The organism is Streptomyces sp. A5-4 (genome assembly GCF_051131715.1).
In the GTDB taxonomy this organism is placed as follows: Bacteria; Actinomycetota; Actinomycetes; order Streptomycetales; family Streptomycetaceae; genus Streptomyces.
In genome coordinates this window covers 8235405-8690243 of the sequence record NZ_CP178591.1, presented here as the reverse complement: position 1 = coordinate 8690243, position 454839 = coordinate 8235405, and the positions used below count along the sequence as shown (strand labels likewise).

General features: G+C 70.2%; 394 protein-coding genes and 27 pseudogenes (1 of these 421 cut by a window edge). 191 read left to right on the top strand and 230 right to left on the bottom strand.

Annotated elements, in window-relative coordinates:
• The first annotated feature begins 21 nt into the window (after positions 1–21).
• Genes ACLLJJ_RS40610 through ACLLJJ_RS40595 form a run of 4 tightly spaced genes read left to right on the top strand, consistent with a single transcriptional unit; the run spans position 22 to position 2661 of the window.
• Entirely contained in the window at positions 22–525 is a 504-nt protein-coding gene (locus ACLLJJ_RS40610; protein WP_434600664.1) for an RNA polymerase sigma factor, read from the top strand.
• The gene (locus ACLLJJ_RS40605; RefSeq protein WP_434599835.1) at positions 522–1340 is read left to right on the top strand and encodes a zf-HC2 domain-containing protein; all 819 of its coding nucleotides are present in this window, start codon (positions 522–524) and stop codon (positions 1338–1340) included. Before ACLLJJ_RS40610 ends, ACLLJJ_RS40605 begins: the two co-directional genes overlap by 4 nt.
• Positions 1337–2167: an ABC transporter ATP-binding protein gene (locus ACLLJJ_RS40600; RefSeq protein ID WP_434599834.1), complete on the top strand. Its 831-nt coding sequence runs from the start codon at positions 1337–1339 to the stop codon at positions 2165–2167. Before ACLLJJ_RS40605 ends, ACLLJJ_RS40600 begins: the two co-directional genes overlap by 4 nt.
• On the top strand, positions 2164–2661 hold the full coding sequence (locus ACLLJJ_RS40595) for a hypothetical protein (protein ID WP_434599833.1): 498 nt from the start codon (positions 2164–2166) through the stop codon (positions 2659–2661). The genes ACLLJJ_RS40600 and ACLLJJ_RS40595 overlap by 4 nt, the downstream gene beginning before the upstream one ends.
• A 152-nt stretch (positions 2662–2813) precedes the next feature.
• Here the strand turns inward: ACLLJJ_RS40595 and ACLLJJ_RS40590 are convergent, their stop codons facing one another.
• The 3 genes from ACLLJJ_RS40590 to ACLLJJ_RS40580 form a co-directional block, all read right to left on the bottom strand.
• Positions 2814–3398, bottom strand: coding sequence for a chorismate mutase (locus tag ACLLJJ_RS40590; RefSeq protein ID WP_434599832.1), 585 nt, complete (start codon positions 3396–3398; stop codon positions 2814–2816).
• A 224-nt stretch (positions 3399–3622) separates the two neighbouring features.
• A complete protein-coding gene (locus ACLLJJ_RS40585) occupies positions 3623–5665 on the bottom strand; it encodes a CocE/NonD family hydrolase (RefSeq protein ID WP_434599831.1) in 2043 nt (680 codons plus the stop codon).
• Between the two features lie 49 nt (positions 5666–5714).
• A complete protein-coding gene (locus tag ACLLJJ_RS40580; protein WP_434599830.1) occupies positions 5715–7022 on the bottom strand; it encodes an ATP-grasp domain-containing protein in 1308 nt (435 codons plus the stop codon).
• Positions 7023–7416: 394 nt separating this feature from the next.
• Here ACLLJJ_RS40580 and ACLLJJ_RS40575 point away from each other — a divergent pair, with 394 nt between their 5' ends.
• Positions 7417–8079, top strand: coding sequence for an enoyl-CoA hydratase/isomerase family protein (locus ACLLJJ_RS40575; protein ID WP_434600663.1), 663 nt, complete (start codon positions 7417–7419; stop codon positions 8077–8079).
• 178 nt (positions 8080–8257) lie between these two features.
• On the opposite strand, the gene ACLLJJ_RS40570 is transcribed toward ACLLJJ_RS40575, so the two are convergent.
• The gene (locus ACLLJJ_RS40570) at positions 8258–8887 is read right to left on the bottom strand and encodes a glyoxalase (protein ID WP_434599829.1); all 630 of its coding nucleotides are present in this window, start codon (positions 8885–8887) and stop codon (positions 8258–8260) included.
• A 437-nt stretch (positions 8888–9324) separates the two neighbouring features.
• Here ACLLJJ_RS40570 and ACLLJJ_RS40565 point away from each other — a divergent pair, with 437 nt between their 5' ends.
• Positions 9325–9996, top strand: coding sequence for a hypothetical protein (locus ACLLJJ_RS40565; RefSeq protein ID WP_434599828.1), 672 nt, complete (start codon positions 9325–9327; stop codon positions 9994–9996).
• Positions 9997–10092: 96 nt separating this feature from the next.
• Positions 10093–10533: pseudogene (locus ACLLJJ_RS40560) on the top strand (DUF2690 domain-containing protein); the annotation flags it as partial.
• 71 nt (positions 10534–10604) lie between these two features.
• On the opposite strand, the gene ACLLJJ_RS40555 reads toward ACLLJJ_RS40560, so the two are convergent.
• From ACLLJJ_RS40555 to ACLLJJ_RS40545, 3 genes are all read right to left on the bottom strand, one after another.
• Positions 10605–10784 carry a helix-turn-helix domain-containing protein gene (locus ACLLJJ_RS40555; RefSeq protein ID WP_434600662.1) on the bottom strand — a complete coding sequence of 60 codons (180 nt, stop codon included), beginning with the start codon at positions 10782–10784 and terminating at the stop codon, positions 10605–10607.
• Positions 10785–11004: 220 nt separating this feature from the next.
• Positions 11005–12423: a DEAD/DEAH box helicase gene (locus tag ACLLJJ_RS40550; protein ID WP_434599827.1), complete on the bottom strand. Its 1419-nt coding sequence runs from the start codon at positions 12421–12423 to the stop codon at positions 11005–11007.
• Between the two features lie 250 nt (positions 12424–12673).
• Positions 12674–13282: a TetR/AcrR family transcriptional regulator gene (locus tag ACLLJJ_RS40545; RefSeq protein ID WP_434599826.1), complete on the bottom strand. Its 609-nt coding sequence runs from the start codon at positions 13280–13282 to the stop codon at positions 12674–12676.
• 81 nt (positions 13283–13363) lie between these two features.
• Here ACLLJJ_RS40545 and ACLLJJ_RS40540 point away from each other — a divergent pair, with 81 nt between their 5' ends.
• From ACLLJJ_RS40540 to ACLLJJ_RS40510, 7 genes are all read left to right on the top strand, one after another.
• On the top strand, positions 13364–14116 hold the full coding sequence (locus tag ACLLJJ_RS40540; protein WP_434599825.1) for an SDR family oxidoreductase: 753 nt from the start codon (positions 13364–13366) through the stop codon (positions 14114–14116).
• An 830-nt stretch (positions 14117–14946) separates the two neighbouring features.
• On the top strand, positions 14947–15135 hold the full coding sequence (locus tag ACLLJJ_RS40535; protein WP_434599823.1) for a hypothetical protein: 189 nt from the start codon (positions 14947–14949) through the stop codon (positions 15133–15135).
• A gap of 13 nt (positions 15136–15148) precedes the next feature.
• Positions 15149–15844, top strand: coding sequence for a hypothetical protein (locus tag ACLLJJ_RS40530; RefSeq protein WP_434599822.1), 696 nt, complete (start codon positions 15149–15151; stop codon positions 15842–15844).
• Positions 15841–16827 (top strand): DUF6895 family protein, encoded by a 987-nt coding sequence (locus ACLLJJ_RS40525; protein ID WP_434599820.1) that lies wholly within the window; start codon positions 15841–15843, stop codon positions 16825–16827. Before ACLLJJ_RS40530 ends, ACLLJJ_RS40525 begins: the two co-directional genes overlap by 4 nt.
• The gene (locus ACLLJJ_RS40520; RefSeq protein ID WP_434599819.1) at positions 16824–17747 is read left to right on the top strand and encodes a DUF6895 family protein; all 924 of its coding nucleotides are present in this window, start codon (positions 16824–16826) and stop codon (positions 17745–17747) included. The genes ACLLJJ_RS40525 and ACLLJJ_RS40520 overlap by 4 nt, the downstream gene beginning before the upstream one ends.
• The gene (locus tag ACLLJJ_RS40515) at positions 17744–18862 is read left to right on the top strand and encodes a serine hydrolase domain-containing protein (RefSeq protein WP_434599818.1); all 1119 of its coding nucleotides are present in this window, start codon (positions 17744–17746) and stop codon (positions 18860–18862) included. The genes ACLLJJ_RS40520 and ACLLJJ_RS40515 overlap by 4 nt, the downstream gene beginning before the upstream one ends.
• Positions 18863–19081: 219 nt before the next feature.
• Positions 19082–19696 carry a hypothetical protein gene (locus ACLLJJ_RS40510; protein ID WP_434599817.1) on the top strand — a complete coding sequence of 205 codons (615 nt, stop codon included), beginning with the start codon at positions 19082–19084 and terminating at the stop codon, positions 19694–19696.
• Between the two features lie 97 nt (positions 19697–19793).
• Here the strand turns inward: ACLLJJ_RS40510 and ACLLJJ_RS40505 are convergent, their stop codons facing one another.
• The 4 genes from ACLLJJ_RS40505 to ACLLJJ_RS40490 form a co-directional block, all read right to left on the bottom strand.
• Positions 19794–20273: a hypothetical protein gene (locus ACLLJJ_RS40505; protein ID WP_434599816.1), complete on the bottom strand. Its 480-nt coding sequence runs from the start codon at positions 20271–20273 to the stop codon at positions 19794–19796.
• A complete protein-coding gene (locus ACLLJJ_RS40500) occupies positions 20257–20748 on the bottom strand; it encodes an RNA polymerase sigma factor (protein ID WP_434599815.1) in 492 nt (163 codons plus the stop codon). Before ACLLJJ_RS40500 ends, ACLLJJ_RS40505 begins: the two co-directional genes overlap by 17 nt.
• An 88-nt stretch (positions 20749–20836) precedes the next feature.
• Positions 20837–21448, bottom strand: coding sequence for a class F sortase (locus tag ACLLJJ_RS40495; RefSeq protein ID WP_434599814.1), 612 nt, complete (start codon positions 21446–21448; stop codon positions 20837–20839).
• On the bottom strand, positions 21445–21813 hold the full coding sequence (locus ACLLJJ_RS40490; RefSeq protein WP_434599813.1) for a sortase-dependent protein: 369 nt from the start codon (positions 21811–21813) through the stop codon (positions 21445–21447). The genes ACLLJJ_RS40495 and ACLLJJ_RS40490 overlap by 4 nt, the downstream gene beginning before the upstream one ends.
• A gap of 497 nt (positions 21814–22310) precedes the next feature.
• On the opposite strand from ACLLJJ_RS40490, the gene ACLLJJ_RS40485 reads away from it, so the two are divergent.
• Positions 22311–22880, top strand: coding sequence for a rhodanese-like domain-containing protein (locus tag ACLLJJ_RS40485; RefSeq protein WP_434599812.1), 570 nt, complete (start codon positions 22311–22313; stop codon positions 22878–22880).
• Between the two features lie 24 nt (positions 22881–22904).
• Here the strand turns inward: ACLLJJ_RS40485 and ACLLJJ_RS40480 are convergent.
• From ACLLJJ_RS40480 to ACLLJJ_RS40465, 4 genes and pseudogenes are all read right to left on the bottom strand, one after another.
• A pseudogene (locus ACLLJJ_RS40480) lies at positions 22905–23359 on the bottom strand (lysophospholipid acyltransferase family protein); the annotation flags it as partial.
• Between the two features lie 296 nt (positions 23360–23655).
• Positions 23656–26067: an ATP-binding cassette domain-containing protein gene (locus ACLLJJ_RS40475; protein ID WP_434599811.1), complete on the bottom strand. Its 2412-nt coding sequence runs from the start codon at positions 26065–26067 to the stop codon at positions 23656–23658.
• A gap of 154 nt (positions 26068–26221) precedes the next feature.
• Entirely contained in the window at positions 26222–26638 is a 417-nt protein-coding gene (locus tag ACLLJJ_RS40470) for a VOC family protein (RefSeq protein WP_434599810.1), read from the bottom strand.
• A gap of 10 nt (positions 26639–26648) precedes the next feature.
• Complete coding sequence (locus ACLLJJ_RS40465) at positions 26649–27068, bottom strand: helix-turn-helix domain-containing protein (RefSeq protein ID WP_434599809.1); 420 nt, start codon at positions 27066–27068, stop codon at positions 26649–26651.
• A 243-nt stretch (positions 27069–27311) separates the two neighbouring features.
• On the opposite strand from ACLLJJ_RS40465, the gene ACLLJJ_RS40460 reads away from it, so the two are divergent.
• Both ACLLJJ_RS40460 and ACLLJJ_RS40455 read left to right on the top strand, forming a co-directional pair.
• Positions 27312–27665 (top strand): hypothetical protein, encoded by a 354-nt coding sequence (locus ACLLJJ_RS40460; RefSeq protein WP_434599808.1) that lies wholly within the window; start codon positions 27312–27314, stop codon positions 27663–27665.
• A gap of 6 nt (positions 27666–27671) precedes the next feature.
• On the top strand, positions 27672–28007 hold the full coding sequence (locus tag ACLLJJ_RS40455) for a hypothetical protein (protein ID WP_434599807.1): 336 nt from the start codon (positions 27672–27674) through the stop codon (positions 28005–28007).
• A gap of 76 nt (positions 28008–28083) precedes the next feature.
• On the opposite strand, the gene ACLLJJ_RS40450 is transcribed toward ACLLJJ_RS40455, so the two are convergent.
• On the bottom strand, positions 28084–28446 hold the full coding sequence (locus ACLLJJ_RS40450; protein ID WP_434599806.1) for a hypothetical protein: 363 nt from the start codon (positions 28444–28446) through the stop codon (positions 28084–28086).
• A 1-nt stretch (position 28447) separates the two neighbouring features.
• Between ACLLJJ_RS40450 and ACLLJJ_RS40445 the strand changes: the two genes are divergently transcribed.
• The gene (locus ACLLJJ_RS40445; protein ID WP_434599805.1) at positions 28448–29311 is read left to right on the top strand and encodes an NAD(P)H-binding protein; all 864 of its coding nucleotides are present in this window, start codon (positions 28448–28450) and stop codon (positions 29309–29311) included.
• An 87-nt stretch (positions 29312–29398) separates the two neighbouring features.
• Here ACLLJJ_RS40445 and ACLLJJ_RS40440 read toward each other — a convergent pair whose 3' ends face one another.
• Positions 29399–30790 (bottom strand): glycosyltransferase 87 family protein, encoded by a 1392-nt coding sequence (locus tag ACLLJJ_RS40440; protein ID WP_434599804.1) that lies wholly within the window; start codon positions 30788–30790, stop codon positions 29399–29401.
• A gap of 113 nt (positions 30791–30903) precedes the next feature.
• Here ACLLJJ_RS40440 and ACLLJJ_RS40435 point away from each other — a divergent pair, with 113 nt between their 5' ends.
• Together ACLLJJ_RS40435 and ACLLJJ_RS40430 are read left to right on the top strand one after the other, a co-directional pair.
• Positions 30904–32004 carry a molybdopterin-dependent oxidoreductase gene (locus ACLLJJ_RS40435; protein ID WP_434599803.1) on the top strand — a complete coding sequence of 367 codons (1101 nt, stop codon included), beginning with the start codon at positions 30904–30906 and terminating at the stop codon, positions 32002–32004.
• Positions 32004–32438: a hypothetical protein gene (locus ACLLJJ_RS40430; protein WP_434599802.1), complete on the top strand. Its 435-nt coding sequence runs from the start codon at positions 32004–32006 to the stop codon at positions 32436–32438. Before ACLLJJ_RS40435 ends, ACLLJJ_RS40430 begins: the two co-directional genes overlap by 1 nt.
• A gap of 103 nt (positions 32439–32541) precedes the next feature.
• Here the strand turns inward: ACLLJJ_RS40430 and ACLLJJ_RS40425 are convergent, their stop codons facing one another.
• From ACLLJJ_RS40425 to ACLLJJ_RS40410, 4 genes are all read right to left on the bottom strand, one after another.
• A complete protein-coding gene (locus tag ACLLJJ_RS40425) occupies positions 32542–33213 on the bottom strand; it encodes a class I SAM-dependent methyltransferase (RefSeq protein ID WP_434599801.1) in 672 nt (223 codons plus the stop codon).
• A complete protein-coding gene (locus tag ACLLJJ_RS40420) occupies positions 33210–33842 on the bottom strand; it encodes a TIGR04282 family arsenosugar biosynthesis glycosyltransferase (RefSeq protein WP_434599800.1) in 633 nt (210 codons plus the stop codon). Before ACLLJJ_RS40420 ends, ACLLJJ_RS40425 begins: the two co-directional genes overlap by 4 nt.
• A complete protein-coding gene (locus tag ACLLJJ_RS40415; protein ID WP_434599799.1) occupies positions 33839–34615 on the bottom strand; it encodes a glycosyltransferase family 2 protein in 777 nt (258 codons plus the stop codon). The genes ACLLJJ_RS40420 and ACLLJJ_RS40415 overlap by 4 nt, the downstream gene beginning before the upstream one ends.
• A gap of 86 nt (positions 34616–34701) precedes the next feature.
• Complete coding sequence (locus tag ACLLJJ_RS40410; protein ID WP_434599798.1) at positions 34702–35739, bottom strand: NAD-dependent epimerase/dehydratase family protein; 1038 nt, start codon at positions 35737–35739, stop codon at positions 34702–34704.
• A 1131-nt stretch (positions 35740–36870) separates the two neighbouring features.
• Here ACLLJJ_RS40410 and ACLLJJ_RS40405 point away from each other — a divergent pair.
• The 3 genes from ACLLJJ_RS40405 to ACLLJJ_RS40395 all read left to right on the top strand — a co-directional run bounded on the left by ACLLJJ_RS40405 (position 36871) and on the right by ACLLJJ_RS40395 (position 42557).
• Positions 36871–37905 (top strand): hypothetical protein, encoded by a 1035-nt coding sequence (locus tag ACLLJJ_RS40405; protein WP_434599797.1) that lies wholly within the window; start codon positions 36871–36873, stop codon positions 37903–37905.
• A gap of 2043 nt (positions 37906–39948) precedes the next feature.
• Positions 39949–40734 (top strand): transglycosylase SLT domain-containing protein, encoded by a 786-nt coding sequence (locus ACLLJJ_RS40400; RefSeq protein ID WP_434599796.1) that lies wholly within the window; start codon positions 39949–39951, stop codon positions 40732–40734.
• A gap of 293 nt (positions 40735–41027) precedes the next feature.
• Positions 41028–42557: an IS4 family transposase gene (locus ACLLJJ_RS40395; RefSeq protein ID WP_434599795.1), complete on the top strand. Its 1530-nt coding sequence runs from the start codon at positions 41028–41030 to the stop codon at positions 42555–42557.
• A gap of 189 nt (positions 42558–42746) precedes the next feature.
• Here the strand turns inward: ACLLJJ_RS40395 and ACLLJJ_RS40390 are convergent, their stop codons facing one another.
• Positions 42747–44015, bottom strand: a complete 1269-nt coding sequence (locus ACLLJJ_RS40390; RefSeq protein ID WP_434600248.1) for an IS256 family transposase — start codon at positions 44013–44015, stop codon at positions 42747–42749.
• Positions 44016–44113: 98 nt separating this feature from the next.
• Positions 44114–44956, bottom strand: a complete 843-nt coding sequence (locus tag ACLLJJ_RS40385) for a helix-turn-helix transcriptional regulator (RefSeq protein ID WP_434599794.1) — start codon at positions 44954–44956, stop codon at positions 44114–44116.
• Positions 44957–45142: 186 nt separating this feature from the next.
• On the opposite strand from ACLLJJ_RS40385, the gene ACLLJJ_RS40380 reads away from it, so the two are divergent.
• Positions 45143–45877 carry an SDR family oxidoreductase gene (locus tag ACLLJJ_RS40380; protein ID WP_434599792.1) on the top strand — a complete coding sequence of 245 codons (735 nt, stop codon included), beginning with the start codon at positions 45143–45145 and terminating at the stop codon, positions 45875–45877.
• Positions 45874–46182 (top strand): annotated as a pseudogene (locus tag ACLLJJ_RS40375) (nuclear transport factor 2 family protein); the annotation flags it as partial. The gene ACLLJJ_RS40380 and the pseudogene ACLLJJ_RS40375, both read left to right, overlap by 4 nt.
• Positions 46183–46485: 303 nt before the next feature.
• On the opposite strand, the gene ACLLJJ_RS40370 reads toward ACLLJJ_RS40375, so the two are convergent.
• The 4 genes from ACLLJJ_RS40370 to ACLLJJ_RS40355 form a co-directional block, all read right to left on the bottom strand.
• The gene (locus ACLLJJ_RS40370; RefSeq protein ID WP_434600708.1) at positions 46486–46659 is read right to left on the bottom strand and encodes a hypothetical protein; all 174 of its coding nucleotides are present in this window, start codon (positions 46657–46659) and stop codon (positions 46486–46488) included.
• A 45-nt stretch (positions 46660–46704) separates the two neighbouring features.
• Positions 46705–47073, bottom strand: coding sequence for a hypothetical protein (locus tag ACLLJJ_RS40365; protein ID WP_434600707.1), 369 nt, complete (start codon positions 47071–47073; stop codon positions 46705–46707).
• The gene (locus ACLLJJ_RS40360) at positions 47058–47699 is read right to left on the bottom strand and encodes a hypothetical protein (RefSeq protein ID WP_434599791.1); all 642 of its coding nucleotides are present in this window, start codon (positions 47697–47699) and stop codon (positions 47058–47060) included. Before ACLLJJ_RS40360 ends, ACLLJJ_RS40365 begins: the two co-directional genes overlap by 16 nt.
• Before the next feature lie 252 nt (positions 47700–47951).
• A complete protein-coding gene (locus ACLLJJ_RS40355; RefSeq protein ID WP_434592928.1) occupies positions 47952–48272 on the bottom strand; it encodes a hypothetical protein in 321 nt (106 codons plus the stop codon).
• A gap of 101 nt (positions 48273–48373) precedes the next feature.
• Between ACLLJJ_RS40355 and ACLLJJ_RS40350 the strand changes: the two genes are divergently transcribed.
• Both ACLLJJ_RS40350 and ACLLJJ_RS40345 read left to right on the top strand, forming a co-directional pair.
• Positions 48374–48688, top strand: a complete 315-nt coding sequence (locus ACLLJJ_RS40350; RefSeq protein ID WP_434599790.1) for a helix-turn-helix domain-containing protein — start codon at positions 48374–48376, stop codon at positions 48686–48688.
• A gap of 12 nt (positions 48689–48700) precedes the next feature.
• Positions 48701–49420 (top strand): IS630 family transposase, encoded by a 720-nt coding sequence (locus ACLLJJ_RS40345; protein ID WP_434600661.1) that lies wholly within the window; start codon positions 48701–48703, stop codon positions 49418–49420.
• A gap of 275 nt (positions 49421–49695) precedes the next feature.
• Here the strand turns inward: ACLLJJ_RS40345 and ACLLJJ_RS40340 are convergent, their stop codons facing one another.
• From ACLLJJ_RS40340 to ACLLJJ_RS40330, 3 genes and pseudogenes are all read right to left on the bottom strand, one after another.
• Entirely contained in the window at positions 49696–50268 is a 573-nt protein-coding gene (locus ACLLJJ_RS40340) for a dihydrofolate reductase family protein (RefSeq protein ID WP_434599789.1), read from the bottom strand.
• A gap of 441 nt (positions 50269–50709) precedes the next feature.
• Positions 50710–51657, bottom strand: a pseudogene (locus ACLLJJ_RS40335) (endonuclease/exonuclease/phosphatase family protein); the annotation flags it as partial.
• Positions 51658–52123: 466 nt separating this feature from the next.
• A complete protein-coding gene (locus ACLLJJ_RS40330; RefSeq protein WP_434599787.1) occupies positions 52124–52255 on the bottom strand; it encodes a hypothetical protein in 132 nt (43 codons plus the stop codon).
• A 77-nt stretch (positions 52256–52332) separates the two neighbouring features.
• Between ACLLJJ_RS40330 and ACLLJJ_RS40325 the strand changes: the two genes are divergently transcribed.
• Positions 52333–52782 carry a TetR/AcrR family transcriptional regulator gene (locus tag ACLLJJ_RS40325; RefSeq protein WP_434599785.1) on the top strand — a complete coding sequence of 150 codons (450 nt, stop codon included), beginning with the start codon at positions 52333–52335 and terminating at the stop codon, positions 52780–52782.
• A gap of 425 nt (positions 52783–53207) precedes the next feature.
• Here the strand turns inward: ACLLJJ_RS40325 and ACLLJJ_RS40320 are convergent, their stop codons facing one another.
• Complete coding sequence (locus ACLLJJ_RS40320; RefSeq protein WP_434599783.1) at positions 53208–53765, bottom strand: TetR/AcrR family transcriptional regulator; 558 nt, start codon at positions 53763–53765, stop codon at positions 53208–53210.
• A gap of 95 nt (positions 53766–53860) precedes the next feature.
• Between ACLLJJ_RS40320 and ACLLJJ_RS40315 the strand changes: the two genes are divergently transcribed.
• Positions 53861–54466 carry a DUF2867 domain-containing protein gene (locus ACLLJJ_RS40315; protein WP_434599781.1) on the top strand — a complete coding sequence of 202 codons (606 nt, stop codon included), beginning with the start codon at positions 53861–53863 and terminating at the stop codon, positions 54464–54466.
• Positions 54467–54590: 124 nt separating this feature from the next.
• Complete coding sequence (locus ACLLJJ_RS40310) at positions 54591–55310, top strand: DinB family protein (protein ID WP_434599779.1); 720 nt, start codon at positions 54591–54593, stop codon at positions 55308–55310.
• Between the two features lie 175 nt (positions 55311–55485).
• On the opposite strand, the gene ACLLJJ_RS40305 is transcribed toward ACLLJJ_RS40310, so the two are convergent.
• Together ACLLJJ_RS40305 and ACLLJJ_RS40300 are read right to left on the bottom strand one after the other, a co-directional pair.
• Positions 55486–56055, bottom strand: a complete 570-nt coding sequence (locus ACLLJJ_RS40305) for a TIGR03086 family metal-binding protein (protein WP_434599777.1) — start codon at positions 56053–56055, stop codon at positions 55486–55488.
• A 578-nt stretch (positions 56056–56633) separates the two neighbouring features.
• Positions 56634–57113 (bottom strand): annotated as a pseudogene (locus ACLLJJ_RS40300) (MFS transporter); the annotation flags it as partial.
• 30 nt (positions 57114–57143) lie between these two features.
• Between ACLLJJ_RS40300 and ACLLJJ_RS40295 the strand changes: the two are divergent.
• Together ACLLJJ_RS40295 and ACLLJJ_RS40290 are read left to right on the top strand one after the other, a co-directional pair.
• Positions 57144–57563, top strand: a complete 420-nt coding sequence (locus tag ACLLJJ_RS40295; protein WP_434599775.1) for a MarR family winged helix-turn-helix transcriptional regulator — start codon at positions 57144–57146, stop codon at positions 57561–57563.
• 508 nt (positions 57564–58071) lie between these two features.
• Complete coding sequence (locus tag ACLLJJ_RS40290) at positions 58072–58488, top strand: STAS domain-containing protein (RefSeq protein ID WP_434599773.1); 417 nt, start codon at positions 58072–58074, stop codon at positions 58486–58488.
• A gap of 292 nt (positions 58489–58780) precedes the next feature.
• On the opposite strand, the gene ACLLJJ_RS40285 is transcribed toward ACLLJJ_RS40290, so the two are convergent.
• Positions 58781–59170 carry a hypothetical protein gene (locus ACLLJJ_RS40285; protein WP_434599771.1) on the bottom strand — a complete coding sequence of 130 codons (390 nt, stop codon included), beginning with the start codon at positions 59168–59170 and terminating at the stop codon, positions 58781–58783.
• Positions 59171–59637: 467 nt separating this feature from the next.
• On the opposite strand from ACLLJJ_RS40285, the gene ACLLJJ_RS40280 reads away from it, so the two are divergent.
• Positions 59638–59997 (top strand): hypothetical protein, encoded by a 360-nt coding sequence (locus ACLLJJ_RS40280; RefSeq protein WP_434599768.1) that lies wholly within the window; start codon positions 59638–59640, stop codon positions 59995–59997.
• Complete coding sequence (locus tag ACLLJJ_RS40275) at positions 59994–61988, top strand: ABC transporter ATP-binding protein (protein WP_434599766.1); 1995 nt, start codon at positions 59994–59996, stop codon at positions 61986–61988. The genes ACLLJJ_RS40280 and ACLLJJ_RS40275 overlap by 4 nt, the downstream gene beginning before the upstream one ends.
• A 509-nt stretch (positions 61989–62497) precedes the next feature.
• Here the strand turns inward: ACLLJJ_RS40275 and ACLLJJ_RS40270 are convergent.
• Positions 62498–63226, bottom strand: a complete 729-nt coding sequence (locus ACLLJJ_RS40270; protein ID WP_434599764.1) for a TioE family transcriptional regulator — start codon at positions 63224–63226, stop codon at positions 62498–62500.
• Between the two features lie 61 nt (positions 63227–63287).
• Here ACLLJJ_RS40270 and ACLLJJ_RS40265 point away from each other — a divergent pair, with 61 nt between their 5' ends.
• Together ACLLJJ_RS40265 and ACLLJJ_RS40260 are read left to right on the top strand one after the other, a co-directional pair.
• Complete coding sequence (locus tag ACLLJJ_RS40265) at positions 63288–64490, top strand: erythromycin esterase family protein (RefSeq protein WP_434599762.1); 1203 nt, start codon at positions 63288–63290, stop codon at positions 64488–64490.
• 557 nt (positions 64491–65047) lie between these two features.
• Positions 65048–65371 (top strand): DUF7677 family protein, encoded by a 324-nt coding sequence (locus ACLLJJ_RS40260; RefSeq protein WP_434599760.1) that lies wholly within the window; start codon positions 65048–65050, stop codon positions 65369–65371.
• Positions 65372–65387: 16 nt separating this feature from the next.
• Here the strand turns inward: ACLLJJ_RS40260 and ACLLJJ_RS40255 are convergent, their stop codons facing one another.
• Positions 65388–66263 (bottom strand): NAD(P)-dependent oxidoreductase, encoded by an 876-nt coding sequence (locus tag ACLLJJ_RS40255; protein ID WP_434599759.1) that lies wholly within the window; start codon positions 66261–66263, stop codon positions 65388–65390.
• A 272-nt stretch (positions 66264–66535) separates the two neighbouring features.
• Between ACLLJJ_RS40255 and ACLLJJ_RS40250 the strand changes: the two genes are divergently transcribed.
• A complete protein-coding gene (locus ACLLJJ_RS40250) occupies positions 66536–66928 on the top strand; it encodes a PPOX class F420-dependent oxidoreductase (RefSeq protein WP_434599757.1) in 393 nt (130 codons plus the stop codon).
• Between the two features lie 432 nt (positions 66929–67360).
• Here the strand turns inward: ACLLJJ_RS40250 and ACLLJJ_RS40245 are convergent, their stop codons facing one another.
• From ACLLJJ_RS40245 to ACLLJJ_RS40230, 4 genes are all read right to left on the bottom strand, one after another.
• Entirely contained in the window at positions 67361–67825 is a 465-nt protein-coding gene (locus ACLLJJ_RS40245; protein ID WP_434599755.1) for a GNAT family N-acetyltransferase, read from the bottom strand.
• Positions 67826–68047: 222 nt separating this feature from the next.
• The gene (locus ACLLJJ_RS40240) at positions 68048–69058 is read right to left on the bottom strand and encodes a WHG domain-containing protein (protein ID WP_434599753.1); all 1011 of its coding nucleotides are present in this window, start codon (positions 69056–69058) and stop codon (positions 68048–68050) included.
• A 212-nt stretch (positions 69059–69270) separates the two neighbouring features.
• Positions 69271–69693, bottom strand: coding sequence for a hypothetical protein (locus ACLLJJ_RS40235; RefSeq protein WP_434599752.1), 423 nt, complete (start codon positions 69691–69693; stop codon positions 69271–69273).
• 163 nt (positions 69694–69856) lie between these two features.
• Positions 69857–70126, bottom strand: coding sequence for a LacI family DNA-binding transcriptional regulator (locus ACLLJJ_RS40230; protein WP_434599750.1), 270 nt, complete (start codon positions 70124–70126; stop codon positions 69857–69859).
• 191 nt (positions 70127–70317) lie between these two features.
• Between ACLLJJ_RS40230 and ACLLJJ_RS40225 the strand changes: the two genes are divergently transcribed.
• Positions 70318–71178, top strand: a complete 861-nt coding sequence (locus ACLLJJ_RS40225) for a hypothetical protein (protein ID WP_434599748.1) — start codon at positions 70318–70320, stop codon at positions 71176–71178.
• A gap of 1116 nt (positions 71179–72294) precedes the next feature.
• On the opposite strand, the gene ACLLJJ_RS40220 is transcribed toward ACLLJJ_RS40225, so the two are convergent.
• The 3 genes from ACLLJJ_RS40220 to ACLLJJ_RS40210 all read right to left on the bottom strand — a co-directional run bounded on the left by ACLLJJ_RS40220 (position 72295) and on the right by ACLLJJ_RS40210 (position 74795).
• Entirely contained in the window at positions 72295–73008 is a 714-nt protein-coding gene (locus ACLLJJ_RS40220; protein ID WP_434599746.1) for an HAD family hydrolase, read from the bottom strand.
• Positions 73005–73772, bottom strand: a complete 768-nt coding sequence (locus ACLLJJ_RS40215) for a HisA/HisF-related TIM barrel protein (protein WP_434599744.1) — start codon at positions 73770–73772, stop codon at positions 73005–73007. The genes ACLLJJ_RS40220 and ACLLJJ_RS40215 overlap by 4 nt, the downstream gene beginning before the upstream one ends.
• A gap of 603 nt (positions 73773–74375) precedes the next feature.
• Complete coding sequence (locus tag ACLLJJ_RS40210; protein WP_434599742.1) at positions 74376–74795, bottom strand: PPOX class F420-dependent oxidoreductase; 420 nt, start codon at positions 74793–74795, stop codon at positions 74376–74378.
• Positions 74796–74983: 188 nt separating this feature from the next.
• Between ACLLJJ_RS40210 and ACLLJJ_RS40205 the strand changes: the two genes are divergently transcribed.
• Positions 74984–76069 (top strand): DNA glycosylase AlkZ-like family protein, encoded by a 1086-nt coding sequence (locus tag ACLLJJ_RS40205; RefSeq protein ID WP_434599741.1) that lies wholly within the window; start codon positions 74984–74986, stop codon positions 76067–76069.
• A 179-nt stretch (positions 76070–76248) separates the two neighbouring features.
• Here ACLLJJ_RS40205 and ACLLJJ_RS40200 read toward each other — a convergent pair.
• The 3 genes and pseudogenes from ACLLJJ_RS40200 to ACLLJJ_RS40190 form a co-directional block, all read right to left on the bottom strand.
• Positions 76249–77453: pseudogene (locus ACLLJJ_RS40200) on the bottom strand (MMPL family transporter); the annotation flags it as partial.
• 260 nt (positions 77454–77713) lie between these two features.
• Positions 77714–78658 carry a YihY/virulence factor BrkB family protein gene (locus tag ACLLJJ_RS40195; protein WP_434599739.1) on the bottom strand — a complete coding sequence of 315 codons (945 nt, stop codon included), beginning with the start codon at positions 78656–78658 and terminating at the stop codon, positions 77714–77716.
• A 327-nt stretch (positions 78659–78985) separates the two neighbouring features.
• Positions 78986–79141, bottom strand: coding sequence for a hypothetical protein (locus tag ACLLJJ_RS40190; RefSeq protein WP_283522246.1), 156 nt, complete (start codon positions 79139–79141; stop codon positions 78986–78988).
• Between the two features lie 365 nt (positions 79142–79506).
• Here ACLLJJ_RS40190 and ACLLJJ_RS40185 point away from each other — a divergent pair, with 365 nt between their 5' ends.
• Positions 79507–79644, top strand: a complete 138-nt coding sequence (locus ACLLJJ_RS40185) for a hypothetical protein (RefSeq protein ID WP_434599738.1) — start codon at positions 79507–79509, stop codon at positions 79642–79644.
• A gap of 1991 nt (positions 79645–81635) precedes the next feature.
• Positions 81636–81968 (top strand): hypothetical protein, encoded by a 333-nt coding sequence (locus ACLLJJ_RS40180; RefSeq protein ID WP_434599736.1) that lies wholly within the window; start codon positions 81636–81638, stop codon positions 81966–81968.
• 193 nt (positions 81969–82161) lie between these two features.
• On the opposite strand, the gene ACLLJJ_RS40175 is transcribed toward ACLLJJ_RS40180, so the two are convergent.
• Positions 82162–82473 carry a hypothetical protein gene (locus tag ACLLJJ_RS40175; RefSeq protein ID WP_434599734.1) on the bottom strand — a complete coding sequence of 104 codons (312 nt, stop codon included), beginning with the start codon at positions 82471–82473 and terminating at the stop codon, positions 82162–82164.
• A 445-nt stretch (positions 82474–82918) separates the two neighbouring features.
• Positions 82919–84889, bottom strand: coding sequence for a BTAD domain-containing putative transcriptional regulator (locus tag ACLLJJ_RS40170; RefSeq protein WP_434600660.1), 1971 nt, complete (start codon positions 84887–84889; stop codon positions 82919–82921).
• A 114-nt stretch (positions 84890–85003) separates the two neighbouring features.
• Here ACLLJJ_RS40170 and ACLLJJ_RS40165 point away from each other — a divergent pair, with 114 nt between their 5' ends.
• The 6 genes from ACLLJJ_RS40165 (at position 85004) to ACLLJJ_RS40140 (ending at position 88482) form a co-directional block, all read left to right on the top strand.
• A complete protein-coding gene (locus tag ACLLJJ_RS40165; protein ID WP_434599732.1) occupies positions 85004–85882 on the top strand; it encodes an alpha/beta fold hydrolase in 879 nt (292 codons plus the stop codon).
• A 264-nt stretch (positions 85883–86146) separates the two neighbouring features.
• A complete protein-coding gene (locus ACLLJJ_RS40160; RefSeq protein WP_434599730.1) occupies positions 86147–86341 on the top strand; it encodes a hypothetical protein in 195 nt (64 codons plus the stop codon).
• Between the two features lie 321 nt (positions 86342–86662).
• Positions 86663–87193: a hypothetical protein gene (locus tag ACLLJJ_RS40155; protein ID WP_434600706.1), complete on the top strand. Its 531-nt coding sequence runs from the start codon at positions 86663–86665 to the stop codon at positions 87191–87193.
• An 85-nt stretch (positions 87194–87278) separates the two neighbouring features.
• Positions 87279–87560 carry a DUF1778 domain-containing protein gene (locus tag ACLLJJ_RS40150; RefSeq protein ID WP_434600659.1) on the top strand — a complete coding sequence of 94 codons (282 nt, stop codon included), beginning with the start codon at positions 87279–87281 and terminating at the stop codon, positions 87558–87560.
• 58 nt (positions 87561–87618) lie between these two features.
• On the top strand, positions 87619–87942 hold the full coding sequence (locus tag ACLLJJ_RS40145; RefSeq protein ID WP_434599729.1) for a fic family toxin-antitoxin system, toxin component: 324 nt from the start codon (positions 87619–87621) through the stop codon (positions 87940–87942).
• 228 nt (positions 87943–88170) lie between these two features.
• Entirely contained in the window at positions 88171–88482 is a 312-nt protein-coding gene (locus ACLLJJ_RS40140; RefSeq protein ID WP_434599727.1) for a hypothetical protein, read from the top strand.
• Between the two features lie 48 nt (positions 88483–88530).
• On the opposite strand, the gene ACLLJJ_RS40135 is transcribed toward ACLLJJ_RS40140, so the two are convergent.
• Positions 88531–89283: a hypothetical protein gene (locus ACLLJJ_RS40135; RefSeq protein WP_434599725.1), complete on the bottom strand. Its 753-nt coding sequence runs from the start codon at positions 89281–89283 to the stop codon at positions 88531–88533.
• Positions 89280–90641 carry a putative T7SS-secreted protein gene (locus tag ACLLJJ_RS40130; RefSeq protein ID WP_434599724.1) on the bottom strand — a complete coding sequence of 454 codons (1362 nt, stop codon included), beginning with the start codon at positions 90639–90641 and terminating at the stop codon, positions 89280–89282. The genes ACLLJJ_RS40135 and ACLLJJ_RS40130 overlap by 4 nt, the downstream gene beginning before the upstream one ends.
• Before the next feature lie 140 nt (positions 90642–90781).
• Between ACLLJJ_RS40130 and ACLLJJ_RS40125 the strand changes: the two genes are divergently transcribed.
• Positions 90782–91393, top strand: a complete 612-nt coding sequence (locus tag ACLLJJ_RS40125; protein WP_434599723.1) for a hypothetical protein — start codon at positions 90782–90784, stop codon at positions 91391–91393.
• 77 nt (positions 91394–91470) lie between these two features.
• The gene (locus ACLLJJ_RS40120; protein WP_434599722.1) at positions 91471–92136 is read left to right on the top strand and encodes a TOPRIM nucleotidyl transferase/hydrolase domain-containing protein; all 666 of its coding nucleotides are present in this window, start codon (positions 91471–91473) and stop codon (positions 92134–92136) included.
• A 158-nt stretch (positions 92137–92294) separates the two neighbouring features.
• On the opposite strand, the gene ACLLJJ_RS40115 is transcribed toward ACLLJJ_RS40120, so the two are convergent.
• Positions 92295–93110, bottom strand: a complete 816-nt coding sequence (locus ACLLJJ_RS40115) for an alpha/beta fold hydrolase (RefSeq protein ID WP_434599720.1) — start codon at positions 93108–93110, stop codon at positions 92295–92297.
• 244 nt (positions 93111–93354) lie between these two features.
• Between ACLLJJ_RS40115 and ACLLJJ_RS40110 the strand changes: the two genes are divergently transcribed.
• Positions 93355–93786, top strand: coding sequence for a PPOX class F420-dependent oxidoreductase (locus tag ACLLJJ_RS40110; protein WP_434599719.1), 432 nt, complete (start codon positions 93355–93357; stop codon positions 93784–93786).
• Positions 93787–93881: 95 nt separating this feature from the next.
• Here the strand turns inward: ACLLJJ_RS40110 and ACLLJJ_RS40105 are convergent, their stop codons facing one another.
• Positions 93882–95327 carry a glyceraldehyde-3-phosphate dehydrogenase gene (locus tag ACLLJJ_RS40105; RefSeq protein WP_434599717.1) on the bottom strand — a complete coding sequence of 482 codons (1446 nt, stop codon included), beginning with the start codon at positions 95325–95327 and terminating at the stop codon, positions 93882–93884.
• Positions 95328–96472: 1145 nt separating this feature from the next.
• Here ACLLJJ_RS40105 and ACLLJJ_RS40100 point away from each other — a divergent pair.
• On the top strand, positions 96473–96754 hold the full coding sequence (locus ACLLJJ_RS40100) for a hypothetical protein (RefSeq protein WP_434599716.1): 282 nt from the start codon (positions 96473–96475) through the stop codon (positions 96752–96754).
• 33 nt (positions 96755–96787) lie between these two features.
• On the opposite strand, the gene ACLLJJ_RS40095 is transcribed toward ACLLJJ_RS40100, so the two are convergent.
• From ACLLJJ_RS40095 to ACLLJJ_RS40085, 3 genes and pseudogenes are all read right to left on the bottom strand, one after another.
• A complete protein-coding gene (locus ACLLJJ_RS40095; protein ID WP_434599714.1) occupies positions 96788–97453 on the bottom strand; it encodes a hypothetical protein in 666 nt (221 codons plus the stop codon).
• Between the two features lie 503 nt (positions 97454–97956).
• Positions 97957–98253 (bottom strand): annotated as a pseudogene (gene cynS / locus ACLLJJ_RS40090) (cyanase); the annotation flags it as partial.
• 129 nt (positions 98254–98382) lie between these two features.
• A complete protein-coding gene (locus ACLLJJ_RS40085) occupies positions 98383–98985 on the bottom strand; it encodes a sigma-70 family RNA polymerase sigma factor (RefSeq protein WP_434599713.1) in 603 nt (200 codons plus the stop codon).
• 79 nt (positions 98986–99064) lie between these two features.
• On the opposite strand from ACLLJJ_RS40085, the pseudogene ACLLJJ_RS40080 reads away from it, so the two are divergent.
• The 5 genes and pseudogenes from ACLLJJ_RS40080 to ligA all read left to right on the top strand — a co-directional run.
• Positions 99065–99676: pseudogene (locus ACLLJJ_RS40080) on the top strand (alpha/beta fold hydrolase); the annotation flags it as partial.
• A complete protein-coding gene (locus tag ACLLJJ_RS40075) occupies positions 99615–100298 on the top strand; it encodes a hypothetical protein (RefSeq protein ID WP_434599712.1) in 684 nt (227 codons plus the stop codon). The pseudogene ACLLJJ_RS40080 and the gene ACLLJJ_RS40075, both read left to right, overlap by 62 nt.
• 18 nt (positions 100299–100316) lie before the next feature.
• Positions 100317–100997 (top strand): M1 family aminopeptidase, encoded by a 681-nt coding sequence (locus ACLLJJ_RS40070; RefSeq protein WP_434600658.1) that lies wholly within the window; start codon positions 100317–100319, stop codon positions 100995–100997.
• Between the two features lie 201 nt (positions 100998–101198).
• On the top strand, positions 101199–101393 hold the full coding sequence (locus ACLLJJ_RS40065) for a hypothetical protein (protein WP_434599710.1): 195 nt from the start codon (positions 101199–101201) through the stop codon (positions 101391–101393).
• Between the two features lie 104 nt (positions 101394–101497).
• Positions 101498–103578: pseudogene (gene ligA / locus ACLLJJ_RS40060) on the top strand (NAD-dependent DNA ligase LigA).
• Positions 103579–103714: 136 nt separating this feature from the next.
• On the opposite strand, the pseudogene ACLLJJ_RS40055 reads toward ligA, so the two are convergent.
• The 3 genes and pseudogenes from ACLLJJ_RS40055 to ACLLJJ_RS40045 all read right to left on the bottom strand — a co-directional run bounded on the left by ACLLJJ_RS40055 (position 103715) and on the right by ACLLJJ_RS40045 (position 105332).
• A pseudogene (locus ACLLJJ_RS40055) lies at positions 103715–104368 on the bottom strand (LuxR C-terminal-related transcriptional regulator).
• Positions 104359–105099: a sensor histidine kinase gene (locus ACLLJJ_RS40050; RefSeq protein WP_434599709.1), complete on the bottom strand. Its 741-nt coding sequence runs from the start codon at positions 105097–105099 to the stop codon at positions 104359–104361. Before ACLLJJ_RS40050 ends, ACLLJJ_RS40055 begins: the two are co-directional and overlap by 10 nt.
• Positions 105024–105332: a sensor domain-containing protein gene (locus ACLLJJ_RS40045; protein ID WP_434599708.1), complete on the bottom strand. Its 309-nt coding sequence runs from the start codon at positions 105330–105332 to the stop codon at positions 105024–105026. The genes ACLLJJ_RS40050 and ACLLJJ_RS40045 overlap by 76 nt, the downstream gene beginning before the upstream one ends.
• A 3-nt stretch (positions 105333–105335) precedes the next feature.
• Between ACLLJJ_RS40045 and ACLLJJ_RS40040 the strand changes: the two genes are divergently transcribed.
• Entirely contained in the window at positions 105336–106100 is a 765-nt protein-coding gene (locus tag ACLLJJ_RS40040; RefSeq protein ID WP_434599706.1) for a hypothetical protein, read from the top strand.
• A gap of 59 nt (positions 106101–106159) precedes the next feature.
• Complete coding sequence (locus ACLLJJ_RS40035; protein WP_434599704.1) at positions 106160–106594, top strand: SgcJ/EcaC family oxidoreductase; 435 nt, start codon at positions 106160–106162, stop codon at positions 106592–106594.
• A 102-nt stretch (positions 106595–106696) separates the two neighbouring features.
• Here the strand turns inward: ACLLJJ_RS40035 and ACLLJJ_RS40030 are convergent, their stop codons facing one another.
• Positions 106697–107347: a formylglycine-generating enzyme family protein gene (locus ACLLJJ_RS40030; RefSeq protein WP_434600657.1), complete on the bottom strand. Its 651-nt coding sequence runs from the start codon at positions 107345–107347 to the stop codon at positions 106697–106699.
• Positions 107348–107508: 161 nt separating this feature from the next.
• Here ACLLJJ_RS40030 and ACLLJJ_RS40025 point away from each other — a divergent pair, with 161 nt between their 5' ends.
• Both ACLLJJ_RS40025 and ACLLJJ_RS40020 read left to right on the top strand, forming a co-directional pair.
• Positions 107509–107835, top strand: coding sequence for a 3-oxoacyl-[acyl-carrier-protein] synthase III C-terminal domain-containing protein (locus ACLLJJ_RS40025; protein ID WP_434599703.1), 327 nt, complete (start codon positions 107509–107511; stop codon positions 107833–107835).
• A 464-nt stretch (positions 107836–108299) separates the two neighbouring features.
• Positions 108300–109469: an amidase domain-containing protein gene (locus tag ACLLJJ_RS40020; RefSeq protein ID WP_434599701.1), complete on the top strand. Its 1170-nt coding sequence runs from the start codon at positions 108300–108302 to the stop codon at positions 109467–109469.
• Positions 109470–109706: 237 nt separating this feature from the next.
• Here ACLLJJ_RS40020 and ACLLJJ_RS40015 read toward each other — a convergent pair whose 3' ends face one another.
• A complete protein-coding gene (locus ACLLJJ_RS40015) occupies positions 109707–110630 on the bottom strand; it encodes a TIGR03564 family F420-dependent LLM class oxidoreductase (RefSeq protein WP_434599700.1) in 924 nt (307 codons plus the stop codon).
• Positions 110631–110811: 181 nt separating this feature from the next.
• Complete coding sequence (gene uvrA, locus ACLLJJ_RS40010) at positions 110812–113280, bottom strand: excinuclease ABC subunit UvrA (RefSeq protein WP_434599699.1); 2469 nt, start codon at positions 113278–113280, stop codon at positions 110812–110814.
• 351 nt (positions 113281–113631) lie between these two features.
• On the opposite strand from uvrA, the gene ACLLJJ_RS40005 reads away from it, so the two are divergent.
• Positions 113632–113895, top strand: a complete 264-nt coding sequence (locus ACLLJJ_RS40005) for a hypothetical protein (RefSeq protein WP_434599698.1) — start codon at positions 113632–113634, stop codon at positions 113893–113895.
• A gap of 36 nt (positions 113896–113931) precedes the next feature.
• On the opposite strand, the gene ACLLJJ_RS40000 is transcribed toward ACLLJJ_RS40005, so the two are convergent.
• Together ACLLJJ_RS40000 and ACLLJJ_RS39995 are read right to left on the bottom strand one after the other, a co-directional pair.
• Positions 113932–114270: a hypothetical protein gene (locus ACLLJJ_RS40000; RefSeq protein WP_434599697.1), complete on the bottom strand. Its 339-nt coding sequence runs from the start codon at positions 114268–114270 to the stop codon at positions 113932–113934.
• A 139-nt stretch (positions 114271–114409) separates the two neighbouring features.
• The gene (locus ACLLJJ_RS39995) at positions 114410–115003 is read right to left on the bottom strand and encodes a TetR/AcrR family transcriptional regulator (RefSeq protein ID WP_434599695.1); all 594 of its coding nucleotides are present in this window, start codon (positions 115001–115003) and stop codon (positions 114410–114412) included.
• A 91-nt stretch (positions 115004–115094) separates the two neighbouring features.
• On the opposite strand from ACLLJJ_RS39995, the gene ACLLJJ_RS39990 reads away from it, so the two are divergent.
• The 3 genes from ACLLJJ_RS39990 to ACLLJJ_RS39980 all read left to right on the top strand — a co-directional run bounded on the left by ACLLJJ_RS39990 (position 115095) and on the right by ACLLJJ_RS39980 (position 117778).
• Positions 115095–115517: a nuclear transport factor 2 family protein gene (locus ACLLJJ_RS39990; protein WP_434599694.1), complete on the top strand. Its 423-nt coding sequence runs from the start codon at positions 115095–115097 to the stop codon at positions 115515–115517.
• Positions 115517–116371 carry an NmrA family NAD(P)-binding protein gene (locus tag ACLLJJ_RS39985; protein WP_434599693.1) on the top strand — a complete coding sequence of 285 codons (855 nt, stop codon included), beginning with the start codon at positions 115517–115519 and terminating at the stop codon, positions 116369–116371. The genes ACLLJJ_RS39990 and ACLLJJ_RS39985 overlap by 1 nt, the downstream gene beginning before the upstream one ends.
• Positions 116372–116629: 258 nt before the next feature.
• A complete protein-coding gene (locus ACLLJJ_RS39980) occupies positions 116630–117778 on the top strand; it encodes a right-handed parallel beta-helix repeat-containing protein (protein ID WP_434599691.1) in 1149 nt (382 codons plus the stop codon).
• A gap of 32 nt (positions 117779–117810) precedes the next feature.
• On the opposite strand, the gene ACLLJJ_RS39975 is transcribed toward ACLLJJ_RS39980, so the two are convergent.
• Entirely contained in the window at positions 117811–118920 is a 1110-nt protein-coding gene (locus tag ACLLJJ_RS39975) for a serine hydrolase domain-containing protein (RefSeq protein ID WP_434599690.1), read from the bottom strand.
• 234 nt (positions 118921–119154) lie between these two features.
• On the opposite strand from ACLLJJ_RS39975, the gene ACLLJJ_RS39970 reads away from it, so the two are divergent.
• Entirely contained in the window at positions 119155–119880 is a 726-nt protein-coding gene (locus ACLLJJ_RS39970; protein ID WP_434599689.1) for a hypothetical protein, read from the top strand.
• Between the two features lie 32 nt (positions 119881–119912).
• Here the strand turns inward: ACLLJJ_RS39970 and ACLLJJ_RS39965 are convergent, their stop codons facing one another.
• Entirely contained in the window at positions 119913–120281 is a 369-nt protein-coding gene (locus ACLLJJ_RS39965) for a winged helix-turn-helix transcriptional regulator (protein ID WP_434599687.1), read from the bottom strand.
• Between the two features lie 90 nt (positions 120282–120371).
• Here ACLLJJ_RS39965 and ACLLJJ_RS39960 point away from each other — a divergent pair.
• The 3 genes and pseudogenes from ACLLJJ_RS39960 to ACLLJJ_RS39950 all read left to right on the top strand — a co-directional run.
• A pseudogene (locus ACLLJJ_RS39960) lies at positions 120372–120485 on the top strand (nuclear transport factor 2 family protein); the annotation flags it as partial.
• Between the two features lie 58 nt (positions 120486–120543).
• Complete coding sequence (locus ACLLJJ_RS39955; protein ID WP_434599685.1) at positions 120544–120759, top strand: nuclear transport factor 2 family protein; 216 nt, start codon at positions 120544–120546, stop codon at positions 120757–120759.
• 250 nt (positions 120760–121009) lie between these two features.
• Entirely contained in the window at positions 121010–122254 is a 1245-nt protein-coding gene (locus ACLLJJ_RS39950; RefSeq protein ID WP_434599684.1) for an MFS transporter, read from the top strand.
• A 42-nt stretch (positions 122255–122296) separates the two neighbouring features.
• Here the strand turns inward: ACLLJJ_RS39950 and ACLLJJ_RS39945 are convergent, their stop codons facing one another.
• The 4 genes from ACLLJJ_RS39945 to ACLLJJ_RS39930 all read right to left on the bottom strand — a co-directional run bounded on the left by ACLLJJ_RS39945 (position 122297) and on the right by ACLLJJ_RS39930 (position 124852).
• Positions 122297–122725 carry a nuclear transport factor 2 family protein gene (locus ACLLJJ_RS39945; protein WP_434599683.1) on the bottom strand — a complete coding sequence of 143 codons (429 nt, stop codon included), beginning with the start codon at positions 122723–122725 and terminating at the stop codon, positions 122297–122299.
• A 281-nt stretch (positions 122726–123006) separates the two neighbouring features.
• Positions 123007–123438, bottom strand: a complete 432-nt coding sequence (locus ACLLJJ_RS39940; protein ID WP_434599682.1) for an Rrf2 family transcriptional regulator — start codon at positions 123436–123438, stop codon at positions 123007–123009.
• 162 nt (positions 123439–123600) lie between these two features.
• Positions 123601–123909, bottom strand: coding sequence for an SCO5918 family protein (locus ACLLJJ_RS39935; protein WP_434599681.1), 309 nt, complete (start codon positions 123907–123909; stop codon positions 123601–123603).
• Positions 123910–124648: 739 nt separating this feature from the next.
• The gene (locus ACLLJJ_RS39930; protein ID WP_006604711.1) at positions 124649–124852 is read right to left on the bottom strand and encodes a cold-shock protein; all 204 of its coding nucleotides are present in this window, start codon (positions 124850–124852) and stop codon (positions 124649–124651) included.
• A 459-nt stretch (positions 124853–125311) separates the two neighbouring features.
• On the opposite strand from ACLLJJ_RS39930, the gene ACLLJJ_RS39925 reads away from it, so the two are divergent.
• Positions 125312–125635 carry a hypothetical protein gene (locus tag ACLLJJ_RS39925; RefSeq protein ID WP_434599679.1) on the top strand — a complete coding sequence of 108 codons (324 nt, stop codon included), beginning with the start codon at positions 125312–125314 and terminating at the stop codon, positions 125633–125635.
• A gap of 259 nt (positions 125636–125894) precedes the next feature.
• Here ACLLJJ_RS39925 and ACLLJJ_RS39920 read toward each other — a convergent pair whose 3' ends face one another.
• Entirely contained in the window at positions 125895–126272 is a 378-nt protein-coding gene (locus ACLLJJ_RS39920; protein ID WP_434599678.1) for a hypothetical protein, read from the bottom strand.
• Positions 126273–126289: 17 nt separating this feature from the next.
• Here ACLLJJ_RS39920 and ACLLJJ_RS39915 point away from each other — a divergent pair, with 17 nt between their 5' ends.
• Positions 126290–127291, top strand: coding sequence for a hypothetical protein (locus ACLLJJ_RS39915; protein WP_434599676.1), 1002 nt, complete (start codon positions 126290–126292; stop codon positions 127289–127291).
• A 123-nt stretch (positions 127292–127414) separates the two neighbouring features.
• Here the strand turns inward: ACLLJJ_RS39915 and tgmB are convergent, their stop codons facing one another.
• Complete coding sequence (tgmB, locus tag ACLLJJ_RS39910; RefSeq protein ID WP_434599675.1) at positions 127415–128347, bottom strand: ATP-grasp ribosomal peptide maturase; 933 nt, start codon at positions 128345–128347, stop codon at positions 127415–127417.
• Positions 128348–128362: 15 nt separating this feature from the next.
• Positions 128363–128554 (bottom strand): putative ATP-grasp-modified RiPP, encoded by a 192-nt coding sequence (tgmA, locus tag ACLLJJ_RS39905; protein WP_434599674.1) that lies wholly within the window; start codon positions 128552–128554, stop codon positions 128363–128365.
• Between the two features lie 314 nt (positions 128555–128868).
• Here tgmA and ACLLJJ_RS39900 point away from each other — a divergent pair, with 314 nt between their 5' ends.
• Together ACLLJJ_RS39900 and ACLLJJ_RS39895 are read left to right on the top strand one after the other, a co-directional pair.
• On the top strand, positions 128869–129063 hold the full coding sequence (locus ACLLJJ_RS39900) for a hypothetical protein (RefSeq protein WP_434599673.1): 195 nt from the start codon (positions 128869–128871) through the stop codon (positions 129061–129063).
• Between the two features lie 284 nt (positions 129064–129347).
• Positions 129348–129956 carry a DUF4383 domain-containing protein gene (locus tag ACLLJJ_RS39895; protein WP_434599671.1) on the top strand — a complete coding sequence of 203 codons (609 nt, stop codon included), beginning with the start codon at positions 129348–129350 and terminating at the stop codon, positions 129954–129956.
• Positions 129957–130064: 108 nt separating this feature from the next.
• Here the strand turns inward: ACLLJJ_RS39895 and ACLLJJ_RS39890 are convergent, their stop codons facing one another.
• The 3 genes from ACLLJJ_RS39890 to ACLLJJ_RS39880 form a co-directional block, all read right to left on the bottom strand.
• The gene (locus tag ACLLJJ_RS39890) at positions 130065–130577 is read right to left on the bottom strand and encodes an SRPBCC family protein (RefSeq protein ID WP_434599669.1); all 513 of its coding nucleotides are present in this window, start codon (positions 130575–130577) and stop codon (positions 130065–130067) included.
• Between the two features lie 138 nt (positions 130578–130715).
• Positions 130716–131276 (bottom strand): GNAT family N-acetyltransferase, encoded by a 561-nt coding sequence (locus tag ACLLJJ_RS39885; protein WP_434599668.1) that lies wholly within the window; start codon positions 131274–131276, stop codon positions 130716–130718.
• A 53-nt stretch (positions 131277–131329) separates the two neighbouring features.
• Positions 131330–131959: a flavodoxin family protein gene (locus ACLLJJ_RS39880; RefSeq protein WP_434599666.1), complete on the bottom strand. Its 630-nt coding sequence runs from the start codon at positions 131957–131959 to the stop codon at positions 131330–131332.
• 166 nt (positions 131960–132125) lie between these two features.
• Between ACLLJJ_RS39880 and ACLLJJ_RS39875 the strand changes: the two genes are divergently transcribed.
• Positions 132126–132470, top strand: coding sequence for a MerR family transcriptional regulator (locus ACLLJJ_RS39875; protein ID WP_434599665.1), 345 nt, complete (start codon positions 132126–132128; stop codon positions 132468–132470).
• 39 nt (positions 132471–132509) lie between these two features.
• On the opposite strand, the gene ACLLJJ_RS39870 is transcribed toward ACLLJJ_RS39875, so the two are convergent.
• From ACLLJJ_RS39870 to ACLLJJ_RS39860, 3 genes are all read right to left on the bottom strand, one after another.
• Positions 132510–133121, bottom strand: coding sequence for an aldo/keto reductase (locus tag ACLLJJ_RS39870; RefSeq protein ID WP_434599664.1), 612 nt, complete (start codon positions 133119–133121; stop codon positions 132510–132512).
• A gap of 176 nt (positions 133122–133297) precedes the next feature.
• Entirely contained in the window at positions 133298–134485 is a 1188-nt protein-coding gene (locus ACLLJJ_RS39865) for a D-alanyl-D-alanine carboxypeptidase family protein (protein WP_434599663.1), read from the bottom strand.
• Positions 134486–134690: 205 nt separating this feature from the next.
• Entirely contained in the window at positions 134691–135053 is a 363-nt protein-coding gene (locus tag ACLLJJ_RS39860; RefSeq protein WP_434600656.1) for a polysaccharide lyase, read from the bottom strand.
• A gap of 147 nt (positions 135054–135200) precedes the next feature.
• Here ACLLJJ_RS39860 and ACLLJJ_RS39855 point away from each other — a divergent pair, with 147 nt between their 5' ends.
• The 6 genes from ACLLJJ_RS39855 (at position 135201) to ligD (ending at position 144396) form a co-directional block, all read left to right on the top strand.
• A complete protein-coding gene (locus ACLLJJ_RS39855; RefSeq protein ID WP_434599662.1) occupies positions 135201–136019 on the top strand; it encodes a hypothetical protein in 819 nt (272 codons plus the stop codon).
• A 58-nt stretch (positions 136020–136077) separates the two neighbouring features.
• On the top strand, positions 136078–136776 hold the full coding sequence (locus ACLLJJ_RS39850; protein ID WP_434599660.1) for a class F sortase: 699 nt from the start codon (positions 136078–136080) through the stop codon (positions 136774–136776).
• A 111-nt stretch (positions 136777–136887) separates the two neighbouring features.
• Positions 136888–137745, top strand: a complete 858-nt coding sequence (locus ACLLJJ_RS39845) for an SCO6745 family protein (protein WP_434599659.1) — start codon at positions 136888–136890, stop codon at positions 137743–137745.
• 628 nt (positions 137746–138373) lie between these two features.
• Entirely contained in the window at positions 138374–140170 is a 1797-nt protein-coding gene (locus ACLLJJ_RS39840) for a S8 family serine peptidase (RefSeq protein WP_434599657.1), read from the top strand.
• A gap of 180 nt (positions 140171–140350) precedes the next feature.
• Complete coding sequence (locus ACLLJJ_RS39835) at positions 140351–143278, top strand: AAA family ATPase (RefSeq protein WP_434599655.1); 2928 nt, start codon at positions 140351–140353, stop codon at positions 143276–143278.
• A 164-nt stretch (positions 143279–143442) separates the two neighbouring features.
• Positions 143443–144396 carry a non-homologous end-joining DNA ligase gene (gene ligD / locus ACLLJJ_RS39830; protein WP_434599654.1) on the top strand — a complete coding sequence of 318 codons (954 nt, stop codon included), beginning with the start codon at positions 143443–143445 and terminating at the stop codon, positions 144394–144396.
• A gap of 349 nt (positions 144397–144745) precedes the next feature.
• On the opposite strand, the gene ACLLJJ_RS39825 is transcribed toward ligD, so the two are convergent.
• Positions 144746–145339 (bottom strand): hypothetical protein, encoded by a 594-nt coding sequence (locus ACLLJJ_RS39825; protein ID WP_434599652.1) that lies wholly within the window; start codon positions 145337–145339, stop codon positions 144746–144748.
• 362 nt (positions 145340–145701) lie between these two features.
• On the opposite strand from ACLLJJ_RS39825, the gene ACLLJJ_RS39820 reads away from it, so the two are divergent.
• The gene (locus tag ACLLJJ_RS39820; protein WP_434599651.1) at positions 145702–146250 is read left to right on the top strand and encodes a MarR family winged helix-turn-helix transcriptional regulator; all 549 of its coding nucleotides are present in this window, start codon (positions 145702–145704) and stop codon (positions 146248–146250) included.
• Between the two features lie 31 nt (positions 146251–146281).
• Here ACLLJJ_RS39820 and ACLLJJ_RS39815 read toward each other — a convergent pair whose 3' ends face one another.
• Positions 146282–146623 (bottom strand): DUF5713 family protein, encoded by a 342-nt coding sequence (locus ACLLJJ_RS39815; protein WP_434599650.1) that lies wholly within the window; start codon positions 146621–146623, stop codon positions 146282–146284.
• Between the two features lie 219 nt (positions 146624–146842).
• On the bottom strand, positions 146843–147232 hold the full coding sequence (locus ACLLJJ_RS39810) for a VOC family protein (RefSeq protein WP_434599648.1): 390 nt from the start codon (positions 147230–147232) through the stop codon (positions 146843–146845).
• Positions 147233–147373: 141 nt separating this feature from the next.
• Here ACLLJJ_RS39810 and ACLLJJ_RS39805 point away from each other — a divergent pair, with 141 nt between their 5' ends.
• From ACLLJJ_RS39805 to ACLLJJ_RS39790, 4 genes and pseudogenes are all read left to right on the top strand, one after another.
• Entirely contained in the window at positions 147374–148060 is a 687-nt protein-coding gene (locus tag ACLLJJ_RS39805) for a GNAT family N-acetyltransferase (protein ID WP_434599647.1), read from the top strand.
• 72 nt (positions 148061–148132) lie between these two features.
• Positions 148133–148564: pseudogene (locus ACLLJJ_RS39800) on the top strand (low temperature requirement protein A); the annotation flags it as partial.
• Entirely contained in the window at positions 148486–149466 is a 981-nt protein-coding gene (locus ACLLJJ_RS39795) for a low temperature requirement protein A (protein ID WP_434600655.1), read from the top strand. The pseudogene ACLLJJ_RS39800 and the gene ACLLJJ_RS39795, both read left to right, overlap by 79 nt.
• A gap of 95 nt (positions 149467–149561) precedes the next feature.
• Positions 149562–150287 carry a MerR family transcriptional regulator gene (locus ACLLJJ_RS39790; protein ID WP_434599645.1) on the top strand — a complete coding sequence of 242 codons (726 nt, stop codon included), beginning with the start codon at positions 149562–149564 and terminating at the stop codon, positions 150285–150287.
• A 91-nt stretch (positions 150288–150378) separates the two neighbouring features.
• On the opposite strand, the gene ACLLJJ_RS39785 is transcribed toward ACLLJJ_RS39790, so the two are convergent.
• Both ACLLJJ_RS39785 and ACLLJJ_RS39780 read right to left on the bottom strand, forming a co-directional pair.
• Complete coding sequence (locus ACLLJJ_RS39785) at positions 150379–151218, bottom strand: aldo/keto reductase (RefSeq protein WP_434599643.1); 840 nt, start codon at positions 151216–151218, stop codon at positions 150379–150381.
• A 142-nt stretch (positions 151219–151360) separates the two neighbouring features.
• Positions 151361–152338 carry an SDR family NAD(P)-dependent oxidoreductase gene (locus ACLLJJ_RS39780; RefSeq protein ID WP_434599642.1) on the bottom strand — a complete coding sequence of 326 codons (978 nt, stop codon included), beginning with the start codon at positions 152336–152338 and terminating at the stop codon, positions 151361–151363.
• A 142-nt stretch (positions 152339–152480) separates the two neighbouring features.
• Here ACLLJJ_RS39780 and ACLLJJ_RS39775 point away from each other — a divergent pair, with 142 nt between their 5' ends.
• From ACLLJJ_RS39775 to ACLLJJ_RS39760, 4 genes are all read left to right on the top strand, one after another.
• The gene (locus ACLLJJ_RS39775) at positions 152481–154064 is read left to right on the top strand and encodes a sulfite oxidase (protein WP_434599641.1); all 1584 of its coding nucleotides are present in this window, start codon (positions 152481–152483) and stop codon (positions 154062–154064) included.
• 82 nt (positions 154065–154146) lie between these two features.
• Complete coding sequence (locus tag ACLLJJ_RS39770) at positions 154147–154788, top strand: fasciclin domain-containing protein (protein ID WP_434599640.1); 642 nt, start codon at positions 154147–154149, stop codon at positions 154786–154788.
• Positions 154789–155249: 461 nt separating this feature from the next.
• Positions 155250–155816 carry a sigma-70 family RNA polymerase sigma factor gene (locus tag ACLLJJ_RS39765; RefSeq protein WP_434599639.1) on the top strand — a complete coding sequence of 189 codons (567 nt, stop codon included), beginning with the start codon at positions 155250–155252 and terminating at the stop codon, positions 155814–155816.
• Positions 155813–156559, top strand: a complete 747-nt coding sequence (locus ACLLJJ_RS39760) for an anti-sigma factor (protein ID WP_434599637.1) — start codon at positions 155813–155815, stop codon at positions 156557–156559. The genes ACLLJJ_RS39765 and ACLLJJ_RS39760 overlap by 4 nt, the downstream gene beginning before the upstream one ends.
• 174 nt (positions 156560–156733) lie before the next feature.
• On the opposite strand, the gene ACLLJJ_RS39755 is transcribed toward ACLLJJ_RS39760, so the two are convergent.
• Both ACLLJJ_RS39755 and ACLLJJ_RS39750 read right to left on the bottom strand, forming a co-directional pair.
• A complete protein-coding gene (locus ACLLJJ_RS39755) occupies positions 156734–157429 on the bottom strand; it encodes a L,D-transpeptidase family protein (RefSeq protein WP_434599636.1) in 696 nt (231 codons plus the stop codon).
• Positions 157430–157532: 103 nt separating this feature from the next.
• Complete coding sequence (locus ACLLJJ_RS39750; protein WP_434599634.1) at positions 157533–157799, bottom strand: hypothetical protein; 267 nt, start codon at positions 157797–157799, stop codon at positions 157533–157535.
• Positions 157800–158019: 220 nt separating this feature from the next.
• Between ACLLJJ_RS39750 and ACLLJJ_RS39745 the strand changes: the two are divergent.
• From ACLLJJ_RS39745 to ACLLJJ_RS39725, 5 genes and pseudogenes are all read left to right on the top strand, one after another.
• A pseudogene (locus tag ACLLJJ_RS39745) lies at positions 158020–158981 on the top strand (alpha/beta fold hydrolase); the annotation flags it as partial.
• 34 nt (positions 158982–159015) lie between these two features.
• Positions 159016–159672: a TetR/AcrR family transcriptional regulator gene (locus tag ACLLJJ_RS39740; RefSeq protein WP_434600654.1), complete on the top strand. Its 657-nt coding sequence runs from the start codon at positions 159016–159018 to the stop codon at positions 159670–159672.
• Between the two features lie 74 nt (positions 159673–159746).
• Positions 159747–160817 (top strand): FAD-dependent oxidoreductase, encoded by a 1071-nt coding sequence (locus tag ACLLJJ_RS39735; protein WP_434600653.1) that lies wholly within the window; start codon positions 159747–159749, stop codon positions 160815–160817.
• Positions 160818–161176: 359 nt separating this feature from the next.
• Complete coding sequence (locus ACLLJJ_RS39730) at positions 161177–163078, top strand: transglycosylase domain-containing protein (protein ID WP_434599633.1); 1902 nt, start codon at positions 161177–161179, stop codon at positions 163076–163078.
• Between the two features lie 61 nt (positions 163079–163139).
• Entirely contained in the window at positions 163140–164426 is a 1287-nt protein-coding gene (locus tag ACLLJJ_RS39725; RefSeq protein WP_434599632.1) for a hypothetical protein, read from the top strand.
• 33 nt (positions 164427–164459) lie between these two features.
• Here the strand turns inward: ACLLJJ_RS39725 and ACLLJJ_RS39720 are convergent, their stop codons facing one another.
• Together ACLLJJ_RS39720 and ACLLJJ_RS39715 are read right to left on the bottom strand one after the other, a co-directional pair.
• Positions 164460–165257 (bottom strand): maleylpyruvate isomerase family mycothiol-dependent enzyme, encoded by a 798-nt coding sequence (locus ACLLJJ_RS39720; RefSeq protein WP_434599630.1) that lies wholly within the window; start codon positions 165255–165257, stop codon positions 164460–164462.
• Between the two features lie 63 nt (positions 165258–165320).
• The gene (locus tag ACLLJJ_RS39715; RefSeq protein WP_434599629.1) at positions 165321–165830 is read right to left on the bottom strand and encodes a MarR family winged helix-turn-helix transcriptional regulator; all 510 of its coding nucleotides are present in this window, start codon (positions 165828–165830) and stop codon (positions 165321–165323) included.
• A gap of 100 nt (positions 165831–165930) precedes the next feature.
• Between ACLLJJ_RS39715 and ACLLJJ_RS39710 the strand changes: the two genes are divergently transcribed.
• Entirely contained in the window at positions 165931–166344 is a 414-nt protein-coding gene (locus tag ACLLJJ_RS39710; RefSeq protein ID WP_434600652.1) for an organic hydroperoxide resistance protein, read from the top strand.
• A gap of 96 nt (positions 166345–166440) precedes the next feature.
• On the opposite strand, the gene ACLLJJ_RS39705 is transcribed toward ACLLJJ_RS39710, so the two are convergent.
• Together ACLLJJ_RS39705 and ACLLJJ_RS39700 are read right to left on the bottom strand one after the other, a co-directional pair.
• On the bottom strand, positions 166441–166779 hold the full coding sequence (locus tag ACLLJJ_RS39705; protein ID WP_434599628.1) for a thioredoxin family protein: 339 nt from the start codon (positions 166777–166779) through the stop codon (positions 166441–166443).
• Positions 166780–166902: 123 nt separating this feature from the next.
• Complete coding sequence (locus ACLLJJ_RS39700; RefSeq protein ID WP_434599626.1) at positions 166903–168669, bottom strand: glycoside hydrolase family 30 beta sandwich domain-containing protein; 1767 nt, start codon at positions 168667–168669, stop codon at positions 166903–166905.
• A gap of 280 nt (positions 168670–168949) precedes the next feature.
• On the opposite strand from ACLLJJ_RS39700, the gene ACLLJJ_RS39695 reads away from it, so the two are divergent.
• On the top strand, positions 168950–169942 hold the full coding sequence (locus ACLLJJ_RS39695; RefSeq protein ID WP_434599625.1) for a LacI family DNA-binding transcriptional regulator: 993 nt from the start codon (positions 168950–168952) through the stop codon (positions 169940–169942).
• 81 nt (positions 169943–170023) lie between these two features.
• On the top strand, positions 170024–173101 hold the full coding sequence (locus tag ACLLJJ_RS39690; protein ID WP_434599623.1) for a glycoside hydrolase family 3 N-terminal domain-containing protein: 3078 nt from the start codon (positions 170024–170026) through the stop codon (positions 173099–173101).
• A 101-nt stretch (positions 173102–173202) separates the two neighbouring features.
• On the opposite strand, the gene ACLLJJ_RS39685 is transcribed toward ACLLJJ_RS39690, so the two are convergent.
• On the bottom strand, positions 173203–173415 hold the full coding sequence (locus ACLLJJ_RS39685) for a DUF4287 domain-containing protein (protein ID WP_434599621.1): 213 nt from the start codon (positions 173413–173415) through the stop codon (positions 173203–173205).
• A gap of 592 nt (positions 173416–174007) precedes the next feature.
• On the opposite strand from ACLLJJ_RS39685, the gene ACLLJJ_RS39680 reads away from it, so the two are divergent.
• Positions 174008–174181: a hypothetical protein gene (locus ACLLJJ_RS39680; RefSeq protein ID WP_434599620.1), complete on the top strand. Its 174-nt coding sequence runs from the start codon at positions 174008–174010 to the stop codon at positions 174179–174181.
• A 128-nt stretch (positions 174182–174309) separates the two neighbouring features.
• Here ACLLJJ_RS39680 and ACLLJJ_RS39675 read toward each other — a convergent pair whose 3' ends face one another.
• Both ACLLJJ_RS39675 and ACLLJJ_RS39670 read right to left on the bottom strand, forming a co-directional pair.
• Complete coding sequence (locus tag ACLLJJ_RS39675) at positions 174310–174585, bottom strand: hypothetical protein (RefSeq protein ID WP_434599619.1); 276 nt, start codon at positions 174583–174585, stop codon at positions 174310–174312.
• Between the two features lie 150 nt (positions 174586–174735).
• Positions 174736–176076 (bottom strand): TolB family protein, encoded by a 1341-nt coding sequence (locus tag ACLLJJ_RS39670; RefSeq protein WP_434599617.1) that lies wholly within the window; start codon positions 176074–176076, stop codon positions 174736–174738.
• A gap of 406 nt (positions 176077–176482) precedes the next feature.
• On the opposite strand from ACLLJJ_RS39670, the gene ACLLJJ_RS39665 reads away from it, so the two are divergent.
• Entirely contained in the window at positions 176483–176836 is a 354-nt protein-coding gene (locus tag ACLLJJ_RS39665) for a hypothetical protein (protein WP_434599616.1), read from the top strand.
• Positions 176837–176852: 16 nt separating this feature from the next.
• On the opposite strand, the gene ACLLJJ_RS39660 is transcribed toward ACLLJJ_RS39665, so the two are convergent.
• Complete coding sequence (locus ACLLJJ_RS39660; RefSeq protein WP_347119887.1) at positions 176853–177239, bottom strand: DUF5997 family protein; 387 nt, start codon at positions 177237–177239, stop codon at positions 176853–176855.
• A 58-nt stretch (positions 177240–177297) separates the two neighbouring features.
• Between ACLLJJ_RS39660 and ACLLJJ_RS39655 the strand changes: the two genes are divergently transcribed.
• Both ACLLJJ_RS39655 and ACLLJJ_RS39650 read left to right on the top strand, forming a co-directional pair.
• On the top strand, positions 177298–178059 hold the full coding sequence (locus ACLLJJ_RS39655; protein WP_434599613.1) for a LysR family substrate-binding domain-containing protein: 762 nt from the start codon (positions 177298–177300) through the stop codon (positions 178057–178059).
• Positions 178060–178229: 170 nt separating this feature from the next.
• Positions 178230–179021, top strand: coding sequence for a hypothetical protein (locus ACLLJJ_RS39650; protein WP_434599612.1), 792 nt, complete (start codon positions 178230–178232; stop codon positions 179019–179021).
• 102 nt (positions 179022–179123) lie between these two features.
• On the opposite strand, the gene ACLLJJ_RS39645 is transcribed toward ACLLJJ_RS39650, so the two are convergent.
• Positions 179124–179705 carry a cysteine hydrolase family protein gene (locus tag ACLLJJ_RS39645; RefSeq protein WP_434599611.1) on the bottom strand — a complete coding sequence of 194 codons (582 nt, stop codon included), beginning with the start codon at positions 179703–179705 and terminating at the stop codon, positions 179124–179126.
• Between the two features lie 393 nt (positions 179706–180098).
• On the opposite strand from ACLLJJ_RS39645, the gene ACLLJJ_RS39640 reads away from it, so the two are divergent.
• Positions 180099–180797 carry a YqjF family protein gene (locus tag ACLLJJ_RS39640; RefSeq protein WP_434599610.1) on the top strand — a complete coding sequence of 233 codons (699 nt, stop codon included), beginning with the start codon at positions 180099–180101 and terminating at the stop codon, positions 180795–180797.
• A 29-nt stretch (positions 180798–180826) separates the two neighbouring features.
• Here the strand turns inward: ACLLJJ_RS39640 and ACLLJJ_RS39635 are convergent, their stop codons facing one another.
• The 10 genes and pseudogenes from ACLLJJ_RS39635 to ACLLJJ_RS39590 all read right to left on the bottom strand — a co-directional run bounded on the left by ACLLJJ_RS39635 (position 180827) and on the right by ACLLJJ_RS39590 (position 191332).
• Positions 180827–182191 (bottom strand): CAP domain-containing protein, encoded by a 1365-nt coding sequence (locus ACLLJJ_RS39635; protein ID WP_434599608.1) that lies wholly within the window; start codon positions 182189–182191, stop codon positions 180827–180829.
• A gap of 146 nt (positions 182192–182337) precedes the next feature.
• Positions 182338–183168, bottom strand: coding sequence for an IS21-like element helper ATPase IstB (gene istB, locus ACLLJJ_RS39630; protein ID WP_267719259.1), 831 nt, complete (start codon positions 183166–183168; stop codon positions 182338–182340).
• A gap of 75 nt (positions 183169–183243) precedes the next feature.
• Entirely contained in the window at positions 183244–184785 is a 1542-nt protein-coding gene (gene istA / locus ACLLJJ_RS39625) for an IS21 family transposase (protein ID WP_283472000.1), read from the bottom strand.
• Positions 184786–184990: 205 nt separating this feature from the next.
• Positions 184991–185230 (bottom strand): annotated as a pseudogene (locus ACLLJJ_RS39620) (RNA polymerase sigma factor); the annotation flags it as partial.
• A gap of 254 nt (positions 185231–185484) precedes the next feature.
• Positions 185485–185946, bottom strand: coding sequence for a lamin tail domain-containing protein (locus tag ACLLJJ_RS39615; protein ID WP_434599606.1), 462 nt, complete (start codon positions 185944–185946; stop codon positions 185485–185487).
• Between the two features lie 416 nt (positions 185947–186362).
• Positions 186363–187325: an aldo/keto reductase gene (locus ACLLJJ_RS39610; protein WP_434599605.1), complete on the bottom strand. Its 963-nt coding sequence runs from the start codon at positions 187323–187325 to the stop codon at positions 186363–186365.
• A gap of 110 nt (positions 187326–187435) precedes the next feature.
• Positions 187436–188956, bottom strand: coding sequence for a SulP family inorganic anion transporter (locus tag ACLLJJ_RS39605; RefSeq protein ID WP_434599604.1), 1521 nt, complete (start codon positions 188954–188956; stop codon positions 187436–187438).
• Positions 188957–189033: 77 nt separating this feature from the next.
• Positions 189034–189642, bottom strand: a complete 609-nt coding sequence (locus tag ACLLJJ_RS39600; protein WP_434599603.1) for a carbonic anhydrase — start codon at positions 189640–189642, stop codon at positions 189034–189036.
• A 253-nt stretch (positions 189643–189895) separates the two neighbouring features.
• Positions 189896–190318, bottom strand: a complete 423-nt coding sequence (locus tag ACLLJJ_RS39595) for a hypothetical protein (protein ID WP_434599602.1) — start codon at positions 190316–190318, stop codon at positions 189896–189898.
• 138 nt (positions 190319–190456) lie between these two features.
• Positions 190457–191332, bottom strand: a complete 876-nt coding sequence (locus tag ACLLJJ_RS39590; protein WP_434599601.1) for a D-alanyl-D-alanine carboxypeptidase family protein — start codon at positions 191330–191332, stop codon at positions 190457–190459.
• Positions 191333–191680: 348 nt separating this feature from the next.
• Here ACLLJJ_RS39590 and ACLLJJ_RS39585 point away from each other — a divergent pair, with 348 nt between their 5' ends.
• Positions 191681–192100, top strand: a complete 420-nt coding sequence (locus ACLLJJ_RS39585; protein WP_434599599.1) for a DUF1348 family protein — start codon at positions 191681–191683, stop codon at positions 192098–192100.
• A gap of 50 nt (positions 192101–192150) precedes the next feature.
• Entirely contained in the window at positions 192151–192816 is a 666-nt protein-coding gene (locus ACLLJJ_RS39580) for a M15 family metallopeptidase (protein ID WP_434599598.1), read from the top strand.
• 106 nt (positions 192817–192922) lie between these two features.
• Here ACLLJJ_RS39580 and ACLLJJ_RS39575 read toward each other — a convergent pair whose 3' ends face one another.
• On the bottom strand, positions 192923–193420 hold the full coding sequence (locus ACLLJJ_RS39575) for a peptidylprolyl isomerase (protein WP_283519758.1): 498 nt from the start codon (positions 193418–193420) through the stop codon (positions 192923–192925).
• A gap of 164 nt (positions 193421–193584) precedes the next feature.
• Between ACLLJJ_RS39575 and ACLLJJ_RS39570 the strand changes: the two genes are divergently transcribed.
• The gene (locus ACLLJJ_RS39570) at positions 193585–194523 is read left to right on the top strand and encodes an SGNH/GDSL hydrolase family protein (RefSeq protein WP_434599597.1); all 939 of its coding nucleotides are present in this window, start codon (positions 193585–193587) and stop codon (positions 194521–194523) included.
• 136 nt (positions 194524–194659) lie between these two features.
• The gene (locus ACLLJJ_RS39565; RefSeq protein ID WP_434599595.1) at positions 194660–195289 is read left to right on the top strand and encodes a dihydrofolate reductase family protein; all 630 of its coding nucleotides are present in this window, start codon (positions 194660–194662) and stop codon (positions 195287–195289) included.
• Here the strand turns inward: ACLLJJ_RS39565 and ACLLJJ_RS39560 are convergent.
• Positions 195246–197282 (bottom strand): GTP-binding protein, encoded by a 2037-nt coding sequence (locus tag ACLLJJ_RS39560; protein WP_434599594.1) that lies wholly within the window; start codon positions 197280–197282, stop codon positions 195246–195248. The genes ACLLJJ_RS39565 and ACLLJJ_RS39560 overlap by 44 nt on opposite strands.
• A gap of 170 nt (positions 197283–197452) precedes the next feature.
• Positions 197453–198106: a class I SAM-dependent methyltransferase gene (locus ACLLJJ_RS39555; RefSeq protein ID WP_434600651.1), complete on the bottom strand. Its 654-nt coding sequence runs from the start codon at positions 198104–198106 to the stop codon at positions 197453–197455.
• A gap of 302 nt (positions 198107–198408) precedes the next feature.
• On the opposite strand from ACLLJJ_RS39555, the gene ACLLJJ_RS39550 reads away from it, so the two are divergent.
• From ACLLJJ_RS39550 to abc-f, 4 genes are all read left to right on the top strand, one after another.
• The gene (locus tag ACLLJJ_RS39550) at positions 198409–199212 is read left to right on the top strand and encodes a hypothetical protein (RefSeq protein WP_434599593.1); all 804 of its coding nucleotides are present in this window, start codon (positions 198409–198411) and stop codon (positions 199210–199212) included.
• Between the two features lie 103 nt (positions 199213–199315).
• On the top strand, positions 199316–200251 hold the full coding sequence (locus tag ACLLJJ_RS39545; RefSeq protein WP_434600650.1) for a HAMP domain-containing sensor histidine kinase: 936 nt from the start codon (positions 199316–199318) through the stop codon (positions 200249–200251).
• Positions 200252–200320: 69 nt separating this feature from the next.
• On the top strand, positions 200321–201949 hold the full coding sequence (locus ACLLJJ_RS39540; RefSeq protein WP_434599592.1) for a transglycosylase domain-containing protein: 1629 nt from the start codon (positions 200321–200323) through the stop codon (positions 201947–201949).
• A gap of 435 nt (positions 201950–202384) precedes the next feature.
• A complete protein-coding gene (abc-f, locus tag ACLLJJ_RS39535; RefSeq protein ID WP_434600649.1) occupies positions 202385–204028 on the top strand; it encodes a ribosomal protection-like ABC-F family protein in 1644 nt (547 codons plus the stop codon).
• A 49-nt stretch (positions 204029–204077) separates the two neighbouring features.
• On the opposite strand, the gene ACLLJJ_RS39530 is transcribed toward abc-f, so the two are convergent.
• Positions 204078–204569 carry a MarR family winged helix-turn-helix transcriptional regulator gene (locus ACLLJJ_RS39530; RefSeq protein ID WP_434599590.1) on the bottom strand — a complete coding sequence of 164 codons (492 nt, stop codon included), beginning with the start codon at positions 204567–204569 and terminating at the stop codon, positions 204078–204080.
• 59 nt (positions 204570–204628) lie between these two features.
• Here ACLLJJ_RS39530 and ACLLJJ_RS39525 point away from each other — a divergent pair, with 59 nt between their 5' ends.
• Complete coding sequence (locus ACLLJJ_RS39525; protein ID WP_434599588.1) at positions 204629–205750, top strand: questin oxidase family protein; 1122 nt, start codon at positions 204629–204631, stop codon at positions 205748–205750.
• Positions 205751–205786: 36 nt separating this feature from the next.
• Here the strand turns inward: ACLLJJ_RS39525 and ACLLJJ_RS39520 are convergent, their stop codons facing one another.
• The 7 genes from ACLLJJ_RS39520 to ACLLJJ_RS39490 form a co-directional block, all read right to left on the bottom strand.
• Positions 205787–206764 carry a DUF6397 family protein gene (locus ACLLJJ_RS39520; protein ID WP_434599587.1) on the bottom strand — a complete coding sequence of 326 codons (978 nt, stop codon included), beginning with the start codon at positions 206762–206764 and terminating at the stop codon, positions 205787–205789.
• Between the two features lie 223 nt (positions 206765–206987).
• The gene (locus tag ACLLJJ_RS39515; protein WP_434599586.1) at positions 206988–207404 is read right to left on the bottom strand and encodes a roadblock/LC7 domain-containing protein; all 417 of its coding nucleotides are present in this window, start codon (positions 207402–207404) and stop codon (positions 206988–206990) included.
• A 189-nt stretch (positions 207405–207593) separates the two neighbouring features.
• The gene (locus ACLLJJ_RS39510; protein ID WP_434599585.1) at positions 207594–208199 is read right to left on the bottom strand and encodes a GTP-binding protein; all 606 of its coding nucleotides are present in this window, start codon (positions 208197–208199) and stop codon (positions 207594–207596) included.
• On the bottom strand, positions 208180–208593 hold the full coding sequence (locus tag ACLLJJ_RS39505) for a DUF742 domain-containing protein (RefSeq protein WP_434599584.1): 414 nt from the start codon (positions 208591–208593) through the stop codon (positions 208180–208182). The genes ACLLJJ_RS39510 and ACLLJJ_RS39505 overlap by 20 nt, the downstream gene beginning before the upstream one ends.
• The gene (locus ACLLJJ_RS39500) at positions 208590–209006 is read right to left on the bottom strand and encodes a roadblock/LC7 domain-containing protein (RefSeq protein ID WP_434599582.1); all 417 of its coding nucleotides are present in this window, start codon (positions 209004–209006) and stop codon (positions 208590–208592) included. Before ACLLJJ_RS39500 ends, ACLLJJ_RS39505 begins: the two co-directional genes overlap by 4 nt.
• Positions 209003–211615 carry a sensor histidine kinase gene (locus ACLLJJ_RS39495; RefSeq protein ID WP_434599581.1) on the bottom strand — a complete coding sequence of 871 codons (2613 nt, stop codon included), beginning with the start codon at positions 211613–211615 and terminating at the stop codon, positions 209003–209005. Before ACLLJJ_RS39495 ends, ACLLJJ_RS39500 begins: the two co-directional genes overlap by 4 nt.
• Before the next feature lie 54 nt (positions 211616–211669).
• On the bottom strand, positions 211670–212446 hold the full coding sequence (locus tag ACLLJJ_RS39490; RefSeq protein ID WP_434599580.1) for an MHYT domain-containing protein: 777 nt from the start codon (positions 212444–212446) through the stop codon (positions 211670–211672).
• Positions 212447–212616: 170 nt separating this feature from the next.
• Between ACLLJJ_RS39490 and ACLLJJ_RS39485 the strand changes: the two genes are divergently transcribed.
• Positions 212617–213252, top strand: coding sequence for a class I SAM-dependent methyltransferase (locus tag ACLLJJ_RS39485; protein ID WP_434599578.1), 636 nt, complete (start codon positions 212617–212619; stop codon positions 213250–213252).
• Here the strand turns inward: ACLLJJ_RS39485 and ACLLJJ_RS39480 are convergent.
• On the bottom strand, positions 213243–214001 hold the full coding sequence (locus ACLLJJ_RS39480) for an alpha/beta fold hydrolase (RefSeq protein WP_434599577.1): 759 nt from the start codon (positions 213999–214001) through the stop codon (positions 213243–213245). The two genes, ACLLJJ_RS39485 and ACLLJJ_RS39480, sit on opposite strands and share 10 nt — an antisense overlap.
• 101 nt (positions 214002–214102) lie before the next feature.
• On the opposite strand from ACLLJJ_RS39480, the gene ACLLJJ_RS39475 reads away from it, so the two are divergent.
• The 3 genes from ACLLJJ_RS39475 (at position 214103) to ACLLJJ_RS39465 (ending at position 216030) form a co-directional block, all read left to right on the top strand.
• The gene (locus ACLLJJ_RS39475; protein WP_434599576.1) at positions 214103–214633 is read left to right on the top strand and encodes a PadR family transcriptional regulator; all 531 of its coding nucleotides are present in this window, start codon (positions 214103–214105) and stop codon (positions 214631–214633) included.
• Between the two features lie 246 nt (positions 214634–214879).
• Positions 214880–215149, top strand: a complete 270-nt coding sequence (locus ACLLJJ_RS39470) for a hypothetical protein (protein WP_434600648.1) — start codon at positions 214880–214882, stop codon at positions 215147–215149.
• Between the two features lie 80 nt (positions 215150–215229).
• On the top strand, positions 215230–216030 hold the full coding sequence (locus ACLLJJ_RS39465; RefSeq protein WP_434599575.1) for a hypothetical protein: 801 nt from the start codon (positions 215230–215232) through the stop codon (positions 216028–216030).
• A 69-nt stretch (positions 216031–216099) separates the two neighbouring features.
• Here ACLLJJ_RS39465 and ACLLJJ_RS39460 read toward each other — a convergent pair whose 3' ends face one another.
• The 3 genes from ACLLJJ_RS39460 to ACLLJJ_RS39450 form a co-directional block, all read right to left on the bottom strand.
• Positions 216100–216642 (bottom strand): MOSC domain-containing protein, encoded by a 543-nt coding sequence (locus ACLLJJ_RS39460; RefSeq protein ID WP_434599574.1) that lies wholly within the window; start codon positions 216640–216642, stop codon positions 216100–216102.
• Between the two features lie 73 nt (positions 216643–216715).
• The gene (locus ACLLJJ_RS39455) at positions 216716–216898 is read right to left on the bottom strand and encodes a hypothetical protein (protein ID WP_434599573.1); all 183 of its coding nucleotides are present in this window, start codon (positions 216896–216898) and stop codon (positions 216716–216718) included.
• A gap of 69 nt (positions 216899–216967) precedes the next feature.
• Complete coding sequence (locus ACLLJJ_RS39450; protein WP_434599572.1) at positions 216968–218026, bottom strand: acyl-CoA desaturase; 1059 nt, start codon at positions 218024–218026, stop codon at positions 216968–216970.
• A 274-nt stretch (positions 218027–218300) separates the two neighbouring features.
• On the opposite strand from ACLLJJ_RS39450, the gene ACLLJJ_RS39445 reads away from it, so the two are divergent.
• Complete coding sequence (locus ACLLJJ_RS39445; protein WP_434600647.1) at positions 218301–221240, top strand: DEAD/DEAH box helicase; 2940 nt, start codon at positions 218301–218303, stop codon at positions 221238–221240.
• Positions 221237–222553 (top strand): SWF or SNF family helicase, encoded by a 1317-nt coding sequence (locus tag ACLLJJ_RS39440; protein ID WP_434599571.1) that lies wholly within the window; start codon positions 221237–221239, stop codon positions 222551–222553. Before ACLLJJ_RS39445 ends, ACLLJJ_RS39440 begins: the two co-directional genes overlap by 4 nt.
• A gap of 57 nt (positions 222554–222610) precedes the next feature.
• Here the strand turns inward: ACLLJJ_RS39440 and xylA are convergent, their stop codons facing one another.
• A complete protein-coding gene (gene xylA / locus ACLLJJ_RS39435) occupies positions 222611–223777 on the bottom strand; it encodes a xylose isomerase (RefSeq protein ID WP_434599570.1) in 1167 nt (388 codons plus the stop codon).
• Between the two features lie 85 nt (positions 223778–223862).
• Here xylA and xylB point away from each other — a divergent pair, with 85 nt between their 5' ends.
• The 5 genes from xylB (at position 223863) to exaC (ending at position 229884) form a co-directional block, all read left to right on the top strand.
• Positions 223863–225311: a xylulokinase gene (xylB, locus tag ACLLJJ_RS39430; RefSeq protein WP_434599569.1), complete on the top strand. Its 1449-nt coding sequence runs from the start codon at positions 223863–223865 to the stop codon at positions 225309–225311.
• The gene (locus ACLLJJ_RS39425) at positions 225308–226495 is read left to right on the top strand and encodes an ROK family protein (protein ID WP_434599568.1); all 1188 of its coding nucleotides are present in this window, start codon (positions 225308–225310) and stop codon (positions 226493–226495) included. Before xylB ends, ACLLJJ_RS39425 begins: the two co-directional genes overlap by 4 nt.
• Before the next feature lie 106 nt (positions 226496–226601).
• A complete protein-coding gene (locus ACLLJJ_RS39420; RefSeq protein ID WP_434599567.1) occupies positions 226602–226823 on the top strand; it encodes a hypothetical protein in 222 nt (73 codons plus the stop codon).
• A gap of 99 nt (positions 226824–226922) precedes the next feature.
• The gene (locus tag ACLLJJ_RS39415) at positions 226923–228227 is read left to right on the top strand and encodes a GAF domain-containing protein (RefSeq protein ID WP_434599566.1); all 1305 of its coding nucleotides are present in this window, start codon (positions 226923–226925) and stop codon (positions 228225–228227) included.
• 133 nt (positions 228228–228360) lie between these two features.
• A complete protein-coding gene (gene exaC / locus ACLLJJ_RS39410) occupies positions 228361–229884 on the top strand; it encodes an acetaldehyde dehydrogenase ExaC (RefSeq protein WP_434599565.1) in 1524 nt (507 codons plus the stop codon).
• Between the two features lie 553 nt (positions 229885–230437).
• Here exaC and ACLLJJ_RS39405 read toward each other — a convergent pair.
• Together ACLLJJ_RS39405 and ACLLJJ_RS39400 are read right to left on the bottom strand one after the other, a co-directional pair.
• Entirely contained in the window at positions 230438–230662 is a 225-nt protein-coding gene (locus ACLLJJ_RS39405; RefSeq protein ID WP_434599564.1) for a TetR-like C-terminal domain-containing protein, read from the bottom strand.
• Between the two features lie 95 nt (positions 230663–230757).
• A pseudogene (locus ACLLJJ_RS39400) lies at positions 230758–230919 on the bottom strand (TetR-like C-terminal domain-containing protein); the annotation flags it as partial.
• 335 nt (positions 230920–231254) lie between these two features.
• Here ACLLJJ_RS39400 and ACLLJJ_RS39395 point away from each other — a divergent pair.
• Positions 231255–232193, top strand: a complete 939-nt coding sequence (locus ACLLJJ_RS39395; protein WP_434599563.1) for an alpha/beta hydrolase fold domain-containing protein — start codon at positions 231255–231257, stop codon at positions 232191–232193.
• A gap of 221 nt (positions 232194–232414) precedes the next feature.
• Positions 232415–233008 (top strand): phosphatase PAP2 family protein, encoded by a 594-nt coding sequence (locus tag ACLLJJ_RS39390; protein WP_434599562.1) that lies wholly within the window; start codon positions 232415–232417, stop codon positions 233006–233008.
• Positions 233009–233057: 49 nt separating this feature from the next.
• On the opposite strand, the gene ACLLJJ_RS39385 is transcribed toward ACLLJJ_RS39390, so the two are convergent.
• Both ACLLJJ_RS39385 and ACLLJJ_RS39380 read right to left on the bottom strand, forming a co-directional pair.
• Complete coding sequence (locus tag ACLLJJ_RS39385) at positions 233058–234065, bottom strand: LacI family DNA-binding transcriptional regulator (protein ID WP_434599560.1); 1008 nt, start codon at positions 234063–234065, stop codon at positions 233058–233060.
• Positions 234066–234695: 630 nt separating this feature from the next.
• On the bottom strand, positions 234696–235058 hold the full coding sequence (locus ACLLJJ_RS39380) for a hypothetical protein (RefSeq protein ID WP_434599559.1): 363 nt from the start codon (positions 235056–235058) through the stop codon (positions 234696–234698).
• 289 nt (positions 235059–235347) lie between these two features.
• Between ACLLJJ_RS39380 and ACLLJJ_RS39375 the strand changes: the two genes are divergently transcribed.
• Entirely contained in the window at positions 235348–236217 is an 870-nt protein-coding gene (locus ACLLJJ_RS39375) for a slipin family protein (RefSeq protein WP_434599558.1), read from the top strand.
• Positions 236218–236245: 28 nt separating this feature from the next.
• Here ACLLJJ_RS39375 and ACLLJJ_RS39370 read toward each other — a convergent pair whose 3' ends face one another.
• The 6 genes from ACLLJJ_RS39370 to ACLLJJ_RS39345 all read right to left on the bottom strand — a co-directional run bounded on the left by ACLLJJ_RS39370 (position 236246) and on the right by ACLLJJ_RS39345 (position 256685).
• Positions 236246–237451, bottom strand: coding sequence for a cytochrome P450 (locus ACLLJJ_RS39370; RefSeq protein ID WP_434599557.1), 1206 nt, complete (start codon positions 237449–237451; stop codon positions 236246–236248).
• 1 nt (position 237452) lies between these two features.
• Entirely contained in the window at positions 237453–241307 is a 3855-nt protein-coding gene (locus ACLLJJ_RS39365) for a non-ribosomal peptide synthetase (RefSeq protein ID WP_434599555.1), read from the bottom strand.
• Positions 241304–249121: an amino acid adenylation domain-containing protein gene (locus tag ACLLJJ_RS39360; protein WP_434599554.1), complete on the bottom strand. Its 7818-nt coding sequence runs from the start codon at positions 249119–249121 to the stop codon at positions 241304–241306. Before ACLLJJ_RS39360 ends, ACLLJJ_RS39365 begins: the two co-directional genes overlap by 4 nt.
• A gap of 21 nt (positions 249122–249142) precedes the next feature.
• Positions 249143–250186, bottom strand: a complete 1044-nt coding sequence (locus ACLLJJ_RS39355; RefSeq protein WP_434599552.1) for a MupA/Atu3671 family FMN-dependent luciferase-like monooxygenase — start codon at positions 250184–250186, stop codon at positions 249143–249145.
• 39 nt (positions 250187–250225) lie between these two features.
• Positions 250226–256390, bottom strand: coding sequence for an amino acid adenylation domain-containing protein (locus ACLLJJ_RS39350; protein WP_434599551.1), 6165 nt, complete (start codon positions 256388–256390; stop codon positions 250226–250228).
• Between the two features lie 88 nt (positions 256391–256478).
• On the bottom strand, positions 256479–256685 hold the full coding sequence (locus tag ACLLJJ_RS39345) for an MbtH family protein (RefSeq protein WP_434599549.1): 207 nt from the start codon (positions 256683–256685) through the stop codon (positions 256479–256481).
• 215 nt (positions 256686–256900) lie between these two features.
• On the opposite strand from ACLLJJ_RS39345, the gene ACLLJJ_RS39340 reads away from it, so the two are divergent.
• Together ACLLJJ_RS39340 and ACLLJJ_RS39335 are read left to right on the top strand one after the other, a co-directional pair.
• Positions 256901–258274 carry an MFS transporter gene (locus ACLLJJ_RS39340; protein WP_434599548.1) on the top strand — a complete coding sequence of 458 codons (1374 nt, stop codon included), beginning with the start codon at positions 256901–256903 and terminating at the stop codon, positions 258272–258274.
• Between the two features lie 31 nt (positions 258275–258305).
• Positions 258306–259997: a DUF885 domain-containing protein gene (locus ACLLJJ_RS39335; protein WP_434599546.1), complete on the top strand. Its 1692-nt coding sequence runs from the start codon at positions 258306–258308 to the stop codon at positions 259995–259997.
• Positions 259998–260070: 73 nt separating this feature from the next.
• Here the strand turns inward: ACLLJJ_RS39335 and ACLLJJ_RS39330 are convergent, their stop codons facing one another.
• From ACLLJJ_RS39330 to ACLLJJ_RS39315, 4 genes are read right to left on the bottom strand one after another with little or no spacing between them, the layout of a single operon-like run.
• Positions 260071–260703, bottom strand: coding sequence for a hypothetical protein (locus tag ACLLJJ_RS39330; protein WP_434599545.1), 633 nt, complete (start codon positions 260701–260703; stop codon positions 260071–260073).
• 7 nt (positions 260704–260710) lie between these two features.
• Positions 260711–262402 (bottom strand): carbamoyltransferase N-terminal domain-containing protein, encoded by a 1692-nt coding sequence (locus tag ACLLJJ_RS39325; protein WP_434599544.1) that lies wholly within the window; start codon positions 262400–262402, stop codon positions 260711–260713.
• A gap of 59 nt (positions 262403–262461) precedes the next feature.
• Complete coding sequence (locus ACLLJJ_RS39320; protein ID WP_434599543.1) at positions 262462–262959, bottom strand: GNAT family N-acetyltransferase; 498 nt, start codon at positions 262957–262959, stop codon at positions 262462–262464.
• Positions 262960–262963: 4 nt separating this feature from the next.
• Positions 262964–263758, bottom strand: a complete 795-nt coding sequence (locus ACLLJJ_RS39315) for an SDR family NAD(P)-dependent oxidoreductase (protein WP_434599542.1) — start codon at positions 263756–263758, stop codon at positions 262964–262966.
• A gap of 789 nt (positions 263759–264547) precedes the next feature.
• Between ACLLJJ_RS39315 and ACLLJJ_RS39310 the strand changes: the two genes are divergently transcribed.
• The 6 genes from ACLLJJ_RS39310 to ACLLJJ_RS39285 all read left to right on the top strand — a co-directional run bounded on the left by ACLLJJ_RS39310 (position 264548) and on the right by ACLLJJ_RS39285 (position 272405).
• Positions 264548–265321, top strand: a complete 774-nt coding sequence (locus tag ACLLJJ_RS39310; RefSeq protein WP_434599541.1) for a thioesterase II family protein — start codon at positions 264548–264550, stop codon at positions 265319–265321.
• Between the two features lie 53 nt (positions 265322–265374).
• A complete protein-coding gene (locus tag ACLLJJ_RS39305) occupies positions 265375–266076 on the top strand; it encodes a thioesterase II family protein (protein WP_434599539.1) in 702 nt (233 codons plus the stop codon).
• A 110-nt stretch (positions 266077–266186) separates the two neighbouring features.
• A complete protein-coding gene (locus ACLLJJ_RS39300; protein ID WP_434599538.1) occupies positions 266187–267878 on the top strand; it encodes an ABC transporter transmembrane domain-containing protein in 1692 nt (563 codons plus the stop codon).
• A gap of 49 nt (positions 267879–267927) precedes the next feature.
• Positions 267928–269703, top strand: a complete 1776-nt coding sequence (locus tag ACLLJJ_RS39295) for an ABC transporter ATP-binding protein (RefSeq protein ID WP_434599537.1) — start codon at positions 267928–267930, stop codon at positions 269701–269703.
• 15 nt (positions 269704–269718) lie between these two features.
• Positions 269719–270807, top strand: coding sequence for an ornithine cyclodeaminase family protein (locus ACLLJJ_RS39290; RefSeq protein WP_434599536.1), 1089 nt, complete (start codon positions 269719–269721; stop codon positions 270805–270807).
• A 44-nt stretch (positions 270808–270851) separates the two neighbouring features.
• The gene (locus tag ACLLJJ_RS39285; protein ID WP_434599535.1) at positions 270852–272405 is read left to right on the top strand and encodes an amino acid adenylation domain-containing protein; all 1554 of its coding nucleotides are present in this window, start codon (positions 270852–270854) and stop codon (positions 272403–272405) included.
• Here the strand turns inward: ACLLJJ_RS39285 and ACLLJJ_RS39280 are convergent.
• Complete coding sequence (locus ACLLJJ_RS39280; RefSeq protein ID WP_434599534.1) at positions 272381–273217, bottom strand: putative nonproteinogenic amino acid hydroxylase; 837 nt, start codon at positions 273215–273217, stop codon at positions 272381–272383. The two genes, ACLLJJ_RS39285 and ACLLJJ_RS39280, sit on opposite strands and share 25 nt — an antisense overlap.
• A 198-nt stretch (positions 273218–273415) precedes the next feature.
• On the opposite strand from ACLLJJ_RS39280, the gene ACLLJJ_RS39275 reads away from it, so the two are divergent.
• From ACLLJJ_RS39275 to gntD, 3 genes are read left to right on the top strand one after another with little or no spacing between them, the layout of a single operon-like run.
• A complete protein-coding gene (locus tag ACLLJJ_RS39275) occupies positions 273416–280486 on the top strand; it encodes an amino acid adenylation domain-containing protein (protein ID WP_434599533.1) in 7071 nt (2356 codons plus the stop codon).
• The gene (locus tag ACLLJJ_RS39270) at positions 280476–282098 is read left to right on the top strand and encodes a condensation domain-containing protein (RefSeq protein WP_434599532.1); all 1623 of its coding nucleotides are present in this window, start codon (positions 280476–280478) and stop codon (positions 282096–282098) included. Before ACLLJJ_RS39275 ends, ACLLJJ_RS39270 begins: the two co-directional genes overlap by 11 nt.
• A gap of 36 nt (positions 282099–282134) precedes the next feature.
• The gene (gntD, locus tag ACLLJJ_RS39265) at positions 282135–283172 is read left to right on the top strand and encodes a guanitoxin biosynthesis L-enduracididine beta-hydroxylase GntD (RefSeq protein ID WP_434599531.1); all 1038 of its coding nucleotides are present in this window, start codon (positions 282135–282137) and stop codon (positions 283170–283172) included.
• A gap of 254 nt (positions 283173–283426) precedes the next feature.
• On the opposite strand, the gene ACLLJJ_RS39260 is transcribed toward gntD, so the two are convergent.
• Both ACLLJJ_RS39260 and rsgA read right to left on the bottom strand, forming a co-directional pair.
• On the bottom strand, positions 283427–285835 hold the full coding sequence (locus ACLLJJ_RS39260; protein WP_434599530.1) for a non-ribosomal peptide synthetase: 2409 nt from the start codon (positions 285833–285835) through the stop codon (positions 283427–283429).
• Between the two features lie 371 nt (positions 285836–286206).
• Complete coding sequence (rsgA, locus tag ACLLJJ_RS39255) at positions 286207–287331, bottom strand: ribosome small subunit-dependent GTPase A (protein ID WP_434600646.1); 1125 nt, start codon at positions 287329–287331, stop codon at positions 286207–286209.
• A gap of 533 nt (positions 287332–287864) precedes the next feature.
• Here rsgA and ACLLJJ_RS39250 point away from each other — a divergent pair.
• Positions 287865–289061 carry a cation:proton antiporter gene (locus tag ACLLJJ_RS39250; RefSeq protein WP_434599529.1) on the top strand — a complete coding sequence of 399 codons (1197 nt, stop codon included), beginning with the start codon at positions 287865–287867 and terminating at the stop codon, positions 289059–289061.
• 213 nt (positions 289062–289274) lie between these two features.
• Here ACLLJJ_RS39250 and ACLLJJ_RS39245 read toward each other — a convergent pair whose 3' ends face one another.
• The 6 genes and pseudogenes from ACLLJJ_RS39245 to ACLLJJ_RS39220 form a co-directional block, all read right to left on the bottom strand.
• Positions 289275–291029 (bottom strand): NAD(P)/FAD-dependent oxidoreductase, encoded by a 1755-nt coding sequence (locus ACLLJJ_RS39245; RefSeq protein WP_434599528.1) that lies wholly within the window; start codon positions 291027–291029, stop codon positions 289275–289277.
• A complete protein-coding gene (locus ACLLJJ_RS39240) occupies positions 291026–292816 on the bottom strand; it encodes a non-ribosomal peptide synthetase (protein WP_434599527.1) in 1791 nt (596 codons plus the stop codon). Before ACLLJJ_RS39240 ends, ACLLJJ_RS39245 begins: the two co-directional genes overlap by 4 nt.
• A gap of 232 nt (positions 292817–293048) precedes the next feature.
• Entirely contained in the window at positions 293049–293804 is a 756-nt protein-coding gene (locus tag ACLLJJ_RS39235; RefSeq protein WP_434599526.1) for a thioesterase II family protein, read from the bottom strand.
• Between the two features lie 60 nt (positions 293805–293864).
• Positions 293865–295481 (bottom strand): MBL fold metallo-hydrolase, encoded by a 1617-nt coding sequence (locus ACLLJJ_RS39230; protein ID WP_434599525.1) that lies wholly within the window; start codon positions 295479–295481, stop codon positions 293865–293867.
• Positions 295482–296327: 846 nt separating this feature from the next.
• Positions 296328–296738 (bottom strand): annotated as a pseudogene (locus tag ACLLJJ_RS39225) (enoyl-CoA hydratase-related protein); the annotation flags it as partial.
• Between the two features lie 312 nt (positions 296739–297050).
• Positions 297051–297767: pseudogene (locus ACLLJJ_RS39220) on the bottom strand (Tn3 family transposase); the annotation flags it as partial.
• Between the two features lie 544 nt (positions 297768–298311).
• On the opposite strand from ACLLJJ_RS39220, the gene ACLLJJ_RS39215 reads away from it, so the two are divergent.
• The gene (locus ACLLJJ_RS39215) at positions 298312–298545 is read left to right on the top strand and encodes a DUF4158 domain-containing protein (RefSeq protein ID WP_434599524.1); all 234 of its coding nucleotides are present in this window, start codon (positions 298312–298314) and stop codon (positions 298543–298545) included.
• 122 nt (positions 298546–298667) lie between these two features.
• Here the strand turns inward: ACLLJJ_RS39215 and ACLLJJ_RS39210 are convergent, their stop codons facing one another.
• Entirely contained in the window at positions 298668–299039 is a 372-nt protein-coding gene (locus ACLLJJ_RS39210) for a winged helix-turn-helix transcriptional regulator (protein WP_434599523.1), read from the bottom strand.
• Positions 299040–299131: 92 nt separating this feature from the next.
• Here ACLLJJ_RS39210 and ACLLJJ_RS39205 point away from each other — a divergent pair, with 92 nt between their 5' ends.
• The 3 genes and pseudogenes from ACLLJJ_RS39205 to ACLLJJ_RS39195 all read left to right on the top strand — a co-directional run.
• Positions 299132–299971 carry an SDR family oxidoreductase gene (locus ACLLJJ_RS39205; RefSeq protein WP_434599522.1) on the top strand — a complete coding sequence of 280 codons (840 nt, stop codon included), beginning with the start codon at positions 299132–299134 and terminating at the stop codon, positions 299969–299971.
• Between the two features lie 242 nt (positions 299972–300213).
• Positions 300214–300489 (top strand): annotated as a pseudogene (locus ACLLJJ_RS39200) (recombinase family protein); the annotation flags it as partial.
• A 92-nt stretch (positions 300490–300581) separates the two neighbouring features.
• Positions 300582–301010, top strand: a pseudogene (locus ACLLJJ_RS39195) (pyridoxamine 5'-phosphate oxidase family protein); the annotation flags it as partial.
• Between the two features lie 329 nt (positions 301011–301339).
• Here ACLLJJ_RS39195 and ACLLJJ_RS39190 read toward each other — a convergent pair.
• Positions 301340–301972, bottom strand: a pseudogene (locus ACLLJJ_RS39190) (ABC transporter substrate-binding protein); the annotation flags it as partial.
• Positions 301973–302022: 50 nt separating this feature from the next.
• Positions 302023–302816 (bottom strand): annotated as a pseudogene (locus ACLLJJ_RS39185) (ABC transporter ATP-binding protein).
• A 553-nt stretch (positions 302817–303369) separates the two neighbouring features.
• Here ACLLJJ_RS39185 and ACLLJJ_RS39180 point away from each other — a divergent pair.
• On the top strand, positions 303370–303990 hold the full coding sequence (locus tag ACLLJJ_RS39180) for an L-threonylcarbamoyladenylate synthase (RefSeq protein ID WP_434599521.1): 621 nt from the start codon (positions 303370–303372) through the stop codon (positions 303988–303990).
• A 175-nt stretch (positions 303991–304165) separates the two neighbouring features.
• The gene (locus tag ACLLJJ_RS39175) at positions 304166–304831 is read left to right on the top strand and encodes a hypothetical protein (protein ID WP_434599519.1); all 666 of its coding nucleotides are present in this window, start codon (positions 304166–304168) and stop codon (positions 304829–304831) included.
• A 54-nt stretch (positions 304832–304885) separates the two neighbouring features.
• On the opposite strand, the gene ACLLJJ_RS39170 is transcribed toward ACLLJJ_RS39175, so the two are convergent.
• Together ACLLJJ_RS39170 and ACLLJJ_RS39165 are read right to left on the bottom strand one after the other, a co-directional pair.
• Entirely contained in the window at positions 304886–305401 is a 516-nt protein-coding gene (locus ACLLJJ_RS39170; RefSeq protein WP_434599518.1) for a MarR family winged helix-turn-helix transcriptional regulator, read from the bottom strand.
• Positions 305402–305542: 141 nt separating this feature from the next.
• Positions 305543–306733 (bottom strand): PP2C family protein-serine/threonine phosphatase, encoded by a 1191-nt coding sequence (locus ACLLJJ_RS39165; RefSeq protein ID WP_434599517.1) that lies wholly within the window; start codon positions 306731–306733, stop codon positions 305543–305545.
• A gap of 398 nt (positions 306734–307131) precedes the next feature.
• Here ACLLJJ_RS39165 and ACLLJJ_RS39160 point away from each other — a divergent pair, with 398 nt between their 5' ends.
• Complete coding sequence (locus ACLLJJ_RS39160) at positions 307132–308469, top strand: S1 family peptidase (RefSeq protein WP_434599516.1); 1338 nt, start codon at positions 307132–307134, stop codon at positions 308467–308469.
• A gap of 56 nt (positions 308470–308525) precedes the next feature.
• Here ACLLJJ_RS39160 and ACLLJJ_RS39155 read toward each other — a convergent pair whose 3' ends face one another.
• The 3 genes from ACLLJJ_RS39155 to ACLLJJ_RS39145 form a co-directional block, all read right to left on the bottom strand.
• The gene (locus ACLLJJ_RS39155) at positions 308526–310226 is read right to left on the bottom strand and encodes an urease accessory protein UreH domain-containing protein (protein ID WP_434599515.1); all 1701 of its coding nucleotides are present in this window, start codon (positions 310224–310226) and stop codon (positions 308526–308528) included.
• A complete protein-coding gene (locus ACLLJJ_RS39150) occupies positions 310223–311608 on the bottom strand; it encodes a tetratricopeptide repeat protein (protein ID WP_434599514.1) in 1386 nt (461 codons plus the stop codon). The genes ACLLJJ_RS39155 and ACLLJJ_RS39150 overlap by 4 nt, the downstream gene beginning before the upstream one ends.
• Before the next feature lie 104 nt (positions 311609–311712).
• Positions 311713–313260 (bottom strand): DUF4331 domain-containing protein, encoded by a 1548-nt coding sequence (locus ACLLJJ_RS39145; RefSeq protein WP_434599512.1) that lies wholly within the window; start codon positions 313258–313260, stop codon positions 311713–311715.
• A gap of 477 nt (positions 313261–313737) precedes the next feature.
• Here ACLLJJ_RS39145 and ACLLJJ_RS39140 point away from each other — a divergent pair.
• Positions 313738–315518 (top strand): annotated as a pseudogene (locus tag ACLLJJ_RS39140) (chitinase).
• Between the two features lie 191 nt (positions 315519–315709).
• On the top strand, positions 315710–316102 hold the full coding sequence (locus tag ACLLJJ_RS39135) for a hypothetical protein (RefSeq protein ID WP_434599511.1): 393 nt from the start codon (positions 315710–315712) through the stop codon (positions 316100–316102).
• A 3-nt stretch (positions 316103–316105) separates the two neighbouring features.
• On the opposite strand, the gene ACLLJJ_RS39130 is transcribed toward ACLLJJ_RS39135, so the two are convergent.
• The 3 genes from ACLLJJ_RS39130 to ACLLJJ_RS39120 form a co-directional block, all read right to left on the bottom strand.
• Entirely contained in the window at positions 316106–317665 is a 1560-nt protein-coding gene (locus ACLLJJ_RS39130; protein WP_434599510.1) for an MFS transporter, read from the bottom strand.
• A gap of 105 nt (positions 317666–317770) precedes the next feature.
• The gene (locus tag ACLLJJ_RS39125) at positions 317771–320302 is read right to left on the bottom strand and encodes a SpoIIE family protein phosphatase (protein WP_434599509.1); all 2532 of its coding nucleotides are present in this window, start codon (positions 320300–320302) and stop codon (positions 317771–317773) included.
• A gap of 57 nt (positions 320303–320359) precedes the next feature.
• On the bottom strand, positions 320360–323065 hold the full coding sequence (locus ACLLJJ_RS39120; RefSeq protein WP_434599507.1) for a SpoIIE family protein phosphatase: 2706 nt from the start codon (positions 323063–323065) through the stop codon (positions 320360–320362).
• A 181-nt stretch (positions 323066–323246) separates the two neighbouring features.
• Here ACLLJJ_RS39120 and ACLLJJ_RS39115 point away from each other — a divergent pair, with 181 nt between their 5' ends.
• Complete coding sequence (locus tag ACLLJJ_RS39115; protein ID WP_434599506.1) at positions 323247–323621, top strand: DUF779 domain-containing protein; 375 nt, start codon at positions 323247–323249, stop codon at positions 323619–323621.
• Between the two features lie 34 nt (positions 323622–323655).
• Here ACLLJJ_RS39115 and ACLLJJ_RS39110 read toward each other — a convergent pair whose 3' ends face one another.
• The 14 genes from ACLLJJ_RS39110 to ACLLJJ_RS39045 all read right to left on the bottom strand — a co-directional run bounded on the left by ACLLJJ_RS39110 (position 323656) and on the right by ACLLJJ_RS39045 (position 339433).
• The gene (locus ACLLJJ_RS39110; protein ID WP_434599504.1) at positions 323656–325221 is read right to left on the bottom strand and encodes a hypothetical protein; all 1566 of its coding nucleotides are present in this window, start codon (positions 325219–325221) and stop codon (positions 323656–323658) included.
• A gap of 150 nt (positions 325222–325371) precedes the next feature.
• Positions 325372–325767, bottom strand: a complete 396-nt coding sequence (locus tag ACLLJJ_RS39105) for a hypothetical protein (RefSeq protein ID WP_434599503.1) — start codon at positions 325765–325767, stop codon at positions 325372–325374.
• Between the two features lie 97 nt (positions 325768–325864).
• On the bottom strand, positions 325865–326059 hold the full coding sequence (locus ACLLJJ_RS39100) for a hypothetical protein (protein WP_283517727.1): 195 nt from the start codon (positions 326057–326059) through the stop codon (positions 325865–325867).
• Positions 326060–326187: 128 nt separating this feature from the next.
• Complete coding sequence (locus tag ACLLJJ_RS39095; protein ID WP_434599502.1) at positions 326188–327084, bottom strand: phosphatidylinositol-specific phospholipase C/glycerophosphodiester phosphodiesterase family protein; 897 nt, start codon at positions 327082–327084, stop codon at positions 326188–326190.
• Between the two features lie 110 nt (positions 327085–327194).
• Positions 327195–327854 carry an ABC transporter ATP-binding protein gene (locus ACLLJJ_RS39090; RefSeq protein ID WP_434599500.1) on the bottom strand — a complete coding sequence of 220 codons (660 nt, stop codon included), beginning with the start codon at positions 327852–327854 and terminating at the stop codon, positions 327195–327197.
• Positions 327847–328794: an ABC transporter ATP-binding protein gene (locus ACLLJJ_RS39085; protein WP_434600645.1), complete on the bottom strand. Its 948-nt coding sequence runs from the start codon at positions 328792–328794 to the stop codon at positions 327847–327849. The genes ACLLJJ_RS39090 and ACLLJJ_RS39085 overlap by 8 nt, the downstream gene beginning before the upstream one ends.
• Positions 328795–328922: 128 nt before the next feature.
• Positions 328923–329837: an ABC transporter permease gene (locus ACLLJJ_RS39080; RefSeq protein WP_434599499.1), complete on the bottom strand. Its 915-nt coding sequence runs from the start codon at positions 329835–329837 to the stop codon at positions 328923–328925.
• A complete protein-coding gene (locus ACLLJJ_RS39075; RefSeq protein ID WP_434599498.1) occupies positions 329830–330795 on the bottom strand; it encodes an ABC transporter permease in 966 nt (321 codons plus the stop codon). Before ACLLJJ_RS39075 ends, ACLLJJ_RS39080 begins: the two co-directional genes overlap by 8 nt.
• Positions 330796–330827: 32 nt before the next feature.
• Positions 330828–332423 (bottom strand): ABC transporter substrate-binding protein, encoded by a 1596-nt coding sequence (locus ACLLJJ_RS39070; RefSeq protein ID WP_434599497.1) that lies wholly within the window; start codon positions 332421–332423, stop codon positions 330828–330830.
• A 161-nt stretch (positions 332424–332584) separates the two neighbouring features.
• On the bottom strand, positions 332585–333727 hold the full coding sequence (locus ACLLJJ_RS39065; RefSeq protein ID WP_434599495.1) for an acyl-CoA dehydrogenase family protein: 1143 nt from the start codon (positions 333725–333727) through the stop codon (positions 332585–332587).
• The gene (locus tag ACLLJJ_RS39060; RefSeq protein WP_434599494.1) at positions 333724–334905 is read right to left on the bottom strand and encodes an acyl-CoA dehydrogenase family protein; all 1182 of its coding nucleotides are present in this window, start codon (positions 334903–334905) and stop codon (positions 333724–333726) included. Before ACLLJJ_RS39060 ends, ACLLJJ_RS39065 begins: the two co-directional genes overlap by 4 nt.
• Positions 334902–335894 (bottom strand): NADPH:quinone oxidoreductase family protein, encoded by a 993-nt coding sequence (locus ACLLJJ_RS39055; protein ID WP_434599493.1) that lies wholly within the window; start codon positions 335892–335894, stop codon positions 334902–334904. The genes ACLLJJ_RS39060 and ACLLJJ_RS39055 overlap by 4 nt, the downstream gene beginning before the upstream one ends.
• Before the next feature lie 108 nt (positions 335895–336002).
• On the bottom strand, positions 336003–336617 hold the full coding sequence (locus tag ACLLJJ_RS39050) for a helix-turn-helix domain-containing protein (protein WP_434600644.1): 615 nt from the start codon (positions 336615–336617) through the stop codon (positions 336003–336005).
• A 149-nt stretch (positions 336618–336766) separates the two neighbouring features.
• Positions 336767–339433: a beta-N-acetylglucosaminidase domain-containing protein gene (locus ACLLJJ_RS39045; RefSeq protein WP_434599492.1), complete on the bottom strand. Its 2667-nt coding sequence runs from the start codon at positions 339431–339433 to the stop codon at positions 336767–336769.
• A gap of 163 nt (positions 339434–339596) precedes the next feature.
• Here ACLLJJ_RS39045 and ACLLJJ_RS39040 point away from each other — a divergent pair, with 163 nt between their 5' ends.
• A complete protein-coding gene (locus ACLLJJ_RS39040) occupies positions 339597–340511 on the top strand; it encodes an SDR family oxidoreductase (RefSeq protein WP_434599491.1) in 915 nt (304 codons plus the stop codon).
• A 28-nt stretch (positions 340512–340539) separates the two neighbouring features.
• Here ACLLJJ_RS39040 and ACLLJJ_RS39035 read toward each other — a convergent pair whose 3' ends face one another.
• The 3 genes from ACLLJJ_RS39035 to ACLLJJ_RS39025 form a co-directional block, all read right to left on the bottom strand.
• The gene (locus tag ACLLJJ_RS39035) at positions 340540–341373 is read right to left on the bottom strand and encodes an enoyl-CoA hydratase/isomerase family protein (protein WP_434599490.1); all 834 of its coding nucleotides are present in this window, start codon (positions 341371–341373) and stop codon (positions 340540–340542) included.
• Between the two features lie 52 nt (positions 341374–341425).
• Entirely contained in the window at positions 341426–342166 is a 741-nt protein-coding gene (locus ACLLJJ_RS39030) for a PIG-L deacetylase family protein (protein WP_434599489.1), read from the bottom strand.
• A gap of 64 nt (positions 342167–342230) precedes the next feature.
• Positions 342231–343529 carry an alpha/beta fold hydrolase gene (locus ACLLJJ_RS39025; protein WP_434599487.1) on the bottom strand — a complete coding sequence of 433 codons (1299 nt, stop codon included), beginning with the start codon at positions 343527–343529 and terminating at the stop codon, positions 342231–342233.
• Between the two features lie 96 nt (positions 343530–343625).
• Here ACLLJJ_RS39025 and ACLLJJ_RS39020 point away from each other — a divergent pair, with 96 nt between their 5' ends.
• Positions 343626–344789 (top strand): ABC transporter ATP-binding protein, encoded by a 1164-nt coding sequence (locus ACLLJJ_RS39020; RefSeq protein WP_434599486.1) that lies wholly within the window; start codon positions 343626–343628, stop codon positions 344787–344789.
• 52 nt (positions 344790–344841) lie between these two features.
• On the opposite strand, the gene ACLLJJ_RS39015 is transcribed toward ACLLJJ_RS39020, so the two are convergent.
• Genes ACLLJJ_RS39015 through ACLLJJ_RS39005 form a run of 3 tightly spaced genes read right to left on the bottom strand, consistent with a single transcriptional unit; the run spans position 344842 to position 347146 of the window.
• Positions 344842–345798: an ABC transporter substrate-binding protein gene (locus ACLLJJ_RS39015; RefSeq protein WP_434599485.1), complete on the bottom strand. Its 957-nt coding sequence runs from the start codon at positions 345796–345798 to the stop codon at positions 344842–344844.
• Complete coding sequence (locus ACLLJJ_RS39010) at positions 345795–346469, bottom strand: ABC transporter permease (protein ID WP_434599484.1); 675 nt, start codon at positions 346467–346469, stop codon at positions 345795–345797. Before ACLLJJ_RS39010 ends, ACLLJJ_RS39015 begins: the two co-directional genes overlap by 4 nt.
• Positions 346466–347146, bottom strand: coding sequence for an ABC transporter permease (locus tag ACLLJJ_RS39005; RefSeq protein WP_434599483.1), 681 nt, complete (start codon positions 347144–347146; stop codon positions 346466–346468). The genes ACLLJJ_RS39010 and ACLLJJ_RS39005 overlap by 4 nt, the downstream gene beginning before the upstream one ends.
• A gap of 324 nt (positions 347147–347470) precedes the next feature.
• Here ACLLJJ_RS39005 and ACLLJJ_RS39000 point away from each other — a divergent pair, with 324 nt between their 5' ends.
• The 3 genes from ACLLJJ_RS39000 (at position 347471) to ACLLJJ_RS38990 (ending at position 350575) form a co-directional block, all read left to right on the top strand.
• On the top strand, positions 347471–347758 hold the full coding sequence (locus tag ACLLJJ_RS39000) for a WhiB family transcriptional regulator (protein ID WP_434599482.1): 288 nt from the start codon (positions 347471–347473) through the stop codon (positions 347756–347758).
• Between the two features lie 50 nt (positions 347759–347808).
• Complete coding sequence (locus ACLLJJ_RS38995) at positions 347809–348126, top strand: hypothetical protein (RefSeq protein WP_434599481.1); 318 nt, start codon at positions 347809–347811, stop codon at positions 348124–348126.
• Positions 348127–348208: 82 nt separating this feature from the next.
• Positions 348209–350575, top strand: a complete 2367-nt coding sequence (locus ACLLJJ_RS38990; RefSeq protein WP_434599480.1) for a phosphoketolase family protein — start codon at positions 348209–348211, stop codon at positions 350573–350575.
• Between the two features lie 40 nt (positions 350576–350615).
• Here ACLLJJ_RS38990 and ACLLJJ_RS38985 read toward each other — a convergent pair whose 3' ends face one another.
• The 3 genes from ACLLJJ_RS38985 to ACLLJJ_RS38975 all read right to left on the bottom strand — a co-directional run bounded on the left by ACLLJJ_RS38985 (position 350616) and on the right by ACLLJJ_RS38975 (position 352372).
• Positions 350616–351104: a flavin reductase family protein gene (locus ACLLJJ_RS38985; RefSeq protein ID WP_434599479.1), complete on the bottom strand. Its 489-nt coding sequence runs from the start codon at positions 351102–351104 to the stop codon at positions 350616–350618.
• Positions 351105–351145: 41 nt separating this feature from the next.
• Positions 351146–351685 carry an ATP-binding protein gene (locus ACLLJJ_RS38980; RefSeq protein ID WP_434599478.1) on the bottom strand — a complete coding sequence of 180 codons (540 nt, stop codon included), beginning with the start codon at positions 351683–351685 and terminating at the stop codon, positions 351146–351148.
• 321 nt (positions 351686–352006) lie between these two features.
• Positions 352007–352372 carry a hypothetical protein gene (locus ACLLJJ_RS38975; protein ID WP_434600643.1) on the bottom strand — a complete coding sequence of 122 codons (366 nt, stop codon included), beginning with the start codon at positions 352370–352372 and terminating at the stop codon, positions 352007–352009.
• A gap of 37 nt (positions 352373–352409) precedes the next feature.
• Between ACLLJJ_RS38975 and ACLLJJ_RS38970 the strand changes: the two genes are divergently transcribed.
• Entirely contained in the window at positions 352410–353426 is a 1017-nt protein-coding gene (locus ACLLJJ_RS38970; protein ID WP_434599476.1) for a hypothetical protein, read from the top strand.
• 329 nt (positions 353427–353755) lie between these two features.
• Here the strand turns inward: ACLLJJ_RS38970 and ACLLJJ_RS38965 are convergent.
• From ACLLJJ_RS38965 to ACLLJJ_RS38955, 3 genes and pseudogenes are all read right to left on the bottom strand, one after another.
• Positions 353756–353951 (bottom strand): annotated as a pseudogene (locus tag ACLLJJ_RS38965) (substrate-binding domain-containing protein); the annotation flags it as partial.
• Between the two features lie 238 nt (positions 353952–354189).
• On the bottom strand, positions 354190–354690 hold the full coding sequence (locus ACLLJJ_RS38960) for a GNAT family N-acetyltransferase (RefSeq protein WP_434599475.1): 501 nt from the start codon (positions 354688–354690) through the stop codon (positions 354190–354192).
• Between the two features lie 195 nt (positions 354691–354885).
• On the bottom strand, positions 354886–356373 hold the full coding sequence (locus ACLLJJ_RS38955; RefSeq protein WP_434599474.1) for a dihydrolipoyl dehydrogenase family protein: 1488 nt from the start codon (positions 356371–356373) through the stop codon (positions 354886–354888).
• 117 nt (positions 356374–356490) lie between these two features.
• Between ACLLJJ_RS38955 and trxA the strand changes: the two genes are divergently transcribed.
• The gene (gene trxA / locus ACLLJJ_RS38950) at positions 356491–356907 is read left to right on the top strand and encodes a thioredoxin (protein ID WP_434599473.1); all 417 of its coding nucleotides are present in this window, start codon (positions 356491–356493) and stop codon (positions 356905–356907) included.
• A 194-nt stretch (positions 356908–357101) separates the two neighbouring features.
• Here the strand turns inward: trxA and ACLLJJ_RS38945 are convergent, their stop codons facing one another.
• Positions 357102–358286, bottom strand: a complete 1185-nt coding sequence (locus ACLLJJ_RS38945; protein ID WP_434599472.1) for a 4-hydroxybenzoate 3-monooxygenase — start codon at positions 358284–358286, stop codon at positions 357102–357104.
• Positions 358287–358290: 4 nt separating this feature from the next.
• A complete protein-coding gene (locus tag ACLLJJ_RS38940) occupies positions 358291–359475 on the bottom strand; it encodes a thiolase family protein (protein WP_434599471.1) in 1185 nt (394 codons plus the stop codon).
• 139 nt (positions 359476–359614) lie between these two features.
• Between ACLLJJ_RS38940 and ACLLJJ_RS38935 the strand changes: the two genes are divergently transcribed.
• Positions 359615–361321, top strand: a complete 1707-nt coding sequence (locus ACLLJJ_RS38935) for an IclR family transcriptional regulator domain-containing protein (protein ID WP_434599470.1) — start codon at positions 359615–359617, stop codon at positions 361319–361321.
• Positions 361322–361498: 177 nt separating this feature from the next.
• Here ACLLJJ_RS38935 and ACLLJJ_RS38930 read toward each other — a convergent pair whose 3' ends face one another.
• Complete coding sequence (locus tag ACLLJJ_RS38930) at positions 361499–362521, bottom strand: LacI family DNA-binding transcriptional regulator (RefSeq protein WP_434599469.1); 1023 nt, start codon at positions 362519–362521, stop codon at positions 361499–361501.
• Between the two features lie 166 nt (positions 362522–362687).
• Between ACLLJJ_RS38930 and ACLLJJ_RS38925 the strand changes: the two genes are divergently transcribed.
• The 6 genes from ACLLJJ_RS38925 (at position 362688) to egtD (ending at position 369038) form a co-directional block, all read left to right on the top strand.
• A complete protein-coding gene (locus tag ACLLJJ_RS38925; RefSeq protein WP_434599468.1) occupies positions 362688–363932 on the top strand; it encodes an MFS transporter in 1245 nt (414 codons plus the stop codon).
• A gap of 81 nt (positions 363933–364013) precedes the next feature.
• On the top strand, positions 364014–364475 hold the full coding sequence (locus ACLLJJ_RS38920) for a type II toxin-antitoxin system PemK/MazF family toxin (RefSeq protein ID WP_434599467.1): 462 nt from the start codon (positions 364014–364016) through the stop codon (positions 364473–364475).
• A 213-nt stretch (positions 364476–364688) separates the two neighbouring features.
• A complete protein-coding gene (gene egtA, locus ACLLJJ_RS38915; protein WP_434599466.1) occupies positions 364689–365975 on the top strand; it encodes an ergothioneine biosynthesis glutamate--cysteine ligase EgtA in 1287 nt (428 codons plus the stop codon).
• Positions 365972–367324, top strand: coding sequence for an ergothioneine biosynthesis protein EgtB (egtB, locus tag ACLLJJ_RS38910; RefSeq protein ID WP_434599465.1), 1353 nt, complete (start codon positions 365972–365974; stop codon positions 367322–367324). Before egtA ends, egtB begins: the two co-directional genes overlap by 4 nt.
• Positions 367324–368079, top strand: coding sequence for an ergothioneine biosynthesis protein EgtC (egtC, locus tag ACLLJJ_RS38905; protein ID WP_434599464.1), 756 nt, complete (start codon positions 367324–367326; stop codon positions 368077–368079). Before egtB ends, egtC begins: the two co-directional genes overlap by 1 nt.
• Complete coding sequence (gene egtD, locus ACLLJJ_RS38900; RefSeq protein WP_434599463.1) at positions 368076–369038, top strand: L-histidine N(alpha)-methyltransferase; 963 nt, start codon at positions 368076–368078, stop codon at positions 369036–369038. Before egtC ends, egtD begins: the two co-directional genes overlap by 4 nt.
• 7 nt (positions 369039–369045) lie before the next feature.
• Here the strand turns inward: egtD and ACLLJJ_RS38895 are convergent, their stop codons facing one another.
• Positions 369046–370305: an extracellular solute-binding protein gene (locus ACLLJJ_RS38895; protein WP_434599462.1), complete on the bottom strand. Its 1260-nt coding sequence runs from the start codon at positions 370303–370305 to the stop codon at positions 369046–369048.
• 166 nt (positions 370306–370471) lie between these two features.
• On the opposite strand from ACLLJJ_RS38895, the gene ACLLJJ_RS38890 reads away from it, so the two are divergent.
• Positions 370472–370711: a dodecin gene (locus ACLLJJ_RS38890; RefSeq protein ID WP_434599460.1), complete on the top strand. Its 240-nt coding sequence runs from the start codon at positions 370472–370474 to the stop codon at positions 370709–370711.
• A gap of 93 nt (positions 370712–370804) precedes the next feature.
• Here ACLLJJ_RS38890 and ACLLJJ_RS38885 read toward each other — a convergent pair whose 3' ends face one another.
• Positions 370805–371293: an LNS2 domain-containing protein gene (locus tag ACLLJJ_RS38885; protein ID WP_434599459.1), complete on the bottom strand. Its 489-nt coding sequence runs from the start codon at positions 371291–371293 to the stop codon at positions 370805–370807.
• A 91-nt stretch (positions 371294–371384) separates the two neighbouring features.
• On the opposite strand from ACLLJJ_RS38885, the gene ACLLJJ_RS38880 reads away from it, so the two are divergent.
• Complete coding sequence (locus ACLLJJ_RS38880) at positions 371385–372404, top strand: LLM class flavin-dependent oxidoreductase (protein ID WP_434599458.1); 1020 nt, start codon at positions 371385–371387, stop codon at positions 372402–372404.
• Positions 372405–372589: 185 nt separating this feature from the next.
• A pseudogene (locus ACLLJJ_RS38875) lies at positions 372590–374229 on the top strand (ATP-binding cassette domain-containing protein); the annotation flags it as partial.
• Between the two features lie 22 nt (positions 374230–374251).
• On the opposite strand, the gene ACLLJJ_RS38870 reads toward ACLLJJ_RS38875, so the two are convergent.
• From ACLLJJ_RS38870 to ACLLJJ_RS38850, 5 genes and pseudogenes are all read right to left on the bottom strand, one after another.
• On the bottom strand, positions 374252–374740 hold the full coding sequence (locus tag ACLLJJ_RS38870; protein WP_434599456.1) for a beta-class carbonic anhydrase: 489 nt from the start codon (positions 374738–374740) through the stop codon (positions 374252–374254).
• A 226-nt stretch (positions 374741–374966) separates the two neighbouring features.
• Positions 374967–375425: pseudogene (locus tag ACLLJJ_RS38865) on the bottom strand (molybdopterin-dependent oxidoreductase).
• 600 nt (positions 375426–376025) lie between these two features.
• Positions 376026–376772, bottom strand: coding sequence for a succinate dehydrogenase/fumarate reductase iron-sulfur subunit (locus ACLLJJ_RS38860; RefSeq protein ID WP_434599455.1), 747 nt, complete (start codon positions 376770–376772; stop codon positions 376026–376028).
• Complete coding sequence (locus ACLLJJ_RS38855) at positions 376769–378718, bottom strand: fumarate reductase/succinate dehydrogenase flavoprotein subunit (RefSeq protein ID WP_434599453.1); 1950 nt, start codon at positions 378716–378718, stop codon at positions 376769–376771. Before ACLLJJ_RS38855 ends, ACLLJJ_RS38860 begins: the two co-directional genes overlap by 4 nt.
• Before the next feature lies 1 nt (position 378719).
• Positions 378720–379424 (bottom strand): succinate dehydrogenase, encoded by a 705-nt coding sequence (locus ACLLJJ_RS38850; RefSeq protein WP_434599452.1) that lies wholly within the window; start codon positions 379422–379424, stop codon positions 378720–378722.
• 83 nt (positions 379425–379507) lie between these two features.
• Here ACLLJJ_RS38850 and ACLLJJ_RS38845 point away from each other — a divergent pair, with 83 nt between their 5' ends.
• On the top strand, positions 379508–380422 hold the full coding sequence (locus tag ACLLJJ_RS38845; protein WP_434599451.1) for a LysR family transcriptional regulator: 915 nt from the start codon (positions 379508–379510) through the stop codon (positions 380420–380422).
• Here ACLLJJ_RS38845 and ACLLJJ_RS38840 read toward each other — a convergent pair.
• The 3 genes from ACLLJJ_RS38840 to ACLLJJ_RS38830 all read right to left on the bottom strand — a co-directional run bounded on the left by ACLLJJ_RS38840 (position 380419) and on the right by ACLLJJ_RS38830 (position 384649).
• The gene (locus ACLLJJ_RS38840; protein ID WP_434600642.1) at positions 380419–382542 is read right to left on the bottom strand and encodes a putative bifunctional diguanylate cyclase/phosphodiesterase; all 2124 of its coding nucleotides are present in this window, start codon (positions 382540–382542) and stop codon (positions 380419–380421) included. The genes ACLLJJ_RS38845 and ACLLJJ_RS38840 overlap by 4 nt on opposite strands.
• Positions 382543–382625: 83 nt before the next feature.
• Positions 382626–383438, bottom strand: a complete 813-nt coding sequence (locus ACLLJJ_RS38835) for an SAM-dependent methyltransferase (RefSeq protein ID WP_434599450.1) — start codon at positions 383436–383438, stop codon at positions 382626–382628.
• A 230-nt stretch (positions 383439–383668) separates the two neighbouring features.
• Positions 383669–384649, bottom strand: coding sequence for an SCO0930 family lipoprotein (locus ACLLJJ_RS38830; protein ID WP_434599449.1), 981 nt, complete (start codon positions 384647–384649; stop codon positions 383669–383671).
• A gap of 812 nt (positions 384650–385461) precedes the next feature.
• Between ACLLJJ_RS38830 and ACLLJJ_RS38825 the strand changes: the two genes are divergently transcribed.
• The 3 genes from ACLLJJ_RS38825 to ACLLJJ_RS38815 all read left to right on the top strand — a co-directional run bounded on the left by ACLLJJ_RS38825 (position 385462) and on the right by ACLLJJ_RS38815 (position 387528).
• Positions 385462–386226, top strand: a complete 765-nt coding sequence (locus ACLLJJ_RS38825; protein WP_434599448.1) for a DUF4239 domain-containing protein — start codon at positions 385462–385464, stop codon at positions 386224–386226.
• A 188-nt stretch (positions 386227–386414) separates the two neighbouring features.
• A complete protein-coding gene (locus tag ACLLJJ_RS38820) occupies positions 386415–386834 on the top strand; it encodes a hypothetical protein (RefSeq protein ID WP_434599447.1) in 420 nt (139 codons plus the stop codon).
• A gap of 169 nt (positions 386835–387003) precedes the next feature.
• Positions 387004–387528 (top strand): hypothetical protein, encoded by a 525-nt coding sequence (locus ACLLJJ_RS38815; protein ID WP_434599445.1) that lies wholly within the window; start codon positions 387004–387006, stop codon positions 387526–387528.
• Positions 387529–387620: 92 nt separating this feature from the next.
• On the opposite strand, the gene ACLLJJ_RS38810 is transcribed toward ACLLJJ_RS38815, so the two are convergent.
• The gene (locus tag ACLLJJ_RS38810; RefSeq protein WP_434599444.1) at positions 387621–388100 is read right to left on the bottom strand and encodes a hypothetical protein; all 480 of its coding nucleotides are present in this window, start codon (positions 388098–388100) and stop codon (positions 387621–387623) included.
• A 310-nt stretch (positions 388101–388410) separates the two neighbouring features.
• On the opposite strand from ACLLJJ_RS38810, the gene ACLLJJ_RS38805 reads away from it, so the two are divergent.
• Entirely contained in the window at positions 388411–389070 is a 660-nt protein-coding gene (locus ACLLJJ_RS38805; protein WP_434599443.1) for a class F sortase, read from the top strand.
• A 193-nt stretch (positions 389071–389263) separates the two neighbouring features.
• On the opposite strand, the gene ACLLJJ_RS38800 is transcribed toward ACLLJJ_RS38805, so the two are convergent.
• Entirely contained in the window at positions 389264–390127 is an 864-nt protein-coding gene (locus tag ACLLJJ_RS38800; protein WP_434599442.1) for a polysaccharide deacetylase family protein, read from the bottom strand.
• A gap of 91 nt (positions 390128–390218) precedes the next feature.
• Positions 390219–391258, bottom strand: a pseudogene (locus ACLLJJ_RS38795) (amino acid--tRNA ligase-related protein); the annotation flags it as partial.
• A gap of 324 nt (positions 391259–391582) precedes the next feature.
• On the opposite strand from ACLLJJ_RS38795, the gene ACLLJJ_RS38790 reads away from it, so the two are divergent.
• Both ACLLJJ_RS38790 and ACLLJJ_RS38785 read left to right on the top strand, forming a co-directional pair.
• Complete coding sequence (locus ACLLJJ_RS38790; protein ID WP_434599441.1) at positions 391583–392044, top strand: universal stress protein; 462 nt, start codon at positions 391583–391585, stop codon at positions 392042–392044.
• A gap of 123 nt (positions 392045–392167) precedes the next feature.
• Complete coding sequence (locus ACLLJJ_RS38785; RefSeq protein WP_434599439.1) at positions 392168–393604, top strand: amino acid permease; 1437 nt, start codon at positions 392168–392170, stop codon at positions 393602–393604.
• 21 nt (positions 393605–393625) lie between these two features.
• On the opposite strand, the gene ACLLJJ_RS38780 is transcribed toward ACLLJJ_RS38785, so the two are convergent.
• Positions 393626–394810: a CapA family protein gene (locus ACLLJJ_RS38780; RefSeq protein WP_434599438.1), complete on the bottom strand. Its 1185-nt coding sequence runs from the start codon at positions 394808–394810 to the stop codon at positions 393626–393628.
• A 182-nt stretch (positions 394811–394992) separates the two neighbouring features.
• Here ACLLJJ_RS38780 and ACLLJJ_RS38775 point away from each other — a divergent pair, with 182 nt between their 5' ends.
• The 3 genes from ACLLJJ_RS38775 to ACLLJJ_RS38765 all read left to right on the top strand — a co-directional run bounded on the left by ACLLJJ_RS38775 (position 394993) and on the right by ACLLJJ_RS38765 (position 398120).
• On the top strand, positions 394993–396612 hold the full coding sequence (locus tag ACLLJJ_RS38775) for an IS1634 family transposase (RefSeq protein ID WP_434588209.1): 1620 nt from the start codon (positions 394993–394995) through the stop codon (positions 396610–396612).
• A gap of 272 nt (positions 396613–396884) precedes the next feature.
• Entirely contained in the window at positions 396885–397427 is a 543-nt protein-coding gene (locus tag ACLLJJ_RS38770) for a sigma-70 family RNA polymerase sigma factor (RefSeq protein WP_434599436.1), read from the top strand.
• A gap of 147 nt (positions 397428–397574) precedes the next feature.
• Positions 397575–398120, top strand: coding sequence for a hypothetical protein (locus ACLLJJ_RS38765; protein ID WP_434599434.1), 546 nt, complete (start codon positions 397575–397577; stop codon positions 398118–398120).
• Here ACLLJJ_RS38765 and ACLLJJ_RS38760 read toward each other — a convergent pair.
• From ACLLJJ_RS38760 to ACLLJJ_RS38735, 6 genes are all read right to left on the bottom strand, one after another.
• The gene (locus ACLLJJ_RS38760) at positions 398096–399334 is read right to left on the bottom strand and encodes a histidine kinase (protein WP_434599433.1); all 1239 of its coding nucleotides are present in this window, start codon (positions 399332–399334) and stop codon (positions 398096–398098) included. The genes ACLLJJ_RS38765 and ACLLJJ_RS38760 overlap by 25 nt on opposite strands.
• Entirely contained in the window at positions 399331–401076 is a 1746-nt protein-coding gene (locus ACLLJJ_RS38755; RefSeq protein WP_434599432.1) for a cation acetate symporter, read from the bottom strand. Before ACLLJJ_RS38755 ends, ACLLJJ_RS38760 begins: the two co-directional genes overlap by 4 nt.
• Before the next feature lie 5 nt (positions 401077–401081).
• Positions 401082–401465: a hypothetical protein gene (locus ACLLJJ_RS38750; protein WP_434599431.1), complete on the bottom strand. Its 384-nt coding sequence runs from the start codon at positions 401463–401465 to the stop codon at positions 401082–401084.
• 232 nt (positions 401466–401697) lie between these two features.
• The gene (locus tag ACLLJJ_RS38745) at positions 401698–401982 is read right to left on the bottom strand and encodes a hypothetical protein (protein ID WP_434599430.1); all 285 of its coding nucleotides are present in this window, start codon (positions 401980–401982) and stop codon (positions 401698–401700) included.
• A gap of 302 nt (positions 401983–402284) precedes the next feature.
• Entirely contained in the window at positions 402285–403076 is a 792-nt protein-coding gene (locus tag ACLLJJ_RS38740) for a LytR/AlgR family response regulator transcription factor (protein WP_434599429.1), read from the bottom strand.
• 20 nt (positions 403077–403096) lie between these two features.
• Positions 403097–403309, bottom strand: a complete 213-nt coding sequence (locus tag ACLLJJ_RS38735; protein WP_434599428.1) for a zf-HC2 domain-containing protein — start codon at positions 403307–403309, stop codon at positions 403097–403099.
• 192 nt (positions 403310–403501) lie between these two features.
• On the opposite strand from ACLLJJ_RS38735, the gene ACLLJJ_RS38730 reads away from it, so the two are divergent.
• Positions 403502–404194, top strand: coding sequence for a zf-HC2 domain-containing protein (locus ACLLJJ_RS38730; RefSeq protein WP_434599426.1), 693 nt, complete (start codon positions 403502–403504; stop codon positions 404192–404194).
• 131 nt (positions 404195–404325) lie between these two features.
• Here the strand turns inward: ACLLJJ_RS38730 and ACLLJJ_RS38725 are convergent, their stop codons facing one another.
• From ACLLJJ_RS38725 to ACLLJJ_RS38710, 4 genes are all read right to left on the bottom strand, one after another.
• Positions 404326–405186: an Fpg/Nei family DNA glycosylase gene (locus tag ACLLJJ_RS38725; RefSeq protein ID WP_434599424.1), complete on the bottom strand. Its 861-nt coding sequence runs from the start codon at positions 405184–405186 to the stop codon at positions 404326–404328.
• A gap of 14 nt (positions 405187–405200) precedes the next feature.
• Positions 405201–406547 carry a wax ester/triacylglycerol synthase family O-acyltransferase gene (locus tag ACLLJJ_RS38720; RefSeq protein ID WP_434599423.1) on the bottom strand — a complete coding sequence of 449 codons (1347 nt, stop codon included), beginning with the start codon at positions 406545–406547 and terminating at the stop codon, positions 405201–405203.
• Positions 406548–406661: 114 nt separating this feature from the next.
• Entirely contained in the window at positions 406662–408740 is a 2079-nt protein-coding gene (locus ACLLJJ_RS38715; RefSeq protein WP_434599421.1) for a SpoIIE family protein phosphatase, read from the bottom strand.
• Between the two features lie 39 nt (positions 408741–408779).
• Complete coding sequence (locus ACLLJJ_RS38710) at positions 408780–410009, bottom strand: DUF6777 domain-containing protein (protein ID WP_434599420.1); 1230 nt, start codon at positions 410007–410009, stop codon at positions 408780–408782.
• A gap of 154 nt (positions 410010–410163) precedes the next feature.
• On the opposite strand from ACLLJJ_RS38710, the gene ACLLJJ_RS38705 reads away from it, so the two are divergent.
• The 4 genes from ACLLJJ_RS38705 (at position 410164) to ACLLJJ_RS38690 (ending at position 413513) form a co-directional block, all read left to right on the top strand.
• Positions 410164–410982, top strand: a complete 819-nt coding sequence (locus ACLLJJ_RS38705) for a YndJ family protein (protein WP_434599419.1) — start codon at positions 410164–410166, stop codon at positions 410980–410982.
• Positions 410979–411482, top strand: coding sequence for a DUF1990 family protein (locus ACLLJJ_RS38700; RefSeq protein WP_434599418.1), 504 nt, complete (start codon positions 410979–410981; stop codon positions 411480–411482). The genes ACLLJJ_RS38705 and ACLLJJ_RS38700 overlap by 4 nt, the downstream gene beginning before the upstream one ends.
• 110 nt (positions 411483–411592) lie before the next feature.
• Positions 411593–412945: an amidase gene (locus tag ACLLJJ_RS38695; RefSeq protein ID WP_434599417.1), complete on the top strand. Its 1353-nt coding sequence runs from the start codon at positions 411593–411595 to the stop codon at positions 412943–412945.
• Between the two features lie 94 nt (positions 412946–413039).
• Positions 413040–413513, top strand: coding sequence for a hypothetical protein (locus ACLLJJ_RS38690; protein ID WP_434599416.1), 474 nt, complete (start codon positions 413040–413042; stop codon positions 413511–413513).
• A gap of 28 nt (positions 413514–413541) precedes the next feature.
• Here ACLLJJ_RS38690 and ACLLJJ_RS38685 read toward each other — a convergent pair whose 3' ends face one another.
• A complete protein-coding gene (locus ACLLJJ_RS38685) occupies positions 413542–414288 on the bottom strand; it encodes a carbonic anhydrase (protein WP_434599414.1) in 747 nt (248 codons plus the stop codon).
• Between the two features lie 262 nt (positions 414289–414550).
• On the bottom strand, positions 414551–414736 hold the full coding sequence (locus tag ACLLJJ_RS38680; protein ID WP_434599412.1) for a hypothetical protein: 186 nt from the start codon (positions 414734–414736) through the stop codon (positions 414551–414553).
• A 300-nt stretch (positions 414737–415036) separates the two neighbouring features.
• Here ACLLJJ_RS38680 and ACLLJJ_RS38675 point away from each other — a divergent pair, with 300 nt between their 5' ends.
• The 3 genes from ACLLJJ_RS38675 to ACLLJJ_RS38665 all read left to right on the top strand — a co-directional run bounded on the left by ACLLJJ_RS38675 (position 415037) and on the right by ACLLJJ_RS38665 (position 418049).
• Complete coding sequence (locus tag ACLLJJ_RS38675) at positions 415037–415588, top strand: inositol oxygenase family protein (RefSeq protein WP_434599411.1); 552 nt, start codon at positions 415037–415039, stop codon at positions 415586–415588.
• A gap of 178 nt (positions 415589–415766) precedes the next feature.
• Positions 415767–417056, top strand: a complete 1290-nt coding sequence (locus tag ACLLJJ_RS38670; RefSeq protein WP_434599410.1) for an ATP-binding protein — start codon at positions 415767–415769, stop codon at positions 417054–417056.
• A gap of 12 nt (positions 417057–417068) precedes the next feature.
• Positions 417069–418049: an ADP-ribosylation family protein gene (locus ACLLJJ_RS38665; RefSeq protein WP_434599408.1), complete on the top strand. Its 981-nt coding sequence runs from the start codon at positions 417069–417071 to the stop codon at positions 418047–418049.
• Positions 418050–418102: 53 nt separating this feature from the next.
• Here the strand turns inward: ACLLJJ_RS38665 and ACLLJJ_RS38660 are convergent, their stop codons facing one another.
• The 5 genes from ACLLJJ_RS38660 to ACLLJJ_RS38640 all read right to left on the bottom strand — a co-directional run bounded on the left by ACLLJJ_RS38660 (position 418103) and on the right by ACLLJJ_RS38640 (position 425737).
• Positions 418103–419584 (bottom strand): SDR family NAD(P)-dependent oxidoreductase, encoded by a 1482-nt coding sequence (locus ACLLJJ_RS38660; protein WP_434599406.1) that lies wholly within the window; start codon positions 419582–419584, stop codon positions 418103–418105.
• Positions 419585–419721: 137 nt separating this feature from the next.
• A complete protein-coding gene (locus tag ACLLJJ_RS38655) occupies positions 419722–422067 on the bottom strand; it encodes a GH92 family glycosyl hydrolase (protein WP_434599405.1) in 2346 nt (781 codons plus the stop codon).
• Positions 422068–422581: 514 nt separating this feature from the next.
• A complete protein-coding gene (gene glgC / locus ACLLJJ_RS38650) occupies positions 422582–423799 on the bottom strand; it encodes a glucose-1-phosphate adenylyltransferase (protein WP_434599404.1) in 1218 nt (405 codons plus the stop codon).
• A 17-nt stretch (positions 423800–423816) separates the two neighbouring features.
• The gene (gene glgA / locus ACLLJJ_RS38645; RefSeq protein WP_434599402.1) at positions 423817–424983 is read right to left on the bottom strand and encodes a glycogen synthase; all 1167 of its coding nucleotides are present in this window, start codon (positions 424981–424983) and stop codon (positions 423817–423819) included.
• 43 nt (positions 424984–425026) lie between these two features.
• The gene (locus tag ACLLJJ_RS38640; protein ID WP_434599400.1) at positions 425027–425737 is read right to left on the bottom strand and encodes a (2Fe-2S)-binding protein; all 711 of its coding nucleotides are present in this window, start codon (positions 425735–425737) and stop codon (positions 425027–425029) included.
• 210 nt (positions 425738–425947) lie between these two features.
• On the opposite strand from ACLLJJ_RS38640, the gene ACLLJJ_RS38635 reads away from it, so the two are divergent.
• Positions 425948–427003, top strand: coding sequence for a DMT family transporter (locus tag ACLLJJ_RS38635; protein WP_434599399.1), 1056 nt, complete (start codon positions 425948–425950; stop codon positions 427001–427003).
• On the opposite strand, the gene ACLLJJ_RS38630 is transcribed toward ACLLJJ_RS38635, so the two are convergent.
• Together ACLLJJ_RS38630 and ACLLJJ_RS38625 are read right to left on the bottom strand one after the other, a co-directional pair.
• Positions 426973–428205, bottom strand: a complete 1233-nt coding sequence (locus tag ACLLJJ_RS38630; protein WP_434599398.1) for a transglycosylase family protein — start codon at positions 428203–428205, stop codon at positions 426973–426975. The two genes, ACLLJJ_RS38635 and ACLLJJ_RS38630, sit on opposite strands and share 31 nt — an antisense overlap.
• Positions 428206–428334: 129 nt before the next feature.
• A complete protein-coding gene (locus ACLLJJ_RS38625) occupies positions 428335–429723 on the bottom strand; it encodes an ROK family protein (protein WP_434599397.1) in 1389 nt (462 codons plus the stop codon).
• 136 nt (positions 429724–429859) lie between these two features.
• Here ACLLJJ_RS38625 and ACLLJJ_RS38620 point away from each other — a divergent pair, with 136 nt between their 5' ends.
• Genes ACLLJJ_RS38620 through ACLLJJ_RS38605 form a run of 4 tightly spaced genes read left to right on the top strand, consistent with a single transcriptional unit; the run spans position 429860 to position 434402 of the window.
• On the top strand, positions 429860–431167 hold the full coding sequence (locus ACLLJJ_RS38620) for an ABC transporter substrate-binding protein (RefSeq protein ID WP_434599395.1): 1308 nt from the start codon (positions 429860–429862) through the stop codon (positions 431165–431167).
• Positions 431168–431177: 10 nt separating this feature from the next.
• Complete coding sequence (locus ACLLJJ_RS38615) at positions 431178–432182, top strand: carbohydrate ABC transporter permease (RefSeq protein ID WP_434599394.1); 1005 nt, start codon at positions 431178–431180, stop codon at positions 432180–432182.
• Positions 432175–433029, top strand: coding sequence for a carbohydrate ABC transporter permease (locus tag ACLLJJ_RS38610; protein ID WP_434599393.1), 855 nt, complete (start codon positions 432175–432177; stop codon positions 433027–433029). The genes ACLLJJ_RS38615 and ACLLJJ_RS38610 overlap by 8 nt, the downstream gene beginning before the upstream one ends.
• Positions 433030–433049: 20 nt before the next feature.
• Entirely contained in the window at positions 433050–434402 is a 1353-nt protein-coding gene (locus tag ACLLJJ_RS38605) for a GH1 family beta-glucosidase (RefSeq protein WP_434599392.1), read from the top strand.
• Positions 434403–434504: 102 nt separating this feature from the next.
• Here ACLLJJ_RS38605 and ACLLJJ_RS38600 read toward each other — a convergent pair whose 3' ends face one another.
• From ACLLJJ_RS38600 to ACLLJJ_RS38575, 6 genes are all read right to left on the bottom strand, one after another.
• Positions 434505–435455, bottom strand: a complete 951-nt coding sequence (locus ACLLJJ_RS38600; protein ID WP_434599391.1) for a PfkB family carbohydrate kinase — start codon at positions 435453–435455, stop codon at positions 434505–434507.
• Positions 435452–436441 carry a zinc-dependent alcohol dehydrogenase family protein gene (locus tag ACLLJJ_RS38595; RefSeq protein WP_434599390.1) on the bottom strand — a complete coding sequence of 330 codons (990 nt, stop codon included), beginning with the start codon at positions 436439–436441 and terminating at the stop codon, positions 435452–435454. Before ACLLJJ_RS38595 ends, ACLLJJ_RS38600 begins: the two co-directional genes overlap by 4 nt.
• Positions 436438–437322, bottom strand: a complete 885-nt coding sequence (locus ACLLJJ_RS38590) for a carbohydrate ABC transporter permease (protein ID WP_434599389.1) — start codon at positions 437320–437322, stop codon at positions 436438–436440. The genes ACLLJJ_RS38595 and ACLLJJ_RS38590 overlap by 4 nt, the downstream gene beginning before the upstream one ends.
• Positions 437319–438302 (bottom strand): carbohydrate ABC transporter permease, encoded by a 984-nt coding sequence (locus ACLLJJ_RS38585; RefSeq protein ID WP_434599388.1) that lies wholly within the window; start codon positions 438300–438302, stop codon positions 437319–437321. Before ACLLJJ_RS38585 ends, ACLLJJ_RS38590 begins: the two co-directional genes overlap by 4 nt.
• Positions 438299–439666, bottom strand: a complete 1368-nt coding sequence (locus ACLLJJ_RS38580; RefSeq protein WP_434599387.1) for an ABC transporter substrate-binding protein — start codon at positions 439664–439666, stop codon at positions 438299–438301. Before ACLLJJ_RS38580 ends, ACLLJJ_RS38585 begins: the two co-directional genes overlap by 4 nt.
• An 89-nt stretch (positions 439667–439755) precedes the next feature.
• The gene (locus tag ACLLJJ_RS38575) at positions 439756–440517 is read right to left on the bottom strand and encodes a DeoR/GlpR family DNA-binding transcription regulator (protein WP_434599385.1); all 762 of its coding nucleotides are present in this window, start codon (positions 440515–440517) and stop codon (positions 439756–439758) included.
• 382 nt (positions 440518–440899) lie between these two features.
• Here ACLLJJ_RS38575 and gndA point away from each other — a divergent pair, with 382 nt between their 5' ends.
• Positions 440900–442342 carry an NADP-dependent phosphogluconate dehydrogenase gene (gndA, locus tag ACLLJJ_RS38570; RefSeq protein WP_434599383.1) on the top strand — a complete coding sequence of 481 codons (1443 nt, stop codon included), beginning with the start codon at positions 440900–440902 and terminating at the stop codon, positions 442340–442342.
• A 294-nt stretch (positions 442343–442636) separates the two neighbouring features.
• Here gndA and ACLLJJ_RS38565 read toward each other — a convergent pair whose 3' ends face one another.
• From ACLLJJ_RS38565 to ACLLJJ_RS38550, 4 genes and pseudogenes are all read right to left on the bottom strand, one after another.
• On the bottom strand, positions 442637–443311 hold the full coding sequence (locus ACLLJJ_RS38565; protein ID WP_434599382.1) for an arylsulfatase: 675 nt from the start codon (positions 443309–443311) through the stop codon (positions 442637–442639).
• A gap of 58 nt (positions 443312–443369) precedes the next feature.
• Positions 443370–444296: pseudogene (locus ACLLJJ_RS38560) on the bottom strand (NAD(P)/FAD-dependent oxidoreductase); the annotation flags it as partial.
• A complete protein-coding gene (locus ACLLJJ_RS38555) occupies positions 444293–445708 on the bottom strand; it encodes an FAD-dependent oxidoreductase (protein ID WP_434599381.1) in 1416 nt (471 codons plus the stop codon). The gene ACLLJJ_RS38555 and the pseudogene ACLLJJ_RS38560, both read right to left, overlap by 4 nt.
• Positions 445705–447138, bottom strand: coding sequence for an FGGY family carbohydrate kinase (locus ACLLJJ_RS38550; protein WP_434599379.1), 1434 nt, complete (start codon positions 447136–447138; stop codon positions 445705–445707). Before ACLLJJ_RS38550 ends, ACLLJJ_RS38555 begins: the two co-directional genes overlap by 4 nt.
• A 328-nt stretch (positions 447139–447466) precedes the next feature.
• Here ACLLJJ_RS38550 and ACLLJJ_RS38545 point away from each other — a divergent pair, with 328 nt between their 5' ends.
• Both ACLLJJ_RS38545 and ACLLJJ_RS38540 read left to right on the top strand, forming a co-directional pair.
• Positions 447467–448456, top strand: coding sequence for a hypothetical protein (locus ACLLJJ_RS38545; RefSeq protein WP_434599378.1), 990 nt, complete (start codon positions 447467–447469; stop codon positions 448454–448456).
• Positions 448457–448587: 131 nt separating this feature from the next.
• Positions 448588–450117 (top strand): amino acid permease, encoded by a 1530-nt coding sequence (locus tag ACLLJJ_RS38540; RefSeq protein WP_434599376.1) that lies wholly within the window; start codon positions 448588–448590, stop codon positions 450115–450117.
• A gap of 76 nt (positions 450118–450193) precedes the next feature.
• Here the strand turns inward: ACLLJJ_RS38540 and ACLLJJ_RS38535 are convergent, their stop codons facing one another.
• Positions 450194–451003: a sulfite exporter TauE/SafE family protein gene (locus ACLLJJ_RS38535; RefSeq protein WP_434599375.1), complete on the bottom strand. Its 810-nt coding sequence runs from the start codon at positions 451001–451003 to the stop codon at positions 450194–450196.
• A gap of 98 nt (positions 451004–451101) precedes the next feature.
• Between ACLLJJ_RS38535 and ACLLJJ_RS38530 the strand changes: the two genes are divergently transcribed.
• Together ACLLJJ_RS38530 and ACLLJJ_RS38525 are read left to right on the top strand one after the other, a co-directional pair.
• Positions 451102–452112 carry an SPFH domain-containing protein gene (locus ACLLJJ_RS38530; RefSeq protein WP_434599374.1) on the top strand — a complete coding sequence of 337 codons (1011 nt, stop codon included), beginning with the start codon at positions 451102–451104 and terminating at the stop codon, positions 452110–452112.
• Entirely contained in the window at positions 452109–453005 is an 897-nt protein-coding gene (locus ACLLJJ_RS38525; protein WP_434599372.1) for a hypothetical protein, read from the top strand. Before ACLLJJ_RS38530 ends, ACLLJJ_RS38525 begins: the two co-directional genes overlap by 4 nt.
• Before the next feature lie 631 nt (positions 453006–453636).
• On the opposite strand, the gene ACLLJJ_RS38520 is transcribed toward ACLLJJ_RS38525, so the two are convergent.
• The 3 genes in view from ACLLJJ_RS38520 to ACLLJJ_RS38510 are tightly spaced (each overlapping or abutting the next) and all read right to left on the bottom strand, a layout consistent with a single transcriptional unit that may run on beyond the window.
• Positions 453637–454227, bottom strand: coding sequence for a GTP-binding protein (locus ACLLJJ_RS38520; protein ID WP_434599371.1), 591 nt, complete (start codon positions 454225–454227; stop codon positions 453637–453639).
• The gene (locus ACLLJJ_RS38515; RefSeq protein ID WP_283521520.1) at positions 454214–454585 is read right to left on the bottom strand and encodes a DUF742 domain-containing protein; all 372 of its coding nucleotides are present in this window, start codon (positions 454583–454585) and stop codon (positions 454214–454216) included. Before ACLLJJ_RS38515 ends, ACLLJJ_RS38520 begins: the two co-directional genes overlap by 14 nt.
• A protein-coding gene (locus ACLLJJ_RS38510) for a roadblock/LC7 domain-containing protein (protein ID WP_030826382.1) crosses the window boundary here: on the bottom strand, positions 454585–454839 show its 3' portion. The gene runs 147 nt beyond the window's last position; 255 of the gene's 402 nt are visible here — the last part of the coding sequence; its start codon lies beyond the right edge, outside the window; the stop codon is at positions 454585–454587. The genes ACLLJJ_RS38515 and ACLLJJ_RS38510 overlap by 1 nt, the downstream gene beginning before the upstream one ends.

Below are 454839 nucleotides of genomic sequence, written 5' to 3'. Positions count from 1 at the left end.
GAGGAGCGTCTCGTCCAACTGGTGGCCAGGGGTGACCGCGCGGCGTTCGAGGAGCTGTACCGCCGCACCGCGCCGTGGATGGCGGTGCGGCTGCGCCGTCGCTGCGCCGACGAGCAGATCATCGCCGAGGTCATGCAGGAGACGTATCTGGCGGTGTGGCGCGCGGCGGGCGCCTTCGCGGGGTCCTCGGTGGGCGGGACGGCCGTCGGCCGGCTGTGGACGATCGCGGCGCGCCGCCTCGTCGACGCCTTCCGGCGCCGGGCTCACCACGCCGAGCCGCCGGCGGCCGCCGCTCTCCCCGACGCGGCGCCCGCCGCCGAGGAGGAAGTGCTCGCGGCGACCGTCGGCGGTGATGTCGGGGACGCGCTTCGCCACCTCGCGCCGGAGCTGGGGCAAGTACTGCAGGCCATGGTGCTCGACGGGTTGTCCGTCCGGGAGACCGCGGTCCTGCTCGGGTTGCCCGAGGGGACGGTCAAGACCCGTGCCCGCCGGGCCCGGATCGCTATGCGGAAGGCGCTGGCATGAGCATGGAACACGCGTCGATGCGGCTGATCGACCGGTACGCGCGCGGTGATACGCACATCGCCACCGACGAAGTGTGGGCCCTGGAAGCCCATTTGGAGACGTGCGAGGTGTGCCGGGACCGGCTGTCGGCCGCTCTCACGGCGGAGGCACCCGCCTTGGCGGCGCTGGTCGACACCGTGTGGTCCGACCTCGGGCCACAGGTGGCCGCCACCACCACAATGCCGCGCAGACGGCGCGCGCCGGCCCGGCTTTCGACGTGGCTGACGCCCCCGATGGCGCCGTGGCTGGCCATGATCGTGAGCGTGACGCTGCTCGCGCTGCTGCTCGACCTGGTCGGCACCGGCTCCGGCGAGGTGTCGCTGGTGCTGCTGCTCGCCCCGGTCCTGCCCGTGTTCGGCGTCGCGGCTTCGTGGTCGCGCGGCCTGGACCCGGCGCACGAACTGACCGTGTCCGCGCCGAGGGCCGGGCTCCACCTCGTACTGCGACGCACCGCGTCCATGCTCGTCGTGGTCCTGCCCGCACTGCTGGTGGGCGGATGGGTGACGGGGGTGATGGTGGCCCAGTGGCTGCTGCCCTGCCTGGCGTTCACCTCGGCGACCCTCGCGCTCGGCGGTGTCGTCGGCGTGACCCGCGCCGCCGTCGCCATGGTGGCCGCATGGGCCGCCGTGATCGTCGCGCCGAGCCTGGCCGCCAGCCGTACGACCTTCGCCCTGCAGACGGACGGCCTGCCCGTGTGGGCGCTGATCCTCACGCTCGGCATCGGAGTCGTGGCCGCCCGCAGGGGCGCGTACTCCGTGCTGGGAACTCATCGATGACCATCGGAAAGGACCACATGATGCCCGCGGTAAGCGCGGCTGAACTCGCACCAACGACCTACGCCTGGGAAATCCGGGCCACTGGGTTGAAGGTGAGAGTCTGCAGACAACGGATGGCCGTCGACGGGCTCGACCTGTCGCTGGGCACCGGCGTACACGGCCTCCTCGGTCCCAACGGGGCAGGCAAGACCACCCTCATCCGGGCGCTGGCCACCGTGCTGCGCCCCACCGAAGGCGTCCTGGAGCTGCTCGGGGAGCCCGCGAGCGGCAGCGGCGAGCACCGCGCGCTGCGCCGTCGGATCGGCTACCTGCCGCAGGAGTTCGGCTACTACAAGCGTTTCACGGTGCGCGAGTTCGTCGAGTACATGGCGTGGCTGAAGGAGATACCCAAGGCGGACATCCCGGCGGCGGTGCAGCGCGCTGTGGAGCGGGTCGGTCTGGCGGACCGTGCCGATGAGCGGATGAAGGCCCTGTCGGGCGGCATGGTGCGGCGGGTCGGGATCGCCCAGGCCATCGTCAACGACCCGTCGATCCTGCTGCTGGACGAGCCGACGGTCGGCCTGGACCCGGCGCAACGGCTGCGCTTCCGCGGGCTGTTGCAGCAGCTCGGGACGGACACCTGCGTGGTGGTCTCCGCCCATCTCGTGGAGGACGTCGCCGCTGCCTGCACCGACGTGGTGCTCCTCTCCGAGGGCCGACTGGTCTTCCAGGGCACCCCGGACGAACTGGCCGCGGCGGGCGGCCCCGAACACGTGGGCGACAGTCCGCTGGAGCGCGGCTATTCGGCGCTGCTCCTCAACCCCCAGCAGGCAAGGGGCACCTGGTGAACGTTCGTATCCTGCGCATCGAGCTGAGGCGCTGTGTCGCCCCGTGGGCCGGCATCGTGGTCCTGGCGATCTCGCATCCAGCGGATGGCGGCCGTCCGGTCCAACGCGACGTCCTGGCCGCCGAGGCCGATCGAGGCCGACGTCGACGGAGGGCAGTGCACGTGCTGCTCATCGGCTCGGTCGTCGCCACGGCGTTGCTGGTGGTGCAGGCGATGGGCGGGGACCTGGCCGCCACCGCGTTCGTCGTCCGGGACAGCGCGGGGCTGATGGGGCTCGTCGCCATCGGGGCGGCCGTGTGCGGGGCGCAGTACGCGTGGACCCTGCCGATCGCCTGGCTGTCGCTCTCGATCTTCGCCCCGCCTCCGACGAATATGCCGATGCAGGTGGCGAGTTGGATGGTGCTGCCGCCCGGCACCGCGGCGGGCACTTGGACGGCCCTGGTACTCGCCGTCGTCGGCACCGCGGCCTACGCCGTCGCGGGACCGAGGCGGTAGCACAGCGGCCGCTTCGGTATCTGCGGCAGCGATCCACTGACCGGCGGACACACCGCGATGCTCGCCAGGGTCGACATCCTGATCGAGCTCTGGAAGCCCGACCGTCAAAAGAAGTTGCAGGCCGGAGCCACCGGCTTCGCGGGGACCACCAGCTACTTCCAGAACACGCCCTGGGCGCAGACGGAGCCCAGTGCCCGGGTCAGCGCCTGCGCGCGGAGGCGGTCGAAGTGCCGGTCGCGCCGTACGAGCGCCTTGGTGGCCGTCAGCGTGCCGCCGCAGGAGGGAGCCGCGCGTGCTGCCGCGGAGTCCGCGATCGCCCGGACCAGATCGGCACTGACGCGGTTGATCTCCCGGCGCACCTCTGTGAGGTCCGGGCTGCTCTCCGGCGCGCGGGAGGAGTCCGCGTCCCAGCGGGTGTGCAGAGCGCGCTGGACCTCCTTGTTCGCGTCGATCTGGTCGCGGAAGATCCGTACCGTCGTGTCCGGATCGGCCCCCGCCTCCCCTGCCTGGCGCGCCGCCGTGGCCAGAACCTGCTTCTCGCGGAGCGGGTCGTCGACGGGGCTGCCCGTGAACCACTTTGGCGGCGGCGACGAGTTCCGCCGTGGCGAGGCGCTGTGCCGAAAGGTCGACGAGCGGGCGGAGCCGGGTGTGCCCGCCGTAGTTCGTCTCAGTACCAGGAGCGGCCCAGGACGAGGCGGCCTCGGCCGGGCCGACGAGGAACACGGCCATGACTGCACCGCCGGTCAGTAGGCATCTTGTCTACGCGGTCGGTCACATGGCGCCGATCGTACGGCCCCGGCCCGGCCGCGTTCGACGTTGCGCGCGGGTCGGCCGCGGTCGGGTCGGGCGCCACCCGACCCGACCGCGCGGGGCACCGGCCTCGTGTTCCGTCGCGCCGGACATGCCCACATGCGCGTACGGAGGCCCTGCCGCCCGTGCCTGCGCGACTCCGTGTCAGCTCCTACAGGCCGTCCCTGGGCAGCGTCTCGTTCCACGTCCGGGAGAAGACCCGGCGGTGCCCCTCGTAACCGTCCAGGGTCGCGTTGATGAAGAACTCCGTCTCGCTGCACCGCAGGACCGTCCTGGTCTCCACGCGTACGTTCCAGTCGTCGCGCCGGAACCGCATGGTCCAGGCGGACTCGCCACTGACCGAGGTGAAGTCGTCGGCGATCGCGTCGTACCGCTCATAGGCGCGCAGCCCGACGTCGAGGCCGATGTCCTCGTGACGCACGACGCCGCGGTCCTTGAGGATCTCCAGCACGGACTTGTACTTCACCAGATCGCGGCTGACCTCCCAGCTTCCTTCCGGGGCGACCAGCTGGGTGTTGATCAGCGGCTGCGTGCCCTCCGGTTCGCCGAAGGGCTTCTGCGGGAGTTCGTCGGGCTCGCCGACCGGGCGCACCGGCAGGGTCAGGGAGCTCGTCCCCTCGTGGACGCTGAGCATGACCGGCCTGGGCGGCGGCCAGGCGAGCGGCCAGTAGGACGTGGACAGCGACAGCCGGATGCGGTGGCCGGGCGGAAACACCTGGGCCACTCCGTTGAGCTGGACAGTGGCCCGGTAGCGGCGGCCTGGCTCCAGCACCTCGGGGGCGCCGGTGCCGTCGCGGTGCGTGAGGTTGAGGATTCCGTACGTCACGCGGGTGGCCGGGCCGTCGGGCGACACGTCGGACAGTCGGGCGACGACCGTGGCGATCGGTTCACTCACCGACAGTTCGAGTTCGACTGTGGGCGAGCCCAGGATCTCCACCTGCTCGGTCAGCAGGTCCGAGTCGAAGACCAGCGAGCCGCCATCCTCCTCCCGCTGGTCGTACGGCAGGTCCGGCGGGGCGTTGTACGAAGCCCATTTGCCGCCGAACTGGCCCACCGACAGCGGCGACTGGATGGTCATCGCCTCGTCCGGCCCACTCTCGCCGTGGGACGGGGCCTCACCGGGAGCGCCGATGCGGTGCCGGGTGAGCGGATGAGTCCGCGGCTCGATGTGCGGGGACGGCCAGCTGGGCTCGCCGACCCAGCGGCCGGGACGCTGTTCGTAGGAGGTCGACGGCGGCACGCTTTCCTGCATCCAGGCCTGCAGCATGGGGCCGTCCATGACCCCGTTGTCGACGCCCTTGAGCCAGTGGTCCCACCAGCGCACCAGCTCCTGGAGATAGCCGATGGCAGGACCCGGCTCGCCCAGATGGGGGAACTTGTGCGACCACGGGCCGATCAGCCCCTTGCGCGGCACGTCCAGGTTCCCCAGGAGCCGGGTCACCGCGTTGGAGTAGCCGTCCGCCCACCCACTGGAGGCGAGGACGGGGCAGCGTACGGCCTGGTAGTCCTCACACACCGAGGCGTGCCGCCAGTAGTCGTCGCGCCGCTGGTGGCGCAGCCACTGAAGGATCCACGGGCGGGTGTTCTCCATGCGCTCGTGCCACATGGCGCGCCATTCGTCGCCGACCAGGGCCGGGTCCGGCGGGCAGGTGGCGTAGGCGAACATGGTGCCCGCCTCCGCGAGGTTGTCCGAGAGCAGCGCACCACCCATGTAGTGCATGTCGTCCGCGTACCGGTCGTCCGTGAAGGACGAGATGGCGATGGCGCGCAGGCTCGGCGGCTGCCGGGCGGCGACCTGCAGGGCCGCGAACGCACCCCAGGAAATACCCATCATGCCCGTGGCCCCGTCGCACCAGGGCTGGTCGGCCAGCCAGGCGAGGATGTCCTCCGCGTCGCGCTGCTCCTGCTCCAGGTACTCGTCCCTGAGCACCCCCTGCGACTCGCCGGTGCCGCGCAGGTCGACGCGTACGCAGGCGTATCCGTGGCCCGCGATGTACGGGTGGTGGATCGAATCGCGTACGGACGTCAGGTCGCGTTTGCGGTACGGGATGTACTCCAGCACCGCCGGCACCGGCTCCGTGTCCGATGAGGTGGGGCGCCAGATGCGCGCCGAGAGTAGGGTGCCGTCGGACATGGGGACGGTGACGTGCTCTTCTTCCTTGGTCGCGCAGGGCAGGTTGCTCACGAAACGCATAGGGCTTACCGGCTCCTTGATGTGCGGGGGTGGTGCGGCGCTGCTCGGTTCAGACGTTCTTCTGGTCCCGGCCGCCGGGCGAGGTCCGGTCGAAGGTGAGATTCAGGGCAGCCACGCAGCGGTCGTACTTCTCGCTCAGGTTCTTCTCACTGTGCCCACCGGTGAAGATGTGCGCGAGTTCGTAGCTGTAGCTGTCCTGCTGGGGTATGCGCGACAGCCGCTGTCCTTCGGGCGGCACCACGTCGACGACCACACCGGGAATCTCCCGTTCGATGCGCTCGATGTCTTCCTCGGTGGGCACGCTGTGCACCACACCGTCGGCGAACCAGCGGTAGTACCACTTGGCGGCCGTCTCGTAGCGGCCGGCGCGGTGCGGCAGGCTCGGGTCCTTGCCGAGTGCCAGGCTGACCATGCAGTGGTGGTTGGGGGCGCCGTCGACGTATTCGAAGAGTTCGGCGTGCGACTGCGAGTGCCGGGGGTTGATCTCCAGCACGTTGATGTCGTCGGTCTGCGGGTCGTAGAAGAACTCAATGCTGAACGTCGCCGCCTCCATGCCGATTTGGCGCATGACGCGCTCGGACACGTCGTGCAACCGCCGGATCACGGGCTCGGGCAGCGTCGAGGGGTACTGGTGGCGCAGGAAACTGGAGCTGTTCGGGTAATTGATGGAATCCAGTACGCCATAGACAGTGACCTCGCCGTTGTGGACGTATCCCTCCACGGCGACCTGGATGCCCGTCAGTGCTTCCTCGGCCAGACAGACCATGCCGCCCACCCCGTCCATCTCCGGCGGCAGCTCAAGCCGGTCGAGTATGTACTCGAAGGGGCGACCGACGCGGGATATCCCTTCGCGTATCTCGGCGACCGCCTCCAGGAACTCCTCCTGGTTCTTGACGCCGAAGGCCAGTTCGGAGGAGTACGCCAACGCGGGCTTGAGCCACATCGGGAAGCTCACGCCCTCCGGTGGCTTCGGCTCGGTCGCCTCCAGGTCGACCATTCCGAAGCGCGGATGCGCGTCGACGGCCTTCTGCTGCTCCAGTCGGCTCCAGTACTTGTGCTCGCACTTGACGATCGACTCCAGGCTGGTGCTGCGCGTGCCGTAGCGCTCGCTGAGGATCGGCACGAGTGTGCTCACGGGGAAGTCCCAATAGCCGACGATCGCGTCGATATTTCCGTCGAAGGCGTCCAGGGTGTGCTGCGCCTTCTCCAGCAGATCGGGTACGGACACCTCGCCCTGCTGCAGCTCTTCAATGGTCAGGAGCTGATGGAACCGGTAACCCCGCGCGTCGGGCACGCCTTGCAGAGTGGGCAGATTGGCCTCGTCGAGGCCAATGACGAAGATGTTTTTCATTTGCATGGAAACCCCCTGGTAGTGGCGTTCGGGTTGGTCCATTCCGCGTACCCGACCGCGCCCCGCTTACTCCCTGTCCCTGCCGACGGCTCGGGTACCGGGGTGCGGCTCCTGATGTGGGCGCACTGCGCGGTGATGCGAGTCGGCCGGGATCCAGAACATCGCCGCGCACACCACCGACCGTCGACGCGAATACGGCGGAGCCATCACCTCGGCCACGTCACACGCTGCCCGCGACGCGGGATACGCAACCGCGGTCCCGCCGACCCCGACGTACGGCCCAGTCCTCGGCATTTCGCAGATGGCAAGGAATAATTGGGACGTTTCGCTGTGACGGGGGCAACAGCTATCTGCGCATGACGGCAATAACGGGACAGCATGGCCCACGTCATGCACGGTCCTGACCTCGCAGGACCCCGATGTCAGGGTGCTGGTGCTCAGCGGCGCCGGGGACGATTTCTGCCTGGGCGGGGACCGCAACGAGTTCGCCGACTGGCTCGACGAGGACCCCACCGGACGCGGCATCCGGATCGCCGGCGACAAGGCCCGCCGGGTCTGCGAGGCGATCTCCACCCATCGGGCCGTCACCATCGCCAGGGTGCAGGGAAAGGCCATCGGCGCGGGCCTGGCACTCGCCCTCGCCTGTGACCTGCGGGTCGGCGCCGACACCGCCGGATTCAGGCTGCCGGAGCTGGCGCTCGGTCTGCCCACCGCCTGGGGCGGGGTGCTGCCGCGGCTGATCCACGAGGTCGGCGCCGCGCGGGCCCGCGAACTCATCCTCACGGGACGGTCCTTCGACGCCGCCGCGGCGTATGAACTGTCCATCCTGCAACGGGTCGTGCCCGAAGAGGGCCTCGACGACGCCGTCACCGCCTGGTCGAAACCAATCGTCCGCCGCCCCGAGGCCGCCCTGCGCGTCACCAAGGCGCTGCTCAACTCGTACGCCGCCGCGACCCGCCTCGCCGACCCCTCCCCCCTGGACGCCGAACTCATGGCCTCGGTCGCCGCCGCGACCCGCCGGACCCGTAACGCCGGCGGGACGAGCCCGGTGCCGATCCGGTAGGCCACCACAGAGGGTCGTCGCGAGATTTTGGTGCGTCATCGTGAGGGAGAACCCCTGACGGAATACCTGTCCGATGCCCCTTCGTGAGCTCGGATGAGGGCCGGCCCGACACGGATATCGAGGCGCCTGTGCGGCTCCGGCCAGGACAGCAGCCAGGCCCCCGCTGCGCCAAGGACGATCAGTTCGGGGATGACGCCGACGAGGGGGCCTCCCATGCGAACCCGTCGGGATCGGTGAACGGCCCGGCATCGCTGCCAATCACGAGCCGGTGCGATCCCGTGCCGTCGACAGGGACGCCGGCATCCTTGGCGAGGGCACGGCGCCCGTACAGCGCCAGCTTGACGGGACTCGTCGGAGTGGCGAACTCGACGTACTTCCGGCCGAAGCTCTTCGCCACGGCGAGACCCCGGTCGACGTAGAACCGCTTGCTCGCGGCCATGTCCGCGACTCCCATCAGGAGCACGATCTCATCGATCTGCCGGGTGTCCGGCCCGGTGTCCTTCTTCGCCGAGGTGGCGACCTTCCAGATCGTCCCGTCCGGCGCCCGCACCACGCCGCCATAGCCCCAGAAGGACTTCGCGGCGGGCTTCAGCAGCGTGGCACCGGCGTCGACGGCGGCGTCGACGAGACCTTTCACAGTGGCCGGCTGGGACACCGTGAGCGACAGTGTGAACCCGCGAAAGCCGGTCGTCGGCGCCTCGGAGGCCCGCAGGCGTACCTGCGTTTCCAACCCGAATGCGGTGGTGTAGAAGCGGTTGGCGGCCGTGGGGTCGGCCACGTCGAGGGTGACGGATTCGATGGTTGCCATGGCCATCACGCTAGATGCGTACCGGCGAGAGCGCTTCTCGATTCCTGACCGATGGCGGAGGAGGTTTTGAGCCGTTCCCTGGCCCTCGCCGACGGTTCTCGCCTCCTGGTCACGCCTTTGGAGCCTGCATCCACTCGTGTGCGTAGCGCAGCGGAGGGTACGGGAAACACTGCGGCAAAATATGGGGAGGCGACCCTACGGTGGCCTCCCCGGCGCAGCCAGTGCCTACCCGGCGGAGAGCACGTAACTTCTGGCTCCACACGGCATGCCAGACCTGATGGCCGGGAGGGTCAGCACGGAAGGGAAGCTCAAATAGCAGACGGAGTTGACCGATGGTCCCGTCCGCGACCGACTCACACACCGAAGAACCTGAGATCTGACGCATCGTCAAAACATGTGTGCTGATACGAGCCAGGAGCAGCCCTTAAGGTGTTCGGATGGTCGAACGCGATGCAAGGAAAATACCGGTGGTACTGCCCGCCCACGCCATCGAGGTCGGAACCGAAGCGCTCGACGGGCCGGCACGAAACTCGGTGGGCGGCCGGCCGTTCCTGGACCATCCTCAGGAATGGCCCGAGTGTTTTTGCGGCGACCGGATGACCTTGTTCTTCCAACTTGACGTGCCCCCGGACCTGGACCACTTCGGCGGAGACCATCTGCTCGTCTTCCACTGCCGCACCCACAACGACGCATCCGACCCGCAGACGGCCGCCGGCCGACTCGTGCCTCGGTACTGGGACGCTCCGCACCCGCCCTACCCGCGTCCGTTCTGGCGCGTACTGCTCCAGCGTCACGCGACGCTGCCTGCGGCAGAGGCCGAACCGACCCTGTGCGCTCTGCCACTGACGCTGCGGCCCTTCGTGGACTCCCCCGACCCGCACGGATGCGGAGCCCAGACGTTCAAGGTCGGTGGCACCCCGTCCTGGGCACAGAGTCCTGAGCACTACACATGCGCGTGCGGCGCCGACCTCGTGTACATCTGCCAAGTGCCGGAAGACATGGAATTCGGCGACGACACCGACGGGCTGTTCCTCGGGAACGAGATCTACCTGCTGGCTTGCCCTAACCACTGCGACCCTGCGGCGGTCTGGCCGGTGAACCAGAACTGACGGCTCGGGCCGCGGCCACCATGCCCCTCACGCCATTCGCGCGAAGAGCTTCACACCGAAGGCTCATGAGTAGGGTCGGGATGTGACCCCGTAAGACTGGGTAGGTCCCGGGGGACGCCGCGCGATAGAGGGGGACCCCGTAAAGTCGAGAGTTCTGTTCGTCCTGCTTGCCGTGCTACCGCTGCTGGGATTGGTCGCTCCAGCCCAGGAGCGGAGGCCGCAGGCCCGTATCACGGCCAATCGCCCTACAAAGTGATCAACGGCCGTTCCTGCAACTCCGACGCATCCACCTTCGACACCGCGGAAATCGTCCGGGGTGACGGCGTCTACGGCACCCTCCAGTACCGGCGAAATTTCAGGTGCAACACGGCGTGGGCCTTTGTGAACTTCGGCGCGAAGCTCGATGCAGGCGAGTACGGGAACGCGCTGATTCGCCGCGCAGGGCCAAACGGCACCCACAAACTCGCCTTCAGCTGCGACACCGCCAACGGCAACAAACACGTCCAAGCCGGTCAGACCACCTGCTACACGCCGATGATGAGTCGTCAGTACTCACAGTGGGTGGAGGGCTACCTCTACCACAGGAACAGCGCCGGAGCCTGGGTCACTCACGCCTTCCCTCGACGAGGTGGGTTCCCGGTTCCTGAGTGCGAAGCGCGGAGCTGGTCAAGGCCGATGCGCTGGCGGCCGGTCTCGAGGCGGCTCAGGGTCGAGGGGCTCAGGCGGGCGCGCTCGGCGAGATTGTCGAGGGACCAGCCGCGCGCCCGCCTCAGGCTCCTGAGGCGCATGCGGACCGTGCTGTCCGGACCGGTTTCTTGCGTCACATGCAAGAGAGTACGCGTCTTGTGCAAGGCAGGCGAGCGCGGACAGGTCCTCAGCGGGCAACTGCTCGTCGAGGTGCGAGCGCAGTTTCTCCAGGAAGATCAGTGCGTCCGCAACGTCGGCCCGTCTGAGAAGCAGACGCTCGGGCGACCCACCGCGCCCCCGGACCGGCAGGTTCGTCCAGCGTCAGCGGCCCTTGCGTACCCGGGCCGCCGCGCGGGCTTCCGCCGTCTTGCGAGCATCGGCGGCCTTACGCGTCTCCTTGGCGGGGCGCCCCGGGCGGGTGCCGATGCCGCGGAAGGCGGCGTTTCCGCCGGTGGTCTTGACTCCGACGGGCGGGCGCTTCGCCCCGGTAATGGTGGTCAGCTCCTCCGCACCGGAGCGCACCTGGGTAACGGTCGGCCGGATTCCCGCCTCGGACATCATTCGGTTCACGTCGCGCCGCTGGTTGGGGGTGACCAGGGTGACCACGCTCCCGGACTCTCCGGCGCGCGCCGTGCGCCCGCCCCGGTGCAGATAGTCCTTGGCATCGGCCGGAGGGTCGACGTTGACGACAAGGTCGAGCGCGTCGATGTGAATGCCCCGCGCCGCCACATTGGTGGCGACCAGGACGTTGATCTCCCCCTCCTTGAACTGGGCGAGCGTGTGCGTGCGCTGCGGCTGCGACTTCCCGCTGTGCAGGGCGCCGGCCCGTACACCACTGGCCCGCAGGTGACGCGTGAACTGGTCCACACCGGCCTTGGTGTCCAGGAACATCAGTACGCGGCCGTCGCGGGCGGCGATCTCGGTCGCGGTCGCATGCTTGTCTGCGGCGTGGATGTTCAGCACGTGGTGTTCCATCGTGGTGATCGAGGCCGCCACGCGGTCGACCGAGGCGAGCACCGGGTCGTGCAGGTAAGTGCGCACCAGCTGGTCGACGTTGCGGTCGAGTGTGGCCGAGAACAACAGCCGCTGCCCGTCGGGGCGGACCTGGTCCAGGATTTCCGAAACCTGCGGCAGGAACCCCAGGTCGCACATCTGGTCCGCCTCGTCCAGCACCGTGATCCGCACGTGGTTCAGGAGGCAGTCGCGGCGCGACACCAAGTCGGTCAGCCGCCCCGGCGTCGCGATGAGCACGTCGACGCCGGTCCGCAGCAGCGCCACTTGACGGTTGATCGACAGCCCGCCGACCACCGTCGCCAGTCGCACATTCAGCGTCTGCGCGTACGGCGTCAGCGCGTCGGCCACCTGCTGCGCGAGCTCCCGGGTCGGCACCAGAACCAGTCCGAGCGGCCGCTTCGCCTCCGCTCGCAGGCCTGCTGTCCGGACGAGGAGCGCGAGGCCGAACGCGAGCGTCTTGCCGGAGCCGGTCCGGGCGCGGCCAAGAACGTCGCGGCCGGCCAGTGCGTTGGGCAGGGTGGCCGCCTGGATCGGGAAGGGCTCCTTAACCCCGAGGCCGATCAGCGTCTCCATCAGCTTCGGCGGCAGCCCGAGCGCTTCGAAGGACTCGGCCGGCGGCAGGCCCGGGACCACCGTCTGCGGCGTCGCGATCTCACCCTGCGGCGCTGTCGCCCGTTGGGTCTTGCCTGCACGGGATTGTCCAGGGGCCGGCGGCTTCGCGTTCATGGGGAACCTTCCTCGATAGGGCGCCCGGAACGAGCCGGGGTCCGTACCCCTCGGTACGGACCCCGGCGACATCGAAGCGTCCTGCCATTTTACCAGCGGGCGGGCGAGGCGGCGCCAGCTCATCGCCCCGCCTGCCTGTGGGCAACCCCCCGGATGCCAGCCCGTATACGCACGGGATCACATAGCCTGTCGGCGCTGTCTCCTTCGAGGTCCTGGCCGAGGCGTGAACCGACCGCCCGTGGTGGTGCGTTCAGGTCCCGGCGACCTCTTCGGGCCAGGCCCGCATGGCGAGTTCCGCGACCGCTTCCAGCTCCGCCCGGCTCGCACCGTCCCGCGCCTGGTGCGACATCCCCTGAACGACGACTCCCGTATAGCGCGCGAGCACACCCGCATCGGCGTGGGCGGGCAGCACCCCCGCGGTGACGTCCACCTGGATCCGCCGTTGGAATTCCCGCACATTCTGGATGCGCTGCTCCCGCAGCGCATCCACGACCTGGGTCGACGTGCAGTTCTCGCCGGCGCTGATCACCAGGCAGCCAGGTGGGTGGCTCGGGTCGGTGTACTCCCACGCCGCCTCGTGCAGCAGCCGCGCGACACCGCGACGTGCGGTCGGCTCTTCGTCCATCACCTGGGCGCCGAAGGTGCCGTAGGTGGCCCCGTAGGTCTCGACCACCTCCGCGAAGAGTGCCCGCTTGTCCCCGAACGCGGCGTAGAGGCTCGGTGCACCGATGCCCATCACGCGCGTCAGGTCCGCGATCGAGGTCGCTTCGTAGCCCTGCGCCCAGAAGGCCAGCGTCGCCTGCTGGAGGGCCGCCTTCCGGTCGAAGGATCGCGGCCTGCCGCGCTGCTTCGTTTCCATTCATCCATTCTATAACGCTCGCTACTGAACATGCTACGGTCCTTTCTGTAGCGATCGATAGACAAGAAAGGGGGCGCAGCCATGGGCTCGCTCACGGGAAAGACGGCACTGGTCACCGGCGGCAGCAGGGGCATCGGACGGGGAATCGCCGAGCGGCTGGGCCGGGACGGAGCGGTAGTCGGAGTGCACTACGGCAGCAACGAGACGGCGGCCAAGGAAACCGTGGCCACCATCGAGGCAGCGGGCGGCACCGCCTTCGCCCTCGGCTCGGAACTGGGGGTGCCGGGGGACGCGGCCGCCCTCTGGGCAGCCTTCGACCAGCACGCGGACGGCCTCGACATCCTGGTCAACAACGCGGGGATCGGCACGTCACAGGCGTTCGCGGAGATCGGGGAGGCGGAATTCGACCGGGTGTTCGCCGTCAACACCAAGGCACCTTTCTTCCTCACCCAGTTGGGGCTCGACCGGCTGCGGGACGGCGGGCGCGTCATCAACGTCTCGACGGGCCTCACGCACGCGGCGGCGATGCCGGATCTCATCGCCTACGCCATGTCCAAGAGCGCGCTGGACGTGTTCACCACATACCTGTCCAAGGTGCTGGGCGGCAGGGGAATCACCGTCAACGCGGTGGCGCCCGGCATCGTGGACACCGACATCAACGCGGATTGGCTGCGTACGAGCAGCGAGGCCTGGGCGGGAGCGGCCGCCATATCCGCCCTGGGGCGGGTCGGCGCCCCGGCCGACATCGCCGACGTGGTGGCCTTCCTGGCCTCGGACGACAGCCGCTGGGTCACGGGCCACTGGCTCGACGCGACGGGCGGTTCGCTGGCCTAGCGCGAGCGTGAAGCGGCGTCCGGTGCCCGCGGATCCTGCGCTGGTCGCCGTACGGTGCTTCGCGGGCAAGCCTCTCGCGACCCGCCCGGTCATCGCCAGGGCCATCGCCCGCCGCGGCCACCGCGTGCCGCCCGTCGCCCTGACCACCATCGGCCTGCTCATCCTCACCAAAGGCGGCGCCTTCGGCCTCCGACTCACGGACGCGGCTCCCCGGACGACACACACTCATTGTTCGACGGAACGGGGCCGCTGGGCATCGCAGTTGGCTGCGCCTTCTCCGCGCCGAAGGCGCAGCCTGTCGCCTGTCCCACACCTCTCAACGTCAGAGCCCCGTATCGCTCAGGCAGTTTTGGAAATCGCGATGGCCGCCGCGGTAGCCGGCCAAGCCACAGCCCAGCTCGTCGAGGTCGACGTCAGCGAGATCGCTGTCCGGCCCACCACCCAGGCCGAGGGGAACGACTTCGGCGACCTGTCGTGACTACCGCGCAACTGGCGGCGCCGCCTGCTACCCCTCATCGTCCGGCCAGGCCACCCATTACCACTACCCCGCAGGGGTTTGTGCCGGCGACTGCGTTCGGTGCGCCTCGTTCAAACTTCGACGCGGGTTCCCGCCCCACTGAGGCTAGTTGAAGTTTTGTACGCTTTTGTCGCAATGATTCGCTTTGAAACTTTTGGGGTACATGGTGACTAGCGCGCACGACCTGGCGGAGGATCGCCCGCTCACGTTCTCCACAAAACCTGAGCAGTGAGGCTGCGCCGTCGTGCACGGCTCTTCATTTCCACCAACAGCGCATGCGGGACCGCAGCGCTTTCCAGAAGGAGATGGTGGCATGTCTTCCACTGATTCCACGCTCCGGGGCACCACCGAGGCCCTGGACATCGAGCTCGACGCGGCGCTGGACCCCGGAGAGACCGAGGGTGTCTACCGCGATACCCGCGAGAGCCTGGCCCTGGCTCTCATCGGCGGCTCCGGCGGCCTTCTGCTGTCGCCGCCGACCCCGCGGCCCAAGAAGGGCTGACTGGGCAATCACGATGCAGGAGCAGTCTGACACCTCCACCCCTCTGACGGGTGCGGTGCAGGAACTCGCTTCGGAGGTGGTCTCCGCCCTGCAGGGCGGAGACCACCGCTCCGCACTGCCCCGGGCCGACAGCCAGGGGCGCGACGAGAGGCTCACGCTGGCGGCACTGCGCGTCCTGGGCGCGGATGTCCTGCTGCCGACGGCCCTCTCCCCCAAGCAATCGGTCGACGAAGCCGGACTGGCCTTGATGGACAAGTCCCTCCTTGCCCACACCCCGTCCGCCGCGGCACCGGCGGCGGCACGGTGGAGCCACTGGGCCATGGGCCGTGCGGTCGAGCGACTGCGCACTCCCTCGACCGGCACGCCGGAGCCGGACACTCAATGGCTCCACGGCACGTCCTGGCAGGTACTGACTCATCAACTGGCCGTGCTGAGCGCGCTGGCCGTACCAGGCGCCACCTGCGGGGTGAGCCTCCTGGCCGCGAGCCGGCCTGTCGACCTGTCCCGCGGATTCGTCAGAGCGGTACGCCGACGCGACTGGCTGCAGGCCGCCGGAGCCGGGCGATGGCTGACGCTGCTCGAAGGCGTTCCACCGTCCCTGGGGCTGGATACGGGCCTGGAGTTCGTCGCCCAAATGGGCGCCTCGGACGCCCGGGTCGCGTTGCAGGTCCAGGCGGCCCGGACGCTGCGCCCAGGAGCGGCACAGTGACGTCCGGCATCCCCCGGGGCGTGGCCGAGGCGGCGGCGGCCTGGCTCTGGGAGAACCGCGAGGGTTTCTGCCTGGGCCAGGACGCCCTGGCATCGGACGGAGATGTGAACAGGACGTGGAAGCCGCTGGGTGAGCTGGCTCAGGTGTGCGTTCCCGTACTGCATCACACCCCTGCGGGCACCGTGCTCCACGAGAGTGCGGCCAGGCTGCTGGACTTCGCGTGGCAGGAGACCGAACAGGGCGCCGTAATACACGAGTTGCAGCGTCTGGAGCCCTTCGCGACCTACCCCCTGGAGATCTACGCCGCCTTCGCGTCCGGGGGCCTGCGGCACGCGGGTTTTGAGCAGGCCGCAGCGCTGGTGGCCGCCACCCGTGGGTGGCGGGGGTGGGAGCAGGTTCCCACGCGCAAGCTCGGTGTGCTCAACAGCGAGCGCCGCGCCGGGCTGGCGCAACATGACACGGTGCCGGCGGCCCTGGAGCGCACCTGGCTCGCCGGACTCGCCGAACCATGGGTGTTCGACCGGGAGGTGGGCTACACGCTGACGCACACGGTCTTCCATCTCACCGACTGGGGCCACGACGCGCGGGGTATCCCGCCTAATCTCGCCGAGTATCTGGAGCTGTGGCTGCCGGCCTGGCTGGCCACCTGCCTTGAGAACGACCAGTGGGACCTGAGCTGTGAACTCCTGGCGGTGGCCGCCAGCCTGCCCCGCTACTCCTTTCTTCCGGGCACAGACATCGCCTGGGAGGCCATCGCCGCAGCGCAGCAGGACGGCGCCCTGCCCGAGGTGGGCCCCGGACCACTCGGCCGGGCCGCGGTCCGGGATTTCACGCACTGCTACCACTCGACATTGATGGCCCTGTTCGCCGGCGCTCTCACCGGCGCCGCTCGCCCGTCAACGGAGCCCCCACACAGCCCGGTCGACGACGGTCGACGGCGACCAGGTCACGAAGAAGCGCTCGGGCAGGGAGTGACGACATGACCAGTACGCGGCTCATCCACGCTGTCGGCGCCGGCGCCATCGAGTGGCTGCACGCACACCGTGACGGATTCCGCCTGGAACTGGACGTCGACCCCGAGATCGGCTTCCTGGATCGCTTCAAGCCTGTCGGGGAACTGGCGCTGATCTGCGCGGTCCTGTTCCGCGAGGGGGTGTCCGGATCCCGGCAGACCACCCTCGCGCGCCAACTGATCGACCACGCCTGGCGGGAGGTCCTGGACGGCGGGAACATGCTGATGCGCGGTCACCGCACCGAGCCGACCTCGCCCATCCCCTTCGAGGTGTATCTACCGTTCAAGGAACTCGGCTACACCCACCCCGACATGGAACGGGCCGCCGCGCTCCACCACCGCCTGACCAGCTCGGCAGCGCTGGAGACGACAGCAGTACGCCGACTCGGGCTGTCCGCCTTCGAGGGCCGTTTCGGCCTGGAGCCGCGCACACCGATCGAGGACGCCACCGCCCGGACCTGGCTGGCCCACTCCCCCGAACCGTGGACGGTCGGGGCCCGTATCGGCTACGACATCACCCATACCGTCTTCCACCTCACCAACTGGGGTGAGAACGCGCAGGGTCTGCCTCGCCCGATCGCCGACTACCTCGCGCTGTGGCTACCTGCCTGGCTGGACGACTGGCTGGACCTGGGGCGATGGGACCTGCTGGGCGAACTGCTGGTCGTCGACGCGTGCATGCCGGAGCCGACCCTCGACGAACGCACCTGGGAAGGATTCGCCGCCGCCCAGCAGGCAGACGGAGCCATGCCGGCCGTGCTGGAGATCCCTCACGGCGACCCTCAGGACGTCTTCGACGTCGTCTACCACTCCACGCTCGTCGCAGCCTTCGCCTCCGTACTCGCGACGTCACGCACGCTGACCCGTCTTTCGTCACAGGCACAGGTATGACCTCACCCGCCCGCTGGCCCGTCGGGCCGCCACCGCAGGCCACCGCGTCGCTCGACCTGTCACCCGCCACCACCCCGTCGGCAAGCCTCGATTCGGACCCCGAGGTACTTGCCAGGACGCTGCGTGTCGCAGTGGACAGCGTGGACGCCCCCGACGTCGTCTTCGCCCTCTCCCAAAACGGCCACCGCCTCGTGCACAGCGGCGGCGCCGGCACACCACCGCCACTGCCCCGGGACCGGATGCGCTACGAACTCGGCTCGGCCTCCAAAACCTTCACCGGCCTACTGCTGGCCCACCTCATCCAGACAGGCCGCCTCACCGGCGGCGAAAGCGCCATCTCCTGTCTCGCGCCCGCCCGAGCACCCGGGGAGCACCCCATCACCCTGGCGCACCTCATCACCCACACCTCCGGGTTGCCACCGCTGCCTGCCGACTTCTACCCCCAGGCGCTCCCCCGCTGGTCCACGAACCCGTACGCCCACTATTCGCGCGCCCAGGCCGTCGCCGCGTTCCTGCGGGCCCACCCTCGTCACCGTCCGGGCGACCGCTGGCGCTACTCCAACTTCGGCGCCGCCACGCTCGGACACGCACTCGCGGCGGCAACCGCGACCCCCTGGGAAACCCTGCTCACCTCGCTGGTTCTGCGCCCCCTCTCCCTTACGGGCGTCACGCTGCAACCCACCCCCGACGGTTTCGACGCCACGGGTCACCGTGTCGACGGCGTCACCCCCACCCCACCCCTGCTCATCCCGGGATTCCGAGCAGCAGGCACCGTACGCTCCACCCCGCATGACCTGCTCACCTACCTCGAAGCCCATCTCCGGCCCGACAACCACCCGTTGGCGCAGGCGTTGAGCGCCGTACGCGCCCCTGTCCTGCGCCGAGGCCTCAGCCACCGCCACACCCACACCCTGACCTGGTTCCGCCACCCCACCGCCAACGGCCCCATGTACTTCCACAGCGGCGCCACCAGCGGCCAACAGGCCTTCCTCGGCTTTCACCCCGGCATCAATACCGCACTCGCGGCATTCGCCACCCGCCGCTTCCGCCGGGCGGACACCTTTGTCTCCACCGCCTACAACCTGCTCGCCCAAGAGGCCGTCAGCACGCAGTAAGTGGAAGAGATCGTGCCAAATCCACCGCGCGGCAAGAATCCTCGTGGCCGCGACTGCGCACCCGGTCGGCCGTCGCACTACCATCACCGAAATCCCCTGCGGAAGCGCCGACTTCAAGCCGATCCCGGTCACGCCGATGCGGTTCGGCCAAGAAGGTGCCCCGAGCCGATCCCGCTGCGGCTGCTGGGGCGCGAGCCGAGCGGGCGACTTCTGTCCGCAGTGGAAGGAGGCGAGGACCGGTTCAATCTGGGCGGGGCGTATCTGGGAGCGCTCGACCGCACCATCGACGAGCACTGGATCTGTCTGCACGTCAAGTCCTGGTCCTACTCCCCGACCGGAACCGGCCGGGTCGACCTCACGCTCGACATCTCCGGCGACGGCTTCCGCACGGCCGGGGCTCGCAGAGCCCACGAGATCTGGTCGGCAGGACCGCCGGCCGAGCCCAATCTCTGGGCCGCGCTGGACTCGATCGGGCGCGTCGCGTGGTCCAGGGCCACCGAGCGCAATCTGTCGGCCCGACGTACGCACAACGCGCCACCGGGCGCCACGTTTCACCTGGACGGCAGGCACATCACCGACGTGATCGGTTTCGCCCTGGCCCTCGGTGAGGCCATGAACGGGCCCGGCGGGGACTTCGGCATCAGCCTCGACCCCATCGACTACCACCTCGGCATGGGCCGCGGAGCGCAGCGGCCGTTCACCTTGCTCTGGCACGACCACCACATCGCCCGCACGTGCCTGGGCCGAACCCCTCTCCTGCACGAGAGGTCCCCTTCCCTCAGGGAGATCCTCACGTTCTTCACCGAGCGTGGGGTCGAAGTCCTCCTGGCCTGAACTTCGGTGCGGGTCGAGTGCGTGTCACGGCAAGCACCGCCGGTCGCACGCACCACCCCGCCGCCGTGGAGCTGACCGCCACCGTGCGGATCGGGACCTACGGGTGGGTGGTGCTCTCGGCGCCGACAGCCGTTCCGGGCCGAAACGGCGACGGCTCGACGGATCGCGGGGTCGGTGCCGTCGACGGCATGCCACGGGGGGAGGCGGCCGGGGTGCCCGGCGGGCCGGGGCTCTTGCTCCGGGGCGCCTCGCCGGGCCGGGGGCTGACCACCTCGGGTGACGTCGGCGGGGTGGGCACGGTCGACGGACTGCCCGCGGGTGGCGGGGCGAGGGGGGCCGTCGGGGACACGGGTGCGCCGGGTGTGGCGAAGAGCAGCGGCAGCGCGATGCAGGCGGCTGCGACGCACGACAGCCCGACACCGACCGTGGCGCGCAACAGCCGGCGGCGGGACGCACCGCGGCGGATTTCCTCGTACCGGCCGGCAGGTGGGCCCAGGTAGTCGGAAGTGGGCCCCAGGATGCCGGCGAAGGGGTCGTCGTGTTCGAAGTCCGGACCGTCGTCAGAGTGTGTGATCAAGGCTTCTCCTCAGGTGGGCGCGGAGCAGTTCTCGGGCCGCGTGGAGGTCGGCCTTGATGGTTCCTTCCTTGCGCCCGGTCAGCACGGACACCTCCCGGATCGGCATGTCAGCGTAGTAATGCAGCAGGATCGGGACGCGCAGCCGTTCCGGCAGCGCCTGTACGAGCAGACGTACCGACGGGTCGGCCTGTTCGGTGTGCGGGCGGACGGCGGCTTCGGCGGTGGCACGGTGCACGGCCCTGCGTTCGCGTTCGAGCTTGCGCCAGTGGTCCCGGACGAGGTTGGCCGCGGTGACGTAGAGGAACCCTCGGGGCTCCGTCACGGAGGTCCAGCGGGCCCAGAGCCGGGTGAATGCCTCGGAGGCGATCTCGTGGGCCGTCTCGTCGTCGTCGACCAGGCGGCGACACCAGCCGGCCAGCCGCGGGTAGAGGGCGGCGAACAGCTCGGACGCTGCTGTCTCGCGGGACCGTTTCAACGCTCTCCATGGTCGTGAGGGCACGTGCGGGCAAGGATCCCGGACCGGCCGGACGTACGGTCCACCGGCCCGGGATCCCGGCAGCAGGTCAGGGGCTGTCGGAGCTCAGCGCGGCGAAGACGATCACGCTGTCGCGGTACCCGTCACCGGACCGGGGGCCGGCACAGGTGATGAGCCGCAGCTCCGGACGGCCCACGTTCCCGTAGACCGCGTCTGTCGGGAAGTCCGCCTGGGCGACCGTCCGTACGGCGTCGACGGCGAACACCGCCGCCGTGCCGTTCTCCAGGCGCGCCACGATCCGCTCGCCCGGCTGCAACCGCGCGAGGCCCCGGAAGACCCCGTCGCCGTAAGCGCCGACCGTGACATGGCCGAGGATCACCGAGGGGCCGATCCGGCCCGGCGTCGGCGAGTGCCGGTACCAGCCCGCCCGGTCGTCCGCCGCGATCGGGGGCACCTGCACGGTGCCGTCCGGGGCCAGTCCCAGTTCCATGACCGGGGTGTCGACCCCAATGGCCGGGATCTGCAGACTGACCGGGACCGAACGCTCCAGAGCATGCACGGTCTTCGCGGAGGGCCGCGCAGGCGATGGCGTGCTCCGCGGGCGTGCGGCCGTGGCCCGGTCGGGCCGGTGGCCGCCGCAGCCCACGAGCAACGAGGCCATCGCCGCTGTGGCGAACGCGCGCCTGGAGAGCGAGGTCATGCCCCGGTCGCCCGCCGGCGACGTACGAGAAGGACCGTGGCGCCGCCGGCGGCGAACACCGCGACGGCGCCTCCGCCGCGCAGCCCGCTGTCGGCTCCGGACTGCGCGGACACCGGCGCCACGCCGGTGTCGGGTGCTCCCTTCGGTACGACGGCGACCTCCCCGGGGGCCGCTACCCGGGGAGCGGCAGTGCTCGGGACCGGTGCGACGCCCGGCGTCGGCGCGGTCTTCTCGGACGGTGTGGCGCTCGGGGTCGCCGCGGTGGGGGCGGGGGACGGCGTTTTCCCGTCGGCGAACGCGGGCACCGTGCTCGCCAGTACGGCGGTGCACGCGAGTGCCATGGCGCTGAGGACTGTTCGGCGCATGAATCGCTCTCTTTCGTCGGTTCGCCCGCCGGGTGACGCGGCGGGTCGACTTGCTGATCGGGAACAGAGACGACGCAGCAGCGCAACGAGTTGTAAAGAGATGGCAAAGGCGTTGCGAGTCGGCGCCTCACCCGCGGGACGGACGCAGTTGCCCCGGCTCAACCGCTGGACGAGTAAGCGGGCCACCTCCCCTCGGACCTGGCGCGAGGAACGGCCCTCCGGCCGGGTCCGCTGCTGATCGCGGTCACCCGGCGCCCGGCCCCCGTCGGTCACGCCGTGCGGCGCCGCGGTCCGGTCGCGACGATGGCGAGAACGGTCCGGTCAGGTGCACGCCAGACAGTCCGGCCGGGTGCTGACGCCCTCGTGGTCCTGGCCCTCCGTGATCATCTTGATGATCACGGCATTCAGCCCCTGCGCCCCGTACAGTCGGTTGAGCACCGACGTACGGTTGGGCGGGACGAACCACCCGCGCCCCACGAGAGGACATCACCCCCCTCATGAGCACCCCCACCGCCGTCGTTCCCGCCCAGGCCGCGGCCCGCCTGGAGCGGTACACCGTCATCGACGTCCGTGCCCCCGGTGAATTCGCCGCGGGCCACGTTCCTGGCGCCCACAACGTCCCGCTCGACCACCTGCACACCGCACTGCCCGCCCTCAAGGCCGCAGCCGTCTCCGGCGACCTCCTCGTGGTCTGCGCATCGGGCAACCGCTCCGCCACCGCCTGCCGACAGCTCGCCGCCGCGGACATCCCCGCCGCCACCCTCACCGGCGGCACCACCGCCTGGGCACAGCAGGGGCACCAGCTGGACCAGCCCGAGAGCGCGCGCACGGTGTGGCCGATGGAGCGCCAGGTCCGTCTCGTCGCCGGGTCCCTGGTCGTCCTCGGACTCGTCGCAGGCGCCCGCTACAAGCCCGCCCGCCGGCTCTCGGCCGCCATCGGCAGCGGACTGATCTTCTCCGCCGTCACCAACACGTGCGGGATGGCATCCGTCCTGGCCAGGCTCCCCTACAACCAGCCCCGCCACGCCGACCTCCACGCAACTCTGCTGACTCTGCAGAGCTCGTAGCTTCTCGGCGGATCGCTGCGGCTCCGAGATGACACGGCGAGCGCCGGCCTGTCCCAGGGGGACGAAGGGGGCTCCGGTTCGGTCGACGAGCCGGGCCAGTCCGCTGCGGAAGGCTTCCGGGGCTGCTTCGCCCGCGTCCCTGCGGAGGGGGATGCCGCCCTCGCCGTAGATCAGGACGAGACGTCCCCGGGCGAGAGCCTCGACGGCGCTTTCGAGCGCGTCGGCGGCGCGGCGGTTTCTGCGGCGGACGGGGATGTGTCCCTCGCGGGTGAGCGCCCGGCCGAGGAGGGGGATGCGCCACAGGCCGGCGGCTGCCAGGACGGTCGGCTCCACGCCGAGGCGTCGCAGTGCGGCGGGGACGACGGCGGGATCGGCCAGGGAGCTGTGGTTGGCAGCGATGATGCTGCCCCGCGCGAAGATGGCGTCGCTGTCAGGCGGCCGACAGCGGGTACCAGGGCGCCGGCGAGGCTGCTGAGCACGGGTGGTTCCTCCGGGCTCGAACGATGGTGATCCTCATCGTCGCCGGGCGTGAGTACCGGTACTCAATTCGCTTCTCCCGCGTACCCGGTCCCCCTCCCGGTCCGGTTCACCACGACTTCCGCGCCGTTTCGTGACGGCCGGTCATGCAGCCACTACGTCCCGGGCCCGGACCGCCTCGGAGCAGGCAGCCCGCCCGGAACCCGGATGCGGCGTCCTCGAAGATCATGCCAACCGGGTCAAGATGCCCAGGCGTCGGATGTTCGGCCGCCCAGAACGCGAACTCCAAGGGCCTCCGTCAGGCGCCGACGTAGGCCGCGAGGTGCTCGCCGGTGAGAGTGGAGCGGTCGGCCACGAGGTCGGTTGGTGTGCCCTCGAAGACGATCCGGCCGCCGTCGTGTCCGGCGCCGGGGCCGAGGTCGATGATCCAGTCGGCGTGCGCCATGACCGCCTGGTGGTGCTCGATGACGATGACCGACTTTCCGGAGTCGACGAGCCGGTCGAGGAGGCCGAGGAGCTGCTCGACGTCGGCGAGGTGTAGGCCGGTGGTCGGCTCGTCGAGGACGTAGACACCGCCCTTCTCGGCCATGTGCGTGGCCAGCTTGAGCCGCTGCCGCTCGCCGCCGGACAGTGTGGTGAGCGGCTGCCCGAGGCTGAGGTAGCCGAGGCCGACGTCGGCGAGCCGGCCGAGGATGGTGTGCGCGGCCGGGGTGCGCGCCTCGCCCGCGCCGAAGAACTCCTCGGCCTCGGCCACCGACATCGCGAGCACCTCGCTGATGTCTCGACCGCCGAAGTGATAGTCCAGCACCGATGCCTCGAACCGCTTCCCCTCGCACTCCTCGCAGGTGGTGGCGACGCCGGCCATCATCCCCAGGTCGGTGAAGATGACGCCCGCGCCGTTGCAATTGGGGCAGGCGCCCTCGGAGTTGGCGCTGAACAGCGCCGGCTTCACGCCGTTGGCCTTCGCGAACGCCTTGCGGATCGGGTCGAGCAGACCGGTGTACGTCGCCGGGTTGCTCCGTCGCGAGCCGCGGATCGCACCCTGGTCGACCACCACCACACCTTCGCCGGCGGGCATCGACCCGTGCACGAGCGAGCTCTTGCCCGAACCCGCCACCCCGGTGATCACGCAGAGCACCCCGAGCGGGATGTCGACGTCGATGTCCCGCAGGTTGTGCGTCGTCGCGCCGCGGATCTCCAGCGGGCCGGCGGGCTTTCGCACCGTCTCCTTGAGAGTGGCCCGGTCGTCGAAATGGCGGCCGGTGATGGTGCCGCCCGCCCGCAGCCCCTCGACGGTGCCCTCGAAGCAGACGGTGCCGCCCTCCGTACCGGCGCCCGGGCCGAGGTCGACGACGTGGTCGGCGATCGCGATCGTTTCCGGCTTGTGCTCCACGACGAGCACCGTGTTGCCCTTGTCCCGCAGCCGCAGCAGCAGGTCGTTCATCCGCTGGATGTCATGGGGGTGCAGGCCGATGGTGGGCTCGTCGAAAACGTAGGTGACGTCGGTGAGCGAGGAGCCGAGGTGGCGGATCATCTTGACGCGCTGTGCCTCGCCGCCCGACAGCGTGCCCGATGCCCGGTCGAGCGAGAGGTAGCCGAGACCGATGTTCACAAACGATTCGAGGGTCTGCCGCAGCGCGGCGAGCAGCGGCGCCACCGACGGCTCGGACAGGCCACCGACCCATGCGGCCAGGTCGCTGATCTGCATCGCGCAGGCATCGGCGATGTTGAGTCTGGCGATCCGGGAGGAACGGGCCGCCTCGCTGAGCCGGGTGCCCTCGCACTCGGGGCACGTGGTGAAGGTGACCGCCCGGTCCACGAACGCGCGAATGTGCGGCTGCATCGCGTCCCGGTCCTTGGACAGGAACGACTTTTGGATCTTCGGGATCAGCCCCTCGTAGGTGAGGTTGACACCCTCGACCTTCACCTTGGTCGGCTCCCGGTAGAGGAAGTCCTGCATCTCCTTCTTGGTGAACTTGCGGATCGGCTTGTCCGGGTCGAGGAAACCCGACTCGGCGTAGGTCCGCACGGTCCACCAACTGTCCGACTTCCAGCCGGGGATGGTGAACGCACCCTCGGCGATCGACTTCGAGTCGTCGTACAGCTGGGTGAGGTCGATGTCCGAGACCGCGCCCCGGCCTTCGCAGTGCGTACACATACCGCCGGTGCGGGTGAAGGTCTGCTTCACGGTCTTGCTGCCGGCGCCGCGTTCCACCGTGATCGCACCGCTCGCCCGGACCGAGGCGACGTTGAAGGAGAACGCGTTGGGCGAGCCGACGTGCGGCTTCCCGAGCCGGCTGAAGAGGATGCGCAGCATCGCGTTGGCGTCGGTGGCGGTGCCGACTGTGGAGCGGGGGTCGGAACCCATCCGCTGCTGGTCGACGATGATCGCGGTCGTCAGCCCTTCGAGTACGTCGACCTCGGGCCGCGCCAGCGTCGGCATGAAGCCCTGCACGAAGGTGCTGTAGGTCTCGTTGATCAGCCGCTGCGACTCCGCGGCGATCGTGTTGAACACCAGCGAGCTCTTGCCCGAGCCGGAGACACCGGTGAACACCGTCAGCTTGCGCTTCGGGATCTCGATGCTGACGTCCTTGAGATTGTTCACGCGCGCCCCGTGCACGCGGATCGAGCCGTGCACGCCGATCAGATCGTGGCTGTCGGCACCGCGCGGCGCAGGCGACTGCGTGTCCGCTCTCTTGGCCTTGCTCATTGCGTCTCCATCGGTTGGGCGGGGCCGCCTTCGCGGGCACCGCCGGTGTCGCCCGGCTCGATCCGACCAGCTGCGGTCAGTACGTCCGGCACTACGTCGTCGGCGCGATCCCCGCAGCCATGGGCCGGGACCTTACCTCTGACGTCGGCGGTCTCTACCGCTTACGGGGCTGATGGAAGCGGAGCATGTTGCCGGCCGGGTCGCGGAAGGCGCAGTCGCGGACGCCGTACGGCTGGTCGACCGGTTCTTGCAGCACCTCTGCGCCGGCGGCCCGGATGCGTTCGAAGGCGGCGTCGCAGTCGTCGGTGGAGAAGATCACGCCGCGCAGCATGCCCTTGGCCAGCAGCTCCGCCATCGCCTGCTGGTCGGCCGGGGAGGCGTTGGGGTTGGCGAGCGGGGGTTCGAGGACGATCTCCACGTCCGGCTGCGCGGGTGAGCCGACAGTCACCCAGCGCATCCCCTCGAAGGCGACGTCGTTGCGTACCTCCAGGCCGAGGACGTCGCGGTAGAAGGCGAGCGCCTTGTCGCGGTCGTCGACTGCGATGAAGCACTGGGAGAGCTTTATGTGCACGCCTTCGACGCTACGAGGCGGCGTCCGTTTTCGCTTCTCCGATCCTGACCGGTCTGGTGAGGATCTTGGAGATGCACGCCGGGATCGCGGCGCCGGCCTCGTGGTCGCGGGCCCGATAGGCGCTGGGGCTCTCGCCGACCAGCTCCGTGAAGCGCGAGCTGAACGACCCCAGCGAGGTGCATCCGACTGCGAAGCAGACGTCGGTCACACTCATGTCGCCTCGCCGCAGGAGCGCTTTCGCACGCTCGACGCGGCGGGTCATCAGGTGCCTGTACGGGGTCTCCCCGAAGGCGGCGCGGAAGCTGCGGGAGAAGTGCCCGGGTGACATGAGAGCGACGTTCGCCAGGGCCTGAACGTCCAGCGGCTGCGCGTAGTCGCGATCCATCGCGTCCCGGGCTCGGCGCAGCCGTACGAGGTCCTCCAGGGTCATGGGTACCAGCATCGCACGGTGGCCGCGGCCTGCGTCGGCGTCTGCGCTCCTGGGACGTCGGGTTCTCCACGTTCCTCGTTGATCGGCGCATTCGCGGGCTCCGGCTCGCCCCTGTCCGCCCGCGCTGTGCACCCGCTCGGCCCCTCCCCCGCACCATGGCGCTCAGGGCTGCCGCGCGCCAACCGGGTGACCTTGGGCGCGCCCAGCCTCCGCACAAATTCGAACACACGTATCATTTGGAGAGTGACGACGTACGACTTCCCCCGAGACCTTCATGCCGCCCAGATGCGCCTGCACCAGCTGCGGGCCGAGCAGTACGCGCTGGGCCGGGCCCTGCCCTGGTCCGTCGAACCGGCCGACGGCTGGACCGCGCCGAAAACAGTTCAGGGTGGTGAACCGCGGAGCCTGCCGGCCAGTCCCGGCTACACCGAAGCCCAGGCAGCCGAGATCGCCCGGTTGCGCGGCGAGGTGCTGGCGCTGGCCGTCACGGTGACCACCCACCCGTACTGGGGCACCTGCTCGGAGGGACTGGTCGATCTGCGGACGGCGCTGAAGCACTTCCACGGACCGGCCTGCGAGTACGACGAAGCGGCGTAGGCCGTCATGGAGGAGAAGCGGACGTCCTGGGACGGGGAGATACCCGACGCGGCGACGGGGATCGGACCACCGGTCCAGGTCCTGCTGCCCGACGGGCAGGAGGTGCGGGCCCTGTTGCTGGCCAAGGTCCAGGTCGGCGACGGTTCCTGGTGGTTCGAAGTGACCCTGCCGCTGTGGAGCCAGCTCATCTCCCGCGAGGGCCGAGTGACGCACACTCCCGCCGACGCGGTCTTCCTCGCCCCGGCGAAGGTCGTCACGCCCGTCGACGGCCAGAACTACCGCGGCACTGCCGTGCGGCGCGACCCAGCCGCCGTGAGGCAGCGCAGGCAGGCCGGTCGCTGACGCGACAGCGGGCCGCCGGCGCCCAGGCCGCGAAGGGCTCCAGCACCCAGGCGAAGGGTTCGGGCAGTGGTGGAGCTCAGGAGATGAGGCGGTCGAGCCATTCGGTGAGGAGGTGGCGCTCGCCCGTGGAGAGCGCAGTCGCCTCGGGCAGGCTCGCGCGCAGCGCGGTGGCCGCGGTGGCGGGGCCGGGGTGTTCGAGGGCCGGGGTGTCGGTGGTGATGGCGGCGATCAGGGCCTCGCGGGCGGCTTCCGCCAGGCCCTGATCACGCTGGTCGTCCGGCGTGGACAGCAGCGTGAGGACGGTCCCGCGTCCCGAGGCCCGTACGAGGTCGCAGGCCAGCTTTTCACTGACGCGCAGGCGGCCTGCCGCGGCGAGGCGGTTGATGCGCTGCGTGAGGTGACGCTCGGCGGCCTCCGGCCACCGGACCCGGGAGGCCATCATGATCATCGTTACCGGAGCCGGCGGACAGCTCGGCCGCAGCGTGGTCGAGCAGCTGCTCCAACGCATACCCGCCGACCGGATCGGGGTCAGCGTGCGGAGTCCCGACAAGGCGGCGGACCTGGCCGAGCGGGGCATCCGGGTACGTCAGGGTGACTTCGCCGCCCCGGCCGCTCTCGCCCACGCCTTCGAGGACGCCACCCAGGTCCTGATCGTGTCGGTCGACGCGACCGGCAAGGCCGCGGTGAGCCGGCACGCCGCAGCGATCGAGGCGGCCAAGAGCGCCGGCGCCCGGCGCCTGCTCTACACCAGCCACATGGGAGTGAACCCGGCCTCCCCCTTCCTGCCCATGCCCGACCATGCGGCCACCGAGGAACTGCTGCGCGCCTCCGAGATCCCCTTCACCTCGCTGCGTAACGGCTTCTACGCCACGACGGCGCTGCAACTGGTCGGACAGGCTCTGGAAACGGGCAAGCTGCACACACCCCAGGACGGCCCGGTCTCCTGGACCACACACGCCGACCTGGCCGAAGCCGCCGCCATCACCCTGGCCGACGAGGGCCGCTTCGACGGTCCCACCCCGCCACTGACCGCTTCGCAGGCACTCGACCTCACCGCCGTGGCGAAGATCGCCTCCGAGATCACCGGCCGGGAGATCGAGCACATCACCGTCCCCGATGAGGAGTGGAAGGCCAACCTCATCGCCCATGCCCACGTCCCCGAGGAACAAGCCGACCTGCTTCTCGGCCTCTTCGCCGCCAGCCGCCAGGGCGAGTTCGCCGGCGTCGACCCCACCCTCGAAAAGACGCTCGGCCGAGAACCGATCACCCTGCGCCAGTTCCTGGCGGACCGACTCACCGGCTGAGCCCCACCCGCCCCGTGGCCGTCCTTTCGCCGCACAGGACACACCGGCAGACAGCCAACCGGGCAGCGCCGGGCGCGCCCCCGTGTCTCATCCGGCGCAGGTTCGCCGACCCGCGCCCCGGCGCGCGACCCACCCGCCCAGCACGACGGCTGCGGCGACCCCGTAGGCGACCGTGACCAAGCTCGCGGCCTGCGGTTCGTCGAACGCCCGTGAAGTGACGTACGCGGCCGAGCCCGCCACTGCGACGCCGAGCCACTCCCAGCGGCCGTCCAGGGCAACCAGGGCGACCAGGAGCAGCGCGTACCAGGAGTAGCCCGGCGTCATGAGCAGGAAGGCTGCTCCGGTCACCAGCAGGGCGCCCCGCCACGGACGTTGCGGATCGCCGTGGCGCAGCACCTGCCAGACGGTGAGGGCCATGACCACGCACACCACGGGCAGCGCCCAGGCGTCGGGCAGCAGCAGGCGCAGTACGGCGTACCGGTTCTCGGCCGCCGCGTCGTCGTAGCCCTCCTCCTCGACATAGTCGCCGAGGTAGCCGAACACCGACTGCTGGGAGGCCAGGACGTACGGCAGGTAGGAGAGCGCGAGGACCGCTGCGGCCGGCAGCAGCACGGCCGCGGCGGCGCGCGGGCGGGCCGGGCGGCCCAGCACCCCCGACAGCGCGCCGGGCAACACCACGGCGGGCAGCAGTTTGACCGCGATCGCCGCGCCCAGCAGCGCGCCGCCCGTCGCCCGGCGAGTGACCACCACGCCCAGCCCGGCGACGGCCAACAGCACCCCGAGCACGTCGGCATGGGCGTTGTTGACCGCTTCGACGGCTACGGCCGGGCACCAGGCCCAGTAGGCGGCGCCGCGCGGGTCGCCGCCGCGGCGCCGCAGCACCAGCAGCAGCGCGCCGGTGACACCCATCGCCAGCAGAGCCCCGCCCACCTGCAGAGGCTTGTGTCGGGTGCCTGATGGGGAGAGCTCGTGGACAAGCAGGAAGTACCCCTGGGAGACGGGCGGGTAGATGGTGTGCGCCTTGGGCCGGTTCAGGCGTGTGCAGTGTTTTCCGTCCTCGTCCGTGGCGATACGGGCCCGGTCGGGCCCCTTGCAGGCGGCGCCGGACGGAAAGAGCCAGGGGTCGCGCAGTCCGGCGAGTGCGGGGTCGGCGGGTGCGTGGTCGTAGGGAGAGATACCCGCCGCCTGCACCCGGCCGTCCCAGGCGTAGCGGTAGGAGTCCGTGCTGGTGCGCGGCGGCGCGGCGAGCCCGGTCGCCGCCACCGCGAGCCCACCCGCGAGGATCAGCAGCACCGCGTGGCGCACCGGCACCTTGCGCACCGACCAGGCCGCGGCCCCGAAGAGCAGCCACGCCGCCGCGTACCACCAGGACAGCCCCGCCGGGTCGGTGAAATATCCGTCCTTGCGGATGGTGCCGACGAGCACGGCGGTCAGAGCGGCGAGCAGGACTGCGGTGAGTGCGGTACGTGCGTTGATCATGTGACTCAGCGTCGCAGCCGGGGCCCCGCTGAGGGTTCGCCACGCCCCTGACGTCCGCGTTTCGTAAGGTGTCCTACCCCCCGTTCAGGGCCCGCCGGGGGTGTCATAGGCGTATGAAACTGCATGATGCCCGTACGGCGACGTCGCTCGGCCGGTGGCTGGGCTTGGCGATCGCCGTGTGTTTCGTGACCGGAGTGACGAGCCACTACCTGCAGCATCCGCCCGACTGGCTCGCGGGTTCGCTGCCGAGTCGGCCCGCGTGGGGATACCGGCTGACCCAGGGACTGCACGTGGCGAGCGGCATCGCGGCGATTCCGCTGCTGCTGGCCAAGTTGTGGGCCGTGTACCCGAGGCTGTTCGTGTGGCCGCCGGTGCGCTCGGCGGTGCACGCCCTGGAGCGGCTGTCCATCGCCGTCCTGGTCGCCGCCGCCGTCTTCCAACTCTTCACCGGACTGCTCAACATCGTGCAGTGGTACCCGTGGCCGTTCTCCTTCGTGCCGGTGCACTACGCCGTGGCCTGGGTGCTGATCGGCGCGCTGTTGCTGCACCTCGCGGTGAAGGCGCCCGATATCGCGGCGCATTGGCGGGCGCGTTCACCGGGCACTCTCGCCCTGCCGGCGGAGGATGCGGCGGACCGGCGCTCGCTGCTGCTCGGGGTGGGGGCGGCGGTAGCAGCGGTGACGCTGACCACGGTGGGACAGTCCTTCACCCCGCTCAAGCGGCTCGACCTGCTTGCACCCCGCCATCCCGACTACGGCCCCCAGGGGCTGCCGGTCAACCGCACGGCGGCGGCCGCTCGTGTGACTCGGGTCGATGTCCGGAGCTGGCGGCTGACCGTGGCGGGCCCGCGCCCGTACGAGCTGACCCTCGACGAACTGCGGGCGCTGCCCCAGCACGAGGTGACTCTGCCGATCGCCTGTGTGGAGGGCTGGAGCAAATCCGCGCACTGGACCGGCGTACGCGTCAAGGACCTTCTGGACCTCGCGGACGCGGCGCCCGGCGCCGGGGTGCGTGTCGTGTCGCTGGAGCGCCGGGGCGCGTACCGGGTCATGGACATGGGGCGCGGGTACGCCCACGATCCACTGACGCTCCTCGCGCTGCGCCTCAACGGCGAAGTCCTCTCGCCGGACCATGGATTCCCCGCCCGGATCATCGCCCCGAACCGGCCCGGTGTGCTCCAGACCAAGTGGGTCTCGCGACTGGAGGTCAGCTGATGCGTCTTGCCCTGGGTGCTTTTGGTGTGTTCCTGATGGGGGTCGGCGCGTGGCTGCTCCTGGCGGGCGATCGCGTCCGCGACCCGTGGGAGGTGCTGCTGTGGCTCGCCGGGGCGATCGCCCTGCACGACGGGGTGATCGCACCCCTCGTGCTGGCCCTGGGTCTGTTCCTGGTGGGCGTCCGTGCGCGTGGCGTGCTGCGCGGCGCGCTGATCGTGGGCGGCAGCCTGACGGTGATCGCGCTGCCGCTCCTGCTGCGGCCCGGCGCGCCGTCCACCCCCTCGGCGCTCCCCCTGGATTACGTACGCAACTGGCTGCTCACGCTCGCCGTGGTGGCAGTGGTGACGGTGGGGCTGCTGCTCGTGCGCCGGCTGCGGCGCGGTGGTAACAGCCCCGGGCGGCAGGGGGTTCCCGGTTCCGCGGAGCGGCGGTAGACCGGGCAGCAAATGGTCTCCGAGCGGGTGTACTTCGACATGCCGACGGGGACCGTCCGGCTCGGCGGCACGACGGTGCTGGAGAGCCGGGCCTGACCCGCCGCTACGGTTGCCGCCGCACGAGCGCGACGAAGCACCGCCCGTCCGCCGTCCACTCGTCGGCCGCCGACCATCCGGTGGCCCCAGCATGCCGCAACAGTGCGGCGCCGCCCACCCGGGCCCACGGGAAGGACGCGCCGAGCGCTCCCCTGCCGTCGTCGACACGCACCTGCACCCGCTCGTCGAGCTCGATGTCGACGCCTGCCGGGGCGCTCTCCACGATCAGCACCCCCTTGGGGGCGACGATCCGCGCCGCCCGCCCGAGCAGGGCGCGCGGATCGCCGCCGATGCCGATGTTGCCGTCGACGAGCAGCGCTGTGGACCAACGCCCCTCGTCGGGAAGGGAGTCGAAGACCGAACCGCACACCGCGCTGCCGCCCGACCTGGTCGTACGGGCCACCGCGGCCGGGCTCACATCGATGCCCAGCGCCTGATGCCCGAGCGCCCCGAGTCCAGCGACCAGCCGTCCGGGGCCGCAGCCGATGTCCAGCACCGCGCCCCGGCACCGCGCAAGCACCGTCCGGTCGGCGCTGTCGGGCCCGGCGCACCAGCGCTCCACCTCTAGCGGCAGCAGCCAGCCGTCCGGGCCGCGCAGGAACAGCGGGCCGCGTCCGGTGCGCAGCGCGTCCGTGTACGGGTCGGCCCGCCAGGCCGTCGCCGTGGAGACGGCCGTCACCGGACACCCGTCCCGGACAGCGCGGCCATCGTCGCCGCGAACCGGCTGCCCGGCGCCTCGGCGGCGACCACTTCCGCGTCGTATGCCGTGTCCACGTCCCGCAGCAGCGGCAGATCCCGCACCACCAGGCCCGCGCCGGTCAGCCGTGCGCGCTGCACCTCCCCGGTCTCCGGTACGGACATGGGCACCCCGCGCAGCAGCCCGGGGGCCGGCGCCGCGAGCCCCAGCGCCCAGAAGCCCCCGTCGACAGCGGGCCCGAACCAGGCGTCGCAGCCATCCCAGGCGTCCGGCGCCAGTGCGGGCGCCAGGAGTGCGGGCGACAGCTGGGGGGTGTCCATCCCCACCAGCAGAGCCGGGCCCGTGCACAGCCCGAAGGCCGCGGCGAGCCGCTCATCGAGGCCGCCCGCGCACTGCGCCACCACCTCGATGCCACCCGGCACCCACGCTCCCGGCACACCGTCGAGCACCAGCACCCGCCGACGCACCGGCGCGGCGAGGACCGCGGCCAGCGTGTCGGCCAGCGAGGCAGCGGCGAGCCGGGCGGCTTCGACCGGGCTGTAGGGCGGGCTCAGCCGGGTCTTGACCCGTCCGGGTACGGGCTCTTTCGCGATGACGAGCAGTGTGGTCACCGGCCACCGCCGGTCGTACGCGAGCCGCTGCCCACGCTTGAGCTGGGGCCATCGCCTGAGGTGGTGTCCGCGCCCGGGCCCGTCCCGGTTCCGGCACGCGCGTCGCGCACACCCGTACCCGGCCCTGCGCCGTCCGCGAGCACGCGTCGCATGTCGTGCACCGCGTGCCAGGTGCCCCGCCAGGTGCCGGTCACCTTCGACTTGCCTGATCTGGGCAGATACGGCACATCGGTCTCCCGCACCCGCCACCCCGCGTCCGCCGCGCGCACCACCATCTGCAGCGGGTAGCCGCTGCGCCGGTCGGTCAGACCCAGCCCCAGCAGCGCCTCCCGACGCGCCGCCCGCATCGGGCCCAGGTCGCGCAGCCGCAGCCCGGTGCGGCGGCGCAGCATTCCGGCCAGGGCGACATTGCCGGCGCGCGCATGGAGCGGCCAGGCACCGCGGCTCTGCGGCCGACGCCTCCCCAGCACCAAGTCGGTTTCCCCTGCGGCCACTTGAGGCACGAAGTCGGGCAGAAACCCGGGGTCCAGCGAAGCGTCGCAGTCGCAGAAACAGACGAACTCCGCCTCAGCCGCCAGGAGCCCCGCATGGCAGGCGGCGCCGAAGCCGCGCCGCTCCTCGCTCACCACGGTGGCGCCGAGCCCGCGGGCGATGTCCGCGGAGCCGTCACTGGAACCGTTGTCCACGACGATCGCCCGCCAGCCCGCGGGGATGCGCTCCAGCACCCAGGGCAACGCCTCGGCCTCGTCCAGACAGGGCAGGACGACGTCCACGGTCGGCCCACGCCCCTCGCGCCCACTCGTTACGGGCCTACTCGTTCCGGGCCCATTCGTTCCGGGCGCATTCGTTCCGCGCCCACTCATGCCGCACCCGCGATCGCCGCGCCTGCCAGAGCCGCAGCCGCGAACTCGGTCATGCCCTCGTCGAAGGACACTGCCGGCCGCCACCCCAGCTCGGCCCGCAGCCGCGCCGAGTCCGCCGTGATGTGCCGTACATCGCCGAGCCGGAACTCCCCGGTCACCACCGGCGCGGGCCCGCCGTGCGCGGACGCCAGCGCCTCAGCCATCTCGCCGACGGTGTGCGGCACGCCGCTGCCGGTGTTGAACGCGCGCAACGCCCCCGGCGCGTGTCCGCCCACCGCCTCCAGGGCGGCCCTGTTGGCGGCGGCCACGTCCCGCACGTGAACGAAGTCCCGCCGCTGCCGCCCGTCCTCGAAGACCCGCGGTGCCTCACCCCGGGCCAGTGCCGACCGGAAGAAGGACGCCACCCCCGCGTACGGGGTATCGCGCGGCATACCGGGCCCGTACACATTGTGATAGCGCAGCGACACCGCCCGCCCGCCGGTGGCCCGCGCCCAGGAAGCGGCCAGATGCTCCTGCGCCAGCTTCGTCGTGGCGTACACATTGCGTGGGTCGCACGGCGCTTCCTCACCCACCAGGCCGGGCGTCAACTCCGCGCCGCAGTAAGGGCAACCGGGCTCGAACCGGCCCTCTTCGAGGTCGCGGACCGCACGCGGCCCGGGCGCGACCGTGCCGTGGTGCGGGCAGTCGTAGCGCCCCTCGCCGTACACCACCATCGAACCGGCGAGCACGAAGTCGAGCACGCCCACCCGAGCCATGGCGGCCAGCAGCACGGCGGTGCCCACGCCGTTGTGGTCGACGTAGTCGGGTGCGTCGGCGAAGTCCTGGCCCAGACCGACCATCGCGGCCTGGTGGCAGACGGCGTCCACACCGCGCAGCGCGCGCTCCACCACGGGCCCGTCGCGTACGTCCTGGGGCACTCCTTCCGCGGCCTCTCGCCGCAGGTCCAACACGACCGGTTCATGGCCGCCCGAGGTCAGGGCGGTGACAATGTGCGAGCCGATGAAGCCCGCGCCTCCTGTAACAAGTACGCGCATGCCGTCGACGCTACGGTCCCGCACCCTGCTCGACGGCCTCACACGCGGCGACGTCACAGGTCCGTAAGGGTCTTCGGCCCACGTGCCGCCGGGGCAGCAGGCCGGGCGGCGGATCAGTCGTGCCGTTCGGCCGCGCGGGTGACGACTTGCCATGGAAATCCGGCCCGCCGACAGCCCGGGCTCCTGGCGGGCGATCGAGTCACCGCGGACACCAGGATCGGCCGCGCCGTACCGCGTGCCGCGTCCAAAGCCGGTGGGCGACGAAATCCGGCTAGTCCAGCCGCTTCCGCCAGAGCTGCGGCGCGAGCTCTGGCGATCTCGGCCTCCCGCGCCACAGCCCGCACCCGGTTTCTTGCGGATGGCTGCGTCAGAGCTCCGCGATGTCGATCGTGACCGCGGAGCACGGTCATCCGACCGCGTCGATGTGATCGCATCCCGCCCCGGACATGGGTGCATGGCTCCGCAAGCTCAGGGGCGCCGCTCGCACAAAGCCGGCCTGCCGCACTGTCTCCAACTGAGCGAGGGCGGCGGCCAATTGCCGCCCCGGGAGGACCCCGCCGCAGCACCCACCCGCCGTCGACGCCTTCCTCGGAACTCCCGGGTCAACCCGCACACGCCGCCACCACCGTTGACGGCGACGACTGGAGCGCCCTCGCACGGCGGTACCGCACCGCGGTACTTCGGCGGGCAAGCGGAGGCCGAGGGCGGCAGGGGTATGTAGCCCCGTCAGGGCGCGGGTGCAGCCCCGGCATCGGGCGCCGTTGAAAGTCAACGTGGCCGGCGGTCGGCTTCCCATACCGGTGTGCCGGTGGTCGGCCTCCCGCTCGGAGCCGACAACGACGTACGCACCCCGGGCAGCGGACCGCCGCGCACCCTCGCCCGACCTTGAGCCAGGCGGCGCCAAGCGCCAGGTCAAGAGCAGCAGGTCGCGCGCGGCAGGCCTGGACTCCGCCACAAAAGCGAGAGCCCCGCCCAGCGCTTCCCACGCCGGGCCAGGGCCTTCACCGTGGCCCTTTGAATGGCGCGGGGGGAATATATCGGTTGGTATGAGACTACACGTGTGTCACATGTGACACACGGTGACGGACGGGTACGGCTCCCCGCCGCTAGAGCCCGGTAAGGAATCGTGTCATGACATCTGATCTCAGCTCATCCCAGAACGAGCACAACCCCATACGTCCGGGCGACGAGCCCAGACTCACGCTGCTCCGTGCGGTGGCGACAGAGCGCCCCATGGACGAGGTCGCCTCGCTGGTGATCCTGCTCAACCAGACCGATGAGTCACCGCGCCCAGGTGATGAGGCACTGCGGCTGGCGGCCGTGTCCCGCCCGGTCGAAGAAGTCCGCCAGCTGGTCACCCTGCTGAAGAAGCCTCCCCACCCGGTCGACGCCGCGGATACAGCTTTGTGCGCGGCGGCGACGGAGCGGCCCATCGCCGAGGTGGCCGAACTGGTCGCCATCTTCGGGCCGGACAAGGGCGCGCTGCGGCACCCGGAGGCCGTGGCCGACACCGACGCGCCGAGGGGCGCCGTTCCGAGCCGCCCCATCGAGGCCGCGCCCCACCAGCCCCACCAGCCCGCTCAGCCCGCCCAGCCCGCCCAGCCCGCCCAGCCCGCCCAGCGGACCGATCGGATCGATCGGACCGAACGGGCCCAGCGGGCCGCGCGTGCCGAGCGGAAGGCCGACCGCGCCAAGCAGGCGGAGCGAGCCGACAGTCTGCGCTCGGCGACCGCCAAGGGCAGGAGCGCGACCAAGGGAGGCTCCCTGTCGCCGGTACGGTCCCCGCTGCGCCTGCCCGCTGCCCTTGTTCTGCTCGTGGTCGGCACGATCCATCTGCCGACCGACATCGCAGGCCTGCGCGCCGGTGACCTGGCGGCGGGCGCGTCCACAGCCATCGCCGTCCTCTGCCTGGCTCTGGCGGTTCCGCTCGCCGTGCAGGACTCGGTCTGGGTCTGGGCGGCGAGCGCGGCGGTCGCCGTTGCCACTGTGGTGGCGCACCTGCTGGCTGTCGGCTTCAACGTCGCCCATCTGCTCAGGGACAGCCTGGGCCATCTGTTCACCGGTGCGACCAGCCTCGCGGTGGTGTGCGCCGTCGTCGCGGCAGCCCTGGCCGGGGCGGCACTGCTGCGCAGGCAGAAGCCGCAGGTAGTCACCAACGACGCCTGACGGAGACGCCTGACGGAGACACCGCCCGGATCGATATCCCCGGTGCTCCCGAGCGGTCGGCGGCTCACCCCGCCCGCCCCGCCCTCAGGTCGGAACAGACCTCCCCCGCACACCGTGGACATGTCCACTTCGGGGTTGAGTTCATCGACCCGGCGCCTCGCGGGCAATGAACAGCGACCGGCATCTCGCTGACCGGCAGAAGCCGGCGCAGGCCACAAAGGCGCGGAGGACCACGCAGCGCCTTTGGTGACGCAGCCGATCCTCTGACTGGAGCCAGAGACTGGCATACGGCGCAAATCGACCAGGCTCGGCAGTTCAACCACACCCTCACCGAACGCCTCGATCGGCCCATCGGTGAGGCCCGGCCTCTCTGGGAGATCGACGAGGAGGGCCAAGACGTACGACGGCCGCGCGAGCGCCTCTGGCTCGATTCCGGGTACGTCAGCCGACTGCCGCGTTCCCTGGAGAGCGACGGCCTGGTGACGGTGGAGCCGCAGCCCCCGGGACCGGCGGGCTCACACAGTCCGGCTTTCCGACGCAGGCCGCGTGGAGTGCGCCGTGCTCGACGGCCGCAGCGACGACTTGGCAGGTTCCCTGCTGAAGTTGTTCGACAACGCCCCGCGTGCCCGGCTGGTGGCCACCATGGCCGAGGTCGACCAGCCACTGACCGCCGCAATGATCCCACCGCACATCGTCGACCCGGCCCACCCCGACGCCCAGCACTGCTTGCGGTTCCACTTCCACCACATACAGAAACGCTTCGAGACGGGCAGTGGGCCCTGCACAGGGCCCACTGCCCGACCTATGCGAACTCCCGCCACCGCGCGGGTTGTTACTGGCCGCTCGGCCGCACAGCGAGTGCTTCGGCTGCGTCGGCCCGATGCTGCCGCCCGGCGCTCCGGCCGAGATCAAACGCATGTGGGTCGCGCCTCGCACCCGTAGGCCTCGGCCGCCGCACCCAGGCGGATCGCGGCGCTGAGAGCCGTATTGGTGTCCGGACACAGCACGTCGGATCCGGCCGGGGCTGCCCGTGCCTCCAACTCGGCCGGGGCAAAGCCACTCACCCGCCTCCTCATGTGAAGATGCTTCAGTCCTGCTTTCAGACCGGGCGAGTTGACCCACTTTCCGGAGTGAGCCATTACCTGCTTGGCGCATTTCTTTCCTCAGGAGCACGAGCGGCTCACCCCACTCCGGAAGGCCCCCGCGAAGCTGCGTAAGATCACATAACGCTTTCCCGCACAGTCACGCATTGGCGCCACGCAACCGCGGCAGCATCACGCCGATGAATAGATCAACAAAACCCGCATACCGAAGCACTGTTACGCGCCAATGCGTGAGATCCCACTGCCGTAACAGCACGGGGCGCGAGGCTCGCCGGAGGCGCCTGTCACGTCGATGGGCCGAAGGCCTGCTTCCCTGGAGTCGCAAAGCGCTGGCGCCGGGCCGCACGGTCGGCCGGTTCGACGCCCGCCTACGCATCTCACTGTCGCGCCTTATCAACCGTTTTGACCCATAAGGCGCCCGACAGGCCGCACCACGGCCCGTACATTATGCCCGAAATGGCCAGATCAAAGCGATTGCAACCTTTTAGCGCGGAAAGCTCAATTGGGAGAACTTGGGCCCGTTCATCCGTCTACGGCTGCCCGCACACCGGCACATCACTTGCCGTGAAGTGCCTCACATCCGCAGAAGTGCGCGAGTTCCGCCGCGGCGCCCGATCCCGCTTCGCTGAAAGACAGTTGAGCCTCCACCCTCGTAAACAGTAGAGGTAATTACCCCGAGAAACCCGCCCTGCGGAATGCGCTGCCGAATTCAGGTCTTGCTTTGCCCGGCCTGCCTCACTTACGGTCACCGCAATCCGATTGGAACGCCAAATCCTGCCGCCCGGGACAGCTCCCTCTCCCGTAGCACGCCCGGCGGGATCGGACCCAGATCCGCTGTCGATCCGGAAACCCCCCGGACAAGGCCGCAATCGAATGCGGTCAGGCGTCTCCGGGCCGGACCCCGACATCTCATCTCGTGAGCCAGACAGAGGAATTCGCCATGCGCGCAAAGGGTAGACACCGTCGCCCCCGGTCCACTTCGCTCCACCGCACTCTCGTCGCCACGGGCGCCGGTGGCGCGGCCCTGGTCGTGCCGGTGATCTGTGCACCCTCCGCAGGCGCGGTGCCGGCACAGGCGCTCCATGCCGAGAAGGCCGCGGCCCCGGCCAAAGCACCGGCCCAGATGCCCCAGGCTGCCCGGACGACGATCTACTCCGTGGCCGCGGGGGACTCTCTCTCCGGGATCGCTCAGGAACTCTCCCTGCCCGGCGGCTGGAAGAAGCTGCACCAGGACAACCGCAAAGTCGTGGGCTCCGACCCGTCGCTGATTCACCCCGGCCTCAAGTTGACCATCAGCAAGAAGGCCAAGGCCGCCTCCTCCCCCGGCCGGGCCGACCGGTCGGAGCGACGGACCGCTCCGTCCGCCGTCAGTGCCGCCGCCGAAACGGCGAAGCCCGCGACCTACTCGAACGACCTTGACGGCTGGATCAGGCAGTCGCTCGACGTCATGAGTCAGCGCGGCATCCCCGGCACCTACGAGGGCATCCACCGCAACGTCATACGTGAGTCCGCGGGCAACCCGTTGGCCATCAACAACTGGGACTCCAACGCCGTGTCCGGGACGCCGTCCAAGGGACTTCTCCAGGTCATCGACCCGACGTTCCTCGCCTACCACGTGCCCGGCACCTCGACCGACAGCTACGACCCGGTCGCCAACATCACTGCCGCGTGCAACTACGCCGCGGACAAGTACGGCTCGATCGACAACGTGAACGGCGCCTACTGACAGACCTGAACCTCCCTGAGGCCGACCGGTAGGCAGTTCCGGGGATTCCCCTGAGCTGCCTACCGGTCGGCCTTGGCGTGGCAGGGCGAAGGCCGTTCCGGTTCGCGCTCCGGCGCGGGCGTTGCGCTCCCTGGCACGGGAGGGGGCCGGCAACCCAATGCCAGGAACTTAAGAAGATCGTTGTCTGCGTTGGTCACGTTTGGGGTGCCAGTCGTGCGCTCCGGCAGACGCAGCGAAGCTCCTCGTCTACGACTGGTGATTGTCGAGATCAACCAGGTGGGTGAGGAGCTTCGTTGTCTGGTCATGGTGGCATGGGCACGGGCTGGTTTTCCAGTGCGGGGCGGGTGTTGAGCGGTGTCGGTGGTGGCGCGCTGGCCCGGCAGGTCCCACCGGGTCTGGTCGACGAGGTGCTGGAGGCCACCGGACGCTTGCAGTGTCGCTTCCGGGTGCTGCCTTCCCGTCTGGGCGTCTACTTCGTCCTTGCGTTGTGCCTGTTCAGTGACCTGAGCTACAGAAGTGTGATCGCCGTGTTGGCGGCGGGGCGCCAGGATCGGCTCCAGGCCGCGGGGTGGCGCCTGCCGTCGTCGACGGCGCTGTCCAAGATACGTCGCCGGTTGGGGGCCGCCCCGTTCGAGTTGCTGTTCCGGCGCCTGTCAGGTTCCTGGCCGTCCGTCAGCACACCTGGGTCGCACGCTTTCGGGCTGCTGCTGGTCGCGTGGGACGGCACCAGCCTGGACCTGGCCGACTCGCCCGCGAACGCGGAAGCCTTCGGTCGTCCCAGAGGCAAGAAGGGTGAGACGGGATATCCGCAGTCACGCACGGTCGTGCTCATGACTTGTGGCAGCCGCCGGATCGTCGACGCGGTGTTCGGCACCTACCGGAGCGGCGAACGGGCCCTGGCCGAGCGGCTGCTGCCAGCTCTCAAGGTCGGCATGCTGCTGCTCGCCGACCGGGGATACCCCGGCTACCGGCTGTGGTGCGCGGCGCAGGCCACCGGCGCTGACCTGCTGTGGCGGGTTCCCGCGGACCGTCTTCTGCCCGTCCAGCGGGTCCTGCCGGACGGGTCGTACCTGTCGCGTCTGACCGACCCCGCCGACTCCCACCGCCACGCCCTCAAGCGAGCCCGTCACCGCAAGGCCGGACAAGCGCCACCGGCGCCTCTCGCCCCCCGCGGCCCCGTCGTGCGCGTGGTCGAGTCCGTCATCACCGTGCGCACCCACGACGGCACCGTGCGGACCGGCCACTACCGGCTCATCACCACCCTCCTGGACCCGCAACTCGCACCCGCGCGGTCACTGGCCACCACCTATGCCAGGCGCTGGGCGGCAGAAACAGGATTTCGAGAGATCAAGACCTACCTGCGCGGCTCCCACCGCACCCTGCGCGCCACCGACCCCGAAGTCGCCCGCCAGGAACTGTGGGCCTACCTGATCGTCTACCAGGTGATCCGCCTGATCATCTGCCACGCCGCCCTGCGCGGGGAGAACCTCGATCCCGCAAGGATCTCCTTCACCGCCGCGCGAGACGCGGTCCGAAGCTCGATCTCTACCACACCGCAGGAGGCCGAGGCGCACTGCGAACAGCTTTACCAGGACCTGTCCCGGCGCCTGATCACCAAACACATCACCTGCCGGACCTGCCCACGCATAGCCCGGAGGCGCGTGTCCCACTTTCCCTCCCGGCAGACATCCACCGCTCCCGCCTCGCAAAACGTCGCCTACCACCTCGCCATCACCCCACCAGGCGCCGCCGGTACACAGCCCCCGCGTCAAACCGCACCGAAAGATCTACCCCGCCCCACCGCCCAACCCCGCGCCGCATAAGTTCCTGGCATTGGGCCGGCAACCCCGGGCCTACTTCCCGGATGCCGCCAGAGAAGCAGTGGCGTCGTATCGGCTACAGCTCCGGTGTTGATTCCCGGCGGTGTGTGGCGTTGAGGCTGCCGAGGGTCTATCAGGATTCAGGTGTGGTTCGTCTGTTTGGCCTACAGGTTTTTCGGTGGGCTGTTCGGTCTACACCCGTCCGGCGGTGAGGCGGCCGTCGAAGAGGACGTCGAACTCGTTCAACGCCGACTTCCAGCGGTTGTTCCAGCGCTGGCGGCCGCGGCCGGTGGGGTCCAGGGCGAGGGTGGCGAGGTAGAGGCGCTTGAGGGCGGCGGTCTCGTTGGGGAAGTGTCCGCAGGCCTGGGCCGCGCGCCGGTAGCGGGCGTTGAGGGACTCGATCGCGTTGGTGGTGTAGACGACCTGCCGGATGGCGTCGGGAAGGCCGAGGAAGGGCACGAACTCGCTCCAGGCCCGCTCCCAGGTCCCGGCGATCGAGGGGTAGCGCTTGCCCCACTTGTCGTCGAAGTCCGTCAGCCGTGTCCGGGCCTCGTCCTCGTTGACGGCGGTGTAGACGGGCTTGAGGTCGCGGGCGACTTCGGCCCAGTCGCGGCGCGAGGCATAACGCAGGCTGGCACGCAGGAGGTGCACCACGCAGGTCTGGACCACGGTCTGGGGCCAGACTGCGTTCACTGCGTCAGGCAGGGCGCTGAGCCCGTCGCAGACCAGCATCAGCACGTCACGGACGCCTCTGTTCTTGATCTCGGTCAGCACCGTCTGCCAGTATTTGGCGCCCTCGCCGCCGTCCCCGGCCCACAGCCCGAGGATCTCGCGATAGCCGTCGGCGGTGACCGCGACGGCCACGTAGATGGGCCGGTTGGCGACAGAGCCGTCCCGGATCTTCACGTGCACGGCGTCGATGAAGATGACCGGGTAGACCGAGTCCAGCGGCCTCGTGCGCCACTCTGCCATCGATTCCAGGGCCTTGTCGGTGATCGTGGAGATGGTCTCCTTTGTCGTCGTCATCCCGTACGTCTGGGCGAGATGGGAGACGATTTCACCGGAGGTCAGTCCCTTCGCGGTCAGCGAGAGCACCAGGTCGTCCAACGCGCCGGTGCGGCGGGCGTACTTGGGCAGCATCCGGGGCTGGAAGGTACCCAGCCGGTCTCTGGGGACCTGCACCGTGACAGCACCGACCTCCGTCATCACCTTCTTGGCCCGGTACCCGTTACGGGTGTTGCCACCCGAGCGCGACCCGCGTCCACCGACCCGGCCGGCCTCCACGGCCAGATGCTCGTCCATCTCGGCTTCCAGAGCGGACTGCATCAGGTGCTGGGCCAGCTCCGGCAACAGGCCGCCCTCGCCCATCAGCCGCAGTCCCCCGCCGCGGACCTTCTCGGCCGCGAGCGCGGCCAGCTCCTCCAGCAGCTCGCTGGACAGACCGTTGTGCGATACCGGCATCGACTTCACGTCGGCACCCTGAGCGCCATCGCCGACCTCGGCAAGTGACACGCCGTCGACGCCCTCGATCAGGTGATCAGTCGTCGTACTCATCAGGCTCACTCCTTCGGGGAGACCCACACCTGATTCATGACACTCCCGCTGCCGAGCAGAGCGAGCGCCTGAGAGCTGGGGCTTCCCGGTTCGGCGTGGTAGATCACCAGTTGCTGACCGGGTGCTCCACGTACGTCGAAGGACTGGTAGGTCAGGGACAGGGGTCCGACCTCGGGGTGGATGAGTTCTTTGGCGTCGTGGGTTTTCCCGTAGACGCTGTGTGAGGCCCAGAGCGTGGCGAAGTCCTCACTCGTTTCGCTGAGAACGCGCACCAGGTCGTGCAGACGCGGGTAGTGCGGCTCCAAGCCGGTGGCCTGGCGCAGGTGGGAGACGACCGCCTCGGCCGCGCGGTGCCAGTGTGCGTAGAAGCCGCAGCTCACCGGGTCGAGGAAAGCCATGCGGGCGAGGTTGTCCGCTGCTCCGAACGGAGAGAACAGCGCGTCGGCCAGGCTGTTGGTTGCCAGGAGGTCCAGCGCCGGGTTGAGGACAAATGCCGGGGTGTGCGTGTACCCGTCCAGCAATTGACTCAGCGTCGGGCTGACCATCTCTCTCGGCTGTGCCCCGTGGCCGTCGGGCAGGGTGCCTGCCAGCCGGTGCAGGTGCGCACGTGCTTCCTGATCCATGTGGAGGGCGTGGCTGAGCGCGTCGAGGATCTGAGGCGAGGGGCCTCGCTCGCGGCCTTGTTCCAGGCGGGCGTAGTAGTCGATGTTCATGCCGGCCAGGACGGCGACTTCCTCCCGCCGCAGCCCTGCCACCCGGCGATGGCCGTAGGAAGCCACTCCTACGTCGCCGGGCCGCAGCCGGGCCCGGTGTGCGCGAAAGAACTCGCCGAGAGCGTTGCTGGTCACCCGCTCAGAGTAGAGCGCGTCCCGGGTCGTGTGCCTGGGTGTGCCGTACCCCGGCAGAGCCTGTCCTGGCTGGTCCCTCCGCCGATGCCCAGACTCCGAAGAGCGATCGTGGCCGCCACCTGCCGAACGGCAGTCGTCACACCCGTGTCGGTCACGCGCACCCGTTGTCTACCAGAGGGAACAACAATGACGGACACCGCCAAGGCCGTTGCCATCACCGGTGCGAGCAGCGGCATCGGGGAGGCGACCGCACGCCGTTTGGCGGCGGACGGTCACCGGGTCTTTCTCGGGGCGCGCCGAACGGACCGGCTGGAGCGGCTGGTCGAAGAGATCACCGGGGCGGGCGGCACCACCGCCTTCAAGAAGCTCGATGTCACCGACGCGGCGGACATGCGGGCGTTTGTCGATGCGGCGCTTGGCACGCACGGCCGGGTCGACGTTTTCGTGAACAACGCGGGCCTGATGCCCCTGTCCCCGCTGTCAGCGCTGAAGACGGAGGAGTGGGACCGCATGATCGACGTGAACGTGCGCGGAGTGCTGCACGGAATCGCCGCCGCCCTGCCCGTGATGCGCGCCCAGGGTGGCGGGCACTTCGTGAACATCGCTTCCGTCGGTGCGTACGAGGTCTCGCCCACCGCAGCCGTCTACTGCGCCACCAAATTCGCCGTCCGAGCGATCTCCGAAGGGCTGCGCCAGGAGTCCGCCGGGGACATCCGGGTCACCCTCGTCTCTCCGGGCGTGACCGAGTCCGAACTGGCCGACCACATCTCCGACACCGAGGCCAGGGAGGCGATGAAGGCCTACCGCGCCGTGGCCCTGCCGGCCTCGGCCATCGCGGAGGCCATCGCCTACGCCATTTCTCAGCCCTCACAGGTCGACGTGAACGAGATCATCGTCCGTCCCTCCGCGAGCGCCCAGTGACTCCTCCCGGAAGGAAAGGACCCGCTGTGCCGCCCACTTCCGCCGATTACGACAGTCTGGCCGAAAGGCTGCGGGCCCTGGAGGACCAGGAAGCGCTCCGCGCCCTCCTCATCCGCGGGTGGAGGGCGCTGGACCGCAAGGACTGGCAGACCTGGATCGATTGCTGGGCACAGGACGCGGTGCTGGACTTCGGCCCCTGGGACAAGACCCAGGGGAAGGCGGCGATCCGGGCGAAGGTGGAAGAGGCGGAGTCGCCCTACCCGAGCATGCAGCATCACATCCTCAACATGCACTTCGACATCGGGGCCGACCGGGCGACGGGCATCGGCTACATGTGGTTCGTCGCCGTCACCGCACCCGGGAAAACCTCCTCCCCGTACTCCATGGGCGGCCCCTACTACGGCGAGCCGCCGGGGCCCGAACGGCTGGCTCCTGGTCCGGCAACGGCTCGGCATCTGGTGGACCGACGGCGAGGACACCCTCAGGACCTTCGCATAGAAGCGATCAGCCTGACGCGTCCGTCCCGCGCCGGACTCGCCGGACTCTCCGGACGGCGAAGAGCCGGGCCCCATGGAACCGGGCCCGGCTCTCGCGGTGATCGGCGGGTGTTACGAGCCGTCCCTCACCGTCCCGGTCAGCACCGGGCCCGGCTGCGGTTCCCCGCGCTCGTCGTAGGTGGTCACCTGGAGTTTCAGCGACTCCTCCGGCTCGCTGATCCCGTCCGCGACGGTGGGCACGCTCAATTCGGCAGTCAGCGCCCCGGCAGGTACGTACGCGTACACGACCGCGCCTTCCGTGATCCCGGACAGCGGTCGGGCCGGGCTGGGTCACTCGCCGAAGTTCTCCTCCAGCCAGCGCGGATCGACGTCCAGCGTGAACAACTCCACGCCTCCGGTTACCGGTTGGAAGGCGAACTCGGCCATGATCTCCGTGTCGGCGGCCTCCGAGAGTGTCATCCGCCAGGTCAGCTGCGCGCCCTCGGTGACCCGGTCCTTGACGGGCGTCACACCTACCTTGGGCATCGGGTCGTCGTTCAGCGCCGTCACCCCGCCGCGATGGGAGCCGACCGCCACGCCGCGTACCGCCTTGACGAACGCGTCGTGCGGAAGGTCGTAGCCGTAGCGGGTATTGCCCTTGACGGTGACGGGGAGATCGATGGCGTTGCTGCCGTGGCGTACCGTCACCACTCGGGACATGACCTCGTCGGTGCCCGGCTTGGGTACGAACAACCGCCCCCGTCCTCCGCGAGATGGTCCTGCCCGTTGATGCCGTTGGCGGCGATGGACAACGTCACGTAGCCCTGAGATGCCAGATGTTTCTGGGCACGCAGATAGCCCTGGTGGCTCGGCACCGGTTGACCGCCGGGCTTGCAGGGCCATTCACCGTCCGTATCGCCTGCGGCGTTGAAGCATGTGTAGTGACGGCCGTGCAGGAACAGCGCCAGCGGCCGCTTTCCCGGGGCGCCGGCAGGTCCCACCACGGTGGCCCGCATCTCCACCGGTGCCGGGCAGCCGGGCAGCCGTACCGACTTCAGGGTGTACTCGCCGCTGCTGGCGCGATAGGGGACCGGTACGCCGGCGTCAACCTTGTTGGCCGGCAGTGGAGTTGGAGGCTGCGCGCGGGCGGCGAGGCGCGCCGGACGCGCGGCGGGAGCAGCAGCGTCCAGGCGGCGCCCGCCCGCCACCACCCGAAGATCCGCCGTCGTATCGATCCGCGCCTCGTCGAGCGGCAGCCGGAACGAGCGCCGGTCCTTCGCCGCCACCGGCCTGCCGAGGAGCGTGTCCCCTGCGTAGAACTCGACCCGGGCATCACCCGTGGGCACCGGATCGGGCGATGACCAGACCAGCTTCTTCCGCGCTCCCCTGCCCGTGAACCGCCAATCCGCCGGGAGATCGTCATCGTCAGCGCTGGTCGTCGACGGGGTCGATATGGAATCGACGGACGGCTACGCCTGCGCCGGGCCCGGCGCCGCCACTGTCAGTGCGAGCGCCACCAGGGCAGTACTCGCCACTCGTAAGGCACGTCTCAAGGTGTTGCCCCTAGTGCTGCTCCGCGCAAGTTCGTGGAGGGGTGTTCAGGTGTCGAGGTAGAGGTGGCAGGCGCAGTCGAGGGCTTCTTCGGGTGAGCCTGCGGGGAGGCCGCTGGGCAGGATGTTGTCTTCGTAGCCGTCTCGGCTGGCGAGGTAGAGGGCGAAGCCCCACGTGTGCAGGACGCCGGTGAAGCGCAGGCGGCACAGCGGCAGGCACTCGCCGTCCGTCAACTCACCCTCCACGTAGGCGAATCCGGCCCGGTAACGGACCTTCACTCCGGCGAGCTGGGGCCAGCGGTTGCGGGCGTGGTCGTTCAGGCGCTGACGCAGGGAGTGCTGCATCGATTCCGGCGGGTTCTTCGGCACGGGACCCATCCTGCACGCCCTTCCCCGCGATGCGCCATGATCACCGGCAGATCGCAGGGGAGGCGAGGGGATCGGTGCTGGTAGCGGAGGCAGTCGCAATCGTGCTGGACGACGACGAAGGGGTACGGGATCGGCTGGTGCGGGCGGCGTCGTCGGTGACAGCACAGGTGCGTCAGGCCCTGCGGGCGTGGATCGTGCTCGCCGCGGCGGACGGGCTGACCAACGGGAGCATCGCCCGTGAGCTGGGGATTTCGGTGAACACGGTCCGTAAATGGCGGGGCCGGTTCGCGGCGGGCGGACTTCAGGGCCTGCTGGACGCGCAACGTTCGGGGCGCCCTCGTACCTACGGGAGCGAGGTGCGGGTCGCGATCGTGGCAGCGGCCACCAGTGCCCCGCCTCATCCGGAGTCGACCTGATCACACCGCACGATCGCCGCCCAGGTGGCGGGCACCGTGTTCGCGAAGATATCCGCCTCTCAAACCGGCCGGATTCTGGCTGACCTGGACCTCAAGCCGCACCGGGTGCGTGGCTGGCTCACCCGCCGTGACAGCCCCGACTTCTGGGAGCGGGTCGCCGATGTGTGCAGCCTCTACCGCAATCCGCCCGAGGGAGCGGTGGTGCTGTCCATCGACGAGAAGACCGCGATCGCCGCCCGCTCCCGCAGGCACCCCGGCGTCCCGGCCGCACCGGGCCGGGATGTCCGCGAGGAGTTCGAATACCGCCGGCACGGCACCGCCTCCATAGTGGCGGCCATGGACATACGCACCGGCGAGGTGCTGAGCGAGCCGATCGTCCGGAACAACGCGGTCACCTTCACCGCCTTCCTTGCCCGGCTCGATGCGGTCATCGAGCCCGGAAAGGAGATCCACGTGGTGCTGGACAACGGCTCCTCCCACACCGCCAAACACACCCGGAAGTGGTTCCAGGCTCATCCGCGCTGGCGCGTGCACTTCACCCCGCCGCACGCATCCTGGCTCAACCAGGTGGAACTGTTCTTCTCCGCCCTGACCCGCCGGGTCCTGCGGCACGGCGACTTCTCCAGCCGCGACGACCTGATCGACAAGATGGACCACTACGTCATCGCGCACAACGAGAAGGCCAAGCCCTACCACTGGACCTACGACGGCACCCCGCTCAAGACCTCCTGATCAACACCCCTCCACGAACTTGCGCGGAGCAGCACTAGTCATCCTGCTTGCCGGAGCACTTAGGCGATCTCTGGTGCCTCTCTTGTCCCGGGAGGATGTCAATGGGCGGCCTGAGGTTGAGGTTGCCTCATGCGGGCATTTCGACAAGGTCGGCAGGTGTGGAGCTTCCACCGCGGCCCGACGCCGCTTCGGGAAGCTCCCTCCGCCCCGGACGGCCGTCACCTATCCATCACGCCTCCACGGTGTTGCCCGGCATGGGAGGCGCGGGAGCCTCGTCAGCGGACGACGTCGAAGACGTTCTTCTGCAAACCGTTGGCGTACGCCTCGTGCTCGACGAGCCGCAGCTTCTGGGTGTCCTTGTCGGTGTCGCTGAACAGCCGCTTGCCGGCGCCGAGCAGGAGCGGGAAGACCAGCAGGTGATAGCGGTCGATCAGACCGGCGTCCGAAAGATTCCGGTTGAGGGCGGCGCTGCCGGCGACGATGATCGGGCCTCCTTCGGACTCCTTCAGTGTGGCGACCTCGTCGAGCGACCGCAGGATCGTCGTCTTGCCCCAGTCCGGAACCAGGCTGTCCTCGGTGAGGGTGGTGGAGACGACGTACTTCGGCATCGTCTTGTAGCCGGAGAAGTCTTCCATGCCCGGCCAGACCGGGCTGAACGCCTCGTAGGTGGCCCGGCCCAGCAGCATCGCGGCAGCTTCCTCCTGCTCCCTGCCCTTGATCTCGAATGCTTCCGGCAGAAACTCCATGTCCTTGAACGTCCAACCCGAGTTTCGGTAACCGGGCTCACCGCCCGGGGCCTCCATGACGCCGTCGAGCGAGACGAAGGCGGTGCTGATCAGGGTGCGCATCGAAGGTCTCCTAGGTGTGTCGTGTTCCTGTGTTCAGCAGGTTAGAACGGCCGGGCTTCGACCGGCCTCGCCGCCATAGTGTGCCGACTTTCACTGACTGACTGCTGATCGCGAAGAAACTCATCGCTCATCGCGCATCGCTCACCTCCTGCGGCCTCGGCCATCGGGACCGCCGCGCTGGGCCCACACACGCGCCCGACCCCAACTCGTGCCAGCAGACACCACCGTGGATTGACGCATCAGCAGCCTCAAGCAACGGCGTGGCATCAGCGCGCCCCGGGCCCCGACCGCGCCCGCTCTCCGTTGCTCCGGCGATCCTCTCGACGGACCAGTCGGAGGCCTCAACGAGTCGGGCGCAACGAGAGTCCGCTGCAGGGCGACCCAGCACGTGGGAGGCATGCCTGCCTCGCGAAGTCGAGCAGTTTGCGAGGAGCCCAGTTCGATGCGGGCCGCTACCGGCAAGTGATCGCTTCCGGTGGCGGGCAGCGTCCGGATGTCGTTGACAGTCGCCGAGCGGGCCAGGATTTGATCGATCCGGGATACAGGGAAACCCGCGGGCCAGCTGAAGGCGAAGCCCCGTACGGCCGCGTTCATCTGCGACATGACCGGCGCCAGTCCTCGGTCGTCCACCGTGCTGTTGAGGTCGCCCAGCAGGATGACCTTGTTCAATCTCTCGGCGGTGATGGCCGCACCCAGCAGTTCGGCGCTTTCGTCCCGCCATCCGGAACTGAAACCGTTCCTCCCGATGCGGACGGAAGGCAAGTGGGCTACGTACACCGCGATTTCGCCCCATGGTGTATGTACACCGGAGCGCAACCCACGGTTCCAGCCTTCCCCGATACCCTCCGGCTTGATGTCCAACTGCCTGACATCCGCCAGCGGATACTTCGACCAGAGTCCGACGGATCCTCGCACCGCGTGGTACGGGTAGTCCGGGGCCAGGGCCTTCTCGTAAACCGGCAGCGCCGAGGGGGTCAGTTCCTCCAGAGCGACGAGATCCGGTGCCGAGTCGATGAGGGCAGCCGCGGTGCCCGCAGGATCGGCGTTCTCGTCACTGACGTTGTGCTGGACCGCCGTGATGTCGTGTGCACCATGGTCTTGGGCGGGGAGAAGCAGCGGGCCGAAGGAGGCTGCCCAGATCGTCGCGGGCAGCAGCAGGGCCACCAGCGCGGTGGCCGAGCGGCGCAGCAGTGCCGGCCCGAGCAGCAGCAGGACGGCGAGGCCGAGCCAGGGCAGGAAAGTCTCCAACAGGCTGCCGAGGTGGAAGGCGGTGTTGGGCACAGCGGCGTGAGCAGCCAACAAGCCGGCGGTCAACACGGCGAGCAGCGCGAGAACCCGCCCACGCGACCAGGGTGACCGGACTCGTGCGTCCTTCCCCCGACACCACAGGCCGATGCGATGTGCCCAGCGCCGGAGCGCCGCGAGCCGCGTACCCGGAGCGGTCACACCGTTCGCCCGCTTGATGAAAGTCCCGCCCGTCCGCTCGAAACCGTCCTCGCCCCGCAGCCATCCACACGACGTCGCACCCTACGACGCCGTGCCCGGTGAGCAGGTTCCGGTTCGCTGCCCCCGGTCTTGCGGACTGACAGGTCAGTGGGGGCACCTAGCATCGGCGAAATCAGGTGGGCGGGCCCAATTGCCCAGCCATCCGCTCAATTTCGACGACCCATCAGGAGCAGCGTGCGTGCGACCTTTGGGGACTTCACCGCCGACCCGCCCCGGATCGGCAACGGTACGGCCCGGGGCGGGGGTTGCCGCTTTGTGCGGGACCATCTCACGATCGACGCAGGCGGCAGCGTCGAGTGCGACTTCATGCTCGACGAGGGCGCGAAGCCCGGTCAGCTGACCCTCACCGTCACCGCCCGGCCAGGGCGAGGGCTTCGCGCTGGGCCGGGGTTCGGTCCGCCTCGGGAGTGAAGCCGGCCATGGCGGCGAGGGCCCAGGCGTCGGTGGGGAGCAGGTCGGTGGCGAGGTGACGCCGGGTCACTGCGGCGTCGGGGTGCGCGGCGGTCCAGCCTAAACGGACTTTACCCCGCTTCGTATTCCTCGGGATGGATTGAATACATGGGCCGGCCTGTAGTGCCCTTCGGGAAGCCGCGCGGCGAACGCGCCGACGCGGTGCGCAACCGCGAGCGTCTCCTGGAGACGGCCCGCGAGTTGATCGCGGAGCAGGGCGTGGAGAAAGTGACGATGGACTGCCTGGCCGAGCGCGCCAGGCTGGGCAAGGGCACCGTTTTCCGTCGCTTCGGTACCCGGGCCGGCATCTTCAAGGCGCTGCTGGACGCGGACGAACGGCGGTTCCAGGAGCAGGTAATCTCCGGGCCCCCTCCGCTGGGGCCCGGCGCCGACCCGATGGCACGCCTCGTCGCCTACGGCCGCGCCCGGATCGTCCACCTCCTGGACCACCACGCCGTAGCCCGAGCGGCCCTCGACCGCAGCCAGCACGTCCCAGCCGGCGATGCGTCGGTCTCCCAGCTCCACATCCGCATGCTGCTCGGCCAGGCCTCGGCGTAACTGCCCAACCTCAACGGCCTCGCGATCCAGCTCACCGCCGCCCTGGAAGGCCCTCTGCTGCTGTATCTGTCCATGTCGGAAACGAGCGCGCCCCCCCGCGCCGGACGTGGACCGTTACCTCGGCGACAGCTGGCAGACCCTGATCGAACGCATCGCCCGCTGACCATCAGACCCGGCCCCGGGGCGCGCGGGCCCCGGACGCAGTTCGCTCACGCTGCCGAGTTACTTTCCCTGGCACCCACCCTGATTCTTGCGGACGCGTCGTCGCTCCGGGCGTCGCGTCCGATCAGCAACAGAGCTGCGTGGTGCGCGTAGCCGTAACTACGGCAGGCGCGAGCGTACATACACGCACGAGAGCGGGGGCGGACACCCGCATCCGTGGCCGTCGGCGCGAGTCGTCCTGACGGCCGTCGTCCGGGACGCGGCTAACTCAGGAGCCATCTCGCGGTCAGCTTCATCACTTCGGCGCGGCTGCGATCGCCGTGGTCGGCGGCGATGACGTGGTTGCCGATGCGCAGCGAGAAGACGAGCATGCAGCGGGCCTCGACGTCGTCGGCGTCGGCGCAGATGGAGCTGAACAACGAGCGCAGGTAGTCCATTCGCCGGTTGTCGGCGCGTTTGAGCCGCTGGGCGACGGCCTCGTCACGTCGGGCCCAGTCGCGGATCGCGAGGTCCGCTGCGGTGCTGGTCATCAGACCGTCGCCGGATGAGGCAATCGCGAACAGTCGCTCCAGCTTGACCTTGGCGTCTCCCCCACCGGTCTCCACCTGGTCGATCACCACCTGGGTGACCTCGCGTTCCCACGTATCGAGCATTTCGGTAAGCAGCGCGCCCCGGTTGTTGAAGTGCCCGTAGAAGCCGCCCTTGCTGACGCCGAGCGCCTGGGCCAACGACTCGACGCGGACGGCGTCGGGGCCGCCGACGGAGAGCGCCCGCAGCCCTTCTTCGATCCATTGGCCGCGTGGTGTGCGGGTCAGGCCCACAGCCGGTGCCTCCTTGCGTCTTTCCTACATCTATACGGTGGCGTACAGATAAGCTAGCTTGATCTATACGCCACCGTATAGATAGGGGCCTGTTCATGAGACTTCCCAGGACCGCGCACACCTCTCGCTCTTGGCGCATCCATGAGATCGCCAACGACTTCCGCGTCGACGACGTGTGGGCGCTGCCCACACCGGGCGGTCCCGACGACCTCGCGCGACTGGTGCGCCAATTCACCAACGGCGACCCGGCGCAGGCATCACATCTCTCCTCCCCGGTGCCACGCATGCTCTTCGCGACCCGTTGGAAGCTCGGGAAACTGCTCGGCTGGGACAAGCCCGGCGTCGGTGTCGGCACCCGGGTGCCGACCCTGCGGGACCGGTTGCCGGCGGACCTGCGGGACGGCCCCAGGGGGCCCGACTTCCGCGCGGTTCCGTTCACTTCCATCTACCAGACGCACGACGAGTGGGCAGCCGAGATGGCCAACCGGACCGTGCATGCGGTGATGCACATCGGCTGGGTCCCGGACGGGGCCGGTGGCTATCGCGGCCAGATGGCCGTCCTGGTAAAGCCGAACGGACCGCTCGGCGTCGTCTACATGGCAGCCATCAAGCCCTTCCGGTACGCGGGGGTGTATCCCGCGATGCTTCGAGCGATCGGACGCAAGTGGCAGGCGGACAACGACGAGAAGAGTCCGGCCTGACGGCAGCCGTAGAGGTCCGGCAGCGTCTTCGTCGCGCGGAAATCGGTTGCGCCCCGCGCGAGGAGCCGTTAATTTCCGCCTGATCGCCGTGCGGTACGAGACGCGGCGGCGAAGGGAGCCTGGCATGGAGTTCGAGGGTATGCGGACCGACCGTTTGGGCCTACTGCTCGACCAGTTCGACCGGGCCAGGGAGATGGCCCAGGTGCGGCTGACAGGACTCCGCGACGAGGAGTACCTGTGGGATCCGGCACCTGATAGCTGGTCGATCCGGCGCCGGGGCGAAGCGGCGACGCCGAGGGCGTACGGTCCGGGCGAGTGGGTGCTCGACCTGGGCGCCCCGGACATCCCCGCGAACGAATACGCCGAAGTCGCCCGGCAGGCCGCCGGCGGCATGACGGTCGCCAAGATCGCGGTCGACTGGAGCGTGAGTGTCGAGCGGGTCGAGCAGATCCTCGTCCACACCGGTGCGCCGGAGCCCGACAAGACGCCGGTGACCACCATCGCGTGGCGGCTGGGGCATCTGCACTCCTGCTTCGCGGGCCAGTGGGAGTGGACCTTCGGCGAACGACGTCAGGAGCCGAAGCTGCTGGTCGACTTCACCCCCTCCGCCTCCCTGGCACTTGAGCGGCTCTGGGCGCTGATCGACCGCTGGCGCGACAGCGTCGCCACCGTCACCGACGAACAGCTCGACATGGTCGGCTTCTCGCAGTACCCGTACGGCTCCGACCCTGACGACCTGTACATCTCCGTACTGGCAGGGGCCAACCTCGAATTCATCCACCACATGGCCGAGATCGCGTTGCTCCGCGACCTGTGGCGGACCCGCTCCACCACCCCCGCATAGGCTCAGGGCGCCGCGTGGGTGTTCCATGACGTCGCCGGATCACACGTCTGCGGGCCAGTCGCCGCAACCGCGGCGCCCGATGTTCTCAGGGGTCTGAAGCAATCCGCCTTCCGTCGCCCTCCATGAAATGTTCAGCGGGCATGGCTTCGAGGCGGCCGATCGCCTCCGCCGCTTCTCACAACTGCGGTGGGACCGGCCGTCCGAGAAACGCGGCAAGTCGGTCGGCGGCCGGAGCTGTCTTCTCCACGGGTTGCGGCTCGGCGAAACGGCCCGTTCGGGCCTGGGTGGCGAATTGGACCTGGACGAACGCCAGCGCCCGCTCGGCAAGGTCTTCAGGAAGCCCGGTCGGGTTTTTGGTCGCCTGGGCGAGGTCCCAGCCGTGGGCGAGCAGGTCGTACAGGCGGATCTGCAAGCGCTCGGCGCCCGTGCCACTCCCCAAGGGGCCGGGATAGCTCCGCCCGAGCACAGCGGGGCGGGAGAACGCGGCCTGCAGCGAAGCGCTGGAGGATCGGTAGGATCCGGCCGGGTCGTCCCCGAGGCGGTCTGCTCCGCGTTCGGGCATCGGACCGCCGTCGAGCATGGCCGCGAACACCAGGTCCATGCCGACCAGATGGTCGACCACATCGCGCACGTTCCATTCCGTGCACGGCGTCGGCGCCGTCCACTGCTCGGGGCGGATCTCGGCGATCAGGTCGCCGACGGCCTCACACGCGCGTGCGAGATCTTCAACAGATGCGGTAGTCATCCGGCGAGCCTAGGGCGGCACCCGGCAGTTGCCGCAATCGTTTTCCGAACCCGCAGCGGTCGCTCGGCACTGTGCCGAGCACCGGGGGCTCACTCGTGCGAGTTGTCAGGCGGTGGGCGACCGAGCCGGTAGCTTCGCCGCACGACGGTCACCGACCTGTCCGACACACCCTCGCCCAGCCAACCAACCCACTGGCGTGGCGCCTACCGCGAGCCGCGAGCCGCTCAGGCGTGGCGTACCGCGCGCGATGGACCGGCAGATCGTACGGTCGAGGTGGGCGCCCTGACATGCGGCGACCTCGGCGGCCCCGCGGTCACTTCGCACGTGCGCGGGGCCGCCACCGACATCTCAGAGCGAGCCCGGTGCGCCCACGCGCGGAACCCCGCAGTTGTCGGGTCGCGTCGTCGTATAACTGGCGCGTCATGAGAGCCGCCCCGGGCGAACAATCAGTTCTCTGCGGTGAGCGGGAACAGCCCGAAGGTGGTATCGGCTTCGGGGATGGGCACCACCGGGCTTCCGCAGGATGGCGGGCGCCTGGAGGGCATGCGCGAAGAAACCCTCCGACACATGCCCGCCCGCTAGGACTTGGTTGCCAATTGCCCGGCCTCGGCGACCGAGGCGGCCTCGCCTGTGCCTGCTTCGGCTTGGCGCATGGCCGGGATGACGGCTGTGATCGCCGCGGCGATCAACGCCACCACGCCGCCGATCATGAGAGCGGTGCGGAACCCTGCTTCCGAGGTGAAGGTCAGGCCGCCGAAGCCGGTCGTCATCTGGGCGAGGATCACACCGATGAAGGCGGCACCGATCGAGGTGCCCAGGGAGCGCATGAGTGTGTTGAAACCGTTGGCGGCAGCGGTCTCCGAGAGGGGGACCGAGCTCATGATGAGCGCGGGCATGGAGCCGTATGCGAGGCCCACGCCGCTGCTGGTCACCATGACGACGAGCATGATGCCCCAGGCGGAGCCGGACAGGGCGAGCGCCAGGGCATATCCGGCGGCGATGACGAGCGTGCCGCAGACCATCGTGAACTTTGGTCCGCGGGCGTCGGTGAGCTTTCCGCAGCGACGGACGAGGTCGAGTACGAGCAGATGCTGCTCAGTCGCCACACGCACTTGAACCAAACCGGAGGGCGCCGCAAGGGCTCCACCCTGGACCGCAGCGCGTACATCCTGCTGAGCCGCATTCGCATCCAAGGGCCCATGTCGATCGGCGAGTTGAGCGACGCCTTCGGACTCGACGCGTCGACTCTCAACCGGCAGACGGCCGCGGCGATGCGCTCCGGCCTGGTGGAACGCATCGCCGACCCTGACGGAGGCATGGCCCGCAAGTTTCGCATCACCGATCAGGGCGGGGCGCTGCTCGACGAGGAGCGCGAAGGCGTCATCGAGTCCCTGGAGCAGATTCTGACGGATTGGCCGCAGGACGACATCGCGGCCTTCGCCTCGTTCCTGAAGCGGTTCAACACCGACATCGAACAGATCGCGGGACGCCCTTGGCCACGCCCGTGACCACAGGCGTCGACAGCGGGAGCGGGACGGTCAGGCCGCAGAGAACGAAGATTTCGGCCACCGCGTCTGCTTGCTTCCGTTGACATAAGGACAGAGAGCCGGATCGTCGTCGGCCGCCCGCCCCGAAATCGTCGCATCATCTTCGGAACTGGAACTGGAACTGGAGCCGGAACTGGATTCGAGCTCGGGACTTCACGGATTACCTCGGAGCGACTACTACCGATGTACGACGCGGTCGGGATCAGCCTGGGTGAGGCCTGGCGCAACGGTCCCCGAACGCTTCACGGTGTCTGCACCCGCGGCTCGGCGACCACACGCCCGGCACACCGCCGAGCGCCGAACCCCTCGGCGCTCCGGGGCTACCGTTCGACTGATGACCCGTCCGAGTAGGAAGTTCCCCCTCACGAGGAGTTGCTTGGCCCGTAAGGGGTGAAAGACGCGCGCGGCTCGTCTCTCCGGACGCCGTCAAGGCGTTGATGGCTGTGTGAGCACCTCAAGTACCAGTCCGATGCCCAGTGGATCCGCTCCCGCTGCTTTCACCGGGCATCGCGCGGATGCGGACATCCAGCCGAGCAGCAGAATCGTTCATTCATGCGCCGATCTGGGGGAAACGACGCTGCTCGTCCACCTCAGGGGCGCGATCGACCACTTCGGCGCCGAGCAGGTCGCGGAGACCCTCGCCTTGGCCGCCGCCACCGGCTACACCGCTCTCGTCCTGAACACCTCCCGGGTCGCCTTCTGCGATTCGGCGTTCCTGCGTCTGCTGGAGGGATGGCAACGCGAGGGACGTCTGCTGCATCTGGCGGCGTGCTCCGCCGCTGTGATCCGGCTCCTGGAGGCCTCCGTCACCACAGCGGAAAGAACCCCGCAATCGGCGCCCGCCGACGAGCCTTCGCGTCCCGCGCCGGCAGGCACCGCGGTGTGACCGGGCGGCCGTCCGCCGCGCTCGGCGGCGCCGTCGCGGTGCCGTGGCGCACGTGGTGCTCGCCGGGCGGCTGTCCGGGCGCGCGTTCAACCGTGCGCTCGCGGAGCTGAGTTCGTTGCGCGACCGATGCTCGCCCACATACCGCAAAGGTCCTGAACGTGCCCCGCCCCGCCGCGTCGCGACCGCCGCTGCCGCTGCCGCTGCCGCACCAACGTCCGGATCCGGCTCCGGGCTCCCCCTACATCGGCATCATCACGACGAGGTCCCCATCGCACAGGGCCCTATCAACCACTCATCCACGCTGATCTGTCGGACCGGGCGATGCCTCGGTCTCCGACAGCCTGCGGTAGACGACGTCCGGGTCTTGCTGGGCGAGGTAGCGGAAATGCCAGCGCACCTCGCCACGATCCGGGCCTGCGAGAGACCCCAGAGGTTCTTGGCCGGCGACCAGCAGGAGAGGCCTCTCCCATTGTTGGGCCACGACGGCCGACGAGGTGGCCCCGCTCATCGTGAGAACCCAGGTCGCGCAGCCGCCGGCGATCCGCGGGAGGTAACCGTCCGCAATAATCGTAGCGATCGCCTCACCGATGGCGAGGTCGTCAGGGAACTCCTTCTGCTGCTCGTGGGGCGCGTTCACGTCGTCGCCCATGGCGACGCTCTCCCGGGTCAGCAGCAGCTTCATGCGGTGGAGCATAGACCGCACCTGGTGGACACCTCACGCTGCGTCGCCCTGGCCGTCCTTCGGATCCGCCACAAGCCAGCAGGAGCGTCGCTGCCTTGCCTCCTCACTGTTCAGTGTCTTGATCCGACAGTCCGGCCCCCTGAGGGGTCCGTGACGCGGCTGCGGGCAGGGGTCCAGTTCTCGCATGCGGCGACTATCCGGGGCCAGGACTTGATGCGCGGCGGGGCTTTCTCCACGAATCCCGGTGAATCCCATCTGCCACAGACGCATCGGCCGCGGCGTTTCGGCCATCACCCCGCCGGCGCCGCTCCGTACGCCCCAAGGGTGGATGCACCCCACACTTTGCGCGCCTCGCGGTCGCCCGCGGAATCCGCTCTGTCTCAAACACGTGTGTTCGATATCGCTGCCCCCACCGTTGACCACGGTGCACCCAACAGAGGGCGCAACAACACTCAATGGGAGGGCAGTTGACCTCAATCGCCGCCACCGACGTACAAGCCTCGACTTTCCCGCCACCATCGCACTCCGAGATCGCGGCCACGGCGGAACGCTCCGTGCGTCCGCTCGGTGAAGTCTCCTTCCGCGGGCTCCACATGCGGCACCTGTCCGTTCGGCGCCACCTGGCCGGAACGCTGCGGGATCTCGGCCGTCGAGCCGTTCTTCTGCTGCTGGAAGGCCAGTTGGTCACCGGTGTGTGTGCCACGGCGGTACTGCTGGCGACGGCCGAGGCAGCGCACTGGGCAGCGGCCGTCTCGCGCGGGCTCACCGAGTCCTTCCCGTACCTGCCGCCGAGCTCGCCGAATCCGGTCCGTGGAGGCGCCGCATGAAGAGGTATTTCCGTCGGGTGACGATGGGCGAGCCGACTGTCTCGACAGCAGAGGACGAACTGTTCGGCGGCCCCCTCCGTTACGACACGGGCTGGGCCGAACACGAGCGCGCTTGGCTGGACTTGACCATGGTCACCGCCATCCGCGCCATGCCGCGGCTGATCGGCGGAACGCTGCGCCGGGCTTGGGTGGCCGACCGGTCGGCGCTGCTGGCCGTGGGGATCAGCGAGATCGGACAGGGCATCGCGGCGGCCGTCAGCCTGCTCGCGGTCAATGCCGTCATGCATGCCCTGCTCGGCGGTGGTGCGCCGGTCGAACGGCTCAACGCCGCTCTACCGGCTCTGATCGTCGGCGCCATCGTCGCCGTGGTGAACGCGGGCCTCGCCGGCTGGTCCACGTCCAGGGCAGGGCGCCTGGAGCCGCTGGTTGAGCGCATCGCGACCACCGAATACCTGGCGGCGTCCACCGCGGTGGAGCTGGAGGCCATCGAGGAACCGGAATTCCGGCGCCTGATCGATGTCGCACAGCAGGGCGCAGCCTCCGCCCGCCGCATGATCAGCGCCTGCGTCGCCGCCCTGAACGGCACGATCTCGCTCATCGCGACCGCAGGCGTTCTCACTGTTCTGCACCCCACCCTGTTGCCGATGCTGCTGCTGATCGCGGCGCCACGGGGCTGGGGAGCGATGCGGGTGGCTCAGGAGCGCTACGTGTCCGTCATGACCTGGGTCGAGCATCTGCGCGCCAGCCGCTTGATCGGGAATCTTCTCACCGAGCGCAGCGCGGCCCAGGAGGTGCGGATCCACGCGGTCGGCCCATTTCTGCTGGAGAAGTACCGGGACATGGCCGCGAGCGCCGAGGCCGAGCAGACGCGGCTCGCCAACGGCAAAGCCGTCACCGAGCTGGTGGCCGCTGCCCTGTCCGGCCTGGCGATGGTCGGCACCTATGCGGTGATGGTCTGGCTGGTCCTGGCCGGGCACATGAGTCTCGCTGTCGCCGGCACTGCCGTGATCGCGGTGCGGTCCGGTTCGGCGAGCCTGGGCGCTCTGGTCATGAACATCAACCAGCTGCACGAGGAGTCCCTGTACGTGCAGGACCACGACCGGTTTCTGGTCGAAGCGGCGCGGCGAGCCATCCCCACCGGCGGCAAGCAGCTCCCTGCGCACATCGACCGGGTCGTCCTCGACAAGGTCACCTACCGCTACCCGGACCGTGACGCTCCGGCCCTGGACGGAGTCTCCCTAACTCTTCCCATGGGCTCGGTGACCGCCGTGGTGGGCGAGAACGGCTCGGGCAAGAGCACTCTGATGAAGGTCCTCGCCGGCCTGCTGCTGCCGCACAGCGGCACAGTGCACTGGGGCGAAGCGGAGCTGTCCGGACTGGACCGGGCCCAGGTGTTCAGCCGCGTCGCCCTGCTGACCCAGGACTTCCAGCGCTGGCCAGTGACCGCCGCCCTCAACATCCGCATCGGCCGCCCCGACCGGGCAGCCGAGCACGAGGAGTTGCAGCCATCGGTCGACTACGCCGGAGCGTCTCCCGTCATCGCGACGCTGCCCCACGGGCTACGGACCCTGCTGGCCAGGATGTTCCGCGGGGCCTCGGAGCTGTCCGGTGGCGAGTGGCAGAAGATCGGGCTGGCCCGCACGCACTGGCGTACCGCCACCTGCCCCGCCGACAGCGTGCTGATCGTCGACGAACCCACCTCCGCCCTGGACCCCGAGGCCGAGATCGCCGCCTTCGACAGGATCCGCCGGCTCGCCGACGCACATCGGGCGGTCGTCCTCGTCACCCATCGCATGTCCGGTGTCCGTCATGCCGACACCATCTACGTACTCAACCAGGGCCGCCTCACCGAGCACGGCAGCCACGACGAACTGATCGCCACCGACGGGCGCTACGCGGCCATGTTCCGTACACAAGCCGCGCAGTACGCACCGGACTTCCGCGCCGCGGTGCCGCACCCCAGCGCCCCGCATGTCCCGGACCGTTCCTGATCCGGCCCACCGGGAGGACCACCGTGCGGTCCTCCCTCACCGCCGCCGGATCTCCCGGGCGGAGGCTCCCCGCCCCCTTCGAGACCGGCAGCACGTCGGACTCACCCGGCGACGGCAAACGGTGGCTGGTGTGGTTCACGAGTGCCGGGTCGCGCCCAACCACGAGCACACCATGTCGTTCTCCATCCACCCCATCCACCTCCGCTGGGGCAAGACGGCAGGTACGCGACGCGGTGCGACGCACCCCTGTCATTCCGGCACCCGGGCCGCCCTCGATCACCAGCGCACCCGGGTGATCGAGGGCGGATTGCCTCGCCCTGCCCGGCCTGGACAGTCGCCCCGATGTCGCGCAGCCGGTCACACCGCCCGCCACCGAAGATCCGCCAGTCTGGCCGAGCAGCAACCCGTGACCCGCCGCGCAACAGCCCGTCGAGGCGCCCGTTTCAGCCCCACGGCCATGGCGTCGAGGGCCGGGGCACGGGCGGTTTCGTCTCCACCGGCGGCCGGTCTCATCCCCGCTCGCGCAGGTACGCTTCCAGCTCGGCGGCACCGGCCAGCATCGCGCGCCCCCGGGCGGACAGTCGCCCGCGCCAGTCGTGCAGGGCCGCCCCCAGTGGCTCCAGCCCGCCGGCCGTCCGGACCTGGACGATCAGCGGGGCGATCTGCTCCAGCAGATAACCGCCCCGCCTCAGCTGACGGGCCAGTCTGGCGTCCCGCACGTCGGCCTCGTCGTACACCCGGTACCCGGTCTGCGAGTCGCGGCGCGGGCGCACCAGCCCGGCACGCTCCCATTTGCGCAGCGTGGCGGGCCGGATTCCGAGCTTCCCTGCCAGCGGCCCAATGAACGTGCTGCCCGGCTTGGACACGTTGTCGGGCTCGGCCGCCAGACTGGGCTCCAGGTCACGGAGGGCGCTCTCCACTGCCTGCAGGGTCTGCCGGTCCTCACAGAGTTGGGCGTGGCTCTCGTCGATGAGACGGAAGACCTCGTCGACCGCGCCCTGGTTCACCGCACGCATGATCGATGCCGCCGTCCGGTGGCCGTGCCCGGGTATCAGGGCGAGGAACGCGCGCAGGGCACGCGCGTGCAGCGGGGTATAGGTGCGGTAGCCATGCGGTGTCCGCCCGGCGGGCGGAAGGATACCGGCCTCTTCGTAATTCCTGACAGCCTGTGTGGACAGACCGTGCGCACGCGCCAGGTCAATCGGCCTGAGCCGCTCGCCGGTTTGAAGGTTTTTCACGCTGTACCTGCCCGTATCGCGGAAAAGTTTCAACCGAAGGTTCAACGATACCGTTTAAGGCATGGCTACAGACATCAAGGACATCACCCACGCCGTCGAGGCCTCCGCCGTCATGAAGCTGTTCCCGGCCCGGCCACGGCTGCTCGCCCTGGGCGAGCCCACCCACGGTGTGGACACCCCCCTCAATCTGCGCAACGAGCTCTTCCGGCAGCTCGTCGAGCAGGAGGGCTACCGGACGATCATGATCGAGAGCGACTGCATGATGGGCCTGGTCGTGGACGACTACGTCACTTCGGGCAACGGCACCCTCGACGAGGTCATGGACCGCGGAATCAGCCATGGGTTCGGCGCTTCCGCGGCCAACCGCGAACTCGTGCGCTGGATGCGCGCGTTCAACAACGGCCGACCCACCTCCGAGCAGCTCCGCTTCGCCGGTTTCGACGGCCCGCTGGAGATCACCGGCGCCGCGAGCCCCCGACAGGCCCTCGCCGCGCTCCACGACTACCTCGCGGCGCTGGTGGACACAGGTCTGCTCCCCTGCGCTGCGGAAACGCTCGACCGCCTGCTCGGCGCCGACGACCTGTGGACCAATCCCGCCGCGATGATGGACCCGGCCCAGTCCGTGGGGCAGTCGATGGAGGCCAAGGAACTGCGGCTGATCGCCGATGATCTGGTGGCGCTGCTCGACGCGCAGACGCCACACCTGATCACGGCGACCTCGCGGGACGACCTCGACCGGGCGCGCCTGTACGGACGCACCGCCACCGGCCTGCTGCGCTACCACTCCTGGATGGCCGACACCTCACCGAGCCGCATGACGCGACTGGTGGGCCTCCGGGACCAGATGATGGCCGACAACCTGCTCGCCGTCGCCGAACGGGGTCCGGCACTCGTCCATGCCCACAACGGCCACCTCCAACGGGCCAAGAGCACGATGCGGATGGGTGACCTGCCGCTGGAGTGGTGGAGTGCCGGCGCGCTCGTAAGCGCCCAACTGGGCCACAGCTACGCCTTCCTGGCCATGGCCCTGGGCACGATGCGACACCAGGGGGTGAACATCCCGTCGCCGGACACGGTCGAGGGACTTCTGTACGCGCTCCCAGAGGACCGCTACGTCGTCGACGCCCCCCGACTCGCCAACGCCCTCGCTGACACGCCGCCCGCCCCCCGGGTGTCCCCCTATTTCGGCTACTTCCCCTTGGACCCGGCGCACCTGGCCACAAACGACGGGATCGTGTTCATCAAGGACGTTCCGGAGGACTAATGCAGAGATGCGGCGTGCCCACCGTGCCGCATATCCCCCGGCGGATCCCGGCTCCGTCCGCCCGTCCCAGCACCCCGCGGGTGCGCAGCCGCACCTGACGGGGGCGCACCCGTATGCACAACATGCCGCACGGTCCACATAGTAAGTCCGGGTGCGTTGCCCGAATTAGGCGATTCATCAGGGCCGCGTCCGGATTGGCATGGATATCTCAGCAGAAGAAGAGCGTTATTCAGGTTCGTCGCCCGCTCTCACGTGGGGCGTACGCCGAGTTGCCCCGGACCAACCGTCGCACTGGGCCCGCGTGGTGGAGGCGCGGACGGGCCGTCCCTCACAGACACCGACCGCCAGATCCGCTCGACGCGGTCCAACTCCGTTGCTCATGGCGGACGGTAGAGCAAATGAAGTCCGATGGGCACCCGTTCCTCGTGCCGTCCCCGCAGAAGAAGTAGGCCGCGGTGGATGCGGGCGTTGTCCAGCACATGAGTACGTGGTCGGTGACGCTTCCAGGGGGTGGGGTGGGCCGCTGAGCCGGTCCGCGTCGCTGCGAAAATCGGTGGATGGAAAATGATCTCGTGACCCACCTTCCGACAGACGTGCGGGCCGCTCTCCGGCTCTTCGCTTTCTGCTTGGGCAACGGCACCTTGGACGCCGATCTGCTGGAGGGGATCGACTATCGCGCCCACTTGCTCACATTCGGATCGGACCTCGAGATGGTTTTCGCGATCTTCGCCAATGTTCTTGAAATCGATGATCACGGGCAGACGACGAACGACGGCGCCGCTCAGTACCGCGCTGCCCAGTGGATCCGTAGGCGCTGTGACCCCGGGTACCAGGTGGAGCCTCCGTTCGAGGCGTGGGAGACCGAGCTGCACGGCCCCTGAGCCGGGGGAATTCTCCTCAGTCCTCGAAGCTCGCCAGGTAGGAGGCCGCCGCGTCCTTGCCACCGTGCCCTTGTGCCTGTGCGCGGGCCAGTCGCTCGGCTCCGGCAGGCAGCAGGTCCAGCCGCACCCCGGACGTCTGTGCCGCCTCCCCGATCAGGCGGGCGTCCTTGAGCACGTTGGAAACAGTGAAGCTCGGGGTGTAGTCACCGCTCAGGATGGCCTCCGACTTCATCCGCAGATACGCCGAATCGAGGGCAGTGCCCTCCAGCGCGTCCAAGAAGTCCTGCGGATCGACGCCCAGACCCTTTGCGAGCGCCAGCGATTCCGCGGTGCCGTTGATGACGGTCAGTACCCAGCCGTTGAAGACCAGCTTGAGTTTGCTGGCTGCCCCGGCCGACGCGTCCTCGCCGAGCCACACCGTACGTCTGCCGATCGCGTCGAAGACCTGCTCGGCACGGGGGCGGGCGGCCAGGGGGCCGGCGGCGAGGATCTGCAGTTGCCCCTGCTCAGCCGGTTGTTTCGTCCCCAGGACCGGTGCGTCGATCAGGAGTACGCGCCTCTCGGTCGCGAATGCGGCCATCGGCGCCAGGGCGTCGGGGCCCACCGTGCTCGTCTGAACCCACACGGCGCCCTCGCCCAGGTCGGATGCGGCAGCCCGCATCGCGTCCATGACCGACGGCCCGTCAAGCAGGCTGGTCAGCACGACATCGGCGCCGCGCACCGCGTCGGCCGGCTCACCGGTCACGTACGCACCGCGTTCGGCAAGGGGTTCCGCGCGTGCGCGCGTGCGGTTCCACACCCGGACATCGTGTCCGGCACTCAGAAGGTTGCGTGCCATCGCGGCACCCATGGTCCCGGTCCCCAGAACGGCCACTGACAGCGTGTTTTCCATGCCGCTCACGCTACGGCTTCGAGCACACGCAAAGCCGAAGGCACAGCAGTGCCACCGGTAGGACGGGCCCGGAGCGAATGCGATCTTCGGCGCCCACGCAGTCCGGTCGCCGGCATTCCGTCGACGTCCGGCCCGCGGCAGCCCCGCCTCGCACCCCTGCGGAGCCCAGGCGCCACACCCCGCGCCGATCCATGTCACAAACGGGATCGCTCGCTTCGTCGTACTGGCATCAAGCCCGCACCCCGGCGGGCGACGAACACCGGAGGCATCCGATGACGAACGCTCCCTCCCCGTTTGAGCCGTTCACCCGGCAGAAGACCATTCTGCTCACCACCTACAAGCGGGACGGAACGCCCGTCGGCACTCCCGTGAGCATCGCGGTCGACGGAGGCCGTGCCTTTATCCGGACCTATGACGCGGCCTGGAAGTCCAAGCGCATGCGGAACAACCCCGGCGTCGAGATCGCTCCGTCCACCATGAAGGGAAAGCCCACCGGGCCGTCCATCCACGCCCGGACCACGCTGCTCAAGGACGAGGAAGCCGCCCATGCCCGACGCGCCCTCGCGAGCAAGTACCCGCTCTTGCACGGAGTTCTGGTCCCGTTCATGCACCGCAGGAAGCGCTGGACAACACTGCACTACGAACTCACGCTGCCCAGCCGGTAGTTGCCGACAGAGGGGACGGATCATACGGCGGAGCGAGTCTCCTGGCATGGAGCGCACCTGGGCGGATGGTGTGGCGCGCGCCGAGCCTCCCAGTGGCCGGGCGGTGCCGCCGCCGCCTTCGTGGCCCGCCATGAGAGACGCCCCGGGCCAAATGCGTTGCCTGGGGTACGCGCGGGCAGCCCGGCGGTGGCATCGGCTTCGGGAGATGGACACCGCCGGACTTCCGTCCAGGATGGCAGGGAGCACTGACATCACGCGGCCACCGGTCCGACCGTCCCAGGGAGAGCGCTCGCCCTGCCTCCTGACAAAGCGGTGCGCGGTTCGCTCCCGACAGGGCTCCGGAGGGGAGCCGTGCCTGGGCAGTAGGCCGGCGAGCCGCGCCGACATGACCGGCCGCCACCGCGCCCTGCCGCTCACCGAAACCGATCACCGCTAGTGCAGATCCAGCTCACCGACTGTCTGACTCCCGCTGGTCTCGCCCGTCGGCCTGAATCCGAGCCCGAGGTAGAAGCCCTCGGGGCCGCCCTCCCCCGGGTGCCAGGTGGTGGTCAAGCGTGTGCCACCGCGCTGGAGGATTTCAGCAGCCACGGACTCGACCGCGAAGCGGCCGTATCCCCTCCCCTGACCACCGGCCGCGATGTTGAGACGCCACAGGCCGGAGCGCAGGTCGGTAGCGTCCCCGGTCCAGTCGATATCGAAGAACGCCATGAGGAAGCCGACGGGCCGGTCACTGTCAAGGATGAGGCGGGGCCAGGCCACGCCGGGATTGACGTATGCCTCGGCCAGCGACTTCACGACCGGTGCGACCAGGTCCTCCTGGTCGGGACGGACTCGCAGAGCGATGGCGGTGTCGAAGTTGTCTGCGGTGATCTTCTCCAGACGGAGCGTGCTCGTCATGCCGGAAGCGTAAGCCGGTCGATCGAGTCCGCTATGCGGCTGACATTCCCATGGCCATCCGGACTGGAAAGCTCAGCCAGAGCAGGTCGACCAGCAACCTCGAAGGCGCGGGTCGACGGCAGGCCGCGCCGCCGCGGAAGAGCGGTCACCACCGGACCGGGCGCCCGGCCACGGGACCGCCCTCGTCAGACCGAGGGCGCACGCGGGACGGGCGCCGTGTGGTCAGTGCGCCTGTAGCTCGTCCAGTTCGGCCGCGAAGAGCAGCGCGGGGTCGAAGCCCATTCCGGTGAAGTGGCCCGCGAGTTCCAGGGACAGTACGCCGTGCAGCCGGGTCCAGACGGTCAGGGCACGGTGGAGTACCGCGGGCGTGGCCTGGTGGCCGTTCGCCCACTGCCGATGGTCGGCGAGGTGCGTGGCGAGGGCCGTTGCGGGGCTGTCCCGGGCCGACGTGCCACAGGCGTCGAGCAGGGTCGTCATGATCCGGGTCGAGATGGCTGTGACGTCATCGGGCGCGTGGTAGCCGGGGACAGGAGTGCCGTAGACGAGAAGGTACCGATGGGGGTCGTCCAGGGCCCAGCCGCGCAGGGCGTGCGCCAGCGTGGCAACGTCGGCCCCTGGCTCGGCGGCTGCGCGAAAGGCGACGAACACCTGCATGGTGCCGATGACCTGCAGGAGCAGGGTGATCATGAGGATGAAGCGCATCTGCGGAATGGTGATGTGCCACAGCAGCTGCCGGATGGAGGCGCCGTCGAGCTCGGCCGCCTCGTACAGGTCGCCGGGGATCCCGCCGAGTGCGGCGAGGTAGATCAGCGTGGTCGAGCCCATGTTGGCCCATGTCGAGACGAGGACCAGGGAGACCATCGCCAGGGACTCCGACTCCAGCCACTGCTGGGCGGGCAGGTGCAGAACCTCCAGCACGCTGTTGAACAGGCCGGGCCCAGGATCGTAGAACCATCGCCACAGCAGCATGGTGACAATCGGCGGCAGCATCACGGGGAGGTAGACCGTCATGCGCAGATAGGAGCGGCCGTGGCGCAGCTCATTGATCACCACAGCGGTGGCGAACGGCGCGGCGAATCCGAATACCAGCGCCAGCAGCGTGAAGCAGCCGGTGTTCTGCCAGGCGGTCAGGAACAGCGGGTCGTCGAAGAGGCGGCGGAAGTTGTCCAGTCCCACCCACTGCGCGGGATGGGCGAAGGTGACCTGCTGGAAGCCCAGCGGTACGCCGCGCACGATCGGATACCAGGGGAGTAGCCCGAAGCACAGGACGCCCGAGGCGAGGAAGAGGTACGCGACGAGGTTCTCGCGCAGCCGTCGACGCAGCCTGGAGGGCGTGCCACTCGGCCGCCGGCCGGGTGTGGCCGTGCCTTGCCGCCGCTTTCCGGAGCCCGGCCGGATCGGCCGCCCGCTTCGAAAGGGCCGGGGCCGGCGGTTGAGCCGCCATGTCACTTCACCGTGGCGAGGATGGAGTCGGCCCTCTTCGCCACGGTGGCGAGCAGCTGGTCGATGTCGGCGGAGCGGCGCGCGATGGGCCCGGCCGGGTCGGTGACGTAGACGTAGTACACGTCCTCCAGCTGGCCGCCCGCCAGCTTGGCCGAGAAGGTCTTCGGATCCATCTGGCCCTCTCGGGCGTCGATCTTGATCTTCGGATGGCTCGCCTCGAACGCCTTGACGTCCTCCGCGAAGTTCTTGCGGTCGACCGGCTGAGTCTTGGCGGGCATGCCGTTCACGATGACCGTCACCACACCGTCCCTGTCCGCCCCCGACGGCGCGGACGAGTCCCCGCAGGCCGTGCGACCGAGCGCCAGCGCACCGGCCAGGGCCGAGCCGAGTATCTGACGCCTCGTGATGCCGTGCGTGCCATCCATGCGGATCGCGCCTCCCTGGGATCGACGGGACCGACGGGCCCCGAACGCTTCGAGCTGCGCTGGTAGAAGCCTGTTACGCAAGACGTCAATCAGTCTGCGCATAAAATCAATAACTGCGCCGCCGTTCGAGGCTGTGACGGCGGCGCAGGGGGCGCGGGCGGTGTTACCGCGGCCGCGACGCCGTCGAACCGCGCACGATGAGTTCGGTGTCGAGCATCATCAACTCGGCCGTCTGCGCATGGCCGTTGATCTGGGACCACAGGGAGGCCACGACGGCCGAGGCCATGGCCTGGATCGGCTGCCTGGCGGTGGTCAGCGGCGGGTCGGTGGCCACCATGAACGCCACGTCGGGGCTGCCGTTGAGCACGCGGCTCACCGTCGCCTCGCTGACACCGGCACGCTCGGCCACTTGGGAGAGTCGTCGTTTCGTCACGGGGACCAGCCTACAAAGATCTCTGCAAAAAGAGAGATCAAGTACGCAAAATACGTACGCAACTTGTCCAGCAGGGTTGGGAAGATTCGGCCGAGGCACCGGCCAGATCCACGCATTCCGCACGCCCTGCAGCCGTATCGATCTTGCGCAACCGCCTTGAGCGCCCTGGGTCTACGGCACAATGACGCCCCATGGACCTTGCAGGGATCGGCGCTGTCGCGGCGCCTGTTGTCGCGCTCATCGCGATACCTGCCACCGTGTTGGCGGTGCGTTGGCAGGTGAAGGCCGCGCTGCGGTCGGCCGAGGCCACTCATCGCGCCGGGCTCGCCCAGGCGGAGGCCACCTACCGCGCCGCCGTGGATACGTCCCGGGCCGCCCACGAGCAGTGGCGCATGTCGCTGCGCCGGGACGCGTACGCCGCCTTCCTCTCCGCGCTGGGCAAGGCCGCCCACTCGGCCGACGACTTCGACGGGAACTCGACACGGAGCGTGGTCGAGTGCTCCGCCTCACTCCTCGGCCGGGTCGGCGAGATCCGCGACGCCCTCGCGGTGGTCGAACTCGAAGGCCCCGCGGAAGCCTCCGCGGCCGCCGAGGCGAGCGCGGACCGGTTCTCCGACTGGCAGCGGACCATGGCCAGATGCGCCGATTATCTCGGAGGCCTGGACTTCCTGGAGGGGCTCCGCACGGCCGAGGGCGGCTTCCCCGCCGGCGCCGCCACACCCGGGACGAACGCCCGGGCCGCGCTCACCCGGCTTGAGGGGTTGCTCCGCGAGCGCCCTGCGGGCACCGAAGCGACGCGGGAACTGCGCGCCGCGCGTGAGGCGTTCGCCAACGCCCTGGGCGCCTGCCCCGGCGTCCGGCCCGCCCACGCCGCGGCCTTGCTGGGCAGCCTGCGCCCGGCCGGAGAGGGCCCCTACGGGATGCGGCTCCTGTCGAAACTCTCCGAGCGTCGACTGGCGTTCTGGCAGGCCCGAACGGAATTCCTCTCCGCGGCGCATACCGCTCTCGCCATCGATGCCACTCTCCGTCGGCAGCCCTCGACAGAGGACTGACCCCGGGGTTGCTCTGCGGCATCGAGCCCCGACCGGCGCGCAGGCGGACCCGTTGACGCGCCGGTACGCCGCCCGCCCCGCCTGGCGAAGGGCTGCGCCCAGCGACCGCCGCACCGCCCCTCATCGCCGTTCCCTCGTGAACCACTCTCATCGGCAGCTGTCGACATCGCCCGCCGCGGCCTCCACGGACGCACACGAGCATCGCGACTCTGTGCGTCACCAGAGCCTGGCCATCCCCAAGACACCTGTCATCGAAGGCAAGAGCCTGCTGGAGGCCCGTAACCGGGCTCGCGCTCGGCGACCCGAAGCTGGGCAAGTCGCTCAAGTCCCTGACCGAGCAGGCCGACTCCTGGCTCGACAAGGGCCCGTGGACCGTCACCACCGCGGTGGCGCCGCCGAGCGACTTCCGCGCCGGCCCGCCGGCCCGCCGGCCCAGGGGTGCAGCGGTCCCGTCGGTCCAGTGGTCCAGCGCATGGTGTGCCGCCGGCCGTCGTTTCAGTCAGGCAGACGGGAGCCGCAGCAGTTGCAGTGGCGGGCGTCGCGTTCAGTGGCGAGGCGACCGCATTCGACGCAGACCCGGTCCAGGAGGCAGGCCGGTTCACCACCGTCGCCACCCGATACCGGGCTGATGGTCAGAGGCGGGCGACGGCGGTGCGCGGCAGCGCACGTGAGCCCCTGGTCACCGGCGCGCGCCGAACAAACCGTGCCGGCGGGAAGCCAGGCGAGCGAACCGGGCGTCAGGGCCCAGGACGCCTCCGAGGCGCGAAGTTCCCCCGAGCCGAGACCACCACGAGCAGGGCCCCGGATCCGGTCTCCGTGAACTCGCGAATGACCGCACCAGGAGTCACTTGGACCAGGTTCGCGTCGAGGTCCCGGGCGGGGTCGCCCAACGCCCATACGACACCCCGGCCCGGCAGCAGAGGCGTCGGCGGGGGGCGGGGGGCGGGGCGGCCAGGACCACCAGTGCGAGGTCGGACGTACTCATGGATGCTCCCGTGGCTCAGCGTGCGCGTTCCGCGGAGAGGCTCCCACAGCCAGCTGGGCGCAGCCCCGTTACTGGCGATGAGTATCTCCTTCCACACCGCCCGCCGCAGCCGGCTCCGACCGGTGGCCGCTTCAGCGCGTGGCGAGTGGGAACTGCTCCAACTCGGCCACGTCGAGAACCCTTTGTCCGCCGCTCAAGCCGAGGCGTACAGAGGCGAAGCTCGGCACGACGTGGCGTGCACCGACTGCGCTCAGGCGTGCCGGGTCCGACCCGCTCACGGCGATGCACGAGGCACCGGCCGCCACCGCGGCTCGTACTCCCCCCGAGGTGTCCTCGAAAACCAGGCAGTCGGCCGGGTCGATGTTCAGCCGTTCAGCAGCCAGCAGGTAGCAGTCCGGCGCGGGCTTGCCGCGTTCGGCTTCACCCCAGGTCACGCTGACTCCGAACCGGTCGGACAGCCCGAGCTCTTCGAGAGCCCTGGCCGCACGCGCGGTCGAGGCGCCCGTCACGAGAGCGAGGGGAACGCCCTCGTCGGCGAGCTGTTCCACCAGCGCGGCAGCGAGTGGGACAGGAGTGAGCGCGAGATCGGGTTCGGAGCGGCGCACCTGACGCAGGATCTGCATGCGGTCATGACTGCTGAGTGAGGAAAACACCGTCTCAACCGTGTGCTCCGGCACACAGCCGTAGATGTGCGTGGTGAGATCGTCGGCGGTGATGGCCACGCCGTACTCGGATCCCAGCTTGGCCCACAGATCGGCGACCGCGGCGTCGGTGTCGACCAGGATCCCGTCCATGTCGAACAGCACGGCGGACACGTGCATGACGGCCGCCCCCGGGGCCGTCACGGGGCGAGCGGCCCAACGAGACCCTGGTCCACGGCGAGTCGCCCTGCCAGTACGGCGTGGCGCATCGACGCGGCCAACACCGCCGGCTGGGGCGCCTGGGCGATCGCGGTGTTGACGAGCACGGCGTCCGCACCGAGCTCCATCGCACGCACCACCTGCGCGGGGGTACCAAGACCACCCTCCAGGATCACCGGAACGGAGACGGCGGCCATGGTCTCGCGCACGGCCCTTTCGTCGACGACGCCCCGCGCGCTGGCCACGGGCGAAGCCATGAGGCGTATCGCGGCGCAACCGGCCTGCTCCAGCGCCGCGGCGGTATCCGGGTCGGGCAGGATGAACGGCAGCACATCGAAGCCTTCCGCCACCAGCTCCGCGGCTGCCGTCACGGTCTGGGCGTTGTGCGGAAAGTTGTCCGACGGGCGGACATCGAGCTTCATGATGTGAATCCCGTAGGACTCCCTCAGCCGCCGGGCAGTGAGCAGCGCGTCCTCCCGCGACCGCGCGAACGACGTGGTCCCGATCCACACATAGTCGTCGAGCCCGACCGTCTCGTCCAGGTCGGACATCAGCAGACTCGGCCGCGTCTGCTCCAGGTCGAAAGTGGTGATGAAGACGTCCGCTCCGGCTGCCCGCAGGACCTCACTGACCAACGTGGCGTCCGTGTACTGCTCGATGCCGAGAATCAACCGTGAGTGGAACTCCCGACCGCCCAGGGACAGCCAGGGCTTGGTCGGAACTGTTGTGTCTGCGGGAGCAGATGACATGCCAGATCTCCTTGCGAATGATGAACTGGGACCCCTGGAAGGCGAGGGCGCGCGCCAGGGAAAGCTCAGCGGGTCCGCCGCGATGGTTCATGAAGCCCAACTAGCTGACGCTGGCGAGCGTTTGAGCGCACCGGACCGCCGTCGCTTCGTGATCCTCAGCTCGCACGGAGAGCCTGTCAACCTGCCCGTGGCCCCCTTCACACGGCGATCCAAAGCAGGATGAAAGCGGGCATGTCATCTGTATGAAGGGGGGCATTTCGACTGATCCAAAGTGTTCATATTCCTGAAATGATTTGCCCGCGCCTAACCTGAACCAAGCCTCCGCCTGACATACCGGAGAGCAACGGCGGGCACGCCGACGTCGATCGCGGGAGGCGGCGAGAAGTGACCGGAAAACGCCCATAGAGCGATGCCGGGAGGGCCGAGTTGGCGAGCTGATGTGCGGCTCGGGCGAAGAACGCAACGAGATCGCGAGGTCACTGGCGACTCCGGCGAAGCGACCCGGTCGCTGTGAGAGGGGCCCCGGAGCGCTTCGTACCGCCGCCGTACGTGCAGGCATCGACAACCGCGGGGTGCGCGGCTGCCGACCCTGCGGGCCTCGGATCAGCCAGGCTGGCTGTTCTCCTTGAGCGTCCCCCAGCCGTGCCAGCGGTCGATCTCGATCCAGGCGCTCACCCGGCCGCGTTCACGCCGCGGGTAGGGCGTCCCGAGGTACTGCTGGGCGAGCCGGTCGATGTCGGCCAGGTCCTTGTCCTCGACCAGTTCGGCGACGTGTCCGATGATGCTGATGTGGGTGTACCAGCTGTCCTGGTCGAGCACGGTGAGCGTGATCCGGGGGTCGTTGCGGATGTGCTCCAGACGCTTGCGGCCCTCGTCCATATTGACCAGGATCCGGCCGTCGTCCCAGAGGTACCAGGTCGCGGTGGACACGGGCTGGCCGTCGGCCCGAAGCGTGGCGACTACGGCCGGATTGGGCTTCCTCAACATGGTGATCGCTTCCTCGGGAAGCAGTGCATTCGACACTGATTCTGCTCCTCGGTGATCCGTGGGCGGTCCGTTCACCGTGCCACACACCGGCGCTGATGGGGCCTCACCCCCATTGAGCGGTTCGCGCGCCGCGTCGGGCCCCTGCGCGGACCGACCGGCAAGGCGGCCCCTCCTACGCCACGGTGGATGTACGGTTCGGGCAGGCGCGGAGGAAGGGTGTCATCGTGGGCGGTACGCACCGGATCGAAGTGAGCCGGGAACAGGTGATGGCCTACCGGGTGGCGGTGCACGGGTTCGATCGCTCCGAGTCCGCACCGGATGTACTGGCCATGGGCGTGCAGGACACACCCGGCGGATCGGCCCCGCAGGCGCTCGCGGCCCGGGGCGCGTCGCCGGTCGGCCTCGAACGCGTCTGGTCCTTCCGCGGCGCACCGCACCTCCACCGCCGCCCGGAACTGCCCGCACTCGCCACCGCCCTGTGGCCGGTGGACGACGTGGACGCGACAGCGAGGATCAGCACCGCGCGGATCAAGGAAGGTGCGCGACTCGGTGTCCGGGCCTTCCAGGTCACCGCCGAGGCATTGCGTGCGGTGGTGACGGAGCCGATGAGCAAGGGGGAGGTCAGTACCGCGGTCAGTGCGGCCGTACCGGAGTCACTGACGCACTGGTGTGCGCCCTGTGGGGCGCGGCACATTTCCGGGCTGTTGTTCCAGCAGGCCGGGATCTTCGCAGGCGTCGCGGTCGGCGTGGAAGCCGGGCGGACCATCCTGAGCCCGGGGGGCGAACGGTTTCCCGTACCGACCGCGGCCGCCGAAACCTCCGCGGTGATCCGTGCGTACTTGCGTTTCCTCGGCCCTGCCACGCTGGCCGAAGTGGCGAAGTACCTCGGTACCAAGCCCTCTGTGGTGAAGTCGGTGTGGCCGGACGACCTGACCGAGGTGACAGTGGACGGCGGGAAGGCGTGGCTGCCCACGTCTGCCGTCGAAGCCTTGCTGTCGGCGAAGAGCGCGGGACTCGTGCGGCTGCTTCCTCCTGGCGATCCGTTCCTGCAAGCGCGTGACCGGAGCCGGGTGGTACCGGTCAAGAGCCGGGAGAGGGAGATCTGGCGCGCGATCGGCGGCCCCGGCGCGCTGCTCGTCGGCTCCGAGATCGTGGGCACCTGGCGTGCCAGGGCTGCGGGCCGACGGCTCGATCTGACCGTCACTCCCTTCGCTCCGTTCGCCTCCGGGGTCGGCGCCCGACTCGACGCCGAGGCCGCGGTCGTGGCCTCGGCCCGCGGTGCGGGCGACGTCCGTCTGCGCCTCGCCTGACAGCCCGGAGTCAGAGGTACGTCGGCTCCTCGGCCGGCCCCACTCGTCCTCGTCGAAGACAGAGCGACGACGCCCACCGGCACCTCGGCGGACGTCAGCGCAATGGTGCGGCCGGGGCCCCCTGCGGGCGGCGCCCCGTCCGGACCCCGCTGCTCGAACCGGGGCCTCCCTGCGCGGCGTTACGGTCCTTTTTCGGCCGCCGCCGCTCCGTGCCGGGGGGCCGGGTCGCCACCCTCGGCGTCCAGGTGCGGCAGGATCCGGTCCAGCCATCGCGGCGTCCACCAGGCCGATTCGTCGAGCAGCGTCATCACGGCGGGCACCAGCAGCAGCCGCACGATCGTGGCGTCGATGAGCACGCTGGCCACCAGGCCCAGGCCCAGGCCCAGCATCTTCACCACGATGTTGTCGCTGATGATGAAGGCGGCGAAGACGCTGACCATGATGAGCGCGGCGCGGGTGATGACCCGTGCCGTGATCTCCAGGGCGTGCGCCACGTTGGCCTTCGGGTCCTTGGTGCGCAGCCACGCCTCGTGGATCCGGGACACTGGAAGACGGCCACCACGACCCCGTACGAGGCGGCGATCGACAGCACGTTGAGCACGGCCGCCTTGACCGCGACGAGCAGTCCGCGGAAGACCACCAGGATGACGAGGAAAGCGAGTCCGACGACTATCGCGGTGATCAGGGGCAGTCTGCTGGAGACGATGTCGAGGAAGTCGACCTGGGCCGCGGTCGTGCCGGTCACATAGGTGTCGGCGGCGGTCCCGGACACCGCCTTGGGCAGGACGTCGTCGACGAGGTGGCCGACCAGGGCGGTGGTCTTCTCGTCCTGCGGGGCGGCCACGGAGTAGGCGGTGCCGATCAGCACATCGCCGTCCGAAGTGGCTTTCAGCGGGGTGATGGTGGCGGCGTGCGGTACGCCGGTGAGGGCCTTCTGCGCCTGGGTCGCCAGCGCCGACCGGTTGCCCTGGGGTACGGCGCTCTGGTCGATCACGAGGGTCAGCGGGCCGTTCGAACCGGGGCCGAAGGCCGTGGACATCAGGTCGACGGCGCGCCGGTCGGTGAAGGACCTGGGGTCGGCGCCGTCCCCGATGTGCCCTAGCTGGATGGGGAAGACCGGGAACGCCAGGATGACCAGTGCGATCACGCCGCCACCCAGGAACCACCACGGCCGCCGCTCGACCCGCTGCGCGTACCGGTGCCAGGTGCCGTGTGCTTCCTCGCCGGGTCCGGCCTCCGTCTCGGCGATGGGGGTCCGTACCCGGATCCGGTCGATGCGGCGGCCGATCAGCCCCAGCATCGCGGGCACCAGAGTCAGTGCCCCGATCACCGCCGTGACGACGGCGACCGCGGCGGCCAGGCTGAGCTTGCCGATAAAACTGAGGGGTCCTGGCGGGGCCCGCGCCGGAGTCCTTCGAGGGGTGCCGCAACGACATGCGTGCGACCGGTCTGGCCGGCGCCCGCTTCCGTACGGGAGCGAACCCTGTGGGCGGTGGGTCTGTCGCGTCGCTCCGCAGTCGGAGACCGGCCACCTCGGTCATTTCGCATTGGATGTCCGTTCCGCCGCCGGGGCACGCCGGTGCGGGAGAACGGGTGACGCGGCGACCCGCCGGGCCGATGCAAGTGGGAGCCGGTCGGCCCGGGTCAGCCGTCGGAGGGTGTGTCGCTCTCCGGCAGGGCAACCGGGGGCACATCGGAGGGACTCCCGTCGCCGCTGTGCAGTTCCACGTTGAATTGCGCCCCCGCCAGCAGGGCGAGATTGGCGAACCAGACCCAGATCAGGAAGACGACCAGGCCCGCGAGCGAACCGTAGAGCCGGCTGTAACTGCCGATCTGGGTCGCGTACAGGGCGAAGCCCGCCGAGGCCACCAGCCACAGGAACGCGGCCAGGATTCCACCGGGCAGTCCCGCCCGAATCCCACGCGCCGATCGCGGACCGGTACGGAACAGCACCAGGATCAGACAGGCGACGAGACAGAGCAGAACCGGCCACTTGAGGATCGACCACAGCGTCTCACTGGCATGGGCCAGGCCGACACTGCGGCCGAGCCAGCGGGCCGCCGGGCCTGTCAGAACCAGGGCGAAGGCACTGGCCATGAGGAGGACCAGCAGCCCGATCGCGGAGGCAACGATGATGTGGGCCTTGCGCAGGGCGGGACGGACGTCCTGGACACGGTGCATGGCGTGCAGTGCCCGGCGGAACACGGCCAGATAGCTGCAGGCGGACCACACCGCGCTCACGGCCCCGCTCGCGACGAGCAGCCACACGGCGGTGCTCTCCTTGGTCGCCGCCTCCAGTGGGCGGCGCAGCGCCTCCCCGGACTCGGCCGGGGCGAAGGCGGTGATGTCGGCGATCAGCGCGGTCGTGGCCCCGGGGTTGGCCAGACCGATCACGGACACCGTCACGAGGAGCGCCGGAAGCAGCGAGAGGATGGCGTAGTACGTCAGCGCCGCCGCCCAGTCGGAGACGTCGTCGTTCCAGATCGAGACCGGCGTACGGCGCAGGGCGGAGAGCCAGTGACGCGGCCCCCGGGCGTACCCGCGCGCGCAGGGGACCAGCTCCACGGATGCGGCGGTCTGGGTGGGCAAGCTCGTACTCCGGGAACGTGGGTGTGGATACGGGCGGGGCTTCCTCGGCCATTCGCGGACCTCCCCGGTTGCCATCATCCCTCCCCTGCCCCGGTCGCACGGACGCGGGCGGGCTGGAGTGCCTGGCGCGTCACACGCGCACCACGCCGAGTGCGGGGGCGGACATGGTAGCGGGGCCCGGCGGAGAGATTCTCCGCTAGACCCCGAACCACACAAAGGGAATGCACGAATCCGGTGGCGGATTCCTTTACCAGACCTGCTTCGAGGGCCTCAGCCTTCTCGACTGCGGCCCATTCGCGCCGCATCGTGCCCGCGTGGGTTGCGGGACTAGAAGAAATGCTTGCGCCCGCCGACCTGGCGGCCCATCGCACCGAGGATCCACAGCACCGCGCCGACCACGACGAGAATTCCGCCGACCGTCGTCAGAAGGGAGATACCGGCAAGCACGCCGATGATGAGCAGAATGACACCGAGGATAATCATGTGCGTTTCCCATCTTCTGGTCTCTTCAGGGTGTGCGATCCGCGCCTCGTCAGAGGCACCGACCTTTGCCCTGCCCGGGCCTCCGTAGCCCGGGCTCAGTGGAATCCGTGGCAGCCGCCGGTTCGACGGCCGCTGGATCCCTGTCGCTCGATCACCGTGTGCCCCGCTCTCGGCCACCAATGCATGCGCAGATCATTTCCTGTGCGGCGTGGACGAGATGCTTGCGATGGTTGCCTGACCGACCACGCATGACAGGGGAAGCAGGTTTGTCCGCTTACATATCTTACCTCCCGTTTCACGGTTAGCCCATTGCCCCGCGAAACCCCCACAGCCCACACCCTGGACCTGCCTTCGCCGCAGCCGAAATGGTCGGAGATTTCTACGGCCTGTTCCGCCCCAGCGGCGAGACCTGGGCGGCCCTGATCGGGGATGTCCGCGGCAAGGGCATCGATGCCGCCAAGGTCACCGCGCTGATGCTGCTGCGCGTCATCCCTCAGCGCTGACCTTTGCCGCCGCTCGGCGAGCGGACGAATTCCACCGCACCCGTCTTCTCTCCGCCCAGGCCGGGCGCCCTCGTGCAGCGTCGGGCCGAGGCTCTCCTCCCGCGTGTCCAGCGCCGGGGGCCGTGTCGGGGTGGCAGGGAGTTGCTCAGCGCATGAGGCCGTGCCTGTCTGACGCGGCACTGGGCGCTGCGCGGGGACCAGCCCCGCGCCGGAGGGCAGCGTCCTCGTCCTGGCCCAGGTCGGCGAGGAACGCGTCGCAGGAGTCACCCAATTCACGTCGGGCCACCTGCGCGGCACTGCTACGTATCCGTTGCTGCCAACGGGAGTGGACACGAAGCCACAGCAACGCCTGGACGGGCCAGCATCGCCAGGAAGGCCGGCCACCCACACCAGCAGACCTATCAGGACCGCGCCGCCGTAGGGGGCTCCGGCATCCGTCCCGTACGGCTGATCGACCCCCGCCCCTGGGGCGGCCAGACGCACCGTCAAGTACGTGCCCACACAGAGGGCCGCCCAGCCGGAGATCGCGGCGGCCGGGAAAGCCACCAACGCGGGACGTAGATCGAAGCCGAGGTCGATGCTGTTACCACGTCCGGGCAGGCGGCCCTTCAGCCATACGGTCTCGACCATGTGTGCCCGGTGGAACCCCTCCTTCCCGGTGACCTCGGTGATGTCCTCCAGGCCACTGTGGTGTTGGACGGCGCTCCGCGCCCAAGTGCTCCGCGCCGAAGTGGTGAGCGGGTGGTCGGGTTCAGAGTCCGGGGTGGGCCTGCGGGCGCGATGAATCGCCGCCCATCCGGTGACCGCCATGTCATATCCGCCGTATCCGTGGGCGAGAAGGACCGCGGGGTAAAGAGCCCCCGGGTGATAGTCCAGTTCGACCAGGACACGAGCCAGGGCTCTGTCCGCTCGCAACCAGGCCTGGAAGGCCGCGACATTCGCGATGACGAAGACGGCCGCCGTGCTGAACAGCAGGGCCGTGCCACTCCACAGCTCCACTGCTCACCGGCCCCTCCACCGTGCCGCCATGTCGAACCAATGGTGACATCGAGCACTGACAGAGCACAGCGGCAGGAACAAGCCGATGCGATCCGGCGTCACACCGTGTCGCCAAGTCCGTTTCGCCTCGTCCAAGGGCGTCTCAGCACGGTCGCTCCATCGGCGATGCCTCGACACCGATCCCGGGCATTTTCGCTCAACGCCCGTGCTCCCGCAGGGTGGTGCTCGCAGAAACAGGCGCCGATCCTGGGTAGCTGGATGACACGGGCACTGTGGAATTCCGCTGGCGGGCCGGTTACAAGAAACCATGGATCTTCGAGGAAGGAGCTGCCACCGTCGGTGTGCTGCCACCGCTGACGCTTCTGTTCTCCTTCGTTCTGCCGGACGTAGCAGGGCTGCTCGCGCTCTGGATCATCTTCGGGATCGGAATCTCGGGACAGGAATGGCTGAGGACCTGGAGGTCGGTGGTCGAAGTGCGGGTGGAGACGGGTGGCCGGCGAAGGTTGCTGTTGCGGCAGCGGTACGGGCGCACGCGCGCGTACCCGTTGAGCGCGGTGACCGCGGTCCGCCCGCTTCAGGTCGGGCGCGTCTCGGCGGTCCCGGTGAACGCCGGAGAGGACGACGAACGAACGACGACCGACGAGATGGCGCTGCTCCTGGGATTCGGCAATGTTGCCCGCACGACGTACAAGGCACCGCACATCACGAGCTGCGACGCGCGTGTCCGCACGTCGTCGTCGCCGAGACCGAGTACCGCACGCGCCACTTCATCGACGCCGAGCGGGGCATGTCCCCCGGCTGAGCCCACCCACCCTGCCACTGATCGCGTTCCTCAGCGGCCTGGACAGCCACAGCGGCGCCTCCTCCCTCCGCTCCAGCACGGCGGTAACCGCTTCGGCCGGAACCGGCGAGGCCCTCTGTCCCGACCAGGAGTGTGACGGTTATCTTCCTCCTGCTCACGCATGCACGCACGACCAACTGGAGGGGTCAACATGCGCATTCGGTCCCGAGCAGCAGCCATCACCACAGCTCTCGCGCTGGCCGGCGCGGGTGTGCTCGGTATGGCTTCGCCGGCAGCGGCCGGCGCCTCGGCGCTCATCTGCCCGAGTTACCCACAGCTGATCACAGGCAGCGGCGGCCACAAGGGCGCGAAGATATCCTGCACCGGCGGGACGTCCTTCTTCCTCGCCATCAGGTGCGAGAAGCTGGACTCCTCGAAATACAGGTACTGGCACTACGGCAACTGGGCCGCGTCCGGCGGCACTTCGACCGTTTGGTGCGACGTGAACTCCAAGATCATCAAGGTGGAGACACGCACGGGGTGACCATCACTCCCCCAGCACGGTGCGGGCGCGTACGAACGCACCCGGGCCCAGTGGGTGCGCCGCCCGTAGACACCAACTGTCCGGTCGAGGAGCCGGCGGCCCCGCCACAGAGCCGCCGGCGTCCCTACGGTGCGAACCCGCACTCGACGTCCAGCAATGAGGCCCGGGGGTTGTCCCGTAATCCCTGGCGCCCTCAGGTGTCGATGCCGGTCACCGCTGTCGGGCCGAGCGGGGCCTGGTCCTCGGCGATCCCGGCCTCGCGCAGAGCAGCCGCGGCCACGCGCTTCGCGTGCCTCTCGGCACTCTGGCTGTCGTCGGCCTCCATCTCCAGGCGAAGGGTGAACGTGCCGTTGTCATGGACGGTGAGGATGTCCAGCTCCTCCAACTGACCCAATGCGGTGTGCTGGGGATCCGACGGACGCAAGTACGCAACGACAGCGGCCCGTTCCGCCGCTGTCACCTCGTGCACAAACGTGCCCGGGACGGAGATAACAAAGGTGGTCATACAGACTCCCATTTCTCATGTCACGGCCGGCGGCCCACAAGGCGCTACATACCTGTCGTGTCGGCCAGGAGAAAGTCTCCGCCGACGCGATGCGCTGTACCCCGGCTGATGCCGGGTGCCGGTACTCGGCGCGGTCCCAAGCCGGTTTTGTGGACTCGCGCGAAATTTCCCGCGCCGAGCTTCGCCGAAGTCCGACGCCCTCAGCCAGGTCGCACTGGGCACCGCACTCCGTACGCGCTCCCGCCACACCACACCCAGGACCACATCCCATTTTCCCATCCTGCCCCGACCACAGCCAAGAATCCGCGCGACACCCGACAATCCGTGCCGACCGGCTCGGCCGCCACGCACACCGGCAGAGCCATCCCGCCGTCACCCGTACCCCCGGTAATTCCGGGGCGGGCTGCAGCGCGGGGCGCGGGGCCGTCGCAGGTCAGCAGCGGCGTCATGGGGTGTTCCGCAGTACGGTGGCCAGCTCGTCGAGATGCCGCGAGACAGGACCGACGGTCAGCAGGCCACTGGCCGCGCCGCCCAGTTCCGCCGCCGCAGGCGAGAGCGCACTCACGGCTCGTTCCATCGTGGCCCGGTCGGAGACGGCGATCGCAGCCTGCGCCGTCAGGCACCACTGGGCTTCGAACAGCAGGCCGGGAGGAGGGTCGGGCAGCCCGCGCAGTCTCATCACCGCTTCGGCGCGGGAGCCTCGCGCGAGGAGGACCAAGGGCATGGCCCACGGTTCGTGAGGTCCCCAGTCGGTCCGCTCGTCCGCCAGAGCGGGCAGCCCGTTCTGTACGCGCAGACAGAGCAGCGCCAGCGGCAGCAGACCACGTTCGAGACCGGGCATGCCGACGCCGTCGAGCTGGGCCGCGGCGGCCCGAAAGGCCGCCTCCGCCGCCGGCGGCGGCCCCGTCGCGGCCAGCCGCAGCGCCCGGAACCACTGCGTGAAAACACTGGCCAGCGGCAGCTCGTTGCGTTCGGCGAGGCGGTCCACCGCCCTCGCGTGCCCTTCGGCCCCCGGGAAGTCCATGAGGGCACCGCGCGACTGGATACGGATGAGGTGTCCGAGGATCTGGTACGTGGCCAGGCCGTGCCGCTCGGAAAGAGCGATCAGCTCCGCACCTGTCCTGTCCCGGCGAGGGGACAGGCCCGCGCGGTGGAACGTCTGCATGAACACGCCGTTGAGGGCGAACGTCAGCAGCGCCGGGTCGTCCAGACGGCGCGCGATCTGCTCCGCCTGCTGGGCGGCCTGCAGCCCCCGAGCCGAACGCGTCCCGCGTGATTCCAGAGCGATGGTGGCCAGCAGGCGGGCACGCGCGGCCTCGTGCTCGCCCGGTCGCAAGGCCTTCAGCGTGCGCTCGGCCGCTGCGACAACGCCCAGCGAGTGCTGCGGGTCGTCGACGCGGGTCCAGATCGCCGGGACGTCGTGCGTACCGATCACGCGGGCGGTCAGTTCCACGTCACCCAGCCCTTCGGTCGCCGTGATGGCGGCCGAGCGGTGACGGCGGGCGACCTCAAGGCCGCCACCGCCTGTCACCGCGAGATTGCGCAGCAGCCCCACCGTCGACTCCAGCCGCGCCCGAGCACCGTGGGCCACGGTCCGGTCATAGTCGGCGGCGGCGTCCGCCCATACTTTCTCCGCCGCGTCGCTCGCCCCGGGGGCCGTTTCGAGGTGGTTCTCCTGGGCGAGGATGTCCGCCTCCAGGCGTCGCAGTGCCGGGCCGGGTTCCACTCCCAGCTGGTCGACCAGAAGCCGTCGCGCCCGGCGCAGTACCGCGAGGGCGTCACCCTGACGGCCGGTGCGATACAGCGCCAGGGCCAGCAGCCGCCATCCCTCCTCCCGCCACGGGTGCTCGGCCACGTGGGCGTCCAGATCGGCCACCGCCTGCGCTGCCTGCCCCAGGGCCAGCCGCGCCTCGCCCCGGCGCTCCATGGCGTGCAGCCTCAGCTCACCGAGTCGGGCGATCTCGGTGAGGGCCCACGTCTCCTCGGAGAAATCAGCGAAGGCGGGGCCCCGCCAGCACTCAGACGCGTCCTCCAATCGGAGAAGCGCCTCCTGGGCCGGCAGCGTGGCGGCATCGGCGAGTGCCTGCTCGAAGCGCCATGCGTCGACGGCGCCGTGGTCGGCGCGCAGCGCGTACCCCGGGCCTTCGGTGACCAGGAGGCGGGCCGGAGCACGGGGTGGGCGCTGCGGCTCGACGGCCCGCCGCAGCGCGGACACGAAGGTGCGTACCGCGCCGACCGCGCCTGCGGGCGGATCCACCCACAAATCCTCGACCAGGCGTTTCACCGGTACGACGCGCCCTCGGGCGACGATCAACCGAGCCAGTACCGCGCGGTGCCGGGGTCCTTTCAGGCCGATGGGGCCGCCGTCGCCGTCCCACGCGACCACCGGCCCGAGAATCCCGAACGTGACGCCCACACCTTGACCCGCTCTCTTCTCCGCCACGGCTTCAAACTATCGCCCGCTCACTCGATGCTCATCCGGCGCCTTCAGGGTTGAGCTACCTGCTCATCAAGGGAAAAGAGGCTGATCATGGCGCCCATCGCCGCCAATTTTGACTACCAGCGGATCGCCGTCGCGGACGGGGTGGCACTGAACGCGGCCGTCGTCGGCTCGGGCCCTCCGATCGTGCTGCTGCACGGTTTCCCGCAGACCCATCTGATGTGGCGGCACGTCGCCGCCGACCTCGCGGCCGACCACACCGTGATCTGCCCCGATCTGCGCGGCTACGGAGAGAGCGACAAGCCCGTCGACATCGACGGCACCGTCTACTCCAAGCGCACCATGGCCGCGGACGTCGTCGCACTCGCCGGAGCCCTGGGGCACGAACGCTTCGCTCTGGCCGGGCACGACCGCGGCGCCCTGGTGGCTTTCCGCGCCGGCCTTGATCACCCCGACCGCATCACGCGGCTCGCCATCCTCGACGTTCTTCCCACCCTCGACATGTGGGACGTGCTGCACGGGGTGAGCGCGGCCGTCGGCTTCCATCTGTATCTGATGGCCCAGCCGCCGGGGCTGCCCGAGCAGATGATCGCGGCCTGCCCCGACGCCTTCTTCGGCCACTTCCTCGACGTCTGGGCCGGCGACGCGCAGCCGATCCCCGCGGACATCCGTGCCGCGTACCTGCAGGCCTGCCGCGAGGCGGTGCCCTCCATCGTCGCCGACTACCGCGCCACGGCCGGTATTGACGTCGAGCACGACCAGGCGGACCGGGCGGCCGGCAACCAGCTGGCCATGCCGGTCACCGTGCTCCAGCAGGACTGGGGCGCGGCCCTCAGCTTCGACGCCGCCGCCCTGTGGGCATCCTGGGCCCCGGACCTGCACCACGACACCGTGACCTCCGGCCACTTCATGGCCGAGGAGGCTCCCGCCGACATCTCCGAGGCCCTGCGGGCTCTTCTCCAGCGTTGACGGATCACGGACGGCCGGCACACCACGTGTGTGTCGGCCGTCCGTGCGATCCGCTCCTTCGTCGGGCGCCGGCTTCCCTCCTCCCCGACCCCAACCCGGCGACCTGCAGCTCCCGTTGCTACGATCAACGCAAGATTTAAACCCGTTCAAATAGCAGGAGGGCTGGTCACGTCCGAGCCGACCGCGCCCGACCGGACCGACACACCAGCCGTCGCCCTGGGCCCTACCGCACTCATCCTCGGATCCCTCTCCGCCATGTGCGCGTTGACGCCTGCGCTCGCGTTCGGCACGCTCCCATGGGCGATCATCACCGGAGGCCTCGCCATCACCCTCGGCCCAGCAGGCATCCACTACGCCCGTCTCGAAACCGGACGCCTGTGGACCGCCATCGCCGGAACCACCCTCGGCGCGGCCGGGCTCGCCGGAATCATCACCCTCAACCGGGGACTCGGCGCCTGATCCCGCCCCCGGTGCGGGCGTTCAGTACAGCTCGGCCGCCGACCGGGGTCCGCGGGACGCGCGCTGTGCAGCGGAGGTGGGCCTCATCACCAACGTCCATTGCAGTCCATGGCCTGTCCTCGTGGGCGCACCGGCGCCCGGGTGAGGTGACCCCGCGGATCGAACAGGCCGTCCAAAAAGGGCTCGTTGACGGCGCGCGGCTCGGGCCCAGTCACACCCGACCAGCGAAGAACGGGAACCGCAGCCGTGCCGCCGCCCCTCTTCAAAGGCATCGTCGGACCCGCGAGCATGATGCGCCGGTCAATCAGCGGGGAGTACGAGATGTTTTCTGCAGGTGGGGCCTTCGGGGTCTTCTTCGGGTCGATGGGGCTGCTGTTCGCCGCTTTTGGGATCGGGATGCTCGTCTGGACGGCGCGGAGGACTGCCACCTACGACGAGACGCTGCGGGAGGGGCTCGTGGCCCAGGCCCGATGCCTGGAGACATTCACGGTGCACCACACCTCCTCGAACGGACCGGTTCGTAGCCAGCGGCGCCTGATTCTCGGGTTCTACACCTTCGACGGGCGGGAGATACGGGCCCAGGCCGCCTCGCGGCAGCCGTACGTGAGAGGCGACATCGTTCCGGTGCGGTACCTCGCGCACAGCCCCCAGCGGGCCATTCCGGCCGACTCGCCGCCCGGGACGGGAGCCGCCTCGTGCCTGGTCGGCGGAGTGCTCGTTATTTCCACCTGCATGGGGCTCCTGTTTGCCGTACTGGGCTTCGGGTTGGCTCTGTTCTCGGACATCCCGGCCGACGTTCGCGAGCCCGGACCGCGGCCCGGTCAGTACGAGTCGGCCGAGCCCCAGCCGTAGCGGTCACGAGTGCTGCCGATCCCAGCCCTCTCGCACATCGCGAAGGAGCCAGAGACCGCCGCGCGGACGGCCCTGGTTCTGCCACCTGGGGCCGGCCCGCTTCCCCGACCCTGAGCAGCGCGCTGCGATCGCCGCCGCCGCCAAGCAGGAGGGGGTGAGTCTGCAGGAGTACATCCTGTCCGCGGCCTACTCCCGCGCGACCGCCGTCGAGCAGCGGTTCCTGGACGGCTTCAAGCAGTCGATGGGGCGCAGCGGTGCCGCGTTCGCCGCCGAGCCCGGTGGCAGCGGTCCCGCCGAGGAGGAGCGGGCCGCCGAGCAGCAGGCGCGGACCGAGATCGAGCGGCAGGAGCGGGGCCAGGCCGCGTGACCCGGCCCGAACCGCCCACCGGCTCGATGTCACCTTTCTGCTGCATGCCGCCGAGCTCTTGGACGACGACCCCCAGGTCGACGACCTCGGACCGCTGTACGCCGCCGTGGCGCGGGTCGACGCGGGCGCGATGGGACGTGACATCTACGGCTCCCTCCACCTCAAAGCCGCCGCCCTCCTGCAGACCCTGGCGAAACTGCCCTGCCTTGAGCACTCCAACGAAGCCTTCGCCTGGCACTCGACCGAGGCCTACCTCGCTCTGAACGGGCGGCAGCTCGACTACCCGCCCAAAGCCGCCGTCGCGCTCGTGCGCGATGCCGCGTCCGGCGCCCACGGGGTCGCCCGCATTGCCCGCCAACTCCGCGACTGGGCTGTCGGCTGACGCCCCATCAGCTTAGTCATCGATCACGTCGCCCCGAAGGGCCTCCGGCGACGGGATGCGGTCGACTGCATTCGATGTCGAAGAGGAAGGCAACGCAGCGCGAGGAATGAGAGACTGGCCGGGCTACGCGCTCCCCACGCCCTTCCCAAGAGGGCGAGCCCGGAATACATGTCACAAAGCCCCAGCACCTCCCCGACCGCATCCGCGCCGAGAGACACAGAGGGTCGCATGTCCTTCTTGAAGTTCGCCAGCGACGAAGTGAAGGAAATGGCGGGGACGCTGGAGAAGAGTGGCGGCCAGATGAAGACCGCCTCGAAGGAGATGTCCGGGGCGGACTCGGCGCAAATCGGCCACAGCGGTCTCCAGTCCGCGTGCGACGATTTCTCCGACTCCTGGGACTACGGCTTCGGTCAGCTCTCCAAGCTGACGAAGGGCGTCGAGAAGTTCGCCATCAAGGCGTCCGAGGAGTTCCTCAAGCTTGACCAGAAGCTCTACGACGAGCTGAAGAAGGCCAAGGGCGCGAGCGGCGACAAGAAGTGAATCCGTCGGCCGCCCCCATCCAATGGCCGCGGCGTTCCGTGGCGGCCCTCAGGACACGACCTCGGCGTCCCGCTCCGGTACGTCCCCTGCCGCGCTCTCGGCCATGGTCCCTTCATCGACGTCGAACGTGAACGTGCGCCCGATGTGCGCCAGCCGCCCGCAGTACGAATCGAGCAGGAAGACCGACGGCGTCGCGATGGTGACGTACACGCAGTAGTCACGCGGCGCCGGAATGACCAGCTGCACCGAGGCCATGGCGATCACCGGCCGGGGCAGGCCGGCGTCCGCCGCGGGCAGCGTCAGCGAGCGCAGGGACGTGGACATCACCCCGGGGCCGGAAGGCAGTTTGGCCGCCAGCAGCATGTCCTGCCGTCCCTGGAACCCTTTGCCCAGCGGATAGTCGAGCTCCTGAAGATCGCTCTCACCGGCGAAGAACTTCTGCTCCTTCGCCCGGTAGATCCCCTCCGCCGCCAACAACCGGTCCCGGTGATCGCTCGGCCTGACCGAGACGACGAGCAGCCCCATCGAGAGCCGCTCGTCACCGTCCACCTCCTCGGACCCCACGCACATCGCGGTCAGGACGGTGGTCTCCTCCCCCGACATCCGGGGAAGCTGGTCGCGTATCCGCGCGCTCGCGGCGTCGAGCTGCGCCGCGTCGGCGTCGGGCATCAGCCGGCCCATCGCTTCACGCCACCCCGCGGAGGCCGTGGGCTCCGGGAGGCGCACGAATTCGTCCGGGACCTGGTACTGGAAGGCGTACGGCGTTTTCCGGGGCTCGGCCGGATCTATGTCGCCGATCACGCGGCGGTGCCGAACTGTCCGGGTCCGAGGCCCGTGGTGAAGCTGTTGCCCGCGCCGGTCAGGGTCGCGGGCACATCGATCTGCGGCCCGAGCGGGCCCGGCGCGACCACGCGATCGTTGTCCTTGGGCATCTCGTACTTGGTCATGGCGTTGATCGGGCCGACCAGGGGAATGTCGGAGACGTTCCCCTTCCCGTCGGTCCACCGGCCGTCATTCGCGTTGGAGCCGAGTGCGAACGCCGCACCGGCCACCGTGCCGCCCCAGTCGAGTGCGTTTCCGGAAGCGATGTGCGTCCAGCCCTTGGCCGCCATGGTGAATCCCCGGGCGGAGTTGGCCATGCCACTGGGGATCTTGGCGAGGCCGGCCCAGTTTCCCGGGCCGATCTTGCCGATCGTACTCATGAGTCCTTGCGAGGCACGCAGCGTACGACCGGACTGCACCAGGACTCGTCCGGCCTGCGCCAGCTTCGCTCCCGCCAGGCCGACACCGCCGGCGAACACACCTGCCGCGTCCCAGGCGAGGGTCTCCCAAGTGACGCCCTCCGCGCCGCCGGCCATGGCTGCGCCGTGGGCGGCGAGCGCGCCGACGCCGACGATCAGACCGATCAGGGCCAGCCCCGCGATGCCGCCGAAGGGAATGGCGAACAGGCAGATGATGCCGATGACCATGGCGAGGTCGGCGAGGAAATCTCCCACCAATTTCCAGAAGTTGGGGTCCGAGAGCACCTTCCAGGAGTCGGCCAGGAAATTCCCCACACTGTCCACGAGGTCGTCGAACCAACCGGGCTCGGGCGGGGCGTCGTCGGCCGCGTCCTTGATGGACCGCGCGGCGCCGTCGGCCGCGGTGGTGAATTCGGAGTTGAGGGTATGGGCCCGCTTGCGTACGGCTTCAAGCTCTCCGTTGGCCGTGTCGTACGCGTCCTGCTTGCCCTTCTTGTCTTTCTTGAGGTCTTCTTTTTCCTTGTCGGTCATCCCGGACGTCTCGTCCTTGACCGTGCCCAGCGTTCCTTTCGCGCTGCCGGCCTTTTTGGCGGCCTCGGCCGCCTCCTCCTCCAGCTTGCGTGCCCGCGACTGAAATCCGCTCAGACTGCCCTCCCACGAGGAGAGCGCCCGGTGCGCGGAATCCATCGCCGTGAGGGCTTTCTGCAGATACGGAGGGATATTGGAAACCGAGTCGGTGAACGCCTGCGCCGATTTACCCGCCCAAATACCGTCGGACGTGCCTATCTTGCTCAGCTGAGTCCGTGCGGTACCGCTCTCCCGGGTTACCCGGCTCACTGCCGACACCATCTGCCGTACGGTCTCCAGGTCGCCCGGCGCCGGATCGAAACCGAGGTTGGGATACTTCGAAGAACTCATCGCTTCGCCTCACCTTCCCGCCCCACCGCGCGCGTAGGGAGCTCCATCGTCTGGATGATAGGAAGTTGTAGGTGATGCTCCTGGTTCCACCCAACGCCGTGCAGACTTGTGACCACGACCTGGCCTCCGAGGGGTAAGAGATGATCTTGCAGCGTACGCTCAGGGCATTGCTGAAGGACGCCGCGACCGGCGCCGAGCTGCACACCCTGGTGAACCCCTGGGCATCCAGGCGCAAGTTCGCCGCCTTCGCGTACATCGCCGAGCAGTACGGATACCGCTACACGGGGCCGGCCCCCGGCATCTCCATGGGGCGAAGTCACCCGGTCTTCGCGTTCCGCCGCCTGCCCGACGCCCCGGAGCGCGCCAACCGCACCATGACGCACTATCCCAACGTCCAACAGCGCGGCCCGTTTCCCGGCATGCGGACCGGAGGTGACGGCCTCACGCCGTTGCCGGAGACCCGGCGGGAGATCGAGCTGCTGCACGCCCGTATCAAGGTCGATCTGTTCGGCAAGTCCAGTGTCAAACGCATCAAGCGCATGCTGGTCGCCGTACCGATAGGCATTCTCATCGCGCTCGCGGTGACCGGCAACCTGGCTCCGGTCCCACTGCTCGTCGGAGCCGGCATCACCCTGTTCTTCTTCCTGTACCTCTGGCTGGCGGCGACCATCATGCGACGCGGGCACGCGAAGTACCGGCGGATGCTGGAAGAGGCGGGAATCACCTGGCCGTTGGACAGGCCGGGCAGCTGACCGTCACGCAACGCGCCGCCCCGGGCAGCCTCACCCCTTGCCCGATGGGCGAAGACGCGAGGTGTGACACTGGGCCGATGGACAAGACGAGGCGCTTCCGGTCGGCGGTTATCGAGTGGGCGGCCGACGGCAGGGGTGTCTCAGCGACCACCGCCGCCGCGACCGCACGTGAACTGGCCACCGACGCCCGCTTGCGTACGGTCGTACTCGTCGAAGGGGTCAGTGACCAGGCGGCGCTCGAAGCGCTGGCTGAGCGCCAGAACCGGAACCTTGCCACCGAGGGCGTCGCTGTCGTACCGCTCGGGGGTGCGACGAGCATCGGAAGGTTCCTGAACCTGGTCGGCCCCGAAGGGCTCGACGTGGGGCTTGCGGGCCTGTGCGACGTCGGTGAGGAGCACCACTTCCGGCGCGCCCTGGAGCGGGCCGGCCTCGGCTCCGCTCTCACCCGCGCCGCGATGGAGTCGCTCGGTTTCTATGTGTGCGAGGCGGACCTTGAGGACGAGTTGATCCGGGCCCTGGGCGCCGCCCGCGTTCAGGAAGTCTTTGACGACCAGGGAGACCTGCGGACCTTCCGCACCTTTCAGAGACAACCCGCGCAACGGGAGCGAACCGTCGAGCAGCAACTTCAGCGTTTCATGGGAACCATCAGCGGCCGGAAGGCCCACTATGCCCGCGCGCTCGCGAACGACTTGGACCTCGCGCAGCTGCCGCGTCCGTTGAACGAACTGCTCGCCCACGTCTGATCCGACACGCCGGACCCCACCGCGGTCCGCGCCGGACCGGGTCCGGCTTGGAACGCGGTGCGGCCGTCCGCATGAGCCCGGTGTGGCGCGCCCGCGGGCCCATCGCCGAGCCTTGATGTCTGCCCTGTGCCACTGACCGGGTCGCAGCCGGACCCGGATCAGGTCCGGGCCGCGACCTCCTTGAGGAAGTCCAGCAGCGCCGTGTTGAAGCACTCGGGCTGTTCGACGCCCGGCAAGTGCCCGGCCTGGTCGATGACGGCGACAGCAGCGTGCGGGACCAGGTGGTGGATGATGGCCTCGGCTTCGGCGACAGGCGTGTAGACGTCGTCCCTACCGACGACGACGAGGACCGGTACCTCGACGGCGGCCAGGATGTCCCGGTAGTCGGGACGTTCGGCCCGTCCGCGCAGAGCGGCTGCGGCTCCGCGCGGGTCGGTGGCCCGCATCATGCCCATGACACGCGCGGCCACGTCCGGCTTCGCTGTGACGTTGTACGCGGCGAGCATCTTGTCGATCACCTCGCCCGCGTAGCCGTCCATGCCCTCGGCGAGCAGCCGATCGGCCAGGCGGTTACGGAACGCCTTGCCCTCGTCGGTCTCGGCGGGGGCCGAGGTGTCGGACAGGACAAGGGCAAGCACGCGGTGCGGGTGCAGGCGCTGGAACTCCATGGCGATCTGACCGCCCATCGACACACCACCGATCACAGCCTGCTCGACACCCAGCTGGTCGAGGAGCACGGCGATGTCCTCCGCGAAGTCGGAGAGGAGCACTGAGCCGGGGGTGACGCCGCTGTCGCCGTAACCGCGCAGGTCCGGGGTGATCGCCCGGCGGCCGTCGGCCAGGAGCGCGCGGACCTGCGGTTCCCACAGTGTGCGATTGAAGGGGTGCCCGTGGATCAGGACGACCGGCAACCCGTCCGAGGGGCCGAGGTCGTCGTAGTGGATCGTGGCGCCGGGGAGGGCTACGGAACTCATGCAGGGCACCCTAACCCCCGGCGCTCCCCCACTGGGCGGAGCCCGAAGCTCCCGCCGAGCGACGGCGCCCCTCTTGGAGCAACGCTCAGGGGTGCGTCCGCCGGCCCCGGCGTCACCACGCCAAGGCGCCCTGGAGCATCGCGTCGAGCCCGACGTGGACCTGCCGCTTCGTACTCCCCGGCGCGCGGCCATGACCGGGCAACGCCGGGAATAGCCCGCACCCCGTGGCGACTTGGTCCTGAACATGAACGCCACAGCATTCAATCCACGCACGCTGCTCGCGGAGAGCCGACTCGGTGTCCTGGCCACGATCAAATCGGACGGCCGTCCCCAACTGTCCCCCGTCATGCCCTTCTACGAGCAGGAGGCCGACGTCATCCACGTCTCGATGACCGACGGACGTGCGAAGACGGTGAATCTGCGTCGGGACCCACGGGCCACGCTGGAGGTCACCGGCCCCGACGGTCTGTCCTGGGCGACCGCCGAGGGCACAGCGACTCTCACCGGGCCGGGAACCGATCCCCACGGCCCCGAGGTCGAGGCGCTGGTGGACTACTACCGCACCGCCGCCGGGGAGCATCCCGACTGGGACGAATACCGGTCCGCGATGGTGGCCGAACAACGGGTGCTCATGACGATGACGGTCGAGCACGTGTACGGCGCCAAGATCGGCTGACCCCGGATCGGACCAGCTTCGCGCACCCTTTTCACGCCGTCCGCCGTCCGGCCCGGGGAGGGCAGGACAGCGGACGGAAGCGGTGGTGTCGTGGCTCAGATCACCGGCGCCGGGTAGGTCGGGTACTCCACCCCGGATACGTGCTGCACCACGCGGATGACCTGGCTGGAGTAGCCGAACTCGTTGTCGTACCACAGGTAGAGGATCGCGTCGTCGCCCTCGACCTTGGTGGCGCCGGCGTCGACGATCGAGGCGTGGCGCGATCCGATGAAGTCGCTCGAGACCGCGTCGGGGGCGCTGATGAAGTCGATCTGACGCTTGAGCGGCGAGGCCAGCGACACATGACGGAGGTAGTCGAGGACCTCTTCACGCGTGGTCTCGCGCGCGAGCCGCAGGTTGAGGATCGCGATGGAGACGTTGGGGACCGGGACGCGGATCGAGCTGCCGGTGATCCTGGCCTTGAGGTCGGGCAGCGCCTTGGCGACGGCGGAGGCCGCACCGGTCTCGGTGATGACCATGTTGAGCGGCGCCGAGCGGCCGCGGCGGTCGGACTCGTGGTAATTGTCCAGCAGGTTCTGGTCGTTGGTGAACGAGTGGATGGTCTCCACGTGGCCGCGCAGGACGCCGTACTCCTCCGCCATCGCCTTGAGCGGCGGGACGATCGCGTTGGTGGTGCAGGACGCGCAGGAGAGGATCTGCTCGTCCGGCTTGATGGTGTCGTGGTTGACACCATGGACGATGTTCGGGACATCGCCCTTGCCCGGTGCGGTCAGAACGACCTTGGCGATGCCGGGGCGCAGGTGCTTCGACAGGCCTTCGCGGTCGCGCCACCTGCCGGTGTTGTCGATGAGGATGGCGTCCTTGATGCCGTACGCCGTGTAGTCCACCGCCGTCGGGTCGTCGGAGTAGATCACCTTGATCTCGTTGCCATTGGCGATGATCTTGCTGTTCGCCTCGTCGACGGTGATCGTGCCCTGGAACTGGCCGTGGATGGAGTCACGGCGCAGCAGCGAGGCGCGCTTGACGATGTCCTGCCCGGCGCCCTTGCGGACAACGATGGCGCGCAACCGCAGGCCGTTGCCGGATCCGGCCTTCTCGATGAGCAGACGGGCGAGGAGGCGGCCGATGCGGCCAAAGCCGTAGAGGACGACGTCGCGCGATTCGCGCCGCTCGATCTTACTGTCGCCCGCCGCGCCGGCGACGGCGCCGGCGGTGAACTCCTGCACGGAGAGACCGCGGTCGTCGGTCCGGTAGGTCGCCGCGAGCATGCCGATGTCGATCTGGGAAGGGCCGAGATCGAGTGTGGTGAGTGCCTGCACGAACGGCAGTGTCTCGGTGACCGAGAGTTCCACTCCGGTGATCTGCCGGGCGAAGCGGTGGGTCTTGAGGATGCTGACCACCGACTTGTTCACCAAGGAGCGGCTGTGGAGCAGAACGGTGACATCCCGCTCCCGGTGCAACTTGCCGATGATGGGGATCATCGACTCCGCGATCTCCTCGCGGTTTTTCCAGTTGGTGAACGAGTCGTCATTGACAGTCACAGGTTTATCTTTCGAGCTAGGGGGCGCTCATATGCTAACCCGACGTCGCTTTGATCGTTCAAACGGTCCCGCCTCGATGGCCGGCTCGCCGCCATCCCCCAGGTCCGGTGCGCCCTCAACGACGAGTCCGACCGGGCCGTCGGCACCGTTCGCGGCGCGGAGATCCAGTAGGGACCCGAGCCCGGCGCTTGCCCCCCTCCCCCGGAGGCACCTCAGTTCTGAGCAGTCGCAACGTCTCTTCCCAGAGCCGGTCGGGGGGCGGTGGCGAGAGCTGAACTGTGCCGCGGGTCTCAAGAGCCACTTGAGACAACTGCACCCGCCGTGCGTATGGATCAGCAGTTCATCCGGATCCGGGCAGCCCGCGGCGGGGCCGGGCGGAACCTGTGCTTCTTGCTTGAGGAGGATTGATGGTGACTGTCGATGGTGCTGTATCTCAGCCAGCCCCGCGTTGGGTACCCACAGCGGATTCTTCGATCACGGAGTCGTTCCAGCAGGTGCTGGATTCCCTGGATGCTGCCCGCACGGAGCTCCGCGAGGATGTCCCGGGACTACCGGAAGCGGCGGAGCGACAGGAAGACGCGGGCAGCGCCTCGTGGTTCGGGCGCTCCCCGTGCACACCGGACCCGTACCGGGACGCGACCATGGACCTTCTGAGCCCCTTCGCATCCCGGCCAGCGCTCACGTCGCAGCAGACCGCAGGCGGATTGGACGGTGGCGGCTCTCCCCGAGCCGAGTGGGCCTCGCATCCGGCGAGGACAGCTGTCGCGGTGGAACCACTGTGGGCGCGGAGCGCGGGCCCGACAACGATGGGGCCCGCGAACGAAACGGTGGCGGAACAGGGGATTTCCCCACCCCCGCCCATGGTCATCCGGGCGCCCCTGGTCCCCCCGGACAGGGACACCGACCACAACGTCGGGGCTCACATCGGCCCGGGGCAGCGGCCGTTCGGTCATCCGGTCAGATCGGATGTGGCTACGGGCAGACCGGCCTCAGCACATCGGTCGGACGACGCGTCCGCGGTGCGGCGGCCTGCCGCCGAAAACACCTCTGCGGCCGAGCGCACTCGCGCCTGGGCGAAAGGCCGGGGTCGGCCGCGCCTTCTCATCAAATCGAGCCGCTTCACCGGGACGCTGGGAGTGAGCGCGGTGAGTGGGCTCATCGTCGCCTCGTCCATGCTGACCAACGACTGCGCGGCGACCGTTCCGTCCTGGCTCTCCGCACAAGCGGACCGGTCGGCCCCTGGAGAGGACGCGCCTGCCCCTGGCGCCGCTGAGCGGGAAGAGGGGGCACCGAACCGGGGTGACGCGGGCCTGGGCAATTCCCTGGGGCAGAGGAGTCTGCACCAGGTTCCCCCGTTCCACGACGCGGAAGCCAACGGAGGCTACGACATCGAGGTCAGAGCCGCGGTGGCGCGATTCCAGGCTTGATTCCCTCTCTCCAAGGCGAGGAGAGCAGCCGGATCAGCGCAGCAGGGCGCCGCGCAGGGTGATGCCGTGGCGGGTGCGCAGGCGGCGGATTTCCCACATGGTGATCGCGGTGACGGAGATCGGGGCGCCCAGGGTGAACAGCAGCCGGGTGAAGAACGGGACTCCTTCGTAGGAGCCGCCGATCAAGTCGATGATCGCGAGTTCCCACACCAGCGTGGTGGCCAGCAGCGGCGGCACCAGATCGTGAATGTCCGCCGTCCGGAACACGGTCACGGTCGACTGCACAACGCCGTAGAGCACGAAGGGCAGCCACCACAGGAGCAGGAACAGGACCCCGAGGACTTGGACGTACTCGTTCTGCGGAAGCAGATTGGTGCGCGCGTCCTTCAGGTCCTCGATCGCCAGGAGGACGACCATGAAGACCGAGCCGAACAGTGTCAGCATCCCGCCCGGCGGCTTGAGGGCGCGCCGCAGGAACAGGCGTCGGTTCGGTGGCCGTGACAGGGCGACGAATACCCCGACGACGAACGGAAAGGTCACCGCCATCACCAGAACGCTGTTCCACACCTCGTTCATGCGGTCGTCCACCAGCCCCTCGGCGGAGGAGACCAGCCGGTAGGACAGCGCAAGCCAGACGACCGCGGCGAAACCGACGAGCGTACGGATCAGCTGAATGCGGCGGACCGTTGGATCCTCCACCCGCCCCACACGCGACGGGGTGAAAGAGCGCCTGGCGAGCCCGATCGGATTGCCCGCACGCCAGATCCGCTGCCCTCGCGTCGGAGGCCGCGGAGGAGGAGGAGGAGGAGGAGGAGGAGGAGGAGGAGGAGGAGGAGGAGGAGGAGGAGGAGGAGGAGGAGCCGGGGACCAGCCGCCCTGGGGCGGCCAAGGCTGCGGCCCGTACGGATAGGGCTGAGGAGGTCCTTGCCATTGCGGATGCGGTCCTGGGTGCGGGGGAGGTGGGCCGTACGGTTCGGGTTACGGAGGCCAGCCGTTGCCGGGCGGCCCACTCGGTCCCGGATACGGGCCCCACACTCCGCCGCCCCCGTTGCCACTCACGTCGCACTCCCCCCGCCGCGCATCCTGTACGCAGGCAGCATAGAGCGCCTCCAGAGACGCCAACACCTCAGGAAAACGGAATGGGTGGGGCGCCATGGCGTGCTGGTGCGGCCGGCCCAGGTTTCGTCAGGTGGGCAGCTTGGTCAGAAGGGCTTGGTGGGGAGGTACTTGCCGTCCAGGGTGATCACGGCATGCTCGCCACCGTCGGGGTCCGCGACCTTCGTGACGTCGAGTGTGAAATTGATGGCGGAGATGATGCCGTCGCCGAACTGCTCGTGGACCAGAGCCTTGAGGGTCGTGCCGTAGACCTGGAGCATTTCGTAGAAGCGGTAGATCGTCGGGTCGGTAGGAACGCCCCCACCGATGGAGCCGCGGGTGGGGATGGTCTGGAGCCACATCGCAGCCTCCTCGTCCAGGCCCAGCAGCTCGGCGACCGCCCGGCATCCTCATCCGCGCCCGCGGCTTCCCTCTCGCCTGAGCAGCACTTCGGCCGAGTGTCAACGCCGCTTCAGGGCAAGGCAGTTGTCGAGGCCGTCGGCGTCCGACTCGCGCGGCGTCCAAGTCCGGACCTACGCGTCGCCCCTGAGCCGGTCGCGCTGGATCTGGCGCGCGAGGGCGCGACGTACGGATGCCGATGCCGTGGCGGGCGCGTTCGAGGGGACGTCGAGGCCACGGCTGATCTCGTCGTAAGCACTCCGGTAGGTGCCGGGCAACTCGGCCTGGTGCAGCCGTAGGTCTTCTTCGACGAGGCGTCGCAGTTCGTCGACGTTCTGCGGCGTGAAGCGCTTCTTCCCACGGGCGACGGCGTGGAGGTAGCCGGTAGAACGGGAGGCGTCATGGAAGGCCTCGGAGATTTCCTCGGCGAGGCCCCACAGGCGCCCTTCCAGCCAGGGCTCGTCGTCCTGGTCGAGGGAGAGTCCGGTCGAGGGCGGCGGGTCGCCGATCCCGTACTTCGTCACCTGCTTGGAAACGGCGGGCTGACTCATGCCCGTGAGCCGGGCAATCCTGTCCTGGGTCCAGCCGAAGCCGACAAACAGCTTGATCATTTCTGCGCGCAGCTTGCGCATCTCCTCGCCTGCGCGAATGACCTCGTTCATATCGGCGAGCATCCGCTCGGCCTGCGCCTCGGTCAGCGCCTCGGGGATCTGCCGCGTGTTCTCTCCGCCTGCCATGACTCGGTTATATACCCCGAGCCGGCCAGCGACCATAACCGGGTTGTACAACCTGGTTATGAGTGGCAGGGTCGGTGCCATGCCTACCTTCTCCGCACCCGACGGAACCCGGCTCGTGTACCGCGCAGTCGGATATGGCGACCCGGTCGTCTGCATTCCGGGAGGTCCCGCCGACTCCCGCTATCTGGGCGACCTCGGCGGCCTGTCCTCGCACTACGAGCTCATCGTCCTGGACCTTCGTGGCACCGGCCGGTCCGCGCTTCCTGACGACACTTCCTCCTACCGTTGCGACCGCCTGGTTGACGACGTCGAGGCACTGCGCGCTCACCTCGGGCTCCCCCGGATGAATCTGCTCGGCCACTCCGCCGGCACCAATATCGCCACCCAGTACGCGGCCCGCCACTCGGAGAGGGTCAGCAAGCTCGCCCTGATCAGCCCCAGCACCCGAGCTGTCGGCATCGCGATCACCGGAGAGACACGACGTGAGCTCGCGCAGCTCCGGAAGAACGAGCCGTGGTTCCCGGCAGCGTTCGCCGCCCTGGAGGCGATCACCGAGGGCGCCGGCTCCGACTGGGACGCCATCACCCCCTTCTTCTGCGGCCGATGGGACGCCACGGCGCAGAAGCACCATGCGGCGAGCCAACCGAGCAACACGCAGGCCGTCACCCTCTTCGGAGCCGAGGGTGCCTTCACCCATCGTGACGATCACCGCGAAGGCCACCCAGGACCTGTCCCGCTTCTCCCTCGACCTCCTCGGCCCCGAGGTCCACGGTGTGTGGGTGGGCGGCCGCGAGGCGGTCTTCGAGCAGTTGGCCGAGAAGCTCGTCGTCACTCCGCCGTCCTGGGTACGGGACCGCTCACGGCTGGTCGTACGGGTCGCCTACACCGCCGACCCGCGCAAGCTGAAGGCGCCCTACAACGGCTGGGTCCCGACCCTCGACGGGTTCGCGGTCGCCCCGCAGCCCGACCTGGCGCGCAACATCTTCCCGTGCAACGACCACCCCACCGACAAGGCGCACTTCACCTTCCGCATCACCGCGCCGAGCGAGCTGACGGCCGTCGCCAGCGGCTCATTGATCTCCACGAAACCGCACACCGACGGCACCACCACGGTCACGTACCGCTCGGTCGACCCGATCGCCACCGAGGTCATCCAGGTCACCGTCGGCGACTACCAGGTCATCGAGAGACCGGGGCCGAGCGGCATGCGGCTGCGCGACGTCGTACCGACCGCGAGGGCCGCCGCGCTGGAGCCCGCCCTTGCCCTGACACCCCATCAGCTCACCTGGCTGGAGCAGCATCTGGGCCGCTAACCCTTCGAGGCCTACGGCATCCTGCCCGCCAATACCGACGCACCGGACGCCTTCGACTTCACCGGCCTGGAAACGCGGACGCTCACCATCTGCAAGCCGAACTACCTGCTCCAGCAAGAGCACTTGATCGGCTCACACATGATGCACGAGCTGGTCCACACCTGGTTCGGCAACCTCGTCGCGCCGGCCAGCTGGGCCGACCTGTGGCTCAATGAAGGCCACGCGGACTACTACGGCCTGCTCTACCGCTACGAGCGCGGCTGGGCCGACACCCTCGGCCTGGTCACCCTGGAAGCCCGGATGAAGGACGTCTACTCGCGCGGCGACCAGTGGCGGCTCGACGCCGGCCCGGTCGCCACCCCGACGGCGGCCAACCTCTTCCACGGCCAGCGCTACACCGGCGGCACGCTGGTCCTCTACGCCCTGTGGAACCTGGTCGGCCAGGACGACTTCCGCCGGATCGAGCACACCTTCCTCGACCGGCACCGCAACTCCAGCGCCTCCACCCAGGACTACATCACCGTGGCCTCCAAGATCTCCGGCCAGGATCTCTCCGGATTCCTCAACGAGTGGCTGTACGGCACGAAGACCCCGCGCATGCCCGGCCACCCGGACTGGACCGTCACCCCGCCGAAGCCCGCAGCAGCCCGCCGCGACCAGACGAACACCCCGAAGGACAAGGCCAGCGCGACCCTCTGACCTGCACCCGGCACACCGAACAGCGCCTCCGGTTGGCTCCGGACCCGATCCGGAGCCAATGTGCTTGTCGCAACGCCCTTTCTCACCGCGTGCAAGACAGCGGGTCCGCCCGGCGCCCCGGCGCTCGGGTGCGCGTACCTGGGGCGGTGCGTCCAACGCCCCAGCGGAGCACCGCGCGCACGAGTGCGGCAGACTGCGTCAATGAGCACCAAGCGCCGCGAGCTGGGCACCGGGCCGCGCCCCGTCAGCCGTGACCATGAGCAACTGTTCCCCCAGGGCCGGACCGTCGCGGAGCGCGCGGTCGATGCCGGACCCAAGGTCCCGGAGGCCTCGCGCGCATCCGCCGCCGAGCACCCCGAGGGGCGGCGGGCCCTTGGGACGGGCGGCGCGGAATGAATCCCTGACCCCGGTCGCCACCGGGGCCCCCATCCGAGGGTGCGGCGCGCGCTCCCCTCGCCGGGCCACCGTCGATTGTCAGTGGTGGGCGGCAGGATGAGGGCATGACGACACCTGCCGCTGACCTTGCCGATCCCGCCGCGTACGCCGAGGCGATCGAGACCGCTGTGAAGGCTGCCGCCGCGTACTACGCGACGGGCGACAGCGCTCTGGACGACGATGCGTACGACCGCCTGGTGCGCGGCATCGCCGCTTACGAGGAGGCACACCCCGGCGAGGTGTCCCCCGACTCTCCCTCGGGGAAGGTCGCGGGCGGAGCAGCTGTCGGGGATGTGCCCCACACCGTTCCGATGCTGTCCCTGGACAACGTGTTCGGCGCCGAGGAGTTCGCCACCTGGGCCGCTTCGGTGGAGCGGCGGATCGGTCGGCCGGTAGAGACGTGGAGTGTGGAGCCGAAGCTCGACGGCCTCGCAGTCGCCGCCCGGTACGACAAGGGCCGTCTGACGCGGCTGATCACGCGGGGGGACGGGGTGGCGGGTGAAGACGTTTCCCACGCGATCGGCACCATTGTGGGCCTGCCCGATCGCCTGGAGGAGGCCGTGGCCCTCGAAGTGCGGGGCGAGGTCCTGATGACCACCGAGCAGTTCGAGCACGCCAACACCGTGCGCACGAAGCATGGTGGGGCGCCCTTCGCGAATCCGCGCAGCGCGGCTGCCGGCAGCGTACGGGCGAAGGACCGGCAGTACCGGGTGGAGATGACGTTCTTCGCGTACGGCGCCCTTCCGCTGCCCGGCTCCAGTGATCTGGCGGGCTCGCTCGTCGAGTTGCCGCACAGCGAGGTCCTTGAGCTGGTGGGCCGTCTCGGGGTGCACACCGCCGCCGAGACGGCGGCCCTCCTCGCACGGTGACCGCTGTCGACGCGGTGCGGACGCGGGTGGACGAGATCGCGGCGCTGCGGCCGGAGTTGCCTTTCGGTATCGACGGCATCGTCATCAAGGCGGACAGTGCGGCGGATCAGGCAGCGGCCGGCTCCGGTTCCCGGGCGCCCCGGTGGGCCATCGCATGGAAGCTTCCGGCGGTCGAGAAGGTAACTCGGCTCCTGGCTGTGGAGTGGAACGTCGGCCGTACGGGCACGATCGCGCCGCGTGCCGTTCTTGAACCGGTGGTGATCGACGGGTCGACCGTCACCTATGCCACCCTGCACAATCCTGCCGACATCACCCGCCGTGACCTGCGCATCGGCGACCAGGTGATGGTCTACAAAGCCGGCGACATCATTCCCCGCGTCGAGGGTCCCGTCGCCCACTTGCGTACGGGTGCGGAAGAACCCATCGCCTTCCCCGAGGTATGCCCGCAGTGCGGTTCCGACATCGACCAGTCGGAACAGCGCTGGAGATGCGTCCGTGGCCGCAACTGTCATATCGTCGCGTCCATTTCCTACGCTGTCGGACGTGACCAGCTCGACATCGAGGGTCTCGGTGCCACCCGCGTCGTCCAGCTCGTCGACACGGGCCTCATCGCCGACTTCGCCGACCTGTTCACCCTGGGGGCCGACCAGCTCCTTGCCCTGGACCGGATGGGACAGACCAGCACCGACAATCTCCTGGCCGCGATCGAGCACGCGAAGTCACAGCCGTTGTCGCGTGTCCTGGCCGGTCTCGGTGTACGTGGGACCGGTCGTTCCATGTCGCGTCGTATCGCCCGCCATTTCGCCACCATGGATCTGCTGCGCGCGGCGGACGCCGAAGCGGTCCAGCAGGTGGAGGGCATCGGTGTGGAGAAGGCTCCGGTGATCGTGGCGGAACTCGCCGAGCTCGCTCCACTCATCGACAAGCTCATCACCGCCGGAGTCAATATGACCGAACCGGGCGCGACGCCGCCCGCCCCCGGAGCAGAGGTCGACGGCGAGGTCGCCGCGGACGCGGGTCCGCTCGGCGGGATGATCGTGGTGGTCACGGGTGCCATGACCGGGCCGCTGGAAAAGCTCTCCCGCAACGAGATGAACGAACTCATCGAGCGGGCCGGCGGCAAGTCGTCCTCCAGCGTCTCCAAGCGCACCTCGCTGCTCGTCGCAGGCGAGGGCTCGGGCTCGAAGAGGGAGAAGGCCGAGCAGTTGGGCACCCGCATCGTGACTCCGGATGAGTTCGCCGACCTGGTCCACGGTCTCCTCGACCAGACCGGCTGACCCGACGCTGCTGCCTGCGAACTGCCTGCGGTGGTGCGTCGTCCACGGCCCGGATCGCAGGTCGGCGCCCCTCGGGGTGGACGGCGAGTCAGAGTCCGCCCGGGAATGTCCGAGGTGATGTGCGGGGGCGTTGCCGTCAGGCGCTCAGGTACGTGAGAAGGGCCAGGACCCGCCGATGTACGTTGCCGTCCAGGCTGAGGTCGAGCTTCTGCAGGATGCTGCTGACGTGCTTGTGCACGGCGGCCTCGCTGACGTGAAGATCCCGGGCGATCGCGGCGTTGGCACGTCCCTCGGCCATGAGGGACAGGGACAGGACCTCGCGCTCTCGCGGAGTGAGCCGCCGCAGGGGATCGCGCCGCCGCTACAGGAGTTGACGCACCACCTCGGGGTCCATGATCGTCGCACCCGCGGCCACTTGGGCGACGGCGTCGGCGAACTCGGTGACGGCGCTGACCCTGTCCTTGAGCAGGTAGCCGATGCCGCTCTCGCCTCCCAAATCGAGGAGGTGTACGGCATAGGACTGCTCGATGTACTGGCTGAGCAGGAGGATGGGCAGATCGGGGCGGCTCCAGCGGAGTGCGACGGCGGCCCGCAGGCCGTCGTCGCTGTTGTCCGGTGGTATCCGCACGTCTGTGACGACGATGTCCGGCTCATGTTTCTGGACCGCGGTGAGCAGCGTCTCGGCGCCGCCGACAGCGGCCGGCACGCGGTGACCGAAGCGGGTGAGTACGCCGACCAGTCCGTCCCGCAGGAGTGTCAAGTCCTCGGCGAGCACGACGTTCAGCGACACGGGAACTCCACATGGAGCAGTGTAGGGCCACCAGTTGGGCTAGATATGTGTAGCCGGCCGTCTGCGGCGGCGACGCGATCGGCGAGGCCGACCAGCCCTGTGCCCCCGGCCGGGCCCGCGCCGCCGATGCCGTTGTCCGCGACCGACAGGGTCAGCACGTCCGCCCGCAGGCGGGCGTGAACCTCGGCCTGGGTGGCCCGGCTGTGCTTGGTGACGTTGGCCAGGGCTTCGGCCGCGATGAAGTACGCCGTGCTTTCCAGGGCGTTGGGCAGCCGGTGCGGGATCTCGACGTCAACGGCGACGGCCGTGGCTGAGCGAGTGTTGAGGTTCGTAATGGCCGCGGCGAGTCCCTGGTCGGTGAGGGCCTTGGGGTGAACACCGCGGCTGAGCTCCCGCAACTCGCCGACAGCCAGGCCCATCCCCCCCTGGGCCGCAGCGATCTGCTTCCCCACCGCCGAGTCGCGCTCCGTGTCCAGGAGGGCCATGCCCAGCATGACGTTGATCGAGACCAGCCGTTGCTGAGCGCCGTCGTGCAGGTCGCGTTCGATCCGCCGGCGCTCGGCGTCGAAGGCGTCCACCAGGCGAGCTCGGGAGGCCCGGACCTCGGTCAGCTCCCGGCCGAGTTGACCGTCGCGCGGGGCGAGGATCAGCCGGGTCAGCGCGGCGCGGGCGCCCGCCCATACCGTGCCGGCGGCGCGGCCGACAGCAGGACCAGACCGATCACCAGCCACGGCCAGGCGCCGGGGTCATCCACCGGCGACAGCATGAGCAGCGCGGGAAGGCCCAGCGCGAAGCCAAGCACCAGGAAATCCATCCACCACAGCGCGGCCAATGACACGGCGGTGAAGCCCAGTTCCCGCCATGTCGCAGGCTCACGCAGGCGGGTCTCCAGCCATCCTGTGGCCATGGCGTCGTCACGACGGCGGAGGACCTGTCCCAGTGACTGATCGCGCAGAACAACCAAGGCATGTCCGCAGCCGGCCGGCGCGTCGTCTCCGCACGGAGCATCGACGTGATGCACACCCCGCCGGAAGGCCGTGAATACGCCATGGGCTGGTCGAAGAGCCGGCCGGGAGAGCAGCCCCAGCAAATTCGGCACACCGGCGAACTCCTGACCCACAATTCCATCGAGACGCTGCTGCCCGACAGCAAGATCGGCATCGCGGTGGTGACCAACACCGGCATGGTGTCCGGGGACGACGCCGCGGTCATGCTCGATGGACTGATCGACCTCGCCGAGGGCCGGTCACCGACGGTGGAGACGCCGTTCGTCCTGCGAGCCGATTACGTTCTCGCGGCGCTCACTCTGCTCGCGATCGCCCTCGGCACCCTCGGCGTGGTCCGTGCACCCCGCTGGGCGCGGCGCACCGCGGACCGGCCGCTGTGGCGGGCGGCCGTGCGCATGTTGCCGTACGTACTCCCCATCGTCCTCCTCATCGAGCTCGTCGACCTCATCGGCCTGCTCATGCGCCGGGAGGGGACGCTGGCCCAGGTCGCCCTCATATGGCCTGCGCTCCTGATCTGGGTCGCTACGACCGCCCTGGCCTGCGCCGTGGTGACCGCTGCGCGCGCGGTCGCCACATTTCACACCCGCCGCCACAGCCGTGGCGCCGGTCACCCGGCGCGTGTCAGGACGAAGGCCGGTGACGGGCAGGACCGTGCGCGGACAAGCACCGGAGTGGACGCGGACTCACCCCGACTGGCACTTCCGGCGGAGCGGTATCACGGCTGAACAGGCTCCGAGCGCATAGGTGTTGCCCTCAACTCGGCTTCAGGTTCTAGGTTTTCCACATGGAATCCACCCGCTCCACTCTCTCCACCACCGACTCCGACTCCGACTCCGACAAGGAGCGGATCCGCGAGCTCGTCGCGCTGACCCAGGAGGCGCAGATCGATCCGGACGTGCTGCCGGGGTTGCACACTTCGAACCTGGTACTCATCAACTTGGCCGGGCGGCGCCTCTTCGATCGTGAGACCTTCGCCTCGGCCATGGCCGAGGCGCTCTCCTCGCCGCTCAAGGACGTACGGACCGAGCTGGAGGTCAATGACATCCGGTTCGCGACACCCGATGTCGCCCTCGTGAGCCTGACCAAGACCGTCCACGACGAACGGTCCGAGACGGCCGGCTCAACCGAGTTGCCCCTGGCCGGTGTCATGACCTACGTCATGGTCCGTCAGGGGGACCACTGGCGTATCGCACTGGCGCAGACGACCCCGATCCAGTGAGCGCCCGCAGTCGGCGCCACGCGAACAAGTCGCGGTGTTCTCAGGGAGAAAGGCCGTCCGTCCGACCTGCACATCGCGGCCGGCGGCCGCCGGCCGGCCTTCTCAGCGCATGACGGAACGCGCCATGCGGAAGCCCACGTCGTCGACCTGGAAGGTGGGGTGGCTGCGGCGCCGCGCCGAGGCCCGGCAGCTCCAGTGCTCGTCGAACCAGCCACCACCACGCAGCACCCGGTAGGCGCCGTAGATCTCTACGTCGTAGATGTCCCAGCACCAGTCCCAGGTGTTGCCGAGCATGTCGTACAGGCCCCACTGATTGGCCTGCTTGCCACCCACATCGTGGATGCGCTCGCACGCGTTGGCGCGGTACCAGGCGATCTCGTCGAGCGGTCCGTAGTGCGGTCCAGTGGTACCGGCACGGCAGGCGTGTTCCCACTCGGCTTCGGTGGGCAGCCGGTACCCGTCGGTGGCGGCGTCCCACTCGATCTCTTCACCGTCAGCGGGGAGGCGGTAGGCGGGCGTGAGGCCGTCGCGCGCGGACAGCGCGTTGCAGAAGCGGACCGCGTCCCACCAGGTAACGCTCTCGACGGGCAGCTCGTCCCCACGCGCCGCACTCGGCCGCACTCCGGTGACCTGCTCGTACAGCTGCTGGGTGACAGGAAACGCCGCAAGCCGGTAGGGCTCGAGGTCGACGGACCAACTGCGCTGTGTCCGCCGGTCGGACAGGGTCACCCGCCCCGGCGGGATGGTGATCATCGTCGCTGCACTGGTGTCCATGATGAGGCCGACCCTACCGGGAGCAGGGTACGAGCGCTCGTACGGGCGGCTTCGCACCGACTCCCCGGCGGTCGTGCAGGTCAGCCGTCCGTGCCTCGGTCCGTGCCTCACCCGAGATTCGGCGCTACTACAGCACGGGCATGATGCTCAACCACCGGGCACCGCATTCCGCCCGCCCCGGATACCTCAGGGAAGTCACCCGCCTGTACACCCATCAGGCCCACCCCCTGCTCGTCGACGCCTTCCTGGCCGACGCCGATGTGCCCGCCGACTTGGCGCCGAGCAACGCCCGCAGCATCGGCAACACCGCTGCCCCTTCCACGCTCGCGCTCCTGCGCGCGGACCAGGCCTCCGGCGCTCTGGCCAATGGTGACCCGGTGTGCCTGTGGGTCGTCGGGTCCGGTCCGGAGCGCGGCGCCTTCATCGCCCCACTGGTCACCGAGGGCGCCTCACCCCGGCGGAGGTGAGGTGCACCCATCGAGCCGGTGGGGAGTGACCGGCGCCTGACCGGCGCGAGGGTGCCCGGAGGCATGGTCGTCCCCAACGGCCGCGGGCGCGTCAGAGACCACGACAGGTCTTCCTCCAACGGCAGGGGAAACAGGGTCCTGCGAGCGCATACCGGTCTCCTGCCGCGACGCGACCGCCCGCCCCGCGCACTGCGCCGACGAACGGTTGTCGGCGTCCGACCGCCACGAGAGAGGCGGCCCTGCCGGGCAACTGCCCTGGTCCGGAACGCCGTTGCGGCCGGGCCCGGCTGCGGCCAGCAGCTCATGGGCGTTCCCCGCCGGCGGCCGGCCTCGGGGCGGTGGATGCCCACCAGCGTCTTGTGGCAATTCCGCAACCCACACAGGCCCTTCACATCGCTTCAGTTCATGCGAAGATTCCGTCCCCCGGCCCGTGCACAGACCGGGGTGACAAGGGGAGAGTCTTCGTGAAGAGATCGACGTTCAGGGCAACTGTCGGCGGCGTGGTGGCGGTCGCAGCCGCAGCTGTCGTACTGCCCACGACAGCGGGTGCCTCGTGGTACGAGCCTGCCGCTCCGACCGCCAACGGCACGGTCGACCGTGCCACGCGCGAGTCCTTCGGCCGGCTTGCCGATGCTGTGCTGACGGACCGCACGGCAGCGCTGCTGGACAAGCGGCAGACCCGGCGGTCGACGCCGCCCGCCGAGCGCCAAGTACACCTGTCCGCCGGCCTGTTCAGGTCGGAGGGCAGCGCCCAGTCCTCGTTGCGTGATCGCAAGGACCGGCTCCGCGGTCTGGGGGAGGCGTACAGCGGCGCCGACACCAAGGTGACGGTGAACAACACCAAGGTGCGCGACGACAAGGCCACGGTCCGGGTGACCGAGACCACCACGCTCACGTACAAGAAGATACGTGGCAACGAGCCGGGCACCACCGGCTTCCAGGCACACCACGAGCTCACCTTCGCCCAGGCGTCGGGCGGCACCTGGGCGCTGACCGGCATACGCTCCACCGACACCGGTCTGTCGGCGGTCAACGCACCGCTGAAGGCGCCGATGGTCAAGACGGCTCCCGTCGACGATCTGCCGAACGCCACCAAGGCCGCCACCGGGCGGCCCTCGCGGGTACCGGCCGCGAAGCCGACCACGAACCCCAACGGCTACAACTACGCGGCCATGGCAACGTACGCGGAGAAGTACTGGAGCAACTACAACCCCGCCTATCCGTCCTTCGACGACGCGGGCGCCGGTGGTGACTGCACCAACTTCGTCAGCCAGGCACTGAAGGCGGGCGGCTGGAAGCACGCGCCCGGCTCCTGGGACGACTACCGCAAGTGGTGGAGCGACCCGACCCTCGGCAACACCCTCTCCTGGGTCGGCGTCAACGAGTGGTCCTGGTTCGCCCTCTCCAGCAAGCGGACGACCAACCTCTCCAACGTGTGGGAGATGGGTGTCGGCGACGTACTCCAGGTGGACTTCGACCGGGACGGTTCGAAGGACCACACCATGCTGGTCTCGTACCGGAACCGGTCAGGTACGCCGTATCTGACCTACCACTCCAACAACACCTACCGGAAGTCGATAGCGAGCCTCGTCGCGTCCTACCCGACGGCGAACTACTACGCCTACCGCACCTGACAGGTCGCGGGCCTCGACCCGCGGTTGGTCGGCCACCGGCCGGACACCTGGATCCGTCAAGCGCCGCACGGCGCTTGACGGACGCGGAGATGGGCCTCGGGACCTTGCGTCCCGGGGCCCATGCGCGTTCGGCGGTACGGGCCGTGGGCCGGCCCGCCGGACAGCCGAGGCGCACAGCTCCGTGGAGAGCCACGTCGTGCGCAGGGCAGCCCGGGGCACGGGACTTGGCCGGCGCTCTCAGCTCGCCAGCTCTCCGAGCAGCGCCCAGGTGCGTCGGCGGTCGGCGTCCCCGGCGATCTCCGTCCCCGCGAACACGACCTCCGTCGCCCCGGCGTCCCGATAGCGCCGCACCTCGGCAGCGACCGCTTTCTCGTTGCCGATCACAGCCACATCGGCGGCCCGTTTGCCGCCGGAGAGTTCGACGACCCGGGCGTAGGAAGGGATCTGCTCGTAGAACGAGAGTTGCTCGGTGGCCGCCTCGCGCACGGCGTCGACGTCATCGGTGACCACGCCGTGCACCAGCGCCACGATCCGGGGCGCCGGCCGGCCGGCCGCCTCGGCTGCCGCGGTGACGGCCGGGACGATGTGCTCGGCCAGGGCGCGAGGCCCGGCGAGATAGGGCAGGATCCCGTCAGCCAACTCGCCACTGGCACGCAGGGCCTGCGGTCCCATCGCGGCGACGAGCAGCGGCACGCCCGCTTCGGCTCCCGGCACCCGTGCGGGCAGCGGCGTGGTCGCGGTGAGCAGCTCACCGTGGAAATCGGCCGCGCCCGTCTCGGTCAACTGCCGCAGAGCGATGAGGAATTCACGCAGCCTGGCGATGGGTCGTTCATAGGGGATCCCGAAGCCCGCCTCGGTCAGCAGCTTGGTGCCGAGTGCGAGCCCGAGGTGATACCGGCCGTGCGTCGCCGCCTGCGCGGTCTGGGCCTGGCTGGAGACGAGCAACGGATGGCGTCCGAAGACGGGGATCGCGGACGTTCCCACGTGCAGAACCGGTACCTCACGCCCGACGATCGCCGCGAGTTGCGGAGAATCCGCACCGAAGGTCTGCCCGAACCAGGCGGACCGCAGGCCCGCGGCGGCGGCCTCCTCGGCCAGCCGCACGGTGGCGTCGATCTGGTTGTCGGTTCCGGTCGCGTTGAGAGCTACTCCCACAGTCATGTCAGTGCGAACCAGAGGCAGTTGGCCCCGCATTCCTGTTTTTCTGTGACAGCTTCTTGTCCGCTGTGTGAACGCGGGCGAGTGCGGACGACCGCGGACGGTCCACCGATCCGCCGCAGGCGGCGCCGAGCCTGCGGCCCGGCACGGCGAGGACGTCACATGCGTCGCCCCCCCCAGCTGCTCAGGAGCGCACAAGTCGCGGCGCGAGATAACGCGCGGTGGCGCTGCCCTTGGCCTTGGCGACCTTGGCCGGACGGCCTTTGGCGACCACCCGGCCACCTCTGTCTCCCCCACCTGGGCCGAGGTCGATGACCCAGTCGGCGGTGGCGATCACGTCCAGGTCGTGCTCGACCAGGACCACCGTATTGCCGGCGTCGACGAGCCGGTGCAGCTGTCGCAGCAGCAGCGCGATGTCAGCGGGGTGCAGGCCCGCTGTCGGCTCGTCGAGCAGATAGAGGGCATGGCCGCGGCGGGCTTTCTGCAGCTCGGTGGCCAGCTTGATGCGCTGGGCCTCACCTCCGCTGAGCTCTGTCGCCGGCTGACCCAGCCGCAGATAGCCGAGCCCGACCTCCCGGAGCGTTTCAAGACTTCGGGAGGCGGCCGGGACACCGGTGAAGAACTCCGCCGCGTCGTCGACGGACATCGCCAGCACGTCCGCGACGCTCCTGCCGCGGTAGGTCACCTGGAGGGTCTCGGCGTTGTACCGCGCGCCGTGGCAGGTGGGGCACGGCGCGTAGGTCCCGGGGAGGAAGAGGAGTTCCACCGAGACGAAGCCTTCGCCCTGGCAGGTCTCGCACCGCCCCTCGGGGACGTTGAAGGAGAATCGTCCGGCCGTATAACCTCGCGCCGTCGCTTCGTCCGTCGACGCGTACAGCTTGCGCACCGCGTCGAACATTCCCGTGTACGTCGCCAGGTTGGACCGGGGAGTACGGCCGATGGGTCGCTGGTCGACGCGTACGAGCCGGTCGAACGATTCGAGCCCCGACGCCTCCTGCACCTCGACATCGAGCTCCGCCTTGTCGGACTCCTCGCTCGTCAGTCCGAGGTGGCCGCGCACGACCTCGGCGAGCACCTGCGTGACCAGCGTCGACTTTCCGGAGCCCGACACCCCGGTCACCGCGGTCAGCACGCACAGCGGTACGTCGACGGAAACATCGCGCAGGTTGTGCCGGGAGACGCCCCGCAGGTGCAGCCAGCCGTGCGGCGTACGGGGGCGATGGTCCAACGGCTCGGCGCGCCCGAACAGGTACCGGCCGGTGGCCGACTCCTCGACCTGTTCGAGGCCGGGGACCGGGCCGCTGTACAACACATGCCCGCCCCCCTCCCCCGCGCCGGGGCCGATGTCGACCACCCAGTCCGCCCGTCGCACGACGTCCATGTCGTGCTCCACGACGAACAGCGAATTCCCCGCCGCCCTGAGCCTCTCCAGCACGTCGAGCAACGGCTCGGCATCGGCCGGATGCAGGCCCGCGGAGGGCTCGTCGAGTACGTAGACGACTCCGAAGAGCCCCGAGCGCAGCTGGGTGGCGATCCGCAGGCGCTGCGCCTCGCCGGGCGACAGTGTCGTCGAACGGCGCCCGAGGCTCAGGTAGCCCAGGCCGAGACCGAGCAGCACCTCGACGCGTGCGACCACATCCGCGCAGATCCGGACCGCGGCCTCGGTCGCCTCCCCGGACAGCGCGGTCGACGTGGCCGCTGCGGCCCGGGACAGCTCCGCGACGGGCCGCAGCAGCGCCACCACCTCGGCGAGCGGCATCGCGTTGACCTCGGCGACGGAGTGGCCGGCGAAGGTCACCGCGAGCGCCTCCGGCCGCAGGCCGCTGCCCCGGCAGTCGGGGCAGGGCACGCTCCGGACGAATCGCATCGCCCGGTCGCGCATCCGCTCGCTCTTGGAGTCGGCGAGGACATGCCTCACGTGCTTGCGGGCGCTCCAGAATTTTCCGTAGTAGCCGTAGTCGACACGGCCGGGCTCCGGCTCGATGAGGACCGACGGCTGCTCGTCGGTGTGGAGCAGCCAGTCCCGGTCCTTCCTCCTCAGCCTGCGCCACGGTTTGTCGATGTCGATCCCGAGCGCGGCCACGATGCTGCGCAGATTCGCGCCCTGCCAGGCACCCGGCCAGGCCGCGATCGCGCCGTCGCGGATACTCAGTGACGTGTCCGGGACGAGCAGGTCGTCGGTGACATCGTGCACGAGCCCCAGTCCGTGGCACCGCGGGCAGGCTCCGGCCGCGGTATTGGGTGAGAATGCCTCGGCCTCCAGCGGTGCGGCCCCCGCCGGGTAGGTCCCGGCGCGCGAGTAGAGCATCCGCAGCAGGTTGGACAGCGTGGTGATGGTGCCGACCGTCGACCGCGAGCTGGGCGCCCCGCGACGCTGTTGCAGGGCCACGGCGGGTGGCAGCCCGGTGATCTCCTGGACATGCGGCGCACCGACCTGCTGGAGCAGTCGGCGGGCATACGGTGCGACGGACTCGAAGTAGCGGCGCTGGGCCTCGGCGTAAAGCGTGCCGAAAGCGAGAGAAGACTTGCCGGAACCGGAAACCCCGGTGAATGCCACCATCGCGTCCCTCGGGACGTCGACGTCGACGTCCCGCAGGTTGTGTTCATTCGCCCCCCGGACATGCACGAAATGGTCATTCGTGTCTTTCTTCACCTTTCATCCTTACCCCGTCCGGCGATACCGGACCACCGCTGCGCGGCGCCGCCGGGACACAGAACGCAGTTCTCGCACCTCCCGCGGCAGGTGAGCGGGACAGCCACATCCAGGACTGCTCACTCACGGAGTTTGACGAACTGAAGGAGTGCGAAGACTGAATATGCCGGTACCTCGTCGGCAAAGGCGATTCCCACCTGCACCCAGAGCGCCTCGCCACCCCGATCCCCAGGCTCTGATCAGTAACCGTCGAAGTGGAGAACCGTGACCGAGGAGCCGCCGCGCATCACCCCGGTACGGGACAGCCCCCCGGGCTTCCGTCCCGCTCGGGCCGCCCCGGAGGAGCCGTAGATGGACGCCGCATCCGCAACCGGGCTTCTCCTGCTGATCGCCGCCGAACCGGAGCTGCTCGCCGCGGCGCCGGACGACGCGAGCGGGAGCGAGCTGACCGACCGGGTCCGCGACGAGGAGCATTCGTGCCTCGGTTGCGGGGAACCAGCCGTCTGCGCCGTGATCGTCAATTCCTCCACGGCCGGGCCGCGCTGGCTGGACCTGTGCTCAGGCTGCTGGTTCACCGTACGACTCGCCAACGACTCCCCGGAGTGGCCGCGATGACCGGTGCGGCGCGCGAATTTCCGTAGCGGGGGCCGGTCAGAACACGCCCCTGGCCGCCTCTCGCTCCGCGAGGAATTCGTCGAGGAGCGCGAAGAGCGCTTTGACGACTCGCTCTTCCTGTCCCGGTGTCAGCTGGCGATGGTCCCAACCGTGCGGGAGGGCGATATGGCGAACCAGGCCCCACCAGACGTGGTTGCAGTCGCGGCCGTGGCGGGCCACCAGCCACTCACGCCAGCCATCAAGTCCTGGACCGCCGTGGCGTCGGGCGTGAGCGTCGTACCCATCCACATACGCCTGTACGGCGACGAGCGAAATCCGCTCCAGATACATGCCCTGCCGCTTGGCGAGGTTGGCCCAGTACTCACGCTCGCTCATGCCTATGAGATCCACCCGGCAATCATCCCGCCCCTCGTCCGGAACGGATGACAGCCGACAGCAGCTGAAGCGGCTCAGCCCGGCCCGCCGGCTCGGCACTGATTTTCAGGCCCACGCCTTCCTCAAGCTCGCGTCCTGTTCAGTCTCGCGTCGGACCGGATTCCATGACTCTGACGGTGAAGGCCGCCAGGTCTGCCCGCATCTGCTCACGGGTCACCCCCTTCGCGCCGACGAGGTGTTCGACGAGGTCGGCGCGCGTGGCGGCGAGCAGGGCATGCGCGATGAAATCGCCGTGAGTGAGCCCGGGGACCTCCTCCAACGCGCCCTGGATCGTGCTGTGCCACCGCTCATAGTGCTCGGCCTCGTAGGGGCTGTCGCCGCCGGTTCCCTCCAGCGCCAGGGCGAGGTGGCGGTTGTCGAGCTTGAAGCACAGGACCGCGTCGAGGAGAGCGGGGACGCGTTGGAGTGGCGGGGTGGTGGGCCCGAGGGGTGGCGCCCCTTCTTCGGCGGCGACCCTGATCGGTGCGAGCCGCAGCTCGAACAGCGCTTGGATCAGGCCGGTGCGATCGCCGAATCCGCGGAAGAGCGTCGCCTTGCCGACGCCGGCAGCAGCCGCGATGTCGGCCATGGTGACCGTCCCCGGGCGCTCCCGACCGGCGAAGAGCTTGTCGGCAGCCGCGAGGACGGCCTCTCGATTGCGAGTGGCGTCCGCGCGTGGCTTGCGTTCCGACATACGACTCCTCCTTGCTAAACGGACCCTGGGTCCGTATCGTTCACGACACGAAACGGACCCCCGGTCCGTATCCTACGGGACGGAGCACTCCATGACCACGAACACCGCATCGGCGGACCTGTACCGCCACGGCCTGCAACTGCTGCTGGACAAGGACATCGCCGCCTGGGTCGAGCTGTGGGACGAGAACGGCATCCTTGAGTTCCCCTTCGCTCCGGAAGGCTGGCCGCAGCGGCTTGAGGGCAAGGCGGCCGTCGCCGAGTACATGCGCGGCTACCCCGACCACATCGACCTTCACGATTTCCCGCACGTCGAGATTCACCAGACAGTCACCCCGGAGACCATCGTGGTCGAGATGCGCGGCGTGGGCCGGCTGGTGGAGACCGGCGGCCCCTTCGACATGCCCTACATCGCCGTCGTCGCCGTCAAGAACGGCCTCATCACCGGCTACCGCGACTACTGGAACCCGCTCGCCCTGCAGGAGCACGCCACCAACTTCGCAGGAAGCAACTGATGAAGAACTCGCAGGATTTCACTCTGGTCATCGGCGCCACCGGCACCACCGGCAGCCGAGTCGCCGCCCAACTGGCCGCCGGAGAACGGCGCGTCAAGGCCGCCAGCCGACGCGCCACCCCCGTGGGCGGCGCCCATGCCGTGCGGTTCGACTGGGACGACCCCACCTCGTTCGACGGCGCCCTCGAAGGCGTGGACCGGGTCTACCTCATCCCGCCGATCGGCTCTTCGGACCCTGCGGCCGTCATGCTGCCCTTCCTTCGGCAGGCCCGCACCGCGGGAGTGCGCCGCGCGGCACTGCTCAGCTCGTCGGCGATCCCTATCGGCGGCCCCGCGGTGGGGCAGGTTCATCAGGCGCTGCCCGGCCTGTTCTCCGAGTGGGCGGTCCTGCGGCCCTCCTGGTTCATGCAGAACTTCACCGGCGACCACGTGCACGCCCAGACCGCACGAGCGGACGGGACCATCCGGACGGCGACCGGTGACGGCCGCGTCGGGTTCGTGGATGCCGACGACATCGCCGCCGTCGCCGTGCGCGCGCTGACCGACGAGCAGGCCCCGAACACCGATTTGGTCCTCACCGGGCCACAGGCCCTGAGTTACGACGACATCGCCGCCACCCTCTCCGAAGTCACCGGCCGGACCATCACGCACCACCGGCTGTCCCACGAGCAGATGCGCCGGCGCCTGGCCGCCGACATTCCCGCCCAGTTCGCCGCGATGCTGGCCGACATGGACCACTCCATCGCCGGAGGCGCCGAGGACCGCACCACTGACAGCGTCCAGCGCCTCACCGGCCGCACGCCGCGCAGCTTCCGCGCCTTCGCGAAACAGGCGTGGCGTACGCCCGCGCCGTAACCTCACCGCGGCCCGGCCGACGGTCATGAGCGGGAAACCGCACCCATGGATGCTCGGTTCATCCATGGAAGTAAGGAAACTTTCCTAACTCGGCGCATCCCAGGGCTAGATGGATGCCGAAAGGTGCACGACACTCATCCCACGGGATGCTGAACACGTAGGGGAACAAGGAGCGGGCTTCGGAACCTCTCCCCCTGTCGGATGCCCGCCCGGAACAACGCAAGAGCTTCCTCCCGCCCCACAGCCAGGAGGTACACGTTGTCCGCAAGAATTCGAGCCGCCGTACGGCGCCCCGTCCGGCCCGCCGACCAGCAGCGCGAGAAGAACCTGGTGTCCAGAGCCCGGTCCGCTGCCGGGACAGCGGCGCTCACCGCGTTCGCCGGACTGGTCGCGGCAGGCACCTTGGGGGTGCCCGCCCATGCCACGGGCACCCGGGAACCCGCGAAGGCCGCTCCCGTGGTTGATGTGTCCACCTCCGCCCAGCTCGCCGACGCGCTGGCAGGGGCAACACCGGGGCAGACCGTCAGGATGGCGCCCGGCGAGTACCGGGGAGCCTTCGCCACCCGGAGCGCGGGTACGGCAGCCGCGCCCATCACCCTCACCGGACCACGCAGCGCCGTCCTCGTCAACGACGGCCCGTCCGGCGAGGCACCTTCGTGCCCGGAACCCACAACCGGCTGGGATTCCGGCTACGGGCTGTGGCTGTACTCGGCGCCGTACTGGAACCTGAACGGATTCACCGTCAAGGACTCGAAGAAGGGCGTGGTCCTGGACAACTCGCACCACGTCCGCCTGGACGGGCTGCATGTGCATCACGTGGAGGAGGAGGGCGTGCACTTCCGCCGCTCCTCCTCCGACGGCGTGCTCCGTAACTCCGTTGTCGAGCACACCGGGCTGGTCAAGCCGCAGTACGGCGAGGGCGTCTATCTCGGGTCGGCGAACTCCAACTGGGGCTGCCACGGCAACTCCGGCGGAGTGGACCGTTCGGATCGCGTCCTGGTCGAGAACAACCGGATCGGCCCGTATGTCACCGGGGAGTCCCTCGACATCAAGGAGGGCACCTTCGACGGTGTCGTCCGGGGCAACACCTTCGACGGGCGAGGCATCAGCGGACAGAATTCCGCCGACTCATGGGTGGACGCCAAGGGCGTCGGCTATCTGATCGAGGGAAACACCGGAACCTTCGCCCATGGCTACGAAACACACCACCCGGGCACCTCACCGTCGTTCCTGAACGGCTGCGGCACGGTTTGGCGGAACAACAGGTCCGACCTCGGCGGCGTGGGCCAATACGCCATCAAAGTCACCTCCACGTCCAAGTGCCGTGAGCGGCCGAACGTCGTGCACGCGTCGAACACCGTGACCCGGGCGACGGGCGGGCTGACCAACGTCAACGTCACTCCGTGACCAGGACCGCCTGTTCCGAGGAGGGCCGGCCGTCATTCGCACATGACGCCGTCGAGGAGAGCCTGGACATGGTCGGGCCCCCGCTCGGTGGGCGCTGTCATGGCGGTGACGGCGATCGCGACGGCACGTCCGTCCTCGGTGGCGCCGGACAGAGTGGCATAGCCGGTGATGTCACCGCCGTGCCCCCACATCACACCGCCACAGCTGAGCGGTGTGCTGAAAATCCCCAGGCCGAATCGGATACCGGAGCGCGCACCGGCTCGGTCGGGGATTTTCACGGTGGTGCGCATCTCCGCGAGCTGGGCAGGCTTCAGGAGCTTGCCGCCGAGCAACGCGGCGAAGAGCCGGTTCAGGTCGCTCGGGGTGGAGATGATCTGCCCGGCGGCCCACCCCCAGGAGGGATCCATCTCCGTGACGTCCTCCAGCGGAGCTCCGGGCTTCGCCGCGAAATAGCCCCGCGGATGGGGCTCCCGTATGCCCTTGTCACCGACACCGGGGAAGTAGGTGTGCCGCAGCCCGATGCGCTCGATCACCCGCCGGGTGATCTGCTCGGCCAGCGGACGACCGGTCGCCTTCTCAATGATGAGACCGGCCAGGACGTAATTGGTGTTGCTGTACGACCACTTGGCCCCGGGGGCGAAGAGCGCCTTGTGCTCCAGCGCGATGTCGAGCAGGGCGCGGGGCTGGAAGTAGGTGTGGCGGACCTCGCCGTTGAGGGCGCTTATGAAGTCCGTGTAGTTGGGGAGTCCGCTGGTGTGCTGAAGCAGTTGACGTACCGTGATGCGGCGTCCGTCGATGCCCTTCCCCCGTACCAGCTTCGGCAGATACCGCTCGACCGGGGCGTCAAGAACAACCTTGCCCTCGCCGACCAACTGCAGTACGACCGTGGCGGTGAACGCCTTGGTGTTGCTCCCCGCCCTCACCTGCCCGTCGACCGGTACCTTCGCCCCGGTCCTCAAGTCCCCCACACCGGCGGTGTAGTTACGGGTACGCCCGTCGCGGCCCACGGTGGCCGCCAGAGCGGCCGGGAACCGATCCTCGCGGACCAGGCGTTCCAACCCCTTGCCCACCACGTCGCCCGAACGCCGGTCCTGAGCCGCGGACGAGGGCAGAGTGCCGGCCGCGGCCAGGGCGAGAGTCATCACAGCAACTGCCGCGATTCGCCGCCGCGGCCGAGGCGGCGACGTACGTGCGTGACAGAGCCGAGAGGAACGATCGGGCATGGGGAACCCTCCTTGTGCGACCTGATGGCCACATCGCGAAACCGGATGCGTCCAGGCTCCCCGTTCAAGATCCACTGGACCATCCGGGCACCGGGTCCATGCGACGTAGGGCTAACCCCCTGAACGCTCTCCCGTACGGGCGACACTGGGAGCATGCGCGTCCACAGGTTTCCGCCCCCGTCCGTCTACGGCCGCCTCCATGTCGAGCGGCTCGACCTCGCGCCCGCCCGCTGGCTGGAGCGGCGCCCACCCGACAACGACGGCTTCGGCACGGTCGCGGGGGTGTGCGCACCCGGATTCGACGCGTACGCGCGGATCCTCCACCCGGCCCGGTTCGGCGCGGAGGCGGTGCGATGGGACCGAGCGGCCGTCGCGTACGGCCGGACCGTGTCCGCGCAGACGCGCTGGCACGAGCTGATCGGCGTCGGAGATCCGCTCTACCGCAACGACGACACCCCTGCCGTCTCCGGCGTCTGGGACGAACACCCGCAAGAGGGCCCGGTCCCCGCCGATGTGGCCCGCGCCCTGATCTCCGTACTGGCCGGGCACACCCGCACCCCCGACCGCTGCTGGTACGGGCTGTGGGACGGCTACGGCCACTACGACTGGCCCGACGTCCCGGTCTTCCGCACGCCCGGCCGTGACGAGATCCTGCTCGCCGGCCCCCTGGACGACGCCGACTCCCCCGCACGAGGCGCCCGGGAGGTGCCGGTCGAGATCCCCGACCTGTGGTGGCCGCAGGATCGTGCCTGGTGTGTGGGCGGCGATGTCGATCTGGTGAGCACGTACGTCGGCGGTTCCGCGGCCGGCGTCGCCGACCTCATCGCCGACCCGCGTCTCGAGGCATACGCGGTTGTCGAAACGTCCCCGGTCAACTGATATGCGGCTCCTGGAGCGCTGCCCGGACAGCGTCAGCGCGTGGCGTCGTACGCGTCTCGGGCTTCGAGGACCTCGGGGATGTGCTGCTGCGCCCAGCGCTGCAGTGCGCGCATCGGCTCGTGCAGGGAGCGACCCAGCGCGGTCAGCTCGTACTCCACGCGCGGCGGCACCTGCGCATAGGCGGTCCGGTGCAGCAGCCCGTCACGTTCGAGGTCGCGCAGCGTCTCGGTGAGCACCTTGGCGCTGATACCGGCGACGCCCGTACGCAGTTCACCGAAGCGCAGTGGCCCCGCATCAAGCGCGATGACGATCATCGCGGTCCACCTGTTGGCTATCCGGGCGAGCGATGTGCGGGAGGGGCACGTTTGCTGAAAAACGTCCCACGCCGACTGTGAGGTCATGCGCGACTCCCATTGGTTACGTTGAGGTCATTGGGCACTAAACGTAACTATAGGGAGTCCGCTTCCGCTTGACGCATCCAGGGAGCACTCATGACGACCACCGAGGTCTTCCACGCCTACTACGACAGCATTGTGGCCGGTGACATGGACAGGCTGGCATCTCTTCTGGACGAGGGCATCGTCTGGCACCAGCCGGGCAGTGGGCCCCTGTCCGGCGAGCACCACGGCCGCGAAGGGTGTGCTGAAGCTGCTCGGCGCGTTCATGGGCCACAGCGGGGGAAGCTTCCGGCTCGTGCAGCAGGACGTCATGGTGAACGGGGGCCTGGTCGCCGTCACGGTCCGCTTCTCCGCGGCCCGTGCGGGCCGTGAACCGATCGACATGGACGGCGTCGACGTGCTCCGCGTGACCGACGGCAAGATCGCAGAAATGTGGCTGTTCTCCGCGGCCCAGGACGCCGAGGACGCCTTCTGGGCCTGATCGGAGCGGGGGCCGGGCGGTCAGGCCGTCCGGCCCCGTTCCCGGTCCCGTCGGCGCAAGGGTGTCGATCACCACGCCCGGTGCGGTGTCCAGGTCCCAGCGCGCAGTGCGCGGGCGCATCGCACAACGTGCCGTTGTGGCGGTCGGCCGGCCAGTTGTTTGACCTGCTGTCCCCCTGCTCGGTTTGATCCCCCTGGTCAACGTCGAGGTGATCGGACGCGGGAGCGAGAGAGCAGGAGGTGCGCCGGGCATGGGAGGCAAGCGGTCGCTGGGACGACAGTTCGGGTGGTTCTGGGCGGCTTACGGGGTCAGCGCTTTCGGCACGCGGCTCGCGTTCGACGCGTTTCCCTTGATCGCGATCCTCGCGCTCCACGCGGGGACGACCGAAGTATCGGTGCTGGCCGCCGCGGGGCTCGCGGTCGGAGCCGCGGTGGCGGTGCCGCTCGGTCCGTGGGTGGAGTTCCGCCGTAAGCGACCGGTGATGGTGGCAATGGATCTGGTCCGGTTCGCCGCACTGATGAGCGTCCCCGCCGCGTTCGCGCTCGGCCGGCTCGGCCTCACCCAGCTCCTCATCGTGTCGGTCGTCGTCGGCGCGGCCGACATCGCCTTCACGGCGGCCGGCGGCGCATGCCTGAAAACGCTCGTACGGCAGGAAGACCTGCTCGTCGCGAACGGACGGCTGGAGTCGACGACCTGGACGGCCACGATGCTCGGCCCCCCGCTCGGCGGGGCTGCGATCGGGCTGTTCGGCCCGGTCATGACCGTGCTGGCCGATGCGATCAGCTTTCTGCTCTCGGCGGCAGGGATCCACGCCATCGGCGGCAAGGAGCCGCGCCCCGCGCGAATTGCCGCACCGCGGCTGCGGGTCGGCGACCTGCTCGACGGATGGCGTTACATCCTCGCCCATCCGGCGCTGCGCCCGCTGTTCCTCAACAGCATCGTGGTCAACGCCCTGATCATGGCGACCTCCCCGCTCCTCGCCGTGCTCATGCTCCGCGACCTCGGGTTCGCACCGTGGCAGTACGGCCTCGCGTTCGCCGCCCCCTGCGTCGGCGGACTCATCGGCTCACGGCTGGCCCGCCGGCTCGTCGCACGGTTCGGGCGGCACAGGGTCATGCGCACCGCCGGGACGCTACGCGCCTGCTGGACGCTCGGGCTGGCCTTCGTCGGCCCCGGAACCGGCGGGCTCGTCCTCGTCATGGCCGTCGAGCTCGGGCTGATCACCTGCATGGGCGTGTTCAACCCGGTGTTCGCCACCCATCGGCTCGACCGAACCGCCACGGACCGAGTCGCCCGTACGCTGTCCGCTTGGTCGGTCACCAGCAAGCTCACCATCGCGGCCCTGACCGCCCTCTGGGGGGTACTGGCCGGCCTCACCGGCCCCCGCCCCGCGATCACGGTCGCCGGTCTCCTCCTGCTGGCGACCCCGCTCCTCCTGCCCCGGCACGACCACGCTCCGGAGTGCGAGGGGGAAGCAGCCCGGCGCCACCCGTGACGGCCCAACTCCCGGCTCGGCACGGCCTGTTCGGCATTCGCTTCAGCTGTCGGTCGGCGGCATCGCCTGGGCGGCGGCGAAGGTGTCCTCGAACAGGCGGAGACGAGTGATCTGCCCCTCGTGGACGGTGAGGTGCAGAGCCACCGGCGTACTGAAGCGACGTTCCGACGATTTGACCGTGTGGCTGAAGCTGCCGAAGACCGCCACGTCGGGCCCGTCCACCAGAACGTGGTCGATCACCGCTTCGCTCTCCCCCTCGACGAAGTGGGTCCACATGGTGCGGAAGTAGGCCGGCACATCCTCGCGGCGCGTGCGCGGGCCGGTCCAGGGGAGGTGATCCGCGCCCGGTACGAACCAGTCGATGTGCTCGGCGAACACATCGGCGATGCCGTCCGCGTCCTGCACGGCGAGCCGGGACAAGAAACGGTCGACTGTGGCGCGTGCACTGACAGACGCTGTGATTTCGGACATGAGAACGCTCCAGGGGATGAGGGAGAGGCAGAGGACGGGATCGAACAGAAGGGAAGGGAGACGCGCGGACGACGATGCCGCGCGAGCCGTACCGGCAGGCCGGCTGCCGAACCCTTGAGGGGCCGGGATCCGACCTGCACCTGTCCGCCGTCGACGAAGAACTCGGCTCCGGCGGCGAAGGGCAGTCCTGCCAGTCATCTGTGCCATGATTCGCACCTTTCCTTGTAACAATTCTTGTTACATTGACGGGCTGCATGAACCCCGCACGCTCGTACGGGGTTTCAGCGGGCCGCGAGGGTGTCCTTGAGGACGTCGGCGACAGTCACGGCAGCCAGTTCAGCCCGCAAGGTCTGATCGATGCGGCCGTACACACCCTTGAGGGCGGGCTGGATTCCAGCACCTACGACGCATTCCTGATTGGGCTCCGCCCGGTGCATGCCGAACAGCAAACCCGACCCAATGGCGTCGTAGACCTCCAGGAGCGAGATCTCTTCGAGACGACGCGCCAGCATCCAGCCGGCACCGGCGCCGCGCCGCGAGTTCACCAGCCCCGCCACGCGCAGCTCACCGAGCAGGCGCCTGATCACCACAGGGTTGGTGCTCGCGCTGTCCGCGATCTGCTCCGAGGTGGCGACCTCGTGCCCGCGACTCTGATAGAGCCCCACCCACGCCAGAGCGTGCAGCGCAACGGTCAGTTTGCTGTTCGCACTCACGGACCACCTCCTCGACAGTCGTAACACTACTAGTTGCGTCAGGTGCGCAACCCGGTGCCGGACCCACGGGCCTCCCCCGCCCCCGCACGCGTGGAGGGCCCCGACCGGATGCACAGGTCGGGGCCCTCCATGCTGTCTCGCCTCGGCTGAGACTTTCTACGGTTACGCCGGTGCCGGCGTGCCGAGCAGCGCCGACGCCGCCGCGAGCGGGGCCGGCTCAACGGCGGGGGCCACGTCGGCGGCCGCGCGGCAGGTGAAGCCGAGACGCGTCAGCGCCCTGGTCACCTCACTGGCGGTGAAGTCGCGGCGGTCCTGCCGGGTGATGACTTCCCCCACCTGCTTGACGGGGTAGTGCCGACGGCCGATGATCACGGACTCACCCTCGATGGGTTCGGGCTTGACGCCCTTCATCGACTCCTGCACGCCGGCCTTGACCAGATCGAAGGGGAAACGGGCGATGACGCAGCGCATAATGCCTCAGCAGGGTTGAGAGGACGGGCAAAGGGGTGCCGGCCGATGGAGGATGACCGACAACTGACGTTAGTCCTACACGGCCGCTCCCAGAAGGGTCTACGGCCAGGAGGTTCCGGGCACCGCCCGGGAATGCGAGTCCGTACACCGTGTCCGAGCGGCACGGCGGCGCCGACATGACCACGCTGCCCGAGCGACCGGCGCGGGCCGTACGGCCACCACGACGCGGATGGTTCCTGTGACACTCGGTCCGGCCGCGCTGCGGCTGGGACTGGCCGCCGTAGGGCGGGGCGGCTCGTGCACCGCTGCTCAGCGCGCACATCTCAGGTCCGCGACGGCGTCGTTCGTGCGAGCTGTGCGGTTCACACAGAACCCTCCTCGATACGGCACGAACCCAGGAAGTACCGGCGCGACTGGACAGCACGGGGATCCGTGGGAACGAACCGAGATGAAGATCAAATCGCAGCCGGGCCGACGGGCCGATCCTGGGCCGGGTGCGTCGAGACATGATCGGCAGCTCCGGGCAGAGGCCGGAATGCCGGATCACAGGGGCTCGGGCGGACTTGCGTCCGGAGCCATGGGCGGAGCGCCCGCCGTACGTGGGGCAGACCAGAGCACCGTCAACTGGCGTCGCTCGCGCAACGTACACGACGCGGTAGGCGGACAGGCCCTGGAAAAAGCAACGAGCTGGGACCCGCACCCCAAGGTGCGGGCCCCAGCTCCGTCGTACGCTTGAGCGTCAGGCGGGAACGATGTTCTCCGCCTGCGGGCCCTTCTGGCCCTGCGTGACGTCGAAGTTCACCTTCTGGCCCTCCTGCAGCTCGCGGAAGCCCTGGGCTGCGATGTTCGAGTAGTGGGCGAAGACGTCAGCGCCGCCACCCTCCTGCTCGATGAAGCCGAAACCCTTTTCCGCGTTGAACCACTTCACGGTGCCAGTAGCCATGTCATATCTCCTTCGGGGCAATGCCCAGGGCTCGCACTGTGCGAGCCTCGAGTCGCCGCAATGATCGCCCCGACCGGAAACCAACTCCGGCGCACAAAAATGCACCTACCGGCATTTGGGGCCGGTAAATGCACTTGAAGTCTTTGGGAACCACAACTGCAACTGAGATCAACACTAGCACGGGGAATGGGTCGAGTGGGGAAAGTGACACCACTCCTTCCGGCAGCACATAAACCTTCACCGCGCATTTCACTAATTTCTGTGCCTGCCGCAATAGGTATTCACTTGTGCGGACCGCAACGTCTGGCCGCGCGGCGAGTTCCCCCAGTCACGACGCGGGGCGCACGGGGCCGTGCGGGCACCGCGCGCATCGTCTCCAGCGCGCCGGGCGCGCCGGGCGCGCCACCGTTGCCGCGCCGAACCTGACCGCCGTCACGCACAATGTCGGCGCCGCCAACAGTGACCCCACCCACCGCCCGGACCCGGCTGGCCGCCGACCCCGGCCTGGTGGCCCTGGAAGAAGTCACCGACGACGCGCTGCCCGCGTACCGGAGGGTGCTGGACCGCCGGCTCACCCACTCCGTTCATATCGGCACCGTGGCCCTGTGGAGCCGCCATCCGATCACCGCGTCGCAGCGCGTGACCATCGATCCCAGCTGGAGCCGGTCCCTGCGCGCCCGGGTCCAGGGCCCGCACGGGCCCCTGGCCGTCTACGTGGTCCATCTGCCCTCGGTCCGGTCGGGCCGTCCGGCTTCACCACCGGTCGACGCAACCAGGCTCTGACCGCACTCGACCGGGGCCTCGACCAGGAACAGCAGAAGAAGGTCCTGCTGATGGGCGACCTCAACGGCAGCACCACTGACCGGGCGCTCGCTCCCCTGACTTCCCGGCTGAGGTCCGAAGCTCAGGTCCAGGCAGCAGGCAGGGCTCTCGGCGTCGGAGGTCGACCGCGATCAGGCAGGTTCGCCGGACGACGCGATCGCGCCGGTCACCGGCTCACCGGTCGGCAGCGCCCCGGTCACCGGCGCACCCTTCACCCGCGTCAGAATGGCAGCAGCCGCGCGTCGCGCCGCCGTGGCCGAAGAGGCCGACGAGCGCCCGTGCCTTGCCGGACGACCTGGCCCCCGAGCTCGGCGGTGCGCCTCGCCAGCAGGCCGGTGAGGCGCTCGCGCAGGCTCCGGTCGGGGAAGGCTTGCTGCACGACGCGGGTGATCTGTCGCCCCACCTCCGGGGGCGAAGCAAGGTAGTCCACGCTCCGCCCGATGTCGTCCCACCCGACGAGAGCGTCGCAGCAGCCGTGCTCGAAGAGCAGGCGGACCTGCAGATCGTGAGTCTCATTGGCCCCCGGCAACCACAGGGTCGGTACGCCGGTGACGGCCGCGTCGTAGACATTGCCCAGTCCGGGGTCATCCAGGCCCACCTGGCCGTGCTCATGAGGTGCAGCACGGCACTGCGGTCGTACGTGGCGACATCTGGATCGGCGAGGGCCGTGACGACATTGCGGCTGGCGGAGACGATCACCTTCCCCTCGGCCGGCAGGACGGCACGCACCGCGGCGAGCATGATCCGGGCATAGACCACGGCATCGTCCGCCCGCCAGAAGGGGCTTTCCAGGCCGCCGAGATGCAGGAGGACATGCCCTCCCGGTGTGTGCTCCCGAGCGGCGGGAACGATAGGCGGGACGACCACGCTTCTCCCACGCAACACCGGTTCGCACGCGAGCCGTTCACGTACCCCGAGGAAGTCCTGGGCGATGTGCAGCAGCGCTTCGCGGGCCACTTGCGGAATGTCGGGCCAGTACCAGGTGAGCGCGTCGTAAATGGCCACCTTCAGCCCTGCGCGCGCGGCCAGTTCGGCAGTTGCTCGGGCGGTCTCGTCGGCCTCGAACTCGCGGTGCGTCACCCGGCTGTTGTCCGGTCGGTGCTCGCGCATGAGCCTCCCGCGCTGTGCCTCCTGCCGGACGCCGCGCAGTACCGGGGACTGACCGACGCCGTCCATGAGGCGTTCCAGAAGGAGGGCGCGCCCTCGGCCATGCGCCGGCTCAGTGTGCTCTTCGGCGGCCGTGAGGCTCCCCATTTGCCCGAGGCGCACGACAACACCGCGTTCTTTCTCGCCCATATGCTGCGTCCGTCGACCCGCTTCATGCCGGACCTCACCGCGCTCGCCGCGATGGCCGAGCGGATCGGAGTGGCCGAAGGCCGCGACTCGCACGCGCAGATCGTGCACCAGCCGGTGGTCGTCGTCGCCGAGCTGCTCGGCGAGCAGTTGGCGGAGTTCCCGGCGGCCATGTCGGCTACGCGAAATGGCCGACCGCCTCGTCGACGTGTTCGCCGCCATGCCGGGGAGGAACCCCGGCATGGCAAGGAGTTGAGGATTGCGTACCTGGACAGTCGCGTGGTCGATGAATGTCTCGTCCGGACCCTTGCGCAGGAGCGGTAGCGGACGTTGACACACTGGCCCTTTCGTCAGGCGCCCGGCGGCTGGGACCAACAACTGCGGTGCTCTGGCGCCGACTTGGCCTTACACCTGCTCCGTACGCCAAGCGCCCCGCCACCTCTGCGCCTACGTCCCCGAGGAGGCGGCCAGCCAGGAGGCGACGGTCGCCGCGATCGGCTGGCCGGTCTCCAATTCGATGAAACCGAACTGGCCGCCCTGATTGCACTCCAGGAACCACCACACCCCTTCGTCGTCCTCGGCGAAGTCGAAAGCCCCGTAGGTGAGACCGGCAAGGCCGGTGTACTCATGTACAGCCCGGCTGATGCGGTGCGGCACCGCGACGGCTTCCCAGACATGGTCGGTGTCGCCGTAGCGCCCGTCGACCTGGCCGGACGCAGCGATCTTCCGCGCGGCGAACAGTGTCCCGCCGACGAACGTCAGCCGGATGTCCGCCCGCTTGGTGATGTACTGCTGGAGGAGGGTGGGGGCTGCCGCGACTCCGGCGAAGTCCGTCTCGGGGCCAATGCGGGTGGTGGGGAGGATGACCGGGGGGTCTCCGGGCGGCGGGCCGGAGGCGGACTTCACCACCACCTCCCGGTACTGCTCGGCGAACTCGCACGCCACCCGCGGAAAAGTGGTGACGAGCGTGGCGGGGACGGCGAAACCGCTGCGGTGGGCGATACGCAACTGCCACGGCTTGCAGCGTGCTTGCGTGGCCATGGCCGGGTGGTTCATCCATCGGGCCTCGGTGGAGAGCAGCATCCCGTACAGCGCTTGTCCGGTCTCACGCGTGAGCCAGGGCGACGCCTCCGGAGCATGTTCGGCGGGCTCGCCCGGCCTGCGCACCCATATCGAGCGCAGGCTGTCCATGCTCAGCAGGCGGCCGTCCGCGGCGAGATAACCGTGCAGGTCCCCCTTGAGGTATTCGGCCGACAGATCGGCCTCGCCGGGGAGATCCGCGGGATCGAAACGCAGCAGCGGGACATCCCGCTCGTGCAGCCCGGCCACCACCATGTCCGCCGTCACATCCTGACGACAGGTCAGGATCAGCACAGTCATCGCTGTCCCGGCCGTTCAGTCGTCGAAATGCGTCTTGGAACCGGCGGTGGACGTGGTGGTTCCGGTCGCCCGGAGCACCGCCCGGTCCGTGATGGCGGGACGCCCGTCGGACAGGACGTTCAGCTGGAGGAAGGAGTCGTACGTGTACGGAATGTCGCCCGCGGCATTCTCAGCCGGAATTGCGTACTTCAACACGAACGGTCGCATAAATCTCCTCAGCGCACCGTGGGAACCTTTGCCCCACGCCTAGCAGTACGTAGCAAACATGTAAAGGTCTCGCCACGTTCCGTCACCTGCCCCCTTCCGGAGGTGAAGACCGTCACATTGACTCCCTCGCCGGATCCACACTCGGGCGGCGAGTGGTGCGGGCCCCGGGCCCGAACCGCGCCCAAGTCGTGGCTTCTACCGTGCTTCTCCGGCCGCCCGGCACGCTCGGTGGAGGTACCGGCCCGTCGTGAGCCACCGGGCGCATCTCTGTCCGCACCTGACAGATCACCGAAGAACGGGCAGGATCAACTGTCATGAGTACCGCAGAGATATCCGAGCATCCGCCGATCTACGACCGCTTGATTCAGGAACGCGGCGACATCCCGGCCGAGACCCGCGAGGCGGCCGAGGAGGCCAAGCACCGGATGCAGCAGGCCCTGGACTGGAGCAGCGTGCACCCTGCCCTGCGGGAGAGCGGGGACGGGCGCTCCTTCTCCGCTTTCGGCTGAGACGCCCGATGGAACATTGACGCCCGCCGACGCGGTTACGGCGTCCCACACGGCCGGGAACTCGCCCGGCTCGCCCAGGCCCCCGAGGCCCTGGCCGAGCCGGGCGACGCTATGTGCGGCTCGACGGCCGGCGGCGGCGCGTCCACATCCCCAGTCGGCCGGCAGGGACCAATCCCCCGGCGTCTTCGCACCGAATAGGGAGTAGCAAAGCTACGCATAGGTGGATCAGCGGGGCGATTCCCCCACTCTTCCCCCCGGGCGCTCTCTATCGCAGGAGGCCGGACATGGCTGCAAGCCATTCTCTACGGGCACGTGTGAGCCCCAGCCCGCGCGTCCATCTCGACGAGCATCTCCCCGTTGATCATCACCTCAGTCACGTCTACCGCTGGGGTGCCGGACTGATGGGGTTGTTCTTGCTGGTCTTCGGGGTCCTGGGCCTGATCGACCGCATCGGCTTCTTCAGCACCGGAGGCGACACGGTCGCGGGCCTGAACACCAACGGCGCCCTCAGCGTGCTGTCCGTCGTCATCGGAGGAGCGCTTCTCGCGGGCGCGTTCGTCGGCGGCAACACCGCGTCGACGGTGAACATGGTGCTCGGATCGGCCTTCGTCATCAGCGGGTTCGCCAACCTCGCCCTGCTGGAGACGGATTACAACTTCCTGGCCTTCCGTATGCAGAACGTCCTGTTCAGCTTTGTACTCGGCCTGCTGCTGATGACCTTCGGCATGTACGGCAGAGTCACTGGCGGCCTCCCGCACGACAACCCGTACTGGCTGGCGCGGCACACCGCACCGGATGACGCCGACCACGACCGGAGGGTCCTGGCCGGCCCGACCACTCCGGAGCGCCCGGCGCTGCCTGAGCATCCGCAGGGCGTACGGCCTGGTCCGTGACCACCCCCGACGCCCCGCGTCACCTGCCCAGCAGGCCGGGCAGGTGACGTACGTACGACGAGGCGCCCCGCCGTCGTGGGCTTCGGCCGGGGCGCCGCACGGCCACTCTCAGGGCTTCACGGCCGGAGCTTCGAGGGCCGCCTTGAGATTGCGCAGGGTTGTCCGGATGTTTCCACCCTGGAAGTGGGCGAAGGTGTGTCCCCTCGTCGCGATCCTGTCGAAGGTGTTGGCCACGAAGTCGGGCCACGATCGCCGGTCGTCGGTCCAGGTCTCCGTCACCTTGACGCCCTCGCCGGCCGGCTCGAGGCGGTATTCCCAGGTGGCGATGGGGGCCCGCAGCCGCGGCTGCTTCAGACCGATGGCGTGGACCCGGAACCGGAACAGCTCGCCCTCGTCGGCCGCGGTGACCGTACAGCGAGTGGTCCATCGGATGGAGCCCCGCTTGTTGTGACCGTTGAAGACCATGCCGACGTGCGCGGGGCGCTGTTCACCGATCAGGGTGGCGCCGAGATTCTCCGGGCTCCAGCGACCCATGAGATCCGGGCTGGAGACATGTTCGTAGACCCTCGACGGGCCCGCCTCGATGATGATGCTGTCGGAAACAGTGAATGTACGAGCCATGGAACTCCGATCCTCGGCCCATGACGTTAGCCGCCCGGCCCGCACGGCACAGCGGCTGCCCCCGCCTCCGGCCCCCAACGCCGCTCGACGTGCCGCCGCCGACCCGCGAGGCGCTGTCCGCTCCGGGGGCCGGGTGACTCACAGCGCCGGCCGTCCCGCCCGCCAGTCCGGCGCCAGCACCGACCAGATCTCCTCGTCGTGCCGCTTCCCGCGGTACAGGTAGCTCTCCCGCAGCACGCCGTCCTTCGCCATCCCGAGCCGTCGGGCCACGGCGATGCTGGGCCGGTTCGCCGACGACACCCACCACTCGACGCGGTGGATGCCCCGTTCCCCGACGGCCCAGTCGATGATCACGCGAGCGGCCCGGGTCACCAGCCCCTTGCCCACCGCCGCAGGCTCCAGCCAGCAGCCGACCTCGGCGACACCCTGCTCGACGTCCATCTTCCGGAGGAGGACCGCGCCGACCAGCCTGCCGTCCGCCCGGATGCCGTACATCCGCCCGGTGTCGGATGCGGCCTTCTCCGCGTACGCCTGGAGGAACGCGCGACTCGACGCCAGGTCCGTCACGACGTCGGGGAGCGCGTTGTGCTGCCCGATGAACTCGCGCCCTCGATCCAGGTGGGCGAGGAACTCCTCGGCCTGCCACGGTTCGAGCGGGCGCAGTTCGGCGCCGTCGTCGCCCAGAGACATCGCGTACAACTTCATCCTCCACGGTCGGACCCGGCACACATGGCGATCCTCTCACTCACCGGCTACCCCCTTCCGTCCTCCTCTTCGCGGGGGAAGCGGGCGAGCGGGGTCCCGCGCTGGAAGAAGGTCTTGGCGCGGATCGTCGCCCGCTCGTCGTCCCGCACCTGACCCGGGCGGGAGCCGTTGCCGAGCAGCACCCCGCCGAATCGCATCCGCAGATACGCCGCCGAGTGGCTGAGGGTGGTCTCCAGCGCGCCGGCGACGGCCTCGTCGCGGTCCGACATGACCGTCACTCCCCACAGCGTCCGGCCCGCCATGCGCTCCTTGAATTCCAGGCCGGGCACCACGAGCCAGCCCGACCAGTAGTCGAGGTAGCGCTTGGTCTGCGCGGACAGGGTGTACCAGTAGAGCGGGGAGGCGATGACGATGTCGGTGGCCTCCAGGGTGGCCTGCCGCAGCGTCTCCTCGTTCTCCCCGACGGGCCACGTGCCGCTCTCGTGGCGGCCGTCCTGGAAGTCGGGCAACGGCACTTGGCTCAGGTCCACCCAGCGCTGTGGGACATCGGCGAGCAACTGCTCGGCGGCGGCGCGTGCGAGGGCCTCGGTGTTGCCTTCGGGGCGGGAGCTGCCGAGGACGAAGAGGAAGGAGCGGTCGGCCGCCCCGGCGTCGTGTTCAGCACCCATGGTGGTCATGTGTCACTCCTGCGGTATGAGATCGGGCGGAACGGGTTCAGCGGAGCGGAAAGCCGCGGGCCGGTGGCCCGGGGAAAATCCGGGCCGTCGCGGAATGGCTGTTCGCGGGTTGACGTTAAGGCTTCACATCAGTGGCAAGGTCAAGCTCGGACGAGGTGGGGGTCGCATGCTGATCGGAGAGTTGTCCCGTCGCACCGGGGTCGGCGCGCGGTTGTTGCGGTACTACGAAGCCCAGGGGCTGCTGGACGCGAGGCGTGGTGCGAACGGCTATCGCGACTACGACGAGGCCGCGGTCCTCGTCGTACGGCAGGTGCGTGCCTTGCTGCTGGCGGGCCTGTCGACCGAGGTGATCCGTTCGGTGCTGCCGTGCGTCCGGGGCGAGCGACCGGAGTTCGACTGGTGTGCGGATCTGCGGGCCGTCATGGACCGGGAGTTGGAGGCCACGGACCAGCGCATCGACGCCCTCCGGCGCAACCGCAGCGCTCTCGCCGGCTACCTCGCGCAACCCTGAGCCGATCCTGAGCCACCGGTCCCGCAGGGGCCCGCGGTCTCATCCGGCGTCCAGCAGGGCCCGCTCGTCCGCGTCCAGCGTGAGTGCCGCGGCGGCGGCCGAGTCGCGGATCGTCGACGGGCGGCTCGAACCCGGAATGGGGATGGAGACGGGCGACCCGGTCAGGTGCCAGGCGAGAGCGATCCGCTGCGGACCGACCCCGCGGCGTTCCGCGATCGCGTCGAACGCCTTGCCCAGGCTGCCAGTGTTTCCGATGCCGCCGAGCGGACTCCAGGGCAGGAACGCCAGCCGCAGCTCCTCACAGAGACGCAGCACGTCCTCCGACGCCCGCTCCTTGGGCGAGTACTCCTTCTGTACGGAGACGAGCCGGTCGCCCAGAACCTCGTACGCCTCCCGCACCTGCGGCGCATCCGCGTGGGCGATCCCGGCGCGCTGGATCTTGCCCGCGTCCAGGAGGTCCAACAGCGCACCGACCCATTCGGCCCACGCGACGGCGGGATCGGGCTTGTGCAATTGATAGAGGCCGATCGCCTCGACACCGAGTCGGCGCAGCGACGCTTCGCAAGCCCGCCGCAGATGGGCGGGGTCGCCATTGACGGTCAGGATCCGTCCGCGGGACGACCCCTGCCGCCCTTGGGCGGCGGCCAGCACATCCTCGCGGCGGTGGGCGAGCGCGCGGGCGACCAGGAGTTCGTTGTGTCCGGGGTCGGCGCCGGGCCAATGGAGGAATCGGCGGTGTCCAGCAGGGTCACGCCGGCGTCGAGGGCCGCGTGCACGGTGACGATGGCACGTGCTTCGTTGGGTCGTCGGCAGATCCGCGACCGTGGTCAGCGCAGGTTCCGTCCGCGCCTCCCCCGCACCATGACCACGGCCGCAAGACATGTCGCGCCGACCACACCGCTCAGCAGTGCGTACGGGATGGCTGAGCCAGGTTCCTCCGGCAGTGCGGCTGCCTGCGCCACGGGCTGCGGCCCGGACCGTGGGGCCCTGCGCACCGGAGCCGGAGGCACCAGAGAGCCCACGGGCTCGACCCGTCCGGCGGCGGCGAAGCCCCAGTCGAGGAGTGAGCGCGCGTTCTCGTACACCTCGTACCCGTCGCCCCGCTGAGGGTTCATCACTGTCACCAGCAGAGTGCGCCCGCCGCGGCGGGCGGCGGCGATCAAGGTGTTGCCGGCGCCGGAGGTGTAGCCGTTCTTGACGCCGATCAGCCCGGGGTAGCGTCCGACCCCGCCCGCTCCGGTCAGCAGTCGGTTGGTGCTCTGGATCCCGTAGGTCCAGGTGGGCCGTCCGTCGCTGCGGGTCTCGCCGGGAAACGGCGCGTCGACGGTCGCCGCGTACTGGGCGAACTCGGGGTTCGCGAGCCCGGCCCGGCCGAAGATCGCCAGGTCGTACGCGGAGGAGACCTGGCCCGGGGTGTCGTAGCCGTCCGGCGACATCACCTGTGTGTCGTTCGCGCCCAGGGCTCGGGCTCTGGACTGCATCTGACGGGCCGTGGCCTCCCAGCCGCCGTTCATTTCGGCCAGTACGTGCACGGCGTCGTTGCCGGAACTCAGGAAGACGCCCCGCCACAGGTCCGCCACCTGGTAGGTGTTGCCGGGGGCGATGCCCACCAGGCTGCTGCCCTCCCCCACTCCGGTGAGCTCGGCTTCGGTGACCTTGTGCAGGGTTTCGTCGGCCAGCCGAGGCAGCGCGGTGACAGCGAAGAGAGTCTTGAGCGTGCTGGCCGGAGGCAGTCGGCGATGGGCCTGATGGGCGGCGAGAACGTCACCCGTGCGAGCGTCGGCCACCAGCCACGACAGGGCGGACACGTCGTCAGGGAGCAGCGGAGCCCCGCGGTGTGTCCGCACATGGGTTCCCGGCCGGTGGAGTGGTGACAGGTCGGCGGACCGGGGCTGCGGCGGCAGCGGATCGGCCTGCGGGACGGCCACGGCCGTCGGCGCGAGGACGCCCAGCGCGCCGATGGCGAGGGCAGCCGCGCCGGAAATCACCCCGCGAACAGAAACTCTGATGATCATTCAGCCAGGGTAGGAACGGACCCGGTCCGGCGCAGCTCCGTCTGCTCCGACCGGCCGTATCGGTCGCACCCGGGGCGACGGCCGATTTCGCGTGTCGGGGGGATCCCGCCGGCGGCTCGCCCTTGCCTCCACCCCCTACGGCCGGCTCGCTCCCCGCCGCGCGCGGGGCCGGGCCGACCCTGTCACCACCTGGTGGGGCCTGGTTTCAGAACTTGCTCGTGCCGACGGCGAAGTTGGAGAAGTACGCGTGTTCGTCGTGGTCGGGGCCCCAGCTGGTGTCATGGCCACCGAAGAAGGTGGAGAAGAAGACACCCTTGAACGGAATGCCACCGATGCCCGGAGCCGCGTTCTGCGACAGGACCTGCTGGTTGTCGTACCAGACCGTGATCTTGCCCGTGGAGCGGTTCACCGACTGCTGGATGGTGTGGGTCTTGTTGTCGGGCGAGAAGTTCCAGGCGCCGAGGCCTATGTCCTTGCCGTAGCGGTCACCGGCGGGAGTGTAGACGTAGACCTCACCCTTGCTGCCGTTGCGGAACATGAAGCGGGTGGACCAGGCGTTGCCATTCAGGCCGTCGCCAGTCGCTCATTTTCTTCATGTGCATGCAGGACCAATCCGTCGGACAACCCGCTCCGAATAGGAGCAGAGCCAGAGACCGAATGCCCGAACGCGGCGCCGGTGCAAGGCCGGTGACCGCCCGGAAGGGGATGCATCGCAGTGATATTCCAGCCCCCAGCCCGTTTCGCGGCCCTGATGGGCCTGCCCGCCGCACTCGTGCTCTTAGCGGCCACACCGTCCTTCGCACACAGCGGCAGCCCGGCGAAGGCTCCGGACGGCAAGGCCTACCAGATCGAACTGGAGCAGCAGAACCGCTCGGGTGCGAGTGGCGCCGCGCTGCTCAGCCTGGACGGCGCCAAACTGACGGTGAAGATCGAGGCCGACGGACTGGTACCCGGTCAGCCGCATGCCCAGCACATCCACGGTTCCACGGACGGCCACAACTTCCACTGCCCGGACGCGAGCGCCGACAAGAACGGCGACAGCATCGTCACCACCGCCGAGGGACTCCCCGCCTATGGGGACATCAACATTTCCCTGACGACCAAGGGCGACACCTCCAAGGACAGCGGGCTCGCCGTCGACCGGATGCCCGTCGCGGACAAGGACGGCAAGCTGACGTACTCACGCACCATCACCGTCTCGCAGGCCGTCGTGGATCACATCAAGGACCTGCACGTCGTGCAGCACGGCATCGACCCGAACGCGAACAGCAAGTACGACTTCAGCCTGGGCAAGAGCGAACTCGACCCGAAGCTCCCCCAGGAGGCCACCGCCCCGGCGAACTGCGGCATGGTCAAGGGCGCTTCGGTGGGTTCCATGCCGGTGGGCGGAGTCGAGACCGGATCCGGCGACACCCGGGGAATCGAGGCGACCGGCATTCTGGCCACCGGTGGCACCGCGGTCGTGCTGGCCGCAGGAGCCCTGTTCGTGTTGCGCCGCAGGGCGCTCGGCGAGGGCACCGACCCGCGCGACTGAACGGGCCCGTGCGACTGATCCGCATCACCTGACGACGACCTCGCGGACGGATGAGCCAATGACCAGGAAGCGGCAGGGCAGTGATCGTGACGACGTGGCGCGTACGCGTCGGCGCAGGATCGTGATCATCGCCCTCTCGGCTCTCCTGCTTGTCGGCGGGCTGTTGCTGGCCTTGGGAATGGGCCGACAGCAGCCCGCGCCGCCCCGAGCCGAGGACCGTGGCGGGCCGACTGCTCCGGCGACTCCCCCGTCACCGTCGGGCGGAGCCTCGAAGCCCCACCCGCGACATGTCACCGCCCTGCCTGCCTCCGAGCCCATACGCGTCACGATCCCCTCACTGAAGGTCTCCTCGACGCTGGAGCAGTTGGGGCGCGACAAGAACCGTGCGATGGAGACTCCGCGCGACCCGGACAGGGCCGGCTGGTACCGACCGGGACCGGCTCCCGGCTCCGAGGGGCCCGCGGTGATCGCCGGCCATGTCACCTGGGACAGCGCGCCCGCCGTCTTCTTCCGGCTGGCCGGGCTCGGCCCCGGAGCCAGGATCGAGGTTGCCCGGCAGGACGGACGCACCGCCGAGTTCACGGTGGACCGGGTGGCCCGGTACGCGAAGGACCGGTTCCCCACCGTCGAGGTGTACCGCAACCTCGACCACGCGGGTTTGCGGCTGATCACCTGCGGAGGCTCCTACTCCAAGGCCGACAATCGCTATGCCGACAACGTCGTGGTCTACGCGACGCTCACGGGCAGCCACACCTGATCACCGAGGACACGGGGTAGGGCCCGGCCCCTCGGACCCCGCGGAGCGTGCATAGCCGTACACCCCATGCCCGGTCGGACAGCCGAGATGAAACGGATCTACAGTTCCCTCATGACTTCCCTACCGGCCGGTAAAAACTGTCACGCCGCACTCAACCCGCTCCACTCCTTGATCTACTTCGCCCCCGAGGCAGAACAGGAGTACACCGCAGCCGGTCTGGAGGCGGGACGCATGTCCTACTTCGCCGGTCGCGCCGCGGCCATGGGGCCCGTCGGCCAAGGCGTGGTGGCTGCCACGTTCTTCAACTTCAGCCCGAGCCTCGTGGCCCGCCACATTCCCCGGGCCTGGGACCTCGTCGCCCCCGCGGACATTCTGGTCGCCCGGCTCAAGGCTGTGGACCGCGTGCTGCACCGCCTGCTCGGCGACGGTATCCATGACGACCCCGAGGTTCGGGAGGCGGCCGAGCTCGCCCGTACCGCCACCGAGGCGTGCACCGCCGCCGGACGACCGCTCTACGCGGCGCACGCCGACCTGCCCACACCGGACCAGCCCCTCCTGGCCCTGTGGCACGCCATCACCCTGCTGCGCGAGTACCGCGGCGACGGCCACCTGGCCGCACTGTCCACGGGCGGCCTGGACGGCGTGGAAGCCCTGATCACGCACACCGCCACGGGCAAGGGCTTCACCGCCGAATTCGCCCAGCACAGCCGGGGCTGGAACCAGCAGGAGTGGGACGACGCCCAGGACCGGCTGCGCGACCGGGACATCCTGGACGCCGCCGGCGAGCTCACCCCGCTCGGCGCGGAGCTGCGCCGCGAGACGGAACAGACCACTGACCGGCTCGCCCGGGCGCCTTACGACCACCTCGGGCAGGCAGGGGTCGAGCGCCTCACGGAGATCGGCGGTCGGCTGGCGAAGACGGCCGTGGCCAACGGAGCCTTCCCGGCGGGAGTCTTCGCCCAGCGCTGACTCCGCACGCGCGACCGACCGACCGATTGGCTACGACCGGCTCGCCGCCGGTGACGGCGGACAGGCCGGCTGGACCAGGAGAGCCAGGCACCCCGGACACGCCGTGACGCCGGATCGGCATCCCTGGCGGAGACGTACAACGCCCGCACCCGCCTGCACCCAGGGAGAGCGGCGCCGGCCCCGGTTTCATCAGGGGCGGAACCGGGGCCGGGCGCGCACGGAATGCGGTGGGCGCCCTGTGGCCAGGCGGGTTGCCGCTGACGGCCGGACGGGGCGCCGACGCCACCCCTCCTCCCGCGGCCCGATCCGGCCCTCGCGGGGGTGACAAGGGTTTTCCCCGTATCGGGTTCATCTCACCGTTCCCTACTGTCTGCCGCACCGGCGCATTCCGAATCCCCGATTCTGGCCCCTGACACCCGAATGTCAGGTTCATGCAAGGGGCGGGTGTGCCGGGAGCGGCCTTGACCAGGGTCGTAGCGCCGGCGGCGGCGCACGGGCTCACCCGGCCCAGCAACCGCGTACATGTGGCCCCACACCACTCGCGGTTGATGCGCCGCCGCCTTCGCTCCGCGCGTATGTCATGAAAGGGAACACCTTGAACGGTTCCAGGCGGAGACTCATATCCGCCGTGGCCGCCAGCGCCACGATCGCCGGGCTCGTTGCCACCTCATCCGTGGCGTCCGCCGCCGCGGGCCCCTCCCCTCAGCCCATTCCGGCTGCGCAGTCGATGTCCTCCACGCCGGTCGCGCCCGTCGAGAAGGTCATCGTCACCTACAAGTCCAAGGCCGCCGAAGCCGGTTCCAACGCCGCCGCCAAGAGCGACGCGGACGCCAAGGGCCGGGCGACCGGCGAGGACCTGTCGTTCGAACGCCGGCTCGCCGACGGCGCCGCCCTGGTCGACCTGGGCGGCGAGGCGTCCAAGAAGGACCTGGGCGAGGTCATCGACGCGTTCCGTGCCGACACCTCGGTCGCTTCCGCGGAGCCCGACATCCGCGCGTACCCGCTGGCCGTCACCCCGAACGACACCGACTACGCCAAGCAGTGGGACCTGTTCGAGACCACCGGCGGCATGAATGTCCCCGGCGCCTGGGACAAGACCACCGGCAGTGGCGTCACCGTCGCCGTCATCGACACCGGGTACGCCACCCACACGGACCTGGCCGACAAGGTCGTCGCCGGATACGACTTCATCTCCGCGTCGGCGGACGCCCGTGACGGCAACGGCCGTGACAACAACGCCAAGGACGAGGGCGACTGGAACGCCACCGACGGCGAGTGCGGCCCGACCTCCAAGGCGAGCACCTCCTCCTGGCACGGCACGCACGTCGCCGGCACCATCGGCGCCACGGCCAACAACACCAAGGGCATCGCGGGTATCGCGTACAACGCGAAGATCCAGCCCGTACGCGTCCTCGGCAAATGCGGCGGCTCCTCGTCGGACATCGCCGAGGCCATCACCTGGGCCTCCGGCGGCAGTGTCCCCGGTGTCACCGCGAACGCGACCCCGGCCAAGGTCATCAACCTGAGCCTCGGCGGCGCCAGCGCCACCTGCCCCAGCGTCTACCAGAACGCCATCAACGGCGCCGTCTCACGCGGTACCACCGTGGTCGTGGCCGCGGGCAACAACAACACCAACGCCTCCGGCTTCACACCCGCCAACTGCAACAACATCATCAACGTGGCGTCGACCAACCGTGAGGGCAACCGCTCCTTCTACTCGAACTACGGCACCATCGTCGATGTCGCGGCGCCCGGCGGCGAGACCCGTCGCGCCACGGACACGCCCGGTACCGTCACCACCCCGGAGAACGGCATTCTCTCGACGCTGAACTCCGGCGCCACCACGCAGTCCGGGGAGAACTACAAGCCCTACCAGGGCACTTCCATGGCCGCCCCGCACATCGCCGGCCTCGCCGCGCTGCTGAAGTCCGCCAAGAGCACCCTCACCCCGGCCGACATCGAGTCCGCGATCAAGAGCAATGCCCGGCCGGTTCCCGGCACCTGCACCGGTGGCTGCGGCTCGGGCATCGCCGACACGACGAAGACCGTGAACGCCGTCACCGGCACCACCACCCCCGGCGGCGCCACCTTCGCCAACGCGGCCGACGTGACGATCGGTGACAACGCGACGGTCGCGTCGTCCATCGCCGTGACCGGCCGCACCGGCAACGCACCCGCCGCCCTCAAGGTCGACGTGGACATCAAGCACACCTACCGCGGCGACCTGGTCGTCGACCTCGTCGCCCCGGACGGCACCGTCCGCAATCTGAAGGCCTCCTCGTCCTCGGACGGCGCCGACAACGTGCTGGCCGGCTACACGGTCGACGCCTCCAGCGAGGTCGCCAACGGCACCTGGAAGCTCCAGGTCCGCGATGTGGCATCAGGTGACACCGGCTACATCGACAGCTGGAATCTCACCTTCTGAGACAGTCGTTGAATCGCATTCCTGCTGTTCAGGGGCGTCGTCCGCGAACATTTCGCGGGCGCGCCCCGCACCAGTTCTGTCCATATGCCGGACGGTCGGCCTGGACGGCGACTGCCCACTTCGTATTCTCTGCTCGCACGGGCAGAGGGCTCGCGCACACCGGAAGGTGGTGGTGGGTTCATGACGTCGGCGGTGTACAGACCCGCGCCCGTCGGGCGCACGGAGCTCCTCGCACGGCTCGACCGCGTCCTGCACACTCGCGGCCGGGCCCTGCTGACCGGCCCCGCCGGGGTCGGCAAGACCGAGCTCGCGCTGGCCTCCGCGGCGCACGCCGAAGCCCTCGGCGAGACGGTGATCTGGCTGGCCACCCTCCCCGCCGACCGGGACATACCAGGTGCGGCCGCTGCCGCCCTCGTCGCATCGGTCGCCGCTTGTGTGTCCTGGCCCGCGCCGGGCGCCGCCCACAGCCGCCCCGGCGGACCGGGTGAATCCGGCGGACCGGGAACGTACGACATTCTCGACGGGCTGCCCGGCCCGCAGCGCACCGCGGTCGCCATGCTGTGCCGCGAAGCTCCCATCCCCGCCGAGGGCTGGGACCCCATCGCCCTACGGCTCGCCCTCGCCCAGATCCTCCGGACCCTGGCCGCGCGCGACCCGGTCCTGCTGGTGGTCGACAGCGTGCAGGACATCGACGAAACCAGCGCCGACCTACTGCGTTTCGCCCTGCACCTGGCTCCGCCCGCGCTGCGGGTGATCGCCGTGGAGACACCGGCGGCGTACGGGTCCGACCCTCCGCCCGGCGTCGCGCCACGCACCGGCCCGACCGGCCCGGAGCCCCTGTGGGTGCCCTCCGAGGCCGACGTGCTGTTCGTACCGCCCCTGCAGGCGGACGAGATCGCCGAACTGCTCATCCACCACCGGCTGCCCTCCCGGATGGCCGGGCGGATCCACAAGGCCAGCGGCGGCAATCCGCGCCTCGCCCTGGCCGTCGGCAGGTCCCTCGCAGACGCGCGCACTCCGGTGCATCACGCCGAGACGCTGTCCCTGTCCGGACGTGCCCGTGACCTCGCCCGCCAATTGCTCGGCGCCGCCTCGCCCGATGTGCGTGCCACCCTGCTGCTGGCCGCACTGGCACTGCGCCCGACGGCCGCGCTGATACGCCGCGCGGGCCGGCCCGCCGCCGAGGCCGACCTCGCCGCCGCCGAACGCGCGCACCTAGTCTCCCTCGACGAGGACGGGAAGGTCGGCTTCACCGCCGGAGTACTGCCGTCCACGCTCGTGCACGACGCCTGCTGGACCGAGCGCAGCGCGGGTCACGCGGCGCTCGCCCAGGTCGTGGACGATCCTGTCGAAGCGGTACGCCACCGGGCGCTGGCCACCGACACCCCCGACGAGGCCCTGGCCACCGAGGTCGCCGCGTCAGCCGACACCGCGCGCCGCCGGGGCAACAGCGCCCTGGCCGCCGAACTCGCCCTGCTCGCCGCCGAATCCACCCCCGTACAGCACGGCGCCAAGCGAATAGAGCGGCTGGTCGAGGCCGCCGAGGAAGCGGCCCGCGCCGCTCGCGCGGACCTGACCATGCGCGCGGCCACCGACCTGCTGGCCCGGGACGCGTCCCCGGCCGACCGCGTCCGCGTGCGGCTCGCGGTACTGGACACGGCGGGCCAGGGGCTGTGCAACCTCGACGAGATCTACGTGCACGCCATGGAGGACTCCGAAGGCGATACGTTGCTGCGCGCGGCCGTATCGCTCCGCCTCGCCGTGAAGTACGTCCTGGCCGACGGCGACCCGGTACGAGCCCGGGCCGCCGCGGTGGAATCCGCCACGCTCGCCGACTCGATGGGCGACCGCAGGACCGCCGCGCGGGCACTGACCCTACAAGCACGCATGGACCGGGTTCTCGGCTCGCCGCACGCGGGTCGGGTACTGGCGGAGGCACGGACCCTGGAGGTGTCCGAGCGCCCGCTGGGCATCCACAACGACGCGCAGATCCTGACGATCCGCCATGCCATGTTCGACGGCCGGGTCACCGATGCCCGCGACCAGCTCAACGCGCTGCTGCCGCTGGTCGAGCGGCGCGGCCCGGTGGAGGACGCCATCGAGCTGCTCAGCACGCTCGCGGAGATCGAATCCCGCCGGGGCCAGTGCGCGGCGGCGCTCGCACACGCCGGCCGATCGCTCGCACTGACGCTGGAGGCCGGCCTCTCCCCCGGCCCCGCCTGGTATGCCCTGGCGCTCGCGGAAACCGCCGGCGGCAGCTTCCAGCGGGCCGCGAGCTACGCCCGGCGCAGTGTCCGGGCCTCCGAGGAGGAGGGCGACCACGTCTTCCTCTCCCGCGGCCTGTATGCCCTGGGCCGGGTCCAGTTGATCAATGGGGACGTGGCATCGGCGCTGGAGAGCCTGCGCCGGGTCCAGGCCGACGAGCACGCCCAGTCGACCGTCGACCCGTCCGCGCTGCGGTGGCACGAAGAGCTGGCGGAGGCGCTACTGGCGAACGACACCCCGAAGGAGGCCATGGCGCTGCTCGACGGTGTGCGGCCGGTCGCCGAACGCCTGGGCCGCACCACGGTGCTTCTCGGCTACGACCGGGCGTACGCCCTGTGCCTGGCCTCGGCCGGGAAGCCGGACGAGGCAGCGGCGCTGCTGGCGCGCACGGCGGAGAGTTTCGCCCTGGCCGGACTGCCGCTGGAGGGCGGCCGGGCACTGGTCGCGCTCGCCCGTGTGGAGCGCCGCCGGCGCAGACGCTCGGCCGCGCAGGGCGCGCTGCAGGCCGCCGCCGCGGTCTTCGAACGAGCGGGCGCGCTTCCTTGGCTGGGACTCACCACGGAGGCCTCTTCGCGTACGACCGACCCCGCCCCGGCCCGCGGTGACATCCTGCCGTCCCTCACGGACGCGGAACTACGCCTCGCGCTGCTGGTCGGGCAGGGCGCCAGCAACCAGGAAGCGGCGTCGAAGCTGTACCTGAGCGTCAAGACGGTCGAGGCCCGGCTGACCCGCATCTACCAGAAACTGGACGTCCGCTCGCGCGCACAGCTGGCGACGGCCCTGACGGCCTGGCCGAACCACCGGGCGACGCCGACCGCTATGGAAAACCCGGCGCCCGGCTGATCTCCGCTCACGCCGGCCGTCCCGGCATACGGCGCGGCAGGAGGCGGCGACCCGAGTGATGTGGCCCGCGCGTACATCGAGGGGTCATCGGTGGGCGCGGGAACGGGCCGGGTCCCCTGGGGCGTCGTCACGAGAAGACCGATGTGCCCGGTAAGAGTGGAGTCATGACACTCCCTCGGATCGCTCCGATGCTCGCGACACCGGGCGCCCTGCCCGCCGCCCAGGAGGGGTGGGCGTTCGAAGTCAAACAGGACGGCCAGCGGGCCCTGCTGCATCTGCCGGGCGACGGCTCGATTCAGTTGCGTGCCCGGTCGGGCGCGGACATCACGGCCGTCTACCCCGAACTCCAGCCCCTCGGAGCCGTCCTCGGTAAGGGAGTGTCCGCGGTCCTGGACGGGGAGATCGTCGCCCTGGACCAGGAGGGGCGCAGTGACTTCGAGCTGCTGCAGTCCCGGATGGGACTGTCCGGACCACCCGCGAGAGCCGCCCGGCTGGCACGCGAGGTACCGGCCCACCTGATCCTGTTCGACGCCCTGTATCTGCGCGGCGACACCCTCATGCACCTGTCGTACGCCGAGCGCCGCCGGCACCTGGAGAGCCTCGCGCTCTCGGGGACGCACTGGTCGACACCGGCCGCGCTCGTCGGACACGGCACACAGGCACTCGAAGCGAGCCGGGAACACGGTCTGGAGGGCCTGATCTGCAAACGGCTCGACTCCGTCTACGTCCCCGGGGTGCGCTCCCGAGACTGGGTCAAGGTGCGCAACAAGGTGACGGTGGACGCGATCGTCGGCGGCTGGGTCCCCGGTCGAGGCCGACTAGCCGGGCTCTTCGGAGCCTTGCTTCTGGGCCGACGCGAGGAAGGCGCGCTGCGGTACATCGGGAGCGTGGGGACGGGGTGGAGCGAGCGTGAACGCGCCGTCCTCAACGACCTGTTGCGGGTGGCTGCCGTCGACTTCTGCCCCTTCAGTACCGTGCCGCCGGTCGCGGGCGCGCAGTGGGTCCTGCCACGGCTGGTGGGTGAGGTCGGCTACGCCACCCGCACCAGGGCCGGGCTGCTGCGCCACCCCTCGTGGCACCGCCTCCGCCCCGACCTGGCCGCGGAAGACACCGAATGAACAGGAGGCGGACCCACCCCGCGAGATCGGCCGTAGGTACATACCTGTATGCGCGTGCCGCCTGGTGACAGCGGCGCGATCAGGTCTTCGTCGGGACTGGTTCCCACGCATCCGGGCAGCCGATGCGGCGGCAACCCGTGCGCGGTGCATGCCACATCGAGGGCGCCGCGAATGATGCGCCGTTCGACGAGCGGGGTGATCCAGTCGGCCCTGTCGGCCTCCGTACCGGGCCACGGCGCGGAACTCCACGGCGCGACGAGTCGCCCCATGCCACCCGGCCTGGGCAAGGAGCGCCAGGAGTTGACGCTGCTCAGCCCCGCCGGAGAAGCAATATGGTGTGAGGCCTCGGCTACGCGTTCGCGTCGCTCGTTGCCACACCTGCCTGCGCCGCTGCCGCGTCCTGCTGAAGAGCGGTGTAGTACACGAACTTCCCCTGCTTGGTACGCGTGCTCTGGTTCTTGGCGACCGACGCCTCAAGAGCATTGCGTACGAGGGTGACGTTCACCGCGCGCTCCGGCTGCGCCTGGGCCAGTTCGGCGGAGACTTCGGCTGCCGAGCGCGGCTCGTGGTGCTGTCCCAGCAGCGTGACAACGACCTCACGCAGGGACGGAGACGTGCTGCGGGCCGGCGTCTCGGCCTTCGCCTTCACCGACTTCTTGGTGTTCTTGGGGCTCTTGCCGGTGTCGACGATCGCACTGCCCTTGGCACGTCGCGCCTTCGGCACCGCCGCGGTCTTGGCGGGCTTCACTGCCGGGGCGGCAGCGCCGCCCAGCGCCGACTGCATGCCTTCCAGCAGCTCGGAGTCCCGCTTGAGCACCTCGAGCTGGCCCTGCAGCGAGGCGACTTCCGCGGCGATGCGATCCTGCTCGCCCACGTTGCGCTTCAGATCTGTGGCCACCTGCTGGGCGTACTGGTTCTGCAGGGTCGCCGTCTTGTTGGGCATGGTGGCTCCTTCGCCTGGGATGTCTGTTGGTGGCGGATGCTACCCACAATCCCGCTGTTCACAGAATGCTGAGGAAAAAACCCGTGGATGAACTCCGCCGAGGGGTTGCCTCGCGGGGCTCATGACGGCCGGCCTCCGGGACTGTCCGTACGGCCCGCTCCCGACAGCGGTCGACCCACTGTGCGAGCGAGACCGTCACCAACGTCCGGGCTGGTCAGCGGTGTAATGACCCTCGCACCAGTGTGCCACGCCGCCGACGACGACCGGGGTCCTCACCTCGTGCGGCTCGGGCGACGGGTGTGCGTGGGCGACCTCTGCGCACTACTTTCGGGCTAACACCCGAACAACAGAGAGATATCGCCGTGACCACGAACCCGCCGGCTGCCCACACCACCGACCAGGCGCCGGCCGATCCCACCGCCACCGACGACCTGTCGGCCTCCCAACCCATCGGCTATTGGGCCGGTCTGACCCACACCGCGGTTACCCGTCGGCTTCGTGACACGATGGCCAGGATCGACGCGACCCAACCGCAGTACTGGGTACTCAACCGCGTGCACGGTGGACCAGCGGCGCCGACCCGCGAGGAGGTCGGTCACCAGTTGGCTCCACTCGCGGACGGGCCGCATGAGATCCCCCGGGTCATCGACCAACTTCTGCACCGCGGCTGGCTCCGGACCGACGCGGAGCAGCGGCTGCGGCTCACCGACACCGGCGAGGCCGCGAGAGTGCGGCTGCGCGAGTTGGCCACCGGGCTGCGTGCCGAGGTCCACCGGGGCATCAGCGACGAGGAGTACGTCGCCGCACTGAAGGTATTGCGCACCATGCTCACCAACGTCGGTGAAGACCCGGGCGTCCAGGCCTCCGGATCATCGCTCCCGGCGGACCCAGGCTGTCGCTCGCCTCGGTGACGCCCGGCGGCGCCGGGCGTCACCGGCGGCCTCACCAGTCCCTGGCGGCGATCAGCTCTTCCACGTCCGCGTCCGTGAACCCGTACACCGACGCCACGAACCAGAAATCCTCGGCGATCTCTTCTCGCGCAACGGTCTCGATGTCACTGTAGGCCGCTTCGAACTCCGCCTGCAGGGCGTTGAATTCCTCCGTGGCCACCGCCGTGAGCACATAGAGCGCCGCCAGATCCGACGGCTCCTCGGCCTCGATGCGCTCGCACAGCCTCAGCAGAATCGCCTTGCCCTTGTCGAGCACATGGTCCGGAAAGTACCCGTCGGGGTACAGTCTCCGCAGAAATACGTGCTCCACCACCTGCTGGTTCGTGACCGGCACCGCGACTCCCTGTTCCCGTGGATGAGCTGGTGGTGCGATCCTGCCGCACGCCACTGACAACGCTCCGCCCACGCCGGCCCGGCGCTCTCGTCCAGCCATCAACCACACTGACCTCAAAGACAATCCGCAGCCTGAGCGACCACTGTCGACGACTCGTGCGGTTCCCGGCCGATACCGGTCGGGAACCGCACAGCCGGTTCTGCGCGCGGGTCGGCCGGATCACTCAGGGGTGACGTCCCGCGGGTACCAGCGCAGCTCCACGGTGTTGCCTTCGGGGTCCTGTACGTAGATCGATTCCGCTGTCCCACGAGCGCCGAACCGGCTCACCGGGCCCTCCAGCACGGTGAAGGTGCCCGCGTCGATGACCTGCTGCCAGTCCAGCGGTTCGACCACCAGGCAGATGTGGTCCACATTCGATTCGCCCCGGGGGCGATCCAACAGGTCGATGATCGTGGTCGGGCTGACTCTCACCGAGGGGAAGGGCACCTCGCCGGCCCGCCATTCGGCCACCCGGACCGGCTCCAGGCCTAGCGGTCCGCAGTAGAAGTCCAGTGCTCGCTCGACGTCCCGCACATTGAGCACCAGATGATCGAATTCCTTGACACGCATGAGGCAGCCTTCTCGTTTCTCGGGCCCGCCCGCTCCGGACGGCTCGGTTCTATTCGGTTCGGTTCGGTTCGGTTCGGGTTCGACGGCTCATTCCCGACACCGCCCACTCTCTCGCGGCGCGGCGATGACAGGATGTGAATCATGTGCCTTGATGTGACCCTGCGACCGCTCGACGAGCTCCTGCTGGGACGTCTGTTGGACACCGCGACAGCCGATGCCGACCCCGAGGACGTGATGCCCGAGGTTGCCGGGCCCCCGGGATGGACCCCGGAGCGGCAGGCGGCGTTCTCGCGGTTCCACCGGTCGAGGACGCTGACAGCGGATCCGGAGGAGCGCACCTACGTCATCGTCGTCGGTGACCAGGTGGTGGGAGCGGCGCGCCTGTGCCCGCTCCGGGACAGGCCGGGTACGGCCGAAGCCGGAGTGTGGATCGGGCGCTCCCACCGCGGCGGCGGGGTCGGCGGGGCGGTCCTGGAACAGCTCCTGGATCTCGCGCGCACGGCCGGCTTCGCGTCGGTGTTCGTGAGTACGACCGCGGGCAACACCGCCGTCCACCGCATCCTCACCGCACAGGGCGTGTCACTCACCCAGGACGGGGACGAGGTCACCGCACGGATGAGCCTCGACGGGGCCCGCCGGCCGGGGGCGGTGTGTAGCCCACGCGTCCCGGGCGCACCGGAGAAGAACTCCGACCGCGGCGCACCCGTCGTCGTACCCGCGCCACCGCCGGGGCAGCCGCCGCGGGACACACCCCCGGCCGGCGACACCGGCAGCGGCCCGCTCGGCAACCATGACCACCCTGACCGTCACTCGCGTCGCGGCTGCTGATGCCCCGGCAGGCCCAGTAGACCGCGCCGCCCCGCCGCGACCGGTGAATGATCACTTCATGGGACCCAGCAGCTGCCATCAGCAGGCCGAGGACGCTACGAACGGCACGCGGGCTGGAACGAGCTGTTCTTCGACCTCGTCGCCGGCGTCGGCGTCGGCGTCGGCGTCGGCGTCGGCGTCGGTCAGCTCGCCCATCTGCTGCACACCGACCCCACCCCCGCCGACCTCGGCCTGTACGGCGTCCTCTACCTGGCGTTCTGGATCACGTGGGCCTGCTTCGCCATCTACGGCAACATCGCCGCGGAGCAGACCCACACCCGCAACCTGCTTCTGGCCATGCTCGGTATGGCCGTCATGGCGGCGTCCGTGTCCGGCGTCCACGACCAGCGCGCCGTCTCCTTCGTGGTCGCCTATGTCGCACTGCGCTGGTTCGCCGGGCGGATCTGGAAGCGGACCCAGGTGGTCACCGACTGGCCACTGGCCCAGTTCGGTGCGGGCGCGCTGCCCTGGCTCGTCTCGGTGTTCACCCCGGAGCCCTGGCGTCACTGGCTCTGGGCCCTGGGCCCTGGGCCCTGGGCCCTGGGCATCGTCATCGATCTGACCGTGCTGCTGACCGCGTCCTCCCGAGCCACCCTGCGTCGCGCCAACGAGCGGCTCGACCGCATCGTCGAGCGCCGGGGCCCGCCCCCGGCAGCGATCCGGCCCTGGTCGGCATCGAGGAGGCCCACACCGAGAACGCCCATCTCGCCGAGCGGCTCGGGCTGTACCTCATCATCGTCCTGGGCGAAGGCATCATCCAGGTCATCGACGCCGCCGCCGAACACGAACAGTGGAGCCTGCCACTGGCAGCCACCGCCCTGGGTGCGTTCGCTCTCCTCACCACCATCTGGACCCTCAGCCTGCTGTACGGCTACGACGGTGTCCCCCAGTTGCACGCCCGCGCCCTCAGCCCCCGTCGCACCCTGGTGCTGCACGCGGCCCTGACCGCCACGCTGGCCGTTCTCGCCGCGACGCTGGGTATCGCCGTCACCCATGCCGACGGAGCCCTGCCCACCAGTACACGCAAGGTGTTGTGCGGCGCGATGATCTTGTACTTCCTCATCGGCCTCGCCGCCGCTCTCACCAGCAACCCGGGTCGTGCCTGGCTCCTGGGCCGGGCCCTGCCCTGCGTCCTCGTCCCGGTCGTCCTGCTTTCCCCCGCCGGGCGTCACCTCTCAACCCCCTTGCTCGTGTGGGTGCTTGCCCTGACTGTCGGCTGGCAGATCCTCTACGACCCCGGCCCACCCGCGACCACCCGCCGGCGCTCCCTTCCTCTCCCCCACCTGCGCCACGACAGAGGTGGCCGCCGCCGGAGCCGGAGCGCGACGGGAGCAGGTCCGCCCACGCCCACTGGACCCACGACTTGAACCTGACGTAGGTGTAGGTCATATCGTCGTTCCTGCCACCGAAAAACGGTTGTTCCGGACATTCCACATGCCCGGACGAAACGAATGAGGATGTCATGGCCTGGAAGGTGGGGGAACTGGCCCGGCTCACCGGGCTCACCGTGCGCACCCTGCACCACTACGAACGCATCGGGTTGCTGAAACCCTCCGCCCGCACGAGCGGCGGCCACCGGCTGTACGAGGAGGCGGACATCGCCCACCTGTACCGGATCGTGGCGCTGCGCGAGCTGGGGCTGCCACTCGACGCGGTGGGAACCGCGCTCGCCGGCGAGCCCGACCTCGCCGGGTTGCTGCGCGATCACCTCGCCCAGGTGGAACAGCAGCTCGGTGCGTTGCGCGCCGTCCAGGCACGGCTCTCGATGCTGGTGTCGGCGGAACATGTGCACACCCCGGCCGACCTCCTCGCACTGATGGAAGAAGTGAGCAGGATGGACGAGAAGATGCGGGACCATTTCTCCGACGAGCAGCTGCGGGTCCTGTCGGCCCGCCGGGAGGCATTGGGTACCGAGGCGATCAGCGCTGTGGAGCAGGAATGGCCGCAGCTCATCGCCAAGGTCCAGGCTGAGTTGGATGCCGGGACCGACCCGGCCGATCCGCGGGTGCAGGCACTGGCCGCCCGTTGGATGGAGCTTCTTGAGGCCTTCCACGGTGGGGACGAGGGGCTTCGGGAGTCGCTCTACAGCATGCAGGAGGAGAACAGTGCGCAGATCCAGCGGGAGCACGGCGGCCCGTCACCGGAGCTGATTGCGTACGTCCTTCAGGTCCGCGACGCTGCCGCCTGATTCGTGCCCCGGTGTGGTGCGTGGGAGGGCGGGCGGCCTCCCACGCACCACACCGGCCCAACCACGGCACGCAGCGACGCTGGACGCGTGCCTACACCTGCTCGGCCAGCCGGTCGAGGCGATCGCGATGGGCCGGGGTCAACTGCACACGCGCCGCGGCGAGGTTCTCCTCCAGGTGGTCGATCCGGGCGGTGCCCGGGATCGGCAGGATCACCGGAGAGTGGCCGAGGAGCCATGCGAGCGAGACCTGCACGGGGGTGGCGCCGAGGTCGGCCGCCACCGCGGCGATCTGCGCCGTGGCGCCCGACACCGCTCCGGCGACCGGCCGCCAGGGCAGGAATGCGATCTGCGCCGCCTCGCAGGCCGCGAGCACGGGCTCGTGCTCGCGGTCGAGCACGCTGTAGCGGTTTTGTACGCTCACGACCTCGATGATCTCCCGTGCCCGGCCGAGCTCGGCCACGGTGATCTCGGACAGCCCGATCCGCCCGACCTTGCCCTCGACCTGTAGCTCCCGCAGCGCGCCGAGCTGCTCGGCCAGAGGCACCTCGGGATCGATGCGGTGCAGCTGGAGCAGCTCGATCCGCTCGACGCGAAGCCTGCGGCAGCCATGTTCGACCTGCTCGCGCAGGGCCTCCGGCCGTCCGTCGAGCCCCCACTCACCGGAGTCCGCCGATCGCGCGATGCCGACCTTGGTGGTGATGGTCAGCCCGTCCGCGTACGGGTGCAGCGCCTCGGCCAGGAGCTCCTCGTTCGCTCCCCCGCCGTACAGATGGGCGGTGTCGATCAGCGTGACGCCCAGCTCGACGGCCCGCCGTGCGACCTGGACGGAGGCCTCCCGGGCGGCGCCCTGCTCGGTGGGCAGCCGCATGGCTCCGAATCCGAGCCGGTGTACGCCCAGATCGCCGCCGATACGGAACGTCGTCGTTGTCATCGGTGGTCTCCGCCTCTCGCTCAAAGAGCCACGTTAACAACGCGGTTGGCCCCGCGGTGACGCCAACGGCAAGGTGCCGCTCCCTCGGTTCACTGGTGTACGGGTCAGATCTGCAACAGGGCCGGGCGAGCGCGGGCCGCTCTCACAGCCGATGAGCCGGCCCCGAGGCGAAGGCGTCGACTCCGGTGAGTTCGGCGGAGAGCTTCCACAGCCGGGCGGCCCGCTCCGGGTCGGTGGCCCAGGCATTCACCCCGCTGCCCAGCACCGTGTCCGGGGCAGCGGGATCGGCGACGTCGCAGTCCTCGCAGTACACACCGCCCACTCCGGCCAGCCGCGCGGAGGTCGCTGCCCACACCTGAGTGGCCGCGCCCTGTCCGGGTGTCTTCCAGCCGCTGTTCGTCGGACTGACGCTGATCATGTCAGCCAGGTCTGCCAGTTCCTGCTGGGACATGTGACGGCCGAGCTGCGTGGAGATGGTGCCCGGATGCACCGAGAACGCCCTCACTCCGGCGTCGCGTCCCAGGGTGTCCAGGTGCAGGGCGAACAGCGCGTTGGCCGTTTTCGCCTGGCCGTACGCCTGCCACTTGTCGTAACCACGCCCGAAGTGCACGTCGTCCCAGCGGATGTCGGAGAGCTGGTGTCCATTGGACGACACCGACACCACGCGTGCGCCGCCCCGCTCGATCGCCGGCCACAACCGGTTCACCAGTGCGTGGTGACCGAGGTGGTTGGTGGCGAACTGGGCCTCCCAGCCCGGACCGACCCGCGTTTCCGGGCAGGCCATGATCCCGGCGTTGTTGATCATCAAGTCGATGGAGCGGCCCGTGGCCAGGAACCGCCCGCCGAAGTCCCGCACACTCTCCAGGTCCGCCAGGTCCAGCTCCTCCACCTCCACTCCACCGATCCCGTCCACCGCCTGCCGGGCCGCGGAGGGACGCCGGGCGGGGACGACGACGTGGGCTCCCGCGCCGACGAGGGCCCGCGTCGTCTCCAGGCCCAGTCCGCAATAGCCTCCGGTCACGATCGCGAGCCTGCCGGTCAGGTCGATGCCCCGCAGGACGTCGGCCGTGGTGCTCAGTGCGCCGAAGCCGGAGCCGGTCTTGCGCTGTTCGTTGCTCATGTCCCGACCGTACGAATTGGAGCGCACGCGAAGGCAAGTCCTTCGCGCCCTCCGGCCGCCACGGGCGTGGAAAAGCGGACCGGCGCGGCGGGTCTCGATCTTCTTCACACCGGTGACCAATCCGCCGGGCCGGTGGCTCCGAATGAAGGGCGTGAGGATCTCAGGTTCAAATCTGGTGCGCGGCGGTCTTGCCGCGCTGAGCGGTCTGCTTTCCGGCTTCACCGCGCTTGCCGTCGCCGAATTGGCGTCGGCGGCCGTCCGGCCCGAGTCAGGCCCCATTACGGCGGTGGGCGGAGCAGCGATCGACCGCACGCCAGCGGCCGTCAAGGACTGGGCCATTCGTCATTTCGGTGAGGACGACAAGCTGATTCTGCAGCTCGGCATCCTTGCGACGCTCGCCGTTCTGGCGCTCGCGCTGGGTTTGGTGGCGCTTCGCTATCGGCGGATCGGTTCGGCCGGTGTGCTGATTTTCGGCGTGGTGGGTGCGGCGGCGGCAGTGAGTCGCCCGGATTCGACCGGCTTCGTGGACGGGCTGCCGTCCCTGGCCGGCGCGGTGGCGGGCGCCGCCGTGCTGTACCTCCTCATCGGCAGGCTCACCATGACGCGACGCCCGGTCGCGGAGGGTGCGGAGAGCGGCTGGGACAGGCGAGGGTTCCTGATCGCGGCCACGGCTGCGGCGGTGGCTTCCGCCGGCGCCGGTGTTTTGGGCCGGACCCTGAACGGTCAGCGCAGTGAGAACGCGGTCGCCTCGCGGTCCGGGGTGGTGTTGCCGCAGCCGGCCGAGGCTGCCGCTCCCATTCCGTCCGGCGCTCAACTGCGAGTCCCCGGCATCAGCGCCTTCACCACGCCCAACAAGAAGTTCTACCGGGTGGACACAGCCCTGGTGGTGCCGAAGGTCGATGCCAACAGCTGGCGGCTTCGTATCCACGGCAAGGGTGTGAAGCGTCCGCTGACCGTCTCCTTCCAGGATCTGCTGGACCGTGAGCTGATCGAGCGGGACATCACCCTGACCTGCGTTTCCAACGAGGTCGGCGGGCCGTATGTGGGCAATGCGCGCTGGATCGGCGTACGCCTGTCGGATCTGCTGAAGGAGGCGGGAGTCAAGCCGCCGTCCAGGGGCGGGCCGGCCGATCAGCTGGTGGCCAGGTCGGTGGACGGCATGGCGCTCGGAACCCCGGTCGACGACGTCATGGACGGCCGCGACGCGATGCTCGCGGTCGGCATGAACGGCGAGCCGCTGTCCTTCGTCCATGGCTTCCCCGTCCGGATGCTCGTCCCGGGCCTCTACGGGTACGTCTCCGCCTGCAAGTGGATCGAAGAGATCGAACTGACCAACTTCGACGACTACGACGCCTACTGGGTCAAGCGCAAGTGGGCCCGCGAGGCTCCGATCAAGACCCAGTCCCGCATCGACACCCCCAAGCCCTTCGGCCGGCCCAAGGCGGGCACCGTCATGGTCGGCGGCGTGGCCTGGGCCCAGCACCGTGGCATCGACCGGGTCGAGATCCGTGTCGACGACGGCCCCTGGCGGCCGGCCGATCTCGCCGCCCAGGACACCGTCGATACCTGGCGGCAGTGGTCCTTCCCGTGGAAGGCGACCCCCGGTGGTCACACGCTCACCGTGCGAGCCACGGACCGTACGGGAGAGGTCCAGACCGAAAAGCGCACCAAGACCGTCCCGGACGGCGCGAGCGGCTGGCACTCGGTGGTCGTCACCGTCGACTGACCGGCCCGGCCCGGGTCCGACCCGGGCCCCTTAGACCTTCATTCCCTTACGCACTGTTATGACACCACAACAAGGAGCCACCATGAACACCCTTCGTATCCGTCGCGCCGCCATCGCGGTCGCCGCCGCCGCAGTCCTTCCGTTGTCGCTGGCCGCCTGCTCCAGCGATGACGGCAAGGACACCAAGGCCGACTCCACGCCGACGGCCGCCGAGGAGAAGTCCACTCCCCCCGCCGACGACGCCATGACGGACAAGCCCTTCGGCCCGGCGTGTGCGAGCGTCCCGGCCGACGGCGCCGGCAGCTTCGACGGCATGGCCAAGGACCCGGTCGCCACCGCCGCGTCCAACAACCCCGAGCTGTCCACCCTGGTCACCGCCGTCAAGAAGGCCGGCCTCGTCGACACGCTCAACAACGCCGAGAACATCACGGTGTTCGCCCCGACCAACGCCGCCTTCGCGAAGATCCCGAAGGCCGACCTGGACAAGGTCCTCGCCGACAAGGCCACCCTCACCAAGATCCTCACCTACCACGTCGTCGGTGAGAAGCTCGCCCCCAAGCAGCTCGAAAAGGGCACCTACCCGACCCTGGAGAAGAGCACCCTCACCACCGCCGGCTCCGGCGAGTCCTACACCGTCAACGACACCTCCAAGGTCGTCTGCGGCAACGTCCCCACCGCCAACGCCACGGTCCACATCGTCGACACCGTCCTGATGCCCAAGTAACCACGGGTTTCCGGGGTGGCGTAGGCAGCACGCCACCCCGGAGTTCAGGTCCGACCCCAGCACCCCTGGTGCAGACGAGACCGCTGGGTGACCCGAGACGGGTCACCCAGCGGTCTCGTCGCGCTTTCCCCACCCGAGGGCCTTCAGTACCGGTGGGCGCTCGCGCGGATGCGGCTTCGAAGCTGCCCTCACAGCTTCGAAGCCGCCGCTTCCCTCACGTTGTTGATTCGTTGCCGAGACGCATACGGATTGGTCGGCCGAGTCCTCGCATTCCATGAAATGGGTCGGCCGACCCATCCGCGAAGCCATCGGCTACGAAGAAATAGGAGAACAACTTTCAAGGGTTGGCATTCGCTCCACCTTTATTGCTCGGAAGGGTTACGCATGGGCGACCAATATCCCCCGCCTCTTCCCGTGCCTTCAACCCACTGGAAAGGCGCGCGGTGATCGGAATCGCACGTATGGGAGACCCCCCGCGGGGCGGGCCCGAGCTGGCCGAGGTCATGGGCCGCGTCGCGAACGGTGACCAGGCAGCCTTTTCCACCCTCTACGACTCGATCGCGGGGCCCGTTTACGGGGTGGTGCTCAAGGTTCTGCGCAATCCGTCCCAGTCCGAGGAAGTGGCGCAGGAAGTCATGGTCGAGGTGTGGCGCACGGCTACCCGGTTCCGTCCGGAACAGGGCACCGTCACCTCGTGGGTGATGACGATGGCGCATCGGCGTGCCGTGGACCGCGTCCGCTCCGAACAGGCGGCCACGGACCGCGAGCAGCGCAACGCGCATCGCGAACACACCCCCGCCTACGACACGGTCAGCGAAGAGGTGACGATCCGGCTGGAGAGCGAACAAGTCCGCCGCTGCCTGCGCACCCTGACCGAACTCCAGCGTCAGGCCGTGACACTCGCCTACTACCAGGGCTACACCTACCGGGAGGTCGCGGCCTCTCTGTCGACACCCCTGGGGACCGTCAAAACACGTCTGCGCGACGGGCTGATCCGGCTCCGCGACTGCATGGGAGTGGACGCATGATCGAGGAACACATGCAGGCACCCACCGGCGCCTACGCCGTGGACGCGCTGCCCGACGACGAACGTGAGGCATTCGAGCGCCACCTGCTGGACTGCCCCGCATGCGTCCAGGAGGTAAGGGAGTTGACGGCCACCGCTGCCCGGCTGGCAACAGCCGTCGCCGCCACGCCGCCTCCCGAGATGAAGGGGCAGGTCATCACCTGGATCCAGAACGTGCGTCAGCTCCCCCCGCACGTGACGTTCGGCGATGCCACGCACCGTGCGCAGTACGCCCGCGGAAGACACCTGCCCCGCCTCGTCCTGGCGGCGTGCGTCGCGGCGGCCACACTGCTGGCGGGTGGGGCCGCCTGGCAGTTCCAGGACGCCCAGCAGGCCGAGCAGCGGGCCCAACAGGTCGCCGCGAAGGCCGCGGACATGACCCGGGTGCTGACCGCTCCGGACGCCCGGAGCGCGACGGGCAGCGTCAAGGGCGGTGCCCGGGCCACGGTGATCATGTCCCGCAGCCACGACAGCGCCGTCTTCCTGGCGTCCGGTCTGCCCGAACTGCCCGACGACAAGACGTATCAGCTGTGGTTCGACGACGGCGGCACCATGCGGCCGGCGGGCCTGGTCGGACACGACGGTGGCCGGATGATGGCGGGAGACATCGGGGAGGCCACCGGAATAGGAGTCACGGTCGAACCCGAGGGCGGCTCCCCCGAGCCCACCACGACGCCGCTGACACTCATCGCGCTGCCCGCCTGACGCCGACGGGCGACGGTGATGCGGGCCGGCCGGCCTCTGCTGCGGGAACGACACCGGCCCGTGGCCCATACTCCTGGGCCACGGGCCGGACGGAACTGCCGAGGTGCGCCCACGTCACCGCGTGGCGCCGGTTCGGGGCGCCCGGGTCATGACCCGGGCGCCGCGCGCCTCGTGTCAGGTGCCGGACTTCCGCCCGTAGACGAACACGTCGTCCCCGTTCTTCAGCCTGTCCCAGTACGCCTTGGCGTCCGCGGTCCGCATGTTCACACAGCCGTGCGAGCCGGGCTGCGACCACACGCTCACACCGACCGAGTGGAAGGCCTGGCCACCGTCGAAGAACTGGCTGTACGGCATGCTCACGTGGTAGATCGACGACACGTGGTTCTTGTGGCGCCAGTAGACCTTCTTGGCACCAGTACGGGTCTCGTAGCCGTTACGGCCGGTACGCACCGGCACCGGGCCGTACTTCAGCGTGGCACCGTCCTGGATCCAGCTGAGCTGCAGCGTGAGGTCGACGCAAGCGATGCGGCCCTTGTTGGTGGGGCACTTGCCACTGCGGTTCGGCTTGTTGCCGACGGCCTTCTGCCGGTTCATCAGGTCCATCACCTTCCAGGTGACGGGCCCGGCGTAGCCGATGTTCGGGCTGATCCCGTGCTTGGTCTGAAAGGCCTTGGTCGCCTTGCAGTCGGCGGCGGACTGCCGCCCGTCGACCGGCCGGCCCAGGAACCGCTCCACCTGCTTCTGATTCGGACCCGCCTGCGTCGTACACGAGGCCGCAGCGGCGCTCCCCCCGCCGACCACCACCGATGCGGGCACCAGCAGTCCCACGACTGCTGCCCCCACGACCATTCTGCGCCGTCTGTCCCCCATGACATGTCCCTTCGGTTCTGTGTCATGGGAGACAACGATCGGGGCGCAATGGTTGCATCGCGAACCGCACGCATTCGGATGCCCGGCGGGCGTACGCCGGGCGTCAGGGCGTATCGCCGTCCCAGTCCCACCGCCGGGGGTCCGTCGGCCGCGGCAGGTACAGCGCGTGGCCGCCCGGCCCGAAGGCTCCGATCTCGGTGCTCAGCGCGGCCCCCTCGCGCAGCTGCGCACCCGTCCAGTCGGTGACGTCCAGCAGCAGACCGTCGAGCGGCCCGGCGACCAGCTCGCGATATTGGCGCCCCGGCCGCGGCCCGGGGTCCGGGTCGTCGTGGTCCGCGCCGTACACCCGGCCCCGCATCAACTCATCCATGCGTGCCAGCATCCCAGCCGCCACTGACAATGCTCCGGCGGTGACTGCCATGGCGTCGGGGAGAGGGCCCGGCTCAGGAACGGCTTGCCGAAACAGCAACAAGTAGCGCGCCGGTCGCGGCGTCCGTCGCGTGATCGTCGTCCGAGGCGCCGGCGTCCGGCAGCCCCAAGGGCCCGTCGGTGCGCACCGCGCACGGCAGACCACACGCCCCGGAGGAATCATGTCGCAGCCCGCACAGAGCACGGACGTCAGGCATCGCCTGATCCCCTCTCCCGCCGGCCGGATCCATCTGGCAGAACAGGGCACCGGGCCACTGGTGTTGCTGGTGCACGGCTTTCCGGAGTCCTGGTATTCCTGGCGTCACCAGCTGCCGGTGCTGGCCGCGGCCGGATACCGCGCGGTCGCCGTCGACGTCCGGGGTTACGGTCGCTCCTCGAAGCCGCAGGACGCGGCGTCGTACCGGATGCTCGACCTCGTCGAGGACAACGTCGCCGTGGTGCACGCCCTGGGCGAGGAGTCCGCGGTGGTCGTGGGGCACGACTGGGGTGCGACCATCGCGGCCAACACGGCGCTGATCAGGTCCGACGTCTTCCGTGCGGTGGGGCTGCTGAGCGTCCCCTACTCGCCCCGCGGCCCAGCGAGGCCTTCGCACGGATGGGCGGTGACGAGGAGATCTACGTCAGCTACTTCCAGGAGCCCGGCCGGGCCGAGGCCGAGATCGAGCCGACCGTACGCGAGTGGCTCGCGGGCTTCTACGCCGCGTTCTCCGCCGACACCATGCCGGCGGCCGACGCCCCGGACCCGCATTTCGTGAGCCGCGGCGGGGCGCTGCGCGACCGGTTCCCCTCCGGACGGTTGCCCTCCTGGCTCAGCGAGAGCGATCTCGACGTGTACGCCGGTGAGTTCGAGCGCACCGGCCTGACCGGAGCACTCAGCCGCCATCGCAACATGGACCGGGACTGGGAAGATCTCGCCGACTTCGACGGCGCCCCCATCACACAGCCGTCCCTGTTCATCGGCGGAGCCCAGGACGCCTCCACAACCTGGCTGGCCGACGCGATCAAGGCGTACCCGACCACACTGCCAGAGCTGCACCTTCTCGACGGCTGCGGCCACTGGATCCAGCAGGAGCGTCACGAGGATGTCAGCCGGATCCTGACCGACTGGCTCGCGTCCCTGCCCGTCCGACCCAAGCGCGCGTCCGGCCAAACCCGCTCTGACCCGGGCGGGCATCATCGCCGTCGCCGTCCGGATCATGCGGGCAGAGGGGCTGCAGAAGGCCACCATGCGGCGCCTGGCCCAGGAGCTGGACACCGGACCGGCCTCCCTCTACGTGTACGTGCGCAACACCGCCGAGCTGCCCGCGGCAGTGCTGGACGAACTGCTCGGCACGGTGGACCTGACGCCGGTGAGCGCGGCGGGCGACTGGCGCGACCGGCTGGCCACCGTGCTCACCTCGTACACGATGGTGCTGTTCGAGCACCCGGGGCTGGCCCGCTCGGCGCTGGTGGCCCGTCCCAGCGGGGAGTACTACCTGCGGCTGATCGAGTCACTTCTGGACCTGCTCGACCGGGGCGGCGTACTGGCCGGACAGGCCGACTGGGGCATGGACGCGCTGTTGCAGTACACCACCGCGACCGCCGCCGAGCACGCTCACGGGGAACGGCCCGCCGACACCCGGAACGACTGGGACGCCCTCACCAACGCCCTGCACGGCGTCTCCGGCGCCACTCATCCGCACATCGCCGCCCTCGCCCCCGATCTGCTCGCCGGCGAGCCTCAGGCGCGGTTGTCCTGGGGGTTTCGCATGCTGATCAACGGGATCGCGCACACCCCCACCCCGGCCCCACCGGACAGGTCCGCACATCCCTGAGGACCACTGCCGAAGCGGGTCACCACCACCCATGAAACGGGCCACCGCGCCCGTCCCACCGTGAGGAGCACCACCTGGCCAGCCACCACCCCATTGCCGTGATCGGCGCCGGCCTCGGCGGCCTCACTCTGGCGCGCGTCCTGCACACCCACGGCATCGAGGCCGGCGTCTTCGACCTGGAGGCGTCCGCCGCCGCCCGTACTCAGGGAGGCATGCTCGACATCCACCAGGACTCCGGGCAGGCCGCCCTGGTCGCCGCGGGCCTCCACGACGAGTTCCGCAAGCTCATCCACCCGGGGGGCGAGTCCATGCGCATCCTCGACCGGCACGCCGTCGTCCGGGTGGAAGAGAACGACGAGGGAGACGGCAGCCGCCCCGAGGTGGACAGAGGGCAGCTGCGCGATCTCCTCCTGTCGTCGCTGCCCGCGGACACGGTCCGCTGGGGCAGGAAGATCACCGGGGTCCGCCCCCTGGACAGTGGTCGGCACGAGGTCACCACCGCCGACGGCGCAGCCTTCACCACCGACCTGCTCATCGGCACCGACGGGGCCTGGTCGAAGATCCGTCCGCTGGTCTCCGACGCCGTCCCCGCCTACTCCGGCCTCTCCTTCGTCGAGCTGGATCTGCTGGACGCCGAAGTGCGTCACCCCATGAGCGCGGCCCTCGTCGGCCCCGGTTTCTTCCTGGCCCTCGGCGACGGCGGGGGCTTCCTCGCCCACCGCGAACCCGACGGCAGCCCGCATGTGTACACCGCGCTCAAGGCACCCGAGGACTGGCTCGCCACGATCGACTTCGCCGGTGAGGGTGCCAATCTCGCCATGTTCGACGGAGCGGAACTCGGCCGGGCCATCGCCACCCACCCCGGCGATACCGAGGCCGCGCTCGCCGCGTACGAACAGGCCCTCTTCCCGCGCAGCGAGGCGTCGGCGACCGCGTCCGCCACCAGCCTCGACCTGTGCTTCGCTCATGACGCGCCCCAGGGCCTGCTCGACCAGTTCGCCTCCTACAACCGGGCGAACCGACCCACGCCGACCGCCCGCCCCGGCACCTCTGTTGGCCGGAGTCCGGCACAGTCCTGGCCGGACCTGCGCCGGGCTCCGGCCAACAGCTGCGGAAAGCTGTCAATTCGGCGCGCTCGACGGTAGGTTCGATTCTCCTCAACAGTTCAATTGCCGAGCAAATCGCGACATCTGCTCACTTTGCCGCGCTTCGAACTGCTGTTATCTTTACGTGACTTCACAGCGTGACTCTCCGTAAGGCTTATGCCCGAGATTCTGCTGTGTCGCCGCAGGGGGAATCGGGGGGATCCGACTGTCGCCCTCAAGCAATGACCACTATCTGTGCGAGGGCGCGACCACAGCATTGCGGAACCGCCCCCGCCCGTCACCGCCGGACAGGGATGACCCAGCACAACAGGCTCAGAAAAACCGCGCACGCGGCGCGCACGGCATTGGCACCGGGGCGAGGCACCAGGGGGCGGCCAAGGAAGCTGTGGCCTCCACGGATGCCGGACTATCCGCGACCGGGGCGGCAGGGCTGGCGCAGGTGGGTGCCCTCGTGGCGACTGGTCATGGGCTCGTTCCTGACGGTCATCGGCACGCTGACGGCGCTCGTGACCATCGCGTACGCGCAAACGGAGATACCCGAGGACCTGAACTCCTTCGCCACCCAGCAGGACAACGTCTACTACTGGGCGGACGGCACGCCGATGGCCCGTACGGGCTGGGTGAGCCGGCAGGAAATGCCCCTGGCGAAGATCCCCGAGCACGTCCGATGGGCCGTGCTGTCCGCCGAGAACAACGACTTCTATTCGGATCCCGGCATCTCGGCGCAGGGCGTCACCCGCGCGTTCTGGCAGACGGTCGGTGGTGGGGGCACCCAGGGCGGCTCCACCATCACCCAGCAGTACGTGAAGAACGTCTATCTCACTCAGGACCGGTCCTTCTCGCGCAAGTTCACCGAGATGCTGATGGCGATCAAGCTGGACCGTCAGCTGAGCAAGGACAAGATCCTCCAGGAGTACCTCAACACCAGCTGGTTCGGGCGCGGTTCCTACGGGCTCCAGCGGGCCTCGCAGGCCTACTACGGCAAGGAAGTCACGGAGCTCACCGCGAGTGAGGGCGCCTTCCTCGCCTCTCTGCTCAAGGGAGCCTCGCTCTACGACCCCACCCTTGGCCCCCAGAACCGCAAGCGTGCCGTCGACCGGTGGAGGTGGACGCTGGACCGCATGGTGGAAACCGGCAGGCTGACCCCTGCCGAGCGGGCCAAGTACACCAAGTTCCCCGAGCCGAAAGCGGCGCCCAAGAACAGCGCGAGCGGTCAGAACGGCTACCTCGTCGCGCTCGCCGAGTCGTACGCGAAGCGATCCGGGCAAATCCCCGAAGCGCGCTTCGCCCTGGGCGGCTTCCAGATCTACACCACCTTCGAAAAGCCGCGGATGTCCGCAATCACCCGGGCGGTGAAGGACACCCGCGCCACACTGGACCCCAAGCGGCGCGCCACCGACCGGCATGCCAGGTTCGGGGCCGCTTCGGTCGCCGCGGACGGGCGGATCCTTGCCGTGTACGGCGGACCGGACTTCCAGCGGCAGGCCTTCAACGAGTCCAACGCGTCGACCGTCGCGGCGGGTTCCGCATTCACCCCCTTTGTGTACGCGGCCGCGCTTGAGCACGGTGTCCAGCTCGAACGCGAGGGCCCCCGCACCCCGGTCACTCCGTCGACCCCGTACAACGGCGACGACAATGTGCCGCTGGTGACACCGGAAGGTCCTTACTGGGACCGCGGCGGAAAAATGCTCAAGGGGCAGAACACCGACGACCGTTCCTACGGCCGGATCGCGCTGGGGGACGCCATGGCACAGGGCGTGGACTCCCCGTTCCTCCAGCTCGGCACGGACGTGGGCCTGGACCTCGTGCGTCGTACGGCCGAGGGGTCGGGAATGCTCGCCTCCAACTTCGGGCCGCCCGTGCCCGCGTTCGCGATGGGCACCTCCACTCCCAGTGCCATCCGTATGGCCGGGGCGTACGGCGTGTTCGCGGCCCGCGGCATGCACACCGACCCGTACTCGGTACGCAAGGTGACCCGCAACGGCGAGCCGGTCCCCCTGCCCCGCCCCCGGCGGGCACGCGCGTTGCAGCCCGATGTGGCCGACCAGGTCACCGAGGCGCTCACACCTGCTGGGCGCGAAACCTCCCGCAAGACCGGAACCACGCAGGACGACACCGCGCGCTGGTACGTCGGTTACTCGAAGGAGGAGGCCACCGCGGTGGTCGTGTACCGCATGGACCTGTCCAGCAGTCTCGCGCCGCTGCCGCTCGAAGGGTTCGGCGAGGACCCGGCCGAGGGCGAGAAGTATCCGGCCGAGATATGGAGCCAGTACACGGACGCCCTGAAGCAAGAGCACTGAACAAGTGCCGCGTCCGCCGCTGCCCGCGCCCCCTTCCGCCCGTCTGCCTGGAGTCGTTGTGATGATCTGGAAGAAGTCCGCCGTGCTCCGCGCACGGGTCAACAAAATGCCCGGCATCAGTCTCGGCATAGCCGCCGTCCTGGTCACCTCGCTCACCGCGACATTCGCCATGTCGACCTCCGACAGCCCGCCGAAGACCGTGGCGGCGCCGGACGCCACGGCCGCGGCCCCGAAACCCAAGGACGGGAAGGGCGCCGCGGCCGCCGGCAAGGACGAGGAGAACTGGGACGGCCAGGTCAAGGTGCTGGGAGACGGTTCCACGTCCTATACGGGGCCGCAGCCGGGCCGGCTGAAGGCGAAGCGACTCAAACCGGGTGAGAAACCGCCCCAGTTCGTGGTGTTCTCCTGGGACGGCGCCTTGGAGGGCGACGACCGGCTGTTCTCCCGCTTCCGCCGGGTGGCGAAGGAGAACGACGCGCACATGACGTTCTTCCTCACCGGCATGTACCTGCTCCCGAAGGCGCAGAAGAACCTTTACCAGCCGCCGCAGCACGAGACCGGGGCCGCCGCGATCTCGTACCCGACCGACGAGCACATACGCACGACGCTGGAGCAGCTCAGCGGGGCCTGGCTGGAGGGCAACGAGATCGGCTCCCACTTCAACGGCCACTTCTGCGGCGACAAGGGGGGTGGCGACTGGAGTTCGGCGGAGTGGACCAAGGAGATCGACCAGTTCTACGCCTTCGTGCAGAACTGGAAGACGAACACCGGCATGACGGACATCGATCCGCTGCCCTTCGACCCGACGCGTGAGGTCGTCGGCGGCCGGGCCCCCTGCCTCGAAGGGCAGAAGACGCTCATACCGGCGACCAAGCCCTTCGGCTGGCGCTACGACGCCAGTTCCGCGGGGGATTTCCAGATCTGGCCTTCCAAGAAGGACGGGGTCTGGGACCTCCCGCTGCAGATGCTTCCCTTCCCCGGAAAGCAGTTCCAGGTGCTCTCCATGGACTTCAACTACCTGTACAACCAGTCGAAGGAGAGCACCGAGGGCGATCCGGCGCAGTACAGCACCTGGCGCCAGCAGACCCGCGACTCCTACATGTCGGGTTTCCAGCGGGTGTTCCACGGCAGCCGGGCCCCGATGTTCATCGGGAATCACTTCGAGGACTGGAATGGCGGTATCTACATGGATGCCGTCGAGGACGTGATGAAGGATGTCTGCCCCCGCAAGGAGGTGCGCTGCGTCTCCTTCCGGGAGCTGACCGACTGGCTGGACGCGCAGGACCCCAAGGTCCTGGCCCACTGGCGCACGCTGGATCCCGCGCAGCCGTCGGGCTGGAAGCGCTAGCGGGTAGTACGCGCGAGCGGGTCCGCGGCCGTCTCAGAACGCGGAGTTGGCGAACCAGCGCAGCAGCAGGTCGTCGTCACCAGAGGTCTCGAAGGCGTCCGAGGCCCGGTCGAGGCGCCCGTACAGGAGGAGCAGCAGGTCGGCGGAGGCACCGTTCACGGCCGCGTCGACGGCCGCGTCCTTTCCCGCGCCCGCCTCGGTGAGGCGCTCGATCACGAAGTCGTCGGAACGCAGGCGGACCAGCCAACCACCGTCCCGGTCGGTGCAGCGGAAGCGGATGGTCTCGCCGTCGCCGCGCAAGTACGCGATCCCGGGGGCGAAGGACGCGGCGAAGGGCAGATTGACCAGGAACTCGTCGATGCCGTCGACGGCGAGACCTGGGTCGATCACGGGCCGATGTCCGAGGGCCAGTTGTCCGTCGACGCGGTGCACCAGCGTCTCGAACAGCATGCGCCGCATCCAGAACCTGGCGTGCTGATCGGCGCCCCATGCCCACATCGGGGCGCCCGGGTCGGTTTCGGCGAACGCGGCTGCCGCCTCGGCCGAACTCGCCGTCAGCCAGTCGGCATAACCGTCCTCGTGCGCCGGCAGCCGCAGCTCCACCTCACGGCTCCGGGGCGGCGTCCGCACGCGTTGGCGCAGCAGTACGGAGAACCAGCGCTGCACGCTCCCGGTGTGCCTGACCAGGTCGAGAAGGGTCCACCCCGGACAGCTGGGCACGGGCGTGGCGAGGTTCGCACCCTGCACGAGGGCGACGAGCCGGGCGGTCTCCGCCACAACGGCGTCGCGGTGGGCCGACGGTGTGCTTGCCCAGGGGGAGTCATCTGACATGTCTGTGTGGCTTCGCATTCCGAGTTGTTCGTCCATCGCTGTCGCCGATCGGGCGACCGCGCTTCAGGCGCCGCTCGCGCAGTCCCCGGCGGCCGTTTCGGTTGCCGTACTCCCGTCCAGCACCGCCGTCAGGGCGTTGAGCCGGTCGCGCAGGTCGGCGATCTCGTCCAGGGAGAGGCCGGTGGAATCCGCGATCGCACGGGGTACAGCGAGCGCCCTGTCACGTAGTGCGGCGCCCGCCCGAGTGGGGCGCGCGGTGACGGAACGCTCGTCGTCGACGCTGCGCCTGCGCTCCACATGGCCTGCCGACTCCAGCCGCTTCAACAGCGGCGAGAGGGTGCCGGAGTCCAACCGCAGCCGTTCCCCGATCTTCTTGACCGGCAGTTCGCCGTGCTCCCATAGCACCAGCATCACTAGATACTGCGGATAGGTCAGCCCCAGATCCTTCAGGGCCGACCGGTAGACGCTGTTGAAGGCGCGCGAGGCCGCGTGCAGCGAGAAACAGATCTGGTGGTCGAGGCGTAGAAAGTCCTCGTCCCGTACGTCCGTCATGTTCATCAGCGCCTTCTCCATGAATCCAGGCTACCGCACGCCATTTAGTTGTGCACAATTAAATTGTGTGCTCTGATGGTCCCACCAGGACGCTTCCCCCAGAACGACGAGGATGGACACCATGGACGCGCTGTACACCGCTGTCGCCACCGCCAATGGCCGCGAGGGCCGCGCCGTCAGCTCCGACGGCCAGATCGACCTGCCGCTCGGCTTCCCCGCAGCCATGGGCGGCAACGGCAAGGGCACCAACCCCGAGCAGCTCTTCGCCGCCGGCTACGCCGCCTGCTTCGCCAGTGCGATGGGCTCGATCGCACGCCAGGAGAAGCTCGACGTCAAGGACGTCTCGGTGACGGCCGAGGTCAGCATCGGCAAGGACACCGACGGCGGCTTCGGGCTGTCCGTCGTGATGCGGGTCGAGCTGCCCGAGCACCTCGAAGGTGCGGAGGGGCAGGACCTCCTGGAGAAGACCCACGCCTACTGCCCCTACTCGAAGGCCACCCGCGGCAACATCCCGGTCGAGCTCGTCATCGAATAGCCGTCACGGGCGCGGCCGGGAACCCACCGGCGCGACAGCGGGGTGGGGCACAGGCTTGATCAAGCCTGTGCCCCACCCCGCTGTCGCGCCCGCCGCTCAGAGATTCGCGTCCAGGAATTCCCTGAGCCCGACCTGATCCATCGGACCGGTGTCAACCGCCGCGACCTCACCGCTCCTGATCAGCACGACCGACGGTGCGCCGGTGACGTCGTACCTCTTCGTCGGCCCGGGGCACCGCGTCATGTCGGCCCTGACAACGGTCAACCGCCCCGCGTAGGCACCGGCCACCTCTTCCACGACGGCGTCCATCTCCTTGCACAGCTTGACCACCTTGGGCCAGGTCCCGCAGAAGTAGGCGAGCACCGGGCCGTCCGTCATCGCGAGGATGAAATCGAACTCGGCATTCTCCAAGGGTTGATGGACCCTGCTCGCCACGGGCGCTCCTCATGTTCCGGTCTGCGTGCTCCGATCTTCGCGCTCGAACCCGCACTCCGCCAATTCCGCCGGTTCACCGGTGCTGCCGTCGGGCACGGTGCCGGGCGCGGACCCGCTGCCGCCCTACTCCAGTCGCCATTTCTGGTTGGCCGCGCCCGTGCGGGACCAGATCTGTGCCCGCGTCCCGTTGGCGGAGGAGTTGTCCGACGCGCCCAGGCACTTGTCGGCCGCAGCGTTCACCACGTCCGCGCTGCCCGCCTCGTGGCGCCACTGTTGTGCGCCCGAGCCGTTGCAGCCGTACAGCTGGGTCTTCGCGCCGTCCGCCATAGACGCCGCTGTCACGTCCGGGCACTTGCCGCTCAGGCCCACCAGGCTGCCGGAGCTCTCCGAGCCGCCCGCCTGGCTGCCCGACCAGGTGAAGGTCGCCGATGTCTTGCCGGGCAGGGAGTACGTGTAGCGCTGGTTTCCCCAGTTGACGGTCATCGTCTGCGCGCTCGACGAGTCGTTGTACGCCAGGAGCGCCTTCGAGCCGTCGGGGTTGCGCCACGCGACGTTCGGCACGGCCGAGCTGGCGGTGGACGCGATGCGGTGTGCACCGGGGTTCACGAACTTCGTGAGGTGGCCCATCGTGTAGTACTCGACGGTGTAGTCGACCTGGCCGTGCCGCGAGTCGCCGTTGTGGACGGTGATCAGGCCGTCGCAGGTACCACAGTCGCCGTTGTGTGGACCGCGGTTCTGATCGACCGCCAGGGACCACTTGGTCACCGACTTCGCCCAGTTACGGGTGTAGTCGATGATGTTCATTATGTCCTCGCGCTGTTGATTCGCGATCCAGGTCCCACCGGAGTGCTCGGTCTGGAACGCGTCGAGCTGCGGGTACTGGTGGTGCGCCTCGGTCTGCTTGGAGACCGCGCCACCGTAGCCGTGCCAGGCGACGCCGCCGAAGTTCGGGTGGCTGCGTACCGCCGCGTCGTTCACGGTCTGCGCCGCGTACGCGTCGTAGGTGTCCCAGTTCCAGTCGTGCGCCAAGACCTTGGCCGACAGGCCCGCCGCCTGGAGCTTGGGCAGCAGCTCGCTCTTCGTGAAGTACGCCAGCCCCGATCCGTTCCAGCTCATCGACGGGTAACCGGCGCAACAGGTCGGCTCGTTCTGGGCAGTGACGTAGTCGACCGCAATGCCCTGGTCGCGCCACGCCTGGAGGTACTTCACGAAGTAGTTGGCGTAGGCGCCGTAGTTCTCGGACTTCAGCCAGCCGCCGTTGAGCTGCCCGTTGTCCTTCATCCAGGCCGGGGCCGTCCACGGCGAGGCGACCGTGGTGAGCGCCGGGTTGAGCTGCTTGGCCTGTTTCGTCAGCGGCAGCACGTCCTGGAGGTCGTGTGCGATCGAGAACTTCGACAGTGTGGGATCGGTCTGGCCGGCCGGCAGGTCGTTGTACGTGTAGCCGAACCTGGCGAGGTCCGAGCCGCCCATCGGGTTGCGGACGAAGGAGAGGCCGGTGCCGTCGGTGAGTGAGAACAGCTTCTTCATCGTCGTGTCGCGCGTCGCCTGCGACAGCGCCCCGGACCCCTTCATCAGCCAGGCCGCGGTGTCGGTGAAGGAGGCGCCGCCGCCGGTGAAGGTTTGGTAGCGGGTGTTCTCGTCGACGGTGACGCTGGTGCCGCCACCGCCGGTTCCGGCCTGGAAGTTGGTGGGGCTCTGCTGCTGGAGGCCACGGGTGACATGACGGCCACCACCGTCGTCGGTCGTGGTGAGCCAGACGTTCACCTGCTCGCCGGCGGCCTGGACGGCCCCCGTGGAGAGACCGGCGAGTCCGGTGGTGGTGAGGGCTCCCGCGATCAGCAGTCTCGTGAGCCGGGAGGCTCGGATCGGTTTGCGGGGCGGTCTCGTCATGGCCGGCTGCCCTTCTCGGCACGTGGGGGTGTGGGGGTGTTGAGGGTGATGCCATGGATCGAGGCGTGAGTGAACTGCCAATGCGGGCGGCCGTTAAGCGTCCGCACATTCATGTCTTGAACACACAACCCCGTGCACCTGCCCGGAACTTGGGATTCTACCGATCTCTGCGTGAGGTGGCGTGAAGTATTGACGACGACGTGGCCTGCATACTGACTCTCCGCAGCACCCCGGTACCGCTACCGGTACCGGTTCCGGACGACGAAGCGAAGGCCCGTCGATGCGAGTCACGATCACCGACGTCGCACGTGAGGCGGCTGTCAGCAAGACAACGGTCTCCCGGGTGCTCAACACCAGGGCCGATGTCGACTCCGGCACGGCTGCCCTCGTTCGTGAAGTGATCGATGCGCTCGGTTACGTACCCAGCTCCGGGGCCGTCGGTCTGGCCCGCGGCACCAGCCGTACCGTCGCGATGCTGACGCCGCCCCTCACCTGGCCCTGGATGGGTGAGGTCCTGCAGGGCGTCGCGGACACCGTCGAGGCGGCCGGCTACGGACTGTTGCTGTTCACCTGCAACCGGGGCCCGGATTCCGTCCGGCACTTCGCCAGCCAGGTTTCCGCCCGTGCCTTCGACGGGCTCCTCGTCATCGAGCCGGAGAACACCCTCGACACCATCACGGCGATGCAGCGCCGCGGACTGCCCGTCGTACTCATCGACGACCGCGGCCACCACCCCGCCTTTCCGTCGGTGGCCACCACCAACCACGAGGGCGGCGCGTCCGCCGCCCGCCATCTGCTGGCATCCGGCCGCACCAGGCCACTCGTCATCACCGGCCGCCGCGACTTCGGCTGTGTACGCGACCGGCTCGCGGGGTTCCTCGACGTGATGCCCACCGACCTGATCACCGAGGGCACCTTCACCGAAGCCTCCGGCCGACACGGCGTGGAGCGCGCCCTCGCGGCAAACGGCGCCCGGGGCGGCCACTTCGACTGCGTCTTCGCGCACAACGACCTCATCGCCGCGGGCGCCCTGCGCGCCCTGCGCGCCGCCGGCCGCGGCGTCCCGGAGGACGTCGCCGTCGTCGGTTTCGACGACATCCCCATGGCCCAGCACACCGAACCGCCGCTGACCACCGTCCGCCAGCCCATGCGGCAGATGGGCGAGACCGCGGCACGGCTACTGCTCGCGCGACTCGACGGCGAGACAATCCCAGACGTGCCAGTCGTACTGCCCACTGAACTCGTCGTCCGCCGCTCCGCGCCCGCCCACTGAGACCCCCGCGGCCATCGGACGGACTGCCACATCCGTCCCCTGCCCGGCACACCCCTGTCCCGCCCCGCCGAAGGAGCCGCAATGCCACGACCTCGCTTCAGAAGCAGAACCAGTACGGCGGTGATCGCAGCCACCGCCGTACTCGGCAGTCTGCTCACCGGCGCCCTGCCCAGCGCCGCCGCCGACGCGCCCGCACCCGCACCCGTGGCCGTCGACCGCTTCGAGGGTGAAGTCCCCTTCGCGGACCCGCCCGCGGAGGGCATCTTCACCTGGGGCAGTGACGCCGACGACCAGCCGAAGCTGGCGGTCAAGGAGCGCGCCGACGCCCCCGAGGGCAGCAAGGTCCTCGAAGGCACCTACGACATCAGCGGCTGGGGCGGCGTCAGCCACGATTTCGCCTTCGCCAAGCCCGCCCACGACTGGACCGCCCACAAGGGGGTCCGCTTCTGGTGGTACGGCCAGAACACCGCTCCCCTGCCGCCCGGTTCGGGCAAACGCCTCAACTTCGAGATCAAGGACGGCGGCGCCAACGGCGAGGCGTCCGAGCTGTGGACCACGTCGTTCACCGACGACTGGGAGGGCTGGCATCTCGTCGAGATCCCGTTCTCCGAGTTCAACTACCGCGCCGACTACCAGCCCGTCGGCGGCATCGACCAGGTCCTGGGCCTGAACGAGATGTGGGGCTACGCCCTCACGCTGCCGACCGGCGCCCCCGGTTCCTTCGCCCTGGACGGCATGGAGCTGTACGGCACGGCCGAACCGGCCCTGAACGCCAAGGTCATCACCGACGCCGCGGTGTACCCGGTCGCCGAGGGCGCCGCCGCCCAGGTGAAGCTCTCCGTCGCCACCACCGGATCCGGCCCGATCGACGCGCCGGTCACCGTCGAGTACACCGCCGGGGGCGGCAGCGCCGAGCCCGGCAAGGACTACGCGCCGGTCACCGGCAGCGTCACCTTCCCGGCCGGCACGGCCTCCGGTACGAGCCGCTCCATCGCCGTCGCCACCAAGAGGGACAACTCGGCCGAGGCCGCGGAGACCATCCCGCTCAAGCTCACCGTCACCGGCGCCAAGGCCCCCGCCGAGACCCCGCAGGTCGTCGTGAACGCCCACGGCCTGCCGTATCTCGACAAGAGGCTCCCGCTCAAGAAGCGCGTCACCGACCTGCTTTCGAGGATGTCCCTCGACGAGAAGGCCGGCCAGATGACACAGGCCGAGCGCAACGCCCTCAAGTCGCAGGGCGACATCGCCTCCTACGAGCTGGGCTCGCTGCTCTCCGGCGGCGGTTCGGTGCCGACCCCGAACGCGCCCGAGGCGTGGGCGAAGATGGTCGACTCGTACCAGCTGCGCTCCCGCGCGACCCGCCTGCAGATCCCGCTGATCTACGGCGTGGACGCGGTGCACGGCCACAACAACGTCATCGGGTCGACGATCATGCCGCACAACATCGGCATCGGAGCCGGCCGTGACCCGAAGGTCTCCGAGCAGACCGGCGCCGTGACCGCCAAGGAGGTGCGCGCCACCGGCATCCCGTGGGACTTCGCGCCCTGCCTCTGCGTGACCCGCGACGAGCGCTGGGGACGCTCCTACGAGGCCTTCGGTGAGGACCCCGCGCTGGTCACCGCCATGGACACTGTGATCAACGGCATGCAGGGCGCCCGCAACGGCAAGGACCTCGACCGCAACGACAAGGTGCTCACCAGCGCCAAGCACTTCGTCGGCGACGGCGGCACCGAGTTCGGGTCCTCGACCACCGGCTCGTACACGATCGACCAGGGCATCACCAAGGTCACCCATCAGGAGCTGGAGGCGGTACATCTCGCGCCGTTCGCCGACGCGGTCGAGCGGGGCGCCGGAACGGTCATGCCGTCGTACTCCTCGCTGGACGTCCTGGGCGACGACCAGGGCCCGGTGAAGATGCACGCGAACGCCGAGATGATCAATGGGGTCCTGAAGGACCGCATGAGCTTCGACGGCTTCGTGATCAGCGACTGGAAGGCCATCGACCAGATCCCCGGCGACTACCCGAGCGACGTACGCACCTCGATCAACGCCGGTCTCGACATGATCATGGTGCCGACCGACTACCAGGACTTCACCAAGACGCTGAAGGACGAGGTGACGGCCGGGCGCATCGGCCAGGACCGTATCGACGACGCGGTGGCCCGGATCCTGACCCAGAAGTTCAAGCTTGGCCTGTTCGAGCAGCCGTACGCCGACACCACCAACCTGGACCAGGTCGGCTCCCCGGAGCACCGTGCGGTGGCCCGCGAGGCCGTCGCCAAGTCCCAGGTGCTCCTGAAGAACGATGGCGCCGTACTGCCGCTGAAGAAGTCCCAGAAGGTGTACGTCGCCGGGCCCAACGCCGACGACATCGGCAACCAGGCCGGCGGCTGGACCGTCAGCTGGCAGGGCTCGTCCGGGAAGATCACGACCGGCACCACCGTCCTGGAGGGCATGAAGAAGGCCGCCCCGGACGCGGAGATCTCCTACTCCAAGGACGCCTCCGCGCCCACCGGCGGCCATGACGTCGGCGTGGTCGTGGTCGGCGAGACTCCGTACGCCGAAGGCATCGGCGACGTGGGCAACGGCAACGATCTGGAGCTGACGGCCGCCGACAGGGCCGCGGTCGACAAGGTCTGCGCCGCGATGAAGTGCGCGGTCCTGGTCGTCTCCGGGCGCCCGCAGCTCATCGGCGACCGGCTCGGCGACATCGACTCGCTCGTCGCGTCCTGGCTGCCGGGCACTGAAGGCGACGGGGTCGCCGACGTCCTCTACGGCAAGCGGCCCTTCACCGGCCAGCTGCCGGTCACCTGGCCGAAGTCGGAGGCGCAGCTGCCGATCAACGTCGGTGACGCCTCGTACGCCCCGCAATTCCCGTACGGCTGGGGGCTGACCACCCTCGGCAAGGCTCCCGCGGGCGGGGAGACGACGCTGAAGGCCATCGGCCTCGCGGCCAAGCTCCTGCGGGCGACGGGTGGGGGCAAGTCCGCACAGGGCAGGGAACTGGTCGCCAAGGCACGGCTGATCGTCCAGCAGAAGATCGGTCAGAACATCACCGAAGCCTCGGCGAAGCCGTTCGCCGACGCGGACCATCTGCTGCTCACCGGCAACCTGTCGGGTGCGGTCGGCAAGCTGATCGCCGCCCACCGGGCCGCCTGAGCAAGGGTGCGGGGCAGCTGTGTCCCGCACCCAGGCACCGAACGGTCGTCAGCGGGCGCCTCGGGGGCGGTCTCGCCCCACGGAGGGGTCACCGGGGACAGTCACGCGGTCTTGTCCTCCGCGAGGGTGTGCGCGACCAGCGCGTTGGCGTGACCGTGCCCCATGCCGTGCTCGGACTTGAGCCAGGAAACCAGTTCCATGTGCTTGGTCAGCGGCGAGGAGCGGATCAGGTCTTTCCACTCCGCGACCGGACGGCCGTACTTCGCCTCGATCGCAGGAAAATAGCTGGCGGGGCCCTTAACAGCTTCAGTCATACAAGCATCTTGCCACCCTCGCGCCGAGATCCTCCGGCAGTTTGCCGAGTGACCGGGCCGGGGCAACCAGCGTGATCACCGGTCCCTCGTTCGTGGAGGTACGGCCCTCATCTGCCGTTTCCCGGCGAGGTGTTCCGCGTTTTCAGCGGCCTCCGGCACAGGACGCCGCGACTCGTAACCCATTCGCACGCCGTGTTCACGGTGTTCACGACCTCTTCGGCACCGCCTGATGGAGTGGAGGGCCGTCCTTGGCCGTATCCTCATCTTCGGATGCCGAACCTGGCCCGGAAGGCGACGCCGATGGAAACGGGCAGTTCGCTCAGCACGAGCCAGTGGCAACGGTGTTCCGTAGGTGATCCGCGACGCTGCCCGGACCGGGACTTCTCGCCGGGCTGCCGACGCGGACACGAGATGAACCGAACGGTGGGCGACTACCGGCCGACTGCCTGTCGCTGTCGCAATCAGTAGAGGTCGACCTCGAAGCTGATCTGTGTACCGCCCCATCGACATTCGGCCGGACCGGCCACGCCGCCGTCCAAAACGTGCCATTGCGGAAATTCTGCTCGCTTACCACAGCCAACATGGAGCCTTCATGACCGCACAGCCGCACCAGCGCCCCGATGAGGCAGCTGGGCTTCCCCGTCCGATCAAGCCGGACTACACCTCGGTGTTTCTCCAGCCGGACATCGCAAGCACCCGCCCGCACGCCGACGACGCGATCGAGGAAGAACCTCAGATCCCGAGCATCTCAAAGACCCGGTTCTGAAAAACCTCTTCGAGGCGGCCCCCGGGCGCCCACCGCTGATCGGCACTCCGCACGGCCGCTGTGCGGAGTGCCGTCTGTCTGCGTGCCGGCCGCGGAGCCGGAAAGCACGTCGGCGGCACGGCAGGGCTCTACTGAAAGCTGGGCACCAGCCCGGTGACGGGCTGGACCAGGTCGGTGACCTGGTGCAGCTCGCCAAGCTTGTGCAGCTCGCTCAACTGGTAGGTGACGGTGGGCACCTCGTGCTTGCGCCCGGCCGGCATGGCACTCGTGCCGAGGTCGTCGAGCAGGTCCGGGACGGACACGTACGGGCCGGCCGGCTCGGCCGCACTCGCGAGCGGTGCCGCGAGTGCTGAGACGCCCGTGGCGAGGGCCACGACGGCGAGGACGCTCTTTGCTTTGATCATGCCTGGAGCAACGGTCCCGACCGCCCCACGGACACGGCCGCCCGGCCGCCCTCACCCGCAAGGCGGAGTGTGCGTTGCCGGGGGTTCGACAAGTCCCACGGGCACGCGCCTCACCAGCGAACGAGGCTCCGGCGCTCCGCCGGAAATCCGTCAGCGCGAGTGGCGCACGAAGACGTCAGGCGCGCCGTTGACGTCGTCCGGCACGAGATTGCCCGCCGGGGAGTCGAAGGTCACCGCGCCGCCGTCGTCGGTGACCCCGGTGCGCGGGCCGGGGTCGGTGTCCTCGGACACCTGCCCGGTGCCTTCGCTGACGAGCCGTACCTCCCCGGTCAGCATGTCCTTCAGGAAGACGTCGGGGCTGCTGTCCCGGTCGTCGCCGGAGAGGTTCGACGCGGCGGAGGTGAACGCGGCGTAGCGCCCGTCCCGGCTCAACGAGACGTGATCGCTCCTGCCGTTGGCCGGTGTGCCGTCCGCCGCGGCGCTGACCAGCCGCATCCGACGGGTCTCACGGTCGTGGAGGAACACATTGGGCCCGCTGGTGGGGGCCGGGCCCTCGGGGCGGAGCACTCCGGACGTCGAGCTGAACGCCACGAAGCGGGCGTCACCGCTGAGGGAGGCGCCCCATGAGGGGGTCCGGCGGTTGTTCCCGTGCGGAACGCTGATGAGTTCCGTCGTTCTCGTCTGCCGGTCGCGCAGGAAGATGTCGGTGGCGGAGGCGTGGTCCTCCTCCCCCGCCAGGCCGGAGGCGTTGGACGTGAAGGCGAGATACCGTCCGCCGGAGTCGCCCGCGAACGCGGGAGCGAACGCGTCGCCCGCCCCCTGTTCACCCGTACCGGACAGCTGCGCCAACTCCGTGGTCCCCTTGCGCCGGTCGTGGAGGAAGACGTCGTCCCGCTGGTTGGCATCGCCGGGTGCGAGGTCCTCGGCGCCCGATGCGTAGGCGACGTACCGGCCGTCTCCGCTGACCGCCGGGTCGTACGTCAGAGGGCCTCGCAGCCCCTCGTAGGACGCGCCCGTCGGGCTGATCCGTTCGGTCACGCCGGTCCGCCGGTCGTGCAGGAATACGTCGTCGAGGTCGTTGGGGTCGCCGCGCACGAGGTCGTCGGCGGTGGAGGTGAAGACCACGTACCGTCCGTCCGGGCTGAGCGCCACCTCGCCCACGACACCGTGGCTCGCGCTCCCGTCGCTCTTGACGCTGACGCGCTGCGTTCTGCCGGTGCGCAGGTCGCGGACGAAGGCGTCGGGTGTGCCGTTGGTGTCGCGCTTCACCAGGTTCCGGGACGCCGAGACGAACGCGACGTGGCGTCCGTCGGCGCTGATGGCGGGGCCCGTCGAGGCCGCGTTGCCCTCGGCGTTCCCCGGGCCGACACTCACCCGCTCGGTGCGCGGCGCCGCCGCGCCGGATGCGGCGCCCGCCGGGGTCGGCACGGTCACGGCGCAGAGGGCGGCGAGCGTGGCGCAGCCGATGGTCAGGCGCTGATGTGCGGTCATGGGGTCCTCCCGGGTCGACGGCGGTGTTCTCCGTGCCGGTCCGGCGTGCCCCGAGAGGAGCAGGGCGTGCTGGAGCGCCCCGTTTCCCGCGCGCTGTCCCCCTGCGCCCCCGGCCCCGGTCCGAGGTGGACGCCCCGGCACGAGAGGCCGTGCGCCCGCATCGGAGCCCCGGTCATCCGCCGCTGCGGCGGTCGGCCACGACCGGGTCACCGTGAGCGAGGGAACACCGTGAGGCTGCGGGGGTCAACGCGTCGGGAGCCTTCCGCGGTGCGGATGCGCCCGTTGCATCAGGGCGGCAGGACCCTCCGGCTGACTTTTGCGCCGGGGCGCGTACGCCACGGGCAACCTGAGGCGCTGATCAGCGGTCCGCCCACGCGCAGCGGCGGCGCACGCCTACGCTCGGGTCATGGATGAGCTCATGCCGTTCCTGATACTCGTCGGCGCACTCGCCGCGGTGATGGGGTTCTTCACCTGGCTGGCGTCCCATGCCCGTCGCCGCGGGGTTGCCGGTGCGGCCCTCGGCGCGGCCATGGCGGCCTACGACGAGGCCTTGCGTACGACCGCCCACCAGTCCTACTACGAGATCCGGGCCCAGGCCGATCGTCGGGCACCGATGCAGTCGCCCGACGATCCCTGGAGGCCGAGCCGTGGCGGGGCGAATCCGCCCGGCGCGGGAGGCGGCCGATCGCTTCGGCCGCGTCCTCGCCGCCTGCGGCAGGATCTGCGTCGCCGGGCAGCTCGCCTGTGGCGCGGTTACTGAGCGCGCCCGTTGTGGCTCAGCGCGCCTCGCGTTCGGCGTTCTTCGCCTTGATGCGCTCCGCTTCCTTGCGGACCTCGGCCTGGGTGGCGCGCTCCTTCTCCAGCCACTCGGGACGCTCCGCCCGCAGCGTGTTGATCTGCTCGGTGGTGAGTGCCTCGGTGACGCCGCCGCGGGCGAGACCCGCGATGGAGATGTCCAGCCGCTCCGCCACCACCGGGCGGGGGTGCGGGCCGTTGTGCCGCAGGTCCAGCAGCCACTGGGGCGGGTCGGCCTGCAGTGCGCTCAGCTCGGTGCGCGAAACGACCCCCTCCTGGAACTCGGCGGGGGTGGCTTCGAGGTACACACCCAGCTTCTTGGCCGCGGTCGCGGGTTTCATCATCTGGGTGGTCTTGTTCGAGGTCATGTGGTCAAGAGTATCGAGCGTGTGCGGTACCTCCGACCAGGACCGGTAACCTGGCGGAGTGACAGGCTCGGAAGCACCCCCCTCGTTCAGGCTCGCGTACGTACCGGGGGTGACCCCCACCAAGTGGGTGCGGATCTGGAACGAGCGGTTGCCCGACGTTCCGCTGTCCCTGATCGCGGTGTCCGCCGCCGAAGCCCCCGACGTCCTGCGCGGCGGCGGCGCCAACGTGGGGCTGGTGCGGCTGCCGGTCGACCGGACGGTGCTCAGCGCGATTCCCCTGTACACGGAGACGTCCGTCGTCATGGTCCCGAAGGACCACGTCGTGGCGGCGGTCGACGAGGTGACTGTCGAGGACCTGGCCGACGACATCGTGCTGAGCCCCCTGGACGACGTCCTCGGGTGGGAGAGCCTGCCGGGACGCCCGGCGAACGAACGCCCCGCCACGACGACGGACGCTGTCGAGCTCGTGGCGGCGGGGATCGGACTGCTCGTCGTGCCGCAGTCGATCGCCCGCCTGCACCACCGCAAAGACCTCACGTACCGGCCGGTGTCGGACGCCCCCGAGTCGCGCATCGCGCTGTCGTGGCTGGAGGACAGGACCACCGACCTGGTGGAGGAATTCATCGGGATCGTCCGCGGGCGGACCGTCAACAGCACCCGGGGCCGCCCCCCGACCCCGCCGCAGCCGAAGGCCAAGCGGCCCAGTACGGGCGGCACTCGGCAGAAGCCCGCCGCAGGCAAGCCGGCCGGCAAGAACCCCCGGAACGGCTCAGGCGGCACCAAGGGCGGCAAGAGCGGCAAGCCCCGCCGCCGTCCGTAACCCCGGCGACACGCGCCCCTGAGGACGCTCCTGCCACACCTGGCACTGCTGTGTGGCCGGATCGCGCTCTGGCCGGTGGGGCGGTGACACGTGAGGATGCTCTGCGACCGGGGCACTGGATGCCCCGGATGTCTCGTACACCGCAGGTGCGTCACAGGGGGAAGCTGCTGATGAAGCGAAGAACGTGGGGCCGTACCGGACACGCCGTGGTCGCTCTGCTGCTCGCGTGCGGAGCCGGGGCGATCGCGCCCACCGCCGCGCAGGCCGCCGTCGCGTGCTCGGCGGACACGGGGGCGCAGGGGCTGGCCAGTCGGGCGGTCGCGGACAGTTTGACGTCGGTGGCGCGGGCCGACGGCCGTGTCGATCAGTTCCAGCTGTTCCATGACGCCACGGCCACCGGAGGCCTGCCGTTCGTCTGGCACCGCGGCCAGGCCACGCCGGGCGGCGCCTACGGCGACTGGGCGCGGGTGAGCGCAGCGACCGTCGGCCCCAAGAGTTACTACGTCACCGCCGCCGAGAACGGTGACGGGCGCATCGAGCTGCTCCTCTCCACCTACGGGCAGTTCTGCCATTCCGTGCAGGGCACGTGCGACCACGCCTGGTCGACGCCGCAGCCGTTCGGTCTGGCGCCCAGCCCGTACATGGGAGGCGTGGTGCTGTTCAAGGAGGCGGACGGCAGTATCGACGCCTTCGCGTCGACGACGAGGACCGGCCGCTCGATGGAGGTGCGCCGCCTACAGAGTCCCGGTGACGTGTGGGGGCCGGTGGAGTCCCTGGGGAAGGTTCCTGAGGCCAACGTCAGCCTGAGCCATCCCGAGACGGTCACCGAACTGCCCGACGGGCGGCTGCGTTTGACGGTTCATGAGTGGAATCGGGACACCCGCTACTGGCAGATCACCCAGGCGTCGCCGCAGGGACCCTGGGGCCCGTGGCAGCTGTGCGCGCTGCCCCACTGCGCCTGACCAGAGCGCGGGCGACGGCGCCCGCTCAGCCGTGGGGCTGACGGAACGGAACTGCCACGGCTTGTTCACCCGGGCCGGGCCCGGCCCGGGTGAACACCCGAATCACTGGTCTCGGCCCGGCGTTTCGAATGCGACGTCGGCGGCGCGCGCGACGATCTCGGCCTCGTTGCCCAGCGCCCACTCCGCGACCCGGGACACCACCGCGGCAGGGACCACATCGCTGATGCCGGCCGCCGCCGGGATGTCGTACGTCGCATGGGCGTCGTGCGGCAGGACCACCCGGTACCCCCGCACCAGGGCCGTGCGGACCGTCGCGCTGACGCACATCTCGGACATCACTCCGCACACCGCCAGCGCTCGTACACCGGCCGCGTCGAGCTGCTCGCCCAGCGGGGTCTCGTGGAAGCCGTCGTCCGCGGTCTTGCGGATCACCGCTTCCCGCGGTCCCTCGGCCACCGGCAGGAACAGCTCCCAGCCCGGCGTCCTCGGCTCGTCGTCCGATCCCGCGGCCCCGTCGTTCTGAAGATGCACGACCAGTGCCCCGGCGGTACGGGCCCGGGTGATCAGATCCTTGGTCCGTTCAAGCAGCCGGGGCGCCTCCGGGACCGAGTCGGCGCCGGAGACGAACGCCGTCTGGACATCGACAACAAGCAGGGCATGAACGGCATTTGCGCGGTCGATCATGGGGTGATTCTCCCGCACGTCGTCTCCCGCCCCACGTCGGCCCCCGTGCACGTCGTCCGTGCGTCGCTGTGGCACCCGGACGTGCGCATGACCGGCGTCGACGGGTGTGGCGGCCACCCGGACGATCCCGGCCGAACGCCTTCCCGTCCGAGGAGGGCAGCGTGTTCCGGCGACTGATCCCGACCACGTACGACGTCGGCGAGGCGATCCGACGGACGCCTACCGCGCGCCCCTCCCCCGGGCCCCCGCGGGCTCCGGTGGCCGGGGGCCGCGATACGGGCCCGCCGATCCCGCTCGGCGCGCCGAACCGGATGCGATGCTGGTGTGGTGTCTTTCACGTGGCTCGTTCCTGAACCGGTCTCGGCCGACCCACCCCACGACACCGTCAATCCGTTGTTGACCCAGTCGTGGCTGGACCTGGCCTTCCTGCACTGGGCGGTGGACCCTGCCGAGGTGGCTCCGCTGCTGCCGGCCGGCACAGTGCCCGACACCTTCGACGGTGCGACGTACGTCGGCCTCGTCACTTTCCGCATGCACCGCGTCGGCTGGTTCGCCCTCCCCGGTGTGCCGTACCTGGGGACCTTTCCCGAGACCAATGTCCGGCTCTACTCGGTGGACGCCCAGGGGCGGCGGGGCGTGGTCTTCCGCTCGCTCGACGCCTCGCGCCTGATACCGGTGGCGGTCGCGCGGACCCTGTTCCGGCTGCCGTACCTGTGGTCCCGGATGACCGTCCGGCACGGCGAGGACACCGTGACGTACACGAGCGCCCGGCGCTGGCCGGGGCCGCGCGGCGCGTACAGCCGGATCACTGTCCGACCCGGCGAGAAGGTCGTGGAACCCACGCCTCTGGAGGATTTCCTGACCGCCCGCTGGGGCATGCACAACACCTTCTTCGGGCGGCAGATGTACCTCCCGAACACCCACCCGCGCTGGCCCCTGCACCGGGCCGAGCTGCTCGAATGCGACGAGAACCTCATCCGGGCCGCCGGTCTGGCCGCGCCGGTCGGTGAGCCGGTGAGCGTCCTGTACTCGCCCGGTGTGGCCGTGCGCTTCGGCCGGCCGGCCCGCCCTGGCGGCATCCCGACCCCGTGATGCCGGGGCTGCGATCTCCCGCGGGCCGGTCAGCGGGCGCCGAAGACCTGCGTCCACCAGGGGCCGCCGGAACCGTTGTGCACTCCGAGGCCGATCTCCTTGAAGGAGCAGTTGAGTATGTTCGCGCGGTGGCCGGGGCTGTCCATCCACCCCTGCATCACCGCGGCGGGGGTTTGCTGACCGCGCGCGATGTTCTCGCCGTACGTACTCCAGGTGTACCCGGCGGCGGTGACGCGTTCCCCGGGCCCCCGGCCGTCCGGGGAGGTGTGGTCGAAGTAGTCGCGGGCCGCCATGTCTTCGGAGTGGCGTTGGCCGGCCGTGTCGAGGCGGGAGTTCTGGCTGACCGAACCGCAGCCCTTCTTGCCCCGCTCGGTGTTGACCAGTGCGGTCACCTGCTGGGCGAAGGAGGAAGCGGCGCCGCCCGGCTGCGCGCTGGGGCGGGGATCGGGTGACGACACCGGCCGGGGTGAGACCTTGCTCGGTGGCGGCTTCGGCTTGGGCTCCGCCTTGGCGGTCTTCTTGACCGGGGTGGTCGAGGCGCTCGGGGTGGGAGACGTCGAGGCCGACACGGTCGGAGAGGGTGACTTCGTCGAGGGGGCGGCGGTCGGCACGGGCGCCTCGGCCGCCGCCTGCGCGGGGGCCACCTTCCGGGTCTCGCCCGGCTTCAGCAGGGTCAGGCCGGCGTAGGCGCCGCCTCCCACCAGAAGCACCGCGGCCGAGGCCGCCACGGTCCGCCGACGTCGTGTCGTCCGCCGGCTGCGCCGTTCCTCACGACGGCCCGAGGACGCGAGCTGCACGGGGAGGTCTTCACCGTATGCGGCGAGGTCGGGCGATCCGTGTCCGCCGGGAGCGACGGCATCGGCGAGCGCGGCGGACACGGGTATCAGTCCCAGGCCGACCAGGAGTCTTTCGGCCGGCACCAGTCCGGCCCCGTATCCGGAGCAGACCGTGCAGTCCCGGGCGTGACGCGCCAGCCGCTTGCGCCAGAGGGTGGACGGCGCCCCGCCCCACAGCCCGACGGCATCGGCCAGCAGCGCGCACCGCGGCTCGGCTGACAGTGCGCGTACGACCACTCGCGCCGTCTCCAGCTGCGCCTTCACCCGCTGCACCCGCACCGCGGTGTGCTGGGGCGACAGCTCCATCGCCGCGGCCACCTCGGCCCGGGTGAGCTCGCCCGCCGCCTCCAGCCACCACAGCGACAGCAGCGCCCGGTCGTCCGCGTCCAGCCAGCGGGTCGCCTCCGCGACTTCCCGGCGCTGGCCGGACAGGCCCAGACGCAGGATCGTCAGGTCCACGAAATCCGCGCCGGGGTCGGCCATGTCGCGGGCGTCCGGCAGGTCACCGCTGACGGGGGTCGTCCGATGGGACTGCCAGCGGTCACGTATCTGGTTCATCGTGATGGCCACCAGCCAGGACCGGAAGCTGCCCGGGTCGCGCTGTCCACGGACAGTGGGACATCCGGGTGAGCGGACAGTTCAGGTCCTCGTGTGCGGACAGCTGATCTCCCTGTCCGGTATGACTATTTGTCCCTCGGTCGGGCTCAGGCCAACGGGGTGACACCCTGGCCTGTGGTGGCTTGGGTGAGCCGAAGCGAGGAGCCCTCGGTGAGGATGATGTGGGCGTGGTGCAGGAGCCGGTCGACGGCCGCGGTCGCCAGGGTTTTGGGCATGATCGAATCGAATCCCGAGGGGTGCAGGTTCGAGGTCACGATCACCGAGCGGCGCTCGTATGCGGCGTCGATGACACGGTAAAACGCTTCGGCGGCGGCCTGTCCGGACGGGAGCATGCCGATGTCGTCGACGACGATCAAATCGCACCGGGTGATCTTCGCGATGGCCTTGGTGACGGTGTTGTCGACGGTGGCCCGCCCCAGGTGGGTGGTCAGCGATTCCAGGGTGAACCAGGCGACCTGCATCCCGGCGTCGATGGCCTTGTGGGCCAGGGCCTCCGCCAGGTGGCTCTTGCCCGTCCCCGACGGCCCGGTGACAGCCAAATTCTCCGCGCGGCCGATCCATTCCAGGGTCATCAGTGCGTGCTGGGTGGGCAGCGGGATCGAGGAGTCGGCTTCCTTCCAGGACTCGAAGGTCTTGCCGGAGGGCAGGCCGGCCTGGCGGTGGTGGTTGCGGCGGGTGGCCTCGTTGCGGCCGTGGGCCTCGGCCTCCAGCAGGATCCGCACGACCTCGGCGGGGTCCCAGCGTTGGGCCCGGGCGGTGGCCAGTACGTCGGGGGCCGCCGCGCGGAGGTAGGGGAACCGCATCCTTCGCAGCACCGCGTCCAGCTCGGCCGGGATCGGCGGCGCGAGAGGCGCGGGCGGGACCGGGGACGGGGCGGGGATCAGCTCGGGCGGATCGATGACGGCTGTGGTGGCCATGGGCAACTGCCTTTCCTTGCTGGATGGTTCGGGACTGTCCGTTCCCGGGCCGCTTCGCGGCCCGGGAACGGGGGATCAGGTGGCGGGGCGGCCGAAGTCGGACCAGGCGCCGGTGCCGGGCTGCGCGGAGTGTGCCTCGTCGGCGACGACCAGGTCGGCGGGGCGGGCGGCCTCTTTGCGGTGCTGGACGATGGACATCAGGTCGCCCTCGGCGAAGCGCCGGTTGATGGCCGCCAGTCCGAGTGAGAGGTCGACTTCGGCGGTGCCGACCAGGGCGGCGAGCTCGACGGCGCCCGCCATCTTGACCCGGATCCGGGTGGTTCCGGCCGCGGCGGCCTCGATCAGCCAGGACTTCGCCCCGGGGCCCAGTGCCAGGAAGGCTTCCTCGGCGTCGTTGCCGGGCTTGACCTTGGGCGGGCGCGGGGACCCGTCCATCTCCTGGGGGTGGTCGGGGTAGTGGGCGGTGTCGATGACCGGACGCCCGGGCAGGGCGATCTGGTGCCGGGCGACCTCGGCCAGGCCGGCCGGGCCCTGCATCCACTCGGGGCGGTGGGCGAGCTGGGACAGGTCGCAGACCACGACGAGCTCGTCGCCGTCGACGCGCACCCACGCTTCCTGGCCGACCAGTCCGGGCGGGGTCGAGTAGCGCACCGACCCGAAGCGCACCGTCTGGTCCCGCAGCACCTGCCTCGACTCGCCCAGTGCGAGGGTGTGCGGGCCGGCGGGCAGCGCGTGCAGGCGGGTGCGCTCGATGTCGAGCATGGTGGAAGGGGCCCGGCCGGTCTCACGGTGGACCCGGTTGTTGACCTGTTGGCAGAAGATCGCGCAGGCCCCGCGCAGTTCGGCGAACGAGTCGTAGGCGGGCCGCAGGTTGGCGTCGGTGGGCACCAGGTCGGCCTTCGCGACGCGGACCGTGGCCTCGCTGCCGCCCTTCGATTCGGGGTCGAACGGCACACACGTATGTACTTGAAGGCCGTAGTGCCGTCCCGCGGCCACGATTTGGGGGTGGCGGACCGCGACACCGGCGACCCTGTCGATGGTCACCGTCTTCTCGTTGTCGGTCAGCGCATAGGTCGGCACTCCGCCGATCGCCCGCAGCATCGAGTCGACGCAGGAGATCAGCGTGGGCAGGGTCCGGTCCCAGACCGGGATCACCACCCGGAACCTGGACCAGGCCAGCCATGCGCAGAACAGCAGTGTCACGCGGGGCGCACCGCCGCCGGGACCAGGGACTTTCGGGCCCCATCCCCAGTCGAATTGGACCCACAGCCCCGGCTCGGTGATCCATGGGCGATACGTTCTGCGGTGCCCTGCGTCCCAGCGGCCCTTGGCGACCGCCACCGCCCGGCGCGTGGTGCGTTCATCGCCGGTGAACCCCAGCAGCACCAGGCGCTCGTGGAGCTTGTCCGCGCGGGCCTTGCCTTGCGAACGTTCCACCCATTCCTCGATCTTGGGAAGGAACGGGTCGATCAGCTTCGGCCGCATCACCGGTGCGTCAGATGGCTGACCGGTGTCCCTCATCCGTGCGTACCTGCGGACGGTCTTCGGGTCGACCCCGGCCAGTTGGGCAGCCGAATGCGCACACCCGGTGGCGTCCAGGGCCTCGTAGATTTCCATGATCTCCCTGCAAGACTTCTTCACGGTCCCTCCGGCGCGGTCCAGCTCGTTGTCCTCACACCAGCGAGCAAACCCCCGGAGGGATCACCAGTTCGGTACCTGGGTTCGAAAACACACGAACGGCCGTACCGACAGGGAGATCAGCTGTCCGCCAAGCGGGATCCAAAATGTCCGCCTACAAGGATCTTGCGCTGTCCGCTCTCACGCGCAGGGAGCCGAGGCCGCTCAGCGCGCGGATCAGCGTCTCCTGCACCACGTCGTCCACATCGGCGTGCCCGCTCAGCGCCCGGCCCACGATGTTGTAGACGAGCGGCAGGTACGCGGCGACAAGCTCGTCCTGCGCCCGCTGATCCCCGCCCTGCGCCGCCTCGATCACTGCGGTTTCGCGTTCGCTGCCCACGCTCGACACTCCTCCTCGGGCTGTGCCCGGTCCCGACTTTTCCATCCGACACAGAGGGAGACCGGTCGCTGGGGCCGCGATAACGAAAAACCCGCGGCCCAATTCTGCCGGATGCTACTTCGCCGCCCGCGGATCTGCTGCTCGGGAGAGACGTGACGTGCATGACCCCCGCGCCGGAATTCGGCGCCGGACATGGGAATGGCGTGCCGCGGCTGGATTGCCGTGGCACGCCGTGCGGGTGACTGCGGTGGTTCAAACCCTCAGGGCGACGCCCTCGGGAGGGTGACCACCTGCCGGTATCAGCGGTGGTGGCCGCGTCCCCAGGACTCGGTGTCGATGACCCGGCCGCGGTCGTTGCGCAGGGTGGCCTTGTCCGAGCGGTTGTCCCACACGTAGTTCCGGCGGTCCTGGAAGACGTCGTGGCGGCTGTCACGGCCGACGCCGGTGTGGACTTTGACGGCGGAGCGGCCCTGTAGGCGGACGTTGGTGAAGCGGTAGCGCTGGCCGTCCTTGTTGGTGAGCGTGAAGTTCCGCAGGTTCACGGCGTGGCGACCGTTGTTCTTCACCACGATCCACTCGTTGTTCAGGCTGCGGTTGGATCCGTTGTCGTGTCCGGGGCTGTCGTACTGGACGTGCCCGATGACAACGGCCGACCGGTCCCCGGGACCGTCGGCCGAGGCCGGCAGGGCTGCTGCGCCGATGACGGCGCCGACGGCCAGGACCGCGGCGGCGATACGGCGGGCGTTACGAGAAGCAGACATGGGACTGCCCCCTCTGAGCGTGCCGCCGGCACTCAGGAAGCGAACCGGCGGGCAGTGCAGGTTCCCGGCTTGTTGCCGAGGAGCCACACTTTGGCCCCACGCCGGGGGTGTCTGCGGGTGTACCGGCTTGCGTTACTGAAGGCGGCCATTTCCGTAACCCTCTCCCGTATCGGGCACGAATCCGAAATGAACACTTACCAAAGGTTCGCTGGGAGTTACACCTACCCGTTGAGTGCTCAACAACAACCGCTTTCCAGCACACCCACTCCCCCCTGCGCACGCTCCACCCGCGCCGGTCCCCGCCATCCCCGGGACTTGGTAACAAACCCCGGAGGCCTCCCTCTCGCACACAGGCAGCGGATCCGCTCTGACGTGCGGTTTCAAGGGCCGCGAGGAAGGCCGGGCCAGGTGGGCGGTCAGGGCAGCGGGATGCCACGGGCCGCGATCCAGAGCTCGTACCACTCCTCGTGGGTGAGGGCGGGTTCCCGCAGCGCCGCGTCACGGCAGGCGCGGATGCGTGTGGGGCGGGCGCTGCCGATGACCGGGGCGATCCTCGCCGGGTGACGCTGGAGCCACCACAGCAGGATGGTCTCCGGTGTGGTGCCCTTCGCCTCGGCGAGCGAGGCGACGAGGCGGGCGGTCGCGTGCTCGTTCGGCGCTTCCTGCCGGCCGGTGAAACGTCCCTGCGCGAGTGATCCCCATGCCTGGAGGCGGATCTCGTTCACCCGGCAGTACTCGATCGTCCCGAACGGAAAGCCGTTGGCTGCCCCTTCGGGGGTGTTCACCAGGACACCGGATTCGACCCAGCCCCTGCTCCGCAAGGACATCTCCAGCTGATTCTCGACCAGCGGGAAGTCGACATGTCGCTGAAGGTGCGCGATCTGCTCCGCGCCCATGTTCGATACGCCGAACCGGCGGACCAGGCCCTGCTGGTGCAACGCCGTCAGCGCCTCCCCCGTGTCCCTCGGGTCCGCCAGCGGATCCGGACGGTGCAGCAGCAACACGTCGATGACATCGGTGCGCAGGCGCGTCAGGCTCTCCTCGACCCGCTGGACAATGCTCGGGCCGCGCAGGTCGTAGCGGCCGGGGCGGTCGCCGTCCGCGAGGCGGATGCCGCACTTGGTCTGCACCGTGACGCGCTCACGAAGCCCTGGCGTGCGGGCGAGCACCTCGCCGAAGACGGCCTCGGACTTCCCGTGCCGATAGATGTCGGCGTGGTCGAACGTGGTGATGCCGATGTCCAGCGCCGCTTCGATCGCCGCCTCCGCCTCGGAGATCTCCGAGGCGCCATAGGGCGTGGTGTCCCAGCTCCCGCCGAGTCCCATGCACCCGTACATCAATCGATCGCTGCCTGCGCCCGCCACATCCCTGGTCGTCACGCCGTCACCCTACGGCGCGGCCCTCCCGCCCCTTCCGGGGGCACCGGGACGTGCGCCGGCTCCCACCGTCGCGAGGGAACGGTGGGAGCCGGCGCCGGTCGCGCAGGGGGTTACCCTCCGGCCGCGCTGCCCGCAGTCGTCAGCGGCATCTGAGTCGAAGGGGGCGGTCCGTCCGCGCCGTTGTGCTGGGCGGCCCAGTTGTCGAGAGCGGTGCGGCAGGCGTGGTCCAGGTGGCGGAGCTCGGACAGGTCCAATTCCACCGGCCTGTCCGCGGGCAGCGCCTCCAGTGCGTCCAGGATCTTGGGGAGCCGCAGGAAGGTCGCGTTGCCGGTGACCACGACAGTCAGGCGCCCCCCGGTCAACTCACTCATTTCGAGGCTGACATGAGAGGTCTCCCAGGCGGTCTTCACCACAGCGAGCAGCAGCCCCAGCAGGACGCCCTCGAACATGTTGGTGACGACAATGGCGACCGCGGTCACCCCGAGAATCACGGCCTCTCCACGGTGCTCGCGCCACAGCGGCCGCAGCAGCTGTACGGGCACCAGCTTGGCCCCGGCGTACACCAGGACACCCGCGAGCGCCGCGAGGGGGACGACGCCGAGAGCAGCCGGGAGCAGCGCCGCGAACAGCAGCAGCCAGAAGCCGTGGAGGACACGCGAGAGCTTGGTCCGGGCACCGGCCTGGACGTTCGCCGCGCTGCGTACGATCACCGCGGTCATCGGCAGGGCGCCGAGGGCTCCGCACACGGTGTTGCCCACACCCTGGGCCATGAGCTCCTTGTCGTAGTCCGTGCGCGAGCCATCCGTCATACGGTCGACCGCCGCGGCGCTGAAGAGGCTCTCCGCCGATGCGATGAGGGTGAACGCGAGAACCGTGCCGATGACCGACACCTGGGCGAGAGAGCCGAGTTCACCGATGCCGGGCGGCTGGATGGACTCCAGCAGGCCCTGCACCTCCACCTTGGCGATGGGCAGTCCGAACGCCGCCGTGGCGATGGTCGCGACGGCGATGGCCACGAGCGGGCCCGGAACCAACCGCACCTTCACGGGCATCCGGGGCCACAGCACCAGGAGGGCGAGGGTCCCCACGCCGACGGCGAACGCGGCGAGCGCCCCGGTGCTTCCGACGATGTGCGTGAACAGACCGGGCAGTCCGGCGAGCTTCGCCGGGCCGCTGTCCGGCTGGTCGGCGTCCGCCATGGCGTAGACCTGACCCAGTACGAGGATGAGGCCGATTCCGGCCAGCATGCCCTGCACCACGGCTACGGAGATCGCACGGAACCAGCGCCCCCAGCGCAGGGCGCCGAATGCGAGCTGGAGGAGACCCGCGGCCAGGACGAGGACGCCGAGGGACGCGAGCCCGTACTGCTGGACGGCCTCGTGCACCAGGACCGTGAGTCCTGCCGCGGGGCCGCTGACCTGAAAGGAGCTGCCGGGCAGGCAGCCGACGACGAGTCCGCCGACGATGCCGGTGATCAGGCCGAGTTCGGCGGGTACCCCGGAGGCGACGGCGACACCGACACAGAGGGGAACAGCGACGAGAAAAACAACGAGGGACGCGAGGACGTCACGCCGGACATCGGTGGGGCTGAGGTTACTGATCTTGCCGAGCACAGCATTCTTGCGGCGCACGAATTCTCCGGTTCGTCGACGTCGGTAAACGGGAACTGCGGCGGGGAGCGCGGGTCGTGGGGGACGCCGCGCCGCGCCTACAGCGGCTGGAAGGTTCCCGTCTCCGGGCGGTGGCGACGTACGGCTCCTGTGTGCACTTCGTAGAACCAGGCGTCCAACGAGAGCTGCCCGGCCGCGATCCCCTCGCGTACGCAGGGATAGGCCCTCAGCCGTTCCAGTTGGGCGAGCGTGTGCCGCTGCACGGCATCGGCGAGGTCGGGTGATGCGGCGAACGCGGCGTCGCCGCTGTCGCGCAGCCGCTCCGGCGCGGCGTTGTCGAGCCAATCGCGCACCGCCGGTACGGCCCGCAGGTCGTCGTCGCGCACCAGGGCGCCGACGGCCCCGCAGTGGGAGTGCCCGCAGACGACCGCGTGCCGTACGCCCAGGACGCTTACCGCGTACTCGATGGTCGCGGTCTCACCGGCGGGGTGTTCGTTACTGTATCTGGGGACGATATTGCCGGCGGTGCGCAGCTCGAAGAGGTCGCCGGGGACCGCGCCGGTGATCAGCGAGGGCACGACGCGCGAGTCGGAGCACGTGATGAAGAGGACCTGCGGCGACTGTCCGCCGGCGAGCCTGCTGAGGTCTTCGCTGCGCTCGGCGCAGCGGGTTTCGAAAGAACGGGCGTGCGCGATGAGTTGCTGCAAGGTGGCCTGCCTCCTACACGCTGATGAGCGCGTGGTGTGGTCGGGTCGTGGGTGGTCACGGCGCCGGTCGGGCGTCCGCTTCGTCGACACTGACGAGGCGGGGGCGTCGGTCGGTGCGGGGCTGAAGCACCGGCGACGGTGCCCGGCGAGCACGTGATCCACACCATGAAGCAATGATCCTGAAGCGGACCTGAAGTGGACGCGACTACGCAGCAAATGTCCTGTGAAGAGAGCTTTCGGCGTCGCTCGCCCTTCAGCGCAGGTACCGGCAGATGACGGCGTACAGGGCTCTGGCCTCTTCGCCCGGCTCATTGCCGATGTCCGCGAGCCGGACGGCCTCGGGCCCCTGCGCGGACGGGAACACGGTGTGGTGCCAGGACCGGTCACGGGTCACGATGACCGGGTCCCGGCCGGGGAACTGGTCAGCGGTGATGTCCACCAGGACACCGTCCCGCTCCAGCCAGGCGTGGGTCTGCCGGTCCGTGCGCGCGCCGCGGTACTGGTCCCACCGGCCGAGTCCGCACTGGGCGAAGTAGTCGGCCAGCAGCACGGTCGTGGGCCAGCACGTCCCGGCGGGGAAGCTCTTGAACGGCAGATAGACGAGGTCCGGCCAGCCGTCCCGGGAGGCCTCAATGCCATGGCGGAAGCGCTCGGCGGCGCTGCATACGTCGTCCACAGCTCTCATCGTCCACCGCGTCCGCCGACCGCGCCCGGCGGGCGCCTCCCACCGGGTCGGCGTCGCCCCGCACAGAACGAAGGGGCCGGTTCACGACTGGATGGTCGTGAACCGGCCCCTTCACCTGCCCGGATCGGGCTACTTCTTGAAGCCGTAGTCCATCAGCTTCTTCGCGTCCGTCGTGCGGTTCGCCGACGAGGAAGAGGTGAGGACCGTGCCGATGACCGTCTTGCTGCCACGGGTGGCGGCGAAGACCAGGCAGTACTTGGCCTGCGGGCCGGAGCCCGTCTTGAGGCCGATGGCGCCCGAGTAGCTGCCGAGCAGGTTGTTGGTGTTGGCCCACGACATGTAGCGGTAGCCACCGCTCTTCGTCGTGACCTTCTGCTTGGTCGACTTGGTCTTCACGATCGCACGGAACGTGGAGTACTTCATCGCACTGCTGGCCAGCTTCGTCAGCTCACGCGGCGTCGAGTAGTTAGAGCCGTTCCCGATGCCGTCGAACGAGTCGAAGTGGCTGTTGTTCATGCCGAGGCTCTTGGCCGTGGTGTTCATCTTGCCGATGAACGACTTCACCCGCGTGGCTCGCGTGGAACCGCTGCCGAACTTGTCGGCCAGTGCGTATGCCGCGTCACAGCCGGACGGGAGCATCAGCCCGTACAGCAGCTGACGCACCGTGACCTTGTCGCCGACGATCAGACGCGCCGAGGACGCGGTGTTGGCGACGATGTAGTCGCTGTACGCCTTCTGGACCGTGACCTTGGCATCCAGGTTCAGGTTGGGCTGCGCGAGCACAACCCTGGCCGTCAGGATCTTGGTGGTGGAGCCGGTGGCCCGACGGGTGTCCGCGGCCTTGCCGAAGAGAGTCTTGCCCGTGCCGTTGTTCATGACAAAGCCGCCCTTGGCGACGATGCTCGGCGTCGGGACCGCGGCGGCCTGCGCCGGCGTGGCCAGCACACCGGCCGACAGAACGGCGCCCGCGGTGATGGCCACTGCGGACGCGCGGCGCATGCTCATAACACTAATTTTCAAGATGAATACCCCAAATACCCCTGTGGTGCGGTCACATGAGAGTGCCCCTGGCTCAATGAACGCACGAAACAGCGCATTGGATGCGCGTTCTGCCATGACATCTTCACCCGGCCCGCACAATGATCCGACGCCCAGGAGCTTAGGCCCGTCGCACCCCCGCCCTTCCCCCGCACCTGCCCTGTAGCCGGAATGTGACAGCTACCCCCCTCCTGCCGGGCCGGGCAGGGGTGACGCACCAATTCCCTCCGCTGCGAACGTTGCGCGAGAACGACTGTTCTCCTAGGCTGCCACCAGGAGGAGAACGACCGTTCTCCGATGAGGAAGGGATTACTGATGACCGAGCAGAGGCCTCCGTTTCCGCCGTTCACCGCCGAGAGCGCCGAGCAGAAGGTCCGGGCGGCCGAGGACGCCTGGAACAGCCGGGATCCCGAGCGCGTCGCCCTCGCCTACACCGAGGACTCCGAGTGGCGCAACCGCGACGTGTTCCTCAGCGGGCGCCCGGAGATCGTGGAGTTCCTGCGCGCCAAGTGGCAGCGGGAACTGGACTACCGCCTGCGCAAGGAGCTGTGGGCCTTCACCGGCAACCGCATCGCCGTCCGCTTCGAGTACGAGTGGCGCACCGACCAGAACCGGTGGTTCCGCAGCTACGGCAACGAGAACTGGGAGTTCGACGAGAACGGCCTGATGCGGCGCCGATACGCGAGCATCAACGACTTCTCCATCGCCGCCGCGGAACGCCGCATCGCGCGCTGACATCCACCCGGGCGACGGGAGCAGTACCGCCCCTCGGGGATGATCACCGCATGAACGAGATCATCCTGATGTCGGACCCGCGCGTCGCCGCCGTGCCTGTCCGCGGGTGCGGTGAGGCGCTCGTCGACGTTCGCCTCGACGGGGCGCTGCTGGTCGACGTACGCGTGGAGGACGCCGCGGGAGTCTTCTGCTTCCTGCGCGAAGGCGTCCTCGGCCGGCTCGTCAAGGCGCAGGCGTCACTGCCGCGCGGCCTGCGCCTGCTCTTCGTCGAGGGGTACCGGCCGCTGTCCCTGCAGCGGCACTATTTCGAGGAGTACGCGGATGAACTGCGGACCGCGCACCCCGAGTGGTCCCCGGAACAGGTCGCCGCGTCGGCGAGCCGCTATGTATCACCGCCCCACATCGCACCGCACAGCGCCGGCGCCGCCGTCGACCTGACGCTGGCCGACGCGGACGGACACGAGCTCGAACTGGGCACGCCGATGAACGCGAGTCCGGAGGACAGTGCGGGGGCCTGCTACACCGCCGCGGACGGCATCGGCGACGAGGCACGCGCGCGCAGGGAGATCCTGGGAGCCGCCCTGACGGCGGCGGGGCTGGTGAATTACCCCACGGAGTGGTGGCACTGGTCCTTCGGCGACCGGTACTGGGCCCTCGCCACCGGGACGGATGCCGCCCTGTACGGACCACGGGACCTGGGCCCCGGCGTCGTATGACCTCCGCGACCTCTCGGGGAGTCGCCGAGTGCCGCTGTACGCACACGTGCCGGGGGGCGGCGATGTCTCGCCGCCCCCCGGCACGTGTGAATCCGGCAGGAGCTGGTCAGAGCGCCCCGGAGTCAGCGATGGTGATCTTGGCGCTGGTCTTGCCGTTCGAGGAGCCGTAGCCCTCGATCTTCTTGACCAGCTTCAGGCTCTCCTCGTCGGCGACCTCACCGAACACGACGTGCTTGCCGTCGAGCCACGAGGTCACGATCGTGGTGATGAAGAACTGGGAGCCGTTGGAGTTCGGCCCGCTGTTCGCCATCGAGAGCTGGCCCGGCTTGGTGTGCTTGAGCTTGAAGTTCTCGTCGTCGAACTTCTCGCCGTAGATGCTCTTGCCGCCGGTGCCGTTGCCCCGGGTGAAGTCGCCACCCTGGAGCATGAAGTCCGGGATGACACGGTGGAAGGACGAGCCCTTGAAGCCGAAGCCCTTCTCGCCGGTCGCCAGCGCGCGGAAGTTCTCCGCCGTCAGCGGGACCACGTCGTCGAACAGGTCGAAGGTGATCCGCCCGGCGGGCTCGTCATTGATGGTGATGTCGAAGTAAACCTTGCTCGTCATACCGACATCCTGACACTTCCCGGACGCCCAAGTCTCCTCGGGGGACCCGGTCGGCGTCCCGTGTCCCGCTGAGCGTGTGCCCCGTATTGCCGTGCGCACGGTCTGGACCTCTGTGCCCTCCGGGTCCACTGTGGTCCCTCATGGCCGGGCGGGAGGGAGCTGCTGTGAGGCGTGGACGGTGCGCGGCACTGGCTGTACTGGCGCTGCTCTGGGTGTCGGGCTGCTCGGATCCCTCGGACGTCCCCACCGCTCCCCCGGCAGTCGCTCCCGGTCCGCCCACAGCCGGGCGGTCCGCGGAATCCGGGCCGGGCACGCCCACCCCGAAGGCACCGAAGCCGCAGGAACGGCAGCCCCGGGAGCGGTCACGTGTCCTGTACCTCGGCGACTCCCTCGCCATGGAGAGCCAGGCGGCCCTGGCAGACCGGGTCTCCGCTACCGGGCGGGCGACCGTACACAGTGCGCCGCATTCCGGTACGACCCTGTGCGACTACCTGACCGAGACACAGCGCGACTCCCTGGTGCCGCCCCGGGACAAGGCGGCCGCGCTGGTGGGGGCCGAGACGCCGAGCGTCGTGGTGTTGCAGTTCTGGGGAAACTCGTGGGGCTACACGCCGTGCATGGGTTCGATCCCCCAGGGCGGCAGCGCTCGGTACTACACGCGGTACGCGGCCGACGCGAAGGCTCTCACCGAACAGATCGCGACGGCGGCGCGCGACGCCGGGATCCCCCGGCCCAGGATCGTGTGGGTGCTCCAGGCTCCGGACGCCTTCGCGCCGGACCGGGTCCGCCGGGTCAACGACATCTACCGGGCGCAGGCCGCTTCCGGTCCGGACACCGTGGCGGACGCGGGGCGGCGGGTGAGCCCGGCGGGCGACCGCTACACCTGGACGAGGCAGTTGCCCTGCAACGACGAGGAGCGGGCCCGCGCGCGGGACTGCACGGGCGGGCTCACCTCCCTGCACCGCGCTGACGATCATCTGCACTTCTGTCTCGCCCCGACCACGAAGAGGTCCCGCCCGTGTCCCGTGCGTTCGCCGGGCATCGTGCGCTACACCAACGCGATCGCCGAGGTCGTCGACGTATCTCTGCGCGGGAAAACCTGACCGGCAAAAAGATTCTTGGAGCGGGCTGTCGATCCACCCGTATCTCGATCGACGTAGGGGTGGAAGCGAGCACAGCCCCCGGCGACCCGCCGTTGGGCTCAGCAGGCCTCCTTCCGGACGCACCAAGGAGTACACCGTGCCGAAGTCACGCGTGCACAACCTCACCATCTCCCTGGACGGTTACGCCGTCGGTCCCAACCAGCGGCTGGAAGCGCCCTTCGGCGACGGCGTCGACGACCTGCACGCGTGGATGTTCGCCGCGATGAGCGACCGCGCTGAAGGCAGAACGGGGATCGACGTCGACCACCTCGACCGGAGCGAGCAGAACATCGGTGCCACCGTCATGGGGCGCAACATGTTCGGGCCGCAGCGCGGGTCGTGGGAGGACGAGTCGTGGACGGGCTGGTGGGGCCCCAACCCGCCCTACCACCATGATGTGTTCGTCCTCACCCACCACCTGCGGCCGTCGGTGCCGATGGAGGGCGGGACCACCTTCCACTTCACCGATGAGCCCATCGAGACGGTGCTGCACCGGGCGTTCGAGGCAGCCTCGGGGCAGGACGTGCGGATCGGCGGAGGCCCGGCCACCGTTCAGCAGTACCTGCGCGCCGGGCTCATCCACGAACTGCACCTGGCCATCGTCCCGATCCTCGCCGGCGGGGGCGAACGACTGCTCGACAACCTGGGGGACGGGATCCACGGCTACCGTGTCGCGGACCAGGTCAGCTCCGCGGCCGCGACTCATGTCCGGCTGCTCCGCCGCTGATCCCTCCCGACACCCCGCGTACGACGTTCATGAGGTACTCCTTGCGGTTGAGCGGGTTGTGACCGGTGCGTGGCCGGGACGGGATCGTGCCGCGTACCGGTTGGTAGCTGGCGAAGGCGGCCTCCAGCACGCCTTCGCCACTGGTCAGGCCGGGCAGCTGCTGCTCGATCCCATGCACCGACGCGGCCGGAACGACCCCCTCCAGGACGTACGAGGAACCGCGTGTCCGCGTGGTCCGCGGAACGGCGCGCAGCTGTGCGAGCACGGGCAGCACCGAGCCGAGCGCGTCCGCCGGGAGTTCCAGGCGGAACCGGTGCATCGGCTCGTGCACTGTGGTGCCGGCCTGGCGCAGCGCGCCCATCAGGACCAGGGGGGTCAGATTGCGGAAGTCTCCGGCGGTGCTCGACATGCTCTTGTCGAAGGTGGCGTGGGCGTGGCTCTGCCGTGGCCAGTAGCCGGAATGCGTCAGAGTGACAGTGCAGTCGGGGATCCGCCACCCGTGGAGCCCCTGGGACAGAGTCTCCCGTACGGATTCCTCGATCGCCCTGCGGAACGAGAGCGGCAGCGCGCCCGGCTCGATCTCCAACCGAAAACGCACACCCGAATCAGCGGGCGCCGGGTCGATTCGCAATCCGACGGTGGCGAGAAATGGATGGGGATCCTTTTCGATGACCTCGACGGCCTCGCCGCTGCCGCTGGGCCGCTCGATGCAAATAGTGGTGGTGCCACGGAATTCGACGTCGATACCGAAGCCGTCGGCCAACGTCGCCTGGATGACCTCTTTCTGCACTTCGCCGTAGAGCGAGACGAGCATTTCCTGACGGACGTCGTCCTGCCGCAGATTGATCAATGGGTCCTGCTCGGCGAGCCGGTCGAGCGCGAGACGCAGCCCGCCCCTGTCGGCGGGGCAGCAGGGTACGACAACCGTCTCCAGCGTCGGCGGGGCGAAAGAGTGGCTCCCGGCGGCCGTTCGCGGCTCGCCGAGCGTGTCGCCGATCCGTACGTCGCCCAGTCCGCGGAGCTTCGCGATGCGGCCCGCGGAGAAAGATGTGCACGGGTCTGCCGGGCCGGGTCCGAAGACGCTGATCGCGGTGACCTTCCCCTCCCCGTTCTCCCCGAATCGCACCCGGTCGCGCACACGCACCGTCCCGGAGAACAGGCGGGCGTACGCGGTCTTCTCCCCCGCCGGCCCCCGTTCGACCTTGAAGACGGTGCCCGAGACCGGGCCGTCCGCATCGGCTTCGGCCCGCGGCAGCAACTCCTCAATGGCGGCGGTCAGCGCGTCCACACCGGCCCCGGTGGCCGCCGAGCCGAAGAACACCGGATGCACGAGCCCCCGCCCGACCTGCGCGGCAAGCGCGTCGCGCAGGCGCCCGTGGGTGAGCCGCGTGGTGTCGTCGAGGTACGCGGCAAGGAACTCGTCGTCGTGCTCGGCGAGCACCTCGGTCAGCCCCGCCGAGAACCCGGCGTCGTCCGCGTCGTGGGGGACGAATCCGGAGGTGCGGGTACCGATGTCGTGGACCGAGCCCATCGGAACCGCCGTCTGCGTCAGCTTCTCGGAGATCGCCCGCAGTACGTCGTCGTATCGCGCCCCACGGCGGTCGATCTTGTTCACGAAGACGAGGGTGGGAATGTGCAGCCGTCGCAGCGTCCGCATCAGCACGCGGGTCTGTGCCTGCACCCCTTCGACGGCGGAGATCACCAGCACCGCGCCGTCGAGCACGTTCAACACCCGTTCCACTTCGGCGATGAAATCCGGGTGGCCGGGTGTGTCGATCAGATTGACCATGACGTCCTTGATGGCGAACGACACCACGGCGGACTTGATCGTGATGCCGCGTTGCCGTTCCAGCGCCAAGGAATCGGTCTGGGTATTTCCGTCATCGACGCTACCGATCTCGTCGATGACCCCGGCGGCGTACAGCAGCCGCTCGGTCAGGCTCGTTTTACCGGCGTCCACATGCGCCAGAATCCCCAGGTTCAACGTACTCACTGAGCGTCATGTCCTTTAGATAGGTGGCATTCCCCTTCTGGTTGGACATCAACGCTCCGCGCATAATCATCTCCTGGGTCGAAAGGCCGTCATCGGGAGTACAGCCCATCGCCGCCCCGGAAGGCAACCGAATAATCGCCGGGGTGGCTCCTCGGGCGATCGGACGGGCCTCAGACGGGCATCGAGCGGTCGGTTCGCCGGATTTTCAGGGTGTTGTCCGTGCGGGTGCCCGGCTCCCCGTCGGGAGCCGTCTGGATCCGCGCATGTTCTTCGCTGATCAGCACCTCCCAGTGCCCGTCGGGGAGTTCGAGTGCTTCAAGGACCTCCTGCGGCGTGGGAAAGTGCACCCCGGGTTGGGGGTTGTGCTCCCAGGAAGGCCATCCCGCGTGTCCGACGACCAGCAGCACCCCGCCTGGTACGACGGCCGAGGCCGCGGACCGCAGGATCTCCTCGCGCGGCATGTCGCCGAGTGAGTGCAGGAATTGGGCCGACACGAGATCGAAGGCGCCCTCGGGGAAGGACGCTCCGAGGTCGTGCCGCTGCCAGTCGACGCGGTCGGTGACGTCCTCCGCCGCCGCGTGCCGGACCGCACGGGCCAGGGCGACCCCGGAGATGTCGGTGGCGGTGACGCGCCACCCCTGTCCCGCGAGCCAGATCGCGTCGGCCCCTTCGCCGCAGCCCAGGTCGAGGGCGCGGCCCGGCTTCGTTCCGGTGACCTCGCGGACCAGGACGGTATTGGGGTTACCGCTCCAGATCCGGTCGCTCTGCGCGTAGCGGCCGTCCCAGAACGCCTCGTCCGAGGTGCTGGTTTCGTCGTCGGCCATCGGGGTCTCCTTGTTGGGGTTGCTCATGACGCGGTCCACGTTCCGCCGGGCGCGCGACAGCCGGGCGGGTCGCGCCGGTGGTCAGGCCGGCGTTGACGGGCCGCGGCAGCGCACCCGAGGTCCCGCTGCCGTAGCGCCGCTCGGATCCTGTTGGGGCGTGCACGCGAAGTGCCTCCGCCCGTCGCCCATAAGAGATGGTCCGCCTGGCGCCCGCCGCACGGCAATTCTTCTTGCCGAAACGGCAACCAGTTGACGCACGCCCCGACAGGGGACTGTCCGTACACCAGTACGCTGACGTCCCTATGCGCCGCTTCCCCCACACCGGCCCCCCTGATCGACGGCGGCCCCTCCTGACCGCCCTGGCCGCGGGTGCGGCCCTGTTGGGGCTGACGGCCTGCGCGTCGGAGACCGGAGCGCGCGACGGGGGCACGGCGCCCCGCCTTTCCCCGCCGGTCAGCGCTTCGCCGCTGTGGCCGGACTACGCTCCGCCGGTTCCGCCCGACGCGGGCGGGCCCACTCCCCCGACCAGGCGGTACCCGGTCGTCGAAGGCGTCACCGCGCCCGCGAGCGGGCTGCGGAAAGCGTCGGTGAAGAAGCTGCTGGAGAAGGACCCCAGTGTGCCGCGACTCGTGCGGAACGCACTGGCGGACTGCCCCGGCGTGGACTGCGGCCTGCGGCGGCCCGTGTACCGGGACGTGACGGGCGACGGGCGCGACGAAGTCGTCGTGGCGTGGGACGAGGCATCCGCGGGGCTGACTCTGATCCACGTCTACCGGGCCTCGGGCAGCGCGGTCCGACCGGTCCTGACCAGCCTGGGTCCGCTGGGGCTCACCGGCGAGACCCTGGGCGCCGACCTGGTGATCTCCTCCACCGCCGACAACGCCCGCTTCACCGTTCGCTACCGCTGGAACGGCACGGTGCTGGCCGCCGTCACACCGCAGGGCGGGCGCGCCATCCCCTCGGCGCCGGACCCGACGCCGGACCCGACGCCGAGTCCGGCCGTGACCACGAGCCCGCAGACAGGCCCGCAGCCGGGCCGGGCGGTCCCGCGATGTGGTCGGCGCGCCCGGCCGGCGGCCAAGTCCTCTCTGTACGCGTCAACATGACCACCACCATGCGAGACATCGGCGCGCTCGACGCGAACATGGTCCTGGCGGGGTGACGACCACCGCGGTGGTGCTGCCCCTGGGCGTGCTGACCGCAGGGCGGATGAGCCGCAGGCTGCGGAGCGCGGCCGGTACCGCGCGTCGCATCGCGGCCGGGGAACTGGACGCCAGGATCTCCGCGGCGCCCCGCCCGCACGACGAGATCGCCGAGATCTCCATGGCCGTGGACACGATGGCGGCCGCGCTTCAGGAGCGGCTGCGCGGCGAGCAGCGCTTCACCGCCGATGTGGCCCATGAACTGCGCACCCCGCTCATGGGTTTGGTGACCTCCGCCGAACTACTGCCCGACGGGGAAGCTGCCGGGTACGTACGGGACCGGGTACGCGTCCTGAGCGCCCTGGTCGAGGAGCTCCTGGAGATCTCCCGGCTGGACGCGGGAGCGGAGCAGGCCGATCTGTCACCGTGCGCCCTCGGTCCGCTGCTGGAGGAGATCGTCATCCGCATCGGCCTGCCCGTCCGGCTCCGCGTTGAGGACGCGGAGGGTCCGGTGAGTGCCGCGGGTGGGGTGGATGCGGTGGGTGCGGTGGGTGCCGTGAGTGGGGTGGATGCGGTGGGTGCCCTGGATGACGTGGATGAGCCTGCGGCGTATGGATCCAAAAAGGCCGTGACGGTCTGGACGGACCCGCGCAGGCTGGAGCGCATCATCACCAATTTGATCGTCAACACACACCGGAACGGCAAGGCTCCCGTCACGGTCACCGTGCTGGGCGGAACGGCCGGCGCCGACAGGGTCGTGACCGTACGGGATCACGGTCCCGGGTATCCGGACACGCTGCTCAAGGACGGCCCGAAGCGGTTTCGTACCGGCGCCCGTGAACGCGGTACGGGCCATGGCCTGGGTCTCACCATCGCGCTCGGCCAGGCCGCGGTCCTCGGCACCGAATTGGTCTTCACCAATGCGCCAGACGGGGGCGCCCTCGCCACCCTCCGCCTGCCCGGCGGCCCCTCCTGTCCCGAGGCAGAACCGATACACCGCTGATACACCTCCGTGCGGCGACCGATGCGTCCCTTGCGGTTGACCAAGATCTTCGGTGCCGAGGATGGCGCCATGCGTATCAGGCGGAGTCCGGAGCGGACGGCGGAGCGGCGGAAGGCGGGCGGAGTCGGCGGGACCGTAGACGTCGATGGCGTCGATGGAGTCGGCGACGTCGACAGGGCCGGACAGGCGGGAGAAGCCGGTGCGTCGCGGAAAGCCGGTGGCAAGGACTCGGGCATCTCCCTGTCGGGCACCGCCCGCGGCATCGCCAGCACGGTGACGGGCCAGGAAAAGCAGGGCGGCTCGACCATCACCCAGCAGTACGTCAAGAACTACTACCTCAGCCAGGAACAGACCGTCAGCCGCAAGGTGAAGGAGCTGATCATCTCGCTGAAGGTCGACCGGCACGACTCCAAGGACGACATTCTCGCGGGCTATCTGAACACCAGCTACTACGGGCGGCTCGCGTACGGCGTCCAGGCGGCGGCGCGTGCGTACTACAACGTGGAGGTCGAGAAGCTGACCGTCGAGCAGGGCGCGTACCTCGCGGCTCTGCTGCAGGCGCCGAGCCAGTACGACTGGGCGGTCGCGGCCCCCGCGGGCAAACGGCTGGTGAAGGCGCGCTGGGGCTATGTGCTCGACAACATGGTCGAGGAGGGCTGGCTGAAACGGGGGGCCCGCGAGCGGATGAAATTCCCCGAGCCGGCTGCCCCCAAGCCCGGCGCGGGCCTCTCCGGGCAGACGGGCTACTTGGTGGACACCGCGAGGCGGGAGTTGATGGACGCGGGCGTCAGCGAGCAGGAACTGGCGGGCGGCGGCTGGAAGATCACTCTCCACGTGAATCCGGCCAAGCAGCGGGCGCTGGAGCGTGCGGTCACGACGGGGCTCGCCGCCGCGGGCCGGGACCCCAAGTCCGGCAAGCCGAAGCCGGATCCCGACCGGCAGGCCGGGGCGGTCTCGATGGACCCGCGGGACGGCCACGTTCTGGCGCTCTACAGCGGACGCGACTACTTCCGGCACTACCTCAACAACGCGACCCGCTCCGACTACCAGGCCGGCGTCACCTTCGAACCGGTCGCCCTTGCCACCTCGGCGGAGGGCAAGGCCAACGGCAAGCACGACGTCGGCCCCGGCGCCATCAGGCGGACCGCCGAAAGTCTGGGTATGCGTACGGATTCCAGCGGCTTCGCGTCATCGCAGGCGACGTCGCTCGGGCTGATGGGAGCCGCTCCGCTGGAAATGGCCGGTGTCTACGCCTCGTTCAGCAATGAGGGCAACAAGGTCACGCCTTCGATCGTGAAATCGGCGCAGCGCGACGACGAGCGCACTCGTCTGCCGAAAGCAGTGGGCGGCCGGGCCATCAGTCCACCCGCCGCCAAACTGGTCAACTCCTTCCTCGCCACCTCCCTGACCGGCGCCATGAAGGGCGGCAGCTTTGTCCTTCCCCCGAGGGCGAGCGAGAGCGGACGGGCCGTCACCGGCACTTCGGGTCCCTCCGACGACGGGAAGGCGCAGTGGTTCATCGGCGGCACACCGGACCTGATCGCCTCGATCGGGCTCTTCGGCGAGGACGTCAAGACCCAGAAACAGGTCGCCCTCAAGAACGTCAGTGACGGCCACCCCGCCCGGATCTGGGCGGGGTACGCCGAATCCGTATCGGACGGTCTGCCGACCGGCGTCGGTTCTGTGCCCAGCCGCTGAATCCACCGGCGAGGACGCGGAGCCCGGGCCCTCGCGCGGGTGTCGCGACCGGGTTCCGTGATCGCCTCGGGGGCGGCTCGGAAATATTCATGAGCGCATGGACAGGGGATGGCCTAGGCTTGTGCGCATGGGTTCTTTCTATTTCTTTCTGTGATTCCGGGCATGGACGCGGCGTGCTGACGCTGCGCGCCGCTCGACGATCCGTGGCCTGAGCCGCGCGTCGACCGCGGTTGCCGCTTGTCCTTCTCCCGCAGCCCTGCCGGTACTCGTCCCGCACCTGCACGCGCGCTGCCCCCGGTCCGAAAGAACCCCTCCCCGCCGCGCCGTGCGCGCGGCGAGGGGCACGAACCCCAAGGGGGTCTCTCCATGCTCCGTCACACCCCATTGCCCACGGCGCCGTCAACCGCGACCCGGCCGGCGACGGCCCGGTCAGCGATGGCCCAACTGGTGTTGAAGGATGTGTCCAAGGCCTATGGCGACCGGTCCGTACTCGACCAGGTCTCTCTCACCGTCCGCCCGGGCGAAAAGGTGGGTGTCATCGGGGAGAACGGCTCCGGCAAGTCCACCCTGCTGCGCCTGATGGCCGGCTCCGAGCATCCGGACACGGGTAGCGTCACCGCCGTTTTTCCCGGAGGCCGCGGCCATCTCGCCCAGACACCCGACCTCGCGTCCTGGAACAGCGTCCAGGACGCCGTTGACGCCGCGCTCGCGGATCTGCGTGTCCTCGAAGCGCGGATCAGGGAGGCCGAGGCCACTCTCGCGTACGCGACACCGGATGAACTGGCTTCCTACGGAGACTTGTTGACCAGCTACGAGGGCCGCGGCGGCTACCGGGCGGACGCCCGCGTCGACGCGGCTCTGCACGGCCTCGGCCTGGCTCACCTCACCCGTGAACGCAGCCTCGGTTCCCTCTCCGGAGGGGAACGCTCCCGCCTCGCGCTGGCCTGCGTACTGGCTGCCGCACCCGAACTGCTTCTGCTCGACGAGCCCACCAACCACCTCGACCGGCAGGGCGCCGCCTGGCTCGAGGAGCACGTGCGGGCACATCGCGGCACGGTCGTCACCGTCACTCACGACCGCGCCTTCCTCTCCCGGGTCACGGACACGATCCTTAAGGTGGACCGGGATCTGCGGGACGTCACCCGCTACGGCGACGGGTGGGACGGCTACCGGACGGCGAAGGCCGCGGCCCGTCATCGCTGGGCGCAGGATCATCAGGAATGGCTGGCCGAGATGGCGAGGACCGATGCGCTGTTGGAATCGGCCGGTCAGCGGCTGGCCGGTACCGGAAAGGATCCGCGCGAGGGCTTCGGCAAGCACCGCCGCTCCCACGAGGCGAAACTGTCCGGGCATGTCAGAGCTGCCCGCCAACGATTGCAGCGACTGCGGCAGAACCCCGTCCCTGCCCCTCCGCGACCTCTCCGGTTCCGTGCGGACCTGACAACGGCGGGGGGCGGCGCTCCCACCGACGGGCCTGTCGCGAAGGAACCTGTCGCCGAGCTCTCAGGGGTGCGGGTCGGCAACCGGCTGCACGTCCCTGGGCTGCGGATCGAAGCCGGGGAACGGCTGCTGGTCAGCGGCCCCAACGGGGCAGGAAAAACCACGCTGCTGCGGGTCATCGCCGGAGATCTGCAGCCCGACGACGGCGTGGTCCGCCGCCCGGAACGACTCGGCTATCTGCCGCAGGAGCTCCCCTCCGTACTGCCCCGGCAGTCGCTGTTGGCGGCCTTCGCCCGGGGCCTTCGGGGGCCCGCCGACGAGCATGCGGAGGAGCTGCTGGCCCTCGGCCTGTTCAGGGAGGAGGACCTGGCCGTGCCGGTCCCGGCCCTGTCTGTCGGCCAGCAGCGCCGGCTGGAACTGGCCCGCCTGGTGACGCGGCCCGCGGATCTCCTCATCCTCGACGAACCGACCAACCACGTGTCGCTCACCCTGGTGGAAGAACTGGAGGAGGCCCTGTCGAACTACCGTGGCGCGGTCGTGGTCGTCTCCCACGACCGCCGCTTCCAGAGCGGCTTCACCGGCAACCGGCTGGAGCTCGACGCGGGCCGTCCCACCCCGGCCCCTCTCGACACTCCCTAGCCCTGCGCCTCACCTGCGGAGTCGCACCTCCGCGTATCAGTTCCGCGCCTCAGTTCCGCACCTCGCGCACCCAGGCCGTGAGGCCCGCGAGGAACCCAGCCCGCTGACTGGCGGTGAGCCCGTCCAGTGCGTGCAGCAATGGCTCCATGCGTCGGGCGACGAAGGATTCGAGATGCGGGCGATAGTCGTCGGCCAGCGACACCAGGACCCGGCGCCGGTTGGCCGGGTCCTGCTCGCGCTTGACGATGCCGGCCCGGCTCAGCCCGCCGACCAACTCGCTGGCGGTGGGCAGGGAGACGTGGAGCCTGCGGGCGATTTCCCCGACAGTCAGGGCGGGACCGGCCAACAGATGTGGAAGCACCGCACCGTGCCGCGGCGTCAGCCCGTTGGACTCCATGGCCTCGCGCATCGGCTCGGGCATGAGCTCCCGCACCACCGCACCACGGAAGAAAGGCTCCAACAGAGGTACGAGCGCGACGATTTCGACCTCTTCGGGGGTCGGCAGCCGGGACGCCTTCCCGACCTCGTGTGTGTGCGGCATACTGCGAGTCTAGATGATTTGGTTTTCCAAACTGTTGGGATATCCGAAAGGTTTGGCCCATGCCGTCGATCAGCTACAGCGATGCACTGAACGAAGCCCTGGAGCGCATGGACGATCTCGGGTACGAGCGCGGCCAAGGGGTCGACCTGGCCAATCACGGCCCCATGGGTGCCGAGGCGCTGGCTCTGCTCGGGCACGAGGACGAGGTGGCGCGGTGGGTGGAGCGGTACAGGGGCGCCATGGCGCACCACGAGCCGCCCGCCGCGCGTTTCGCCATCGACCCCGCCGACGAGACCTCCTGGCGGCCGGTGCTTGGGGTTTTCAACCGGGCCGGAGACTGGGAGCAGCTCTTCACCCGCGAGCTGGCCGAGGCCCACTGGCGCGAGGTGCTCGTACGGTGGTGGCCCCGCCTGCTCCCCGGCCTGTTCGCCGGGCTTACGCACGGTCTCATCCGCACCGCACACGCCGTACGCGGTCTGTACGCCGCCGAGAAGCCGACCCCGTTGCAACTGGGCGAACTGGCCCGGGGCCTGGCGTACTGGGCCGCCCGCTACACCGAACTGCCGGGCCACGCGCGGCTGCGCGGCTCCTACGAACTGCCCGCCGCGATCGCCGCACTGCCCCGCCGGGCACCGGATGGCCCGATGGGCCCGGGGGCCGCCCGGCAACGGCTCGACACACTCGACAGCGCACCCGGGTACAAGGAGGCGCTGGACTGGCTCGCGCCGGATCAGGCGCCCAGGCTGCTGAGCGAGATGACCGTGCAGTTCGCCGATGTGTATCTCGGCCACCCCGAGGTCTTCCCGGTCCCGCTGATCCACGGAGTCACCGCGCCCGCTGCCGTGCGCATCGTCCTCCCGCACCTGCCGCACGCCTTGCACGAGCCGACGCTGGCCGCGTTGTGGCAGGTGCACACCGCCTTCCTGCTGGCCTTCACCACCGACCGGCGTGGCGAGGGCACCATGGACTGGCAGCTGGAGGTGCCGGATCTGCCGCCCTTGGCGGAGCTCGGTGCGCGAGCGGCGGAGCACGGCGATGAGCACGTCATCAAGTTCACCGAAGCATGTCTGCGCGAGTACGCCCTGCGGCCCGATCCGCGTTACCCGGCGGCGGCGTTCGCCGCGCAGCGGCGCATCGCCCGCCTGGACGGCGGTGGAGGCGCCGGGGGCGTACGCCCCTGACCGCCATGGCACCGAGGGCCGCGCGCCGTGAACGTCTCAGTGAGGTGGCCTCCTTCGGTGGAGCCAGCCGCGGAGCCCCCGAGACGTCTCAAGCGGGTGGGTCGGACGTGACCGCTCACGGTCCGCGCGGTCAGGAGCCGGCATCGGTCGGCCGCCCTCCGGTGGAGCAGGGTCAGGCAATGGACGCCCGGCGTCCTGGTGGGCGTCGGCTGGCAGCGGTCGCCCGGCGTCCGGGCGTGGGGCGGACCGGTGGTCGCGGGCGTCGTCCAACAACAGGGCCAGGCTTACCCGTTGCCAGAGAATCTCGTCCGGGTCGTCGGCCAGCAGCAACCCGTCGGCGACCTCGCGCGCCGCGGCCGACTCGCTGTGTCCCACGGCCGGTTCGGGCCGGAGCTTGTGGAGGTACGCGCGTTCATAGGGGTCGTCGACGACCTCCGCGAACTGGACGGGGTCGAGCACGGAGCTGATGATGGCCGCCCGCTCCCAGGGATCCTTGGTCTGCCGTGTCAGCAGGCCGAGGCGCCGGGCGCGCCAGTTGCGGGTCCGCCAGTCCTCCCCCGCGGCCAACATGCTGCGCATCGCCTCCGGGGACCGGCCGGTGAGCAGGCCCGGTTCGCGGGATGCGAACGCCCTGAGGTCCTCGGCGAGATAGAGCCAGACAACCGCCCGGTAGCGGTTGAGGTAGAACCGCACAGGACTGATGTATCCGGTACGGGCCAGCCGGGTGAAACGGGCCGGGCTGATGCTCATGAGCAGGGCGCCTTCGGTGGTGCCGACCGTCCGCACCCGCTCCCGCAGTGCCTCGGGGGTCCCGTGCGCCGCCCGCAGCCTGTCGATCTCCTCGCGGGCGAACCGGCGCCGCCCGGTCGCCGGGTCCGGCGTGGCCCGGAGGTGGCCGAGCTGGACGGCGAGGTCCAGCTCGGCTCGCTTCAGCCCCAGCTCCTGCGCGGCCCTGGCCGGGGCCAGCGGCCTCGCCGGTGCCGGTGGTGCCGGTGGTGCCGGTGGCGACGGCACCTGTACCGATACCGAGGCTCGCTCTCGTGCTTGCGCCGCTGCCGACGCACCGGCAGCGCGGTTTACTTCCTGTACGGCCATGTTGTCGTCTCCCCGTGAGATGCGAATACTCTCGGTGACGACCGTAGCCCGTACGGTCCGATCCTCGCCCGGCCTGTGGATAACTCCGCAGCCAGGCGAGTCCGCCCAGGTCAGAGCGGGGTCGAGCGACTGGCCGGGCGAATCAGACGTCCGTGCTCGCGGTGAAGCCCTCCGGTTGCCTGGCCGCGACCCCGAGATGTTCCCCCACGCGGTTGACCAGCAGCGTCATCTCGTACGCGACCTGACCGATGTCGGCTTCGGCCGCGCTCAGCACACACAGACAGCTACCGTCACCCGCGGCGGTGACGAACAGGACTCCGTCGTCGAACTCGACCATCGTCTGGCGGACCTTGCCCGCCCGGAAGTGCCGCCCGGATCCCTTGGCGAGACTGTGCAACCCGGACGAGACGGCGGCCAGGTGCTCGGCGTCCTCCCGTGCCAGGTCCGTACTCGCTCCGGTCACCAAACCGTCGTTGGACAGTACGAGGGCGTGCCGCACATGTTCGACCCGGCTCGTGAGGTCGTCCAGCAGCCAGTCAAGTCCCTTGTCCAGCGCCATTGTTCCAGCCCTCCCCGTTCACCCGTTCCCCGTTACCCCTGATGCGCAGCAACCCTTCCCCACTGTCGCCGTCGCGGCAAGCGTGTCGTCATCCGCATTCGCATCCGCATTTGCACGCGCGTTCACACTCCCGTCCGCCTCCGCATCCGCGTCCCGTCAGGCTCGACGGTTGCGAAGGGCGTATCGGGGCTAGCCGGCGGAGTCGAGCAGCCGGGCAGTGTGCATCCGTCCCGCGTACTCGACCAGGCGCACCAGCACTTCCTTTCCCGAGTCCCGGTCCCGTGCGTCGCACAGCACGACCGGTGTCCCCCGGTCCAGGTCGAGGGCGCGTGAGACTTCGTGTGCACCGTAAGTCCGCGCCCCCGAGAAGCAGTTGAGCGCCAGCACGAAAGGGATGCGCCGGTGCTCGAAGTAGTCGACTGCCGGGAAACAGTCTTCGAGACGGCGCGTGTCCGCGAGGACCACAGCGCCCAAGGCCCCCTGGGACAGCTCGTCCCACAGGAACCAGAAGCGGTCCTGCCCCGGTGTGCCGAAGAGGTACAGCGAGAGCCCGGACCTGATGGTGATGCGTCCGAAGTCCATCGCGACGGTCGTGGTGGTCTTGCGGTCCACGCCTCCGGTGTCGTCCACCGTCCGGCCCACTTCGCTGAGCAGTTCTTCGGTCCGCAGCGGGCGGATCTCACTGACGGCGCCGACGAGGGTCGTCTTGCCGACGCCGAAGCCACCGGCGACCAGGATTTTCAACGCAAGGGCGGTCGTCTGCCCGCCCTTGTCGTCAGAGCGCTCGGAGCCCATCGATCACTTCTTTCAGGATCTTCTCGTCGGGTAGCTGGGCAGGCGAAACGGGCCTGCTGATCTGTACGTAGCCGGATTCGAGCAGGTCGCCGAGCAGTACCCGGACCACACCCACGGGCAGGTCCGCGTCGGCGGCGAGCTCCGCGACGGACTGGGGCTCCGCGCGGCACAGTGCGAGCAGCGACCGGTGTTCGGGGCCGAGCAGCGATTCCTCGGCGCTGCCCGGTGCGCCGTCCACGACCACGACCAGCGCGATGAGGTCGAACCGCACCCCGCTCGGACCCGGTTTGGTCCTGCCCCCGGTCATCGCGTACGGGCGTACGAGCGGGCCCGCGTCGGCGTCGTACCACTGGCTGCCCCGGTCGGTGGGGTCCAGGCCCCTGCCCCCGGTCATGTGCGGGGCGGCGCGTACAGGTGCTCGCCGACACGTTTGACCAGCCGGGCCATTTCGTAGGCGACGAGGCCGATGTCCGCGGCGGCGGTGCTCAGGACGGCCAGGCAGGAGCCGTCGCCCGCCGCGGCGACGAACAGGAAGCCGTGGTCCATCTCCACCAGCGTCTGGCGTACGCCACCGATGTGGAACTGCCGTCCCGCGCCCTTGGCCAGACTGTGGAATCCGGAGGCGACGGCGGCCAGGTGTTCGGCGTCCTCCCGGTTCAGCTCGCTCGACATGCCCACGGCCAGACCGTCGTTCGACAGCAGGACCGCGTGCCGAATCTCGCCCACCCCGGCCACCAGGTCTTCCAGCAGCCAGCCGAACTCACCGCGAGGGTGAGCGGCGGCCCCGGTTCTCTCGTGCTCGATCATGCGTGGTCTCCTTCGCTGCCGCGGTCCGCGGAGCCGTGGCCTTCGCCCTTGCCGGAGTGGGGGCCGCGCGGCGCCGCGCGACCCCGGGCCCATCCCTTGCGATAGGCGGTCAGCCGCTCCCTTGCCTGCTCCGGGGTGCGCTCGTGCGTATCGTCCGGGCCCTCACCAAAAGAGGCGTGGGGTGCGGTGGTCTCCGGAGCGGCGACTTCGCGCAGTTGCGGGACGAGGCTGGCCTGCCGGACCCTGCGCGGGAGTTCCCCCTCGGGCTCCCGGATCGCCGTCGCGTTTCCCTCCCGGGCGCCTTCGCCGGCGGCACGGTCGCGGGGGCGCAGTGCGGTGACTCCGGCGGGCGCCGGTGACCGTTGCCGCCCGGCCAGGGCCGGGCGGGACGGTGACGCGGGAAACGCGGTGCCGTTCGTGCGCCCCTGCTTAGCGACACCTGGGCCGTGGGCGGGCCGGGACGGCGAGCCGGTTTCCACCAGTTCCGGCTGCTCCCCGCGTCCGGTGTGGCCCGTGTCCCGCGGTGTGCTGTCCTTCCTGGTGACGGCGCTCTGCAACAGGGGGACCGGCAGCAGGACGACCGCGGTGGTACCGCCGTAGGGCGAGGTGCGCAGATGGACCTTGATGTCGTGGCGGGAGGAGAGCCTGCTGACGACGAAAAGCCCGAGCCGGTCACTGTCGAAGAGTTCGAGGGCCTCGGACTGTTCGATCCTGCGGTTGGCCTCGGCGAGCACTTCCTTGCCCATGCCGAGTCCGCGGTCCTCGATCTCCAGGGCGTATCCATTGCCGACGAGTTCGCCGCTGACGCGCACCTTGGTGTGCGGCGGGGAGAACTGGGCGGCGTTCTCGATGAGTTCGGCGAGGAGATGGGTGAGGTCGGCGACCGCGGCGCCGACGACGGCCGTCTCGGAGAGTTGCCGTACCTCCACGCGCGCGTAGTCCTCGATCTCGGAGACCGCGGCACGGACGACGTTCGTCAGCGGCACGGGCTTGCGCCATGCGCGGCCCGGGGCCGCACCGGAGAGGATGATCAGGCTTTCCGCGTGCCTGCGCATCCGGGTGGTGAGGTGGTCGAGACGGAACAGGTCACTGAGTTCACCCGGATCGTCCGCGCGGCGCTCCATGCTGTCGAGCAGGTTGAGCTGACGGTGGACCAGTACCTGGCTGCGCCGGGCGAGGTTGACGAAGATCCCGGAGACCCCACCGGCCAGTTCGGCGCGTTCGGCAGCCGCTACGAGAGCCGCGCGGTGCACCGTGGCGAGGGCTTCACCGACCTGGCCGATCTCGTCCTCGGCGGGCCGCCCCTGCGGGGCTTCCGCCTTGATGTCCAGTTCCTCCCCGGCGCGGAGCCGGTGCATGGCATGCGGCAGTTTGCGCCGGGCGATCTCCAGGGCGTTGTTGCGCAGGCCGGCGAGTTCGACGACGAGGCCGCGGCCGATGCGTACGGAGATGACGAGGGAGCCGACCACGGCGACGAGCCCCAGCAGTACGGCCGCGCCCGCCGGGGTCAGCACACTGCGGGCCAGCGGGTCCGTGCCGCCGGCCGCGTTCCCGTCGGCCTGAGAGCCGATCGCGCGTACGGCGCGCCGCACGCTGGTGTGGGCCCGCTCCCAGGTGTCCACCGGGACGGCGAGCGCCGCCTTCCGGCCGGGCTCGGCGGCGGCCACCGCCTGCTCTGCGGTGAGCAGGGTGTCGTACGCCCTTCCCCTGGTGAGTGCGCGCCAGGCCTCGCGCTGGGGGCCCAGCAAATCGCCCACGGCTGACGCGGTCAAGTTCCTGCGGGTCTCGACGGTTCCGCCGAACAGGCGCAGCCGCTGTACGTCGAAGGTCCGGCCGAGTTGTGCGGAGGTGAGCAAGGCGTCCTCGCGCGACAACATCTCGCCGGCCCGGGCGAATTCGAGCAGCACGCGCGCGTCGGAGCCCAGCCTGGCCTCCTGAATGCCGGTGAGTGATCCCGTGACGCGGAACGCGGCCTCAATGGTCCGGGTGTACTGCTCGTACGTCTTGTCCCAGTCGGCGATGCGGTCGACAACGCCGACGCGCATGGCACTCAACCGCTGCGCACTGGCCACGAACGCTTCGAGTCCGGAAGTCACCGCTCGCGGGAGGTCCGCGCCCGCGGCAACGGTGTGGTCGTCGTCGAGCCGGAGCCCGGCCACTGCCGCATCGGTGCGCTTGCCCTGCTGCTCGAATATGTCGGCGCGTTCGTCGCCGGCCCCCTGAGGGGACGCCAAATAGCGCACCGCTGCCCGGCGCTCGGCCTGGAGCTCGGCGACGGTGGCGCTCACGGGGGCGCGGATCTGTTCGTCGACCCGCTGCACCTGCCGTTGCCGCGCCACGTCCTGCGCCGTGGTGACGGTGGCGAATCCCCAGAGCACGAGGAGGGACACGACGGGCACCATCAGCAGCGAGACGACCTTCGCCCGCACGGTCCTCGGGCGGAGCCGCCATCTCGCCGGGGCCACGGCGGTGGACCGGGGGCTGTCCGGTGGTGGCCCCTGCACACGGTGTTCGTCGGCGGGCGGGCCGGCGTGCGCCCGCCGTCCGCGCGCCGGGGGCGCGGACCGGGTTGGGGTTTCCTCGCCCAGGGTCCTGCGGGGTGTGCGCATGGCCTCCTCGTTCCGGATACGTCTCGCGCGGACCAGCCGCTGAGCGGGACGGGGCTAGTGAACGGGCTCGGTGTCGGCCGGCCGCACGGCAGTGGCATCGGCCTCCCGCTCGCGCGCGGTCGGCGACAGCGCGACGAAGGCGGAGGTGAGGAAGAGGTAGGACCCGAGGCCCACGGCGAGGGGGAGGATGAACTGCATCGCCGTGGCCCCCGGGAGCTCCACGCCCGACGGGTTCACCCGCACGCTCACCGCCGCCATTCCCGTGTAGTGCATGCTGCTGACCGCCGCGCCCATGACGAGCGAAGCGACGGCGACGGCGGCCGGCGACTTGATGTTCAGTGCCGCCCACAGAGCGGCGGTCGCCGCGACGACGGCGATGACGACGGACAGCGCGACAAGCACCGGATCGTAGGAGACGTCGCCGTGCAGCCGCAGCGCCGCCATTCCGAGGTAGTGCATGCTCGCGACGCCCAGACCCGTGGTGAGGCCGCCGAGCAGCAGCGCCGCCAAGCGGTCTCGGCCGTAGCCAACGGCGAAGACCCCCGCGCCCACCACGACCATCGCGACGGCGAGGCTGAGCACGGTGAGCGGGACGTTGTAGTGGATGGCGGTGCCGGTGACGCCGAAGCCGAGCATCGCGACGAAGTGCATCGTCCAGATGCCGGTGCCGATCGCGGACGCGGCGGTGAGCAGCCAGTTGCGGCGGGATCGGCCGCTCGCGGCCAGCGCCCGCACGGTGCAGCGCAGGGCGAGGGCAGAGCCGATGGCAGCCATCGCGTACGACAGCACGGGGGTAAGCCAGCCGAAGGTGGCGTGGTCCAGGTGTCCCATGGCTCAGGGACGCTAGTCCTGAAGGGGGCGCGTGTTGGGGGCGCGTTTCGAAAGCTGCTGGAATATGACAGAGATACGCTCTCGGACGATCGAGCCACGCTCGAACGTGCGCATCACCTGGGCGTCGAAGGCTCCGTAAGTCTCCGCGGATTCTGAGAGATCATGTCCATATGGCCGATGACCACACGCACGTTCAGGAGTTCTTCACCCCTCGGGCCGCAGGCTGGGACACCCGGTTCCCGGACGACGATCCGGCGTACGCGGCGGCGGTCGAGGACCTCGGGCTGCGGCCCGGCGACGCCGTGCTCGACGCGGGCTGCGGCACTGGACGCGCGCTGCCGTTCCTACGCGACGCCGTGGGTCCCGACGGCACGGTGCTCGGCGCGGATCTGACACCGGCGATGCTGGACGCGGCGGCGGACGCGGGGCGTGGCCACGCGGCGCAGCTGCTCCTCGCCGACGTCGCGCGCCTGCCGGTCGCCACCGAAGCGCTCGACGCGGTCTTCGCGGCGGGCCTGATCGCGCATCTCCCCCGGCCCGCGGAGAACCTCCGCGAGCTGGCCAGAGCGGTACGCCCGGGCGGCCTGCTGGCGCTTTTCCACCCCATCGGCCGTGCGGCTCTCGCGGCGCGGCAGGGGCGCCGACTCACCGCGGACGGCTTGCGCGCCGAGCCCAACCTCCGCCTCCTGCTGGCCGGTTCGGGCTGGCGGATGACGTCGTACGTCGACGAGGACAGCCGGTTTCTGGCACTGGCCGTCAATCAGAGCCGCGCCGCCAGTCAGGGGGACGCCGACTCTCAGGCCTGACCCGCCACCGCGCGCGTGAAGGCCGCCGGGTTGTCGAACATGACGTTGTGGCCCGCTTCCGAGACGGTCTCGACACGCACACCGGAGGCCATCAGCTCCGCCCGGCCTTCGAGCTCACCGCTCGAAGCGCCCTGCAGGTATGTGCGTTCGATGTCCAGCCCCATGAGCATGCTGCGCATCGTGGGTGTGGTGCCGCGGACCAGACCCGCCGCGCTCCGGTGCAGGGCCAGCGGGTCGGTGAGCCGCATGGTCGCCGCCCAGCCGGGCCCGACGGACGCCAGCACCCGCGCGAAGGCGCCGCCGCGAACGAACTCTTCCTCGGTGTACGACGCGATGCCGCTGCTTCCGGCCGTCCGCGGCGGGTGGGGATCCAAGTTGGCCTCCGTGAGGACCAGTCCGGACACCAGCTCCGGCCGCCGGTGCGCCAGCACGACAGCGACCGACCCGCCCATGCTGTGCGCCACCAGGACGGCGCCACGAACACCTGCCGTGTCGAGTGCGGCCCCCAGTGCCGACGCGTGGTCTTCCAGCGAGTAGCCGAAGTCCGCGGGACGGTCACTGATTCCGTGGCCCGGCAGATCGACGAAGAGCGATCTCCGGCCCGCGAGGTCGGGGTGGGACGCGATGTGCGCGTGATAGATGGTCGAGGCAGAGCCGAGCCCGTGCACGTACACCCGCGCCGGTCCGGAGCCCTCCGACTCCGTCCATCTGACCACGCTCCCCCGTGAGTCGAACCGTGCCTGCCGCATCCTCGTCCCCTCTCGCCCGTCCCGCAATCTTCGATGCAGCATACCTTGTCACCGATGTATTGCGTTGGCGATGTACAGCGCAGATGGTGCACCATAGAGGCATGCTGGAACTCGCCGTACTCGGATTCCTCTACGACACCCCGCTGCACGGCTACGAGCTGCGCAAACGCATCACCGCACTGACCGGGCACGTCCGGCCGGTCGCCGAGAGCACGCTCTATCCGGCCATCAAGAGGCTTGAGAAGGCAGGCATGCTGGCGCGCGAGACCCAGCCCGGATCCGTGGCCGCACCTCGCCACGTCCTTACGCTCACCGACGACGGCCGACGAGAACTGCGCAGGCGCCTCGCACATCCCGAGCGGGCCGAGATCACCGACGAGAACCGCTGGTTCGCGCTGCTCGCCTTCCTGCGCCACCTGGACGACTCCGAAGCTCAGACCGGCGTATTGCGACGCCGACTGGAGTTCCTGGAAGAACCCGCGAGCTTCTTCTACGAGGGCGACCGGCCGCTGCGCGCGGAGGAACTGGATGATCCCTTCCGCCGCGGCATCCTCACGATCGCCCGGGCTACCAGCCGGGCGGAAGTCGGTTGGCTGCGTGCCACTCTCCGATCACTCGGCGGCGGTCGCTGAGGACTTCGCGTGCGGCACCGGGCAGCCGCCCGAACCGGGCGCTCGTACGTCGCGGTGATCCGGTAGGTCGCCAGGAAGCCCTTCTCCGGATCGAGCCGCTGGATCTCCTCGATCCGGTCGCAGCGTTTCAACGCACCACCCCCCTTCCGTCTCGGGAGGTCCAACTCCACGTTGGGCCATACTTGAAAGATCGGCGATCGAGCCACACAGGGGGAAGTGATCGTGGTGTTGGACAGACTCCGAAAGCTGTTCAAGTGGGCTACGGGTCCGGGTCCGCGGCCGGAGCGCCGGGACACGCGGCAGCACAATATCTTCGAGGCCGCGGCGACCTATGTGTCCGCGTGCGCGGAGGACGACCAGCAGCGGGCCGACGAGGCCGCGGGTTGGGTGTCTCCCGAGGCCCTCTCCTTCGGCGTCAACGAGCTGGCCTGCCGGGCGGTCATCGCGCTCGCACGCGAGCGTGACGAGTCCCCGCAGCGCGTGGCGCGCGCCCTCCTGGGCCTGCCGGCCGCCTGACCGCGCGGGACCGGGCTCGTGACAAGAGCCTCGCCATCCCATTAGGGTGCGCCGACGACCGATCCGATGGGGAGGCTGCCGTGACCGGGCCGGACACCGCCGAGGACACCGAGGACGCACTGTTTGTGCTGACCGCGGTGCTGCTGACGCCCGCGAAGTTCCCGAGCGTGCTCGGCGACGACTATCCGCAGGCCTGCGCGGCGCTCGGCCTTGAGCCGTACGCGGAGGGGTACGGGCTCGTGCTCGGCCAGGACGGCGCGGGTGCGCGGTGGACCGTGGTCATCGACGACGTGTCCCTGGTGGCGGTCGCCATCGCATCCTGGGACTGCGGCATGGAATACGACCTGTCGCCCGACGAGCGCACGATCGTCGCCGGGCTGCCCGGCTGGCCGCTTACGCTCGCGGTCTCCGCGCCCGGTGTGCCGGAACCGCACGATCCCCCTCCGGACGACATGGCGGACGGCGGGAACCGCCCCCCTCTCACGCCTCCCGACAGTGCCCGATGGGGAGCGGCGCAGCGGCGTCTCGGTGCGGACGAGATCGCCCTGCAGTGGGCGGCCTGGCGGGAGCAGATCGACGACGCGGAGACCTTCGCCGCTCCCGGGGAGGCGCCGCACGCGGGCGTGCGGCGCGTCATCGAGGAGCTGCGTGGCTATGTGGAGACCCCGCCGCCGCCGGGGCGGGTGCGTTCGACGTTCGCCTCGGGCGAGGCCCGTACGCTCCGCGCCGACGGTCCCGGTTGGTCGGTGATCGCCAGGACCGACGACATCGCCTTCGTGCTGCTGGACGACGAGCCGGGAGAGGTTCTGCCGATCGGCCGTGGGCCCGAGCTGCCGGGGTTGCTGGAGGCGCTCGACAAGATGGCCGTACGGCCCGCCTGACCGGCGTCGCAGCATGCCGACCGGGCGCCCCCGGGGCCCCGGGGGCGCCCGGTCGGCCGGGGCCCGGAATCAGACCCGGTCGAGGGGGCGGTGCGGCTCGGGCGGCAGCTCCGCTTCGATGCGGTCACCGGCCCGAATCACTCCACCCGCCCTGACGACGCTCATGATCCCGGCCTTGCGGACCACGTTGCCCATGGCGTCCCGGCCGACCACCTGCTTGAGAAGGCCGCTCTGGAAGGTATCGATCTGGAGGCAGGGGTTGCGCAGGCCGGTGACCTCCAGAAGCGCCTCTTCGCCGATGCGCAGCAGAGTGCCGACCGGCAGCCCGAGCAGGTCGATGCCGCTGGTGGTGACGTTCTCCCCGAGCTGGCCCGGTTCGACACTGAATCCCTCCGCCAGCACCTCGCCGAACAGTTCCTCGTGCATGAGGTGCACCTGGCGCAGATTCGGCCGGGTGGGGTCCTGGGCCATGCGGGAACGGTGCTTGACCGTCACGCCCGCGTGGACGTCGTCCTCCACGCCGAGCCCGGCCAGCAAAGTGATGCTGTCGCGCGTCGGCTTGGTGAAGGAGTACGCGGCATTGCTGCTGACCGACGTGACCGTGCCACCCATTGCTCGGGACTCCCTCATTCGTTGTCCCCCACCGGTGGTCCATCGTCACCGGCGGGGGCAGGTCCTGGCCGGCTCAGCGGCCGATTTCCTTGCGGGAGATCCTGCGCAGCCTGCGCCGCTGCGAATCGTCCAGCATCAAGTAGGCCGCGACCGGAACTCCGACCATGATGAGCAGGCCAGGCCAGAAGCCGACCATCATCATCAGTGCGATGCCCACCACCACGCCACCGGCGGCAACCTTTGCGCTCTTCGACATCTTCGACGCCTCCTTCGCGGCTGCTGCCGCTCCTGCCCCGACAACGTGCGCGGTCGCCCCGCAGTTCCGCTAGGCGGCCACGACCGGCTCCGGCGCCGACCTGAGTGGCTCGCCGACCTCGTGCATGTGCTGCAGCGCCTGACGGTAGGACTCGATCAGACCGGTCTCCGCGTACGACATACCCAGCGAACGGCAGTGCTCACGCACCAGCGGTTGGGCGCGCCTCAGGTGCGGGCGCGGCATGCTCGGGAACAAGTGGTGCTCGATCTGGTAATTGAGGCCGCCGAGGAACCAGTCGGTGAGGATCCCACCACGCACATTGCGCGAGGTGAGTACCTGGCGTTGCAGGTGCCCCCAGCGTTCGCCGTCCGGGTCGGGCATCTCCATGCCCTTGTGGTTGGGCGCGAACGCCATGCCCAGGTGAAGTCCGAAGATCGCGTGATGCAGCAGCGCGAACGCGACGGCCTTGCCCAGCGACATGGTCGTCAGCAGCAGGGTGGCGTATCCGGCGAGGTGCGCGACCAGCAGCGCGCCCTCCAGGATTCGCTCGCGCGCCCCCTGGCGGCGCAGGTCCTGGAAGCCGGAGACCTTCAGGGCGATGCCTTCGAGGAGCAGCATCGGGAAGAACAGCCGTGCCTGGTTGCGGGTCAGCCAGCGGGCGAAGCCCTCGCGCTGCGCGGCCTGCTTCTGGGCCCACACGAGCGCCCCCACTCCGACGTCGGGGTCCTTGTCGATGTGGTTCGGGTTCGCGTGGTGACGTACGTGCTTGTCGTTCCACCAGGCCTGGCTCATGCCGAGCAGCAGGTTCCCGTGGATGAGCCCGATGGCCCGGCCGAGGCCGCGGCCGGAGGTTATCTGCGAGTGTCCCGCGTCGTGGCCGACGAAGGCCGTGCGGCCCCAGAGCACCGCGAGGGGCAGTGCGAGTGCGAGGGTCCACCAGGAGTTGCCGATGAGCACCATGCCGGCGAGAACAGCGGCCAGAGCGAGCAGGTTGGCCGCGATTCCCGTCGCGTACCAGCCGGTGCGCCGCTCCAGGAGACCTTGCTCCCTGACGGCTCGCAGAAGTGGGGCGAAGTCGCTCCCTGACGTCGCTGCCGTGGATTCCGCGGCAGTGGCGGCCTGGGGCATAGGGGTCTCCGGATCTTTAGGGCAGGCTTTTGACCTGATGAAACTACGGAACGGAACCCTTGTTGACCATGGCGCTACCCCTATGACTTCAATCGCGACTTCGCTGATGCCAGCGCCTTGACGCGGCGGTGTTGGACGTGCTGGTGGGGCTGAAGTGAACCAAACGGAGATACGTGATCCACCTCACAGCCCTTGCGTGAGAGTGGAGGACGAGTACTGCTGTACCCTCGGCGACTCCACCAGCACTAGTCAAACTTGAGGAATGCTCATCGCTGTGCACCGGCATCCTTCGGCAACGACCTCCGACATCACCGAACTCATCCGTTGTTGCGCCCTCTTCCTGCCCGGTGACCCGCCGCGCACCGGCCGCGTCGCCTTCTGGCGCGATGACGGGAGTGAGCCTCCGTCCGCACCCGGCCCGGTCGAAGAGCTGACCGTGGTCGCGGCCGATGCCACATTGCGCACCGTACGGGCGACAGTTCTGCCCGTGCGTACGGCTCTGCCCGTCCTGACCAGGGCGCGCTCGTCCGCGCACGCCGACCCCACCGCCGCCTTCTGGGGCGCGGCGGCGCTCGTCGCCCTCCAGCTCGCCGCACGCGGGCGCCTGCTGCCCGGTCTGACCGCCACCGATCACGACGCCTGGCGGGCCGGGCCGCTCACCGCGGAGGATCTGGGCCGCGTCAGGGAGTTGGCGGTCGTCATGCCGCCCGCCGCGCACGCCGTCCCGCTCGACGCGAGCGAGGAACCCTTCCTGCTGCCCGCGCCCGATCAGCTGGTGCGAGCCTTCCTGGACGCGGTCGCCGACGGTTTGCCGCGGACACCCGCGGCGGCGGTCGCATCCGCGGCTCCCGCGTTCGCCGCGGCCGAGCCGCAGCGGCTGCCCGAGCAGCGGGCCTGGGCCGCGGACGTGGCCGCCGGGCACGACGCGGGCGTACGGATCTCGCTGCGGATCGAGCTGCCGGGACTGGCGACGGGCGACGGGACCGCGGACAGCGGGGACGGGCCCGTCTTCCGCGCCGTCCTCCAGATGCACAGCGTCAGCGACCCCTCGCTGGTCGCGAACGCCGCCGAGGTGTGGGCGGGGAGCAGGCAGAGCGGTACGGCGTTCGGGCCGCGCGCCCGCATGGACGCCCTGCTCGCCCTGCGCCGCGCCGTCCGGGCCTGGCCGCCGCTGGCACCGCTGCTTTCGGCCGCCGTTCCCGACACGATCGAGCTGGCCGACGAAGAGGTCACCGAATTGCTCGGAGAGGCCGCCCGCGCGCTCGCCGCCACCGGCGTCCAGGTGCACTGGCCCCGGGAGTTGGCTCGCAAACTGACCAGCCGCGCCGTCGTCGGCCCAGCGGGGGCGGCCGGTGAACCCGACGGAGGCGAGAGGAACGACGAGGGCAGGGGGCCGCAGAAGGCCTCGTCCGGCATGCCGTCATTCCTGTCCGCCGAGTCCCTGCTCGCCTTCAACTGGTCGTTCGCAGTGGGGGATCAACAGCTCACCCGGGCCGAACTCGACCGGCTGGCCGAGGCCGGCAGACCGGTGGTGCGGCTGCGCGACCAGTGGGTGCTGATCGATCCGGAGGAGGCCCGCCGCGCGCGGGACCGCCACGACCGCAAGGTCACGCCGATCGATGCCCTCGGCGCCGCGCTGACCGGCCGCACGGAGGTGGACGGACAGCGGGTCGACGTACAGGCCACGGGGTGGCTCGCGCAGTTGCGGGACCGGCTGGCCGATCCGGAGGGGGCCGGACCGCAGACGATCCCGCAGCCCGCCGCGCTGGCCGCGACCCTGCGCGACTACCAGCTGCGCGGCCTCAACTGGCTGCACACCATGACGTCCTTGGGGCTCGGCGGCTGTCTCGCCGACGACATGGGGCTCGGCAAGACCATCACGCTCATCGCCCTGCATCTGCACCGGCAGACCGACGAGCAGGCCGCGGGGCCGACCCTCGTGGTCTGCCCGACCTCCCTCATGGGCAACTGGCAGCGCGAGATCGAAAAATTCGCACCGGGCGTCGCCGTCCGGCGCTTCCACGGCTCGTCGCGGAGCCTGGAGGACCTAGCGGACGGCGAGTTCGTCCTGACGACGTACGGCACCATGCGCCTCGACGCGGCGCGGCTCGCCGGGGCGGGGCCCTGGGGCATGCTCGTCGTGGACGAGGCGCAGCACGTGAAGAATCCGCACTCGGCGACCGCCAAGCAGCTCCGGACGATCGGCGCCCACGCGCGCGTGGCGCTCACCGGCACACCGGTGGAGAACAATCTCTCCGAACTGTGGGCGATTCTCGACTGGACTACACCCGGTCTGCTCGGTCGCCTGGGGACGTTCCGCAGGCACTACGCCCAGGCGATCGAGAGCGGCGAGGATCCGACGGCGGCCGAACGGCTCGCCAAGCTCGTGCGTCCCTTTCTGCTGCGTCGCCGTAAGTCGGATCCCGGGATCGCGCCCGAGCTGCCGCCGAAGACGGAGACCGACCGGGCCGTCTCGCTCACGGCGGAGCAGGCCGGACTGTACGAAGCGGTGGTGCGCGAGACGCTCGCGGAGATTGCCACATCCGACGGTTTCGCCCGCCGAGGGCTGGTGGTCAAGCTGCTGACCGCGCTGAAGCAGATCTGCAACCATCCGGCGCAGTACCTGAAGGAGCACAGTTCGCAGGATCGCGGCGCGCACGGCGGCCGGCTCCGTATCGCGGGCCGTTCCGGGAAGCTGGAGCTGTTGGACGAGCTCCTCGACACCATCCTGGCGGAGGACGCGAGCGTATTGGTCTTCACGCAGTACGTGCAGATGGCGCGGCTGCTGGAGAGGCATCTCGCGGCGCGCGGTGTGAGCACCCAGTTCCTGCACGGCGGTACGCCCGTCCCGCAGCGCGAGGCGATGGTGCAGCGGTTCCAGGACGGTGAGGTCCCGGTGTTCCTGCTGTCGTTGAAGGCGGCCGGCACCGGACTCAACCTCACCCGGGCCGCCCATGTCGTGCACTACGACCGCTGGTGGAACCCGGCGGTCGAGGCGCAGGCCACCGACCGCGCGTACCGCATCGGGCAGACCCAGCCGGTGCAGGTGCACCGACTGATCGCCGAGGGGACCGTCGAGGACCGCATCGCCGGCATGCTCGCGCGCAAGCAGGAACTCGCGGACGCCGTCCTGGGCTCCGGCGAGGCCGCGCTGACCGAACTGTCCGACGCCGAGCTGGCGGATCTGGTGGAGCTGCGAGGGGGCACCCGATGAACGAGTGGACCGAGGGCGAGACGTACGAGCAGGGGGCCGAGCGCACTTTCGGCGCATTGCCTCCCACCCAGGGGCGCGGTTTCGCGCGGACCTGGTGGGGTCTGGCCTGGATAAAGGCGCTGGAGGACACCGCACTCGACGGGCAGCAGCTCAAGAAGGGGCGCACGTACGCGCGCGAGGGCGCGGTCGGCGCCGTGTCCGTCCGGCCGGGCCGGATCACAGCCGTGGTCCGCGAACGGGACGGCTCGGCGTACCGCAGTGATGTGCTGCTTCAGCAGTTGAGCGAGGAGGAGTGGGACAGGTTCCTCGACATGGCGGTGGACCGCTCAGGGCACATCGCGGCACTCCTCGACCGGGACATGCCGCCGCACCTGGTGGAGGACGCGGCGGCGGCCGGAGTCGAACTGCTGCCGGGCGTGGGCGACCTGGAGCCTCAGTGCTCCTGTGAGGCGTGGGACCACTGTCCGCACACCGCGGCGCTCTGCTACCAGGTGGCCCGGCTGCTGGACGAGGACCCTTTCGTGCTGCTGCTGATGCGCGGGCGGAGTGAGCGCGGGCTGCTCGACGAGCTTCAGATACGCAGCGCCACCAGGGCAGCGCCCCAGGAGCCCCGGGGGGCGCGTGAGGACGAGCGTGCGCCGGAGGGCGTACGCGCCGACGAGGCGTACGCGGCGTTGAGCACGCGGTCGGCACTGCCCTCTCCCCCGCCGATCCCGGACGAGCCGGGACAGCCGCCGGTCCTCGACACGGAGACGGGGCCCGCGCCCGGAGTCGGCGCGCCGGGAATCGATGTGCCGACGCTGGAGTTCCTGGCGCGGGACACGGCTGTCCGGGCGCGGCGCATGCTGGTGGAAGCGCTGTCGGCCGGGCATGAACGGCGTCCGGTGGAGGAGGAGCTGACGGAGTCGCAGGATGCGGTGCGGCTGGCCGCGAGTGGTCCCGAGCCAGGGATCGTCGCGCGTCTCGCGGCGGGGACCGGGTGGGACCGGGCCGAACTGGCCCTTGCCGTCCGGGCGTGGGAGTACGGCGGGTGCCCCGCACTCGCCGTCCTGGAGGAGGAGTGGACGCCGGAGCCGGAGGCGCTGGCGCGCGCCAGGACCCGGCTGGCCAAGGCGTGGGAGGAGGGCGAGCGCCCGCAGCTGCGGGCCCAGCGCAACCGGTGGACGGTGGCCGGCTCGGACGCGCAGCTGCGGTACGGGCACGACGGCCGTTGGTGGCCCTACCGCAAGGAGCGCGGCCGCTGGACGCCCGCCGGCCCGGCCGACCAGGACCCGGCGGCGGCGCTCGCACTCGTGCTGTTGGAAGACGGATGACGGGTCGCCCTTGCTGCCGCCGGCCGTGATCGGCGGCAGCAGGGGCGGCTTCGAACCTCAGCCCCGTGCGGCCAGCAGATGGTCCATGGCCAGCTGGTCGAGCCGTTCGAACGCCATGCCCCGCTCGGCGGCGGCCGTCGCGTCGAACTCCTCGTAGGACCCGCGGTCGGCCAGCAGCGCCGCGAGGCCGTCCGCGGCGGTGGGCTGCGCCAGTTCGTCGAGACGGGCGACGATCAACGCCTCCTGGACCTCCGGGTCGGCGCGGAAGGCGGCGGCCCGCTCCTTGAGGATCAGGTAGTTGCGCATGCAGCCGGCCGCGGAGGCCCACACCCCGTCGAGGTCCTCGGTGCGCGGCGGCTTGAAGTCGAAGTGCCGCGAGCCCTCCCACCCCGACGTCTCCAGCAGGTCGACCAGCCAGAAGGCCTGCCGCAGATCGCCCGCGCCGAAACGCAGGTCCTGGTCGTACTTGATGCCGGTCTGGCCGTTGAGGTCGATGTGGAAGAGCTTGTCCGCCCACAGCGCCTGTGCGATGCCGTGCGGGAAGTTGAGCCCGGCCATCTGCTCGTGGCCCGTCTCCGGGTTGACGCCGTACATCTCGGGCCGCTCCAGGCGTTCGATGAACGCGAGGGCGTGCCCGATGGTGGGCAGCAGGATGTCGCCGCGCGGCTCGTTCGGCTTGGGCTCGATGGCGAAGCGCAGGTCGTAGCCCTGCTCGACGACGTACTCGCCCAGCAGGTCGAAGGCCTCCTTCATCCGGTCGAGCGCGACCCGGACGTCCTTGGCGGCTCCCGACTCCGCGCCCTCGCGGCCTCCCCAGGCGACGTACGTCCGCGCCCCGAGCTCCACGGCGAGATCGATGTTGCGGATCGTCTTGCGCAGCGCGAAGCGGCGCACGTCACGGTCGTTGGCGGTGAACGCGCCGTCCTTGAAGACCGGGTGGGTGAAGAGATTCGTGGTGGCCATGGGCACCACCAGGCCGGTCTCGTCGAGCGCCTGCCGGAACCGTTTGATGTGGGACTCGCGCTCCGACTCCGACGCCCTGAACGGAATCAGGTCGTCGTCGTGGAAGGTCACACCGTGCGCGCCGAGCTCGGCCAGCCGGCGTACGGACTCAGCGGGCTCCAGGGCCCGCCGGGTCGCATCGCCGAACGGGTCCCGTCCCTGCCATCCCACGGTCCACAGGCCGAAGCTGAATTTGTCCTCGGGGGTGGGCTGGTGGTTCATACACGCTCCCTCGACTATTTCGTCATGGCCCTTAACAAATTAGTATCCGGGGGCATCCTTGGGAAGGCTTTGAAACGGAGAAATCATGACTGCTGCACCGCACGGACCGCTCGTCGTGGGGGTCGACAGTTCCACCCAGTCCACAAAAGTGCTGGTCGTCGACACTGCGACCGGCGAGGTCGTGGCGCGCGGCCAGGCGCCGCACAGAGTCACCGGGGACGGCGGAGCCCGGGAGAGCGACCCCGAGCGGTGGTGGCAGGCGCTCGTCGAAGCCCTGCACCAGTGCGGGCCGCCGGCCCGCGGCGCCTCGGCGATCGCGGTCGGCGGCCAGCAGCACGGCCTGGTCACTCTCGACGCAGCGGGCCGGCCGGTCCGGCCGGCGATGCTCTGGAACGACGTACGGTCCGCGCCGCAGAGCGAGCGCCTCATCGAACGTCTCGGCGGACCGAAGGCCTGGGCGGAGCGGACCGGCAGCGTGCCCGCCGCCGCGTTCACGGTCACCAAGTGGGCATGGCTGTCCGAGAACGAACCCGACGCCGCGCGCGCGACGGCGGCCGTCAGGCTGCCGCACGACTACCTCACCGAGCGGCTCACCGGCCGGGGCACCACCGACCGGGGCGACGCGTCGGGCACCGGCTGGTGGGCCACGGGCACCGAGGCGTACGACGAGGAAATCCTCGCGCTCGTCCGCCTCTCCCCCGCCCTGCTTCCCGAGGTCGTACCCCCCTTCGACGCGGCGGGTACGGTACGCCGACTTCCGGAACTCCCACTGGCCGAGGGCACGCTGGTGGCTCCCGGTACCGGTGACAACGCGGCGGCCGCGCTCGGCCTCGGGCTACGCCCCGGCCTGCCGGTGATGAGCCTGGGCACATCGGGCACGGTGTACGCCGTCTCCGCGCACCCCTCGGCGGACCCGACCGGCACCGTGGCGGGGTTCGCCGACGCGCGCGGCGACTGGCTGCCGCTCGCCTGCACACTGAACTGCACCCTGGCGGTCGACCGGATCGCCGCCCTGCTCGGGCGGGACAGGGAGGCGGTCGAGGCGGGCGGCAGCGCAGTGGTGCTGCCCTTCCTGGACGGCGAGCGCACACCCAACCTGCCCGGCGCCTCCGGCCTGTTGTACGGGCTGCGCCACGACACATCGCCGGGACAGATCCTCCAGGCCGCCTACGAGGGCGCGGTATACGCACTCCTCGCCGGCCTGGACCGCGTCCTGGACTCCGACGCCGACCCCGCCGCACCTCTCCTCCTCATCGGTGGCGGCGCACAAGGGACGGCGTGGCGCGAGACCGTACAGCGGCTGTCGGGCCGCGCCGTGCAGGTGCCCGCCTCCCAGGAACTGGTCGCTCTCGGCGCCGCCGCACAGGCCGCCGCCCTAATCACCGGCGAGGACCCGGCGGCGGTCGCACGGCGCTGGGACACGGCGCGCGGGCCGCTGCACGCGCCGGTCAGCACCGACGAGGCCGCCCTGGACAGACTGCGTACCGTACTGACCGGCGCCGACGCCCTGTTGCGCCAGGAGGGAAGCTCGTGACCACCACGCCCGCGCCATCGACCCAGCCGCTGACCCAGCAGGGCATCCGACGGCGCAACCTCTCCCTGGTGCTGCACGCGGTAGCCGCACACGGCCCCCTGTCCCGCGCCACTGTCGCCGGCCGGGTGGGACTGACCCGCGCCGCCATCTCCTCCCTCGTCGACGAACTCATCCGCACCGGCCTGCTCATCGAGCTCGGACGTGAACAGTCCGGTACGGTCGGCCGCCCAGGCAGCGCCCTGGCGCTCGCGCCCAACGGCCCGGTCGGCATCGGCGCCGAGGTCGGCGTCGACCACCTCACGGTGTGCGCCGTGGACCTGCACGGCAAGGTGCGCGCCCGCGCCACGGTGGAGGTCAGCAACCGGGGCCGCGAGGCCGAACCGGTGCTCAAGGAACTCACGGAACTGGTGCGCCAGGTGACGGACACGGTCAAGGCCGAGGGGTTGCGACCCGCGGGCACCGCGGTCGCCGTCCCGGGCCTCGTCACACGGGACACCCACACAGTTGTCCGCGCCCCCAACCTGGGCTGGACGGACATCGACGTCAGCGAGTTCCTGCCGTACGGACCCGCGCTGAGCGTCGACAACGAGGCCAACCTCGGCGCCCTCGCGGAACTGTGGCTCGGCGGCGACCCGGCGCCCCAGGACTTCGTGCACGTATCGGCCGAGATCGGCATCGGCGCGGCCGTGGTCGTCGAGGGCCGACTGCTGCGCGGAACGCACGGCTACGCCGGCGAGCTCGGCCACGTGCCCGTACGACCGGAGGGTCCCCCCTGCCCCTGCGGCGGACGCGGCTGCCTGGAGCAGTATGCGGGCGAGGAGGCCGTGCTGCGCGCCGCCGGGCTCACGGCCGGGACCCGGCCGGTCGACCTGCTGGCCACCCGCGCGGCCGAGGGCGATCCTGCCGTACGACGCGCCCTGCGCGCGGCGGGATCGGCGCTCGGCGTCGCGCTCGCCGGCGCGGTCAACCTCCTGGACCCGCAGGCCATCGTGCTGGGCGGCGCGCTGTCCCGGCTGGCGCCGTGGCTGCTGCCCTCGCTGGAGCGGGAGCTGACCCGGCGCACGACGGAATCCGCACGCCCCACACTGACCGTCTCGCGCCTCGGCTCGGACGGGCCGCTGCTGGGCGCGGCGCACTCGGTCGTACGGGCGGTACTGGACGACCCGGCGGCGTACGGCCACTGACCCGCCGTGCTCGGGTGCCGCCCGGGGCCGGGTCCGAATATTCGTCCGGCGCGCAGGGCTCGCACCCTCCCGGCCGGGAGGCGGTGAGGCCTGCGAAGATCAAGGGATGGACAACACCGAGAAGCACCTGGCAGTACTGGAACTGGCCGTGAAGCGACTGCGGGACGCCGAGGCCGCGCTCAACGCCGCGCGGCTGGATGTGGAAACGGAGGCCGTGGCCGCGGTGCGGGCGGGTGGCGATGTACGGGAGGTCGCCGGTCTCTCCGGGATCGCGCCCGGCGACATCGCACAGCTCGGCGCGATCATGGCGGACAACCCGCCGGCATAACCGTGCGCCCCGCAACACCCGGGTCAACGGAGGCGCGTGGGGAGGGCGTTGACAGAACGGCCGGTGCAGCGCTTGTCGGGGTCCCCGGGCACGACGACGATGGCAGGAACCGGAATCGTCGCTGGGGAGGCCGAGTTGACCGACGCGTGGGTGGCTCTTCGAGCGGGCGCCGACCCGGCCGAGCGGCTCGGTGCTCTGCGCCGGGCCCACGACATGTTCACCGCGGCGGGGCACGTCGAGCGCCCCGTGCGCTCGGTGGTCGCGGACTCCTGGCGGCGCTCGGCCAGGGCGCGGGTCAGCCCCGACGGGCACGCGCGCGTGGAACTCGGCGACGACGACCTCGGCCCGTACCGCGACGGCCATCCGCTGGCCCGCGCCATGCCGGTCGTCCGCGAGCTGATGGGCACGTACGCCATGGACGGCGAGCACCTGGTGGCGGTGTGCGACGCGCAGGGACGACTGCTGTGGGTCGAGGGGCACGCGCGGACGCGGCAGCGGGCGCGCCGGATGAACTTCGTGCCGGGCGCCCGCTGGGCCGAGGCCGCCGTGGGCACCAACGCACCGGGCACGGCGCTGGCCGTGGACCGTCCCGTCCAGGTCTTCGCCGCCGAGCACTTCCGGCGGCCCGTCCAGCAGTGGACCTGCGCCGCGGCGCCGCTGCACGATCCGCGTTCCGGGCGGCTGCTGGGCGCGGTGGACATCACCGGCGGAGACAGCCTCGCCCATCCGCACAGCCTCGCCTTCGTCCAGGCCGTGGCCCGCGCCGCGGAGGCCCATCTGGCGCTCCTCGCACCTCCTGCGCCCGACACCGGCTCCGCCCTGCTCTACGCGCTCGGGCGCAACGAGGCGCTGCTGGTAGCGGAGGGACGCAAGCTGCGGCTCAGCCGCCGCCACAGCGAGATCCTGGTCCTGCTGGCCCGCCACCCCGAGGGCCTGACAGGTGACCAGTTACTGTGTGAGCTGTACGAGGACGAGTCGGTCACCCCGGTCACGCTGCGCGCCGAACTGTCCCGGCTGCGTCGCCTGCTCGGCCCCGACCTGCTGCACTCGCGCCCGTACCGTTTCACCGCCGTGGTCGACGCGGACTTCGACACCGTCGCACGACGCCTGGAGTCCGGGGCGGTCGCCGCCGCTCTGAGCGCGTACGCGGGCCCACTGCTGCCGAGTTCGCAGGCGCCTGCCGTGGCGCGGCTGCGGCGGCGCCTGGAAGGCCAGTTGCGGGCGGCCGTGATCGCTCGCGCGGATCCGGGGCTGCTGGCCGACTGGGCCTACAGCCCGTGGGGCGAGGACGACCTGGCTGCTTGGCAGGCACTGGATTCCGCACTGCCCGCGCAACAGCGCCCCGCGGTGCACGCGCGCGTACGGGAACTGGACACCGAGCTGAGCGCCCGGCCGGTGCGGTGAGCGGGCCGGGCGCCGGGACCGCGGCGCCCGTCGGACGCCCCGGCGACGCAACGGAGTTGCAACGTCCGGCTCCCTAGTCTCCGTCCGGGCGCTGTCCAACGGCGGGTGGCGCCGTCCGAGGGAGGCCACCGCGATGACCCGTTACTCCGCGCCAGGCAGCGAGGGCGCGATCGTCTCGTACCAGCCCCGATACGACAACTGGATCGGCGGCGAGTACGTACCGCCGGTGCGCGGCGGGTACTTCGAGAACCCGAGTCCGATCAACGGTCGTACGTTCACCGAGATCGCCCGCGGCACCGCCGAGGATGTCGAGCTCGCCCTGGACGCGGCGCACGCCGCCGCGCCGGCCTGGGGACGGACGGCGGCCGGTGACCGCGCGAACATCCTGCTGAAAATCGCCGACCGGATGGAGTCCCATCTGGAGGAACTGGCGGTCGCCGAGACCTGGGAGAACGGCAAGCCCGTACGGGAGACCCTCGCCGCCGACATCCCACTCGCCATCGATCACTTCCGCTACTTCGCCGGTGCGCTCAGGGCGCAGGAGGGCACGCTCAGCGAGGTTGACGACGACACCATCGCATACCACTTCAATGAGCCGCTCGGGGTTGTCGGCCAGATCATTCCCTGGAACTTCCCCATCCTGATGGCGACCTGGAAGCTCGCCCCGGCGCTCGCCGCGGGCAACGCCGTCGTACTCAAACCCGCGGAGCAGACCCCCGCGTCCATCCACTTCTGGATGAGCCTGATCGAGGACCTGCTGCCGCCCGGCGTCGTCAACATCGTCAATGGATTCGGTGTGGAGGCAGGCAAACCGCTGGCGTCCAGCCCCCGTGTCGCGAAGATCGCCTTCACCGGTGAGACCACCACGGGGCGGCTGATCATGCAGTACGCCTCCGAGAACATCAGGCCCGTCACCCTCGAACTGGGCGGCAAGAGCCCGAACATCTTCTTCGACGACATCTGGAACGCGGACGACGACCTGCGAGACAAGGCCCTCGAAGGCTTCACGATGTTCGCGCTCAACCAGGGCGAAGTGTGCACCTGTCCGTCGCGCGCGCTGATCCAGCGCGGTCACTACAGCGACTTCCTGCAGGCGGCGATCGCCCGCACCGAACTGATAAAGCCGGGGCACCCGCTGGACACCGACACCATGATCGGCGCGCAGGCCTCCAACGACCAGCTCCAGAAGATCCTTTCATACCTCGACATCGGCCAGCAGGAGGGCGCCAAAATCCTGACAGGCGGTCAGCAGATCGAGCACGCGGGCGACATGGCGGGCGGCTACTACGTCCAGCCGACGATCTTCGAGGGTGACAACCGCATGCGGGTCTTCCAGGAGGAGATCTTCGGACCGGTCGTCGCCGTCACCTCCTTCGCCGACTTCGACGACGCGATCAAGACGGCGAACGACACGCTGTACGGGCTGGGGGCCGGAGTCTGGACCCGGGACATCAACACGGCGTATCGCGCGGGTCGCGCGATCCAGGCGGGCCGCGTCTGGACGAACTGCTACCACGCGTACCCGGCGCACGCGGCCTTCGGCGGCTACAAGCAGTCCGGCATCGGGCGGGAGAACCACAAGATGATGCTGGACCACTACCAGCAGACGAAGAATCTCCTGGTGTCGTACTCGCCGAACAAACTGGGCTTCTTCTAGACGCCAAAAAAGGGCGCCTGACAGGTGTTCCCCTGTCAGGCGCCCTCCCTGGAGCGCATCTTGAGCCATGGAGTGGAGTGCGTCGCAACTCCCGATATTTCCCACTGCTGTCCCACCTCTGACCAGCCGTTCCGGGGCATTTCCGGGCCAAGGGACTCAAAGGTACGGCCCGATGGACACAGCGCCGTAGTCCGCAGTCGCCTGGCCGGACCAAGCATTCAGCGCGCCGAGCAAAGAGGACGGGAGAAGCGAAGCACGCGGATCGCATAAGGGAATCCGACAGACGGGCCTTTATAGCGGCATCCGCATTGCCGCTGTTCCGCCCCGGTGCATAGCCCCGCGCTGCAGGGGCGCGCCCCTGGTGTGAATGCTGTCAGCGGCAGAGGTATTTCAGCACTGCTTGTACGCGGTGGTGAGGGTTCTCGGTGGCGGGAGGTCGATCTTGGCCAGGACGTTGTCGACCCGCTTACGCGTCGACTCCATTGTCGGCGCCAGACGTTCGTTCATGGCAGCGTTGGACAGACCTGTCCAGGTAGCCACTTGTGCGGGACCGTCAACTCTGCGGTGTGATGCCCAAGGAGCGGATGAGCTGGACCAGTTCCTCGCGAAAGAGCTTTTCCGGGCTGAGGGCCTGGGTCCGCAGGTGACCGTAGATCTCCAATGACACCAGGCCGTGCAGGTGGCTCCAGATGCGCAGGGCAGGAGCCACGGCGGCCGGGGGCAGGCCGGGGAAGGCCGGACGGACCTTGCCCAGCAGACCGGAGTCGAAGTCAGACACGTGAAGTCGCTGTCCCTGTAACGGGGTTCAGCGTGCGGCCAGGCCGCGGCCGCGAGTGCTGTGATACCGGTGCAGACACGGTGGGCGGCTTCCGGGGCGGCGCCGCCCGCGGGGGGCCGGTAACCGGGGACCGGGTCGCCGTAGATGAGGCGGAAGCCCTCGGGGTTGGCCAGTGCCCAGCTCCTGAAGGCGCGGGCCCATGCCTCGATCCGGGCGGCCGGGTCTTGGACGCGGGCGGCGTCCCAGGCAGCATCCACGGTTTCGGCCAGTGAGGTGTAGACGTTGTTGATCAGCGTGGTGACCAGGTCATCGCGGGTCGGCGAAATAACCGTAGATGGCGTTGGCCGTCATGCCCATCCCACGCGCGATGGCCCGAACTGGCCGTATCGAGTAATGAGGTGCGGGCGAGGCGTCGCCAAGTGCATGTTACACGTGTAACATGCTAAGCATCTCCCACGGGAAAGCGCAAGCATTTCGGACAAATGCCCGTGAAGTTGATGTTCGCCAAGGCCTGCATGACTGTCGGCTCCTCGGCCTGAGCGCCCTCGTACAACTCCGCCTCCTGCCTCCCAACCGATCGGAAAGGGCCGCCATGACGCAACCTCCTCCGGCCGACCTCGACCAGGCGTGGCCTCCGCCGCCCCACCGGGCTCCCGAGCCCCCCGCGACGGCCGAGGACGGCATACGCCGCTTCGAAGCAATCACCTATGCGACGACTCCCGGATACCGGCCCCGCTTGCTCGACGTACACGTACCACCGGCGGACGCTCCGGTTCCTGCGGTCGTCTGGATCCACGGTGGGGGGTGGCTCGACGGTGACCGGCGCTACCCGCCGCCCACCGTCCCCGTCACCTTGCTGCACGGTTCCGTCCTCGGAGCTGGACTCGCTCTCGTCTGCATCGACTACCGGCACAGCCTCGAAGCCCCCTTCCCGGCCCAGCTCCACGACGTGAAGGCGGCCATCCGCTATGTCCGCCACTACGCCGGCGACTTCGGCATCGACCCCGAACGCATCGGCGTCTGGGGGGAGTCGGCGGGTGGTCATCTCGCCGCTCTCGCCGCACTCGTGACACCGGGAAGCCCGGACGGCCACGCCCTCGAAGGCAACGAGGGTGTGCGCGAGGGGCACTCGGCCGTGCAGGCGGTCGTGGACTGGTACGGGGTCTCCGAGCTTGGCGCCCTGCTCTCGCATCCCATGCCCCATATGCCACCGGGCGTCGAATTCCCCGATCCCTACGCCGCACTCCTGGGCGGGACCGTCGAGGAGCGGCCGGAGCTGGCGCGGATCGCCAGCCCTGTCACGTACGCGGCAGGGGCAACTCCGCCACCGTTCCTTCTGGTGCACGGCACTCGGGACGCTCTCGTCCCGTACAGCCAGAGCGAGGCGCTGGCCAAGGCTCTCCGGGCGGTGGACGGCGACGTCACGCTCCAACCCGTGGACGGCGCCGACCACATCTTCATCGGCGCCCCGGATATCACTCCGATCGTCACCGAGAGTGTCGCCTTCCTGGCTCGTCACCTCGACGCCTGACCGGTACCCGCAGCCCTTCGCGAGGCGGGGGTGCGCCGCTCGTCGCGCCCCCGCCACCGCGCGTTCGGACTTGTGCTCCGAGCCCCCGTCACTCAGATCTGGGCCGCGGGTATTCGCGGCCCAGAGAGGTTCTCATGACCCACACTCCGGTGGCCGCCGCACCTGACACTCCAGCGGCTGCCGCACGTCGCCGGTTCACTCCCGTCCGCCCTGGAGCCGGCGTGCCTCGTCTGGGGATCTTCTGCATCCTCGTCACCGCCCTGCTGGGAGCCGTCGTTCATTCGGATGCCGCGCAGCCGCCCTTCCAGGGACTGGACGAGCACTGGCTGGGCTGGATGGGAGGCCCTCATGACGGGCTCTACGCCGCACTGGCGGCCGTCATGGACTGGTTCGGCGGGCCGCTGGGGGTCGTCGTACCCGCCGGTCTTCTGGTCTTCCTGATCATCCGAAGACGCGGATGGTCCGTCTTCTACCTTCTCGCCACTTACCTGGGCGGCAGCATGCTGGTCGTGCAGGCCCTCAAGTTCCTGGTGGACCGTCCCCGCCCGGAGAACCCGATGGTCCGGGTCGACCACGGCTCCTTTCCCTCCGGGCACGCTGCCGGAGCAGCCATGCTGGTGGTGATGATCGGCGCCCTCCTGGTCCCCGTGGCCCACCGGCGCACGTGGTGGATCGGGGGCGCGCTGTTCACCCTGGCGATGATGTGGAGCCGTACATGGCTGCACGCTCACTGGCTCAGTGACACCGTTGCCGGCGCGGGCACGGCTCTGCTCTCATGGTGGTTCTTCCGGCACAAGCTGGCCCGGGAGGACTAGACCGGCGGCGACGGGGGCGGAGACAGCCGCTCGCCTCCGGCTCCCGATCTCAGGAAGTTCGGCGATGGACCAGCACGGTCTTCATGCCGGGCACCGGCGCCGCCGTCCCTTCCTCGATCAAGTCGTGCAGGGTGTCGGCGATGAACGCCGCCGACGGCAGGTCCGGTCGTACCGTGGTCAGTGGCGGCTGCTGCAGGGCGGAGAGCACCAGGTCGTCGGAGCCGACGATGGCCACGTCTCCCGGAATGGTGATGCCCTCCGCCTGGAGGGCATGCATCAGGAGGGCCGCGTACTCGTCGTTGAAGGCGAAGACCGAGTCCAGGTCCAAGGACCGCCAGCGCTTGGCCAACGCCTCGGCGGACTCGCGGGTGTAGGCCAGTTCCAACGGTGTGACGGTGGCCATGTGCTGGGCGGAGACGCCTTGGGCGCCGGCCAGCCTCGGTCGGGCGAAGGCATCGAGCCCCCGCTCCTGCGGCATGACCACGCCGATGCGGCTCCGTCCGCGCTCGATGAGGTGTTCAGCGGCCGCCGCACCGATGTCGGCGTGGTCGAACGCCACTGTGTGGATGCCTTCCATCGGGCGAGACGCGAAGGCGAGGAGCCCACGGACGCCGGCGCGGCGCAGGATCTCGGCCGCTTGAGTGGTGAGCCTGTCGCCGTCCAGGGCGAGCACCGCCGCGGGTCGCAACTCGGCCCACGAGCGGGCGGCGCTGACCGGGTCGGCGAAGCGGCCTGCGTGCAGGACAGTGGTGTATCCGTGCCGGTCCAGTTCGCTGTGCAGTTCGTCCACCCAGTCGCTGACCAGGCGGCCGATCGCGGAGATCGACGCGGGCATCAGGACCAGGCTGCTTCGCCCCGCGCGCAGGGAACGGGCGGCCGCGTGCGGCACATAGCCGAGGTCCTTGGCCGCGGAAAGCACTCGGGCTTTGGTGCTCTCGCTGACCCGGTGCCCCTGGGTGTCGTTGAGGACGAAAGACACGGTGGCCCGGGACACCCCGGCCAGGCGCGCAACGTCCGCGCTGGTGATCGAGGCTTGGGCACGTGCGTCTTGGGCCATGACGTCCTTCTCCGCTCCTTTCGGCCTGCTGACCGCTTACTCCCCAGGTTACACGCGTTACTGGTGCGTGGCCGGGCGCGGCCCGGCCACGGCCCGCGCCGTTCCGTGCGCGGAGGAGCCCCCTTGCGAGGAGCCGGCGGCGTAACCGAGTGACACTTCGAGGAACCTGATGGTGCAGAGCAGACCCGCATCGGGATGCCCCTACGCGCACGGGGCCCGTCCCCTTCCACGGCGGTTTTCAGTGCGGCTGGGCGCGGGCCGCGCGGCGCTGCCGGGGTCGCCGGGTTCACCCGTGCGGTGATGGACGTACCGCGCAGACAGGGGAAAAGCCCGGCCATCGATGACAGTCCTGGTCCGCAGTGGTGGGGTTGGTGGAACTCTTTGGGCGGCTGGTAGAGGCTCCTGCGGGTACGGCGTCGGGGGCTCGGCGTGCCGCCACTCGCACAGGAGGGTGGCACCTGCGACGAGGCAGCTGCCACCCTTGTGTGTGGGGCCTGGATCAGCCCAGGCGAAGTCCGTGACCGTAGGGGAAGAGCGGGTCCTCGGAGTCGTTGGGTACGTCCTCGTGACTCGAGCGGGGCAGTTCGAACGGCAGGCTTCCTTCGGCCGCCGACAGACCGAAGAGAACATTCAGCTCATAAGATTACACGTGTAACTGACGAAGTCCAGGCAGTGCGCCGCGGCGAGCCTGCCGCCGTGCGCCGGTGTCGGCAGGTCGAACTGGTACGCCCACACCGGCCTCCCCATGCCCGCCCGAGCCTCGGTCAACTCCAAGCAGGGCACCCGGAACAGCTCGTCAGTGATCAGATCCATGAGCACATCGACGGGGCGGGAGCCGGGGCGGGTCCGCGCGTAGGCGTCGTACGCCTCGGGGGCATTGTCCTCACCGAAGGTCTCCGCGAACCTGGCGATCACCTGGTCTCGCGTCGCCGCGCTGTACCCCTCGTCCAGGGCGAAGCCGAAGTTGGCCTCTTCCCGGGTCCAGCCGATCATCACGTCGAGCTCGGCGCCCCCACCCTGCTGTCTCCAGTCACCTCAGACTCAAGGCCAATTCCCACGGCTCGCTCTCCGCGTCCCCACTATCCGTCCCTCGGGGCGCGGGGCGCGGTACAGATTCCGCCCCCGAACCGCGCTCTCCGGCACCCGCTGAAGCTGGAGCAGTGGAGCGGTGCCCATCTGGTCGGCGAGGTGATCGAGCCGACTTCCGTGGGTGAGGGTCGAACGGCCGCAATTCGGGTATATGACAGATACATGATGTCCAGTTCCGGCCCAGGGGGCTGTGATGGTCGAAGAACTACTGACGGCGGGAGCTGTGGCCGGCTCGGCCGCTGTGCTGTACGTGGCGGCAGCGGCCCGGGTCGTCAAGCAGTACGAGCGAGGGGTGGTCCTTCGCTTCGGTCGGCTGCGCGGCAATGTCCGGGGGCCCGGGTTCGCCATGGTGATCCCCCTCGTGGACCGGCTGCACAAGGTCAATATGCAGATCGTGACGATGCCTGTTCCCGCGCAGGACGGAATCACCCGTGACAACGTCACGGTCCGGGTCGACGCGGTGATCTACTTCAAGGTCGTCGACGCGGCCGAGGCGATGGTCCGGGTCGAGGACTATCGCTTCGCGGTGTCCCAGATGGCGCAGACCTCACTGCGCTCGATTGTCGGCAAGAGCGATCTTGATGATCTGCTGTCCAACCGGGAGAAGCTCAACGAAGGGCTGGAGCTGATGATGGACAGCCCGGCCGTCGAGTGGGGTGTGACCATCGACCGGGTGGAGATCAAGGACGTTTCGCTCCCGGAAACGATGAAGCGGTCGATGGCCCGGCAGGCCGAGGCCGATCGGGAGCGTCGTGCCCGGGTCATCAACGCCGACGCCGAACTCCAGGCTTCCAAGAAGCTCGCCCAGGCGGCTGCGGTGATGTCCGACCAGCCCGCGGCTCTGCAGTTGCGGCTGCTGCAGACCGTGGTGGCCGTCGCGGCCGAGAAGAACTCCACCCTTGTCCTGCCGTTCCCTGTCGAGCTGCTGCGGTTCCTGGAAAGGGCCACCCCGCCGCAACCTGCCCAGCCCGCTGGACCAATTCCGGCGGAGCCGGGGAAACCTGAGCCGTCGCCGATGGAGCGTCTCCCCGAAGAGCCCGAGGAGGAGGCCGGCGCCGGGTAACGGTAGGAGTGGCGGGGAGGAGTGCCGCCTACGCCTGCCGGGTCCAGGTGAGCGGGAGTGAGCCGAGACCACCCAGGAAGTTGGAGTAGACGCGCCGCGCCGGCCCCGCCGCGCCCATCTCCCCCACCAGGTCGCGCAGGTCGCTCAGCACGGCACTGATCTCGGCCCGCGCCAAGAAGGCGCCCAGACAGAAGTGCGAACCGTAGGCGAAGGTCACATGCCGGTTCGGAGTCCGGTCCAGACGGAATCGGTCCGGTTCATCGAAGGCTTCCTCGTCCCGGTTGGCCGAGGCGTTCCACAGGGTCACGATGTCGCCGGCTCTGATCACTTGGTCGTGCAGGGTGAAGTCCGCGCCTGCTGTGCGTCCGGCATGCAGAGTCGGTGTGGTCCAGCGCAGCACTTCCTCGACTGCCGAATCCGTGGCGACCTCACCGGACCGGTACGCCGCCCACTGCGCGGGGTTCTCCAAGAGCGCGGCCACGCCGCCGACGAGAGCAAGACGAGTGGTCTCGTCGCCACCGAGAATCAGGCTGTAGCAGTTGAGAATGACCTCTTCGTCGGACAGTGGTGCGCCCTCGACCTGAATCTTCGTGAGGAGGCTGACGATGTCGTCCTGCGGGTTCCTGCGTCGCTGCGCGGCCAAGTCGGTGAAGTAGAGCAGGATTTCACCCTTGGAGACCCAGGAATCCTGTTGCAGTCTCAGCTCGCTTTCCGAGCCGAGGGCCGATGACGTCATGTCCAGGAGATGCTGCCGGTCTGACTGCGGTACGTCCAGGAGGTCACAGATGGCCCGCAACGGCAGTTGTCCCGCGACGTCTTGGGCGAAGTCGCACCCGCCCTTTTCCAGGAACTCGCCGACGAGCTCCCGGGAAGCCGCTCGAATGCTGTCGACCACCCCGGACAGGGCTCGGGGTGAGAAGGACTTCATCAGCGCGCCGCGCAGTTCGGCGTGGCGGGCACCGTCGGTGATGGGCAGCATCAGTCCCGCCGCGGAATCGCCGCCGCTCAGCAGGGTGTCGAGGACATTGCCCCGGTCCGAGCGGAAGCGTCCCGCGTCACGGTAGGCCCCGGCCACGTCCTCGTACCGCGTCAGGACCCAGAAGCCGGGCCGGGTACCGCGTCCCGGCTGCCAGTGGGCGGGTTCCTGTGTGCGCAGTCGCCGCCATACCTGCGACAGGTCCTCTTCCGCGTGCAGAGCCGGATCCGCGAAGTCGATTTCCGAGAGAAGCTGCATGTCAGGCTTCCTTTCCGCGTTCCGCGACGTGCTCGGACAGTGCGCGGCAGATGTCGGCGAGCGGAGCGGGGTCCATCATCCGGTAGTGCCCGCAGTCGATGTCGTGCATCGTGAACCGGCCGCCGCCGAACGCTGCCCAGCTCCCGGGGAGCACACCGTCCCGCGGTCCGTCGGCCGCGGCCCGGAAGTACACGATGTCGATGTCCGAACTGTGTGGTGGCACGGTCCGCAGGACCTCGACCGCGCAGTCGGCGGCCAGCCGCACTCCCTCCACCGCCCGCTCTCCAAGGGATACGAGCTGTTCCCCTGGGCCCCCGTCGGCGGAGAAGCCGATCCCGCCGAGGACGTCGCGCAGCATCTCGTCCGAGTCGGGCAGCGCGGTCGTATTCCCCGGGAGGTAGGAGTCCAACAGGGCCAGGAATTCGATGCGTTCGCCTTCCGCGATCAGATGGGCCGCCGCAGCGAAGGCGATGTTCCCGCCGACCGACCAGCCGAGCAGCCTGTACGGGCCTTCCTTCTGGACCGAGCGAATCCGGTCGGCGTAGTCCCGCACCATGTCGGCGAGTTTCGGGACTCCCGTCTCGGGTGCGCCGACACTGCGCGACTGCAGTCCGTAGACAGGCACGTCCGGATCGAGGTGCGGCAGCAGTCGGGCATACGGCCACGCCAGGCCACTCGCCGCGTGGACGCAGAACAGCGGCCGGTTCCTGCCTTCGCGCCGCAGCGGCAGCAGGACATCGAGCCCGGCCTCGCGACTGACTCCGTCGAGCCGTTTCGCCAGCGCAGTCACTGTCGGCGCCGCGAACAAGGTGCGGATGGAGAGTTCGACGCCCAGGGTTTTCCTGACTCGACTCACCAGCCGTGTCGCGAGGAGCGAGTGGCCGCCCAGGTCGAAGAAGCCGTCGTCGACGCCGACGCTGTCCACCCCGAGCACCTCGGCGAACAGGGCGCACAGTGCCTCCTCGCGGGCATCGCGCGGAGCACGGCCGGACTGTTCGTACACCGGAGCCGGCAGCGCCGCCCGGTCCAGCTTGCCGTTCGGCATCAGCGGGAAGCGGGCCACCTGCACAATCGCGGCCGGGGTCATGTACTCGGGCAGCTTCTCGCCGAGGAACCGTCGCAGGTCCCGCGCATCGAGGGCCGCATCGGGCGCTGCCGCGACGACGTAGGCAACCAGCCTCCGGTCGCCCGCCCGGTCCTCCCGTACGACCGCCACAGCCTGGGCGACCGCTCCGTGCCGCAGCAGGGCCGCTCCCACCTCTCCGAGCTCGACGCGGAAGCCTCGGATCTTCACCTGGTCGTCGAGGCGCCCGAGGTAGTCGAGGTTGCCGTCGGGCCGCAGGCGCACCCGGTCTCCGGTCCGGTACATCCGTCGGCCCGGAGGGCCGAACGGGCAGGCGACGAAGCGCTCAGCGGTCAGCCCCGGGCGGTTCAGGTAGCCGCGGGAGACGCCCGCGCCCGCGATGTACAGCTCGCCCGGGACTCCGACCGGCACGGGCTGGAGCCGCTGGTCCAGCACATACACCTGGGCGTTGGGGACCGGGCGGCCAATGGGGGGATCCCCTTCGGCCGGGCCGTCCGGGCTCCGCCACATGGTGGCGTACGTGGTTGCCTCGGTGGGGCCGTAGAGGTTGGAGACGACGCAGCCGGGAATACGTGCCCGCAGGTCGTGCACCAGGCCTCGCGGTACCGCCTCGCCGCCGAGCACCACATGTCGCGCGGACAGTTGGGTGCTGCCGCTCGTCAGGACGCTCGCCATCGCGGACGGGACGCCACTGAGCAGGCTCCCTAGCCAACGGTCCTGTTCCAGAACGGAGAAGAGGTCGTCGACGAGTTCCAGATGTCCACCGATCGCCAGGGGCGCGATGATTTCGAAGATGGAGACGTCGAAGCTCAAGGAGGTCGAGGCGAAAATCCTCGACATGGCCTCGGGCCCGAAGTGTTCTTTCACCGTGGCAACGAAGTTGACCGCGTTGGCCTGCTCGATGACCACCCCCTTGGGAACGCCGGTGGAACCGGAGGTGTAGATCACGTACGCGGGGTGGCGCGGCAGCAGTGGCCGGGTGCGCTCGGCATCCGTGATGGCGCCATCACCCAGGTTCATGGTGTGCCGTGTCACCGATTCGCCGTCCATGACGATCCGGTGCATGCCCTCCGGCAGGGCGAGTTCACTCGCTGCCGTGACGACGGCGATCCCGGGCCGGGCATCGGCGAGCATGTGGGCGACCCGGTCAGGGGGATAGCGCACGTCGACCGGTACGTAGGCGGCGCCGGTCTTGAGGACGGCGAGCACAGCGACGACCATGTCCGGGGCTCTGGGCAGAGCCAGGGCCACGAGTGTCTCCGGCCCGGCTCCGCGCGCGATGAGCAGCCTCGCGAACCGGTTGGCCCGTTGGTTGAGTTCACGGTAGGTGAGGGTGCTGCCGTCGTGCGTCACCGCGGGGGCGTCGGGGGCCTGAGCAGCCTGTGCTTCGAACAGGTCCGGGAGCGTCGCGGGGTCGACCGCGCGTTGGGTCGCGTTCCACTCCACGAGGATCCGCCGACGCTCCTGAGCGGTCAGGACGGAAAGGCCTCCCACGGTCTGATCCGGGTCGTCGACGACGGCCTCCAGCATCCGTACGAACCAGTCGCAGTACCTCTCCGCCTCGTCCCGGTCGAATTGGTCGGGCCGGTAGTCGAGGCGGATGCCCAGCTCGGCCCCCGGCGTACAGATCAGCGACAGCGGGTAGTGGGTGGCGTCGAAGCCACCAACGCCGACACAGCGCGCGTCGCCCAGGGAGAGTTCGCCGCCCGTCGGGTAGTTCTCGAACGCGGTCGTGGTGTCGAAGAGGTTCCCGAGCCCGATCCGGCGCTGGATCTCCGTGAGCCCCAGGTGATGGTGTTCGAACAGGTCCAGCTGCTCGTCCTGCACCCTGTCGAGAACGTCGGCCAGGGTGTCCTCGGGCCCCAGCCGCACGCGCGCGGGAAGGGTGTTGATAAGGAGCCCCACCAGAGATTCGATGTCCTCGACCTCTACGGTCCGGCCCGAGACCGTCATGCCGAAGAGCACGTCGTCTCTCCCGGTGAGCTGCCGAAGGACAAGCCCCCAGGCCACCTGGACCACGGTGTTGAGCGTGACCCCGCAGCGCCGAGCGCGGTCGGCGAGCGCCGCACTGCTGTCGGCGGGCAGTGTCCGAAGGACACGCTCGGGCACCACGGCTCCTCTGTCGGCGCTCTCCGGCGCGACCAGCGTGGCTCCGTCGACACCGAGCAGGGCCGCGCCCCATGCCTCCCGCGCCTCGTCGAGGTCGGTTTCGGCGAGCCAGTCCAGATAGGCCGTGTAGATGGGCGCCGGGGGCGAGTTCGCGTCCTGCGCCCCGGCGGCGTACAGCTGGAGGAGCTCTTCGAGGAGGAGCGAGGTCGACCAGCCGTCAAGAATGATGTGGTGGTTCGTCAGCACGAACCGCCAGCTCTCCTCCGCGACGCGGATCAGCAGGAAGCGGATCAGCGGCGGCTGTCCCACGTCGAAGCGCCGGAGGCGTTCCTCCTGAGTGATCCGGGCGGCCTCCGCCTGCCGCGCCGCGAGGTCGGGGTGTGACAGCTCCACCGAACGCCAGCTGAGCGGCGCGTCGGGAAGAACGAATCGTACGGGCTCTCCCGATTCGTCTGTTCGGAACCCGGAGCGCAGGCTGTCGTGGCGGCGTTGCACAGCGTGGCAGGCGTCGTGCAGCGCGGCCGGTTCCACCTTGCCCTCGAAGTCGAGGGTCAGCTGGGTGGTGTAGATGTCCTGACCGTCCGCGTCGAACGCGGTGTGGAAGAACAACCCCTGCTGCAGCGGTGACGGCCGGGTCTCCCGCTCGGACTCTCCGGCTGTCATACCGTCTCTCCCTTTCCGCGTGCGCGCGGGGATTTTTCATGGGCGCGTACGGACATGGTCTCCAGCGCCACGAACCACAGGTCGGCGAGCTCCTCCACCTGCTCCCGTTCGAGCAGGCCGGTGGGGTACGCCCAAGTGACGTGCAGTTCCGGGCCGTTGTCCTGGTCCATGGTGACTGCCGAGATCTCCAGCAGATGCGTCTGCGGCATGTCCGGGTCGCCGCCGCCGCCGACGGCTCCGGCCTCCGGAACCAGTGCCCACTCGGCGTCGGCCGGGCGGTCGAACCTGCCGAGGTAGTTGAACATGACCTGAGGTCGGGGCAGTCGACTCAAGGCCGGTGCGGTATCCGGGTTGAGGTGGCGCAACAGGCCGTAGCCGAGACCCTTGTCCGGCATGGTGGTCAACTGTTCATGCACCGCCCGCAGGGCGCCGTCCGGATCAGCCGCTCGCCCTTCGAGCCGCACGGGGAACATGCTGGTGAACCAACCGACCGTCGCGGACAGGTCGAGGTCGTCGGCAATCTCCTCCCGGCCGTGCCCCTCCACGTCGACCAGGAACGGTGCGTTGTCGCCGGTGGGGCGACCCGCGCGCCAGCTCTGCACCGCCCGGCCGAGGGCGGTGAGCAGGACGGAGTTGATGCCGGTGCCGAGCACGGCCGGAACGTGCGTCAACAGTCGCTCCGTGCGGTCCGCGGGCAGCACTCGGGTCACGGCGCCCTGTGTGCGCAGGACATCACGCCCCGGGTCGAGCGCGGAGCCTTGGAGCAGGTCTTCGGCGCCCTCAACTAGGCTGGTCCAGAAGGGGAGTTCGCCGGACCGTTCGAGCGCGTTCCTCGCCAGCCGGGTGCCCCACTCCGCGAACGAGACCGACTGCGTGTCCGCGGCGATGGTGTCGGCGCCTTCTTCGCCGTCCGTGGTCGCGTCCCACGCCGTGCGCAGGTCCTGCAGGAGAATCCGCCACGAGATGCCGTCGACCACCAGATGGTTGATCATCAGCAGCAGTCGTCCGGAACGTCCCGGTCCCGCGTCGAACCACACGGCTTGGACCATGTTCCCGTCGCCCGGCGCGAGCCGCTGGCGTGCCGAGTCGGCCTCCGCACGAACAACCCGGGACAGCTCCACGTCGTCCTGGCCGGCGACATCGACGCGCACCACCCGCTCGGCAGCACGCACGCGACCGCGTGGCAGTACGTCGATGCGCCACGCCGGGGTACGCTCCAGCCGCATGCGCAGGGCTTCGTGCCGGTCGATGAGCGTCTGGAGGACTGTCTGCAGCCGCCCCGTCCGCAGGTCGGCCGGGGTGCGTACGAGCATGGACTGATGGAACCCGTCGACCGGGCCGCCCCGGTCACGCTGCCATTGGATGATCGGCGTGAGGGTGATCGGCTCACCCGCCCCGTCCGGTGTCGGTACGGCGCGGGTGATCGGCTCACCCGCGCCGTCCGGTGTCGGTACGGCGGTCACCGCGCCCACGGCCGGTTGGCCTGCCTGCGTGGGCCGGCCGCTCTTCGGGGGCCGCTCACGAGCGTGCTTGGCCAGTTCGGCGACGGTTTTGCGGCGGAAGACGTCGCGAGCGGAGATCACCAGACCGCGGGCGCGTGCACGGGCCACCAGACGGATCGACACGATGCTGTCGCCGCCGAGGTCGAAGAAGCTGTCGTCGACACCGACGCTCGGCACACCCAGGATATCGGCGAACAACTCACACAACAGCCGCTCAGCCACCGTACCCGCCTCCCGCACCGGAGCCACAACAGCAAAATCAGGAACCGGCAACCCCGCACGATCCAACTTCCCATTCACCGTCACCGGCAACCCACCCGACAACACCACAACCACCGGAACCATATAATCCGGCAACACCTCAACCAACCGCGCAGACAACTCCCCAACAAGCCCCACCACCGACACCGAACCCACCGGCACCACATACCCAACCAACCGCCGCTCCCCCGGCCGATCCTCCCGCACCACCACCACCGCCCTCACCACAGACGGATGACCCTCCAACACCGCCTCAATCTCCCCCAACTCAATACGAAAACCACGCACCTTGACCTGATCATCAACCCGCCCCACAAAATCAAGCACACCCCCACCAACCCACCGCACCAAATCCCCCGTGCGATACATCCGCTCCCCCACACCACCAAACGGATCCGCGACAAACCGCCCAGCAGTCAACCCTGCCCTGCCCACATACCCCCGCGCCAACCCCGCACCCGCCACATACAACTCACCCACCACACCAACCGGCACCAACCCCAACCCCCCATCCAACACATACACCCGCGTATTCACCAACGGACGCCCAATCGACGGGCGTTGTACGTTGTCGGCCTCGACGCGCGCCGCGAGCGACCAGATGGTCGTCTCGGTGGGCCCGTACACATTGGTGACCTCGACGGCCAAGGAGCGCAGCTCACCGGCGAGTTTGCCGGGCAGCGTCTCGCCTCCCACCAGGACGCGAAGCCCCCGCAGAGCCTCCGGGACACTCTCCACGAGTCCGGCCCACAGCGAGGGGGTCGCCTGCATCACGGTCACCGAGTGTTCCTCGATCAAGCCGGCCAGCGCGAAGGGGTCCTGGGCGGTCTCGTCATCCGCGATCACCACGCAGGCGCCTTGACGCAGGGGCAGCAGCAGTTCGAGGTGGGCGATGTCGAAGGCCACGGTGGTGACGGCAAGCAGCCGGTCCGCCGGTGACATGGGCAGGTGGTCACCCATGCCCTCCAGCAGATTGGCGAGGTTCCGGTGAGTGACCGTGACGCCCTTCGGCCTGCCGGTGGACCCTGACGTGTAGATCACATACGCCGCGCTGTCGGGCAGGACGGCGCCTCCCGTCTCCGCCGCGGAAAGCTCGTCCTGCGACTGTCGCGCCAGGGCCGCGGTCAGGTGTGTGTCGTCCAGGGCGACCCATTCGGCGTCGCCGACCGCTCGGCGGGTGGCGAGGTCGGACAGCACCATGAGGGGGCGGGCATCGGACAGGACCATCCCGATGCGTTCTTTCGGGTGCCCCGGGTCGATGGGCAGGTACGCGGCTCCAGCCCTGTGCACGGCCAGCAGGGCGACGGGAAGATCGACGGAGCGCTCCATGGCCACGGCCACCAGCTGGTTCGCTCCCGCGCCGCGCCCGATCAGCTCACGTGCCAATCGGTTGGAACGGGCGTTCAGTTCGGCGTAGCTCAGCGAGGTGCCCGCGCATACGACAGCGGCGCTGTCGGGCGACTCCGTCGCCTGCCGCGAAAACCAGTACGGTACCGGCTCCGTGGCCACACTCCGCGCATGGCCGTTCCACTCCTCCAGGACGGCGCGACGCTCGTCCGGAGGCAGGATCTCCAACTGTCGCAGCGGCAGAGAGGGCGCCTGTGCGGCCTGCGTCAGAAACCTCTCGAAGTGGCGGGCCAGGCGTTCGGCCGTGGCCAGGTCGAACAGGTCCTCCGCGTAGATGAGCCGTCCTTCGAGGCCTCCCTGGGCCTCCGTGATGTCGAAGAGCAGGTCGAACGCGGTCGACGGACAGCGGTCGTCGTCCACGGCCTCCACTTCCAAGCCAGGGAGGTCGACCGAGGCCGCCGCGTTGTTCTGGAGGCTGAGCATCACTTGGAAGAGTGGGTGGCGCGCCGCGGACCGTGGCGGGTTCACCGCTTCGACCACGCGCTCGAAGGGCACATCCTGCTGCTCCATCACGGACAGCACCTCTGCTCTGACCCGCCCGATCAGCTCGGCGAAGGTCGGGGCGCCCGTGGTGTCGGTACGGATGACCACCGTGTTGAGGAAGCAGCCGATGAGGCCGTCCATGGAGGAGTCGGTGCGGCCTGCCACCGGGCTGCCCAACGGGATGTCCGTCCCGGCGCCCCACCGGGTCAGCAGGCCCGCCAGTCCCGCGTGCAGCACCATGAACAGGCTCGCTCCCTCCTGGCGGGCCAGTTCAGTCAGCCGCCGATGGCTCCGCGCGTCCAGGTGCACCTTGACGGATCCCGCGCGGCGCGAGGCGACGGCGGGGCGTACCCGGTCGACGGGCAGGTCGAGTTCGTCCGGTAGGTCCGCCAATGCCGTTGTCCAGTGGGCCAGTTGACTGGCGAAGGGACTTTCGGCGATTGCCGGATCACCCAGCAGCTCGCGCTGCCAGAGAGTGAAGTCCACGTACTGGACGGGAAGCTCCGCCCACCGCGGTGCGCACTGCGCCCGCCGGGCTTCGTAGGCGGTGCAAAGATCCCGCACGAACGGCGCCGCCGACCAACCGTCGAATGCTATGTGATGAACCGTGAGCACGAGGGTGTGCTGTTGTGCGCCGCTGGCGATGAGGACCGCGCGCAGCGGCACCTCGCGCGCGAGATCGAAGGGGAGGCGTGAGACCGTGGCCACCGTCTGCGCGAGGTCTTCCGGCGCGATCCGGTGTACCGGCAGATCAAGTTGAACGTCAGCTACATCCAGGACCCGCTGTTGTGGCTGTCCGTCCGTTGCCGGAAAGACGGTCCGCAGGCTTTCGTGGCGTACGACCACATCCTGCAGCGCCGCCCTCAGCGCCACCACGTCCAGATCACCCGAGAGGCGCAAGGACGTCGTGATCGTATGCGTCTCGTCGGCGGCGGCCAGTTCTCCCTGGAACCAGAACCTGAGCTGGGAGAAGGAGAGCGGCAGCGAGGCGGGCCGCCGCCGCACCGTCAGAGGTTTGCGCCCGGGCTTCGACTCGGCGAACCTGGCGGCCAACTCGGCCGGCGTGGGGGCTTCGAAGATCGCGCGCATGCCGATCTCCGTATTCAGCGCTGTGCGCAGTCGGCTCACGAGCCGGATTGCCAGGAGTGAATGACCCCCGAGGTCGAAGAAGCTGTCGTCGACACCGACGCTCGGCACACCCAGGATATCGGCGAACAACTCACACAACAGCCGCTCAGCCACCGTACCCGCCTCCCGCACCGGAGCCACAACAGCAAAATCAGGAACCGGCAACCCCGCACGATCCAACTTCCCATTCACCGTCACCGGCAACCCACCCGACAACACCACAACCACCGGAACCATATAATCCGGCAACACCTCAACCAACCGCGCAGACAACTCCCCAACAAGCCCCACCACCGACACCGAACCCACCGGCACCACATACCCAACCAACCGCCGCTCCCCCGGCCGATCCTCCCGCACCACCACCACCGCCCTCACCACAGACGGATGACCCTCCAACACCGCCTCAATCTCCCCCAACTCAATACGAAAACCACGCACCTTGACCTGATCATCAACCCGCCCCACAAAATCAAGCACACCCCCACCAACCCACCGCACCAAATCCCCCGTGCGATACATCCGCTCCCCCACACCACCAAACGGATCCGCGACAAACCGCCCAGCAGTCAACCCCGCCCTGCCCACATACCCCCGCGCCAACCCCGCACCCGCCACATACAACTCACCCACCACACCAACCGGCACCAACCCCAACCCCCCATCCAACACATACACCCGCGTATTCACCAACGGACGCCCAATCGACGGCTTTCCGCCTGCTTCTCCGGCCGATGTCAGGTGATGGCTGGTCGTGAAAGTGGTGTTCTCGGTCGGCCCATAGGCGTTGGTCAACATGGTGCCGGGGAATTCCTCCAGCATCTGTCGCACAGCCGCGGCCGAGGGCTCTTCGCCACCCACCAGTACGTGACTGAGTTCCGCGAGGAGGGGACTCCGTTCCTCGACAAGGGAGTTGAAGAGAGAAGCGGTCAGAAAGGCGCTGGTCACGCCGTGCTCCGCCACCGTCTGGTGCCTGAAATCAGCGGTGGACTCCTGGGGCGGTGCCACGACGACCGTGCCGCCGTTGAGCAGCGGCACCCACAGTTCGTAGGTGCAGGCATCGAAGGAATGCGGTGCGTGCGCGAGCACACGTGTGTGGGTACCGTCGGCCCAGCAAGGGTCCGCGGCGAGGGCCAGGATGTTCCGGTGGGTCACGACCACGCCCTTGGGGCGTCCCGTGGAACCCGAGGTGTACATCACATAGGCAGCGTGCGCTCCGGAGACACCGGGCAGTTCCTCGCGGGTCTGCGGTAGGTGGTCCGCCTCGGTGTCGACCACCACGGGAACGTTCGCGTGCACGGCCGACAGCTCGACGGCGCGCGGGCGCGTCGGGGCGTCGGTGAGGATCAGGCACGGGCGCGCTTCGTCCAGGACGGTGTGCAACCGGGCGTCCGGGCTCCGCAGGTCCAGCGGGAGGTAGCCGGCGCCGCTCTTCAGGACGGCCAGGAGCGCGACGGGGAGGTTCGCGGAACGCTCCATCGCCACGGCCACCAGTTGCTCGGGGCCCGCGCCGCGCAGCAGCAGGTGGCGCGCCAGCCGCTCCGCCCGGGTGTCCAGCTGCTCGTAGGTGAGACGATTCTCTCCGTAGATCACCGCGGTGCGCCGCGGCCCCTCGGTGACCTGCTGGTCGAAGCGGTCCGGCACGGACCCGGCGGGCAGGGGGAAGTCGGCGCCGTTCCATTCCTTGAGCATCCTGAGCCGCTCCGCCGGCGTCACCACGTCCAGCTGTCCGATCGGCCGGGAGGGGTTCGAGACCGCCTGCGTGAGGAAGCTCTCGAAGGAGCGGGCAAGGCGTTCGGCCGTCGCAGGGTCGAACAGGTCCTCCGCGTAGACGAGCCGTCCTTCCAGGCCCCCCGCTGCCTCGGTGATGTCGAAGAGCAGGTCGAAGGAGATGGACCTGTCCCTGGGGTCGCCCAGTATCTCCGCCACCACACCCGGCAGTTGGGGCTTCGTGGTCGCGTTGTTCTGCAGGACGAGCATGGTCTGGAACAAGGGGTGCCGCCCGGCGGAGCGCACTGGTTTCACGGCCTCCACGACCTGCTCGAAGGGCACGTCCTGGTGCTCGTACACGGACAGCAGATCGGATCGCACCCGCCCCACCAGCTCATTGAAGGACGGGTCCGCCGAGGTGTCCGTGCGGACCACCACCGTGTTGACGAAGCAGCCGATGAGGTCTTCGAGGTTCGCGTCGGTGCGGCCCGCCACCGGGCTGCCCACGGGGATGTCCACGCCGGCGCCCCAGCGCCGCAGCAGCCCCGCCAGTCCGGCATGCAGCAGCATGAACAGGCTTGCGCCTTGTTCCCGGGCGACGGCTTTGAGCTCTCGGTGGACCTCGGGGTTCAGATGGATGGGGATGGCACCGGCGCGGTGGCTCGCGGCGGCCGGACGGGGTCGGTCGGTGGGGAGCGCCAGTTCCGTCGGCAGGTCGGCGAGCTTCTTCTGCCAATGGGCGAGCTGCTGCGCGAACAGGCTCTCCGGGTCCTCGGGCGTCCCCAGCACATCACGTTGCCAGAGGGTGAAGTCGGCGTACTGCGCGGGGAGTTCCGCCCATTGCGGTGCACGGCCGGCCAATCTGGCCTCGTAGGCCGTGGACATGTCCCGTACGAACGGCGCGGTCGACCACCCGTCGAAGGCGATGTGATGAACCGTGATCACCAGCGCGTGGCCGTCGGGGGCCGTGGAGAGCAGGACCGCCCGCAGCGGCGTCTGCGACGAGAGGTCGAACTCCTGCTCCATGGCATCGGCCACGGCCGTGTCGACAGCGTTCGGCGCGATCCGCCGCACCGGGAGTTCGAACCGCGCCGCCCCGGTTTCCGCGTCCAGGATGAGCTGCAGCGCCTCGCCGTCCACCACGGGGAAGAGCGTTCGCAGAATTTCGTGGCGCATCACCACGTCCCGCAACGCGGCCCGCAACACCGATGCGTCCAGTGGGCCGGACAGGCGCAGCACAAAGGACGCGATGGGGGCTTCGTTCTGGTCGCCCATTTCGCCCTGGAACCAGAACCGCAGCTGTGAAAACGACAGAGGGATCATACGTTTCTCGGCCTCCAAGCCTTATTGCGACGCCTCACGCAGCGTGTTCACGTGGCGCAGTCCACCCAGCACGGTCTTTGTGTCCACTCCGAAGTCGATCAGGCAGGCGATCTCGTCCACACCGATGCCGCGCAGGTGCTCCACGGTGTCGGCCACCTCGGACACCGTGCCGAAAAGCCCTCGCTCGTCGAAGTAGGAGTCGAAGGACCGGGACACAATGAAGTCGATGTCCTCCTCGTCGAGCTCATCGGTATCAAAATCGGGGTCGGCCTCCCTGAACGACCGGGTGATGAGCTGGATGGAGCTTCTGAGGTAGTCGCGGAGCGGCTCGCGCACGGCCTCTCGGGCTTCGTCCCGGCTGTCGGCGAGGAAGGTGTGCAGCATCAACACCACGTGGCCGTTCCACCCGTTGTGTGTTTCCTGGGCGACCCGTCGGTATTCGGCGATCTTGGTGGCGAGTTCGGTGACGTCCTGATGCAGCAGATGCGTCAGTACCCCGGCCCGGGCAGTGGCCGCTGCGCGGAAGGTTTCCACCTCGCCGGCGCTGGTCACCCAGACCGGCAGCTCCTGCTGTACGGGAGGCGGGAACACCCGTACCGGTGTTGTCCGCCCGGTCCCGTCAACGACATCGAGGGATTCACCGCGCCACAGACTCCGCACCTGTTCGATGCTGTCCATCATCACGCGCTTGCGGTCCTCGTAGGGCCCCCGGCTCAGTGCGAAGTCGACAGGATGCCAGCCTGAGGCGAAGGAGACACCGACTCGGCCCCCGGAGAGATTGTCGACGACCGACCATTCCTCGGCGATCCGCACGGGATGGTGCAGCGGCGACACCACGCTGCCCGCTCTGATCTCGATGTTCTCGGTGGCTGTGGCCAGCGCCGCGCCCACCACCGCCGGGTTCGGATAGAGCCCGCCGAAGGCATGGAAGTGGCGCTCGGGGGTCCACACCGCACGAAAGCCGTGCCGGTCGGCGAACCGTGCGCCTTCGAGCAGCAGCTCATACCGTCCGCCGCCGTCGTTCGGGGTGCTGTCGTCCGCGAAGTAGAAGAGGCTGAAGTCCATGGAGCACCCTCGTAGTTCGAGATCTGTTGTGCGGAGTGGTCAGCCCTGTCGGCGCATTCTGCGCAGCGCCGGCCGGGCCTTGCGCGCGCCGGCGAGTTGCTCGGCGAGGTCGGCGATACAAGGAGCGTCGAAGACCGCACCGATCGGCACTTCGACTCCGAACTCGACCCTGATGCGGCTGATCAGCCGCGTCACGAGCAGCGAGTGGCCGCCGAGGTCGAAGAAGCTGTCGTCGATTCCCACTTCGTCGAGCCCCAGGATCTCGACGTACATCCGGCACAGCGCCTCTTCGCGCGGGGTCCGTGCCGCGCGTCTTCCCCTGCCCCGGGCGGGGTCGGGTGCGGGCAGGGCGGTGCGGTCGAGCTTGCCGTTCGGCGTGAGTGGGAAGCTGTTCAGGACCACGACGGCCGAAGGCACCATGAAGCCGGGAAGGAAGGCCTCGGCCCGGCGCAGGACCGACTGTTGGAGACGTGTGTCGTTGCCGGGCCCGGTGCAGGGGACGTTGACGTGAGGTCCGAGGTCTGCCTCCAGTCCGGGCCGGTGGTCTCCGAAGGACTCCTCCCCTGTCTCCGGGCCCCCTGGGAGGGGAGCGAGCACCACGTCGAAACTCTCGGGTTCCGACACTTCGGACCAGCGCAGCACCACTTGTCGGCCCTCCTTCTCCATGCGCCGGGCGAGCTCCTCCGGATCCACGCCGCCGGGCTGCGCGTTGCCGAGCAGGCGAAGGTCCGACGCCAGCCGGGCGTTGGGAATCCCCGTGATGCGAAGCACCCGGTCCGAGCGCTCCTCGTGCACGAAGTCCCGTATGTCGTCGAGGGCATGGACCTCCTGCCCCCAGGTGAGTTCCACAACCGCACCTGCCGCGCCTCGGGCGGGCGCGGTGCGCAGCACCACGTCGTAGCGGTAGCGGCTCAGCTCATTGTGGTAGGTGCCCCGCTTCAACCGGATGTCGCAGGAGGTGAACCGGTCGGAGGAGGCGATCAGCGCACGGAAGAAGTCCGGATCCACCAGAAGCTCCTGCTCCCCGGCGAGGTTTCGCTCCACGGCCCGAAGATGAGCCGGGCTGCCCGGCTCGACCCCGGTGCGGCGCACGGCGACGGCGGCGTGGAAGCACTTCAGGAGCCTCAGGTTCCTTACGTCGCCGACAAATACGGAGCCGCCGGGGGCCAGCGCCGCGCCCGCGTGACCCAGGACGCGTTCGAGGTAGTCACCGCCGGGGAAGTATTGCGCCACCGAGTTGAGCACCACAACATCGAAGTGGGCTGCCGGGATGCCGGTCATGTCGTCGGCCGACTGATTCCGCAGGACGACCCGGCCGGCGACGTCCGGCCGGTCGTCCACCTGTCGGCGCAGCTTCCCGATCACCTCCGAGGAGTGGTCGAGACCCCAGTACTCGGTGGCACCGCGAGCGAGACGTGACAGCAACAGGCCGCTTCCCACGCCCAGTTCGAGTACGCGACGGGGACCGAGCAGCTCGATGCTGCGGACCGTCTCGTCCCGCCACTGCCGCATCTCGTCCAGCGGGATGTCGGTTCCGTCGTAGCTGCTGCGCCAGCCGGTGAAGTCCTCGCCGTACGCGGCCCAGCCGTCCCGCCCCGGCACCGAGTCGTGCACCTGCTGCCAGTCGGCCGGGTACTCGTCGCCGGACGTCGGCGCAGCAGTAGGCGCGGTGGTGTCCGGCACGACGTAGGCGACGAGCCTGCGGTCGTCGTGCTGGTCCGGTCGCAGGGCCACCACGACATCCGCGATCTCCGGATGTCCGGCGATCACCGCTTCGATCTCCCCGGGTTCGACACGGTGCCCCCTGACCTTCACCTGGTGATCCGCGCGCCCCGCGAACTCCAGCTCTCCGTCGGTGTTCCAGCGCGCCAGGTCGCCGGTGCGGTACATCCTCGCGCCGGGTGCGCCGAACGGGTCGGCCGTGAACCGTTCCGCCGTCGTCGTCGGCCTGTTGAGGTATCCCTGGGCCAACCCCGCCCCTGCGACGTACAGTTCGCCCAGCACACCGGTGGGAGCGGGGCGCAGCCGCTGGTCGAGGACGTACAGGCGGGTGTTACGGATCGGGTGCCCGATGGGCGCCGTCCGACCGTCCCGCAGGGGTCGGCTCATGCTCGCGCACACCGTGGTCTCGGTCGGCCCGTAGGCATTGATCAGAGTCCGGCCGGGAGCCCACCGCCTGACCTGCTCAAGACTGAGCGCCTCGCCGGCCGCAATCAGTGTGCCGACGCCGGACAGTGCCTCGGTCGGCAGGACACTCAGCACCGCGGGCGGCAGCGTGAGATGGGTGATGCGGTGATTTTCGACGAGTCGCCGCAGGTCGGGCCCCGGCAGTAGCTGGGCTGCGGGCGCCATGGCAAGCGCCGCCCCCACGGACAACGCCATGGACATTTCCCAGAAGAAAGCGTCGAAGCTGGGAGAGGCGAACTGCAGCACCCGGTCGGTCGGCCGCACACCCAGCGACCGGATCTGCTGGGCGGCCAGGTTGGCGAGCCCGGAGTGCGCGACGACAACGCCCTTGGGGCGGCCGGTGGACCCGGATGTGTAGATCACGTAGGCAGGGCGGTCGGCGGCGAGAGGGCCGCGCCGCTCCTCGTCCGACAGATTCGACGACGGGCGGGTGCGCGCCGCCGCGATGGTCTCCGGACTGTCCAGTCGCAGCTCGGTCAGACCGTCGGTGGCCCCGGTCGGCAGGGCGGCCTCCCGGGTGGTCAGCAGCAGCGCCGGGGCCGCGTCGGCGAGGACATGGGTGATGCGCTCCGCCGGATACTCCGGGTCCACCGGCAGATAGGCCGCGCCTGTTTTCATGACCGCGAGTACGGCCACGACGAGATCCACCGACCTGGTGACCGCCGAGGCGACCAGCGCACCGGCGCCGATGCCGATGCCGCGCTCGACGAGGATGCGCGCCTGCCGGTTGGCTCGTGCGTTGAGCTCCCCGTACGAGACCCGGTCCCCCTCGAACAGCACCGCGGTCGCGTCCGGGTGCTGTGCGGCCTGCTCCTCGAACAGTTCAAGGAGTGTGGGGGCGGGTCCGATGTCCTCCGTGCCGCTCCACTCGGCCAGGAGGCGCTCTTCCCCGTCTGTCAGCACGTCGTAGCGGTCGAGGGGCAGGTCCGGGTCGGCGACAGCCGTCTCCAGGACGCGCCGCAGTCGCGCCGACAACGCCTCCGCCGTCCGGGTGCCGAACAGGTCGGTGGAGAATTCCAGGGATCCGCGCAGACCGCCCGGCGCCCCGTCCCCCGCCCGCAGCTCGGTGACCGACAGCGCGAGATCGAATTTCGCGGTGCCCACCGCGACGGGCTCCGGCCGCACTTGCAGGTCACCGAAGTCCCATACGGGGTCCGGAGTGTTCTGAAAGGCGAGCAGCACTTGGAAGAGCGGCTGCCGCCCCGCAGCACGCACCGGATTGAGCGCTTCGACGAGGCAGTCGAAGGGCAGGTCCTGATGGTCGGCGGCCGCGAGATCCGTTTCGCGGATCCGCGCGAGGATGTCGCTGAAGCCCGGGTTGCCCGAGGTGTCCGTCCTCAGGACCAGGGTGTTGACGAAGAAACCGACCAGGTCCTCCAGGGCAGGGTCGTCGCGTCCTGCCGTCACCGCACCGATGGGTATGTCCTCGCCGGCTCCCAGTCGCGTCAGCAGGGTGGCGAGGGCCGCCTGCATCACCATGAAGACGGTGCACCCGTGCTCGCGGGCCGTGGCCACCAGTGCACGATGCAGTTCCGCGTCGCACTCGAAGGGCACCGCCGCTCCCGGGCGACTGGAGGAGAGCGAACGGGGGCCGTCCGCCGGGAGCGCGAGCGTCTCCGGCATCCCTTCGAGCGCCTTGGTCCAGTACGCCAGTTGCTGCCGGCGCAGGCCGGCCGGGTCACCCTGCGGGCCCAGGAGTTCGTCCTGCCACAGGGTGTAGTCGACGTACTGGACCGGGAGTTGGGGCCAGTCCGGCCGCTGCCCGACGCGGTGTGCGCGGTAGGCCACGGCCAGGTCGCGCGCCAGCGGTCGCATGGACCACCCGTCGCTGGTGATGTGGTGCATCACCAGGATCAGGACATGGGCGTCGGGGCCGAGCGTGAACAGAGCCGCGCGCAAGGGTGGCTCCGTGGCCAGGTCGAAAGGGGCCCTGACTGTCTCGCGCAGCGCCTGTGCCAGCTCCTCCTCCCCCACGGCCCGCAAGGGGACGGCCGGGCGGGCCGCACCGGGGGCGAGGATGCGCTGATGAGGTTCACCGTCGCGGTCGGGAAAGACAGTGCGCAGGGACTCGTGGCGATCGACGACGTCACCCACCGCGGACCGCAGCGCCTCCGCGTCCAAGGCGCCCGTGAACCGGAATGCCACATGCTCGTTGTAGGTGGGATTCGGCCCTTCCACGCGGTCCAGGAACCACAGGCGTCGCTGGGCCGCGGAGAGCGGTGGCCGCTCCGGACGCGGCCGACTGCGCAGCGCGGGCCGGGCCGGCTGCTCCGTACCGAGCCGTTGCGAGAGGGCCGTCGGTGTCGGAGCCTCGAACACGTCACGCACAGTCGGCCCGGTGCCCGCCTCGGCTCGTATCCGGCCGACGAGCCGCATGGCGAGGAGCGAGTGGCCGCCCAGCTCGAAGAAGTTGCTGTCGGCGTATACGTGGCCCAGGCCGAGCACTTCGGCGAACAGCCCGCACAGGATTTCCTCGGTCGCCGTGCGGGGGGCTCGGCCCCGCACGGCACTCACCTGGGCGGGAGCAGGCAGCGCCGCCCAGTCCGTCTTGCCGTTCGGCGTCAGGGCGAAGGATTCGACGACCACCACGGCCGACGGCAGCATGGGGGCGGGCAGCCGAGCAGCGCAGTGCTCCAGCAGTGCCGCGGGTTCCACGTCGTGCGGTGCGAGGGCCGTCGTGATGTACGCGACGAGCCGCCGGTCTCCGGGGCGGTCCTCACGCACGGTGGCAACGGCCCTGGATACACTGGAGTGTTGAGCCAGTACTCCCTCGATTTCGCCCGGCTCGATCCGGTGGCCGCGCAGCTTCACCTGGCGGTCCGACCGCCCGATGTACTCAAGGTCTCCTCCGGGCAGGCGACGCACCAGATCGCCGGTCCGGTACATCCGGGCCCCCGCCGGGCCCGTGGGGTCGGCGACAAACCGCTCGGCGGTCAGCCCGGGGCGCCGCGCATAGCCTTCCGCGACCCCCGCCCCGGACAGGTAGAGCTCCGCCACCGCTCCCTCCGCGACCGGCCGCAGGGCCGCGTCAAGGACGTGCGCCCGTACTCCTGGCAGCGGCGGTCCGATGCGCGGGTTTGGTCCAGCGACCCGGGCCGCGGTCGAGTCCACGGTGCATTCGGTCGGACCGTACAGATTGACGGCGCTCACCAGTCCGCCGTCGGACAGCCGCACCAGGTCCTCCCACATGGCGGGAGGCACGGGCTCGCCACCGAGGAACAGCCGCAGCGGGCCGGGGCCCGTGACAGCCTGGGTCACATGGGGGCGCAGTACCTCCCAGTGCGAGGGCGTCGCATCAAGGTCGGTGACGCGCTGGTCACGGAGGAACTCCGCGAACCGCCGAGGATCGTCGCGCAGTTCGTCCGTGGGCAGGACCAGGGTGTCGCCGCGGCAGATCCTTGCCCACTGCTGGAGCGAGGCGTCGAAACCGAGCCCCGCGTTCCAGGCCACTCGGGCGGGCTCGGCCGGGTAGATCCCTGCCTGTTCCAGGGCGTGTACGAGGTGCGCGATGTTGCGCCGGGTGACCACCACGCCCTTGGGACGCCCTGTGGTGCCCGAGGTGTGGATGACGTACGCCGGGCTCTGCTCCCGAACAACCGGCCACGCGGTGCCACGAGGGGGCCGTTCGTGGCCGGACTCGACGTCCAAGGCCGCGACGCCGTCGGGAAAGTCCAGGTCGAGAGGGCCGCCGGTGAGCACCACCCGAGCACCCGAGTCCCGCGCCAGGTGGTGCAATCGCTCGCGCGGGTACGCGGGGTCCAGCGGTACGTATGCCGCGCCCACGCGCCATACGGCAAGCATCGCGGCAACCAGGTCCGCGCAGCGTGGCAAGCAGACCGCCACGGCCGATCCGGGTGCCACCGCGGCGGCGAGCAGGGCTGCCGCGATCTGTTCCATACGATCGTTCAGTTCACGGAAGGTCAGGGATCCCGAGGGCACACAGACAGCGACTCGCTCCGGATGCAGAGCGGTCGTCTCCGAAAAGCGCTCCAGGAGATCGATCTCGCCAGTGTCCACGAAGGACTCCTTGATCTGGGGCGGGCAGGCTGAAACCTTCGCGGTCGGCCGGGGTTTCAGCCGGAGTTTCAGCCGGGGGCGGCTCCTGCTACTGCTGCGCGCGCCGAAGGCTCGCCGGCCGCATGTCCGTCCAGGTGCGCTCCACATACTGGAGGCACTCCGCCCGGCTGTCCGGCCCGTGCCCCACGGCCCATCCGTCAGGAACGGCTACCTCCCGCGGCCAGAGCGAGTACTGCTCTTCGATGTTGACAAGCACCAGAAACTGCCCGTCTTCGTCCTCGAAAGGATTCGTCACGCAGATCGCCTCGCTTCCATCCACACAGATTCGGCGGTGATACGCGTTCGTGATCCTAAGCAGCGCATGTGATCGTGCATACACGCTGATGGGAAAGTGACCTTGCTAACATGCCGCACCGCCCGGCCGGTCGGGTGGAGGCCAATACCCGTGGACGCCCACTGTGTTCCCAGGCCCTTCCGGGGCAGTACACCCTCTCGAAAGGTTGTCGCCCCATGAATCATCCGGAGTCCGCGGACGGCGGTAGGCCTTCGCCGCCCGGTCAACTCCCCCGGCCCAGAACGGCGAAGAGCTTCTGGGGACTGCTCACCCAACGCAACTTTCGACTGCTGCTGATCGGCGAGACGTCGAGCAAGCTCGGCACCAGCGTCAGCTCGGTCCTGCTGCCCCTCATAGCCGTCAGCACTCTCCACGCCTCCCCCTTCATGGTCGGCCTGCTGACCGCTGCCCCGTGGGTGCCCTGGCTGCTCATCGGGCTGCCCGCGGGCGCCTGGGTCGACCGGCTGCGATGCCGCCCGGTGATGCTCGTCTGCAACCTGGTCTCCGCCGCGCTGTTCGCGAGCGTGCCGGTGGCCTGGTACCTGGGTGCGCTGAGCATCGGTCAGCTCCTCCTGGTGGCGCTCCTGACGGGCGCGGCGTCCGTCTTCTTCTCCACCGCCTACTCCGCTTACCTGCCGTCCCTGGTCACCAAGGCCGAACTGATGGAAGGGAACGCGAAACTGCAGATCGGTGACCAGACGACCCGGGTGGCCGGGCCGGGCCTCGGTGGACTCGTCGCCCAGGCACTCGGCAGTGCCCCCGGTCTGCTGCTCGATGTGCTGTCCTTCGTCGTCTCGTCGCTGTGCCTCCTGCGGATAAAGGCCTCGGAGCGCCGTCCGGCACTCCGCCCTCGGCGCATGCGGCAGGAGATTTCCGACGGGCTCCGGTTCGTCGCAGGCGACCGGTTCGTGCGCCCCGTCACCGTCTTCGGTGCGGCACTTAACCTGGCGCTGGCCGCCTACCAGGCCGTCCAAGTCGTGTTTCTCGTACGTACGGTGGGAGCCGAGCCCGGCCTGGTAGGCCTCTTGATCGCCTGCGGCGGCCTGGGAGGCGTACTGGGAGGGCTCGCCGCCGGACGGCTGGCGCGCCGCTTCGGCACTGCGCGCGCCCTGCTGGCGATCCAGCTGGCGACAACGCCCTTCGGACTGCTCATCCCCCTCGCTGCTCCGGGCCCACGGCTGTTGCTGTTCGTGTTGGGTTCTACCGTGGTCCTGGCCGGCGTCGTGGCCTGCAATGTCATCATCGTCAGCTTCCGGCAGACCTACTGTCCCCCCGACATGCTGGGCCGTGTCACCGCGACCACGCTGGTTCTCAACTACAGCACCATTCCGCTGGGCGCGGTGCTCGGCGGCGCCGTGAACACCGCGCTGGGCCCCCGCACCACGATGTGGATCGTCGTCGGCTCCGTGATTGTCACCAACTGTTCGCTCCTGTGGTCCCCCCTTCGCCATCTCCGGGATTTCCCCACCACGGCGCCACACCCCGAGCAGGAGGTGGCGGCGCCGGGCCGGTCGCCGGGGCCACGAACAGAAGACCAGCGAACGGGGTGACAGCCTCCTGCCCACGTATCAGAATGCAGGCATGTCACCCCCCACGACAGAGCCCCTGCCCCGCCGAGTCGCTGACACCTACGTCGAAGGACTCGTTGTCCTGGACCCCGTCATCGGCACCCATCTGGGCGTCGAGGAGAGCCATGCCAAGCTCCCCGATCTGTCGCCCGGCGGCCGGGACTCGTTGACCCGCCTGGCCCGGGACACCTTGAGCCGGCTCGATGAAGCCGAGCGAGCGCCCGGCGCCGCCGCCGACGTGGAACGCCGCTGCGGACGTCTGCTGCGGGAGCGGCTCGGGGCCAAGCTCGCCATCAACGAGGCGGACGAGCATCTGCGTGCCGTGGCGAACATCGGTGGGCCCGTGCATTCCATTCGGGAGATCTTCGCCGTGACGCCCGCCGAGACGGAGCAGGACTGGGCCGTGATCGCCGAGCGGCTGCGCGGGGTCCCGGCGGCGCTGGCCGGCTACCGCACGGCGCTAGAGTTGGGCCTCGCACGCGAACTGCACGCCTCACCGCGCCCCACAGCCACCTTCATCGGTCAACTCTCGGCGTGGGTCGGGGACACCGGGGACGAGCGCTGGTTCGAGCAGTTCACCGAGCCCGGCCCCGCATCGCTGCGCAGTGAACTCGACTCCGCGGGCGCGGGAGCGACGCAGGCCGTGGTGGACCTCCGCGACTGGATGCGTGAGGTGTACGCCCCCGCCATCAAGGGGTCTCCCGACGCGGTCGGCCGCGAGCGGTACGCCCGCTGGTCCCGCTATTACAACGGCGCGGACCTGGATCCGGACGAGGCCTACGCGTACGGCTGGTCGGAGTACCACCGCATCCTCGGTGAGATGGAAACCGAGGCCCAGAAGGTGCTGCCCGGTGCGGCCACCCCCTGGGAGGCTCTCAAGCACCTCGACGAGCACGGCGAGCACATCGAGGGTGTCGACGCCGTCCAGTCCTGGCTGCAGACCGTGATGGACGAGGCGATGGACGCGCTCGACGGCACCCACTTCGAACTCGCCGACCGGGTGCGCAAGGTGGAGTCCCACATCGCCCCGCCGGGCGGCGCCGCAGCTCCGTACTACACATCGCCGTCGGAGGACTTCACCCGTCCTGGCCGCACCTGGCTACCGACCATGGGCGCCACCCGCTTCCCCGTGTACGACCTGCTGTCGACGTGGTACCACGAAGGTGTGCCGGGACATCACCTGCAACTCGCGCAGTGGGTGCACGTCGCCGAGGATCTTTCCCGCTATCAGGCGACCGTCGGTGCGGTGAGCGCCAACTGCGAGGGCTGGGCGCTGTACGCGGAGCGCCTCATGGACGAGTTGGGTTTCCTCAACACCCCTGAGCGAAGGCTCGGCTATCTGGACGCCCAGATGATGCGCGCCATCCGGGTGGTCGTGGACATCGGCATGCATCTGGAGCTGGAGATCCCCACCGCTTCGCCGTTCCACCCCGGTGAGCGCTGGACTCCCGCGCTCGCCCAGGAGTTCTTCGGTCTGCACTGCAGCCGCCCCGCCGATTTCATCGAGAGTGAGCTCACCCGCTACCTGTCCATGCCGGGGCAGGCCATCGGCTACAAACTCGGCGAACGGGCCTGGCTGCTGGGCCGCGAGAACGCCCGTCGCGCCCACGGCGAATCCTTCGACGCGAAGGCCTGGCACATGGCGGCCCTGTCACTGGGCTCGTTGGGCCTGGACGATCTCGTCGAAGAACTCTCGGCTCTTTGACCGAGCGTCGCTCTGACCGCGATTGACAACGGACTCTCGGCAATTACCTCCCGGGAAGGGCTGGTTGGCGGGATCAGAGGCGGTGGAGGTGCCTCAGCACGGCGTGCGGCACCGACATGTCGATGAACGTTGCGTCCGCCGGGCCCCCGTCCCCGACCGGGAGCACGAGGGACCCTCCGAGCGCCGAGGCCAGCGAGACGGCCGCCGGTGTGGCTTCGAGATGGTGGATGCCACCATCGCTGCCGTACGCGATGCTCGACACCACCGGAATGCGGCCACTGTCCAGGAGCACGCGGAGCACCCCTGCATCGACCAGCAGGTCCTCCCCGGCGAGGACGGTCAGGGTCCGGCCGTCCTCGCCGGTGATGCCGACGGCGAACGGAGTGCGGTCGTTGAGCAGGCCCACCAGCTCCCGCTGGACGTATCCCGCGACGTACCTGCGAAGAGCGGCGGCGTCGTTTTCCGGCCGGGTGAGGATTCGAGGCCCGCCGTCGTGGACCACGACGGGCCTCATCCCGCTGTACCGCAGGAACGCGATGTCGCCGCAGAACGCGTGCCGCAGCCCCTCGTCCGCGAGGACGGGGTGTCCGGCCACCACGACAACTGTCTGGCCGTGGAGCTCCCGCAGCCGGGGCAGGATACCGATGAGGGCCTCTGCCACGCCGTGCGCCGCCGCGGAGCCCGAGCGGGAATCCTGCGAAATCACGGTCGGCTCAGCCGTCCGTCCTCTGGTACAGCGTCCCTTCACTCCAGATCCGGGAGACCCGGCCCCACTGTGCCGCGGAGGCCACGTCGGGGAAGAAGCCGTGCCCGTTGAGGTTGGCGCTGGTGTTGCACAGCACGGGGACACCGCTGAGCCGGTGGTAGGCGGACAGCACGGTGAAGAGCAGGCTGTCGTCCTCCGGCCCGACCGTCTGCAGTCGTGCGGTGCCGTCCAGGTGAATGACCGCCGGGATCCGTTCGCGCCAGTCCGCCCGCACCTCGTGGTCGAAGAGCATGTGTGGGTCCGGCGTACCGGGCGAGAAGATCGCCGGGGCCTCGCCCTCCAGGCAGATGGGGGCGATGGGCCGATAGGGCTCGCGGTCCTTGACGCGGTTCAGGTCGTCCTTCATCGACGCGGTGACCGGAGCGGCCAGAATGCTTCGGCCGCCGAGTGCACGGGGGCCGAGTTCGGCGCGGCCGTGCAGGACCACCACGGGCGCCCCGTACTCGTGGAGGATGCGGGCGAGTTCCTCCGGAGTACAGGGTGCCGTCGACCAGTTGGCCGGCAGCTCGGGCGACGGGGAAAGCGCCGGGCCGAGCCGGGGGTTCCAGGCCATCGGCGTCAACCCGGCGTGCTGCGCCCGACCGAGGGCTGCCGCGCCGATGGCCGATCCCGAGTCATTGGGGAACGGCGGCACCCACACATCACGGAAGTCCGGTGCTTCGCGCAGCGCACTGTTCCACTTGATGTTCAGCGCGCAGCCGCCGGCGAAGCACAGATTCCACGGCCCGTCGCCCTTCGCCGCGCGGACCTTGGCGGTTATCCGCTCGACCAGGAGGCCTTCGAAGAAGGCGTGCACACTGGCCAGCGCGTCCTCTTCGCCGACTCCGTCGGCCACCACCCTGGCACGTACCGCGGAGAAGAACTCGTGCACCGGCGGTACGGACCGCTCGAAGAGGCTGCCGTAACCGCCGACCGTCGCGCGGTACTCCACAGCGGCCGGTTCGTCGCTCTCGAAAACGCGATGGAACTCCTCGCGCAATATGGCCAACGCGCCCTTGTCCACCTGACCCAGCGCGATGTAGGCCATGAGTTTGCCTGCGATCGACAGGTCGTCGACCGTGTTCGACTGGACATCCCTGCGGAAGGGCCCGAAGTGGTGTCCCGCGATGGCGTAGGCATGCCCGAGGAGGGGAAAGAGCTCTCCGAGGTTCTCCACACCGTCGTCCGGGTCCACCCAGTAGAGGCGCGGGAAGAGCCCGCCGTCCCAGACGAGGACGAAGGAGCTCTCGCCCCGTTGGGCGAAGGGGCTGGAGACGTACGCGCTCGCCACGTGTCCCGCCGCGTGCGGGTAACTGGTGTACGGATAGCTCTCGCCGTCCATCGGGAAGGTGCCCGAGACGCTCGGCCGGTCCAGCGCCGGGCAGGCCTGCGACTCCCGGTACGGACCGACCACGACCTCCGTCGGCCTCCCCTGGTCGAGCAGCGCCACCGTGCCGGACACGTCGCCGTCCCAGCCGTCGATGACCCACTCGTCCACGTCCTCCGGCTTGTAGCCGAAGTCGGCCAGGATCCCGGGGATGAGGCTGAAGTCGGCAACGGTGCTGTAGCGCAGACCGTTTCCCAGCTTCTCCATCTCCACGCTGAAAACCAGGCGGTCGTCGTCAAGAAGGGCGACGGCACCGTCGTGCGTGAGTTTCAACCCGCAGATTATCAACTGTGTCACTCCTTGGTCGGCATGAGCATGCACGCGGACATGAATCAGTCTCCGGACCGCTCGTCGGTCAGTCTCAACCGATAAAGACTGGATCTTCGGCCGGGGCGGAATAGTGTGCGCCATTCATCGCGGATCTCGCTCACCGGGATTTTCGAGAATCCCAGCGTCTCGAACCATTCTCCGCCGTATCGGGAGACCGCCAACAGAGAGTGATATCCCTGCTCTCTGCCAGTATGGGCAGCAACCTCGATCAGATGGCGGCCGATTCCCCGGCCCTGCCATTCTGCGGCGATGCACAGGTTGTAGACGACCAGGCTCCTCCCCGAAGGAGCCGTCCCCGCACAGCCGACCAGGCGGCCTCCTTGCGGGGCGACCAGGAATTCATGCACTTTTTCGGCCAGTTCTGCGGGAGTCCGAGCGACGAGCAGACCGTCCTCGACAAAGGGTGCCGAGAGCAGCGAGATCTGCTCCGCGTCCTCGGGGCGCGCGGGCCTCGCGACGAGGGCGTCCCGTGCGTCCCCTTTCCGGGAGGCTGCCCGCACGGACTCACGTAACATCCGTACCGTCCGCCGGAGTGGTCCGGCTGCCGGCGAACCCGAGCCCGAAGTTCTGATCGGACGGCATCAGTTCGATCATGTTTATGTTGACGTGGGCCGGCCTCGACACGCACCAGGCGACCGCTTCCGCCACGTCGTCGGCAGTGAGTGGCTGGATACCCTCATAGAGCGCGTCCGCGCGCTCCACGTCTCCGTCGAAACGGACCTGGGCGAACTCGGTCTTCGCCATCCCGGGCGCCACGCAGCTCACCCGGACGCCCGTGCCCTGGAGGTCGACGCGCATGTTCAGCGACAGCTGATGCACGAAAGCCTTGGTGGCGGCATAGACATTCCCGCCCATGTAGGGGTAGTTCGCAGCGATCGACCCGATGTTCACCACATGCCCGGAGCCGCGGGACACGAGTCGTGGAAGCAGCACCTCGCTGACGTTCAACAGACCGGAGATGTTCGTGTCGATCATCTCGCGCCAGGACTCAGGACTGCCCGATTGCAGCGGCCCGAAACCCCGGGACAGGCCGGCGTTGTTGATGAGGACCGAGATGTCGCGGAAATCCGGGGGCAGTTCGTCGAGGGCTCGGGCCAGGCCCTCCCGGTCCCGGACATCGGCGACCACCGGCAGGATCGCCCCGGTGGAATCCTGCTCCGCCAGGGCCTTCAGCCGGTCCGCCCGGCGGGCCAAAGCCACCACCGAGTAACCCTGCCGGGACAACAACTGCGCGATTCTCTCACCGAATCCCGACGACGCACCTGAAACCACGGCTACGCCACGTTCGTCCTGCGCCATTCCACACATCCCCTCGGTCCCGTCGCGCTGTATCGCCACGAAGACTTCACGCGGTCACCCCACGCCCCGATCGGAGCGTGAGATACGAGCACCTGTCCAGCGGCATTGGGTTCTCCGCGCGCGCTGACTGAACCAGAGCCACTCCTGCTTACTTCGAGCAACCCACACCGGAAAGGAGCCCAGGTCGACTTGACCTCCACTCCATAAATTCCGTGCCAGTGAATCATGCACCGATACAGCACAACCATGTGACGTACAGCACACTGCCCTGCACTTGATTCTCCGTCACCGAGTCGGACTATCCTCTCCTTTGGCTCCGACTCGGACACATCGGGCGGTCGAAATATTTCTCTTGCCCGTTGAACTGCTCTCCGTGATAGGAATGTTGGCGACGGGGTAGGGGGCATGTGAATTCACGATTGCGGATGTGTCCGAGCAGCAGGTACGGCCAAGCCGTGCCACCATCTCCCTGTGCTGCGGGTGCCGTTGATGTTGTGTCCGGCTGCCGAGCCATGGACCGCGCTCCCCCACTGAACGCCACCCTCGACTCGCAAGGGAAACAGTGTGTCTGCCATTCAGAAACGTCACCTTCGCGCGTCCGTCATCGACCGGTTCTCGCCACATCGGCGGTGCATCTGGCCGCAATTGAACCCGGCATGCAACTCCGCGGCTCTCGCCGGACCGGAGAGTCCCGGGCGCAAGCCGGAGAAGCCGGCCACCGACCGTGCTGTGGTGGCAGGAGTCCTCCGCGTACGGGCCGACCGCGTGTGGTCCTGAGCCCACGCGCCCATGACCACCCCCCATGCATCGACGACAGGCGCTTCCCGCAGCATGGTGCGCACCGCACCGCGCCCGGACGCCCACACCACCCTGTACTGCCTGCCTCACGCGGGTGGCGCCGCTTCGGCATACCGCGACTGGTCCACCCAGCTGCCCGCCTGGTTGGAGGTCGTGGCGGTGCAACTGCCCGGCCGTGAGCACCGAGTGGCCGAGCCCCCGACGTTCTCGCCCGAGGACACGGCGGCCGCCGTCGAGGCCGACCTGAGCGCGCATCCGGACCGGTCCATCGTGCTGTTCGGGCACAGCATGGGAGGTCTGCTCGCCTTCGAGGTCGCCCGGCTGCTCGCGAGAGACGGTGGACCGGCTCCCACCGGGCTGTTCGTCTCCGGCTCGGAGCATCCCGCCGCGAAGGAGCACACCGACCCGGCGGTCTCCCAACTGTCCGACCCGGAGCTGCTCGACTGGGCCGTCGCCCTCGGCGGGATGCCGGCCTGGGTAGTGGCGGAGCCACAGATGCACGAGCTGGTGCTGCCCATCCTGCGCGCCGACTGCGCATGGCTGGAAAACCATGTTTACCGGGCCGCCGCACCACTCGCCTGCCCGATCACCGTCATGGCGGGCGAAGCCGACCCCCATGTGGGAATCACCGGATTGCGGGCGTGGCAGATGGAAACCACAGGGAACTTCCGCATGCGCCGCCATCCCGGTGGGCACTTCTACGCCGATGACAAACTGCCCGAGGTCCTCGGCGGGGTCGCCGACGACGTACGGGGGTGGCTGTGATGCCGGGTCCACTCGTGGAGTGGGAGCCGCCACGTGGCGCGAGGGCACTGTTGGTGTGTCTGCCCCACGCCGGTTCCGGCGCTTTCCAGTTCCGCCCCTGGCAGGAACTGCTCGGCCCCGACGTGGCGTTGCTGGCCGTACAACTGCCGGGCCGGGAGAACCGGTGGCGGGAGGAACCCGCGACCACCATGGCGGAGGTGCTCGACGAGCTGACCCCGGCGCTCGCCGCCCGGCTCGACCGGCCCTACCTGGTGTTCGGCCACAGCATGGGTGCACTGGTCGGGTACGAACTGGCCCGCGCCCTGGGCCGCGCACACGGCCGGTGGCCGAGCGGATTCGTCGCCTCGGCGGCCCGGGCGCCGGACACCCAGGGAGACCCGTCCCGCGCGGCTGAACTGACCGATCAGCAGCTCGTCGCGGAACTGGTCGCCGACGGGGCCGTGCCCGCGGCCGTAGCGACCAACGACCGGCTGGCAGCGGCGATCGCACGGCCCCTGCGCGGCGACATCACCATCTGTGACTCCTACACCCCGCCCGTCGCGGACAGCCTTCTCCCTTGCCCGATCAGCGCATGGAGAGGGCAGGAGGACACGGGGGTGACTGAAGACCATGTCCACGGGTGGAGCAAGTGCTCCACCGGAACCAGCACGGTGCGGACGTTCGCAGGAGACCACTTCTACCATCTCGCCGCTCCCCACAAGGTGACCTCTGAGCTGCGGAGTTTCATCGCGGGCCAGCTGGGACCGCGTAGCTGACCGACGACGTCCCAGCACATTCCCCGGCCCACGACGCGCCACCTCCACTCCTCTCAGCCACCCCCGCCCGACCCGGACACCCGGAGGTCGGCAACCCGAAGGAAGTCGCATTGCCAAGCAACAATCCACTGCCCGAGCTGGGAGATCCGGATCTCCGCTCACCCAAGAGCTATCTCCGCTGGCTCATCGGCAGGCAGTCGAGCACACTGTCCCTCGGAGTGTTCTGGGGCTGTCTGTGGATGGCCAGCATGGGCCTGAGCCCCTTCGCCATCGGCCGGGCCATCGACGCCATGTCGGACAAGGACACCGACGGAGTGCTGGTCTGGACAGGCGTCATCATCGGGCTCGCCCTGGTGACCACCGTCGGCAGTGTGTGCCGGCACCGCTGTGACACGATCGGCCGGCTCAAGGCCAACTACCTGACGATCCGGCTCGTGACCGCCCAGGCGGCGCGGCTGGGCGCCGGGCTGCCGAAGCGGGTCTCCGCCGGCGAAGTGGTCGCCATCGGTACGGCGGACATCGCCCGCATCGGAGCCCTGCCCGGGGCCGTCGCCCGAGGCATCGGTAGCGCGGTCACCGTTGTACTCGTCGCCGCGGTGCTGCTCTCCACCTCGGTCGCCCTGGGACTGCTGGTCCTCATCGGCGTCCCCGCCCTGCTCGCCGGAACGGGCCCGCTGCTCAGCCCACTTCACAAGCGGATCGGCAACTACCGCGATCTCCAGGGCGAATTGACCGCGCGGGCCAGCGACATCGTGTCCGGTCTGCGCGTCCTGCGCGGCATCGGCGGCGAGGCCGCGTTCGGCGAGCGCTACCGCAAGGACTCGCAGCGGGTGCGCCACGCGGGAGTCCACGTGGCGAAGGTCGAATCGGTGCTGCCCGCCGCCGAGGTGCTGCTCCCCGGGATCTTCGTGGTGGCGGTCGTCTGGATCGGGGCACGTCTCGCCGTCGGGGGCGGCCTCTCCGCCGGTGACCTCGTCGCCGCCTACGGATACGCCGCATTCCTCATGATGCCGATGCGCACCGTCACCTCGGCGGTGCAGTCGTTCGTCGGCGCCGGCGTGGCCGCGGAGCGGGTCGTACGGGTACTGGCCCTGGAGCCCGACCCCACCGCCGGCACCCCCCGGGTCAACCTCAGCGAGGCGCCCGACCTGTACGACGCGACATCAGGGCTGCGGGTCCGGCCCGGGCTGCTGACCGCGATCGCCGCCGCCACACCGGAGGAAGGCGCCGAAATCGCCGACCGGCTCGGGCGCTACGCCCAGGGCCAGGTCACCGTCGGGGGCCTACCGCTGGAGACCCTGCCGCTGGAACAGGTGCGGGATCTCGTGCTGGTGGCCCGCAACGACGACACCCTGTTCTCCGGAGTCCTGAGCGAGGAACTGGGCGGACCCTCGGAGCGGGTACGGGCCCAGGCCCTGCACACGGCCAACGCGGAGGACATCGTCGAAGCCCTCCCGGACGGCATGGACACCCTCGTCACCGAGGGGGGCTCCACGTTCTCGGGCGGGCAGCAGCAGCGCCTGCGGCTGACGCGCGCCCTGGCCGCCGCTCCCGGAGTGCTCGTCCTGGTCGATCCGACCAGCGCCGTGGACGCGCACACCGAAGCGATCATCGCCGAACGGCTGCACAGCTCCAGGGAGGGCCTTACGACCGTGGTCGTGAGCAACAGCCCGCTGCTGCTCGACCGGGCCGACGAGGTCGCCTTCGTCGAGGACGGCAAGGTCGTCGTGACCGGCACACACCGTGAACTGGCGTCCGGGACGTCCCAGTACGCGGCCGTCGTCATGCGGGAGGAGACGTGACCGTCTCCGCCCCCGACCCTTTCGACAGCCGCCCCCAAAGGAGTGCACAGTGAGTCTTCCGGTAGCCGACGCGAAGACGGTCCGCCGTCACGTACGGGAGTTGGTGCGCAGTCATACCGGCCTGCTGACCCGCACCGTGTTCTGGTTCGTCCTCGCCACGGCCTGCGGCCTGGTCGTTCCCGCCCTGCTCGGCCGTCTGGTCGAGGACGTCGAGGAGGGCATCACCACCACCCAGGTGGATGTCACCGTCGCGGTGATCGCCGGACTCCTTCTGATCCAGGGGGTGTTCACCCGGGTCGCCCGGCTCCAGGGCGCCCGGCTCGGAGAACTGGTCCTGGCGGACATCCGGGAGGGGTTCATCCGGCGGGTCCTGACGCTGCCCATGGCCACCGTGGAGAAGGCCGGGGCCGGTGACCTGCTGACCCGCAGCACCCGCGACGTGGATTCGCTGTCGCGGGCCGTACGTATGGGCGCGCCGTCGATCCTGGTGGCGAGCCTCTCGGTGGCGCTGACGCTGGTCGCCCTGATCGTGACCAGTCCCATCATGGTGCTGCCGTCCCTCGTCGCCGTACCGCTCATCGTCTACTCGACGCGCTGGTACCTGGCGCGTGCCCGGGAGGCCTACCTCGCCGAGGCGGCCAGCTACTCCGAGCTCACTCAGGGCCTCTCCGAGACCGTGACCGGCGCCCGTACGGTCGAGTCGCTGCGCCGGGCCGGCTCGCGCGTTCGCCGCACCGACCAGGACGTCGAGCGTTCGAACGGGGCCGAGCGGCAGACGCTGTTCCTGCGCAGCGTCTGGTTCCCGCTGATGGACTTCGGGTACATCCTGCCGGTCGCCGCCACGCTGCTCTTCGGCGGACTCTTCTACATCGAGGGCTGGGTGAGCCTCGGCGAGGTCACCGCGGCGACCCTCTATACCCGCGCCGTGATCGACCCGCTGGACGAACTGCTCGGCTGGCTCGACGAGTTGCAGGTCGGCGATGCCTCACTGGCCCGCCTGATCGGCATCGGGGCCGTACCCGCCCCGGCGAACGGCTCCGCCCGGCGGCCCGACGGCGACCAGCTCGCCGCGGAGGGCATCACCTATTCCTACCGTGACGGCCACGACGTGCTGGAAGACGTGAGCCTCAGCACCACCGCCGGTGAGCGCATCGCCATCGTCGGCCCCTCGGGGGCCGGGAAGACCACCCTCGGCCGGATCCTCGCCGGGATCCACGAGCCGCGTACCGGCTCGGTCACGCTGGGCGGCGTACCTCTGCACGAACTGCCGTTGGAGGAACTGCGGCGCCACGTGGCCCTGGTCACGCAGGAACATCACGTCTTCCTCGGCACGGTGCGCGAGAACGTCGCACTGGCTTCGCCGGACGCCACCGACGACCAGGTGACAGCGGCCCTGGCCGCCGTGGACGCGGTGGCGTGGGTGACCGCGCTGCCGAACGGGCTCGAAACCGAGCTGGGCACCGAGGACAGTCCGGTCTCGCCCGGCCAGGCCCAGCAGTTGGCGCTGGCCCGGCTCGTGCTGGCCGACCCGCACACCCTGGTTCTCGACGAGGCCACCTCCCTGCTGGACCCGCGGGCCGCCCGCGACCTGGAACGTTCGCTCGGCGCCGTGCTGCGCGGACGCACCGTCATCTCCATCGCCCACCGACTCCACACGGCCCACGACGCGGATCGCGTGGTTGTGATGGAGGAAGGCCGCATCACCGAACAGGGGCCCCACACGGAACTCGTCTCAGCGGGCGGCGCCTACGCCGGCCTGTGGGAGTCCTGGCACGGACGCGCCCCTTCAGCCCATTCGCACACCTCGGACAAGTCGGAACACTGAGGCCAGGAGAGACCCTTGCAAGGTGAGCACACACACATAGTCGACGCCGAAGCCATCTCCGCCATCGTGGCGAAGGTGGGGCTCGGGCAGCTGTACGACCTGACGATCGAGCGCATGGCCGCCGTCCTCACGGGTGGCCCCGGCGCGACCGTGGAGATGAAGCAGCGAGACGGATTCCTTCTGACCACTCCGCAGTTGGGTCTGCTGGAGTGGATGCCCGCGGTCCGCCACGGTGCCACGGTCTCCATCAAGATGGTCGGCTACAACCCGCACAACCCCGTCAAGAATCAGCTCCCCACCATCCTGTCGACCCTGTGTGCCTTCGACGCGGACAGCGGCCACCTGCGGGCCGTCGTCGACGGGACCTTCGCCACGGCCATCCGCACGGGCGCGGCGTCCGCGCTGGCGAGCCGGGTGCTCGCCCGGCCGGACTCCGCCGTGCTCGGGCTGGTGGGCTGCGGGGCGCAGGCGGTCACACAGTTGCACGCCCTGTCTCGCGTCTTCCCGTTCTCGGAGGTGCTGGTCTGCGACACGGATGTGCGGGCGGAGAACTCCTTCGCGGCCCGGGCCCGGCTGCCCGAGGGGATCGTGCGGGTCGCGCCGCTGCACGAGGTGGAGGAGCGGGCCGACGTGCTGTCCACCGCCACCTCGGTCGCCCCGCACGAGGGCCCGGTCATCCGCGGAAGGGCACTCAAGCCAGGGGTGCACGTCAACACCATCGGCTCCGACATGCCCGGCAAGACGGAGCTGCCGCTGGACCTCCTGCGCAGGGCGGTCGTCGTCCCCGACCACCTGGAACAGGCGAGGGCCGAGGGCGACTGCCAGCAGCTGGCTCCCGAGGAGATCGGGCCCTCGCTCTCCGAGGTCCTCCAGGACGCCGACGCCCACCGAAGGCTGTCTCCGGTCACCACCGTCTACGACTCGACCGGCCTCGCAGTGCAGGACCTTGTCATGGTCGAGGTGTTCGAGGAACTGGCGCGAGAGCTCGATGTCGGTCATCGCATCGCGATCGAGGCCACGGCCGACGACCCGCAGGACCCCTATGCGTTCCTGCCCGGATCGGCAACCCAGTCCTGGGGCGCACGGCTGGGGGCACGGTCGTGACCGCGCGGCTCCCCGGGCACGCCGGGCCCGTGGTGGAGACCGGCGTGTCCACAGTCCTGCAGCTGATCGAGCGGGTGGTGTCCTCGCACCCTCAGGCCCAGGCGGTGCGCGAGCCCGGCCGGAGGGTGACGTACGCGGAGCTCGACCGGCTGGCGGACACCGTCGCGGGCCGCCTGGCAGGGGAGTTCGGGATCGGTCGGGGTGACATCGTGCTGATCGCCGCGCAGGCGGGGGTCGACTTCACCGCCGCGGTACTGGGCACGCTGCGGGCCGGGGCCGCGTACCTGCCCGTCGACACGACCTACCCTCCCGAGCGGATCGAGCAGATCCTGCGGGCGAGCAGCGCGCGGCTGCTGGTCCTGGCCGATCCCGAAGCGGTGGGCTCCGCCATGCGGGGCCTGGCACGGACCGGCCTGGCGGAGCTGGTGGCTGCCGTCGGCCCGTCGGACGCCTCGGCGCCGGCGACCGTCCGACGGTCGCCGGCGCCGGCGGATCCCGCCTATGTCATCTTCTCCTCGGGCTCCACCGGCGCCCCCAAGGGAATCGTCCAGACGCACCGCTGCCTGGCCAACTTCATCGCCTGGCAGGTGGACGGCTCCGGGCTGGGGCGCGGTCGCAGGGTTCTCCAGGTGGCCCCGCTCACCTTCGACGTATCCGTCCAGGAGATGTTCTACACCCTCGCTTCGGGTGGCTGCCTGTATGTGCCGGAGCCTCATGTACGACGCGATCCGCGGGATCTTATCGACTACGTCATCGAGGAACGCATCGAGGTCGTGGACTTCCCGCAGTCGCTCATCGACGTGGTCATGGCGCTGCCGAGGAACTTCGAGCACGCTCCGGATCTGCGCCACATCATCAGTGCGGGCGAGACGGTCCGGGTGACTGAGCCCCTTGATGGACTGCTGACACGTCGGCCGGAGATCACGCTGCACAATCACTACGGGCCCGCCGAGAACCACATGGTGGCCAGCCACTCGGTGAGCGGAGCGGCGGGCAATCTCGAACCGAGGCCACCGGTCGGCTCACTGGTGTGGAACACCTACATCTACCTCCTGGACGAGGACGGCGTACCGGTGCCCGACGGGGAGGTGGGAGAGATCCACATCGGCGGTGTGGGTGTTGCACTGGGATACACCGATCCCGAACTGAGCAGCACCGCGTTCGTGCCCGATCCGTACCGACCGGGCGCCCGGCTGTACCGCACCCGGGACCGGGGGGTGTGGCGGGCCGACGAAACGCTCCAGTTGCTGGGCCGGATGGACGACCTGATCAAGATCCGCGGCAATGCAGTGGAACCGCGGGAGGTGGAGGCGCGGCTCACGGACTTCCCGGGTGTCCGGGACGCCGCCGCGTTCGCGGTGGTGCGGGCCGACGGGGCGGTGGAGTTGCACGCTGCTCTCACCGGTGACCCGCCGTCGGCCCCGGAACTGCGCCGGGCGCTGCTCGACGTACTGCCCGACTACATGGTGCCGGTGCGTTGGTGGCTCACGGACGGGCTGCCCGTCTCACCCAACGGCAAGCTGGACCGCAAGGCGCTGCCGGGCCCCGGGGCGCAGCCCCTGTCCCTCGTTCCTCACCACTCGAACGCCTCCCGGTAACCCCGCTTCTCGATGCAGTACGTCCGAAATGCCCTGGCCTTGTCGGCCATCGCGTTGTCCCCGGTGCGCTCGGCGGCCTCGACGAACCAGTCGAACGCCGCCGTCGCATCGGACTGCCGGTCGAAGTGGACCGCGGCGAATCGTCGGAAGGCTGCGCGCATGGTGGAGGTGGTCAGGCCGGCCGTGGAGGACAGCAGCTCCTCCATCTCGGCTTCCGAGACCGGCGGGCGCGAAACAATATGGACCGACTGTTCCGCCGGAACCGCATTCTTGACTTCAACCGGCTCGTCGGCACCGGCGAAATCAAGACAGAGAGAAAGCCTGGCGGTCGGTGAGATGCTCCGGGCCGAGTGCGGAACAGTCGTATGGATTTTCCATACTTCGCCGCGCCGGAGGTGATACACAATGTCGTTCTCGGAGTGCAGTGAATCCTCGTCCGTTCGCAACGGTATTTGAAGTCGCGTACCCGGCTCGGTGAACTCAAGGAAGTCGATGTGTGGAGCGAGAATTCCATCACTGAGACTGAATACGCGTACCCACTGCAGCCTTTCGAGAGGGAAATGCTCGGTGACCATCGACATGACCCCCGGAAGCTTCCTGCCCAGCTCGGTGACGCCGAGCTGCCCCTCGTAGGGCCGGAAGGACGTGTCCTCCTCGCTGCCGCCGGAATTGGCCAGAACATGCGCCGACCAGGACCCGAAAGTAAACGCGTCGTACTCGCCGCCGGCGTCGTTCGCATCGATGGTCGAGAGCTCTTCAGCAAAGTCGTAGGAGTCGATCGGCAGCGTGGCGATCCTTTGTGATTTGAGCATGCGAAGTCCCGTCGGTTGGTGAGTTCAGGTGGGTACCGAGCGCCGGTGATCGGCAATCCTAACGGCTTGATGAAGGGAGGGCAATGATCGCCCACAGGCTTCCGATTAGTGATTGACAAGATCTACTGCACTTGCGCAGGATCGTCTGGTGCCGTCATGTTCGTAAGAATCATCGAGGCTATTGGGTGAGCGTGAGAAATGCTGAGTGACAATGCCCTGAGTGAATCCTGGCTCGCCCGGTTGGCAGCCGGCCACGGAGTTCCCTTCCTGGATGTCGTCTCCCCGGCCGCAAGCACAACGGAATGTGTTCTTGAGCCCGCCGTCACCCACCGGCTGGACGCCCTGACCGGGGGCGACGCGACCGGACTGCTGCTGCTGACCGTCGCGGCGGCGCGACTGGCACTGGCCACCCTCGACGAGGAGGGCGGGCACGTACTCCTGGTGCCCGCGCCCACCCCCTCGCCCCGGGCAACCGGCGGCGCGGACGCGGACGCGACGCCACGGGAACTGGCGCTCTGCGCTCCCCTCGACCGGGAGGCACCGGCCACCGCCTTCCTGACGGCCCTGCACACCGAGTTCGAATCCGCGGCGCCCCTCGCGTGGCACGACAGGGAGGCGATCGCCTCGCGACTGCGACTCGCCGGGGTGCCCGCAGGCCACGCTCTCGCCCGGCTCGGTGTCGTGTGCGAGGAGGCGGGCGGCAAGCTGTTGCAGCCGGTCGACCTGTGCCTGACCCTGCGGCGGACCGGGGACCGGCTGACCCTGTCCGCCGAGGCGGGCGGCGCGATGCCGGTGGCAGCGGCGGCTCTGATCCACTGTGCGGCGGCGGCCCTCACCGGCCTCGCACTCGACCCTCGGCGGCCGGCCGCCGACCTGGACATCCTCGGCCCCAGCCAGCGCGCCGAGTTGGAGCAGTGGTCGGGCCTGCCCGTCATGGCCGACTTCCCCGATGCGACTCTCACCGGCATCGTCGACGAGGCCGCGGGCCGCGTTCCGGAGCGCGAGGCGGTGGCGGACGGCGCCATGGTGTGGAGCCACCGGGAGCTGTCCCTGCGCTCTTCGCGCGCCGCCCGGTCTCTCACCCGCGACCACGGGGTGAAACCGGGCGACCGGGTCGCCCTGTTGCTGCCCCGGAGCCCCGAACTGGTGCTGTCCGTACTGGCGGTGCTGAGGGCGGGTGCGTCGTTCGTGCCCCTGGACCCCTCCCATCCCCCGGTGCGGCTCGCCAGGCAGCTGCGCCTCAGCGGGGCGGTCTGCGCCATCTCCGGACAGGAGGAGCTCCCCGGCGGCTTGGCCATTCCGGTGGTGTCCCCGCAGGCACTGGCCTCCGCCGACGACAGCGGCTCCGGGCCGTTGGCCGGGCCGGGGCCCGACGACGAGGCCATTCTTTTCTTCACCTCCGGATCGACGGGACTTCCCCGTCCGGTGGCCCTCAGCCACCGTCAGCTCGCCCACAAGACGGTCACCTCCGGGCGACTCGTCGGCTTCAACGAGGAGAGCCGGTGCGCCCTGCTCTCGGCCATCTCGTCCGACGCCCTGACGTACCAGATTTTCACCACACTCGCCGCGGGCGGCTGCGTGGTCCCCATGGGGTCGCCCCAGGAGCTCTCCCCCGCGGAGTTCTGGTCGTTCACCCGCCGCCTGCGCGTCAATGTCCTCAACTGTGTCCCCTCGCTGCTCTCCGTCATGGCCGAAGGGCTGCCGGCGGGCGCCGGAGAACAGATCCGCATCTGCCTGCTCGGCGGCGACGAGATCCCGGCCGGACTCCTGCCACGGCTGGCGAGCCGGCTGCGCGTGGGCACTTTCGCCAACCTCTACGGGCCCACCGAGGCCACCATCGAGGCGACCACCTTCACCTGCCCGGGATCCGACTTCCCCGACCTGACCACCGTCCCGGTCGGCAAACCCTCCCCCGGCTTCGGGGTGGTGGTGCTCACCGCCGGCGGAGACCACGCGCCGTCCGGCGTGCCCGGTGAGATCCATGTCCTGGGCCCGGGCGTGGCCCGCGGATACCTCGACGGCGAGCCCACCGGGCCGGGCCGGTTCTGCGAGCTCCCGGCGTACCCCGGCATCCGGGCCTTCCGGACCGGTGACTTCGGCCGCTGGAACGACCGGGGGGAACTGGTCTTCCTCGGCCGCCGGGACAACCAGATCCAGATCCACGGCAACAGAGTGGAACTCGGTGAGGTGGAGGCGTCCCTCAGCTCCGTTCCCGGCATCCTCGCCGCCACGGTCCTGCCCCTCGCCGCTGTCTCCGGGCCGCCCACGGTCGCGGCCGTCTACACCTCGAACGAGAGGCTCGAACCGGCCGACGTACGCGCCCGGCTGGCGCTGCGGCTCCCGGGCTACATGGTCCCCGGCCGGATCCTGCGCGTCGACGCCCTGCCCATCACCCTGCACGGCAAGATCGACCGCGAGGCGGTCCTGGCGCACATCGCGAACCTGGACGGGCAGATCTGGCAGCCGACCGACGAGGCCGACCGGACCGTCGCCCGGATCTGGGCCGACGTGCTCGGCGCCCCGCCGCGCGCCGGGGACGAGGACCTCTTCGCAGCGGGCGGCCACAGCCTCACCGCCGCGGTACTCGCGGGCAGGCTCGGCGCCGCCTCCGCGAGCGGCGCGATCACCGTTCGCGGGGTGTTCACGGCCCGCACGCCCGAGGGGCTCGGCGCGCTGCTGCGCGAGGCCGGGGCCGGCGATCGCCAGGAGCGCGCACCCCGCACTCCGTGGCCACAGACCCCGGGCCCGGTACCGGCCAGCAACGCCCAGCGCCGGATGTGGTTCCTCGAACAGTACGAGGGCGGTGAGCTGCGCCCGTACAACATGGTGGAAGCCTTCCGGCTGTCCGGCTCCCACGCGCCTGCCGACGTATCGGCGGCGCTGGAGCGGACGGTGGGCAGGCATCAGGCACTGCGCACCGTGTTCCGCGCCGAGCACGACGAGCTTCAGCAGATCGTGCTGGCGCCCGAGGACGCCCGGCCCCACCTACGGGTCCACCGGACCGGAGCCGGGGAAGCCGCCGGGCTGCTGCGCCGGATCGCCGGCCAGGAGCAGCGCCACACCTTCGACCCGGCGGAGGGTCCGCTGCTGCGCGCCCACTGGCTCGTCGAGGACGGGAGCAGTGGTGGCACGCTTCTCCTGTCCGTCCACCACAGCATCTGTGACGGCTGGTCGTTCGCGGTGATCCTCCGCGACCTCCTGCGGTTCCTGAACGGGACGGCGCGGCTGCCGGAGCCCACGCAGTACGGCGCGTACGCGCTCGGGCAGCGCACCCGCCGGGCCGACACGGAGGGGCATGAGTTCTGGCGGCGCACCCTGGAGGGCGCACCGGGCGTGGAGTTGCCGCTCGACCGCCGCAGGCCGGTGGAGCGCAGTTCGGCGGCGGGAACGGTCCGGCTGACGGTCGGGGCACGGACGAGCCGGTCCGTGCAGGAGCTGTGCCGGGAGCTGGGCACCACCTCGTTCACGGCGATGGTGGCCGCCGTCCGTGTCCTGCTGATGCGTTGGAGTCAGGCTGACGACATCGTGCTCGGGACAGTCGTATCGGGTCGCGACGATCCGGAACTGGCCGATTCCGTAGGGCTGTTCGTCAATACGGTGGCGCTGCGCACCCCGGTCGATCCGCTGCGCGGCTTCGCCGACCTGGTGGCGGCGGTGGCGGCACATGCGCGGGAGGTCCGCGCCCACGAGGAGTACCCCTTCGAGAGCCTTGTGGAAGCGATGGGGGGCGAGCGGATCACGGGCCGCAACCCGCTCTTCGACGTGCTGGTCGAGGCCGCCGTCTCCGGTACGGACCCACTGGGCGCCGCCGAGGGCGAGACGGCCGACCACATTCGGCTGGATGCCGGGGCGGAAGGTTTCGACCTGTCGTTCAGTTTCACCGAACCCGGCCCCGACCGGCCGATCGAGGTGGCGATCACCTACCGCGAGGACGTACTGGACGCGGGCACCGTGCACCGCATGGCCGGGCAGCTGGACCGCGTCCTGTCCGCTCTGGTGGGCGATCCCTCCCACCCCGTCGGTGCGGTCCCCCTGTTGCCCGCCGAACAGCGCGACGCACTCATCGCGACGGGTACCGGGGAGAGCCTGCCCGCCGGGGCCACGGCGGGCACTCTGCTCGACCTGGTCGGCGCGCAGGTACGGCGCGCGCCCGGGGGGCGGGCCGTTGTCTGCGGCGAACAGGTCCTGACCTACCGGGAACTGGACCGCAGGGCCGACGCCCTCGCCGCCCGGCTCACCGCGGCGGCGCCGACCGGCCCCGACCGCGTGGTCGCCGTACTGTGCGACCGTTCCGAATGGATGCCGGTCGCACTGCTCGCCGTCCTCAAGACCGGCTCGGCGTTCCTTCCCCTCGATCCGCAGCAGCCGGCGGCCCGGCTGGCGGCCGTGCTCCGCGACAGCGGCGCGGTCGCCGCTGTGACCTCGGCGGAGTTCACCCGGATCGCGGCCGACGAGGGTCTTCCCACGGTGACCGCCGCAGAACCGGCCGGGGTTGATCCGGCCCGGGACGAGCCACAGGAACCCCCGGCCCGCCCCGCCGATCTCGCGTACGTCGTCTACACCTCGGGGTCCACCGGAGCACCCAAGGGCGTGATGGTGGAGCACCGGGGCATCGTCAACTCCGTTCGGTTTCGCATCGGCCACTATGGTCTCGATGCCGACGGCGCGGTCCTCCAGGTGGATCCGATCCACGCCGACGCGGGCATCGCCGACGTGTTCAGCGCGCTCGGGTCGGGTGCGCCCATGGTGATCGTCACCCGGGACCAGTTGCTGACGCCGGAGGCGGTGGCCGCGGTGATGCGGCAGCACCCGATCCGCCATGTGCTGCTCGTACCGAGTCTTTACCAGATGCTGCTCGACGAGGTCGGGTCGGCGTTCCGCGGGGTACGCCAGGTCGCGCTCGGCGGAGAGCGGGTGACCCGGGCGCTCGCCGCCCGCCACGCCGAACTCCTGCCCGGTGTGCGGCTGTTCAACGAGTACGGTCCCGCCGAGGACAGCGTCGTGACCACGGTGGAGCCGGTGGACCCGACGAAGGCCGCGGGCACACCGCCCCCGCGGGTCCCCACCGCCTCCGGCGACGCCTCGATCGGCCGCCCGTTGCCCGACAAGTGGGTCGACCTGCTCGACGCGCGGGGTGAGCTGGTGCCGCTGGGGGCTCCGGGCGAGCTGTGCGTCGGCGGGGCCGGCCTGGCTCGCGGTTACCTCGGCGACGCGGAGCTGACGGCCGCCCGCTTCGTCCCCAGCCGGGTGCGCCCGGGAGAGCGGATGTACCGCACCGGCGACCTGGCCCGCCGACTGTCCGACGGGCGCCTGGAGTACCTGGGCAGGACCGACGACCAGCTCAAGATCCGGGGCAACCGGGTCGAGCCCAACGAGGTGGCGGCGGTCCTCGCCGAAGCCCCGGGGCTGCGCAACGCCGCCGTGGTCCCGGTGGACGGCCCCGACGGCGAACCACGGCTGGTCGCCTATGTGGTCGGCGAGTCGGACCCGGCGGTGCTCCGGCAGTACCTCGCGGGGCGGCTGCCCGCGTACATGCTGCCCGTCGCCTACGTCCACCTCCCCGCGCTCCCCGTGGCCGCCGGCGGCAAACTCGACCGACGGGCGCTCCCCGCGCCCGCGGATGTCCTGTCGGACGTGGACTCCCCCGTTGCCGCCCGCCCGTTGACGGAGGCCGAACAGCACGTCGCCGACGCGTGGGCGCAAGTCCTGGAGCGGCCCGTCACCGACCCGGACGCGAACCTGTTCGAGCTGGGCGGGCACAGTCTGTCCGCCGCGCGCATCGCGCACGCGCTGCGGGTCCAGGTGCGTACGGTCTTCACCTTCCAGACCGTGGGCACGCTGAGCGCGGCCATCGCCGGACAGCCGAGCGACGCGGGCACGCGGCGGCGCCCCGCCGCGGACCGGGCCGCGACCGGCGACTTCCTCCCGCTGTCCCGCGCTCAGCGCCGCGTCTGGCTGACCTCGCGGTGGGCGGGCTCGGACACCTTCATCATTTCCGACCTCGTACGCCTGGGACGCCGGATCGATGCCGACGCACTCCGCCGTGGACTTGAAGCCGTCGTCGGGCGGCAGGACATGCTGCGCGCGCAGGTCCTGCCCCGGGGAACTGAGGCGGAGCTGACCGTACTTGAGCGGTTGCCGGACGGGGCGCCGCTGGTCGTGGTGGAGCTGCCCGGCGCCGATCCCTCAGGTCCCGAGGTCACGGCCGCGCTGCACGACGCGCGAAATGCCAGTTTCACGCTGGAGCAGGCACCACTCTTCGAGGTGCGGCTGCTCTCGGGGACCGACGGCGGCGACCTGCTCACCGTCACCGCACACCACCTGATCTACGACGGCGCGAGCGTGGACGTGCTGCTGCGCGACCTCTTCGCCGCCTACGAGCAGATCCTGGCCGGGCAGCCGGCACAGCTGCCCCGGCTCTCCTACACCTACCAGGACTGGGTCCGGGAGGAGCAGGAGTGGCTGGCCGGCCCGGAGGCCGAGCGCCAGGTGGAGTTCTGGCAGGAGCGGCTGCGCGGCGTCACGGAAGGGCCGGATCCCGTGGACCCGGCTCGACGACGACGCCGCCGGGGCCGGACCGCACTGGTCCGCAGGACTGTTCCCGCGGTGCTGCTCCGCGACGCGCCGGCAACTCCATTCGCACAGGTGGTGACGGCCTTCGCCACCACCATGCACCAACGCACCCGGGCCGCGGACCTCGTTGTCGGCTTCGCCGCGGGGCTCCGGCACCGGCCCGAGGCCGACGCGCTGATCGGCTATCTGGTCAACGCGGTACCCCTGCGGGTCACCTTCGACGGCGAAGTCTCCGCGAGGGACCTGCTGCCCCGGGTCCAGAGCGGGATCGTCGAGGCGTACGAGCACTCCCGGCTGCCGTTCGACGTCCTCGCCGACCGGCTTGCCCTGCGCGCGAACCCGGGCCGCAGTCTGCTGCTCGACCTCGGTGTGAGCTGGGAGAACGCGGGCCTGCGGCCGGAGAGCCAGGCCGTCGAGGACCTGCTGGCGCCCGATCTGCCCGCCACCAGCGACCTGTGGCTGTACGCGCGGGTCAAGGGCGAGGAGCTGCACCTCGACCTCACGTACGACGACAACCTTCTCGACGAGGCCGAGGCCGGCGCCTACGCCGATCACATCGCCGCTGCGCTGCACGGCCTGACCTCCGGTCGGGTCACACCATCGGCCGCTGTCCCGCCGCCGCCCGAGCCTCCGTCCACGTCCCCGAGCCCGTCCGCAACCGGTTCTGTTTGGAGTGACACGCGCTATGAGTTCTGACCCCGATCCGACGCAGCGGCTGTGCGTGCTGTTCGCCGGCGCACTGGAACTGGACCATGTCACCCCGGACACGGACTTCTTCCTCGCGGGCGGACACAGCCTGTCGGCCCTGACACTCGCCGTGGCCGTGGAGGACGCCTTCGGGGTACGGGTCCGCGTCCGGGACATCTTCGACGCCGCCACCCCCGTACTCCTCGCGGCCCGGCTGGCCGAAGCCGGTCCCACCACCACCGAACCCGCCGACACCGCGCCGCCCGGGCCGCGGCAGCGGGACGCCGATCCGCTGCCCGGTACCGAGGTCGCGGACGCGACCCGCTGGCTGTGGCTGGAGCGACAGCGCGGGGACGGCAACTCCGGGGCCTATACGGTGCCCTGCCTACTGGACGGCACCGGCCCCCTGGACGTCGACCGGCTGGCGGGCGCACTGGCCGCCGTGGCGCGGCGGCACCCGGCGCTGCGGACCGTGTTCGTCGAGGCGCAGGGAGCCCCGCGGGCCGTGGTCACCGACCGCGTACCCCCGTTCGAGGTGGTCGACCTGCGTGCGCGCGACCTGCAGGCGGGCCGTCTCGACGCGTTGGTGAACGAACGCGTCGAGGCGCCGTTCGACCCGTCGACGGGCCCGCTCGCCCGCACCACCCTGTTCCTGCGTCCCGGCGGGCAGTGGTCACTGCTGCTGGTCGCGGACCACCTGGTGTGCGACGGGCGCAGCCTGGAGATCCTCGCCGCCGAAGCCGTGGAGGCTTACGCGGACCAGGCGTCCGGCGCTGTCCAGGAGCCGCCCGGTGAGCCGCGGCAGGTGCCGCCCGCCGACCGCGCGACGGATCCGCAGGCCGCCATCGACCACTGGCGCCACCTGCTCCTGCCGCCCCCTGCCCCGCTCCCACTGCCTGTACGGGGCCCGCGTACCCGTCCGGTCGGCGCCACCACGGCAACCGCTGTGGAAGAGATCGGCCCCGACGTGCTGGCACGGCTGACGCACCTGGGCAGGAGGCACCACGCGGGCCCGTTCGCACCACTGGCCGCCGCCTTGGCACGAACCCTGGCCGGGGCCACAGGCAGTACGGACATCTGCCTGGGCACGGCCGTGGACCGAAGGGCGCGGCTCGGCAAGGAGCATGCGGTCGGCTTCCATGTCGCGACGGTGCCGCTGCGGTTGGAGGTACACGACTCGATGTCCGCGGAGGATCTCGTACGTCAGGTCGCACAGCGCACGATGGACGCGGTGGACCACAGCGAGGTGGCCTTCGACGCGCTCGTCGCGGCTCTGGATCCGCCCCGGTCCCCCGGGCGGATGCCGTTCTTCGATGTCTGGGCGGCGCTGTACCCCCGCATCGACACCGGCCCCTGCCCACCGGGCGGTATCGCCCTGAGTGGCGGGCCCGTACCGGTGCGCGTCGGCATGTTCGAGCTGTCCTTCCAGTTCGTGGAGCACGCGCGGGGGATGCGGCTGGTCCTGCAGTACGACACCCTGCGCTACGCCGCCGACACCGCCGAGCGGATGGTACGGCGGCTCGGCGAGGAGCTGACACGCCTCCTGCACGGCCCCGAGGAGCCCGCACCCGAGCCGGCGCCCACGGAACGGACCTTCAGCGGCTTCCACTTCGACGCCTAACCCGGCCCTTCGCCCCTGCCCACGAGGAGAAGCATCATGACGACGTCAACGAATACCCGGACCGGGACGGAGCTACAACTGACCGCGGCCGAGGCCCGGCAGGTGTCCGAACTGACCCTGCGCCTGTCCGAGCGGTACGTCGCGGCCGACGACGAACGGCTGCTCCAGGACCTGCCGTTGCTCACCGACGGGCTGCCCGAGCGGATCCGGCGGTTCCTGCGCGCCTTCTCGTTGGACCAGGCCCAGGGCTTCTGCTCGGTCAGCGGACATCTGGTGGACAACGAGCGCATCAGCCGTACGCCCGGGCACTGGAAGGACGAGCAGCGCGTCCATCACGAACTGCCCGAGGAGATCATGATCCTTCTCTACGGTTCATTGCTCGGCGAGCCCTTCGGCTGGGCCACCCAGCAGGACGGGCACTTGGTCAACGACGTGTTCCCGATACGCCAGTACGAAAGCGAACTGCTGGGCACGGGCAGTAAGACGCCGCTGACCCTGCACACCGAGGACGCCTTCCACCCGTACCGAGCCGACTACATCATTCTCTCGTCGCTGCGGAACCCGGACTCCGTCCCGGTCACGGTCGCGGAGGCGGACTTCTCGGCACTCCCCGACAACGTGCTCGACATCCTCTTCCAGAGCCGGTTCCACATCGTTCCCGACAAGTCGCACCTGCCGGAGAACAACACGGTGCACAGCGAGGAGGACCGGCTGGTCTTCGAGAACATCGCGCGACTGATCAACGGTCTCGGCCTCGTGCCCGTGCTGACCGGCTCCCGGTCCCACCCTCTGCTGTGCTTCGACGCGACGCACATGTCGGCGCCTGAGGAGGACCCCGAGGCCGCACGGGCCCTCGCGGCGGCGGAGCGGCTGCTTCAGGCCAACTTGACGGACTGCCCCCTGGAGGCGGGCAGTTGTGTCTTCATGAACAACCACCAGGTGGTGCACAGCCGCAGTGCCTTCGAGGCGCGTTACGACGGCACGGACCGCTGGCTCAAGCGGGTCAACGTGACCCACGACCTCCGTAAGTCGCGGGCCATGCGCCGGTCCGTCGGCTCCCGGCTGATCGGCTGATCGGCGCCCGTCCGACCGGCCGAGGCGGCCGACAGGAACGGCGCGGTCCACGAATCGTGGACCGCGCCGTTCCTGTTTCCGCGCGAGGTCGGAAGGTCGCTCCGGTGTGCGTACGGGGGAACTGCCGTCGGGTCGGGCCTGGCCGTCATCCCGCCGGGGCGGACGGGCCGCCGCGGGGTACGGACCGCGGCGCCCCACGTCGAGCACGGACGACGCGCAGCACCCGTGGCGGGTAGTGGTGAGGCCCCGGCCCCTCAGCCGGCCTGGCGACCGGCCTCCGCACGTGCCCGCTTCTCGGGTACCGGCTTGGCCTGCCGGACCAGTTCGGTGACCTCCCGGACGGTGGGCGTCTCGAAGAAGTCGCCCATGTCCACGCTCACGCCCAGCTGCTTCTCGATGCCGTCGAGGACGGAGATCGCGAGCAGGCTGTGCCCGCCCTCCTCGAAGAAGTCGGTGTCGGGACCGGTGGGGCCACAGCCGAGAACCTCCCTGAAGATGCCCCCGACCGTCGCCTCCAACTCGTCGCCGACCGTCGCCTCCTGCGGCTGCGAAGACCCCTCCGGGGGCGCCGGCACAGGCTCGGGAGCCGGGGCCGTGGCCGGCTCGGAGCGGCGGGTCAGCGCCTCCCGGTCGACCTTGCCGCTCACCAGCCGGGGCAACTCGTCGACCAGGGTGAAGTAGGTCGGGATCATCGCGGGCGGCAGTCCGGTCGCGGCCCGCGTCCGGATCTCCTCCACCGTGGTGCCGACGATCTTCAGCCAGGCGGCCAGCGCCGGTGCGCCATCGGCGCCGCTCGTCACTGTCACCGCCGCCTGCTCGACGCCGGGCAGGAGGGCGAGCACGCTCTCCACCTCCCCCGGCTCCACCCGGTGCCCGCGGATCTTCACCTGATCGTCGGCCCGCCCGGCGAACTCCAGCATTCCGTCCGGGCGCCACCAGACGAGGTCCCCGGTGCGGTAGCTCCGTCCGCCAGGTGCGTCGGGGTCGGCGACGAATGCCGCGGCCGTCAGCTCGGGGCGGTTGCGGTACCCGACCGCCAGACCGTGCCCCGCCAGCCGAAGCTCTCCGACGAAGCCGGCCGGCAGGGGCCGCCCGTCGGCCCTTGTCACGGTGGCGACGGTGTTGCTGATGGGCCGACCGATCGGCAGCCCGGGTCCGGCGTCGGTGCCGTGGTCGAACGCGGTCGCGCCGACGGAGTTCTCCGTCGGACCGTACTCGTTGACCAGCCTGACCCCGCCCAGCGATTCGTGGTGCCTGCGGACCAGATCGGCCGTCGTGGCCTCACCCGCCACCGTGACGAGGCGGAGCGTCGCCGCGACGCCCGCGAGCTCGTGCAGCAGGACCCGGTACAGGCTCGGGACAGTCGTCAGATGGGTGATCCGGTGCTGCTCCACCAGCTCCGCCAGCTGGCGCGGCAGCAGCCTGTGTGTGTCCGCCAGCACGATGCGTCCACCGGAGGCCAGTACGGGGAAGAGGTCGGCCACGGAACTGTCGAAAGCCAGGGACGGCAGCTGCAACAACCTGGTGTCGGGGTCCAGCCCGTGGTTGCCGAGTTTCCAGTGCACATAGCTCGCAATGGCGCGGTGCTGAATCTCGACACCCTTGGGCCTGCCGGTCGACCCCGAGGTGTAGACGACGTACGCGAGATCGTCCGGGAGGGGCCCGGGCTGCCTGGCGTCGCCGCCTTCCGCTTCATGGCCGACTGCGGACCGGATGTCGATCACCGGAGCCGAGAGCCCCGCGGGCAGCTCGGCGAGCATGTCGGGCGCGGCGAGCACGGCGCAGCACTCCGCGTCGTCGAGGATCTCGGCCAGCCTCGCGGCCGGTGAGTGGGGGTCGAGCGGTACATAGGCCGCTCCGGCGATCAAGGTGCCCACGATCGCTGGAACGGCGTGGATCGACTTGCCGGTGAACAGCGCCACCCTGTCCCCCCGGCCGATGTCCGAGGCCCGCAGTCGGGCCGCGACCGTCTCTGCCGCCTGCCAGAACTCGCCATAGGTGAGCGTGTCGGCACCAGCGACGACCGCCGTGCGGTCGGGGTGCTTACGGACCATGGCCTCGATCGGCGCCGTCAACGTCGTAGTGGCGAAATCGGGTTCGAAGCCGTAACGGCCGAAGCCGGTCGATGTCGCGACATCCTCCGGCCCCGCCGCCGGCAGGGCCGCGACGGCGCTTCGCGGGTCGGTGAAGGCGGCCAGCACACCGGCCACCGACCGCAGCAGGACCTCCAGGAACCACACGTCGGTGAGCTCCGGGTCGGCCTCGGCCCACAGCTCACGATCACCGTCCGCCCCGGGCCCGGTCAGCGTCAGCTCGACGCGATCCGGGTGGGAGGCACCGCTGGCGAGGTCCCCGCCGACCCGGGCCGAGCGGATGAGCACAGCACCGGCGAGCGCCACCCCCGCGTCGGCCACGACGGCCGCCGTCCGCAGCGACGCGTCGACGGCCCTGACCAGATCCGCGACGGTGACCTGCGCGGCAAGTCCGACTCCGGACAGCACCGGCCCGGTCGGCCCTTCCACGGCCACCACCGGTTCGTCGGTGTGCTCGGCCGAGCCGATCACCACCGCCGTCGCCGCGGTGAGGCCGACCAACTCCTCCAGGGGCCGCCCGCCGGAGACCTTGGCCAGGCCGTCAATGGCAGCCGCCGTCAGCGGAAGCACTGCCCGGGGCCGTGTGGACTGCGCGGAACCCAAGCGCCGCGGGCGGATTCTGGTGGCGGGCACAGCAGAGTCGGATGTCATTTGCGCATTCCCTTACTCGGGGGAGAAAGAAGATGACTGCCCGCCGGCGCCGCGGCGTTCTCCTCAACGCGTGCGCGGCAACCGGCTTCGAACACCACATCGGGCGGGCGCCGGCGCGCCCGTCGCTGAGGGCGCGCCGCGAACGGCCCGTGTATCGCGGGCGGGCCCCGGCCCGCCCGCGTACCTCAGGGGCGCCCGCCGCGACACCACAGGGTGGCTCTGCGCCTACCGTGCCTGCGGGCCGGGGGCCTGGTGCGTCCGTCGGCCACCGACCGGGCCCTCGCCCCGTGTCAGCCTCGCTTCGCGATCATGTTGGCCATGCCTTGCTTGCCCTGCGCCTTCAGATCCTTGAGTCGATCCTGACGCAGTCGCGCGTCACTCCGCGAGGCGATCCACTCGTTTTCGCGAACCAGCTTGCGGTAGCTGTCCAGTCGGCGCTGCGGCAGCATGCCGTCATCGATGGCTTCGACCACCGCACAGCCCGGTTCCGCAAAGTGCTCGCAGTCGCGGAACCGGCAGTCCTCGGCGAGCGCCTCGATTTCCGAGAACACCTGCTGCAGGCCGTCGGAGGCGTCGTACATGCCGACCCCGCGCACACCCGGGGTGTCGATCAGCACACCGCCGCCGGGCAGGGGCATCAGCTCGCGGGTCGTCGTGGTGTGGCGTCCCTTGCCGTCGCCCCTGGTCTTCTGGACGTCCATGGCGGAGCGGCCGAGCAGCGCGTTGGCGATGGTCGACTTGCCCGCGCCCGACTGCCCGACCAGGACGTTCGTCCCCGACAGACAGGCTCCGAGGATGTCCATGCCCTCCCCGGTCGTGGCGCTGACGACCAGGACATCCACCCCGGGCGCGGCCTGCTCGACCGTCTCGCGAACGGCGTCCGCGTCCTCTGCCAGGTCGGACTTGGTGAGGACCATCAGCGGCTGGGCTCCGCTCTCCCAAGCGAGGGCGAGGAACCGCTCGATGCGACCGAGGTCCGGCTCGGCGTCCAGGGACACGGCGATCGCGATGGTGTCGACGTTGGCCGCGAGCACCTGTCCCTCGGAGCGCTGGGAAGCGCTGGAGCGGACCATGGCCGTCCGGCGCGGCAGCAGGGCCTGGACGAACGTCCCGGCGGCGCTGATCGAGACAGCGGCCCAGTCGCCCGTACACGGCAGCCGCATCGGATCGGGGTCCGCGACCGGCCCGGTGTCGGCGTGCACCACGGATACTCCGGAGTCGCCGTCGGCGATCACGACGTCGCAACGGCCGCGGTCGACCCGGACAACCCGACCTGGTACGGACGAGCCATCGGTCACAGAGGTGAAGATGTCATCGAGTTCAGTGGACCAACCGTAGGCTTCCAGCGGCCTGGGATAGACCGAATCAGCCGATACCGATGAGTGACGCAACGCGATGAGCCCTTCGGGAGGCATTCCAGGCCGGGGGCGCATGTCGAGGATGCACGGCCTGGACAAGGGGGCGGAGATGGGGGCTTGTTCTCCGGGGCGCCGCTCTGGCGGTGGCGATCAAAAGGCTCGCTCCTACCTCGCCCGACTCCGACGCACCAGGCATTGAACAGACTTGACGCTACGACAGCCGCGGGGCGACCCGCAACACCTTTCGTCGGCGAGCTGACACAAGTTTCGATCAGGTCGGTCAAGCCCCTTTGACAGAGATCACCCTCGGTTAGAGTCAGCGCACCACCCCCGCAGTACCAGCGTCGAGTTCCACTCCGCCGGGGGCGGCCACTTGCATCAGCGCGGGCGTCCCCAGCCTGGTCAACAGGGTTCGGGCCGTCCGATCCACCGCACGCAACCATCCGTTTGCGGAATCGATCACAGGGGAATGTGTGAGCCCGGACGAGACCATTACTCACCTCATGGGAGCCACCGCGGTCATTCTGGTGGCGGCCAACGGCGCGGGTTTGTTGGCAAGAAAACTTGGACAACCTTCCATCGTCGGTCAGTTGATCGCAGGCATCGCCCTCGGCCCGAGCCTGTTGTCCCAACTCCCGCCCGAAGTGGGCGAAACCCTATTTCCGGCCGAGATCACACCGATGCTCACAGCGCTGGGCCAGGTCTCGCTCGTCCTCTTCCTCTTTTTCGTCGGTTACGAGCTGAATCTGGGCCTGTTGCGCGGCCGGTCCCGGTCCACGCTGACCGTGGCGACAGCGGCATTCGCGGTCCCGATGGTGGCAGGCGCGGGCACGGCACTCCTCTTTCACGGGACGCTGGAGAAACTCGGCATGCCCGAGGACGTCTCGGCACGCTCGATTCTCTTTATGGCTGTCGCGCTGTCGATAACGGCCGTGCCGGTCCTGATCGTCGTGGTGCGGGAGAACGGTTTGGCCGGCACCGTGGCCGGAGTCATCGCCGTGTCCGCCGCCGGGCTGATCGACGTTGTCGGCTGGGCCGTCCTGCTCGGCACCATCATGGAGAGCGGCGACGGGCCCGGGATGTCGCTCCCGCTGCGACTGGTCCTGTTGGTGGTGACCATCGTGGTGATGGTCTGGCCGGCCCGCCTGCTGCTGCGCCGGTTCATGCGGTCCCCCGGCGTGTCCTCAAGTGCCCGGCTGGCGGTACTGATCGCGTTCGCCTTCGCGGCGGCCTGGGTGACCAGCGCACTCGGCCTGCATGTGATCTTCGGGGCGCTGCTCGCCGGGGTGGTCACACCGCGCGAGCCGGACGGCACCCTCAACCCGGACCTGGTGCGCTCGCTGGACGGTATCGGGTCGCTGCTGTTGCCGTTCTTCTTCGTGGTCTCGGGCCGGAGCGTCTCCGTCGGCGCACTGGACGGCACCGCGATATCCGTCCTGGTGGGCGTCACTGTGCTGGCGGTCGTCACCAAGGTGGGTTCCGGCACGCTGGCCGCCCGCATGTGCCGGTTGGACAACCGGACGTCGATGACGATCGGGGTATTGCTGAGCACCCGCGGGCTGACGGAGCTGATCGCCCTCAACGCGGGTCTCCAGGCAGGCTTGTTGAGCGGCCCGCTGTACACCGTGCTGGTACTGATGGCGATCGCCACCACGCTGTTGACACAGCCACTGCTGGTCCTGGTCCAGCGCCTGTGGCCGAACGAGGACCGGGTCACAGACGCCGGCCAAGCCGGTGTCCGGGGCGACTCGGGGCAGCCGGTGGCTGCCGGACGCCCGAAGCCCTGACCCTGCTCCTGCTCCTGCTCCTGCTCCTGCTCCTCCTACCTGAGAGGCGGAGGGATACTTCTCCCTCCGCCTCTCACCCTTTCCGCTGCCGGACCTCAGGGTCGAGGACCCGAACGCACCCCACCAGGCAGAACAGCTCAGCCGCTTGCCCCGGACGGTCCGATTGTCCCGGGCAAGCGGCTGAGCTGGTGTCACAGGAGCGGCAGCGGCAATCTACTTCCCGACGGCCGACGAGGTGCGGTACAGGCTCCGCAGCTCCTCTTCCAGTGCCTTGACCTCGTCCAGCCGGGCCCGGCTTTTTGGCGCAAACAAGCCGTCCTGCTCCCAGCGTTCCGGGTCCAGACTCACCGCCGAGACATTGAGCCAGCCACGGGAGCGGATCTCCTCCAGGCGCTCGGGCAGGGCGTCCTCAAGGGCAAGGTAGAAGATGACGTGAGCCAGCTCCTCAATGCGGTCCAAGCCGTCGCGCACGCTCGTGAGGACTGCGCCGAAGGCGGGTGTCTCGGAGCCGGGCAGGTTCTGAGTGAAGAGGCGGGCGAGCGTCGGCAGGTCGTCGTAGTAGTCGATGTAGTCAAAGTCGAAGACCCCGCGGTAGCTGCGCGCCCAGGCCTGGAACAGATTCATGATGGTGCCCTGCGTCGACACCGCGTGCGCGCCCAGGGAGCTGAGCGTCGTGCTCGCCGACTCGTCCAGGTAGGTCTTCCCGTAGAACTGCGGGTCGGAGAACGACCACCCGACGTAGTAGTCCCAGATCGTCTTCAACGACATGATCACGGCGTTGTCGTGGAAGGCGTATGAGCCCTGGATGTTCAGGGTGAGTCCCTCGGCCAGCGAGAGGAACCACCGGTTGGCGTAGCGCACGAAACCCTCGTCGAAGGTCTCCGCGTGGTCCCGGCCGATCATCTCGGTCACGAAGCTGTTCGCATAGCCGATCAGGTTCGACCCGACCGAGTAGTAGGGATCGGCGAAAACCCCGGCGTCCCCGACGCACGCCCAACGGTCGTGCGAGAAGACCTGCTGCGAGGAGTGGCTGTAGTTCTTCAGGACGCGGAAGTCGAGGACCGGCAGCTCGCGGATGGCGGGGTCGAAGCCCGGCACGCGCTCGACCACGAAGTCGATGGCCTTCTCGATCCGGTTGAACTTGGTGACCGGGTGGAGATCGTCGGACACAACGATGCCGACGCTGGTGTGGTCGGGGGCCAGCGGGATGGCCCACACCCAACCGCCCTCGAACATGAAGTGGTTGGTGGAGTGCCAGCGCGACTCATGTATGCGGTCGTGCCAGTCGGTCCGGCCGGCATCGACTGCCTTGTCGGTGTCGAGTCGGCCCTCGAGCCGGAACCACACGGAGTTGTGCGGCTTGGGATACCGCTTGGCGAGGCCGAGTTTGCGCTGCAGCAGCCGGTGGCGGCCGGTGGCGTCGACAACCCAGCGACAAGTGACGGTGGTCTCCTGGCTGCCTTCCTCGTCGGACTGGTACGTCACCCGGTGCGCGGCGTCCTGCTCCCCGAGGTCGATGTCGAGCACCTTGACGCCCTGCGTCAGCACGGCCCCGGTGCCCTCCACCACCACACGCAGATGCTCCTCCATGGAGCCCCTGGCGAGCTGGTAGGACTTCGCCGGGAGGAAGCGGTTGACACCGAACTCGGCCTCCTCGTGGAGGCCGGAGCCGCCGCCGCCGTAGAAGTATCGGAGGCCGAGCTTCTCCAGGTGTTTCTCTTCGAGGTAGTCGCGCAGACCGATGGTCTCGGCGAAGTAGTGCGCGCCCACCTCGACGGTCGACTCGCCGACCTTGAACGCGGACAGCGGGATCGGTGAACGCTCACGCTCGCAGACGAGAATGGAGAGCGACGGGTGCTCATCCTTGAGTTGCTTGGCCAGGCAGAGCCCGGCCAGGCCGCCGCCCGCGATGACCACGTCGTAGTCGACACCGGCGAACATGGAATCAGTACCGCTTTGCCTACTCAAGATGTACCCGCCTTGTCGTTCTGTCGGTTCTCTATGATTCGGGCCAAGCTGCGGATGGTCCGGCCCGTGTAGGCGGCCGAGTTGTCCAACTGAACCCCGAGCCGCTCCTCCACGCCGGAGACGAGATCCATCACACTGAGGGAGTCTCCGCCAAGGTCGAAGAAGTCGTCGTCCAGGCCGATACTCAGTGGCGCGAAAAGCTTCTGCCAGATCTCCAGGAGCACGGCCTCGACCTCCGTCGCCGGCTCCGGTGCGGGGCCGCCCTGACCGGTGGTGTCCGCGTACAGGGCCGCCAGGGCCGCTTCGTCGACCTTGCCGTGGCCGGTGAGGGGCACCGAGTCGATCGGGATGATGGCTGACGGGACCATGTACTCCGGCAGGTTGTCCTGCGCGAGCGCGTGGAGCCGGTCGACGTCCTGGGCGGCGGGCCCCAGGACGAAGGCGATCAGCAGGGGCGTCGCGGAGTCCGTGTCCCGGCGCAGAAGATGGACGTGGCCGACCGCGTGGTCCTTCGCCAGGATCTCGGCCACGTGACCCAGCTCGACCCGACGGCCCCGGATCTTCACCTGCCCGTCCCTGCGCTCGATGAACTGGAGATTCCCGTCCTCGCACAGCCGGACGATGTCCCCGGTCCGGTAGACCCGCTTTCCGGCGGCCGGTGGCACACGCGGGGTGAAGAATCGCTCCGCGGTCAGCTCAGGATTGCCCAGGTAGCCCCGGGCGAGTCCGGCCCCGGCCAGGAAGAGCTCGCCGGTTCCGCCCGGTTCGACGGGCGCGCCCTCCTCATCCAGGACGAACGCCTCGGTGTGGGCGATCGGCTTGCCGATGAGCACGCTCGTATCGGTGGCGGCCAGCGGGTGGACGGTGGAACAGACCGCGTTCTCGGAGGGTCCGTATTCGTTGAACAACCGCACCTCCGGGAGGTGGCGGAAATGCTCACGGGTCAGACTCGACGTGAACCACTCGCCTGCGATCGTGACACTGCGCAGAGATTTCGTCGTCCGGGGATCAATACTGCCGAGAAGGCGCTTGTACAGCGCGGGGGTGACAAGGAAATGGGAGACGTTCCGCTGCTTCATCAGGCCGGTGAGGTAATGACGGTCGGTGATCCGGTCCCGATGGGGCAGGAGCAACCGCACACCGGATGTGAGGGCGCAGAAGGTGTCCGCGACGGAGCTGTCGAACGACGGTCGCGGAATTGCCAGCGTCACATCGTCAGGGCCGAATCCGTAATAGGAATTGCGCCATTTCACCGTATTGACGATGGCGTGGTGCTCGACCGCTATCCCCTTGGGAGTCCCCGACGTGCCCGAGGTGTAGATCACGTAGGCGAGGTCGGACGCCGTCGACGCCGGCTCGGGGTCGGAGTCCGGGGTGTCGAGGGCGGCGCCCATGACGTCCAGCACGAAGAGGTCCCCGTCGAAGAAGGCCGCTCCGGCCGCCGCCGACGACTCGATCACCATCGCCCTGGGCGCCACGTCCTCGACGATTCGGTGCGTCACGCCGGGCGGGTTGTCCGGGTCCAGGGGGACGTAGGCACCGCCGGCCTTGAGGACGGCCAGCATGGCGGTGATCACATGCGCGGGGTGCCGTACCAGGATCACCACCCGATCGTCCGGACGGACCCCGCTGGTGTCCCGCAGGTGGTGTGCCAGCCTGTTGGCCCTGCGATTGAGTTCGGCGTAGCTTATGCATTCGCCTTCGAATTCCAGGGCGATATTTCCCGGCACCCTTCGGGCGCACTCCTCGAAAAGGAGGTGAAGGGTCCTCGGATCGTCATTGCTCATCGACAAACGCTCCCCCTGTGGCACTATCCTGAATTCTCGGCTCCGGCAGCCTAACCGTTACCGATCGGGCGATCAAGAGGGCTTTCCCCGGTTCTGCAGGGCAATTTCGGGAAGTGAATCCGGTCGCGGCCGGAGTCATGACAAGGAAAAGTCTGAAAATGTCCGCCGGTGACGTCGAGGCCCATTATCTCCACCTGACCCGAGCCCGAAAACACTTGACCGGCGCTGCTCTCTAAACCTCAAGAGCGCGCACGAGTGCGCCGATTGTCGCGGCAGTCGAGGTCTGCGGGAAGAAGTGCCCGCCCGGTACCGGCACGACCTCGACGGGCCCCGCGCACAGCCTCCGCCAGGTCAAGGCTCCTTCCTCGGTCAGCACGGAATCCTCGTCCCCGTACATGACCGTGACCGGTGCGGTGATCTGCGGCCCGCCGGCCGGGGGCCGGTAGGCCGCGTGCGCGGTGAAGTCCGCGCGAAGCACCGGGAAGAGCCACTCGCGGAAGCCGGGTCGGGCGAGTCCGGCCGGGTTCGCGCCGAGCCGTTTCCAGAGCAGCTCGATCTCGTGATCGTCCCTGGGGGGATGCAACGTGGTCTCCCCCGGGGCGGCTGCCGCCAGCACCACCAGACGCGCCGGCGGGCGCCCTGCCGCGGTCAGCCGGTGCGTCAGTTCGTAGGCCAGGCTGGCGCCGAAGCTGTGCCCGACCACGACCAGCGGATCCGGGAGCGCGAGCACGTCCGGCAGCACGTCCGCCATAAACTCGGCCACCGATCCCAGAGGTGCCTCTTGCCCGCGCTCCTCACGTCCGGGCGCCACCTGGGCGTAAAGATCGAGCCGGTCGGGGAGCAGCCGCCGCCAGGGCGCGAAGCCGGTCGCCCCTCCTCCCGCATGCGGAAAGCAGACCAGGGTGGCGTGCGGGGTGTCGTCCGCGCCCGGCCTCGGCGGACCGAAGCGGCGCAGTGGCGCGGTGCCGCGCCCGGCGTTGCTCTGCATGTGCACACCACCCAAGAAGACCTACGGCGAGTACGGCAGGGAAGGCGTTCCGGTCGCTGCCTATAGCTCGGTCGGGCCGAGGGTGGACCAAGTGCGCTCGGCCTGATCACGGAGGAGTTCGGCGCCGATGCCGCGTTGGGCGCTGAGCTCGGTGAGCACAGCCGCCTGTTTCACCGGCTCGGCCTCGGGGTCGTAGTCGGAGCCGGTCAGGTGCTTGAGCCAGGGTTCGAGACCCATGGCGTAGGCATAGACATGTTGTGCGTTCAGCTGTTGGGCCAGCTGGTCGGCCTGGGCCGCGTTGCTGCCCTTGAGGCGTCGGCCCGCGTTGTGGTCGCGCGGGAGTTTGGATTCCAATAGCGGCCCGTAGAGCCAGTTGAGGGGGGCTCCGACGCATTCGAGGCCGATGAAGAGGGCATCGAGAGGGGTCGTGGTGAGGTGCGGAATGTTGCTGTAGAGCGCGGGTTCGAGAGGGGTGATGTCGGTGGCGAAAAGGAAGGTACGGCCGCCGGATTTGACCAGGGGGACCATTTTGGTGCGGATGTCGAGGTCGGCGTGTTCGCCCAGGAAGGGGAGGGCCGTGATCTCTACGTGGTCGTTGATGCGGTGGGTTTCGAGCTCGGACAGTTCCTGAACGTGAGGAAAGCCGAGAGCGTGCAGCATCGTCTTGAGGCTGGGGTCGGGCAGGGAACCGCCGGAGGCGCGGGGGACGAGGATCGCGCCTATCCGGGTGCGGAGTTGGAGGAGGGTTTCGAGGGAGAAGTGGTCGGAGTGAAAGTGGCTGATGACGACGGCGTCGATGTGCGCGGGGAGGTCGTCGAAGGTGAAGTGCTGGTGGCCGTCGTCGGTGTACCCGATGAGCGGGTCGAGGAGGACGGAGGTGGTGCTGGTCTCGATGAGCACGGTTGCGTGGTTGAAGTAACGCACCCGTACCTCTCCGGGTGGGGGCGGGGTGTGGGGCGCCGGCGGAGTGTCATGGAAGAGCGCGGCGAAATTCAAGGTATCGGCGTCGGGGATGCCAAGGCGTTCGGCGAGTTGGGGGACATCGACGGGGGTGGTACGGGCGGTGAACAGCTCGTCCCACAAAGGTGAGTCGAAGGGCAGGTTGATGTCGAGCCGCTCGGGGGTGGGCAGCACGGGGCTGCTGTACACGAAGGGCTGCGGGACTGGTGCCGGGCTGAGAGAAACGCACTGACCATGGCGTTCGTATGCCATGGAGGTGTACATGAGTGGTTCAAAAAATCGGAAGGAGGGGCGGTGCGCGGTGTCGTAGACGAGCTCGACACGTCCGCGAAGGGCTTCGGGCACCTGGGGGTAGAGGGGTTCCATGGGCCCGCCGAGGGCGCTCTCACGCAGAAGTGTGCGGAGTTGGTCGATGTCTTCGGCGAGTTGAAGTTTGGCCTGACCGTCCTTGGCCATGGTGTCGCGGACGGCTTGGACGTCCTCGTGACTGGCGCCTTGGGGGTCCAGGAAGGGAGCGCCGTAGCGGTGGGGGTCCGCGGTGACCGATTCGTGGATGTGAGGAGCCTTCAAATAACTGTCCACGATGGGAAGAAGGCGGTCTCGCAGATTGAGAGCGCCGGTGTGTGGTGCCAGTAGGTAGGGCCATGCGTACCAACGGTGCAGCAGCGGCTGCGCAACCACGGAAGGGCGAAGGTAGAGCTTCTGGTCTGCCGGCACGGTACTTCCCTCACTGGTCGAGGACGTCGCGGGTAGAGGCTCCTGGCACGAGCAGTGTGTGCGCGTGAAGAGCAGTCACAAGGCGTAGGGGTGTCCGGCCTTGGGCCTGGAGAAGATGTTCGGGCCACCGTTGTTCCGCGGTGGTCATGCCGTCCGTGTGTGTGTCTGAGGTGGTTGAGTCAGCCCCCTGACCTTTCGGCGAGCTCTCGGCGCGTTTCATGTCTATCACAGTCGGCTGATCATGAATCGGGCAATTTTGGCCGACCAGTTGGGTACTGATCGTGCCCGATGATGCATCTCTAACTTCGATCCCCCGAGTGGTTCAAGGCGAGTCTCCAGTGAGATGGATTACATAGAGCCCGGTCGCGTGACCGTGCTTCACTGAGCTCTTCCAACTCCCGCCCGGGCATACACCGCCCCTTCGAAAATTCATTGTTTCTCCACTAGCGATGGGTAGTCACATGCCGTATATGGCAAAGGTGTCGGTGTGGAGGACTTACAGCGGATGTGGGCGATGTAGGCGCGCCGCTCGAAGTGCCGAACCGGCCAGACACATTGAAACGTGACGGCCGGTTTTCGCCCCCATGACGTTGCGCACCTGAACGCGGCGTGTCGGCAGCGCTCAAAGCACTGCCGACACATCGCAGAACTCAGACATCGAGCAGGGTCGCCGGTCGGGGGACCGTGGGCACAGCTCGCTGGTCCGGCCCGTCGTGGAAACCACGGGGCGGACAAGTGTGCGGACAAGTGTGGTGTGGCGAGTTGTTGTGTGCTGGGGGCGGCCCAGCCGGTGAAGCGGCTCATCACAATGGTGGGCGTACAGCTGAGGGCGTTCGCTCGTCCCCGTCAGCGGTGGGTGAACTCCGGCGGTCGCTTGCCGACGAAGGCATCCATGCCCTCCTTCTGGTCCGTGGTCGCGAACACCACGTGGAAGAGGCGCCGTTCGAAGCGGACCCCTTTGGCGAGGGTTGTCTCAAAGGCGCGGGAGACCGCTTCCTTCGCCATCATCGCGACGGGCAGGGACATGCCCGCGACGGTCTCGGCGGTAGCGAGTGCCTCGCCGAGGACTGAGTCGGTGGGCACCACCCGGGAGACGAGCCCTGCCCGCTCCGCTTCAGTGGCGTCCATGGTGCGGCCGCTCAGGCACATCTCCATGGCCTTGGCCTTGCCGACCACGCGGGTGAGCCGCTGTGAGCCGCCGATGCCCGGGATGACACCCAGCTTGATCTCGGGCTGTCCGAACACCGCGGTGTCGGCGGTTCCTTGAACTCGTCGTAAAGGGACTCGGCGATGGTGGCGACGGTGCCCAGGCCGATCAGGTCCGCGAGGGGTGGGACAGACCCCCCGTCGGCCCCACGCCCCGTTCACACACCGCGCGCCGGGCGGACCGGTCTCATGTCACGTTCCGAAATGTGAACACTGGCGTACGAGAAGTCCCCGGACGGCACTTCGTGGAGGCCGGCGGCGGCCAGTTGCTACGACCATGTGCTGGACACCAGCGTGATGGTCGGTGCGATCCCCGCCCGGCACCGCCCGGCACCGTGCGGCCGTCGAGGACGACGGGTCATCGTCGAGGTCGACGGCGTCCGGGTCGCGCAGGGGCCGCAGCCCCTGGACCGGCTGGGAGGCGGTGAAGCTGTAGCGGCCCAGGACATTCAGATTCTTGTGCTTGAGCGGGGAGAGCCGCGCCACGTCCTCGCCCCTGATCTCGTGCCCCTCGGCGCGGAGCTGGGCGACGGCGGCGTCGATGTAGCGCGTCGTCCACAGGACCACGGCGTTCAGAACGAGACCCAGCGAGCCCAACTGATCTTCCATCCCGTCCCGGTATGCCTGGTGGATGGTGCCCTTCTTGCCGTGGCAGATGTCGCGAGCGAGCTTGTGGCGGGGCTCCTGGACGGTGAGCTGCTTGTGCATCTGGCGCCGGTACGTGTCGTCCATGGGGTCGACGACGGCGAGCAGGTGCAGGGTCTTGGCGATCCGCCCGTACTCGGCGAACGCCTGCCCCAGCGGCGTCGGGTGGCCCTCACGCCCGGACATCCGCAGCAGGTCGTAGGCGCGGACCTGGTTGGTGACCAGGGAGCCGGCCACCCGCAGCATGTCCGGCCAGTTGGTGATCACCTTCTTCATGTTCACCCTGTTCCGCGCGATCGCCTCCAGCGGCCCGTCCCCGCCAGGCGGCTCGGCGCCGGGCATCTGGGCCGTCCAGAACCGTTGGTCTTGAAGGTCCTTGAAGCGCGGGGAGAAGCGGTAGCCGAGCATCTTGAGGATGCCGAAGACCGTGTCGGAGTTTATGTGGACAAGTCGAGGGCCCTCTCCATCCTTGGGGCGAGTCTCCACCGATGCCTTGAGAAGAGCCACGTAGACGGCTTGCATCTCCTGCGTGCGTCGCCGGGCGTCCTGTACCTCGTCAAGGTCCTGGGCAGCCAGTTGGTCGGCGGCTGTGTTCGGGTGCAGGGTGCTGGTGAGCCGTTGGACCGCTCACTGGAATCTCCGGGCGTGCTCGAAGATCTCCCAGAACCCGGCGTCTCCGTCCCACCCCCGTTCGGCAGAGAAGCCTTTGGCTGAACGTGATGAGGGTGGGGTGCGATTCTGCGCTTCCCGTCCGGTTGTGGCCGGTGGTCGCCACCATGTGGAGATGCAGTTGGTTGAGGCGCGGAGGCACCCGTGCGGCAGGAAGGGGAGCCGGAGGACCTGATCGAGGTCAGGACGCTTCTTGAGGACGAGGTTGTGCGGCTCCGGAACAAGACCGGGGCGAACCGGCTGGGCTTCACCCTGTTGCTGAAGTCTTCGAGGTCGAGGTGCGGTTCCCTGAGAGCGCGGGAGAAGTCCCGTGCCTGCGGTGGCGTACGTGGCCCACCAGGTGGAGGTACCGGCCGAGGAGTGGGCCGCGTACGACTGGCGGGGCCGGGCGATCACCCGGCACCGCACGGAGATCCGTACGGCTTTCGGTTTCGGGCAGGTACCGAAGGGGAGCAGGAGCGGCTGGCGGAGTGGCTTGCCGCGGGGCCGTGCCCGGGGGAGCTCTCTCGCGAGTGGCAGGGCACGCGGGTCACGGCCGTGGTGATCTTCCACCTGGAGGTCATGCAGCGCGTTGAGAGCGGCCAAAGGGCGCTGTTGGATCAGGGCGAGCCTCTGGCTCAGCAGGTCGTCCATCGCGTCGCGGATGTGCGCCGGCCGCCAACCACGCTAACCCGCACTGTGCGGCGACAGCCGCTGTGTGATGCGGTCGAACAGCTCCGTCAGCGGCTCGCCGATGTCCTGGCCGAACTCGGTCAGCCCGTAAGTGACCTGGGGCGGTGTCGTCGGCTCGACCTTCCGCCAGACCAGGCCGTCCTGAACCAGCGCGCGCAGAGTCTGGGCGAGCATCTTCTCGCTGACGCCCTGGATGCTCTCGCGCAGCTCGTAGAACCGGAGGCTGTTGTTCCGCAAGGAGATCAGCACCCAGACGCCCCACCTGCTGGTCACATGGTCGACCACGTCGCGCGCGGGGCAGCCGGTGTGAAACACGTCATACCGCTCCCCCGCCTCGGCCTGTCTGTCCTGCACGCTTCCCGCCATGTCATGAGCTTACCTCGGGGTATGTCCTTACCAAAAGTTAGTCCGCGCTCTTAACGTGCGGGCCACAGAGAACATCTGACAAGGAGCCAATTATGATCGTTGTGACCGGAGCTACCGGAAATATCGGCCGGCCGTTGACGCAGGCACTGGCCGAGGCGGGCCACCAGGTGACGGCTGTGTCACGGCACACGGCGGCGGTGCCGAACGGCGTCCGCCACATGGTGGCCGACCTGGCCGCCCCGGCCAGCCTCAAGCCCGCGCTGGCCGGGGCGAAGGCGCTTTTCCTGCTGCTGTCCGGCGACCTGCACGCCGCTGGAGCCAACCCTGGCGACATCATCGGCCAAGCTGCGGCCGGCGGAGTCCGCCGGATCGTCCTGCTCTCCACCCTGGGCGTGGTGACCAGGCCCTCCGGCCAAACGCGGATCGCGATGCGCGCCCTGGAGGACATGCTGCGGGAGTCCGGCCTGGAGTGGACCATCCTGCGGCCGGGCGGCTTCGCCTCCAACGCCCTGTGGTGGGCCGAATCCGTCCGCACGCAACAAGTCGTCGCCGCGCCCTTCGGTGACGTCGGGGTGCCGATCATCGACCCGGCGGACATCGCCGCGGTCGCGGCGGCCTGCCTGCTGGATGACCGGCACACCGGCGGCGTCTACGAGCTGACCGGCCCCCAGGTGATCACTCCGCGTCAGCAGGCGGAGGCCATCGCCGCCGCGCTGGGCTCACCAGTGCGTTTTCACGAACTCACCCGCGACGAGGCCAGGACCGGCATGACCCAGAGCATGCCGGCGGAGCTCGCCGACGACACGCTGGACATCCTTGGTTCCCCGAGCCCGGCCGAGCTGCGCGTCAGCCCGGACGTCCAGCGGATCCTCGGCCACGCCCCGCACCCCTTCGCCGACTGGGCCGCCCGCAATGTCGCCGCGTTCCGCTGAGACTGGTCAGCGCCGCTGGAACTGCTTTCGGACTCGGCGATCCGCTGCTGCCAGTGGAGAAACCTGACCCGAGGTTGACGCTGACAGGGTCCCCTGCCGGGCAGGGCCCGACGCTGCGGCCGCAGTGAATCGCCGCGCGGCCAACCCGTTGACCCTACGAACGTAGGAACACTCCGATCAGCCGCGCCTGTCGTCGAACGATCGAATGACGACAGGCGCGGCCGACGTCCAATGAGCCCGAATTGGCGAACCTGGCCTACAAGCGGGTCTCGACCGACCAGCAGTCCACCGCCCGGCAGGACCTCGTCTTTGCCGAGACCCGGACCGAGGAACCGGTCGTCTTCGAGGAGTCCCCGGGCACCTACAGCCGCCTCCACCCCTTCCAGCGACCGGAGTTCGGCGAACTGCTCGCCTACGCGCGGCCGGGCGACACCGTGCACATCTCCGCGATGTTCCCCCTCGTGCGCGGCGCCGGGCACATCCTCGACGTGCTCGACGTCCTACACCGAGACCGTCTCTGCGGGATCCCTTACGAGGTACTGAGCACCCCTTGTCGAACGTCGCGCCCGCGCTCACCACAGCCGCCGCCGGGCCGTCGGCCCAGGACTTCATGGCCGGAGCCGTGCCCCTGGGATCGGCCGACGAGCTGCGGGGCATCCTCGGCGCGCCCCACCCCATCGTCATCGACAAGGTCCACGACCGGCTCATCGAGGACGACTTGGACCTGCTGGCCCGGTCCCCCTTCTGCGCCCTGTCCACTTCCGACGCGGCCGGCAACTGCGACGTCTCCCCGCGTGGTGACGGCCCCGGCTTCACCCACGTCCTGGACTCGCGCACCCTCGCCCTGCCCGATCGCCAGGGCAACCGGCGCTGCGACAGCTTCCACAGCATCCTGTCCAACCCGCACGTTGGCCTGCTCTACCTGATACCCGGCGTGATGGACGACCTTCGCGTCAACGGCCGCGCCCGTGTCTATACAGACGCCCCGTTCTTCGACGCGATGACGGTCAAGGGGCGGCGCCCGGAGCTCGCCCTGGTCGGCGCCGGCCGCACCCAGCGCGCAGCCGACGACCAGCCCCGCGGCGAGCCGCGGCAGACGGGAGGACACCAGCACGGCGTCCGCCTGATCCATCCCGTCGTTGTCGGTCCACAGGGTGGCGACGACCCGCCAGATGGTGTGCAGCCCGACGGTCGCCGTGCCCTGGCTGATGTGCACGACCACGAGGGCGAGCAGGGCGAGGAGCGCCCCGAGCGCGATGAGGGGAAGAGAGCCGCGTCGGGCCGGCCGGCCGGCCGCGACGGCGGGCGATGCCACCGTCGGGCCGGCCGAGGACCCTGGTTCGGCCTTTGTCGTAGGGGTGTTCACGTTCACTTGGTCAGTGCGTCCACAAGAGCGTCGACGTACTGCGTCAGCGACGCCGTGCCGCCGAACATCCAGATGCCGTCCGGGAGCCGGTGGGCGTCACCCTTCTTCACGAAGGGCAGCGACTTCCACACCGCGTTGTCCTTGAGCCCGTCGGCGAACGGGTTCCCGCCGTCTGCGTTGTTGGCGATGTACACGAACTGGGAGTCGCCGACCTTGGTGAGTCCCTCGACGTCCGTGGCTGCCAGGCCGTAGGTCTTGTCGCCCTTCATGGACCACGGACTGACCAGGCCGAGCTCGGTGTTGATGTCGGTGAGCAGCGAGCCCTTCACGTACGGGCGGACCGAGACCTGGCTGCCTTCCTTCCAGCCGTCGGCGAAGGCGACCTTCTCGCCCGCGAGGCCGGCCTTGGCGAGTTCCTTCTTGCCGTCGGCGAGCTTCTTGTGGAAGGCCGCGATCTGGGTCTTGGCCTTGTTCTCGGTTCCGGTGGCCTTGGCGAGGATGTTCACGGTGTCGGTCATCTGGTCGATCTGGCGGCTCGCGTCCGCCGCCTGGATCACAACCAGGGGTGCCAACTTGGAGAGTTGCTTGATGGCGGAGGCCTGCAGGTCGGTCGTCGCGACGATGAGGTCGGGCTTCGGTCAGCGGCGATCACGGGCCATGCCCAGCGCTTGGTCGTCATGGAGATTCAGGGCCTTTCGAGCCGAATGTGATGCTTCCCCATCGCGCGGGTGCGGGGGGTGCCCGTAGAGGGGTCGGGTTCGACCTCGATACGGATGCCATAGGTGTCGGTCAGCAGCTCGGGGTCGTAGACCTGGGCGGGGGTTCCCGCGGCGGCGACATGCCCCTCGGAGAGCAGTACGACCTGGTCCGCCACTGCGGCTGCCTGGTCCAGGTCGTGCAGAACGACCCCGATGGTCACGCCGTGCGTGTCGGCGAGGTCTCGGACGAGATCCAGGATTTCCACCTGGTAGCGCAGGTCCAGATACGTCGTCGGTTCGTCGAGGAGCAGCACTTCGGTGTCCTGTGCCAGGCAGCAGGCGAACCAGACGCGTTGCATTGGCCGCCGGAGAGGCTTTCGACGCCCCGGTCGGCGAGCTCGGTGACGTCCGTGACGGCCAGCGCGTGCTCGACCAGCCGCGCACCTTCGGAGTCGGTGCCCCGCAACCGGCTGCGGTACGGGTGTCGTCCGAAGCCCACCACTTCGCGGACACTGAGGCCGGCCGGAGTGGCGCGGCTCTGTGCGAGCAAGGTGATGCGCCGGGCGAAATCGATGCGCGAGAGCGCGAGAGCGTCGACGGAGTCGTCACCTTCGGCGCATACGGTCACGCTGCCGCTGCGTGCTCGGTGCAGGCGTGCGATGGCACGCAACAGGGTCGACTTCCCGCTGCCGTTCGGGCCGATCAGAGCGGTGACCTGTCCCCGCGGCAGACGGAGGTCCGCGGTGTGCACGACATCGACGCCGTCGTAGGCGACCGTGATGCCCGTGGCGTCGAGCCCGGACGGCACGTCGATGTCCGGGGCAGTGCCGCCGGGGGCGGCCACGGCGCGGCGGCGCGGCGGGGAGTCTTCTCGGTCGAGTGCAGTCACGATCACTCAAACGGAATCCAACCGCCTGACTGTCCGAGGGCGCGACGCACAGAAAGGCGGACACCTCCCGCCCGTGGCGGGAGGCTTGAGACAAGAATTCGGCCGGGAGAGTCGGGCCGACCGCCGCCAGGTTGTGGCGGCGACCGCTGGCGCGAGGATGCGAGACCGCGCGCTGCACCCTCAGACACTCACGGTCGGCTGCCGCTACCGGTACGGGCCGACCCACCCCACGGCCCGGACGCGCTCCAGCCGCTGGAGGCCCGGTGGCACTGGGGGCGCACGACCGTACAGAACGGCTCGCCCGGCCGCGCGACCGCTACCGACCGGGGAGCCTCGTACGCGCATCGCCACCGGCCCCGACCGCTACTCGATCCGCGTCCCACACGGCCGTTGCCGTCCCTTGAGCCACCTCGGCACGGCAGTCCTGATCACCTAGACTCGGCGAATGGCGAAGTATTTCGACGTGCACCCCGAAAATCCCCAGCGACGCACGATCAGCAGTGTGGCCGAAAGCATTCGGTCGGGCGCGCTCGTCGCGTACCCGACCGACTCCTGTTACGCACTCGGGTGCCAGCTGGGCAGCCGTGACGGCATCAGCCGGATCCGGTCCATCCGGAACCTCGACGACCGTCACCACTTCACCCTCGTGTGCCAGAATTTCGCGCAGCTGGGTCAGTTCGTACACATCGACAACGACGTGTTCCGCGCGATCAAGGCAGCGACGCCCGGCAGCTACACCTTCATCCTCCCCGCGACTAAGGAGGTGCCCCGCCAACTGCTGCACCCGAAGAAGAAGACGGTCGGCGTGCGGATTCCCGATCATGTCGTCGCCCAGGCCCTGCTCGCCGAGCTCGGTGAGCCGCTGCTCTCCAGCACCCTGCTCCTGCCCGACGAGGAAGAGCCCATGACCCAGGGCTGGGAGATCAAGGAGCGGCTCGATCACGTGGTGGACGTCGTCGTCGACTCGGGCGACTGCGGCACCGAGCCGACCACGGTCATCGACTTCTCCGAGGGCGAGCCGGAGATCGTACGCCGAGGGGCGGGCGACATCACCCGGTTCGAGTAGGCGCGCCAGGAGCGGCGGCGCACTGCCCGCACCTCCCGCGAGCGCCGCTCGCGTTTGCCGCAAGTGCCGTTCGTGGCAGCGGTGCCGGCCGGCGGGCGCTCGTGTCAGACCCCTTCGGTAGCCTCGCAAGGCACAGCGGGACGGACCTGCTGTGCGTGACATGGGGGCGAACGACATGCGCAGTCCGAGTGTGCCCGGGGACCTCGACCGGGTGGAGCGGGTGTGGTCGCGCGCCGCGGCTCTGGCAGTGGCGACGGCCATGGTTGGCGACGGCGACAGGTTCAAGTGGGCGGACGGCGCACTGCACTGCGAGAACGCGGGAGGGGCGTACTGGTGGCGTCTACAGATGTTCGACGGCGGCCGCGCGGTGCTGTGCGGACAGGACTCCGACGCCAGCCACACCCACCTGGTCGAACCGCCGGTCGACCTCCTGGCGGGTGGGCCCGACTGGCTTCCGTGGGAGGGGCTCAGGCATGAGGCGAAGGACCGCGTCCTCGGGTACGTCTACTGGTGGGAGGACGGCTCGTGGGGCCGTGCGCCCTATCCGCAAGACGTGGAGGACGACGGGCTGGAGGCTTCCGTGCCCTGGGCCGGCATCGGCGAGGAGGCGCGGCGGGAGCTGGTCGCCAGCATGGTCGCGGTGACCGAACCGGACTGCGATCCCGCCGAAGCGGTGGCGCGTTTCCTCACCGGGGTTCAGGCGCGAGCAGTGGATGAGGCGGCGATCGCGGCACTGGTGGAGGAGCTGTGCCGACCGCGGGACCGTGAGCGGGCGGACATGGCGGCGGCTCTGACGCTGGCCGCGGAGCTCGGGGTGTCGTCCGGCCAGGACGTGGGTTGAACGGCTTCGTCGCGCCCCGCACGAGACGGCGTTCCGGCGGCGTGAGCGGGTGAGTCAGGCGATGTCCGCGGCGCGCACTCCGTCGGCTGCCTCAGCAGGAAGCTCAACAGGCAGGCCGATACGGGCGGAGGCGGCGGCCTGGAAGGCTTCAATTCCCTCGGCGAGTGCGGCGAGCTTCGACGGAGTCATCTCCTGCAGCACCGATTCGACCTCGCGCACCCGGAAGGTACGGAATTCTTCGAGGAGAGTGCCTCCGCGTCGGCTCAGCCGCACCTCGATCTCTCGGCGGCTCGTCGAGCTGGGGTAACGCTCCAGGAGGCCTGCTGCCTCCAGCCGGTCGCACAGGCGGCTCACGGACGACGGCCGCGAGCCGAGCGCGTCACCCAGGGTGCGGAGGTTGACCCCCTCCTGCCCTTCGAGGATGGTCAGCGCACGCATCTGCGAAGGCGACACGGGCCCGGAGGGCGCGGCCTCCTGGCCACGGCTCCACAGCAGCTGCAAAAGTTCCGACACCGCGAATGTGGCGTGAGCCAGCTGTTCATGGTTGGCGGGATGCAGAGCGCGGGGCATAGCACCACTCTCTCACCCGGGAGAGTGCTTTGTCAGCTGCCGACCGCCGTCCTCCCGCAGCGCCCGGGGCGGCAGGACTCCCCCGGCCCGCCATACCCGCTGACCTGCATGGCCGGACCGCTCAGGGGCCAGGCCCCGGGTTCAGCTCGGGTCCGCCGCAGGGCGACCCGACCAGTCCACGCACACGATCAGCGCGTCGTCGTCGGCATCCGCGTCGCGGTACGAGGCCAGTTCCTGGAGGATCGCGCGCGGCACCGCAGCGGCCGGCAGGAGGCCGACGGCCTGGATGGCGCGGGACAGCGCCTTCTCCCCGTAGGCCTCTCCGGCGCGGGACATCGCCGCGTAGACACCGTCGCTGACGAAGATCAGTCGGTCGCCGGGCAGCGCCTGGAATTCCTGGGCGGCGTAGGCGGATTCCTCGAACATGCCCAGGGGAAGCTGCGCCTCGAAATCGATGTGCCCCACGGACTTGTCCCGCTGGAGCCACAGTTGCGGCGATCCCGCGTCGACGACCTGTACGCGTCCGGTGGCCAGCTCGAAGGACAACAGCAGCGTGGAGACGTACTCCTCGCCGTGATACTGCCCGTAGATGGCCTGGTCGGTCAGCGCCGCCTGGTCGACGATGCCGATACCGGATCTGCGGGCGTTGCGCAGGGCGTTGACGGCCAGGTTCGTGAGGAGCGATGCCTGGATCCCCTCCCCCATCCCGTTGGTGATGCTGAGCGTGAGGTTCTCGCCGTTGGTGGACCAGTCGAAGTTGTCACCGTGAATGTCGTACGCGGGCTCCAGTTGGGCCCCGATGGCGTACTCCGGGCGCGTGCAGGCTCGGGCGGGCAGCAGTTGCCACTGCATCTCCGCCGCCAGGGTGAGCCGGCTGGCACGCCTGGCCTGCAGGTACAGATCGGTGTCCCGCTCGGCGACGACGATTTCATGCCCGAGCAGCTCGGCCAGCTCGGTGAGTTCCGCGACGGTCTCGGGCGTGCGTCTGTGTGGGGGCAGCCGGACCGTCAGGATCCCGAGTCTGTCTCCGCGGACCGTCACGGGCAGGTGCAGATCGACCGCGCCGTCACCGGCCGCGTACTGACCGAACGGCTCCTGACTGCCGAAGGCACGCCCTTCCGGACTGGACTGCACGGACAGGGACTGCTCGGCGTCAGGCAGGGTGGTCACCGGCCGCAGCACGGTGAGGCTGTAGTCGGCCAGCAGGAGGCTGACCTCGACGGCTTCGTAGTTCTCGATCAGTGCGGCTCGCACCGTGTCGAGGAGCGCATGGGGTGCGGCAGCGCGCACGGCACGCTCCACGGCCAGGAAGTCAGTCACGGTGAGGGCCATTTCGTCGAGAGAGCGGTCGGGGGAAATACGGCAGCACCGCGATACGTATGACAGAAACGTGTGAGGCGGAAGCCTGAGAAGTGACAGCGTGTGAGGTGATCGCTCGCCGAATGCGACTGAACGTGCCGAGGGCCTACGGCCGCAGCGCCGCACAAATCATTGCCACACGGCAAATATCTACTCTATCCCGACGTCCCACCGCGAGCGGGCAACCTTGGTCGCCCGGCGAACGGGCGCCGAGTCCCCCTTCCGGACATCGACACCCGGATTCGTTCCCGGCCCCGGTGCGGTACCGGCGGTGAACAGGGCCACAGGCCTGCACGTATGGAAGGAGGGCATCGCGTTCCGTGGGCCCCGCGCGCCACCGGCGCCGTGTCGGATCGAATTTGAGGTGACGGATGAGGCACGCACGACGCAGCCTCCAGAGGGTCGCGCGGCTGGCAGCTGTCGGCGGACTCCTCTGTGGCGGGCTGATGACGACGACCGCCATGGCGGGCGGTTCGAGCGGCGAGCCGTCCGCCCAAGGAGACGCCGGGGCCGGCTCCCGGCCCGCGGACCTGGGTGCGGATCTCGTCTCCCGGCTCGGCGCGTCCAGGACCGCGGGCAGTTGGATCGGCACCGACGGGCGCCCGGTCGTCGCGGTGACCGACGCCGACGCCGCGGCCGCGGTCGACCGGGCCGGCGCCCGCGCCAAGGTCGTCCGCCACAGCATGGACCGGCTCCGTTCGGCCACCGACGCGCTGCGCGCCGCGCCCCGGGTGCCCGGCACTGCGTGGGCGATGGACTACGCGTCCAACGAGATCGCGGTGCGCGCCGACAGCACCGTGTCCGCCGGGGACTGGTCCCGTATGTCCCGCATCGCCGAAGGCATCGGCGGTTTCGTGGACATGCAACGGACCGCGGAGCCGTTCACCACCCGGCTCAATGGCGGCGCCGCGGTCTTCGCCCGCAGCGGGCGCTGCTCCGCCGGGTTCAACGTCACCGACGGCCGGCGCAACTTCATCCTCACGGCCGGGCATTGCGGCTCGCTCGGCACCACCTGGTTCGGTGACACGCAGGGCACCGAACGGGTCGGCACCACCACGGCGGGCAAGTTCCCCGGCAGTGACTTCTCCCTCGTCGAGTACGAGAACGGCGACGCCTCCCAGGCGCGGGGCGTGGTGGACATCGGTGACGGCCGGGCGGTACGGATCACCGCCGCCGTCGATCCTGTCGTCGGCCAGCAGGTCTTCCGCAGCGGCAGCACCACGGGGGTGCGCTCGGGCCGGGTGACCGCACTCAACGCGACGGTGAACTACCCCGAGGGCACGGTGACCGGACTGATCGAGACGACGGTCTGCGCCGAACAGGGGGACAGCGGCGGCCCGCTGTTCTCCCAGGGGCTCGCACTCGGCGTGACCTCGGGCGGCAACGGCGACTGCACCAACGGCGGTCTCACCTACTTCCAGCCGGCGACCACCGCCATCGCGGCTCTCGGGGTGCGCGTGACCGGTGCCACCACATCCGCCGAAGTCGACCGTGGCGCGGCGACCGTGCCACCGCCCGCCGGCGGAGCCTCCGTACCGGGCGCCTCGGAGGGGCCGACCCTGACGGCCGGCATCCTCAGCAGCCGGACTCTCGCACCGGGGCTGCTGGTCATCGCCGCGAGTGTCCTGGTACTGATGGCCACCCACTGGATCCGGGCGGCGCACGACCGCAGGAGCTACCGCAGGCACTACTCCCGGAACTGGAGCTGAGCTCCACCGCCGGGAACACGTGCGTGGGGCCCTCCGATGAGGGCCCCACGGCTGTTTCAGCCCAGCGTCGCCGCTGCTCCTCTGAGCAGCAATCCGCATCCCAGCACGAAAACCACGGCGGCCGTGCCGAACGGGGCCAACCGGTGTGCCAGCGCCAAGACTTGGCCCTGCGGACGCCGCGCCGGCCTGCGCGTGGCGCTCTCCCGCAGGCGCACCGCGGCGAACCCGGCTGCCGTGAGGGTGAGGGCCAGCCCGGCGCCGTACGCCAGAACCAGCAGGAATCCGAACCACGCCTGACCGAGGGCAGCCGCGCCGACCAGGACCACGACCGCGGACGGACTCGGGACCAGCCCGCCCGCGAAGCCGAGGAGGACGACTCCGCGCAGGCCGGGGGCGGGCGGAACATGGCTGTGGTGATGGGGCTCGGGCCGCGTTCGGGCGGCCGGCCGCTCGTGGCGGTGATCAGCCGCGTGGACGGGGCTGTGCGTGTGCGAGTGGCCCTCCGGAGGCTGCTCGCCCGAGTGTGCGGCCACGAGAACCGGCACCCGCTCTTCTTCGTACGTGACGCCGGCCTCCTCGGCGTGCCCGGACTCGTGTGGGTGGCCGTGTTCGTGGCCATGCCCATGAAGGTGGCCCGGCCCGTGGCCGTGGCCGTGTTCGTGCCCGCCGTTGTGGCTGTGACCGTGCGCGCCATGACGCCGCCGCCACGCCCTGCGCAGCAGCATCGCCCCCGCGCCCGCCACCAGGGTTCCGCTCGCGATGCCCAGCCACGACACCACGGTGGGCGCCGCCGCCGAGCCCGCGGTGATCAGGGCGCCGAGGGCGAAGACGCCCAGGGTGTGAGTGAGCGTCACCGAAGCGCCCAAGGTCAGGACATCGCGCAGCGAGCTGTGGCCGCCCGCCGTGGCGGCTGCCGCCATCATCGTCTTGCCGTGCCCGGGGGCCAGGGCGTGCATGGCCCCCAGCACCAGGGAGGCGCCGAGGGCGAGCGCCGCGAAGCCCAGGGTCAGTTCGTGCCGGGCGACCAGCGCGGTCAGGGACTGCGCCCAGCGGTCGGCGCCGCGCGGCAGCACGCCCGCTGTCGGTGAGCCGCCCCTGCCGTCCCGGCTCCCGGCGAGCGCCGGGCCGCCGGTCCGCGCCGTGAACCCCGCCGAGCGAAGCTCCGGCGGCGAGGAGAGCAGATCGCCGGGGTAGGTCGTCAGCCGCCTGGAAACCGACTTCTGCGGCACGTCCGAAGCCGCGAGCGTCATCCGGTCGCCGCGCGCGGTGATCTCCCGCCACCCCGGCCCGGTCGCCGCACCCGCCGGGCGGTAGTGGAGCCGTGTCTCCTCGTCACGCGGGAGAGGCGCCGTCAGCTCGCAGGTGACACGCAGTGTCTGCAACCCGGCCTGCCCGGGAAGCGCCTGCGCTCCTGACTCCCCCACCGACAGGGGTATGGCCCGGCCTTCTGCGACCTCGACCCGGGCGTCCCGAGCCGCCCCGTCGCATCGAGCCCGGGCCCATGCCGACAGCTCGGCCGGTGCCAGCCGGTCGTCGCCGTCCGCGTCGACGCTCTTCCTCTGCTGCGCGGCCGGAATCTCCGCCAGATCTTCCACATGGTCCACATCCAGCTTCCCCGGAGCGACGACCAGGCCGTCGTACTGGTTGACGGTGAAGTTACCCAAGGGGTGCGCCTGCGCGGCCTGGGCGGGGAGCAGCGCGAGGGCCGCTCCGGCGGCGAGCGTGGCGACGGCCGAAGCGACGGCACGGCGATTCAAGAGGTCCTCCGAATTTCGGACAGCGCGGCCTTGGCTTCGCGGGCCCCGGTGGGTGAGAAGCCCGGGTTCAGCGCGAGTGCGGCGGCCAGGTCCCGGCGCGCGGCCTTGTCGTCGTCGAGGGCGCGCTCGATCATGCCCCGGTGGAAGAGGAACGAGGCGTTGCGGAAGCCGGGCGACGGTGCGGTCGCCTTCTTCGCGTAGGTCAGCGCCTCGCGGTGCTTGCCGTTCGCGTGGAGCGCCCAGCCGAGCGCGTCCGCGGTGTGGACGCTCCTGCGCCGGGACCATTCGGAGCGCGCAGACTTCAACGCCTGGGCGGCGTCGCCGTGATCGGCCTCGACTAGAGCGGACTCCAGGTCGGTGGCGACGCCGTTGGCGCGGGCCAACCGGGTCCAGGCACCGATGAGTTCGTACTGTTCCGCAGCCTTCTCACGCTGCCCGCCCGCCTCGCGCAGTTCGCCGAGGGCGGCGAGCCGGCCCGGCAGCGGGTAGCGCCGCACGACCTCTTCGAGATCACTCAGCGCTCGTTTCGACGCGCCCTGTGCGGCGTAGGTACGCCCACGCCCCTCCAGCGCCGGCACATACCGCGGGTCGGCACGCAACGCCTTCCCGAAGTGCCCCAGCGCCGGCCCGTACTCGCCCTGGGTCCAGGCCAATTGGCCGAGCGAGGTGGCGACGTAGGCGATATCGGCGGGGCTGAACGCGGAGTCCAGCGCACGCAGCAGCACCCGCCGGGCGCCCTTCGCGTCGCCGCGCAGCTCCAGTACGTACGCGTACCGCGTGGAGACCGGGATGCCGGGGCGCCGCCAGTCGGCGAGCTTCACCGCGCGCAACGCCTCGTCGTAGCGGCCGAGTTCGACCAGGGCGTCGACGCGGCTGGACAGCGCCCGCTCGCTGTACGGGTTCACTCGCAGCGCCCGGTCGGCGTGACCGAGCGCCGCCTTGAAGTCGTGCCGGGCGGCGGCCAGTGCCGCGCGCCCGGCGAGCGCCGCGTCGTTCTCGTCGACGGGCCGCAGCCTCAGCGAGCGCCCGAACGCCTTCTCCGCCTGCGGGTACCGCGTCGGGTCACCGCTGGTCCGCGCCTGCTCGACGTAGGCCGCGCCCAGGGTCGCCCACCCGGTGGCGTCCTTGGGCTGTGCCTTGAGGTGCTTCTGCAGGGTGGTGATGCCGTGCGCGAGATCCCCCGAAGCCAGCTGGCCGCCGGCCACGTCCGCCGCGACGACGGGCGCGGCCGAGCCGGACCGGTCCGGGTCGCGGTCCGCCCCGATGGCCACGGACGTGGCGGTCAGCGCCGCTGCCACCGCCACGACCGCCACGGTCCGCCACTGCCCCGGCCCCTCGCCTCCTTCACGACGTCGCAGGAACTGCGGCTTCCGTACGAGCATCGAATCTCGCCTCTCTCGGGGATCGTGCCGGTGGCCTGCCCGGCCTGGTTCGGGGGCTCACATGGCCGACCGTCGGCAGGGACCCGACGGCCGGCGGTCCGTGGTCAGCCGAGCCAGGACTTGCGGGCGGGGTGCCGGCGGGAGCGCAGCCAGGTCACGCCGACGACGACCAGCAGCACACCTGTGGCGCCGGAGGCCGCCGAGACGAGCATCACCGTGTTGTCGTCCCAGGAGGCGGTGATCGAGGACATGCCGCCGGTCAGCCCCGTGGCATCGGACTTGGTGCCCTTGCCGGCCGCTTCGGTGTCGGAGCCGGCGGTGGGCAGGGCGACGTACGGGAAGGCCGCGCCGAACTCCTTGTCGTTGGCGTCGACCGCGTCACCCAGGTCGTTCTTCGAGCCGACGAGTTCGCCCTCGACGACCTGCAGTGCGATGTCCAGCACGTCGTCCGTCAGCCGGCGTCCGTTCGGGAAGCCCGCGGTGTCGCCGTCCAGCACACCGAGACGCTTCGGCTCGGCGACCGGCTTGACGGCGGTGTTGAGACGCAGCATCTCCGACGCCTTGACGTTCGGCGGCTGGTTGAGGTCCTTGACACCGGTCAGGAACACCCCGACGAGGTCGTCGCGCGGCTCCGCGGGTGCCTTGATCTTGTAGATGCCCTCGATGAGCTTGGGCAGTTCGGGTTCGGTGACGTTCTTCAGGAAGTCCCCGTCGCCCTCGGGTGAGGACGCGTTGAACTTGTCCTTGTCCTTGACCGGGTTGACGACCTCGTTGACCAGCGGCATGCCGAGCCGCGACACCCGCGTCCAGTCGCCCTCGGCGTTCTCGCGCTCCGTCGTCGAGTAGATGCCGACGACGGGCTGCTCCTTCGACTCCTGGATGTAGGTGTTCGGCACCTGCAGGGCGATGGTGTTGACGTTGTAGCCCTTGATGGTGTCGTTCCCGACCTCCGAGAGGTCCCCGCCGTACAGCAGGTCGAAGACGCGCAGGTCGAGGAAGAACGGATCGTCGGCCTGGCCCGCGAAGGACTTCAGCCCGCCGGGGACCTTCTGCACGGCGTGGTCGCGCAGCGCCTGGTAGTCGGGCATCGATGCCTTGCCCACGTTCGACGGGGCGACCGGCAGGCTCTCGGCGACCTTGTGTGTCGACACGGCCTCGTTGTGTTCGAGCCGCAGCAGCTCGATGTCGTAGGTCTGCGTGAAGTTGAGGTCCGGATCGTCGAGGCTCTCCACCGCTCCTGTGTTGTAGAGGAAGGTGTTCTCGTTCTTACGGTGGTCCTTGAACGTGAACCGGTACAGCAGGTCGTCCTGCGCGTCGCCGTCACTGTCGATGTGTATGTCGTAGCGGGCGTCGGTGGCGAACGTGTAGAAGTTCGGGCCGCCCGCCGGTTCCTGGAACGGCAGCCAGTTCGCCACCACCGTCGTCGTGTCGGGGTGATCGGGGCTGACGAACGCGTAGACGTCCGCGTTGTCGAACTGGGGCTGTCCCGAGATAAGTGGTGCCTCCCGGTGGCTGGAGGCAGTGGCACTCTGCGGCTCCAACACGGCCACACCGGCGGCTGCGAGCCCGGCGGCGGCCAGCGCACCGCAGGCGAGCAGGGCGACACTCCCGCGCCCTCGCCCGGTCCGCCCAGTTCTGGTGATTGCAGTCATCTCGTCCGTCCTTGGTCCGTCGTGCCATCGGTTCCGGCTCGCTTGTAAGTCAAGTACGTGCGCCGCAGCCGTCTTGTTCGGTCTTTCGGCAGTCGGTCGCGCGGCTGCTGCGTGAGGTGTGTCAGACCCGGGCGACCAGGCGGTCGACGGCCGCGGTTCCCGAGGTGTAGCCGAGCCCCATCGCCCCGGGCAGCGCGGCGCTCGGGGTCTGCCTCGGTGGGCGCACCGGAGCGAGGCCGCCGGCGGATGTGTACGGGCAGCCCGCGCAGTCGTACGCGCCGACCGTGACGCCCGCTCCCGACTGGCAGCAGTCGGCAGCCGCCCAGATATACGGGTGGCGACGGGGCGGTGTTCACCGCCCGGGGTGTGCGAAACGGCAGTCGTGCGCGCGATGCCTTGACAACCATATTGGTCTGGACCATCTTGAGCGCACCATTCCCCCACGCCCCGGAGGCAGTTGTGGACCGCACCAGACTTATGGCCGCCCTGTCGGCGGCCTGCCTCGCCCTCGGCGGACTTGCCGCCACCGCGTCTCCCGCAGGAGCGGCCGACACCGAACTCGCCCGCAACGGCGGTTTCGAGGCAGGCCTCGACGGCTGGAGTTGTACGGGAGGCAGCGGAGCCGCCGTCGGCTCCCCCGCCCACAGCGGTACGTCCGCACTCAAGGCCACCCCGGTCGGCAGCGACAACGCCAAGTGCTCCCAGACGATCACCGTCAAGCCGAACTCCGCCTACACTCTCAGCGGTTGGGTGCAGGGGAGTTACGTCTACCTCGGCGCCTCCAACACCGGCACCACCGACGTCTCCACCTGGACCGGTTCGGCGCCGAGCTGGCAGAAGCTGACCACCACGTTCCGCACGGGCCCCTCGACCACCTCGGTGACGGTCTACACCCACGGCTGGTACGGCACCCCCGCCTACTACGCGGACGACCTCTCCCTGCTCGGGCCGGGCGGCGACCCCGTCCAGGTGCCCGCGGCCCCCACGGGTCTGACCGCCGGCAGCCCCGGCTCCACCTCGGTACCGCTGAGCTGGTCCGCCGCGTCGGGCGCTTCGTCGTACAACATCTACCGCAATGGCGCGAAGACCCAGACGGCGAGCGGGACATCGGCCACCGTCACGGGACTCACCCCCTCCACCGCGTACAGCTTCCAGGTCTCCGCGGTCAACACGGCCGGCGAGTCCGCGAAGTCGGCGGCGGTGAGCGCGACCACCGCGGCGGGCGGCGGCGGCAACGGTGGCGATCTGCCCGCCCACGCCCTGGTCGGCTATCTGCATTCGAGCTTCGCCAACGGTTCCGGCTACACGCGGATGGCCGATGTGCCCGCCTCCTGGGATGTCATCAACCTGGCTTTCGGCGAGCCGACTTCGGTGACCTCGGGCGACATCCGGTTCAGCCTCTGCCCGGCAGCCGAGTGCCCCGGCGTGGAGTCGGCCGCGGACTTCAAGGCAGCCATCAAGGCCAAGCAGGCCGCCGGCAAGAAGGTGCTGATCTCCATCGGCGGCGCCAACGGTCAGGTGCAGCTTGCCAGTACGGCCGCTCGTGACACCTCGTCTCCTCCGTCTCCAAGATCATCGACGAGTACGGTCTGGACGGCCTCGACATCGACTTCGAGGGCCACTCCCTTTCGCTGAACACCGGCGACACCGACTTCCGCGCACCCAAGTCACCGGTGATCGTCAACCTGATCTCGGCCGTCAAGACGCTCAAGGCCAAGTACGGCTCCGACTTCGTACTCACCATGGCCCCAGAGACGTTCTTCGTACAGCTCGGCTACCAGTACTACGGATCAGGCCCCTGGGGCGGCCAGGATCCGCGGGCCGGCGCGTACCTTCCGGTCATCCACGCCCTGCGCGACGACCTCACACTGCTGCACGTCCAGGACTACAACTCGGGTTCCATCATGGGACTGGACAATCAGTACCACTCCATGGGCGGCGCGGACTTCCACATCGCCATGACCGACATGCTGCTGACCGGCTTCCCGGTCGCCGGTGACCAGGCCAAGGCCTTCCCGGCCCTCCGTCCCGAGCAGGTCGCGATCGGTCTGCCGGCCTCGACCCAGGCGGGCAACGGTCACACCTCACCCGCCGAGGTGAACAAGGCTCTGGACTGCCTGACCAAGAAGACCAACTGCGGCTCCTACCAGACACACGGCACCTGGCCGGCGCTGCGCGGTCTGATGACCTGGTCGATCAACTGGGACCGCTTCAACCAGTGGGAGTTCTCAAGGAACTTCGACGCGTACTTCGGGTGAGCCGCCCCCCGAGTCACGACAGGCGATGAGCGTCTCCGGTCGGCCGAAAAGTGACGCGGTCGCGCGTACTGCGCACCGAAGCGTATTGACGGCCGGCCGTGACGGCAGGAGGTTCGGTGTCACCCCCCGGGCCCGGGGACACGACGGAACCGGAACTCTTCGACCAGAACGCGACAAGGGGGGACTCCACCATGTCCTACGCACCCGAGGGCAACATCGAGCAGGGCCCTGAGCAGATCACCGAAGCGAAGCTGGAGGAATCCGCGATCGTCCCGATCGGCCGGGCCGTGGAAGGCGTACGACCCGAGGACCTCTCGGGCTTCGGCTACACCTACCGGCACAACTGGGGCCTGTGGAACGGGTTCGTACGCTTCGACCTCACGTCCTCCGCGTACACCGCCAGCACCCGCGTCTTCGTGGCGGTCAGTGAGGGGCCGACCGCGAGCGGCGGCAAGTTCGTCGGCAACGCGCGCTACCTCGTCTACAACGTCGCCCCCGAGAACGGGGTGATCTCCGTACGTGTGCACATCGACTGGACCAGTCCCATCGGTGTGGTCATCGACTACTTCATCGCCCAGCCGTAGATCCTAGGCACCCGGACCCTTTGCAGGGGCGTCGTGCGCCCCGCCGCCCTGGAGACGCTCCAGGTCGTCGGGGCGCACCTGGATGACCAGCAGGGCGACCAGCGCGGCGACGACGGCGAAAATGGCGGCGACCACGAAAGCGCTCGACACACCCGACGCCAGCACCTGGTCGCCCCACTGCGCCGGAAGCTGTCCGGTCCTGCGGAACTCCAGCCGCTGGGCCGGGGTCGCGTCCGCCATGAACCCGCGGACCTGAGCGGTCGCCTCGTTGCGACTGGCCGTGCCGAAGACCGTGACCAGGATGGACAGACCGAGCGAACCACCCACCTGCTGGGTGGCGTTGAGGATTCCGGAGGCCGCGCCCGAGTCGCTCGGCGAGACACCCGACACGGCCATCAGCGTCAGGGACACGAACTGCATGCCCATACCGAGACCGAAGACCAGCATCGGTCCGAGGATGCCGCCCTGGTACGAGCTGTTGACATCGGTCAGCGTCAACCAGCCGAGTCCCGCCGCCGCCAGGACCGCGCCCGTCACCATGAAGGGCTTGGGCCCCCACTTGGGCAGCAGTTGCGAGGTGAGTCCCGCACCGATGGCGATGATCACGCTCACCGGCAGGAAGGCGAGACCGGCCCGCAGCGGACTGAAGTCCAGGATGTTCTGCACGAAGAGCGTCAGGAAGAAGAACATCCCGAACATCGCCGCGGCCAGGCACAGCATCATCGCGTAGACACCGGCGCGGTTGCGGTCGCGGAACATCCACAGAGGGGTGATCGGCTGCTTCGACCGGCTCTCGTTCACGATGAACACGGCGAGGAGCAGCACGGCCGCCACGAACGACGCGAGGGTCACACTGTCGCTCCAGCCGTCCTCCGAGGCGCGGATGAAGCCGTAGACGAGCAGCACCATGCCCAGGGTGGAGGTGAGCGCGCCGGTGATGTCGAAATGCCCCGAGCGGCGTTCCGACTCCCGGATGTACCGGGGCGTCACCACCGCGATCAGCAGACCGATGGGCACGTTGACGAAGAGGATCCAGCGCCAGTCGAGCCATTCCACGAGCAGCCCGCCCGCCAACAGACCGATCGCGCTGCCGCCGGCCGAGACGGCGGCGAACACCCCGAACGCCCTGTTGCGCTCGGGTCCTTCACGGAAGGTCGTGGTGATCAGCGCGAGGGCGGTGGGCGAAGCGATGGCGCCGCCGACGCCCTGCAGGGAGCGCGCCGCGAGCAACTGCCACGACTCCTGGGAGAGACCGCCGAGCAGCGAGGCGAAGACGAAGAGCAGCACGCCGAAGATGAAGATGCGGCGACGGCCGAGGATGTCGCCCAGTCGCCCGCCGAGCAGCAGCAGACCACCGAAGGTCAGCGTGTAGGCGTTGACCACCCAGGACAGATTCTCGGTGGAGAAGCCCAGCGAGGTCTGGATGTGCGGAAGGGCGATGTTCACGATGGTGATGTCGAGGACCACCATCAGCTGGCACGAGGCGATGACGAGAAGTGCGACACCGCTGCCCCGCCCAGGTGTGTCGGCGGTCTTCACAGGGGTCCGATGAGATCCCGTCATGGGGTGCTCTCGTCTCCACTCGGCAGTGAACGCGATCGTTCACTCCATCGACGCTAAGCCCGGCCGTCCGGCCCCGCCAATCGATCAACGGGGTCGGGCGCGGCGCTACGACGCCGGGGGAAGCCCGTCCGCCCAGCGGGCGGCGAGGAGGAGCGCGATGTCGTCGGGGCGGTCGGCCGCCCGCTTCGCCTCCCCGATCACCCGGTCCGCGATGTCGGCGAGCGACGCCGGGGCCACGGAGTCGATCGTGCTGCGCAGCCACTCGATGCCCAGGTCGATGTCCACTCCCGCCTGCTCGACCAGTCCGTCGGTGAACAGGGCCAGCATCGCGCCGGGGGCGAGACGCAGTTCGGTGACCGGGTAGGACGCCGTGGCGTCCACCCCGAGCACGATGCCGCCGGGCAGATCGAGCACTTCGACCGTGCCGTCGGGGTGGCGCAGCACGGGCTGCGGATGCCCGGCCCGGACGGCCTGCGTGATACCGGTCGCGGGGTCGAGGACGATGTAGCAGCAACTGGCGAACTGGCCGGGGTCGAGGTCGATGAGCAGCCGGTTGGTGCCGCTCATCACCTCTTGCGGATCGTGCCCGCTCAGCGCGAAGGCACGTACGGCGCTGCGCAGTTGGCCCATGGTCGCGGCTGCCGGGATGCCGTGCCCCTGGACGTCCCCGATGACCAGGGCCGGGCCCCGGCCGGTTTCGACGACGTCGTACCAGTCGCCACCGATGTCCATGCCCTGGGTGCCCGAGAGGTAGCGTCCGACGGTGTCGACGCCTTCGATCACGGGCAGCCGGTGCGGCAGCAGGGCGTCCTGCAGGCCACGGGCCAGGGCGGCCTCGGTGTCGTAGCGCTGGGCCCGCTGGAGGGCCTGCGCGATGAGCCCCGCGAGGGCCGTGAGGACCGTGCGCTCCTCGGGGCTGAAGCCCCGCGGCTGGTCGAAGCCGAGGATGCACGTCCCGACGGGCCGTCCGGAGGCGATCAGCGGGAGGAAGGCCCGGGCGCCGACATCGGCGTCGATGGGGATGCCAGGGTAGGCGGCGGCCAGGCGCTCCATGGACTCGAAGAAGATGGGGCGGCCCGAGGTCAGTGTCTCCACGCCGGGGATGTGGGCGTCGAGGCCGACCCCGTCGAAGCGGTCCAGGAAGCCCTGTGGAAAACCGGTCTCCCACGCCAGGTAGAGATGTCGCTCGCTCATCAGGTAGATCGCCAGCTGCCGGCCACCGAAGGCGGGCAGCAGTTCCTCGGTGACCACGGCGGACACCTGGCGGGCGGTGACGGCCTCCGTCAGTGCGATGGCCAGGGCGACCGGCCGGTACAGCGCGGCGGACCGGTCGGCCGGGGAACCCAGCCCCACCCCCGGCGTGACGACCGACCCCGGCGCGTAGGCGGGGCGATCGGTGGCGGCGAGCGTGATCGTCACCCCCTCGTGGCCCGGGTACATGGACACCGACAGCCACTCCTTGGGGGTGCGTCGGGCCAGGAAGTGCACGGGCGCGTCGGAGAGCAGCGCCGCGCGGTGGTGGTCCTCGTAGGCGGGGTGCCCGAACCACGGCAGGACCTCCCACAGGACGCGGCCGACGAGCTCCTCGCGTGCGCGTCCGAGGAGCTGCTCCGCCAAATGGTTGACGTAGGTGATCCGGCCGAGCCGGTCCAGCGAGAAGATGCCCCGCGGGAGCCGGTCGGCGGCCTCCGCGATGATCGGACCCGCGCCGAGGTCCACCAGGAAGCCGGTCAGGTGACTCGCCGCGCCGCCGTCGGGGCCGCCGCCGGGCGAGTGGGCCCAGCGGCCCGTGAGCTCCAGCAGGTGCGACCGGCCGTCGGGTCCGCGCAGCCGCATTCTGCGTACGACCGGCGCCTCCGATCCGACCGCCTGCCTGGCCAGGGCCCACAGTCCGTAGACGTCCTCCGGTGCCAGCCGCTCCGCCAGGGCGTCGATGGTGCCCGGGAAGTCCGTGGGGCCGCCGCCGAGGATCGCGTGCAGCTCCTCGTCCGCGGTCACGGCACCGCTGTCGAGGTCCCAGTCGAAGTGGCCGATCCGTACCGGCATGGCGGTAACGGCCGGCAGCTGCACGGGCAGTGGATCGCCGTCCCACTCGGCCGCCGTACCGTCGGTTTCCAGTGCCGCGAGGGCGGCGCCGAGCCGCTGGGCGACGTGCTGGAGCCGGTGCCGGTCGGGCGGGGCGACCGGCTCCCCCGGGGTGGCCGGGCGCAGCACCACCAGGACCCCCACCCGGTCGTGGCCGCTGACGATCGGCACGTACATCGACCCGAAGGGGAACGGCAGGCCGGCCATCAGCTGCGGGAAGCGCCGCATGGCCTCCTCGGCGTCGGCGAGGTACACCGGGCGGCCCGAGCGGTAGGCCGCGGCGACCGGGAACGGTCGATTCACATGCATGCGCCACCAGGGGCGGAACAGCCGGCCCGGCAGCCCCGCGAGCACCGCCAGCCGCAGCAGGCCCGGTGTCCGGGAGTGCAGATAGACACCGCCGGCGTACCCTCCGGCGGACTCGGTCGCGCTCACCACGGCCTGCGCGAGCACCAGGGACAGCTCGTCCGGTACCCGTCCGCCGTCCGCTTCGCCGTCGGCAGCCCCCAGATCGCCATGGGGGGTGGGCCGGGTCACGCCGTACCAGGTCACTCCCCCAGGATGCTCACGGGTGGCGCGACGCGCGACTCAGCGGCGCCGCGTCGACGGTCACGGGCCGGCCGGGCCGTCCGGCTCCGGGACGGCCGGCAGCGTCTGTTCCGTCCAGATGACCTTGCCGTCGGCGATGTAGCGGGTCCCCCACCGGGCGGCGAACTGGGCGACGAGGAACAGCCCGCGGCCCCCCTCGTCCATGGTGGCCGCCTGGCGCAGATGCGGCGAGGTGCTGCTGTGGTCGGAGACCTCGCAGGTCAGCGAGCGGTCATGGATCAGCCGTACGCGGATGGGGCCGGTGGCGTAGCGGATGGCGTTGGTGACGAGCTCGCTGAGGATCAGCTCGGTGGTGAATGCCTCGTCCGACAGGCCCCACTCGGCCAGCTTGCGGGACACGTCGGCCCGTACCCGGGACACCGCCGCGGGGTCGGAGGGTACGTCCCAGTCGGCCACGTCCGCGGCGTCCAGCCTGCGGGTGCGGCCGACGAGCAGCGCGATGTCGTCCCGGGCGCGCTCGGGCACGAGAGCGCTCAGGACCGCCTCGCAGGTCTCCTCGGGGGCCCGCTCGGCGTGGTCGGCGAGGGTGCGGCGCAGCAGGGTCAGCCCCTCCTCGATGTCGCGGTGCGGGCCCTCGACGAGCCCGTCCGTGTAGAGCACCAGACGGCTGCCTTCGGGCAGCTGCACCTGCAGGGTCTCGAAGGGCAGGCCGCCGAGCCCCAGCGGTGGGCCTCCGGGTACATCGGCGAATATCACGGTGCCGTCCGGATGGACGATCACCGGCTGGGGGTGGCCGGCCCGCGCCATGGTGCAGCGTCCGGTCGCCGGATCGTAGATGGTGTAGAGGCAGGTGGCGCCGGTGACTCCTGCTCCGGCGCTGTCGACCGCCTCGTCCTGGTCGATCCGGGCGACCAGTTCGTCGAGGTGCCAGAGGAGTTCGTCGGGCGGCAGGTCCAGGGTGGAGAAGTTGTGCACCGCCGTGCGCAGCCGCCCCATGGTGGCGGCGGCGTGCAGCCCGTGGCCCACCACGTCGCCGACCACGAGCGCGACACGGGCGCCGGGCAGCGGGATGATGTCGAACCAGTCCCCGCCGACCCCGCCGAGCCCGCCGCGTCCCGCGTGCGCGGGCAGGTACCGGTAGGCGACGTCGATGGCGTTCTGCTCGGGAAGGACGCGCGGCAGCAGGCTGCGCTGGAGGGTCACCGCCATGGTGTGTTCCCGGGTGTAGCGGCGGGCGTTGTCGATGCTCACCGCCGCGCGGGAGACCATTTCCTCGGCGAGCGACAGGTCCTCCTCCTCGAACGGCTCGGGCTTCGCCGAGCGCCAGAGCATCGCCACGCCCAGGATCACGCCCCGCGCGCGCAGCGGGACCGCGATCATCGAGTGGATTCCGTACTCGACCAGTTGCCGGGCCCGTTCGGGGTGCTGCTGCTGCCAGCCGGAGAAGGTCGCCAGATCCGCTTCGAGGACCGCCTCGCCACTGAGCAGGCCGGATCCCATGGGGGTGGTCGACACGAAGCGGATCACCGAATCGAGCGGGTAGAGCCCGGTGTCCCCGGGGGCGCCGCTGAAGGCGGTACGGCGCATCTCGACGCCCGCGCTCATGGGTGTCGGCTCCTCGCCCCGCAGCACCGTCTCCATGACGTCGACGGTGGCGAAGTCGGCGAAGCGGGCCGCGGCGAATTCGGCCAGTTCCTCGCAGGTGCGTACGACGTCGAGGGTGGTGCCGATCTCGGTCCCGGCGTCGTACAGCAGCTTCAGGCGCCCCCTGGTCAGGTCGACGGTGCCGGTGAGTGCCTGGAGCTCGGTGGTGTCGCGCAAAGTCGTGACGCTGCCGGCCGGTCCGCCGCCCTGGTCCGTCGAGCGCTGGTTGAGGGCGAGCAGGCGGTCGCCGACGGGGTGCACTTCGTCGGTCGCGATCCTCCCGGAGACCAGCAGCGCGGTGATGAGCGGATCGAGCCCCAGTTCGGTGACCGCCCGCCCTTCGATGTCGGCCGGCAGCCCGAGCAGCCGGCGGGCCTCGTCGTTGGCGAGCAGCAGTCGGGCGTCGCCGCCGACAATGAGCACCCCCTCCCGCACGGCGTGCAGGACAGCGTCGTGGTGGTCGTACATCCGGGTCATCTCGGTGGGGCCGAGGCCGCGGGTCTGGCGGCGCAGCCGCCTGCTCACCAGCGCCGTGCCGCCCATGGTCAGGAGCAGGATCGCCCCGGCGGAGCCGAACAGCAGCGGGAACTGGTCCTCGACCACACCGCTCACGCGCTCGATGGTGATCCCGGCGGACACCAGGCCCACGACGGTGCCGTCACGGCCGACGACCGGCACGACGGCCTGCACGAGGGGGCCGATGGTCCCGGTGATCTTCTCGGTGACGACGCCGCCGGCCAGCGCGGGCTTCACATCGCCGACGAACTTCTTGCCGATCCGGTCGGTCAGTGGGTGGGTGTAGCGGATGCCGTCCGGGTTCAGTACGACGATGAAGTCGACCTCGGAACGTTTACGGGCCTCTTCGGCCCGGGGCTGGAGCACCTTGGTCGGGTCGGGGCTCTCCAGAGCTTCCTCGATGCCGGGCGCGTTCGCGAAGGTCTCGGCGACGGCGACCGACCGGTTGCGGGCCTCTCGCTCGCTGTCGGCCCGGGACTGCAGCACGAGCGCGGCCATGGCGGCGGCGACGAGCAGCACCACGATCGCGAACTGCAGGAGGAAGACCTGGCCGGCGAGGGTTCTCATCCTCAAAACCGAGCGCCGGCGGCCGTTGCGTGCGGCCATGTCCTCTTCTTACACCTTCCGCAGACGCCGGGCGAACCGTGTGGCAGGCGTTGCGTTGGCGGATGGGAGGGACAGGGATGATTTGTCCCGATGCGAGCCGCAGGGCATGCAACCGCATCGCAACCTTGTGGGGAGTCGGCTGGGCCACCACATCCTTTTGGCCGGCCGAGAGGGACCAGACGTGTACGAACCTGAGAGCGGGCCGACGACCGATCCGCCACGCGTGGAGTTCACCGGTGCGGCAGCCGCTCTGGTGCGCACCCTGCGAGCGGCCCACGGCCCTTTGATGTTCCACCAGTCGGGCGGTTGCTGCGACGGCAGCGCGCCCATGTGCTATCCGGCGGGCGAGTTCCGTACGGGCGGCTCCGACGTCCTGCTGGAATCGATCGCCTTCGACGGTGTCGACGAGGACGTCCCGTTCTGGATGTCGGTCCCCCAGTACGAGGCCTGGCGGCACACCCGGCTGATCGTCGATGTCGTCGAGGGGCGCGGCAGCGGCTTCTCGCTGGAGGCCCCGGAGGGGGTGCGGTTCCTTATCAGGTCCCGGCTGATCTGACGCACCCCCGCCGCCGGTCGCGGTCGACGCCCCCTCAGTCCCGGTCGCGCACGGCCACGATGCCGTTGAAGACACCCGCGTAGGCGGTGCCGTCGGGGCCGATGGTGATGGGCGCCCAATTGTTGTCGTACGCCGGTCCGGTGCCGGTGAGCAGCTTCCAACGGGTCTGTCCGGTACGGAAGTCGACGGCTGTCAGGTACCAGGCGTCGATGCCGAGCCGGTTCGGTTCCTTCGCGTAGAAGTAGAGCAGGCCGTTGGCGGTGGACAGTTTGGGGACGGTGGACGGGGAGCGTACGTCGCTCTCCCACACGGTGTCGCAGTCGCTGCCGTCCGCGCGTACGTCGATACGGGTCGCGCCGCCGGTCACGCTGCGACCGAGCAGCAGTGAAGTGGGGTCCTCGTAGCCGTAGTTGTTCTCCACGACCAGGCTGTTGCCCCAGCTGATCAGGGAGTTGTCGGTGGTGGACCGGCCGGACGCGAAGACCGGCACCTTGCAGACGAGCCGCTCGCCGGCCGGTACGTCCGCTCCACGCCGGTAGACCAGGACGTTCATCCGGTCGTCGGCGTTGTCGGTGATGGCCACGTAACCGTCGCCGAACAGGTCGGGGGTGGTGCCCGAGCCCTGGTTCACGGAGCCGGGCTTGGTGCCCGTGCCACGGTCGTACGTCTGGCGCCATTGCGCGCGCGGGGTCCCGTCGGGCTCAGCGCGGAAGCTGTAGAGGGCGTGGTCGGAGACGATCGAAACGCCGTCGTCCGCGACCGAGAAGGAGTTCTGGATCTCCTCCCCTTCGAGACGTATCGCCCGGATCGCGCCGGTGTCCGCGTCGACGGTGCCGACCCGGCCCAGGCGGGTCACCCACCAGATTCGCCCCTGCCAGTCGGGCATCACGGACGTCACGGGGTCGCAGGTACCGCGCGGGAAGAGGTTCGCCCAGGAGACGCAGTCGTGCGCAATGTGCGCCGTGAGGTCCCAGTCGTCCTCGACGACGAAGCGCCAACTCCCGTCCGCCGCCCGCTCGTGCGCGATCCGCAGGATGTGCTGGCGCGAGTCGGCGAGCACGACGCGGTCCTGGTCGTCGAGGTAGAAGTAGGCGCCGCCGGAGGTGTCCTTGAAGATCTTCGCGAAGTCGAGCCGGGTGATGGCCTCGACGGTCGAGGAGCGCTGCGGGAGCTTGTACTCGGCCAGGGTGGCGAGGGTACGGGGATCGAGCAGCTTGAGCAGGAAGCCCTGGAAGGTGCCGCAGACGGTGATCAGCCGGCCCGCCGCGTCGAACGTCGCGGTCGCGCACTCGCCGCCGAGCGCGGCGATCTTCTCGCTGGTGACCTGCGGGTCACGGCCCAGCGGGCCCGCGTACGGATGGGTGCCGCTGCCCGCCGCGTCCGCGTGCATGCCGCTGCGGCCGTTCGGGGCGAGGAAGGGATGCTGCGGCGGCGCCTGGCCGGGGACCGGCTGCGCCGTGGCGGGCGCCCCCTCGTAGGAGCTGACGAGCCGGTGCCCCGGGGCCCTGGGGATCTCCTCGGCCTGCACGGCGCCCATCGGCAGAAGAGCCGGGAGGGCGAGCGCAAGGGCTAGGGCGCGGATGAGCACTCTGTTGGGCATCGGGCTCCTTGGGGGAACGGACGGCAGGTGCGGGGTTCGGCCGCCCGACGCTAGAGCCGGACCATGGAAGTGTCCATGGGAATGCGGGGTGCTTCACGAGCGCTTCATGGCCGCGCAACACGGCTCACCGGCTGCCGGGTTGACGGGATGTCAGGCAAGTGCGGCCAGACCAAGGAGCCATGCGAACCAGACCAGCGCGGCCACCAGGTTCAGGAATACGCCTAGTACCGCCATGCCGTGGCTGCACGCGGGATCGCAGCCGGGGCGGGCAAGAACCCGGGCCGCGCACACCAGGCCCACGATCGCGACGACGGCGCCGGCCGGCGCCACGGCCACCACGGCCACCACGGCCACCACGGCCACCACGGCCACCACGGGGAACGCGGGGTCCCGGGCCAGGTCGTGGTGTATCACCTTGACCGCGACCGTACGGTCCAGGGCGTCGTCGTACGCCCGGTGGACCCTGGCCGTACCGCCGGCACCCAGCTCGGCCTGCAAGCGGTAGCGGCCTGCGCCCAGTTCGGTGCCCTCGGTCAGGTCGTACACCGGCGTTCCTCCAGTGATCGGGGCGGCCGATCGTAGGAGACGTCCTGTCACGTGTCTGCCCCGAGGTGCCCCACGGGCGCCGAGGCACCTCCCGGGGTCAGAACTTGATGCCGGCCACCATGTCGGTGGTGGCGGCGATGCCGTTCTGGATGGTCGGCGCCATGGTTGTGCCGGCGAGGAAGAAGCCGAGCAGTACACAGACCAGGGCATGCGAGAGCTTCAGCCCTCCGCCCCGCAGGAAGACAACCGCCAGGATCAGCAGGAGCAATAGCAGTGAGATCGAAATGGCCATGGCCAACCTCCTCCGCCGCGCGCACGATGCGGCATTCGGCCGCCAGTGTCGCGCAGCGGAGGGGCCGTCCGGGCCGAAGACGTGTCCGCCGTACGGGTGTTGACTGGCTGTGACGAAGGGGCGCGCCCTCAGGCGTGACGCGTACGCAGGAAGCTCTCCAGGCCCGCCAGGTCGTCGGTGTTGATGTGGTCCACGTCGGCGGCGAGCAGTTCGGCCCATACGGCGTCGCGGGCCGGCCCCGGCAGGTCCGGCGTCGCCCAGAAGCGGACGCGCTGCCTTCGTGCGTGGGCGGCGGAGACGACGGCGTGCAGCCGGGTGCGCTCGGCGGCGGGGAACGGGCCCACGCCCAGCCAGCTGAAACTCTGCGTCCAGTTACTGCTGATCAGCGGGATGAGGGTGGCCGGGGCGTCCGTGCCGAGGTCCTCCAGGCGCCCGTCGTAGAAGGCGTACCGGACGCGCTGCGCCTCCATCGGAACGCGGGCGGCGCGGTCCCCGGAGACGACCGGGGTCACCGCGCCCTGCCGGACGCGCCCTTGGGCGCAGGTGCTCAGCATCCACTGGTAGCGGCGCAGGTGGCGGTGGAGTTCGAGGTAGGTGGCGGCGCCCTCGGTCTTGATGTCGACGAGCAGCTGCACGGGCCTGCGGTAACCGGGGTGGACCGTGCCGTGATTGGCTCTGACCCTGGCCATCAGCGGGTCCAGGTAGAGCGATTCGATCGTGCGGGTGGGATCGAGGTCGACGGGGTCGTGGGCGACCAGCAGCTGTCCGTCGACGAGGTAGATGTCGGCTTCCACGCTGGTGAAGTGGTGGGCGAGCGCGTCCACGAGCGGGCGCGGGTGCTCGTAGTCGTTGTGCGCGTGGGCGCGGCTCAACGGCCTCGGGTGCCTGGGGCGCTTCGGCGGGCGCTTCCCGGCGGCCGGGGCGCGGTCGGCGGCCCGAGCGTACGTGGGCACGGCCGCAACTCCCGCCAGGGCGGCGGCCAGGGTGGTGACGGCTCTGCGGCGAGTGGGCGCGGGGTCGGCCATGGGTGCCTCCGGAGGTGTACGGGGCGTGTCGGACTACGGGTGAGTATCCGCCCCGCGGTGCCGCAATGGGCAGGCCCCGGAAAAGAGTTCGGCCAACCGCCGTTCCCGGTTCAGGCCGCGGCGACGTCCTCCCAGCGGACCGTGCGGTCGCACCAGCGCTCAAGCAGGACCCGGTCGTGGCCGACGGCCAGCAGACCGACGCCGCGCTCGCGCCGGTACTCCTCGACCACCGCGACCAGGGCGGCCGTCGTCGAGGCGTCCAGCATCGCGGTCATCTCGTCGCAGACCAGCCAGCGCGGGCGCAGCACCAGCGCGCGGGCCAGGCAGGCGCGTTGCAACTGGCCGTCGCTCACCTCGTGCGGGCGGCGGCCGAGCAGTTCCTCGCCGAGGCCCACGGTCGCCGCCAGCCCCCGTACAGCGGCGTCGGCCCCGGCGCGCTGCCCGGTCGCCCGCAGTGGCTCCGCGATCAGGTCCCGCAGCCGCAGCCGGGGGTCGGCGGACAGGCGTGGCTGCTGGAAGACGACGCCGACGGAGGTGCGCTGCTCGCGCGGGGCCCGGTGGCGCCAGCCGTCGACGACGCGGCCGTCGAGGGTGACGGTCCCGGCGGCCGGGCGGTGCAGCAGGGCGGCGACCTTGGCGAGCGTGGACTTGCCGCAGCCACTGGGGCCGAGCAGTCCGACGGACTCGCCGGGCCCGACGGTCAGGCGCGCGTCCCGGACGACCGGCGCACCGCGCTCGTATCCGGCGGTGATCGCGTCAAGCTCAAGCACGGGCGCTCTCCTCGTCCGGCGCGGACACGGCCGCGGGCACAGCTGCGGACAGCGGTGTCGGCGGGTGGTGGCAGGCGACACCCCGCACCGGCTCGGGCCGCACGGCGCAGGCCTCGGTGGCGTGCGCGCACCGGGCCGCGAAGGCGCATCCGGTGGGCAGGTCCCCGAGCTCGGGCGGCATTCCGGGGATCGGGGTGAACTCCCGCTCGGGCAGGGCGTTGAGCAGGCCGCGGGCGTACGGGTGCCGGGGGCCCGGGTCGCCGAAGAAGCTCGCGGCGTCGGTGAGTTCGACGATCCGTCCCGCGTACATCACGGCGACGCGGTCAGCGACGCGCTCCGCCGCCGCGAGGTCGTGGGTGATGAGCAGGAGCGCGTGGCCGGCGTCGACGTGGCGGCGCAGTTCATCGACGGTCCGGTCGACGAGATCCCGGTCGAGCCCGGTGGTCGGCTCGTCGGCGAGCAGCAGGGGCGCGTCGCCGACCAGCGCGAGAGCGGTCGCGGCGCGCTGCGCCAGCCCGCCGGAGAGCTCGTGCGGGTAGCGGTCGAGGTGGTCCACGGGGAACGCGGCACGCTCGGCCGCCGCGAGGGCGGCCTTGCGCACGTCCCGCTTGCGCGTCCCTGTCAGTTCGCGCAGCGTCTCCTCCAGTTGCGCGCCCACGGTCCGGACGGGCGTGAGGTGCGCGGCCGGACTCTGCGGTACGAGTCCGATGCGGCGGCCCCGCACCGTACGGGCGAGCGTGCGCTCGTCCGCGGTGAGCAGGTCGATGTCGCCGAGCCGCGCGGCGCCCGCGGTCTGGGCGTTGCCGGGGAGCAGGCCGAGGAGCGCGGAGGCGAGCACGGACTTGCCGCAGCCGCTCTCGCCGACGAGGGCCAGGCACTCCCCCGCCGGGAGGTCGAAGTGCGCGTCGGCGACGGCGGCGATGTGCCGGTCGCCGCGCATCCGGAAGCGGACACCGAGCCCGCGCACGGACAGGACGGGCGCCGTGGCCGGTGCGGTCGGCGCGGGTACCGCACCGGCCTCGACGGCGGCGGGGCCCGCTACCCGAGCGGCCGTGTTCCGGGGCGTGGTCACAGCATCAGTTCCGATCGGCGGCGGGGGTTGATCCGCTCCCGCCAGGCGCCGGCGAGGCCCGCGATGGCGAGGGTCGGGACGATCAGCAGGAGGCCGGGGAAGAGGGTGGGCCACCAATCGCCCGCGAGGAGCGAACCGCGCGCCGACTGGACCAGGTTGCCGAGGCTCGCCTGATGGGTCGGCAGGCCGAGACCCAGGAAGGACAGCGCCGATTCGTGCCACATGGCGTGCGGCACCATCAGCACCGCCGCGAGCCCCGCCTGCGGCAGGACGCCGGGCAGCAGGTGCCGTACGGCGACCCGCCATCGCGAGGCGCCGCCGGAGACGGCCGCGTCGATGTAGGGGCGCGAGCGCAGCGAGAGGACTTCGGAGCGGACGATCCGGGCGGTGGAGAGCCAGTGCGTCAGCGCCACCGACACGATGACGGGCCACACACCCGGCCGGAACATCGCCACGATGAAGATGCCGAGCAGCAGGTGCGGGACCGAGGAGAACGTGTCGACCAGGCGCATCACCACCCGGTCGGTCCACCCGCCGAACGCGGCGGCGACAGCGCCCACCGTCGTGCCGATCACGGTGGCGACGACCGCGGCGACCAGGCCGACGAGCAGCGAGACGCGCAGCCCGTAGACGCAGCGCAGCAGCAGATCGCGGCCGACGTCGTCGGTGCCGAAGGGATGCGCGAGGGACGGCGGCCGGAGCTTCATCGACAAATCGACGGCCTGCTGGTCGAGATTGGCCAGCGGCGGCACCACGAGGACGGCCAGCGCGACCACCACCACGATCACCGCGGAGGTGCGCACCCGGACCGTGCGGGTGGAGCGCCGGGTGCGTCCGTGGGAGCGCCACGCCCGGGTCTCCACGTGCTCGGCCCCTTCGGCGCTCGCGGGGCGTTCTGCCAGGTCAGCCATCGAAGCCCGCCCTCGGGTCGGCGAGTCCGTACAGGAGGTCGGAGAGCAGGTTCCCGGCGAGCACCGCCGCCGTGGCCAGCACGGTCAGCGCGGCCAGCAGCGGGAAGTCCACGGCGGTCGCGGCCTGCACGGTGGCGGCGGCGATGCCCGGCCAGCTGAAGACCGTCTCGACGAGCAGCGCCCCGGTGATCAGTTCGGGCACCCGCGAACCGACGAGGGTGAGCGTCGGCAGCATCCCGGAGCGCAGGGCGTGGCCGAGCAGCACGGTGCGTTCGTTCAGCCCACGCGCGCGTGCGCCTCGCACGGGGTCCTCCTCCAGCGCGTCGGCGACGCCCTGGCGTACGTACAGGAAGAACCACGGCAGCTGGGAGATCCCGAGGACGGCCGCGGGCAGCACCAGATGCGAGGCGACCTGGCCGAAGGTGATGACGTCGCTCCCGGTGTCGGTGAGCCCACCGGCCGGCAGTAGGCCCAGCTTGAGCGCGAACAGCCACATGGCGAGCAGGCCCAGCCAGAAGGCGGGCGCCGCTTCCAGGGTGTACGCCGCGGAGCTCGCGGCCCGGTCCAGCCAGCCGCTCTGCCTGCGCGCGGCCAGCACGCCCAGCGACGTGCCGAGCAGGATCGCGACGAGGAACGCGGTGACGGCCAGCAGCACGGACCAGCCGAGGCGTTCGCCGATCACGTCGGTGACGGGCTGGCGCATCACGCCGGAGTCGCCGAGGTCGCCGCCGAGCGCCGAGGTCAGCCAGTCCCACCAGCGTGCGACGAGGGGCTGGTCGACGCCGAGGTTGGCGCGGAGCTGGTCGAGGTTCTCCCGCGAGGCGGTGAGTCCCGCGTTTCCCGCGTACGCCTTGACGGGGTCGAAGGGCGAGGCTGCGGCGACGGCGAACACGCCGAAGGTCACCACCAGCAGGACGGGGGCGGCGAACAGGATCCGCCGCCCCGCCATCCTCACCATCGGCCCCCAGGGGAGCTTCCGGGTCGGGGGTATCACTTCTTCGGAATCCAGTCCTCGACGTTCCACCAGGGGCCCGAGGCCAGACCGTGGTCGTGCGGCTCGATCTGCGTCGAGAGCCCGATCCACTTGTCGTCCACGACGTACAGGTGGTCGATGTGGGTGAGGAAGGTGTAGCCCGGGTTCTTCACGAGCTCACGCTGGACGGTGTCGTACGCCGCCTTGCGCTCGGCCGGTTCGCCGCTCCGGCGGCCGTCCTTGAGTGCCTTGTCGACGGCGGGGTTGTCGTAGCGCGCCATGTTGTTGAAGCCGTCACCGGCGAGTGTCGACTGCAACAGGCTGTACTGGTCGAAGTCCGGGTCGCCGGGGGCGCCGCCGCCCGCGAGTACCGCGTCCTGCTTCATGCGCGGCATGATGACCTCCCAGGTGCCGGCCTGGGTCCTGATGTCGATGCCGGCCTTCTTCGCGTCGGACGCGTAGGCGAGGGCGTGGTCCTGGCGCAGCTTGTCGCCGGACAGGTACCAGAGCGGGAACGCGGCCCTGACGCCGTCCTTGGCCCGGATGCCGTCCTTGCCGGGCTTCCAGCCCGCCTCGTCGAGGATCTTCTTCGCCGCGGCGAGGTCGTGCTCGCGCTCGGTTCCCTTGGCGAACCAGGGGCTGTCGGTGGGGACCGGGCCGTAGGCCGGCTTGCCCGCGCCTTCCAGGATCTGGTCGACCATGGCCTGGCGGTCGACGGCGACGTCGAGGGCGCGGCGCACATGGGTGTCGCCGGCCACCTTGTTGTCCGTAGGCAGCGTCACGGTGCGGTAGTCGAAGGACTTGGCGGCGTACGACTTCCGGCCGGCCTCGTCCTTGAAGGTCTTCGCCAGGTTCGGCGGGAGGATGGCGCCGTCGAGGTCGCCGGTGCGCAGCCGCGTCGCGCGCACGTCGTCGTCCTTAATGATCGCCATGGTGAACTTCTTCACCTTGGGCTCGCCGCCCCAGTAGCCGGGGTTCGACTTGAAGCTGAGCTTCTCGCCCTTGGACCAGTTGGTCAGGACGTACGGTCCGGTGCCGACCGGCTTGGTGGTGAAGGCGCCACTGTTGACGTCCTGCTTGCCCGCGACGTGCTCGGGGGCGATCGGAAGCACGGTGCGCTCGGCGAACGGCGTGTACGGGTACTTGAGCGTGAAGACGACCGTGTGGTCACCGGCGGCCTTGACGTCCTTGATCGCGTCGAGCTCGGTCCTGGAGGCGTTGTTGGTCTTCTTGTCGAGGATGGTCCTGTAGGTGAAGACCACGTCCTTGGACGTGAAGGGCTTGCCGTCGCTGAACTTCACGCCCTGGCGCAGGGTGTACGTGTACGTACGGCCGTCGCCGCCGACCTTCGGCAGCTCGGCGGCGAGTGCGGGCTTGAGCTGCATCTCGTCGTCGAAGGTGAGCAGCCCGTCGAATATCTTGGAGTTGCCGTCCTTGCCGTAGCCCAGGAGCGGGCTCAGGCTGTCCGGCTCGTAGGCGATGCCGACGACCGCGGAGTCCTTCGTCCCGTTGCCTGCCGCACCGCTGCCCGGGTTCGAGCAGGCTGCCGCGCCGATGCTCAGCGCGGTGGCGAGGGCCGCGGCGGCGGGCACCCGTATCGATCGGGCCGTCATCCTGCACATCCCTTATTGAAGATCCACTGTTATTGCGATGCCTGTGCAATTAAACAGCACGTAAAGGGTGCAGGGGGCCTGAGGGTAGTACTCGGGTGGGGGGCGGAGCGTCCGCGGCAGGACACCGCGCGACCCTGCCCCGCCCCCGTTCCCGAACTCCCCTACGGTGCGCGCAGATCCATCAGATCCGCCAGGGTCTCCTTGTGCCGGCCGGGTGCGCCCAGTGCGATCGCGTCGGACTTGGCGCGCTTGAGGTACAGGTGCGCGGGGTGCTCCCAGGTCATCCCGATCCCGCCGTGCAGCTGGACGCACTCCTCGGCCGCGTGCACCGCGACCCGGGAGCAGTACACTTGCGCGACGGCCACCGCGAGCCGGGTGTCCGCGCTGCCGGTGGCCAGGGCGTCGGCCGCGTTGCGGGCGGCGGCCCGCGCCGAGACGACCTCCAGCCACAGCTGCGCCATCCGGTGCTTGAGCGCCTGGAACGAGCCGACGGGCCGGTTGAACTGCTTGCGGTCCCGGGTGTAGCGCACGACCTCCTCCAGGCACCATTCGGCGAGGCCCAGTTGCTCGGAGGCGAGCAGGCCGGCCCCGGCGAGCAGGCCGCGCCGCACCGGCTCCGCCGCCGAGTCCGCGAGCCGCTTGCCGGCTGCCCCGTCGAACGTCACGGTGGCGAGCGGGCGGGTCAGGTCCAGCGGCGTCAGGGACTTGACGGTGGCACCGGCCGCCCCGGCCTCCACCGCGTACAGCCCGTCCCGGGCCGGCACGAGCAGCACGGTGGCGGCGGCCGCGTCCGCGACGCCGGTGACGCGCCCGCTCAGCGCCCCGTCGGCATCGGCCGAAACCGCACCGGAGAGCCCGGTGTCCGCCGAGGCTGCCAGTGGTGCCACGAGCACGACGACGGCCCGGCCGTCGGCGAGCGGGACGAGCAGCTCGGCCACCGCGCCGTTCTGGGTGTCGCAGGCCAGCAGCGTCTCGGCGGCGACGACGGCGCTGGTGAGGTACGGGGCGGGGGCGACGCTGCGCCCCAGCTCCTCAAGCACCACCGCGGCCTCGCGGTGCGTGGCGCCCTGGCCGCCCAGCTTCTCGGGCACCAGCAGCCCCGCCAGGCCCATCTCCGTGGTGAGCGAGGCCCACAGCCGCGGGTCGTACGGGGTGTCCGACTCGGCGCGGGTCAGCACGGTCGGGGCGTCGCAGCGGTCGGCGAGCAGAGCCCGTACGGCCGCCCGCAGGTCGTCCTCCGCCTCGGAGTACAGCAGGTCGGCCGGGGCCGCCGCGTCCGTGGTCTGTGTCGTCGGCTCCATCATCGGGCGAGATCCTTCCAGGCGATGTCCTTGTCGCTGCGCGGCTCGGAGGGCAGACCGAGGACGCGCTCCGCGACGATGTTGAGGAGCACCTCGCTCGTACCGCCTTCGATGCTGTTGCCCTTGGACCGCAGATAGCGGTATCCGGCGTCGCGCCCGGTGAAGTCGACAAGCTCGGGCCGGCGCATGGTCCAGTCGTCGTACAACAGGCCTTCCTCGCCGCGCAGTTCGACCTCCAGACCGCTGATCTCCTGGTTGAGCCGGGCGAAGGCCAGCTTCATGCCGGAGCCCTCGGGGCCCGGCTGTCCCGCCACCAGCTGCTGTCGCAGCCGCTCGCCCGCGAGGCGCGCGACCTCGGCGTCGACCCACAGGTCGAGCAGCCGCTGGTGCAGGTCGTGGGTGCGCAGTTCGGGCCGCTCGCGCCAGGTCTGCGCGATGGGGCCGATCATGCCGCCCTCGCGCGGGGTGCGGGAGCCGCCGATCGAGACGCGTTCGTTCATGAGGGTGGTCTGCGCGACCTTCCAGCCCTCGCCGACCGCGCCGAGCCTTCGGCTGTCGGGGATGCGCACGTCGGTGAGGAAGACCTCGTTGAACTCGGCCTCGCCGGTGATCTGGCGCAGCGGTCGCACCTCGACGCCCGGATCGGTCATGTCGCAGAGGAAGTACGTGATGCCCTGGTGCTTGGGCAGGTCCGGGTCGGTGCGGGCGATGAGGATCGCCCAGCGGGCCACATGGGCGCTGGATGTCCAGACCTTCTGCCCGTTCACCACCCAGGAGTCGCCGTCGCGCACCGCGCGGGTGCCGAGCGCGGCCAGGTCGGAGCCGGCGCCCGGCTCGCTGAACAGCTGGCACCAGACCTCTTCGCCGACCCACAGCGGGCGCAGCAGGCCGCGCTTCTGCTCGTCGGTCCCGAAGCGCAGGATGGTCGGCGCGGCCATGCCGAGACCGATACCGATGCGCCTCGGGTCGTTGTCGGGTGCGTCGACGACGGCCAGTTCCTCGTCGACGACGGCCTGCAGGGAGCGCGGCGCGTCGAGCCCGCCGAGGCCGACGGGGTAGTGCACCCAGGCCAGTCCGGCGTCGAAGCGGGCCTTGAGGAAGTCCGTGGGCGCTGTGGTCGCGGGCGGGTTGGCCGCCAGCAACTCCCTGGTGAGGACGCGCACTTCAGCGGCGTCGGTCATCGGCTCTCTCCGTTGGGTACGACGGTGGATGCGGTGTCGGGTACGACGACCACCCGTCCGGTGGTCGTGCCGTCCGCGACGCGCTGGACGGCGTCCGCCGCGTGCTTCATCGTGACGCGCTCGCTGACCAGCGGCTTGATCGCGCCCTCGGCGGCCAGCCTCGTCAGCTCCTGGTGGCAGGCGAGGATCGCGGCCGGATCCTTCGCGTTGTACAGACCCCAGTGCAGGCCGACGATCGAGTAGTTCTTGACGAGGGCGTGGTTGAGGCCGGGCGAGGGGATCTCGCCACTCGCGAATCCGACGATCACGATGCGGCCCTCGAATGCCACGCACTTGACGGACTTGGCGTACGCGTCGCCGCCGACCGGGTCGTAGACGACGTCCGCGCCACGACCGCCGGTGGCCTCCTTGACCTTGGCGACGATGTCCTCGCTCCGCCGGTCGATGACGAGGTCGCAGCCCAGCTCGCGGGCGATGCGGGCCTTGTCCGGGCCGCCGACGACACCGATGACGGTGGCGCCGGCCGCCTTGCCGAGCTGGACGGCTGCGCTGCCGACGCCGCCCGCCGCCGCGTGCACCAGCAGCGTCTCCCCCGCCCGGAGGTGCGCCCTGCGGTGCAGTCCGAACCAGCCCGTCTGGTAGCCGATGTGCAGGGCCGCGGCCTCGGCGTCGTCCAGTGAATCGGGGGCGGGCAGCACGGTGGCCGCGTCCACCGTGACGTACTCGGCGAATCCGCCGTGCGGCAGCGCCGGGGTCGCGATGAGGCGGCGGCCGTCCTCGGTCTCGCCGCAGACCTCGACGCCCGGGGTGAAGGGCAGCGGCGGACGCACCTGGTACTGGCCGCGGCAGAGCAGGGCGTCGGGGAAGTTGATGTTCGCGGCCAGGACCCTGAGCAGGAGCTGCCCCTCGCCCGGCACCGGCTTCGCGACCTCTTCGAGCCGCATCACCTTGCCCGGCTCACCGTTCTCGTGCACTCGCCATGCCCGCATCCGAGATCCTCCACAACACCGTAGGCAGTACCGCGCTCGGAGCATACTAAGCGGTCGCTTGCCACCAGGGGAACAGTTTCGCGCCCATCGGCCCGACTCCCGCCCCTCTCAGCGCGGCTTCGGCTTGGCCCGTACGTGCATGCGCTCGCCCTGCGGCCCGAAGAGGCTGAGGAATTCCACCGGCGCCTCGGTCGCGGGCCCGAACCAGTGCGGAACCCGGGTGTCGAACTCCGCCGCCTCGCCGGGCCCGATCTCCAGGTCGTGCGGCCCGAGGACCAGGCGCAGCCTGCCAGAAAGGACGTACAGCCATTCATAGCCCTCGTGCGTCCGGGGCTCCGGCTCGTAGTGCATCTGCCTGGCGATCACCTTGAAGGCCTGCAGGCCGCCGGGCTGCTGGGTGAGGGGAAAGAAGGTCTGCCCATGCCGCTCGATGGGCTTCTTCTCCCGCACCCGCGGGTCCCCCACCGGGGGCGCGCCGACCAGCTCGTCCAGCGGCACCTGGTGCGCGCGGGCAATGGGAAGCAGCAGCTCAAGGCTCGGCCGCCGGCCGCCCGACTCCAGCCGGGACAGAGTGCTCACCGAGATGCCGGTCGCCTCGGCGAGAGCGGCCAGCGTGGATCCGCGGTCCTTGCGCAATTTACGGAGCCGTGGGCCCACCCCGTTCAGTACGTCGTCCAGCTCGCCGCCACTCCGGTCGCGCTCTTCGCCCGGGCCGTCGCCCATTCTCGTACCCTTGCTCGTCATCATGCGGACATTGCAGGATCGGCAAGGCGATTTGTCAATCCGGGAGCGGGGAACCCCGGTGCGGTGGAGGCGGACTCGGTGCGGCCACCGGGTGGAGCGCCCGGTGGCCGCACGCGGACACGTTCCGGCTAGCGGACGACCACCTCGGCGACCCGAGGTGCGGCCGTACCGGCCCTCCAGAGCAGACGCACCGCCGAGAAGGCGGCGGTGTTCATCCGGAACTCCTGGTACCCGCGGGCCAGTTGTCCCACGGTGCGCCAGCCGCCGTCGGCAGCCCGTACCTGGACGGCGGCCCGTGCGACGGCGCCCTCCGGCTGGAGCACGACGACGGACTTCGCCGTCCGCGCCCCGCCCAGATCCACCTGGAGCGCCTCGCCCGACTGCGGCTTGCGCTCCGCCCGGTAGACGCTCTCGACGTCGCCGTCGGCCGCGGCGCGCAGGCTGCTGCCGGTGGCGGCGGGCGGGCCGCCGCTCACGGCCGAGTCCCGGGTCTGGACACTGAACTCGCGCACGATCAGCCAGTTGGTCTGGCGTGCGGTGGCCCGCGCCCGCACATAGCGGGCCCTGGTGCCCGCCGGGGCCGTCACAGTGACGTCCGGCGTGGCCGTGACGGCCGTCAGCTGCTGCCAGTCGGCGCCGTCGGACGAGTACTCAAGGACTCCCTGGCGCAGATAGTCGTTGACGTTGCCCGGCTTGGCCATCGCGAGGCGGATGTCGCCGATCTCGCGCTCCTCGCGCAGGTCGACCGTGACGTGGTCGTCGACAGCCACGGCGCGACTGCTCCAGAAGAACGTCGCGTCGCTGCCGTCGAGCATCCGGTCGATGCCGTTGCCCTGGTAGACGGGCAGGTTGGTGAGGCCCTTGATCCGGCCTGTCACCCCGAGCAACCGGTCGTGCTCGGCCGCCGCGTCCTCGACGAACTTGTCGAGGACGCCTTCGCCGACCGTCACCGGGACCCTGTCCCCTTCGAGGTCGACGTAGACGTAGGACTTCGCCTTCGCGACGAGGGCGGGCAGCCGCTGGCGCAGCTTCCACGCCGTCTCGCCCTCACCGTCACGGGCCTCCTCGACCAGTTTCAGCGCGGAGCGCGTAGCGACGCCCCAGGCCTCGGCCGCGTCGAGCCACGGGGCGCTGTCGTTGATGAACTCCTGCTCGGGGAGGCCCTCACGCAGCACGTCCGGGGACCGCTGGAGGTCCGCCAGGGCGCCGTCGAGCCGGCCCTCGCTGCCCGACTGCCAGAACCGCGCGATCTCGGCGGCCAACTCGGGCGCCTGCTGGGACTGGATCCGAGAGCTGTAGTTGACGTCCGAGAAGATCCGCAGCGCCTTCCCGGTCCGCGCGTCGCCGCCCGCGTACTCGTCGATCGCCGTCAGCCAGGACCGGCGCGGGTCGTACGCCGCGTCGTTCCAGCTGTAGTCGGCGACGGTGATCAGCGGGATCTTGGAGGCGTACGCCTGGTTCATGGGGTTGGCGGTGATGCCGGAGCCCAGCTCCGCGGGCATCCCCTTCTCACGGCCGTTGTACGGGCCGAGGAGCAGCCGGTTGGTGACGTAGTCGTTCACCGGGTAGTTGTCCCAGAGCAGGATCGGGTGCGCGAAGACCTGCCGGGCGGCCCTGGCCTGTGCCACGGTGATCACCGGCGCGATGACGCCGACGCCGGTCCACTCGACGACAATGTCCGGGTCGAGCTGTGCGGCGATCGCCTGCTTGTAGGGCGAGGCCTTGATGCTGGCGTACTCGGTCGGCACCATCTGGAGGGGCTCGGCGCCCGGGTGGGTGGCGATGAAGTCCTGGTTCACCCGGTTCAGGAAGTACGACTGGGCGGCGCCGGCCGCGGCGGCTCCGGTCCCCCACTTGTCCCGGTCCGCCTGACAGTTCCAGGTGGTGTGGTTGATGTCGTCCAGTGGCACGGCGAAGGTCCGCGCGCCGAGGTCCCAGACCGTCTGGAACTTGTCGGTGAGCGCCTTGATGTCGGCCTCGGAGCTGTAGCAGGCCGAGAGTCCCGGCGAGAGCGCGTAGGTGAACTCCACGTGGCGGGCGCGGGAGCGGTCGACGAGCTCGCGGATCCTTCCGAGCTGTGCCTCGGGGTAGGGCTCACGCCACTGCTCACGCAGGTACGGGTCGTCCTTGGGCGAGTACACGAAGATGTTCATCTTGTGCTCGCCGTAGAAGTCGAGCTGGTCGAGCCGGGCAGCGTGGGTCCACGGGATGCCGTAGAACCCCTCGATGACACCGCGGATCGGTGTGGTCGGCCAGTCGCGGACCTCGATGCCGTCGACCCTGGAGCCCGACCAGCGGCTCTCGGGCAGTACCTGCCGCAGCGACTGGGCCGCGTAGTACGTGCCGGTGGCGTCCTTGCCCGCGAGCACCATGGCGCGGTCGCCGATGCCTAGGACATAGCCCTCGGCGGGCAGCGCGGTGGGCCCCGCGACGCCGAGGCCGCTCAGCGCCGCCGAGCTCTGCGGGGTCTCGGCAGGGCCGCCGACGTAGACGGTGAGCCTGCCCCGGACGGGGCTCTCACCGCGTACGACCTTGGTGGCGCCGGCGGCGAGCAGCGCCCGCTGGGTCACGGCCAGCGCGGCGGCGTCCGCCTGCGCGCCGGCGACGAGGGTCACGGTGGCGGTGACCGTGACCCGGTCAGTGCGCTCTTCGCGGTCCTGCGGGGTCGGGGTGATGACGGGGGTTGGTCTGCGGTCGTTGTCGTCCGGTGGATCGGCGACCGCCGAGACCGCCGGAACACTGAGCACGAGGGCAAGAGCGGTGGCGAGCGTGGCGAGTCGGCGCCGGCGGAGCATCACACGTCCTCCAGGGATCCCATTGAGCACCGTGGTCATTCGCGCATCACAACTCCACAGAATCCATCAGGCGCCTGACAGACTGTCAATGGCACGCGCGGCGATTACGGACGATTCGGCGGGAGCATTCAACTTTCGGCCGGATAGCGGTATCGATACGGCCATGACAGAGCCAGAGAAGACGCACGCGCTCCCCACCGGGCTGCCGGGCCCTCCACCGGTGGGCGCGAGCGCGCTGCCGCCCGGTACGTACGACGGCAGCACGGTCCTGGTCACGGGCGGTGGGACCGGTCTGGGCAAGGCCATCGCGGCGGAGTTCGCGCGGCTTGGGGCCGGTCTGGTGATCGCGAGCCGCACGGCCGAGCACCTGACGGCCGCTCAGGACGAGCTGGTGGCCGTCGGCGGCGGCCGGGTCATGACCGCGGAGTGCGACATCCGGGACCCTGAGCGGATCGCCGAGGTCTTCGACGCGGCCACGGCCGCGTCGGGGCTGCCGGACGTCCTCGTCAACAACGCGGCGGCCAACTTTCCCGTACCGGCGGAGGACATGTCGCCGAACGCGTGGCGTGCGGTCGTGGACATCACTCTCACCGGCACCTGGTTCATGACCCGCGAGTTCGCCCGCCGCCACCTGGCGGCCGGGACACCCGGTTCCGTCGTCAACATCGGTGCTTCGTACGCCTGGACGGGCGGCCCCGGCTTCGCGCACAGCGCCGCCGCCAAGGCCGGCGTGAAAAGCCTCGTCGAGACGCTGGCTGTGGAGTGGGGCCCCTACGGCATCCAGGTCAACGGCCTGGTGCCGGGACTCGTCCCGCACGAGGACATGACCGACGACATCCGCGGCCACCTCGACCGGCAGCGGGAGAAGGCCGGCCGCCAGCCCGCGCTCCGAGTGGGCCTGCCTCGCGAGGTGGGCTGGGCCGCGACCTTCCTCGCCTCCCCGTACGCGAGGTTCATCACGGGTCACACACTGGTCGTCGACGGCGCCAACTGGCAGCGCCGCGCCCTGGTGAGCCCCCCGGTGGTGACGGTGCGCGAGCAGCTGGGCCGCGGGGCGTTCGGCGAAGGGGCGGGATAGGCGGGGTTGGCGGGGTTGCCCACCGCACTCACTTGCCCTCGAAGACCGCCTTCCGGCGGGCCGCCTTCGCCGCGTAGCCCTCGCGCGCGTCCTCGGACGCGAGGGTGAGGGCCGCCGTCATCGCCCCGCGCTCCAGCGCGCCCGCCATCGCCGCGTCGGCGTACTCGTCGATGGAACGCTTGATGCCCTGGACGGCGAGCGGTGCGTTCGCCGCGATCTCCGCCGCGACGCCGCGGGCGGACTTCTCCAGTTCGCCGACGGGGACGACGGACTGGAGCAGCCCCAGCCGTTCGGCCGTCGCCGCGTCGATACGGCGCCCGGTCAGCGCCAGGAGCTTGGCCCAGCCCGCACCCGCGTCACGCGCGATCCGCAGGTCGCCTCCCGCGTCGACCGCGACCCCGAGCCGCGCCTCGGGCAGTGCGCAGACGGCGTCGTCCGCGGCGATGCGCAGATCGGCCATCAGGGCGAGCTCGAAGCCGAAGCCCAGGCAGTAGCCCTGCACGGCGGCGACGACGGGCTGCGGGAGCCGGGCGAAGGCGGCGAATCTCTCGTGTGCCCAGCGCAGGCCCTCGTGATAGTTGTGGGTCCGCTCGGCCGTCGAACGGCCGGTGATCGCGCCGCCCGGCGCGGTGAAGTCGATGCCCGCGCAGAAGGCCCGCCCCTCGGCGCGCAGCAGCACCACCCGCACCGCGGAGTCGAAGCGGATCCGGTCCGCCATCAGCCCCAGCTGGCGGGTGGACTCCCAGCTCCAGGCGTTGAGTTTCTCCGGCCGGCAGAGGGTGAGGGTGGCGATGCCGTCCTCGATGTCGAGGCGCATCCGCTCCTCACCCCGGGCGACCTCCGTGCCGATCGTGTCGATCATCGCCGTACCCCCTCCGCTGAATCTGACGTTGCGTCAGAATACGGGTCGGGGCTCAGCGGTTGAAGACCTCGAAGGTGACGGCGGGCTTCCCGCCGAAGCGCTCCGCCGCCTGCTGCGCGTTCCCGGTGAGGAAGGTCCGGCAGTACGTCTCGGGATCCTCGTCGGTCAACGCCTCGATATATGTGCGGTGTTCCAGCAGGGAGCGTACCGAGCGTTCGAGTCCGGCGGTCGCGTCCACGGCGTGCGTGGGTGTGGCCGTGCCCGCGACGGCGACCCAACGCACGCCGTCCCACGGGGCGAGGCCCTGCGCCGTCAGCTCGGGGAAGATCCAGCGGTTGCCGGCGTCCCCCGCGGCATCGAGGACCGCACGGCCCACAGCCTGGTGGTCCGGCGTGTTCCAGGGGCCACCGAGGCCGCCCCAGGTTTCGCGGTGGTTGAGGGTGATGACGAGTTCGGGACGGTACTTGCGGATGGCTGCGGCGATGTCGCGGCGCAGCGCGGTCCCGTACTCGATCACGCCGTCCTTGTGGTCGAGGAACTCGACCGCGTTGACCCCGACGACCGCCGCGCTCGCCCGCTGCTCCTGCTCGCGCAGCGGTCCGCTCCTGTCGGGTGCCACGCTGTCGATCCCGGCCTCGCCGCGGGTGGCGAGGAGGTACGTCACCTCGCGGCCCGCGTCGGTCCATCCCGCGACGGCTCCGGCGCACCCGTATTCCAGGTCGTCCGGGTGCGCGACAACGGCCAGGGCGCGCTGCCAGTCGGAGGGCATCGGCTGAAGCTGTTCGGTCGTCATGCGCGCAGAGTAGGCGAGAGGGGACCGTTCGGCCCGTCTCCCGCCGCCCTTCGTCCGGCGCCCGTCACCCGTCACCGCGGGCGAGGGCCAGCAGCCGGTCGAGAACCCGCGGTCCACTCGCGCGCAGCCCGTCGTGCTCGTACTCGTCGGTGACCCAGGTGCGCAGCCCCTTGATGGACCGGGCGGTGGCCAGCGCGTGCTCGGTGTCGACGTACATGTCGTCGTGGTAGATCGCGGCGGCCACCGGCACCTCATTGGCGGCGAGCCGGTCCGCGTCGTACAGGGCGGGCCAGTCGGTGCGGTCGGCGAGGAGCCCGGCGGTCTCGCGCAGCGGGCGCAGCGCCGGGTCACAGTCGAAGTGCCAGGGGTGGATGCTCTCGCCGCTGAAGAGCAGGGGCCGGGTCCCGGCGAGTGTCGCGGCGGCGTCGAACTGCGGGAATTCGGCGCGGGCCCGCTCGGCGCCCCAGGCGGTGGGGCGTGCGCCCTGCGCGTAAATCGCCTCGTGCAGGACCGCGTACAGCGGGTGGCCCGCGTAGGACAGCTCCGCATGGACCGCCTCCAGGAAGGCGTCACTGGGCGCGGGCCCCTGCGGGGTGCGCAGGAAGGCGTTCTCCAGGAGGTAATGCAGGCGGTGGCTGCCGTCGCCCGCGCCGAGCAGAATGCCGAGCGACTGGAATGCCTCCGGGGTGAGCCTGTAGCCGCCGGGCAGCTCCGTCTCGTGCTCGGCCAAGTGGGCGGCGATCCGCGCGGCCCGCTCGATGTCCTGGGGGTAGCGCGCGTAGTGGGCCGCGTTCTTGCGCTCGATGCGGACGAACGCGGCGCGGTAGACGTCCTCCACGCGTGCGTGGAGCGAGGGCAGCCCGCCGGTGATGAGGACCCTACGCAGCCCTTCGGGGGCGGCGCTGAGGTAGTGGACGGCGCAGAAACCGCCGAAGCTCTGGCCGAGCACGGTCCAGGGCGCACCGCCGGTCAGGCGGGGGCGGATGGTCTCGCAGTCCCGGACGATCGCGTCGGCGCGGAAGTGCGCGAGGTAGTCGGCCTGTTCGCGCGGTCCGCCGCGCAGTGGCAGGGTCTGCCGGTTGGCGGGGGTGGAGCGCCCGGTGCCGCGCTGGTCGACGAGCAGGACCCGGAATTCCTGGAGGGCGCGTCCCAGCCAGGCCTGCTGTCCGACGAAGCGCCGGGCGCCGAAGCCGGGGCCGCCTTCCAGATAGACCAGCCACGGCAGATCCGCGTCGGCCTGGGAGCTCGCCACGACCTCGCGTGCGAAGAGCTCGATGCGCTCCCCCGAGGGGTCCGCGTGATCGAGCGGCACGGAGAAAGTGTGGTCAGTGAGGACGGTGCCGGGCTGGCGATAACTAATCAACTCTGCTCCCTTTTTGATCACTCCTGAACAGTTCAGCACACTCATACAGTCGCGGCCCATGTGCGAGAAGGCCCCGGCGCTTCTAGCGTGGCGTACATGATCCGGTTCGAGCAGGTCAGCAAGGTGTATCCGGACGGCACCGCAGCCGTGCACGACCTGTCCTTCGAGGTGGCCGAGGGCGAGCTGGTCACCCTCGTGGGCCCCTCGGGCTGCGGCAAGTCGACCACCATGATGATGGTGAACCGGCTGATCGAGCCGACCTCCGGCCGGATCCTCGTGGACGGCGAGGACATCGCGGGCGTGGACCCGGTGAAACTGCGCCGCCGCATCGGTTACGTCATCCAGCAGGTGGGCCTCTTCCCGCACCGCACCGTCCTCGACAACACCGCCACCGTCCCCTTCCTCACCGGCTGGAAGAAGGCCAGGGCCAGGGCGCGCGCGGCCGAGCTGCTCGACCTGGTCGGGCTCGATCCGTCGCTCTACGGCTCGCGCTATCCGGACCAGTTGTCCGGCGGGCAGCGCCAGCGCGTCGGTGTCGCCCGTGCGCTGGCGGCCGATCCGCCCGTCCTCCTGATGGACGAACCCTTCGGCGCGGTCGACCCGGTGGTCCGCGAACGCCTCCAGGACGAGTTCCTCAACCTCCAGGCGACGGTCCGCAAGACCGTCCTGCTGGTCACCCACGACATCGAGGAGGCGGTGCGGATGGGCGATCGCATCGCCGTGTACGGCGAAGGGCGCATCGAACAGTTCGACACCCCGGCCACGGTCCTCGGCGCACCGGCCACGCCGTATGTGGCGCAGTTCGTGGGCGCCGACCGGGGACTCAAACGCCTCTCCGTCACCCGGGTCGAGCCCGACGACCTGGAACAGCCGCCGGTGGCCCGGCTGGAGGAGCCGGCCGGCGTCGCGGCGTCGCGGCTGCGCGCCGACGGCGCCCGGTGGGCCGTGGTGCTCACCCTCGGCGGCAATCTGCACGGCTGGGTGTCCACCGAGGAACTCACCCTCGCCGGGCAGGACGGCACGGTGGGGGACCTGGCCCGCCGGATGGACGCCTGGGTACCGGTCGGCGCACCCCTCAAGCACGCCTTCAGCGAGATGCTGCAGTACGACGCGGGCTGGGTCGCGGTGCTGGACGGGGCACGGTTCGTCGGCGTACTGACCCCGGCGAAGCTGCACGAGGCGCTGCGCCGGTCGGTCGACGCGGACGCCCAGGGCGTGCCGCGCGACCAGGTGGAATTCGACTCGGTGGCGGACGCGTAGCGCCCGTACGGGCGCAACGCGCCGCGCCCCGGTCCGCCGGGACCGGTCCGCCTCAGTCCGCCGGGATCAGCTTCTTCGACTTCAGGTACTCCCGGGCGACGTCCTCGGGGAGCCTGCGCCAGCTGTCCACCTGCTCGTTGAGCGACGCCAGGTCCGCCGTCGTCAGCACGGTGTTGAGCTTGTCCAGGGCGCCGGTGACCCCGGTGGATCCGGCGCGCGAGCGGTTGACGACCGGCACGATGTAGTCGGCGTTCTGCAGCGACTTGTCGTCCTTGAGCAGGACCAGGCCGAATTCGTCGAGTGTCGCGTCGGTCGTCGTGGTGAGGACCATCTGGTCCTGGCCGCTCTGGACGGCCTGCTTGGCGGGGGTGGTGCCGACACCCTTCGGGTCGACGGCGGTGATGTCGATGCCGTACGTCTTCTTCAGACCCGGCTCGCAGTACGGGCGCTGTACGCACTCGTCACCCGCGGCGAGCCGTACCGGCAGCCCGGACTTTCCGAGATCCGAGAGGGTCTTCAGGTGGTGCTCGGCGGCGTACGCGGCCGTGACAGCGAAGGCGTTCTGGTCGACGGCGCGGCCCGGGGCGAGGACGGTGAGGCCGCGCGGGGCGGCCAGTTTCCGCAGCGCGGTCATGGTGGCGTCGAGGTCGGGCGAGCCGACGGGCTTGGCGTCGGCCCCGTTGACCTTGGCGTTCAGCCAGTCCGCGAAGGTGGCGGCGTATTCGGGGACGACATCGATCTGGCCGTTCTCCAGGGCCGGTTCGTACAACTCGCGGTTGGTGACGGACAGGATCGTCGTCCGGTAACCGGCCCGGTCCAGGAGCAGCGCGTACATCTGCGCCAGCAGGTCGCTCTCGGTGAAGCCGGCGGAGCCGATGGTCAACTGGCGGCTGTCGCCGGGCGGCGCGGTGACCTCGCCCCGGCTTTCCAGGGCGGGACCGGTCGAGCAGGCGGTGGCGGCAGCGGCGAGCAGCAGCGCCGCGGCGGCGGCGTGCAGGGGGCTTCTCATTGCGCCCTGCCTCTCGCCCACCGCGGTGACAGCCGTTCGGCGATCTCGAACAGTCCCTCCACCAGCAGCGCGAAGACCGCCACCAGCACGGCGCCCGCCACCACCTGCGGGGTGCTCGCCAGGTTGAAGCCCGCGGTGATGATCCGGCCGAGGCCGCCGCCACCGGCGAGCGCCGCGACGGTCGCGGTGGCGACCAGCTGCACGGCGGCGATACGCACTCCGGTGAGGATCAGCGGGAGGGCGAGGGGCAGCTCCACCCGCCGCAGCAGCTGACCGCCGGTCATGCCCATGCCGCGGGCCGCCCGGACGGTGTCCCGGTCGACCCCGCGCATGCCGACGTAGGTGTTGGTGAGCAGCGGCGGCACGGCGAAGAGCACCAGCGCGATGATCGTCGGCCAGTCGCCGTGCCTGCCGATCGGAGTGAGCAGCAGCAGCACAAGGACGGCGAAGGTGGGAACGGCCCGCCCGACGTTGGAGATGTTGACGGCGAGTGCGCCGCCCTTGCCGAGGTGGCCGAGCACGAGGGCGACGGGCAGCGCGATCAGGCAGCTGATCAGCAGGCACACCACGGTCAGGAAGAGGTGTTCGCCGAGCCGGTGCCAGATGCCGCCCTCACCCGCCCAGTTGGCGGAGCTGGTGATCCAGTCCCAGGCGGCGGAGAGCGTGTTCATGCGCGGGCCTCCCTCAGCCAGGGGGTGAGCAGCCGCTGTACGCCGAGAAGCAGCAGGTCGGCGGCGATGGCGACGAGGACGCACAGGACGGAAGCGGTGAGGACCTGCGCCTTGAAGTACGTGTTCATGCCCGCGTAGATGAGGTTGCCGAGGCCGCCGTGTCCGACGATCGCGCCGATGGTGACCAGGGAGACGGCGGAGACGGTGGCGATGCGCAGGCCCGCCATGGCGGCGGGCAGCGCGAGCGGGAGCTCGACGGCGAGCAGCAGCCGCACGGGCCCGTATCCCATGCCGCGGGCCGCCTGGCGAGTGTCCTCGGGGACCGCGCGCAGCCCGGCGAGGATGTTGCGTACGAGCAGGGTGAGCGAGTAGAGGACGAGCCCGGCGATGACGAGGGAGGCGGAGAGCCCGTACACCGGCAGCAGCAGCGAGAACATCGCGAGCGAGGGAATCGTGTAGAGGACGGTCGTCAGGCTGAGCACGGGTCCCGAAGCCCAGCGCCAGCGGCGCGCCGCGATGGCCAGCGGTACGGCGAGCACCAGGCCCAGGAGTACGGAGACGACGGTCAGCTGGAGGTGCTGGACCACGGCGTCCAGCAGGATTTCGCCGCGCGAGGAGATGTATTCACCGCAGATCCACTCATTGCGCGCGAGGCAGTCGTCCGGGGGCGCGGTCACCCGTCCATTGCAGCCCGCAGCGGGGGCGGAGCGCGCGTATTGGTGGACTGTTCGGGGGGATGCGGTGCGGGGGACGGCCGGGCCGGCGAAAATCGGGGCACGGCGGCGGTGCCCGCCCGGTCACGGCACCGCGCGGGTGGCCGCCCACCGGGGCGGACACCGTCCCGGTCGCGTCCGTGCGGGGGTTCTCGCGGCCCGGCGGAGAGTGGGTGCGTACGCCCCCCGACTGGACGAATCGGCCGCTACCCGTTTGAACGTCGCCTTGAGTGGTCACCCGCCGGGGACACAACATGGACAAAAGCCGACCGACGGGAGTGACCAGTGATGGAGTCGTGGATCGAGCGTGCGGCGTGCACCGACGAGGATCCGGAGTTGTTCTTTCCGGTCAGCGCCGAGGGTCCGGGGGCCGAGCAGCGGCAGCAGGCCAAGGCGGTGTGCGCGGGATGCCCGGTGAAGCAGGAATGCCTGCACTGGGCCCTCACCACCGGGCAGACGTCCGGCATCTGGGGCGGCACCTGCGAACGTGAGCGGGCCGCCATCCGCCGCCGCGAGGGCGCCGGCGGCCGGGGCCGGCGGGGCGCCGGCCGGGAGACACGGTCCCCCAGCCATTGAGTGCCATGACCGGTCGCCGCGACCGGTCACTACGACCAGTGAGGACAGCCATGAGTGACAGCAACGACGAGGAACGGCGTGACGGCGCCCCCCGGGCGCGGCAGCAGGGCCAGGAGCCGGAGACCGGGGCTACCGGGGAGCGGGAGCCCCAGGACGGCCAGGGGCCCCCGGGAGAGTTCGAGACGCCGGTCGGCCCCGGCACCGGGGCCGCCGAGGAGCCGGTCGGGCGCGACCTCCCGGACGCCGGGACGAACGCCCCGTCCCTCCCGGTCGTGAAGAACGGCGGCGCGAAGGCCCCCGCCGAGGAGGAGAGCGAGGACAGCGCGGTGCAGGTCGCTGATCCGGCCGAGGAGGAGACACCCGACTGACGGTGCGATCACGCCGACCGCCCGCTGGGCGTCTGCCGTGAGCGTGTCGGAAGGTGGGAGCGTCAGGACAGGACACAGGGCTGTGCGAGGAGAGACCGTGACCGACGACCTGCTGGCCGAGCTCGACGCGCACTGGCGCGCCGCGAACTATCTGGCCGTCGGCCAGATCTACCTGATGACCAATCCCCTGATGGCGGAGCCGCTGCGGCCGGAGCACATCAAGGAGCGGCTGCTGGGCCACTGGGGCACCTCGCCCGGCCTCAACCTGGTGCACACCCACCTCAACCGCATCGTGCGAGACCGCGACCAGGACACGCTGTGTGTCTGGGGTCCCGGGCACGGTGGCCCCGCGGTGCTGGCCAACTCCTGGCTGGAGGGCACGTACTCCGAGACGTACCCGGACGTGAGCCGGGACCGGGCAGGCATGGAGCGGCTGTTCCGGCAGTTCTCGTTCCCCGGCGGGGTGCCCAGCCATGTCGCGCCGGAGACGCCCGGTTCGATCCACGAGGGCGGTGAGCTCGGCTACTCGCTCTCGCACGCCTACGGCGCCGCCTTCGACAACCCGGACCTCCTGGTCGCGTGCGTGATCGGTGACGGGGAGGCCGAAACCGGTCCGCTCGCCGCGTCCTGGCACTCCAACAAATTCCTCGACCCGGTGCACGACGGCGCCGTACTGCCGATCCTGCACCTCAACGGCTACAAGATCGCCAACCCGACGGTGCTCGCCCGGCTGTCCCCGGGCGAACTCGACGCGCTGCTGCGCGGCTACGGTCACGAGCCGATCCTTGTCGACGGCGACGAGCCGTTCGCCGTGCACCGCGCCATGGCCGATGCGATGGACACCGCGCTGGACAGCATCGCGCGCATCCAGCGGGCCGCCCGGGACGAGGGCGTCACCGAGCGGCAGCGCTGGCCCATGATCGTGCTGCGGACCCCGAAGGGCTGGACGGGACCGGCCGAGGTCGACGGCCAGCCCGTGGAGGGCACCTGGCGCGCGCACCAGGTGCCGCTGTCGGGCGTACGGGACAACCCCGAGCATCTCGCGCAGCTGGAGGCCTGGCTGCGTTCGTACCGTCCCGAGGAGCTGTTCGACGCCGACGGCCGCCCCACCGCGCAGGTGCTCGCCTGTGTCCCGCAGGGCGCCCGCAGGCTCGGCGCCACCCCGCACGCCAACGGCGGGACCCTCGTGCGCGACCTGCCCGTCCCGCCTCTGGAGGACTTCGCGGTCCCCGTCGACAAGCCCGGCACGGTCCTCCACGAACCCACCCGGGTGCTCGGCGGCATGCTCGCGAAGATCATGGCCGACACCTCCGGGCGCCGGAACTTCCGGGTCGTGGGTCCCGACGAGACCGAGTCCAACCGCCTCGGCGCGCTGTACGAGGCCACCGGCAAGGCCTGGCAGGCGCGGACCCTGCCCACCGACGAACACCTCGCGCACGACGGCCGGGTGATGGAGATCCTCTCCGAACACACCTGTCAGGGCTGGCTGGAGGGCTACAACCTCACCGGCAGGCACGGACTGTTCTCCTGCTACGAGGCGTTCGTCCATATCGTCGACTCCATGGTCAACCAGCACATCAAGTGGCTGAAGACCTCCCGCGAACTGACCTGGCGCCGCCCGGTCCCATCCCTCAACTACCTGCTCACCAGTCACGTCTGGCGCCAGGACCACAATGGTTTCTCCCACCAGGACCCCGGTTTCGTCGACCACGTGCTCAACAAAAGCCCCGACGTCGTACGCGTGTATCTGCCGCCGGACGCGAACACCCTGCTCGCCGTCGCCGACCACGTCCTGCGCTCCCGCGACTACGTCAACGTGATCGTCGCGGGCAAGCAGCCCTGCTTCGACTGGCTCACCCTGGACGAGGCCCGCGCCCACTGCGCGCGCGGCGTCGGCGTCTGGACCTGGGCGGGCACCGAGAGCACGGAGCGCGAGCCGGACGTCGTGCTGGCCTGCGCGGGCGACGTGCCCACCCAGGAGACCCTCGCCGCGGCACAACTGCTCCGCGAGCACCTTCCGCAGCTGGGTGTCCGGGTCGTCAACGTCGTCGACATGACCCGCCTGATGCCGCAGGGCGAGCACCCGCACGGCATGCCCGATTCCGAGTACGACGCCCTGTTCACCCCCGACAAGCCGGTCGTCTTCGCGTACCACGGCTACCCCTGGCTGGTGCACCGCCTCGCCTACCGGCGCACCGGGCACGGCAACCTCCATGTGCGCGGCTACAAGGAGTCGGGCAGCACGACCACGCCGTTCGACATGGTCGTACGCAACGATCTCGACCGGTACCGGCTGGTCATGGACGTCATCGACCGTGTCCCCGGCCTCGCGGTCCGCGCCACTCCCGTGCGCCAGGCGATGGCCGACGCCCGCACCCGGCATCACGCGTGGATCCGCGAGCACGGCACGGACCTGCCCGAAGTCGCCGACTGGACCTGGACCGGCTGACGCGGGCGGCGGCACCACCCGGGCACGAACGGGCGGCTGCTCAGCCGACCGGATGCCCCGGCTCGATGTCGATGGCATCGCTCAGCCTCAGCAGGGCGCCCTCGCGCTCTCCCGGCTCTCCGTCCGCGACGGGGTCCAGGAGAAATCCGACGTGGTCGCCGCCGTCGACGAGCGTCTCGATCCGGCCGACGAACCAGGCCGGGGCATCGGCCAGTACCGGGACGTCACCGCTCCCCGAGGCCCACGGCACGCGGGCGAACTTGTCGATGCGCTCGCCGCTCTCACCGCCGAACAGCTCGGCCAGCGCCCGCTGTTCCCGTCCCAGCAGGTGAACAGCCAGGTGGGTGGCGGCCCGCGCCACCCGAAGCGTCCGGTTGGCCCTGGACAGCCAGATCATGAACCGGACGGGTTCGATCGAGCACTGGGAGGCGAACCCCACCAGGCACCCGGCCTGTTCCCCGGCAGCCGCCGTGGTCACCACGTAGACCGGGTAGTCCAACCGATCGATGAACCCTTCCAGGTCCGCCACTGCGTGCGCTCCTCACTGCGGCCGTACGACGCCGGGCCGGCTCACCGGCCGGCCAGGGCACCGATCGGATCCGGATCCGACTCCGGGGTCCAGTCCACCCGCTCGGCAGGGGCGGCCTGCCCCCGCGGCTGCGCCGTGACCGCGTCGGTGGGCGGGACGGTGAGCCCCTCAAGCGGCAGACCGGCGGCGACCTCGGCCCGGAGAGTGAACCAGACCACCTTGCCCCCGGGGGTCCGGTGGGTGCCCCAACTGTCGCTCAGACTCGCCACCATCGCCAGACCTCGGCCGTGGGCCGCCTCCGGCAGGGAGCTGTGCACCTGCGGCAGCCGCCGGTCGTGGTCCGCGACGGCGGCGGTCAGGCTCCGGCCCGTCCAGCGCAGTTCGAGCGTGCATCGCTTGTCGCCGTCCACGTGCCGCTGGACGTTGGTGAGCAGCTCGCACACGCCGAGGCTGACGGGCTGGATGAGGGATTCGAGCCCCCAGTGGCGCAGGTGCGCCGCGACGATCCTGCGGGCCTGAGGGACTCGGGCCGGCTCGGCCTCCATGTCCAGCGTGTACTCACGATCGGCTTGGGTGGTCACGGCGGGGGCTCCTGGTGTGTGCGGTGACCCCGGCTCTGCTTCCGACGTCCGCCCCACCCCGGCGGAACAGAAAGTAGCCATAAGGTCACATATGGACACCCTTAGGCTCACCCCGAATGGCGCAACCCGCAACACAGGGCCGCCGCGGCACGGGTGCACGAGGCCACCGATGACCTGGCCGGGCCACCGTCGAGAGCCTCAAGCACGCCGCGATCACCCTGATGCGATGCCAGCCTGATGTGACGCCCCGTACAGCACGACCCGTTCTCTCGCGGACGAGATCCTGGCGCGCGCCTGGGCCGAGGGCACTGTCCCGTGCGGCTACGTCGCGCTTTCGTACCGTTCCTCGAACACCCGCCAGTCGACCTCCAGCCTCCACTGCAGCTCGGCCTTGGGGCTGCCCGCCAGGAACTTCCGGCAGGCCGCGCCCGGCCGGCGGCCCGGATCCGGAGCGTCGTTCCTGCACGGGGGCGCGAACGCCCCGTACCGGTCCTGCTCCTTCCACAGATTCCCGCCCTCGATGAAGGCGTGGTCCAGTGAGGTTCGGGCCAGTTTCCGTAACTGCCCGACGTTCAGGCCCTGGTCGGTGACGGCCTGCCGGAACACCGCGATCAGGTCGCTGCGGCTGACGCCGGGGTCGTCGGTGGCCAGGGCCACCGGTACGCCCGCGGCCAGATAGGTGCGCAGCGGGGTGCCGGTCGCCGCTGACCCGCAGGATCTGGGCGTGACTGATCAACGGGGCCTCCACCAGCACGTGTTGGCGGCGCATTCGGGCGACCAGCGCCCCGGGGTTCCGCTCGTGGGCGAGGTCCACCGCGTGACCGACCCGGTCGGCGCCCGCCAGGCCGACGGCTTGCCCGATGTGGAAGGTCAGGTCGTCGTCGGTGACGCCGGCCAGCCCCTCGACGAGTTCACCGGCGTGCAGGCTGACGCGCACGGAAGGCGCCCGGGACTTCAGGAAGTCGATCATCCGCATGTGCAGGGTGTAGTCCCGCAGGGCGATGGGCGCGTCCTCGGGCTGGACCATGTTGACCCCCACCACTCGGCCGATCCTGCGGCGGGCCAGCTCGACGCCGAGGATCTGCTGGGCGAAGACGTGCCGAGGCGGCTGGGCCCGTCCGACCTGGTAGTCGAAGCGGATGCGGACGCGGCACGCCGCCTGCGCCGGCCGGCTGTCGCAGCCCAGGAGCGTGCGGGAGTCGCGGAAGCGCTGGTCGTAGCCGGCCGCCGCCTGCCCGACGAGGGCCCGGAACCGGGGGCTCCGCGTCAGCGTCGTGTGGAACTCCGCGAGCCCGGCGGGGCCGGGGTCCTTGGGGTGGATACGGTCCACGAGCCGGCGCAGCGCAGCGGCCTCCACCGTCACCAGGGTCTCCAGGTAACTGGTCCGCTCCCGCGCCGCCGACCGCGCGACTTCGGCGAGCATGTCCGCGTCGTGCCCGGCGGTGGCCTGCTCGAATTTCCCGAACGTGGCGAAGAAGTGGTCGTGTCCGGCCTGCGGGTCGCCGTCCGCCGGCAGGTCGAAGTCCTGCATCGACCACTCCTGGACGACCCTCCGGCGGAACGGACCGTGCGCTACGGCGTCCCGTGCCGGGCGTTCGCCCGCCCGGCACGGGGCGGGGCCGGGTGTCACCACGAAGGTGGTGGTGTCGACGCACTTCGCGTCCCGGGCCGCGTACTCGATGAGCGATTCGGTGCGAACAGCTCCCGAGAGGTGATGGTGCAGGTCGCCGCCTTTGGGTAGCTCAGCCAAGAAGCTCGTGAGCTCTCGCGGGGAGCGGGCGGCGCGGTCCGGTCCGGCCTGCACCTGGGCCCGCTCGCCGCCGGGCCGGGCCCGGTCCGGTGTCGCGGCGGTCGCGGGCAGCACTCCCGCGGCCACGCCCAGCACCACCAGCCCGGCCAGCGCCGGCCATCCAGGTCCGTATCTTCGCCGCATGTCGCGTTCCCCTCTTCCGGTCCGCCGAAGCGTTCGACATCGGCTGGGAGGTCACTCCCCTCCCGAGGGATACTCCGGCACCACCCGCTCCACAAGGGCACCATTTGGCCGACGCCCGGCGGGGGGCCCCGGCGAGGTCAGGCCGAGCCGCGGCGCACCAGTTCGGTGGGGAGTTATGACCGCGGGGGGCTCCTCCCCCGCGATCCGGGCGAGCAGGGTCCGTACCGTCTCGGTGCTGATCCGGCCCCAGGGCTGACGGATCGTCGTGAGCTGGGGGCAGGTCGACAGGGCGGCCGGTGAGTCGTCGAAGCCGCCCACGGCCACACCCTCGGGCAACGGCTGGGAAACCAGGCGCTGTTCGGCTACGACGACAGGCTTCTCCCGTCGGCGGCGAGCTGGTTCAGCCACCGCTGAGCTGAGGCCCGGCGAACACCGGCGGCATGCCTGCTCCAGGGGCGGCCCCGCCGGGCGCCCCGAGAGTCGCTGGGCCTTCAAGCGTCGTCGGTCCGAAACGAGGCCTGTGTGCCTCCGAGCCGGCCGGGACCAGCGCGGATGCGCCGGCGGGCAGTCGTCAGGTGCGCAGGCCGAGCAGCATGACGTCATAGAGATCCGGGCCTTCCCACCGCCTCGCCTCACCGATCTTGCGGTAGCCGCACGCCCGGTAGGCGGCCGACGCCGCCGTGCTGTCCCGGTGGACGTTCAACAGCACCCACTCGGCCCCGATACCGTCGAGCAAGGTCTCGTGCAGAGGCCGCGCAACACCCTGCCCGCGCCAGGGCCCGCGCACGGCAAGTTCCATGAGGCCGAAGGTGCGTTGCCCGTCCTCGCGCCGCATGTCGTCGGGGACGGGCCCGGTCAGCTCGCCCCACCACCCCGTGTCGGATTCGACTGAGAAGCCGGATGCCATGCCGACCGGCTCGTCATCCTCGGTACGGGCCACGGCGCCGCGAAAAGTGGGTCTGCGAGTCTGGAAGCGAAAGCGCTCGAAGGCTGCCGTGACGTCGTCGTCGGCCTCGTTGTACGGCGGCTGCGACGAAGCACTGCGCGCCGGGCCGTCCCAATCCGTACTCACTGCGGAACACGCAGATGGTGCGGCGCATACTCATACGGCCGTCGGCCGTCGTCGCCCGGGTGGCCACGGCCCGGCCAGGACCGGCCAGGACCGTCACGGCATTCGGCGGGATTCGTCACCGCCCGCAGCGGGTCCGGCCTCCGACGCGGGAGACCTGGCGCACGGCCCCGACACCGTGCGTCACGTCGGCTGTCGCTACTTCTTCGCGGCCTCGGCCCGGTATGTCTCCAGCAGCCGCAGCCACACCTCACTGATCGTCGGATAGGCCGGTACCGCGTGCCACAGACGGTCGAGCGGCACCTCACCGGTGACCGCCACCGTGGCGGAGTGCAGCAGCTCGCCGACCGCCGGTCCCACGAACGTGGCGCCGATCACGATCTCGCGGTCCAGGTCGACGACCATGCGGGCCCGGCCCCGGTAACCGTCGGCGTACAGGCCCGAGCCCGCCACCGACGCCAGGTCGTAGTCGACCGCGCGCACCCGGCGCCCTGCCGCCTCGGCCTCCGCGAGGCTGAGGCCGACGGCCGCCGCCTCCGGGTCGGTGAAGACCACCTGGGGGACGGCCGCGTGGTCGGCGGTCGCCGCGTGCTCGCCCCACGGACCGGTCGCCAGGGGCTCGCCCTGCGCCCTGGTCGCGATGGCCGCGCCCGCGATACGGGCCTGGTACTTGCCCTGATGGGTCATCAGCGCCCGGTGGTTGACATCGCCGACGCCGTACAGCCAGTCGCTGCCCCGGACCAGACAGCTGTCGTCCACGTCCAGCCAGTCCCCGGCTGTCAGACCGACCGTCTCCAGGCCGATGTCGTCGGTGCGGGGGGCACGGCCGGTGGCGAAGAGGATCTCGTCCGCCTCGATCCGCTCGCCGTCCTTGAGCACCACCGTGACCGGTCCGGTCCCGCCGTCGCGTTCGACGGAGGCGACCGAGACACCGGTGCGTACCGTCGCCCCTGCCTCGGCGAGTCCCTCGGCCACCAGCTCCCCCGCGAAGGGCTCCATCTTGGCCAGCAGGCCCTCTCCGCGTACGAGCACGGTCACCTGCGAGCCGAGTGCCTGCCAGGCCGTCGCCATCTCCACGCCGACCACTCCCCCGCCGACGACCACCAGGCGCCCGGGTACCTGCTGGGCACTGGTCGCCTCGCGGCTCGTCCAGGGCTTCGCGTCCACCGCGCCCGGCAGACCGGGCACGACGGCCCGGGTGCCGGTGCACACCGCGACCGCGTGCCTGGCGGTCAGCGTGTGCCGTTCGCCGCCGGGGCCCTCGACCGTGACCTGCTTCGGGCCGGCGAGCCGGCCCTGGCCCCGGTAGATGTGCGCGCCGACCGACTCCAGCCAGTCCACCTGGCCGTCGTCCTTCCAGTGCGAGGCGTAGGAATCGCGGTGGGCGAGCACCGCCGGCACATCGAGAGGGCCCTGCACGGACTGCCGCAGTCCCGGGACGCGGCGCGCGTCGGCGCGCGCGGTCACCGGGCGCAGCAGCGCCTTGCTGGGCATGCAGGCCCAGTACGAGCACTCCCCGCCGATCAGTTCGCTCTCCACGACCGCCACGCTCAGCCCGGCCGTCCTGGCGCCGTCCGCCACGTTCTCGCCCACCGGCCCGGCGCCGACCACCACCACGTCGTACTCGACAGCGTCCACAGCACCCGTCGCATCCACAGAATCCACAGAATCCACACGTCCAGTCATAGGGTGCAGTCTGGTCGGGGGTGTGCGCCGTGGCCACCCGGGCAGGCGGAATAGGTCGGGCCCGTATGTCGTTGTGCGGGACGGCTACGTCAGTTATGCCAGGAAGAGGAGCACCGCATGTCCACCGTTGAGCTCACCAAGGAAAACTTCGATCAGGTTGTGTCGGAGAACGACTTCATCCTGATTGATTTTTGGGCTTCCTGGTGCGGCCCGTGTCGCCAGTTCGCGCCGGTCTACGAAGGTGCCTCCGAGCGCCACCAGGACCTGGTCTTCGCGAAGGTCGACACGGAGGCCCAGCAGGAGCTGGCCGCGGCCTTCGAGATCCGTTCGATCCCGACCCTGATGATCGTGCGGGAGAACGTCGCGGTGTTCGCCCAGCCCGGCGCGCTGCCCGAGGCCGCCCTGGAGGACGTCATCGGGCAGGCCCGCAAGCTCGACATGGACGAGGTCCGCAAGTCCGTCGACGACGCGAAGGAAGCCGGCGAGGCGGGCGGGACGACCGGGGCGGCGGACGAAGCCAAGGACGTGGGCTGACACCACGGTGCGCGCGCGGGGCCCGGCCGGGAAACGGCCGGGCCCGCCGTCGTTGTGGCACCCGAGGACTTGCGCCACGAAAGCCTCGGCCCCGCTGCCGGGTACCGGGAAGCAGCGGCGCCGCCACGGCGATGCTCGTTGTACGCGCCCGATCCCGGCAGCCACCTGCCCCGGCTGCCGGCCCACTCGCCGGTTCAGCCGATCTCTTCCAGTGGCAGTCCGGTGTAGTTCTCGGCGAGCTCGGCGGTGGCGGGCCCGGAGGCCGCGAGGCGGTGCAGCCGCGCCAGATGCACGCGCTCGTCGAAGGCGTCGTCGTCCGGCCGGCTGTGCAGCATCGTCGTCATGTCGTACGAGAACCGGGTGGCCTGCCATACCCGCCGCAGGCACACATCGGAGTAACCGTCCAGGAGTTCGGCCGAACCGGTGCGCCGGTGGTGCTCGAAGGCGCGGGCCAGGACGCGCACGTCGGACACGGCCAGATTCAACCCCTTGGCCCCGGTGGGCGGCACGATGTGCGCGGCGTCCCCCGCCAGGAAGAGCCGCCCGTACCGCATCGGCTCGGTGACATGACTGCGCATCGGCGTCACCGACTTGGCGGTGACAGGGCCGCGCGCCAGACGCCGGCCCCCGTCGACGGCGAAGCGCCGGTCCAGCTCGTCCCAGATCCGCTCGTCGGGCCAGTCGGCCGGGTCGGTGCCGTTCGGGACCTGGAGGTAGAACCGGGAGACGGTGGGCGAGCGCATGCTGTGCAGGGCGAAGCCGCCCGCGCCCCGCGCGTAGATCAACTCGTCGCAGGAGGGCGGGACATCGGCCAGGATGCCGAGCCAGGAGTAGGGATAGGAGCGCTCGTACGTACGGCGCACGGCGGCCGGAATCGCGGCGCGGGCGATGCCGTGGAAGCCGTCGCAGCCGATGACGTAGTCGCACTCCAGCGTCTGCTCCCGGCCGCCGTGGGAGAACCGGACCACGGGACGGTCGGACTCCGGCTTCTCGACGGCCAGAGCTCGCGCCTGGAAGAACAGGGGTGGGCCTTCGGCCAGCTGGAGCGCGATCAGGTCCTTGACGACCTCCGTCTGCGCGTAGACCATCACGGACCGCCCACCGGTCGCCGCCGGGAAGTCGACGCGGTGGCTCTGCCGGTCGAAGCGCAGCTCGATGCCGTCGTGCACCAGCCCTTCGGCGTCCATCCGGGCGCCCGCGCCGCAGGCGCGCAGCGCGTCCACGGTGCCCTGTTCGAGAATCCCGGCGCGCTGGCGCTGTTCGACGTAGTCGCGCGTCCGGTTCTCCAGGACGACGCAGTCGATTCCGGCGGTGTGCAGCAACCGGGCGAGCAGCAGTCCGGCCGGGCCACCCCCGATGATCCCCACGGTGGTCCGCATGCCTTCAGCGCTCCAGTACGAGGGCGAGGCCCTGGCCGACTCCGATACACAGTGCGGCGAGGCCCGTGCCGGAGCCGACGGCGGCCAGCTGATGGGCGACGGACCCGGCGAGTCGGGCTCCGGACGCGCCGAGCGGATGGCCGATGGCGATGGCCCCGCCGCGCGGATTGACGACGGCGGGGTCGAGGTCCGGCCATTCGGAGAGGCAACCGAGCGACTGGGCGGCGAACGCCTCGTTGAGCTCGAAGGTGGTGAGGTCGGCGAAGGTCCGGCCCGCCTTGGCCAGTGCGCGCCGGACCGCCTCGACGGGTCCGAGGCCGAAGAGCTGCGGCTCGATACCGGTGACGGCGGAGGCGCGGATCCGGGCGAGCGGCTCACGGCCGGTGGCACGCAGCCCCTCGTCGTCGACGAGCAGCAGCGCGGCGGCGCCGTCGTTGAGCGGTGAGGCATTGCCCGCCGTGACGCTGCCGTCCTTGCGGAAGGCGGGCTTCAGCCTGGCGAGGGCATCCATGGTCGAACCCTCCCGGATGCACTCGTCCCGCAGGAGATCCACTCCGTCGTACGGGACGACCTCGCCGTCGTAGAGCCCCGCGGCCCAGGCCTCGGCCGCCTTGCGGTGGCTGGCGAGCGCGAACGCGTCCTGCTGTTCGCGGGTGATGGTGTGCTTGTCGGCGATCAGCTCGGCGCCCTCACCGAGTGGCACCGTCCACTCGTCGGGCAGCCGCGGGTTGGTCATGCGCCAGCCCAGCGTCGTCGAGTGGAGCTGCTGGTGCCCGGCGGGAAAGGCGCGCTCGGGCTTCTGGAGCACCCAGGGCGCGCGGGACATCGACTCGACGCCACCCGCGACGGCCACCGAGGCGTCGCCGAGCGCGACGGCGCGCGCCGCCTGGATGACGGCTTCCAGGCCCGAGCCGCAGAGCCGGTTGACGGTGACTCCCGGGACGCTCGCGGGGAGCCCGGCGAGCAGGACGGCCATCCGCGCCACGTCGCGGTTGTCCTCGCCCGCGCCGTTGGCGTCGCCGAAGTAGACGTCGTCGATGCGGGAGGGGTCGAGGTCGGGGCTGCGGTCGACGAGCGACCTGACGACGTGCGCGGCGAGGTCGTCGGGGCGTACACCGGAGAGCGCACCGCCGAACTTGCCGATCGGGGTGCGGACGGCGTCGACGATGTAGACGTCCCGGATGCTCATCGAATTCTCTCCCGCGCTGGTGATGTGTTCGCCCAGTGAACTATCGTTCATATTCGACCTCGCCCGAGTCTCTGCCGAGCACTGTCCGCTGTCAACGGGTCAGCGGGTCAGCGGGTCAGCGGTCTGCCAGGAGGAACCCATGAGGCGTCCCGCGCCGGACAGCGCACCGCACACCCCGCCGCCCGCCGAGTCCGTGGGCCCGCTGGAGCGCGGGCTCACCGTGCTGCGCGCGCTGGCCGCGCCCGGCGCCGACGACCGGATGCGGCACAGCGATCTCGTACGGTCGACGGGCCTCGCGCGCTCCACCGTCGACCGGGTGGTGTCCACCCTGGACCGGCTCGGCCTCGTGCGCGGCGACGGGCGCGAAGTGGCCCTGACCCCGAGGGTGCTGGAGCTGTCCGGGGCCTATCTGACTGCGTGTGGGATCCCGGCGGCGCTCGGGCCTGCGGCGGAGCGGCTCGCGGACGAGCTCGACGAGTCGGTGTCGGTCGCGGTGCCGGACGCCGGCGGCGCGAGGTTCGTCCTCCAGACCACACGGCGGCGCACGATGTCGCTCGCCCTGCGGATCGGCGATCTGCTGCCCGCCGAACGGTGCGCACCCGGCGCGCTGTTCGCGGCGCGCTGGGACACGGGCGGGTGGGACGCCTGGCGGGCCCTACGGAACGCCGATCCGTCGGCCGCGCACTTCACCGCCCTGCCGCCGGCCGCCCGGCCACAGGCGCCGGGCGCCTTCGAGGAACGGGCCGCGCGGGCGGCGGGCGAGGGCTGGGCGGGCGACGACCAGCTGGTCGAGCCCGGGTTGGTCGCGGTCGCCGTTCCGGTGCGCGACGCGGCGGGTGCGACGGTGTGCGCGGTGAGCGTCGCGAGCCACACCAGCAGGCACACCCTGGACTCACTGCGCGGCGCCGTACTGCCCCGACTGCGCGCGGTGCGCGCCGAGTTGGAGGCGGCGCTGGCGGCGCCCCACCCGACGCCGGGAATCACGGCCGGGGCGACGGGCGCTCCGCCCGGCACGACGCCGGACGCCGCGGCGAACACCTCGGCGGCGGCGAAGCGTGAGCTCGGGCCCGGTTTCCTGCAGTCACTGGCGCGCGGTCTCGCCGTCCTGACGGCGCTCGGCGCGGACCGCGGCGACGGGATGACGCTGACGGAGGTCGCCGGGGCGACCGGGCTGGCCAGGGCGACGGCCCGGCGCTCCCTGCTCACCCTGGAGCATCTGGGGTACGTCGGGTACGCCGCAGCGGACCGGCGGCGGTTCCGTCTGTTGCCGCGGGTGCTGGAACTGGGCTGCGCCCGCCTCTCGGGCCTGGGGCTCGCCGAGATCGCCCAACCCCATCTGGCCACGCTGGCCGGGCGCGTGCACGAGTCGGCGTCGCTGGCGGTGCTCGACGGATCCGACATCCACTATGTGGCGCGCGTCCCGACGGTGCGCATCATGAGCGTGAACATCACGGTGGGGACGCGCTTTCCGGCGTACGCCACCTCCATGGGCCGGGTGTTGCTGGCTGGGCTCGCCCCCGGGTCCCGGCCCCTTCCGCCGGACGTACTGCCGGCGCTGACTCGGCACACCGTGACCTCGCGCGCCGCGCTCGACGCGATCATCCAGCGGGCCGCCGACGAGGAACACGCCCTGGTGGACGAGGAGTTGGAGGAGGGCCTGCGTTCACTCGCCGTGCCGGTGCGGGACAGGAGCGGGCGGACGGTGGCCGCCGTCAACGTGGCGAAGCACGCGGGTCACGGCACCCCGGAGGAGATGCGCCGGGCGCTACTGCCCGCGCTCCACGAGACGGCGAGGCTCATCGAGGCGGACCTGCGCGCGGCGTCCTCGGTCACCGGACGAAGCTGAAGCCGAAGGGGGCGCCCTTCAGCCCGTACGCCCCGCCGGCCCGATCACCTCCCGGACCGCGCACCCTCACGCCGACCACTCCCGGCCCACATGCCCCGTCCGGCCCGATCACCCTCCGCTGCCGCGGGTCCTCACGGCCGCGCAACCGCTCCAGATCCGCGCCCCTCCCCCACCTCGTCAGCTGGACTCCCGGGCAACGGCCGTGGCGCCCATCAGGTCGTGCCGTTCGGGCTCCGCCCCCGGCTCCTGTACCACCCGGTCCAGGAAGTCCGCCAGGTACTGCCCGGTCGTCATCTCCACATGCACCGTGCTCAGTCGGGGCCGCAGCAATTTGCCGAGCAGCAGATCGTCCGCGCCCATCACCGCCGCCTCCCCCGGCACGTCGACACCCTCGTCCTGCAAAGCCCGCATCAGGAGTTGGGCGTACTCATCGTTGTACGCGAAGACCGCGTCGAGTCCGAGCGTGCGCCAGCGCCCGGCGAGGGCCGCCGCCGACTCCTCGTCGTACCTCATCTCCAGCTGCTCCACGTACACTTCGCTGCCCGCCAGGGCCCCCCGAACGCCCGCGAGTCGCGGCTTCGAGAACAGTTCGAGGCCGGGCTCGCCGGGCATCACGACGCCGATCCGCCGGTATCCGCGCTCCAGCAGATGGCCTCCGGCGGCCCTGCCCACCTCCCGCTGGTCCATGACCAGCGCGTGGGCGCCCTCCACCCGCTGGGGGCCGAGCGTTATCACGGCCTTGGCGCCCGAGCGTTTGAGCACCTGGACGCCCTGGGGGGTGAGGGCGATCTCGCCGAGCGAGAGAACCGCGACCGGGCGCAACTCGGCCCAGGCGCGGGCCGCTTCGTCGCCGCCGAGGCCGATGCTCGCGTACTGGACGACGGTGTAGTCGAGTCGGCGCAGCGCCCACTGCAGCTCGTTGAAGAACCGGCTGTAGAGCGGGCCGACCGGAACGTGCGCCGTGGGCAGGAGCACGATCCGGGTGTGCCCGGCGCGCAGGCTCCGGGCGGCGGCGTGCGGCACGTAACCCAGTTCCTCGGCGGCCTCCCGGACTCGGCGGCGGGTCGGCTCGCTGATCCGCACGGCCGAGGTGTTGTTCAGTACGTACGAAACCGTCGCGCGCGAGACGCCCGCCAGGCGCGCGACATCGGTGCTGGTCGGGACAGGTTGTTCGGCGGTCTTCCTCGGTGTCTGACTCATCGCGTTCGGCATCTTTCCAGACCGGTGCGGCTCCAGGTCTGGCGGATGGCCTGAATCAAGTGCTACACAGTGCCTACACAGGTCACTGACACGTGTAACCACTTCTGGATCTCCCCATCCGCTCGTCTCCGTGCCAGCCCCCGGAGACACTCCCCTGGAGGGCACTGTGGCCCTTTCCTCTCCCGGCACCGGCACCACCGATGCCGGCTCCACCAGGTCGCCCCGGCCGGGCCGCGGCCTGCTGCCGCTGCTCCTCGTCGGCAACACCGCCATGTACGCCCTGTACATCGGGGTCGGCGGCGTACTGCTCGCTCTGCAGGTCGAGGCTGTCGATCCGGCCGACAAGGTGACCAACCTCGGCCTCGTCGCCGGCGTGTCGGCGATCTTCGCGACGGTCTTCAATCCGGTGGCGGGTGCGCTCTCCGACCGCTCGGGGCGGCGCAACCCGTGGATTCTCGGCGGCGGGCTGCTCGCCGTCCCGGCGATGTTCCTGCTGGGCAGCGTGCACACGATCCTGCTGATCACCATCGCCTGGTGCCTGAGCCAGGCCGTGATGAACGTCTACCAGGCCGCGATCACCTCGGTCGTCCCCGACCGCGTCCCGATGACCGCACGCGGCAAGGCCTCGGCCGCCGTCGGCCTCGGGCTGCCCTTCGGCAGCACCATCGGCGCACTCATCGGCGCGGCCTTCTCCAACGACTACCGCACCGGCTATCTCGTCTTCGGCGCACTCGTCGCCGCCGCGGCCGTCCTGTTCACCACCTGCACCCGCGAGCAGCGCATCCCGGCCCGGGAGTCCCTGCCGGTACGGGACCAACTGGCCGCCTTCGCCGGCGCGTTGAAGTCCCACGACTTCCGCTGGGCCTTCATCGGCCGCGCCCTGTTGGTCCTCGGCTACTTCGCGGTGAACGGCTTCCTGCTCTACATCATCAAGGACCACACCGTGCTGCCCGCCGGGCTGCGGGCCGAGGAGGCGGTGGCGATCCTGATGCCGGTCAGCAGCGTGGCCATGGTCGTCTCGACCGTCCTCGGCGGCTACCTCTCGGACCGGTTCGACCGGCGCAAGCTCTTCGTGGGCGCCTCGGCCGCGCTGTCCGCCGTCGCCCTGGTCATCCCGGCAGTGTCGACGAGCTGGACCGCGATGCTCGCCTTCGCCATCGTCAACGGGCTGGCCTTCGGCTGCTACATGGCCGTGGACACGGCGCTGGTGACGATGGTGCTGCCGAAGGCGGAGAACGCCGCACGTGACATGGGCGTACTCAACATCGCCAACGCGGGGCCGCAGATCGTTGCCCCGTTCATCGCCTCGGTGGTCGTCAGCGTCGGCGGCTACACCAGCCTCTTCCTGGTCGCGGCGGTTCTGGCGGTGCTGGGCGCCCTGGCCGTGCGCCCGATCCGCACCGTCCGCTGACCCCGGCGGCCCCCTGATCCTGCCGCCGCCCGGCCGGGGCGCTCCGCGGACCGCGGCCGTACAGGGCCTAGCCTCGTCCGGATGACGACACTTCACGAGCCGGCCGACGCCTCCGCCGATCTGCCCGGCCGCGGCGGTCCCACCGCGACGACCGAGGCCGCGCCCCGCGGTATCGGTCCCGTCCGCACCTCCTACGCACCGGACCGCGACGGGGATCCCGATCCGGGCGAGATCGTCTGGACCTGGGTGCCCTACGAGGAGAACGACGGGCGGGGCAAGGACCGGCCGGTCCTGGTGGTCGCGCGGGAGGCCACCGGCACACTGCTCGCCGTGCAGCTCTCCAGCAAGCGCCACGACCAGGACCGCGAATGGGTGGCGATCGGGGTCGGGCCGTGGGACGCGGCGGGCCGCGAGTCCTGGGTCGCCGTGGACCGGGTGCTGCGGGTGCACGAGGAGGGCATGCGACGCGAGGCGTGCGCTCTGGACCGGCCGCGCTTCGACCGGGTCGTCCGGCGGCTCAGGGAGCGTTACGGCTGGAGCTGAGCGGCCGGAGGTGTGCGCCGGCCGTCCATGGGGCACATGTGCGCGCGGGAACCGCGAGGCCACCGACAGCTCCCGGCCACCTTTTGCGGTGGCTGCATCTCCGCCGGAGGGGCACTCTTGTGCGAGGCGATCGCAGTGGCTTAGGTGGAGTGCGGTGCCCGACCCGGGCCCGGGGCGGGCTCGGGCACGAGCTCTCACAAGGAGGAAAAATCCATGCCCACAGGGCCCACAGGGAATTTCATCGAGGGCGACCCGCCGGTCACGGAGACAGAGGCCGAGGCGTTCCTTCGCGGTATCTGTTTCAAGACGGGGCCGCCTCGCGCCGTCGGCGTCGAACTCGAATGGCTCGTTCATGAGCTGCATCTCCCCCAGCTCCCCGTAGAGCCCGCCCGCGTCGAAGCGGCCCACACCGCCCTGCGGGCGCTGCCGCTGGATTCGGCCCTCACCTTCGAGCCCGGCGGCCAGGTCGAGCTCAGCTCGATCCCTGCCCCCTCCCTGATGGCGTGCATCGACTCCGTCGACGCCGATCTGGACGCCGTACGCGCCGAGCTGCGGGCCCGGGACCTCACCCTCAGCGGCATCGGCACCGACCCCTGGCATCCGGCGCAGCGGCTGCTGCACGAGCCCCGCTACGACGCGATGGAGTCGTACCTCGACCGGACCGGGCCCGAGGGGCGGGCCATGATGTGTTCGTCCGCCTCCGTACAGGTCTGCCTGGACGCGGGCGAGGAGGAGCCGGGTCCGCTCGGGTACGGGCGGCGCTGGCTGCTCGCGCATCTCCTGGGCGCGGTACTGATGGCGGCCTTCGCGAATTCCCCGTTCCACCACGGGCGGCGCACCGGCTGGCGCTCCACGCGCCAGGCCCTGTGGACGGAGATCGAGCCGGGACGTTCGCTGGCGCCGCCGCAGGATCTGGAGCCGCGCGGCGCGTGGACCCGGCGTGCGCTGGACGCTCCTGTGATGTGCGTGCGGAGCGGGAACGGCAAGCCGTGGGACGTACCGGAGGCGCTGTCGTTCCGCTCCTGGATACGCTCCGGCACGCCGAGGCCGCCGACCCGCGCGGACCTCGAATACCACCTGACCACGCTCTTCCCGCCGGTACGGCCGCACGGCCACATCGAACTGCGCATGATCGACGCGCAGCCGGGCGAGAGTGGCTGGATCATTCCGCTCGCGGTGACCACCGCGCTCTTCGACGACCCGCAGGCCTCGGAGATCGCGTACCGGACCGTGAAGCCTCTGCGGGAGACGGCCGGGTCGATGCCCGCGCCGCGCAATCCGCTGTGGCTCAACGCCGCCAGGTACGGGCTGGCCGACGCCGAGCTGCGCGCCGCCGCCGAGATCTGCTTCGAAGCCGCTCTCGACGCGCTCCCGCGGCTCGGCGCGTCCACCGCCGTGCAGTGCGCCGTCGCCGAGTTCACCGAGCGCTATGTCGTCCGCGGCCGATGTCCCGCCGACGATCTGCTCGACTCCGCTCCCGGGAAGGACATCCGCACATGAGCGACCCCACCGGCCCCACGGAATCCGACGGCCGGGCCGGCCCGGATGCCCTTCGGGCCCGCGCCGTCGAGGCGCTGCTCGCGGCCCGCGAGCGTACCGCCGTCCTCACCTCGTGCGTCGACGACGGCGAACTGACCGCCCAGCACTCTCCGTTGATGTCGCCGCTGGTCTGGGACCTGGCGCACATCGGCAATCAGGAAGAGCTGTGGCTGCTGCGGAACGTGGCGGGGCGCGAGCCGATGCACCCCGAGATCGACTCCGTGTACGACGCCTTCGAGCATCCTCGGGCGGCACGCCCGTCACTGCCGCTGCTGGCCCCCGCCGATGCCCGGCGGTACGCCTCGGACGTACGCGGGCGGGTGCTCGACGTCCTGGAGCACACCCCGCTCGAGGGCAGCCCGCTGCTGGACGCCGGTTTCGCGTTCGGGATGGTCGCGCAGCACGAGCAGCAGCACGACGAGACCATGCTGATCACCCACCAGTTGCGGCGCGGGCCCGTCGCCCTCACCGCTCCCCCGCCCCCGGGGCCGACGGGCGGGACGACGGCGGGCAAGCCGGAGGAAGTGCTGATCCCCGGGGGCCCGTTCACGATGGGCACCTCCACCGAACCATGGGCTCTCGACAACGAGCGGCCCGCGCACCACCGCTTCGTCCCGGCGTTCCTCATGGACACCACCCCGGTGAGCAACGGGGCGTATCTGCACTTCATCGAGGACGGCGGGTACACCGACGGGCGTTGGTGGACCGACGAAGGCTGGGCCCAGGTCCGGACGAACAGGCTCGCGGCGCCGCTGTTCTGGCACCGAGAGGGCAGCCAGTGGCTGCGGCGGCGCTTCGGTGTCGTGGAGCCCGTCCCCGAGGACGAGCCGGTCATGCATGTGAGCTGGTACGAGGCCGACGCGTACGCCAAGTGGGCCGGCCGACGGCTGCCCTCGGAGGCCGAGTGGGAGAAGGCGGCCCGCTACGACCCGGTGTCGGGGCGCTCGCTGCGCTATCCGTGGGGTGACGCGGATCCCACACCGAGGCGGGCGAACCTCGGCCAGCGCCACCTCCAGCCGGCTCCGGTGGGTGCCTACGCGGACGGCGAATCGCCTTTGGGCGTCCGGCAGTTGATGGGTGACGTCTGGGAGTGGACGTCCAGCGACTTTCTGCCGTACCCCGGCTTCACGGCCTTCCCGTACCCCGAGTACTCGGAGGTCTTCTTCGGCAGCGCGCACAAAGTGCTGCGCGGCGGTTCCTTCGCCGTGGACCCGGTGGCCTGCCGCGGCACCTTCCGCAACTGGGACCTGCCCATGCGCCGCCAGATCTTCTCCGGGTTCCGCACGGCGCGCGACGCGCAGGACGCCTGATGTGCCGGCATTTCGCGTGCCTGGGGCCGCCGGTGCCGCTGGGTGAGCTGCTGATCAAGCCCGTGAACGGCTTGTACCGCCAGGCGTGGGAGCCGCGCCTGCAGCGGTATGGAACGGTCAACGCGGACGGCTTCGGAGTGGGTTGGTACGCCAAGGGCGACCCGGTGCCGGCCCGCTACCGGCGTTCGGGGCCCATGTGGGCCGACGCGCCCTTCGCCGACCTGGCCCGGGTCGTGCGCTCCGGGGCGGTGCTCGCGGCTGTCCGCGACGCCACCGATGCGGGTTCGGACGGGGAGGCCGCGGCGGCGCCGTTCGCCGCCGGGCCCTGGCTGTTCAGCCACAACGGGGCGCTCAAGGGCTGGCCCGGGTCCGTGGCCGCGCTCGCCTCGGCGCTACCCGCGGCCGAGTTGCTGGCGCTGGAGGCGCGCTGCGACTCGGCGCTCGTCTGGGCCCTCGTGCTGCACCGGCTGCGCGAAGGCGACGAGTTGGGGCAGGCCTTGGCCGACACCGTCGTCGAGCTGGCCGCCGCCGCCCCGGGGTCGCGGCTGAACCTGCTGCTCACGGACGGCGAGACGGTCGCGGCGACCACCTGGGGCGACACCCTGTGGTATTTCGCCGAGCCCGGTCGCCGCACCATCGTGGCCTCCGAGCCGTACGACGACGATCCGCACTGGGTGGAGGTCCCCGACCACACGCTCCTCGCCGCCACCCGCACCGATGTCCTGCTGACCCCGCTCAAGGAGCCCACTGCGTGAGCCCGTTCCTGCTGACCCGCACCCTGCCCGAGGACGCGACGGACGCCGATCTGCGCGCCGACGTGCTGCACGGACTGACCCGTACGCCCAAGGAGTTGCAGCCCAAGTGGTTCTACGACGCGCGCGGCAGTGAGCTGTTCGAGGAGATCACCCGCCTTCCTGAGTACTACCCGACGCGCGCGGAGCGGGAGATCCTGATCGCCCGCGCTCCCGAGATCGCGACGGCCACGCGTGCGTCCACCCTGATTGAGCTCGGCTCGGGGTCCTCCGAGAAGACGCGGCATCTGCTGGACGCGCTGCCCGCACTGCACAGCTATGTGCCGGTGGACGTGAGCGAGAGCGCCCTGACCCTGGCCGCGGAGTCGCTGCTCGCCGAGCGCCCCGGCCTGTCCGTGCACGCGCTGATCGCGGACTTCACCCGCGGCCTGGCCCTGCCCGGGACTCCCGGGCCGCGTCTGGTGGTCTTCCTCGGCGGCACGATCGGCAATCTGCTGCCCGGCGAACGCACGGCGTTCCTGGCATCCGTGCGTTCGCTCCTCTCACCCGGTGACGCGCTCCTGATGGGCACGGACCTGGTGAAGGACGAGGCCACGCTCGTCGCCGCGTACGACGACGAGCAGGGCGTCACCGCGGCGTTCAACAAGAACGTCCTGTCCGTCATCGACCGTGCGCTCGGTGCGGACTTCGACCCGGCCGACTTCGACCATGTCGCGGTGTGGAACGGCGAGAACGAGTGGGTCGAGATGCGGCTGCGGGCCCGCAGGGCGCTCACCGTGAAGATCCCGGAGCTGAACATCGCGGTGTCCTTCGAGGCCGGCGAGGAGATCCGCACGGAGGTCTCGGCGAAGTTCCGCCGCGAGGGGGTGCGCGACGAACTCGCGGCGGCCGGAATGGAGTTGCGGCACTGGTGGACCGACGAAGCGGAGCGTTTCGCACTGTCGCTCGCGGTGGCTTCCTGAGCCGGGGTCAGCGGGCGGCCAGCATCCGGGTGATCTCCTCGGATGCTGCCCTCGCGGCCCCCGCCGGGTCGTCTCCGGTCAGCGCCTGTGTCATGTAGATCTTGATGGGGTTGTCCGCCTCGACGGCGGCCCACCGCGGCGAGTTGGGGGGCGTACGTCCCTGTGCGGCCCCCGCCGCCATCGCCGCGGTGCCCTCCTGGCCCTCGACGACGTTCGCGAGGGTGGTCTTGTTGGGCACGTAGCTCATGGCCCGGGACAGCTCGGTCTGCCACTTCTCGCCCGCCAGTGCCTTGACGACCTCGACGGCGGCGTCCTGGGCGTCGGACTTCTCCGGGACGATGAGGTCGGAGCCACCGGCCAGGACGGCGCCCGGCCGGGCCTCGCTCTTGCCGGGGATGGGGAAGTAGCCCAGCTTTCCCCTGAGTTCAGGGTTGCGCTGCTCGATGATCTTCGCGGCGCCCGGTATGGAGACGATCTGGGCGACGTCGCCCTCGGCGAAGACGTCCGCCTGCGGAGGCGTGGCCTCGTCCGCGCCCTTGGGGCCCGAGCCCAGGGCCTGCAGCCGCTGGTAGAAGTCCATCCCCTTGAGGGCGGCCGTGGTGTGCAGGGCCCCCTCCCAGTCGCCGCCGGTCTCCTCGGCCAGCTCACCGCCCTCGTCCCAGACGAAGCCCGCGAGGGTGTACCAGTCCTGACCCGCCAGATAAATGCCCTGCGTGTCGGCGGAGTTGAGCGCCGCAGTGTCGGTCAACCACTGGTCGCGGGTCACGGGCGGCTTCGCGATTCCCGCTTCCTCGAAGAGGTCCTTGTTGTAGATGACGACACGGTTGGCGGCGTACCAGGGGATGCCGAACTGACGGCCGTTGATGCTGCCCGGGTCGGCGAGACCCGGCAGCCAGTCCTTGCTGCCCAGTTCGCGCACCGATTCCGCGCTCAGGTCACGCAGTCCGTCGCCTTCGGCGTACTGCGCGACCTGGGTGTTGCCGACCTCGATCAGATCGGGGGCTTCGTCGCTCCGCAGAGCCGCGGTGACCTTCTCGCCGATGCCGGTCCACTCCTGGATCTCGATGTCCAGCTCGATGGAGTCGTGTTCCTTCTCGAATTCCTCGGTGAAGCGGGCGAGGAATTCGTCGGAGACGCTGTCCTTCATGAGCCAGACGGTGACCGTCCGGGTGTCCTCGTCGGCGCCCGGCAGCAGGCCGCACCCGGTGAGGGCCACGGCGGCGAAGGCGGTGGATCCGGCCAGAAGTCTTGTTCTCGCATAGGTCACGATGTCCAGAATTGGCCTGGACCAATGGTGGGGTCAAGAGTGGGGACCCACATTTTCTTCACCGGTTCCCCATCTCGCGCACGGGCGGCGGGTGGGGCACGGTGGGTACGAGCATCGACGGAAGGGCCCCTCGGGGCAGGAGCAGCAGAAGCAGAGGGAGAGCCGCATGACCGACCACACCTACCGGGTCACGGAGATCGTCGGCACCTCGCACGAGGGCGTCGACCAGGCCATTCGCAACGGCATCGACCGGGCGTCGCAGACCGTGCGCAATCTTGACTGGTTCGAAGTGACCCAGGTCCGCGGCCACATCGTGGACGGCGAGATCGAGCACTACCAGGTGGGCCTGAAAGTCGGCTTCCGGCTGGAGGCGGGCGACGACGCGGGCGAGGGCACGGACGCCTGACCGGGGCCCCGCCCATCCGGTGCGCACTCGGATCGGACCGGACCGGATCGCGCTCCGAGTCAGGTGCGCACCCGGATGGGCGACGTCCGCCGATCAGGTGCGCCCCTCACGCTCCTGCGCATCCTTGAGGGCCTCCGACGCGGCTCCCCACTGGGCGCGCACGACCGTGAAGCCCGCCTGTCGCGCGGCGTCGCAGACCAGCTCGTCGTCGTCGACGAGCACCCGGATCTCCCGGTCCCGGGCCAGCTGCTTGAGGACGTGCAGCTTGGTGTGGCGGGCGGGCCGCCGGTCGTTGTCACGGCGCATCCAGATCCGCCCCTCGGGCAGCCCCTGCGCGCCGAGCCAGGCGAGGGTGTCGCGGCGGCACCGCTCGGGTCGGCCCGTGAGGTAGACGACCTCGCACTCCTCGGCGCTGTCGAGGGCCATCCGCACGCCCGCGGGCAGCGGCGGATCGTCCGGAGCCGCACCGAAGAATCCGTCCCAGTCGCGCGGCTTACGGTCCAGGAAGCGCTGACGGTGCGCGGTGTCCGCGAGTGTTCCGTCCAGATCGAATACGGCCAGTGGCCTGCTGCTCGGCTTCACCCGGCCACCCTAATCCGCGTACTCGGACGCCCCGGCCGACACCGGACCCGGGCTGCGGGAATCCTGCGGCGTCGAATGCGTTGAACCCGGTGTGAGCTCAGTGATCGCGCAGACCCGGTTCTCCGTACTCGACCGTTCCCGTACCCGCGAGGGCCACGGTGCGCCGCAGGCCCTGCGCGACACCGTGGAGCTCGCCCGGCGGATCGAGGGCCTGGGCTATCACCGCTTCTGGGTCTCGGAGCACCACAGCGTGCCGGGCGTGGCGGGCTCCGCGCCCACCGTGCTCGCCGCGGCCGTCGCCGCGGCGACGTCCACGATCCGGGTCGGCACCGGCGGCGTGATGCTGCCCAACCACCGGCCCCTGGTGGTGGCCGAGCAGTTCGGGGTGCTGGAGTCGCTCTTTCCCGGCCGGATCGACATGGGTCTGGGCCGGTCGGTGGGGTTCACCGACGGGATACGCAGGGCGCTGGGCCACGACAAGGAGGCCGCCGGCGACTTCGCGTCTCAGCTCACGGAGCTGCTCGGCTATTTCACCGGTGACCAGAGCGCGCACCCGCAGGTCCACGCCCATCCCGCCGAGGGCCTGCTGCCGCCCGCCTTCGTGCTGGCGACCGGCGCCGGGGCCCAGGTCGCCGCCGAGGCCGGGCTGCCCCTGGTGATCGCCGCGGCGCGCGGCGAGGAGGAGATGCTGCGGGCGATCGACGGCTACCGGGAGGCGTTCCGGCCGTCCGCCTGGGGGGAGCGGCCGTACGTCATGGTCTCGGGCTCGGTCACCGTCGCGGAAACCACCGAGGAGGCCGAGCGGCTGCTGGTGCCCGAGGCCTGGGCGTCGGCGTACTCCCGCACTCGTGGCGCGTTCCCGCCGCTCGCGCCCGTCGACGAGATCCTTGCCCTGCCGATGAACGACCGCGAGTGGGAGCTCTTCGAGGAGGCCCGGCGCGGCCATCTGCACGGCACCGGGGACGAGGTCGCGGACGGCCTGGAGAAGGTGCTCGGCCGCAGCGGCGCCGACGAATACCTCGTCGCGAACAGTACGTACGAGCGCGACGCCCTGCTGGGCTCCTACCGGCGCCTCGCCGCCCTGGTGGGGCTCCCGCGCACGGACGCCTAGAATCGGACTGTTTGTCCCCACGCCTCGGCCGTACGGAGCTCCGCCCCATGCACAGTGCCCATGACCCGTATGTGCGTGTGCGCGGCGCCGACGAGCACAACCTCCGCCATGTCGACGTCGACATCCCCCGTGACGCACTCGTCGTCTTCACCGGCGTCTCCGGGTCCGGCAAGTCCTCGCTCGCCTTCGGCACGATCTACGCGGAGGCCCAGCGCCGCTACTTCGAGTCCGTCGCGCCGTACGCCCGTCGGCTGATCCACCAGGTGGGCGCGCCGAAGGTCGGTGGGATCAGCGGCCTGCCGCCCGCCGTCTCCCTGGAGCAGCGCAGGTCCACGCCGACCTCGCGGTCCTCTGTCGGGACCGTCACCACCCTGTCGAACTCGCTGCGGATGCTGTTCTCCCGCGCGGGCACCTATCCGCCGGGCGCCGAGCCCCTCGACTCCGACGCGTTCTCGCCGAACACTGCGGCCGGGGCGTGCCGCGAGTGCCACGGTCTGGGCCGGATCCACCGCACCAGCGAGGAACTGCTGGTGCCCGACCCCTCGCTGACGATCCGCGAGGGTGCCATCGCCGCGTGGCCCGGCGCCTGGCAGGGCAAGAACCTGCGCGACGTACTGGACGCGCTCGGCCACGACGTGGACCGGCCGTGGCGGGACCTGGAGCAGAAGGACCGCGACTGGATTCCAACTCGGTCTTCGTGGTCGAGCACCACATGGATGTGGTGCGCCGCGCGGACTGGCTCGTCGACGTGGGCCCGCACGCGGGCGAGCACGGTGGCAGGGTGCTGCACAGCGGTCCGCCCGCCGGCCTGGCCGCTGTCACGGAGTCGGCGACGCGCCGCTTCCTGTTCGACCGCGCCCCGGCTCCCGCGCGTACCGTGCGCGAACCGTCGGGCCTGCTGAGGCTCGGCCCGGTCACCCGGCACAACCTCGACGGTCTTGAGGCCGAGCTGCCGCTGGGTGTGTTCACCGCCGTCACCGGTGTGTCCGGCTCCGGGAAGTCGACGCTGATCGGCGAGGTGAACGTCGAACTGCCCGGCGTGAAGCGCCTGGTGACGGTGGATCAGCGGCCCATCGGCCGTACCCCGCGCTCGAATCTGGCGACGTACACCGGACTGTTCGACATCGTACGCAAGCTCTTCACCGCCACCGAGGAGGCGAAGGCGCGCGGCTACAGGGCGGGCCGGTTCTCCTTCAATGTGAAGGGCGGGCGGTGCGAGACCTGCCCGGGCGAGGGCTTCGTCTCCGTGGAGCTGCTTTTCCTGCCGAGTACGTACACCCCGTGCCCGGACTGCCTCGGCGCGCGCTACAACCCGCGGACCCTGGAAGTCACCCACCGGGGCCTGAACATCGCCGAGGTGCTGGATCTGACGGTCGAGGCCGCGGCCACTTTCTTCGCCGGCGCCCCGGCCGCCGAGCGCAGCCTGCGGGCGCTGCTCGACGTCGGGCTCGGCTATCTGCGGCTCGGGCAGCCCGCGACCGAGCTGTCGGGCGGTGAGGCGCAGCGCATCAAACTGGCGAGTGAGCTCCAGCGGCTGCGCCGCGGCCACACCCTGTATGTGCTGGACGAACCGACGGCGGGACTGCATCCCGCCGATGTCGAGGTGCTGATGCGCCAGTTGCACGGCCTGGTCGACCAGGGGCATTCGGTGGTGGTCGTCGAGCACGACATGACGGTGGTTGCGGGCGCGGACTGGGTGGTGGACCTGGGGCCCGGCGCCGGCCACGAAGGTGGCCGCGTGGTCGCCGCCGGGCCGCCCGCCGAGGTGGCGCGGGCGGCCGGCAGCCGCACCGCTGCCTATCTGGCGCGGGAGCTCCGCGGGTAGCGCCCGCGCGAGAGCCCGGATCTCAGGCGACCTCGTCGAGCCGTCCCGTGGCGACGTCGAAGACGAAGCCCCGGACAGCGCCCGTGTGCGGGACGAACACACTGGTGGTGATGCGCCGCACCGACTGCCGCACGTCCGCCTCCGGGTCCGTGAAGGCCTCCGCCGCCCACGGCGGGCGGACACCGGTCTCGGCCTCGATGCCCTGGCGGAAGCCGTCGTCGGTGAACGTGACCATGCCACAGTCGGTGTGGTGGATGAGGACGATCTCCTGGGTGCCGAGCAGCCGCTGACTGATCGCCAGTGACCGGATCACGTCTTCGGTGACGACGCCCCCGGCGTTGCGGATCACATGCGCGTCGCCCTCCTTGAGGCCGAGGATGGCATACGGGTTGAGCCGCGCGTCCATGCAGGCGACGACGGCGGTGTGCCGGGCCGGAGGGAGGGGCAGCGGCCCTTTGAAGGTGGCCGCGTAGGAGTCGTTGTGCGAGAGAAACTCATCGGTGACACTCACGCCTGCTCCAATTCCATGGGTTCACCGTGGAACCTAGAGGCCCGTGGCGAGGAACCGGAAGGCCATCTCCCGGTCCGCCACGAAGCTGCAACACCCCAGTCACAAAAGCCGAGTTGGGCACCTCAGGCAACGGTGACCGGGTGTTCGGCGGTGCCCTGCGGCGGGTGGCCGGGGCCGAACAGCCGGTAGAGGTCGGTGTTCCAGGGCGAGACGAGCGGCTCGGCGCTCACCTCGATGTCACCGACCCACTTGATGGACGCGTGCCGATCCAGGCCGGGACGATCACCCGGACCGGGAAGCCGTGATCGAACGGCAGGGGCGCGCCGTTCATCTCGTACGCGAGGATCACGTCGTCCAGCGCCTTGGAGACGCGCACGGCGCACCCGGCCCAGGTTCACCCCGGCGCTGCTGAATTCCGCGTCCAGGCCCCTGGCATCACGTCGACGGCGTGCCCGCCGATTCCGGCCCGGCGCAGCACGTCGGCGAGCCGCACACCACGCCGGCGGGCGACGCCGACGGCCCCGAGTGTCCACGCCGTGCCGGTGACGGTCTCGCCCTGCTGGGAGGTGTAGAAGCTGCGTCCGCCGCCGGCGCATTCGACGGCGACCGCGCGGGTGACGGAGGGAAGTGCGCGCGGCTGTTCGCAGGTGAACGGGCCGGGCCGCCGCGCAGGCCGCTGCCCCAGACGGTCAGACCCCAGGTCCGCGCATCCAGTACCGGGGTCGAGGTGCGGTTGCGGACGAAGAAGCGGTCCACCGGAGTGAGACGGCCGGTGCCGCGCAGGGCGGCCAAGTTGGTCTCGGCGTTGGTGCCCCGGACGGTGAACAGCTCGGGCGGCAGCGGCTTGACGATGCCGGGGCCGGGCGCCGCCGCCACTGCGGGCCCGGTGGCGGCCAGCTGACCTGCGAAGGGCGCCGGGGCGCGGGTCCGGGGCGCCGGCGTGGTGGGGCTCAAGTGGGAGCGGGGGAGGGGCATCGGAGGGACTGCCTTCCTGATCGACCTGGTGCGGACGCCGCCACCCCGGTGGGTGGTGCGTCGGTCCGGAATCGGATCAGGGGCGACAGAGAGCGCCGGCCACTCTCAGCAGATCGATGTGCCTGCGCCCGTACAGATGGATCGCGGGGCCGCACGGGGGAAGGCGTGGGCGGCCTGCCGGCCCGATGCTGTGCCCACCGCCGCCCCCTGTGCAGTTCGTAAGCGCCTCGCCGTCACGGGCCTCGCCGTTTCGCGGGAAAGTAACCCGCGCCGGTCGCGCGGCGCAATGCCCGGCGTCCCGAGGGGCCGGTCAGCGCCGGGACTTCACGGTCGCCCGCAGCCACTCCTTGTTCATCGCGGCGATGGACGGCAGCGGGATGCCCTTGGGGCAGGCTGTGGCGCACTCGCCGGCCAGGGTGCAGCCGCCGAAGCCCTCCTCGTCCATGCTGGCGACCATGTCCAGGACCCGCGTCTCGCGCTCGGGCGCGCCCTGCGGCAGCACATTGAGGTGGTTGATCTTCGCGGAGGTGAAGAGCATCGCGGAGCCGTTCGGGCAGGCCGCGACGCAGGCGCCGCAGCCGATGCACTCGGCGTGCTCGAAAGCGAAGTCCGCGTCCGCCTTGGGGACCGGGGTGGCGTGCGCGTCGGGGGCGGCGCCGGTCGGGACGCTGATGTAGCCGCCGGCCCCGATGATCCGGTCGAAGGCAGACCGGTCCACCACCAGGTCCTTCACCACCGGGAACGCCCCGGCGCGCCACGGCTCGACGTCGACGGTGTCGCCGTCGTCGAAGTGCCGCATGTGCAGTTGGCAGGTGGTGGTGCGTTCGGGGCCGTGCGCGTCGCCGTTGATGACGACGCCGCAGGCCCCGCAGATGCCCTCGCGGCAGTCGTGGTCGAAGGCGACGGGCTCGTCGCCCTTGAGGATCAGGTCCTCGTTGAGGGTGTCGAGCATCTCCAGGAACGACATGTCCTCGGAGATGCCGTCGATGTCGTACGTGACCATGGCGCCGGTGGCGTCGGCGTTGCGCTGGCGCCAGACGCGCAGGGTGAGCCTCATGCGTAACTCCGCTGGGTGGGGTGGACGTAGGCGAATTCCAGGGCTTCCCGGTGCAGGACGGGCGAGATGCCCGTGCCGGTGAACTCCCAGGCGGCGGCGTACGAGAACTCCTCGTCCATGCGGGCCGCCTCACCGCCCTCGGTCCGGCTCTCCTCGCGGAAGTGGCCGCCGCAGGACTCGGTGCGGTGCAGGGCGTCGAGGCAGAGCAGCTCGGCAAGCTCCAGGTAGTCGACGACGCGGTTGGCCTTCTCCAGGGACTGGTTGAACTCCTCGCCGGTGCCGGGCACCTTGATCCGGCGCCAGAACTCCTCGCGGATCTCCGGGATCCGGCCGAGGACCTTGCGCAGGCCCGCCTCGTTGCGGGCCATCCCGCAGTGCTCCCACAGGAGTTCGCCGATCTCCTTGTGGAAGAAGTCGGGGGTGCGGTCACCGTCGACGGCGAGCAGCCGCTCCAGGCGGCCGGTGGTCTCGGCGACCACGCGGACCGCCTCCGGGTGGCTCGCGTCGACCTCGCCGTGGTGCGGGTTGCGGGCCAGGTAGTCGTTGATGGTGGACGGCAGCACGAAGTAGCCGTCGGCGAGGCCCTGCATGAGCGCGGAGGCGCCGAGGCGGTTGGCCCCGTGATCGGAGAAGTTGGCCTCGCCGATCGCGAACAGGCCGGGCACGGTGGTCTGGAGGTCGTAGTCGACCCACAGTCCGCCCATCGTGTAGTGGATCGCCGGGTAGATGCGCATGGGCACCTCGTACGGGTCCTCGGCGGTGATCCGCTCGTACATCTCGAAGAGGTTGCCGTACTTCTCCTCGACGGCCTTGCGGCCCAGGCGCCGGATCGCGTCGGCGAAGTCGAGGTAGACGCCCTGCCCGCCGGGGCCCACACCCCGTCCCTCGTCGCAGACGTTCTTGGCGGCGCGCGAGGCGATGTCGCGGGGTACGAGGTTACCGAAGGAAGGGTAGATGCGCTCCAGGTAGTAGTCGCGCTCGTCCTCGGGGATGTCGGCCGCCGTGCGGGTGTCGCCGTGCGCCTTCGGGACCCAGATCCGGCCGTCGTTGCGCAGCGACTCGCTCATCAGGGTGAGCTTGGACTGGTGCTCGCCGGAGCGTGGGATGCAGGTGGGGTGGATCTGGGTGAAGCAGGGGTTGGCGAAGTAGGCGCCGCGCCGGTGCGCCCGCCAGATCGCCGTCGCGTTGGAGTTCTTCGCGTTGGTCGACAGATAGAAGACATTGCCGTAGCCGCCGCTGGCGAGCACGACGGCGTCCGCGAAGTGGGTGTCGATGCGGCCGGTGACCAGGTCACGGGCGACGATGCCGCGGGCCCGGCCGTCCACGACGATCAGGTCGAGCATTTCGGTGCGCGCGTGCATCTCGACGTTCCCCGCGGCGATCTGCCGCGTCAGTGCCTGGTAGGCGCCGAGGAGCAGTTGCTGACCGGTCTGGCCGCGGGCGTAGAAGGTGCGGGAGACCTGGACGCCGCCGAAGGAGCGGGTGTCGAGGAGTCCGCCGTACTCGCGGGCGAAGGGCACGCCCTGGGCCACGCACTGGTCGATGATCTCGACAGAGATCTGTGCGAGCCGGTGCACGTTGGACTCCCTGGCCCGGAAGTCGCCGCCCTTGACGGTGTCGTAGAAGAGCCGGTGGATCGAGTCGCCGTCGTTGCGGTAGTTCTTCGCGGCGTTGATACCGCCCTGCGCGGCGATGGAGTGGGCGCGGCGCGGTGAGTCCTGGTAGCAGAACTGCGCGACGTGGTAACCCTGTTCGGCGAGGGTGGCGCCTGCGGCGCCGCCCGCCAGGCCGGTGCCGACGACGATGACGGTGTGCTTGCGGCGGTTCGCCGGGTTGACCAGCTTCGCCTCGAAGCGGCGGGTGTCCCAGCGTTCGGCGACGGGTCCGGCGGGTGCCTTGGTGTCGGCGACCGGCTCGCCGGTCGCGTAGTCGACGTACTCGCTCATGTCAGTTCACCACTCCAGTCATGACGGCGACCGGCACGGAGATGAATCCGGCGGTCAGCACCAGCGCGAGGACGTTCGCCGTGGCCTTGAGGATCCGTTCGCGGGCCGCGCTGCCCACGCCCAGGGTCTGCGCCGCGCTCCAGAAGCCGTGCTGGATGTGCAGTCCTACGGCCAGCATCGCGATGATGTAGATGACGTTTCCGTACCAGGTCGAGAAGGTCGCGACGACGTTCTCGTAGGGCCGGCCGTGCTGCGCGTTCTCGTTCACGGTGAGCGTCGTCAGGTCGAGCAGGTGCCAGACGATGAACAGGGCGAGGATGATGCCGCCCCACCGCATGGTGTGCGTCGCATAGCTCGCGCGCCGCCGCTTGTGCACGTACTTGCTGGGCCGCGCCCTGATGTCGCGCCTGCTGAGCTGGTACGCCGCCACACCGTGCAGCACCACCGCGGCGAGCAGCACCACGCGCACGACCCACAGCCCCCACTCGTAGTGCAGGACGGGCGCGCCGAGGGTGCGCAGCCAGTGGGCGTAGCCGTTGAATTCCCCCGCGCCGAAGAAGATCTTGAGGTTGCCCGCCATATGGGCCACCAGATACATCAGCATGATCAGACCGCTGACGGCCATCACCGTCTTCTTTCCGACGGTCGATGCCCAGAGCGAGCGCGTGAGGGACGGCCTTCGATCCGTCCGCGTAGCCAGTGCCATGGTCACGACGCTAGGGCCGAAGGGCCCTATTGGTCCAAGACATGATGCGGCTCATATCGATAGCCATGGCCTATCGTGGTGTCATGCAGTTCCAGCAGCTTCTCTACTTCGTGGCCGTCGCCGAGACCCGGCACTTCACCCGGGCCGCCGAGGAGGTGCATGTCGCCCAGCCCTCCCTCTCGCAGCAGATCCGGTCCCTGGAGAAGGAGTTGGGCGCCGATCTGTTCACCCGGGCCCGCGGCAACATCTCGCTCACCGAGGCGGGCGAGGCACTGCTCCCGCTGGCCCGCCGCATCCTCGCCGATGCGGACACCGCCCGCCACGAGGTGCAGGAGCTGGCGCAGCTGCGCCGCGGCCGGGTGCGCCTGGGGGCGACGCCGAGTGTCTGCACCGGGCTGCTCCCCGACGTCCTGCGCACCTTCCACGACCTGCATCCGGGCATCCAGCTGCTCATCGAGGAGGGCGGCTCGCACGATCTCGTACGGGAGCTGGCACGCGGCGGCCTCGATCTGGCCCTGGTGGTGCTGCCGCTGCCCAGCCCCTCCCCCGCGCTGACCACCGTCGAGCTGCTGCACGAGGACCTCGTAGTGGTCTCGGCGGCCTCGGCCCCGCGCCCCGGCCGCGGCAGGTCGGTGCGCGTCGCCGAGCTGCAGGGCGAGCCCATGGTGATGTTCCGGCACGGCTACGACCTGCGGGAACTGACCGTGGCGGCCTGCCGCGCCGAGGGCTTCGAGCCGGCCTTCACGGTGGAGGGCGGCGAGATGGACGCCGTGCTCGGCTTCGTGCGCGCGGGCCTCGGTCTCGCGGTCGTACCGCGCATGGTGGCCACCCGGGCGGGACGCGACCTGCGGGTCACGCCCCTGGCCCGGCCCGGACTCAGCCGTACGATCGCGCTCGCGCACCGCAGCGACGTGGCCCCGCCGCGCGCGGCCCGCGAGCTGCAGAGGGTGCTCCTCGCTTCCCGCACGGCCACCGCGCGTACGCCGGTTTTCCCCTAAACCGCGTCGGCCAGCAGCAGGGCGTGAATGCGGTCGGGCGCGCCCGGCCTGGCGTAGTACCAGCCCTGCGCGGTGTCACAGCCCAGCTCGCGCAACTGCGCGGCCTGCGCGCCCGTCTCCACTCCCTCCACCGTCACGGACAGCTTGAGGCTGTGCGCGAGGGAGACGATCCCCTCGACGATCAGCAGGTCGACCGGGTCCGCCGGGTGCCGCTGCATGGACTGGGTGAAGGAACGATCCAGCTTGAGGACGCTCACCGGCAGCCGGCGCAGGTTCGCGAGGTTGGAGTAGCCGGTGCCGAAGTCGTCGAGGGCGATGTCCACGCCCATCTCGGCCAGCTGGCGCAGCGGCTTGAGCAGATCGTCGTCCGCGCCGATCAGCGCCGACTCGGTGACCTCCAGGCACAGCGCGCCCGGTTCGAGGCCCGCCTTCTCCAGTACGTGCACCGTGTCGGCGACCAGACCGGGGTGGTAGAGCTGGGTCGGCGAGAGGTTCACATTGATGCGCAGCGGGCCGCCGTCCGCGTGCCTCTCCTGCCAGAATCTCGCCTGGCGTACGGACTCTTCGAGGACCCAGCGGCCCAGCGGCACGATCAGCCCGGTGTGCTCAGCGAGCGGTATGAAGTGGTCGGGCCCGAGCACGCCGTGCTGCGGGTGGCACCAGCGCACCAGCGCCTCGGCGCCATGCACACTGCCGTCGCCCAGATGCACCAGCGGCTGGTACTCGATGAAGAACTCACCGCGCGCCAGCGCCGCGGGCAGGGCGTTGGTGAGCCCGTGCCGGGTGATGGCGCGGGCGTCCGACTCCGGATCGGCGAGCTCGCAGCGATTGCCACCGGCCGACTTGGCCCGGTACATGGTGATGTCGGCGCTGCGCAGCACCTCGGCGGGTCCGCGTTCGCCCGCCGGGCCTTCGACGATGCCGATGCTGCCGCGCACGGTCAGGTCCTTGCCGTCCAGACTGATCGGCGAGGACAGCGCGGACAGGATGCGGGCGGCGAGCTCGTCCACCTCCTGGCGGGTGTTGGGCCCGGTCGTCAGCGCCACGAACTCGTCGCCGCCGAGCCGCGCGACCATCTCGCCCGGCGCCGTCGCGCAGCTCTCCAGCCGGTCCGCGACCTCCACCAGAAGGCGGTCCCCGACGGAGTGGCCGAGGCTGTCGTTGATCGCTTTGAAGCCGTCCAGGTCGAGGTAGCACAGGCCGAAGCGCATGCCGTCGCCCGCGGAGAGCGCCTTCTCCAGGCGCTCGAAGAACAGGGTGCGGTTGGGCAGCCCGGTCAGCGCGTCGTGGGTGGCTTCGTAGCGCAGCCGCAGATTGAGCAGCCGGCGCTCCGTGGTGTCCTCCATGAGGGCCAGCTGATATTGCGGATTGCCCTCCGCGTCGCGCAGCAGCGAGACCGTCAGATTGGTCCATACGACGGTGCCGTCGTTGCGGTAGTACGGCTTCTCGGCGCGGTAGCTCTCACGCTCTCCTCGCACCAACTCCCCGTACAGGCGCCACACATGGGGACTGTCCTCGGGGTGCACCCACTCGCTCACCTTCCGGCCGCGCGCGTACTGGTCGAGCCCGCCGAACATCTGGGTGAGCGCCTCGTTGACCTCCAGCACATTGCCTTCGAGGTCCGCGATGCCGATGCCGATGGCGGCGCCCTCGAAGACGGCCCGAAAGCGGGCCTCGGTGGTGTGCAGTGCCTTCTGCGCCTCGGATCGCGCCGTGAGCGCGGAGCGGGCGATGGCCTCCTGCTCGGCGAGGGTGCGTTCGCGCAGCGCCCGCGCGAAGCCGGCGGCCATCGCGTGCTGGAGCCGCGCGCAGTGCGCCCGGCTCTCCTCGGCGTCGGCGGGGGTGTCGTCCTCGGCCGCGCAGTACAGCACCAGATAGGAGTCGACGACGCCGAGCGTACGGACGAGGGCGTCCGGGTCGGTGCAGTGCGCGGCGATCAGGGCCGCGCCGACCTCCTGCCCGGGAGCCGGGTCGAAGGGGCGCCGGTGCAGCGCTTCGCCCAGCCGGTGGGCGAGCGGCAGCAGTCGCTGCTCGAACTCGGGGCGGGTGAGAGAGGTGGCCGTGGCGGGGAAGATGGCCCGGCTCCAGATCGTCGCGAACCGCCCGAGTCTGTCCTCGATGCTGCTCGTCGCCGAGTCGGTGGCCGTGGCTGTCCGTCCGCCGGTCCGTGCGGAACCGGACCTCGGTGCCTGCGATGGCACATTCACGCCTTGCGCCCCACCCCTGCGAAGCCCGAGAAGGCGAATGGATCCTCCTGCGCGACCGGGGCCTCGGGCCGCCAGTTCGGCATCGACACCAGGCCGGGCTCGACCATCTCGTATCCGTCGAAGAACCGCGAGACCTCTTCACGCGGGCGCATGACCAGCGGGTTCTTGATGTTCTTGTAGACCCCGACCGTGCCGCCCGCCCGTTCCTCCGTCAGCGGGATCCCCTCGAACGAGGCATGGGTGAGGATCATGACGCTGCCGGGCGCGAGGGCGTCGCGCAGGGTGGCGACGGCGGCGCGCGGGTCGTCGGCGTCCTCGATGAAGTGGAGTACGGCGACGAGCAGCAGCGCCACCGGCCGGTTCAGGTCGAGGAGCCCGGTGACCTCCGCGTTGTCCAGGATCTCCTGCGGCTTGCGCAGGTCGGCCGCGGCGATGACGGCCCGGTCGTTGCCCGCGAGCACGGCCTCGCTGTGGGCGACAGCCACCGGATCGTGGTCGACGTACGCCACTTTGGCCCCGGGGCTGGCGGCCTGGGCGACCTCATGGACGTTCCCGAAGGTGGGGATGCCGGATCCGATGTCCAGGAACTGGGTGATGCCCTGATGCGCGGCGAAGCGCACGGCCCGGCGCATGAAGGCCCGGTTCGCCTGCATGATCTTCGGGAGCCCCGGCATGAACTCCATGGCCTTGCGGGCCGCTTCCCTGTCGACCTCGAAGTTGTGCGAACCGCCCAGGTAGTAGTCGTAAATACGGGACACACTCGGCACCGAGATGTCGATGCCCTGCGGGGCCCAGGCGGGACGCTCCATCAATGTCTCCAACTCATCGCCACGGGACGTCCGGTCCTGACCAAGACCGGTGTTCGAGCCGAGGCTACTGACCCACTGGCAACAGAGCGAGCAAAAACGGAAATTGGGCGTCCGTTCTCGGTCACACCCTTCGAGAATGTTCGACGCGTACGAGCGGCCCGTCCCTCCCGCGTGAGGCGGGAAGGGCGGGCCGGAGCGTCGCAGCGAGGGGACGCCGCTGGTGCTGCCTACTACTTGGTCGCTCCCACCATCTTGCCCTCGGGCGAGACCGCGTACCAGGTACCGCCGACACCCTGTCCGTTGGTGTCACCCGGCTTCGCGTCACCCGAGAAGGTGTAGACGGGCCAGCAGTCGATCGTCTGCTGCTTGATGCCGTCGGGGCGGTCGAAGACGACGAAGCCCTTCTTCAGCACGCCCTCGGTGTCGTTCTTCTCGACCGGCGGGACCGCCGGCCACTTCTCCAGGCAGGCGCCGGTGCAGGCGGTCTTCATGGGCCAGGCCGAGTCCTTGTTGAAGCGGTAGACGGTCATGCCCTTGGAGTCGACCACCACGTCGCCGAGCTTGGCGTCCTTGCGTACGGACATCCCGGCGAGGTCGGCAGGGGCACCGGCCTCCGCGCCCGCGCCTTCCTCCGCACCGGCCACGCCCGGGGCGGCCTTCTTGCCGTCGGCCGCCGAGGCGAACCAGGTGCCACCCACGCCTTGGCCCTTGGCGTCACCGGCCTTGGTGTCCTTGGCGTAGCGGTACATGGGCCAGCCGCCGAGGGTCAGTTGCTTGCTGCCGTCGGCCCTTTCGACCTCGCCGACCATCGCGGCATCGGTGCCGGGGGCGGCGGTGGCGCCGCTGGCGGGCACGACGGGCCAGGCGCTCGCACAGTCACCGTCGCAGTTCGACTTGGGCGGTTCGGCGGTGTCCTTGTCGAACCGGTAGAGGGTGAACCCCGCGCTGTCCGTCACGACTTTGCCGAGCTTCTTGCTGTCCCAGACCGCGAGTTGCCCCGCGGCCTTGGGGGCGGCCTGGGCGGCGGCTTCGTCGCCGTATCCCTTGTCGGCCGATCCGTAGCCATTGTCCGCGGGCTGCTCCGCGGGATTGGCAGCGCCCACGGACTGGCCGTTGGGAGTCTGGGAGCCGCTGTCCTGACCGCACGCCGTCGTCAGCGCCATCACAGCCGCCGCCGTCACCGCGAGCGAGGCGTTCCGCCAGGTCTTCATGTCAACTCCTGTGTACCGAAGGATGATTTCGACGCCGTAGTGCGTCGCTCATGGCCCTAGGTACGGGCGGGAGGTGCGCCCGTGTTCAACGTGGCGGAAGAATTTTCCGCGCCGTCCTGTCGGCGGGCGTCAACGTGTCACCCGAAAACGGGTCGAAGTCCCACTCATTCAGGGGAATCAGCGACGGTATCGGCGCGCCGCCGGACACGCCCGAGTGCATGATCCACGACGTGTACTCTCCGCCACTCGGCCGCCTGCTGGCGGCCTCCACTCTGCTCTGGCTGCTGCTGGGCCCCGTACCGGCGACGGCAGACGCCTGTGCCTACGTCTCGATCTCGAACGGGGAAGTGTCGGACTCGGCGGTCGCCGCCGGGGGAAGCGCGGACTGCACGGCGAGCCCGAAACCCGAACCACCGCCGCCGCCCAAGCCGCCACCTCCACCACCTCCACCACCTCCACCCTCGCCGGAACCGCCTTCGCCGCCCCCGCCCGGGCGAGTACGCCCCGCGCCCCCCGCGCCGCCGGCTCCCCCGCCGCCCCCGCCGCCGGCTCCCACCTTCACTCCCCCTCCGCCGCCTCCCCCACCTCGCCCGTCTCCCCCGCCGCCACCCCCGTCGCCCTCACGGCCACCGGTGGCTCATCCCGGACCGCAGGCCACACCCGTCGCCCTCCCCACTTACCGGCGGGCCACCCGTCCGGAGCCCCGGGGCGGCCCCTCCCTGGTGTCCCTCACCCTTCTTGTCACCGCCCCCGCCGTATTCGCCGCAGCCGCGCTGCGCCCCCGCTCCCGCTAGCCGAAGAAGGAGGATCCCGTGTCGGAATGGCTTGTCCTCAGCATTGCAATGGCGTCCGCGTGTGCGGTCGTCCTCACCATCACCGTCATCAACCACCGCCGTGTGGGCGAGGACGACGACCCGTCCGAGACCCCGGACGTCATCGAGTACATGGCGATGATGATCGGCGTGATCTACGCGATCGTCCTGGGCCTCGCCATCGCCGGCGTCTGGGAGGGCCGCAGCTCCGCCCAGGAGTCGGTACGCCAGGAGGCCCAGGCCCTGCACGAGGTCAGCGCACGGGCCGAGGTCTACCCGCTTGCGGTCCGTGACCGTATCCGCGCCGACGTCGACGCCTACGTCTCGTACGTCGTCGACACCGAATGGCGCTACATGGCCGACCACGAGGCCCTCGACCCGCGCGGCACCGCGCTCCTTGAGCAGGTACGCCGCGACGTCACCGACTACGAGCCGAAGACCGACCACGAGGGCCAGGCGTACCAGCCCATGGTCGACCAGGTGGCCTCGGCCGACGACGCGCGCGGCGCCCGGGGGCAGGGCGCGTCCGCCACGATGCCGGGCGTCGTCTGGTTCGGGCTCATCATCGGAGCCGCGATCGCGGTGGGCCTGATCTTCACCCTTCAGATCCGCCGTACCCCACGCGAACTCCTGCTGGCGGGTTTCTACAGCGCCCTCATCGCGTTCCTGCTCTTCCTCATCTGGGACTTCGACGCCCCCTACGGCCGAGGCATCTCGGCCACCGCGGGCCCCTTCCTGGATCTGTTCCCGAACGCCCAGAAGTGACCCAGGGCTCCCCGGGGGTCACGGGAACCACCGTGACCCCCGGGGAGCCCCGGCCACGGGCAAACGGCGGAGCCACGGGCGCCGGGTCCCGAGGCGCTCGACCGGACCACCCGAATCGCAGTCGAACACCCTGAAAGCACCCTCCCGGCGCGACAGACTGAAGCGGTCCGCAAGGGGAGGGTTTCCTCATGTCCGTATTCCAGATCTCTTGCCCGGCAAGGGTGTTGTTTCTCGACAGCGAGCTCGCCGAGCTGCATCGCATCGAGGGCGGCGGCTTCGAGGTCGAGTCCGCGCTCTACTGCTCGCTCCGAACCGGTCACGCCGGTCTGCACCACGCGTACACCCAGGGAATCAGGGGCACCGGCGAAGTACCGCCGCAGAATCTCTGGACCCGCTGGTCGTCGACGGACGAGTACGGTCCGCTGCGCGAGACGCTCATACTGCCCCGCTGTCCCGCCTCCTTCCTGGAGGGCGCCATCGCGGCCGAGTGCTGCGGACTGCCCCTGGACCACGAAGGCAGGCACGGGTTCGAATTCGGACCGCCGATCACCGAGGCCGACCTGCTGCCCGACTGGCTCTTCAGGCTCTTCTTCCCCCCGGAGGAGTAGCCGTGGGCCGCCGGCGGTGAGCCGACTGGGGGACATCGATACCCCATTCGCGCGACTCTGATCGCGCGTCGGCGCCACCACTCCTAGCGTTCCGGGTATCGAGGTGCATTTCCCGCTATGTGTGGATATTGGTTCCGCCGCTGCTCCTCGGGGACCCGGAGGATTGACCATGCGCGCGATACGTCTCGCATCCGCCGCCGCGCTCGGCATTGCCGCTCTCTCGCTCACCGCTCCCACCGCTTCGGCCGACGACCACAAGGCCGCGGCGCCGGTGCGTGGCACCATCACTCCCTCCACCATCGCGGCGGGCGGGCAGGTCACGCTGGCCGTGCCCGGCTGCGCCGGCACCGCCACGGCCGACTCGGGGGTGTTCGACACCACGTCCATTCCCACGGGAACGACCAAGGCGGCCACCGTCTTCACGGACGCCAAGCCCGCCGCCGTGTACACGGTGACGTTCACCTGCAACGGGGTGACGAGCACCGCCGATCTCACCATCGCCGGTGGCGCCCCGACCACCAGCTCCACCACCGTCCCCAGGACCACCCCGACCGGCCCGGCCAGGGGCGGTCTCGGTGGCAGTGTCAGCGGGATGGACTCCACGGAGATCGCCGCCGGTGCGGCCCTGGTCGTGGTGGCCGCCGGCGCCACCCTCTACGTGGTGCGCCGCCGCAGCGGCAGTCGGCAGCACTGACGCCGAACCGCCCCACACGCCCGTCGCCCCGAATCCGGACCAGGATTCGGGGCGACGGGCATTTATGGCAGGTGGTGCGAGACTCCGCGCGATCAGACGCCCGCGCCGTTCAGGCGGCGGCGGCGCGCGATGAACAGGCTGCCGCCGAGGGCCGCGGTGGCGACCAGGCCGGCACCGACCGCCATCTCGGTGTCGGACGGGCCGACCGATCCACCCAGACCGCCGCGCGCGCCACGTCCGGCGAGCACGGTGAACTGATGGGTGGCCACCATCCGGTTGTCGTTGCACTTGACGGCCAGGTTGTAGTGCCCCGGCGTGGCGTTGTGCTTGATCTTCGCGGTGGCGTACCCGGTGGCGCCCGCCGACAGGTGCGCCTGGGGGAAGGCGTTGGACGTCACCATGCCGCCGTGACCACACCCGGCGGCGCTGATCTGCATCGTGCCGCCCTGGTGGACCGAGTACGGATTGACGGTGACATTGCTCGGGCCATTGTTAGCAGCGGCCGTCGGAGCAGCGAGAGCGACCGTTGCACAAGCCGCCGCGGTCACCGCAAAGGCGCGTGAAGCACGCATCGTAAAACCTCCATGGGACGGCGCCCCGGAGCGGTGCTCCGGGAAGATCGACGAGAACGCCTCCCATGACGAACACTCACCGGGCCCCGCAATTACCGCATTTCGGGACTGGTCCACCCCGGTGAGGCGACACGCCGGTACAAAGGGTCCGAATCTGACGGACCCGCAGGTCACAGACCGTCAGGTGATTTATACGATGAGTTACCCGGATGGGTCACTGCGGGGTGCCGCACCACCCGTTCGCCCTCCACGTCTCGCCGCCCCCGGTCCCCGCGCATAGCGTCCCTACAGACGCGACGAAGGGAGCACCATGGGCCAGGAGTACAGCGGCTCCGCGCCGAGGAGACGCTCACCCTGGGGAGCCGTGGCCCTCGTGATGCTCACCGGTCTCGCGCTGATGCGAAACGGCGTCGATGTGTCGCTCGGCCCGCCGCAGCCCGCATCCGCCGCGGCGCTGGACAGCCGGGTCAACACCGCGGTCGCCGCCGCACCGCGCGCCGTCGTCGAGCCCTTGCCGTACGCCCCGGCCTCACGGGTGCGCCTGCCCGACATCCGGGCCGACGCCCCGGTCGTGGATGTGGGCCTCGATGCGAACGGGTGGATCGAGGCACCGCCGCCGCAGGACCCGAACCTCGCCGGCTGGTATCAGAACGGCATCTCCCCGGGCCAGAAGGGCACGTCGATCATCGTCGGCCATGTCGACAACGCCGCAGGTCCCGCGGTCTTCTTCGGCCTCGGCTCGCTCAAGAAGGGCCACCGCATCGAGGTGACCCGCTACGACGGCCGGGTGGCCGTCTTCCAGGTCTACGGCGTCGAGGTCTTCTCCAAGGAGCAGTTCCCTGGCGCCCGGGTGTACGGAGACACGGGGCACCCGGAGCTGCGGGTCCTCACCTGCGGCGGCGGTTACTCCAAGGCGGGCGGCTACGCCGGCAACGTCGTCGTCTTCGCCAGACTGGTCGCCACCCGCTGACGGGCACCCGGCGGTGGGCGGCCGGCGCTGGGCAGCCGGGCGGTGGGCGGCCGGGCGGTGGGCGGCCGGGCGGTGGGCGGCCGGGCGGTGGGCGGCCGGCGGACACCGGCAGACGGATACCAGCTGACGGACACCACTGCGGGTACCGGCTGCGGGCACCCTCCGGCCGGTGCCCGCAGCCGACGCTTCCCCCTCAGGCCCGGGGCATCCCCCGAGGCGCGGAGCTCGGCACCGTGATCCGGTACCCCGCGTCGAGCAGCTCCGGCAGATACGTGCGCAGCGCCACCACGCTCTGGCCCCGGTTTCCGCCCGCGTCGTGCGAGAGCACCACCACTCCGGGTCCCGCCCCGCCGCGCACCCTGCGGATGATGGTGCCGGTACCTGGCTCCTTCCAGTCCAGGGTGTCCACGGTCCAGCCCAGCGGCTCCATGCCCAGTTCGGCGCCGATCTGGAAGGAGGCCCGGTTCCAGGCTCCGTACGGCGCGCGGTACCAGGTCGGGGCGGCGCCCAGGGTCTTTTCGATGACTTCGCTGGTGCCGCCGAGCTGGTCGCGGATCCGGGCCCGCGACAGGCTCGGGATCAGCGGATGGGACCAGGTGTGGTTGCCGACGACATGCCCGTCCGCAGCCATCTCGCGCAGCAGGTCCCCGTTGTCGACGGCCATCTCCCCGCACACGAAGAACATCGCCCGCACGTCGTAGCGCCGCAGCGTGCGCAGGATGTCCGGGGTGTAGCGCGGGTCGGGCCCGTCGTCGAAGGTCAGCACCATGGCGCGGCCCAGCCCCGGCATCCGCAGGAACGGCCGCCGACGCACCGGGGGCCGCGCGGGCCGGAAGGAGGGCGGGGCGTTCGCCGTCATGGGCTGCAGCCGGTACGCCGAGGACTTCACCGGGGTGCTCGCCTGGGGGCCGGCCGCCGGGGGCGCACTTCCCGAGGGGAAGCGTCCGGGGGTCTGCGCCGGGTCCGTGCCGACCCCCCGCAGGACGGTGGCGGCCCCGAGACAGGCGGTGAACCGCAGCACGGCCCGGCGCCCCGGAAGGATCTGATCCCTTTTCATGACCAATAGCTCGCACGGCCGCAGGCCCAAGTGGCTGATCAACACCGGCAACGGGCTGTGAAGTACCCGATGGGACGAGCCGATGTGCGCTTCACTGACGGCGTACGAGGGGGAACGGCAGCGTCTCCCTGATGGTCAGGCCGGTCAGGAACATGACGAGCCGGTCCACCCCGATGCCCAGGCCGCCGGTCGGCGGCATCGCGTACTCCAGGACGTCCAGGAAGTCCTCGTCGAGCTCCATCGCCTGGGGGTCGCCGCCCGCGGCGAACAGTGACTGCGCGGTGAGCCTGCGCCGCTGCTCGACCGGGTCGGTCAACTCCGATTAGGCGGTGCCGAGTTCGGTTCCGAACGCGACGAGGTCCCAGCGCTCCGCGAGGCGCGGGTCGGTGCGGTGCTGGCGGGTGAGCGGCGAGACGTCGGTCGGGAAGTCCTTGCAGAAGGAGGGCAGCGTGGTCCGCTCCTCGACCAGGCGCTCGTACATTTCGAGGACGACGTCGCCGCGGCTGCTCTCCGGAGTGTGCGGCACCCCGGCCCGGTCGCAGAGGCGGCGCAGCGCGGGCTCCTCGGTGTCGGCGCCGATCTCTTCGCCGAGGGCTTAGGAGACCGCGCCGTAGACCGTCTTGACCGGCCAGAGCCCGGAGATGTCGTGCTCGGTGAGCCGCCCGTCCCGGTCCGCCTTGCGGGCGACGGGGGCGCCGAAGGCGGTGGTGGCAGCGGTTTGGATCAGCTCGCGGGTCAGGTCGAGCATCACGTCGGCGTAGGCCTGGTAGGCCTCCAGCATGGTGAATTCGGGGTTGTGCTTGTACGAGACGCCTTCGTTGCGGAAGGTGCGGCCCATCTCGAAGACCTCTCCATGCCGCCGACGCACAGCCGTTTAAGGTAGAGCTCGGGGGCGATGCGCAGATGCAGGTCGAGGCCGTAGGCGTTGATGTGGGTGGTGAACGGCCGGGCGTTGGCGCCGCCGTGGATCTGCTGGAGCATCGGCGTCTCGACCTCCGGGTAGCCGCGGTCCAGCAGTCCCTGACGCAGGGCCTGTACGGCGGTCGAGCGGGCGGTCACCACGGTGCGTGCGTCCGGGCTCGCGATCAGGTCGACGTATCGGCGGCGGACCTTGGCCTCGGGGTCGGTGACGACGGCCTTGTCGCGGCGGGTCGCGAAGTAGCCCAGCGAGCCATGGGCGCCGTACGCGCCGCGGAGAGCGCGGATCCGGGGTTCCTCGTCGCCGTGCAGGGCCGCTTCCATGCGCTGGGAGCGGAAGAGTGTGGCGGCGGTGGACAGCAGCGCGAGCGCGCCGAACAGGCCGAGGAAGAAATAGAAAAACATCGCGAAGCCGTCGGGCACCCGGGCCAGGAAGAGGCTGCGGGCAGAAGTGGGCGTGTTCGCGCTGGCACTCATGGTCCGCACTCTGGGGAGGGCGCCGCCGGGGCGCCTGTCGGGCCCGATAGCCTCGCTGCTGTGACAGAGCAGCAAGGACATCAGTTCGAGCGCGGCACCGACGGGCCCAAGGTGATCGTCGCCGGCCTGGACGGATCCGACTCCTCGATGCACGCGGTGGCGTACGCGGCGGGCCTCGCCCGGCGGCAGAACGCGCTCCTCGCCCTGGTGTACGTCCAGCCGGTGATGCCGGCCGGGGCCGCGCTCGGAGTGCCGGTCTCCGGGACCACCGAGGAGATCGCCGAGGATCTGATGAACGAGATCCGCACGGCGGCACACCGGGCGAAGGATGCCTTCGAGGTCCGCTGGGAGTTCCACACCTTCCGCGGCGACCCGTACAACGGTCTGGTCACCGCGGCCGACGAGCTCAAGGCGGACGCGGTGATCGTCGGGGCGTCGGAGTCGGCGGGCCACCGGTTCATCGGGTCGGTGGCGTTGCGGCTGGTGAAGGCCGGACGCTGGCCCGTCACGGTCGTCCCGTAAACCCGTACGCCGTTAACCGGGCAAACTCCTCAGTTCCGCGAGGGTGAGTCGCCTTCCGTCGCGCTTCCGGCTGGGCCATCATGAGCCGCCATCAGCCGTCAGTCGCTTGCGGAGGTTTCACCCATGGCCGGACTCCGGATGGGACAGGGCGTACTGCGCCGCAAGCCCATCGAACAGATCGACGAAGGCTCCGCCGAAGGGCAGTTGACCCGGACGCTGGGCCTGTGGCAGCTCACCGCGATCGGTGTCGGCGGCATCATCGGCGCCGGCATCTTCAGCCTGGCGGGCGCCGTCGCCAATGGCACCGCGGGGCCCGCGGTGCTGTTGTCCTTCCTGATCGCGGGCGTGGCGAGCGCGGCGGCGGCGTTCTCGTACGCCGAGTTCGCCGGGATGATCCCGAAGGCCGGTTCGGCGTACACCTACGGCTATGTGGTGCTCGGTGAGCTGGCGGGCTGGTTCATCGGCTGGGACCTGCTGCTGGAGTACACGGCGATCGTGGCGGTGGTCGCGATCGGCATCTCCGGCTACTTCGGTTTCCTCGTCGACTCCCTCGGTGCGGAGCTGCCCGCCTGGATGCTGGGCGCGCCCGGGACCGGGGACGGCCACCGGGTCGACCTGTTCGCGGCGGTGCTGTGCCTGTTCATCGCGTATCTGCTCACTCTCGGCATCAAGAACGCGGCGCGATTCGAGACGATCGTGGTGGTGCTCAAGGTGCTGGTCGTGCTGGTCGTGATCGGCGTCGGCTTCGTGCACATCGACACCTCCAACTACAACCCGTTCTTCCCGTACGGGACGAGCGGCGCCTTCACCGGCGCGGCGACGGTCTTCTTCGCGGTCTTCGGGTACGACGCGATGTCCACGGCCGCCGAGGAGTCCAAGGACGCGCGGCGCCACATGCCCAAGGCGATCATGTACTCGCTGGCGATCTCGATGGTGCTGTACGTCCTGGCGTGCCTGGTGCTGACCGGCATGCAGAACTACAAGGACATCGACCCGGAGAGCGGCTTCTCCACGGCCTTCGAGTCGGTGGGTCTGGGCGGGCTGGCGAATGTGATCGCGGTCGGCGCCATCATCGGCATTCTCACCGTCATGTTCACGTTCATGCTGGGCGTCACCCGGGTGTGGTTCTCGATGAGCCGCGACGGGCTGCTGCCCAAATGGTTCGCGAAGACGCACCGGACGCGGCACGTGCCGACCCGGGTGACCTGGATCGTCGGTGGCGCTTCGGCCCTGATCGCCGGATTCCTGCCGATCGGTGAGGCCGCGGAGCTGACCAACATCGGGATCCTGCTGGCTTTCATCGTGGTGTGCGTGGCGGTGATCGTCCTGCGGTACCGGCAGCCCGAGCTGTCGCGCAGCTTCCGCTGCCCCGGGATGCCGGTGGTGCCCGCGATCGGCGTGGTGTTCTCGATCTGGCTGATCACGTTCCTGCAGTGGCAGACCTGGCTCCGCTTCGCGGTGTGGTTCCTGATCGGCCTGGTCATCTACTTCACGTACTCCTACCGGAAGTCGGAGCTGGCGAAGGCGCCGGTGCGCGAAGCCCCCCGCGACACCCCGTAGACCCACCCGGCGGGAGCGGCCCTACTCGCCCATGAGCAGACCGTCCTTGGCCGCGCCGCGGCTGAGGACGACATCGCGAATACGGTCGCGGACGCCCTTGTAGTCGGCGCCGCGGGACATCGCGGCGTTGAGATTCACCGCCCGGCCCGCCTCGATGTCGAACCACTGCGGGATGAACTCCGCCTTCTCGACCGCCCAGCGCGCTCCGGGCCGGGCGGGCGGTGTGAAGGTGAAGCGGCCGATGGTGCCCTGGTTGCCCCGCGCGTCGTTCTCGCCCGAGTAATTGATCATCGATCCGGCGATCTGGTCGCCCATGCCGTAGATGACCCAGGTGCCGTTGACCTTCTCGTACGCCTGCGGGACATGGGCGTGCGTACCGAGGATCAGGTCGATGTCGGGGCGCCCTGCGGTCTTCGACGCGGTGAGCGCTCTGCCGAGGCGCAGTTGCTGACCGTCGGGGGCGTCCTGCCACTCCGCGCCCCAGTGCAGAGAGACCACGACGACGTCGGCTCCCGCCTTTCTGGCGGCCCGCGCGTCGGCGAGGATCTTCCGCTCGTCGATCAGGTTCACCGCCCACGGCCGGCCCGTGGGCAGCGGGTAGCCGTTGGTGCCGTAGGTGTACGCGAGCTGGGCGACCTTGGCGCTGCCCGCCTGCAGTAGGGCGGGCCGCCGGGCCTCGGCGGCGGAGCGGGCCGAGCCCACGTGCTTGACGCCCGCCCTGTCGAGTGCGGACAGGGTTCTGTCGATGCCGTCGGTGCCCGCGTCCAGGGTGTGGTTGGACGCGGTGGAGCAGGCGTCGTAGCCGGTGGCGCGCAGCCCCTCGGCCACCTGCGGCGGGGACTTGAAGTCGGGGTAGCCGGTGTACGGGCCGCCGTCGGCGCCGTACGCCGTCTCCATGTGGCAGATCGCCAGGTCGGCCCGGGACACGACGGGCTCGACCCCGGCGAGCATGGGCGCGAAGTCGTAGCCGTTGCCGCCCGCGTCCGCGCTCGCCTGCCGGATGATCGAGGCGTGCGGCAGTACGTCCCCGGAGGCCACCAGGGTGAAGCCGCGCCCGGCGGGGGCCGCGCCGCCCGCCGCCGAGGGAGCGGCCGGGCGCGCGGCGTCCTGGGGTGGCACCGGCGCGGGCGGTCCGGCGCAGCCTGTGGCACTCCCGACCAGTAGAGCGGCCACGGCAACCGCGCCCTGCAGCTTGCGCTTCGTCATGGGACCGACTTCCGTATGGGGATTAATACGTAAATATGACTCCATGTGTGGGCTAGGCCGATCCTCCGCACATAGCTGAATCGGATGAACTGATGAGTTGGCCGGTACTTCGATAAGTGCGGGTCGTTGTTCTGGACGTGCCGATATCTCGTTCGTGTCGTTCCCGGGTCCAGCGCCCCCGCATGTCGGTGGAGTTGGCGCCTGTGGTGGAGAGGCGTCTGGGTGCTCTGCCTGCCTCTGCCGAGTTTCTGCGCCGGCTGGACGTGGCCGGGATCATCGACGAGCTGTGTCCTGTCCGTGAGGTGGCTCATCTGACGCACGGGCAGGTCGTCGAGGCGCTGATCGCCAACCGGCTGTCCTCGCCGACCTCGATGGTGCGGGTGGAGGACTGGGCGCGGAAGTGGGCTGTCGAGGAGGTCTTCGGCATCGAGCCGGACCTGCTCAACGACGACCGTATCGCCCGCGCTCTGGACGCGATCGCCCCGCACCTGGAGGAGATCACCGGCTCGGTCGGCGCGCAGGCCATCGCGGAGTTCGGCATCGATACCGCTCAGATCCACTGGGACATGACGTCGATCTCCATGTTCGGCGCCTACCCGGACCAGGAAGAGGAGTACGCGCAAGTCAGATACGGTCACCCCAAGGACCGGCGGGTCGACCTGAAGCAGGTCCAGGCCGGGCTGGCCGTCACCCGCGACGGTGGCATCCCCGTCTTCCACCGTGCCTACGACGGCGGAGCGGGCGAGGTCGCCCAGGTCGTCGGCGCGATGAAGGCCCTGCGGAAGATCGCCGACCGCAAGGACTTCCTGCTCGTCGCGGACTCCAAACTGGTGTCCTACCCGAATGTCACCGCCCTGCTTGACGCCCGGGTCGGATTCGTCGCCCCCATACCCGCGGCCCAGGTCAAAGCCGGCTTCTACGCCACTGCCGACCTCGGGGCCGCCGAGCTGGTCGACTACGTCAACGACCGCGACCGCGAGCGGGAGACCCCCGCCGACCAGCGCGAGTCCTACCGGGTCCTGGAAGACGTCCACGCCATGGCAGGACCACGCAAGCGCGACCCGGTCCACCACCTGCGCCGGATCCTGGTCCACTCCACCGGCAACGCGGAGGGCCAGCGCAAAGCACGCGCCAAGCGTCTGGCCAGAGCCACCGAGGATCTGGAGAAACTGCAAAACTCGGCCGGCGGCCGGTACTACACCACCGCCGAGAAGGTCCAGGCCCGGATCGGGGTGATCACCAAGTCCCGCCGGGTCGCCAGCTGCCTGCGTACCACCGTCACCGCCGGCCCCGACGGGAAACCCACTCTGGCCTGGCACTTCGACGAGGACGTCCTGGCCGCCGAAGCCGCCGCCGACGGCTGGTACTCCCTGGTCACCGCTCTGACTCCGGAGCAGGCCGACACGGCCGAGGTCTTCCGGCGCTACAAAGGCCAGGGAGTGGTCGAACGCCGCTACGGCGAGTTCAAAGGCCCCCTGGCCGTCGCGCCGCTGTTCCTGGAGCACAACCGCCGCATCACGGCCTTGATCACCGTGATCTGCCTGGCCCTGCTGGTCTACTGCCTGATCGAACGCCAGGTCCGCCAGGCCCTGGGCCCCGAGCAGACCATGGCCGGCCTCTACCCCGACAACCGCAAGGTCCGACCCACCGGCCGCATGATCCTCTACCACCTCGACGGCCTCATGCTCCGCCCCGGCACCGCCACCGACCCACCCGTCATCCTCATCAGCCGAGGAGTCCAAGCACACCTACTCGAACTCCTCGGCATCGACGAAACCCGGCCCCGCTGGCTGGAGACCTAAAGCCCCATGTGCGAAGTCACCGGCTAGGCGATGTCAAGGACCGGGGCCGCCGAGGTCACTGGAACGGACGCGCCGATGGGCGAGGAGGGCGGTGACGGACGCCGGGACGGGACCGTTCGTCGTGCCACTCGTCGCAGCGTTCGACCGCTCACCGCACGCCCCTGCCGCCCGTTCGGCCGCGCCGCGCCGCGCCGCCGCATTCTCGCCAGGTGGCGGATATCTTCGCGGCCGTCCGGCCAACGGCCAACCGGTCTCGCGAAGGAGCGTTTACGGTGACTTCCTCCCTCCTCCAGCAGCACACCGACGAACGAGAGCTGGCCGATCTCCAGCGTGAGCACGGCAAGGCGCTCTACGGTTTCCTGCTCGGCCTCACCTACGGGGACAGGCAGCGGGCGGAGGATCTGCTGCAGGAGACCCTGGTCCGGGCGTGGCAGCACCCCGAGGCGTTGACCAGCGACCACGACTCGATGCGCCCCTGGCTGTTCACCGTGGGCCGCAGGCTCGCGATCGACGCCCGGCGGGCCCGGCGGGCCCGGCCCCACGAGGTCACCGCGGACGTCCTGGAGCAGTCCGCGGTGCCCGGCTGCGACGACCACACGGAGCGTTCGGTCACCGCTCTCGATGTGCGGGAGGCCGTCAAGGCACTGCGGGGCGAGTACCGCGAGGTGCTGACCCAGGTCTACTTCCGGGGCCGGTCCGTGGCAGAGGCATCCGAAGCACTGGGGATCCCGGCGGGGACCGTCAAGTCGCGGACGTACTACGCTCTGCGCGCGTTGAAGAAAGTTCTGCCGGGCTACGGTCTGGATACCGCCTGAGGCTCTCACGTCCCAACTGCATCGCTGACCCCCTGTTTTCCCTCCAACACCCGTGCAGACCACGCCGAATTCGAAACCAGAGCGCCAAGTTGAGCAAAGAGACCCCGCTGTGCGTCTGTGAGAGTGAAGGCTCAAGGATGGCTCGAAATGCGGATTGGGACAGGGAGAAGGTGGGAAGCCGTGCGGCCTGAAAGTACGAATGGCACCAGTGGAGGCAGGCTCGCGGTACCGATGGCTTGGCTGTACGCCGAGTACATCGCCGACGAGGTGCTCCGCACCGGCAATCTGATTCCGCACGGGACGCTGGAGTTCCGGGCCGGCCGGGAGACGCTGGCGCTCACCATCTACCTGTCCGACAGCTCCGACGAGCTGTCCGGCATCCGGGTCGTGGCCGGCCTGGACGAGTGGCTGTCCCTCACCACCTACGGCCATCCTTGGGAGGAGTGGGTGCGGGAGCGGATCGCGGAGCGCACGGCCCGCGCCGATGAACTCAGCGCGCACAACCCGGACCTGGAGCTGGCCCCGGCGTCCTGGCAGTGGCTCAGCACCACCGAGTTACTCGCCACCGACCTCGGCGGAGCGACGCCCTGGCACCAGGCGGAGGACCTCGGCGTGGACGAGAGCGAACAGGTGTGGACACCTGCCTGGCAGCTGGGGCTGCCGCTCGGTCATCTCGCCATCCATCTCTTCTGATCACGCCCGGCGGGCGTCGACGAATACACTCCCGCCCGGTACTTGGGGAACCTCAACGTGATCTTCATGCCCGCGCCCACACCCGTCTCGATGACCAGGCCGTAGTCGTCGCCGTACACCTGGCGCAGCCGGTCGTCGACGTTGGACAGGCCGATGCCGGAGGACATGGTGTGCTCCCCCGCGAGAATCCTCCGCAACAGGTCCGGGTCCATGCCGACGCCGTTGTCCTCGATGACGACCAGCGCCTCGGCCCCCGCGTCCTGGGCCGAGATGGTCACCTTGAACGCCTCCCTGGAATCCTCCAGCCCGTGCTTGACCGCGTTCTCCACGAGCGGCTGGAGACACAGGAAGGGCAGCGCCACCGGCAGGACCTCCGGGGCGACCTGCAGGGTCACCGCGAGCCGGTCCCCGAAGCGGGCGCCCGCCAACGCCAAGTACTGCTCGATGCACCGCAGTTCGTCGGCGAGCGTGGTGAAGTCGCCGTGCCTGCGGAAGGAGTAGCGGGTGAAGTCGGCGAACTCCAGCAGCAGTTCACGGGCACGCTCGGGGTCGGTACGCACGAACGAGGCTATGGCAGCCAGCGAGTTGAAGATAAAGTGCGGCGAGATCTGGGCGCGCAGGGCGCGGATCTCCGCCTCGATGAGCCGGGTGCGTGAGCGGTCCAGCTCCGCCAGCTCCAGCTGCACCGAAACCCAGCGGGCCACCTCCGTGGCGGCCCTGACCAGGACCGCGGACTCCCGTGACCCGTACGCCACCAGCGCGCCGAGCACACCCTCCTCACCGGTCAGCGGCGCGATCACCACCCAGCGCAGCGGGCACTGGAGGTCCTCGCAGCCGGTCCGCACGCTCCGGCTGCGCCCGGACTCCAGCACCTCCCCGACCTGGCGCATCACCGCTTCCCTGTGGTGGTCCCCGCCCGGCCCGTCCCAGGCCAGGACGGCCTCCCGGTCGGTGAGGCAGAGCGCCTCGGTGCCCAGCAGGGAACGCAGCCGACGGGCGGCCTTGCGGGCGGTGTCCTCGGTGAGGCCGGCCCGCAGCGGCGGCGCGGCGAGCGACGCGGTGTGCAGCGTGTGGAAGGTGGCGCGCTCGACGGGCGTACCGAGGTCGTGATCCTCGCTGCGCCCGCGCCGGGCGGTGACCCGGCCCAGGGCGATGCCCACGGCGAGGATCACGACTCCCGCGGCGGCCGGCGCCGCCAGTTCCATCCCGGTCATCGTTCAACTCCCCCGGGTCGGCCGCTGTCGGCCTTCGCCATCAGATCCTCGGGCAGATGCAGCCGCGCCAGGATCGCGGCGGTCCCCGCGGGTATCCGGTCGCGGGTCGCCAGCGACACCAGCACCATCGTCAGGAAGCCGAGCGGCACCGACCAGACGGCGGGCCAGGCCAGCAGGGTGTGCGCCCAGCCGCTCGCCGGCAGCCCGGCCCTGGTCGCCATCACCGCGGTCAGGGCGGCCCCGCCGCCGACGACAAGCCCGGCCACCGCGCCCGGCGGGGTCAGGCCCCGCCACCAGATGCCGAGCACGAGCAGCGGGCAGAAGGAGGACGCGGAGACGGCGAAGGCGAGGCCGACCGCGTCGGCCACCGGCACGTCGCTCGTCACGGTGCTCAACGCCAGCGGCACCGCCACGGCCAGGACGGTCGCCAGCCTGAAGTGGCGTACCCCGCGGGACGGCAGTACGTCCTGGGTCAGTACGCCGGCGACCGACATGGTCAGCCCGGACGCGGTGGACAGGAAGGCCGCGAAGGCCCCGCCCGCGAGCAGGGCGCCGAGCAGTTCGCCGCCGACGCCGCCGACGAGCCGGGCGGGGAGCACCAGGACAGCGGCGTCCGCCGTCCCGGTCAGGGACAGCTCGGGGGCGTAGATCCGCCCGAGCGCGCCGTAGATGGGGGGCAGCAGGTAGAAGGCGCCGACCAGCCCGAGCACCACGAGGGTGGTGCGGCGGGCGGCGGTGCCGTTGGGGCTGGTGTAGAAGCGCACGGCGACGTGCGGCAGCCCCATGGTGCCGAGGAAGGTGGCGAGGATCAGCCCGTACGTCGCGTACAGCGGATGGTCCTCCCGGCTGCTGGACAGCGGCTGGGACCAGCTCGACGCGCCCACGCCAGGTGTGGTGGCCTTCTCGGGGACCCGCGCGTGGGCGGGGAAACCGAGGGTCGTGCCGGCGCCGATGCGGTGGGGGCCCGCGACGAGGGCGACCCGCTCCTTCTCGTAGCGCCGGTCGTCGACCAGGCCGCTCACGGTGACCCGCAGCGGCTCCGCCAGGTCGATCCGTACCGTGTCGTCGATGCGTACGGCCGTGTGCTCCCGGAAGGTCGCGGGCTCGTCGAACCGGGCACGCGGCGCGTCGTCCCCCAGCCAGGCCACGACCAGGAAGAGCGCGGGAACGAGCAGTGCGGTGAGCTTGAGCCAGTACTGGAAAGCCTGCACGAACGTGATGCTGCGCATCCCGCCGGCCGCCACCGTCCCGGTCACCACGAGCGCGACGACCAGGCCGCCGACCCAGTCGGGCGCGCCGGTGAGTATCTCCAGCGTCAGGCCCGCGCCCTGCAGCTGCGGCAGCAGGTAGAGCCAGCCGATGCCGACGACGAAGAGACTCGCGAGCCTGCGGACGTGCGGGGATTCGAGCCGGGCCTCGGCGAAGTCGGAAAGGGTGTAGGCCCCGGATCGCCGCAGCGGGGCGGCGACCAGCACCAGCAGGACGAGGTACCCGGCGGTGTAGCCGACCGGGTACCAGAGCATCTCCGGCCCCTGGAGAAGGACCAGGCCCGCCACGCCGAGGAAGGAGGCGGCGGAGAGGTACTCGCCGCTGATCGCGGCGGCGTTGAGGCCCGGCTTGACGCTGCGGGAAGCGACGTAGAAGTCCGAGGTGGTACGGGATATGCGCAGGCCGAGCGCGCCGATGAGGACGGTGGCGAGCACGACGACGGTGACGGCCGCCACCGCGTACGCCTGATTCACGGAGGTCAGCGCCCTTCAACGAGCCTGCTGAAGGCACGCTCGTTGCGCTCGGCGCGCCGGACCTGCCAGAACGCGATCAGCCACATGACCGGATAGACGGCGACACCGAGCACGGCCCACACGAAGGGCGCGGGTGACGGGAGGTCCGAGTCGGCGAAGACCTGTGGGAGGGCGAACAGCAGCGGCAAGGAGCCGACGAGCAGCGCCAGGGCGCCGAGGGAGATCAGCGCGGTCCGCAACTGGCTGCGCATCAGTGAGCGCACGTAGGTGGCGCCCAGTGTGGTCTGCTCGGTGATCTCGGACCGGGCCGGGGCGTGCCCCGGGGGCCGCCGGGCGCCACGGGGCACTCCGGTGACGACTTCGCGGCGGGGCGGCTGCTGAGCGGACACCGGTGGAGTCTACGCAGCAACGATTACTGTGGGTAGGGCCTGTGGCCGGACCCCGGCCGGATCGCCGCGCGACGTCCGGTGAGTGGGACCGCACGGCGCCCAGGGCTCTCGTAGCGGAGTCGCCAGGGCCCAAGTGGCGGCGCGGCGAGGGGGCGGGTGACGCGGGTGTGTGCGCCGGGCGACGCGGCGAGCATGCGTGCCGGGCGGTGTGTGGGGCCGGCCGGGGGCCGGGTCACCGGCCCTGGGAGCGGCGGCCTCGCTGGCCGCCGCAGTCGGCGAGGGCGAATTCCAGCTCGACGTACGACTCCTCGGCGCGGCGGCAGGCGGTCTCCAGGGCGGCCGAGGTGCGCGGCCCCGCGAGGCTCCGGGCGGAATCCTGCACCTCGTAGAGCACATCGGCCCAGCGGCCGGCCGCGCTCTTCACCTTGGCCAGGAGCGTTTCGAGGTCGTGCGCGTCGGACGGCCGGGTCGGCGGCAGCCCGCGGAGTTCCGCCAGCAGTGCGTCGAGTTCGGACATCCGGGCTCCTTCGGGTGGGCGCGTCCCCCGCCGCGATCGAGGACCCGGCCGAGCCTAGGCGGCGGCGCATGGCGGCACGGCCCGTTCGAAGGGCCGGTCGCCGGGCGGCGGTTGTACGGCGGCGAACGGCACGCCGGGAACGATCAGCGGTCGGGGACCGGGGCAGCAGCGGGCGGACAGGGCGCGGCGGCCCACTTGCACCCACGGCCCGCCCAGCCCTGGACTCGCTACGGCAACAGCCCTGCCAGTGTCATCGTCAGCCCCGTGGACCCCAGGGGCACAAGGCCACCAGGGAGCGGAGTTCAGCCGCGCGCCTGCCGCATCAGCAGGTCGCGGAGTTCGCGGGCGTGCCGGCGGCTGACCGCGAGTTCCGCCTCACCGATCCGTACGGTCGTCGCGCCCGCGTCCAGCCGCAGCTCGTCGATCCGGCTCAGCGCGACCAGATGGCGACGGTGTATGCGGACGAACCCGCGGGTGGCCCAGCGCTCCTCCAGCGTGGAGAGCGGGATGCGGACGAGGTGGCTGCCCGCGCCCGTGTGCAGCCGGGCGTAGTCGCCCTGGGCCTCGACGTACGCGATGTCGTCGATCGGGACGAACCGGGTGACTCCGCCCAGCTCCACGGCGATCTGGTCCGCGGTACCCGTCTGCGGAGCGAGGGCGGCGGCGGGCGCGGGCGCGAGTGTCTGCGCGGCGGCGGAGGCCGCCTCGACCTGGTCGCAGACACGACGTACCGCCTCGGCCAGACGCTCCCTGCGGACCGGCTTCAGCACGTAGTCGACGGCCTTGAGGTCGAAGGCCTGCACGGCGAAGCCCTCGTGGGCGGTGACGAACACGATGTGCGGCGGCCTGGCGAACCCGGCGAGCAGCCGGGCGACGTCGAGCCCGGTGAGTCCGGCCATGTGGATGTCGAGGAAGACGACGTCGATGGCGTCCGCGCCGTCCGGACCCGCGTCGAGCGCACGGTTGATCCGGCGCAGCGTCGCGGTGGCGTCGGTGGCCCCTTCCGCGCTACGGACCCGGGGGTCGGCGCGCAGCAGGTAGAGCAGTTCCTCCAGCGCCGGTCGTTCGTCGTCGACAGCCAGTGCACGCAACATGCCCCGGAGTTTAGGGGGTGTCATTCCTCGCGGTCCGGGTCCAGGTCGTCCTCGGAAAACAGTGCGAGCAGGGCGGGAGCGTCGACCACTTCCAGGTAGGCGGCGCGGCACACGTCGCACCGGCCGAGGTGGAACGCGACCTCGGCGTCCTCGCCCGGCGACAACGCGTCCAGCACGTACGCACCCAGCTGCAGCCGCACATGCGCGCCCCCCGAGGGCGACGGCACCGTCATGCGGGGTTCGTCTCGCGGGCTCTCACCCGACCAGTGTGCGGGCCCCGTCCCGCGCCCACAAGGACGTCCGGACTGTGGGGAATCCGGTGGGATTACGGCCCGCCCTGAGCAGAATCCCGGTCAAGTCCGTACCTGATGTCGACCCGCCCATCACGCCCCGTGCATCGCGCGAGACCCACGAGGAATTGCCCCATGAGTCCGAAGCAGCGGCATCGGGACGTCGGCGCGTACGCGCTCGGCGTCCTGGATCCAGCAGATACGTTCCGCTTCGAGGAACATCTGTCCGACTGTCCCACGTGTGCCGTGCGGCTCAGCGAATTCGCCGGACTCGAACCGATGCTGGCCACCTTCGCCCACCCCGGCGGGGGTCCCGACGCACTTCTGCCCCAGCCGCCGGTGCCGGAGCTGCTCGACCGGCTGCTCGACCGGGTCGAGGTGGCGCGTCGGCACAGTGGCAGACGCCGTTTCCGGCTGGTCGCGGCAGCCGCGGCGCTGATCATCGGTGGTCCCGCGGCAGTGCTCGGGCCGCAGTTGCAGGGCGGTGACGGGGGTGGCGCGGTGCGTCAGCTGGCCGCCACCGACCCCGCCACCGGGGTCTCGGCGACCGTCGCGCTGCGGGAACGCGCCTGGGGATCGGGGGTCGGCCTCGAACTCGCCACTGTCCAGGGGCCGTTGGCCTGCGAGTTGATCGCCGTGGGCAAGGACGGCGGGGAGCAGACGGTGACCACCTGGGCGGTGCCCGCGGGGGGCTACGGCATACCGGGGGTGGCCGGGCACGAGCAGCCGCTGCGCACGGAGGGTGGGGCGGCCCTGAGCGGGAACGAGATCGACCGCTTCGAGGTCCGCACACTGGACGGGAAGCGGCTGGTCACCATCAAGGCCTAGCGCGAGGCGCGGGGGCCGCCCGGCCAAGGCGTGGCGCGGCCCCGTGCCCGGCCTGCTCGGTCCTGGGGCCCGACGAGCCCGGCCCGAACGAGTACAGCCGCCAGACGGGGTCCGGCCTGCTTGAGTTCGGCCTACTTGAGCAGTCGGGACATTCGCCGGTCCGCGAGCGGCTTTCCGCCGGTCTGGCACGTGGGGCAGTACTGCAGCGCGGAATCGCTGAAGGACACCTCCAGGATCGTGTCGCCGCAGACCGGACAGGCTTCACCGGCCCGGCCGTGCACCCTCAGCCCGCTCTTCTTCTCCGCCTTCAACCGGCCCGCGGCGACCCCGTGCGAGCGCTCGACGGCCTCCTCCAGAGTGGTGCGCAACGCTTCGTACAGCTCTGTGGTCTCGGCCTCGGTGAGGTGCGCGGTCGGTTTGAACGGTGACATCTTCGCGGCGTGCAGGATCTCGTCGCTGTACGCGTTGCCGATCCCCGCGATCAGGCTCTGGTCGCGCAGCGCGCCCTTGATCTGCCGGCGCTCCCCGGCGAGCAGCGCCGCGAACTCCTCGCGTCCGAAGCCCTCGGCGAGCGGGTCGGGGCCCAGTCGTGCGATGCCGGGCACCTCGGCCGGGTCCCGCACGACGTACACCGCGAGGCCTTTCTTCGTGCCCGCCTCGGTGAGGTCGAAGCCCCCGCCGCCGTCCAGGGCGACGCGCAGCGCGAGTGGGCCCTTGCCGGGGCGCGGCGGTTCGTCCGGCAGGGTGTCCTTCCAGCGCAGCCAGCCCGCGCGGGCCAAGTGGGTGACCAGGTGCAGGTCGCCGGCGGTGATGTCCAGGAATTTGCCGTGCCGGTCCACGGCGGTGACGGTGGCGCCTTCAAGCGCGGACGGCGGCGGGTCGTACGTCTTGAGGACGTTGATCGCGACGGGGAACACCCGGGCGATCTCCCGGCGGACCAGCTGTCCGTCGAGGAACTCTCGCAGCGCTTCGACCTCCGGCACCTCAGGCATACCTCCAGCGTGCCTCAGGCCGTGGCCGCCCGCAGCAGCTCGGCCAGCTCCTCGGACATGCCCCGGGCCAGCCGGTCCAGGTCGGGCACGGCCTTGCCGTCGGCGACGAGGCCGACATGGACCTGTCCGCCGTACGTCGACATCGCCACGGCCAGGGCCTGGCCACGGGCCAGCGGCGCCATCGGGTAGATCTCGCGCAGCGGGCAGCCGCCCAGCGAGAGCGTGGAGCGGGGCAGCGGCACGCTGGTGACCAGGACGTCGAAGAGCATCCGGGCCGCGTTGCCCGCGAGCGGGGCGCCGAACCGGTGGGCGAGCGGGGGCAGCTGGTCGGCCAGTACGGCGACCGCGCCGGCGCCGCGTCCTGGCCCGTCGGCCTTGTTGCGGTCCATGGCCGCGCGGACCGCCGTGAGCCGCGCCCAGGGGTCGGGTTCGGACACGGGCAGGCCCAGGAGGTACGCGGAGAGCTTGTTGCCGGAGCTCGCGGGGGTGCCGGGGCGGCGCCGGGAAACCGGCACCAAGGCGCGCGGGGCCGCGCCGGGCAGCGGTTCGCCGCGTTCCAGCATCCAGCGGCGCAGCGCGCCGGCGACGACGGCGAGCAGCACGTCGTTGGCGGTGCCGCCGGCCACCCGGCGGACCTTCAGTACGTCGCCCTGGTCGAGCACGGCGGTGCCCAGCCGCCGCGTGCCGCTGGAGCCCGCGGCGAAGGCGCTGGCGCCCCACAGGTCGATGCGTCCGGCCCGCATCACGGACGCGCCGATGCCGACGGCCCGGCTCAGCTCCTCGATGCGGTCGCGGGCGAAGCCGACGGCCTGCCGGGGACCGGGCAGCCAGGACCGGGGCGGCACGCCGCGCTCCCGCCCGCTGCCGGCCTCACGGGCGCCGGCGATCTGGTCGAAGATGCCCGCGCCGATGGCGACGGCGCGCATGCCGTCGGCCAGGGCGTGGTGGAGCTTCACCAGGATGGCGAAGGAACCGCCGGGAGCGCCGGTCAGGACGTACATCTTCCAGGGCGGCAGGCCGCGTTCGAGCGGGCGCTCCATCAGTTCCCCGGCGTGGTGGACGGCGTGCCAGGCGAAGCCGTCCTCGGGCAGCCGGACCTGTTGGACATGACGGCGCACGTCGAAGTCCTTGGCGGCGACCCAGGCCGCGCCGCCCACGGGCAGCCAGACGTCACGCACACGCATGCGCAGCCGCGGGATCGCGGCGGCCCGCTGGGCGAGCAGTTCCGCGATCGCGGTCGGGTCCGTGTCGGCCGGGTCGCCGCCGTCGAACAGGGCGAGCGCGCCGAGGTGCATGGGGTGTTCGGATGATTCGAGGTGCCAGAACGCCAGATCAAGAGGTGCCAGAAGCTCAGTGCTCAAGAAACCCTCACGTCATGGAAGGCGGTGGAGGTGCAAGGGAAGAGCGCAGTCAATCCCGAGCAGTTGGTTACGGTCAAGTGCGTTCACATGACGGACAGTTACTGTCCGGTACGATCAGGCCCGCCGGTCAAACCGGTCAGGGATGTCGAATTCGCACCACACACACTTGCCGCTGCCCCGCGACTCCACGCCCCAGCCGACCGCCAGCAGGTCCACCAGCATCAGTCCGCGCCCCGAGACCCCGGACTCCCCCGCCTCCCGGCGCCGCGGCAGCGCACTGGAGGTGTCCTCCACCTCGACGCGCAGCCGCCGGCGGTCACCGGTCAGCACCCGGGCGGTGACGACCGCCCCGCCGTCGGTGTGCATCAGCGCGTTGGTCATCAGCTCGTCGGCGGCCAGTTCGATCTCGTCCGCACGGTCCTGGGCGCCCCAGGCCCGTACCGCCGCGCGGATCATGTGCCGCGCCGAACTCAGCGCCTCCGGGTCGTTCTGCGCCACATGCTGCTGAAGGCGCCCGCCGCCCTGCGGTACGTCCACCCCTCGGCGGCGCAGGAGCAGCAGCGCCACGTCGTCCTCGCCGCCCCGCTCGTCGACCACCTCGCACAGCCGGTCGGCGAGCTGTTGCAGGTCGCTGGGGCCGGTACGGACCAGCGCGGCCAGCATCTGCATGCCGTCGTCGAGGTCGGCGCCCGGCTGCTCCACCAGACCGTCGGTGCACAGCAGCAGGGTCTGCCCGGGGTCCAGCTCGATGGTGGTGACCGGGTAGTCGAGCCGCCCGAACTCCACGGAGAGCCCCAGCGGCAGGCCGCCCTCGACGGACACCCGGCGGCAGGAGCCGTCGGTGTGGCGCACCATCGGGTCGATGTGCCCGGCCCGGACCAGCTGGATCACTCCAGTGGTCAGGTCCGCCTCGGCGTAGGTGCAGGTGGCGAAGCGCTCGGTGTCCAGCTCGTGGAGGAACCCGGAGGCGCGGGCCATGACGGTGGCGGGGCTGTGGCCCTCGGCGGCGTACGCGCGCAGCACGATGCGCAGCTGCCCCATGACGGCGGCGGCGTGGGTGTCGTGGCCCTGCACGTCGCCGATGACCGCGCCGACCCGGCCGCCAGGCAGCAGGATCACGTCGTACCAGTCGCCGCCTATGTCGCGGCCGAGGCGGGCCGACCGGTAGCGGACCGCTATCTGCGCCCCGGGGACGGCGGGTATCCGGCGCGGCAGCATGGCCTGCTGGAGGCCCTGCGCGAGGTCCTTGTCCTGCTCGTAGAGCATCGCCCGTTGCAGGCTCTGCGCGATGCTGCTGCCGAGGGCGATCAGCACATTGCGTTCGTCGGCGGTGAACCCGACCCGGTCGCTGTAGAGCAGGCCGAGCGCGCCGATGGGACGGGCCTGGGCGATCAGCGGCAGATAGGCGGCGGAGGTGATGCCGAGGCGGCTGATGTGCGGCCACAGTCGCGGATAGGAGCCGGCGAAGTCCTCGCGCGATTCGATGAAGCGCGGCGCGAGGGTGCGGACCACCTCGCTCATCGGGTACTGCTCGTCGATCCGGGTGTAGCGGGTGCCCGGCACGAAGGAGTCCTCGGGGCCCTCCGCGACGAGGTGGATGCGGCCGGACTCGACCAGGCCCATCACCAGGCTGGTGGCGCCGAGGTTCTCCAGCCCGTGGGAGTCGTTGAGTACGTCGATGACGTCCTGCACGGTCCGCGCGTGCGCCAGCGCCGCCGTGGTGCTCTCGACGACGCTGGTCCTGCGCCGCCGCGCGTCGTCCCGTTCGAGCCGGGCGGTCGCGTCGGAGAGTTCCTGGGTGGCGTCGCGGACGATGCCGATGATGCGGTGCGGTCTGCCGCTGCTGTCGCGTCGTACGAAGCCCTGGGTGTGGGTCCAGCGCAGTGAGCCGTCCCGGCAGCGGATACGGAAGTACGCGCCGTAGGTGGTGCTGCCGTTCTTGAGGGCCTCGGAGACCATGGCGTCCAACCGGGTGGCCTCGGCGGTCGGCACCCGCGCGGCAAGCTCCTCCGGGCGGCCCAGGTACTCGTCCCGGGCCAGCTCGAAGACATCGAGCGCGGCCTGATCCATGTGCATCAGCCCGCTGCCGAGGTCCCAGTCGAAGCTGCCCATGCGGTTGAGGGAAAGGCTCAGGTCCGGGTGGGCCGGCCAGTCGTCCGGAAGCGACAGGGCACTCACTCCCCGATCAGCCATGCCGCCACTCTGCCACCATTCGTCTCATTCCTCGACCGGTCAGGGCTGATCGACGGGGGGTGCGGACGAGTTCGGGGAGGGCGGCGTCGGGGTGGGACAGCCTGGCGGGACGACCGACGGGACTGCCGTCGTGGGGCGTCCCGGTGCGAGAGCGGTGAGGGACGGGCAGGGCGAGGAGACCGGGGCGCTGCTGCTGGTGTCGGTACCGGGGCTGGTGTCGGTACCGGGGCTGGTGTCGGTACCGGGGCTGGTGTCGGTACCGGGGCTGGTGTCGGTACCGGGGCTGGTGTCGGTACCGGGGCTGGTGTCGGTACCGGGGTCCGCACTCGACTCCTCTGCGCTATCCGACTCGGACTCCGCCGCCGGGTCGGACTCGGACTCGGACTCCGTCGCGGGGTCGGACCCGGATTCCGTCGCCGTCGCCGAGCCGGACTCGGTTTCGGTGCCGTCCGGGTCGGGGCTCGTGGTACCCGGGTCGGGAACGAGCGGCCGGGGCGTGACGTCGGGCGTCCTGTCCCGGTGGCCGTCGTCGCCCGTCTTCCGCTCGATCCAGGTGTTGTTGACGATGTTCACGATGACCAGATTGGTGATCACCTGCGTCACGGGCCTGATGACCACGACCTGGCTGGGCCGGTAGCCGGACCACGGCTGCCCCCGGTGCGCGACCGTTCCCTCGGCGATCGTCGGCGGCAGCAGCGGGTTGCCACAGGCGCACCGGACGCGCGGGGCGCCGTGGCCGTCGACGAGGACGGCGGTGCCCGCCTGGAGTACGGACTGGAAGCCGGTGGCGGAGCCGTCGCGGTAGCCATGGTTCGTCACACGTGAGTCGGCGCGCAGGAGCACCGGGGTGAGGCCGCGCAGATAACCGGCGATGGCGCCCTGGTCGATGCCGCTCACCCGGGCGAAGGCCCGGCCCTTGGCCCGGTCCGCGGTGAGGAAGCGCAGCTGCTGGTCGACATCGCAGCTGGCGACGGAGCGCGTACCGCCGTACAGACCCGGCTCGGCGCCGGAGACGCTTCGCGCGTCCTGTGTCGTGGCGGACGGGCTGCCGGTGACGCTCGGGCTCCTGGTCGCGTCCGAGGGGAGCGCCGCGGTGCTCTTGGCCGTCGACGCGGTGAACGGGTCGGGGCCCTGGGCCGCTACCGGCTGGAGGAGGACGTCCTGCGACGCGGTGGCGTCCTTGCCGCCGCTGTCACCGCAGCCCGCGGCGACGAGTCCGACGCCGATGGCCGCCGCGGCCAGCGCGTACCGACGCGTGGATGAGCGCACAAGGGTCTCCCGCCTGTTCACCCCGAGGTGTCGGTGGAGGTCTCGCGTCCCATTCTTTGCGGCACCCCCGGCGCCGCCGCTACTTGAACACGTTCAAATGAAGCCGTAGGGTCGACATGGAATTGAACAAGTTCAAAACATGAGGGGGCGAGTCGTGTCCGTACTGGTCAACCTGATCGTCATGCTCGGCATGCTGATCGTCGTGCCGCTGGGGCTGCGCCTCATCGGCTCACCGCACCTCACCCGGATCCGGCACCTGTGGCCGCTGCTGGCCGCGCCGGGGGCCGTCGCGCTGTGGCTGCCGCGCGGTACGGTCGCGACCGCGCTCGCCGCCGTCTACGCCCTGGGCACCCTCGCGCTCGCCCTGCACGCCCCGGCGCGGCTGGCCCGTACCCGCTCACTCGTCCCGGCCGAGATCGCGGTGCTCACCGCACTGGTGACACCGTCGGTCGCCGGGCTCGCGCTGGTCGCCGAGCGCGGGGGCCACGAGCTCCTCGGCTTCGACCTGGAGATCCTGGCGCTCACCGTGCCGCACTTCCACTTCGCCGGTTTCGCCGCGGCGCTGGTGGCCGGGCTCGTCTGTCGGGCCGCCGACCGTCCGGCCGGCCGGTTCGCCGCGCTGAGCGTGCCGCTCGGCACGCTGCTCGTCCTCGCCGGCTATTTCGTCGACGACTGGGCCGAGCTGGCGGGGGCGCTGGTCCTGACCGCGGGCATGTGGACAGTGGCCCTGCTGACCTGGCGGGAGGTCCGCGAGGACGGGCAGGACCTGACCACCCGGTGCCTGCTCACGGTGTCGGCTGCCGTACTGGTCGCGACCATGCTGCTCGCCCTGAGCTGGGCGCTCGGCGAGGCCACCGGCATTGCGCACCCCACCCTGACCTGGATGGCCGCCACCCACGGCCTGGGCAACGCCCTCGGCTTCGCACTCTGCGCGGTGCTGGCCTGGCGACGACTTGAGGAGACCGCCGCATGAGCACGCTCAACTACCCCGAGGTCGGGGCCACCCGGCAGGAGCAGCTGCCCGCCGGGTACAACCACCTCCACCACCGCGCCCTGATCGGCCGGGGCCGGGCGTCCTTCGAGTCGGCGGGCCAGGCGGTGACCACCTGGCGGCTGCACCGAGAGTCGGGCGTACGTGTGCGGTCGGACGCGGAGCGCGCCGAGCCCGGCGTGGCCGTCGAGTGCGCAATCGGCGTCGGGCCGCTGCGGGTGGCGGCGCCGTGCGAAGTCGTCTGGACGGCCTACGCGCACGACCGGATCGGTTTCGCCTACGGGACGACCGGCCGTCACCCGGAGTGCGGGGAGGAGTCCTTCGTCGTCGAGCTGGCCGAAGACGGAGCCGTGTGGTTCACCGTCACCGCCTTCAGCCGGGCGAGCCGCTGGCACTCCCGGCTGGCGGGGCCATGCGTGCCGGTCATCCAGCACTGGTACGCCCGGCGGCTGGGGCGGACGTTGCGGAGGATCGCGGGGTAGGGCGACAACCGGGCACCCGCCCTTGGCCCCCGGCCCTCGGCGGCCGGACCGGCTGAGAGGGCACGCGCGCGTGGTGGCGTCGCGCCGCGGTGGCGGGCACAGTGGCACGCGTGACGAACTGGATCGGCCTGACAGCCCATGAAATAGCCGCAGCCGTGCGGGACAAACGTGTGACGCCGAGGGAGGTGGTGGCGGCGCATCTCGCACGGATCGCCGAGGGCGACGCGCGCGTGGGGGCATTCCGTACCGTACGCACGCAAGCCGCTCTCGAGGAGGCGGACGAGCTCGCCGCCCACCCCGAGCTGGCCGAACTGCCCCTCGCAGGCGTGCCGGTGGCCGTCAAGGACAACCTCGCGGTGCGGGGCGAGGCCACCCGCAACGGCACGGCGGCCTCATCCGCCGCTCCCGCGACGACCGACCACGAGACGGTGGCCAGGCTGCGTGCCGCCGGGGCCGTGGTCGTCGGCCTCACCAACGTCCCCGAGCTGTGTGTCTTCGGCACCACCGAGGGCGTGCACGGCACCGCGCGCAACCCCTGGGACCCGTCACGCACCGCCGGTGGCTCCTCGGGCGGCAGCGCGGCGGCCGTCGCGGCGGGCCTGGTCCCGATCGCACTGGGCAACGACGGCATGGGCTCACTGCGCATCCCGGCGGCCAACTGCGGGGTGCTCGGTCTCAAGCCGGGGCACGGCCGGGTGTTCGCCGGGATCGGGAACGGCGACTGGTTCGGCATGGCCGAGAACGGGCCACTGACCACGACGGTGGCCGACGCCCGGCTGATGTTCTCGGTGCTGGCCGGGGAGCGGCCCCAGTGCCCCACCGATCCCCTGCGGATCGCCGCGTCCTCGCGCAGCCCGCTCCTGGGGGCCGGCGTCTCCCGCCCGTACGCCGACGCGGTCCGTGCGGCGACGCGGCTGCTGCTCGACGACGGGCAGGACGTGGAACACGCCGATCCGCCGTACCCGCTGAGCCTGGGTCCCGCCGCGCTGGCCCGCTGGACGGCGGGCACCGCCAAGGACGCCGAGGGGCTCGATCCCCGGCGGCTCGCCCCACGCACACGCCGGCATGCCGCGGCCGGCCGGGTGTTCGCCCGTACACCGCTGATGCGCACCGACCACGCGTCGCGGCTGCGCGAGCGGCTGGCGCCGTTCTTCGAGCGGTACGACGTGCTCATCATGCCCGCGCTCGCCCGGCGCGGGCCCGCCGCCGCGCCCTGGCACGAGCGCGGCTGGCTGCACAATCTGCTGGTCAACACGGCCTGTGCGCCGACGACTCCGCCCTGGAACCTCACCGGATGGCCCGCGCTCTCGCTGCCGTTCGGGTCGCTGCCCGGCGGCGCCCCCTGCTCCGTGCAATTGGTGGCCGCGCCCGGTGGCGAGTACCGGCTGCTGGCGCTGGCGGAACGGATCGAGGCACTGCGCCCGTGGCAGCGGACCGCTCCTGGAGGGACGGCGGCCCGGTAGCCCACCGGGCAGGGCGCCTGGTGAAGGCCGACTGTCAGTGCCGACTGTCAGTGCCGACTGACAGAATCGGCCCTCCTCGATCCGGGAGGCGGCGATGACGATGACGTCCGGAGCGTTCACTGCGGCCACCGGTGACGGGCCGGCGCCCGCCGCGGCGGCCCGTGGGCGGGCCGCCGAGGTCCGGGTCGCCTTCGAGGGGCTGATGCAGATCAGGCGTCTGACGAATACGGACGCCGAGGACCCGCAGGCGATGCCGGCGCTCTGGGAGCGTCATCAGGCGGTGCGCTCCGTCGCGCTGACCCTGGAAGCGGCGGGCATCGCGGCCTCTGCGGCCGATACGGCGGGGCAGCGCACCGCGACCGGGTATCGCGTCGGCCCTGGCGAGGGGCCGGGGGCGGTGCAGTGGCTGGGGCCGGTCGGCAGCGGCGCGGCGCACGAGGAGCAGGACGCCTTGGCCGGGTGCGCCGGTGCGCTGGAGCGAGCGGGCTGGACGGCGCTGCTGTACATCGGGCCGCGACGCAGGCGCTTCCTGGAGGTCGAACCGCCGGCCGCGCCTGCCGGGCGCTGACGGCGGCGACTCCCCGGCCCGTACCGCCTCAGTGAATGACGTGGACCAACTGCGAGTCGAGCTCGTAGCGGGCCCCGACGATGGCCAGCGCCCCGGAGGCGACCTTGGCCGCGAGGTCCGGCTCCGCGGCCAGATGCCTGCGGACGAGACCGACATTGCGACTGACGGTGGAGTCGACGCGGGCGGCGCCTTGCTGGCTGTGATCTATGGCCGGGCGTATTCGATCAGCCAAGTACTGGATGTGCGACGGGAGTTGCTCACCGGTCTCATCCGCGTGGACCGCCGCGGACACCGCACCGCAGGACTGGTGCCCGAGGACCATGACCAGGGGCATGCCCAGCTCCAGGACGCCGTACGCGACGCTCCCCAGGACGGCCTCGTCCAGGACCTCACCGGCCGAGCGCACGGTCATCAGGTCGCCGAGGCCCTGGTCGAAGACCAGCTCGGGCGGTACGCGCGAGTCGATGCAGCCCAGGATGACGGCGAAGGGATGCTGGCCGGTCACCATCGCGTTCCGCACGGAAGGGGACTCGTCGGGGTGCCGCTGCTGAAATGTCCGCCAGCGCCGATTGCCCACGGCGAGCTCGCGCAGAGCCTGTGCGGGGGTGGTCGGCCGGGAGCCGGAGGTCATCGACGGCGGGGCGGCCGACGCCGGGGCCGCCCCGAGGGCCAGACCGCCGGTGGCCACCGCACTGCCGGCGACCGCCGCGCGGAGCACGGTACGACGTCCTGGACCGGTCAGTGGATCTTCTTGGCGTCTCAGCTTCAGCTTCACGGAGGGGAAAATATCCCTCGCACGGGACACCGTGTTCACATTTGCACATGATTTGCAGAATGTTGATCAGACTCGTACCACTTCATGAACAAGCCTTGGGCGTGGGCGAGTTCACCGACGAGCCCCCCGGTGCGCGGCCCGCGAACATCGAACCCGGTATCCGCTCCGACGCACACGGCCGGCCGCACAAAAAACGGTGAGGCGGCGGCGTCGTACGCCACCGCCGCACCGGGCGGTCGTTCAGCCGTCGACCGCCGGGCCGTCAGTCGATTCCGGGCAGGATGTGCGGCTCCGCCAGGTCGTCCTCGTAACCCGCCAGCCGGATCGGCGCGGCCCGGGACCAGACCTCGAGGCTGCCGAGCTCGCCCAGTCGACGACGTCTGGCCTGACCGGTCGTCTCGCCCTGCTCGTGCGACCGATTTTCCTGCTTCGCCATATTTGGTGTCACCGCGCACTCCTTTGTGTCGCGTAACCCTTCGACTGATCACCGCGGCTCTCGCCGACAGCGACCTTTGGCCCGAAGGGTCAGGAAAATTAGGGCAGTTCGGTCGCGGTGGCGCCGGTGTTCACTCTGGAGCGGCCTTTGGTGGGGCCGTCCGTGAGCAACAGAGTACCCATATGAGCGGGCTTCCGCTCGATGGATTTAGTCGTCTTTAAGCCTGCCTCCCTTCGCGCCCCGTTCAGCCGGATGTCGACGCCTCCGTGATCTGCTCGGAGGGACACACCTGAGATCCGGGAAAGGACAGGGATGGAACTGCGCAGCGTCGAGGAACTGATGTCCCTGCTGCACGCCTTCCGGGGCGCCTGGGACGCCCCGGACCGCAGTGGCGATCCGGTGGACCTGCACGACCACGCCCTGCAGACGGCCCACCTGCTGCGCCGCTCGCACCCCAGCGACAAGGAACTCCAGGTGGCGGGCCTGGTGCACGACCTCGGGCACTTGCTGCACCCGGGTGACGACGCAGGTCACGCGGATCACGCGGCGGTCGCCGTGCGCCCGCTGCTCGGCGACCGGGTGGCCCGGCTCGTACGACTGCACGTACCGGCGAAGCGCTATCTGGCGACGACCGAACCGGGACGTCCCCTGTCGGCGCAGAGCGCGCTGACACTCGGGCCGCAGGGCGGAGCCATGACCCCGCGGGAGGCGGACGCCTTCGCGCGCGACCCGCTCGCGGAAGCGGCGGCGACACTGCGCCAGGCGGATGACGCGGGAAAGGTCGTCGGTCTCGACGCCGGGGTGATGGACGACTGGCGGCCGGTGCTGGAACTGGTGGCAGCCGCGCACGCATCCGGCGGGTGACCGGGGAGAAGAGCGCGCAAAGCGCCCACGGGAGCCGGCGCCCCGACCGTGCACCCGGCCCGCGTCGGCTACGGACGGAGTGTCGAGTTTGCCGCCGGGGCTTGTACACGATGGAGCAGGACCTCGCGCACGACCGCCCCTAACCTCGCCGCATCAGCACCAATGAGGGGCGGCACCGGTGAATTGGCTCATCCACGACTATCGCGAGAGTGATCTCGCAGCGGTGGTTCACCTGATCGACACCACGGCCGAACTGGGGCAGGAGTCGGTCTTCTCGCTCGCCGAATGCATCGGCGCGCTGACCTCCCGCCAGCCCGCGGTCGTCGCGGTCCACCAGGGCGTGCCCATCGGGGCGGCCCTGGCGTGCGTGGCCGGGGAACGCGCCTGGGTGATGCGGATCGCCATCGCGTCGGCCTGGCGCGGCCGAGGGCTGGCGAGCGCGCTGCTGGTCGAACTGGAGCGGCGGCTCGTAGCGGCCCGGGTGGGCCGGATCGCCTACGTACTGCCCGAGGAGGACCTGTTCGGCGAGGGGCTGCTCAACGCGGGGTACACGCGGCGGCCCGCGGTGGCCTATTTCGAGAAGGTCGAGCCGCTGCACGGCCCCGGGGCCAGCCTCCTGGACGACCTCGGCGGGCGGTTCCTGCCCAGCGACCTCTGGGCGAAGGTGGCCGGCATGGAGGCCGAGAAGGACCTCATCGAGCGCCGCATCGTGCTGCCGCTGGCGGAGCCCGAGCGCGCCGCGAGACACGGGGTACGGCCCCCACGGGCCGTCGCGCTGTTCGGGCCGCCGGGCACCGGCAAGACCACGTTCGCCCGCGGCATCGCCTCCAAGCTCGGCTGGCCGTTCGTCGAGCTGCTGCCCTCCCGGCTGGCGGACGAGGGAAACCTGGCGGCGGCGCTGCGCAGCGCGTTCGCCCGGATCGCCGAGCTCGAACGGGTGCTGGTCTTCATCGACGAGGTCGAGGAGATCGCCCCGGTCCGCACCGAGCCCGCGCAGCCCGGCGGCATGTACGGGGTGACCAATGAACTGCTCAAGCTCATACCGGGCTTCCGGGAGCGCGACGAGCGGCTGCTGGTGTGCGCCACCAACTCGATCCGCTCGCTCGATCCGGCGTTCCTGCGGCCCGGCCGCTTCGACTATCTGATCCCGATCGGCACGCCGGACACGGCCGCGCGCACCGCGATCTGGTCGCGCTACACCGACGGCCGCTCCGATGTGGATGTCGCGGTGCTGGTGGCGGCCAGCGAGCTGTTCACCCCGGCCGACATCGAGCACGCGGCCCGCAGCGCGGCCCAGGCCGCGTTCGAGCGGGACCTGGAGGAGGTCGGCGCGGCGCCGGACGGCCGGCGGCTGCCGGGCGCCGGCACGGAGGACTACCTGGCGGCGATCGCCCAGTGCAGGCCCACAGTGACGCCTGCGATGATCGACCAGTTCGGCGCGGACATCACCGCGCACGCACGATTCTGAGGGGGATCTGCCATGTCCGCGCAGTCGGCGACGGGCCCGGAGCAGCGGGCCCGCATCGAACAACGCGTCCTGCGGGACTGGGGCGTTGAGCTGCCGGAATCGGTCTTCCGCTTCTGGGCGTTCCTCGGCTCCCTCGGCCACGCCGAACAGCGGGAACTCTCGGACATCGGAGTGAGCCCGGGCGGCGTCATGGACCTGTTCGACGAACCGGGCCGGCGGCCTCGTGACGGCGTCGACATACGGGTGCACGGCCGCTTCTACCGTGACCCGCCCGAGTTCCTCACGTTCATGTACGGCGGCTCGGACGGCCTGCACTACGGCCTGTGGTTCGACGACGGCCGCACCTGCTCCGGGGTCGCCTCGTACTACAACAACGACGGTGGCGGGATCGACCGGAGGTTCCAGTCGCCGCTGGGGGCTCTGCGTGACTACCTGGAGCGCTGCTGGCGCGACCTCGACGACGACGACGCGCAGGACGACGAAGTGGCCGCGCATCGGGCCCGTATGGGGCTGCTCCGTGCGGCACTGACCGCCTTCGAGACCGCGGACCGACCCGAGGTGGGCCTCGCCTACTCCCGTCTGTACGACTTCGTCGCCCGGCCGGTGGACCCCGAGCGGGTCACGACACTGGACGGCGCCGGCGCGCTCGCGACGGGCGGGACCGCGCTGGGCCGGCCGCCGCACAACGGGGCGGACGAGAGCAAGTTCGCGACGTACATGTACGGGCTCTTCGAGGACCCGTCCGCGCTGGAGGCGGGTGTGGCGGAGGCCCGGCGCCGGTGTGCGGCCGGCGATCCGGTGGAGGCGCTGGTCCTGGGCCGCGATCTGCACTGGGCGTCGGGCGACGACCCGGTCCGCGAGCGGCTCGCCCACGAGCTCCTCGCCGCGGCCTACCGCGCACTGGGCCGGCCGGCACTCGCGGAGATCGCCGACGCCCATCACCGGCACCGCGCGCTGCCGCGCGTGGACGTGCTGGAGCCGACGGGCGCGTAACGGCGTGCGGCCGGACGGGAGTTCCCGTCCGGCCGTCACCTGTCCGCTGCCACCTACCAGTTGGCGGGGGCGTAGTCCTTGAGGAAGACGCCGTACAGGTCCTCGCCGTCCTCGCCGCGCACGATCGGGTCGTAGACGCGGGCCGCGCCGTCGATCAGGTCGAGCGGGGCGTGGAAGCCCTCTTCGGCGAGGCGCATCTTGTCCGGGTGCGGGCGCTCGTCGGTGATCCAGCCGGTGTCGATGGCGGTCATCAGAATGCCGTCGGCCTCCAGCATCTCCTGGGCGCTGGTGCGGGTGAGCATGTTCAGCGCGGCCTTGGCCATGTTGGTGTGCGGGTGGCCCGCGCCCTTGTAGCCACGACTGAAGACGCCCTCCATCGCGGAGACGTTCACGACGTACTTGCGGTTGGCCGAGGACGCCGCCATGGCCGCGCGGAGCCTGCTGATGAGGATGAACGGCGCGGTCGAGTTGCACAGCTGCACTTCGAGCAGCTCGACCGGGTCGACCTCGGACACCGTCTGGATCCAGCTGTTGGTGTGGTCCAGGTCGGGGACCAGACCGCCCGCGTCGATCGCCGTGCCCGCCTCGATCCGGGCGAGCGAGGTGGAGCCGGTCACCAGCGCCAGGTCGGTGACCTGCTGGGCGGTGAGGCCCTCCGGGCGGGCGGTGGGCAGCGTGAGCTGGGCGCCGGAACCGAAGGCTCCGATGACCTCGGCGGCGGGCAGCTCACCGGCGGGCAGCGGGGCGGACTCGGCTCCGAGCAGCTCGCTGTACGCGCGCGGCGAGCGGCGTACGGTCTGCGCGGCGTTGTTGATCAGGATGTCGAGCGGGCCCTCGGCCGCGACGGAGTCGGCGAGCGCGACGACCTGCGCCGGGTCGCGCAGGTCGATGCCGACGATCTTCAGGCGGTGGATCCAGTCGGCGCTGTCCTCCATCGCCTTGAAGCGGCGGATCGCGTCACTGGGGAAACGGGTGGTGATGGTGGTGTGGGCGCCGTCGCGCAGCAACCGCAGCGCGATGTACATGCCGATCTTGGCGCGGCCACCGGTGAGCAGGGCGCGCTTGCCGGTCAGGTCGGTGCGCGCGTCGCGGCGGGCGCGGTTCTCGGCGGCGCAGCTCTGGCACAGCTGGTGGTAGAACGCGTCGACCTCGACGTAGCGGGTCTTGCAGATGTAACAGGAGCGGGGGCGCTTGAGTATCCCGGCGATCTCGGCGGTGGCCGATGACGACGGCAGTACGCCTTGGGTCTCGTCGTCGATGCGCTCGGCGGAGCCGGTCGCGGTGGAGTGCGTGACAGCCTGGTCGTGAGCGGTCTTGGCGGCGCGGCGCTCCTGGCGGCGGCGCTGCTTCACGGTCCGGTAGACGCCGGCGGTGGCGCGCCGTACCGCGATGGCGTCGGGGTGATCGACGTCGATCTTGTCCAGCTCGTCGAGCACGCTCAGGCAGACGGCCATCCGCTCCGGGTCGATACCCGGGCCGTACACCAGGGTGTCCGGGGTCTCGTCGTACCCAGGACTGTCCTCTGTCACCGTCATCGCCGCTGCCGTTTCTCGTTCACTCGTGCCGCTGAAAGTTCTCAAAAGCGGAAGTTTAATTGCCATGCTCCTCCCAGCCAAACCGCCCGCCCCCGGAGCGGGGGCGGGCGGCGGCCGGGCGGACTTTCCGGGGGGGCTCAGCGCAGGGCGGGCGGGGCCGCGGAGGCCGCTGTTCCCCAGCCCGAAGGCTTGTCGCCGACGGTGAAGGAGAGCGAGCGGCCGGACCGGATCTCCTCCGTTGTGAGATACGTCGCCGCGTGGTCCTTGCCGTCGACGCGGGCCGACTGGATGTACCGGTCGGTGTCCGAGGTGCCCGGCGCGGTCACCGTGAACCTCCCGCTCGGGTAGTAGCGGCGGTCCAGCTTGATGTCCACACGCTCGAAGACGGGCGTGGACAGGCCCCAGGTGTCGGTGCCGGGCTGGATCGGGAAGACGCCGATGGACGACAGGACGTTCCAGGCGGACATGGTGCCCAGGTCGTCGTTGCCGGTCATCCCGGTGGGGGTGTCGGTGAAGAGGGTGAGCGCGGCGTGCACCACGTCGGTGGACTTCCACGGCTGCCCGGTGGACAGGTAGGTGTACGGGGCGATCAGGTCGGGCTCGTTCTGCGGGTTGTACTTGTCGGCGTTGTAGTAGTCGTACGGGCCGTTGACCCACACCTCGCGGGCCGTCTTCGCCGGGTCGGCGAGCAGCTGGTCGTAGGCGAAGAAGGAGTCGAGCCGCTCATTGGCCGCGGTCTTGCCGCCGATCAGGCCGACCATGCCGGGCAGGTCCTGGGGCACCAGCCACTGGTACTGCCAGGCCGTGCCCTCGTGGAAGCCCTCGCTCTTGGCGGGGTCGGCGGGCCCGGTGAAGGCGCCTGCCGCGTCGCGCGCCCGGAAGAAGCCGGTCGAGGCGTCGAAGATCTTGCGGTAGTTCTGCGCGCGGGCCACATAGCGCCCGGCGTCCTTGTCGTGGCCCAGGTCGCGGGCCATTTCGCCGAGCATGGCGTCCGACAGGGCGTACTCCAGGGTGGCGGACGCACCGTGGTCGTAGTCGGAGTCGCCGGGCTTGGCGTGCGGACGGCCCTTGATGTACGGGGCGAAACCGTCCTTCAGATAGGGGACGTTGGCCTCGCGGCCGACTGCTGCCGAGTCGGCGGGCGGGACGCCGTCGGCGTTCTTCTTCAGCGCGCGGTACGTCTGCTCCTCGTACCCCTTGAGCAGCCCCTGCTGGTAGGCGTTGGTGAGGAACGGGGTGACCGGGTCGCCGGTCATGATGTTCGTCTCGACCGTGCCGTAGCCCCACTTGGGCAGCCAGCCGCTCTCCTCGTCGATCTTCAGGACGGAGAGGGCCATGTCACGGGACTCGCGCGGGGCGAGGAGCGACAGCAGTTGCGCCTGGGTGCGGTAGGTGTCCCACAGGGACCAGTTCTGGTAGTACGTGAAGCCCTTGGCCCGGTGGGTCTTCTGGTCCCAGCCGGTGTAGCGGCCGTCGGTGTCGCTGCCGACGTTCGGGGCGAGGAAGGACCGGTAGAGGGACGAGTAGAACGTCCGGCGCAGGTCCTCGCTGCCCCCCTTGGCCTGTACGTCGCCGAGCCTGTCCTCCCAGGTGTCGCGCGCGGCGTGCGCGGTGTGGTCGAAGCCGTGGCGGCCCTCGGCGCGCAGATTGCCGGCGGCGCCGCGGGCGTCGACGTAACTGAGCGCGGTGGTGGCTTCGACCGTGCGGTCACCACGGGTGTCGAAGCGCAGCCAGGCGCCGTTGCGGCCGGTGCCGGTGGATGCCTTGGAGCCCTCGGTGACCTTGTCGCCGCTCCAGGTGCCGGACGTTTTGAACGGCCGGTCGAAGCGGGTGATCGTGTAGACCGTGTACGGCTTGGTGTCCTGGCAGAAGCCCCGGCCGGTGATGGCGGTGCGTACCGTGCGGGAGTCGAGGATCTCCACGGTGGTGGAGACAGTGCTGTGCAGCGACTGGCCCGCGTTCAGCAGAACGTTGGCCTTGTCGGTGGCGGGGAAGGTGTAGCGCTGCACGCCGGTGCGCTGGGTGGCGGTGAGCTCGGCGGTGACGCCGTAGGTCTTGAGGCCGACCTGGTAGTAGCCGGGGCTCGCCTTCTCGTCGTCGTGGCTGAACTCCGAGGCGTACTTCGCGTAGTCGGTGGTGGTGATGTCGCCGGTGGTGGGCAGCACGGGCAGGTCGCCGCCGAGGCCACAGCCGACACCGGACAGATGCACGCTGCTGAAGCCGCGGATCTGCTTGTCCTCGTGGTCGTAGCCGGTGTTGTGTCCGGTGTCCGGGGAGAGCTGGACCATGCCGAACGGCACGGAGGCGCCGGGGTAGGTGTTGCCCTCGTTCTGTGTGCCGATGAACGGGTTGACCAGGTCGGTGAGTCGCTCGCCTCGGGGCTCGGCCTGCGCCGTCGGCCCGGAGAGGACGCCGCCGAGGAGTGCGGCGGCGGCGACGGCCGCCGCGGGTCCGCGTGCTCCCAGCAGTCGGTTCCAGTGCATGGATCAAGACCTCCGGAGGGAGAGTGGGGCAGCGATGTCCCGGGCGCACCCGCTTGGACAACGTTGTCAGAGCGCGATCATTCTTGGTCCGCGAGCCGTCCCCGTCAAGGGTCCGGACGTGGCCGCTGCGGTCCGCCCGGGGAGGGAGGGACCGGAGCGTGGATGCGCACGGGCGCGTCCGGTGGCCGGTCGGGAGGACGCCCGTCAGGGGGTCGCGCACTCCATCGAGGCCGGGTCCGACGCGTCGCGGATCAGACTCGTACGCCGCCCTGGCCGCTCCGCATCGGGCTTGACCTGCAGCAAAACGTCGCTGTCGGCATCGTCCCGCTCCCGGCGCGGTGGGCCGTATGGCGACTCGGTCACCCTCGCCGAACTCGATACCGAAAGACGCCGCGATGTCGTCGGCTTCGCGGTCCCGCTCGGGGCTGATCGTCTCGTCCGCCCGCACGGACGATCGGATGCACCGCGCGGCGGGCCGGGGAACAGCCCGCCACCGGCGCCCTCCTGCCCCCACCTAGAGCACCAACTGCCCCTTGCCCAGCGCGATGACCCCTTTCCGGGACATCGTGTAGAGCTCCCGGTCCCGCTCCGGGTTCACCCCGATCGTCGCCCCCGGCGGTACCTCCACGTTCTTGTCCAGGATCGACCCCCGGACCACCGCTCCCCGCCCGATCCGCACGTTGTCGTGGAGCACGGAGCCCTGCACCACCGCGCCCTCCTCCACGATCACTCCCGGCGACAGGACGGAGCGGGTGACCTGGCCACGGATGACGCAGCCCGCGCTGACGACCGACTCGCCCGCGATGCCGCCGGCCACGAAACGGGCCGGGGGCAGCTGGCCGGGGTGGGTGTAGACGGGCCAGCGGCGGTTGTAGAGGTTGAACTGCGGCTGGTCCGAGATGAGGTCCATGTGCGCGTCGTAGTACGTGTCGAGCGTCCCGACGTCACGCCAGTAGCCGTGGTCGCGCGGGGTCTCCCCCGGAACATGGTTCTCGTCGAAGTCGTACACCTGCGCCACACCCCGCTCGGTGAGCATCGGCAGAATGGAACCGCCCATGTCGTGCACCGAGTTGTCGTCCTCGGCGTCCTGCAGGAGCGCGTCGACGAGGGTCTTGGTGCTGAACATGTAGTTGCCCATGGAGGCGAATACCCGGCGCGGGTCACCGGGCAGCCCCGGCGGGTCGGTGGGCTTCTCCAGGAACTGCTCGACCCTGGTCCCGTCGGACGCCGGGGTGATGATGCCGAAGGACGACGCCTCGGCGCGCGGCACCCGGATACCGGCGACCGTCACACCCGCGCCGCTCTCGATGTGACGCTGCAGCATCTGCCGCGGGTCCATCCGGTACACGTGGTCCGCGCCGAACACCGCTATGTAGTCGGGCTGTTCGTCGTGGACGAGATTGAGGGACTGCAGGATCGCGTCGGCGCTGCCCAGGTACCAGCGCGGGCCAAGCCGCTGCTGGGCGGGCACGGGCGTGACGTAGTTGCCGAGCAGGCTGGACATCCGCCAGGTGGTGGTCACATGACGGTCCAGCGAGTGCGATTTGTACTGGGTGAGCACGCAGTTGCGCAGAATGTCACCGTTCACCAGGTTCGACAGGACGAAGTCGACAAGCCGGTAGGTGCCGCCGAAGGTCACCGCCGGTTTGGCCCGGTCGGCGGTCAGCGGCATCAGCCGCTTGCCCTCCCCACCTGCGAGTACGATCCCGAGCACCGAAGGTCCACCGCGCATCTGCCGCCCCTTGCACGCTAGTTGGCTTCTCGAATCTCCTCGTACACCTCGACCGTGCGTCGGGCGACCGCGTCCCAGCCGAACTCCCGTACAGCACGTTCGCGGCCCGCCACGCCCATCCGTGTCGCGGTGTTCCGGTCACCGGTGAGCCGGTTGAGCGCGTCCGCGATGCCCGCCTCGAAGGCCCCGGCGTCCGACGCGTCGTACGCGACGAGCAGTCCGTTGCGGCCGTCCTCGACGACCTCCGGGATGCCGCCGACCGCGGATGCCACGACCGGCGTCCCGCACGCCATCGCCTCCAGGTTGACGATGCCCAGTGGCTCGTACACCGACGGGCAGACGAACACCGCGGCGTGGGTGAGAAGTTGGATGACCTCCGGGCGCGGCAGCATCTCGGGGATCCAGTGCACTCCGTCGCGGGTGCGGCGCAGCTCGTCGACGAGCTCGCGGAACTCCCGCTCGATCTCCGGGGTGTCGGGGGCGCCCGCGCACAGGACGAGCTGCGTGGCCGGGTCCAGTCGGCGGGCCGCACGCAGCAGATGGGGTACGCCCTTCTGCCGGGTGATGCGGCCGACGAACAGGACGTACGGACGCCCCGGGTCGACACCGATGCGTTCCAGCACATCCGTGCCGGGGTCCGGCCGGTAGAGCGAGGTGTCGATGCCGTTGTGCACGACCCGTACCCGGTCGGGGTCGAGTGCCGGGTAGCTGCTGAGGATGTCGGCACGCATACCGTGCGACACCGCGACGACGGCGTCGGCCGATTCGATCGCGGTACGTTCGGCCCAGCCGGACAGGGCGTATCCGCCGCCCAGTTGCTCGGCCTTCCAGGGGCGCAGCGGCTCCAGCGAGTGGGAGGTCATCACGTGCGGGATGCCGTACAGCAGCTTCGCGAAGTGGCCCGCGAGGTTGGCGTACCAGGTGTGCGAGTGGACCAGCTCGCGCCCTTCGAGCGCGGCGGCCATCGACAGGTCGACGGAGAAGGTGCGCAGGGCTTCGTTGGCGCCTTCGAGTGCGGTGTCGGCCCGGTGGCGAAGGACGCCCGGGGAGGCGTCGCCCGCACCCCAGCAGTGCACGTCGATGTCGACCAGGGGTCTCAACTCGCGTGCGAGGAACTCCACATGGACGCCGGCTCCGCCGTACACGTCCGGCGGGAACTCCCGGGTGAGCAGCCCGACCTTCACCGTCGTCCCCCGTCGTCGCCCGCCACCCGCAGTCCCTTGATGGTCACTCAGATCCGGGCTGCGCGGAAGACCGCGATGGCGGACGGCCGAATACGCAGTCGCCGCACAGGCCTCCGGACGGGCAGCGGTAGTACAGGCAGCAGCTCCGGCGGCGGAAGGCGGCGCCGCGCAGGGTGCCGGTGGAGCGCAGGTCCGGGTGGCGGAGGAGTTCGGCGGCCAGCCGCAGCGCCCGCTCCCCCACCTCGGGCCGGCCGTTCTTCCGTGCCCAGGTGTGCAGCTCACGGGCGGCGCCGGCCAGGGCGGAGCCCGCGTTGCCCCACAGCAGCGCGGGCGAGATCGCGCCACCCTTGCGCAGCGCGTCCGCCAGCGGGACCAGATGGCCGGTCTGGACCACCTCCCGGATCCGGTCCGCGGTGCCCGGCAGGGTGCGCGGCGCGGCCAGCCACAGGTCGTCCGGGGAGCTCAGATCGGCGTCCCAGTGAAGGTCGAAGGCAGGCAGGTCGAGGAATTCCCCGTACAGGGCGGCCGGGCCGAGGGCGACGGACCAGAGCCGGGCCGCGAGCCCCAGGTGCGCGATGGACGCGGCCACTCTGCGCTCGGGAGCCTGCAGCCGCCCCGCGACCTTCTCGACCCGGAAGGCCAGCGGGGCGTCCTCGCCCGCGTAGATCCGCGCCAGCGGGACGTGCGCGCCGTCGGGCGCCTCCGTCCGCAGGGCGAAGAACCCGCCCACCGATGCCACTTCCGCCAGGTCCATCCGTCGTCCACCCACCGCAGCTCTCCCGGGTGCGGCGTGCCCGCACCGCGCTCACCGTAGCCAAGGCGCGGGCTGTTCCCCGCCGCCCGGCGCCCCGGGCGACCCCCGGGAGTAGGACCTTGGGCGTACTCGCGTACTACGTCAGCAGTACGTCCCCATGCCTGCTCAGGGACGACGACGCGGAGCCTTCGAAGAGACATCGTGGAGTACATGAGTGCACTCGCCCTGTCCGTGCTGCTGGCGCTGGTCTCCGCGGTCGCGTACGCGGCCGGGGCCATCGTGCAGGAACGCGTCGCCTCCGCCGCTCCGCACCGGCCGTACGCCCCGCTGCGCCACGGCGGGTGGTGGGCCGCCGTGGCGCTCAACGGAGTCGGTGCGCTGCTGCACGTCGGGGCGCTGGCGTACGGGCCGCTGAGCCTGGTCCAGCCGCTCGGTGCGCTGACCATAGTCTTCGCGCTGCCGATGGCCGCGGTGTTCGTACGTCGCAGGGCGGGCGCCACCGCCTGGCGGGGCGCGATCATGGCATCGGCCGGGCTCGCCGGGCTGCTGTCGCTGACCGGCACGGCCGACGCCCGGTCGCTGGGTGGCGGCGAGCGGCTGGCGGTGGCACTGGCGGTCCTCGGCGCGGTGGCGGTGCTGTTCACGGTCGCCCAGCGTGTGCACCGTACGGCCGTGCGCAGCATCCTGCTGGCCACGGCGGCCGGCGCCGCCTTCGGTATCGCCTCGGTGTTCACCAAGACCGTCGCCGTGGACTGGACATCCTCCGTGCCACTGACCGGACAGCTGCCGAGCCTGCTGGTCATCGCCGCGCTCGCGACGGCGGGACTGCTGCTCTCGCAGGCCTCCTACCGGGGTGCCGGACTGGCCGCCCCGCTGGCCGCGGTCACCGTGATCAACCCGGTGGTGGCCGCGGCCGTCGGCATCACGCTCTTCGGCGAGCACTTCCGCTACGGCGTGCCGGGCACCGTCCTGGCACTGGGCTGCGGAGCCGTCGCGGCCGGCGGGCTGATCCTGCTGACGACAGAGCGGCTCGGCGCGCACACGGAGAGGCCGCGGCTGCCCGCGGTGCCGTCGCAGCCGCCCCGGCCGTCGGCGTCCGTGCGGCGGATCCCCGCGCGGTCGGTGAGCGAGGCGCGGGCGACCCGGCAGCCTTCGGTGCCCCGCGCGCAGCCGAGCCCCGTGCTGGAGCAGCGCCGTCGTCGCCCGCACCCGCCGGAGGAGACCCGCGCCCGGGATCAGACGGCGACGCCACCCGCCCTGAGGTAGGCCAGCGGGTCGATGTCCGATCCGTAGCCGGGGCCGCTGCGCATCTCGAAGTGCAGGTGCGGCCCTGTGCTGTTGCCGGTGGATCCGGAGCGGCCGATGCGCTGCCCGCCACCGACCTTCTGGCCCTCGCGGACGGTGAGTGCCGAAAGGTGCGCGTACTGGCTGTACTTGCCGTCGTTGTGCTGCACGACGACCTGGTAGCCGTACGATCCGCCCCAGCCCGCCGAGACGACGCGGCCCGCGGCGACGGACTTCACGGCGGTGCCGGTGCCGACCGGGAAGTCGACGCCCGTGTGGTAGCCCTTGGCCCAGGAGGCGCCGGCGGCGCGGTAGGGGGTGCTGGGCCCGGCTTCCACCGGGGCGAAGAGCCCGGAGGTCTTCGGCGCGCTCGGTGTTTTCCGCGGTGCCTTCTGCTGCGCCTTCGGCGCCGTCTTCTCGGTCTTCCGCGCCGCCGGGGCCTTCTTGGCCGGTGCGGTGGCCGAGGCGTGCCCGGCTTCGGCAGACCTGTCCCTGGCGGCGCGCTTCTGGGCGCCGTCGAGGGCCAGTCGCTGGCCGGGGAGGATGAAGTCGGGGTCGTCGCCGACGACTTGACGGTTGGCCTCGTACAGCCGCTGCCAGCCGCCCTTGACGCGCTCGGTGTCCGCGATGGTGGAGAGCGTGTCGCCACCGGCGACGGTGTACGCCCCCTTGGCGGACGGGGTCGCGGGCTTGGCCGGAGCAGCCTTGGCCCGGACGGGCTTGGCGGGCGCCGGGGCCGAGACCTTCTTGGTCTGGGTCCTGGGCGGCGCGGCCTTCGGCCCGGTGGCGATGTCGGGGGCGTCGCCGCCGCGGGTGAGGCCCGCCCGCACCGAGCACAGCGGCCAGGCGGTCGGTCCCTGCCCCTTGAGCACCTTCTCGGCGACGGAGATCTGCTGGCCCTTGGTGGCCAGGTCGGCGCGCGGGGCGTGGGCCGTGCCGCCGTACGCCTGCCAGGTCGACTGCTTGAACTGCAGGCCGCCGTAATAGCCGTTGCCCGAGTTGATGTCCCAGTTGCTGGTCGACTCGCAGGCCGCGACCTTCTCCCAGACGTCCACGGAGGCGGCGCCGGCCGACCCGGTGGCGACCAGCGGGAGAGCCATTCCGGCTCCTCCGGCGGTGACCGTCAGCGAGGCACGGTTGATGCGGCTGGGCTGGTACCGCCGGTGACGACCGGATGAGGCCATGACTCGAATCCCCCACTTACGCTTCGGACACGTCGCAATCGGCAAAAGTACGGGCCCGCACAGGCCATGACAAGGGCCGAGGGCGGTATGGCCTCCGTGAGCGTCGAACTCACGCCGGTGGTACGGGAGTCAGCCCGAGCTTCGGCCCACTCCGTACGCGCGCCACTCGCCCTCCGCAACCAACGCCGCCTGGCCCGGCCGCGCTTGGTCGGGCAACTGCTGTCTGCGGCGTCCGCCACGTGCGAAGAAGTCGGCCAGCGGGAGCGTGGCCGCCCCCACGGTCACCGCGTCGGGGCCGAGTCTGCCCAGCTCGATGACGGTCCGTTCGGCGGGGTAGCGCAGGGCGTACTGGGCCGCGTATCCGCGTACGGCGGGCAGCAGCGCGGGGCCGAGCATCAGACCGGCCCAGCCGCCGAGGAGGATGCGTTCGGGGTGGAAGAGGTTCACCAGGTCGGCGATGCCCGCCCCGAGGAACTCGGCCGTCTCGTCCAAGAGTTGAACGGCGGCGGGGTCGGCCGGCGGACCGCCGTCACCGGGATGCGCCGCCAGCAGCAGGGCGGCCAGCGCGGTCTCCTCATCGGCCCCCTCCGACAGCGGCCCGCCCTCTTCCAGCCAGCGCTCACGCAGCGCCTGCGCCCCCGCGTACGCCTCCAAACAGCCCACGGACCCGCAGCGGCAGCGGCGACCGCCGACCCGCAGCGTGGTGTGCCCCCACTCGACGGCGCTGCTGTGCGCACCGCCGTACAGCGCGCCGTTCACCACGACGCAGGCGCCCACACCGGAGCCGATCAGAGCGATGACGGCGTCGCGCGCCCCGCGTCCGCCGCCGAACCACATTTCGGCCTGGCCCAGCGTCTTGGCGCCGTTGTCGATGAAGAACGGCACCTCGGCGGGCAGCCCGGCCGCTTCGCGTAGCAGGGCCTCCAGCGGCACGGCGTCCCAGCCGATGGTCTGACCGTGCACGACCGCACCACCGGCGCCGCCCGCGTCGGCACCCGCGGCGCCGCTCGTCACGCCGCCCGCCGACCCGTCCACGGCGCCGCCGACGACGATGCCGGGGACGCCGATGCCGACGCCGAGGAGTCCTTCGACCGGGACCTGCGAGTCACGCAGGACGTCGGCCACGGCGTGGCGGATGTGGTCGACGATGCGTTCGACGTCGTAGCCGTGCCGTCCCAGGGGGCGCTCGGAGCGGGCCAGCTCGGTGAACGAAAGGTCGAAGAGCTCGGTCCTGACCCTGGTCTCACCGACGTCGATGCCGATGAGATACCCGCTGGCGGGGGCGACCCGCAGCAGCGTGCGCGGTCGCCCGCCGTCGGAGTCGACGGTGCCTGCCTCTTCGAGGAGCCCGTCCGCCGCGAGTTCCGAGACGACGTTGCTGATGGACCCCGAACTCAGCCCGGTGCCGGAGCCCAGCTCCTGTCGGCTCGAAGGCCCTTCGAAATACAACCGTTGCAACACCGCGGAGCGATTGCCCCGCCGCAGGTCACGCACTGTCCGTCTGTTCCGCTCAGCCATGTGGCTCCTTCCCCCAGCAACATACCGCTGTCCAAGGCCTTGACGCGCCCTTCTTTCACTACTTAAATCACGCTCTAAATTAAGACAGGCCGTTCGACCATTGAACGCAGCCTCCCCCCGGGAAGGGGCCCCGAACATGAGCAGAGCCAGAGCCGCAGCAGCACTCACCACCGTCACCGCCCTCGCCTTCGTCACCGGTTGTGGCGGCGGCACGGAGGCGGGTGGCGGTAACACCTCGCCCAAGACCCTCACGTACTGGGCGTCCAACCAGGGCCCCAGCATCGAGGCCGACAAGAAGATCCTCACACCCGAACTCAAGAAGTTCGAGAAGCAGACCGGCATCAAGGTCAAGCTGGAGGTCATCCCCTGGTCCGACCTGCTCAACCGCATTCTCGCCGCCACCACGTCCGGCCAGGGCCCCGACATCCTCAACATCGGCAACACCTGGTCCTCCTCGCTCCAGGCGACCGGCGCCCTGCTGCCCTGGAACCAGAAGAACTTCGACGCGATCGGTGGCCGCGACCGGTTCGTCGAGGCCGCGGTCGGCTCCACCGGCAACAAGGACCAGGACCCCGCGGCGGTGCCGCTGTACTCGCTGTCGTACGCGCTCTACTACAACAAGAAGATGTTCAAGGACGCGGGCGTCGAGAAGCCGCCGGCCACCTGGGACGAGATGGTCACCACCGGCCAGAAGATCTCCAAGGGCGGCAAGTGGGCGCTGGGGGCCGAGGGCGCGAACCTCTCCAACAACATCCACCAGGCGTTCGTCCTCGGCAAGCAGCACGGGGCCGACTTCTTCGACGCGGCCGGCAAGCCGACGTTCACCTCCGCCGGCGCGGTCGCCGCCGTGAAGCAGTACGTCGACCTCATGGCCAAGGACAAGATCATCGCGCCGGGCAACGCCGAGTACGCCCAGAACCAGTCGCTCAGCGACTTCGCCAAGGGCAAGACCGCCATGGTCCTGTGGCAGGCCGCGGCGACCACCTTCGCCGCCCAGGGCATGAAGCCGGAGGACTGGGGCGTCGCCCCGGTCCCTGTACCGGCCGGCACCCCCGGCACCGGCAAGAACATCAACTCCATGGTCGCGGGCATCAACATGGCCGTCTTCAAGAACACCAAGAACACCGAAGGCGCCCTGAAGTTCGTGAAGTTCATGACCAGCGACGAGGAACAGGCGATTCTCAACAAGTCCTTCGGCGCGGTTCCGCCCGTCAAGGCCGCCCAGGAGGACCCGGCGTTCTCCGCACCCGACATCAAGGTGCTGCGCGACACCCTGAGCAACAGCGCCGCGCCGCTCCCTCAGGTGCCCGAGGAGTCGCAGTTCGAGACGGCGGTCGGCACCGCGATCAAGGAGCTGTTCGCGGACGCGGCGGCCGGCAAGGAGATCACCGAGTCCGCCGTCAAGGGGAGCCTGACCAAGGCCCAGCAGCAGATGCAGCAGTGAGGCAGTACCGATGACTGTCACTGTGACTCCCTCCGAGGCGCCACCGGCCGGCGAGATACTCCAAGGACCCGGGGGTGCGCGGCGACGGATCCCGCGCATCCCCGACCGGCTCCGCCGCGGCGGCCTGCCCTATCTGCTGCTGCTCCCCGCGCTCGTACTGGAACTGCTCATCCACATCGTGCCCATGTTCATGGGCGGGGTGATGAGCTTCCGCGAGCTCACGCAGTTCTTCATCGCCAACTGGAACGAAGCCCCCTGGGCCGGTCTGCGCAACTACGACATCGTCGTGGACGTCAACGCGCCGATCGGCGAGGCCCTGCTGCACTCGTTCTGGGTCACCTGCCTGTTCACCGTGATCGCCGTCGGATTCTCCTGGCTGCTGGGCACGGCGGCGGCCATTTTGATGCAGGAGAACTTCCGCGGCCGGGGCATCCTGCGGACCGTCTTCCTCATCCCGTACGCCCTGCCCGCCTACGCCGGCATCATCACCTGGGCGTTCATGTTCCAGCGGGACAACGGGCTGATCAACCACGTCATCCACGACCAGCTGGGCCTCACCGACAGCCCGTCCTTCTGGCTGATCGGCGACAACAGCTTCATCGCGCTGGCCGTCGTCGCCATCTGGAAGACCTGGCCGTTCGCGTTCCTCATGATCATGGCCGGGCTCCAGAACATTCCGCGCGAGCTCTACGAGGCCGCGTCGATCGACGGCGCCGGGATCTGGCAGCAGATCCGGCGGATCACCCTGCCCTCGCTGGCGCCCATCAACCAGGTGCTGGTCCTGGTGCTGTTCCTGTGGACCTTCAACGACTTCAACACGCCGTTCGTGCTGTTCGGCAAGTCGGCGCCCGAAGCCGCGGACCTGGTCTCCATCCACATCTACCAGTCGTCGTTCGCCACCTGGAACTTCGGCAGCGGAGCGGCGATGTCCGTCCTGCTGCTGCTCTTCCTGCTGCTGGTGACCGCCGTGTACCTGTTCTTCACTTCGCGCGGGAGGAAGAGCGCCGATGTCTAAGTCCCCCACCGCGCCCCCGGCCTCCTTCGTCTGGACCCGGCGCGTCGTGCTCACCGTGATCGCCGTGTTCGCCCTGCTGCCCGTCTACGTCATGCTCAGCAGCTCGCTCAAGCCGCTGGAGGACGTCTCGGGCAAGTTCCGCTGGATACCCAGCGGGTTCACGATCCGTCCGTACTTCGACATCTGGGAGACCGTCCCGCTCGCCCGCTACTTCCTCAACTCGCTGATCGTGGCGGGTTCGGCGACGGTCTGCTCGGTGATCATCGCGATCTTCGCGGCGTACGCGGTGAGCCGCTACCGCTTCCGCGGCAAGCGCCTGTTCACCGTCACCGTGCTCTCCACCCAGATGTTCCCGGGCATCCTCTTCCTGCTCCCGCTCTTCCTGATCTACGTCAACATCGGGAACGCGACGGGGGTCGCGCTCTACGGATCGCGCGGCGGCCTGATCCTCGCGTATCTCACCTTCTCGTTGCCGTTCTCGATCTGGATGCTCATCGGGTACTTCGACTCCATCCCACGGGAGTTGGACGAGGCGGCCATGGTCGACGGCTGCGGCCCGCTCGGCGCGCTCTTCCGGGTCGTCGTGCCCGCCGCGGTCCCCGGCATCGTCGCCGTGGCGGTGTACGCGTTCATGACGGCCTGGGGCGAAGTGCTCTTCGCCTCCGTGATGACGAACGAAGCCACCCGAACCCTCGCCGTGGGGCTCCAGGGCTACTCCACCCAGAACGACGTCTACTGGAACCAGATCATGGCCGCCTCGCTCGTCGTCAGCGTCCCGGTCGTCGTCGGGTTCCTCCTCCTCCAGCGCTACCTCGTCGCCGGTCTCACCGCCGGCGCCGTCAAGTAGCCGTGCCAGAAAGGCAGTCCGTGAACGACCTCAATGCCCTGCCCGCCAACTTCACCTGGGGTGTGGCCACTTCGGCCTACCAGATCGAGGGCGCGGTGTCGGAGGACGGCCGCTCGCCGTCCATCTGGGACACCTTCTCCCGCGCCCCCGGAGCCATCGACAACGGCGACCACGGCGACATCGCCTGCGACCACTACCACCGCTGGCGCGAGGACATCGCGCTGATGAAGCAGCTGGGTGTCGACGCGTACCGCTTCTCGATCGCCTGGCCACGCGTCGTGCCGGGCGGCAGCGGGCAGGTGAACGAGGCCGGTCTCGGCTTCTACGACCGCCTGGTCGACGGCCTCCTCGAAGCGGGCATCACCCCCTTCCCCACCCTGTACCACTGGGACCTGCCGCAGGCCTCGCAGGACCGCGGCGGCTGGCCGGTCAGGGAGACCGCCGAGCACTTCGCCGCATACGCCGCCGTGGTGGCCGACCGGCTCGGCGACCGGGTGCGCGACTGGGCGACCCTCAACGAGCCGCTGTGCTCCGCGTGGATCGGTCACCTCGAAGGCAGGATGGCCCCCGGCCTGACCGACCTGACGGCCGCCGTCAACGCCTCGTACCACCTGCACCTGGGCCACGGCCTGGCGACGCAGGCGATCCGGGCCGCCGTGCCCGGCGCACGCGTCGGCATCGTCAACAACCTCAGCCCCTGCGAGCCCGCCACCGACAGCGACGCCGACCGGACCGCGGCCGTGCGCGCCGACGGGCACACCAACCGCTGGTGGCTCGACCCGATCCACGGCCGCGGCTACCCGCAGGACATGCTGGATCTGTACGGTGTGGACCTCCCCGAGCGCCCCGGCGACCTGGAGACCATCGCCGCACCGCTCGACTGGCTCGGCCTCAACTACTACTTCCGCAATGTGGTCACCGACGACCCGGACGGCCCGCTGCCGCACGCCAAGCAGGTACAAACACCCGGCCGGCGCACCGCCATGGACTGGGAGGTGTGCGCCGACGGCCTGGAGCAGCTCCTGCTGCGCCTGACGGACGACTACGGGGCGCGGAGCATCTACGTCACGGAGAACGGGTCCGCCTACCCGGACGTCGTCAAGCCCGACGGCACCGTCGACGACCCCGACCGCGCCCGCTATCTGGAGGAGCACCTGGCCGCGTGCGCGCGGGCCGCGGGCAAGGGTGCGCCGCTCGCCGGTTACTTCGCCTGGTCGCTCCTCGACAACTTCGAGTGGGCGTACGGCTACGACAAGCGCTTCGGCCTGATCCATGTCGACTACGAGACCCAGCGCCGCACCATCAAGGGCAGCGGGCACCGTTACGCGGACCTCATCCGCTCCTCGGCGCGCGCGACGCGCAAGGCGGCCTGAGCCTGCCGAGTCCTGGCTGCTCCTGGCTGCTCCTGCCGGGGCGAAGACGGGTGGACCGGCTCGACGATCGAGCCGGTCCACTCGTCCGTGCCGGGCGCCGGGTCAGCCCTGGGCACCCAGTCGCAGCGAGGGCTCCGTACCGGCGTGCCCGCACACCGAGGCCGCGACCCGGGCGGCGAAGGTGAGCATCTCCCGGACCTGCTCGGGCGCGAGTGCCGCCGCCGCGTCGGCCCGGTGCGCGCCCAGCTCCGTGAGCCGGCTGAGCACCGCCGCCGTGAAGGCGTCCCCGGCGCCGATCGTGTTGACGACCTCGACCGGCGCGGCGGACACGGAGAGCGGCGGCCCTGACGCCGGGTACGCCGTACTGCCGCGCGCACCGCGGGTCAGCACCACCAGGCGGCCCTCGGCGGCCAGTCTCCGGCAGGTGGTGTCCGGGTCGGTGCCCGGCCAGAGCCCGGCCAGATCCTCGTCGCTGGCCTTGACGACATGGGCCAGGGCGCACAGTTCCCGCAGCCGGGCGTGGCCGTGATCGGGACCGAGTGTGCGGTCGCGGCGCACGTTGGGGTCCACCACCAGCAGGGTGCGTCCGGCCGCCGCGCGGGCGGTCGCCGCGACGGCCTCGGCAGCCGGCGGCACGACGGCGGCGAGCCCGCCGACGTACACCGCTCCGAAGCGGGACACCTCCGCCGTACGTTCGGGCAGCCGGAAGGTGGCGGTGTCCTGGAGGTGGAAGTGGTAGCCGGTGCTGTCCTTGCCCGGGTCGGCCACCGCCAGCGCCGTGGGCCGCGCGGAGTGCGCCGTGAGGGCCAGGCCGACACCGGCCGACTCCAGCCGCGCCTCGATGGTCCGCGCGAAACCGTCCCCGCCGAGCGCGCCGGCGAAGGAGACCGCGGTACCGAGCCGGGCCAGTGCGACGGCCACATTGGCCGGCGCCCCGCCGGGCTGGGCACGCCGCAGGTCCGTCGTGTCCGCGCTCTCTCCGGGGCCCGGCGCCGGGACGAGGTCGATGAGCGCCTCGCCCATCACCAGGACGGCGTCGGGGCCGATGGTCACGGCTGCACCACGATCTTGCGGCCCCGGCCCGCCTTGAACCGGTCGATGGCCTGCGGGTACTGCTCCAGCGGCAGTCGGTCGCTGATGAAGACCGACGGGTCGAGAACTCCGGCGGCGAACAGCGCGGCGGCCCGCTCGAAGCTGTGCAGGACCGCCATGGATCCGGTGATGGTGATTTCCTGGTTGTAGATCCTGTACGGCTCGATGACCGCCGTGGTGGCGTAGTCCGCGACACCGAACTGCAGGAAGGTGCCGCCCTTGGCGACGCGGCCGATGCCGTCCTGGATGGCGCCCGCGTTGCCCGTCGCGTCGATGACGACGTCCCAGCCGTGCGGCCGGTCCAGCTCGTCGGCGGCGGAGGCGGACCGTGAGCAGCCGAGCAGGTCGGCGGTGGCCAGTCGGTCCGGGTTGATGTCGAGGATGTCGACGCCTGCCGCGCCGGTCCGTTTGGCCAGCTCCAGCATCATCAGGCCCATTGTTCCCGAGCCGTAGATCAGCACTTCGGCGCCGAGGTTGCCGCGCAGGACGTCGTAGCCGCGCACCGCGCAGGACAGCGGCTCGATGAGGGCCGCGTCCCTGACATCGACGTGCTCGGGCAGTTTCACGCAGTTGGCGACCGGCGCGACGGCGAACTCCGCGGCGCCGCCCTGCACGGTGACGCCGATGGCGGCCCACCGGTCGCAGAGGTTGCCGCGCCCGGAGCGGCAGTAGCGGCATTCGTGACAGTGCAGGGATGGGTCGACGGCGACCCGGTCACCGACGGCCAGTTCGGTCACGTCCGCCCCGATGCCGACGATCTCGCCGGCGAACTCGTGGCCCGGGACGAGGGGCAGACTCGGTGCGAACTCGCCCTGCAGAATGTGCAGATCGGTCCCGCACAGCCCGCAGGACGCGACGGACACGACTACGTCGCGGGGGCCCGGTGTCGGGTCCGGGACGGTCGTGACGGACACCTTGCCGGGGGCTTCGACGATCGCTGCCCTCATTTCACAGCTCCAAGAGAGAGGCCCTGGACCAGTTTGTCCTGGGCGGCGAAGCCGGCGGCGAGCACCGGCAGGGATACGACGACGGACGCGGCGCACAGCTGGGCGAGGAAGAGGCCCTGGCTGGTGACGAAGCCCGTCAGGAAGACGGGGGCGGTCTGGGCGACCACCCCGGTGAGGACCCGGGCGAAGAGCAGTTCGTTCCAGCTGAAGATGAAGCAGATCAGCGCGGTGGCCGCGATGCCGGGTGCCGCGATGGGCGCCACCACCCGGAAGAGGATCGTCGGCAGCCGCGCACCGTCGACCTGGGCGGCCTCGATGATGGAGACGGGCACGTCCGCGAGGAACGACTGCATCATCCACACGGCGATCGGCAGGTTCATCGAGGTGTAGAGGATGACGAGCAGCCAGACGTTGTCCAGCATCCCCACGTTCTTGGCGAACAGGTACACGGGCAGCAGGCCCGCGACGACCGGGAGCATCTTGGTGGACAGGAAGAAGAACATCACGTCGGTCCACTTGCGGACCCGCCTGATGGACAGGGCGTACGCCGCCGGCAGCGCCAGGACCAGCACGAAGAGCGTGGAGAACAGGCTGGCGGTGACGGAGTTGATCAGCGGCGGCCAGGGGCTGGCCCCGGCGCTGAAGAACTCGCGGTAGCCGTCGAGTGTCAGTGGCGCGAGGACCGACGGCGGGTTGGTGGCCGCGTCGGACTCCGAGTGCAGCGAGGTGAGCAGCATCCACAGCGCCGGCAGGCAGAAGCCGATGCCTGCCACCCAGGCGAGCAGGCCGAGTCCGCCGGAGCGCCACTTGGCGCGGCGGACGGCCGGAGCGGGGGACGTGGAGGATGCGGTGGGTGCGGGTGGGGCGGCCGGAGCGGTCATGCGCGGTTCGCCTCCTCGTTGAAGAGCGACGAGACGACGCGCAGCGCGAAGGTGGCGATCACGATCGTGCCGAGCACGACGACGACTCCCGCGGCTGACGCCAGCCCGTACTCGTGGGCCTGGTAGAAGGTCTGGTAGATGGTGTAAGGGAGGTTCGCGGTGCCGAGTCCGCCCGAGGTGATGGTGAACACCGCGTCGAAGTTCTGCACGATGTACACGGAGCCGAGCAGGACGCCCAGTTCGAGGTAGCGGCGCAGGTGCGGCAGCGTCAGGTATCGGAAGATCTGCCAGGGGCTCGCGCCGTCCAGCCGGGCCGCCTCCATCATGTCGACGGGCCTGCTCTGCAGTCCGGCGAGCAGGATCAGCATCATGAACGGCGTCCACTGCCAGACGAGGGCGATCTCGACGGCGGCGAGCGGCATCTGTGACGTCCATTCCGGCTGGGCCGGTGAGGAGTCGCCGAACAGCCCGGCCACCCAGGACCAGGCCCCGTTGAGCAGCCCGTACTCCGGGTTGTAGAGCGCGTGCTTCCACAGCAGCGCGGCCGAGACCGGCACGATCAGGAAGGGCGTGATGAGCAGGGTGCGTACGAAGCCCCGGCCGAAGAAGGTCCGGTCGAGCAGCAGGGCGAGCAGCAGGCCCGCCAGCACGCTGACGATCACCACGGTCACGGTGAGCAGCACGGTAGTGAGCACCGATTCGCGCAGCGCCCCGTCGGTCGCGACGGCCTGGTAGTTGGACAGGCCGGCGAAGGCGCGGTCGTCGGGGTCGAGCGAGTTCCAGTCGAAGAGGGAGATCACCAGCGTTGCCACGAAGGGCAGTTGGGTGACGACGATCAGGAAGACCAGGGCGGGCATGAGGGGGGCCCTGGTGGCCCAGGCGTGGGCCCGGCCGGACCGTGCGCGGCCCGCCCTGCCCGGCTCGGTGGCGGGCGCGGTGGCCGCGGGCGACTGCGGCGGCGTACCGACGGGGGCGCTCATCGGTACTCCTCGGCGACCTTCTCGGCCAGCTTCTGGGAGGCGGCGAGGGCCTTGTCGACCGACTGGCGTCCCGCGATGGCCTCGCTGATCTCCTGTGCGACCTTGGTCCCGAGGTCGGTGAACTCGGGCACTCCGACGAACTGGATGCCGGCCGTGGGGCGCGGCTGGGTGCCCGGGTTGCGCGGGTCGGCGCTCGAAATCGCCTGGTGGGTCACCTCGGCGAACGCCGAAGCGGCCTTGCGGTACTCGGGGTTGGCGTAGGTCGAGGCTCGTTTGCCGGCCGGCACGTTGGCCCAGCCCGCCTTCTGCCCGGCCAGCGTCTCGTACTCCTTGCCGGACGCCCAGGAGATGAACTCCCAGGCCTTGTCGTTCTTCTTGGAGGCCTTCTGCATGCCCCAGGCCCAGGTGTAGAGCCAGCCGGAGCTCTTGGTCCTGTCCACGGGCGCCGGTACGTACCCGATCCTGCCCTTCACCGGTGATCCGGCGGCCTCCAGCGAGCCGGCGCCGGCCGTGGCGTCGTACCACATGGCGGATTTGCCCTGCGTCATGTTGTTGAGGCACTCGGCGTATCCGGCCTGGGGTGCGCCGGCCTCGCCGTGCTCACGTACGAGATCGACGTAGAACTTGGTGGCTTTCCTGAACTCCGTTGAGGTGAGCCGCGGTTGCCAGTCCTCGGTGAACCAGGTGCCGCCCATGGTGTTGACGACGGTGGTGAGGGGCGCTATCACCTCGCCCCAACCGGGCAGGCCGCGAAGGCAGATGCCCTTCATGCCGCTCTCGGCGCCGTCCGCCTCGGCCGCGAGCTCGGCGACCTGCTGCCAGGTGGGTTTCGGAGGCATCTTCAGTCCCTTCTCGGCGAAGACGTCCTTGCGGTACATCAGGAAGGAGGACTCGCCGTAGAACGGCTCGGCGTAGAGCTTGCCGTCCTCGGCGGTCAGGGAGTCCCGCAGGGGTTTGAGGATGTCGCTCTGGTCGAAGGCGGTGTCCTTGGCGGCGTATCCGTCGAGCTCGCGCAGCCAGCCGTTCTTGGCGAAGAACGGCACTTCGAAGTTGCTGATGGTGGCCACGTCGTACTGGCCCGCCTGGTTGGAGAAGTCCTGGCTGATCTTGTCGCGTACGTCGTTCTCCGGCAGCACGGTGAAGTTGACCTTGATGCCGGTGTCCTTGGTGAAGTGCTCGGCGGTGAGCTTCTGCAACTCGACCATCTGCGGGTTGTTCACCATGAGGACGTTCAGTGCGTCACCCCCGCCGAAGGAGGTGCCGCCGGCTCCGGCGCACCCGGTGATGAGCGCCATCGCCGCGGTGACGGCTGTGCCCGCGCCGACACGCGCGCGGAAGCGACGTTGTCGTTGCTTCAGGGGCATGGGTTCTCCTGAGAGGTCGTAGGCATGGCGGATTTGCCCTTCGCGCGGGGGTCAATGGGCTGATGGTGCGGTGCGGTTGGTGCGTGGGCTCAGACGCGGATGACCTGCGGACCGAGCAGTGAGTAGCGCTGCGCCTCCGCCGAGGGCAGCCCGGCGTCGGTGACGATCGCCTCGAAGTCACCGACCTCGGCGAAGCGGCAGAAGCTCACCGCGCCGAACTTGGTGTGGATGCCGGCGAAGACCCGCCGTCGCGCGCTGCGCATGGCCTGTGCCTTGACTTCTCCGACGGCCGGATCGGGGGTGGTCAGGCCGTACTCCCGGGAGATGCCGTTCGCGCCGATGTACGCCAGGTCGATGACGAAGTCGGCGAGCATTCTGGTCGCCCAGTGGTCGACGGTGGCCATGGTGGAGCCGCGCAGCCGGCCGCCGAGCAGCAGGACTCCGATCTTCTCGGCGTCGGCCAGCGCCGTGGCCACGGCGAGCGAGGCGGTCACCACGGTCAGCGGCCGGTCGCGCGGCAGCGCCTCGGCCACGAGCTGCGGGGTGAAGCCCTCGTCGACGAACACGGTCTCGGCGTCGCCGAGCAGATCGGCGGCGGCAGCACCGATCCGGGACTTCTGCGGCACCAGACGGGTGGTACGGGCTGCGAGCGTCGTCTCGAATCCGGCGCTCTCCACCGGGTAGGCGCCGCCGTGGGTGCGCCTTACCAGGCCGTGCTCCTCCAGGGCGCGCAGATCGCGACGGACCGTCTCCTTCGCCACCCGCAGTTCCGCCGCCAGCGGAGTGACGTCGACGGACCCGTCACGTCTGGCGATTTCGAGGATGGCTCGTCGGCGTTCGTCGGTGTCCACGACACACACTTCCCTGTTTCCGCTGCCCGCTGCTGCGACCCGGCGTCCGTTCGGGCCCATGCGTCGTTTGTACAAGCAGGCGACCCGCTGCGACCAGCGTCTTCGCAAGTCGTACTGTGCCCGTTCCTGCCCGTTTCGCAATCATCGTCGCCGCTGGTCAGCCGGGCGGACCCGCGGGGTGCCACAGGTGGCACTGCCCGTTTGGGCGCGGGCGCGGGCCCGTTTGCTGCCCGATGCGGTGCGACCGGTTCCGCGCAACGCGGGAATCAGGGGCTGCCCGTATGGCTTGATGATCCCTGAACGGCGGGACCACCCGGTCCGTATCCATACTGATTCTTACGTCTGATTCTTTACGTACCCGACGGAATCCAGGAGCACAGGAATGACTGGTACAGCCCAGATCGGTGTCACGGGGCTCGCGGTAATGGGCCGCAATCTCGCGCGCAACTTCGCCCGCAACGGCCTCACGGTCGCGCTGCACAACCGCACGGCCGCCAAGACGCACGACCTCGTGAAGGAATTCGGCGAGGAGGGCATCTTCGTCCCCGCCGACAGCGCGGCGGACTTCGTCGCCTCGCTGGAGCGCCCCCGCCGGCTGGTCGTCATGGTCAAGGCCGGTGAGCCGACCGATGCCGTGATCCAGGAGTTCGCCGAGCTGCTTGAGCCCGGCGACGTCATCATCGACGGCGGCAACGCGCACTTCGAGGACACCCGGCGCCGCGAGAAGGAGCTGCGCGAGCGCGGTATCCACTTCGTCGGTACGGGTGTCTCGGGCGGCGAGGAGGGCGCTCTGCACGGGCCCAGCATCATGCCGGGCGGGTCGGCGGAGTCCTACAAGTCCCTCGGGCCGCTGCTGGAGAAGATCGCCGCGAAGGCGAAGGACGGCACGCCGTGTGTCGCCCACATCGGCCCTGACGGCGCGGGCCACTTCGTGAAGATGGTGCACAACGGCATCGAGTACGCCGACATGCAGCTGATCGCCGAGGCGTACGACCTGCTGCGTACCGTCGCGGGCTACAGCCCCGAGAAGATCGCCGAGACCTTCCGCTCCTGGAACACCGGGCGGCTCGACTCGTATCTGATCGAGATCACCGCGGAGGTGCTCGCCCACCAGGACGCGGCCACCGGAAAGCCCTTTGTCGACATCGTCGCCGACGAGGCCGAGCAGAAGGGCACGGGGCGCTGGACCGTGCAGATCGCGCTCGACCTCGGTGTGCCCGTCTCGGGCATCGCGGAGGCGGTCTTCGCCCGCTCGCTGTCCGGCCACACGGACCTGCGCAAGGCTTCGCGCGACCTGCCGGGACCGACGTCCGTGCCGCTCGGTGAGGCCGAGGCCGCGGCCTTCGCCGACCGGGTGGAGCAGGCGCTCTACGCGTCGAAGATCGTGTCGTACACGCAGGGCTTCCACCAGGTCCGGGCGGGCAGCGAGAAGTACGACTGGAACATCGACCTCGGCGCGGTGGCCGCGCTCTGGCGCGCGGGCTGCATCATCCGCGCGGCGTTCCTGGACCGGATCAGGGCCGCGTACGACGCCCAGCCCGAGCTGCCGAGCCTGCTCTCCGACAAGGGGTTCACCGACGAGATCGGTGCGGCCCAGGACGACTGGCGCGCCGTGGTGGCAGCCGCCGCGCAGCAGGGCGTGCCCACGCCCGGCTTCTCGGCCGCGCTCGCGTACTACGACGCGCTGCGCGCGGAGCGGCTGCCCGCGGCCCTGACCCAGGGCCAGCGTGACTTCTTCGGGGCGCACACCTACCGGCGCACCGACCGCGAGGGCTCGTTCCACACCCTGTGGGGCGGCGACCGCTCCGAGGTGAACACCGGCTGATCCGAGCCGGTCAGCTGCCCGACAGCGGGCCCGGAGCAGGCTCCGGGCCCGGTACGGGGTCGGGCCCCGGCGGTTGCGGAATCGGGTCGGGGGCCGGTCCCGGCGGGACGGGCGACGGCGGGCCGGGGGGCGGTCCGGGCAACGGGCCGGGCTCCGGTCCGGGCGGGCCCGGTGTCGGGGTCGGGGACGGCGGTACGGGGTCGGGGTAAGGCTGGGTCACAGCTGACCTCCTGACGATCGTGGTACGGGTCAAGACCCACTTTCTCCCCGTCCGGCTGCCCCCGCCCGGCGGGGTCACACGTCCTCGGCGGATCTTTCGGCGCCCTGCGCGGCAGCCGCGGCGGCGCGCAGCCCGGGGGCGGGGCTGGAGAGCACGGGCAGGACCGTGCCCGTGCGGTCGGCCGCGTCCGCCATCGAGGCCTGGGCCAGGACCACCGCATCGGCCCCGGTGATCCCGTCGACGGTCCGGGCCACGATGTCCAGATAGCCGTCCCGGTCGCCGTCCTCGAAGCGCTCCCACGCGCCCTCGGCGGACACGGTACGGATGTCCACCCGCCGCCCGGCCGCTGCCGCCTCCTCCCTGATCAGGTCGGTGGTCGGCGCCAGGGTGCTGAAGAGCGCCACGACCACCGCGATCCGGACGGTGCCGCGCTCCGGCGCCGCCGCGACGGCCGCCGCGGCCATCGGGCGGTCCACGCGCAGCACGGGCACACCGAGCCGCGCGGTGTGCGCCTGGGCCGCGCCGCCGATGGTCGAGCAGGTGCACAGCACGGCCGTGGCACCGTCCGCGACCGCCTCGGTGAGCACCGCGCCGAGCGCGGAGTCCATGGCCGCGGGACCGTCCGAGCGGGCCTTGGCCAGCAGGTCCTCGTGCACCAGATGGCGCAGTTCCAGGCCGGGGTGATGCCGGGCCCCGAGCGCGTCGAAGACCGGGACGTGGACCGGCGAGGTGTGCAGCAGCGTAAGCATGCCCGCGATGCTAGAGCCCGGCGCCGGGGCCGTGGCGCCCGCCGTCGCGTCAGGTCCGCCACTTTCCGCCGGTCAGGTGGCGCAGCACCGGCGCGGCGACGGATCGGCCCTGCCGGGCCGCGGTGGTGGCCGCTTCGACGCCGTGCAGCAGGCTGCCGACGGCGAACACCCCCGGGCGGCCGGTGCGGAACGCCGCGTCGACGGCGGGGCCCCCGGTGGCGGGGTCGAGGCTGATCGCGCCGCGCCTGGCCAGCTCGTGGTCGGGGATCCGTTCGCCGGTGAAGACGACGGTGTCGCAGCCGACGGTGAAGGTGCTGCCGTCGCCGCGGCGCAGCCCCACCCCGGTCAGCCGGCCCCGGCCGAACAGCTCGGTCACGGTGACGCCGGTGAGCACGGGCACGCCGAGCCCGCGGGCCCGGCGCTGTCGGCCGTCCGGCTCGTCGCCGACCAGCGCGGCGACGGCGACCCCGGCGCGGCGCAGGGTGCGTACCGCCTCCAGGCCGATGGGCAGAGCGCCGACGACGACGGCGCGCGCGCCGACCCGCTGATGGTGGAGGTGGACGGTCTGCTGGAGCTCGCCGGCGGTGAGGACGCCCGCGGGCCGGGTGCCCGGCACGAGGCGGGCGCTGCGCGGGCGTTCGCGGGCGCCGGTGGCGAGGACGATCGCGCGGGCGGTGACGCGTTCCAGACCGGCCGGGCCGGTGATGTCCACGGTGAGTGGCCCCGCCCAGCCGGTGACGGTGACGCCCGCCCGCACCGAAGCCCCGGCGTGGCGTGCCGCGTTGACGGCGCGCCGTGCGAATTCGGGGCCGGTCATCGGGAAGCCGTTGTGGTGGCAGTGCCGGGGGATGCCACCGGCCCGCTGTTCGCGCTCGATGATCTCGACCGTGCCCGCGCCCCGGGCGGCCAGGCGGGCGCCCGCGGCGAGACCGGCGGGTCCCGCACCGACGACGAGGACGTCGACCGTACGCGGCGCGCGGCTCACTGTCCGGCCTCGAAGAGTGCCCGCACCGTCGCGCCGCAGTAGAAGCCCTGGCACCGGCCGCCCCGGGCCCGCGTCCGGCGCCGCAGACCGTCGAGCGAGCGGGCCGGGACGGTACTGGTGAGGGCGTCGCGTATCTCGCCCCGGGAGACCCGCTCGCAGTGGCAGACGAGTGTGCCGTACTCGGGGTCGGCGGCGATGAGTTCGCCGCGCTGGTAGGGGCGGGGGAAGGCCTCACCGAGATTCGGCATGCGTACGGGCTCGGGCTCGTGCGCGGCGCCGAGGTCCAGACCGGCGGCTTCGAGCAACTCGGCGACGTACCCGCCGATGGCCATTGAGGCGGTCAGGCCGGTGGAGCGGATGCCGCCCACCGTGATGTACCGCTGCTGGGGGTGGGCGCGGATCCGGTAGTCCTCGTGCTCGGTCGCCGCGCGCAGTCCGGCGTACACCGCGGTGACCTCCTCGTCGAGGAGACCGGGCAGGATCCGGCGGCCCTTGTCCCGCAGCAGAGCCAGCCCTTCGGCCGTCGACCGGGTGGCCGACTTGTCGTCCAGGTCCTCGGCGGTGGGGCCGAGCAGCACATTGCCGTACACGGTCGGTGTCACCAGCACGCCCTTGCCGAGTGCGGTGGGCACCGGCAGCAGGATGTGCCGGACCAGGTCGCGGGCGAGCTTGTCGAAGACCATGAGCTGGCCGCGGCGCGGCGTCACGGTGAAGTCGCGGTGGCCGAGCATCCGGTCGATCTCGTCGGCGTACAGCCCCGCCGCGTTGACCAGATGACGGGTGCGCAGCGGGCCGCGGCCGGTGGTGAGCTCGTGCGTGACTCCGTGGGCTGCGTCCCGCACCCGGCAGTCGACGGCCTCCACCCGGCAGTTCAGATGCAGGTCCACGCCGGCGCGGACGGCCTGGGTGGCGTACGCGAGCGTGGTCGTCCAGGGGCAGATGATGCTCTCGCCGGGCACTTCGAGTGCGCCGAGCGCGCCGGGTCCCAAGTGCGGTTCGCGGGTGCGCAGTTCGTTGGGTCCGATGATCCGGGTGTCATGGCAGCCGTTGCGTTCGGCTTTCTCGGCCAGCCGGGGCAGGGTGGCGAGCTGTTCCTGGTCCCAGGCGACGAGCAGGGCGCCGATCCGCTCCACGGGGATGCCCGCCTCGGCGGCGTACGCGGCGAGCCGGCTGCTGCCCTCGCGTACCAGCCGCGCCTCCAGGGAGTCGGGCACGGCGTCGAAACCGGTGTGCAGGATTGCCGTGTTGGCTTTCGACGAGCCGTTGCCCACGTCGTCGGAGGCGTCCACGAGAGCGATCCGCAGCCGGTGACGGGCCAGTTCGCGGGCGATGGCGGCGCCGACCACCCCGGCCCCGACGACCGTGACGTCGTACACATCGGACGGCACGCTGCCGCGGGTGGTGACGCTCATCGCGCTGCCAACAGCCCGGCGACCGCCGTACGGAAACGCCCGAGTTGCTCGGCGGCCCGCGCCGCCGGGATGCGCGGCTCGTAGACGGCCGCCGGCTTCCAGGCCGGTATCACGCCGCTCAGGGTGAGGCCGGGGTCGAGGCCGAGGCGGGCGACGGCGCCCACTCCCAGCGCCGTGGCATCGGGCAGTGCGGACACTTCCACGGGCAGTTGCAGCAGGTCGGCCTGGGTCTGCATGAGCAGGGCCGAGCGGGTCAGGCCGCCGTCCACCCGCAGGACGGTGAGCGGCGCGCCGAAGTCGGCGGCGACCGCGTCGGCGAGCTCGACGACCTGGGCGGCGATGCCCTCGCACAGCGCGCGCACCAGATGCCCGGCGGTGGTGTCCAGGCCGAGCCCGGTCACCGAGCCGCGCAGGTCGCTGCGCCACCAGGGCGCGGCGAGTCCGGCGAGCGCGGGTACGAAGGTCACTCCCCCGGAGTCGGGCACCGCGGAGCCGACCGGGTCGAGGTCCTCGGCGCCGCCGATCACCCCGAGTTCGGTGAGCCAGCGGACGGCGGACGCGGCGGTGTAGACCTGCCCGTCGAGGCAGTAGTTGGTGCGCCCGGCGATCCGCCAGGCGACGCAGCTGACGAGGCCGGTGGTGCTGCGCCGCGGGCTGGTGCCTGTCTGGGCGAGGAGGAAGGCGCCGGTGCCGTAGGTGCATTTGGCGGCGCCGGGTTCGGTGGCGCCCTGGGCGAGCAGGGCGGCCTGCTGGTCGACGAGCAGCCCGGTCAGCGGCAGCCGGGGGCCGAACGCGTCCGTGCTGCCCACCGGCCCCGCGGCATCGACGATGCGCGGCAGGCGCTCGTCGCCGAGGCCGAAGATGTCCAGGGCGCGCGGCGACCAGTCGACAGCGTCGAGGTCCAGGAGCTGAGTACGTCCCGCCGTCGCCGCGTCCGTGACGAATTCGCCGGTCAGCCGGTGGACGAGCCATGCGTCGGTGGTGGTGACGACGCCTTCGCGGGTCAGATGGCGGCGTATCCAGGCCATCTTGGGCGCGGCGAAATAGGGGTCATTGGGCAGCCCGGTCAATTCCCGCAGTTGCTCGTCGTGGGCCGCGAGTTCCGCGCAGAGTCCTTCGGCGCGCCGGTCCTGCCACACGATGGCGTCGGTCAGCGGTGTGCCGGTGACGGGGTCCCAGGCGAGCACCGTCTCGCCCTGGTTGGCGAGACCGAGAGCGGCCACCGGCTCCCCGGCTTCCCGGATCGCCCGGCGTCCGGCGTCGACCACCGAGGAGAGCAGGGCGGCCGGGTCGACCTCCACCCGGCCGCCGGCGGTGAAGCGGGGGCGCACCGGCGCGAAGCCGGAGCCGATCACTCCCCGGTCCGGGCAGACGACCAGGGCCTTGGTGCCCGATGTGCCCTGGTCGACGGCAAGCACTGGGCCTGTCATCGCCCACCCCGTTCCTCGCTCGGCGCCCGGATCCTTGATCGAAAGCGTGGGGCAGGTCGGGGCGGGCGTCAAGAGCCGTCCCTTTTGCGCCGGTCGAATTGAATTGAGGTCAAGCACGTTGCGGTAATCACGGGTTGAGAAAGATCGAGGGAAGTGGAACTCAGGCCTGTTGTTCGATCTACACTGTCCGCCGAGTAACAGCGGTACGCCAACGAATAGTTCGGGATGCCACTGACCAGGGCACGCCCGCCCCACCCCCACGGTCCCAGAGGACCCATGACGACCACAGCAATCGCCGCGTCCGGCCGCGCGGCGGCGGGAATGACCCATGTCCCACGATGAGTTCCGCCCCGTCTACCATCCGGCGGGCCACGACAGCGCCCTGCGTGTCGCAGTCCAGGAGCTGCGTACCGGCCGCTGGGTCTCCATGCGCGACCTGCTGGCGGCGACCCCCGGCTGGGGCCTGTGGACCCAGCGCACCCAGGTACTGGCGGCGGTGGCCGCCGGGTCCGACGCCGTACAGGCCTGGCGCAACGAGGAGCCGCACAGTGTCGCCGCGACGGTGATGCACACCCGGGTGGTGGTGGAGCGCGCCGTGCGGGCCCACCGTGAGGGACACCGGCGTACGCAGGAGCTGTGGCGGGCCGCCTGGGAGGCATGCCAGATGGCCTCCAGCGCGTCGCCCGCGGACCCGGTGCCCTGGGTGTGTCTGCTGGCGCTGGCCCAGCTCGACGAGCGGCAGCGGTGGGACGACCACCGGATGCCCCCGCCTGGCCCGATGCTCTCCCCCGGGCCGTGGGGTCTGCTGGCCGAGGCCGACAAGCGCGACCCGTGCAACCGCGAGGCGTACCACCGGATGCTCCAGTTCATCTACGCGCGCCAGCCCGAGGGGCCGCTGTCCGAGGGCGTCAACTTCGTCCAGTGGGCTGCTTCCGCCGCGCCCGAGGGGTCGGCGCTCCAGGCGCTTCCGCTGTATGTCCGCGTGGAGCGCTATCGCCGTGAGCGCGGCCACGAGAAGGCACTGGACCTGCACTGGGTGACGGAGGACGCCACCCGGGACGCCCGGCGGGCCCTGCACATCTGGTTCGACCATTCCGCGTCGGCCGACCGGTCCCTGCTGGATCTCAACTATCTGGCGCACGCCCTGTGGGGCGCGCAGCAGTTCGACGACGCGGCCAGGGTGTTCGACGCGCTGGGGCCGTTCTACACCACCTTGCCCTGGGCGTACCGCACCCGTGGTCCCGGTGACGCGTCACTGGCCGAAGAGGTGTTCCTCCGCGCCCGGGGCCGATGCCTCCCCTCGTCCTCTCCCCCGTAATCTCCCGCTCTTCGAATGACCCGCGCATTCCCCTGTCCGCTTCACTCTGTCCGTTCCACTCAGTCACCTCCACACCGCCCACTCCACCCCGTCCGCTCCACACGTCCCCCTCTCCCCCCGGAGGCAACCCCATGGCTATATCCCCACCCAAGTGGTCGAGTTCGGACCGCGTCCCACAGAAGGACGAGGAGGAGCGGCTGCGGGAACTCGGCTACCAGCCGGTGCTGGCCCGCCGGATGGGCGGCTTCGGCAACTTCGCCATCAGCTTCTCCGTCATCTCGGTGCTCTCCGGCTGCATGACCCTGTACGGGTTCGGCCTGGGCGCCGGCGGCCCCGCCGTGATGATGTGGGGCTGGCTCGGCGTCGGACTGTTCGTCCTGTGCGTCGGCATGGCACTGGCCGAGGTCACCAGCGCGTACCCCACCTCCGGGGCCCTCTACTACATGGCCGACCGGCTCGGTGGCCGCAAATGGGGCTGGTACACCGGCTGGCTCAACCTGCTCGGCCTGCTGGGCGCCATCGCCGGAATCGACTACGGCGCGGCCCTGTTCACCGGCGCCTTTCTGAATCTGCAGTGGGGTTTCAGCCCCACCCCCGGCTCGACCATGGTCATCTTCCTGTGCATCCTTCTGCTGCACGCCGTGCTGAACCTCTTCGGCGTACGCCTGGTCAGTGTGCTCAACTCGATCAGCGTGTGGTGGCACCTCGGCGGTGTCGCCCTGATCGTCGGCGCGCTGGCGATCGTGCCCTCCAACCACCAGTCGCCGTCCTTCGTCTTCACCGAGTTCGTCAATGACACCGGCTGGTCGAACCCGGTCTACGTGGCCGCGATCGGCCTGCTCCTGGCGCAGTACACCTTCTCCGGTTACGACGCCTCCGCGCACCTCTCCGAGGAGACCTCCAACGCGTCGGTGTCGGCCGCCCGCGGCATCGTGCGTGCCATCTGGGTGTCCTGGATCGCCGGCTTCGCCCTGCTGGCCGGGCTGACCTTCGCCATCCAGGACTACGCCGGCACACAGGACAGCGCCACCGGGGTACCGCCGGCGCAGATCCTGCTGGACGCGCTGGGTACCGGCGGCGCGACCACCCTGCTGCTCGTCGTGATCACCGCGCAGCTGTTCTGCGGCAACGCCGAGGTGGCCGCGGCGAGCCGGATGGTGTTCGCCTTCAGCCGCGACGGCGCCCTGCCGGGCTCCAAGATCTGGCGGCGGGTCAGCCGCCGCACCCAGACGCCGGTCCCCGCGGTGTGGCTGTCGGTCGGCGTCGCGGCCCTGCTCGCCCTGCCCTCGCTGTACTCCGCGACGGCGTACGGCGCGGTGACCGCCATCAATGTCATCGGCATCACCCCCGCGTACGCGATCCCCATCTACCTCCGTCTGCGGGCCGGCGACAGCTTCGAGCCCGGCCCCTGGAACCTGGGCCGCTGGAGCAAGCCGATCGGCTGGACCGCCGTGACCTGGGTGGCCGTCATCACTGTGGTCTTCCTGTTGCCGCAGTCGTACCCGGTCACCGTCTCGTCGATGAACTACGCCTCCATCGCGCTGATCGCGGTGCTGACCCTGGCGACCGTGTGGTGGTTCGTCGCCCGCCGGGCCTACAGCACCCCGTCGTCGTACGGAACCGCCCGCGAGGAGGCGGAGATCGCCGAGGGCATCGTCTGACCGGCCCCCGCCCCGTCCCCGGACGCCGGCCGGCTGGAGCGCGCGGACACGCTCCAGCCGGTCCCGGGGTGCCGGCTCAGCGCAGCAGCAGCTGCAGCCCGCCCAGCACGGTCGCCCCGATCACCAGCCGCTCGAAGACCAGTTGGTTGATCCGGCCCACGCACTTGCGGCCCAGGTACGCGCCCGGGAGGACGAAGACCAGCAACGCGGCGTCGAGCAGCAGGGACTGCCGGTCGATGAGTCCGAGACCCACACTGAAGGGCACCTTCGAGGTGTTGACGATCAGGAAGAACCACGCGGAAGTCCCCAGGAAGCCGAGCTTCTGGAAGCCCGCGGAGATCAGATAGAGCGACATCACGGGGCCGCCCGCGTTGGCGACCATCGTGGTGAATCCGCCGAGCACACCGTACGAACGCGCCTTGGCCCGACCGCCGCGCACCGCCTCCGCGCCCGGCCGCCCGCCCGGCCCCCCGGCCTCGCCGCCGTCACCACCACTGCCGCCGTCGCCACCACTGTTGGCCTGCGCCCTTCGGCGCCACAGCGTGACGCCGGCCATCAGCAGCAGGATCGCGCCGATCGAGGTGCGGACGGCTTCGTCGTCGGCCCACAGCATGAACACCGCGCCCAGCACCACCCCCACGGCCACCGCGGGGAACAGTCGCAGCAGGGTCGGCCAGTGGGCGTGCCGCCGGTAGACGAACACCGCGAGAAGATCCCCCGCGATCAGGATCGGCAGCAGCACGCCGGTCGATTCGCGGGCCGGGAGCACCGCCGCGAAGACCGCGAGGCTGATCGTGTTGGCACCGCTCACCGCGGTCTTCGAGAAGCCGACCAGCGCCGATGCCGCTGCGAGCACGGCGAGTTCCCACAAGGTCACAGAGTCCATATCGGGGACCGATGCTATGCCATGCCCCCTTCAGGTCACCTTGACGATAATAATTCGACGCCATATCGTCTAACTGACGAGAAAGAGGGGGTCGCACCATGGCCGACATCACCAGGCGCCTCGGTTGGCGCCATCTGCGTTCCGCGCCCACCGCGCACGTCCGCCATCACCGGCGCGGCCGGTTGGTCCACGACGGCCCGGGACTGAGCTTCTGGTTCCGGTCGTTGACGGCCGCTCTCTCCGAAGTACCGGTCGACGACCGGGAGCTGGCCATGGCCTTCCACGCCCGTACGTCCGACTTTCAGGACGTGAGCGTGCAGGCCACGGTGACGTACCGGATCAACGACCCGGCCGTCGCGGCCGCCCGGCTGGACTTCTCCGTCGACCCGGACACCGGCGCCTGGCGCGGGGCCCCGCTGGAGCAGATCGCCACCCTGCTCACCGAGACCGCCCAGCAGCACGCCCTCGACGTCCTGGCCCGCACCCCGCTGGCGGCAGCCCTGGTCAACGGTGTCGCGTCCGTACGGGAGCGGATCTCCGACGGTCTGGCCGACGAGCCGCGGCTGCCCGCCACCGGCATCGAGGTGGTGACCGCACGCGTGGTCGCCGTCCGCCCCGAGCCCGATGTCGAACGGGCCCTGCGCACGCCCGCGCGGGAACTGATCCAGCAGGAGGCCGACCGCGCGACGTACGAGCGGCGGGCCGTGGCCGTGCAGCGCGAACGTGCCATCGCCGAGAACGAACTCGGCAGCAAGATCGAACTGGCCCGTCAGGAGGAACAACTGGTCGAGCAGCGGGGCACCAACGCCCGCCGCGAGGCCGAGGAGAACGCGGCTGCGGACGGAGTGCGGGCCGAGGCCGAGGCCTCACGCGCGGTGCGGCTGGCGCGCGCGGAGGCCGAAGCGGCGCGGGCGGTCGGCGCCGCCAGGGCGGAGTCCCAGGCAGCCTGGCTGCGGGTGCACGCCGAGGTGGGCGCCGCGACGCTGCACGCCCTCGCCGTCACCAGGCTCGCGGAGAATCTGCCCCGCATCGACAGCGTCACGCTCTCCCCCGACGTGCTCACGGGGCTGCTCGCCAGGCTCGGCCGGGCCGACGGGGAGGCGGCGTGAGCCTCGCGCCGCGCGCGGTGCTGGTGCATCGCACCACCGAGTACGAGGCGTTGCTCGCCCGGCACGGCACGCACGGCCAGGCCGCGTTCTTCCTGTCCTCGCGCGGCCGGGGCATCGAGGAGGTGCGCGAGCGGCACCGCCGTACGCGGCAGGCGCTCGTCGAGGTGGCCGCGGCCGTGCCGCTCCAGTGGCGGCAAACCCGGGTGGAGCGGGCCGACCTCGACCGGTTCCTCTTCGCACCCGAGGACGTGGTGGTCGTGGTCGGCCAGGACGGGCTGGTCGCCAATGCCGCCAAGTACCTGTCGGGTCAGCCGGTGGTGGGCATCAACACCGACCCCGGCCGCAACCCCGGCGTCCTGGTCCGCCACCGCGCGGCCGACGCACCCGCGCTCCTCGGGGCCGCCGCGGCGGGCGCGGGCAGCGTCGACGAACTCACCATGGTGGAGGCCGTCGCCGACGACACCCAGCGCCTCCTCGCCCTCAACGAGATCTACTTCGGCCCGCCGGGCCACCAGACCGCCCGCTACCAACTGGGCCTCGACGACGACCCGGCCGCCGAGGCGCAGGCCTCCTCCGGCGTCCTGGTCGGCACCGGAACGGGCGCCACCGGCTGGCTGCGTTCCCTGTGGCAGGAGCGCGGCGCCGCCCTGCCACTGCTCGGGCCGGCCGATCCCCGGCTGATCTGGTTCGTACGGGAGGCCTGGCCCTCTCCCGCCACCGGCACCTCGCTGGTGGCGGGGACGCTCACCGGCGAACAGCGGCTTCGCCTCACCGTGGAGTCCGACCGCCTGATCGCCTTCGGCGACGGCATGGAGTCCGACGCCCTGGAACTGACCTGGGGCCAGACGGTCCGCATCGGCAGGTCCGCCACCGCGCTGCGGCTGCTCGGCTGAGGCGGTCGCCATGGCTCGGCGGGCGGTGCGGGCGATCACCCGCCCGGCGAGTGTCACGGCGAAGTCGGCAACGCGCGGCTGACGCCCGATCACCGGCCCGAGCTGCGGGTTGTCCTCAAGGATCAGCATGCGCAGTGCGCCGCATCGTGCCGTACCGGGCCGCTCCGAGAAAGCCGAAAGGCCGCATCGGATGATCCCGATGCGGCCTGCGACCCGCGTAAAACGCTGGTCGGGACGACAGGATTTGAACCTGCGACCCCTTGACCCCCAGGAGCAGAGATAATCCCTTTTGTCTGCACATACAGCGAGAAATGAGGGTATCCAGCGTGCGGTGCCATGCGTGCCGTTCAGGTGCGCGGACACCGTCTGGTCCCCAACTGGTCCCCCATGGCGACCTTCCCATCGATCACGCTTCCGCGCATTTCACTCCCTACGCGTACAGCACACGGGCGGCGGGGGCCCCGGTGGACGGCAGCACATGACCTCCGTGGACGCGAGCCCGTGGCGGCACCGCGACTTCCGCCTCTGCTGGACAGGCCAGGCCAGTGACGTCCTGCGCCCCTCACTCAGCTCGGTCGCCATTCCCTGGCCGCGGTCGTGAGCCTCCACGCCACCACGTGGCAGGCCGCAGTCAGCCGGTCGCCGCGACCCCAGCTTTGGTGATGAGCATGTCCAGAAGCGAGAGCAGCGCACCGCGCGCGTCGTCACGGGATCGGGCATCGAGCAAGTGGATGGGTGTGTTCGGGTCACGCAGATGCAGCGCCCCCCTGATCTCCTCGGCGGTGTAGGGCTGTTCGCCGTGGAAGCAGTTCGCGGCGACCACGAACGGAAGCCCTCGGTTCTCGAAGAAGTCGACGGCCGGGAAACTGCGGTCGAGGCGTCGTGTGTCGACAAGGACGATCGCCCCGAGTGCCCCGTTCAGCAGGTCGTCCCACATGAACCAGAAGCGCTCCTGGCCAGGTGTGCCGAACAGGTAGAGCACGACCCGTGCGTCGGTGAGGGTGATGCGGCCGAAGTCCATCGCGACGGTGGTAACCGCCTTGGCCTCGATGCCCTCGAGGTCATCGACGCCGACGCCCGCGCTCGTCAACCGCTCCTCGGTGCGCAACGGCTCGATCTCGGAGACCGTCTCGACCAGGGTCGTCTTGCCGACGCCGAATCCCCCAGCGATGAGGATCTTGACGGGGGCTGCTTCCTGGGCAGGGGTGTCATATCCGGGCAAGGTTGTCCCTGATTCTCATGAGCAGGTGGACATTGGTGGTCTCGGTCTCTTCCAGGGGCGGCCGGTGCTCGATCAGCCCTCGATCCGCGAGTTCGCCGAGAAGCAGCGTCATCGGAGTGAGGCGGATGCGCATGCGCGCCGCGATCTCGGCGACCGCCCGGCCGGCCGGAGGCGAACACATCGCAAGGATGGCCTGCCACTCGCTGGGCAGACCGCTGTGGCCGTCCGCGACGGCCACAGCCGTGATCGTGGTGTCCATGGTGAGGGCGGTGTGTGCGGCCGCCGTACGTCCATCGGTCAGCGCGTACAGCCGCGTCCGGCGGTGGCCTCCCTCTCGCGGCTCGGGCTCGTCCGCCATTACGACGGCTGCGCCTGGCCGCGATCAGGCGTGCTCAGCCACTCACCGAGCGCCTGGGCGGTGCGCACGGCTTCACCGCCCAGCTCCCCCAGCCGCGCCTTGCGGGAGGTCACGACGATGAGCGTGCTGCCCTCCCCGCACCCGACGATGCAGAGATAGCAGTCGTCCATCTCGACCAGCTGGCGGATCACCCGGCCGCCGTCGACCTCCCTGGATATCGCCTTCATCGTGGAAGCGATGCCGGAGGAAGCGGC

Bases quoted from the DNA above. Each gene is read 5' to 3' on its own strand.
- ACLLJJ_RS40550 (WP_434599827.1), bottom strand. From the start codon at position 12,423: ATGAACGCGAAGCCGCCGGCCCCTGGACAATCCCGTGCAGGCAAGACC.
- ACLLJJ_RS38725 (WP_434599424.1), bottom strand. From the start codon at position 405,186: ATGCCTGAGGTGCCGGAGGTCGAAGCGCTGCGAGAGTTCCTCGACGGA.
- ACLLJJ_RS38730 (WP_434599426.1), top strand. From the start codon at position 403,502: ATGAGTCCGAAGCAGCGGCATCGGGACGTCGGCGCGTACGCGCTCGGC.
- ACLLJJ_RS39075 (WP_434599498.1), bottom strand. From the start codon at position 330,795: ATGGTGAGGATGGCGGGGCGGCGGATCCTGTTCGCCGCCCCCGTCCTG.
- ACLLJJ_RS39035 (WP_434599490.1), bottom strand. From the start codon at position 341,373: ATGATCGACACGATCGGCACGGAGGTCGCCCGGGGTGAGGAGCGGATG.
- ACLLJJ_RS39100 (WP_283517727.1), bottom strand. From the start codon at position 326,059: ATGGCCATTTCGATCTCACTGCTATTGCTCCTGCTGATCCTGGCGGTT.
- ACLLJJ_RS40265 (WP_434599762.1), top strand. From the start codon at position 63,288: ATGGCTACAGACATCAAGGACATCACCCACGCCGTCGAGGCCTCCGCC.
- ACLLJJ_RS39415 (WP_434599566.1), top strand. From the start codon at position 226,923: ATGGCAGGAACCGGAATCGTCGCTGGGGAGGCCGAGTTGACCGACGCG.
- ACLLJJ_RS39665 (WP_434599616.1), top strand. From the start codon at position 176,483: ATGGATGAGCTCATGCCGTTCCTGATACTCGTCGGCGCACTCGCCGCG.
- ACLLJJ_RS40315 (WP_434599781.1), top strand. From the start codon at position 53,861: ATGAGACTTCCCAGGACCGCGCACACCTCTCGCTCTTGGCGCATCCAT.
- ACLLJJ_RS39510 (WP_434599585.1), bottom strand. From the start codon at position 208,199: ATGGGCTCCGAGCGCTCTGACGACAAGGGCGGGCAGACGACCGCCCTT.
- ACLLJJ_RS39990 (WP_434599694.1), top strand. From the start codon at position 115,095: ATGACCACGAACACCGCATCGGCGGACCTGTACCGCCACGGCCTGCAA.
- ACLLJJ_RS39055 (WP_434599493.1), bottom strand. From the start codon at position 335,894: ATGCGGGCATGGCGAGTGCACGAGAACGGTGAGCCGGGCAAGGTGATG.
- ACLLJJ_RS40490 (WP_434599813.1), bottom strand. From the start codon at position 21,813: ATGCGCCGAACAGTCCTCAGCGCCATGGCACTCGCGTGCACCGCCGTA.
- ACLLJJ_RS39715 (WP_434599629.1), bottom strand. From the start codon at position 165,830: ATGGAGAAGGCGCTGATGAACATGACGGACGTACGGGACGAGGACTTT.
- ACLLJJ_RS39835 (WP_434599655.1), top strand. From the start codon at position 140,351: ATGACGTCGGCGGTGTACAGACCCGCGCCCGTCGGGCGCACGGAGCTC.
- ACLLJJ_RS39135 (WP_434599511.1), top strand. From the start codon at position 315,710: ATGTCCTACGCACCCGAGGGCAACATCGAGCAGGGCCCTGAGCAGATC.
- ACLLJJ_RS39890 (WP_434599669.1), bottom strand. From the start codon at position 130,577: ATGGCTCGTACATTCACTGTTTCCGACAGCATCATCATCGAGGCGGGC.
- ACLLJJ_RS40325 (WP_434599785.1), top strand. From the start codon at position 52,333: ATGGGCCGGCCTGTAGTGCCCTTCGGGAAGCCGCGCGGCGAACGCGCC.
- ACLLJJ_RS40380 (WP_434599792.1), top strand. From the start codon at position 45,143: ATGACGGACACCGCCAAGGCCGTTGCCATCACCGGTGCGAGCAGCGGC.
- ACLLJJ_RS39495 (WP_434599581.1), bottom strand. From the start codon at position 211,615: ATGCGCACACCCCGCAGGACCCTGGGCGAGGAAACCCCAACCCGGTCC.
- ACLLJJ_RS39460 (WP_434599574.1), bottom strand. From the start codon at position 216,642: ATGGGTGGCACGGTCACGTCGGTCAGCAGCAATGCCGCGTACTCCTTC.
- ACLLJJ_RS39550 (WP_434599593.1), top strand. From the start codon at position 198,409: ATGCGCCGCTTCCCCCACACCGGCCCCCCTGATCGACGGCGGCCCCTC.
- ACLLJJ_RS39725 (WP_434599632.1), top strand. From the start codon at position 163,140: ATGATCTGGAAGAAGTCCGCCGTGCTCCGCGCACGGGTCAACAAAATG.
- ACLLJJ_RS39845 (WP_434599659.1), top strand. From the start codon at position 136,888: ATGACTTCCCTACCGGCCGGTAAAAACTGTCACGCCGCACTCAACCCG.
- ACLLJJ_RS38810 (WP_434599444.1), bottom strand. From the start codon at position 388,100: ATGCGTGCTTCACGCGCCTTTGCGGTGACCGCGGCGGCTTGTGCAACG.
- ACLLJJ_RS39580 (WP_434599598.1), top strand. From the start codon at position 192,151: ATGAACGAGATCATCCTGATGTCGGACCCGCGCGTCGCCGCCGTGCCT.
- ACLLJJ_RS39695 (WP_434599625.1), top strand. From the start codon at position 168,950: ATGCGAGTCACGATCACCGACGTCGCACGTGAGGCGGCTGTCAGCAAG.
- ACLLJJ_RS38890 (WP_434599460.1), top strand. From the start codon at position 370,472: ATGACCGACCACACCTACCGGGTCACGGAGATCGTCGGCACCTCGCAC.
- ACLLJJ_RS38805 (WP_434599443.1), top strand. From the start codon at position 388,411: ATGGGCCAGGAGTACAGCGGCTCCGCGCCGAGGAGACGCTCACCCTGG.
- ACLLJJ_RS39810 (WP_434599648.1), bottom strand. From the start codon at position 147,232: ATGCGTGTCAAGGAATTCGATCATCTGGTGCTCAATGTGCGGGACGTC.
- ACLLJJ_RS40430 (WP_434599802.1), top strand. From the start codon at position 32,004: ATGCGTCTTGCCCTGGGTGCTTTTGGTGTGTTCCTGATGGGGGTCGGC.
- ACLLJJ_RS39945 (WP_434599683.1), bottom strand. From the start codon at position 122,725: ATGTCCGAAATCACAGCGTCTGTCAGTGCACGCGCCACAGTCGACCGT.
- ACLLJJ_RS39380 (WP_434599559.1), bottom strand. From the start codon at position 235,058: ATGATCGGCTGGACCCGGGAAGAGGCCAACTTCGGCTTCGCCCTGGAC.
- ACLLJJ_RS38850 (WP_434599452.1), bottom strand. From the start codon at position 379,424: ATGGCACTGGCTACGCGGACGGATCGAAGGCCGTCCCTCACGCGCTCG.
- ACLLJJ_RS39490 (WP_434599580.1), bottom strand. From the start codon at position 212,446: ATGGGACACCTGGACCACGCCACCTTCGGCTGGCTTACCCCCGTGCTG.
- abc-f (WP_434600649.1), top strand. From the start codon at position 202,385: ATGGCCCAACTGGTGTTGAAGGATGTGTCCAAGGCCTATGGCGACCGG.
- ACLLJJ_RS40030 (WP_434600657.1), bottom strand. From the start codon at position 107,347: ATGATCACCATCCCGCCGGGGCGGGTGACCCTGTCCGACCGGCGGACA.
- ACLLJJ_RS38595 (WP_434599390.1), bottom strand. From the start codon at position 436,441: ATGAGGGCAGCGATCGTCGAAGCCCCCGGCAAGGTGTCCGTCACGACC.
- ACLLJJ_RS40305 (WP_434599777.1), bottom strand. From the start codon at position 56,055: ATGACTACCGCATCTGTTGAAGATCTCGCACGCGCGTGTGAGGCCGTC.
- ACLLJJ_RS40605 (WP_434599835.1), top strand. From the start codon at position 522: ATGAGCATGGAACACGCGTCGATGCGGCTGATCGACCGGTACGCGCGC.
- ACLLJJ_RS38995 (WP_434599481.1), top strand. From the start codon at position 347,809: ATGAGTGACAGCAACGACGAGGAACGGCGTGACGGCGCCCCCCGGGCG.
- rsgA (WP_434600646.1), bottom strand. From the start codon at position 287,331: ATGCCTCCCGAAGGGCTCATCGCGTTGCGTCACTCATCGGTATCGGCT.
- ACLLJJ_RS39670 (WP_434599617.1), bottom strand. From the start codon at position 176,076: ATGACCGCACATCAGCGCCTGACCATCGGCTGCGCCACGCTCGCCGCC.
- ACLLJJ_RS40555 (WP_434600662.1), bottom strand. From the start codon at position 10,784: ATGCGCCTCAGGAGCCTGAGGCGGGCGCGCGGCTGGTCCCTCGACAAT.
- ACLLJJ_RS39420 (WP_434599567.1), top strand. From the start codon at position 226,602: ATGGACAACACCGAGAAGCACCTGGCAGTACTGGAACTGGCCGTGAAG.
- istB (WP_267719259.1), bottom strand. From the start codon at position 183,168: ATGGCCACCACAGCCGTCATCGATCCGCCCGAGCTGATCCCCGCCCCG.
- ACLLJJ_RS39545 (WP_434600650.1), top strand. From the start codon at position 199,316: ATGAGCCGCAGGCTGCGGAGCGCGGCCGGTACCGCGCGTCGCATCGCG.
- ACLLJJ_RS39525 (WP_434599588.1), top strand. From the start codon at position 204,629: ATGCCGTCGATCAGCTACAGCGATGCACTGAACGAAGCCCTGGAGCGC.
- ACLLJJ_RS39730 (WP_434599633.1), top strand. From the start codon at position 161,177: ATGCCGGACTATCCGCGACCGGGGCGGCAGGGCTGGCGCAGGTGGGTG.
- ACLLJJ_RS39720 (WP_434599630.1), bottom strand. From the start codon at position 165,257: ATGTCAGATGACTCCCCCTGGGCAAGCACACCGTCGGCCCACCGCGAC.
- ACLLJJ_RS39455 (WP_434599573.1), bottom strand. From the start codon at position 216,898: ATGTCGAAGAGCGCAAAGGTTGCCGCCGGTGGCGTGGTGGTGGGCATC.
- ACLLJJ_RS40255 (WP_434599759.1), bottom strand. From the start codon at position 66,263: ATGGAAAACACGCTGTCAGTGGCCGTTCTGGGGACCGGGACCATGGGT.
- ACLLJJ_RS40035 (WP_434599704.1), top strand. From the start codon at position 106,160: ATGGAATCCACCCGCTCCACTCTCTCCACCACCGACTCCGACTCCGAC.
- ACLLJJ_RS38835 (WP_434599450.1), bottom strand. From the start codon at position 383,438: ATGGAGCGTCCCGCCTGGGCCCCGCAGGGCATCGACATCTCGGTGCCG.
- ACLLJJ_RS39450 (WP_434599572.1), bottom strand. From the start codon at position 218,026: ATGCCCCAGGCCGCCACTGCCGCGGAATCCACGGCAGCGACGTCAGGG.
- ACLLJJ_RS40455 (WP_434599807.1), top strand. From the start codon at position 27,672: ATGGAGGAGAAGCGGACGTCCTGGGACGGGGAGATACCCGACGCGGCG.
- tgmB (WP_434599675.1), bottom strand. From the start codon at position 128,347: ATGACTGTGCTGATCCTGACCTGTCGTCAGGATGTGACGGCGGACATG.
- ACLLJJ_RS38635 (WP_434599399.1), top strand. From the start codon at position 425,948: ATGAGTGCACTCGCCCTGTCCGTGCTGCTGGCGCTGGTCTCCGCGGTC.
- istA (WP_283472000.1), bottom strand. From the start codon at position 184,785: ATGGAAATCTACGAGGCCCTGGACGCCACCGGGTGTGCGCATTCGGCT.
- ACLLJJ_RS38845 (WP_434599451.1), top strand. From the start codon at position 379,508: ATGCAGTTCCAGCAGCTTCTCTACTTCGTGGCCGTCGCCGAGACCCGG.
- ACLLJJ_RS39685 (WP_434599621.1), bottom strand. From the start codon at position 173,415: ATGACTGAAGCTGTTAAGGGCCCCGCCAGCTATTTTCCTGCGATCGAG.
- ACLLJJ_RS39440 (WP_434599571.1), top strand. From the start codon at position 221,237: ATGAACGAGTGGACCGAGGGCGAGACGTACGAGCAGGGGGCCGAGCGC.
- ACLLJJ_RS40190 (WP_283522246.1), bottom strand. From the start codon at position 79,141: ATGATTATCCTCGGTGTCATTCTGCTCATCATCGGCGTGCTTGCCGGT.
- ACLLJJ_RS39505 (WP_434599584.1), bottom strand. From the start codon at position 208,593: ATGACCGGGGGCAGGGGCCTGGACCCCACCGACCGGGGCAGCCAGTGG.
- ACLLJJ_RS39645 (WP_434599611.1), bottom strand. From the start codon at position 179,705: ATGATCGACCGCGCAAATGCCGTTCATGCCCTGCTTGTTGTCGATGTC.
- ACLLJJ_RS39555 (WP_434600651.1), bottom strand. From the start codon at position 198,106: ATGGCCGACGACGAAACCAGCACCTCGGACGAGGCGTTCTGGGACGGC.
- ACLLJJ_RS38615 (WP_434599394.1), top strand. From the start codon at position 431,178: ATGACTGTCACTGTGACTCCCTCCGAGGCGCCACCGGCCGGCGAGATA.
- ACLLJJ_RS38660 (WP_434599406.1), bottom strand. From the start codon at position 419,584: ATGACGGTGACAGAGGACAGTCCTGGGTACGACGAGACCCCGGACACC.
- ACLLJJ_RS38815 (WP_434599445.1), top strand. From the start codon at position 387,004: ATGCGCGCGATACGTCTCGCATCCGCCGCCGCGCTCGGCATTGCCGCT.
- ACLLJJ_RS40155 (WP_434600706.1), top strand. From the start codon at position 86,663: ATGTTTTCTGCAGGTGGGGCCTTCGGGGTCTTCTTCGGGTCGATGGGG.
- ACLLJJ_RS40445 (WP_434599805.1), top strand. From the start codon at position 28,448: ATGATCATCGTTACCGGAGCCGGCGGACAGCTCGGCCGCAGCGTGGTC.
- egtA (WP_434599466.1), top strand. From the start codon at position 364,689: ATGCCCACAGGGCCCACAGGGAATTTCATCGAGGGCGACCCGCCGGTC.
- ACLLJJ_RS38955 (WP_434599474.1), bottom strand. From the start codon at position 356,373: ATGACTGGACGTGTGGATTCTGTGGATTCTGTGGATGCGACGGGTGCT.
- ACLLJJ_RS40545 (WP_434599826.1), bottom strand. From the start codon at position 13,282: ATGGAAACGAAGCAGCGCGGCAGGCCGCGATCCTTCGACCGGAAGGCG.
- ACLLJJ_RS39120 (WP_434599507.1), bottom strand. From the start codon at position 323,065: ATGGCCGCACGCAACGGCCGCCGGCGCTCGGTTTTGAGGATGAGAACC.
- ACLLJJ_RS39045 (WP_434599492.1), bottom strand. From the start codon at position 339,433: ATGCTCCGCCGGCGCCGACTCGCCACGCTCGCCACCGCTCTTGCCCTC.
- ACLLJJ_RS39275 (WP_434599533.1), top strand. From the start codon at position 273,416: ATGCTGAGTGACAATGCCCTGAGTGAATCCTGGCTCGCCCGGTTGGCA.
- ACLLJJ_RS38780 (WP_434599438.1), bottom strand. From the start codon at position 394,810: ATGACGAAGCGCAAGCTGCAGGGCGCGGTTGCCGTGGCCGCTCTACTG.
- ACLLJJ_RS39965 (WP_434599687.1), bottom strand. From the start codon at position 120,281: ATGACCTCACAGTCGGCGTGGGACGTTTTTCAGCAAACGTGCCCCTCC.
- ACLLJJ_RS39710 (WP_434600652.1), top strand. From the start codon at position 165,931: ATGGACGCGCTGTACACCGCTGTCGCCACCGCCAATGGCCGCGAGGGC.
- ACLLJJ_RS39530 (WP_434599590.1), bottom strand. From the start codon at position 204,569: ATGCCGCACACACACGAGGTCGGGAAGGCGTCCCGGCTGCCGACCCCC.
- egtB (WP_434599465.1), top strand. From the start codon at position 365,972: ATGAGCGACCCCACCGGCCCCACGGAATCCGACGGCCGGGCCGGCCCG.
- ACLLJJ_RS39785 (WP_434599643.1), bottom strand. From the start codon at position 151,218: ATGACAACGACGACGTTCCGTATCGGCGGCGATCTGGGCGTACACCGG.
- ACLLJJ_RS38545 (WP_434599378.1), top strand. From the start codon at position 447,467: ATGTCCCACGATGAGTTCCGCCCCGTCTACCATCCGGCGGGCCACGAC.
- ACLLJJ_RS40185 (WP_434599738.1), top strand. From the start codon at position 79,507: ATGGTCGGAGATTTCTACGGCCTGTTCCGCCCCAGCGGCGAGACCTGG.
- ACLLJJ_RS39480 (WP_434599577.1), bottom strand. From the start codon at position 214,001: ATGCGGCAGGCACGGTTCGACTCACGGGGGAGCGTGGTCAGATGGACG.
- ACLLJJ_RS38860 (WP_434599455.1), bottom strand. From the start codon at position 376,772: ATGAGGCTCACCCTGCGCGTCTGGCGCCAGCGCAACGCCGACGCCACC.
- ACLLJJ_RS39080 (WP_434599499.1), bottom strand. From the start codon at position 329,837: ATGGCTGACCTGGCAGAACGCCCCGCGAGCGCCGAAGGGGCCGAGCAC.
- ACLLJJ_RS40495 (WP_434599814.1), bottom strand. From the start codon at position 21,448: ATGACCTCGCTCTCCAGGCGCGCGTTCGCCACAGCGGCGATGGCCTCG.
- ACLLJJ_RS40215 (WP_434599744.1), bottom strand. From the start codon at position 73,772: ATGTCATCTGCTCCCGCAGACACAACAGTTCCGACCAAGCCCTGGCTG.
- ACLLJJ_RS40440 (WP_434599804.1), bottom strand. From the start codon at position 30,790: ATGATCAACGCACGTACCGCACTCACCGCAGTCCTGCTCGCCGCTCTG.
- ACLLJJ_RS39165 (WP_434599517.1), bottom strand. From the start codon at position 306,733: ATGGCCCTCACCGTGACTGACTTCCTGGCCGTGGAGCGTGCCGTGCGC.
- ACLLJJ_RS38665 (WP_434599408.1), top strand. From the start codon at position 417,069: ATGTCCGCGCAGTCGGCGACGGGCCCGGAGCAGCGGGCCCGCATCGAA.
- ACLLJJ_RS40260 (WP_434599760.1), top strand. From the start codon at position 65,048: ATGGAAAATGATCTCGTGACCCACCTTCCGACAGACGTGCGGGCCGCT.
- ACLLJJ_RS40580 (WP_434599830.1), bottom strand. From the start codon at position 7,022: ATGCAAATGAAAAACATCTTCGTCATTGGCCTCGACGAGGCCAATCTG.
- ACLLJJ_RS39485 (WP_434599578.1), top strand. From the start codon at position 212,617: ATGGCCGATGACCACACGCACGTTCAGGAGTTCTTCACCCCTCGGGCC.
- ACLLJJ_RS38700 (WP_434599418.1), top strand. From the start codon at position 410,979: ATGAGCACGCTCAACTACCCCGAGGTCGGGGCCACCCGGCAGGAGCAG.
- ACLLJJ_RS39515 (WP_434599586.1), bottom strand. From the start codon at position 207,404: ATGGCGCTGGACAAGGGACTTGACTGGCTGCTGGACGACCTCACGAGC.
- ACLLJJ_RS40475 (WP_434599811.1), bottom strand. From the start codon at position 26,067: ATGAGCAAGGCCAAGAGAGCGGACACGCAGTCGCCTGCGCCGCGCGGT.
- ACLLJJ_RS39065 (WP_434599495.1), bottom strand. From the start codon at position 333,727: ATGATGGAGCCGACGACACAGACCACGGACGCGGCGGCCCCGGCCGAC.
- xylB (WP_434599569.1), top strand. From the start codon at position 223,863: ATGACTGCTGCACCGCACGGACCGCTCGTCGTGGGGGTCGACAGTTCC.
- ACLLJJ_RS39760 (WP_434599637.1), top strand. From the start codon at position 155,813: ATGATCGAGGAACACATGCAGGCACCCACCGGCGCCTACGCCGTGGAC.
- ACLLJJ_RS38675 (WP_434599411.1), top strand. From the start codon at position 415,037: ATGGAACTGCGCAGCGTCGAGGAACTGATGTCCCTGCTGCACGCCTTC.
- ACLLJJ_RS38555 (WP_434599381.1), bottom strand. From the start codon at position 445,708: ATGAGCGTCACCACCCGCGGCAGCGTGCCGTCCGATGTGTACGACGTC.
- ACLLJJ_RS39020 (WP_434599486.1), top strand. From the start codon at position 343,626: ATGATCCGGTTCGAGCAGGTCAGCAAGGTGTATCCGGACGGCACCGCA.
- ACLLJJ_RS38945 (WP_434599472.1), bottom strand. From the start codon at position 358,286: ATGCGGACCACCGTGGGGATCATCGGGGGTGGCCCGGCCGGACTGCTG.
- ACLLJJ_RS39590 (WP_434599601.1), bottom strand. From the start codon at position 191,332: ATGAGCATGCGCCGCGCGTCCGCAGTGGCCATCACCGCGGGCGCCGTT.
- ACLLJJ_RS39360 (WP_434599554.1), bottom strand. From the start codon at position 249,121: ATGATCCCTCTGTCGTTTTCACAGCTGCGGTTCTGGTTCCAGGGCGAA.
- ACLLJJ_RS40340 (WP_434599789.1), bottom strand. From the start codon at position 50,268: ATGCGCACCCTGATCAGCACCGCCTTCGTCTCGCTCGACGGCGTCATG.
- ACLLJJ_RS39805 (WP_434599647.1), top strand. From the start codon at position 147,374: ATGTGCCTTGATGTGACCCTGCGACCGCTCGACGAGCTCCTGCTGGGA.
- ACLLJJ_RS40365 (WP_434600707.1), bottom strand. From the start codon at position 47,073: ATGTCCCGAGTGGTGACGGTACGCCACGGCAGCAACGCCATCGATCTC.
- ACLLJJ_RS39110 (WP_434599504.1), bottom strand. From the start codon at position 325,221: ATGCCCAACAGAGTGCTCATCCGCGCCCTAGCCCTTGCGCTCGCCCTC.
- ACLLJJ_RS39575 (WP_283519758.1), bottom strand. From the start codon at position 193,420: ATGACGAGCAAGGTTTACTTCGACATCACCATCAATGACGAGCCCGCC.
- ACLLJJ_RS40115 (WP_434599720.1), bottom strand. From the start codon at position 93,110: ATGAGTTCCGTAGCCCTCCCCGGCGCCACGATCCACTACGACGACCTC.
- ACLLJJ_RS40600 (WP_434599834.1), top strand. From the start codon at position 1,337: ATGACCATCGGAAAGGACCACATGATGCCCGCGGTAAGCGCGGCTGAA.
- ACLLJJ_RS39030 (WP_434599489.1), bottom strand. From the start codon at position 342,166: ATGACGACCGAACAGCTTCAGCCGATGCCCTCCGACTGGCAGCGCGCC.
- ACLLJJ_RS38565 (WP_434599382.1), bottom strand. From the start codon at position 443,311: ATGCTTACGCTGCTGCACACCTCGCCGGTCCACGTCCCGGTCTTCGAC.
- ACLLJJ_RS40485 (WP_434599812.1), top strand. From the start codon at position 22,311: ATGAGCACCCCCACCGCCGTCGTTCCCGCCCAGGCCGCGGCCCGCCTG.
- ACLLJJ_RS40120 (WP_434599722.1), top strand. From the start codon at position 91,471: ATGGACAAGACGAGGCGCTTCCGGTCGGCGGTTATCGAGTGGGCGGCC.
- ACLLJJ_RS38820 (WP_434599447.1), top strand. From the start codon at position 386,415: ATGTCCGTATTCCAGATCTCTTGCCCGGCAAGGGTGTTGTTTCTCGAC.
- ACLLJJ_RS39930 (WP_006604711.1), bottom strand. From the start codon at position 124,852: ATGGCTACTGGCACCGTGAAGTGGTTCAACGCGGAAAAGGGTTTCGGC.
- ACLLJJ_RS39170 (WP_434599518.1), bottom strand. From the start codon at position 305,401: ATGCCCCGCGCTCTGCATCCCGCCAACCATGAACAGCTGGCTCACGCC.
- ACLLJJ_RS39755 (WP_434599636.1), bottom strand. From the start codon at position 157,429: ATGGGGGACAGACGGCGCAGAATGGTCGTGGGGGCAGCAGTCGTGGGA.
- ACLLJJ_RS39825 (WP_434599652.1), bottom strand. From the start codon at position 145,339: ATGCCCAACAAGACGGCGACCCTGCAGAACCAGTACGCCCAGCAGGTG.
- ACLLJJ_RS40085 (WP_434599713.1), bottom strand. From the start codon at position 98,985: ATGGCAGGCGGAGAGAACACGCGGCAGATCCCCGAGGCGCTGACCGAG.
- ACLLJJ_RS39180 (WP_434599521.1), top strand. From the start codon at position 303,370: ATGGCGAAGTATTTCGACGTGCACCCCGAAAATCCCCAGCGACGCACG.
- ACLLJJ_RS39680 (WP_434599620.1), top strand. From the start codon at position 174,008: ATGACCGCACAGCCGCACCAGCGCCCCGATGAGGCAGCTGGGCTTCCC.
- ACLLJJ_RS39315 (WP_434599542.1), bottom strand. From the start codon at position 263,758: ATGGCGCAGGACGAACGTGGCGTAGCCGTGGTTTCAGGTGCGTCGTCG.
- ACLLJJ_RS40065 (WP_434599710.1), top strand. From the start codon at position 101,199: ATGAGCACCAAGCGCCGCGAGCTGGGCACCGGGCCGCGCCCCGTCAGC.
- ACLLJJ_RS38830 (WP_434599449.1), bottom strand. From the start codon at position 384,649: ATGAAGACCTGGCGGAACGCCTCGCTCGCGGTGACGGCGGCGGCTGTG.
- ACLLJJ_RS38930 (WP_434599469.1), bottom strand. From the start codon at position 362,521: ATGAGTCAGACACCGAGGAAGACCGCCGAACAACCTGTCCCGACCAGC.
- ACLLJJ_RS38785 (WP_434599439.1), top strand. From the start codon at position 392,168: ATGGCCGGACTCCGGATGGGACAGGGCGTACTGCGCCGCAAGCCCATC.
- ACLLJJ_RS39790 (WP_434599645.1), top strand. From the start codon at position 149,562: ATGGCCTGGAAGGTGGGGGAACTGGCCCGGCTCACCGGGCTCACCGTG.
- ACLLJJ_RS39205 (WP_434599522.1), top strand. From the start codon at position 299,132: ATGATCGTTGTGACCGGAGCTACCGGAAATATCGGCCGGCCGTTGACG.
- ACLLJJ_RS38740 (WP_434599429.1), bottom strand. From the start codon at position 403,076: ATGTTGCGTGCACTGGCTGTCGACGACGAACGACCGGCGCTGGAGGAA.
- ACLLJJ_RS38620 (WP_434599395.1), top strand. From the start codon at position 429,860: ATGAGCAGAGCCAGAGCCGCAGCAGCACTCACCACCGTCACCGCCCTC.
- ACLLJJ_RS38745 (WP_434599430.1), bottom strand. From the start codon at position 401,982: ATGTCCGAACTCGACGCACTGCTGGCGGAACTCCGCGGGCTGCCGCCG.
- ACLLJJ_RS38940 (WP_434599471.1), bottom strand. From the start codon at position 359,475: ATGAGCATCCGGGACGTCTACATCGTCGACGCCGTCCGCACCCCGATC.
- ACLLJJ_RS38535 (WP_434599375.1), bottom strand. From the start codon at position 451,003: ATGGACTCTGTGACCTTGTGGGAACTCGCCGTGCTCGCAGCGGCATCG.
- ACLLJJ_RS39780 (WP_434599642.1), bottom strand. From the start codon at position 152,338: ATGAGCAACGAACAGCGCAAGACCGGCTCCGGCTTCGGCGCACTGAGC.
- ACLLJJ_RS39950 (WP_434599684.1), top strand. From the start codon at position 121,010: ATGGGAGGCAAGCGGTCGCTGGGACGACAGTTCGGGTGGTTCTGGGCG.
- ACLLJJ_RS39985 (WP_434599693.1), top strand. From the start codon at position 115,517: ATGAAGAACTCGCAGGATTTCACTCTGGTCATCGGCGCCACCGGCACC.
- ACLLJJ_RS39145 (WP_434599512.1), bottom strand. From the start codon at position 313,260: ATGACTGCAATCACCAGAACTGGGCGGACCGGGCGAGGGCGCGGGAGT.
- ACLLJJ_RS39770 (WP_434599640.1), top strand. From the start codon at position 154,147: ATGAACACCCTTCGTATCCGTCGCGCCGCCATCGCGGTCGCCGCCGCC.
- ACLLJJ_RS39615 (WP_434599606.1), bottom strand. From the start codon at position 185,946: ATGTCTGCTTCTCGTAACGCCCGCCGTATCGCCGCCGCGGTCCTGGCC.
- ACLLJJ_RS40565 (WP_434599828.1), top strand. From the start codon at position 9,325: ATGGTCGAACGCGATGCAAGGAAAATACCGGTGGTACTGCCCGCCCAC.
- ACLLJJ_RS38585 (WP_434599388.1), bottom strand. From the start codon at position 438,302: ATGAGCGCCCCCGTCGGTACGCCGCCGCAGTCGCCCGCGGCCACCGCG.
- ACLLJJ_RS39175 (WP_434599519.1), top strand. From the start codon at position 304,166: ATGCGCAGTCCGAGTGTGCCCGGGGACCTCGACCGGGTGGAGCGGGTG.
- ACLLJJ_RS40110 (WP_434599719.1), top strand. From the start codon at position 93,355: ATGAACGCCACAGCATTCAATCCACGCACGCTGCTCGCGGAGAGCCGA.
- ACLLJJ_RS38640 (WP_434599400.1), bottom strand. From the start codon at position 425,737: ATGGACCTGGCGGAAGTGGCATCGGTGGGCGGGTTCTTCGCCCTGCGG.
- ACLLJJ_RS38550 (WP_434599379.1), bottom strand. From the start codon at position 447,138: ATGACAGGCCCAGTGCTTGCCGTCGACCAGGGCACATCGGGCACCAAG.
- ACLLJJ_RS39975 (WP_434599690.1), bottom strand. From the start codon at position 118,920: ATGACTCTCGCCCTGGCCGCGGCCGGCACTCTGCCCTCGTCCGCGGCT.
- ACLLJJ_RS39085 (WP_434600645.1), bottom strand. From the start codon at position 328,794: ATGCGCGGCGACCGGCACATCGCCGCCGTCGCCGACGCGCACTTCGAC.
- ACLLJJ_RS40400 (WP_434599796.1), top strand. From the start codon at position 39,949: ATGCGCGCAAAGGGTAGACACCGTCGCCCCCGGTCCACTTCGCTCCAC.
- ACLLJJ_RS40005 (WP_434599698.1), top strand. From the start codon at position 113,632: ATGGACGCCGCATCCGCAACCGGGCTTCTCCTGCTGATCGCCGCCGAA.
- ACLLJJ_RS39660 (WP_347119887.1), bottom strand. From the start codon at position 177,239: ATGACCTCGAACAAGACCACCCAGATGATGAAACCCGCGACCGCGGCC.
- ACLLJJ_RS40165 (WP_434599732.1), top strand. From the start codon at position 85,004: ATGGCGCCCATCGCCGCCAATTTTGACTACCAGCGGATCGCCGTCGCG.
- ACLLJJ_RS39540 (WP_434599592.1), top strand. From the start codon at position 200,321: ATGCGTATCAGGCGGAGTCCGGAGCGGACGGCGGAGCGGCGGAAGGCG.
- ACLLJJ_RS39895 (WP_434599671.1), top strand. From the start codon at position 129,348: ATGGCTGCAAGCCATTCTCTACGGGCACGTGTGAGCCCCAGCCCGCGC.
- ACLLJJ_RS38590 (WP_434599389.1), bottom strand. From the start codon at position 437,322: ATGACCGCTCCGGCCGCCCCACCCGCACCCACCGCATCCTCCACGTCC.
- ACLLJJ_RS38515 (WP_283521520.1), bottom strand. From the start codon at position 454,585: ATGGCGGACGAGCCCGAGCCGCGAGAGGGAGGCCACCGCCGGACGCGG.
- ACLLJJ_RS38735 (WP_434599428.1), bottom strand. From the start codon at position 403,309: ATGACGGTGCCGTCGCCCTCGGGGGGCGCGCATGTGCGGCTGCAGCTG.
- ACLLJJ_RS39240 (WP_434599527.1), bottom strand. From the start codon at position 292,816: ATGAGCAATGACGATCCGAGGACCCTTCACCTCCTTTTCGAGGAGTGC.
- ACLLJJ_RS39040 (WP_434599491.1), top strand. From the start codon at position 339,597: ATGACAGAGCCAGAGAAGACGCACGCGCTCCCCACCGGGCTGCCGGGC.
- ACLLJJ_RS39370 (WP_434599557.1), bottom strand. From the start codon at position 237,451: ATGCAGCTTCTCTCGGAAATCGACTTCGCGGATCCGGCTCTGCACGCG.
- ACLLJJ_RS39010 (WP_434599484.1), bottom strand. From the start codon at position 346,469: ATGAACACGCTCTCCGCCGCCTGGGACTGGATCACCAGCTCCGCCAAC.
- ACLLJJ_RS40180 (WP_434599736.1), top strand. From the start codon at position 81,636: ATGCGCATTCGGTCCCGAGCAGCAGCCATCACCACAGCTCTCGCGCTG.
- ACLLJJ_RS38530 (WP_434599374.1), top strand. From the start codon at position 451,102: ATGGCCGACATCACCAGGCGCCTCGGTTGGCGCCATCTGCGTTCCGCG.
- ACLLJJ_RS39340 (WP_434599548.1), top strand. From the start codon at position 256,901: ATGAATCATCCGGAGTCCGCGGACGGCGGTAGGCCTTCGCCGCCCGGT.
- ACLLJJ_RS40225 (WP_434599748.1), top strand. From the start codon at position 70,318: ATGGACCTTGCAGGGATCGGCGCTGTCGCGGCGCCTGTTGTCGCGCTC.
- ACLLJJ_RS38800 (WP_434599442.1), bottom strand. From the start codon at position 390,127: ATGAAAAGGGATCAGATCCTTCCGGGGCGCCGGGCCGTGCTGCGGTTC.
- ACLLJJ_RS38610 (WP_434599393.1), top strand. From the start codon at position 432,175: ATGTCTAAGTCCCCCACCGCGCCCCCGGCCTCCTTCGTCTGGACCCGG.
- ACLLJJ_RS40025 (WP_434599703.1), top strand. From the start codon at position 107,509: ATGATGCTCAACCACCGGGCACCGCATTCCGCCCGCCCCGGATACCTC.
- ACLLJJ_RS39955 (WP_434599685.1), top strand. From the start codon at position 120,544: ATGGGCCACAGCGGGGGAAGCTTCCGGCTCGTGCAGCAGGACGTCATG.
- ligD (WP_434599654.1), top strand. From the start codon at position 143,443: ATGACACTCCCTCGGATCGCTCCGATGCTCGCGACACCGGGCGCCCTG.
- ACLLJJ_RS40235 (WP_434599752.1), bottom strand. From the start codon at position 69,693: ATGGATGGCACGCACGGCATCACGAGGCGTCAGATACTCGGCTCGGCC.
- ACLLJJ_RS39775 (WP_434599641.1), top strand. From the start codon at position 152,481: ATGAAGGGCGTGAGGATCTCAGGTTCAAATCTGGTGCGCGGCGGTCTT.
- ACLLJJ_RS39395 (WP_434599563.1), top strand. From the start codon at position 231,255: ATGACGCAACCTCCTCCGGCCGACCTCGACCAGGCGTGGCCTCCGCCG.
- glgC (WP_434599404.1), bottom strand. From the start codon at position 423,799: ATGCGCGGTGGACCTTCGGTGCTCGGGATCGTACTCGCAGGTGGGGAG.
- tgmA (WP_434599674.1), bottom strand. From the start codon at position 128,554: ATGCGACCGTTCGTGTTGAAGTACGCAATTCCGGCTGAGAATGCCGCG.
- ACLLJJ_RS38855 (WP_434599453.1), bottom strand. From the start codon at position 378,718: ATGAGCGAGTACGTCGACTACGCGACCGGCGAGCCGGTCGCCGACACC.
- ACLLJJ_RS40290 (WP_434599773.1), top strand. From the start codon at position 58,072: ATGCCCAGTGGATCCGCTCCCGCTGCTTTCACCGGGCATCGCGCGGAT.
- ACLLJJ_RS39050 (WP_434600644.1), bottom strand. From the start codon at position 336,617: ATGGGCGACGGCCCGGGCGAAGAGCGCGACCGGAGTGGCGGCGAGCTG.
- ACLLJJ_RS39235 (WP_434599526.1), bottom strand. From the start codon at position 293,804: ATGCAGAGCAACGCCGGGCGCGGCACCGCGCCACTGCGCCGCTTCGGT.
- ACLLJJ_RS39970 (WP_434599689.1), top strand. From the start codon at position 119,155: ATGCGCGTCCACAGGTTTCCGCCCCCGTCCGTCTACGGCCGCCTCCAT.
- ACLLJJ_RS40140 (WP_434599727.1), top strand. From the start codon at position 88,171: ATGTCCTTCTTGAAGTTCGCCAGCGACGAAGTGAAGGAAATGGCGGGG.
- ACLLJJ_RS40585 (WP_434599831.1), bottom strand. From the start codon at position 5,665: ATGCGTTTCGTGAGCAACCTGCCCTGCGCGACCAAGGAAGAAGAGCAC.
- ACLLJJ_RS40405 (WP_434599797.1), top strand. From the start codon at position 36,871: ATGACATCTGATCTCAGCTCATCCCAGAACGAGCACAACCCCATACGT.
- ACLLJJ_RS39375 (WP_434599558.1), top strand. From the start codon at position 235,348: ATGGTCGAAGAACTACTGACGGCGGGAGCTGTGGCCGGCTCGGCCGCT.
- ACLLJJ_RS38765 (WP_434599434.1), top strand. From the start codon at position 397,575: ATGCGGATTGGGACAGGGAGAAGGTGGGAAGCCGTGCGGCCTGAAAGT.
- ACLLJJ_RS40410 (WP_434599798.1), bottom strand. From the start codon at position 35,739: ATGCGCGTACTTGTTACAGGAGGCGCGGGCTTCATCGGCTCGCACATT.
- ACLLJJ_RS40540 (WP_434599825.1), top strand. From the start codon at position 13,364: ATGGGCTCGCTCACGGGAAAGACGGCACTGGTCACCGGCGGCAGCAGG.
- ACLLJJ_RS38655 (WP_434599405.1), bottom strand. From the start codon at position 422,067: ATGCACTGGAACCGACTGCTGGGAGCACGCGGACCCGCGGCGGCCGTC.
- ACLLJJ_RS39150 (WP_434599514.1), bottom strand. From the start codon at position 311,608: ATGCTCGTACGGAAGCCGCAGTTCCTGCGACGTCGTGAAGGAGGCGAG.
- ACLLJJ_RS40310 (WP_434599779.1), top strand. From the start codon at position 54,591: ATGGAGTTCGAGGGTATGCGGACCGACCGTTTGGGCCTACTGCTCGAC.
- ACLLJJ_RS39000 (WP_434599482.1), top strand. From the start codon at position 347,471: ATGGAGTCGTGGATCGAGCGTGCGGCGTGCACCGACGAGGATCCGGAG.
- trxA (WP_434599473.1), top strand. From the start codon at position 356,491: ATGTCCACCGTTGAGCTCACCAAGGAAAACTTCGATCAGGTTGTGTCG.
- ACLLJJ_RS40570 (WP_434599829.1), bottom strand. From the start codon at position 8,887: ATGGCAACCATCGAATCCGTCACCCTCGACGTGGCCGACCCCACGGCC.
- ACLLJJ_RS39270 (WP_434599532.1), top strand. From the start codon at position 280,476: ATGAGTTCTGACCCCGATCCGACGCAGCGGCTGTGCGTGCTGTTCGCC.
- ACLLJJ_RS38540 (WP_434599376.1), top strand. From the start codon at position 448,588: ATGGCTATATCCCCACCCAAGTGGTCGAGTTCGGACCGCGTCCCACAG.
- ACLLJJ_RS40530 (WP_434599822.1), top strand. From the start codon at position 15,149: ATGCAGGAGCAGTCTGACACCTCCACCCCTCTGACGGGTGCGGTGCAG.
- ACLLJJ_RS39130 (WP_434599510.1), bottom strand. From the start codon at position 317,665: ATGACGGGATCTCATCGGACCCCTGTGAAGACCGCCGACACACCTGGG.
- ACLLJJ_RS39700 (WP_434599626.1), bottom strand. From the start codon at position 168,669: ATGACGAGACCGCCCCGCAAACCGATCCGAGCCTCCCGGCTCACGAGA.
- ACLLJJ_RS38715 (WP_434599421.1), bottom strand. From the start codon at position 408,740: ATGGCTGATCGGGGAGTGAGTGCCCTGTCGCTTCCGGACGACTGGCCG.
- ACLLJJ_RS39880 (WP_434599666.1), bottom strand. From the start codon at position 131,959: ATGACCACCATGGGTGCTGAACACGACGCCGGGGCGGCCGACCGCTCC.
- ACLLJJ_RS40040 (WP_434599706.1), top strand. From the start codon at position 105,336: ATGTCCGCAGCCGGCCGGCGCGTCGTCTCCGCACGGAGCATCGACGTG.
- egtC (WP_434599464.1), top strand. From the start codon at position 367,324: ATGTGCCGGCATTTCGCGTGCCTGGGGCCGCCGGTGCCGCTGGGTGAG.
- ACLLJJ_RS39865 (WP_434599663.1), bottom strand. From the start codon at position 134,485: ATGATCATCAGAGTTTCTGTTCGCGGGGTGATTTCCGGCGCGGCTGCC.
- ACLLJJ_RS39070 (WP_434599497.1), bottom strand. From the start codon at position 332,423: ATGACGGCCCGATCGATACGGGTGCCCGCCGCCGCGGCCCTCGCCACC.
- gndA (WP_434599383.1), top strand. From the start codon at position 440,900: ATGACTGGTACAGCCCAGATCGGTGTCACGGGGCTCGCGGTAATGGGC.
- ACLLJJ_RS39095 (WP_434599502.1), bottom strand. From the start codon at position 327,084: ATGGCCGACCCCGCGCCCACTCGCCGCAGAGCCGTCACCACCCTGGCC.
- ACLLJJ_RS38775 (WP_434588209.1), top strand. From the start codon at position 394,993: ATGTCGGTGGAGTTGGCGCCTGTGGTGGAGAGGCGTCTGGGTGCTCTG.
- ACLLJJ_RS40535 (WP_434599823.1), top strand. From the start codon at position 14,947: ATGTCTTCCACTGATTCCACGCTCCGGGGCACCACCGAGGCCCTGGAC.
- ACLLJJ_RS39635 (WP_434599608.1), bottom strand. From the start codon at position 182,191: ATGAACCAGATACGTGACCGCTGGCAGTCCCATCGGACGACCCCCGTC.
- ACLLJJ_RS40000 (WP_434599697.1), bottom strand. From the start codon at position 114,270: ATGAGCGAGCGTGAGTACTGGGCCAACCTCGCCAAGCGGCAGGGCATG.
- ACLLJJ_RS40435 (WP_434599803.1), top strand. From the start codon at position 30,904: ATGAAACTGCATGATGCCCGTACGGCGACGTCGCTCGGCCGGTGGCTG.
- ACLLJJ_RS39385 (WP_434599560.1), bottom strand. From the start codon at position 234,065: ATGGCCCAAGACGCACGTGCCCAAGCCTCGATCACCAGCGCGGACGTT.
- ACLLJJ_RS39750 (WP_434599634.1), bottom strand. From the start codon at position 157,799: ATGGATGAGTTGATGCGGGGCCGGGTGTACGGCGCGGACCACGACGAC.
- ACLLJJ_RS39995 (WP_434599695.1), bottom strand. From the start codon at position 115,003: ATGTCGGAACGCAAGCCACGCGCGGACGCCACTCGCAATCGAGAGGCC.
- ACLLJJ_RS39280 (WP_434599534.1), bottom strand. From the start codon at position 273,217: ATGCTCAAATCACAAAGGATCGCCACGCTGCCGATCGACTCCTACGAC.
- ACLLJJ_RS38920 (WP_434599467.1), top strand. From the start codon at position 364,014: ATGACGACACTTCACGAGCCGGCCGACGCCTCCGCCGATCTGCCCGGC.
- ACLLJJ_RS38630 (WP_434599398.1), bottom strand. From the start codon at position 428,205: ATGGCCTCATCCGGTCGTCACCGGCGGTACCAGCCCAGCCGCATCAAC.
- ACLLJJ_RS39060 (WP_434599494.1), bottom strand. From the start codon at position 334,905: ATGACCGACGCCGCTGAAGTGCGCGTCCTCACCAGGGAGTTGCTGGCG.
- ACLLJJ_RS39015 (WP_434599485.1), bottom strand. From the start codon at position 345,798: ATGAGAAGCCCCCTGCACGCCGCCGCCGCGGCGCTGCTGCTCGCCGCT.
- gntD (WP_434599531.1), top strand. From the start codon at position 282,135: ATGACGACGTCAACGAATACCCGGACCGGGACGGAGCTACAACTGACC.
- ACLLJJ_RS38690 (WP_434599416.1), top strand. From the start codon at position 413,040: ATGACGATGACGTCCGGAGCGTTCACTGCGGCCACCGGTGACGGGCCG.
- ACLLJJ_RS38935 (WP_434599470.1), top strand. From the start codon at position 359,615: ATGAGGCGTCCCGCGCCGGACAGCGCACCGCACACCCCGCCGCCCGCC.
- ACLLJJ_RS39690 (WP_434599623.1), top strand. From the start codon at position 170,024: ATGCCACGACCTCGCTTCAGAAGCAGAACCAGTACGGCGGTGATCGCA.
- ACLLJJ_RS40450 (WP_434599806.1), bottom strand. From the start codon at position 28,446: ATGGCCTCCCGGGTCCGGTGGCCGGAGGCCGCCGAGCGTCACCTCACG.
- ACLLJJ_RS38580 (WP_434599387.1), bottom strand. From the start codon at position 439,666: ATGCCCCTGAAGCAACGACAACGTCGCTTCCGCGCGCGTGTCGGCGCG.
- xylA (WP_434599570.1), bottom strand. From the start codon at position 223,777: ATGAACCACCAGCCCACCCCCGAGGACAAATTCAGCTTCGGCCTGTGG.
- ACLLJJ_RS39355 (WP_434599552.1), bottom strand. From the start codon at position 250,186: ATGGACTTCAGCCTCTTCTACTTCGCGGACGACAGCACCCCGAACGAC.
- ACLLJJ_RS40520 (WP_434599819.1), top strand. From the start codon at position 16,824: ATGACCAGTACGCGGCTCATCCACGCTGTCGGCGCCGGCGCCATCGAG.
- ACLLJJ_RS40515 (WP_434599818.1), top strand. From the start codon at position 17,744: ATGACCTCACCCGCCCGCTGGCCCGTCGGGCCGCCACCGCAGGCCACC.
- ACLLJJ_RS39335 (WP_434599546.1), top strand. From the start codon at position 258,306: ATGTCACCCCCCACGACAGAGCCCCTGCCCCGCCGAGTCGCTGACACC.
- ACLLJJ_RS39475 (WP_434599576.1), top strand. From the start codon at position 214,103: ATGCTGGAACTCGCCGTACTCGGATTCCTCTACGACACCCCGCTGCAC.
- ACLLJJ_RS40125 (WP_434599723.1), top strand. From the start codon at position 90,782: ATGATCTTGCAGCGTACGCTCAGGGCATTGCTGAAGGACGCCGCGACC.
- ACLLJJ_RS40390 (WP_434600248.1), bottom strand. From the start codon at position 44,015: ATGCCGGTATCGCACAACGGTCTGTCCAGCGAGCTGCTGGAGGAGCTG.
- ACLLJJ_RS39160 (WP_434599516.1), top strand. From the start codon at position 307,132: ATGAGGCACGCACGACGCAGCCTCCAGAGGGTCGCGCGGCTGGCAGCT.
- ACLLJJ_RS40285 (WP_434599771.1), bottom strand. From the start codon at position 59,170: ATGAAGCTGCTGCTGACCCGGGAGAGCGTCGCCATGGGCGACGACGTG.
- ACLLJJ_RS39850 (WP_434599660.1), top strand. From the start codon at position 136,078: ATGACCAGGAAGCGGCAGGGCAGTGATCGTGACGACGTGGCGCGTACG.
- ACLLJJ_RS40130 (WP_434599724.1), bottom strand. From the start codon at position 90,641: ATGAGTTCTTCGAAGTATCCCAACCTCGGTTTCGATCCGGCGCCGGGC.
- ACLLJJ_RS40075 (WP_434599712.1), top strand. From the start codon at position 99,615: ATGCGGCGAGCCAACCGAGCAACACGCAGGCCGTCACCCTCTTCGGAG.
- ACLLJJ_RS39585 (WP_434599599.1), top strand. From the start codon at position 191,681: ATGACCGAGCAGAGGCCTCCGTTTCCGCCGTTCACCGCCGAGAGCGCC.
- ACLLJJ_RS40465 (WP_434599809.1), bottom strand. From the start codon at position 27,068: ATGACCCTGGAGGACCTCGTACGGCTGCGCCGAGCCCGGGACGCGATG.
- ACLLJJ_RS39875 (WP_434599665.1), top strand. From the start codon at position 132,126: ATGCTGATCGGAGAGTTGTCCCGTCGCACCGGGGTCGGCGCGCGGTTG.
- ACLLJJ_RS39765 (WP_434599639.1), top strand. From the start codon at position 155,250: ATGGGAGACCCCCCGCGGGGCGGGCCCGAGCTGGCCGAGGTCATGGGC.
- ACLLJJ_RS39210 (WP_434599523.1), bottom strand. From the start codon at position 299,039: ATGGCGGGAAGCGTGCAGGACAGACAGGCCGAGGCGGGGGAGCGGTAT.
- ACLLJJ_RS38625 (WP_434599397.1), bottom strand. From the start codon at position 429,723: ATGGCTGAGCGGAACAGACGGACAGTGCGTGACCTGCGGCGGGGCAAT.
- ACLLJJ_RS39500 (WP_434599582.1), bottom strand. From the start codon at position 209,006: ATGATCGAGCACGAGAGAACCGGGGCCGCCGCTCACCCTCGCGGTGAG.
- ACLLJJ_RS39675 (WP_434599619.1), bottom strand. From the start codon at position 174,585: ATGATCAAAGCAAAGAGCGTCCTCGCCGTCGTGGCCCTCGCCACGGGC.
- ACLLJJ_RS40250 (WP_434599757.1), top strand. From the start codon at position 66,536: ATGACGAACGCTCCCTCCCCGTTTGAGCCGTTCACCCGGCAGAAGACC.
- ACLLJJ_RS39935 (WP_434599681.1), bottom strand. From the start codon at position 123,909: ATGCGCTGCGTCATCGCCCGTTTCCCCTTCGATCTGGTCAAGGCCGGC.
- ACLLJJ_RS40275 (WP_434599766.1), top strand. From the start codon at position 59,994: ATGAAGAGGTATTTCCGTCGGGTGACGATGGGCGAGCCGACTGTCTCG.
- ACLLJJ_RS39365 (WP_434599555.1), bottom strand. From the start codon at position 241,307: ATGACAGCCGGAGAGTCCGAGCGGGAGACCCGGCCGTCACCGCTGCAG.
- ACLLJJ_RS39650 (WP_434599612.1), top strand. From the start codon at position 178,230: ATGAAGCGAAGAACGTGGGGCCGTACCGGACACGCCGTGGTCGCTCTG.
- ACLLJJ_RS39310 (WP_434599541.1), top strand. From the start codon at position 264,548: ATGACCACCCCCCATGCATCGACGACAGGCGCTTCCCGCAGCATGGTG.
- ACLLJJ_RS38760 (WP_434599433.1), bottom strand. From the start codon at position 399,334: ATGACCGGGATGGAACTGGCGGCGCCGGCCGCCGCGGGAGTCGTGATC.
- ACLLJJ_RS40175 (WP_434599734.1), bottom strand. From the start codon at position 82,473: ATGACCACCTTTGTTATCTCCGTCCCGGGCACGTTTGTGCACGAGGTG.
- ACLLJJ_RS40015 (WP_434599700.1), bottom strand. From the start codon at position 110,630: ATGACTGTGGGAGTAGCTCTCAACGCGACCGGAACCGACAACCAGATC.
- ACLLJJ_RS40245 (WP_434599755.1), bottom strand. From the start codon at position 67,825: ATGACGAGCACGCTCCGTCTGGAGAAGATCACCGCAGACAACTTCGAC.
- ACLLJJ_RS39900 (WP_434599673.1), top strand. From the start codon at position 128,869: ATGAGTACCGCAGAGATATCCGAGCATCCGCCGATCTACGACCGCTTG.
- exaC (WP_434599565.1), top strand. From the start codon at position 228,361: ATGACCCGTTACTCCGCGCCAGGCAGCGAGGGCGCGATCGTCTCGTAC.
- ACLLJJ_RS40295 (WP_434599775.1), top strand. From the start codon at position 57,144: ATGCTGCTCAGTCGCCACACGCACTTGAACCAAACCGGAGGGCGCCGC.